This window comes from Micromonospora sp. LOL_025, assembly GCF_048060285.1.
Lineage (GTDB): Bacteria > Actinomycetota > Actinomycetes > Mycobacteriales > Micromonosporaceae > Micromonospora.
The window spans coordinates 1-454,150 of the sequence record NZ_JBHMIR010000001.1; the positions used below are offsets into that span (position 1 = coordinate 1).

The 454,150-nt window shown below is 74.1% G+C and carries 417 protein-coding genes, 1 tRNA gene, 1 other RNA gene and 7 pseudogenes; 168 read left to right on the forward strand and 258 right to left on the reverse strand.

Annotated elements, in window-relative coordinates; translation table 11 throughout:
• Positions 1-160 precede the first annotated feature (160 nt).
• Positions 161-517 carry a VOC family protein gene (locus ACFHW0_RS00005; RefSeq protein ID WP_416604576.1) on the reverse strand — a complete coding sequence of 119 codons (357 nt, stop codon included), beginning with the start codon at positions 515-517 and terminating at the stop codon, positions 161-163.
• A 159-nt stretch (positions 518-676) separates the two neighbouring features.
• On the opposite strand from ACFHW0_RS00005, the gene ACFHW0_RS00010 reads away from it, so the two are divergent.
• The gene (locus ACFHW0_RS00010) at positions 677-3,532 is read left to right on the forward strand and encodes an aconitate hydratase (protein WP_416604577.1); all 2,856 of its coding nucleotides are present in this window, start codon (positions 677-679) and stop codon (positions 3,530-3,532) included.
• A 53-nt stretch (positions 3,533-3,585) separates the two neighbouring features.
• Here the strand turns inward: ACFHW0_RS00010 and ACFHW0_RS00015 are convergent, their stop codons facing one another.
• The 9 genes from ACFHW0_RS00015 to ACFHW0_RS00055 form a co-directional block, all read right to left on the reverse strand.
• Entirely contained in the window at positions 3,586-5,646 is a 2,061-nt protein-coding gene (locus ACFHW0_RS00015; protein WP_416604578.1) for a pectate lyase family protein, read from the reverse strand.
• Positions 5,647-6,187: 541 nt separating this feature from the next.
• A complete protein-coding gene (locus tag ACFHW0_RS00020; protein WP_121400720.1) occupies positions 6,188-6,799 on the reverse strand; it encodes a GTP-binding protein in 612 nt (203 codons plus the stop codon).
• Entirely contained in the window at positions 6,780-7,166 is a 387-nt protein-coding gene (locus ACFHW0_RS00025; RefSeq protein ID WP_121400719.1) for a DUF742 domain-containing protein, read from the reverse strand. Before ACFHW0_RS00025 ends, ACFHW0_RS00020 begins: the two co-directional genes overlap by 20 nt.
• Positions 7,167-7,171: 5 nt before the next feature.
• Positions 7,172-7,594: a roadblock/LC7 domain-containing protein gene (locus tag ACFHW0_RS00030; RefSeq protein ID WP_091629996.1), complete on the reverse strand. Its 423-nt coding sequence runs from the start codon at positions 7,592-7,594 to the stop codon at positions 7,172-7,174.
• Between the two features lie 91 nt (positions 7,595-7,685).
• Entirely contained in the window at positions 7,686-10,274 is a 2,589-nt protein-coding gene (locus ACFHW0_RS00035) for a nitrate- and nitrite sensing domain-containing protein (RefSeq protein ID WP_416604580.1), read from the reverse strand.
• A 124-nt stretch (positions 10,275-10,398) separates the two neighbouring features.
• The gene (locus tag ACFHW0_RS00040; RefSeq protein WP_416604581.1) at positions 10,399-11,940 is read right to left on the reverse strand and encodes a prenyltransferase/squalene oxidase repeat-containing protein; all 1,542 of its coding nucleotides are present in this window, start codon (positions 11,938-11,940) and stop codon (positions 10,399-10,401) included.
• A gap of 95 nt (positions 11,941-12,035) precedes the next feature.
• Positions 12,036-12,941 carry a terpene synthase family protein gene (locus ACFHW0_RS00045; RefSeq protein ID WP_416604583.1) on the reverse strand — a complete coding sequence of 302 codons (906 nt, stop codon included), beginning with the start codon at positions 12,939-12,941 and terminating at the stop codon, positions 12,036-12,038.
• Positions 12,938-14,329, reverse strand: coding sequence for a cytochrome P450 (locus ACFHW0_RS00050; RefSeq protein WP_416604585.1), 1,392 nt, complete (start codon positions 14,327-14,329; stop codon positions 12,938-12,940). Before ACFHW0_RS00050 ends, ACFHW0_RS00045 begins: the two co-directional genes overlap by 4 nt.
• Positions 14,330-14,477: 148 nt before the next feature.
• Positions 14,478-15,398 (reverse strand): GNAT family N-acetyltransferase, encoded by a 921-nt coding sequence (locus ACFHW0_RS00055; protein ID WP_416604586.1) that lies wholly within the window; start codon positions 15,396-15,398, stop codon positions 14,478-14,480.
• Positions 15,399-15,476: 78 nt separating this feature from the next.
• Here ACFHW0_RS00055 and ACFHW0_RS00060 point away from each other — a divergent pair, with 78 nt between their 5' ends.
• Positions 15,477-15,725, forward strand: coding sequence for a DUF2630 family protein (locus tag ACFHW0_RS00060; RefSeq protein ID WP_416604587.1), 249 nt, complete (start codon positions 15,477-15,479; stop codon positions 15,723-15,725).
• Between the two features lie 46 nt (positions 15,726-15,771).
• Here ACFHW0_RS00060 and ACFHW0_RS00065 read toward each other — a convergent pair whose 3' ends face one another.
• From ACFHW0_RS00065 to ACFHW0_RS00075, 3 genes are all read right to left on the reverse strand, one after another.
• Positions 15,772-16,707, reverse strand: coding sequence for a serine protein kinase RIO (locus tag ACFHW0_RS00065; protein ID WP_416604588.1), 936 nt, complete (start codon positions 16,705-16,707; stop codon positions 15,772-15,774).
• Positions 16,708-16,998: 291 nt separating this feature from the next.
• Positions 16,999-17,643, reverse strand: a complete 645-nt coding sequence (locus ACFHW0_RS00070) for an HAD family hydrolase (protein ID WP_416604590.1) — start codon at positions 17,641-17,643, stop codon at positions 16,999-17,001.
• 58 nt (positions 17,644-17,701) lie between these two features.
• A complete protein-coding gene (locus ACFHW0_RS00075; RefSeq protein ID WP_416604591.1) occupies positions 17,702-18,571 on the reverse strand; it encodes a carbon-nitrogen hydrolase family protein in 870 nt (289 codons plus the stop codon).
• A 106-nt stretch (positions 18,572-18,677) separates the two neighbouring features.
• Between ACFHW0_RS00075 and ACFHW0_RS00080 the strand changes: the two genes are divergently transcribed.
• The 6 genes from ACFHW0_RS00080 (at position 18,678) to mug (ending at position 23,008) form a co-directional block, all read left to right on the forward strand.
• On the forward strand, positions 18,678-19,250 hold the full coding sequence (locus tag ACFHW0_RS00080; RefSeq protein WP_416604592.1) for a TetR/AcrR family transcriptional regulator: 573 nt from the start codon (positions 18,678-18,680) through the stop codon (positions 19,248-19,250).
• 127 nt (positions 19,251-19,377) lie between these two features.
• Positions 19,378-20,289: a TIGR04222 domain-containing membrane protein gene (locus ACFHW0_RS00085; protein ID WP_416604594.1), complete on the forward strand. Its 912-nt coding sequence runs from the start codon at positions 19,378-19,380 to the stop codon at positions 20,287-20,289.
• Positions 20,286-21,104, forward strand: coding sequence for a DUF692 domain-containing protein (locus tag ACFHW0_RS00090; RefSeq protein WP_416604595.1), 819 nt, complete (start codon positions 20,286-20,288; stop codon positions 21,102-21,104). Before ACFHW0_RS00085 ends, ACFHW0_RS00090 begins: the two co-directional genes overlap by 4 nt.
• Positions 21,101-21,547 carry a hypothetical protein gene (locus ACFHW0_RS00095; RefSeq protein WP_416604597.1) on the forward strand — a complete coding sequence of 149 codons (447 nt, stop codon included), beginning with the start codon at positions 21,101-21,103 and terminating at the stop codon, positions 21,545-21,547. Before ACFHW0_RS00090 ends, ACFHW0_RS00095 begins: the two co-directional genes overlap by 4 nt.
• A gap of 67 nt (positions 21,548-21,614) precedes the next feature.
• Positions 21,615-22,382 (forward strand): SDR family oxidoreductase, encoded by a 768-nt coding sequence (locus ACFHW0_RS00100; protein ID WP_366642207.1) that lies wholly within the window; start codon positions 21,615-21,617, stop codon positions 22,380-22,382.
• Entirely contained in the window at positions 22,382-23,008 is a 627-nt protein-coding gene (gene mug / locus ACFHW0_RS00105) for a G/U mismatch-specific DNA glycosylase (protein WP_416604599.1), read from the forward strand. The genes ACFHW0_RS00100 and mug overlap by 1 nt, the downstream gene beginning before the upstream one ends.
• Positions 23,009-23,036: 28 nt before the next feature.
• Here the strand turns inward: mug and ACFHW0_RS00110 are convergent, their stop codons facing one another.
• The 3 genes from ACFHW0_RS00110 to ACFHW0_RS00120 form a co-directional block, all read right to left on the reverse strand.
• Entirely contained in the window at positions 23,037-25,016 is a 1,980-nt protein-coding gene (locus ACFHW0_RS00110; protein ID WP_416605222.1) for an ABC transporter ATP-binding protein, read from the reverse strand.
• A gap of 116 nt (positions 25,017-25,132) precedes the next feature.
• Entirely contained in the window at positions 25,133-25,900 is a 768-nt protein-coding gene (locus ACFHW0_RS00115) for an enoyl-CoA hydratase/isomerase family protein (protein ID WP_416604600.1), read from the reverse strand.
• A 46-nt stretch (positions 25,901-25,946) separates the two neighbouring features.
• Positions 25,947-26,174, reverse strand: a complete 228-nt coding sequence (locus ACFHW0_RS00120) for a helix-turn-helix domain-containing protein (RefSeq protein WP_007462679.1) — start codon at positions 26,172-26,174, stop codon at positions 25,947-25,949.
• Positions 26,175-26,383: 209 nt separating this feature from the next.
• Between ACFHW0_RS00120 and ACFHW0_RS00125 the strand changes: the two genes are divergently transcribed.
• Positions 26,384-26,866: a cadmium resistance transporter gene (locus ACFHW0_RS00125; protein ID WP_416604604.1), complete on the forward strand. Its 483-nt coding sequence runs from the start codon at positions 26,384-26,386 to the stop codon at positions 26,864-26,866.
• A 180-nt stretch (positions 26,867-27,046) separates the two neighbouring features.
• Here ACFHW0_RS00125 and ACFHW0_RS00130 read toward each other — a convergent pair whose 3' ends face one another.
• Positions 27,047-28,651 (reverse strand): ABC-F family ATP-binding cassette domain-containing protein, encoded by a 1,605-nt coding sequence (locus tag ACFHW0_RS00130; RefSeq protein ID WP_121400702.1) that lies wholly within the window; start codon positions 28,649-28,651, stop codon positions 27,047-27,049.
• 244 nt (positions 28,652-28,895) lie between these two features.
• Here ACFHW0_RS00130 and ACFHW0_RS00135 point away from each other — a divergent pair, with 244 nt between their 5' ends.
• The gene (locus ACFHW0_RS00135; protein ID WP_416605223.1) at positions 28,896-29,813 is read left to right on the forward strand and encodes a neutral zinc metallopeptidase; all 918 of its coding nucleotides are present in this window, start codon (positions 28,896-28,898) and stop codon (positions 29,811-29,813) included.
• A gap of 127 nt (positions 29,814-29,940) precedes the next feature.
• Here ACFHW0_RS00135 and ACFHW0_RS00140 read toward each other — a convergent pair whose 3' ends face one another.
• The gene (locus ACFHW0_RS00140) at positions 29,941-31,281 is read right to left on the reverse strand and encodes a carbohydrate-binding protein (RefSeq protein WP_416604606.1); all 1,341 of its coding nucleotides are present in this window, start codon (positions 31,279-31,281) and stop codon (positions 29,941-29,943) included.
• A gap of 216 nt (positions 31,282-31,497) precedes the next feature.
• Between ACFHW0_RS00140 and ACFHW0_RS00145 the strand changes: the two genes are divergently transcribed.
• Both ACFHW0_RS00145 and ACFHW0_RS00150 read left to right on the forward strand, forming a co-directional pair.
• On the forward strand, positions 31,498-32,493 hold the full coding sequence (locus ACFHW0_RS00145; RefSeq protein ID WP_416604608.1) for a helix-turn-helix domain-containing protein: 996 nt from the start codon (positions 31,498-31,500) through the stop codon (positions 32,491-32,493).
• Between the two features lie 191 nt (positions 32,494-32,684).
• Positions 32,685-33,470 carry a carbohydrate-binding protein gene (locus tag ACFHW0_RS00150; RefSeq protein ID WP_416604610.1) on the forward strand — a complete coding sequence of 262 codons (786 nt, stop codon included), beginning with the start codon at positions 32,685-32,687 and terminating at the stop codon, positions 33,468-33,470.
• Positions 33,471-33,595: 125 nt separating this feature from the next.
• Here the strand turns inward: ACFHW0_RS00150 and ACFHW0_RS00155 are convergent, their stop codons facing one another.
• From ACFHW0_RS00155 to ACFHW0_RS00210, 12 genes are all read right to left on the reverse strand, one after another.
• Positions 33,596-34,924 carry a helix-turn-helix domain-containing protein gene (locus ACFHW0_RS00155; protein WP_416604611.1) on the reverse strand — a complete coding sequence of 443 codons (1,329 nt, stop codon included), beginning with the start codon at positions 34,922-34,924 and terminating at the stop codon, positions 33,596-33,598.
• The gene (locus tag ACFHW0_RS00160) at positions 34,921-36,270 is read right to left on the reverse strand and encodes a helix-turn-helix domain-containing protein (protein ID WP_416604613.1); all 1,350 of its coding nucleotides are present in this window, start codon (positions 36,268-36,270) and stop codon (positions 34,921-34,923) included. The genes ACFHW0_RS00155 and ACFHW0_RS00160 overlap by 4 nt, the downstream gene beginning before the upstream one ends.
• Positions 36,271-36,483: 213 nt before the next feature.
• Entirely contained in the window at positions 36,484-37,137 is a 654-nt protein-coding gene (locus tag ACFHW0_RS00165; RefSeq protein WP_416604615.1) for an acVLRF1 family peptidyl-tRNA hydrolase, read from the reverse strand.
• A 10-nt stretch (positions 37,138-37,147) separates the two neighbouring features.
• Complete coding sequence (locus ACFHW0_RS00170; protein ID WP_416604616.1) at positions 37,148-37,798, reverse strand: LysE family transporter; 651 nt, start codon at positions 37,796-37,798, stop codon at positions 37,148-37,150.
• Between the two features lie 215 nt (positions 37,799-38,013).
• Positions 38,014-38,430, reverse strand: coding sequence for a metal-sulfur cluster assembly factor (locus ACFHW0_RS00175; protein WP_416604618.1), 417 nt, complete (start codon positions 38,428-38,430; stop codon positions 38,014-38,016).
• Positions 38,427-38,903 carry a Fe-S cluster assembly sulfur transfer protein SufU gene (gene sufU, locus ACFHW0_RS00180; protein ID WP_121400693.1) on the reverse strand — a complete coding sequence of 159 codons (477 nt, stop codon included), beginning with the start codon at positions 38,901-38,903 and terminating at the stop codon, positions 38,427-38,429. The genes ACFHW0_RS00175 and sufU overlap by 4 nt, the downstream gene beginning before the upstream one ends.
• A 42-nt stretch (positions 38,904-38,945) precedes the next feature.
• Positions 38,946-40,250, reverse strand: a complete 1,305-nt coding sequence (locus tag ACFHW0_RS00185; protein WP_416604620.1) for a cysteine desulfurase — start codon at positions 40,248-40,250, stop codon at positions 38,946-38,948.
• 32 nt (positions 40,251-40,282) lie between these two features.
• A complete protein-coding gene (sufC, locus tag ACFHW0_RS00190; RefSeq protein ID WP_121400692.1) occupies positions 40,283-41,056 on the reverse strand; it encodes a Fe-S cluster assembly ATPase SufC in 774 nt (257 codons plus the stop codon).
• Complete coding sequence (locus ACFHW0_RS00195; RefSeq protein WP_358090412.1) at positions 41,056-41,382, reverse strand: non-heme iron oxygenase ferredoxin subunit; 327 nt, start codon at positions 41,380-41,382, stop codon at positions 41,056-41,058. The genes sufC and ACFHW0_RS00195 overlap by 1 nt, the downstream gene beginning before the upstream one ends.
• Positions 41,382-42,524, reverse strand: a complete 1,143-nt coding sequence (gene sufD / locus ACFHW0_RS00200; protein WP_416604622.1) for a Fe-S cluster assembly protein SufD — start codon at positions 42,522-42,524, stop codon at positions 41,382-41,384. Before sufD ends, ACFHW0_RS00195 begins: the two co-directional genes overlap by 1 nt.
• 52 nt (positions 42,525-42,576) lie before the next feature.
• Positions 42,577-44,007: a Fe-S cluster assembly protein SufB gene (gene sufB / locus ACFHW0_RS00205; protein ID WP_416604624.1), complete on the reverse strand. Its 1,431-nt coding sequence runs from the start codon at positions 44,005-44,007 to the stop codon at positions 42,577-42,579.
• Complete coding sequence (locus tag ACFHW0_RS00210) at positions 44,004-44,762, reverse strand: helix-turn-helix transcriptional regulator (protein WP_416604625.1); 759 nt, start codon at positions 44,760-44,762, stop codon at positions 44,004-44,006. Before ACFHW0_RS00210 ends, sufB begins: the two co-directional genes overlap by 4 nt.
• 98 nt (positions 44,763-44,860) lie before the next feature.
• Here ACFHW0_RS00210 and ACFHW0_RS00215 point away from each other — a divergent pair, with 98 nt between their 5' ends.
• Entirely contained in the window at positions 44,861-45,823 is a 963-nt protein-coding gene (locus ACFHW0_RS00215; protein WP_416604627.1) for a COX15/CtaA family protein, read from the forward strand.
• Between the two features lie 14 nt (positions 45,824-45,837).
• Here ACFHW0_RS00215 and ACFHW0_RS00220 read toward each other — a convergent pair whose 3' ends face one another.
• The 3 genes from ACFHW0_RS00220 to ACFHW0_RS00230 all read right to left on the reverse strand — a co-directional run bounded on the left by ACFHW0_RS00220 (position 45,838) and on the right by ACFHW0_RS00230 (position 48,395).
• Positions 45,838-46,761 carry an ATP-grasp domain-containing protein gene (locus ACFHW0_RS00220; protein ID WP_416604628.1) on the reverse strand — a complete coding sequence of 308 codons (924 nt, stop codon included), beginning with the start codon at positions 46,759-46,761 and terminating at the stop codon, positions 45,838-45,840.
• Positions 46,762-46,767: 6 nt separating this feature from the next.
• Positions 46,768-47,100: a hypothetical protein gene (locus ACFHW0_RS00225; RefSeq protein WP_416604629.1), complete on the reverse strand. Its 333-nt coding sequence runs from the start codon at positions 47,098-47,100 to the stop codon at positions 46,768-46,770.
• A 335-nt stretch (positions 47,101-47,435) separates the two neighbouring features.
• Entirely contained in the window at positions 47,436-48,395 is a 960-nt protein-coding gene (locus ACFHW0_RS00230; protein ID WP_416604630.1) for a heme o synthase, read from the reverse strand.
• Positions 48,396-48,660: 265 nt separating this feature from the next.
• Between ACFHW0_RS00230 and tkt the strand changes: the two genes are divergently transcribed.
• The 6 genes from tkt (at position 48,661) to pgl (ending at position 57,279) form a co-directional block, all read left to right on the forward strand.
• Positions 48,661-50,799, forward strand: a complete 2,139-nt coding sequence (gene tkt, locus ACFHW0_RS00235) for a transketolase (RefSeq protein ID WP_416604632.1) — start codon at positions 48,661-48,663, stop codon at positions 50,797-50,799.
• A 16-nt stretch (positions 50,800-50,815) separates the two neighbouring features.
• Positions 50,816-51,994, forward strand: coding sequence for a transaldolase (tal, locus tag ACFHW0_RS00240; RefSeq protein WP_416604634.1), 1,179 nt, complete (start codon positions 50,816-50,818; stop codon positions 51,992-51,994).
• Positions 51,995-52,070: 76 nt separating this feature from the next.
• A complete protein-coding gene (locus tag ACFHW0_RS00245) occupies positions 52,071-53,720 on the forward strand; it encodes a glucose-6-phosphate isomerase (RefSeq protein WP_416604635.1) in 1,650 nt (549 codons plus the stop codon).
• A gap of 2 nt (positions 53,721-53,722) precedes the next feature.
• Positions 53,723-55,273: a glucose-6-phosphate dehydrogenase gene (gene zwf, locus ACFHW0_RS00250; RefSeq protein ID WP_416604637.1), complete on the forward strand. Its 1,551-nt coding sequence runs from the start codon at positions 53,723-53,725 to the stop codon at positions 55,271-55,273.
• A gap of 151 nt (positions 55,274-55,424) precedes the next feature.
• Positions 55,425-56,441 carry a glucose-6-phosphate dehydrogenase assembly protein OpcA gene (locus ACFHW0_RS00255; protein WP_416604639.1) on the forward strand — a complete coding sequence of 339 codons (1,017 nt, stop codon included), beginning with the start codon at positions 55,425-55,427 and terminating at the stop codon, positions 56,439-56,441.
• Between the two features lie 67 nt (positions 56,442-56,508).
• Complete coding sequence (pgl, locus tag ACFHW0_RS00260) at positions 56,509-57,279, forward strand: 6-phosphogluconolactonase (RefSeq protein ID WP_416604640.1); 771 nt, start codon at positions 56,509-56,511, stop codon at positions 57,277-57,279.
• Between the two features lie 75 nt (positions 57,280-57,354).
• On the opposite strand, the gene ACFHW0_RS00265 is transcribed toward pgl, so the two are convergent.
• From ACFHW0_RS00265 to rapZ, 8 genes are all read right to left on the reverse strand, one after another.
• Positions 57,355-57,693, reverse strand: coding sequence for an RNA polymerase-binding protein RbpA (locus ACFHW0_RS00265; RefSeq protein ID WP_416604641.1), 339 nt, complete (start codon positions 57,691-57,693; stop codon positions 57,355-57,357).
• A gap of 131 nt (positions 57,694-57,824) precedes the next feature.
• The gene (gene secG / locus ACFHW0_RS00270) at positions 57,825-58,088 is read right to left on the reverse strand and encodes a preprotein translocase subunit SecG (protein ID WP_121400676.1); all 264 of its coding nucleotides are present in this window, start codon (positions 58,086-58,088) and stop codon (positions 57,825-57,827) included.
• Between the two features lie 95 nt (positions 58,089-58,183).
• Complete coding sequence (gene tpiA, locus ACFHW0_RS00275; protein WP_416604642.1) at positions 58,184-58,975, reverse strand: triose-phosphate isomerase; 792 nt, start codon at positions 58,973-58,975, stop codon at positions 58,184-58,186.
• Complete coding sequence (locus ACFHW0_RS00280) at positions 58,975-60,174, reverse strand: phosphoglycerate kinase (RefSeq protein ID WP_416604643.1); 1,200 nt, start codon at positions 60,172-60,174, stop codon at positions 58,975-58,977. Before ACFHW0_RS00280 ends, tpiA begins: the two co-directional genes overlap by 1 nt.
• Positions 60,171-61,175: a type I glyceraldehyde-3-phosphate dehydrogenase gene (gene gap, locus ACFHW0_RS00285; RefSeq protein ID WP_358090455.1), complete on the reverse strand. Its 1,005-nt coding sequence runs from the start codon at positions 61,173-61,175 to the stop codon at positions 60,171-60,173. The genes ACFHW0_RS00280 and gap overlap by 4 nt, the downstream gene beginning before the upstream one ends.
• Before the next feature lie 264 nt (positions 61,176-61,439).
• Positions 61,440-62,420, reverse strand: a complete 981-nt coding sequence (gene whiA / locus ACFHW0_RS00290) for a DNA-binding protein WhiA (protein ID WP_088999356.1) — start codon at positions 62,418-62,420, stop codon at positions 61,440-61,442.
• A gap of 54 nt (positions 62,421-62,474) precedes the next feature.
• Positions 62,475-63,587 (reverse strand): gluconeogenesis factor YvcK family protein, encoded by a 1,113-nt coding sequence (locus tag ACFHW0_RS00295; protein ID WP_416604646.1) that lies wholly within the window; start codon positions 63,585-63,587, stop codon positions 62,475-62,477.
• Positions 63,584-64,471: an RNase adapter RapZ gene (gene rapZ / locus ACFHW0_RS00300; protein ID WP_121400930.1), complete on the reverse strand. Its 888-nt coding sequence runs from the start codon at positions 64,469-64,471 to the stop codon at positions 63,584-63,586. Before rapZ ends, ACFHW0_RS00295 begins: the two co-directional genes overlap by 4 nt.
• Positions 64,472-64,866: 395 nt before the next feature.
• Between rapZ and recQ the strand changes: the two genes are divergently transcribed.
• The gene (gene recQ, locus ACFHW0_RS00305; protein ID WP_416604648.1) at positions 64,867-66,705 is read left to right on the forward strand and encodes a DNA helicase RecQ; all 1,839 of its coding nucleotides are present in this window, start codon (positions 64,867-64,869) and stop codon (positions 66,703-66,705) included.
• Between the two features lie 69 nt (positions 66,706-66,774).
• Here the strand turns inward: recQ and uvrC are convergent, their stop codons facing one another.
• Positions 66,775-68,754, reverse strand: a complete 1,980-nt coding sequence (uvrC, locus tag ACFHW0_RS00310; protein WP_416604650.1) for an excinuclease ABC subunit UvrC — start codon at positions 68,752-68,754, stop codon at positions 66,775-66,777.
• Between the two features lie 149 nt (positions 68,755-68,903).
• Between uvrC and ACFHW0_RS00315 the strand changes: the two genes are divergently transcribed.
• On the forward strand, positions 68,904-70,181 hold the full coding sequence (locus ACFHW0_RS00315; protein WP_416604651.1) for an MFS transporter: 1,278 nt from the start codon (positions 68,904-68,906) through the stop codon (positions 70,179-70,181).
• Positions 70,182-70,226: 45 nt separating this feature from the next.
• Here ACFHW0_RS00315 and ACFHW0_RS00320 read toward each other — a convergent pair whose 3' ends face one another.
• The 3 genes from ACFHW0_RS00320 to rsgA form a co-directional block, all read right to left on the reverse strand.
• Positions 70,227-70,709, reverse strand: a complete 483-nt coding sequence (locus tag ACFHW0_RS00320) for a Rieske (2Fe-2S) protein (RefSeq protein ID WP_121400668.1) — start codon at positions 70,707-70,709, stop codon at positions 70,227-70,229.
• A gap of 173 nt (positions 70,710-70,882) precedes the next feature.
• On the reverse strand, positions 70,883-73,822 hold the full coding sequence (gene uvrA / locus ACFHW0_RS00325; protein ID WP_416604652.1) for an excinuclease ABC subunit UvrA: 2,940 nt from the start codon (positions 73,820-73,822) through the stop codon (positions 70,883-70,885).
• A gap of 296 nt (positions 73,823-74,118) precedes the next feature.
• Positions 74,119-75,171: a ribosome small subunit-dependent GTPase A gene (gene rsgA, locus ACFHW0_RS00330; RefSeq protein WP_416604653.1), complete on the reverse strand. Its 1,053-nt coding sequence runs from the start codon at positions 75,169-75,171 to the stop codon at positions 74,119-74,121.
• A gap of 170 nt (positions 75,172-75,341) precedes the next feature.
• On the opposite strand from rsgA, the gene ACFHW0_RS00335 reads away from it, so the two are divergent.
• On the forward strand, positions 75,342-76,058 hold the full coding sequence (locus ACFHW0_RS00335; RefSeq protein WP_416604655.1) for a maleylpyruvate isomerase family mycothiol-dependent enzyme: 717 nt from the start codon (positions 75,342-75,344) through the stop codon (positions 76,056-76,058).
• Between the two features lie 8 nt (positions 76,059-76,066).
• Positions 76,067-76,720, forward strand: a complete 654-nt coding sequence (locus ACFHW0_RS00340) for an MBL fold metallo-hydrolase (protein WP_416604656.1) — start codon at positions 76,067-76,069, stop codon at positions 76,718-76,720.
• 104 nt (positions 76,721-76,824) lie between these two features.
• Here the strand turns inward: ACFHW0_RS00340 and ACFHW0_RS00345 are convergent, their stop codons facing one another.
• Together ACFHW0_RS00345 and ACFHW0_RS00350 are read right to left on the reverse strand one after the other, a co-directional pair.
• Complete coding sequence (locus tag ACFHW0_RS00345) at positions 76,825-77,436, reverse strand: DedA family protein (RefSeq protein ID WP_416604657.1); 612 nt, start codon at positions 77,434-77,436, stop codon at positions 76,825-76,827.
• A gap of 98 nt (positions 77,437-77,534) precedes the next feature.
• Positions 77,535-78,218: a class I SAM-dependent methyltransferase gene (locus ACFHW0_RS00350; protein ID WP_416604659.1), complete on the reverse strand. Its 684-nt coding sequence runs from the start codon at positions 78,216-78,218 to the stop codon at positions 77,535-77,537.
• Between the two features lie 164 nt (positions 78,219-78,382).
• Between ACFHW0_RS00350 and ACFHW0_RS00355 the strand changes: the two genes are divergently transcribed.
• Positions 78,383-78,586 (forward strand): cold-shock protein, encoded by a 204-nt coding sequence (locus ACFHW0_RS00355; RefSeq protein ID WP_088961229.1) that lies wholly within the window; start codon positions 78,383-78,385, stop codon positions 78,584-78,586.
• A 51-nt stretch (positions 78,587-78,637) separates the two neighbouring features.
• Here ACFHW0_RS00355 and ACFHW0_RS00360 read toward each other — a convergent pair whose 3' ends face one another.
• The 5 genes from ACFHW0_RS00360 to ACFHW0_RS00380 form a co-directional block, all read right to left on the reverse strand.
• Entirely contained in the window at positions 78,638-80,002 is a 1,365-nt protein-coding gene (locus ACFHW0_RS00360) for an MFS transporter (protein WP_416604661.1), read from the reverse strand.
• Complete coding sequence (locus ACFHW0_RS00365; RefSeq protein WP_416604662.1) at positions 79,999-80,574, reverse strand: ArsR/SmtB family transcription factor; 576 nt, start codon at positions 80,572-80,574, stop codon at positions 79,999-80,001. Before ACFHW0_RS00365 ends, ACFHW0_RS00360 begins: the two co-directional genes overlap by 4 nt.
• A gap of 206 nt (positions 80,575-80,780) precedes the next feature.
• Positions 80,781-81,689 carry a hypothetical protein gene (locus tag ACFHW0_RS00370; protein WP_416604663.1) on the reverse strand — a complete coding sequence of 303 codons (909 nt, stop codon included), beginning with the start codon at positions 81,687-81,689 and terminating at the stop codon, positions 80,781-80,783.
• A 162-nt stretch (positions 81,690-81,851) separates the two neighbouring features.
• Positions 81,852-83,522, reverse strand: coding sequence for a CocE/NonD family hydrolase (locus tag ACFHW0_RS00375; RefSeq protein WP_416604664.1), 1,671 nt, complete (start codon positions 83,520-83,522; stop codon positions 81,852-81,854).
• A gap of 4 nt (positions 83,523-83,526) precedes the next feature.
• Positions 83,527-84,042, reverse strand: a complete 516-nt coding sequence (locus ACFHW0_RS00380; protein WP_121400657.1) for a MarR family winged helix-turn-helix transcriptional regulator — start codon at positions 84,040-84,042, stop codon at positions 83,527-83,529.
• A gap of 169 nt (positions 84,043-84,211) precedes the next feature.
• Between ACFHW0_RS00380 and ACFHW0_RS00385 the strand changes: the two genes are divergently transcribed.
• A complete protein-coding gene (locus tag ACFHW0_RS00385) occupies positions 84,212-86,341 on the forward strand; it encodes an MMPL family transporter (RefSeq protein WP_416604666.1) in 2,130 nt (709 codons plus the stop codon).
• Between the two features lie 123 nt (positions 86,342-86,464).
• Here the strand turns inward: ACFHW0_RS00385 and ACFHW0_RS00390 are convergent, their stop codons facing one another.
• Complete coding sequence (locus ACFHW0_RS00390; protein WP_416604668.1) at positions 86,465-87,529, reverse strand: 12-oxophytodienoate reductase; 1,065 nt, start codon at positions 87,527-87,529, stop codon at positions 86,465-86,467.
• Between the two features lie 61 nt (positions 87,530-87,590).
• Between ACFHW0_RS00390 and ACFHW0_RS00395 the strand changes: the two genes are divergently transcribed.
• On the forward strand, positions 87,591-87,932 hold the full coding sequence (locus ACFHW0_RS00395; RefSeq protein ID WP_416604669.1) for a MerR family transcriptional regulator: 342 nt from the start codon (positions 87,591-87,593) through the stop codon (positions 87,930-87,932).
• 166 nt (positions 87,933-88,098) lie between these two features.
• Here the strand turns inward: ACFHW0_RS00395 and ACFHW0_RS00400 are convergent, their stop codons facing one another.
• On the reverse strand, positions 88,099-89,496 hold the full coding sequence (locus ACFHW0_RS00400) for a DedA family protein (protein WP_416604671.1): 1,398 nt from the start codon (positions 89,494-89,496) through the stop codon (positions 88,099-88,101).
• A 135-nt stretch (positions 89,497-89,631) separates the two neighbouring features.
• Between ACFHW0_RS00400 and typA the strand changes: the two genes are divergently transcribed.
• Positions 89,632-91,500, forward strand: coding sequence for a translational GTPase TypA (typA, locus tag ACFHW0_RS00405; RefSeq protein WP_416604672.1), 1,869 nt, complete (start codon positions 89,632-89,634; stop codon positions 91,498-91,500).
• Between the two features lie 79 nt (positions 91,501-91,579).
• Here typA and ACFHW0_RS00410 read toward each other — a convergent pair whose 3' ends face one another.
• Complete coding sequence (locus tag ACFHW0_RS00410; protein ID WP_416604673.1) at positions 91,580-92,245, reverse strand: class I SAM-dependent methyltransferase; 666 nt, start codon at positions 92,243-92,245, stop codon at positions 91,580-91,582.
• A 65-nt stretch (positions 92,246-92,310) separates the two neighbouring features.
• Between ACFHW0_RS00410 and ACFHW0_RS00415 the strand changes: the two genes are divergently transcribed.
• A complete protein-coding gene (locus ACFHW0_RS00415; RefSeq protein WP_416604675.1) occupies positions 92,311-93,174 on the forward strand; it encodes a serine hydrolase in 864 nt (287 codons plus the stop codon).
• Between the two features lie 4 nt (positions 93,175-93,178).
• Here the strand turns inward: ACFHW0_RS00415 and ACFHW0_RS00420 are convergent, their stop codons facing one another.
• Positions 93,179-93,985: a tyrosine-protein phosphatase gene (locus ACFHW0_RS00420; protein WP_416604676.1), complete on the reverse strand. Its 807-nt coding sequence runs from the start codon at positions 93,983-93,985 to the stop codon at positions 93,179-93,181.
• Positions 93,986-94,030: 45 nt separating this feature from the next.
• Here ACFHW0_RS00420 and ACFHW0_RS00425 point away from each other — a divergent pair, with 45 nt between their 5' ends.
• Both ACFHW0_RS00425 and ACFHW0_RS00430 read left to right on the forward strand, forming a co-directional pair.
• Positions 94,031-95,128, forward strand: coding sequence for a mandelate racemase/muconate lactonizing enzyme family protein (locus ACFHW0_RS00425; RefSeq protein ID WP_416604677.1), 1,098 nt, complete (start codon positions 94,031-94,033; stop codon positions 95,126-95,128).
• A gap of 58 nt (positions 95,129-95,186) precedes the next feature.
• Entirely contained in the window at positions 95,187-96,104 is a 918-nt protein-coding gene (locus ACFHW0_RS00430) for an NlpC/P60 family protein (RefSeq protein WP_416604679.1), read from the forward strand.
• Between the two features lie 66 nt (positions 96,105-96,170).
• Here ACFHW0_RS00430 and ACFHW0_RS00435 read toward each other — a convergent pair whose 3' ends face one another.
• From ACFHW0_RS00435 to pnuC, 3 genes are all read right to left on the reverse strand, one after another.
• Positions 96,171-97,172 (reverse strand): TerC family protein, encoded by a 1,002-nt coding sequence (locus tag ACFHW0_RS00435; protein WP_416604680.1) that lies wholly within the window; start codon positions 97,170-97,172, stop codon positions 96,171-96,173.
• 334 nt (positions 97,173-97,506) lie between these two features.
• Positions 97,507-98,622, reverse strand: a complete 1,116-nt coding sequence (locus ACFHW0_RS00440) for an AAA family ATPase (RefSeq protein ID WP_416604681.1) — start codon at positions 98,620-98,622, stop codon at positions 97,507-97,509.
• The gene (pnuC, locus tag ACFHW0_RS00445) at positions 98,619-99,272 is read right to left on the reverse strand and encodes a nicotinamide riboside transporter PnuC (protein WP_416604682.1); all 654 of its coding nucleotides are present in this window, start codon (positions 99,270-99,272) and stop codon (positions 98,619-98,621) included. Before pnuC ends, ACFHW0_RS00440 begins: the two co-directional genes overlap by 4 nt.
• A gap of 102 nt (positions 99,273-99,374) precedes the next feature.
• Between pnuC and ACFHW0_RS00450 the strand changes: the two genes are divergently transcribed.
• Both ACFHW0_RS00450 and ACFHW0_RS00455 read left to right on the forward strand, forming a co-directional pair.
• Positions 99,375-99,668 (forward strand): antibiotic biosynthesis monooxygenase family protein, encoded by a 294-nt coding sequence (locus tag ACFHW0_RS00450; protein ID WP_334607336.1) that lies wholly within the window; start codon positions 99,375-99,377, stop codon positions 99,666-99,668.
• Between the two features lie 136 nt (positions 99,669-99,804).
• Positions 99,805-100,563 carry an SDR family oxidoreductase gene (locus tag ACFHW0_RS00455; protein WP_416604683.1) on the forward strand — a complete coding sequence of 253 codons (759 nt, stop codon included), beginning with the start codon at positions 99,805-99,807 and terminating at the stop codon, positions 100,561-100,563.
• A 7-nt stretch (positions 100,564-100,570) separates the two neighbouring features.
• Here the strand turns inward: ACFHW0_RS00455 and ACFHW0_RS00460 are convergent, their stop codons facing one another.
• Both ACFHW0_RS00460 and uvrB read right to left on the reverse strand, forming a co-directional pair.
• The gene (locus ACFHW0_RS00460) at positions 100,571-101,431 is read right to left on the reverse strand and encodes a helix-turn-helix domain-containing protein (protein WP_416604684.1); all 861 of its coding nucleotides are present in this window, start codon (positions 101,429-101,431) and stop codon (positions 100,571-100,573) included.
• Positions 101,432-101,570: 139 nt separating this feature from the next.
• Entirely contained in the window at positions 101,571-103,679 is a 2,109-nt protein-coding gene (uvrB, locus tag ACFHW0_RS00465; RefSeq protein WP_416604686.1) for an excinuclease ABC subunit UvrB, read from the reverse strand.
• Positions 103,680-103,978: 299 nt separating this feature from the next.
• Here uvrB and ACFHW0_RS00470 point away from each other — a divergent pair, with 299 nt between their 5' ends.
• Positions 103,979-105,436: a hypothetical protein gene (locus ACFHW0_RS00470; protein WP_416604688.1), complete on the forward strand. Its 1,458-nt coding sequence runs from the start codon at positions 103,979-103,981 to the stop codon at positions 105,434-105,436.
• Between the two features lie 4 nt (positions 105,437-105,440).
• On the opposite strand, the gene coaE is transcribed toward ACFHW0_RS00470, so the two are convergent.
• A complete protein-coding gene (coaE, locus tag ACFHW0_RS00475; protein ID WP_416604689.1) occupies positions 105,441-106,622 on the reverse strand; it encodes a dephospho-CoA kinase in 1,182 nt (393 codons plus the stop codon).
• Positions 106,623-106,729: 107 nt separating this feature from the next.
• Between coaE and ACFHW0_RS00480 the strand changes: the two genes are divergently transcribed.
• Positions 106,730-107,254, forward strand: a complete 525-nt coding sequence (locus tag ACFHW0_RS00480; RefSeq protein ID WP_416604690.1) for a PadR family transcriptional regulator — start codon at positions 106,730-106,732, stop codon at positions 107,252-107,254.
• Positions 107,247-107,876 carry a GyrI-like domain-containing protein gene (locus tag ACFHW0_RS00485; protein WP_416604692.1) on the forward strand — a complete coding sequence of 210 codons (630 nt, stop codon included), beginning with the start codon at positions 107,247-107,249 and terminating at the stop codon, positions 107,874-107,876. The genes ACFHW0_RS00480 and ACFHW0_RS00485 overlap by 8 nt, the downstream gene beginning before the upstream one ends.
• Before the next feature lie 104 nt (positions 107,877-107,980).
• Here ACFHW0_RS00485 and rpsA read toward each other — a convergent pair whose 3' ends face one another.
• Positions 107,981-109,576, reverse strand: coding sequence for a 30S ribosomal protein S1 (gene rpsA / locus ACFHW0_RS00490; protein WP_088999324.1), 1,596 nt, complete (start codon positions 109,574-109,576; stop codon positions 107,981-107,983).
• Between the two features lie 296 nt (positions 109,577-109,872).
• Here rpsA and ACFHW0_RS00495 point away from each other — a divergent pair, with 296 nt between their 5' ends.
• The 6 genes from ACFHW0_RS00495 to ACFHW0_RS00520 all read left to right on the forward strand — a co-directional run bounded on the left by ACFHW0_RS00495 (position 109,873) and on the right by ACFHW0_RS00520 (position 112,788).
• Complete coding sequence (locus tag ACFHW0_RS00495) at positions 109,873-110,736, forward strand: class I SAM-dependent methyltransferase (RefSeq protein WP_416604693.1); 864 nt, start codon at positions 109,873-109,875, stop codon at positions 110,734-110,736.
• Positions 110,733-110,882 carry a hypothetical protein gene (locus ACFHW0_RS00500; RefSeq protein WP_416604694.1) on the forward strand — a complete coding sequence of 50 codons (150 nt, stop codon included), beginning with the start codon at positions 110,733-110,735 and terminating at the stop codon, positions 110,880-110,882. Before ACFHW0_RS00495 ends, ACFHW0_RS00500 begins: the two co-directional genes overlap by 4 nt.
• Before the next feature lie 47 nt (positions 110,883-110,929).
• Positions 110,930-111,151: a DUF2945 domain-containing protein gene (locus ACFHW0_RS00505; RefSeq protein WP_121400637.1), complete on the forward strand. Its 222-nt coding sequence runs from the start codon at positions 110,930-110,932 to the stop codon at positions 111,149-111,151.
• Positions 111,138-111,488 (forward strand): DUF3140 domain-containing protein, encoded by a 351-nt coding sequence (locus ACFHW0_RS00510; protein ID WP_101411732.1) that lies wholly within the window; start codon positions 111,138-111,140, stop codon positions 111,486-111,488. The genes ACFHW0_RS00505 and ACFHW0_RS00510 overlap by 14 nt, the downstream gene beginning before the upstream one ends.
• A gap of 50 nt (positions 111,489-111,538) precedes the next feature.
• Positions 111,539-112,288 carry an SDR family NAD(P)-dependent oxidoreductase gene (locus ACFHW0_RS00515; RefSeq protein WP_416604696.1) on the forward strand — a complete coding sequence of 250 codons (750 nt, stop codon included), beginning with the start codon at positions 111,539-111,541 and terminating at the stop codon, positions 112,286-112,288.
• A gap of 134 nt (positions 112,289-112,422) precedes the next feature.
• Positions 112,423-112,788 (forward strand): MerR family transcriptional regulator, encoded by a 366-nt coding sequence (locus ACFHW0_RS00520; RefSeq protein ID WP_416605224.1) that lies wholly within the window; start codon positions 112,423-112,425, stop codon positions 112,786-112,788.
• A gap of 118 nt (positions 112,789-112,906) precedes the next feature.
• Here the strand turns inward: ACFHW0_RS00520 and polA are convergent, their stop codons facing one another.
• The 11 genes from polA to ACFHW0_RS00575 form a co-directional block, all read right to left on the reverse strand.
• Positions 112,907-115,606 (reverse strand): DNA polymerase I, encoded by a 2,700-nt coding sequence (gene polA, locus ACFHW0_RS00525; protein ID WP_416604698.1) that lies wholly within the window; start codon positions 115,604-115,606, stop codon positions 112,907-112,909.
• Positions 115,607-115,723: 117 nt separating this feature from the next.
• Positions 115,724-116,533, reverse strand: a complete 810-nt coding sequence (locus tag ACFHW0_RS00530; RefSeq protein WP_416604699.1) for an amino acid ABC transporter ATP-binding protein — start codon at positions 116,531-116,533, stop codon at positions 115,724-115,726.
• Positions 116,530-117,510: an amino acid ABC transporter permease gene (locus ACFHW0_RS00535; RefSeq protein ID WP_416604700.1), complete on the reverse strand. Its 981-nt coding sequence runs from the start codon at positions 117,508-117,510 to the stop codon at positions 116,530-116,532. Before ACFHW0_RS00535 ends, ACFHW0_RS00530 begins: the two co-directional genes overlap by 4 nt.
• Before the next feature lie 2 nt (positions 117,511-117,512).
• Positions 117,513-118,424: an ABC transporter substrate-binding protein gene (locus ACFHW0_RS00540; RefSeq protein ID WP_416604701.1), complete on the reverse strand. Its 912-nt coding sequence runs from the start codon at positions 118,422-118,424 to the stop codon at positions 117,513-117,515.
• A gap of 33 nt (positions 118,425-118,457) precedes the next feature.
• On the reverse strand, positions 118,458-119,168 hold the full coding sequence (locus ACFHW0_RS00545) for an ABC transporter ATP-binding protein (protein ID WP_101411744.1): 711 nt from the start codon (positions 119,166-119,168) through the stop codon (positions 118,458-118,460).
• Complete coding sequence (locus ACFHW0_RS00550; RefSeq protein WP_121400629.1) at positions 119,158-120,003, reverse strand: ABC transporter ATP-binding protein; 846 nt, start codon at positions 120,001-120,003, stop codon at positions 119,158-119,160. Before ACFHW0_RS00550 ends, ACFHW0_RS00545 begins: the two co-directional genes overlap by 11 nt.
• Positions 119,996-121,105, reverse strand: coding sequence for a branched-chain amino acid ABC transporter permease (locus ACFHW0_RS00555; RefSeq protein ID WP_416604703.1), 1,110 nt, complete (start codon positions 121,103-121,105; stop codon positions 119,996-119,998). Before ACFHW0_RS00555 ends, ACFHW0_RS00550 begins: the two co-directional genes overlap by 8 nt.
• Positions 121,102-122,052: a branched-chain amino acid ABC transporter permease gene (locus ACFHW0_RS00560; protein WP_416604704.1), complete on the reverse strand. Its 951-nt coding sequence runs from the start codon at positions 122,050-122,052 to the stop codon at positions 121,102-121,104. Before ACFHW0_RS00560 ends, ACFHW0_RS00555 begins: the two co-directional genes overlap by 4 nt.
• Positions 122,053-122,160: 108 nt before the next feature.
• A complete protein-coding gene (locus ACFHW0_RS00565) occupies positions 122,161-123,318 on the reverse strand; it encodes a branched-chain amino acid ABC transporter substrate-binding protein (protein ID WP_121400626.1) in 1,158 nt (385 codons plus the stop codon).
• A 259-nt stretch (positions 123,319-123,577) separates the two neighbouring features.
• The gene (locus ACFHW0_RS00570) at positions 123,578-124,744 is read right to left on the reverse strand and encodes a hypothetical protein (protein WP_416604706.1); all 1,167 of its coding nucleotides are present in this window, start codon (positions 124,742-124,744) and stop codon (positions 123,578-123,580) included.
• An 81-nt stretch (positions 124,745-124,825) separates the two neighbouring features.
• On the reverse strand, positions 124,826-125,446 hold the full coding sequence (locus ACFHW0_RS00575) for an ANTAR domain-containing response regulator (RefSeq protein WP_151457121.1): 621 nt from the start codon (positions 125,444-125,446) through the stop codon (positions 124,826-124,828).
• A 104-nt stretch (positions 125,447-125,550) separates the two neighbouring features.
• On the opposite strand from ACFHW0_RS00575, the gene ACFHW0_RS00580 reads away from it, so the two are divergent.
• Positions 125,551-125,623, forward strand: a tRNA-Leu gene (locus tag ACFHW0_RS00580).
• A 36-nt stretch (positions 125,624-125,659) separates the two neighbouring features.
• Positions 125,660-126,409, forward strand: a complete 750-nt coding sequence (locus tag ACFHW0_RS00585) for a helix-turn-helix domain-containing protein (RefSeq protein WP_416604707.1) — start codon at positions 125,660-125,662, stop codon at positions 126,407-126,409.
• A 212-nt stretch (positions 126,410-126,621) separates the two neighbouring features.
• Here the strand turns inward: ACFHW0_RS00585 and ACFHW0_RS00590 are convergent, their stop codons facing one another.
• Positions 126,622-127,800, reverse strand: coding sequence for a trans-sulfuration enzyme family protein (locus ACFHW0_RS00590; RefSeq protein ID WP_416604708.1), 1,179 nt, complete (start codon positions 127,798-127,800; stop codon positions 126,622-126,624).
• A gap of 83 nt (positions 127,801-127,883) precedes the next feature.
• On the opposite strand from ACFHW0_RS00590, the gene ACFHW0_RS00595 reads away from it, so the two are divergent.
• Both ACFHW0_RS00595 and ACFHW0_RS00600 read left to right on the forward strand, forming a co-directional pair.
• Entirely contained in the window at positions 127,884-128,363 is a 480-nt protein-coding gene (locus tag ACFHW0_RS00595; protein WP_132236429.1) for an Lrp/AsnC family transcriptional regulator, read from the forward strand.
• An 81-nt stretch (positions 128,364-128,444) separates the two neighbouring features.
• Complete coding sequence (locus ACFHW0_RS00600; RefSeq protein WP_416605225.1) at positions 128,445-129,455, forward strand: LLM class flavin-dependent oxidoreductase; 1,011 nt, start codon at positions 128,445-128,447, stop codon at positions 129,453-129,455.
• Between the two features lie 222 nt (positions 129,456-129,677).
• On the opposite strand, the gene ACFHW0_RS00605 is transcribed toward ACFHW0_RS00600, so the two are convergent.
• Positions 129,678-131,951, reverse strand: a complete 2,274-nt coding sequence (locus ACFHW0_RS00605) for a cellulose binding domain-containing protein (RefSeq protein WP_416604710.1) — start codon at positions 131,949-131,951, stop codon at positions 129,678-129,680.
• Positions 131,952-132,323: 372 nt separating this feature from the next.
• Between ACFHW0_RS00605 and ACFHW0_RS00610 the strand changes: the two genes are divergently transcribed.
• A complete protein-coding gene (locus ACFHW0_RS00610) occupies positions 132,324-133,757 on the forward strand; it encodes a pyridoxal-dependent decarboxylase (protein WP_416604711.1) in 1,434 nt (477 codons plus the stop codon).
• A gap of 111 nt (positions 133,758-133,868) precedes the next feature.
• Here ACFHW0_RS00610 and ACFHW0_RS00615 read toward each other — a convergent pair whose 3' ends face one another.
• From ACFHW0_RS00615 to ACFHW0_RS00635, 5 genes are all read right to left on the reverse strand, one after another.
• Complete coding sequence (locus ACFHW0_RS00615) at positions 133,869-134,933, reverse strand: TSUP family transporter (protein WP_416604712.1); 1,065 nt, start codon at positions 134,931-134,933, stop codon at positions 133,869-133,871.
• A gap of 192 nt (positions 134,934-135,125) precedes the next feature.
• A complete protein-coding gene (locus ACFHW0_RS00620) occupies positions 135,126-135,596 on the reverse strand; it encodes an RrF2 family transcriptional regulator (RefSeq protein ID WP_416604713.1) in 471 nt (156 codons plus the stop codon).
• Positions 135,597-135,676: 80 nt separating this feature from the next.
• A complete protein-coding gene (locus tag ACFHW0_RS00625; protein ID WP_416604714.1) occupies positions 135,677-136,561 on the reverse strand; it encodes an acyl-CoA thioesterase in 885 nt (294 codons plus the stop codon).
• Positions 136,558-138,006: a pyruvate kinase gene (pyk, locus tag ACFHW0_RS00630; protein ID WP_121400616.1), complete on the reverse strand. Its 1,449-nt coding sequence runs from the start codon at positions 138,004-138,006 to the stop codon at positions 136,558-136,560. Before pyk ends, ACFHW0_RS00625 begins: the two co-directional genes overlap by 4 nt.
• A gap of 359 nt (positions 138,007-138,365) precedes the next feature.
• On the reverse strand, positions 138,366-138,731 hold the full coding sequence (locus tag ACFHW0_RS00635) for a YciI family protein (RefSeq protein ID WP_358092945.1): 366 nt from the start codon (positions 138,729-138,731) through the stop codon (positions 138,366-138,368).
• A gap of 223 nt (positions 138,732-138,954) precedes the next feature.
• On the opposite strand from ACFHW0_RS00635, the gene ACFHW0_RS00640 reads away from it, so the two are divergent.
• Positions 138,955-139,587 (forward strand): hypothetical protein, encoded by a 633-nt coding sequence (locus ACFHW0_RS00640; RefSeq protein WP_416604716.1) that lies wholly within the window; start codon positions 138,955-138,957, stop codon positions 139,585-139,587.
• A 115-nt stretch (positions 139,588-139,702) separates the two neighbouring features.
• On the forward strand, positions 139,703-140,575 hold the full coding sequence (locus ACFHW0_RS00645) for an aldo/keto reductase (RefSeq protein WP_416604717.1): 873 nt from the start codon (positions 139,703-139,705) through the stop codon (positions 140,573-140,575).
• Between the two features lie 46 nt (positions 140,576-140,621).
• On the opposite strand, the gene ACFHW0_RS00650 is transcribed toward ACFHW0_RS00645, so the two are convergent.
• The gene (locus tag ACFHW0_RS00650; RefSeq protein WP_416604718.1) at positions 140,622-141,476 is read right to left on the reverse strand and encodes a lipase family alpha/beta hydrolase; all 855 of its coding nucleotides are present in this window, start codon (positions 141,474-141,476) and stop codon (positions 140,622-140,624) included.
• A gap of 230 nt (positions 141,477-141,706) precedes the next feature.
• On the opposite strand from ACFHW0_RS00650, the gene ACFHW0_RS00655 reads away from it, so the two are divergent.
• Together ACFHW0_RS00655 and ACFHW0_RS00660 are read left to right on the forward strand one after the other, a co-directional pair.
• Positions 141,707-143,059 (forward strand): pentapeptide repeat-containing protein, encoded by a 1,353-nt coding sequence (locus ACFHW0_RS00655; RefSeq protein WP_416604719.1) that lies wholly within the window; start codon positions 141,707-141,709, stop codon positions 143,057-143,059.
• A gap of 73 nt (positions 143,060-143,132) precedes the next feature.
• A complete protein-coding gene (locus ACFHW0_RS00660) occupies positions 143,133-143,561 on the forward strand; it encodes a nitroreductase family deazaflavin-dependent oxidoreductase (protein ID WP_416604720.1) in 429 nt (142 codons plus the stop codon).
• A 41-nt stretch (positions 143,562-143,602) separates the two neighbouring features.
• On the opposite strand, the gene ACFHW0_RS00665 is transcribed toward ACFHW0_RS00660, so the two are convergent.
• Together ACFHW0_RS00665 and ACFHW0_RS00670 are read right to left on the reverse strand one after the other, a co-directional pair.
• Entirely contained in the window at positions 143,603-143,797 is a 195-nt protein-coding gene (locus tag ACFHW0_RS00665) for a DUF397 domain-containing protein (RefSeq protein ID WP_416604721.1), read from the reverse strand.
• Positions 143,785-144,593: pseudogene (locus tag ACFHW0_RS00670) on the reverse strand (helix-turn-helix domain-containing protein). The gene ACFHW0_RS00665 and the pseudogene ACFHW0_RS00670 overlap by 13 nt, the downstream one beginning before the upstream one ends.
• A 233-nt stretch (positions 144,594-144,826) precedes the next feature.
• On the opposite strand from ACFHW0_RS00670, the gene ACFHW0_RS00675 reads away from it, so the two are divergent.
• Together ACFHW0_RS00675 and ACFHW0_RS00680 are read left to right on the forward strand one after the other, a co-directional pair.
• A complete protein-coding gene (locus tag ACFHW0_RS00675) occupies positions 144,827-145,186 on the forward strand; it encodes a hypothetical protein (RefSeq protein ID WP_416604722.1) in 360 nt (119 codons plus the stop codon).
• Positions 145,183-145,440, forward strand: coding sequence for a flavin reductase (locus ACFHW0_RS00680; RefSeq protein ID WP_416604723.1), 258 nt, complete (start codon positions 145,183-145,185; stop codon positions 145,438-145,440). The genes ACFHW0_RS00675 and ACFHW0_RS00680 overlap by 4 nt, the downstream gene beginning before the upstream one ends.
• A gap of 135 nt (positions 145,441-145,575) precedes the next feature.
• Here ACFHW0_RS00680 and ACFHW0_RS00685 read toward each other — a convergent pair whose 3' ends face one another.
• The 7 genes from ACFHW0_RS00685 to ACFHW0_RS00715 all read right to left on the reverse strand — a co-directional run bounded on the left by ACFHW0_RS00685 (position 145,576) and on the right by ACFHW0_RS00715 (position 152,024).
• On the reverse strand, positions 145,576-146,334 hold the full coding sequence (locus tag ACFHW0_RS00685) for a cation diffusion facilitator family transporter (protein WP_416604724.1): 759 nt from the start codon (positions 146,332-146,334) through the stop codon (positions 145,576-145,578).
• Entirely contained in the window at positions 146,334-146,663 is a 330-nt protein-coding gene (locus ACFHW0_RS00690; protein WP_416604725.1) for an ArsR/SmtB family transcription factor, read from the reverse strand. The genes ACFHW0_RS00685 and ACFHW0_RS00690 overlap by 1 nt, the downstream gene beginning before the upstream one ends.
• Positions 146,664-146,722: 59 nt before the next feature.
• Positions 146,723-146,902 (reverse strand): hypothetical protein, encoded by a 180-nt coding sequence (locus tag ACFHW0_RS00695; RefSeq protein WP_416604726.1) that lies wholly within the window; start codon positions 146,900-146,902, stop codon positions 146,723-146,725.
• The gene (locus ACFHW0_RS00700) at positions 146,899-147,246 is read right to left on the reverse strand and encodes a hypothetical protein (RefSeq protein ID WP_416604727.1); all 348 of its coding nucleotides are present in this window, start codon (positions 147,244-147,246) and stop codon (positions 146,899-146,901) included. The genes ACFHW0_RS00695 and ACFHW0_RS00700 overlap by 4 nt, the downstream gene beginning before the upstream one ends.
• A gap of 196 nt (positions 147,247-147,442) precedes the next feature.
• A complete protein-coding gene (locus ACFHW0_RS00705) occupies positions 147,443-148,360 on the reverse strand; it encodes a hypothetical protein (protein ID WP_416604729.1) in 918 nt (305 codons plus the stop codon).
• Between the two features lie 3 nt (positions 148,361-148,363).
• Positions 148,364-150,982 (reverse strand): FtsK/SpoIIIE domain-containing protein, encoded by a 2,619-nt coding sequence (locus ACFHW0_RS00710; protein WP_416604731.1) that lies wholly within the window; start codon positions 150,980-150,982, stop codon positions 148,364-148,366.
• Positions 150,983-151,223: 241 nt separating this feature from the next.
• Positions 151,224-152,024, reverse strand: a complete 801-nt coding sequence (locus ACFHW0_RS00715) for an SGNH/GDSL hydrolase family protein (RefSeq protein ID WP_416604733.1) — start codon at positions 152,022-152,024, stop codon at positions 151,224-151,226.
• A 198-nt stretch (positions 152,025-152,222) separates the two neighbouring features.
• Here ACFHW0_RS00715 and ACFHW0_RS00720 point away from each other — a divergent pair, with 198 nt between their 5' ends.
• Positions 152,223-153,755 carry a M1 family metallopeptidase gene (locus ACFHW0_RS00720; protein ID WP_416604735.1) on the forward strand — a complete coding sequence of 511 codons (1,533 nt, stop codon included), beginning with the start codon at positions 152,223-152,225 and terminating at the stop codon, positions 153,753-153,755.
• A gap of 65 nt (positions 153,756-153,820) precedes the next feature.
• Here the strand turns inward: ACFHW0_RS00720 and ACFHW0_RS00725 are convergent, their stop codons facing one another.
• Positions 153,821-155,329: a glutamate synthase subunit beta gene (locus ACFHW0_RS00725; RefSeq protein ID WP_416604737.1), complete on the reverse strand. Its 1,509-nt coding sequence runs from the start codon at positions 155,327-155,329 to the stop codon at positions 153,821-153,823.
• Entirely contained in the window at positions 155,322-160,100 is a 4,779-nt protein-coding gene (gltB, locus tag ACFHW0_RS00730) for a glutamate synthase large subunit (protein WP_416604739.1), read from the reverse strand. The genes ACFHW0_RS00725 and gltB overlap by 8 nt, the downstream gene beginning before the upstream one ends.
• A gap of 146 nt (positions 160,101-160,246) precedes the next feature.
• Between gltB and ACFHW0_RS00735 the strand changes: the two genes are divergently transcribed.
• Positions 160,247-161,092 (forward strand): GNAT family N-acetyltransferase, encoded by an 846-nt coding sequence (locus ACFHW0_RS00735; protein WP_416604741.1) that lies wholly within the window; start codon positions 160,247-160,249, stop codon positions 161,090-161,092.
• Between the two features lie 187 nt (positions 161,093-161,279).
• Here ACFHW0_RS00735 and ACFHW0_RS00740 read toward each other — a convergent pair whose 3' ends face one another.
• The gene (locus ACFHW0_RS00740; RefSeq protein ID WP_416604743.1) at positions 161,280-162,467 is read right to left on the reverse strand and encodes an FAD-dependent oxidoreductase; all 1,188 of its coding nucleotides are present in this window, start codon (positions 162,465-162,467) and stop codon (positions 161,280-161,282) included.
• Positions 162,468-162,479: 12 nt separating this feature from the next.
• Positions 162,480-163,649, reverse strand: coding sequence for a prolipoprotein diacylglyceryl transferase (gene lgt / locus ACFHW0_RS00745; RefSeq protein ID WP_416604744.1), 1,170 nt, complete (start codon positions 163,647-163,649; stop codon positions 162,480-162,482).
• 101 nt (positions 163,650-163,750) lie between these two features.
• Between lgt and ACFHW0_RS00750 the strand changes: the two genes are divergently transcribed.
• The gene (locus ACFHW0_RS00750) at positions 163,751-164,293 is read left to right on the forward strand and encodes an NUDIX hydrolase (RefSeq protein ID WP_416604745.1); all 543 of its coding nucleotides are present in this window, start codon (positions 163,751-163,753) and stop codon (positions 164,291-164,293) included.
• 32 nt (positions 164,294-164,325) lie between these two features.
• Here the strand turns inward: ACFHW0_RS00750 and trpA are convergent, their stop codons facing one another.
• Genes trpA through trpC form a run of 3 tightly spaced genes read right to left on the reverse strand, consistent with a single transcriptional unit; the run spans position 164,326 to position 167,213 of the window.
• Positions 164,326-165,129, reverse strand: a complete 804-nt coding sequence (trpA, locus tag ACFHW0_RS00755; protein WP_416604747.1) for a tryptophan synthase subunit alpha — start codon at positions 165,127-165,129, stop codon at positions 164,326-164,328.
• Positions 165,130-165,133: 4 nt separating this feature from the next.
• Positions 165,134-166,372: a tryptophan synthase subunit beta gene (gene trpB / locus ACFHW0_RS00760; protein ID WP_416604749.1), complete on the reverse strand. Its 1,239-nt coding sequence runs from the start codon at positions 166,370-166,372 to the stop codon at positions 165,134-165,136.
• Between the two features lie 37 nt (positions 166,373-166,409).
• Positions 166,410-167,213 (reverse strand): indole-3-glycerol phosphate synthase TrpC, encoded by an 804-nt coding sequence (gene trpC, locus ACFHW0_RS00765; RefSeq protein ID WP_416605227.1) that lies wholly within the window; start codon positions 167,211-167,213, stop codon positions 166,410-166,412.
• A 491-nt stretch (positions 167,214-167,704) separates the two neighbouring features.
• Here trpC and ACFHW0_RS00770 point away from each other — a divergent pair, with 491 nt between their 5' ends.
• Positions 167,705-167,962, forward strand: coding sequence for a hypothetical protein (locus ACFHW0_RS00770; protein WP_101415126.1), 258 nt, complete (start codon positions 167,705-167,707; stop codon positions 167,960-167,962).
• On the opposite strand, the gene ACFHW0_RS00775 is transcribed toward ACFHW0_RS00770, so the two are convergent.
• From ACFHW0_RS00775 to ACFHW0_RS00800, 6 genes and pseudogenes are all read right to left on the reverse strand, one after another.
• Complete coding sequence (locus ACFHW0_RS00775) at positions 167,955-168,584, reverse strand: Trp biosynthesis-associated membrane protein (protein WP_416604751.1); 630 nt, start codon at positions 168,582-168,584, stop codon at positions 167,955-167,957. The two genes, ACFHW0_RS00770 and ACFHW0_RS00775, sit on opposite strands and share 8 nt — an antisense overlap.
• Positions 168,581-170,176, reverse strand: coding sequence for an anthranilate synthase component I (locus ACFHW0_RS00780; protein WP_416604753.1), 1,596 nt, complete (start codon positions 170,174-170,176; stop codon positions 168,581-168,583). Before ACFHW0_RS00780 ends, ACFHW0_RS00775 begins: the two co-directional genes overlap by 4 nt.
• Positions 170,173-170,610, reverse strand: coding sequence for a phosphoribosyl-AMP cyclohydrolase (hisI, locus tag ACFHW0_RS00785; RefSeq protein ID WP_311411668.1), 438 nt, complete (start codon positions 170,608-170,610; stop codon positions 170,173-170,175). Before hisI ends, ACFHW0_RS00780 begins: the two co-directional genes overlap by 4 nt.
• 180 nt (positions 170,611-170,790) lie before the next feature.
• A pseudogene (locus ACFHW0_RS00790) lies at positions 170,791-171,387 on the reverse strand (phosphoribosyl-AMP cyclohydrolase); the annotation flags it as partial.
• A gap of 323 nt (positions 171,388-171,710) precedes the next feature.
• Positions 171,711-172,097, reverse strand: a complete 387-nt coding sequence (locus ACFHW0_RS00795; RefSeq protein WP_416604754.1) for a MerR family transcriptional regulator — start codon at positions 172,095-172,097, stop codon at positions 171,711-171,713.
• 165 nt (positions 172,098-172,262) lie between these two features.
• A complete protein-coding gene (locus ACFHW0_RS00800) occupies positions 172,263-173,024 on the reverse strand; it encodes a DUF2470 domain-containing protein (RefSeq protein WP_416604756.1) in 762 nt (253 codons plus the stop codon).
• A 68-nt stretch (positions 173,025-173,092) separates the two neighbouring features.
• Here ACFHW0_RS00800 and rpsD point away from each other — a divergent pair, with 68 nt between their 5' ends.
• Positions 173,093-173,704 (forward strand): 30S ribosomal protein S4, encoded by a 612-nt coding sequence (gene rpsD, locus ACFHW0_RS00805; protein ID WP_121400587.1) that lies wholly within the window; start codon positions 173,093-173,095, stop codon positions 173,702-173,704.
• A gap of 85 nt (positions 173,705-173,789) precedes the next feature.
• On the opposite strand, the gene ACFHW0_RS00810 is transcribed toward rpsD, so the two are convergent.
• Positions 173,790-175,517, reverse strand: coding sequence for an ABC transporter ATP-binding protein (locus tag ACFHW0_RS00810; protein WP_416605228.1), 1,728 nt, complete (start codon positions 175,515-175,517; stop codon positions 173,790-173,792).
• A 207-nt stretch (positions 175,518-175,724) separates the two neighbouring features.
• A complete protein-coding gene (locus ACFHW0_RS00815) occupies positions 175,725-177,605 on the reverse strand; it encodes an ABC transporter ATP-binding protein (protein WP_416604758.1) in 1,881 nt (626 codons plus the stop codon).
• A 144-nt stretch (positions 177,606-177,749) separates the two neighbouring features.
• Between ACFHW0_RS00815 and ACFHW0_RS00820 the strand changes: the two genes are divergently transcribed.
• The 3 genes from ACFHW0_RS00820 (at position 177,750) to ACFHW0_RS00830 (ending at position 181,422) form a co-directional block, all read left to right on the forward strand.
• The gene (locus ACFHW0_RS00820) at positions 177,750-178,379 is read left to right on the forward strand and encodes a TIGR03085 family metal-binding protein (RefSeq protein WP_416604760.1); all 630 of its coding nucleotides are present in this window, start codon (positions 177,750-177,752) and stop codon (positions 178,377-178,379) included.
• A gap of 124 nt (positions 178,380-178,503) precedes the next feature.
• Positions 178,504-179,457 (forward strand): terpene synthase family protein, encoded by a 954-nt coding sequence (locus ACFHW0_RS00825; RefSeq protein WP_416604761.1) that lies wholly within the window; start codon positions 178,504-178,506, stop codon positions 179,455-179,457.
• A gap of 138 nt (positions 179,458-179,595) precedes the next feature.
• Positions 179,596-181,422, forward strand: coding sequence for an AMP-dependent synthetase/ligase (locus tag ACFHW0_RS00830; RefSeq protein WP_416604763.1), 1,827 nt, complete (start codon positions 179,596-179,598; stop codon positions 181,420-181,422).
• A 120-nt stretch (positions 181,423-181,542) separates the two neighbouring features.
• Here the strand turns inward: ACFHW0_RS00830 and ACFHW0_RS00835 are convergent, their stop codons facing one another.
• Together ACFHW0_RS00835 and ACFHW0_RS00840 are read right to left on the reverse strand one after the other, a co-directional pair.
• Positions 181,543-182,856, reverse strand: coding sequence for a low temperature requirement protein A (locus ACFHW0_RS00835; protein ID WP_416604765.1), 1,314 nt, complete (start codon positions 182,854-182,856; stop codon positions 181,543-181,545).
• Between the two features lie 87 nt (positions 182,857-182,943).
• Positions 182,944-184,401, reverse strand: a complete 1,458-nt coding sequence (locus ACFHW0_RS00840) for a PLP-dependent aminotransferase family protein (RefSeq protein ID WP_416604767.1) — start codon at positions 184,399-184,401, stop codon at positions 182,944-182,946.
• Between the two features lie 58 nt (positions 184,402-184,459).
• Between ACFHW0_RS00840 and ACFHW0_RS00845 the strand changes: the two genes are divergently transcribed.
• A complete protein-coding gene (locus ACFHW0_RS00845; protein WP_416604769.1) occupies positions 184,460-185,113 on the forward strand; it encodes a YczE/YyaS/YitT family protein in 654 nt (217 codons plus the stop codon).
• A 54-nt stretch (positions 185,114-185,167) separates the two neighbouring features.
• Positions 185,168-185,629, forward strand: a complete 462-nt coding sequence (locus ACFHW0_RS00850; protein WP_416604771.1) for a hypothetical protein — start codon at positions 185,168-185,170, stop codon at positions 185,627-185,629.
• 34 nt (positions 185,630-185,663) lie between these two features.
• Here ACFHW0_RS00850 and hisF read toward each other — a convergent pair whose 3' ends face one another.
• The 12 genes from hisF to hisD form a co-directional block, all read right to left on the reverse strand.
• Complete coding sequence (gene hisF, locus ACFHW0_RS00855; protein WP_416604773.1) at positions 185,664-186,431, reverse strand: imidazole glycerol phosphate synthase subunit HisF; 768 nt, start codon at positions 186,429-186,431, stop codon at positions 185,664-185,666.
• 82 nt (positions 186,432-186,513) lie between these two features.
• A complete protein-coding gene (locus ACFHW0_RS00860; protein WP_416604775.1) occupies positions 186,514-187,515 on the reverse strand; it encodes an NADP-dependent oxidoreductase in 1,002 nt (333 codons plus the stop codon).
• Positions 187,512-187,937, reverse strand: coding sequence for an organic hydroperoxide resistance protein (locus tag ACFHW0_RS00865; protein ID WP_416605229.1), 426 nt, complete (start codon positions 187,935-187,937; stop codon positions 187,512-187,514). The genes ACFHW0_RS00860 and ACFHW0_RS00865 overlap by 4 nt, the downstream gene beginning before the upstream one ends.
• A 5-nt stretch (positions 187,938-187,942) precedes the next feature.
• A complete protein-coding gene (locus ACFHW0_RS00870; RefSeq protein ID WP_121400577.1) occupies positions 187,943-188,386 on the reverse strand; it encodes a MarR family winged helix-turn-helix transcriptional regulator in 444 nt (147 codons plus the stop codon).
• A gap of 71 nt (positions 188,387-188,457) precedes the next feature.
• On the reverse strand, positions 188,458-188,847 hold the full coding sequence (locus tag ACFHW0_RS00875) for a RidA family protein (protein WP_416604777.1): 390 nt from the start codon (positions 188,845-188,847) through the stop codon (positions 188,458-188,460).
• On the reverse strand, positions 188,844-189,569 hold the full coding sequence (gene priA, locus ACFHW0_RS00880; protein ID WP_416604779.1) for a bifunctional 1-(5-phosphoribosyl)-5-((5-phosphoribosylamino)methylideneamino)imidazole-4-carboxamide isomerase/phosphoribosylanthranilate isomerase PriA: 726 nt from the start codon (positions 189,567-189,569) through the stop codon (positions 188,844-188,846). Before priA ends, ACFHW0_RS00875 begins: the two co-directional genes overlap by 4 nt.
• Before the next feature lie 17 nt (positions 189,570-189,586).
• Entirely contained in the window at positions 189,587-189,910 is a 324-nt protein-coding gene (locus ACFHW0_RS00885; protein WP_121400574.1) for a hypothetical protein, read from the reverse strand.
• Between the two features lie 99 nt (positions 189,911-190,009).
• The gene (gene hisH / locus ACFHW0_RS00890; protein ID WP_416604780.1) at positions 190,010-190,642 is read right to left on the reverse strand and encodes an imidazole glycerol phosphate synthase subunit HisH; all 633 of its coding nucleotides are present in this window, start codon (positions 190,640-190,642) and stop codon (positions 190,010-190,012) included.
• A gap of 51 nt (positions 190,643-190,693) precedes the next feature.
• Positions 190,694-190,867, reverse strand: a complete 174-nt coding sequence (locus tag ACFHW0_RS00895; RefSeq protein ID WP_416604782.1) for a hypothetical protein — start codon at positions 190,865-190,867, stop codon at positions 190,694-190,696.
• Between the two features lie 61 nt (positions 190,868-190,928).
• On the reverse strand, positions 190,929-191,540 hold the full coding sequence (gene hisB / locus ACFHW0_RS00900; RefSeq protein ID WP_091104907.1) for an imidazoleglycerol-phosphate dehydratase HisB: 612 nt from the start codon (positions 191,538-191,540) through the stop codon (positions 190,929-190,931).
• A gap of 55 nt (positions 191,541-191,595) precedes the next feature.
• Positions 191,596-192,666: a histidinol-phosphate transaminase gene (locus ACFHW0_RS00905; RefSeq protein WP_416604784.1), complete on the reverse strand. Its 1,071-nt coding sequence runs from the start codon at positions 192,664-192,666 to the stop codon at positions 191,596-191,598.
• Complete coding sequence (gene hisD, locus ACFHW0_RS00910) at positions 192,663-193,985, reverse strand: histidinol dehydrogenase (RefSeq protein ID WP_416604785.1); 1,323 nt, start codon at positions 193,983-193,985, stop codon at positions 192,663-192,665. The genes ACFHW0_RS00905 and hisD overlap by 4 nt, the downstream gene beginning before the upstream one ends.
• A 106-nt stretch (positions 193,986-194,091) precedes the next feature.
• Between hisD and ACFHW0_RS00915 the strand changes: the two genes are divergently transcribed.
• Entirely contained in the window at positions 194,092-194,796 is a 705-nt protein-coding gene (locus tag ACFHW0_RS00915; RefSeq protein WP_121400570.1) for an LON peptidase substrate-binding domain-containing protein, read from the forward strand.
• On the opposite strand, the gene ACFHW0_RS00920 is transcribed toward ACFHW0_RS00915, so the two are convergent.
• The 24 genes and pseudogenes from ACFHW0_RS00920 to mraZ all read right to left on the reverse strand — a co-directional run bounded on the left by ACFHW0_RS00920 (position 194,711) and on the right by mraZ (position 220,813).
• Positions 194,711-195,658, reverse strand: a complete 948-nt coding sequence (locus ACFHW0_RS00920) for a DUF2567 domain-containing protein (RefSeq protein WP_416604787.1) — start codon at positions 195,656-195,658, stop codon at positions 194,711-194,713. The two genes, ACFHW0_RS00915 and ACFHW0_RS00920, sit on opposite strands and share 86 nt — an antisense overlap.
• A gap of 56 nt (positions 195,659-195,714) precedes the next feature.
• Positions 195,715-197,445 carry an AAA family ATPase gene (locus tag ACFHW0_RS00925; RefSeq protein WP_416604788.1) on the reverse strand — a complete coding sequence of 577 codons (1,731 nt, stop codon included), beginning with the start codon at positions 197,443-197,445 and terminating at the stop codon, positions 195,715-195,717.
• Between the two features lie 291 nt (positions 197,446-197,736).
• Positions 197,737-198,681 (reverse strand): RluA family pseudouridine synthase, encoded by a 945-nt coding sequence (locus ACFHW0_RS00930; RefSeq protein ID WP_416604789.1) that lies wholly within the window; start codon positions 198,679-198,681, stop codon positions 197,737-197,739.
• Positions 198,678-199,313: a signal peptidase II gene (gene lspA, locus ACFHW0_RS00935; protein ID WP_416604790.1), complete on the reverse strand. Its 636-nt coding sequence runs from the start codon at positions 199,311-199,313 to the stop codon at positions 198,678-198,680. Before lspA ends, ACFHW0_RS00930 begins: the two co-directional genes overlap by 4 nt.
• A gap of 66 nt (positions 199,314-199,379) precedes the next feature.
• Positions 199,380-199,799 carry a TraR/DksA family transcriptional regulator gene (locus tag ACFHW0_RS00940; protein ID WP_121400566.1) on the reverse strand — a complete coding sequence of 140 codons (420 nt, stop codon included), beginning with the start codon at positions 199,797-199,799 and terminating at the stop codon, positions 199,380-199,382.
• A 222-nt stretch (positions 199,800-200,021) separates the two neighbouring features.
• Positions 200,022-201,519, reverse strand: a pseudogene (locus ACFHW0_RS00945) (potassium/proton antiporter).
• 22 nt (positions 201,520-201,541) lie between these two features.
• The gene (locus tag ACFHW0_RS00950) at positions 201,542-201,841 is read right to left on the reverse strand and encodes a DUF167 domain-containing protein (protein WP_416604791.1); all 300 of its coding nucleotides are present in this window, start codon (positions 201,839-201,841) and stop codon (positions 201,542-201,544) included.
• Positions 201,842-201,858: 17 nt separating this feature from the next.
• The gene (locus ACFHW0_RS00955; RefSeq protein ID WP_416604792.1) at positions 201,859-202,479 is read right to left on the reverse strand and encodes a hypothetical protein; all 621 of its coding nucleotides are present in this window, start codon (positions 202,477-202,479) and stop codon (positions 201,859-201,861) included.
• A gap of 76 nt (positions 202,480-202,555) precedes the next feature.
• Entirely contained in the window at positions 202,556-203,368 is an 813-nt protein-coding gene (locus tag ACFHW0_RS00960; RefSeq protein WP_311411629.1) for a DivIVA domain-containing protein, read from the reverse strand.
• Between the two features lie 44 nt (positions 203,369-203,412).
• Positions 203,413-203,718, reverse strand: a complete 306-nt coding sequence (locus ACFHW0_RS00965; RefSeq protein WP_088999245.1) for a YggT family protein — start codon at positions 203,716-203,718, stop codon at positions 203,413-203,415.
• 30 nt (positions 203,719-203,748) lie between these two features.
• Positions 203,749-204,444 carry a cell division protein SepF gene (locus ACFHW0_RS00970; RefSeq protein WP_416604793.1) on the reverse strand — a complete coding sequence of 232 codons (696 nt, stop codon included), beginning with the start codon at positions 204,442-204,444 and terminating at the stop codon, positions 203,749-203,751.
• Positions 204,445-204,635: 191 nt separating this feature from the next.
• Complete coding sequence (locus ACFHW0_RS00975; protein WP_416604795.1) at positions 204,636-205,382, reverse strand: YggS family pyridoxal phosphate-dependent enzyme; 747 nt, start codon at positions 205,380-205,382, stop codon at positions 204,636-204,638.
• Between the two features lie 9 nt (positions 205,383-205,391).
• Positions 205,392-206,507, reverse strand: coding sequence for a cell division protein FtsZ (ftsZ, locus tag ACFHW0_RS00980; protein ID WP_088999242.1), 1,116 nt, complete (start codon positions 206,505-206,507; stop codon positions 205,392-205,394).
• Positions 206,508-206,753: 246 nt separating this feature from the next.
• Positions 206,754-207,569, reverse strand: coding sequence for a cell division protein FtsQ/DivIB (locus tag ACFHW0_RS00985; RefSeq protein ID WP_416604797.1), 816 nt, complete (start codon positions 207,567-207,569; stop codon positions 206,754-206,756).
• A complete protein-coding gene (gene murC, locus ACFHW0_RS00990; protein ID WP_416604798.1) occupies positions 207,566-209,119 on the reverse strand; it encodes a UDP-N-acetylmuramate--L-alanine ligase in 1,554 nt (517 codons plus the stop codon). The genes ACFHW0_RS00985 and murC overlap by 4 nt, the downstream gene beginning before the upstream one ends.
• Before the next feature lie 142 nt (positions 209,120-209,261).
• The gene (gene murG, locus ACFHW0_RS00995; RefSeq protein ID WP_366642059.1) at positions 209,262-210,368 is read right to left on the reverse strand and encodes an undecaprenyldiphospho-muramoylpentapeptide beta-N-acetylglucosaminyltransferase; all 1,107 of its coding nucleotides are present in this window, start codon (positions 210,366-210,368) and stop codon (positions 209,262-209,264) included.
• Positions 210,368-211,780, reverse strand: coding sequence for an FtsW/RodA/SpoVE family cell cycle protein (locus tag ACFHW0_RS01000; protein ID WP_416605231.1), 1,413 nt, complete (start codon positions 211,778-211,780; stop codon positions 210,368-210,370). Before ACFHW0_RS01000 ends, murG begins: the two co-directional genes overlap by 1 nt.
• A 308-nt stretch (positions 211,781-212,088) precedes the next feature.
• Positions 212,089-213,216: a phospho-N-acetylmuramoyl-pentapeptide-transferase gene (gene mraY / locus ACFHW0_RS01005; protein WP_088999238.1), complete on the reverse strand. Its 1,128-nt coding sequence runs from the start codon at positions 213,214-213,216 to the stop codon at positions 212,089-212,091.
• Positions 213,213-214,637: a UDP-N-acetylmuramoyl-tripeptide--D-alanyl-D-alanine ligase gene (locus ACFHW0_RS01010; protein WP_416604799.1), complete on the reverse strand. Its 1,425-nt coding sequence runs from the start codon at positions 214,635-214,637 to the stop codon at positions 213,213-213,215. The genes mraY and ACFHW0_RS01010 overlap by 4 nt, the downstream gene beginning before the upstream one ends.
• Positions 214,634-216,196, reverse strand: a complete 1,563-nt coding sequence (locus ACFHW0_RS01015; protein ID WP_416604800.1) for a UDP-N-acetylmuramoyl-L-alanyl-D-glutamate--2,6-diaminopimelate ligase — start codon at positions 216,194-216,196, stop codon at positions 214,634-214,636. The genes ACFHW0_RS01010 and ACFHW0_RS01015 overlap by 4 nt, the downstream gene beginning before the upstream one ends.
• Before the next feature lie 52 nt (positions 216,197-216,248).
• Positions 216,249-218,462, reverse strand: coding sequence for a peptidoglycan D,D-transpeptidase FtsI family protein (locus tag ACFHW0_RS01020; RefSeq protein ID WP_416604801.1), 2,214 nt, complete (start codon positions 218,460-218,462; stop codon positions 216,249-216,251).
• Between the two features lie 5 nt (positions 218,463-218,467).
• Entirely contained in the window at positions 218,468-219,073 is a 606-nt protein-coding gene (locus ACFHW0_RS01025; RefSeq protein ID WP_416604802.1) for a septum formation initiator family protein, read from the reverse strand.
• Positions 219,063-220,176, reverse strand: a pseudogene (gene rsmH, locus ACFHW0_RS01030) (16S rRNA (cytosine(1402)-N(4))-methyltransferase RsmH). The gene ACFHW0_RS01025 and the pseudogene rsmH overlap by 11 nt, the downstream one beginning before the upstream one ends.
• A 205-nt stretch (positions 220,177-220,381) precedes the next feature.
• The gene (mraZ, locus tag ACFHW0_RS01035; RefSeq protein ID WP_121400551.1) at positions 220,382-220,813 is read right to left on the reverse strand and encodes a division/cell wall cluster transcriptional repressor MraZ; all 432 of its coding nucleotides are present in this window, start codon (positions 220,811-220,813) and stop codon (positions 220,382-220,384) included.
• A 355-nt stretch (positions 220,814-221,168) separates the two neighbouring features.
• Here mraZ and ACFHW0_RS01040 point away from each other — a divergent pair, with 355 nt between their 5' ends.
• From ACFHW0_RS01040 to ACFHW0_RS01055, 4 genes are read left to right on the forward strand one after another with little or no spacing between them, the layout of a single operon-like run.
• Positions 221,169-222,416 carry a MurT ligase domain-containing protein gene (locus ACFHW0_RS01040; RefSeq protein ID WP_416605232.1) on the forward strand — a complete coding sequence of 416 codons (1,248 nt, stop codon included), beginning with the start codon at positions 221,169-221,171 and terminating at the stop codon, positions 222,414-222,416.
• Entirely contained in the window at positions 222,406-223,128 is a 723-nt protein-coding gene (locus ACFHW0_RS01045; protein WP_416604804.1) for a type 1 glutamine amidotransferase, read from the forward strand. Before ACFHW0_RS01040 ends, ACFHW0_RS01045 begins: the two co-directional genes overlap by 11 nt.
• The gene (locus ACFHW0_RS01050; RefSeq protein WP_416604805.1) at positions 223,125-223,808 is read left to right on the forward strand and encodes a TVP38/TMEM64 family protein; all 684 of its coding nucleotides are present in this window, start codon (positions 223,125-223,127) and stop codon (positions 223,806-223,808) included. Before ACFHW0_RS01045 ends, ACFHW0_RS01050 begins: the two co-directional genes overlap by 4 nt.
• A 7-nt stretch (positions 223,809-223,815) precedes the next feature.
• The gene (locus tag ACFHW0_RS01055; RefSeq protein WP_416604807.1) at positions 223,816-224,664 is read left to right on the forward strand and encodes an aminoglycoside phosphotransferase family protein; all 849 of its coding nucleotides are present in this window, start codon (positions 223,816-223,818) and stop codon (positions 224,662-224,664) included.
• 131 nt (positions 224,665-224,795) lie between these two features.
• Here ACFHW0_RS01055 and ACFHW0_RS01060 read toward each other — a convergent pair whose 3' ends face one another.
• On the reverse strand, positions 224,796-225,452 hold the full coding sequence (locus ACFHW0_RS01060) for a response regulator (protein WP_416604809.1): 657 nt from the start codon (positions 225,450-225,452) through the stop codon (positions 224,796-224,798).
• On the reverse strand, positions 225,449-226,696 hold the full coding sequence (locus ACFHW0_RS01065) for a sensor histidine kinase (protein WP_416604810.1): 1,248 nt from the start codon (positions 226,694-226,696) through the stop codon (positions 225,449-225,451). Before ACFHW0_RS01065 ends, ACFHW0_RS01060 begins: the two co-directional genes overlap by 4 nt.
• Before the next feature lie 133 nt (positions 226,697-226,829).
• Between ACFHW0_RS01065 and ACFHW0_RS01070 the strand changes: the two genes are divergently transcribed.
• Together ACFHW0_RS01070 and ACFHW0_RS01075 are read left to right on the forward strand one after the other, a co-directional pair.
• Entirely contained in the window at positions 226,830-227,744 is a 915-nt protein-coding gene (locus tag ACFHW0_RS01070; RefSeq protein WP_416604811.1) for an ABC transporter ATP-binding protein, read from the forward strand.
• Between the two features lie 76 nt (positions 227,745-227,820).
• Complete coding sequence (locus ACFHW0_RS01075) at positions 227,821-228,594, forward strand: ABC transporter permease (RefSeq protein WP_416604813.1); 774 nt, start codon at positions 227,821-227,823, stop codon at positions 228,592-228,594.
• A 208-nt stretch (positions 228,595-228,802) separates the two neighbouring features.
• Here ACFHW0_RS01075 and leuS read toward each other — a convergent pair whose 3' ends face one another.
• Positions 228,803-231,640 (reverse strand): leucine--tRNA ligase, encoded by a 2,838-nt coding sequence (leuS, locus tag ACFHW0_RS01080; RefSeq protein WP_416604814.1) that lies wholly within the window; start codon positions 231,638-231,640, stop codon positions 228,803-228,805.
• Between the two features lie 582 nt (positions 231,641-232,222).
• On the opposite strand from leuS, the gene ACFHW0_RS01085 reads away from it, so the two are divergent.
• Genes ACFHW0_RS01085 through ACFHW0_RS01095 form a run of 3 tightly spaced genes read left to right on the forward strand, consistent with a single transcriptional unit; the run spans position 232,223 to position 237,057 of the window.
• Positions 232,223-233,278: an AAA family ATPase gene (locus ACFHW0_RS01085; protein WP_416604815.1), complete on the forward strand. Its 1,056-nt coding sequence runs from the start codon at positions 232,223-232,225 to the stop codon at positions 233,276-233,278.
• Position 233,279: 1 nt separating this feature from the next.
• On the forward strand, positions 233,280-234,578 hold the full coding sequence (locus tag ACFHW0_RS01090; RefSeq protein ID WP_416604816.1) for a DUF58 domain-containing protein: 1,299 nt from the start codon (positions 233,280-233,282) through the stop codon (positions 234,576-234,578).
• A gap of 16 nt (positions 234,579-234,594) precedes the next feature.
• A complete protein-coding gene (locus tag ACFHW0_RS01095) occupies positions 234,595-237,057 on the forward strand; it encodes a transglutaminase TgpA family protein (RefSeq protein ID WP_416604817.1) in 2,463 nt (820 codons plus the stop codon).
• Positions 237,058-237,398: 341 nt separating this feature from the next.
• On the opposite strand, the gene ACFHW0_RS01100 is transcribed toward ACFHW0_RS01095, so the two are convergent.
• From ACFHW0_RS01100 to ACFHW0_RS01140, 9 genes are all read right to left on the reverse strand, one after another.
• Positions 237,399-237,794: a DUF3040 domain-containing protein gene (locus ACFHW0_RS01100; RefSeq protein ID WP_121400531.1), complete on the reverse strand. Its 396-nt coding sequence runs from the start codon at positions 237,792-237,794 to the stop codon at positions 237,399-237,401.
• Positions 237,795-237,909: 115 nt separating this feature from the next.
• Positions 237,910-239,169, reverse strand: a complete 1,260-nt coding sequence (locus ACFHW0_RS01105) for a DNA polymerase IV (protein ID WP_416604818.1) — start codon at positions 239,167-239,169, stop codon at positions 237,910-237,912.
• An 83-nt stretch (positions 239,170-239,252) separates the two neighbouring features.
• On the reverse strand, positions 239,253-240,449 hold the full coding sequence (locus ACFHW0_RS01110; protein ID WP_416605233.1) for an alkaline phosphatase family protein: 1,197 nt from the start codon (positions 240,447-240,449) through the stop codon (positions 239,253-239,255).
• Positions 240,401-241,165: a class I SAM-dependent methyltransferase gene (locus tag ACFHW0_RS01115; RefSeq protein WP_416605234.1), complete on the reverse strand. Its 765-nt coding sequence runs from the start codon at positions 241,163-241,165 to the stop codon at positions 240,401-240,403. Before ACFHW0_RS01115 ends, ACFHW0_RS01110 begins: the two co-directional genes overlap by 49 nt.
• 58 nt (positions 241,166-241,223) lie before the next feature.
• The gene (locus ACFHW0_RS01120) at positions 241,224-241,397 is read right to left on the reverse strand and encodes a hypothetical protein (protein ID WP_199729568.1); all 174 of its coding nucleotides are present in this window, start codon (positions 241,395-241,397) and stop codon (positions 241,224-241,226) included.
• 98 nt (positions 241,398-241,495) lie between these two features.
• Complete coding sequence (locus ACFHW0_RS01125; protein WP_416604820.1) at positions 241,496-244,837, reverse strand: error-prone DNA polymerase; 3,342 nt, start codon at positions 244,835-244,837, stop codon at positions 241,496-241,498.
• 576 nt (positions 244,838-245,413) lie between these two features.
• Positions 245,414-246,976 (reverse strand): DNA polymerase Y family protein, encoded by a 1,563-nt coding sequence (locus tag ACFHW0_RS01130; protein WP_416604821.1) that lies wholly within the window; start codon positions 246,974-246,976, stop codon positions 245,414-245,416.
• A complete protein-coding gene (locus ACFHW0_RS01135) occupies positions 246,973-247,779 on the reverse strand; it encodes a hypothetical protein (RefSeq protein ID WP_416604823.1) in 807 nt (268 codons plus the stop codon). Before ACFHW0_RS01135 ends, ACFHW0_RS01130 begins: the two co-directional genes overlap by 4 nt.
• Before the next feature lie 88 nt (positions 247,780-247,867).
• Entirely contained in the window at positions 247,868-248,317 is a 450-nt protein-coding gene (locus ACFHW0_RS01140; RefSeq protein WP_334605870.1) for an SAV_6107 family HEPN domain-containing protein, read from the reverse strand.
• Between the two features lie 503 nt (positions 248,318-248,820).
• On the opposite strand from ACFHW0_RS01140, the gene ACFHW0_RS01145 reads away from it, so the two are divergent.
• Genes ACFHW0_RS01145 through ACFHW0_RS01170 form a run of 6 tightly spaced genes read left to right on the forward strand, consistent with a single transcriptional unit; the run spans position 248,821 to position 254,101 of the window.
• Positions 248,821-249,309, forward strand: coding sequence for a YbaK/EbsC family protein (locus ACFHW0_RS01145; protein ID WP_416604825.1), 489 nt, complete (start codon positions 248,821-248,823; stop codon positions 249,307-249,309).
• On the forward strand, positions 249,306-250,061 hold the full coding sequence (locus ACFHW0_RS01150) for a monooxygenase (protein ID WP_416604827.1): 756 nt from the start codon (positions 249,306-249,308) through the stop codon (positions 250,059-250,061). The genes ACFHW0_RS01145 and ACFHW0_RS01150 overlap by 4 nt, the downstream gene beginning before the upstream one ends.
• Positions 250,058-250,633, forward strand: a complete 576-nt coding sequence (locus tag ACFHW0_RS01155; protein ID WP_416604829.1) for a GNAT family N-acetyltransferase — start codon at positions 250,058-250,060, stop codon at positions 250,631-250,633. Before ACFHW0_RS01150 ends, ACFHW0_RS01155 begins: the two co-directional genes overlap by 4 nt.
• Positions 250,630-251,478 carry a carotenoid biosynthesis protein gene (locus ACFHW0_RS01160; protein WP_416604831.1) on the forward strand — a complete coding sequence of 283 codons (849 nt, stop codon included), beginning with the start codon at positions 250,630-250,632 and terminating at the stop codon, positions 251,476-251,478. The genes ACFHW0_RS01155 and ACFHW0_RS01160 overlap by 4 nt, the downstream gene beginning before the upstream one ends.
• On the forward strand, positions 251,475-252,602 hold the full coding sequence (locus tag ACFHW0_RS01165) for a glycosyltransferase (protein WP_416604833.1): 1,128 nt from the start codon (positions 251,475-251,477) through the stop codon (positions 252,600-252,602). The genes ACFHW0_RS01160 and ACFHW0_RS01165 overlap by 4 nt, the downstream gene beginning before the upstream one ends.
• Positions 252,603-252,613: 11 nt before the next feature.
• Positions 252,614-254,101: a phytoene desaturase family protein gene (locus ACFHW0_RS01170; protein ID WP_416604835.1), complete on the forward strand. Its 1,488-nt coding sequence runs from the start codon at positions 252,614-252,616 to the stop codon at positions 254,099-254,101.
• Between the two features lie 64 nt (positions 254,102-254,165).
• On the opposite strand, the gene ACFHW0_RS01175 is transcribed toward ACFHW0_RS01170, so the two are convergent.
• Complete coding sequence (locus ACFHW0_RS01175) at positions 254,166-254,855, reverse strand: CDP-alcohol phosphatidyltransferase family protein (protein WP_416604837.1); 690 nt, start codon at positions 254,853-254,855, stop codon at positions 254,166-254,168.
• A 43-nt stretch (positions 254,856-254,898) separates the two neighbouring features.
• On the reverse strand, positions 254,899-255,816 hold the full coding sequence (gene metF / locus ACFHW0_RS01180) for a methylenetetrahydrofolate reductase [NAD(P)H] (protein WP_416604839.1): 918 nt from the start codon (positions 255,814-255,816) through the stop codon (positions 254,899-254,901).
• 252 nt (positions 255,817-256,068) lie between these two features.
• On the opposite strand from metF, the gene ACFHW0_RS01185 reads away from it, so the two are divergent.
• On the forward strand, positions 256,069-257,427 hold the full coding sequence (locus tag ACFHW0_RS01185) for a transcriptional regulator (protein ID WP_416604840.1): 1,359 nt from the start codon (positions 256,069-256,071) through the stop codon (positions 257,425-257,427).
• 9 nt (positions 257,428-257,436) lie between these two features.
• On the forward strand, positions 257,437-258,519 hold the full coding sequence (locus tag ACFHW0_RS01190; protein ID WP_416604842.1) for a polyprenyl synthetase family protein: 1,083 nt from the start codon (positions 257,437-257,439) through the stop codon (positions 258,517-258,519).
• A 36-nt stretch (positions 258,520-258,555) separates the two neighbouring features.
• On the opposite strand, the gene ACFHW0_RS01195 is transcribed toward ACFHW0_RS01190, so the two are convergent.
• A complete protein-coding gene (locus ACFHW0_RS01195; RefSeq protein ID WP_416604844.1) occupies positions 258,556-258,948 on the reverse strand; it encodes an Rv2175c family DNA-binding protein in 393 nt (130 codons plus the stop codon).
• A 164-nt stretch (positions 258,949-259,112) separates the two neighbouring features.
• Between ACFHW0_RS01195 and pknB the strand changes: the two genes are divergently transcribed.
• Both pknB and ACFHW0_RS01205 read left to right on the forward strand, forming a co-directional pair.
• Positions 259,113-261,098 (forward strand): Stk1 family PASTA domain-containing Ser/Thr kinase, encoded by a 1,986-nt coding sequence (gene pknB / locus ACFHW0_RS01200; RefSeq protein ID WP_416604845.1) that lies wholly within the window; start codon positions 259,113-259,115, stop codon positions 261,096-261,098.
• Between the two features lie 2 nt (positions 261,099-261,100).
• Positions 261,101-261,964: a deoxyribonuclease IV gene (locus ACFHW0_RS01205; protein WP_416604847.1), complete on the forward strand. Its 864-nt coding sequence runs from the start codon at positions 261,101-261,103 to the stop codon at positions 261,962-261,964.
• Positions 261,965-261,981: 17 nt separating this feature from the next.
• Here the strand turns inward: ACFHW0_RS01205 and ACFHW0_RS01210 are convergent, their stop codons facing one another.
• From ACFHW0_RS01210 to ACFHW0_RS01225, 4 genes are all read right to left on the reverse strand, one after another.
• Positions 261,982-263,013 carry a threonine aldolase family protein gene (locus tag ACFHW0_RS01210; RefSeq protein ID WP_416604849.1) on the reverse strand — a complete coding sequence of 344 codons (1,032 nt, stop codon included), beginning with the start codon at positions 263,011-263,013 and terminating at the stop codon, positions 261,982-261,984.
• 14 nt (positions 263,014-263,027) lie between these two features.
• On the reverse strand, positions 263,028-264,434 hold the full coding sequence (locus ACFHW0_RS01215; protein ID WP_121400510.1) for a class II 3-deoxy-7-phosphoheptulonate synthase: 1,407 nt from the start codon (positions 264,432-264,434) through the stop codon (positions 263,028-263,030).
• 86 nt (positions 264,435-264,520) lie between these two features.
• Complete coding sequence (locus ACFHW0_RS01220; protein WP_416604852.1) at positions 264,521-265,003, reverse strand: hypothetical protein; 483 nt, start codon at positions 265,001-265,003, stop codon at positions 264,521-264,523.
• 246 nt (positions 265,004-265,249) lie between these two features.
• Positions 265,250-266,875 carry a glycosyl hydrolase family 18 protein gene (locus ACFHW0_RS01225; RefSeq protein WP_416604854.1) on the reverse strand — a complete coding sequence of 542 codons (1,626 nt, stop codon included), beginning with the start codon at positions 266,873-266,875 and terminating at the stop codon, positions 265,250-265,252.
• A 226-nt stretch (positions 266,876-267,101) separates the two neighbouring features.
• On the opposite strand from ACFHW0_RS01225, the gene ACFHW0_RS01230 reads away from it, so the two are divergent.
• Together ACFHW0_RS01230 and ACFHW0_RS01235 are read left to right on the forward strand one after the other, a co-directional pair.
• Positions 267,102-267,593 carry a glutathione peroxidase gene (locus ACFHW0_RS01230; RefSeq protein WP_416604856.1) on the forward strand — a complete coding sequence of 164 codons (492 nt, stop codon included), beginning with the start codon at positions 267,102-267,104 and terminating at the stop codon, positions 267,591-267,593.
• 85 nt (positions 267,594-267,678) lie between these two features.
• The gene (locus ACFHW0_RS01235; RefSeq protein ID WP_416604858.1) at positions 267,679-268,110 is read left to right on the forward strand and encodes a hypothetical protein; all 432 of its coding nucleotides are present in this window, start codon (positions 267,679-267,681) and stop codon (positions 268,108-268,110) included.
• A gap of 7 nt (positions 268,111-268,117) precedes the next feature.
• On the opposite strand, the gene ACFHW0_RS01240 is transcribed toward ACFHW0_RS01235, so the two are convergent.
• Positions 268,118-268,558, reverse strand: coding sequence for a DUF4259 domain-containing protein (locus tag ACFHW0_RS01240; protein ID WP_416604860.1), 441 nt, complete (start codon positions 268,556-268,558; stop codon positions 268,118-268,120).
• 75 nt (positions 268,559-268,633) lie between these two features.
• Here ACFHW0_RS01240 and ACFHW0_RS01245 point away from each other — a divergent pair, with 75 nt between their 5' ends.
• On the forward strand, positions 268,634-269,536 hold the full coding sequence (locus ACFHW0_RS01245) for an NADPH-dependent F420 reductase (RefSeq protein WP_416605235.1): 903 nt from the start codon (positions 268,634-268,636) through the stop codon (positions 269,534-269,536).
• 101 nt (positions 269,537-269,637) lie between these two features.
• Positions 269,638-270,585, forward strand: a complete 948-nt coding sequence (locus tag ACFHW0_RS01250) for a threonine ammonia-lyase (RefSeq protein WP_416604862.1) — start codon at positions 269,638-269,640, stop codon at positions 270,583-270,585.
• 77 nt (positions 270,586-270,662) lie between these two features.
• On the opposite strand, the gene ACFHW0_RS01255 is transcribed toward ACFHW0_RS01250, so the two are convergent.
• Positions 270,663-271,013, reverse strand: coding sequence for a DUF2203 domain-containing protein (locus ACFHW0_RS01255; RefSeq protein ID WP_416604864.1), 351 nt, complete (start codon positions 271,011-271,013; stop codon positions 270,663-270,665).
• Between the two features lie 167 nt (positions 271,014-271,180).
• Here ACFHW0_RS01255 and ACFHW0_RS01260 point away from each other — a divergent pair, with 167 nt between their 5' ends.
• A complete protein-coding gene (locus ACFHW0_RS01260; RefSeq protein ID WP_416604866.1) occupies positions 271,181-272,476 on the forward strand; it encodes an exo-beta-N-acetylmuramidase NamZ domain-containing protein in 1,296 nt (431 codons plus the stop codon).
• 1 nt (position 272,477) lies between these two features.
• Here the strand turns inward: ACFHW0_RS01260 and ACFHW0_RS01265 are convergent, their stop codons facing one another.
• The gene (locus ACFHW0_RS01265; RefSeq protein ID WP_416604868.1) at positions 272,478-273,254 is read right to left on the reverse strand and encodes a hypothetical protein; all 777 of its coding nucleotides are present in this window, start codon (positions 273,252-273,254) and stop codon (positions 272,478-272,480) included.
• Positions 273,251-273,640, reverse strand: coding sequence for a PadR family transcriptional regulator (locus ACFHW0_RS01270; RefSeq protein WP_416604869.1), 390 nt, complete (start codon positions 273,638-273,640; stop codon positions 273,251-273,253). The genes ACFHW0_RS01265 and ACFHW0_RS01270 overlap by 4 nt, the downstream gene beginning before the upstream one ends.
• A gap of 237 nt (positions 273,641-273,877) precedes the next feature.
• On the opposite strand from ACFHW0_RS01270, the gene ACFHW0_RS01275 reads away from it, so the two are divergent.
• Positions 273,878-274,402: a TetR/AcrR family transcriptional regulator gene (locus ACFHW0_RS01275; protein WP_416604871.1), complete on the forward strand. Its 525-nt coding sequence runs from the start codon at positions 273,878-273,880 to the stop codon at positions 274,400-274,402.
• 273 nt (positions 274,403-274,675) lie between these two features.
• On the opposite strand, the gene proC is transcribed toward ACFHW0_RS01275, so the two are convergent.
• From proC to ACFHW0_RS01295, 4 genes are all read right to left on the reverse strand, one after another.
• On the reverse strand, positions 274,676-275,494 hold the full coding sequence (proC, locus tag ACFHW0_RS01280) for a pyrroline-5-carboxylate reductase (RefSeq protein WP_416604872.1): 819 nt from the start codon (positions 275,492-275,494) through the stop codon (positions 274,676-274,678).
• A 72-nt stretch (positions 275,495-275,566) separates the two neighbouring features.
• Positions 275,567-276,595 (reverse strand): 6-phosphofructokinase, encoded by a 1,029-nt coding sequence (locus tag ACFHW0_RS01285; protein WP_121400914.1) that lies wholly within the window; start codon positions 276,593-276,595, stop codon positions 275,567-275,569.
• A gap of 178 nt (positions 276,596-276,773) precedes the next feature.
• Positions 276,774-277,277 carry a pyridoxamine 5'-phosphate oxidase family protein gene (locus tag ACFHW0_RS01290; protein WP_416604873.1) on the reverse strand — a complete coding sequence of 168 codons (504 nt, stop codon included), beginning with the start codon at positions 277,275-277,277 and terminating at the stop codon, positions 276,774-276,776.
• A gap of 60 nt (positions 277,278-277,337) precedes the next feature.
• The gene (locus ACFHW0_RS01295; RefSeq protein WP_089003323.1) at positions 277,338-277,835 is read right to left on the reverse strand and encodes a polyadenylate-specific 3'-exoribonuclease AS; all 498 of its coding nucleotides are present in this window, start codon (positions 277,833-277,835) and stop codon (positions 277,338-277,340) included.
• Between the two features lie 250 nt (positions 277,836-278,085).
• On the opposite strand from ACFHW0_RS01295, the gene ACFHW0_RS01300 reads away from it, so the two are divergent.
• Positions 278,086-278,778, forward strand: coding sequence for a Crp/Fnr family transcriptional regulator (locus ACFHW0_RS01300; RefSeq protein ID WP_121400498.1), 693 nt, complete (start codon positions 278,086-278,088; stop codon positions 278,776-278,778).
• A gap of 53 nt (positions 278,779-278,831) precedes the next feature.
• On the opposite strand, the gene ACFHW0_RS01305 is transcribed toward ACFHW0_RS01300, so the two are convergent.
• Positions 278,832-279,041: a hypothetical protein gene (locus tag ACFHW0_RS01305; protein WP_088999193.1), complete on the reverse strand. Its 210-nt coding sequence runs from the start codon at positions 279,039-279,041 to the stop codon at positions 278,832-278,834.
• A 163-nt stretch (positions 279,042-279,204) separates the two neighbouring features.
• Between ACFHW0_RS01305 and ACFHW0_RS01310 the strand changes: the two genes are divergently transcribed.
• A complete protein-coding gene (locus ACFHW0_RS01310) occupies positions 279,205-282,759 on the forward strand; it encodes an ATP-binding protein (RefSeq protein ID WP_416604876.1) in 3,555 nt (1,184 codons plus the stop codon).
• Between the two features lie 25 nt (positions 282,760-282,784).
• Here the strand turns inward: ACFHW0_RS01310 and ACFHW0_RS01315 are convergent, their stop codons facing one another.
• Positions 282,785-283,492: a lysophospholipid acyltransferase family protein gene (locus tag ACFHW0_RS01315; protein ID WP_416604878.1), complete on the reverse strand. Its 708-nt coding sequence runs from the start codon at positions 283,490-283,492 to the stop codon at positions 282,785-282,787.
• Between the two features lie 291 nt (positions 283,493-283,783).
• Between ACFHW0_RS01315 and ACFHW0_RS01320 the strand changes: the two genes are divergently transcribed.
• The 4 genes and pseudogenes from ACFHW0_RS01320 to ACFHW0_RS01335 all read left to right on the forward strand — a co-directional run bounded on the left by ACFHW0_RS01320 (position 283,784) and on the right by ACFHW0_RS01335 (position 288,357).
• A complete protein-coding gene (locus ACFHW0_RS01320) occupies positions 283,784-284,980 on the forward strand; it encodes a sensor histidine kinase (protein WP_416604880.1) in 1,197 nt (398 codons plus the stop codon).
• A pseudogene (locus ACFHW0_RS01325) lies at positions 284,977-285,649 on the forward strand (response regulator transcription factor). The gene ACFHW0_RS01320 and the pseudogene ACFHW0_RS01325 overlap by 4 nt, the downstream one beginning before the upstream one ends.
• Positions 285,650-285,907: 258 nt before the next feature.
• On the forward strand, positions 285,908-286,756 hold the full coding sequence (locus ACFHW0_RS01330) for a DUF308 domain-containing protein (RefSeq protein ID WP_416604881.1): 849 nt from the start codon (positions 285,908-285,910) through the stop codon (positions 286,754-286,756).
• 182 nt (positions 286,757-286,938) lie between these two features.
• Positions 286,939-288,357, forward strand: coding sequence for an alpha,alpha-trehalose-phosphate synthase (UDP-forming) (locus ACFHW0_RS01335; protein ID WP_416604883.1), 1,419 nt, complete (start codon positions 286,939-286,941; stop codon positions 288,355-288,357).
• A gap of 30 nt (positions 288,358-288,387) precedes the next feature.
• Here the strand turns inward: ACFHW0_RS01335 and ACFHW0_RS01340 are convergent, their stop codons facing one another.
• The 6 genes from ACFHW0_RS01340 to ACFHW0_RS01365 all read right to left on the reverse strand — a co-directional run bounded on the left by ACFHW0_RS01340 (position 288,388) and on the right by ACFHW0_RS01365 (position 293,606).
• On the reverse strand, positions 288,388-289,191 hold the full coding sequence (locus tag ACFHW0_RS01340) for an alpha/beta hydrolase (protein WP_416605236.1): 804 nt from the start codon (positions 289,189-289,191) through the stop codon (positions 288,388-288,390).
• Positions 289,192-289,231: 40 nt separating this feature from the next.
• The gene (locus ACFHW0_RS01345; protein ID WP_121400493.1) at positions 289,232-290,641 is read right to left on the reverse strand and encodes a flavin-containing monooxygenase; all 1,410 of its coding nucleotides are present in this window, start codon (positions 290,639-290,641) and stop codon (positions 289,232-289,234) included.
• A 91-nt stretch (positions 290,642-290,732) separates the two neighbouring features.
• Positions 290,733-291,440: an endonuclease/exonuclease/phosphatase family protein gene (locus tag ACFHW0_RS01350; RefSeq protein WP_416604885.1), complete on the reverse strand. Its 708-nt coding sequence runs from the start codon at positions 291,438-291,440 to the stop codon at positions 290,733-290,735.
• A gap of 10 nt (positions 291,441-291,450) precedes the next feature.
• Complete coding sequence (locus tag ACFHW0_RS01355; RefSeq protein WP_416604887.1) at positions 291,451-292,398, reverse strand: ROK family glucokinase; 948 nt, start codon at positions 292,396-292,398, stop codon at positions 291,451-291,453.
• Between the two features lie 76 nt (positions 292,399-292,474).
• Positions 292,475-293,119 carry a hypothetical protein gene (locus ACFHW0_RS01360; RefSeq protein WP_416604890.1) on the reverse strand — a complete coding sequence of 215 codons (645 nt, stop codon included), beginning with the start codon at positions 293,117-293,119 and terminating at the stop codon, positions 292,475-292,477.
• Between the two features lie 31 nt (positions 293,120-293,150).
• Complete coding sequence (locus ACFHW0_RS01365; RefSeq protein WP_416604892.1) at positions 293,151-293,606, reverse strand: SRPBCC family protein; 456 nt, start codon at positions 293,604-293,606, stop codon at positions 293,151-293,153.
• A gap of 193 nt (positions 293,607-293,799) precedes the next feature.
• Between ACFHW0_RS01365 and ACFHW0_RS01370 the strand changes: the two genes are divergently transcribed.
• From ACFHW0_RS01370 to ACFHW0_RS01390, 5 genes are all read left to right on the forward strand, one after another.
• Positions 293,800-295,602: an AMP-dependent synthetase/ligase gene (locus ACFHW0_RS01370; RefSeq protein ID WP_416604894.1), complete on the forward strand. Its 1,803-nt coding sequence runs from the start codon at positions 293,800-293,802 to the stop codon at positions 295,600-295,602.
• Between the two features lie 14 nt (positions 295,603-295,616).
• Entirely contained in the window at positions 295,617-297,311 is a 1,695-nt protein-coding gene (locus ACFHW0_RS01375; RefSeq protein WP_416604896.1) for a GAF domain-containing sensor histidine kinase, read from the forward strand.
• 7 nt (positions 297,312-297,318) lie between these two features.
• Complete coding sequence (locus ACFHW0_RS01380) at positions 297,319-297,987, forward strand: response regulator transcription factor (RefSeq protein WP_007072219.1); 669 nt, start codon at positions 297,319-297,321, stop codon at positions 297,985-297,987.
• 194 nt (positions 297,988-298,181) lie between these two features.
• Positions 298,182-298,991 (forward strand): SAM-dependent methyltransferase, encoded by an 810-nt coding sequence (locus ACFHW0_RS01385; protein WP_416604900.1) that lies wholly within the window; start codon positions 298,182-298,184, stop codon positions 298,989-298,991.
• A gap of 115 nt (positions 298,992-299,106) precedes the next feature.
• Positions 299,107-300,762 (forward strand): putative bifunctional diguanylate cyclase/phosphodiesterase, encoded by a 1,656-nt coding sequence (locus ACFHW0_RS01390; protein WP_416605237.1) that lies wholly within the window; start codon positions 299,107-299,109, stop codon positions 300,760-300,762.
• A gap of 49 nt (positions 300,763-300,811) precedes the next feature.
• Here ACFHW0_RS01390 and ACFHW0_RS01395 read toward each other — a convergent pair whose 3' ends face one another.
• Together ACFHW0_RS01395 and ACFHW0_RS01400 are read right to left on the reverse strand one after the other, a co-directional pair.
• On the reverse strand, positions 300,812-301,936 hold the full coding sequence (locus tag ACFHW0_RS01395) for a glycosyltransferase family 4 protein (protein WP_416604902.1): 1,125 nt from the start codon (positions 301,934-301,936) through the stop codon (positions 300,812-300,814).
• A complete protein-coding gene (locus tag ACFHW0_RS01400; RefSeq protein WP_416604904.1) occupies positions 301,933-303,192 on the reverse strand; it encodes a M48 family metallopeptidase in 1,260 nt (419 codons plus the stop codon). The genes ACFHW0_RS01395 and ACFHW0_RS01400 overlap by 4 nt, the downstream gene beginning before the upstream one ends.
• Positions 303,193-303,441: 249 nt before the next feature.
• Here ACFHW0_RS01400 and ACFHW0_RS01405 point away from each other — a divergent pair, with 249 nt between their 5' ends.
• From ACFHW0_RS01405 to ACFHW0_RS01420, 4 genes are all read left to right on the forward strand, one after another.
• A complete protein-coding gene (locus ACFHW0_RS01405; RefSeq protein ID WP_416604906.1) occupies positions 303,442-303,957 on the forward strand; it encodes a hypothetical protein in 516 nt (171 codons plus the stop codon).
• A 77-nt stretch (positions 303,958-304,034) separates the two neighbouring features.
• Positions 304,035-304,880: a DUF4097 family beta strand repeat-containing protein gene (locus ACFHW0_RS01410; protein ID WP_416604907.1), complete on the forward strand. Its 846-nt coding sequence runs from the start codon at positions 304,035-304,037 to the stop codon at positions 304,878-304,880.
• A gap of 77 nt (positions 304,881-304,957) precedes the next feature.
• Positions 304,958-305,914, forward strand: a complete 957-nt coding sequence (locus tag ACFHW0_RS01415; protein ID WP_416604908.1) for an ATP-binding cassette domain-containing protein — start codon at positions 304,958-304,960, stop codon at positions 305,912-305,914.
• The gene (locus ACFHW0_RS01420; protein ID WP_416604910.1) at positions 305,911-306,702 is read left to right on the forward strand and encodes an ABC transporter permease; all 792 of its coding nucleotides are present in this window, start codon (positions 305,911-305,913) and stop codon (positions 306,700-306,702) included. Before ACFHW0_RS01415 ends, ACFHW0_RS01420 begins: the two co-directional genes overlap by 4 nt.
• Positions 306,703-306,765: 63 nt before the next feature.
• On the opposite strand, the gene ACFHW0_RS01425 is transcribed toward ACFHW0_RS01420, so the two are convergent.
• Both ACFHW0_RS01425 and ACFHW0_RS01430 read right to left on the reverse strand, forming a co-directional pair.
• Positions 306,766-306,978, reverse strand: a complete 213-nt coding sequence (locus tag ACFHW0_RS01425) for a hypothetical protein (protein ID WP_416604912.1) — start codon at positions 306,976-306,978, stop codon at positions 306,766-306,768.
• Between the two features lie 147 nt (positions 306,979-307,125).
• A complete protein-coding gene (locus ACFHW0_RS01430; RefSeq protein ID WP_416604913.1) occupies positions 307,126-308,703 on the reverse strand; it encodes an NYN domain-containing protein in 1,578 nt (525 codons plus the stop codon).
• A gap of 127 nt (positions 308,704-308,830) precedes the next feature.
• Here ACFHW0_RS01430 and ACFHW0_RS01435 point away from each other — a divergent pair, with 127 nt between their 5' ends.
• The 5 genes from ACFHW0_RS01435 to ACFHW0_RS01455 all read left to right on the forward strand — a co-directional run bounded on the left by ACFHW0_RS01435 (position 308,831) and on the right by ACFHW0_RS01455 (position 314,365).
• The gene (locus tag ACFHW0_RS01435; protein WP_416604914.1) at positions 308,831-310,585 is read left to right on the forward strand and encodes a DEDD exonuclease domain-containing protein; all 1,755 of its coding nucleotides are present in this window, start codon (positions 308,831-308,833) and stop codon (positions 310,583-310,585) included.
• A gap of 129 nt (positions 310,586-310,714) precedes the next feature.
• Entirely contained in the window at positions 310,715-312,505 is a 1,791-nt protein-coding gene (locus ACFHW0_RS01440) for a RelA/SpoT family protein (RefSeq protein WP_416605238.1), read from the forward strand.
• Between the two features lie 52 nt (positions 312,506-312,557).
• On the forward strand, positions 312,558-313,100 hold the full coding sequence (locus ACFHW0_RS01445; protein WP_416604915.1) for an NUDIX domain-containing protein: 543 nt from the start codon (positions 312,558-312,560) through the stop codon (positions 313,098-313,100).
• Between the two features lie 92 nt (positions 313,101-313,192).
• Positions 313,193-314,041 (forward strand): nucleotidyltransferase family protein, encoded by an 849-nt coding sequence (locus tag ACFHW0_RS01450; RefSeq protein WP_416605239.1) that lies wholly within the window; start codon positions 313,193-313,195, stop codon positions 314,039-314,041.
• Positions 314,042-314,077: 36 nt separating this feature from the next.
• Positions 314,078-314,365 carry an Lrp/AsnC family transcriptional regulator gene (locus tag ACFHW0_RS01455; RefSeq protein ID WP_088999172.1) on the forward strand — a complete coding sequence of 96 codons (288 nt, stop codon included), beginning with the start codon at positions 314,078-314,080 and terminating at the stop codon, positions 314,363-314,365.
• 114 nt (positions 314,366-314,479) lie between these two features.
• Here ACFHW0_RS01455 and ACFHW0_RS01460 read toward each other — a convergent pair whose 3' ends face one another.
• The 5 genes from ACFHW0_RS01460 to ACFHW0_RS01480 all read right to left on the reverse strand — a co-directional run bounded on the left by ACFHW0_RS01460 (position 314,480) and on the right by ACFHW0_RS01480 (position 319,624).
• Positions 314,480-315,154, reverse strand: a complete 675-nt coding sequence (locus ACFHW0_RS01460) for a DUF4142 domain-containing protein (RefSeq protein ID WP_416604917.1) — start codon at positions 315,152-315,154, stop codon at positions 314,480-314,482.
• A gap of 180 nt (positions 315,155-315,334) precedes the next feature.
• Positions 315,335-316,966, reverse strand: a complete 1,632-nt coding sequence (locus tag ACFHW0_RS01465; RefSeq protein ID WP_416604919.1) for a cytochrome b — start codon at positions 316,964-316,966, stop codon at positions 315,335-315,337.
• Positions 316,963-318,051 (reverse strand): ubiquinol-cytochrome c reductase iron-sulfur subunit, encoded by a 1,089-nt coding sequence (locus ACFHW0_RS01470; RefSeq protein WP_366641984.1) that lies wholly within the window; start codon positions 318,049-318,051, stop codon positions 316,963-316,965. Before ACFHW0_RS01470 ends, ACFHW0_RS01465 begins: the two co-directional genes overlap by 4 nt.
• Positions 318,052-318,118: 67 nt before the next feature.
• Complete coding sequence (locus ACFHW0_RS01475; RefSeq protein ID WP_121400472.1) at positions 318,119-318,952, reverse strand: cytochrome c; 834 nt, start codon at positions 318,950-318,952, stop codon at positions 318,119-318,121.
• A 72-nt stretch (positions 318,953-319,024) separates the two neighbouring features.
• Positions 319,025-319,624: a cytochrome c oxidase subunit 3 gene (locus tag ACFHW0_RS01480; RefSeq protein ID WP_132236143.1), complete on the reverse strand. Its 600-nt coding sequence runs from the start codon at positions 319,622-319,624 to the stop codon at positions 319,025-319,027.
• Between the two features lie 108 nt (positions 319,625-319,732).
• On the opposite strand from ACFHW0_RS01480, the gene ACFHW0_RS01485 reads away from it, so the two are divergent.
• The 4 genes from ACFHW0_RS01485 to ACFHW0_RS01500 all read left to right on the forward strand — a co-directional run bounded on the left by ACFHW0_RS01485 (position 319,733) and on the right by ACFHW0_RS01500 (position 322,748).
• Positions 319,733-320,677, forward strand: coding sequence for a cytochrome c oxidase assembly protein (locus tag ACFHW0_RS01485; protein ID WP_416604920.1), 945 nt, complete (start codon positions 319,733-319,735; stop codon positions 320,675-320,677).
• A 185-nt stretch (positions 320,678-320,862) separates the two neighbouring features.
• On the forward strand, positions 320,863-321,258 hold the full coding sequence (locus tag ACFHW0_RS01490; protein WP_416604922.1) for a hypothetical protein: 396 nt from the start codon (positions 320,863-320,865) through the stop codon (positions 321,256-321,258).
• Positions 321,259-321,343: 85 nt separating this feature from the next.
• On the forward strand, positions 321,344-322,390 hold the full coding sequence (gene trpD, locus ACFHW0_RS01495; RefSeq protein ID WP_416604923.1) for an anthranilate phosphoribosyltransferase: 1,047 nt from the start codon (positions 321,344-321,346) through the stop codon (positions 322,388-322,390).
• Between the two features lie 154 nt (positions 322,391-322,544).
• Entirely contained in the window at positions 322,545-322,748 is a 204-nt protein-coding gene (locus tag ACFHW0_RS01500; RefSeq protein WP_416604924.1) for a hypothetical protein, read from the forward strand.
• Between the two features lie 119 nt (positions 322,749-322,867).
• Here ACFHW0_RS01500 and ACFHW0_RS01505 read toward each other — a convergent pair whose 3' ends face one another.
• On the reverse strand, positions 322,868-323,296 hold the full coding sequence (locus tag ACFHW0_RS01505) for a cytochrome c oxidase subunit 4 (protein ID WP_416604926.1): 429 nt from the start codon (positions 323,294-323,296) through the stop codon (positions 322,868-322,870).
• Between the two features lie 10 nt (positions 323,297-323,306).
• Complete coding sequence (gene coxB / locus ACFHW0_RS01510) at positions 323,307-324,278, reverse strand: cytochrome c oxidase subunit II (RefSeq protein ID WP_121400465.1); 972 nt, start codon at positions 324,276-324,278, stop codon at positions 323,307-323,309.
• A gap of 189 nt (positions 324,279-324,467) precedes the next feature.
• Here coxB and ACFHW0_RS01515 point away from each other — a divergent pair, with 189 nt between their 5' ends.
• Complete coding sequence (locus ACFHW0_RS01515; protein ID WP_416604928.1) at positions 324,468-325,619, forward strand: cysteine desulfurase family protein; 1,152 nt, start codon at positions 324,468-324,470, stop codon at positions 325,617-325,619.
• A complete protein-coding gene (locus ACFHW0_RS01520) occupies positions 325,616-325,849 on the forward strand; it encodes a sulfurtransferase TusA family protein (protein ID WP_416604929.1) in 234 nt (77 codons plus the stop codon). The genes ACFHW0_RS01515 and ACFHW0_RS01520 overlap by 4 nt, the downstream gene beginning before the upstream one ends.
• Before the next feature lie 114 nt (positions 325,850-325,963).
• Here the strand turns inward: ACFHW0_RS01520 and ACFHW0_RS01525 are convergent, their stop codons facing one another.
• The 3 genes from ACFHW0_RS01525 to ACFHW0_RS01535 all read right to left on the reverse strand — a co-directional run bounded on the left by ACFHW0_RS01525 (position 325,964) and on the right by ACFHW0_RS01535 (position 328,779).
• Positions 325,964-326,938: a carbohydrate kinase family protein gene (locus ACFHW0_RS01525; RefSeq protein WP_416604930.1), complete on the reverse strand. Its 975-nt coding sequence runs from the start codon at positions 326,936-326,938 to the stop codon at positions 325,964-325,966.
• A gap of 169 nt (positions 326,939-327,107) precedes the next feature.
• Positions 327,108-327,476: an iron-sulfur cluster insertion protein ErpA gene (gene erpA / locus ACFHW0_RS01530; protein WP_007072244.1), complete on the reverse strand. Its 369-nt coding sequence runs from the start codon at positions 327,474-327,476 to the stop codon at positions 327,108-327,110.
• 163 nt (positions 327,477-327,639) lie between these two features.
• Positions 327,640-328,779, reverse strand: a complete 1,140-nt coding sequence (locus ACFHW0_RS01535) for a glycerate kinase (RefSeq protein ID WP_416605240.1) — start codon at positions 328,777-328,779, stop codon at positions 327,640-327,642.
• 68 nt (positions 328,780-328,847) lie between these two features.
• Here ACFHW0_RS01535 and nadA point away from each other — a divergent pair, with 68 nt between their 5' ends.
• The 3 genes from nadA (at position 328,848) to ACFHW0_RS01550 (ending at position 332,297) form a co-directional block, all read left to right on the forward strand.
• The gene (gene nadA, locus ACFHW0_RS01540; protein ID WP_416604932.1) at positions 328,848-330,047 is read left to right on the forward strand and encodes a quinolinate synthase NadA; all 1,200 of its coding nucleotides are present in this window, start codon (positions 328,848-328,850) and stop codon (positions 330,045-330,047) included.
• Between the two features lie 212 nt (positions 330,048-330,259).
• Entirely contained in the window at positions 330,260-331,615 is a 1,356-nt protein-coding gene (murA, locus tag ACFHW0_RS01545) for a UDP-N-acetylglucosamine 1-carboxyvinyltransferase (protein ID WP_393002027.1), read from the forward strand.
• 73 nt (positions 331,616-331,688) lie between these two features.
• Positions 331,689-332,297, forward strand: coding sequence for a DUF3043 domain-containing protein (locus tag ACFHW0_RS01550; protein WP_416604933.1), 609 nt, complete (start codon positions 331,689-331,691; stop codon positions 332,295-332,297).
• A gap of 58 nt (positions 332,298-332,355) precedes the next feature.
• Here ACFHW0_RS01550 and ACFHW0_RS01555 read toward each other — a convergent pair whose 3' ends face one another.
• The 3 genes from ACFHW0_RS01555 to ACFHW0_RS01565 are packed head-to-tail and all read right to left on the reverse strand — an operon-like array spanning position 332,356 to position 334,974.
• Positions 332,356-333,318 carry an ABC transporter ATP-binding protein gene (locus ACFHW0_RS01555; RefSeq protein ID WP_416604935.1) on the reverse strand — a complete coding sequence of 321 codons (963 nt, stop codon included), beginning with the start codon at positions 333,316-333,318 and terminating at the stop codon, positions 332,356-332,358.
• Positions 333,315-334,130 carry an ABC transporter permease gene (locus tag ACFHW0_RS01560; RefSeq protein WP_416604937.1) on the reverse strand — a complete coding sequence of 272 codons (816 nt, stop codon included), beginning with the start codon at positions 334,128-334,130 and terminating at the stop codon, positions 333,315-333,317. The genes ACFHW0_RS01555 and ACFHW0_RS01560 overlap by 4 nt, the downstream gene beginning before the upstream one ends.
• Positions 334,123-334,974 (reverse strand): ABC transporter permease, encoded by an 852-nt coding sequence (locus ACFHW0_RS01565; RefSeq protein WP_416604938.1) that lies wholly within the window; start codon positions 334,972-334,974, stop codon positions 334,123-334,125. The genes ACFHW0_RS01560 and ACFHW0_RS01565 overlap by 8 nt, the downstream gene beginning before the upstream one ends.
• 4,520 nt (positions 334,975-339,494) lie before the next feature.
• Between ACFHW0_RS01565 and ACFHW0_RS01570 the strand changes: the two genes are divergently transcribed.
• Together ACFHW0_RS01570 and ACFHW0_RS01575 are read left to right on the forward strand one after the other, a co-directional pair.
• Positions 339,495-341,018 (forward strand): WG repeat-containing protein, encoded by a 1,524-nt coding sequence (locus ACFHW0_RS01570; RefSeq protein WP_416604941.1) that lies wholly within the window; start codon positions 339,495-339,497, stop codon positions 341,016-341,018.
• A 58-nt stretch (positions 341,019-341,076) separates the two neighbouring features.
• Positions 341,077-342,075 carry an aldo/keto reductase family protein gene (locus ACFHW0_RS01575; RefSeq protein ID WP_416604943.1) on the forward strand — a complete coding sequence of 333 codons (999 nt, stop codon included), beginning with the start codon at positions 341,077-341,079 and terminating at the stop codon, positions 342,073-342,075.
• A 133-nt stretch (positions 342,076-342,208) separates the two neighbouring features.
• Here ACFHW0_RS01575 and ACFHW0_RS01580 read toward each other — a convergent pair whose 3' ends face one another.
• Positions 342,209-343,006 carry a site-2 protease family protein gene (locus ACFHW0_RS01580; protein ID WP_416604944.1) on the reverse strand — a complete coding sequence of 266 codons (798 nt, stop codon included), beginning with the start codon at positions 343,004-343,006 and terminating at the stop codon, positions 342,209-342,211.
• A complete protein-coding gene (locus ACFHW0_RS01585; RefSeq protein WP_121400451.1) occupies positions 343,006-343,206 on the reverse strand; it encodes a hypothetical protein in 201 nt (66 codons plus the stop codon). The genes ACFHW0_RS01580 and ACFHW0_RS01585 overlap by 1 nt, the downstream gene beginning before the upstream one ends.
• A gap of 201 nt (positions 343,207-343,407) precedes the next feature.
• Between ACFHW0_RS01585 and ACFHW0_RS01590 the strand changes: the two genes are divergently transcribed.
• The 5 genes from ACFHW0_RS01590 (at position 343,408) to ACFHW0_RS01610 (ending at position 348,429) form a co-directional block, all read left to right on the forward strand.
• Positions 343,408-343,608, forward strand: a complete 201-nt coding sequence (locus ACFHW0_RS01590) for a hypothetical protein (RefSeq protein ID WP_416604945.1) — start codon at positions 343,408-343,410, stop codon at positions 343,606-343,608.
• Between the two features lie 144 nt (positions 343,609-343,752).
• Positions 343,753-344,274, forward strand: coding sequence for a hypothetical protein (locus tag ACFHW0_RS01595; protein ID WP_416605256.1), 522 nt, complete (start codon positions 343,753-343,755; stop codon positions 344,272-344,274).
• A 62-nt stretch (positions 344,275-344,336) separates the two neighbouring features.
• Positions 344,337-346,304: a bifunctional adenosylcobinamide kinase/adenosylcobinamide-phosphate guanylyltransferase gene (locus ACFHW0_RS01600; protein WP_416604948.1), complete on the forward strand. Its 1,968-nt coding sequence runs from the start codon at positions 344,337-344,339 to the stop codon at positions 346,302-346,304.
• Entirely contained in the window at positions 346,294-347,067 is a 774-nt protein-coding gene (gene cobS / locus ACFHW0_RS01605) for an adenosylcobinamide-GDP ribazoletransferase (RefSeq protein WP_416604949.1), read from the forward strand. The genes ACFHW0_RS01600 and cobS overlap by 11 nt, the downstream gene beginning before the upstream one ends.
• 66 nt (positions 347,068-347,133) lie before the next feature.
• Positions 347,134-348,429 carry a DUF2314 domain-containing protein gene (locus ACFHW0_RS01610; RefSeq protein WP_416604950.1) on the forward strand — a complete coding sequence of 432 codons (1,296 nt, stop codon included), beginning with the start codon at positions 347,134-347,136 and terminating at the stop codon, positions 348,427-348,429.
• A 19-nt stretch (positions 348,430-348,448) separates the two neighbouring features.
• Here ACFHW0_RS01610 and gcvT read toward each other — a convergent pair whose 3' ends face one another.
• Positions 348,449-349,573 carry a glycine cleavage system aminomethyltransferase GcvT gene (gcvT, locus tag ACFHW0_RS01615; protein WP_416604952.1) on the reverse strand — a complete coding sequence of 375 codons (1,125 nt, stop codon included), beginning with the start codon at positions 349,571-349,573 and terminating at the stop codon, positions 348,449-348,451.
• Positions 349,574-349,734: 161 nt separating this feature from the next.
• Here gcvT and ACFHW0_RS01620 point away from each other — a divergent pair, with 161 nt between their 5' ends.
• Positions 349,735-351,306 carry a leucyl aminopeptidase gene (locus tag ACFHW0_RS01620; RefSeq protein ID WP_416604954.1) on the forward strand — a complete coding sequence of 524 codons (1,572 nt, stop codon included), beginning with the start codon at positions 349,735-349,737 and terminating at the stop codon, positions 351,304-351,306.
• Between the two features lie 83 nt (positions 351,307-351,389).
• Here the strand turns inward: ACFHW0_RS01620 and ACFHW0_RS01625 are convergent, their stop codons facing one another.
• A complete protein-coding gene (locus tag ACFHW0_RS01625; RefSeq protein ID WP_121400443.1) occupies positions 351,390-351,719 on the reverse strand; it encodes a hypothetical protein in 330 nt (109 codons plus the stop codon).
• Positions 351,720-351,898: 179 nt separating this feature from the next.
• On the opposite strand from ACFHW0_RS01625, the gene lpdA reads away from it, so the two are divergent.
• The 8 genes and pseudogenes from lpdA to ACFHW0_RS01665 all read left to right on the forward strand — a co-directional run bounded on the left by lpdA (position 351,899) and on the right by ACFHW0_RS01665 (position 359,127).
• Positions 351,899-353,290 carry a dihydrolipoyl dehydrogenase gene (gene lpdA, locus ACFHW0_RS01630; RefSeq protein ID WP_088999140.1) on the forward strand — a complete coding sequence of 464 codons (1,392 nt, stop codon included), beginning with the start codon at positions 351,899-351,901 and terminating at the stop codon, positions 353,288-353,290.
• Positions 353,291-353,356: 66 nt separating this feature from the next.
• Complete coding sequence (gene sucB, locus ACFHW0_RS01635; RefSeq protein ID WP_416604956.1) at positions 353,357-355,198, forward strand: 2-oxoglutarate dehydrogenase, E2 component, dihydrolipoamide succinyltransferase; 1,842 nt, start codon at positions 353,357-353,359, stop codon at positions 355,196-355,198.
• 181 nt (positions 355,199-355,379) lie between these two features.
• Complete coding sequence (locus tag ACFHW0_RS01640) at positions 355,380-356,711, forward strand: low temperature requirement protein A (protein WP_416604957.1); 1,332 nt, start codon at positions 355,380-355,382, stop codon at positions 356,709-356,711.
• Between the two features lie 82 nt (positions 356,712-356,793).
• Complete coding sequence (locus ACFHW0_RS01645; RefSeq protein WP_416604959.1) at positions 356,794-357,063, forward strand: type II toxin-antitoxin system Phd/YefM family antitoxin; 270 nt, start codon at positions 356,794-356,796, stop codon at positions 357,061-357,063.
• Entirely contained in the window at positions 357,053-357,469 is a 417-nt protein-coding gene (locus tag ACFHW0_RS01650; RefSeq protein ID WP_416604961.1) for a type II toxin-antitoxin system VapC family toxin, read from the forward strand. Before ACFHW0_RS01645 ends, ACFHW0_RS01650 begins: the two co-directional genes overlap by 11 nt.
• A gap of 210 nt (positions 357,470-357,679) precedes the next feature.
• Positions 357,680-357,838: pseudogene (locus tag ACFHW0_RS01655) on the forward strand (hypothetical protein); the annotation flags it as partial.
• 71 nt (positions 357,839-357,909) lie between these two features.
• Positions 357,910-358,074 carry a hypothetical protein gene (locus tag ACFHW0_RS01660; protein ID WP_416605257.1) on the forward strand — a complete coding sequence of 55 codons (165 nt, stop codon included), beginning with the start codon at positions 357,910-357,912 and terminating at the stop codon, positions 358,072-358,074.
• A gap of 129 nt (positions 358,075-358,203) precedes the next feature.
• A complete protein-coding gene (locus tag ACFHW0_RS01665; RefSeq protein ID WP_416604962.1) occupies positions 358,204-359,127 on the forward strand; it encodes an LLM class flavin-dependent oxidoreductase in 924 nt (307 codons plus the stop codon).
• On the opposite strand, the gene ACFHW0_RS01670 is transcribed toward ACFHW0_RS01665, so the two are convergent.
• The gene (locus tag ACFHW0_RS01670; protein WP_416604964.1) at positions 359,124-359,492 is read right to left on the reverse strand and encodes a MerR family transcriptional regulator; all 369 of its coding nucleotides are present in this window, start codon (positions 359,490-359,492) and stop codon (positions 359,124-359,126) included. The genes ACFHW0_RS01665 and ACFHW0_RS01670 overlap by 4 nt on opposite strands.
• A gap of 51 nt (positions 359,493-359,543) precedes the next feature.
• Between ACFHW0_RS01670 and ACFHW0_RS01675 the strand changes: the two genes are divergently transcribed.
• Positions 359,544-360,551 (forward strand): aldo/keto reductase, encoded by a 1,008-nt coding sequence (locus tag ACFHW0_RS01675; RefSeq protein WP_416604966.1) that lies wholly within the window; start codon positions 359,544-359,546, stop codon positions 360,549-360,551.
• Positions 360,552-360,596: 45 nt separating this feature from the next.
• Complete coding sequence (locus ACFHW0_RS01680; RefSeq protein WP_416604967.1) at positions 360,597-361,496, forward strand: TIGR01777 family oxidoreductase; 900 nt, start codon at positions 360,597-360,599, stop codon at positions 361,494-361,496.
• Positions 361,497-361,514: 18 nt separating this feature from the next.
• On the opposite strand, the gene ACFHW0_RS01685 is transcribed toward ACFHW0_RS01680, so the two are convergent.
• Positions 361,515-362,750, reverse strand: coding sequence for a PHB depolymerase family esterase (locus ACFHW0_RS01685; protein ID WP_416604968.1), 1,236 nt, complete (start codon positions 362,748-362,750; stop codon positions 361,515-361,517).
• A gap of 162 nt (positions 362,751-362,912) precedes the next feature.
• Here ACFHW0_RS01685 and ACFHW0_RS01690 point away from each other — a divergent pair, with 162 nt between their 5' ends.
• The 3 genes from ACFHW0_RS01690 (at position 362,913) to ACFHW0_RS01700 (ending at position 365,908) form a co-directional block, all read left to right on the forward strand.
• Complete coding sequence (locus ACFHW0_RS01690) at positions 362,913-364,733, forward strand: DUF2079 domain-containing protein (RefSeq protein ID WP_416604969.1); 1,821 nt, start codon at positions 362,913-362,915, stop codon at positions 364,731-364,733.
• 101 nt (positions 364,734-364,834) lie between these two features.
• Positions 364,835-365,476, forward strand: coding sequence for a lipoyl(octanoyl) transferase LipB (gene lipB, locus ACFHW0_RS01695; RefSeq protein WP_121400431.1), 642 nt, complete (start codon positions 364,835-364,837; stop codon positions 365,474-365,476).
• A gap of 3 nt (positions 365,477-365,479) precedes the next feature.
• Positions 365,480-365,908 (forward strand): VOC family protein, encoded by a 429-nt coding sequence (locus ACFHW0_RS01700; RefSeq protein WP_416604970.1) that lies wholly within the window; start codon positions 365,480-365,482, stop codon positions 365,906-365,908.
• A 74-nt stretch (positions 365,909-365,982) separates the two neighbouring features.
• Here ACFHW0_RS01700 and aspS read toward each other — a convergent pair whose 3' ends face one another.
• Positions 365,983-367,269 carry an aspartate--tRNA(Asn) ligase gene (aspS, locus tag ACFHW0_RS01705; protein ID WP_416604972.1) on the reverse strand — a complete coding sequence of 429 codons (1,287 nt, stop codon included), beginning with the start codon at positions 367,267-367,269 and terminating at the stop codon, positions 365,983-365,985.
• Positions 367,270-367,695: 426 nt separating this feature from the next.
• Here aspS and lipA point away from each other — a divergent pair, with 426 nt between their 5' ends.
• Positions 367,696-368,745 carry a lipoyl synthase gene (gene lipA, locus ACFHW0_RS01710; RefSeq protein ID WP_416604974.1) on the forward strand — a complete coding sequence of 350 codons (1,050 nt, stop codon included), beginning with the start codon at positions 367,696-367,698 and terminating at the stop codon, positions 368,743-368,745.
• A 65-nt stretch (positions 368,746-368,810) separates the two neighbouring features.
• Positions 368,811-370,559: a hypothetical protein gene (locus ACFHW0_RS01715; RefSeq protein ID WP_416604976.1), complete on the forward strand. Its 1,749-nt coding sequence runs from the start codon at positions 368,811-368,813 to the stop codon at positions 370,557-370,559.
• Between the two features lie 222 nt (positions 370,560-370,781).
• Here the strand turns inward: ACFHW0_RS01715 and ACFHW0_RS01720 are convergent, their stop codons facing one another.
• Positions 370,782-373,679 (reverse strand): helix-turn-helix transcriptional regulator, encoded by a 2,898-nt coding sequence (locus tag ACFHW0_RS01720; protein WP_416604978.1) that lies wholly within the window; start codon positions 373,677-373,679, stop codon positions 370,782-370,784.
• A gap of 266 nt (positions 373,680-373,945) precedes the next feature.
• Positions 373,946-374,116 carry a hypothetical protein gene (locus tag ACFHW0_RS01725; protein WP_199729562.1) on the reverse strand — a complete coding sequence of 57 codons (171 nt, stop codon included), beginning with the start codon at positions 374,114-374,116 and terminating at the stop codon, positions 373,946-373,948.
• Between the two features lie 195 nt (positions 374,117-374,311).
• Between ACFHW0_RS01725 and ACFHW0_RS01730 the strand changes: the two genes are divergently transcribed.
• Complete coding sequence (locus ACFHW0_RS01730; RefSeq protein ID WP_416604980.1) at positions 374,312-375,001, forward strand: DUF4191 domain-containing protein; 690 nt, start codon at positions 374,312-374,314, stop codon at positions 374,999-375,001.
• Positions 375,002-375,059: 58 nt separating this feature from the next.
• Here ACFHW0_RS01730 and ACFHW0_RS01735 read toward each other — a convergent pair whose 3' ends face one another.
• On the reverse strand, positions 375,060-375,461 hold the full coding sequence (locus ACFHW0_RS01735; protein WP_121400425.1) for an RDD family protein: 402 nt from the start codon (positions 375,459-375,461) through the stop codon (positions 375,060-375,062).
• A gap of 263 nt (positions 375,462-375,724) precedes the next feature.
• On the opposite strand from ACFHW0_RS01735, the gene glnA (ACFHW0_RS01740) reads away from it, so the two are divergent.
• The 3 genes from glnA (ACFHW0_RS01740) to ACFHW0_RS01750 all read left to right on the forward strand — a co-directional run bounded on the left by glnA (ACFHW0_RS01740) (position 375,725) and on the right by ACFHW0_RS01750 (position 378,688).
• Positions 375,725-377,149 (forward strand): type I glutamate--ammonia ligase, encoded by a 1,425-nt coding sequence (gene glnA / locus ACFHW0_RS01740; protein WP_121400424.1) that lies wholly within the window; start codon positions 375,725-375,727, stop codon positions 377,147-377,149.
• Between the two features lie 160 nt (positions 377,150-377,309).
• On the forward strand, positions 377,310-377,669 hold the full coding sequence (locus ACFHW0_RS01745; RefSeq protein WP_416604984.1) for a PadR family transcriptional regulator: 360 nt from the start codon (positions 377,310-377,312) through the stop codon (positions 377,667-377,669).
• The gene (locus ACFHW0_RS01750; protein WP_416604986.1) at positions 377,666-378,688 is read left to right on the forward strand and encodes a hypothetical protein; all 1,023 of its coding nucleotides are present in this window, start codon (positions 377,666-377,668) and stop codon (positions 378,686-378,688) included. Before ACFHW0_RS01745 ends, ACFHW0_RS01750 begins: the two co-directional genes overlap by 4 nt.
• A gap of 170 nt (positions 378,689-378,858) precedes the next feature.
• On the opposite strand, the gene ACFHW0_RS01755 is transcribed toward ACFHW0_RS01750, so the two are convergent.
• The 4 genes from ACFHW0_RS01755 to ACFHW0_RS01770 form a co-directional block, all read right to left on the reverse strand.
• Positions 378,859-379,608, reverse strand: coding sequence for a phosphotransferase (locus tag ACFHW0_RS01755; RefSeq protein WP_416604988.1), 750 nt, complete (start codon positions 379,606-379,608; stop codon positions 378,859-378,861).
• A gap of 64 nt (positions 379,609-379,672) precedes the next feature.
• On the reverse strand, positions 379,673-381,202 hold the full coding sequence (gene mptB / locus ACFHW0_RS01760; protein WP_416604990.1) for a polyprenol phosphomannose-dependent alpha 1,6 mannosyltransferase MptB: 1,530 nt from the start codon (positions 381,200-381,202) through the stop codon (positions 379,673-379,675).
• 14 nt (positions 381,203-381,216) lie between these two features.
• Positions 381,217-382,617, reverse strand: coding sequence for a polyprenol phosphomannose-dependent alpha 1,6 mannosyltransferase MptB (mptB, locus tag ACFHW0_RS01765; protein ID WP_416604993.1), 1,401 nt, complete (start codon positions 382,615-382,617; stop codon positions 381,217-381,219).
• An 88-nt stretch (positions 382,618-382,705) separates the two neighbouring features.
• Positions 382,706-384,367: a hypothetical protein gene (locus tag ACFHW0_RS01770; RefSeq protein ID WP_416604996.1), complete on the reverse strand. Its 1,662-nt coding sequence runs from the start codon at positions 384,365-384,367 to the stop codon at positions 382,706-382,708.
• Positions 384,368-384,528: 161 nt separating this feature from the next.
• Between ACFHW0_RS01770 and ACFHW0_RS01775 the strand changes: the two genes are divergently transcribed.
• Positions 384,529-385,233 carry a class I SAM-dependent methyltransferase gene (locus tag ACFHW0_RS01775; protein ID WP_416604999.1) on the forward strand — a complete coding sequence of 235 codons (705 nt, stop codon included), beginning with the start codon at positions 384,529-384,531 and terminating at the stop codon, positions 385,231-385,233.
• 103 nt (positions 385,234-385,336) lie between these two features.
• Here ACFHW0_RS01775 and ACFHW0_RS01780 read toward each other — a convergent pair whose 3' ends face one another.
• Both ACFHW0_RS01780 and ACFHW0_RS01785 read right to left on the reverse strand, forming a co-directional pair.
• Positions 385,337-388,351, reverse strand: a complete 3,015-nt coding sequence (locus ACFHW0_RS01780) for a bifunctional [glutamine synthetase] adenylyltransferase/[glutamine synthetase]-adenylyl-L-tyrosine phosphorylase (protein ID WP_416605001.1) — start codon at positions 388,349-388,351, stop codon at positions 385,337-385,339.
• On the reverse strand, positions 388,351-389,118 hold the full coding sequence (locus ACFHW0_RS01785; protein WP_416605004.1) for a type 1 glutamine amidotransferase: 768 nt from the start codon (positions 389,116-389,118) through the stop codon (positions 388,351-388,353). Before ACFHW0_RS01785 ends, ACFHW0_RS01780 begins: the two co-directional genes overlap by 1 nt.
• A gap of 187 nt (positions 389,119-389,305) precedes the next feature.
• Between ACFHW0_RS01785 and ACFHW0_RS01790 the strand changes: the two genes are divergently transcribed.
• The gene (locus ACFHW0_RS01790) at positions 389,306-390,181 is read left to right on the forward strand and encodes a S66 peptidase family protein (protein ID WP_416605241.1); all 876 of its coding nucleotides are present in this window, start codon (positions 389,306-389,308) and stop codon (positions 390,179-390,181) included.
• Between the two features lie 112 nt (positions 390,182-390,293).
• Here the strand turns inward: ACFHW0_RS01790 and ACFHW0_RS01795 are convergent, their stop codons facing one another.
• Positions 390,294-391,184, reverse strand: coding sequence for a virginiamycin B lyase (locus ACFHW0_RS01795; protein WP_416605006.1), 891 nt, complete (start codon positions 391,182-391,184; stop codon positions 390,294-390,296).
• A gap of 208 nt (positions 391,185-391,392) precedes the next feature.
• Between ACFHW0_RS01795 and ACFHW0_RS01800 the strand changes: the two genes are divergently transcribed.
• Entirely contained in the window at positions 391,393-391,857 is a 465-nt protein-coding gene (locus ACFHW0_RS01800; RefSeq protein ID WP_416605007.1) for a hypothetical protein, read from the forward strand.
• Positions 391,858-392,035: 178 nt separating this feature from the next.
• Here ACFHW0_RS01800 and ACFHW0_RS01805 read toward each other — a convergent pair whose 3' ends face one another.
• The 4 genes from ACFHW0_RS01805 to glnA (ACFHW0_RS01820) all read right to left on the reverse strand — a co-directional run bounded on the left by ACFHW0_RS01805 (position 392,036) and on the right by glnA (ACFHW0_RS01820) (position 395,248).
• Positions 392,036-392,413, reverse strand: a complete 378-nt coding sequence (locus tag ACFHW0_RS01805; RefSeq protein WP_416605009.1) for a VOC family protein — start codon at positions 392,411-392,413, stop codon at positions 392,036-392,038.
• Positions 392,414-392,631: 218 nt separating this feature from the next.
• Entirely contained in the window at positions 392,632-393,327 is a 696-nt protein-coding gene (locus ACFHW0_RS01810) for a helix-turn-helix transcriptional regulator (RefSeq protein WP_416605010.1), read from the reverse strand.
• A gap of 35 nt (positions 393,328-393,362) precedes the next feature.
• The gene (locus tag ACFHW0_RS01815; RefSeq protein WP_416605011.1) at positions 393,363-393,788 is read right to left on the reverse strand and encodes a DUF350 domain-containing protein; all 426 of its coding nucleotides are present in this window, start codon (positions 393,786-393,788) and stop codon (positions 393,363-393,365) included.
• 110 nt (positions 393,789-393,898) lie between these two features.
• Positions 393,899-395,248 (reverse strand): type I glutamate--ammonia ligase, encoded by a 1,350-nt coding sequence (gene glnA, locus ACFHW0_RS01820; protein WP_121400411.1) that lies wholly within the window; start codon positions 395,246-395,248, stop codon positions 393,899-393,901.
• A gap of 193 nt (positions 395,249-395,441) precedes the next feature.
• On the opposite strand from glnA (ACFHW0_RS01820), the gene ACFHW0_RS01825 reads away from it, so the two are divergent.
• The 3 genes from ACFHW0_RS01825 to ACFHW0_RS01835 all read left to right on the forward strand — a co-directional run bounded on the left by ACFHW0_RS01825 (position 395,442) and on the right by ACFHW0_RS01835 (position 398,916).
• Entirely contained in the window at positions 395,442-397,202 is a 1,761-nt protein-coding gene (locus tag ACFHW0_RS01825) for an NAD+ synthase (RefSeq protein WP_416605012.1), read from the forward strand.
• Positions 397,203-397,336: 134 nt separating this feature from the next.
• Positions 397,337-398,182: a 3-methyl-2-oxobutanoate hydroxymethyltransferase gene (gene panB / locus ACFHW0_RS01830; RefSeq protein WP_416605013.1), complete on the forward strand. Its 846-nt coding sequence runs from the start codon at positions 397,337-397,339 to the stop codon at positions 398,180-398,182.
• Between the two features lie 119 nt (positions 398,183-398,301).
• On the forward strand, positions 398,302-398,916 hold the full coding sequence (locus ACFHW0_RS01835) for a hypothetical protein (RefSeq protein ID WP_416605014.1): 615 nt from the start codon (positions 398,302-398,304) through the stop codon (positions 398,914-398,916).
• A 21-nt stretch (positions 398,917-398,937) separates the two neighbouring features.
• Here ACFHW0_RS01835 and npdG read toward each other — a convergent pair whose 3' ends face one another.
• From npdG to ACFHW0_RS01855, 4 genes are all read right to left on the reverse strand, one after another.
• Complete coding sequence (gene npdG / locus ACFHW0_RS01840; RefSeq protein WP_416605015.1) at positions 398,938-399,636, reverse strand: NADPH-dependent F420 reductase; 699 nt, start codon at positions 399,634-399,636, stop codon at positions 398,938-398,940.
• Positions 399,637-399,779: 143 nt separating this feature from the next.
• Complete coding sequence (locus ACFHW0_RS01845; RefSeq protein ID WP_416605016.1) at positions 399,780-401,213, reverse strand: RNB domain-containing ribonuclease; 1,434 nt, start codon at positions 401,211-401,213, stop codon at positions 399,780-399,782.
• Positions 401,214-401,278: 65 nt separating this feature from the next.
• The gene (locus ACFHW0_RS01850; RefSeq protein WP_416605018.1) at positions 401,279-402,145 is read right to left on the reverse strand and encodes a histone; all 867 of its coding nucleotides are present in this window, start codon (positions 402,143-402,145) and stop codon (positions 401,279-401,281) included.
• Positions 402,146-402,221: 76 nt separating this feature from the next.
• Positions 402,222-402,425 (reverse strand): hypothetical protein, encoded by a 204-nt coding sequence (locus tag ACFHW0_RS01855; RefSeq protein ID WP_121400897.1) that lies wholly within the window; start codon positions 402,423-402,425, stop codon positions 402,222-402,224.
• Positions 402,426-402,617: 192 nt separating this feature from the next.
• Here ACFHW0_RS01855 and ACFHW0_RS01860 point away from each other — a divergent pair, with 192 nt between their 5' ends.
• The 3 genes from ACFHW0_RS01860 to ACFHW0_RS01870 all read left to right on the forward strand — a co-directional run bounded on the left by ACFHW0_RS01860 (position 402,618) and on the right by ACFHW0_RS01870 (position 404,550).
• Positions 402,618-403,061 (forward strand): hypothetical protein, encoded by a 444-nt coding sequence (locus tag ACFHW0_RS01860; RefSeq protein WP_416605019.1) that lies wholly within the window; start codon positions 402,618-402,620, stop codon positions 403,059-403,061.
• 195 nt (positions 403,062-403,256) lie between these two features.
• Positions 403,257-403,754 carry an NUDIX hydrolase gene (locus tag ACFHW0_RS01865; RefSeq protein WP_416605021.1) on the forward strand — a complete coding sequence of 166 codons (498 nt, stop codon included), beginning with the start codon at positions 403,257-403,259 and terminating at the stop codon, positions 403,752-403,754.
• Positions 403,747-404,550 carry a nucleotidyltransferase domain-containing protein gene (locus tag ACFHW0_RS01870; protein WP_416605023.1) on the forward strand — a complete coding sequence of 268 codons (804 nt, stop codon included), beginning with the start codon at positions 403,747-403,749 and terminating at the stop codon, positions 404,548-404,550. Before ACFHW0_RS01865 ends, ACFHW0_RS01870 begins: the two co-directional genes overlap by 8 nt.
• Here the strand turns inward: ACFHW0_RS01870 and ACFHW0_RS01875 are convergent.
• The 9 genes from ACFHW0_RS01875 to ACFHW0_RS01915 form a co-directional block, all read right to left on the reverse strand.
• Positions 404,540-405,406, reverse strand: coding sequence for an AraC family transcriptional regulator (locus ACFHW0_RS01875; protein WP_416605025.1), 867 nt, complete (start codon positions 405,404-405,406; stop codon positions 404,540-404,542). The two genes, ACFHW0_RS01870 and ACFHW0_RS01875, sit on opposite strands and share 11 nt — an antisense overlap.
• A gap of 109 nt (positions 405,407-405,515) precedes the next feature.
• Complete coding sequence (locus ACFHW0_RS01880) at positions 405,516-407,594, reverse strand: glycogen debranching N-terminal domain-containing protein (protein WP_416605242.1); 2,079 nt, start codon at positions 407,592-407,594, stop codon at positions 405,516-405,518.
• A 13-nt stretch (positions 407,595-407,607) separates the two neighbouring features.
• A complete protein-coding gene (locus ACFHW0_RS01885; RefSeq protein ID WP_416605027.1) occupies positions 407,608-407,970 on the reverse strand; it encodes an SCP2 sterol-binding domain-containing protein in 363 nt (120 codons plus the stop codon).
• Between the two features lie 138 nt (positions 407,971-408,108).
• Complete coding sequence (locus ACFHW0_RS01890; protein ID WP_416605028.1) at positions 408,109-408,570, reverse strand: hypothetical protein; 462 nt, start codon at positions 408,568-408,570, stop codon at positions 408,109-408,111.
• Positions 408,571-408,649: 79 nt separating this feature from the next.
• Positions 408,650-409,540, reverse strand: coding sequence for a sulfotransferase domain-containing protein (locus ACFHW0_RS01895; protein WP_416605030.1), 891 nt, complete (start codon positions 409,538-409,540; stop codon positions 408,650-408,652).
• An 875-nt stretch (positions 409,541-410,415) separates the two neighbouring features.
• Positions 410,416-411,201 carry a maleylpyruvate isomerase family mycothiol-dependent enzyme gene (locus tag ACFHW0_RS01900; protein WP_416605032.1) on the reverse strand — a complete coding sequence of 262 codons (786 nt, stop codon included), beginning with the start codon at positions 411,199-411,201 and terminating at the stop codon, positions 410,416-410,418.
• A 149-nt stretch (positions 411,202-411,350) separates the two neighbouring features.
• The gene (locus tag ACFHW0_RS01905) at positions 411,351-412,556 is read right to left on the reverse strand and encodes a tyrosine-type recombinase/integrase (RefSeq protein ID WP_416605033.1); all 1,206 of its coding nucleotides are present in this window, start codon (positions 412,554-412,556) and stop codon (positions 411,351-411,353) included.
• Complete coding sequence (locus tag ACFHW0_RS01910) at positions 412,556-412,738, reverse strand: helix-turn-helix transcriptional regulator (protein WP_167733695.1); 183 nt, start codon at positions 412,736-412,738, stop codon at positions 412,556-412,558. Before ACFHW0_RS01910 ends, ACFHW0_RS01905 begins: the two co-directional genes overlap by 1 nt.
• Positions 412,735-414,489 carry a replication initiator gene (locus ACFHW0_RS01915; RefSeq protein WP_416605035.1) on the reverse strand — a complete coding sequence of 585 codons (1,755 nt, stop codon included), beginning with the start codon at positions 414,487-414,489 and terminating at the stop codon, positions 412,735-412,737. The genes ACFHW0_RS01910 and ACFHW0_RS01915 overlap by 4 nt, the downstream gene beginning before the upstream one ends.
• 71 nt (positions 414,490-414,560) lie before the next feature.
• Here ACFHW0_RS01915 and ACFHW0_RS01920 point away from each other — a divergent pair, with 71 nt between their 5' ends.
• On the forward strand, positions 414,561-414,938 hold the full coding sequence (locus tag ACFHW0_RS01920; RefSeq protein WP_416605243.1) for an ADP-ribosylation/crystallin J1: 378 nt from the start codon (positions 414,561-414,563) through the stop codon (positions 414,936-414,938).
• A 26-nt stretch (positions 414,939-414,964) separates the two neighbouring features.
• Here the strand turns inward: ACFHW0_RS01920 and ACFHW0_RS01925 are convergent, their stop codons facing one another.
• From ACFHW0_RS01925 to ACFHW0_RS01945, 5 genes and pseudogenes are all read right to left on the reverse strand, one after another.
• Positions 414,965-415,513, reverse strand: a complete 549-nt coding sequence (locus ACFHW0_RS01925) for a DUF2637 domain-containing protein (RefSeq protein ID WP_416605036.1) — start codon at positions 415,511-415,513, stop codon at positions 414,965-414,967.
• Positions 415,510-415,701: a hypothetical protein gene (locus ACFHW0_RS01930; protein WP_416605037.1), complete on the reverse strand. Its 192-nt coding sequence runs from the start codon at positions 415,699-415,701 to the stop codon at positions 415,510-415,512. The genes ACFHW0_RS01925 and ACFHW0_RS01930 overlap by 4 nt, the downstream gene beginning before the upstream one ends.
• 5 nt (positions 415,702-415,706) lie before the next feature.
• Positions 415,707-415,961 carry a hypothetical protein gene (locus ACFHW0_RS01935; RefSeq protein WP_416605039.1) on the reverse strand — a complete coding sequence of 85 codons (255 nt, stop codon included), beginning with the start codon at positions 415,959-415,961 and terminating at the stop codon, positions 415,707-415,709.
• Positions 415,958-417,551 (reverse strand): annotated as a pseudogene (locus ACFHW0_RS01940) (cell division protein FtsK). The gene ACFHW0_RS01935 and the pseudogene ACFHW0_RS01940 overlap by 4 nt, the downstream one beginning before the upstream one ends.
• A gap of 304 nt (positions 417,552-417,855) precedes the next feature.
• Positions 417,856-418,251: a transcriptional regulator gene (locus ACFHW0_RS01945; protein ID WP_416605040.1), complete on the reverse strand. Its 396-nt coding sequence runs from the start codon at positions 418,249-418,251 to the stop codon at positions 417,856-417,858.
• Between the two features lie 136 nt (positions 418,252-418,387).
• On the opposite strand from ACFHW0_RS01945, the gene ACFHW0_RS01950 reads away from it, so the two are divergent.
• Both ACFHW0_RS01950 and ACFHW0_RS01955 read left to right on the forward strand, forming a co-directional pair.
• Positions 418,388-419,230 (forward strand): winged helix-turn-helix domain-containing protein, encoded by an 843-nt coding sequence (locus ACFHW0_RS01950; RefSeq protein ID WP_366641908.1) that lies wholly within the window; start codon positions 418,388-418,390, stop codon positions 419,228-419,230.
• On the forward strand, positions 419,227-419,916 hold the full coding sequence (locus ACFHW0_RS01955; RefSeq protein WP_416605042.1) for an HAD family hydrolase: 690 nt from the start codon (positions 419,227-419,229) through the stop codon (positions 419,914-419,916). Before ACFHW0_RS01950 ends, ACFHW0_RS01955 begins: the two co-directional genes overlap by 4 nt.
• Before the next feature lie 99 nt (positions 419,917-420,015).
• On the opposite strand, the gene ACFHW0_RS01960 is transcribed toward ACFHW0_RS01955, so the two are convergent.
• The gene (locus tag ACFHW0_RS01960) at positions 420,016-420,210 is read right to left on the reverse strand and encodes a helix-turn-helix transcriptional regulator (protein ID WP_350682398.1); all 195 of its coding nucleotides are present in this window, start codon (positions 420,208-420,210) and stop codon (positions 420,016-420,018) included.
• Positions 420,211-420,668: 458 nt separating this feature from the next.
• Here ACFHW0_RS01960 and ACFHW0_RS01965 point away from each other — a divergent pair, with 458 nt between their 5' ends.
• The 4 genes from ACFHW0_RS01965 to ACFHW0_RS01980 all read left to right on the forward strand — a co-directional run bounded on the left by ACFHW0_RS01965 (position 420,669) and on the right by ACFHW0_RS01980 (position 423,772).
• Positions 420,669-420,962 (forward strand): hypothetical protein, encoded by a 294-nt coding sequence (locus ACFHW0_RS01965; protein ID WP_416605043.1) that lies wholly within the window; start codon positions 420,669-420,671, stop codon positions 420,960-420,962.
• A 230-nt stretch (positions 420,963-421,192) separates the two neighbouring features.
• Positions 421,193-421,696 (forward strand): DUF4365 domain-containing protein, encoded by a 504-nt coding sequence (locus ACFHW0_RS01970; protein ID WP_416605044.1) that lies wholly within the window; start codon positions 421,193-421,195, stop codon positions 421,694-421,696.
• Positions 421,693-422,856 (forward strand): hypothetical protein, encoded by a 1,164-nt coding sequence (locus ACFHW0_RS01975; RefSeq protein WP_416605046.1) that lies wholly within the window; start codon positions 421,693-421,695, stop codon positions 422,854-422,856. Before ACFHW0_RS01970 ends, ACFHW0_RS01975 begins: the two co-directional genes overlap by 4 nt.
• A 316-nt stretch (positions 422,857-423,172) precedes the next feature.
• The gene (locus ACFHW0_RS01980; protein WP_416605047.1) at positions 423,173-423,772 is read left to right on the forward strand and encodes a hypothetical protein; all 600 of its coding nucleotides are present in this window, start codon (positions 423,173-423,175) and stop codon (positions 423,770-423,772) included.
• A 674-nt stretch (positions 423,773-424,446) separates the two neighbouring features.
• On the opposite strand, the gene rnpB is transcribed toward ACFHW0_RS01980, so the two are convergent.
• Positions 424,447-424,864: RNase P RNA component class A (rnpB, locus tag ACFHW0_RS01985), an RNA gene on the reverse strand.
• 102 nt (positions 424,865-424,966) lie between these two features.
• Here rnpB and ACFHW0_RS01990 point away from each other — a divergent pair.
• On the forward strand, positions 424,967-425,728 hold the full coding sequence (locus ACFHW0_RS01990; protein ID WP_416605048.1) for a sulfite exporter TauE/SafE family protein: 762 nt from the start codon (positions 424,967-424,969) through the stop codon (positions 425,726-425,728).
• Positions 425,729-425,878: 150 nt separating this feature from the next.
• Here the strand turns inward: ACFHW0_RS01990 and ACFHW0_RS01995 are convergent, their stop codons facing one another.
• Together ACFHW0_RS01995 and ACFHW0_RS02000 are read right to left on the reverse strand one after the other, a co-directional pair.
• On the reverse strand, positions 425,879-426,697 hold the full coding sequence (locus tag ACFHW0_RS01995) for a TrmH family RNA methyltransferase (RefSeq protein WP_416605049.1): 819 nt from the start codon (positions 426,695-426,697) through the stop codon (positions 425,879-425,881).
• Between the two features lie 2 nt (positions 426,698-426,699).
• Positions 426,700-427,509 (reverse strand): phytanoyl-CoA dioxygenase family protein, encoded by an 810-nt coding sequence (locus ACFHW0_RS02000; RefSeq protein ID WP_416605050.1) that lies wholly within the window; start codon positions 427,507-427,509, stop codon positions 426,700-426,702.
• A gap of 154 nt (positions 427,510-427,663) precedes the next feature.
• Here ACFHW0_RS02000 and ACFHW0_RS02005 point away from each other — a divergent pair, with 154 nt between their 5' ends.
• On the forward strand, positions 427,664-428,158 hold the full coding sequence (locus ACFHW0_RS02005; protein WP_416605051.1) for a GyrI-like domain-containing protein: 495 nt from the start codon (positions 427,664-427,666) through the stop codon (positions 428,156-428,158).
• A 182-nt stretch (positions 428,159-428,340) separates the two neighbouring features.
• Here the strand turns inward: ACFHW0_RS02005 and ACFHW0_RS02010 are convergent, their stop codons facing one another.
• From ACFHW0_RS02010 to ACFHW0_RS02045, 8 genes are all read right to left on the reverse strand, one after another.
• The gene (locus ACFHW0_RS02010; protein WP_416605052.1) at positions 428,341-428,868 is read right to left on the reverse strand and encodes a hypothetical protein; all 528 of its coding nucleotides are present in this window, start codon (positions 428,866-428,868) and stop codon (positions 428,341-428,343) included.
• 100 nt (positions 428,869-428,968) lie between these two features.
• Complete coding sequence (mctP, locus tag ACFHW0_RS02015) at positions 428,969-430,624, reverse strand: monocarboxylate uptake permease MctP (RefSeq protein ID WP_121400382.1); 1,656 nt, start codon at positions 430,622-430,624, stop codon at positions 428,969-428,971.
• Entirely contained in the window at positions 430,624-430,908 is a 285-nt protein-coding gene (locus ACFHW0_RS02020) for a DUF3311 domain-containing protein (RefSeq protein ID WP_416605054.1), read from the reverse strand. Before ACFHW0_RS02020 ends, mctP begins: the two co-directional genes overlap by 1 nt.
• Positions 430,909-431,068: 160 nt before the next feature.
• Positions 431,069-432,289, reverse strand: a complete 1,221-nt coding sequence (locus tag ACFHW0_RS02025; protein WP_416605055.1) for a bifunctional RNase H/acid phosphatase — start codon at positions 432,287-432,289, stop codon at positions 431,069-431,071.
• Positions 432,290-432,292: 3 nt separating this feature from the next.
• Positions 432,293-433,030 (reverse strand): zinc ribbon domain-containing protein, encoded by a 738-nt coding sequence (locus ACFHW0_RS02030; protein WP_416605056.1) that lies wholly within the window; start codon positions 433,028-433,030, stop codon positions 432,293-432,295.
• On the reverse strand, positions 433,027-433,857 hold the full coding sequence (locus tag ACFHW0_RS02035; RefSeq protein ID WP_416605244.1) for a Nif3-like dinuclear metal center hexameric protein: 831 nt from the start codon (positions 433,855-433,857) through the stop codon (positions 433,027-433,029). The genes ACFHW0_RS02030 and ACFHW0_RS02035 overlap by 4 nt, the downstream gene beginning before the upstream one ends.
• A 172-nt stretch (positions 433,858-434,029) precedes the next feature.
• Positions 434,030-434,602 (reverse strand): flavoprotein, encoded by a 573-nt coding sequence (locus tag ACFHW0_RS02040; protein WP_416605057.1) that lies wholly within the window; start codon positions 434,600-434,602, stop codon positions 434,030-434,032.
• Between the two features lie 16 nt (positions 434,603-434,618).
• Positions 434,619-435,848, reverse strand: coding sequence for a helix-turn-helix domain-containing protein (locus tag ACFHW0_RS02045; protein WP_416605058.1), 1,230 nt, complete (start codon positions 435,846-435,848; stop codon positions 434,619-434,621).
• 250 nt (positions 435,849-436,098) lie between these two features.
• Between ACFHW0_RS02045 and ACFHW0_RS02050 the strand changes: the two genes are divergently transcribed.
• Together ACFHW0_RS02050 and ACFHW0_RS02055 are read left to right on the forward strand one after the other, a co-directional pair.
• Entirely contained in the window at positions 436,099-436,770 is a 672-nt protein-coding gene (locus ACFHW0_RS02050) for a bifunctional DNA primase/polymerase (RefSeq protein WP_416605059.1), read from the forward strand.
• An 80-nt stretch (positions 436,771-436,850) separates the two neighbouring features.
• On the forward strand, positions 436,851-437,009 hold the full coding sequence (locus ACFHW0_RS02055; RefSeq protein WP_158619084.1) for a hypothetical protein: 159 nt from the start codon (positions 436,851-436,853) through the stop codon (positions 437,007-437,009).
• Positions 437,010-437,012: 3 nt separating this feature from the next.
• On the opposite strand, the gene ACFHW0_RS02060 is transcribed toward ACFHW0_RS02055, so the two are convergent.
• From ACFHW0_RS02060 to ACFHW0_RS02080, 5 genes are all read right to left on the reverse strand, one after another.
• Positions 437,013-437,735 carry an FAD:protein FMN transferase gene (locus ACFHW0_RS02060; protein WP_416605245.1) on the reverse strand — a complete coding sequence of 241 codons (723 nt, stop codon included), beginning with the start codon at positions 437,733-437,735 and terminating at the stop codon, positions 437,013-437,015.
• A gap of 79 nt (positions 437,736-437,814) precedes the next feature.
• Positions 437,815-438,405 carry an FMN-binding protein gene (locus ACFHW0_RS02065; protein WP_416605060.1) on the reverse strand — a complete coding sequence of 197 codons (591 nt, stop codon included), beginning with the start codon at positions 438,403-438,405 and terminating at the stop codon, positions 437,815-437,817.
• Between the two features lie 10 nt (positions 438,406-438,415).
• The gene (locus ACFHW0_RS02070) at positions 438,416-439,837 is read right to left on the reverse strand and encodes a ferric reductase-like transmembrane domain-containing protein (protein WP_416605061.1); all 1,422 of its coding nucleotides are present in this window, start codon (positions 439,835-439,837) and stop codon (positions 438,416-438,418) included.
• Complete coding sequence (locus ACFHW0_RS02075; RefSeq protein WP_416605063.1) at positions 439,834-441,201, reverse strand: DUF1501 domain-containing protein; 1,368 nt, start codon at positions 441,199-441,201, stop codon at positions 439,834-439,836. Before ACFHW0_RS02075 ends, ACFHW0_RS02070 begins: the two co-directional genes overlap by 4 nt.
• A gap of 20 nt (positions 441,202-441,221) precedes the next feature.
• A complete protein-coding gene (locus ACFHW0_RS02080; protein WP_416605064.1) occupies positions 441,222-443,291 on the reverse strand; it encodes a DUF1800 domain-containing protein in 2,070 nt (689 codons plus the stop codon).
• Between the two features lie 469 nt (positions 443,292-443,760).
• Between ACFHW0_RS02080 and ACFHW0_RS02085 the strand changes: the two genes are divergently transcribed.
• The gene (locus tag ACFHW0_RS02085; protein ID WP_121400370.1) at positions 443,761-444,018 is read left to right on the forward strand and encodes a DUF3040 domain-containing protein; all 258 of its coding nucleotides are present in this window, start codon (positions 443,761-443,763) and stop codon (positions 444,016-444,018) included.
• A gap of 31 nt (positions 444,019-444,049) precedes the next feature.
• Here the strand turns inward: ACFHW0_RS02085 and ACFHW0_RS02090 are convergent, their stop codons facing one another.
• Positions 444,050-445,072, reverse strand: coding sequence for an SWIM zinc finger family protein (locus ACFHW0_RS02090; protein ID WP_416605065.1), 1,023 nt, complete (start codon positions 445,070-445,072; stop codon positions 444,050-444,052).
• Positions 445,069-448,284 (reverse strand): SNF2-related protein, encoded by a 3,216-nt coding sequence (locus tag ACFHW0_RS02095; RefSeq protein ID WP_416605066.1) that lies wholly within the window; start codon positions 448,282-448,284, stop codon positions 445,069-445,071. Before ACFHW0_RS02095 ends, ACFHW0_RS02090 begins: the two co-directional genes overlap by 4 nt.
• A gap of 144 nt (positions 448,285-448,428) precedes the next feature.
• Between ACFHW0_RS02095 and ACFHW0_RS02100 the strand changes: the two genes are divergently transcribed.
• Both ACFHW0_RS02100 and ACFHW0_RS02105 read left to right on the forward strand, forming a co-directional pair.
• A complete protein-coding gene (locus tag ACFHW0_RS02100) occupies positions 448,429-449,301 on the forward strand; it encodes a carbohydrate kinase family protein (RefSeq protein WP_416605068.1) in 873 nt (290 codons plus the stop codon).
• Positions 449,302-449,479: 178 nt separating this feature from the next.
• Positions 449,480-449,686 (forward strand): hypothetical protein, encoded by a 207-nt coding sequence (locus tag ACFHW0_RS02105; RefSeq protein ID WP_121400365.1) that lies wholly within the window; start codon positions 449,480-449,482, stop codon positions 449,684-449,686.
• 9 nt (positions 449,687-449,695) lie between these two features.
• Here the strand turns inward: ACFHW0_RS02105 and ACFHW0_RS02110 are convergent, their stop codons facing one another.
• The 3 genes from ACFHW0_RS02110 to ACFHW0_RS02120 form a co-directional block, all read right to left on the reverse strand.
• Positions 449,696-450,841, reverse strand: a complete 1,146-nt coding sequence (locus ACFHW0_RS02110) for a polysaccharide pyruvyl transferase family protein (protein ID WP_416605070.1) — start codon at positions 450,839-450,841, stop codon at positions 449,696-449,698.
• A 68-nt stretch (positions 450,842-450,909) separates the two neighbouring features.
• A complete protein-coding gene (locus ACFHW0_RS02115) occupies positions 450,910-451,386 on the reverse strand; it encodes a GNAT family N-acetyltransferase (protein ID WP_416605072.1) in 477 nt (158 codons plus the stop codon).
• Positions 451,387-451,406: 20 nt separating this feature from the next.
• Positions 451,407-451,985: a TetR/AcrR family transcriptional regulator gene (locus ACFHW0_RS02120; protein ID WP_416605073.1), complete on the reverse strand. Its 579-nt coding sequence runs from the start codon at positions 451,983-451,985 to the stop codon at positions 451,407-451,409.
• A gap of 74 nt (positions 451,986-452,059) precedes the next feature.
• On the opposite strand from ACFHW0_RS02120, the gene ACFHW0_RS02125 reads away from it, so the two are divergent.
• Positions 452,060-452,641, forward strand: coding sequence for a dihydrofolate reductase family protein (locus ACFHW0_RS02125; protein WP_416605075.1), 582 nt, complete (start codon positions 452,060-452,062; stop codon positions 452,639-452,641).
• A gap of 17 nt (positions 452,642-452,658) precedes the next feature.
• On the opposite strand, the gene ACFHW0_RS02130 is transcribed toward ACFHW0_RS02125, so the two are convergent.
• Complete coding sequence (locus ACFHW0_RS02130) at positions 452,659-453,456, reverse strand: alpha/beta fold hydrolase (protein ID WP_416605246.1); 798 nt, start codon at positions 453,454-453,456, stop codon at positions 452,659-452,661.
• Between the last annotated feature and the right edge of the window lie 694 nt (positions 453,457-454,150).

A 454,150-nucleotide genomic window follows, 5' to 3' on the forward strand; every position in this document is an offset into this window, starting at 1 on the left:
GCTACACCGCCTGACGGCGACAACACCCGCACCACGACAAGGGCCGGACCCCGCACAGGGGCCCGGCCCTTGTCGTCGACTCCACCCCGCACCGGGGCACCCGGGGCGGGCGACCCGGCCGCCCGAGTCGGCAGTTCCGCCCGCGCCCGAGCGCGGCGGGTCAGTCGACCGGGGCGAGGAACTCCAGCCGGTTGCCGTGCGCGTCCTGGGAGTGGAAGCGGCGCATCCCGGGCAGCTCGTCGTCGCCCCGGGTGACCGGGTACCCGGCGGCGACCAACCGGGCGGCGAGCGCGTCCAGGTCCGGCCACAGCAGACCCGGGTGGGCCTTGCGGGCGGGACGGAACCCGTCCTCCACGCCCAGGTGCAGCTCCGCGCCGTGGCCGGTGAACCAGCAGCCGCCGCGGGCCGCGAGCGCGGGTGGCTTGGGCTTCTCGGTCATCCCGAGCACCCCGACGTAGAAGGCTCGCGACGCCTCCTCGGAGCCGCGTGGGCAGGCGAGCTGGACGTGATGGATCATGGTGGCACCTCCTCGTCCCGAACGATGGCACGAGGTTGCGAAGTTAGCAAGACGGACGTACGGTTTTGTTGACGACGAGATCGGCGGTAAGTGTCCCCTAACCACGGCGGCACCCCGACCGGTGCGACAGACTGCTCAGGACTACTCACGGTCGCTGGTGTGAAGGAGTACGACGTGGCGAGCCTCGACACCTTCGGTGCGAAGACCCAGCTACGCGTCGGAGACGCGAGCTACGAGATTTTCAAGATCAGCAAGGTGGAGGGGCACGAACGGCTCCCCTACAGCCTGAAGATCCTCCTGGAGAACCTGCTCCGGACCGAGGACGGCGCGAACATCACCGCCGACCACATCCGGCAGCTCGGGGCCTGGGAATCCGACGCCGACCCGAGCGTCGAGATCCAGTTCACCCCGGCGCGGGTGCTCATGCAGGACTTCACCGGCGTGCCCTGCGTGGTCGACCTGGCCACCATGCGCGAGGCGGTGCGGGACCTGGGCGGCGACGCCACCAAGGTGAACCCGCTCGCCCCGGCAGAGCTGGTCATCGACCACTCCGTCATCGCCGACCTGTTCGGTCGCGAGGACGCCTTCGAGCGCAACGTCGAGCTGGAGTACGAGCGCAACAAGGAGCGCTACCAGTTCCTGCGCTGGGGCCAGACCGCGTTCAACGAGTTCAAGGTCGTCCCGCCGGGCACGGGCATCGTGCACCAGGTCAACATCGAGTACCTGGCCCGTACGATCATGGAGCGCAACGGCCAGGCGTACCCGGACACGGTGGTCGGCACCGACTCGCACACCACGATGGTCAACGGCCTGGGCGTGCTCGGCTGGGGCGTCGGCGGCATCGAGGCCGAGGCCGCGATGCTCGGCCAGCCGGTCAGCATGCTGATCCCGCGCGTGGTGGGCTTCAAGCTCTCCGGCGAGATGCCGGCCGGCACCACCGCCACCGACCTGGTGCTCACCATCACCGAGATGCTGCGCAAGCACGGCGTGGTGGGCAAGTTCGTCGAGTTCTACGGCCCGGGCGTGGGCGCCGTGCCGCTGGCGAACCGGGCCACCATCGGCAACATGTCCCCGGAGTACGGCTCCACCGTCGCGATCTTCCCGATCGACGCCGAGACCGTCCGCTACCTGGAGCTGACCGGTCGGGACGCCGCGCAGGTCGCGCTCGTCGAGGCGTACGCCAAGGAGCAGGGCCTCTGGCACGACCCGGACGCCGAGCCGGAGTACTCGGAGCGCCTGGAGCTGGACCTGGGCACGATCGAGCCGTCCCTGGCCGGCCCGAAGCGCCCGCAGGACCGGGTCCCGCTGGGCAACGCCAAGACGCTGTTCCGTTCGGCGCTGACCGACTACGTGGCCGCCGACGAGACCGGCGGCGACCGCGGCCGCAAGTCGGGCGTGCCGCAGCAGGAGAAGCCGTTCGGCGTGCAGGGTCACGCCGACGAGGCGAGCGCCGAGTCCTTCCCGGCCAGCGACTCCCCCGCCAACGGGGTCAGCGACCCGGCCGACGCGCCGCGCGACCTGGAGACGGCGGCGGTCGGCTCCGGCGGGCGCGCCAGCAACCCGACCCGGGTCACCGGCGCCGACGGTGTCGAGTACGAGCTGGACCACGGTGCCGTGGTGATCGCGGCGATCACCTCCTGCACCAACACCTCCAACCCGCAGGTGATGATCGGCGCGGCCCTGCTGGCCCGCAACGCGGTCGACAAGGGCCTGACCCGCAAGCCGTGGGTGAAGACCACCCTGGCTCCGGGTTCCAAGGTCGTCATGGACTACTACGAACGGGCCGGCCTCACGCCCTACCTGGAGAAGCTCGGCTTCCACCTGGTCGGCTACGGCTGCACCACCTGCATCGGCAACTCCGGCCCGCTGCCGGAGGAGGTCTCGGCCGCGGTCAACGAGGCCGACCTGGCCGTCGTCTCCGTGCTCTCCGGCAACCGCAACTTCGAGGGCCGGATCAACCCGGACGTCAAGATGAACTACCTGGCGTCCCCGCCGCTGGTGGTCGCGTACGCGCTGGCCGGCACGATGGACATCGACCTGGCCAACGAGCCGATCGGCGAGGACAGCGAGGGCAACCCGGTGTTCCTGCGGGACATCTGGCCCAACAGCGCCGAGATCCAGGACGTCATCGCCTCGGCGATCGGCGCCACCGGCTTCAGCGCCGCGTACGAGGACGTCTTCGCCGGTGACGAGCGCTGGCAGTCGCTGCCCACCCCGACCGGCGACACGTTCGCCTGGGCGCAGGAGTCCACCTACGTCCGCAAGCCCCCGTACTTCGAGGGCATGGAGCGGGAGCCGAAGGCCGTCGTCGACATCACCGACGCCCGGGTGCTGGCCAAGCTGGGCGACTCGGTGACCACCGACCACATCTCGCCGGCCGGTTCCATCAAGGCCGACTCGCCCGCCGGGACGTACCTCGCCGAGCACGGCGTGCCGCGGCACGAGTTCAACTCGTACGGCTCCCGCCGGGGCAACCACGAGGTGATGATCCGGGGCACCTTCGCCAACATCCGGCTGCGCAACCAGCTGGTCCCCGGCGTCGAGGGCGGCTTCACGGTCAACCACCTGACCGGCGAGCAGGCCTCGATCTACGACGCCTCGGTGGCCTACCAGGAGGCGGGCATCCCGCTGGTCGTGCTGGCCGGCAAGGAGTACGGTTCCGGCTCGTCGCGCGACTGGGCGGCCAAGGGCACCATGCTGCTCGGCGTCCGGGCGGTCATCGCCGAGTCGTACGAGCGCATCCACCGCTCGAACCTGATCGGCATGGGCGTGCTCCCGCTGCAGTTCCCGGCCGGCGAGACCGCCGAGTCGCTCGGCCTCAGCGGCACGGAGACGTTCTCCATCACCGGTGTGACCGCGCTGAACGACGGCGAGACCCCGCGTACGGTCAAGGTCAGCACCGACACCGGCGTCGAGTTCGACGCGGTGGTCCGGATCGACACCCCCGGCGAGGCGGACTACTACCGGCACGGCGGCATCCTGCAGTACGTGCTGCGTCGCATGATCGCCAACTGACGACACGGACGAGGGCCCCCTGCCACGACGGCAGGGGGCCCTCGCGTGTCCGGTCAGATGCGGCCGGTGCCGGCGCCCGCGACGACCAGGGCGGGCACGTCCGCCGCCGGGTCGAGGGTGTACGGGTAGTACGTGCGCGGCTCGACCACGGTGCCGTTCGTCTCCGGCGTGCCGGAGCCGACGTACACGTTGTGGCGCTGCACCGCCCGGCCGGGCCCGCTGTCGGCGTAGCCGCTCGCCGACCACAGCGGGTGCGGCACGTCGCGGAAGTAGTTCCCCTCCACCAGCACGCCGGCGTTCTCCGTCGACGCCACGCCGTAGAGGGCGTTGCCGAGGAAGTAGTTGTTGTAGACGTGCACCGGCTCGCCGAAGCGGACCCGGGGGTGCCGCTGGCGGCTGTTGTCGAAGAAGTTGTGGTGGATGCTGACCTTCAGCCGGCCCACGTCGGTGGAGGCCGAGCCGTCGGAGTGGCCGATCAGCATCGACTTGTCCGCGTGGTCGAAGTGGTTCCACGACACCGTCACGTAGTCGGCGCCGCGCACGATGTCGACCGAGCCGTCCACCGCGCCGGAGAAGCGGTTGTGGTCGATCCAGATGTGGTGCGAGTTCTGGCCGACGTTGATCGCGTCGTCCTCCGCGTTCGTGAAGTTGATGTTGCGGACGATCACGTTGTACGACCGGTAGAAGTCCAGCCCGCCGCCGGTGATCTCGGCGTTGCCGACCCCGACGATGGTCTTGTTGGGGCGTACCCCCTGCTTGCTGGTGATCGCGATCCGCCCGGTGACCTGGATGACCAGCGGGCCCACCGTGTCGATGTGCTCCAGGAGGTCCGCCGCGTTGGTCGCGGTCACGGTCGGTCCGCCGGCGCCGCCGGTGGTGCCGTTCTGGCCGAGGGCGGCCACGGCGGCGAAGCCGTCCGGGCCCGCGGCGGCCGGCGCGGCGAGGGCCGTGGTCCTGCCGGGCCCGGCGCCCGCCGGGACGATGGTCGGCACGCTCGCGGCCGGGTCGAGGGTGTACGGGTAGTACCCGCGCGGGTCCGGCACCGTGCCCCGGGTCTCGATCGGGTGGTTGCAGGCGATGAGGATGTTGCCCCGCTCGACGATGCGGCCGAGGTCGCCGCTGAAGTCGACCCGGCCCGGATTGTTCACACTGTAGAAGTAGTTGTTCTCCATCAGCACGGCGGCGTCGTACGTGGAGGCCACCCCGTAGCTGTTGTCGTTGTAGTGGTTGTTGTAGACGTGCGCGAGCGCGGAGAAGCGCACCCGCGGGTTGCGCTGGTCGGAGCGGTCGAAGAAGTTGTGGTGGTACGTGACCCGCAGCCGGCCGATGTCCTGGGGGCCGGCGTCCTCGTCGTGGCCGAGCAGCAGCGTCTTGTCGTGGTCGTGGAAGTGGTTCCAGGAGACCGTGACGAAGTCCGAGCCACGCTTGATGTCGACCGCGCCGTCGTCGCCGTTGGAGAACTCGTTGTGGTCGATCCAGATGTGGTGCGAGAACATCTGGATGTTGATCAGGTCGTCCGTCGCGCCGGTGAGGTGCAGGTTCCGGATGATGATGTTGTGCACCGCGTTCGCCGGGGGCGAGGTCACGTCGTCGTCGACCGGCACGCCGATGTTGAGCCCTCCGCCGGAGAGCGTCGCGTCGTCGCCGAGGCCGACGATCGTCTTGTCGGAGGCGACGTTCCACATCCCGTCATTGGCGCCGGTGGGCAGCGTGATGGTGCCGGCGACCTGGATGACGTACGGCCCCGGGCGGGCGATGTGGTCGAGGAACTGCGCGGTGGTGGTGACCGTGACGACCGGCCCGCCGGCGCCGCCGGTGGTCCCGTTCTGGCCGAGGGCGGAGACGCTGGCGAAGCCGTCCGCCGCCGCGGCCGGAGCGGTGCCGGATGCCGTCCGCAGGGCGGTACCGGCCGTAGCCGGAGCGGTGCCCGGTGCCGTCTCCGAGGCGGTGCCGGATGCTGCCTGCGGGGCGGGTGGAGCCGGCGGGGCGGGCTGGGGCGCGGCGCCGGCCGGTGATGCCGGTGCCACCAGGGCGGCGGCCAGGCCGGCGGCGGCGAGCAGCCGTCGGCGACGCCCGGGCCGTGGCGGCCCGTCCGGGTTGCGGGTCGCGAGCATGAGGTTCCGCCTTTCTCGTACGGCCGATCGCCGGAGCCGGCGCACGACGGCCGGGTGCCGTTCGGGGTGCCGGGGGCGGTCGCGCGGAACCGGACGCGAGTGGGGACGGGCACGCGTCGGGTTGCGGACCGGCACCGGCGATCAGCCAGGTGATGGACGGCGGAAAGCGCTTTCCGAACATCATGCTAGGCAACCCGATTGATCGAAGTCAATCAATCACATTTCACCGCCACCTGACCTCGCGCCCACGGAAGCCACGCACGGTGGACACGGATTGCGCCGTCGACCCGACGTGCGGCCATGCGGAGTCCGCACCCCCTCGCCCCGCCCCACCGACGGGCGTGCCGGCACCCAACGGCCGCGCTGCTCGCTCACCGGTGCCCCGGCACCGGTCCACGTCCGGAGATCTTGGTACGGAAGCGTCCCTTCAGGGGCCGTTCCCTACCAAGATCTCGCCAGCACACCGAAGACTGCGACGCAGCGGGCAGCAGCGGCTGCGCACCGGGGCGGCTGCGGTGCGGGGGTGGTGGCGGTGGTGCGGTTACTCGGCTGCGGCGGCGCGGCGGCGGGCCTCGCGGGTCTTCATGGCGTGCTCCATCAGCGTGATGAGCACCTCCTTGCTGGACTCCCGCTGCCGCGCGTCACAGAGCAGCACCGGCACCCCGGGGTCGAGGTTGAGCGCCGCCTGCACCTCGTCGAGCCGGTACTGCCGGGCCCCCTCGAAGCAGTTGACCGCCACCACGAACGGCGTGCCCCTGCCCTCGAAGTAGTCGATGGAGGGGAAGCAGTCGGCCAGCCGCCGCGTGTCCGCCAGCACCACCGCGCCCAGCGCGCCGAGCGCCAGTTCGTCCCAGACGAACCAGAACCGGTCCTGGCCGGGGGTGCCGAAGAGGTAGAGCACCAGGTCGTCGCTGATGGTGATGCGGCCGAAGTCCATCGCCACGGTGGTGGTCGTCTTGCTCTCCACCCCGGAGAGGTCGTCGATGCCGACGCCGGACTCGGTCAACACCTCCTCCGTACGCAGCGGGCGCGTCTCGCTGACCGCACCGACCATGGTGGTCTTGCCGACGCCGAAGCCACCCGCGACGAGGATCTTGATCGCGGTGGGCAGTGGCGTCGCTCCCGCCGGCCGCTCAGAGTGCCCGTAGTCCATTGATTACCGCCTCGAAAACGCTGTTGTCGGGAAGGCCGGCCGTGGTGTGCGGCTCGCGTACCTGCACCAGGCTGCGGGCCGCCAGGTCACCGAGCAGGACCCGGATGGTGCCCACCGGCAGGTCCAGGTGGGCGGCGATCTCGGCGACGGACTGGATCCGCTGGCAGAGCCCGACGATCGCCAGGTGCTCCGGGCCCAGCCCGACCTCCGGGGTCACGTCCGCACGGGTCGCCGTCACCAGGGAGATCAGGTCGAAGGTGCCGGTGACCGGCCGGGCCCGGCCGCGCGTCATCGCGTACGGGCGCACGACCGGGCCGGCATGGTCGTCGACCCACTGGTGCTCCGAGGACTCCCCCTGCACCGTCATCGCGGCTACTTCTCGCCGGTCTGCTGCTCGCCGGTCCGCGACGGCGACGCCACGTACTTGCCGACGCGGGTGACCAGCATCGCCATCTCGTAGGCGATCAGGCCCACGTCGGCGTCCTCGCTGGCGAGGACGGCGAGGCAGGCGTTGCGCCCGGCCGCTGTGACGAACAGGAACGACGACTGCATCTCGATGATGGTCTGCTGCACCTGCCCGCCGCCGAAGCGCTTGCCGGCGCCCCGGGCCAGGCTCTGGATGCCGGCCGCCATGGCCGCCAGGTGCTCGGCGTCGTCCCGGCCGAGCCCCCGCGAGGCGGCCATCAACAGGCCGTCCGTCGAGAGCGCGACCGCGTGGTCGGCCTGCTTCACCCGGCCGACCAGATCATCCAGCAACCACGTCAGGTCGGCACTCGAAGCCGTCTTCTGCGCCACTCGTCGTCCTCTTCTCCCCCGGCTGTTGTCGCCGTGCTCGTCTCGGCTGACCGGCACGGTGCGGGGGTCCCCCGCACCGTGCCGGCACCGGTCAGGTCGCTTGCAGGTCGTCGTCGGCGTCGGGTTCCTCGCCGGGCTCGGTTCGGCTGTCGCCCGCCCCGCCGAGCAGCCGGGCGGCGTCCGTACGGCCGCGCCGGGTGCCGGTCTGGTAGGAGCTCATCATCCGGCGTACCTGCTCCGGCGGGCGCACCGCGTCGTCGTTCCCGTCGTCGTCCCCGCCGGCTGCCGGATCGTCGCGCAGCTCCGGCACGATGCTGGCCTGCCGGACCCGGACCGGCAGCCCCGAGTCGGTACACGCCGTCACCTGCCGGGCCGTCGGCGCCGGACCGCCGGTCGCCGTGGACCCGGTGTGCGCCTCCGGTGCGGCCGGCTCCGTCGCGTCGGGCGTCTGCGCCGGCGCGGGCCGGGCGGCGGCCGTCGGCAGCCCGGTCGGGAAGGTCGGGCCGTCCAGGGCGTGCTGCTCGGGGCCGCCACGGGGCCGGACGGGCAGTCGCGCGTCGAGGGCCGGACCGGTCGTCGGCAGGCTCCGGCCGCGCGACCGGGTCGGCAGGGCGCCACCGTCGGCGTCCCCCGTGGCGGGGGCGTCGTCGTCCGGCGCCGAACGGGGGCGGGTTGCGAGCGGTTCGGCCAGCGCCACCGGCGCCGTGACGAGCGGCGGCTCGGCGGCGGGGGGCGCCTGGCCGGACGCGCCGGCGGCGGGCAGGCCGGCCCGGAACCCGCCGGAGGTGCTCGGGTCCTCGTCGTCGACGGTCACCAGCTCGGCCGGGATCAGCACGACGGCCGTGGTGCCGCCGTACGCGGACTCCTTGAGCTGCACCCGCACGCCGTGCCGCTCGGTCAGCCGGCTGACGACGTAGAGCCCCAGGCGGGAGGCGTTGGCCAGGTTCAGCTCCGACTGGTCGACGATCCGGTGGTTCGCGGCGGCCAGGTCCTCCTCGCTCATGCCCAGGCCACGGTCCTCGACCTCGATGGCGAAGCCGTTGGCCACCATCTGCCCGCGCACCTCGACCGAGGTGTGCGGCGGGGAGAAGGACAGGCCGTTCTCGATCAGCTCGGCGAGCAGGTGGATGACGTCGCCGACCGCGCGGCCGGTGAGCGAGACCGCGCCGAGGGGCAGCACGTTGACCCGGGTGTAGTCCTCGACCTCGGCGACGGCGCCGCGGACGACGTCGACCATGGGCACGTTGCGCCGCCAGGCGCGGCCCGGGGTGGAGCCGGAGAGGAGGATGAGGTTCTCGGCGTTGCGCCGCATCCGGGTGGCCAGGTGGTCGACCCGGAACAGATCCTCCAGCTCCTCGGCGTCGTGCTCGCGGCGCTCCATCGCGTCGAGCAGGGTCAGCTGGCGGTGCACCAGCGCCTGGGTGCGCCGGGCCAGGCTGAGGAAGACGTCGCGCACGTTGCGGCGCAGCTCGGCCTGCTCGACGGCGGTACGGATGGCGGTCTCCTGCACGGCGTTGAACGCCTTGCCCACCTGGCCGATCTCGTCGTCACCGACCTCCAGCGGGGGCGCCTCCTTGGCGACGTCGACCTCCTCGCCGTGGCCGAGCCGCTCGACCACGCCGGGCAGCCGCTCGTTGGCGAGCCGGAAGGCGGCCTCGCGCAGCCGCTCCAGCTGCCGCAGCAGCGCCCGGGTCGTCGTGACGGAGACGACGATCGAGGCGATGACCGCCAGCAGGCCCAGACCGGTGGCCAGTACGAGGCGCACGACGACCATCGCGGCCACGGTGGAGGCCCGGCCCACGATGTCGTCGCCGCCCGCCACCACCGTGCTGTTGACCTCGGCCAGCGCCTGGTCGACCGTGTTCCGCCACTCGTCCCGGCTCACCGGCAGCTGCGTCGTCGGTTGGCCGCCGCGGATGATGCCGTCCTGGACCGAGCGCAGGCGCTTGAACGAGTCGCTCTCGACGAGCTGCTGGTAGCGCCGCTGGTCGGCGGCGGAGAGCTTCGATCTGGTCTCGTCGCCGAGGAACCGCTCGGCGCCGACGAGCGTGGTGCATCGGGCGTACTCCGGCCCACTCATGCGGCCGCTGCCGAACAGGCCGCTGAGCAGCGCGTCCTGTTGCGAGATGAGTTCCTTCATCCGGTTGAGCTGGATGAGGGCCGCGGCGTCCGCCGCCAGCTCCTTGTCGTCCAGGCTGCCGGTGACGTCGTAGATCTGGAAAATGGATCCGATGGCACGGGTGTAGGCGTCCGCCGCGGAAATCCGGTCGGTGCCGCGATCGAGTACCGCGCCGCGTACCGCTCCCAGGGCCTCCAACTGCGCCACCGATTCGTCGAGCTGCCTGCTCAACGCGTCGCCGCCGGCGACGTCGACCTGCCAGTGCCGCACGGATCTGGTGAAGGAGGCCGTCAACTCCGTCGTCGTGCGGTGTTCGGCCTCGAGCGCCGCCCGCTGCTCCGGCCCCGGGTCGCTGAGGTACGCCTGGGTCAGGCGGCGTTCCAGCTGGAGTTCCTGGAGCAACGGCTCGCTGGGCACGTAGATCTTGGCGTTGAGCATCTGGACGCCGAGCAGATTGAAGCCGTCCCGCAGGGTCACCCAGGCCGCGAACATCCAGAGCGCCACGAGGGAGAGCAGGAGAGCGATAACCTTCGTGCGGATACTCGTACCGCGAGAACGCATTGAACCGTCCCAGGCCGGCGTTGACTCAGGTCATCAACGGCAGATCGTAAAAGCGCGGATGTCCCGCCGGAGGGCCGTGCGGGACAAAGGCAGTGGGTACGCTAGCAGTGTCCACATGGCGCCCTCAAGTTGCTGATTTCTGCCGTCCCGTCATGACATGTGCGCCGCCGCGTCGATTGTCGAGTCGGCTGCGGGCGAGGTGGGAGGCGGCGAGCACCACCGACCGGACGATCGTGGTGGGACAGTAGAGCTCCTTGCCATACCACAGTGGTGGGTGCTCGCGTCGATCGACGTTCGCTCGCAGGTAGGCGCTCGCCCGGAGGGCGGCGACGACCACCGCCGGCTCGTCCGACGGGACGGCCAGCAGGATGTGCAGGGCGTAGGCGGTCTCCTCCGCGGTGCCTCCCCACCGGCCCCACGACCCGTCGTCGCGTTGGTTGGCCAGCACCCAGCGCACCGCCCGACCGACGGCGCCCACGCTGCCGTCGTCCGGAGTGGACTCGGCCAACGCGAGCACGCAGCAGGCGGTGGCGTAGTACGGCGAGGCGTGCCACCGGTCGCGCCAACTGCCGTCGGCCTCCTGCCGCTCCCGGAGCACCCGGGCCAGCCGGCCGATGGCGGTGCGGTGCCGGGAGTCGGCGCCCGGATCACGCGCGGCGTGCTGCGTGAGGGCGTCGAGCACGTGCGCGTTCGTGGTGACGGAGAAGCCGTCCTCCCCCGGCCAGGTGCAGAATCCCTCCGGCGTCTCGTACCCCCACAGACTCGCCGGGGCGAGCGGGCGGCCCAGGCGCCCGAGCGCGTACAGGGTCACGGCGGTGGTGTCCGCGTCGGGCAGCAGGCCCGCTCCGGTGGCGGCACCGGCGGGGCCGACCGCGTCGACCAGGCCCGCGAGGACCGCCTCCGGTGGTCGCACCCCGATGCCGGCCCGGGACAGCCAACTCAGGACCCAGGCACGCTCGAAGACGGTGATCGGCGTGGGGCAGGGCACCGGCCCGCCGCCCTCGCTGACCAGCCGCTCCAGGAAGTCGCGGGCCGCTCGCGCGTCGGCGTCCGGGCCGGCGGTGGCCAGCCACGCGGCGGTAGCTGCCGGCGAGGCCCCGACAGTGGTCGGCGCGGCGGCGCGCGGCCGCGGCCACCGCTGGGCCGGCCCGTCGAGCAGCTCGCCGAAGTGCGCCAGCTTCGGGTGCAGCTCGGTGCCCGCGGCGTGTGCCGCCCGGACCGCGGTCAACCGTCGACGGTCCGTCCCGGAGGGCAGGCTCAGCGGGTGCGTGACCGGCACGGCGGCGTCCGGCCCGGACGTCCGCGCGTTGATCGATTCCACCAGCGCCGGCACGATGAGGTCGGCGGCCGGCGTGTCCGGCACGGCGGAGCCCGCCGCGAGCAGGGTGGACAGGGCGCGCAGTCCGCGCCCGGCCGCGGCGGCCGAGGCCGGGCGGGCGGCCGCCGGCAGGCCCTCGTCGGCCAGCGCCGCCAGCAGCGCGTCCGTGGCGCTCAACGTCGGCACCAGCGCGTAGCCCTCCGGCGGTCCCCACGCGCCGTCGGCGCGCTGGTGCCGGAGAAGGAACGCGACCCGTTCGGTGTGCCCGGCGAGCAGGGGCGCGACGGCGACCAGCCGGCCGGTCTCGTAGACGGAGGGAGCGACCTCTCCCCACGGTCTGCGCGCCATCGCGTCGACGAGTTCCCCGGCCGGGCTTCCGCAGTCGTCCGGACCGCGGCCGGTGCGCGGCGCGGCTGCCGTGACCGCCGGGGATCCGCCGTGGCTCATCGCGTCCCCCAGAAGTCCGAGACCTGATAGAAGCCGGCGGTGAAGGCGAGCTGCCGGCGCATGTAGTCGGCCTGCCGGGGATCGCGCTCGGCCAGCGGGTCGAGCAGCCCGTGGCAGCGCTGCGTGAGCTGGGCCAACCGGTCGCGTACGAGGACCGGGTCGGGAACCAGCATGAGCGCGTTGAGGTCGCCCCACTCCACGTCCCGCTCGTGGGTGGCCAGATCGTTGACCAGGCGCAGCACCCGTTGCACCTCGCGGCCCACTGTCAGCAGCTCGTCCAGGTGCCGGAGACAGTTCCCGTCGCCCGTGGCGACCCAGTGCGTGACGTTGACGAAGGAACAGGCCAGGTTGTCGGCGTTGTCGAGGTAGCGGTCGAGGGTGGGCAGGGATCCGCCCGGGGCACCCGACGCCTTCTTCCAGTCCCACTCCCGGGCCACCGCGGTGAACATCCGCTCCAGTTCGTCGCGCCACACCGGCCGGAGCCGGTCGAACGCCGGCACGGTCGCCAGGTCGTCGCGGATGTCGGCCAGCAGCCGGGCCAGGTGTCGCCCCGCCGGCGGATCGGCGCCGTCGGCGACCGCGAGGCACTCCGCCACCAGCGCGCGCACGTCGTCGGCGGACACCGCGAGATAGTCGACCTGCCAGTCGGCGGCGAAGACCCAGAGCAGCGTACGGGTGGTGATCCGCAGCTCGTCGGCGCTGTGCCAGGGAGCGGTGAAGGCGATGGCGGTGGCGACGGAACCGAGCATCGCGGAGTCGAACGTGTCGGCGGAGAAGAGTCCGGGGTGCGCGGCGGTGACCTTCTGCAGGTCGCGCACGCCCCGCGTGGCGAGGGCGCAGATCCTGCCCTGTTCGGCCACGTCGGCCTGGCCGGCCCTGGACCGCGCGTCCGTCGCGCTCACGGGGCGACCGGCCGCTGCACCGGCGACAGGGTCACCCGCAGCCGTTGCCGGGGCGAGAGCGAGGCGCCCATCCGTGGGGTCAGGTCGGCCGGCGCGGTCGGGCGGAACCGGAAGCGACTCAGCACCGTGCTCACGATGAGCTGCGCCTCCAGGAGGAACAGGTACTGCCCGAGGCACTGGTGCGGGCCCCCGCCGAAGGGATAGTAGGAGTAGCGGTAGCGGCGACGGGGCCGCTCCGGCGAGAAGCGTTCGGGGTCGAACCGCTCCGGGTCGTCCCAGAACATCGGCATCCGTTGGGTCACGTACGGACTGATCAGCACCGTCGCGCCCGCCTTGACCCGCACCCCGCCGAGCACGTCGTCGGCGACCGCCGTGCGGGGGACCATCCAACCGGCGGGATACAGCCGCAGCATCTCGTCCAGCACCATGCGGCCGTAGCGCAGTTCGGCGAGGTGCTCCCGTCGGACCCGGCCGCCGCCCACCACCCGGTCCACTTCGGCGTAGAGCCGCTCGGCGACCTCGGGTTGGGTCTCCAGCACCGGCCAGAGCCAGGACAGCAGCGCGATGGTGGTCTCGGTGGCGGTGGAGAACATGGCCACGACATCGCCGCGGATCTGGTACTCGTCCGGCATGCTGCCGTCCGGACGGGGCCGGCAGAGGATCGAGATGATGTCGTCGTCGTCGCTCGGCCGGGCCCGCGCCTCACGGATGATCGGCAGCACCACCTCGTCGATGGTCCGCACGGCCGCCCGGAACGCGCGGTCGCCGGGCATGGGCACCGAGTAGGGCACGAAGGGCACCAGCAGGCGGGCGATCATCGAGGTGGTGACGGTGTCGAGCGCGGCGCTGATCCGCTCGGCCTCCGGCACGGAGATCCGGTCGGCGAAGAGCACCCGCATGGTGGTGCGCAGGACGATCCGGGTCAGCTCGGCGGCCGTGTCGATCGGCCGCCCCTGCCGGGCCGGCTCGTCCCACTCGTCGACCGCCTCGCTGATCACCTCGGCCATCCGGTCCACCAGGGTCTCGACCCGCTTCGCCGTGAACAGGGGGAGCAGGGCGCCACGGCTGGACTCCCACACCTCGCCCTCGGCGACCAGGATGGCCTCCCCGACGACCCGGCGGACCGGACGCCACAGCAGCCCCCGACCGTCCCGGATGTAGTTGTCCGCCCGGTCGCGCAGCACGTACTGCAGGTGTTCCGGGTGGCTGACCAGGTACGGGCGGAACGACCCGAGGTTGAGCCGGACGACCTCCCCAGCGGATCCCTGCGCGAAGCCGACCAGCGCGCCGAGCGGATCCCGGAGCAGGGCGGGCAGCGCCCGCCGCAGCGGGACCGTGCGCGGGTTCGCGGGGAGGGCGACGCCGTGGCCGTCACGCAAGCTCGACATGCGTACCAGGTCTCCTCGTCGTCTCGACAGTGGTCCCCGGGCGGTCTCACGTGGAGCTTCCACCGCCCGAATGCGGAAGCATCTCACCAATGAGGACGGCAGTTCCAGTGTTTGTGCTGCGAAATGTCCCACTGTCAACAGTGGACGGTCAGCGACGAGGCAACTCCCGCAGGTAGCGCCACTCGGCGGCAACCGGCCGGTATCCGAACCACGCGTTGACCGTCCGCATCGCGTCGTTGCCGGCGTCGTTGATCGTGGACGCCCACCGGAGGCCCGCCGACCGGGCCGCCCGCAGCGACGCGTGCTTGACCGCCCGGGCGAGGCCCCGGCCCCGCCACCCGCTGCGGGTGCCCGTCATCCCCGACAGGTAGCGGTCCCGGCGGTCGGTCAGCGCGAGGCTGAACGCCACCACCACACCGTCGGCCGTCGCCACCGTGCTCAGCGCCCGGTCCAGGTCCGGCCGGTCCCAGTACGCGGCCCGCCACTCGTCGAAGCTGATCTCGTCAATCCCGACGTCGCCCGGCTCGTCCGCGGCGGCGGCCAGGTCCGCCTCGTACAGCGGACGCGGGTCGACCAGGTCCGCAGCCGCGCCCAGCCGCACCCCGACCGGCGCGGCGGGCGCGGCCGGCAGCGCCGCCGCCGACAGGTCCAGGCCCAGGATCACGCTGCGCCGACCGGGCCGGTAGCCGCGCCGCTCGGCGAAGGCGAGCGCCGCCGGGTCGTCGACGACCCGCGCGTACGCCCGGCGCACCCCGAGCCCGGCGAGCCGCTCCTCGGCGGCGGCGAGCAGCGCCGACCCGACGCCCCGCCCCCGGCCCTCGGGGCGCACGACCAGGTTGACGAAGCCGAGCCCCGGCTCGGCGCTCTCGTACAGCAGCCCCGTCCGGGTGACGCCGGCGATCCCGTCGCCCGTCTCGGCCACGAGCATTCCGAAGCGCTCGGCCGGCTTGCCGGTCGCCTGCCAGGCGAGCAGCTCCGGAGTGACCACCAGATGGGGCCGGGCGGCGCGGAGCAGGTCGACGACCGGCACCAGGTCTGACGGGCCGGCGGCCCGGAGGGTGGGGACCATGGCTGGGCAACCTACCGCAGCGGCGGGGGCGGCGGCGGAACCCGGGCGCGTCCGCGTGGCCTGTGCCAGGCTCAGGGCATGGACGACACGACCATCCTGAACCGGATCTCCGAGCTGGTCGACGAGGAGCACCGGTTGCGCGCCGACGCGCAGGCAGGCGAGTCGGGCACGGACGACGACGCCCGCACCCGGCTGCGCGAGCTGGAGGAGTCCCTCGACCAGTGCTGGGACCTGCTGCGCCGGCGGCGGGCCGCCCGGCAGACCCACGGCGACCCGGACGCCCAGGGGACGCGCCCCAAGCCGGCCGTCGAGCGCTACCTCCAGTGACCCGGGGTCCCGGGCGGCCGGTGCCTGGCCGCCCGGGACGTCAAGGTCAGCGGATCCCCGCCTCCCGCAGCAGCAGCGCCGTCAGCGCGGCCGGGTCGGCGTCCGCCGCGGGCAGGCCCCGGGCCGCGAACCAGGTGGCGACCACCCGCACGTCGCGGGCCAGGAACTCCGGCCCCTGCGGGTTGGCCACCACGTCGACGACCTGCGGCAGGTCGATCAGCACCAGCCGCCCCGCGTGCACCAGCAGGTTGTACGGCGACAGGTCGCCGTGCGCGAGGCCGGCGCGGGCGAGCACCACGAGGGCGTCGACGAGCTGCCTCCACAGCCCGCGCAGCTCCCCCGCCTCCGGCCGCAGCTGGGCCAGCCGGGGCGCGGCCAACCCCTCGTCCTGGTCGCCGAGGAACTCCAGCATCAGCTCCGTGCCGCGCAGCTGCACCGGGTACGGGACGGTGATGGTGCCGTAGCGGGCGCCCACCTCCCAGAGCCGGGCCAGCGCGGCGAACTCGGCCGCCGCCCACTGCCCGGCGATCATCTGCCGGCCGAAGGCGGTACGCCCGGCCATCGCCCGGTTCTCCCGGGAGCGGCGGACCCGGCGGCCCTCCAGGTAGCCGGCGTCGCGGTGGAACAGCCGGTGCTGGGCGTCCCGGTACCGCTTGACCGCCAGCAGGCAGGACCGGTCGGTGCCGGGCACCGCCCGGCGGACCAGGTGGACGTCCGCCTCCTTGCCGGTCTTGAGCACGCCCAGCTCGGTGTCCTTGGCGGCCAGCTCGGTGATCAGCCAGTCGGGGTGGGGCTCCGGGCCGTGTACGGCGTCGTCCCAGGAGGACCAGCGCTCCCCCGTGTCGGGGTCGGGCTCGGCCTCGGGGTCGGCGGGGGCGGGCTCGGCGGCCCGGCCGCGCTTCAGGAAGAGCTGTTCGTCGTCGTCGAAGCGGCGCTTGCCGCGGGTACGGCGCTCGCGCGCCGGAAGGTCGTGATCGCGCACTGCGGTGGTGATCCCTTGCTCGAGGCTGATGGGGGCAGGTGGAAGCGACCTGCGAAGACGGCCATGACCGACCCCCTCTCCTCGACCGGACGCGCGCCCGGTTGCACGATGCGCCGACCATGCTCACGGGCCGACGCCACCCCGGTCAACCGAATTACGCCCGACCCGGCACCCCGCCCGGCCCCGGCCGGGCACCCCGCCGCCCGGCCCGGCGCCAGGCCCGACCCCGCTCCGGCGCAGGGACCGTGGCCGGCCAGCGCGTCGGCGGGCGGCGGGCGGGCGGCGGCTGCGTCAGCCGGCGAGCACCGTCGCGACGGCGGCGATCACGCCGTCCGCCGTGCGGGTGGGGGCGAACCGGTCGTCGACCCAGCTCCGCCCCCGGTGCAGCCAGACGCTCGGCAGGCCCACGGCGGCGGCGCCCCCGATGTCCACCTCCGGGCCGTCGCCGACCACCCAGGCGTCGCGCAGGGGCAGCCGTACCCGCCGGGCGGCAAGCGCGAAGATCCTCGGGTTGGGCTTGCTGACGCCGACCTCCTCGGAGATCACCCAGTCGGCGACGTAGCGGTCCAGCCCGGTACGCCGGATCATGGCCTCCTGCTGGCGTACCCCGCCGTTGCTGACCACCACGGGCGTCCAGCCGGCCCCGTCGGCGATCCGCAGCGCGCAGGCGACCAGCGGATCGAGCCGGATGTTGGCCACCACGCCGTCGTGCAGCTCCTCGACCAGGTCGATGGACGGGATCCGCAGCCCGTACCGGTCACGCACGGCGTCGGCCACGTCCCACCGGTCGGTCAGCCCGTCGGCGTCGATGGACAGCAGCCAGTCGATGTCGGCCGGCGGCGCGCCGACACCGGCCAGGAAACGCTCCCCCCAGGCGCGGAACGGACCGGCCCGGTCGAGCAGCGTGTTGTCCAGGTCCAGCAGGAGCAGCGGCACTCGGGCACCCTACGGGAGCACGACGGGCCGCCGACAGTGCCGACCCCTCCCGACGCCGTCAGGCCGGCAGCGCCGAACGGGCGCCGCCCTGGTGGGGCAGGCGGTCGAGCAGCATGCAGTGGGCGGCCCGGGTCGCCGCGAGGGCCTCCGGGGCGAGCGCGACGACCAGCACGGCCTCGCCGGTGTCCGCACCCCGGGTCAGCGGCCGGCCCTCCGGGTCGTAGACCGCCGCGCCGCCGTTGAACCGCCACGGATCGGTGCCGCCCACGAGGTTGGCGAACACCACGTACATTGTGTTGTCCAGTGCGCGGGCGGCGTAGTAGAGGTCGCGGCGGTGCTCGGAGCCGGCCAGGTAGCCGCTCGGGCAGAGGTAGCCGTGCGCCCCGTCGGCCGCCGCGGCCCGGCCGTGCTCGGGGAAGCAGCCGTCGTAGCAGATGCCGAGCCCGAGCCGCCAGTCGTCGACGAGCAGGGTGGTACCCCGGTCACCGGCGACGAACAGCTCCCGCTCGCCGCTCCACAGCTGCTGCTTGTCGTATCCGACGCGGACCTCGCCGGCCCTGTCGACCAGCAGGGCGGAGATCGTCCGCCGGCCGTCCGGGTGCCGGACCGCGGCGCCGACCACCACGGCGCCGCCGCCGTCGCGGGCCGCCTCGCGCAGCGGGTCCAGCCGCGGGTCGGCCACGGCGCCCGCCGCGTCGGCCGCGACGTCGGTGCCGGCCGGGTCGGCCGCGAGCGTCGGCAGGTGGTACGCGGGCAGGAAGAGCTCGGGCAGCACGGTCACCCGGGCGCCCCGCTCCGTGGCGCGGCGGACCAGCCGGGCGGCGCTCGCCGCGTTGCCGGCCACGTCGCCGGGGACGGGCTCGGCCTGCACGGCCGCGACGGTCAGCGGTGCGGCGGGGACCGCGACGGCGGTGGGGAGTGGCGTCACGGGCCGATCCTAACCGGCGTGCCGTAACCCATGATCATTTACACCCGGCCAAACCAAGCCGTACGTACGGTTTGCACAGCGGGAGGCGAGCTGTCACGATCGACCCGTGCCCAGAGTAAGTCAGGACCAGCTCGACGCGCGCCGGCAGGAGATCCTCGCCGCCGCGCGGGCGTGTTTCGCCCGGCACGGCTACGAGGGCGCCACCGTCCGCAGGCTGGAGGACGCCACCCGGCTGTCCCGGGGCGCGATCTTCCACCACTTCCGCGACAAGGACTCGCTCTTCCTGGCGGTGGCCGAGGACGACGCCGCCGCCATGGTGGAGACGGTGGCCCGCAACGGCCTGGTCCAGGTCATGCGGGACCTCCTGGCCGGCGCGGTCTCCCCCGACACCACCGGCTGGCTGGGCAGCCAGCTTGAGGTGTCCCGGCGGCTGCGGACCGACCCGGCGTTCGCCAAGCGGTGGGCGGAGCGGTCGGCGGCGATCGCCGAGGCGACCCGCGACCGGTTGGCCCGGCAGCGGGAGGCGGGCGTGCTCCGCGAGGACGTGCCGATCGACGTGCTGGCCCAGTTCCTCGAACTCGCCTACGACGGCCTGGTGCTGCACCTGGCGATGGGCCGTCCCGCCGGCGATCTCGGCCCGGTGCTCGACCTGGTCGAGGAGGCCGTCCGCCGCCGCTGACCCGCCCGCCGGCCGCCCTCGCGCCGCTGCGTACCGGTCGGGTAACCCGGTCGACGCGGTGGGTCCACCCCTGGCGGGCCTGCTCCACAATTGGGTCGCGATCCCCCTCGCCCGACAGGAGCAGCACATGACCGTCCTCGCCGCACCTGGTGACACCTGGGGCATCTCCGGTCCCGCCTTCCTCGGGGTCTACCTCCCCGCCGCCGTCGTGATCATTGTCGGCACGGTCGTCCACCGCCTCTCGGTCCTCGCCGGGCCGCAGGTGGGCGACGTGAGTCAGCTCGGTCCGCAGCAGGTCGCCTACCTCAACGGCGGGCAGCAGCTGGCGATCTGGGCCTCGCTCGGCGGGCTGCGCAGCAGCGGGGCGATCGGCGTACGCCCGGACCGGCGACTCACCACCGGCGGTCCGCTGCCGGCCGGGATCACGCCGCTCGACCAGGCCGTCCACCTGGCCGCCGGGCGCAACGCCACCACCCGGGAACTGGCCCGTGACGAGTGGGTCCGCCGGGCGCTCGACCAGCTCAGGACGAGCCTGGAGCAGCGCGGGCTCGCGCTCGCACCGGCCGACCGGGCCGCGCTGCGCCGGGGCGCGTTCCTGCTCTCCGCCCTGCTGCTGGTCGGCGTGTTGCGCATCTTCGCGGGTCTGGGCAACGACCGTCCGGTGGGCTGGCTCGTGCTGAGCCAGGTCCCGCTGATCGTCGTGGCCGTCCTCCTGTACCGGGTGCCGTGGCGCACCCGCGCCGCCACCCGGGCCCTGCGCGACCTGCGGCGTCGGCACACCTACCTCGCGCCCGCCTCGGCCCCCGCCTACGCCACCTACGGCGCGGCGGGCGCCGCGATGGGGGTCGCCCTGTTCGGCACCGCGTCGCTCTACGCCATGGACCCCGGCTTCGCCAGCCAGGCCGAGATCCAACGCCAGGCGATCAGCGGCTCCGGGGCCTCCTCCTCCGGCGGCGGGTGCGGCGGGGGCAGCTCGTGCAGCGGGGGCAGCTCGTGCGGCGGCGGCGGGGGTTGCGGCGGAGGCGGGTGCGGCGGATGACCGGCCCCGCCGGCGTGGGCATCGGCTGGCGGCCCGAGATCGCCGGGTTCGTCGCCGACCTGCCCGGGCTGCGCTTCGTGGAGGTGGTCGCGGAGAGCGTCGCCGCGACCGGGCCCCCGCCCGCCGGGCTGGCCGCGCTGCGCGAGCGCGGCGTGACGGTCGTACCGCACGGTGTGCGGCTCTCCCTCGGCGGCGCGGAACCGGTCGACCCGGCGCGCGTCGCCCACCTGGGCGCGGTGGCGGAGCTGGTCGGGGCGCCGCTGGTCAGCGAGCACATCGCCTTCGTCCGGGCCGGCGGCGTCGAGGCCGGTCACCTGCTGCCGCTGCCCCGCAGCCGGGAGGCGGTCGACGCGGTCTGCGCCAACGTCGCCCGCGCGCAGGCCGCGCTGCCGGTGCCGCTCGCGCTGGAACCGATCGCGGCCCTGTTCGACTGGCCCGACGACGAGCTGGACGAGGCCGACTTCCTCACCGAGATCCTGGACCGCACCGGCGCGTTCCTGCTGCTCGACGTCGCCAACGTGTACGCCAACGCCCGCAACCGGGGCACCGACCCTTCGGCGCTGCTCGACCGGCTGCCGCTGGAGCGGGTCTCCTACGTGCACGTGGCGGGCGGCGCCGACCACGGCGGCTACTACCACGACACGCACACCGATCCGGTGCCCCCGGCGGTGCTCGACCTGCTACGCGAGCTGTGCGCCCGCCGCCGGCCGCCGGCCCTCCTGCTGGAACGCGACGGGCACTACCCGCCCGCCCCGGTGCTCCGCGCCGAGTTGGACGCCCTCGCCGCCGCGTCCGGCTTCCCGGTGGTGACGTGAGCGGTGATCTGGCCGAGCGGCAGGCGGCGCTGGTGGCGGCGCTGGTCGCCGGCGGCCCCGTGCCGGCGGGCTTCGACCCGGCGGCGGTCGCCGCCGCCGGGGCCGCGCTGCTGCGCAAGCGCGCGGGGGAGGTGGCCCGGCACTGGCCGCTGCTCGCCGCCGGACTCGGCCCCCGGTGGCCGGAGACCTTCGCCGGGTGGGCGGCGGGGCGGCCGACCGGGGGCTCGCTGCGCGACGGCTGGGACCTGGCCCGCGACCTGCGCGACCGGGGCGCGCTGCCGCCGCTCGGCGCGGAGGAGCTGGCCGTGCGCGAGGCCGCCGACCGCTACGACGGGCGCCGGCCGCCGCGCCCGCGTCGGCTGCCGGCCTGGGGGCGCGCCGGCGGGGCCGTCGCGGTCCAGGTCGCCGGCCGGGTACGCCTGCTGCGTCCCGCCCGCCGCTGACCGCCCGCCGCCGACCGGCCCGAGGGCCCCGCTGGCGGATCCGGCCGGGTGCGGCAGGATCGACGGCATGGATCTCGGACTGACCGATCGGGTGTACGTGCTGACCGGCGCCTCCCGGGGGCTGGGCTTCGCCACCGCGCAGTGCCTCGTCGCCGACGGCGCCCGCGTGGTGCTCTCCGCCCGCGACGCCGATGCGGTGGCCGCCGCCGCGCAGCGCCTCGGCGGGCCGGAGCGGGCGGTCGGGCTCACCGCCGACCTGGCCGACGCCCAGACGCCGGAGCGCCTCGTGGCCGCGGCCCGCGAGCACTTCGGACGGCTCGACGGGGCGCTGGTCTCGGTCGGCGGGCCGCCGCCGGGCAGCGCCGCCTCGGTCACCGACGAGCAGTGGCGCCGCTCCTTCGAGACGGTCTTCCTCGGCACCGTACGCATGGTCCGCACCGTCGCCGAGAACCTGGCCGGAGGCGACGGCGGGGCGGTCGGGCTGGTGCTGTCGACCTCGGCGCGCGGGCCGGTGCCCGGCCTGGGCATCTCCAACGGCCTGCGGCCCGGCCTGGCGGGCATGGCCAAGGACGTCGCCGACGAGTACGGCCCCCGGGGCGTGCGGGTGGTCGGCCTGCTGCCCGGGCGGATCATGACCGACCGCAACGTGGAGCTCTTCGCCGCCACCGGCGACCCCGAACGGGCCCGCGCGGAGGCCGAGGCCGCCATCCCGCTGCGCCGCATCGGCGCGCCGGCCGAGTTCGGCCGGGTCGCCGCGTTCGTGCTCTCCCCCGCCGCGAGCTACCTGACCGGCGTCACCGTGCCGGTCGACGGCGGCGTGCTGCGGGGCCTGTGATGGCCACGCCCGCCGGCAGGCCCGGTCCCGGCTCCCCCGCCCGGCGGCGGGGGCGGGCGGCGGAGACGGCCGGGCGGTATCCGCGGCCCACGCGGGAGGAACTCGCCGCGGCGGCCGAGCGCACCATCCCCGACGTCATCGCCCCCGGCCTGGACGCGCTCTTCGTGGGCATCAATCCGGGCCTGTGGTCGGCCGCGACCGGGTGGCACTTCGCCCGGCCGGGCAACCGGTTCTGGCCCGCGCTGCACCGGGGCGGCTTCACGCCCCGGCTGCTGCATCCCAGCGAGCAGGACGAGCTGCCCGGGTACGGGCTGGGCATCAGCAACATGGTCGCGCGGGCCAGCGCCCGCGCCGACGAGCTGACCCCGGCCGAGCTGGTCGAGGGGGCGGAGATCCTCACCGGCAAGGTCGAGCGTCATCGCCCCCGGTGGGTGGCCGTGGTCGGGGTCACCGCGTACCGGATCGGGTTCGCCCGGCCGAAGGCCGCCTTCGGGCCGCAGCCGCAGCGGCTGGCCGGCGCCCGGCTCTGGGTGCTGCCCAACCCCAGCGGCCTGAACGCGCACTTCACCCCCGAGACGCTCGGCGCCGCCTTCGGGGAGTTGCGGGCGGCGGTCGCCGCCGGCTGAGGCGCGTGTCAGCCGGCAGCGGCAGCCGTCAGTTGGCCGCGGCCGGCGGCAGCGCCTCGTCGGCGAGGTAGGGCCGCAGCGGCGGCACGGCCACCGGCTCGGGCCCGGTCGCGTCGGCGTACGGGGTGGGCGAGTCGGCGACCGCGAACTGGGTGCGGTAGAGCTCGGCGTAGAGCCCGCCCACGGCCACCAGTTCCTCGTGCCGCCCCCGCTCGACGATCCGCCCGTCGTCGAGCACCAGGATCTGGTCGGCGTCGCGGACGGTCGAGAGCCGGTGCGCGATCACCAGCGCGGTACGCCCGGTCAGCGCCACCGACAGCGCCCGCTGCACGGCGGCCTCGCTCTCCGAGTCGAGGTGCGCCGTCGCCTCGTCGAGGATCACGATCGACGGGGCCTTGAGCAGCAGCCGGGCGATGGCGATGCGCTGCTTCTCGCCGCCGGAGAAGCGGTAGCCGCGCTCGCCGACGAGGGTCTCCAGCCCCTCCGGCAGCGACCGGACCAGGTCGGCGACCTGCGCCCCGGCCAGGGCCGCCCAGATCTCGTCGTCGGTGGCGTCGGGCCTGGCGTAGCGCAGGTTCTCGGCGATGGTCTCGTGGAACAGGTGCGAGTCCTGGGTGACCACGCCGATCTCGTCGCGCAGCGAGGCGAGGGTGGCGTCGCGGACGTCGACCCCGCCGACCAGCACCTGCCCGTCCGTGACGTCGTAGATGCGGGAGATCAGCATCGACAGCGTCGACTTGCCGGCGCCGGAGGGGCCGACCAGCGCCACCATCTGCCCCGGCTCGACCGCGAACGAGACGCCCTTGAGCACGGGCTCGTTGACCGTACGGTCGAGGGCGGCGACCTCCTCCAGGGAGGCGAGCGAGATCTCGGCGGCGCTGGGGTAGCGGAACCGGACGTCGCGGAACTCGACCCGGCCGCTGGCCCGGGGCACCGGCACGGCGTCGGGTTTCTCCTCGATCGTCGGCTTCAGGTCGAGCACCTCGAAAACCCGGTCGAAGGAGACCAGCGCGCTCATCACGTCGACCCGGACGTTGGACAGCGCGGTCAGCGGGCCGTAGAGGCGGGTGAGCAGCAGGGCGAGGGTCACCACGGTGCCGGCGCTGACGTTGCCGGTGACCGCCAGCCATCCGCCGAGGCCGTAGGTGAGCGCCTGGGCAAGCGAGGCGACCAGCAGCATCGCCACGAAGAAGGTCCGCGAGTACATCGCGGACTGGATGCCGATGTCGCGGACCCGCTCGGCCCGCCCGGCGAACCGGCGTGCCTCCACCTCGGGCCGGCCGAAGAGCTTCACCAGCAACGCGCCCGAGACGCCGAACCGCTCGGTCATCGTCGCGTTCATCTTCGCGTCGAGGTTGTAGGACTCCCGGGTGATCTCGGCGAGCCGCTTGCCGACCCGGCGGGCCGGGATGATGAAGACCGGCAGCAGCACCAGGGAGAGCGCGGTGATCTGCCAGGAGAGGGTGAACATCACCGCGGCGGTGAGCACGAGCTGGATGACGTTGCTGACCACCCCGGACAGGGTCGAGGTGAACGCCCGCTGCGCGCCGAGCACGTCGTTGTTGAGCCGGCTGACCAGCGCGCCGGTCTGGGTGCGGGTGAAGAACTGCAGCGGCATCCGCTGGACGTGGTCGTAGACCCGGGTGCGCAGGTCGAGGATGATGCCCTCGCCGATGCGGGCCGAATACCACCGCTGGGCGAGGGAGAGCAGCGCGTCGGCCACCGCGAGCCCGGCGATGACGAGGGCCAGCCGGACCACCGCGTTGCCGGCGTCGGTGCCGCCCCGGGTGATCGTGTCGATCACGTCGCCGGCGAGCACCGGGGTGGCGACGCCGATGACCGCGGCCAGCACCACCGTGACCAGGAAGACGACGATGTCCCGGCGGTAGGGCCCGGCGAAGGCCACGATCCGGCGGGCCACCCCGCGCTTGAGCCGGTGGGTGGAGATCTCGTCGCGGTTGCGCATCGACCGGAGCATGCTCCAACCGGCCATGCCGCCGCCCGACATCGAGTTGGACACGTTCACCTCCGGGTCGTCGGGCTGACCGCACCGTCAGGTCAATTCTCCCGACGACTCTGACAACCTCGGCCGTAACCCCGATCTTCCCGAACGGTCCTTACTACTTACTCTCCCCGCCCGGCGAGGTCACGCAGCCGGCGGGTCTGCGCCTCCCGCTCGGCCCGCTGCTGGTCCGCGGCGGACCGACCGGTCGCGCCGGCCAGCAGGGCCTTGATCTCCACCACCGCGTTGCGGTCGTTGGCCAGCAGCCCGGCGGTCAGGTCACGCACCGCGGCGTCCAGCTCGGCGGTCGGCACCACCAGGGTGGCCAGGCCGATCCGGTCCGCCTCGGCGGCGTCCATCCGCCGGCCGGTCGCGCAGATCTCCAGCGCACGGCTGTAGCCGACCAGGTCGACCAGGCGGCCGGTGCCGGCGAGATCCGGGACCAGGCCGAGCGTCACCTCGGCCATGGAGAGCTTCGCGTCCTCGGCGAGCACGCGCAGGTCGCAGGCGAGCGCCAGCTGGAAGCCCGCGCCGATCGCGTGCCCCTGCACGGCGGCGACGGAGACGACGTCGGGACGGTGCAGCCAGGTGAAGCCGCCCTGGTATTCCGCGATCCGGTCGGCGCACTCCTGCTCGGGCAGGGTGGCCAGCTCGGCGAACGACCCCGGGCCGGCGGCTCCGGCCACCGACAGGTCGAGGCCGGCGGAGAACGCCCGCCCCTCGCCGCGTACGACCACGACGCGGACGTCGCCGGGAAGGTCCCGCGAGAAGTCGCTCATCGCGCGCCACATCGCCGGGGTCTGCGCGTTGAGCACGTCGGGCCGGCACAACGTGACCGTCGCGACCGGCCCGTCGCATTCCAGCCGGACCCCGGTCGCCTCGGCGGTCACCGAGCGACCCGGGGAGCGGCGCTGATGGACGACGCTGGTGGGCGGGTCACGCCTTCTTGCGGCGTCGGGCGCCGCCACGCTGCCGCAGCTGAACCCCGGACTCGGTGAGCACCCGGTGGATGAACCCGTAGGAACGGCCGGTCGAGGCCGCGAGCGCGCGGATGCTCTCACCCGAGGTGTACCGCTTTACCAGGTCCTTGGCGAGCGTCTGACGCTCGGCTCCGACGATCCGGCGACCCTTCTCAGTGCTGGTGGCTGTGCCAGTGGCTGCCATGCTGTGTCCTCACGTCCCAGACTGTGCGGTTCGGATACGGTCCCACCTATTAGACCGCCTCGAACGATCATGCGCCAGATATCAACTCTTCGCCAACCGACACGCTATGCAATGTCAGCTTCCCGATAGCGTGATGCTCCCGACGCGGCCCGGGGCCCGCCCGCCCCTCGGCGCCGGGCGCGGTGGCGGCCCGCCCGTACCCTGCTGGCGTGATCGACCTGTTGGGCACCGCGGCCGGCGCCGCCGTGGTGTTCGCCGCCACCGACATCGACGACATCGTCGTCCTGACGCTGCTCTTCGTCGCCGCGCGCACCACCGGCCGCCCCCGGCCCTGGCAGATCGTCGCCGGGCAGTACCTGGGCATCGGCGCGCTCGCGCTGGCCAGCGCCGTGGTCGCGGCCGGGCTCCTGGTGGTGCCCGACCCCTGGACGGGGCTGCTCGGCCTGCTGCCGGTCGCTCTCGGCGTCCGCGCGCTGCTCGACCGCGACGCCGACGAGACACCCGCGGTGGTGGGCTCCGCCGTCGGCGTGGCCGGGGTGACGATCGCCAACGGCGCCGACAACATCGCCGTCTACGTACCGGTGTTCCGGGCGCTCGGTCCGGCGGACAGCGCGGTGTTCCTACTGGTCTTCGTGGTGCTCATCGCGCTGTGGTGTGCGGCCGGCGCTGGCTCGGCAACCACCCCCGGGTGACGGGGCTGGTCGGGCGCGCGGGCCACCGGCTCGTTCCGGCGATCTTCATCGCCATCGGCGTGGTCATCCTGGCCACCTCGGGCATCCTGCCCCACCTACGCGACCTCCTGCGCTGACCGCACGCCCCACCCGCACCCACCCCGAGGGCCGGGGCGGGCGGGGCGGGTCGGAGTGGGTGGGTCAGGCCAGTTCGACGAGTTCGAGCAGGTCGTCGCTCCAGGCGTCCTCGTCGCCGTCGGGCAGCAGGATGGCGCGGTCGGGCTTCAGCGCCATGACCGCACCGGGATCGTGGGTGACCAGCACGATCGCGCCCGGGTAACGGGCGATGGCGTCGAGCACCTGCTCCCGGCTGACCGGGTCGAGGTTGTTCGTCGGCTCGTCGAGCAGCAGCACGTTCGCCCCGGAGCAGACCAGGGTGGCCAGCGCGAGCCGGGTCTTCTCGCCGCCGGAGAGCACGCCGGCCGGCTTGTCCACGTCGTCGCCGGAGAACAGGAACGCCCCGAGGATCTTGCGCAGGTCGGTGTCGGTCTGCTCGATGGCGGCGCTGCGCATGTGCTCCAGCACCGTACGGTCCACGTCGAGCGTCTCGTGCTCCTGCGCGTAGTAGCCGAGCCGCAGGCCGTGGCCGGCGTGCACCTCGCCGGTGTCCGGCTCCAGCAGGCCGCCGAGCATCCGCAGCAGGGTGGTCTTGCCGGCGCCGTTGAGCCCCAGGATGGCCACCCGGGAGCCCCGGTCGACCGCCACGTTCACGTCGGTGAAGATCTCCAGCGAGCCGTACGACTTCGACAGGCCGGTCGCGGTGAGCGGGGTCTTGCCGCACGGGGCCGGGCTCGGAAAGCGCACCTTCGCCACCTTGTCGGCGACGCGTACCTCCTCCAGGCCGGAGATGAGCTTCTCGGCCCGCCGGGCCATGTTCTGCGCGGCGACGGTCTTGGTGGCCTTGGCCCGCATCTTGTCGGCCTGCGCCATCAGCGCGCCGGCCTTCTTCTCGGCGTTGGCCCGCTCCCGGCGGCGGCGCCGCTCGTCGGTCTCGCGGGCCTCCAGGTACGCCTTCCAGCCCAGGTTGTAGACGTCGACCACGGAGCGGGTGGCGTCGAGGAACCACACCTTGTTGACCACCGACTCCAGCAGCGAGCCGTCGTGGGAGATCACGATCAGGCCGCCCTTGTGGTTGGCGAGGAAGCTGCGCAGCCAGGTGATCGAGTCGGCGTCGAGGTGGTTGGTCGGCTCGTCGAGCAGCAGGATGCCGCCGCCGTTCTCGCCCGCGTCGCGGAACAGGATCCGGGCCAGCTCGATGCGGCGGCGCTGACCGCCGGAGAGCGTGCCGATGGTCTGCGCCAGCGCGCGGTCCGGCAGGCCGAGGTTGGCGCAGATCCGGGCGGCCTCGGCCTCGGCCGCGTACCCGCCGAGGGAGGCGAACTGGTCCTCCAGCGCGCCGTAGCGACGGACCAGCTTGTCGTCGGCGCCGTCGGCGAGCCTGGTCTCGATCTCCTTCATCTGGGCCATCAGCACGTCCAGGCCCCGGGCGGAGAGCACCCGGTCGCGGCCGGTGACCTCCAGGTCGCCGGTCCGGGGGTCCTGCGGGAGGTAGCCGATGGCGCTGCGGCGGTCGATCTGACCGGCGTACGGCTGGCCCTCGCCGGCGAGCACCTTCAACGTGGTGGTCTTGCCGGCGCCGTTGCGGCCGACCAGGCCGATCCGGTCACCCGGCTGCACCCGCAGCGTGGTGTCGGACAGCAGGATGCGGGCGCCGGCGCGCAGCTCCAGGCCGGTGGCAGTGATCATGTCGGAGGACTCGCTCTCGGGGTCTGGAAGGGCTGACTCAGGGCACGCGAAAGCGCCGGCGAGCACAAGGCCCGTCGGCGCGGGGCGGTTCAGCCTTCGCAGAGCAGCACGGGGCAAGTGTACCGGGCGCCGCCGGACCGCCCCGCCGGATTACCGATCAAGATCATCGGGTACCGAAACGCCGTCCGGACCCGGTCCGGTACCGCAACCACCAAGACGGATCAAAACGGTGATCGGGGTTGACATGGAGCTGAACGAGAACGCGCGGATCGACACCAGCCAGGTGGACGACCGGCGGGGATCCGGCGGGGGCGGCGGGCTGGGCGGCATCCGGATCCCGATCGGCGGCGGCCGGGGCGGCATCGTCGGCCTCGTCATCGCGGTGCTCGTCGCGCTCGTCGGCGGCGGCTTCGGCCTGAACGCGGCCACCAACGGCGGCGACGAGCCGCAGGGCGACAACGCGTCGCTGGAGCAGAAGTGCTCGGCCGAGGACGCGCTCCAGCAGCTCGACTGCCGCAACGCCCTCTACGTCAACTCCATCCAGGAGTACTGGCAGAAGGCCCTGCCCGAGGCGTTCGGCGAGCAGTACCGCCCGTCCCGGACGGTGTTCTTCAGCCAGGGCGTCAACACCGCCTGCGGGCAGGCCGACTCCGGCGTCGGCCCGTTCTACTGCCCCGCCGACGACCTCGTCTACATCGACCTCACCTTCTACCAGGTGCTCGCCCAGCAGCTCGGCGCCTCCGGCGAGTTCGCGCAGCCGTACGTGCTCGCCCACGAGTACGGCCACCACGTGCAGGACCTCCTCGGCACCGAGGCCCAGATGCGCCGCCAGCAGCAGCGCGACCCGGACAACGCGAACGCGCTCTCGGTGAAGCTGGAGTTGCAGGCCGACTGCTACGCCGGCGCGTGGGCGAAGAACGCCACCGGCACCGCCGACGCGAGCGGCCAGAAGATCTTCACCAGCATCAGCGAGCAGGACATCCAGCAGGCCATCGACACCGCCGAGAAGATCGGCGACGACGCCATCTCCAAGCGGGCCAACCGGCCGGTGAACCCGGACGAGTTCACCCACGGCTCCTCCGCCGAGCGCAAGGAGTGGTTCACCCGGGGCTACTCCACCGGCGACCCGAAGTCCTGCGACACCTTCCGCGGCAGCCTCTGACCCGCCACGGGCGTCGGGCGGCGGACGGCGGGCCCCGAGGGGCGTGCCGCCACAACCCACACAGGCAGGCCACGGGCCCGGTCGGCGACCGGGCCCGTGGCGCGTACGCGTGACGCAGCGGCGGCGCTCAGACCCGCTGCCAGAGCGCCGGCACGTTCGGCGGCTCCCAGCCCGGCTGGGCGGTGTGTCCCTGTAGGCAACGGTACGACTGGCCCGCGTAGCTCACCGTCGCGCCGGCGGCGTATCCGGTGCCGACCTGCCAGGTCGTGCCGCCGGGCGGGTTGCCGGTCGAGGTGGGCGTGGGGGTCGGCGCGGGGCCGCCGGCGGTGACGAGGCTGAGCCCGTACGCCGCCAGGATCGCGTTGACCGGCTGGAAGTACATCGTCCCGCCGGTGCTGCAGTTGCCGGAACCGCCCGAGGTGACCCCCTGGGCCTGGTCACCGGAGAGCCACGAGCCACCGGAGTCGCCCGGCTCCGCACAGGCGTTGCTCCGGGTCAGTCCGGTGACCGTGCCCTCCGGGTAGGTCACCGAGGCGTTCTTCTGCTGGATGGTGCCGCAGCGCCAGCCGGTGGTGGAGCCGGACCGGCAGACCGCCGCCCCCACGGCTGCCTCGACGCTGCCCGCCACCGTGACCGTGCCGCCGCGGTAGTTGTTCACCAGCCCGCGCGGGGTGTTCCCGGCGTCCACCTGCACCCAGGCGTAGTCGCGGCCCGGGAAGGTGGAGCCGCGGACGGTGCCACCGGGCTGGGAGGTGCGGGCGCCGACCCGGCCGCAGTGCCCGGCGGTGACGAACCCGCCGTTGACGGAGAACCCGACCGAGCACCGGCTGCCGCCGGTGTAGTAGGCGTTGCCACCGATCACGTCGGCGTACGGCCTCGGGTTCTCGGTGCTGGCCTGGACCCGCACCGCGCCGGCCGGCACACCCGCCGCGGCGGCGAAGGACCGGGCCGCGGCCGCGCCGCCGTCGCGGGCCAGCACCACGACGGAGTTGCCGGGAAGGTCGGCGTACCAGCCGATGACGGTGGCCGGCGCGGCGGCGGCCCGGCGGTTCAGCCGCTCGACCGCCGCGTGCAGGGTGTCCTCGCCGTAGGCGACCGGGACCGGGACAGCGCCGAGGGCGCGGACGGGGCCGGCGTCGGCGGCGCGGGTGACGCCGACCGCCACGGCGGCACCTTCGTCGGTGACCCAGGTGCCGCCGTAGCCGGCACCGAGCGTGGTCCGCAGCACCTGCTGCGCGCGGCTGGCGCGATCGTCGACCGCCAGGCGGGCGCGGGCCTGGTCCGGGGTGAGCCCAAGGTCGCGTTGCAGGGCGGCGAACATCTCCGGAGCGACGTTGCCGGGTCCGGCGGCCGGCGCGGTCGAGGTGGAGGTGGTGTCGGCACCGGCCTGGGTGGCCAGGGCCATGGTCAGCACCAGAGCGGCAGCACTCAGGGTAGTTGCCGCCACGGTGGTTGGTCGTCGGAGCATGGAGGTCTCCTCGCGGTCGGAACGATGTGGAGGGTCGGCTCAGGCCCGCCTGATCAGGCATGCGAGTGCCGTACGGCGGGGTCGCGGCGATGCGCTACAGACGAAACAACAAATGTTGTTAACCGTGTTGCCCTCACCGTAGGTTAGACATCCGATGCCGTCAATACAGGTCGCGATCGATCGCAACCCGTCCCTCCACCGCGAACGGAGCCGCCCGTGTCCCCGCCGCGTCCGTACGACCCCCGGACCAGGACCGTCCCCGCACGACCCGCCACGGCCCCCGGGCGGGCCACCCGCTCCCCGGCGCCGAGCCCCGTGACCGGCCCGTCGCCGGCGCTGCCCCGGCACGACCTGGCGGTACCCGCCCCGGACGAGCTGCCCTTCGCCGTCGGGTCCTTCGAGGAGATCGGCCCGCTCTCCCGCGCCGACTTCCCGCACCGGCACGTCTTCTACGAGCTGGTGTACGTGACCCACGGGCGGGCCACGCACGTCATCGACCTCGACGCCCACCCCGTCCGGCCGCCACACCTGTTCGTCGTCACGCCCGGCCAGGTGCACCACTGGCAGGACCAGCGCGACCTACGCGGGCACGTGCTGCTCTGCGCCGCCGAGTTCCTGCTGACCTTCCCGGCCGACCGCGACGCGCTGCACCGCTCGGGGCACCGCTCCTGGCGCCCGCGCGACGACGCGCAGGCGAGGCGGATCGCCACCCTGATGCGATGGACGACGGCCGAGTACCGCCGGGGCGGGCCCGGCCGGGCGAGCACCCTGCGCGCCTACCTGCACCTGCTGCTCACCGAGGTGCGCCGGTCCCGACCCACGGGCCCGCCCCCCGGCCCGCCGCCCGGGCCGGGCATCCGCAACCAGCGCGCCGCCGCGATAGCCCGCCGCTTCGAGGAGCTGCTCGGCGAGCCGGACCTCGTCGGCGAGCCTCCCCGCGCGTACGCCCGTCGCATCGGCGTGTCGGTGCGCCACCTCAACGACGCGGTCCCGCTGGCCACCGGCGCCACCCCCGCCCGGCTGATCCGCCGGGCCCGGGTCCTGGAGGCGAAGCGCCTGCTGACCCGGACCGACCTCACCGTGGCCGCGATCGCCGACCGGCTCGGCTTCGCCGACCCCGCCTACTTCTGCCGGTTCTTCCGCCGGGAGGCCGGCGACTCCCCCGGCGCGTTCCGCCGGCACGGCGGAAAACACCACGATTCCGCCGGCTGACACATCGACGCACCCCGACCTCCGTCAATAGCGTCGGGTCGCCGGCCGCGCCGGCCGCGCCGGCCCGCCCGGGTGTGCCGGGACTTCCCGGGCCGGCCGGGCCCGACACCCGTTGCCCACCAGGAGGAACGCTCATGAACGGTGCAGCCAGCGACGCACGGGAGCCAGACGATGCCCGCCCCCACGGCGGCGTGACACGCAAGAGCGTGCTGCGGGCGGCGGCACTGGCCCTGCCCGCCCCGTTCCTCGTCAGCGGCGCCGCGCGGGCGGTGGGCGCGAGGACGGCCGACCCCGCGTCGGTACCGCCCCTCACCCCGTACTGCGACGACGGCGACGACCCGACGCCGGCGCAGATGGAGGGCCCTTACTTCAAGCCGAACTCACCGCGCCGCTCCTCGCTCGTCGAGGCCGGCACGGTCGGCACCCGACTCACCGTCACCGGCCACGTCTTCGGGCTGGACTGCCGGCCGCTCCCCGATGTGCTGCTGGACTTCTGGCAGGCCGACACCAACGGCGGCTACGACAACATCGGCTACCGGCTGCGCGGCCACCAGTTCACGGACGCGTCGGGCGCGTACCGGCTCAGCACGATCGTGCCGGGCCTCTATCCCGGACGGACGCGGCACATCCACGTCAAGGCGCAGGCGCCGAACCGGCCGGTGCTCACCACCCAGCTGTACTTCCCCGGCGAGCCCCGCAACAGCACGGACACGCTCTTCGACCCCGCGCTGCTGATGACGGTACGCACGGCGAACGGCGGCCGGGAGGCGAGCTTCGACTTCGTCCTCAACGTGACCTCCGGCCCCACCCCCACCCCGACCGGCACCGCACCCGGCGGCACCTGGGCGGCCGGCACCGCGTACCCGGCCGGTGCCCGGGTCACCTACGGCGGGGTCGGTTACCGCTGTCTCCAGGCGCACACCGCCCAGCCCGGCTGGGAACCGCCGAACGCGCCGGCGCTCTGGGCCCGGGACTGACGCACGACTGGACCGGTCGCCCGTCCGCCGACGGGATGGCGAACGGACGGGTGACCCGGTCCGCAGGCGGGCCGGCCCGGCGGCCCGGCCGAAGGGCCCCCGGCGGCGTACCCGTCGCCGGGGGCTCAGGCCGTGGCGCGGAGCACGGCGACCCGTTCACCGAGCTGCTCCACCTGGTGCAGCCCCTCGCGGAGCAGGTCGACCGCGTCCCCGGGGCGACCCCACCCCTCCAACAGGTCCGCCAGCAGCAGGGCCACCGTCGCCAGTTCCCGGCGCCGCCCGGCCGCCCGGTAGCCGGCGAGCGCCGCCCGCAGGTGCCGCTCGGCACCGGCCCGGTCGCCGTCGTCGTCGCGCAGCAGGCCGCGCACCCGGTCGGCGCGGGCCGCGACCACCGGGTCGCCGCCGAGGTCGACGGCGTCGCGCAACAGGGCCTCGGCCCGCGCCGGCTGGCCCAGCGCGTGGTAGACCTCCGCCAGCTCCACGCCGACCTCGCGGGCCAGCGCCGGCTGCCCGGCGTCCGTCAGCACCGTGTGTGCCCTCGCCAGGTCGGCGAGGGCGCCGGCCAGGTCGCCGGCCCCCCGGCGCCCCTGCCCCCGGGCCCGGTGACAGCACGCCAGCAGCCACCGCATGGCAACCTGCCGGGCCGCCTGGCGGGCCTGCTCGGCGGCGACGGCGGCCTCCGCCGTTCGCCCCGAGGCGAGCAACGAGGACGCGAGGCTCAGGTGCAGACCGGCGACCCGGGCCGGCGCGGCGAGCACCGCCAGGGCCAGGGCCTGCGTGGCGGCATCCGCCGCCGCCCCCTCGTCGCCGAGCGCGCCGTGGCAGCGCACCAGCTCGGCGTGCAGGACCAGCAGGACCGACGGATCCGGGTACCCGTCGCGCAGCAGCGCGTCCCGCGCCTCGGTGAGCAGGTAGCGGGCGTAGCGCGGGTCACCGGCGTGGTAGGCCAGCCCGGCGCGGCCGGCCGCCGCCTCGGCGCGCACGTGCGGGGGCGCCCCCGCCAGGAGAGCCTCCGCCCGGTCGAGCTGGGCCGACGCGGCACCCGGCTCGTCGCGGCGCAGCGCCACGCCCGCCAGGCCGAGCCGGGCCCGGGCTTCCAGCTCCGGCTCGGCCAGCTCGGCGGCGGCCCCGGCCACCTCGCGGCAGACGGCGGCCGTCTCGTCGGCGGACCCGGCCAGGTCGGCCTCGGCCAGCCGAAGCCGCAGGCGCACCACCTCCGCCGGCGAGCGGCCGGTGGTCAGGTCCGAGGGCGTGACGCCGAGCCGCTCGGCGAAGTGGGCGACGGCCTCGGCGGAGGGCACCCGGCGACCGCTCTCCACGGCGGAGACGTAGGCCGCGGTGTACCGGGGCTCGGCCAGGGCGCGCTGCGTGAGCCCCCGTTCCGCGCGCAGCCGCTGCACCCGCGCGCCCAGCCCGCCCGCCGCACCCGCCACGACGGGCTCCGGCCGGCTCACGACAGCCGCTCCGCCGCGCGCAGGCCACGGCGCAGCACCGCCGCCGCCTCGTCCCGCTGTGCCCGGGCCAGCAACAGCTCCGCGAGGTGGCGGCAGGTGACCACCACGTCGCCCATCAGGCCGGCCCGCTCGTACCGGTCGACGGCCCGCAGCAGCAGCCGCCGCGCCTGCTCGCCGTCGCCCTGGGCGGCCCGCACCAGCCCGCGTACCCGGTCGGCCTCGGCCATGATCTCGCGGTGGTCGCTGGCGGTCGCCGCCCCCGCCGCCTCCTCGGCCAGCTCGGCCGCCTCGTCCAGCGCGCCCTCGCGCCGACGCGCCTCGGCCAGCTCCAGCGTCGCCCCGGCGTGGTCGAGCACCGCGCCGACGGCGCCCAGCGTCTCCCGGGCGCGCCGCAACTGCGCCCCCGCCTCCCCCGGTCGCCCGGCCCGCAGCAGGACGTAGCCACGAGCCCAGTGACACAGGCCGATCTCCCGGGTCAGCCCCAGCTCGGTGTAGCGGCGGACGGCCTCCCGCAGGTGCCGGTCCGCCTCGTCCAGCTCGCCGTCGCGACGCAACTGCCCGGCGACGGCGTGGAACTGCGCCACCCACTCCCGGTTGGTCGCCCGGGCCAGCAGGGGCGTCACCTCCCGCTCCAACCGCCGGGCCCGTTCCCGCCAGCTCAGCTCGAGGAACGTGTACATCAACGCGTTGGTCAAGCGCAGCTCGGCGTCGGCGTCCACCGGCGGCGCCGCCCGCAGGGCCCGCAGGCCGCCCTCCAGGATCGCCACCGCCCGCGGCGCGTCCCCGGCGACCAGCAGGCAGTACGCCTGCCGGGCCAGCACCGCCGCGCGCAGCGCCGGGCAGCCGTCGGGCAGTTGGTCGGCAAGCTCGTCGTACCGGGTGGCGGCGTCCTCGGTGCGCCCCCGGTGCAGTTGGGCCTCCGCCAGGTGGTATCCGGCCCAACCGGCCAGCTCGGACAGTCGGTAGCGCTCCGCGCGGCGGCGTACCCCGGTCAACGCCCGCTCGGCGACGTCCAACCTGCCGGCGGAGAGGTCCCGGCGGGCCGCCGCCTGCTCGGCGGCGAGCTGAGCGGCCGCGTGGGCCGGCCGACCGTGGCGCAGGTCGTCCACCGCCAACCCGAGGCGGTCGGCGAAGTGGGCCAGCGCCTCGGGGCTGGGCATCCGGGCACCCGACTCGACGGCCCCCAGGTAGGCGCGGGTGTAGCGGGAGCCGACGACCTGCTGCTGGGTGAGACCCCGGGCCAGGCGCAGCCGCCGGATCCGGTGCCCCAGGCTCTCCCCGACCGCGTCGTCGCGGGAGTCGACGCTCCCGACCACGGCGACGTCGGCCGCCGCCGTCTCCGCCATCCTGGCCCCCTCCCGACCGTCGCGCCCAGCCTAGTGCGCAGGTGCCCGGGCGGCCGACCACGCTCGGGGCCGCTCCCCGGGCGGAGGAGCACGGCCTTCGCGCCCCCTCCGAGCCGTGGCCGCGCTCCCGCCGCAGCCGCCGGGCCGCAGCCGGAACCGCCGGGCCGCAGCCGGAACCGCGGGCCGCCGGAGCCGTGGTGCCGTGGTGTCGGGTCAGGACGGCGCGGGGTCGCGGACCAGGATCCGGACCGCCCGGGCCGCCGCGATCGCGCCGACGAGCACGGCGTGGCGGGGCTCGGGCACGTCCAGCAGCCGCTCGGCGCGCAGCGCCGCCAGCGGGGCGAGCCGCCGGTCGGCCAGCACGCTGTCCACCGCCCGCCGGTCGCCGCCGCAGACCAGCGCGCCCAACGACGACGCCTCCGGCAGCAGCAGCCGTACGGCCAGGTCGGCCGCGTCGCCCAGCGCCGCCTTCGCCTGGTTGTCGCGCCGCCGGGCGAAGCGCTGCTGGGACCACCCCCCGGCGGCGGTACGCCCCTGCACGTAGCGGGTGTCCACCTTGGAGACCACCAGCTCCTCCCCCGCCGCGACGCCCACCGCCACCGCGCCCTTGCGGGCGAGCAGCAGGCCGAGCCGGCGGGGCGTGGTCGCGGCGGCCACGAAGCCGGCCACGTCGGAGGCGGCCGGCGCCCCGGGCGGCGTGTGCAGCTCGGCGGTCGCGCCGTCGGCGGCGGAGAGCAGCAGCCCGTACGCCTGGATGGTGGTGGTGGGCGGGCCGTGCCGGTCGGCGAAGCCCTCGGCCCAGCGGGCGACCCGGGCCGGGTCGACCTCGACCCAGCGGCCGCCTCCGGCGGCGGGGCGGCTGCTCATACGCCCGAACCTACGGCACCGCGGCGCCGGCGGCTCCGTCGGGCAGCAGCATCGCCACGGCCAGGGCGGCGATGATCACGCTGGAGAGCAGCGCCGTCACGAGCCGACCGCGCGGGCCGGTGAGCACCCGGCCGACCAGGGAGCCCCCGCCGGCGACGAGCAGTTGCCAGCTCGCCGAGGCGACGAACGCGCCGAGCACGAAGAGACCGGCGGCGAGCGGATCCGACCCGGCGCGGTCGGTGCGACCCAGCACGAGCGCGGCGAAGTAGACCACGGTCGCGGGGTTCAGCAGGGTCAGCGCGAGCACACCGGTGAAGGCGCGGAGCGGGGTGTCCATGCCCCGGCGGACGCCGGCGACCCCGGTCACGGTGCGGGGACGCAGCGCGCGCCAGGCGCCGTGGCCGGCGAGAAGGAGCAGCACCAGTGCGGCGGCCAGCCGCAGCGGCCCGGCGACCGGGGCGATCAGCCCGGCGACGGCGGCCCCGCCGAGGGCCGCCACGGCGGCGTAGAGCCCGTCGGCGGTGGCCACCCCGAACGCGGCGGCGGCGCCGACCCGGAACGACGTGCGCGCGCTGAGCCCGAGGATGAGGACCGCGATCGCGCCGACCGGGATGGCGACGCCGTAGCCGGCGACCAGACCGGCCAGGAACGCGCCGGTCACGACGGTCGGCGGCGGACCGGGACGCGACCGGACGCGGTCCGCTGTCGCCCGGCGGCGGTGGCCGCGGGGACGGGAACGGTCTTCGTCGGGTACGTCTCGATCACCCGCTCATCCTCGGCAGCACCCCGCCGTCCCGCCACCGAATTCCCCCGACAAGAGCGAGCGCGCCGCCCCGCAGGGGGCGACGCGCTCGACGGGTACCGGCGTGGGGCCGGTCAGACGTTGAAGCCGAGGGAGCGGAGCTGGTCGCGCCCCTCGTCGGTGATCTTGTCCGGCCCCCACGGCGGGAGCCACACCCAGTTGATCCGGATGTCGTCGACCAGGCCGCCGCCCGGTCCGGTGGTCAGCGCCTGCCGGGCCTGGTCCTCGATCACGTCGGTCAGCGGGCAGGCCGCCGAGGTCAGCGTCATGTCCAGGGTGGCGACGTTGTCGTCGCCGACGTGCACGCCGTACACCAGGCCGAGGTCGACCACGTTGATGCCCAGCTCGGGGTCGACGACGTCCTTCATCGCCTCCTCGACGTCGGCGACGGCGGCCTTGCCCTTGGCCGCCGACGCGCCGGCCTCCCCGCCCGGGGCGCCCGCGTCCTCGGTCGCCGGGTTCGCCGCGGTGGCGGTGTCCTCGCTGCTCATGCCTCAACCTCCGTCGGGCTCACGCCCACACCGGCGCGTGCCGCGGCGTCCTTGAACGCCATCCACGGCAACAGCGCGCACTTGACCCGGGCGGGGTAGCGGGCGACGCCCGCGAACGCGACCCCGTCACCGAGCACGTCCTCGTCCGGCGTGACCTGGCCACGGCCGGACATCAACTCGACGAACGCCTCGTGTACCCGGAACGCGTCGCCCGCGTCCCGTCCCACCAGCAGCTCGTGCAGCACGCTCGCCGACGCCTGGCTGATCGAGCAGCCCATGCCGTCGTACGAGACGTCGTGCAGCACGTCGCCGTCGGTCGCCACCCGGACGGTGACCTCGTCACCGCAGGTCGGGTTGACGTGGTGCGCCTCGGCGACCCGGGCACCCGTGGCGTCCGCATCGCGCAGGCCGCGACCGTGCGGGTGCTTGTAGTGGTCCAGGATGATCTCCTGGTAAAGAGATTCAAGCTGCATCAGGCTGAACTCCCGTCGATCCGCGGGCTCCTGCGTCGCCGCTCACTCGAACACCTTCCGCACCTGCTCCAGCCCCGCCACCAGGGCGTCGATCTCCCCGGTGGTGGTGTAGAGGTAGAACGAGGCCCGCGTCATGGCCGGCACGCCGAACCGGGTGCACACCGGCTTGGCGCAGTGGTGGCCGACGCGCACCTGCACGCCGAGCGAGTCGAGCACCTGCCCGACGTCGTGCGGGTGGATGTCGCCGAGGGCGAACGAGATGGTGCCACCCCGGCCCACCGGTACGGCCGGCCCGAAGATCCGCAGGCCGGGCACCGTGGCGAGGGCGTCCAGCGCGTACGCCGTCAGCTCCTTCTCGTGCCACTGGATGGCCCGCATCCCGATGCCGGCGAGGTAGTCGACGGCCGCGCCGAGCGCGACCGCCTCGGCGATCGGCGGGGTGCCCGCCTCGAACCGGGCCGGCGGCGCGGCGAACGTCGAGCGGGCCATGGTGACCGTCTCGATCATCGACCCGCCGCCCAGCACCGGCGGCATCGCCGCCAGCAGCTCCGACCGGCCCCAGAGCACGCCGATGCCGGTCGGGCCGCACATCTTGTGCCCGGTGAAAACGATGAAGTCGGCGTCGTGGTCGACCACGTCCATCGGCATGTGCGGCACCGACTGGGAGCAGTCGAGCAGCAGCAGCGCGCCCACCTCGCGGACCCGCGCGGTGATCCGCGAGGTGGCGTTGACCGTGCCGAGGATGTTGGACGTGTGCACCAGCGAGACGATCTTCGTCCGCTCCGTGACCAGGTCCTCCAGCCCCGACTCGTCCAGGCGCCCCTGGTCGGTGACCGGGAACCAGCGCAGGGTCGCGCCGGTGCGCTCGCAGAGCAGCTGCCACGGCACGATGTTCGAGTGGTGCTCCATCTCGGAGATCACCACCTCGTCACCGGGGCCGAGCCGGAAGCGGGGGTCGGCGTCGGGCCGCAGCGACGCGTTGGAGAACGCGTACGCCACGATGTTGATCGCCTCGGTGGAGTTCTTGGTGAACACCACCTCGTCCACGCTCGGCGCGTTGATGAACGCGGCGATCTTCGCCCGCGCGCCCTCGTACGCCTCGGTGGCCTCGGTGCCCAGGGTGTGCACCGAGCGGGACACGTTGGCGTTGTGCATCGCGTAGTGCTCGCCGAGCACGTCGAGCACCTGCCGCGGCTTGTGCGAGGTGTTGGCGCTGTCGAGGTAGACCAGCCGGTGCCCGTTGATCTCCCGGTCGAGGATCGGGAAGTCGGCGCGCACCTTCGCCACGTCGTAACGCGGCACGTCGTCGTACTGCGGCATCCCCGACGGGATCGCGATGGAAGTCATGTCGACCGGCCCACCCATTCTTTCCAGAGGAGTCAGGCCCGCGCCGCGCCGGCTCCGGCGGCGTACCGCTCGTAGCCCTCTTCCTCGAGCTTGTCGGCCAGCTCCGGGCCGCCCTGCTCGACGATCCGGCCGGCGACGAAGACGTGCACGAAGTCCGGCTTGATGTAGCGCAGGATCCGGGTGTAGTGGGTGATCAGCAGCATGCCGGTGTCGCCGGTGTCGCGAACGCGGTTCACGCCCTCGCTGACCACGCGCAGCGCGTCCACGTCGAGGCCGGAGTCGGTCTCGTCGAGGATGGCGATCTTCGGCTTGAGCAGCTCCAGCTGCACGATCTCGTGCCGCTTCTTCTCACCGCCGGAGAAGCCCTCGTTGACGTTGCGCTGGGCGAACGCCGGGTCCATCTGGAGGCGCTCCATGGCCCCGCGCAGCTCGCCGCCCCAGGTGCGCAGCTTGGGCGCCTGGCCGTCGATGGCGGTCTTGGCGGTACGCAGGAAGTTCGCCACCGAGACGCCGGGGACCTCGACCGGGTACTGCATGGCCAGGAAGAGGCCGGCGCGCGCCCGCTCGTCCACGGACAGGGCCAGCACGTCCTCGCCGTCGAGGGTCACCGAGCCGCCGGTGATCTCGTACTTGGGGTGGCCGGCGATCGAGTAGGCCAGGGTGGACTTGCCGGAGCCGTTCGGGCCCATGATCGCGTGGGTCTCGCCCGAGCGGACGGTCAGGTCGACACCGGCCAGGATCGGCTTGAGCTCACCCTCGGGCAGCTTGACCGACACCTTCAGGTCGCGGATCTCCAGGGTGCTCATTATCGGGTCACTCCATTGCTCGGCGTGAGACTGACGTAGATGTCGCCGTCTCGGACTTCGACGGGATAGACGGGAACGGGTTCGGTGGCGGGCAGCCCGGTCGGCTCGCCGGTCCTCAGGTCGAAACGGGATCCGTGCAGCCAGCATTCCAGCGTGCAGCCGGAGACCTCCCCCTCGGAGAGGGCGACCGCGGCGTGCGAGCACTCGTCGTAGGCGGCGTAGAAGACGCCGTCCTCGCCGTGCACCAGCGCGATCGGGGTGCCGTCGACGTCCGCGCTGACCACGGTGCCCTTCGGCACGTCCTCGGTGGAGCAGAGGCGGATCATCAGGCGCCGGCCTTGGTGAGCCGGGCCTCGATGGCGTCCCCCAGGCGCTCACGCAGCGACTCGACCGGGATCTTGTTGATCAGCTCGGCGAAGAAGCCGCGGACCACCAGGCGCCGCGCCTCGGACTCCGGGATGCCCCGGGCCATCAGGTAGAACAGCTGCTCGTCGTCGAAGCGGCCGGTCGCGCTCGCGTGCCCGGCGCCGGCGATCTCGCCGGTCTCGATCTCCAGATTGGGTACGGAGTCCGCCCGCGCGCCGTCGGTCAGCAGCAGGTTCCGGTTGATCTCGTACGTGTCGGTGCCGGTCGCCTCGGCGCGGATCAGCACGTCGCCCACCCAGACGGTGCGCGCGCTCTCGCCCTGCAGGGCGCCGCGGTAGCCGACGTAGCTGCGGCAGTCAGGCACGGTGTGGTCGACCAGCTGGCGGTGTTCCAGGTGCTGCCCCGAGTCGGCGAAGTAGAGGCCGTACAGCTCGGCCTCGCCGCCCCGGTCGGTGTATTCCACCGAGGTGTACTGCCGGACCAGGTCGCCGCCGAGGGATACCTGGACGTGCACCACCTTCGCGTCGCGGCCCAACCGGACCCGCAGGTGCTGGGCCTGGACGGCGTCGTCGGCCCAGTCGGCGACGGTGACCAGGGTCAGCTTCGCCCCGTCGGCCACGGCCACCTCGACGTTGTCGGCCAGCGTGGCCGAACCGACGTGCTCCACCACCAGGGTCACCTCGGCGAACCGGCCCACCTCGACGAAGGTGTGCCCGAAGGCGAGGCCCTCGGCGCTCTCGCCGACCACCCGCAGGCTCACCGGCTCGGCCACCACGGCGTCGCGGGCGACCTGGACCAGCAGGGCCTGACCGGCCCCGCCGTAGGCCAGCGCGCTGACCCGGTCGACCGGGGTGAGCACGCTGCCCACCCGGGGGTCGTCGGAGCCGATCCGCCCGACGGTGACGCCCTCGGGCAGGTCGCCGTGCTCGTGGCGGACCGTGCCGGTGGCGGCCTGCGCCGCGCCGACCAGCCCGCGCAACCGCTTGAGCGGGGTGAAGCGCCACTCCTCCTCCAGGCCGGTGAGGGCCGGGAAGTCGGCGACGTCGTACGAGCGGAGCGCCTGCGACTTGGTGCTGGGCGGCGCGGAAGCCTGGGTAGTCATCTCTTCCTTGGTCTGTTCTACGACGACGGTGTCCTGAACTGGGGCGGCGGCGTCAGCCGACCGCGCCCTCCATCTGGAGCTCGATCAGGCGGTTGAGCTCCAGGGCGTACTCCATCGGGAGTTCCTTGGCGATCGGCTCGATGAAGCCGCGAACGATCATCGCCATCGCCTCGTCCTCGCTCAGGCCCCGGCTCATCAGGTAGAAGAGCTGGTCGTCGCTGATCTTCGAGACGGTCGCCTCGTGCCCCATCGACACGTCGTCCTCGCGGATGTCGACGTACGGGTAGGTGTCCGAGCGGGAGATGGTGTCGACCAGCAGCGCGTCGCACTTGACCGTGCTGCGGCTGCTGTGCGAGCCCTCCAGCACCTGGACCAGGCCGCGGTACGACGTGCGGCCGCCGCCCCGGGCGATCGACTTGGAGATGATCGTCGAGGAGGTGTGCGGCGCGGCGTGCACCATCTTGGCGCCGGCGTCCTGGTGCTGCCCCTCGCCGGCCATGGCCACCGAGAGCACCTCGCCCTTGGCGTGCTCGCCGGTCATGTAGACCGCCGGGTACTTCATGGTGACCTTGGAGCCGATGTTGCCGTCGACCCACTCCATGGTCGCGCCCTCGTGGCAGACGGCACGCTTGGTGACCAGGTTGTAGACGTTGTTCGACCAGTTCTGGATGGTCGTGTAGCGGCACCGGGCGTTCTTCTTGACGATGATCTCCACGACCGCGCTGTGCAGCGAGTCGGAGGAGTACAGCGGCGCGGTGCAGCCCTCGACGTAGTGCACGTACGCGCCCTCGTCGACGATGATCAGCGTCCGCTCGAACTGGCCCATGTTCTCCGTGTTGATCCGGAAGTAGGCCTGCAACGGGATCTCCACGTGCACGCCCTTCGGCACGTAGATGAACGAGCCGCCGGACCACACGGAGGTGTTCAGCGCGGCGAACTTGTTGTCGCCGACCGGGATCACCGTGCCGAAGTACTCCTTGAAGACGTCCTCGTGCTCGCGCAGCGCGGTGTCGGTGTCGAGGAAGATGACGCCCTGCTCCTCGAGGTCCTCGCGGATCTTGTGGTAGACGACCTCGGACTCGTACTGCGCCGCGACACCGGCGACCAGCCGCTGCTTCTCCGCCTCGGGGATGCCCAGCCGGTCGTAGGTGTTCTTGATGTCCTCGGGCAGGTCCTCCCAGCTGGTGGCCTGCTTCTCCGTGGACCGCACGAAGTACTTGATGTTGTCGAAGTCGATCCCGGTGAGGTCGGCGCCCCAGGCCGGCATCGGCTTGCGGCCGAACAGCCGCAGGCCCTTCAGCCGCAGGTCGAGCATCCAGGCCGGCTCGTTCTTCTTGGCCGAGATGTCCCGCACCACCGCCTCGCTGAGGCCGCGCTGGGCGACCGCCCCGGCGACGTCCGGGTCGGCCCAGCCGTACTCGTAGCGACCCAGGGCGGCGAGCTGCTCTTCCTGCGTCAGGGGCTGGACGATCTGCTCGGTCATCTATCTGTCCTCACAGTGGTGACGGTCTTACCGGAACGGGCACGCCCCGGCTGGGTGGGAATGTGCGTGGTACACACTCCGTCGCCGTGCGCGATGGTGGCCAGGCGCTGCACGTGGGTGCCGACCAGGCGGGAGATCACCGCGGTCTCGGCCTCGCACAGCTGGGGAAACTCGGCGGCCACGTGCGCCACCGGGCAGTGGTGCTGACAGAGCTGACCACCGGTGGCGATCGTGGACGCGTTCGCAGCGTAACCCTCGGCGGTCAGCGCTCCGGCGAGGGCCTCGGCCCGCGCGAGCGGGTCGTCGCCGGCGTCCTCCATGGCGGCCCGGCAGCGGGTCTCCAGCGCGGCGACCTGGTCCGTGGCGAACGCCTCGACCGCCGCGGCGCCGCCGTTTCGGGCGATCCAACGCAGCGCGGCGGTGGCCATGTTGTCGTAGTGGTGGGTGCCGCAGCGGACCCGGGCCGCGTCGGTCAGCACGAAGACCTTCGCCGGCCGGCCCCGGCCGCGGTGGCCCCGGACGGTCTGCTCGCGGGCGACGACGTCGCCGTCGGCGAGCATCGCGTCGAGGTGCCGGCGGATCGCGGCCGGGCTGAGCCCGAGTGCCGAGCCGAGCTGCGCGGCGGTGGTCGCGCCCTGCTCCAGCAGCAGCTGGGTGACCCGGTCACGGGTGGAGAGGTCCGCGACGGACGCGGACTGACCGGCGGCCGGAACGACCGCCGGCTGGTGCCCGGAGAGCGCCGCCGCGTTTTTCACAACGCCAACGTTACGTAATTCGTCCGGGGCCCGCAAACCCGGGCCCCGGTGATCCGAACCACCGCACGGACGGAGTCACCCGATCGTGCTCCACTACGGTGCGTAGGATTTGCGCCGTGAAGCGACCCGTCCGGTTCCCGGTCTCCACCACACTGCTGCGCCGTCTCGCGCTCGCCTCGATCATCGCGAACGTGGGCATCGTCGTCACCGGCGGGGCCGTCCGGCTCACCGCGTCCGGTCTCGGCTGCCCCACGTGGCCCAGGTGCACCGACGACTCGTACGTCACGACCTCGGAGATGGGCGTGCACGGGGTGATCGAGTTCGGCAACCGCCTGCTCACCTTCGCGGTCGGCGTCATCGCGCTGGCGGTGCTGGTGGCCGTGCTGCTGCACCTCCCCCGGCGCCGGGAGCTGATCCCGCTCGCGGTCGCCGTGCTCTTCGGCATCCCGGCCCAGGCGGTCGTCGGCGGCATCACCGTGCTCACCAACCTCAACCCGTGGGTGGTCGGCCTGCACTTCCTCGCCTCGATGCTGGTGATCGCGGCCGCGTACGCGCTCTGGCGGCGGATCAAGGATCCGGCGGGCCCGGCGGTGGCCGTCGTGCCGGCCCCGCTGCGGACCCTGGCCACGCTCACCACCGTGGTCAGCGCGGCCGTGCTCGTGATCGGCACCTGGGTGACCGGCAGCGGCCCACACGCGGGCGACCAGGGTGCGGCCCGCAACGGCCTCGACCCCGAGACCATCTCCCAGGTGCACGCCGACGGCGTCTTCCTGCTCGTCGGCCTGTCCGTGGCGCTGGTCTTCGCCTTCCGCGCGGTCGGCGCGCGGCGCGCGGCGCGGGCCGCCGTGGTGCTGGTGGCGGTCGAACTGGGCCAGGGCGTGATCGGCTTCGTGCAGTACTTCACGAACCTGCCGGCGCTGCTGGTGGGCGCGCACATGCTGGGTTCCTGCCTGGTGCTGCTGGCCACCCTCTCGGTGCAGTGGTCCACCCGCGAGCGCCGCCCGGTCGGGTCGACCCCGGCCCCGGACGCCGCCGACCGGGCCGTCCCGGTCGCCGCCTGAGCTGACCGCGCCGGTCAGCCGGCGGCGCGGCCCAGGTGGGCCAGGATGGCGTCGGCCAGGCGATCGGCGGCTCCGTCGGCGTGGCCGAGGAAGAGCGACGGCTCGGTGAGCTCCAGCTCCACCAGGACCGGTGCGCCGTCCGGGCCGGGGACCAGGTCCACCCGGGCGTAGAGCAGCCGTCCCGGCCCGCCGGGCACCGCCGCGAGGGCCCTGTCCGCCACCGCCAGCTGCTCCGGGGTGGCGGTGCTGGCGGTGATCTCCTCGGGCCGGTACAGCCCGTCGACGCCGAGGTCCGGGCCGGTCAGCATCGGGCCCTTGCGCACGGCGTGGCTGAACGCCGGTCCGCCCGGCCCGGCCAGGAAGAGCAGCGCCGTCTCGCCGGCCGTGTCGACCGCGTCGAGGTACGGCTGCACCATGGCCAGCCGGCCCGCGTCCGTCAGCCGCCGCACGTGCGCCACGGCCAGTTCCCGGTGTTGCGGTTCGGCCAGGTCGTAGCGGCCGGTGTCCCGGCTGCCAAGGCCGACGGCCGGCTTGACGACGTACTCGCCGCGGGCGGCGGACGGCCGCCAACTCTCCCCCGGCGTGACCCAGGACGTCGGCACGGTGCGCACCCCGGCTGCGGACAAGTCGGCCAGGTACCGCTTGTCGGTGTTCCAGCGCACCACGTCGGCCGGGTTGGCCAGGGCGGGCACCCGCGACGCCCAGGCGAGGAACTCGTCGCGGCGCGGCACGTAGTCCCACGGCGAGCGGAGCACCGCCAGGTCGTACGCCGGCCAGTCGGCGGACGGGTCGGCCCAGTCCAGCGCCTCGACGGTCACGCCGCGGCGCGCCAGCGGTTCGAGCAGCAGCCGGTCGTCGGGGTCGAGGTCGGGCAGTTCGGCACAGGTAACGAGAGCGACCCGGGGTTTCCCCCGGGTCGGCTGGTGGTGATCGGTCAAGTTATGTCAACGGGCCATCGTGCGCCGGGCCATCGACCGCCACAGGTCGTTGCTCGGACGCATCTGGTCCATCAGTTCACGCTCCCAGGCGTTCTCGACGGTGACTCCCGCCTTCGCGCAGGCATCCCGCGCCACGACGGTGTCGTCGGCGAACTGGTCGCCCCACACCCCGTCCTCGCCCACGAGGACGATGCGCGCGCCACGCTTGCCGACGTACTCGATGACCGCCTTCGCCCCGCCGTGACCGGCGGCGAACGACTTGATGCCCGCGACCAGGCCCTGCGGGGCCTGCCCGGAGGTCTGCTCGGCCGTCAGCGTCGTATCGGAACCTTCTGCCATGACGGGAAGCGTAAGCAGACTTCCACCCGGGCGGGCGAGAACCATGAAGCTTTTGTGATGCCAATTACCCGCAGGTTTAAGGAGAACCACAGGCAATATGCACGGCCTTGTCCGGACTTATCCCTCCAATCCGCCGCCCCGAACCGGGCCGGCCCGGGGCATCCGAGCGGTTCCGGACCCATACCGACGGCGTCGCCGATGTGACAAGAAACCCGGACAAGCCATACAGCATGATGATTTTTTGGTACGGCCTCCGACCGCCCGGACCGGGCGGACGCGTCAGGCCGGGACCCGGCTCGGCGCGGCGGCCCGTCCGGATCGGGGGCGCCGCCCGGTCAGATCAGCGCGTCGAGCGCGACGGCGGCGAAGAGGATGGTCAGGTAGGTCGTCGACCAGTGGAACAGCCGCATCGGCTTGACGGCCTGCCCCCGCGCCACCCGCCGGGCGAGCTTGTGCGCCTCCACCACGAAGATGGCGCCGACCACCACGGCCGGCACGCCGTAGATGAGGCTCATCCCCAGCGGCCACACGGCCAGCGAGGACGCCACGGTCAGCCAGGCGAAGCCGATGATCTCGGCGTTGACCCGCCGCGTGGAGGCCACCACCGGCAGCATCGGGATGCCGGCCCGGGCGTAGTCGTCCTTGTACTTCATCGCCAGCGGGTAGAAGTGCGGCATCTGCCAGAAGAAGACCACCGCGAACAGCGCCCACGCGGCCGGGGCGAGCGTCCCGGTCACCGCCGCCCAGCCGATCAGCACCGGCGCCGCCCCGCAGGCCCCGCCCCAGAACGTGTTGGCCGTCGTGGTCCGCTTCAGCCAGAGGGTGTAGACGACGTCGTAGTAGACGATCGCGGCCAGCGTGAGCCCGGCGGCCAGCAGGTTGGTGAACGCCGCCATCATCGCGACCGACACCGCCGCCAGCACCAGCCCGAAGACCAACGCGTTACGCGGTGTCACGGTGTGCGCCGGCAGCGGGCGACGCTTGGTGCGCCGCATCAGCTGGTCGATGTCCCGGTCGATGTAGCAGTTGATGACGCTCGCCGCGCCCGCGGCGAGCGATCCGCCGACCAGCACCACGGCCACCAGCCAGAGCGACGGCAGGCCGCCGTCCGCGAGCATCATCGCCGGCACCGTGGTGACGAGCAGCAGCTCCACGATCCGCGGCTTGGTCAGCGTCACGTAGGCCGCGACCACCGCGCGGACGTCCCGGCGGGCCACCGCCGGGGTCTCCGCCGCAGTCCGCACCGGCGGCTGCCCGGCGGAGTTGCTGACGGGGCGCTCGGTGATCATGCTCACGGATTGCCACCTTCCGGCGTCGGCAGGGGAGGTCGGATCGGCCGGACCCGACTGGGGCCACACACCGCACCACAGACTACGCGTCGTCGTTTTGGCTGCCCGGGCGACCCGACAACGGTGCGGGCCGTCACACCGTCGTGGGTGTGACCGCCACCGGCGCGGACCAGTACAGACCGGCATGCAGAGATCCCTGGGCGGACGTTTAGGACCGCTCGATAGGGTCATCACTGAGGGTTCCGCCCATCTGCCGAGGAGCACAACCATCGTGGCTGCCAACCGACCCGAGCACCCCGCACTCAACTGGTCCGACCTCGACCGCCGGGCCGTCGACACCGTCCGCGTGCTGGCCATGGACGCCGTGGAGAAATCCGGCAACGGCCACCCGGGCACCGCGATGAGCCTCGCGCCCGCGGCCTACCTGCTCTTCAACCGGGTCATGCGGCACAACCCGGCCGACCCGAACTGGCCCGGCCGGGACCGCTTCGTGCTCTCCGCGGGCCACTCCAGCCTCACCCTCTACATCCAGCTCTTCCTCTCCGGCTACCCGCTGGCCCTGCAGGACCTGGAGTCGCTGCGGCAGTGGGGCTCGCTGACCCCGGGCCACCCCGAGCACGGGCACACCCCCGGCGTGGAGACCACCACCGGGCCGCTCGGGCAGGGCCTCGGCAACGCGGTCGGCATGGCGATGGCGGCCCGCCGCGAGCGCGGCCTGTTCGACCCGGAGGCGGAGCCGGGCCGGTCGGTCTTCGACCACGACATCTGGTGCATCGTCTCCGACGGCGACATCGAGGAGGGCATCAGCCACGAGGCCAGCGCCCTCGCCGGGCACCAGCAGCTCGGCAACCTCACGGTGATCTACGACGACAACGAGATCTCCATCGAGGACGACACCCGGATCGCCAAGAGCGAGGACGTCGCGGCCCGCTACGAGGCGTACGGCTGGCACGTGCAGACCGTCGACTGGCGTGCCGGCGACGCCGACCAGGGCGACTACCACGAGGACGTCGAGGCCCTGCACCGGGCGCTGCTGGCGGCGAAGGCCGAGACCGGCCGCCCCTCCTTCATCGCGCTGCGCACCATCATCGGCTGGCCCGCCCCCAACAAGAAGAACACCGGCAAGATCCACGGTTCGGCGCTGGGCGCCGACGAGGTGGCCGCCACCAAGCAGCTCCTCGGCTTCGACCCGGCGCGGACCTTCGAGGTCGACGAGGAGATGCTCGGCCACGCCCGCGCGGTGATGGAGCGCGGCGCCCGGGCCCAGCAGGAGTGGACGACGGCGTTCGACGCCTGGGCGAAGGCCAACCCGGAGCGCCACGCGCTCTACGACCGGATGGCCGGGCGGATCCTGCCGAGCGGCTGGACCGAGGCGCTGCCGGAGTTCCCGGCCGACGCCAAGGGCATCGCCACCCGGGCCGCCTCCGGCAAGGTCCTGGAGGCGCTCGCCGGAGTGCTGCCGGAGCTGTGGGGCGGCTCGGCCGACCTCGCGGAGAGCAACAACACCACCATGAAGGGCGAGCCGTCGTTCGTCCCGGCCGTCCACGCCACCAAGGACTTCCCCGGCCACGAATACGGTCGCACCCTCCACTTCGGCATCCGTGAGCACGCCATGGGCGCGATCCTCAACGGCATCGCCCTGCACGGCGGCACCCGCCCGTACGGCGGCACCTTCCTGGTGTTCAGCGACTACATGCGCCCGTCGGTGCGGCTCGCCGCGCTGATGAAGCTGCCGGTGGTCTACGTCTGGACGCACGACTCGATCGGCCTCGGCGAGGACGGCCCCACGCACCAGCCGGTGGAGCACCTGAGCGCGCTGCGCGCCATCCCCGGCCTGGACGTGGTCCGGCCGGCCGACGCCAACGAGACGGCCTGGGCCTGGCGGCAGGCCCTGGAGCACACCGACCGGCCGACCGCGCTGGCGCTGAGCCGGCAGGCGCTGCCGACGCTGGACCGCTCGGTCCTGGCCGGCGCCGAGGGCGTGGCGAAGGGCGGCTACGTGCTCGCCGATGCGTCCAACGGCAAGCCGCAGGTGATCCTCATCGGCACCGGCTCCGAGGTGCAGCTCTGCCTGACCGCCCGCGACCGGCTGGAGGCCGACGGCACCCCGACCCGGGTCGTCTCGATGCCGTGCCAGGAGTGGTTCTTCGAGCAGGACGAGGCGTACCGGGAGTCGGTGCTGCCGCGCGGGGTAAAGGCTCGGGTGAGCGTGGAGGCGGGCATCAGCATGTCCTGGCACGGCATCGTCGGCGACTGCGGCGAGAGCGTCAGCCTGGAGCACTACGGCGCGAGCGCCCCGCACTCCGTGCTCTTCGAGCAGTTCGGCTTCACGCCCGACCGGATCGTGGCCGCCGCGCACGCGGCGCTGACCCGGATGGGCGACATCACCGGTTTCACGACCGGCAACTGAGGGGAGCGTGGACGGTATGACGGACAGGCTTAGTGAACTCACCGCCGCAGGCGTGGCGGTCTGGCTCGACGACCTTTCCCGGGTACGGCTGTCCTCCGGCGGGCTGGACCAGCTCCGCCGGGAGAAGCACGTGGCCGGGGTGACCACCAACCCGACGATCTTCGCCAAGGCGCTGAGCGACGCCGACGAGTACGACTGGCAGCTGCGCGACCTCGCCACCCGTGGGGTGGAGGTCGAGGAGGCCGTACGCATGCTCACCACCTACGACGTGCGGTGGGCCTGCGACGTGATGCGCCCGTCGTACGAGGGCAGCGCCGGGGTCGACGGCCGGGTCTCCATCGAGGTGGACCCCCGGCTGGCCCACGAGAGCGACAAGACCGTCGCCGAGGCCAAGGCGCTGTGGTGGCTCGTCGACCGGCCGAACCTCTTCATCAAGATCCCGGCCACCGAGGCCGGCCTGCGGGCGATCACCGCCACCCTGGCGGAGGGGATCAGCGTCAACGTCACGCTGATCTTCGGGCTGGACCGCTACTCGCAGGTGATGGAGGCGTTCCTGGCCGGCCTGGAGCAGGCGAAGGCGAACGGCCACGACCTGTCGAAGATCGGGTCGGTCGCGTCGTTCTTCGTCTCCCGCGTCGACAGCGAGGTCGACAAGCGGCTGGAGAAGCTCGGTTCCGACGAGGCCAAGGCGCTGCGCGGCAAGGCCGCCGTCGCCAACGCCAAGCTGGCGTACGAGCGCTACGGCGAGGTGTTCTCCTCGGACCGCTGGCAGGCCCTCGCGGACGCCGGCGCCCACCCGCAGCGGCCCCTGTGGGCCTCCACCTCGACCAAGAACCCGGACTACCGGGACGTCATCTACGTCGAGGAGCTGATCGCCCCCGGCACGGTCAACACCATGCCGGAGCCGGTCGTGCACGCGTACGCCGACCACGGCGAGACCCGCGGCGACACCATCACCGGCTCGTACGACGAGGCCCGCAAGGTCTTCGCGGACCTGGAGTCGGTCGGGATCGACATGGCCGACGTCATCGAGACCCTGGAGCGCGAGGGCGTGGAGAAGTTCGAGACCAGCTGGCAGGAACTGCTCGACGGCGTCCGCAAGTCGCTGTCGGCCGCGGGCCGGGGCGCAGACCACCCGGGCGACGCCGCGAAGGGCAACGCGCAGGCCGCGCAGCAGGCGGGAGGAAACGCGTGAGCGAGCGTAGCGAGCGAACCATCAGGCTCAGCAGTGCGGCGCCTCGCGCCGCCGCCGAGCGGAGCGAGGTGGCGGCGTGAGCGATCTGCTCGCCGGGGCGGTCGAGGCCGCCGCCGGGCTCTCCGTGCACGGGGCCGACACGGTCGACAGGTCGGCTCCCGCCTCCACCCGGGACGCGCTGGTCAGCGCCGGCACGCCGGGCAAACTGGCCGCGAAGGACCCGACCCTGTGGGGTCCGGACGCCGAGGCCGAGGCGAAGATCCGCCTCGGCTGGGTGGACACCCACCTGCGCAGCCGGGAGCTGCTGCCCCAGCTCGCCGAGCTGAAGGCGGAGCTGGCCGACCTGGACCACGTCGTGCTCGCCGGGATGGGCGGCTCGTCGCTGGCCCCCGAGGTCATCGCCCGCACCCTCGGCAAGCAGCTGACGGTGCTCGACACCACCGACCCGGGGCAGGTCCGGGCGGCGCTGGCCGACCGGCTGGAGCGCACCGTGGTCGTGGTGGCCAGCAAGTCCGGTTCGACCGTCGAGACCGACAGCCACCGCCGGGCGTACTGGCAGGCGTTCCTCGACGCGGGGATGACCGAGGCGGAGGCCGGCCGGCACTTCGTCGTCGTCACCGACCCCGGCTCGCCGCTGGAGGCCACCGCCGCCGAGATGGGCGCCTTCACCGTGCTCGCCGACCCGAACGTGGGCGGCCGCTACTCGGCGCTGACCGCGTTCGGGCTGGTCCCGTCGGCGCTGGCCGGCGTCGAGGTGGCCGAGCTGATCGACGAGGCCGACGCGCTGGCGCGGTCGCTGGGCGGGGACCGTGACAACCCGGGCCTGGCGCTCGGCGCGGCGCTCGGCGCGGCGGCCACCATGGGCCGGGACAAGATCGCCCTGATCTCCGACGGCACCGGCATCGAGGGCCTCGGCGACTGGGCCGAGCAGCTGATCGCCGAGTCCACCGGCAAGGCCGGGGTCGGCATCCTGCCGGTCGTCGTGGAGTCGCCGCAGAGCCCCGGGGCCACCGGCGACGACGTGCTCACCGTGACCTACGGCGGCGCGCTGCCCGCCGGCGCCGTCCCCGGCGGCGGCGCCGACGCCGACGTGGCCGTCAACGGCCCGCTCGGCGCGCAGTTCCTCGCCTGGGAGTACGCCACCGCGATCGCCGGCGTGGTGCTCGGCATCGACCCGTTCAACCAGCCCAACGTCACCGAGTCCAAGGAGAACACGAACCGGATCCTCGCCTCCGGTCCGCCGGCGGAGACGCCGTCGTTCACCGAGGGCGCGATCGAGGTGTACGCGCCGCAGGGCGCCCCGGGCGACCTGGCCGGCGTGCTCCGCCAGCTGGTCGACGCGACGGGCGACGACGGCTACCTCGCGGTGATGGCGTACCTCGACCGGTTCGCCGACGCCGACGCGGCCCGGCTGCGGCCGCTGCTGGCCGGTGCCGCCGGACGGCCGGTCACCTTCGGTTGGGGGCCGCGGTTCCTGCACTCCACCGGCCAGTACCACAAGGGCGGCCCGCAGGTCGGCAGCTACCTCCAGCTCACCGGCGCGGTCGCCGACGACCTGCCGGTGCCGGGCCGGCCGTACACCTTCGGTGAGCTGCAGGCGGCGCAGGCCGCCGGCGACCGGCAGGCCCTGGCCGAGCGGAAGCGCCCGCTGGTCCGGCTGCACCTGACCGACCGGTCGGCGGGCGTGGCCCAGCTGCTCGATGCGGTCGGGGCGTTGCGGGCGTGACGATGGGGACCATCGATGACGCGGAGCGAGGAGGCGGCGTGAACCCGCTGCGCGACCCGCAGGACCGCCGGCTGCCGAGGATCCCGGAGCCGTGCGCTCTGGTGATCTTCGGCGTCACCGGTGACCTGGCCCGCAAGAAGCTCCTGCCGGCCGTGTACGACCTGGCGAACCGGGGGCTGCTGCCCCCGGGCTTCGCCGTACTCGGCTTCGCCCGCCGGGACTGGGGCGACGGGGACTTCGAGTCGCTCGCCCACGAGGCCGCCAAGAAGCACGCCCGCACCCCCTGGCGGGAGGAGGTGTGGGCGCGGCTGGTGGGCAACATCAAGTTCGTCGGCGGCTCGTTCGACGACGACGCCGCGTTCGACCACCTCTCCGAGATGCTGGACGAGCTGCGCCAGACCCACGGGATCCCGGGCAACGCCGCCTTCTACTTCTCCATCCCCCCGGCGGCGTTCCCCGTGGTCCTCAAGCAGCTGGCCCGCACCGGGATGGCCGACAACGCCAAGTCCGGCGGCTGGCGCCGGGTGGTGGTGGAGAAGCCCTTCGGGCACGACCTGCCCTCGGCGAAGGCGCTCAACGACCTGGTCGACGACGTCTTCACCCGCGAGGACGTCTTCCGCATCGACCACTACCTGGGCAAGGAGACCGTCCAGAACATCCTCGCCCTGCGGTTCGCCAACAACCTGTTCGAGCCGCTGTGGAACTCCAAGTACGTCGACTCGGTGCAGATCACCATGGCCGAGGACGTCGGCATCGGCACCCGCGCCGGCTTCTACGACTCGGCCGGCGCGGCCCGTGACGTGTTCCAGAACCACCTGCTCCAGTTGCTGGCGCTGGTGGCGATGGAGGAGCCGACGAGCTTCGACGCCGACGAGATCCGCACGGAGAAGCTCAAGGTGCTCCGGGCGATCACCCTGCCGAAGGACGTGGCCGAGGGCACCGTGCGCGGCCAGTACCTGCCCGGCTGGGTGGGCGGCGAGCGTGCCGTCGGATACCTGGAGGAGGAGGGCGTCCCGGAGGACTCGACCACGGAGACCTACGTGGCCGTCCGGCTCGGCATCCAGAACCGCCGCTGGGCGGAGGTGCCGTTCTACATCCGGGCCGGCAAGCGGCTGCCACGGCGGGTCACCGAGGTCGCCATCATGTTCAAGCGGGCGCCGCACCTGCCGTTCAACGAAGCCGACATGGAGTCGCTGGGCAACAACCAGCTCGTGATCCGGGTGCAGCCGGACGAGGGCGTCGTGCTCAAATTCGGCTCCAAGGTGCCCGGCACCACGATGGAGGTCCGCGACATCGCGATGGACTTCCAGTACGGCGAGGCGTTCACCGAGGCCAGCCCCGAGGCGTACGAGCGGCTCGTGCTGGACGTGCTGATCGGCGACCGCACCCTCTTCCCGGACGCCGCCGAGGTCGAGCAGAGCTGGCAGGTGGTGGACCCGCTGGAGCAGGCGTGGGCGGGCACCAGGCCGGAGCCGTACCGGGCCGGCGAGTGGGGCCCCCGGGCCGCTGACGAGATGCTGGCCCGCGAGGGCCGGGCATGGCGGCGGGCGTGAGCGCGAGGAGTGAGCCGGTTCTGCGAGCCCCGCAGTCGCGAACGAAGGCCAGTGCCGTGAGCGCGAGGAGTGAGCCGGTTCTGCGAGCCCCGCAGTCGCGAACGAAGGCAGGTGCCGTGAGCAGCCGCAGCGAGCAAACCAGGAGGCTCCATTGATCGGCCTGTGGGACACCACCGGCAACGAGGTGGTCAAGGCGCTGGCCGCCGAGCGTCGCAGCGCCGGCGGGGTGGCCAGCGGCATGGCGCTCACCCTGATCGTGGTGGTGGACGAGAAGCGGGTCCGCGAGGCGGAGGCGGCGGCGACCATAGCCGCCGCCGCCCACCCCTGCCGCCTGCTGGTGGTGGTCCGCACCGACGTGGAGCGCGAACGCAACCGGCTGGACGCGGAGATCGTCGTCGGCGGCCGGCTCGGCCCGTGCGAGGCGGTGGTCACCCGGATGTACGGGCGGCTGGCCCTGCACGCCGAATCGGTGGTGATGCCGCTGCTGGTGCCGGACGTGCCGGTGGTGACGTGGTGGCACGGCGAGCCGCCGGCCGAGATCGCCACGGACTTCCTCGGCGTGGTGGCCGACCGGCGGATCACCGACTGCGCGCAGTCCGCCGACCCGATCGAGGCGCTGCGCCAGCGGGCCCGGGACTACGCCCCCGGCGACACCGACCTGGCGTGGACCCGGATCACCCCGTGGCGCACGCTCGTGGCGGGGGCGTTCGACACCACCCAGGCCAGGGTGACCGAGGCGACCGTGGTGGCCCCGCCGACCGACCCGACCGCCGCGCTGATGCAGGGCTGGCTGGCCGCGCGGCTGGGCATCGAGCCGGTGTGGGAGCACACCGACGCGTCGCCCCGGATGCGGGAGGTGCAGCTGCGCTGCGCCAACGGCGACACGCTGACGCTGACCCGGGACGACAGCGTGGCGACGTTCCGGCGTACCGGCCAGGAGGACCGGCAGCTGCCGCTCGTCCGCCGGCCGCTGGGCGACGAACTGGCCGAGGAGCTGCGCCGGCTCGACGCCGACCAGGTGTACGCGGAGGCGCTGGGCACGGCGGCCGGGCTGGCCGACCTCGACCAGCGCCCGCCGCAGCGGGTGCACGTCTGGAAGGACCCGGCCACGGCCCAGCGGGCCGAGGCGGGGGTCACCGCGCACGTGGGAACGAGCGCCGAGCGCTGAGCGCCCGACTGCCCGGGGCACCACGGAGGACCGGCCGCGCGGCGGCCGGAGAAACGAAGGCACACAGATGAGTGAGGCGAGTGTCGCCGTCCACGCCGACGCCGACCTGCTGGCCCAGGCGGTGGCCGCCCGGTTGGTGGTCAAGCTGCTCGACGCGCAGGCCGAGCGGGGCCAGGCGTCGGTGGTGCTGACCGGCGGGCGGATAGCCGCGGCGGTGCACCGGGCGGTGGCGGCGCTGCCGGCCCGGGACGCCGTGGACTGGTCCCGGGTGGACGTCTGGTGGGGCGACGAGCGGTTCCTGCCCACCGGCGACCCCGAGCGCAACGAGACCCAGGCTCGCGCCACGCTGCTGGACGCGGTGCCGCTGGACCCGGCCCGGGTCCACCCGATGCCGGCCTCCGACGGTCCGGCCGGGCCGGACCCGGAGGAGGCTGCGGCCCGCTACGCCGAGGAGCTGGCCCGCTCGGCGCGTCCGGGGCACGCCGCGCTCCCCCACTTCGACGTGCTGATGCTGGGCGTCGGCGAGGACGGGCACGTCGCCTCGGTCTTCCCCGAGCACCCGGTGCACCACGACAGCCGGCCGGTCAGCGCGGTGCGGGGCAGCCCGAAGCCCCCGCCCGTGCGGACCACGCTGACCCTTCCGACGATCAACACGGCCGAGGAGGTCTGGCTGGTGGCCAGCGGGGCCGACAAGGCACGGGCGGTCGGCATGGCGCTGGCCGGGGCGGGGCCGGTGCAACTGCCGGCGGCCGGCGTGCAGGGCACGGGCCGGACCCTCTGGCTGCTGGACCGGGCGGCGGCGGCCGACGTCCCGGCCCGCCTGCGCAGCCTGCGCTGACGTGCAGGGGCCCCTCGTCGACGCCGGGCGTCGACGAGGGGCCCCTTGCTGTCCGTCCCTGGGCGGGAACGCCGCCTAGCCGGCGGGACGGCCACGCCGGCGGCGCAGGTCGGCAAGGGCCTCGGCCAGGATGGCCTCCCCCTCCGCCGCGGTGCGCCGCTCCTTCACGTACGCCAGGTGGGTCTTGTAGGGCTCGGGCCGGGCGCGGCCCGGCGGGTTCTGCGCGTCCTGGCCGGCGGGGAGACCGCAACGCGGGCAGTCCCACACCTCCGGCACCTCGACCTCGGCAGCGAGCCGGATCTCGTTGCGGTGGTCGTTGCGGCACCAGTAGGTGACCGTCCGGCACGGGGCCGGCTGGTGGCGTTCGGGCGCGGATCCGACCCGGGTGCCCGGGATGACGTTGCCGATGGGCACGGCTGCTCGCTCCTGTCGTCGGAGGGGAACCGCCGCGGAGAGGGCGGCGGGCGACGCGGTGCAGCGGGTGGAACGAACTGCGCGCGGCCCGTCGTCGACGGGCCGCGCGCAAATTGTACGACTTGGCGGGCTCAGACCGTGCCGCTGGCCATCTGGAGGCGGAGCCAGAGCCCCAACCCGACGATGCAGGCGAACCAGACGATGCCCACCAGGACGGTGTAGCGGTCGAGGTTCTTCTCCGCCACCGAGGAACCGGCGAGGCTGGAGCTGACGCCACCGCCGAACATGCTCGACAACCCGCCGCCCTTACCGCGGTGCAGCAGGATCAGCATCGTCAGCAGGATGCTCGTGATGACCAGCAACACGATCAACGTGTATGCGAACCAGATCGGCATGGCTGGGGTCAGTCCTCTCGTTACGATCCTCGCCCGGGCAGATCGGGCACGGTGGCACCGACCGACGGACGGGCGGAGTCAAGGATAGCGAGCGATCAGCGGGAGATGTGCTCCGGGAACCGGCAGATCTTCGCGAACTCCTCGGCGTCCAGGCTCGCGCCGCCCACGAGCGCCCCGTCGACGTCCGGCTGGGCCATGATCGCCGCGACGTTCGAGGACTTGACCGACCCGCCGTAGAGGACCCGGACCTTGTCGGCGGTGTCCTGGCCGAAGGACTCGGCCAGGCGCTGACGGACCGCGCCGCACACCTCCTGGGCGTCCTCCGGGGTGGCGGTCTTGCCCGTGCCGATCGCCCAGACCGGCTCGTACGCCACCACGACCTTCTGCACCTGCTCGGCGGTGAGCCCCTTCAGGGCGCCGTCGAGCTGGTCGCTGCAGTGCGCCACGTGGGTGCCCTTGTCCCGGACGTCCAGCCCCTCCCCCACGCAGAGGATCGGGGTGAGCCCGTGGGTCAGCGCCGCCTGCACCTTGGCGTTGACGATCGCGTCGTCCTCGTGGTGGTAGGCCCGCCGCTCCGAGTGCCCGATCACCACGTAGGTGCAGCCCAGCTTCGCCAGCATCGGGCCGGAGATGTCCCCGGTGTAGGCCCCCGACGCGTGCGGCGAGAGGTCCTGCCCGCCGTAGCCGATGAGCAGCTTGTCGCCGTCGACGGCGGTCTGCACCGTACGCAGGTCGGTGAACGGCGGCAGGACCACCGTCTCGACGTCGGTGAGCTGCTTCTCGGTGAGGCTGGCCGCCAGCTTCTGCACCAGCAGGTTGGCCTCGAGGTGGTTGCAGTTCATCTTCCAGTTGCCGGCCATCAGGGGCCGGCGGGTGACGCTCGCCATCAGTTCTCCAGGGCCGCGATGCCGGGGAGGGTCTTGCCCTCCAGGTATTCCAGGGAGGCGCCACCGCCGGTGGAGATGTGCCCGAAGGACGACTCGTCCAGCCCGAGCGCCCGTACCGCGGCGGCGGAGTCGCCGCCGCCGACGACGGTGAACGCGTCGGTCTTCGCGATCGTCTCGGCGATCCCGCGGGTGCCGTGGGCGAACGCCGGCATCTCGAACACGCCCATCGGGCCGTTCCAGAAGATCGTCCGCGCGCCCTTGAGGGCGGCGGCGAACCCGGCGACCGTCTCCGGCCCGATGTCGAGCCCGACCCGCTTGCTGGGGATGCCGTCGGCCGGCACGGTGTCGTGTGCGGCGTCCGGGGCGAACGCGTCCGCGGCCACCACGTCGACCGGGAGCATGATCTTGCCCTCGGAGCGTTCCAGCAGGTTGCGGCAGGTCTCGACCATCTCCTCCTCCAGCAGCGAGGAGCCCACCTCGTGGCCCTGCGCCTTGAGGAAGGTGAAGCACATCCCGCCGCCGATGAGCAGCCGGTCGACCGACGGCAGCAGCGCCTCGATCACCGCCAGCTTGTCGGAGACCTTCGAGCCGCCGAGCACCACGACGTAGGGGCGCTCCGGCTCGCCGGTCAGCCGGGACAGGACCTCCACCTCGCGCAGCACCAGCCGGCCCGCGACGTGCGGCAGCCGGGCCGGCACGTCGTGGACGCTGGCGTGCTTGCGGTGCACCGCGCCGAACGCGTCGTCGACGTAGGCGTCGCCGAACGCGGCGAGCTGGTCGGCGAAGGCGCCGCGCTCGGTGTCGTCCTTGCTGGTCTCACCGGCGTTGAAGCGCAGGTTCTCCAGCAGCGCGACCTCGCCGTCGGCGAGCGCGTCCACGGTGGAACGGGCGGACTCGCCCACGGTGTCGGTGGCGAAGTGCACCGGCGCGCCGAGCAGCTCGCCGAGGCGCCCGGCGACCGGGCGCAGGCTGAACCGCGGGTCCGGGGCGCCCTTCGGGCGGCCCAGGTGCGAGCAGACGACCACCTTGGCGCCGGCTCCGGTGAGGGCGCCCAGGGTGGGCAGCACGGCCCGGATGCGGCCGTCGTCGGTGATGTCGCCGGACTGCTTGTCGAGTGGGACGTTCAGGTCGGCGCGCACCAGCACGCGCCGACCCGACACCCCCTCGGCGAGCAGGTCGTCGAGGGTACGGATGCTCACAGCGACTGACCGACCAGCTTGACCAGGTCGACCAGGCGGTTCGAGTAGCCCCACTCGTTGTCGTACCAGCCGACGACCTTGACCTGGTTGCCGACGACCTTGGTCAGCGGCGCGTCGAAGATGCACGAGGCCGGGTCGGTGACGATGTCCGAGGAGACGATCGGGTCCTCGTTGTAGACCAGGATGCCCTTGAGCGGGCCGTCGGCGGCGGCCTTCAGCGCGGCGTTGACCTCGTCCACCGTGGTCTCCCGGTTGACGTCGACCGTGAGGTCGGTGGCCGAGCCGGTCGGGATCGGCACCCGCAGCGCGTAGCCGTCCAGCTTGCCCTTCAGCTCCGGCAGCACCAGGCCGATCGCCTTCGCCGCGCCGGTCGAGGTCGGCACGATGTTCAGCGCGGCGGCGCGGGCCCGACGCAGGTCCTTGTGCGGCGCGTCCTGGAGGTTCTGGTCCTGGGTGTACGCGTGGATCGTCGTCATCAGGCCGTGCTGGATGCCGAACGTGTCGTGCAGGACCTTCGCCATCGGCGCGAGGCAGTTGGTGGTGCAGGAGGCGTTCGAGATGATGGTGTGCTTGGCCGGGTCGTACTGGTCGTGGTTGACGCCCATGACGACCGTGACGTCCTCGTTCTTCGCCGGGGCGGAGATGATGACCTTCTTGGCCCCGCCGTCGACGTGCGCCTTCGCCTTGGTGGCGTCGGTGAAGAAGCCGGTGGACTCGATGACCACGTCCGCGCCGACCTCGCCCCACGGCAGCTTCGCCGGGTCCTTCTCGGCGAACGCCTTGATGGTCTTGCCGCCCACGGTGATCTCGTCGGCGGTGGCCTTCACCTCGTGCGGCAGGCGGCCCAGGATGCTGTCGTACTTGAGCAGGTGGGCGAGCGTCGCGTTGTCGGTCAGGTCGTTGACCGCCACGACCTCGATGTCAGCGCCGGACGCCAGCACTGCCCGGAAGAAGTTGCGGCCGATCCGGCCGAAGCCGTTGATGCCAACCCGGATGGTCACAGGTCCCATCTCCTTGCGTTCTGGTCCGCCGGCATAAGACCCGGGCCGGCGGAGGTGTGTGCGCCGACCGTTGGAGCCGGCCGTTGACGGTTCATCTCGGCCACCCCGCCGCGGTCTCGAAGGACCTGACCGCCCGAGGCGGTGTGCACGGCGAGGAGTGCCTGTGCCGGCCCCCTTGCCGTACGCAGCGACCTTATCCGAGCGTGCGACGCAGTGCAGCGCCGGGTGGTGATCCCACCGGCACCGCCGACCCGCACCGTCCTATCAGACCACGAGCATGTCGGGCGTGACGGCTGCTTCCGTATCCGGGATGCCCAGGTCCCGGGCCCGCTTGTCGGCCAGCGCCAGCAACCGGCGGATCCGGCCGGCGATCGCGTCCTTGGTCAACGGCGGATCGGCCAGCGCGCCCAGCTCCTCCAGCGAGGCCTGCCGGTGCTCCAGGCGCAGCCGGCCGGCGGAGGTGAGGTGGTTGGGCGCGTCCTCGGCGAGGATCTCCAGCGCCCGGGTCACCCGGGCGGCGGCGGCGACCGCGGCCCGCGCCGAGCGGCGCAGGTTGGCGTCGTCGAAGTTGGCCAGCCGGTTCGCCGTGGCCCGCACCTCGCGGCGCACCCGCCGCTCCTCCCAGGCCAGCACGCTGGAGTGGGCGCCGATCCGGGTGAGCAGCGCGGCGATCGCGTCGCCGTCCTTGACCACCACCCGGTCCACGCCGCGCACCTCGCGGTTCTTGGCGGTGATGCCGATCCGGCGGGCCGCGCCCACCAGCGCCAGCGCGGACTCCGGGCCGGGGCAGGTGATCTCCAGCGCGCTGGAGCGGCCCGGCTCGGTCAGCGAGCCGTGCGCCATGAACGCGCCGCGCCAGGCCGACACCGCGCAGCAGACGTTCGCGGCGACGACGTGCGGCGGCAGCCCCCGCACCGGGCGTCCCCGCACGTCCAGCAGCCCGGTCTGCCGTGCGAGGGCCTCACCGTCCTTGACCACCCGCACGATGAAGTGGCTGCCCTTGCGCAGGCCACCGGACGCGAGCACGTGGATCTCACTCGGATAGCCGTAGACCTCCGCGATCTCCCGTCGCAGCCGTCGGGCCACCGCCCCCGTGTCGAGTTCGGCCTCCACCACGACCCGACCGGAGACGATGTGCAGCCCGCCGGCGAAGCGCAGCAGCGCCGCCATCTCCGCCCGCCGGCAGCAGGGCTTGGGCACGTCGACCCGACTCAGCTCGTCCTTGACCGCAGCCGTCATCGCCATTGTGCGTCCCCTCACGGACCTGTTCCGGCGTGTCGCCGGAGATTACGTACGTGTCTAACGATCGGCGCCCAGGACAGGCACCAGTGCGGCGCCCAGGGCGGCCGGATCATGACGGGGAGTGCCGTCGGTGACCGCGACGGGAGCGAGGACCAGGCGGGCACCCAGCGATTCTGCCGCACGTTCGACCGGTTCGGGGTCACCCGCCGCCTTGGAATCGGCGACCACACGGTCGACCCTCAGCTCCGGCAGGTACCGGCGCAGCGCGGCCAGGTGGCCGGCCTGGGAGAGCCCGGAGGTCTCCTTCTCGGCGGCGAGGTTCAGCGTGACGAGCCGCCGCGCCGGGCTGGCGACGATCGCGGCGGCGAGCTGCGGCACCAGCAGGTGCGGCAGCACGCTCGTGTACCAACTGCCCGGCCCGAAGATCAGCCAGTCCGCCGCGCCGATCGCGGCGACCGCCTGCGGGCAGGCCTCCGGCGCGACCGGGGTGAGCCGCAACGACTCCACCCGTCCGGTGGTCACCGCGACCTGGTGCTGGCCGGTGATCGTGCGCACCTCGTCCGGCCGGCGCGGGTCGGCGCCGCGTACCCGCGCCTCGATCCCCACCGGCTCGCACGACATCGGCAGCACCCGGCCGACCGCGCCGAGCATCGCGCCGGCGTGCTCCAGGGCGGCCACCGGGTCGCCGAGCAGCTCCATCAGCCCGCAGAGCACCAGGTTGCCCACCGCGTGCCCGGCCAGCCCGCCGGCGCCGTCGCCGGCCCGCCCGGCCGCACCGGCACCCGCCCGCCCACCGGCGAGCCCGGCCGGCTGCGGGCCGGAAGGGGCCCGTCCGGCACCGGAGACCAGCGGGCGCCCCGCCGACAGGTCCCCGCCGGGAGCCGGGCCGTCGGCGGGCGGCGGCACCTCGGCGAAGCGGTGCTGGAAGAGCTTGGCACTGCGCCGGGTGGCCGGGTGGTCCCCCGCCAGCGCGACCAGCGCCTGCCGCAGGTCGCCCGGGGGCAGGCCGCCCCGCTCGGCCCGCAGCCGGCCGCTGGAGCCGCCGTCGTCGCCGACGGTGACCACCGCCGTGATGTCGAGGTCCAGCTCGGGGGCGCAGCGGCGCAGGGCACGCAGCGAGGCGGACAGGCCGTGCCCGCCGCCGAAGGCGACCACGCGCGTCGCCGTCACTCGCGCCCCAGGTCGCGGTGCTGGGCGTTGGCCGCCAGACCGGAGTGGCGCAGCCGGGCGGCCAGCTCCTCGGCGATGGCCACGCTGCGGTGCTTGCCGCCGGTGCAGCCGACCGCCACGGTCAGGTAGCGCTTGCCCTCCCGCTCGAAGCCGACGGTGGTGGCGTTGACCAGGTCGGCGTACGACCCGACGAAGGCGTCCGCGCCCTCCTGCCCCAGCACGTACGAGCTGACCGCCTCGTCCCGGCCGGTGTGCTCACGCAGCTCCGGCACCCAGTACGGGTTGGGCAGGAACCGGGCGTCGAGCACGAAGTCGGCGTCCGGCGGCAGGCCGTACTTGAAGCCGAAGGAGAGCACGGTGACCCGCAGACGGCGGGCGTCCTCGCCGCCGAAGAGCTCCTCGACGCGACGGCGCAGCTGGTTGACGTTCAGATGGCTGGTGTCGATGATCACGTCGGCCTGGTCTCGGGCCTCCTCCAGCAGGCCGCGTTCGACCGCGATGCCGTCGGCGAGCCGCCCGTCGCCCTGCAACGGGTGCGAGCGCCGGACGCTCTCGAACCGCCGGATCAGCACCTCGTCGTCGGCGTCGACGAAGACCACCCGGGGCGAGAAGCCGCGCTCCTTGAGCTCCCGGATCGCCCCCGCCAGGTCGGTGGAGAAGGCACGCGAGCGCACGTCCAGCACCATCGCCGTACGCCGGGCCGCCCCGCCCGCCTTGAACGCCAGCTCGGCCATGTCGAGCATGAGCGCCTGCGGCAGGTTGTCCACCACGTAGAACCCGACGTTCTCCAGCGCCCTCGCCACCGTGCTGCGGCCGCCGCCGGAGAGCCCGGTGACCACCACCAGGGTGGTGTCCGACTCCGCCGGTGTCTGCTGCCCGGTCACCGTCACGCCCCGTTCCTCGGCCGTACGCGCCTCGCTCACCCACTACCCCCAAGCCGTGGCGCCGCGGCCGGCACCCCCGGCCGCGCGTGGTCAATCAGCGACTCTATCCCGCACCCCGCGCGTCGCCGGCACGTCCCGGGCCGCCGCCGTGGCCGCGCCGCCCCGGCGGGCGTCGGACCGGGGCGCGAGGGTCGTGCTCCCGACAGGCGGACACCCGGCTGATCCGCGGCCGCCCCGTCGGCGACCGGGTGATCCTCGCCTCCGGTGGCACCGGCGGCACCGGTGGGCGGCGGGCGTGCCGTCCTCCCCCGGTCGCCGTACCGCAGGATCGTCCCCCGGCGCGACCCGCCCGCTCGGGTCCGCCGGCTGTCGGGGGAGGTTCGTAGAATCCCCGGATGGCTTCCCCCACCGACCTGCGCTCCTCCGACGCCCTGGAGGTGCTGCGCCGGATCTTCGGCTACGACGCCTTCCGCGGCTTCCAGCAGGAGGTGATCGACCACGTGGTGGCCGGCGGCGACGCGCTGGTGCTGATGCCCACCGGCGGCGGCAAGTCGCTGTGCTACCAGATCCCCGCGCTGGTCCGCGACGGCGTGGCGGTGGTCGTCTCCCCGCTGATCGCGCTCATGCAGGACCAGGTCGACGCGCTGACGGCGGTCGGCGTCCGGGCCGGCTTCCTCAACTCGACCCAGGATCTCGACGCCCGCCGCGTGGTGGAACGGGCCTTCGTCGGCGGCGAGCTGGACCTGCTCTACCTCGCCCCGGAGGCGTTGGGCACCCGCGGGGTGCAGCAGCTGCTCGACCGGGGCAGGATCGCCCTGTTCGCCATCGACGAGGCGCACTGCGTGTCGCAGTGGGGGCACGACTTCCGCCCCGACTACCTCGCCCTGTCGATGCTGCACGAGCGCTGGCCCGACGTGCCCCGCATCGCGCTCACCGCCACCGCGACCAGCGCGACCCGCGACGAGATCGCGACCCGGCTCAAGCTCACCGACGCCCGGCACTTCGTGGCCAGCTTCGACCGGCCCAACATCCAGTACCGGATCGTACCCAAGCGCGAGCCCCGCAAGCAGTTGCTGAGCCTGCTGCGCGACGAGCACCCCGGCGACGCGGGCATCGTCTACTGCCTGTCGCGCGCCTCGGTGGAGAAGACGGCGGAGTTCCTCACCGCCAACGGCGTCGCCGCGCTGCCCTACCACGCCGGCCTGGACGCGGCGACCCGCGCGCGCAACCAGCAGCGCTTCCTGCGCGAGGACGGCCTGGTGATGGTGGCGACCATCGCGTTCGGCATGGGCATCGACAAGCCCGACGTCCGCTTCGTCGCCCACCTCGACCTACCGAAGTCGGTCGAGGGCTACTACCAGGAGACCGGTCGCGCCGGGCGCGACGGGCTGCCGTCGACCGCCTGGCTGGCGTACGGGCTCCAGGACGTGGTGCAGCAGCGCAAGATGATCGAGACATCCGACGGGGACCTCGCCCACCGGCGCAACCTCGCCGCCCACCTCGACGCGATGCTCGCCCTCTGCGAGACGGTCCGCTGCCGGCGCGGCCAGCTGCTCGACTACTTCGGCGAGAAGGCGGCCACCGCCTGTGGCAACTGCGACACCTGCCTCAGCCCGCCGGAGTCCTGGGACGGCACGGTCGCGGCGCAGAAGCTGCTCTCCACGGTCTTCCGTCTCGACCGGGAACGCAACCAGCGCTTCGGCGCGGGGCACTGCGTCGACATCCTGCTCGGCCGCACGACCGACAAGGTCACCCAGTACGGCCACGACTCGCTGACCGTCTTCGGCATCGGCGGCGAGCTGCGCGAGGCCGAGTGGCGCGGCGTGGTGCGGCAACTGCTGGCCGAGGGGCTGCTGGCCGTCGAGGGCGACTACGGCACGCTGGCCCTCACCGAGGCCAGCGCGGAGGTGCTGGGCCGCCGCCGCACGGTGATGATGCGCCGCGAGCCGGAGAAGGTCGCCTCGTCCCGGTCGGCCAAGCCCCGCGGGGCGGCCACCGTCGTCGCCGAGTTGTCCCCGACCGCCGCCGGGGTCTTCGAGCGGCTGCGCGCCTGGCGGGGGGCCGCCGCCAAGGAACAGGGCGTCCCGGCGTACGTGATCTTCCACGACGCCACGCTGCGGCAGATCGCCACCGACGCACCCACCTCGCTGGCCGAGCTGTCCGCGGTCAGCGGCGTCGGCGAGAACAAGCTCGCGAAGTACGGCGAGCAGATCCTGGCCGTCCTGGCCGAGTGACGGCCGGCCGGCCGCGCCACCCGGCCAGGCGTCGGCGCGTGGGTCGACGCGCCGCCGACGGCGGGGCGGTCACTCCGCCGCCGGGGCCTTCGCCTCGCCGCCCAGCGCGGCGAGGATCGCCTCGGCGGTGCGCCGGCCCACGCCGGGCACCTCGGTGATCTCCTCCACGGTGGCCGCGGAGAGCCGCTTGAGCGAGCCGAAGTGCCGCAGCAGCGCCTTGCGCCGCACCTCCCCCAGGCCGGGCACCCTGTCCAGCGCCGACTCGGTCATCCGCTTGGAGCGCCGCTGGCGGTGGAAGGTGATGGCGAAGCGGTGCGCCTCGTCGCGCACCCGTTGCAGCAGGTAGAGCCCCTCGGAGGTGCGCGGCAGGATGACCGGGAACTCGTCGTCGGGCAGCCAGACCTCCTCCAGCCGCTTGGCCAGGCCGCACAGCGCCACGTCGTCTACGCCCAGCTCCGCCAGGGCCTGGGCCGCCGCCGCGACCTGCGGCGCACCGCCGTCGACCACCACCAGCTGCGGCGGGTACGCGAACCTGCGCGGGCGCCCGGTGGTCGGGTCGATCAGGGTGCCGACCCTCGGCTCGTCGGGCTCGCCCTGCCCGGCCGGGGCGGCGGGGTCGTCGGCCGGCTCGACGCCCGCCTCGCCGGTCTCGGCGCGGGCGTCGAGGTAGCGGGCGAAGCGGCGGCTCAGCACCTCGGACATGGCGGAGAGGTCGTCGGTGGCGCCCCGGATGATGAAGCGCCGGTATTCGCTCTTGCGGGGCAGCCCGTCCTCGAAGACGACCATGCTCGCCACCACGTCGGTGCCCTGCATCTGGGAGATGTCGAAACACTCGATGCGCAACGGCGAGGTGCGCATGTCGAGCGCCTCGGTGATCTCGTCGAGCGCCTTGCTGCGGGTGGTCAGATCGCCGGCCCGACGCAGCTTGTGCCGGGCGAGGGCGTCCTTGGCGTTGCGCTCGACGGTCTCCAGCAGGGACCGCTTGTCGCCGCGCTGCGGCACCCGCAGGCTCACCCGGCTGCCCCGGTGACCGGAGAGCCAGTCGGCCAGCGCGTCGGCGTCGGCGGGCAGCGCCGGCACGAGCAGTTCGCGGGGCACGTCGGCCTCGCCCTGCTCGCCGCCGTAGACCTGGGTGCAGAAGTGGTGCACCAGGTCGCCCGTGCTCAACTCCTCGGTCTTCTCCACCACCCAGCCGCGCTGGCCACGGACCCGGCCGTCGCGCACGTGGAAGACCTGGACGGCCGCTTCGAGGGGGTCGTCGGCGAATGCGACCACGTCGGCGTCGGTGCCGTCGCCGAGCACGACTGTCTGCTTCTCCATCGCCCGGCGCAGCGCGGCCACGTCGTCGCGCAACCGGGCCGCCCGCTCGAACTCCAACTGCTCGCTGGCCTCGGTCATCTCCCGTTCGAGCCGACGCACCATCGTGTCGGTGCGGCCGCCCATGAAGTCGCAGAAACCGTCGACGATCTCCCGGTGCCGCTCTGGGGTGACGCTGCCGACGCAGGGGGCCGAGCACTTGCCGATGTAGCCCAGCAGGCAGGGTCGGCCCACCTGGCCGGCGCGCTTGAACACCCCGGCCGAGCAGGTGCGCGCCGGGAAGACCCGCAGCAGCAGGTCGAGCGTCTCGCGGATCGCCCAGGCGTGCGAGTAGGGCCCGAAGTAGCGCACCCCCTTGCGCTTGGCGCCCCGCATCACCTGCAACCGGGGGAACTCCTCGTCCAGGGTGACGGCGAGGTAGGGGTAGGACTTGTCGTCGCGGTAGCGGACGTTGAAACGCGGGTCGTACTGCTTGATCCAGGTGTATTCGAGCTGGAGCGCCTCGACCTCGGTGCCGACGGTGACCCAGTCCACCGACTCGGCGGTGGTGACCATCTGCTGGGTGCGCTGGTGCAGGCCCCACAGGTCGGCGAAGTAGGAGTTGAGCCGGCTGCGCAGGTTCTTCGCCTTGCCGACGTAGATCACCCGGCCGGTGCCGTCGCGGAACCGGTAGACCCCCGGTGACTCCGGGATGGTGCCGGGCGCGGGGCGGTAGGTCGAGGGGTCAGCCACGGCAGCAAGCGTAGTCCGCGCCCCCGACAGCTCCCGGGACGGCGCGTCCCGGCCCGGCCCGCCCGGCGGCCCGAAATTGCGGTGCCGCCGAAAACGCTCCCAGCTAGCATCCGCCCCTGGCGGAGGTGACGCGAGGGGGGCACGGGGAGATGGGTGCGAACCCCGCGGGACGCAGCCGAGGGGGTGCCGTCCTCGTCGCGGCGCTCACCGTCGACTCGGTCGGCAACGGGCTGTTCCTGCCCCTGTCGCTGGTGTACTTCCTGCGGCTCACCGACGTGCCCCTGGCGCTGCTGGGGGTGCTGCTCAGCGCGGCGACCGTGCTCACCCTGCCGGTGCCGCTGTGGGCGGGATCGCTGGCGGACCGGTCCGGGGCGCTGCCGGTGGTCGTCGCCTCCCAGCTGCTCCAGGCCGCCGGCTACCTGGCGTACGCCTGGGTGAAAGGACCGGTCGGCGTCTTCGTGGCGGCGGCGCTGGTCGCCGTCGGCGTGCGGTTCTTCTGGTCCGCCGTCTTCACGGCGGTCGCCGACTACGCCGACGGCAGCCCGGGCGGCTGGGCCCGGGACACCTGGTACGCGATCAGCAACGGCGCCCGTACCGCCGGGCTGGCGGTGGGGGGCCTGACCACGGGCGTGGTGGTGGCCGACGGGCGGGCCGGCACCTACCGCGCGGTGGCCTACGCGGCGGCGGCCTGCTTCGCCCTCGCCGCGGTGCTCATCGCCGCCTGCGTGCGGATCCCGCCGGCCACCGACCGCCCGGCGGGGTCCGGGCGGGGCGGGTACGCCGCGCTGGTCCGGGACCGCCCGTTCCTCGCCCTCATCGGCCTGAACACGGTCTTCGCGCTGAGCAGCATGATGCTCGGCCTGGCCCTGCCCACGATGATGCTCACGGACCTGCGGGGCCCCGCGTGGCTGACCTCCGCCGTCCTGGCCGGCAACGCGTTCCTCGTCGCCCTGCTGTCCGCGCCTGTCGGCGCCCGCCTGCCACACCACCGACGCACCCGTGCGGTCGCGCTGGCCGCCGCCCTGTGGACGGTCTGGGGGCTCGCCATGGCGACCCTCGGCCCGGGGCGCCTCGGCGTGGTGGCCGCGCTGCTGGTCGCGGCGACGCTGCTGTTCACCGTCGCGGAACTGGTGCACGCGCCGGCCTCCGCCGCGCTGGCCGCGGCCGCCGCCCCGGTCGCCGCCCGGGGCCGCTACCTGGCGGCCTTCCAGTATTCCTTCGCCATCGCCTCGATGGTCGCGCCGGCCTTCTTCGGCACCCTGTACGAGGTCGACACCGCCGCGCCCTGGCTGGCGCTGGCGCTGCTCAACGCCGTCGGCGTCGCCGGCATCCTGCTGTTGGAGCGGAGCCTGCCGCCGACCGCCCTGCGGGAGCCGCCGCCGACGGGCGCGCGGCCGGCGGTCGAGGCGAGCGCCGCCGCGGACTGAGCGGGGCCGGCGACCCCGGTCGGGCCGCCGGCCGCACCCGACCGGTCAGGCCAGCGAGATCTGGTCGCCGGTGACCTTCACGTTCTTCGGCGGGAGCGGCTTGGTGGCCGGGCCGCCCTTCACCGAGCCGTCCTCGATCGAGAACTTGCTGAAGTGGCAGGTGCAGTTGATGGTGCCGCCGTCGACGTTCGTCACCGGGCAACCCTGGTGGGTGCAGATCGAGTCGAACCCCTTGAACTCGCCCTCGCGCGGCTGCGTGATCACCACGCCCTGGGCGGGATAGACGGTACCGCCGCCGACCGGGATGTCGGCCGTACGGGCCAGCGACTGCGCGCCCTCGCGGTCGCCGCCGCCGGCGTCACCGGTGCTGGGCACCGGCGGGCCGCCGCTGGTCGGGGCCGCCCCGTCGCCGGAGTCGTCGCTGCCGCAGGCGGCCAGGACCACCGCCGCGCCGACCGCGCCCGCGCCCGTGAGGAGGGCGCGTCGCGTCCGCGTCGCCGGCCCGGTCAGCCCCTGATCGTCACTCATGCCTCGCCCTTCTCTCGGCTGCCGCCGCCTGGTCATGATCCGCGGCCACACTCGGGTACACGGATCACTCTGCCCGACGGTTCACCTGATCGGCGACCGTGGAGCCGGGCGGGCGGGCCCACGGCCCGCCCGGACGGCCCCACGGTGCGTACCGGCGGCCGGGCGGCGCGCCGTCAGCGCGCCCCGGCCGGCACCTTGCGGGCGCGGGACTTGGTGCCGTTGGCCTTGGCCGCCCGGGAGGTGGCCGCCGCCGCGCCCTTCGCCTCGCCGACGAGCCTGAGCACCTGCCGCAGGAAGTGGCCGGTGTGGCTGCCGGGCACCTCGGCGACCTCCTCCGGGGTGCCGGTGGCGAGCACCGTGCCGCCCCGGTGGCCGCCCTCGGGACCCATGTCGATCAGCCAGTCGGCCGTCTTGATCACGTCGAGGTTGTGCTCGATGGTGATCACCGTGTTGCCCTTGTCGACCAGGCCCTCCAGCACCATCAGCAGCTTGCGGATGTCCTCGAAGTGCAGGCCGGTGGTCGGCTCGTCGAGGACGTAGACCGTCCGCCCGGTCGAGCGCTTCTGCAACTCGGAGGCGAGCTTGACCCGCTGCGCCTCGCCGCCGGAGAGCGTGGGCGCGGGCTGGCCGAGCCGGACGTAGCCGAGGCCGACGTCGACCAGCGTCTTGAGGTGCCGGTGGATGGCCGGGATGGCGGAGAAGAACTCGGCCGCCTCCTCGATCGGCATCTCCAGCACGTCGGAGACGGTCTTGCCCTTGTAGTGCACCTCCAGGGTCTCCCGGTTGTAGCGGGCGCCCTTGCAGACCTCGCACGGGACGTACACGTCGGGCAGGAAGTTCATCTCGATCTTGATCGTGCCGTCGCCGGAGCACGCCTCGCAGCGGCCGCCCTTGACGTTGAACGAGAACCGGCCGGGGCCGTACCCCCGGACCTTGGCCTCGGTGGTCTCGGCGAAGAGCTTGCGGACGTGGTCCCAGACCCCGGTGTAGGTGGCCGGGTTGGACCGCGGCGTGCGGCCGATCGGCGACTGGTCGACGCCGACCACCTTGTCGACGTGCTCCAGCCCGGAGACCCGGGTGTGCCGGCCGGGGACCAGCCGGGCCCCGTTGATCTGGTTGGCCAGCACCGCGTAGAGGATGTCGTTGACCAGCGTCGACTTGCCGGAGCCACTGACCCCGGTGACGGCGATGAGCTGGCCGAGCGGGAACGAGACGGTCAGGTTGCGCAGGTTGTGCTCGCGCGCGCCGTGCACCACCAGCTCCCGCTCCGGGGTCTGCGGACGGCGTCCCTTCGGCATCGGGATCGACCGGCGGCCCGACAGGTAGGCCCCGGTCACCGACTCCGGGTTCTCCAGCAGCGCCGGCACGGAGCCGCTGTGCACGATCTTGCCGCCGTGCTCGCCCGCGCCCGGGCCGATGTCGACGATCCAGTCGGCGGTGCGGATCGTGTCCTCGTCGTGCTCGACGACGATCAGCGTGTTGCCCAGGCCGCGCAGCCGGACCAGGGTCTCGATCAGCCGGTGGTTGTCGCGCTGGTGCAGCCCGATCGACGGCTCGTCGAGGACGTAGAGCACCCCGACCAGACCGGAGCCGATCTGGGTGGCCAGCCGGATGCGCTGCGCCTCGCCGCCGGAGAGGGTGCCGGCCGGGCGGTCCAGGGACAGGTAGTCGAGACCGACGTCGAGCAGGAACTTCAGCCGGGCGTTGATCTCCTTCAGCACCCGCTCGGCGATCATCTTCTGCCGGTCGGTCAGCTCGATGCCGGCGAGCAGGTCGGCGGCCTCGCCGACGGAGAGGTTGCAGACCTCGGCGATGCTCCTGCCGGCCAGGGTGACCGCGAGCACCTCGGGCTTGAGCCGGGCGCCCCCGCAGGCCGCGCAGGGCACGTCGCGCATGTAGCCCTCGTACTTCTCGCGCGACCACTCCGACTCGGTGTCGGTGTGCCGGCGCTCGATCCACTGCACCACGCCCTCGAAGCCGGTGTAGTAGGAGCGCTCGCGGCCGAACTTGTTGCGGTAGCGCACGTGCACCTGGTCGTCGGAGCCGTGCAGGATCGTCTTCTGCGCCCGCGACGGCAGGGCCCGCCACGGCGTGTCGACGTCGAAGTGCTCGGCCGCGCCGAGGGCCTCCAGCAGGCGCAGGAAGTATTCCAGGTTGTGCCCGGTCGACCAGGGCTGGACCGCGCCCTCGCGCAGGGTGCGCTCCGGGTCGGGGACGACCAGCTCGGGGTCGACCTCCTTCTTGGTGCCGAGGCCGGTGCACTCGGGGCACGCGCCGTAGGGCGCGTTGAAGGAGAAGACCCGGGGCTCCAGGTCCTCGATCGCCAGCGGGTGGTCGTTGGGGCAGGCCAGGTGCTCGGAGTAGCGCCGCTCGCGTTCCGGATCGTCCTCGGGCAGGTCGACGAAGTCGAGCAGGACCAGGCCGTTGGACAGGCCCAGGGCGGCCTCGACCGAGTCGGTCAGCCGCTGCTTGGCGCTCGCCTTGACCGTGAGGCGGTCGATCACCACCTCGATGGTGTGCTTCTCCTGCTTCTTCAGCTTCGGCGGCTCGGTCAGCGGGTGCACCACGCCGTCGACCCGGGCCCGGGCGTAGCCCTTGGCCTGGAGTTCGGCGAAGAGGTCCACGTACTCGCCCTTGCGGCCGCGCACCACGGGCGAGAGCACCATGAACTTGGTGCCCTCGGCCATCGCGAGGACCCGGTCGACGATCTGCTGCGGGGTCTGCCGGGAGATCCGCTCGCCGCAGACCGGGCAGTGCGGCTCGCCGATGCGGGCGAAGAGCAGCCGGAGGTAGTCGTAGACCTCGGTGATGGTGCCCACCGTCGAGCGCGGGTTGCGCGAGGTGGACTTCTGGTCGATGGAGACCGCCGGGCTCAGGCCCTCGATGAAGTCGACGTCCGGCTTGTCCATCTGGCCGAGGAACTGCCGTGCGTACGACGACAGCGACTCGACGTAGCGGCGCTGTCCCTCGGCGAAGATCGTGTCGAAGGCCAGGCTCGACTTGCCCGACCCGGAAAGCCCCGTGAACACGATCAGGGCGTCCCGGGGCAGGTCGAGACTGACGTCACGCAGGTTGTGCTCGCGCGCGCCACGGATGATCAGTCGGTCGGCCACTGTCCGTGTACTCCCGGGTGAAGAAGATGAGGAGGAATTGTCCGCTCCAAGGCTGGTCTGAGCGGTTGTTTGAGTGGTTGTGGGCGCGCAGAAAGGCGCCTCGGCAACTCTAGCCCCGAGGTACGACAACTTCCCTCGCCGGCACGTTCCCCCAGCTCAGCCCGGTCCGCCGCGACCGAGGAACCGGCCCGCCGCGCCCCGAGGGAACGGTCCGCCGCGACCGAGGAAGCGGTCCGCCGTCTTCGAAGAGACGGGCGGGGCCGGTCGTCGACCGGCCCCGCCCGCGCGTACGCCCGTCAGGGGCGGGCAGCCCGCCGCCGCCCGGAGCGCCAGCCGCCGCGCCGCTCCGCGGCGAGCCGCGTCTCCCGCCGCCGGCTCTCGTACGCCACCTCCCGCTGCAACCGCCGCCAGCTCTCCCAGCGCCGCGCCGGCAGCTCGCCGGTCTCCAGCGCCTCGCGCACCGCGCAAGCGGGCTCCCCGTCGTGCCCGCAGTCGCCGTACCGGCAGCCGGTGGCCAGCTCGGCGATGTCCGCGAACGCCCGGTCCAGCCCCGCCGAGCCGTCGAGCAGGCCGACCGCGCGTACCCCCGGGGTGTCCAGCACGGCGCCGCCGCCGGGCACCGGGAGCAGCGCCCGCCAGGTGGTGGTGTGCCGGCCCTTGCCGTCGACGCGCCGGATCGCCTGCGTCGGCATCAGCGCCGCCCCGGCCAGCGCGTTGACCAGGCTCGACTTGCCCGCACCGGACGGGCCGAGCAGGCCGAGCGTGCGGCCGGGCGCCACCTCGGCGCGCAGCGGGTCCAGCCCGGTGCCGTGCTCGGCGCTGACGGCCAGCACCGGCACCCCCGGGGCGATCCCGGCGAGCTGGCGCGCGACGGCCTGCGGGTCGGCCGCCAGGTCGGCCTTGGTGAGCACGACCAGCGGCCGGGCGCCGGACTCGTGCGCCAGGGAGAGCAGCCGTTCGATCCGGCCGACGTCCGGCTCGGGGTGCACCGGCTCCACCACGGCGGCGGCGTCGAGGTTGGCGGCCAGCACCTGGCCGCTGGCGTCCTTGCCGGCGGTCCGCCGCACGAGGGCGGTACGCCTCGGCAGCACCGCCTCCACGGTGACGTTGCGGTCGGGCCAGGTGCCCAGCAGCACCCAGTCCCCCGCGCAGGGCAGGCGGGTCAGGTCGCGGGCGGCGGCGGCCAGGACCGCCCCGCCCAGGGTGGCGCGGACCGGGCCGTCCGCGCAGAGCACGGTGCAGACGCCGCGGTCCACCCGGGCCACCCGGCCCGGTCGGTGCCCGCCGCGTCGCGGTACGTGTGCCGCCCGCCCGGCATCCCAGCCGAGGGCGGTCAGATCGATGGTCATGGCATCCTCATCGGTGTCGCAGTGGTTGACGCACGCGTGCTGCTACCGGCATGGTCACCACCTCCCCCGCCGTCCGGTGCCGCGTTCCACGCCGACGGTAGGACGCGCCGCGACGCGCCGAAAGCGATTTCCCCGGCGACGCGGAATCCCCCGGCGGATAGGGTCGGTGGGTGACCATGGATCCGCTTCTGCTGACGGGCGAGGTGGACGCGGCCACGGACCGTCTGCTGCGGACCGCGGCCACCCTCGACGACACGGGCCTCGCCGCCGCCTCGCTGCTGCCCGCCTGGAGCCGGGGGCACGTCCTGGCTCATCTGGCCCGCAACGCCGACGGCTTCGTCAACCTGCTCACCGCGGCCCGCACCGGCGAGCCGATCCCGATGTACGCCTCCGCGGCGGCCCGGGACGCCGACATCGACGCCGGCGCCGCCCGCCCGCCCGCCGCCCACCTCGACGACCTGCGCCGCTCGGCCGACCGGTTCGCCGAGGCGGTCGCCGCGATGCCGGTCGAGGCGTGGGCGGCCACCGTCCAGACGCGGCGCGGCCCCTGGCCGGCGGCCATGCTGGTCTGGGGCCGGCTGCGCGAGATCGAGGTGCACCACGTGGACCTCGACGCCGGCTACCGGCCGGCCGACTGGCCCGAGGCGTTCGGCCACCGGCTGCTGCACGAGGTGGTCGGCGACCTCGCCGGCCGCGCCGACGTGCCGCCGATGGTGCTGCGCTTCGACGGCAGCCGGCACGAACTGCTCGTCGGCGACCGGAGCGCCGCTCCCACTGTCACCGGCGCCGCCCCCGAACTCGCCGCCTGGCTGATCGGCCGCAGCCCGGGCACCGTGCTGACCGTCACCCCCGACGGCCCCCTGCCGCAACCACCGGAATGGATATAGACGACCTCATGACCTACAGCGGAGACGTCACGCCCGGCGGCGCGCCGGCCGTACGCGAGCTCGACGGGCTCACCATCACGAAGGTGTCGGTGGGCCCGATGGACAACAACGCCTACCTGCTGCGCTGCCGGGCCACGGGCGAGCAGGTGCTGATCGACGCCGCCAACGAGGCGCCCCGGCTGCTCGAGCTTGTGGGCGACGCGGGGCTGGCCACGGTGGTCACCACCCACCAGCACATGGACCACTGGGTGGCGCTGGAGGAGGTGGTCGCCAAGACCGGCGCCCGCCCGCTGGTGCACGCCGACGACGCGGCCGGGCTGCCGATCGAGGCCGGGACGCTCGCCGACGGCGACAGCGTGCCGGTGGGCGAGTGCGCGCTGGAGGTGATCCACGTCAAGGGCCACACCCCCGGCTCGATCGCGCTGCTCTACCGCGACCCGGCGGGGTCGCCGCACCTGTTCACCGGCGACAGCCTCTTCCCGGGCGGGGTCGGCAACACCGACAAGGATCCGGAGCGGTTCTCCGCGCTCATCGACGACGTCGAGCACAAGCTCTTCGACCGGCTGCCCGACGAGACCTGGTTCTACCCGGGTCACGGCAAGGACAGCACGCTCGGCGCGGAACGTCCCGCGCTGCCCCAGTGGCGCGCCCGCGGCTGGTGAACCGCAGCGGGGCCGGGCGCGATCCGCGCCCGGCCCCGCTCCCCCGTCGGTCCCCCGCTCCCCGTCGACTCCCCCGGTCCCCCGTCCCCCCGGTCCGACGCGGGTCAGGCCCCCGTGACCGCCCGCAGGCGGCGCCGCGTGCCCATCGCCACCGTGCCCGCCAGCACCAGGCCGACCGACATGGTGACCAGCATCGGGCTGGACTCCCCCGGCAGCAGCCCGGCGAGCGACCGCGAGGCGGTGCCCAGCACCAAATAGAGACCGGCCCAGGCCGCCGCGCCGAGCGTCGCGCAGCCGAGGAAGCGCGGGTACGACATCCGCAGCCCGCCCGCCGCCAGCGGCAGCAGCGCGTTGAACACCGGCAGGAAGGGCGCGACCAGCACCATCCGGCCGCCGCCCCGCTGGAGGATCCCCTCCGCCGCCGCCCAGCGCGCCTCGCCGATCCAGTCGCCGAGGCGGCTGCGCCGCAGGCGTTCGCCGTACCGGCGGCCGGCGAGGAAGCTCAACGACCAGCCGGCGAGGCAGCCGGCCACCACGACGGCGAAGGTGGCGGCCCCGGTGGTCGGGCCGCCGACCCCCGTCGCGGCCAGGATCGCCACGTCGCCGGGGACCAGCACCCCGAGCAGCGGTACGGCGTCGAAGAGCATCACCACCCCGAGCACCCCCATGAGCAGGGTGGTGGGGAGCTCTCCGAGCTGGGTCAGCCAATCCGCCATGCCCGTACGCTATGCCCGCCCGGCCACCCGGGACATCGGGTCCGATCCCCCACCGCCCCCTGGTATCGGGCTCGGGGTCGACCCTGAGAGCCCGTGGGTCACCGGGGCCGCAGCACCTGCACCCGGCGCACGGTCGAGTCGACGGAGGGCTCGGTGGTCGGCACGGGGTAGCTCGCCACCGTCGCCAGCACGCCCGGCGGCAGGTGACCCCGCCCGGGATCGCCCACCAGCACGTCGGCGCCCGCGGCGGCGGCCCGTCGCAGGAAGGGCAGCACCCGTGCCGCCATCGTCGCGTCGTAGAGCACGTCCCCGGCCACCAGCAGGTCCACCCCGTCGAGGTCGGAGTCGAGCAGATCGCCGCCGGTGGTCGCGACCGTCACATTGTTGGCCCGGGCGTTGACGGTGACCGCCGCGACCGCGTAGGGGTCGATGTCGTTGGCGACCACCCGCTCGGCGCCGGCGAGCGCGGCGGCGATCGCCACCAGACCGGACCCGGCGGCGAGGTCGAGCACCCGGCGGCCGACCGCGAGGTCGGGGTGGTCGAGCAGGTGGCGCGCGAGGGCCTGTCCACCGGCCCAGACCGAGGCCCAGTACGGCGCGGGCAGGGCGTGCCCGGCCTGCGCCTCCATCCGAGCCCACCACACGATGGCGTCCTCGGCCAGGTGCAGCCGGACCTCGGGGACGAACGGGATCCGCACCAGCCGGAGCCGGTCCAGCCCGCCGCCGGGGGCGTCGATCTCCCGCTCGATCTCGGTCAGCGCGTCGGCTGTGGCACCCCTCATCGGGGCAAGCATGCCCCAGCCGACCTCGCACCGCCCGGCTTTCGCGTCGCCGCGCCGAGAGTTCGGCCAGCGGATCCGGGTTCGGGCGGTTACTCTCGGGGTGGCACCGGGCGATCATTCGGTCGACGACCGAGGTTCACCCGCTTTGGAACAGGGAGAGATGCATGGCAACCGGCACGGTTAAGTGGTTCAACTCGGAAAAGGGCTTCGGCTTCATCGAGCAGGATGGCGGAGGGCCGGACGTGTTCGTCCACTACTCGGCCATCGCGTCGAGCGGTTACCGGGAGCTGAACGAGGGCCAGAAGGTCGAGTTCGAGGTGACCCAGGGTCAGAAGGGTCCGCAGGCGGACAACGTCCGTCCGCTGTAGATCCCGTGCCGGTGGCGGCGGCCAACTGACGGCCGCCGCCGCAGCGCGTTTTCAGGGCCGCTTCGGCGCGGCGGGCAGGTCCCGTCGCCGCCGTAGCGGCCCGATCAGCAGAATCGCTGGGGTGAGCGCGAGCCAGCCCGTCATCACCGCGATCGCGGCGCCGGCCCCGTGTGCCGCGCCGACCGCCCCGGCCAGCACCGCGGCCAGTGGGATCGTGCCGTAGTTGAGCATCTGCATGCTCACCGTGACGCGGCCCAGCAGGTGGTGCGGCGTGTAGGTCTGCCGGAAGCTGCCCTTGAGCACGTTGCCCACGGCCACCCCGAGGCTGACCAGCATTCCGCCGATCGCCGGCAGGGCGAGTCGGCCGCCGGGCCCGGCGAGCGGGATCAGCAACGCCGGCGGCCCGGTGAACGCCGCCGCCAGGAGCATGGCCCGGGCGGTGCCGAGCCGACGGCCGAGCAGGGTCGCCGACAGCGCGCCGACGATGCCGCCGAGACTCATCGCCGCGACCAGCAGGCCCACCGGGGCCGGTGCGAGTCGCGCCTCCCGGACCAGGAAGACCACCAGGACCGCCTGGTAGCCGACCAGGCCGACGTTGCTGGCCGCCCCGAAGGCGGTGAGCACCCGCAGGTACGGGTCCCGGGCGACGAACCGGATCCCCTCGCCGATCTCCCGCCGCAGCGACCGCGAGGGCCCGGCGCGCCCGGGACGCCGCTCGACGGTGCGGATGCGCAGCAGGCAGGCGGCGGAGAAGAGGAAGCTCAGCGCGTCGAGTACCAGCGCGGTGACGGCGCCGGCGGCCTGTGCGACCACGCCGGCGAGACCGGGGCCGAGCACGTAGCTCGCGGTCTGGGTGGCCTGGAGCTTGGCGTTGCCCTCCGGCACCTGCTCGGGACGCAGCAGCACGGGCAGGTAGACCTGGTCGGCCGTCTCGAAGAAGACCCGGGCCAGGCCGGCGCCCAACGCCACCACCAGCAACTGCGTCAGGGTCAGCACGCCGAGCACGGCGGCGACGGGGACGCTGAGGAACAGCAGCGCCGAGACCAGGTCACAGACGATCATCACCGGCCGGCGCGGCAACCGGTCCACCCAGGCGCCGGCCGGCAGGCCGACGAGCAGCCACGGCAGCCAGGCGGCGGCGGTGAGCACCGCGACGCCGAAGGTGCTGGCGTCGAGCACGGTCACGGCGACCAGGGGCAGCGCCACAGCGGTGACGTTGCTGCCGACGGCGCTGGCGGTCTGCCCGGCCCAGAGCAGCCGGAAGTCCCGGTGCCGCAGCAGCCCTCCCCGGGGCGCCGCCGGCCGGCCGGCGGGCCGTACCGCCGGGTCGGCGCCCCGACGGCGGGCGCCCGCCGGCGGGGCGGCCGTGCCGCCGGCGGTACGGCTCGGCGGGGTGGCGCCGGCGGGCGGCGTCACGGCGTGGCCGGGATCCCGTAGGCGAACAGGAAGACCGGCTCGCGTTTCTGCCCGTCGTCGGGCACGTCCCGGTCGCCCCAGCGGGTGAGCACCTCGTTCAGCTCGCCGGCCAGTTGGGCGAGTTCGGCGTCGGTCAGGTGCAGCCAGCGGTCCGTGGAGAACGGCCCCTCGGGCCAGGCGGCCTGGCTGGCCTCGTCGGTGGCGTGCCACGCGCGGGCGAGGGCGACGTGCCGGTCCAGGTTGAGCGAGGTGGCGGCGTCGGCGACGGCCCGGGCGGCGGGGTCGGCGTCGAAGTCCGACTGGGACCAGCGGACGCCCCGGGTGACCAGGCGCCACCAGCGTTCCCGCCGGTCGCGGGCCAACTCGGGTGCCTCCTCGACCAGCTCGGCACCGGCCAGCACCTTGAGGTGGTGGCTGACGTTCGCCGGCGCCTGACCGGTCCGCTCGGCGAGCAGGCCGACGGTGGACGGGCCGTGCACCTTGAGCACGTCCATCAACCGGCGGCGCAGCGGGTGGGACAGCGCGGCGAGCACCCGCGAGTCGGTCACGTGGCGTACGTCGGGGTTCGTCATGCCGCCAGCCTGACATCGGCAACGGCAGTTGCGCAACATCTATTGCGCAACCATCATTGCCTAATCCCGATCGCGGCCGGGCGGCGGCCCGGGATGGGCATGCCCCGCCGGGTGGACCTCGACGAACTCGCGGTGGGGGGCCGCGCGCTGCTGGCGTCGGTCCGCCGGGCGCGGGCGCGCGCACCGGCCCGGCGGACGCGGCGCGGTCAGGCCGCCAGGCGGCGGGCCAGCTCGTCGGTGACCTGCTGGGCGATGGTGGGCGGGATCGCCTCCGCGATCTGTTCCGGCGAGAGACCGGCGAGCACACCGCTGATGATCGCCTGCTCGTCGCTGAAGTCACCCTCGGAGAGGGCCTTGACCTGGGCGACCAGCGCCGGGTAGCCGCGCGCCATTGCCAGCATGAGCATCAGCGGCGACTGTTCCATCGGCGGGCTCACCAGGCCCGTCGTTCCGACGGGCGAGATCAGCCAGTTGCGCAGGTTCGACAGGTCGGCGAGGACCTGACCGACGGTACGGGTGGCGACGTCGGTCTTGTACGCGAGTTGGTCGGTCTGCTCCATGGTGGGCTCCTCTTCGGGTGGGGCGATAAGCCCGATGGCGGTCAGGTAGCGGCGGAACAGCGGCGTCTGGTCACGGTTGGCCTTGGTCGAGTCGCGAAAGAAACTGAAGTGGGTGTGCCACAGGTGGGAGTTGTCCCCGCTCGTTCGTTTGCGCAGGCGGTCCCACCGTCGGACGACCTTGCCGTCCGGGGAGTAGATGATCTCCCGGATGTCGCGGCTGTCCGCGCTGTCCGCGGCGCACTGCTGGACACACCAGGTCGAGAAGCTCCGCAGATCGTGGGTCCGCCCGCCGACGCCGACCCGGAAGGAACCGACGTCGAGCGCGGACGCGTCGAGAGTGAGGCCGGACGAGTCCCGGGAGGACTCGACGACGGAGTAGTCCCGCGTCACGACCCGGTCGGAGCCGCAGTGGTAGCCGCCCCGGTGGGCGGGATCGCCGACGATGCCGACCTCGGCGGGTTCGAGGTCCTGGTCGCGGACGGTGTCGGGGTCGAGGTTGAGGTGCTCCAGCAGCAGGCGGCGGACGGCCAACAGGTTTTGCGGTGCCCGCGTCATGGGATTCCCCCTTGCGGATGGTCGGGGCCGGGCACGACAGTGACACCGCGTAGGCGGTGTGAGAGCCCCACAGTCAGGCCCGACCAAGTGGTGCACAGCGTCGGGCAGTGGCCCAACCATAGCCCCATCGATTGATGAATGCCCAGCTCAGAGCAGGTTTTTTCAGCTGGGGGAAACCTGTGGCGCCGGCGGCATGATCGGCAGGACCACAGCGGACGGACACTGTGGATCGTGCAGGATCTCCCGCCATCCGGCACGCAGGGTCACTGCCGTGCCCAGGGGCTCACCGGTGCCGGGGTTGCGCGCGTAGCGGGGATGGGCACCGCCGGAGACCTGTACCCGCAGCCGGTGCCCCGGCGCGAACCGGTGCGCCGTGGGCCAGAGCTCCACCGGCACGCGTACCACGCCGGCCGCGTCGGCGGGGAACCGGTCGGGCGTTACCCGGACCAGGCCGTCGCAGACGTTCCAGGACCGGCCGCGCCGGTCCACGTCGCACAGCCGCACGAAGACGTCCAGGTGGGACAGCTCGCTGCGCAGGTGGATCTCGGCGCGTACCGGACCGGCCACCTCCACCGGCGCGTCGAGCGGGGCGCTGGTGAAGGTGAGCACGTCGGGCCGGGCCTCGACCGGGCGGTTGTTTACCGGGCCGGCCCGCTGGGCGACCAGCAGCGGCCCGCCGAGCGAGGGCGTCGGGTCGGCCGGGTCGTAGTGGAAGCCGTCCGGCGCCGACGGGACCGGCGCGTCGGTGCTCAGCCCGCCCGCCGGGTGCAGGTGCCACGGGGTCGGCACCGCCGGGGGCGGCCAGTCGGGCAGGTCCCGCCAGCCGCCACCGGCACCGCCGACGTGCACCCGCACGGGGGCCGCACCGACCGACGCCTGCGGGCGCCGCCCGGCGAGGTGGGCGTCGAGGTGGTCCAGCCCGTCGCGCAGCGCGGCGAGGAGGAGCCCGGGGCTGCCGTGGGTCCACGGTCCGACGGTCAGCCGGGGACGGGCGCCGGTCGCGCGCAGCGCCGCGAAGTCGCGCAGTTGGGCCGGCAGGAAGATGTCGTGCCAGCCGCTCACCATCGCCACCGGCGCGTGGACCTCGGCGATCCGGTCGCCGAAGACGCGCGTACGCCAGTAGTCGGCGTCCGGGGTGTGGTGGCGCAGCCACTCCTGGAAGAACGGCACGGTCACGCCGGTGGCCACCCGGTCCGCCTCGACCAGCGGCAGGTGGGCCAGCGCCGCGACCAGCCGGGGCTGGCCGCGCTTGAGTTCCCACTGCCGGGCCAGCCACGGCACGGTCTGCGCCTGCAGCAGCTCGGCCCAGGTGAGCACGGTGTCCAGGGCGAAGGACTCCCCGGCGTACGTCGAGTCGCGGGTGCCCGAGGCGGTCACCACCGCGACCATCGCCCGCAACTCATCCCCGGCGTCGGCGGCCAGGGCCCACTGCACGAAGCCCTGGTAGCTGGCGCCGAACATGCCGAACGCGCCGGACCACCAGGGCTGGCGGCGCAGCCAGTCGAGGGTGTCGAGGCCGTCCTCGCGCTCGTGCACCAGCGGGGCGAAGGTGCCGCCGGAGCCGAACGTGCCGCGGCAGGACTGGATCACCACGTGGAAGCCGCGTTCGGCGACGAGCCGGCCGAGCAGCCGCACGGGTCCGCCCCGCCCGTACGGGGTGCGGATCAGCACCGTCGGCGCGCCGGGCAGGGCCGGGGCGTAGTGGTCGGTGCGCAGCGACACGCCGTCGCGGGCCCGCACCCCGATGCTGCGGGTGAGGGTGACCCGGCGGGTGCGCGCGGGCGGCAACCGCAGCGCGGCGGTGGCGAGGCGGGCTGCCAGCCGGTCGAGCACGACGTCAGCCGTTCGCGCGCCGGGCCGGCTCGTCGCGGGCGGCGCGCACCGCGTCGCGGTGCTCCCCCATCGAGGCGGTCATCGCGGTCATGAACCGGTGCACCACCTCCAGCTCGTCGTCGCTGAAGCCGGCCATCACGTCGTCGGTGCGCCGGCCCAGGGGCCGGAAGAACTCCATGGCCAGCGCGGCGCCCCGCTCGGCGTAGTGCAGGAAGACCTTGCGCCGGTCGGCGGTGTCGCGGTCGCGGCGGATGTGCCCGGCGCGTTCGAGCCGGTCGATCAGGGCGGTGACCGAGCCGGACGACAGGTTGAGCTGCTCGCCGAGGCGGCCGGGGGTGATCGGCCGGCCGACCAGTTCGGCGTCCATCACCGCGATCAGCGCCTGCAGGTCGGTGGCGTTGAGCCCGTGCAGGCCGGCGAAGGCGTGCCCGATGTGCTGCGCGTCGACCGAGTAGCGCCGCAGCTCGGTCCCGATCTCGGCGACCAGCCGCTCGCGGCGCGTGTCGCGCCGCCGGTACATGCCGTGACCTGCCACGTCGGTCGCCGCCTCCCGCCCTTCCGTTCCGGTTGCAGCATAACTCAGCAGTCGATAATCTCGTTTATCGAGATACTCGACCGTCGGTCCTTTGCGTCGTTCGCGAGGTCTGACCCGTCAGGGAAATCCGCCGAGAGACCGTGAAGGGCATCCGATGTCAGTGTTCACCCGCGTGGCGCGCGGACGGCTCGCCGCGTGGCTCACCGTGGTCGCCGCGATCGTCTTCGGGGCGGCCGTCTTCGCGCTGCCCAAGCCCGACAACCCCGCGCCCGTCTCCTCCACCGGCCTGTCGGTGGAGTGGCAGTCGACCCAGGTGGAGCGCCTCCAGGACCAGCTGCCCTCCCGCGACGTCCAGCCGGCGATCGTCGTCGTCAGCCGCGCCGACCGGGCGGCCCTCACCGAGGCCGACCGCGCGGCCCTGACCGGCCAGTCCGGTGACCTCGGCCGGTTCGCCGTCGGCGGTCGCGTCAGCCCGCCGCAGGTCTCCCCCGACGGCACCGTCGCGCTCGTCGTCGTGCCGCTGTCCACCGCCGGCGGGCAGGAGGAGACCGCAGGCCGGATCGACCAGCTCCGCGCGTCCCTGGACGACGTGCCGGCCGGGTTGAACGTGGAGGTCACCGGCGGGCCCGCGTTCGCCACCGACCTGACGAAGGTCTTCGACGGCGCCGACACCACGCTGCTCGCCGTCACCGCCGGCGTCGTGGCGCTGCTGCTGCTCGTCACCTACCGCAGCCCGTTCCTGTGGATAGTGCCGCTCGTCGTCGTCGCGGCGACGGAACAGCTCACGCTGCGCGCCCTCGACACGGTCGTCCCGGCCTTCGGCATCAACCTGCCCGGCGGCGCCGTCACCGGCATCGCCAGCGTCCTCGTCTTCGGCGCCGCCACCAACTACGCGCTGCTGCTCATCGCCCGCTACCGCGAGGAACTGCGCCGCGAGGAGGACCGCTTCGTGGCGATGCGCGCCGCGCAGCGGCGGGTCGCCGAGCCCATCCTCGCCAGCGGCTCCACCGTCGTCCTCGGCGTGCTCACCCTGCTGCTGTCGGAGCAGGAACTCAACCGCGCCCTCGCCGTGGCCTGCGCCACGGGCGTCGTCCTCGCCATGCTCTCGGCGCTGTTCGTCCTCCCGGCCGTCCTGGTGATCTTCGGGCGCGGCCTGTTCTGGCCGTTCGTGCCCCGGGTCGGCGGAGAGATCCGCGAGGGCCGGCTCTGGGGCCGGCTCGGCGCCGCGGTCGAGCGCCGTCCCGCGCCGGTCGCGTTGCTCGCGACCCTGCTGCTGGCCGGGCTCGCCCTCGGCGGGCTCGGCATCCGCACCGGCCTGTCGGAGACCGAGCAGTTCCGGGTCAAGCCGGAGGCGGTCGCCGGGGCGGAGACCCTCGCGCGGTCCTTCCCCGCCGGCACGACCCAGCCGGTCGCCGTCCTCACCACCCCCTCGGCGGTGCCGGCCGTCACGGACACCGCCGCCGGGATCCCCGGCGTCGCCTCCGCGCGTCCCGGCGAGGCGGGCGCCCAGGTCGCCCAGGTCGACGTCGTGCTGGAGGCCGAGCCCGGCACCGAGGCCGCGAACCGGGCCGTCGAGGCGCTGCGGGACGCGGTCGCGGCGGTCCCCGGCTCCGCCCCGCCCGCCGTCGAGGGCGCACCCGCGTTCGACGGCGCGGTGGTCGGCGGCGCCGTCGCCGCCACCTACGACGAGAACGAGGCCAACGGCAGGGACCTGCGGCTGATCCTGCCGATCATCCTACTGCTCGTCGGCGCGGTGCTGGTGCTGCTGCTGCGCGGCCTGGTCGCCCCGCTGCTGCTGGTGCTCACCGTGATCGCGTCGTTCTTCGCCAGCATCGGCGCGTCGTGGCTGCTCTTCGACCACGTGCTGGACATGCCGGCGCTCGACAGCGGCGTCCTGCTGCTGGCCTTCGTGTTCCTGGTGGCGCTCGGTGTGGACTACAACATCTTCCTCGTCACCCGGGCCCGCGAGGACGCGCGGCGCAGCGGCACCCGCGCCGGCATGCTCTCGGCCCTGCGGGTCACCGGCGGCGTCATCACCAGCGCCGGCGTCCTGCTCGCCGCGGTCTTCGCGGTCCTCGGCGTCCTGCCGCTGATCCTGCTGACCCAGATCGGGATCATCGTCTGCATCGGCGTCCTGCTGGACACCCTGCTCGTGCGGACGGTCCTGGTGCCGGCGCTGGCGTTCACGCTCGGCGACCGCTTCTGGTGGCCGGGACGGGTCAGGCGCGAGCCCGCCGGGGAAGAAGACGAAGCCGGACGCGAACCGGTCACCTCCCGGGACTGATCGGCCCTCGGAGGCGACGGGGGCCGTGGCGGCGACGCCACGGTCCCCGTCTGCCGTCACTCGAACGTCCACCGCGCCCATGAGCTGCCGAAACTCCAGGTCAGGCAGGCTCCGGCTGGAGTACTAGAAGTAGGTGTCCTCGTCGGCCTTGCGGTAGTTGTGGATCTCGTCAAGTCGGCCGGCTGCGGCGAGGGTCACCCACGCCGGGTTGCCGAGCAGGATGCGTCCGAGAGCGACGAGGTCGAATTCGCCGGCGTCGAGCCGGTGGAGCAGGTCGCGTAGAGCGCGGGAGCCGAGGAAGTCACGGGTCAGGCCGATCGAGCCGACGGTGATGGAGGGCAGGCCGGTGAGGTGCTTGGCCCAGCCGGCCAGATTGCGCGGCGAGCCGGGGAACGCCGGGTCGGCGAAGTTGCGCTGGGAAGCGTGCAGCACGTCGGCGCCGGCCGCGGCGAAGGCGTTGAGGATCACCGCCAGCTCGGCGGGTGACTCTGCGATCCGGGCGGCGTAGTCCCGCTCCTTGAAGTGGGAGAACCGCACGATGACCGGCATCTCGGCGGGGACCACCGTGCGGACCGCCCGGATCACCTCCGCCGGGAACGCGGAACGCCCGGCGGGCGACCCGCCGAAACGGTCGGTGCGGCGATTGGTGTACGGCCAGAGGAACTCGTCGAGCAGGTAGCCGTGCGCGGCGTGAATCTCCACGGCGTCGAAACCGGCCCGTACCGCCACACCGGCGGCGTCGGCATACGCGGCGAGCAGCACGTCGACGTCGGCGAGGGTCATAGCGTGGCTGTCGCCGGGCACGCCCGACGGGGTCCACGCCGCGATCCCGTCCACCGGTTCGCGTGCGCTGCCGAGATGCCACAGCTGCGCGGCGATCCGGCCGCCGACGGCGTGCACCTCGTCGGTCACCCGCCGCCAGCCTTCCTCCGCCGCTCCGGCGGTCATCCGCGGCACGCTCGTCTCGTGCCCGGCGCTGGAATGCCCGACGAGCGCCCCCTCGCTGATGACCAGACCGATGCCGTTGTCGGCCCGGCGCCGGTAGTAGGCAGCGACCTCGGGTGTCGGCACACCGTCGGGCGATCGGAACCGGGTCATCGGCGCCATTACGAAGCGGCTGTTCAGCGGCAGGCCGGCAAGCGTCGTCGGTTCGAGCAGGGAACCCAGTGGGCTCGTCGTCGTGGTCATGCCGGTACGCTAAAACCTGACATTGACGTCAAGGGCAAGTCCTGTGACGAGGGAGACAACGATGCGCATCGGCGACCTGGCCACGGCGACCGGCGCGAGCGCCCGATCGCTGCGCTACTACGAGGAACAGAGGCTACTCGCCAGTGAGCGCAGCGCCGGCGGGCAACGGCACTATCCCGAGTCGGCGGTCGAGCGCGTCACGCTCATCCAGTCCCTGCTCGCCGCCGGCCTGTCCAGCAGCACCATCCGCGACGTGTTGCCGTGCATCACCGAGGAGGCGGTCCGCACGCCCTGGCTGGCCGAACGGTTGCGCTCGGAGCTCAGCCGGGTCGAGGACCAGATCAGCTCTCTGCACCGGACCCGCACCATCCTGGCCGGCCTGGTCGAACACTACGCCGTTTGACCCCACCGACGCCCCCGACGGCCGGGGGACGAACGCCAGCCAGCGCTGATCAATCACGCATCCTGCACCAGAGCCCGTTCAGACGTTTCGCCACTGGCATCCGGGCCGACACCGGCCACGTTCTCGGGATCGACGAGCTTCACATCGAGCACGATGCTGTCCTGCCTCAGGCGTCCGCGCGCAGCGCCACCGGCGCCGGTTCCGCCGCGTCGTCGCCCACCGCCCTGTCGCGGGTGGCCCAGGCGACCACGAACAACGCCGTCCAGGCCACCCCCAGCAGCACCGCCGTGGCGCTGCCGCTGGCGGTGCTCAGCCCCAGGTATAGGCGGGCGCCGACGATGCCGACCACCCCGGCCGCCGCGGCCGTCCAGGCGGCCACCGCCACCGGCCAGCGCGCCCGTCGGGACAGCAGCCAGGCCAGGGTGCAGAGGCTGGCCGCCACCACGGCGTTCTGCGTCGGGAACAGGGCGGCGTTCCGGCCGTCCGGCCCGCCCGCCGTCGGCCCGGCCAGGTCGACCACCACGGCCAGCACCACCAGCGGCACGAACGCCCCGACCGTGCCGACCACGCTGAGCAGGTCCGCCCGCCAGGGCCGGTGCCGCCAGGCCAGCACCGCCGCGACGACGGCCACCAGCACGATCAGGGTCGAGCCGCGCAGCGCCGAGACCACCGCGAGCGTGACGTCGACCGCCCCGGGCGTACGCCGGTCGGCGAACCAGTCGGCGATCGCGCCGTCGAGCACCGCCAGGCCGCTGTGCCGGACCACCGCCCCGAGCACCCAGGCGATGGCGAGCCCGGCCAGAAAGAGCAGCAGCAGGCCCGCGACCAGGTTGATCAGCAGCGTCCAGGCCGGCCCGACGTGCATGGCGAGCAGGAAGAACAGCACCCCGTACCGGCCGCTGAGCCAGCGCACCGGCCGCAGCCCCGCCGCCCGCGACGCCAGCGCCCGCGCCGGATCCGGGTTGCGGCCCAGCCACCGCCCCGCCAGCACCACCGCCACCAGCGCGGCCACCAGCACCAGTACCGCGCCGGTGGCCCGCCCGAGCAGCCGGGAGACCGTCTCGTACGACTCGCCGGCCAGGTTGCCCACGAGCACCGAGCCGCCCACCCAGGTCACCACCCCGGCCAGGTTCCACGGCGCGAACCGCCGGTACGGCATCCCGGCCGCCCCGGCCAGCCGGGGCACCAGGGTGCGGGCGAAGGCCACCCAGCGGGCGGTGAGCACCCCACGCCCGCCCAGCCGGCCGAGCATCGCGTCCGCCCGGCTCCACCGCTCGTGACCCACCCGCGCGCCCAGCCGGCCGGCACGCAACCGGGGCCCGTGCCGCCGGCCCGCCCGGTACGCCAGTGTGTCGCCGATCACTGCTGCAAGGATCATCACCAGCAGCGCCGGTACGAGCCGCAGCGTCCCCGCGTACGCTAGGAAGCCGACCAGCAACAGGGTCGCCTCGCCCGGCACCAGCAGACCGAAGATCACGGCGGTCTCCCCCGCGACGACAATCGCGGCGATCACATAGATCAGCAGGGGCGGCAGGCCCTGCAGCAGGGTCAGCAGGTCGTGCATCGGGCCCCCATTCCCACGGGGGTCAGCATGCCAGGCGCTGAAACGGTCGGAACATCAGTTTCGGCAGAGATCCGGGTCATTCGCGGGTAGACCCCGACGCGTGCCCCGGCAACCGCAGACAGGAGTATGGAGGGTATGCAGCTTCGCACCGACCTCCGCAACGTCGCCATCATCGCCCACGTCGACCACGGTAAGACGACCCTGGTCGACGCCATGTTGCGGCAGGCCGGCGCCTACGGCGCCCGCGGCGAGGTAACCGAACGGGTCATGGACTCGATGGACCTCGAACGGGAAAAGGGCATCACCATCCTGGCCAAGAACACCGGCGTGCGTTACCTGCCGGCCGACGGCTCCGACCCGGTGACCATCAACATCATCGACACCCCCGGCCACGCCGACTTCGGCGGCGAGGTCGAGCGCGGCCTGACCATGGTCGACGGGGTGGTGCTGCTGGTGGACGCCAGCGAGGGCCCCCTGCCGCAGACCCGGTTCGTGCTCCGCAAGGCGCTCAAGGCGCGCATGCCGATCATCCTGGTGATCAACAAGGTCGACCGCCCCGACGCCCGGATCAAGGAGGTCGTGGACGACACCTACGAGCTCTTCCTCGACCTGGACGCCGACGAGGAGCAGATCGACTTCCCGATCGTCTACGCCTGCGCCCGCGACGGCATCGCCTCGCTGACCCAGCCCGCCGACGGCGCGGTCCCCGACGACAGCACCAGCCTGGAGCCGTTGTTCCGCACCCTGCTGGACACCATCCCGCCGCCCGCGTACGACCCGGAGGCGCCACTGCAGGCGCACGTCACCAACCTCGACGCCTCCCCGTTCCTCGGCCGGCTGGCGCTGTGCCGGGTGCGGCAGGGCACCATCAGCAAGGGTCAGACGGTGGCCTGGTGCCGCACCGACGGCAGCACCCAGCGGGTCCGCATCTCCGAGCTGCTGATGACCGAGGGCCTGGAGCGCAAGCCGGCCGACTCGGCGGGCCCCGGCGACATCATCGCCGTCGCCGGCATCCCCGAGATCATGATCGGTGAGACCCTGGCCGACGCGGAGGACCCGCGCCCGCTGCCGCTGATCACCGTCGACGAGCCGGCTATCTCGATGACCATCGGCACCAACACCTCGCCGCTGGTCGGCCGGGTCAAGGGCGCCAAGGTCACCGCACGGATGGTCAAGGACCGGCTCGACAAGGAGCTGGTCGGCAACGTGTCGCTGCGGGTGCTGCCCACCGAGCGCCCCGACGCGTGGGAGGTGCAGGGCCGTGGCGAGCTGGCGCTGGCCATCCTGGTCGAGCAGATGCGCCGTGAGTCCTTCGAGCTGACCGTCGGCAAGCCGCAGGTCGTCACCAAGGAGATCGACGGCAAGACCTGCGAGCCCGTCGAGCGGCTGACCATCGACGCCCCCGAGGAGTACCTGGGCGCGATCACCCAGCTGCTGGCGACCCGCAAGGGCCGGATGGAGCAGCTGGTCAACCACGGCACCGGCTGGATCCGGATGGAGTGGCTGGTCCCGGCCCGGGGCCTGATCGGCTTCCGCACCGAGTTCCTCACCGACACCCGGGGCACCGGCATCCTGCACCACGTCTTCGAGTCGTACGAGCCGTGGTTCGGCGAGCTGCGCACCCGCAACAACGGCTCCCTGGTCGCCGACCGGGCCGGCGCCGTGACGTCGTTCGCGATGATCAACCTTCAGGAGCGCGGCCAGCTCTTCGTCGAGCCGACCACCGAGGTGTACGAGGGCATGATCGTCGGGGAGAACTCCCGCTCCGACGACATGGACGTCAACATCACCAAGGAGAAGAAGCTCACCAACATGCGCGCGTCGACCTCCGACGAGACCGAGAAGCTGATCCCGCCGCGCAAGCTGTCGCTGGAGCAGGCCCTCGAGTTCTGCCGCGAGGACGAGTGCGTCGAGGTCACCCCGGCCGCGATCCGGATCCGCAAGGTGGTGCTCGACCAGACCACCCGGGGCCGGGCCGCCGCCCGCCGCAAGCACGCCGGCTGACGTACGACCGCAGCCGCCCCCGGAGCCCGGACCGCCCCGCGCGGTCCGGGCTCCGCCCGTTCCGGCCCCGCGGCAGCGGTCAGGCGGGACGGGTGGCGAGGAAGGCGAACAGGTCGGGCACCGGACCGGGACCGGCCTCGGCCGTGCGGACCAGGGTCAGGCCGGCGTCGGTGACCGCGTTGAGCAGGTCGGCCAGCGGCACGTGCCACGCGCCGACGCGCACCCGCACCCCGTGCGGCGCCCACGCGCGGAAGCTGCGCTCCCGCCCGGCGTAGCCGCCGTCGATCACGATCCGCTGCGGGTCGGAGCGGTCGGCGAACGCCCCGATGAAGCACGGGTGCACCCCCACGTGGACGAACCGCCCGCCCGGCGCGAGCACCCGCGCGGCCTCGGCGACCACCGCCGCGTAGTCGGGCACGTCGGTGTGGGCCAGCACGCACGCCACCGCCGGCACCGAGGCGTCGGCCACCGGCAGCGCCGCCGCGTCGGCGCGGGCCACCGGCAGGCGCGGCCGGGCGTGCCGCAGCTGCCCGGCGGACAGGTCGACCCCGACCGGGTCCCAGCCCAGCCGGCGCAGCTCCGCCGCTTGGAGGCCGGTGCCGCAGCACAGGTCGAGGCAGCGGCCGGGGCCGGGGCCGAGCAGGTCGCCGAGCCGGGCGCGGACCCGGGTCATGTAGTCGCTGGACGTGTCGGTGGCGAACGCCTCGTACCAGTCGGCGTGCGCGTCGTAGGCGGCAACCGTCATCCCCGCACGCTACGACCGATCGCCCCGGCCCGCCGCCCCGTCGGCGATCCGTTACGGTCAGCCGCATGACCTGGGACGAGCTCGACGCCCATCTGGACGGGGTGCCCGGCACCGTGTCGGCGTACGTGGGGCGGGTCGGCGCCACCCCCACCTGGACGCGGCACCCCGACGCGACCCACTACGCGGCCAGCACCATGAAGGCGGCGGTGCTCGTCGCGCTGCACCGCGCCGCCGAGGCCGGCACGCTCGACCTGGACGCGCCGGTGCCGGTGCGCAACGAGTTCGACTCGGCGCTGCCCGGCGCGCCCCGGTTCTCCTGCGCCCGGCACTACGACAACGACGAGGCCGTCTGGGAGCGGCTCGGCGACGGCGCGCCGCTGCGCTGGCTCGCCCACCGGATGATCGTCCGCTCCAGCAACCTCGCCACCAACCTGGTCATCGGCCACGTCGGGCTGCCGGCGGTGGCACGGGTGTGGGACCTCGCCGGGGCCCGGCACAGCGTCACCGGCCGGGGCATCGAGGACTTCGCGGCCCGCGAGGCGGGCGTCACCAACCTCGTCACCGCCGCCGACCTGGCCGCGTTGCTCGGCGCGCTGGCCGCCGGCGTGGGCACCCCCGGCCCGCTGGCCTCGCCGGCCGGCTGCGCCGCCATGCTCGACGTGCTGTTCGCCCAGGAACACCGCGAGGACCTGGCCGCCGGGCTGCCCGAGGGCACCCGCATCGCGCACAAGAACGGCTGGGTGCGCGGCGTGCGCCACGGCGCCGGGGTGGTCTTCCCCGACGACGCGCCGCCGTACGCCGTCGTCGTCTGCACCACCACCGACCTCGCTGACGGCGGCCCCGGCGGCGAGGAGGACGACGACGCCTGCCGGCTGATCGCGCGGGTGTCCGCCGCCGCCTGGAACGCCCGCCGCGACCTGCGACCCTGAGGCCTCACTCCAGCAGCTGCCCCCGCAGCGCCGCCACCACGTCGTCGGTCACCCCGAGCCCGTCGCGCAGGTACGCCCCGAACGACCCGTGCACCCGGCGCACCTCCGCGTACGCGGCGTCCAGGTACTCCTCGCGCACCTCCAGCACCGGGCGCACCGCCTCGACGTCCAGCCCCGGCATCCGCCGCCGCATCGCCTCCAGCAGGACCTCCCGCAGGCTCTCGGTCAGCCGGTTGTTCGCCAGGTAGTCCGCCCGGATCGCCGCCTCGTCCACGCCGAGCGCGCTGAGCAGCAACACCGTCAACCAGCCCGTACGGTCCTTCCCCGCCGAGCAGTGGTAGACCAGCGGCAGGTTCTCCGCCCGGGCCGCCAGCCGCACCGCCGTGCCGAAGTTCGCCCGCGCCGACTCGCCGCTGACGAACCAGCGGTAGATGGCCGCCATCGCCGCCGGGGTGCCCTGCTCCGCCAGGGCCTCGTACGCGCCCAGGTCGTGCCCGAGCAGCACCGCCGAGACGTACGTGAAGACGGGGTGCTCGGCGTCGTGCACCGGCAGGTGCACCACCCGCGGCTCCCCGGTGAGCCGGTCCGGCGGGGCGACCGCCGTCTCCGAGTGGTCCCGCAGGTCGACCACGCAGGCCGGGCCGAGCTTGGCCAGCACCGGCAGGTCCTCGTCGGTCAGCCGACCCAGCGCCGGGGTGCGGATCAGCACCCCGGGACGCACCCTCCGGCCGTCGGCGCCGACGAGGCCGCCGAGGTCCCGCGCGTTCGGCGCGCCCACCAACTCCCAGTCCTGCTCACTTCGTTCGCTCATGCCGGCCTCCCCTTCGCCTGCTCGTGCCCGTATAGGGTGCCGCACATGACGATCGCCGCGGTACGCACCCACCGGCTCTCCGCCCCCCTGCACACGCCGTTCGTCACCGCGCTGCGCCGCACCACCACCGTGGAGACCCTGATGGTGGAGGTGGTCGATGCCGACGGCCGGTCCGGCTTCGGCGAGGCACCGCAGGTGTGGCAGGTGACCGGGGCGTCGGTCGCCGGTTCCGAGGCGTGCGTCCGCGAGCTGCTCGGCCCGGCGCTCACCGGCCGCGACGCCGACGACCTGGTGGCCCGCTGCACCGAGGTGCAACGGGCGGTCGTCGGCAACGAGGCGGCCAAGGCGGCCGTCGACGTCGCGTTGCACGACCTGGCCGCGCGGCGGCTCGGCGTACCGCTGGTGCGGCTGCTCGGGGGCACCGCCCTGCGGGTGCCCACGGACGTCACGCTCGCCGCGGGCGATGCGGTGGACCTGGCGGCGGCGGCCCGGCAGCGGCGGGCGGAGGGCTTCGGCGTGCTCAAGCTGAAGGTGGGCACCGACGCCGCCGGCGACCTGGAGCGGGTCCGCGCGGTGCGTTCCGCCGTCGGCGACGGGGTCCGCATCCGGCTGGACGCCAACCAGGGCTGGACCCCGCGCGAGGCGGTCCGGGTGATCCGTGGCATCGAGGACGCCGGGCTCGACGTGGAACTGGTCGAGCAGCCGGTCGCCCGCTGGGACCTGGACGGGCTGGCCTGGGTCAGCGACCGGGTGGACGTGCCGATCCTCGCCGACGAGGCGGTCTTCGGCGTGCGCGACCTGGTCGAGGTGATCCGCCGCCGGGCCGCCGACATGGTCAACGTCAAGCTCGCCAAGTGCGGCGGCCTGCATCCGGCCCGGACGCTGCTCGACCTCGCCGCCGCGCACGGCCTCGGCACCGTCGTCGGGTCGATGATGGAGACCCAGGTGGGCATCGGCGCCGCCGCGAGCCTGGTCGGCGCCTACGGCACCACCGCCGTGGCCGACCTGGACGCCGCCTGGTGGCTGGCCTGGTCGCCGGTGCGCGGCGGCCTGCGGTACGACGGCGCGACCGTCGTGCTGCCGGACGCGCCGGGCCTCGGCATCAGCTCCGTGACTGAAGTAAAGATGCAGACTACTGGTTGATGCCCGTCGGAAACTTTCATATGGTCGCGGGGACGATCGGCGCGAGCTGGGGGTGGACGTGGAGCTGCAACCGGGCCGGGAGGCCGTGGTCCGGGTCGCGGTCGCGACCCTCTGGAGCTGCCCCGAGGCGGTACGCCCCGTCGACGGCCCCGCCCTGGCCACGCGTACCGACATCGCCGCCTGGATCTCCGGCATGGACACCGACCAGCAGGTCGGCGACTGTGTGCTGAGCCAGCTGCTGCTCGGCGAGCGGGTGCTGGTCACCGAGCTGCGCCCGGACGGCTGGGTCCACGTGGTGGCGGTCGAGCAGCCGGCTCCCCGGCTGCACCCGCGCGGCTACCCCGGCTGGCTGCCCACCGAGCAGCTCGCCCCGGTCGCCGGCACCCCCGACGCCGACCCGCTCGTGGTCGACGCCACCGTCACCGCGCTGCGCGACGCGCCGGGCGGCGCCGAGGTGCTTCCCGGGGTGATCCTGGGCACCCGGCTGATCCCGGCCGGGCCGGCGGTCGACGGCTGGCAACCGGTGCACGCGCCGGGCCACTCCGCGCCGCTCTGGCTGCCCGACGCCGACGCGGTGCCGGTGCCCACCACACCCCCGTCGGCCGCCGAGGTGCTGGCCGTCGCGCAGCGCCTGGTCGACGTCGTCTACATCTGGGGCGGGGTGTCGGCGCACGGCATCGACTGCTCCGGCCTGGTCCACCTGGCCTGGCGGCGGCTCGGCGTGCTGCTCCCGCGCGACGCCAGCGACCAGGCGACGGTGACCACGCCGGTGCCGCTGGGCGCGGAACGCCCCGGCGACCTCTACTTCTTCGCCCGGCCCGGACGCCGGATCCACCACATCGGGATCGTCACCGCCGAGCCGCGCCCCGGCGACGACCGGCGGATGCTGCACGCCTGCTACCTGCGGCGCCGGGTGCTGGAGGAGCGGCTGCCCGACGAGCGCACCGCCACCCTGGTCGGCGCGCACCGCGTCTGACCGCGTACGGCACGAGAGGGGGCGCTCCCGGTCGGGAGCGCCCCCTCTCGTCGCGTCGCGTACGACTCAGTGGCGGGCGTCGGTCAGCACCCGCCGCCGGTCGCGGGAGGACTTGACCAGGCTGGCCACGGTGGCCACCGCGAGGGTGCCGAGGATGATCGTCAGTGAGAGCCAGATCGGGATGTGCGGGGCCCAGGAGACGTGCTCGCCGCCGTTGATGAACGGCAGCTTGTTGTCCGCGAGGGCCTCCAGCACCAGCTTGACGCCGATGAAGCCGAGCACCACGGCCAGGCCGTAGCTGAGGTAGATCAGGCGGTTGAGCAGGCCACCGAGCAGGAAGTAGAGCTGCCGCAGGCCCATCAGCGCGAAGACGTTGGCGGTGAAGACCAGGTACGGCTCCTGGGTGATGCCGAAGATCGCCGGAATCGAGTCGAGCGCGAAGATCAGGTCGGTGGTGCCGATGGCGATCATGACGATCAGCATCGGGGTGAAGATCCGCTTGCCCTTCACCGTGTGGGTGGTCAGCCTGGCGCCGTCGTAGTCCCGGGAGATCGGCAGCGCCTTGCGGCTCCACCGGATCAGCAGGTTCTCGGAGAACTCGTCCTCGTCGGGCTCGCCCTGCCGGGCGAGGTTGATCGCCGTGTAGATGAGGAACGCACCGAAGATGTAGAACACGAAGGAGAACTGGGAGATCAGCGCCGCGCCGGCCGCGATGAAACCGCCCCGCATGACCAGGGCCAGCACGATGCCGACGAGCAGCACCTTCTGCTGGTACTGCCGGGGCACGCCGAAGCGGGCCATGATGATCACGAAGACGAACAGGTTGTCGACCGAGAGGCTGTATTCCGTCAGCCAGCCGGTGTAGAACTGCCCGGCGGCGCTGGCCCCGGAGGTGAGCCAGAGGCCGGCGCCGAAGATCAGGGCCAGGGCGACGTAGAAGCCGACCCAGAGGCTCGACTCACGCACGCTGGGCTCGTGCGGCCGCCGACCGACGATCAGCAGATCCACGAGCAGGATCCCGGTCAGGGCGACGAGCGTCCCCGCCCAGACCAGTCCGGACACGTCCAAGGTTCATTCCTCCGGCAGACACGCAACGACGGGCACACCGTACGCCCTCGGTGGACGCGGTGTGCCGGCGACGCTGACTCTGGTGACTGTCGGAGGTCTCTTCCGTCGCCGTCCCCGAGGGGGCGGCGACCGACGGGCCGGGTCGCGCATCCAGGATCGGCGCTCGACCGTGCTGACGACTCCGTCGCGGGGGAATACTCCCCTCCTCGCCCGTCATTCTTGCCCACCGCCGCCAGCGACCGCATCCCGGGTCGTGAGTGTCCTTCCACACCCCCGCCCATCGATGCCGGTCGGCGGCGGGCATCGAGACCGGCCGCACCGCCTGTAGGGCATCCTAGGAGGCTAGGTGCTCCTGGTCGGCGGCGACCAGCGGGTCGGCCAACGGCCAACCGGCCGCGAGCAGGGCGTCGCAGGCGGCCACCGCGAGCGCCAGTCGCCGCCGGTGCAGGCCGGTCAGCTCGACCACCGGCACCCCGCAGCCGGCCAGTTCCGCCCGGAGGCGCCCCGTCATCCACGCCCGCAGGTGCTCGCCGTCGCGCAGCCCGTCGTCGTCGAAGGGCACCCCGACGTGGTCGGTCAGCAGGTACAGCGCGGGACGCCGGGCCGCCGCGCGCACCCGCGCCGACGTCGACCCCAGGTACCGCTCCTCCCAGACGGCGGTGGCCCGCGCGTCCGTGTCGCAGAGCAGCAGCGGTCCGCACGACCTCGCCGCGGCGTCCTCCGCCGCCTGCTGTTCCCGGACCACCTCGGCGAAGTCGTCGCGGTCCCAGGCCACGTCGAAGACCGTGGCCGCCGGGTCCCGCCGGCGCAGCCGGGCCAGCTTCCGCGCGGTCAGCTCCCGGCCGTACTCCGGGACCCAGCGGGTGCCGTAGTGCGCGGCGAGGGCGGCGGCCATCGTGGTGGTGCCGGTCGACTCCGCGCCGAGGACCACCACCCGCCGGACGAACCACGCCCGCACCGGCGCGCTGAGCCGGTCCCAGTGGCCCGCCGGATCCGCGCGCACCGCCGTCCCCGACACGGGCACGCCGCGCCGCCCCGGGTCCACGCAGACCGACACCGCGTCGAACCGCCGGGCCAGCTCCTCGCCGTACGCCTCCGAGGAGAAGACGGCGTCCACCGGCGCCCCGCCCAGCGCCTCCCGGAAGACCGCGCAGTGCAGGTCCCAGGCCGCCGGGTCGGCGTAGTCCACCGGGTGGTCGTCGTAGCGGCCGACGAAGCGGACCCACGGGGTCGCCGCGTGCACCTCGCGCAGCCAGTCCAGCCGCAGCGCGAGCGGTATCGACTCGCGTCGGGACGGCGCCACCACCACGGTGACGGCCGCGCAGCGGGCGGCGGCGGCCTCGATCAGCGCGTGGTGGCCCGCGTGCGGCGGATAGAACTTGCCCACCACCATCGCGTGCCGGAACTCCGGCGCCGCCGGCCCGCCGCCGGGGCCCGCCGCCCCGGTCACGCCGCCGCCGGCGCCGGGCCCGGGGGGACCGGGGTCGGGGCGGTGCCACGCCGCAGGTCCGCCCGCCACTCGCGCAGGCCGAGCACGCAGAGCCCGAGGAAGATCACGTAGAGGGCCGCGGTGAGGTACAGGCCCTTGTAGGCGTACAGCGGGATGTAGACCAGGTCGGCGGCGATCCACAGCCACCAGCTCTCCACCCGCTTGCGGGTCTGCCCGTACGTCGCCAGCAGCGACAGCGCGGTGGTCAGCGCGTCCGGCAGCGGCACGGTGGAGTCGGTGGCCCGGTCCAGCAGCGCCCAGAGCCCGCCGGTCAGCACCACGCCCGCCGCCGCCAGCGCCCACCACTCCCGGCGGCCCGTTCGGCCGACCGTGAGCCGGGTGCGCCGCTCGCCGCCGTACAGCCACGCCCACCAGCCGTACAGGCCCAGGCCGACGTAGACGACCTGGAGGCCGGCGTCGGCATAGAGGCCGGCCGTCCAGAACAGCAGCATCAGCAGCAGCACGTTGGCGATGCCGACCGGCCAGTTGGCGATCCGCTGCCGGGCCACCAGCCAGACGTTGAGCACCCCGGTGGCGAAGCCCAGCAGCTCCGCCCAGGTGGTGCCGGTGCCGGCCATGGTGAACGCCGTGCCGGTCAGCCAGTCGATCATTCGCCTCCCCCTTTTCCGCGCGCCCACCCTAGATCCGCCCGGCCTGCGGGAACAGGCCCCCGCGGCGCCCGGCCCGCACGGCGGCGTGAAAGGCTTCCGGGCATGGTGCTTGAGGTCGCGCTCATCGACGTACTGCCGGGACATGAGGACGAGTTCGCCGCCGCGTACGCCAAGGGGCATCCGGTGCTCGCCGGCACGCCCGGCTGCCGGTCGGTGCGGATGACCCGGGGCGTCGAGTCCCCGAGCCGGTTCGTGCTGCTGGTCGAGTGGGACTCGGTCGAGGCGCACAACGACAACTTCCGCGCCACCGAGCGCTTCGCGCAGTGGCGGGCGCTGATCGGCCCGCACTTCGCCAACCCGCCGCTGGTCGAGCACTTCGTGGACGTGCCGGCCTGAGCTGTCGTACCCCTGCCCTAGGGTGCGCCGTGCACGCGACGGCCGCCGGTCCCGACGGGCTCGGGGGCGCCGGGCCCGGTTGCCGCGCGGAGATATCCGCTGGCCTCCGGGCGCCGACGCCGGTTGACTGGCTCCCATGACGCAGCGGGTGGCCCTCGTGACGGGCGTGAGGCGTCGGATCGGCATCGGCGCGGCGGTCGCCCGCACACTCGCCGCGGACGGCTGGCGACTGCTGCTCACCGGCCTGCCGGAGTTCGACGACGCCCAGCCCTACGGCGGCGATCCCGAGGGCGTGCCGGCCCTGCTGGGCGAGCTGGGCGACGCCGGACACGTCCGCGCCGACCTGCTCGACCCGGCCGCGCCCGCCGGCCTGGTCGCCGAGGCGCTACGCCGGCACGGCCGGCTCGACGCGGTGGTCGCCGTGCACGCCTACTGCACCGACACGCCGTTCGGCACGCTGGATCCGGCCGAGATCGACCGGCACCTGCTGGTCAACGTGCGGGCCACACTGCTGCTCGCCGAAGCGTTCGCCGAAGCGTTCACCGCTGGATCGGGTGGCCGGCTGGTGCTCTTCTCCACCGGCCAGCGCCTCGGCCCGATGCCGCGGACCCTCGCCTACGCGGTCAGCAAGGCGGCGGTGGAGAACGCGACCTTCCAGCTCTCCCCGCTGCTGATGCCACGGGGCATCACCGTCAACTGCGTCCACCCGGGCCCGACGGACACCGGATACGCCTCGCCCGAGGCGTACGCCGAGGTCGCCAAGCTCTTTCCGAGCGGACGCTGGGGCACGCCGCAGGACGCCGCGCGGCTGGTGCGGTTCCTCTGCTCGTCCGACGCCGACTGGATCACCGGCCAGGTGATCGACTCGGAGGGCGGCTTCCGCCGCCACCTGTGAGCCTGGCTCAGTCGGCGGCGAGCCGGCTCAGCGCCGCGACCGTCTCCTCCGGGCCGAGGGCCGCGTCCAGCAGCCAGCCGGTGAGCTGCTCGTAGCGGTCGACGTCGGCGAGCGTCACCAGCCGCACGTCGGTGGTCAGCGCCTCCAGCATCACCGTGCGCGGGTCGGCCGGGTCGGGGAACGAGTAGCAGGAGTAGGGCGTGAGCGGCTGCGCCCCGCCCCGCGCGGAGACACCCCGGGGCAGCAGCCGGATCGTCACGTGCGGCAGGGCGGCCAGCTCGACCAGGTGACGCAACTGCTCCCGCCACACCTGCGGCGGGGTGTCGCCGGCCTCGCAGGCCGCCTCGGCGAGCAGCGCCGTGTAGCGGGGCGGGTCCGTCCGCCGCAGCACCTCGTGCCGCAGCCCCCGGGCGCGCACGTCGGCCTCCACGTCGAGGGCCGGGTCGAGCAGCCGGCCGGCGGCGATCCGCAGCCGGGCGTACGCCGGGGTCTGGAGCAGCCCCGGCACGACGGCGGGCTGCCAGTCCACGATGCTCGCCGCCCCGGCCTCCAACTCGGCGTAGGTGCGCTGCCGCTCGCCCATCTCCCCCAGCGCCTTCCACCAGCCCCGGCTGGTGGCGGCGTCGCGGGCGATGACGATGAGCGCGTCGCGCTGCGGCGGCGGCACCTCGTAGACGTCGAGCAGGTCGAGCACGTCGGCCAGGTCCGGCCGGCTCTGCCCCAGCTCGATGCGGGACAGCTTCGAGGTCGAGGCCCAACCGAGCCGGTCACAGACCTGTTCCAGGGTCAGTGCCTCCCGTCGTCGCAGCTGACGCAGCTCGGCGCCCAGCCGGGCGCGACGAATGACCGGACTCGTTGGCAACGGCATCCCCAGCCTCCCCACCGAGGGAGAGTACGCAGGACGATCACTGAGCGCAATAGCTTGCTCGCGTACCGCAATCAGCCGCCCGATCGCCGCCTGGCGCGGCCGGCCACCGCCGCCCAGGTGGGGCGCGGGACCGGGCCGCTCACTTCACCCCGGCCGCGTCCATGCCCCGCAGCTCCTTCTTGAGGTCGGCGACCTCGTCGCGGATCCGGGCGGCCAGCTCGAACTGGAGCTCCCGGGCCGCCGCCAGCATCTGGTCGTTGAGCTCCTGGATGAGCTGGGCCAGCTCGGCCCGGGCCATCCCCTCCCGCGCGGGCCCGGCGCCGCCGGTCCGGCTGCGGCTGCGGGTCTCCTTGACCGGCGCCTTGCCCCGCGAGAGCTGCCGTACGGCCCCGCCGACGCGGCTGTTCTCGGTGTCCTCCGCCTCGCGGTAGATGTCGTCGAGGATGTCGTGGATCTTCTTGCGCAGCGGCTCGGGACTGATGCCGTGCGCCTCGTTGTGCGCGATCTGCTTGTCCCGCCGCCGGTTGGTCTCCCCGATCGCCTCGGCCATCGACGGAGTGATCTTGTCGGCGTACATGTGCACCTGACCGGAGACGTTCCGCGCCGCCCGGCCGATGGTCTGGATCAACGACCGGCCGCTGCGCAGGAAGCCCTCCTTGTCGGCGTCGAGGATGGCGACCAGCGACACCTCCGGCAGGTCGAGGCCCTCCCGGAGCAGGTTGATGCCGACCAGCACGTCGTAGTCGCCCTTGCGCAGCTCCCGCAGCAGCTCCACGCGGCGCAGCGTGTCGACCTCGGAGTGCAGGTAGCGCACCCGGATGCCGTTCTCCAGGAGGTAGTCGGACAGGTCCTCGGCCATCTTCTTGGTCAGCGTGGTGACCAGCACCCGCTCGTCGCGCTCGGTGCGCAGCTTGATCTCGTGCATGAGGTCGTCGATCTGGCCCTTGGTGGGCTTGACGACGACCTCCGGGTCGATCAGACCGGTGGGCCGGATCACCTGCTCGACGAACTCGCCCTGGGCCTGCTCCAGCTCCCACGGGCCGGGCGTCGCGGAGAGGAAGACCATCTGGCCCACCCGCTCCAGGAACTCGTCGAAGCGCAGCGGCCGGTTGTCGGCGGCGCTGGGCAGCCGGAAGCCGTGGTCGATCAGCATCCGCTTGCGGGACGCGTCGCCCTCGTACATCCCGCCGATCTGCGGGATGGTCACGTGCGACTCGTCGACGACGGTGAGGAAGTCGTCGGGGAAGTAGTCGAGCAGGCAGTGCGGCGGACTGCCCGGCAGCCGGCCGTCCATGTGCATCGAGTAGTTCTCGATGCCCGAGCAGAAGCCGACCTGGCGCATCATCTCGATGTCGTAGGTGGTGCGCATCCGCAGCCGCTGCGCCTCCAGCAGCTTGCCCTGCCGCTCCAGCTCGGCCAGCCGCTCGGCCAGCTCGGCCTCGATGTCGCGGATCGCCCGCTCCATCCGCTCCGGCCCGGCCGCGTAGTGGGTGGCCGGGAAGATGACCAGCCCGTCGACCTCCTTGACCACGTCGCCGGTGAGGGGGTTGAGGTAGTAGAGCTTCTCCACCTCGTCGCCGAAGAGCTCGATCCGGACGGCCAGCTCCTCGTAGGCCGGGATGATCTCCAGCGTGTCGCCGCGGACCCGGAAGGTGCCCCGGTTGAAGGCCATGTCGTTGCGCGAGTACTGGATGTCGACCAGCCGGCGCAGCAGCTGGTCACGGTCCAGCTCCTGCCCGACCGCGACCCGCACCGCGCGGTCGAGGTATTCCTCCGGGGTGCCCAGGCCGTAGATCGCCGAGACGGTGGCCACCACGATCACGTCGCGGCGGGTGAGCAGCGACATGGTCGCCGAGTGCCGCAGCCGCTCGACCTCCTCGTTGATCGAGGAGTCCTTCTCGATGTAGGTGTCGGTCTGCGGGATGTAGGCCTCGGGCTGGTAGTAGTCGTAGTAGGAGACGAAGTATTCGACCGCGTTGTGCGGCAGCAGCTCGCTGAACTCCTTGGCCAGCTGCGCGCAGAGCGTCTTGTTGGGCGCGAGCACCAGCGTCGGCCGTTGCACCCGCTCGATCAGCCACGCGGTGGTGGCGCTCTTGCCGGTGCCGGTCGCGCCGAGCAGCACGGTGTTGCGGTCGCCGCGCCGGACCCGACGCTCCAGCTCCTCGATCGCCGCCGGCTGGTCGCCGGCGGGCTGGAACTCGCTGATGACCTGGAAACGGCCGTCGAGCCGGGGAATGTCGAGCGCCATGACCCCAACGGTACGCCGGGGGTCCGACACCGCGGCGCGACTACGCCCGGTCCGTGATCGGCTTCGATATTCGCATTGTGTGGCGCATCTCACCGGACTACGCTCTCCGTGTAGGCCGCTCGCGGCGGCCGTCCGGGCAGGTGGCCAGGCCGTCACGGCCGGCCCGCCCCCGGCACAGGGGTCGCAGCACCCGGCACTCCCGGCGTGCGCACCCGACGTGGTCGCGCGTGAGGCGCTGACCGGCCGCCGCGAGCGCCCCTGCTCGTCACCCCACGGGGGCGAATCCCGTTCAACCTCCCGTGGAGACCTCCGCCGCCCGTACCGGCCCGCCGCACCCGCCGCAGGGCCCTCCGGCGCACGACGACGCGCACACCGGGGGCATCCCACGGGTGGTGACCGGCCGTCGGCGCACCGTCCTGCTGGTGCTCGCGGCCGTGGCCGTGCTCTCGGCCGCCGCGCTGGCCGTGGGGCTGGCGAGTTGGACGCCCGAGCGGCCGGAGCAGCCGAGGGCGCTGACGGGCGACGAGCGCGAGCGACTGGCCGCGATGCGGGTCACCAACTACCGGGACCTGCGGGCCGGGGTACGCGTGACGGCGGGCACCGGCGCGGCGCGTACCGAACTGGTCGGCTGGGTCGACTGGTCCCGGTCGCTGGTCTACCTCGACGTCGGCGGGCCCGGCGCGGGCGCCGAGCGCGGGCTGCTCCAGGCCACCCCGACGTTGGTCCTGCTGCGCCCCGACCCGACGGCGGTGCCGACCCCCGCGCCGCCCCCGCTGGTGCCGCCGACGGACCGCTGGCGGCTGCACGACCCGCCCGCCGGGCAGGGGCTGGCCGCCGTGCTCGACCTGCTCTTCCGCCTCGCCTCGGACCGCCCGGAGCCGCCGGCCGACGCCGCGCGCCGGGTCGGTGGGGCCACGGTCGGGGCGGCGCCGGTCGACATCCTCCAGGCACCACCGCCCGGTCCCGGCGCCGCGACCCCCGCGCCGGGCGGGCTCCCCCGTTACTGGCTCGACCACGACGCGCGGCTGCACCGGCTGGAGACCGGGCTGGCCGGCGTCGGACCGGTGACCGTGCAGCTGAACCGGAGCGACCGGCCCACGCTGCGGCCGGTCGACGCCCTCGGCGGCCGCCCCGGGCAGCCCCGTGCCCTGACCAGCGCCGAGCGGGGCCGGCTGGACCGGTTGCCCGGCCGGCTCCGCGCCCATGGCGGTGCCGCCGTGACCCTGACCGCGCCCGTCGCCGCCGCCACGAACCTGCGCGGATCCGGCTGGGTGAGCTGGAGCGGACGGGCCGCGTACGTCGCCGTCGCCGACCTCGGCGTGCCGGAGCGCCGGACGCTGCTGCGCGTCGACGGCACCGGCGTGCGCCGGGCGGAGGTGCCGGCCGCGACGGTCCCGGGCACCGTGGAGTCGCCCGGCCGGCCGCCGTTGCCGCCGCCCGCGCGGGGCTGGCGCGCCGACCCGCGGCGCGCGGGCGACCTGGGTCTGCTGCTCGACGCGGCGCTGCGGGCCACCGGATCGTCCGGCGGGCGGGGCGCCGCCCTGCGGGTACGCGGCGACACCGTCGCCGGCAAGAGCGTCGACGTGGTCGAGCTGCGCACGTCCCGAGGCGTGCTGCGCTACTGGATCGACCGGTCCGGCGCGCTGCGCCGCCTGGAGCTGCGCACCCGTACCGGCGCCTGGGCCCAGCTCGACCTGACGCCCACCACGGTGCCCCCGCTCGTCGCGCCGCCCCGCCCCCCTGCCGGGGGGCGCTGACCGGTCAGGGACGCCAGCCGGTCTGCGCCGCCCACTGCTCGGCGCGCAGGTGCTCCTCGTCGAACCACGGGTCCTTGGCGGTGGTCCAGGTGGCGCTGTCCGGGACGGAGGCCGCCAGCTCCCGCTTCAGCACCAGGTAGGCCGCCCGCTGGTCCGGGTCGGCACGCAGGTGGTCGCGCATCAGCAGCGCGTACCGCCAGCCGGGCGAGTCGACCGGGCGGACGTGCAGGTGCACGGGGCGGCCCGGGTCGGCGCTGCCGTGCAGCCGCTTCTCCCACCGGCCGCTGCCGGGCGGGCGGGGGTTGTCCCACCACTCGCCGGGCAGGCGCGGGAAGCCGGCCGCCGCGAGCCGTTCGGCCAGCGGGCCGTCCGCGTCGGCGAGGGTCGGGACGGTGAGCTGGATGTCGATCACGTCCTTGGCGGCGAGCCCCGGGACCGCGGTCGAGCCGATGTGGTCGATGCGCGGGTCGGCGGGGGCGACCGCGTGCCGGATCCGGGCGGCCAGCCGCGCGTACTGCTGCGGCCAGGTCGGGTCGGCCTCCGCCAGGGTGACGCGGTCCGACCGGGCCGGCCGCCGCTCGCGCAGGTTCGCCTCGTAGGGCCGCAGCCGCTCGCGCCACAGCGCGTCGACGGCCGCGTGCAGGTCGTCGAGGCTGCCGTCGTTGGTCAGCAGCACGTCCGCCGCGGCCCGGCGCCGGGCGTCGTCGGCCTGCGCAGCGATCCGCCGCTCGGCCTCCGCCCGGTCCATCCCCCGGTCGCGGGCCAGCCGCGCCAACCGGGTGGCCACCTCCGTCCGCACCACGACCACCAGGTGGTACGTGGGCGCGAGCCCCACCTCCACCAGCAACGGCACGTCGTTGACCACGATCGCGTCGGGTGCCGCCGCGGCGGCCAGCTCGGCGGAGCGGGCCCGTACGCGGGGATGGGTGATCGCCTCCAGCCGGCGGCGCGCCGTCTCGTCGGCGAACACCAGCGCGCCCAGCGCCGCCCGGTCGAGGGCGCCGTCGGCGTCGAGGACCCGCTCGGAGAAGGCCGCGACGATCTCGGCCAGCCCTTCCGTGCCCGGCGCGACCACCTCCCGGGCGATCCGGTCGGAGTCGATCACCACGGCGCCGCACTCGGCCAGTCGCCTCGCCACGGCGCTCTTGCCGGACCCGATTCCCCCGGTCAGTCCCACCTTCAGCACGGCACCAGTCAACCGGATCACCGCCGCGCCGCCGGCAGCGGGGGCACCCCCGGACGGGGTTCCCGGGGGGACGTTCCACGGCCATATCCCAGTACTAGGATAGGACCGTGGAGCTGACCGCCGCCGAGCTGACCGTGCTGGGCCTGGTCATCGAACGGCCCCGGCACGGCTACGACCTGGAGCAGGTGATCGCGCGACGCGGCATCCGGCAGTGGTCCGACATCGGGTTCTCCTCGATCTACTACCTGCTCACCAAGCTGGAGAAGCGCGGCCTGGTCCACGTTCCCGAGGCTCCCGCCGCCCCGAAGTCCCGCCGCGTGTTCCACGCCACCGCAGAGGGCCGGACGGCCGCGGCGCGCACCGCGCTGGCCCTCATCGAGGAACCGCAGCCGGTCCGGCACCCGCTTCTCGCCGGCATCGCCAACCTGCCCCTGCTCTCCGACCGGCAGTACGCGCAGGCGCTGCGCACCCGGCTGGCGCGGGTCGAGGCCCGCATCGAGTCGGTCCGGATGGCGCAGCAGGCGCGGGCCCCCCTCCCGCACCCGGCGCGGGAGGTCTTCTCTTACTCACTGAGCCTCCTGGAGGCAGAAAGGCAGTGGCTCACCGCCCGGGCCCAGGTGCCTGATGACTGACAAGACCGACTTCAAGAAGACCCTCGACGCCTATCAGGCCAGACGCGGCCGGTTCCGGATCCTGGACGTGCCCGACACGCGGTACCTCATGGTCGACGGCCACGGCGACCCGAACGCCTCACCGGCGTTCACCGGCGCCGTCGAGGCCCTCTACCCGGTGGCCTACAAGCTCAAGTTCGCCAGCAGGCGGGACCTCGGCCGGGACTACGTCGTCCCGCCCCTGGAGGGCCTGTGGTGGGCCGAGGACATGGACTCCTTCACCGCCCGACGCGACAAGGCACGGTGGGACTGGACGCTCATGATCATGGTCCCGGACTGGATCGACCAGGACGTTTTCACCGCCGCCGTGGAGCAGGCCGGGGTCAGGAACCGCCCGGCGCGCCTCGACGACATCCGCCTGGGGACGCTGTCCGAGGGGCGGTGCGTGCAGACGCTGCACGTCGGTTCCTTCGACGACGAGGCCGAGGTGCTGGCGCGACTGCACGGTGAGTTCGTCCCGGGCAACGGGCTGCGGCTGGTGGGCAGGCACCACGAGATCTACCTCAGCGACTTCCGCAGGGTCGCACCCGAGAGGCAACGCACCATCCTGAGGCAGCCGGTCGCCGCCGCGTCGGGTGCGTAGGCGAGACGACGACACCCGCGGCGCCGGGCCGACGAGGAAAGACGGGAGCCCCGCCCCCGGCGATCTCGCGATCGCGGGGACGGGGCCCGTCGTCGTTCAGCGGGTCACTTGCCGCCGGCGAGCTTCTCCCGCAGAGCGGCGAGCGCCTCGTCGGTGGCCAGGGTGCCGGCCGGCTCCTCGGCCTGGCGGCTCGGGGCCGCGCTGGTCGAGGTGGTGGTGCCACCACCGGTGACGGCCGGAGCCGGGTTGGCAGCGGCCTCGGCGTCGGCGGCCCGGGAGGTCTGCACCTGCTTGGTGTGGGCCTCCCAGCGCTGACGCGCCTCGGCGTACTGGTTCTCCCAGGTCTCGCGCTGCTTGTCGTACCCCTCGAGCCACTCGCCCGTCTCCGGGTCGAAGCCCTCCGGGTAGATGTAGTTGCCCTCGGCGTCGTAGGTCGCGGCCATGCCGTAGAGGGTCGGGTCGAAGTGCTCCTCGCCCTCGACGAAGCCCTCGTTGGCCTGCTTGAGCGACAGCGAGATCCGGCGGCGCTCCAGGTCGATGTCGATGACCTTGACCATGACCTCGGAGCCGACCTGGACGACCTGCTCCGGGATCTCCACGTGGCGCTCGGCCAGCTCGGAGATGTGGACCAGGCCCTCGATGCCGTCGTCCACCCGGACGAAGGCGCCGAACGGCACCAGCTTGGTGACCTTACCCGGCACGATCTGCTGGATCGCGTGGGTGCGGGCGAACTGACGCCACGGGTCCTCCTGCGTCGCCTTCAGCGACAGCGAGACCCGCTCGCGGTCCAGGTCGACGTCCAGGACCTCGACCTCGACCTCCTGGCCCACCTCGACGACCTCGGACGGGTGGTCGATGTGCTTCCAGGACAGCTCGGAGACGTGCACGAGGCCGTCCACGCCGCCCAGGTCGACGAACGCGCCGAAGTTGACGATCGAGGACACGACGCCCTTGCGGACCTGGCCCTTCTGGAGCTTGTTGAGGAACTCCGTGCGCACCTCGGACTGCGTCTGCTCCAGCCAGGCCCGGCGGGACAGGACCACGTTGTTGCGGTTCTTGTCCAGCTCGATGATCTTGGCTTCGAGCTCGCGCCCGACGTACGGCTGCAGGTCGCGCACCCGACGCATCTCGACCAGGGAGGCGGGCAGGAAGCCCCGCAGCCCGATGTCGAGGATGAGGCCGCCCTTGACCACCTCGATGACCGAACCGCGGACGACGCCGTCCTCGTCCTTGATCTTCTCGATGGTGCCCCAGGCCCGCTCGTACTGCGCCCGCTTCTTCGAGAGGATCAGACGACCCTCCTTGTCCTCCTTCTGGAGGACCAGGGCCTCGATGTGGTCACCTACCGAAACGACCTCGGCCGGGTCCACGTCGTGCTTGATCGACAACTCCCGAGAGGGGATGACACCCTCGGTCTTGTAGCCGATGTCGAGCAGGACCTCGTCCCGATCGACCTTGACGACGGTGCCTTCGACAATGTCGCCGTCGTTGAAGTACTTGATGGTCTCGTCGATCGCGGCGAGGAAAGCCTCCTCGGAACCGAGATCGTCGTGGGTGACCCGGGTGGCGCTCGAGGGGGCCTCGATGCTGCTCGTCATGTGGGCGGTTGCTCCGGTCGGATGGTGTGTCACAGCAGGCTGGTGTGTCGCGGTGACCTGTTCGCGCCAGCGGATCCGTCGCCGGGCACACCGAAAGATCATCGCGTGAGATCATGGATGTGGCTCCGCCAGTGGTCCCGGAGACCGCGCACCTGCTCCCTGCCGAGGCACACGATCCGCGAGCGCATCATCTAGCCTACCCGCTGCATTACCACAGCGTGCAAGGCCTCCCGTCCTCTCGCCGCCTCGTCAGCTGCGAAAGCGGAGATATCGGCAGGAAGGCGTCGCAGGTGTCGCGTCCGTCACAGGAGCATCAGGGTGAACGGTAGCGCCGGGCGCCGCGCCACGCACTGCGGGGGTAGGCCGGCCCGCGGGGCCGCCGGGGCTAGCGTGAGCGCGTGGATGACGACAGCCGGGTGACCCGGCGCCGGGTCGGCAACGCCGAGGCCCGCCGGGCGAACCGCCGCTGGTGGGACGCCGACGCCGACGACTACCAGGCCGAACACGGCCGCTTCCTCGGCGACCTGGACTTCGTCTGGTGCCCGGAGGGCGTGCGGGAGGCCGACGTACGGCTGCTGGGCGACCTCGCCGGACGGCGGGTGCTGGAACTCGGCTGCGGGGCCGCCGCCGCCGCGCGGTGGCTCGCCACCCAGGGTGCCCGGCCGGTCGCCCTGGACCTGTCCGCCGGGATGCTGCGGCACGCGGCGCTGGCGGCCGGACGCACCGGCGTACGCGTGCCGCTGGTGCAGGCCGACGCGCTGGCGCTGCCCTTCGCCGACGCCGCGTTCGACACGGCGTGCACGGCGTTCGGGGCGGTCCCGTTCGTGGCCGACTCGGCGGCGGTCATGCGCGAGGTGTTCCGGGTGCTGCGCCCCGGCGGCCGGTGGGTGTTCTCGGTGACCCACCCGATGCGGTGGATCTTCCTCGACGATCCCGGCGAGGGCGGGCTGACCGCCGTGCACTCGTACTTCGACCGCTCCCCCTACGTGGAGCAGGACGAGGCCGGCGACGCCACCTACGTCGAGCAGCACCGCACGCTCGGCGACCGGATCCGCGAGCTCGTGGGCGCCGGGTTTCACCTGCTCGACCTCGTGGAGCCGGAGTGGCCCGAGGGGCACGAGGGGATCTGGGGGCAGTGGAGCCCGCTGCGCGGTCGGTTGTTCCCCGGTACCGCCATCTTCGTCGCCGAGAAACCCGCCCGCGCGAGCCGGCCAGTCGGTGCGACGTCCGAGGCGGGCCGCGGGGTTACGCTGAGCCGGTGAGCGCCGAGCCGATCGCGACACCACCTGGCCCATGGTGTCCCGACCCGATCCGGCAGCAGCGTGGCGATCGGCTCGGGCCGGACGGTGAGCGACAGTACGAACTGGTCGCCGACGGCGCGGAGCTGATCGCCGACATCACGCCGTAGCCCGCGGGTCGTCGTTTCGGCCCGTCGACGCCGGGTACCCGCGCGGCATGGCCGAGCAGAGCGAGTTCCGCAGAGGCGACCACGTCTCCTGGGCCAGCCACAGCGGCCGGGCGTACGGCGTGGTCAAGGAGAAGATCACCGAACGCACGCACGTACGCGGGCACGCCGTGAACGCGTCCCCGGACGACCCGCAGTACCGGATCCGCAACGACGACTCGGGGCGGGACGTCGCGCACCGACCGGAGGTGCTGCGCCATGAGCAGGGGTGACGAGGGCCGTGACACCTACCGGGAGTTCACCGAGGCGGTGAACATGAAGCCGGCCGAGCTGTCGAAGTGGCTGGAGACCGACGAGTCGAAGCAGGTCGGCTGGCACAAGGGCGGGCGCTCCGGCGGCGGCGAGTCGGTCGGGCACGAGTCCGGTCGGAAGATCATCAACCTGCTGCGGCGCAAGCGTGCCGAGCTCTCCGAGGGCGACTACCGGCACATGCGCAAGGTCGTCGGCTACGTCCGCCGGCACATGGCGCAGCGCCCCTCCGGCGATGTCCGCGACACGAAGTGGCGCTGGTCGCTGATGAACTGGGGCCACGACCCCCTGAAGCGCTGAGCCCGCCCGCTTGACCCTGTCACTGGCGGTAGGGTCCGACGATCCGCGCCATGAGTCGAGCGCAACGCAGGATCGTCGTCGTCACCGGTGCGGGTACCGGAATCGGACGGGTCACCGCCCGTGAGTTCAGCGCCCAGGGCGCGCACGTCGTCGCGGTGGGGCGACGGGCCGCGCCCCTGGCGGAGACCGCCGCCGGTCACCCCGGCATCGAACCGCTGGTCGCCGACGTCACCGCTCCCGGCGCCGCGGAGCTGATCGTCGGCGCCGCCACCGAGCGGCACGGCCGCCTCGACGTCCTGGTCAACAACGCGGGCGTCGCCGGTGGCGGTCCGCTCGGTTCCCTCGTCGCGGACACGGTCGAGCGCCACCTGGCGACGAACCTGGTCGCGCCGATCCAGCTCGCCCGGGCGGCGGTGCCGGCGTTGACCGACAGCCGGGGCGTCATCGTCAACGTCACCACGTCGGTCGGGTCACGCGCCTGGCCGGGCAGTTCGCTCTACGCGGCGGGAAAGTCCGCCCTGGACTCGCTGACCCGCAGCTGGGCGGTGGAACTCGCGCCGCACGGGATCAGGGTGGTGGCGGTCGCGCCCGGCGCCGTCGACACCCCGATCGGCGCACACCAGGGGCTGACGCCGCAGCAGCAGGCCGATCTCCGCCGGTGGCAGGTGGAGCGGACGCCGCTGGGACGCATCGGGCGCCCCGAGGAGGTGGCCTGGGCGATCCTGCGCCTCGCCGACCCGGCGGCGGGCTTCGTCACCGGCGTCGTGCTGCCGGTGGACGGTGGCGCCGTGATCGCGTGACGGCACCGCCGGCCGCCTGGTAGAAGTGCGGCGCCACTGTCGGTCTGGCAGAAGTGCCGGCGTCGCTGTCTGCCTGGTGGTGGTGCCGACGCCGCCTGGCGTCCTGGTAGAAACGGTGCCCGGAGGTGCGGACCATGCTGATCGGCGAGCTGGCGGAGGCCACCGGCACCACCCCACGCGCGCTGCGGCACTACGAGCGGCACGGACTGCTCGATTCCCGACGGGCCCACAACGGCTACCGGATCTACGACGAGCGCTCGGTCGGCCGGGTGCGCAACATCCGTCACCTGCTGGCCGCCGGCCTGACGCTGGACGACGTGCGGACGTTCCTGCCCTGCCTGGACGGGGACGTGGCCGCCGCCGCGCCCGCGCCCGCCGGTGTCCGGGTCGCCCTGGACCGCCTCGCGGTGCTCGACGCCCGCATCGCCGCGCAGACGGCGGTACGCGACCGGCTCGCGGCGGCCCTGCGCGCGGCGGGCGCGGCCGTCCCGCACGCCTGACGACGACGCGGACCCGCCGTCCTGCCCCCACCCACGGCCGTCCCGCTCAATTCGACGACGCGGGCCCCACCGCCCTCCCCGGGCAGGGCCGGCGCCGACGCGCGGCGGGACGTGCCCGTCAGTGGTCGGCGCTGTTCCAGTCGCGCCCCTCGCCCACCGAGACCTCCAGCGGCACCGACAGCGGGTGTGCCGCGCCCATCTCCCGCCGCACCAGCGCCTCCAGGGTCTCCCGTTCGCCCGGGGCGACCTCGAAGACCAGCTCGTCGTGCACCTGGAGCAGCATCCGCGAGCGCAGGCCCGCCTGGCGCAGCGCCGTGTCGACGTGCAGCATGGCGACCTTGATGATGTCGGCCGCCGAGCCCTGGATGGGGGCGTTGAGCGCCATCCGCTCGGCCATCTCCCGGCGCTGCCGGTTGTCGCTGACCAGGTCGGGCAGGTAGCGGCGGCGGCCCAGGATGGTCGAGGTGTAGCCGTCGTGCCGGGCGCGGGCGACGACCTCCTGGAGGTAGTCGCGTACCCCGCCGAAACCGGCGAAGTAGTTCTCCATCAGCCCGCGCGCCTCCTCGGCGGTGATCCCGAGCTGCTGGGAGAGGCCGAACGCGCTCAGCCCGTACGCCAGGCCGTAGTTCATCGCCTTGATCTTGCGCCGCTGGTCGGCGGTGACCTCGTCGACCGGCACCCCGAAGACCGACGAGGCGGTGGCGGCGTGGAAGTCGGCGCCGGAGTTGAACGCGTCGATGAGCGCGTCGTCCGACGACAGGTGCGCCATGATCCGCATCTCGATCTGGCTGTAGTCGGCGGTGAGCAGGCACTCGTAGCCCTCCCCCACCACGAAGGCACGCCGGATGCGGCGGCCCTCCTCGGTGCGGATCGGGATGTTCTGCAGGTTGGGCTCGGTCGAGGAGAGCCGGCCCGTGGCCGCCACCGTCTGGTTGAACGTGGTGTGGATGCGACCGTCGTCGGAGACCGACTTGAGCAGCCCGTCGACGGTCGTCTTGAGCTTCGCCACGTCCCGGTGGCGCAGCAGGTGGGCCAGCACCGGGTGCGGGTTCTGCGCGTGGAGCCACTGGAGGGCGTCGGCGTCGGTGGTGTAGCCGGTCTTGATCTTCTTGGTCTTGGGCAGGCCCAGCTCGCCGAAGAGGATCTCCTGCAACTGCTTCGGCGAGCCGAGGTTGAACTCCCGGCCGACCGCCTCGTACGCCCCCTGGGCGGCGGCCTTCACCTCGGCGGCGAAGTGCGCCTCCAGCTCGGAGAGGTAGTGCGTGTCGGCGGCGATGCCGGTGCGCTCCATGCCGGCGAGCACCCGCATCAGCGGCAGCTCCACCCCGGCCATCAGCCGCGCCGACTGCTCGCCGTCGCGGGACAGCTCGGCGTCGATCGCGTCGGCCAGGTCGAGGGTGGCGCGGGCCTGGAGCATGAGGTTCTGCTCCGCCTCGCCGTCGTTGCCGAGCCCCTCCAGGGTGAGCTGGCCGGTCTCCGGGGCGTCGACCCGCAGCTCGCGGTGCAGGTAGCGCAGGGCCAGGTCGGTCAGGTCGTAGGAGCGCTGGTCGGGGCGGGCCAGGTAGGCGGCGATCTGGGTGTCGCGGAGGATGCCCTCCAGGCTCCAGCCGTGCGCGGCGAACGCCAGCACCGCCGGCTTGCTGTCGTGCAGCACCTTGGGCCGCCCGGCGTCGGCCAGCCAGGCCGCCAGGGCGGCCTCGTCGGTCGGCTCCAGGGTGGCGGGATCGCACCAGGCCGCCGCGCCGCCGCCGGTGGCCAGGGCCAGCCCGGTCACCGAGGCGGTGTGCCGGCGGTTGGGGCCCGTGTCGAGCTTCGCCGCCACGCCCACCGGGGTGTCGGCCGGTGCGTGCGTCTCCAGCCACCCGGCGAGCGCCCCGGGCTCGGTGAGCACCTCGCCGGTCAGGTCGAACCCGGACTCGGCCTCCGGCTCCACCGCCTCCAGGTACTGGTAGAGCCGGTCGCGCAGGATGCGGAACTCGAGGGTGTCGAAGACCTGGTGGACGGCCTCGCGGTCCCACCCCTCCCACCGCGCGTCCTCGGGGCGCAGCGGCAGTTCCAGGTCGGAGACGAGACAGTTGATCTCGTAGTTGCGGATCACGTCGGCGAGCCGCTCGCGCAGGCTGTCGCCGGCCTTGCCCTTGATCTCGTCGGCCCGCGCGACGACCCCGTCGACCCCGCCGTACGTGGTGATCCACTTCGCGGCGGTCTTCGGGCCGACACCGGGCACGCCGGGCAGGTTGTCGCTGGTCTCGCCCACCAGGGCGGCCAGGTCGCGGTAGCGCTCCGGGGGGACGCCGTACTTCGCCTCGATCGCCCCCGGGTCCATCCGGGCCAGGTCGGAGACGCCCTTGCGCGGGTAGAGCACCGTGATCCGGTCGCCGACGAGCTGGAACGCGTCCCGGTCGCCGCTGCTGATCAGCACCGACATGCCCTGGTCGCGGGCCTGGCAGGCGAGGGTGGCGATGATGTCGTCGGCCTCGAAGCCCTCCTTCTCCACCACCGGGATGCGCAGCGCCGCGAGGACCTCCTTGACCAGGCTGACCTGGCCCTTGAAGTCGGTCGGGGTCTCGCTGCGGCCGGCCTTGTACTCCGCGTACTTCTCGGTGCGGAAGGAGCGGCGGGAGACGTCGAAGGCGACCACGATGTGCGTCGGCTGCTCGTCGCGCAGCACGTTGATCAGCATGGACGTGAAGCCGTAGACCGCGTTGGTCGGCTGCCCCGTCGTGGTGGAGAAGTTCTCCACCGGCAGGGCGAAGAACGCCCGGTATGCCATGGAATGTCCGTCGACGAGAAGCAGGCGCGGCGTCGTAGCTGTCACGGCAGCGACTCTAGCCGCCCGCTCCGACACTCCCGGACACCGGCACGGGCGCGACCGCGACGGACGCCACCGGCACGGGCGCCGACGCGGCCCGGGTGGGCCGCGCCGGCGTACCGCTCAGAGCACCTTGGCCAGGAACGCCTTCGTCCGGTCGTGCCGGGGGTTCGCGATCACCTCGCGGGGCACGCCGGACTCGACCACGACGCCGCCGTCCATGAAGACCAGCGAGTCGCCGACCTCCCGGGCGAAGCCGATCTCGTGGGTGACCACGATCATCGTCATGCCCTCGCGCGCCAGGTCCTTCATCACGTCGAGCACCTCCCCGACCAGCTCCGGGTCGAGCGCGCTGGTGGGCTCGTCGAAGAGCATCAGCTTCGGCTGCATGGCCAGCGCCCGGGCGATCGCCACCCGCTGCTGCTGGCCGCCGGAGAGCTGGCCCGGGTAGTTGCCGAGCTTGTCGCCCAGCCCCACCCGCTCCAGCAGGGCGGCGGCCCGGTCCTGGGCGGCGGCCTTGGACTCGCGGCCCAGCAGCACCGGCGCCTCGGCGACGTTCTCCAGGGCGGTCATGTGCGGGAAGAGGTTGAACCGCTGGAACACCATGCCGATCGCCCGGCGCTGCGCGGCGACGTCCTTCTCCCGCATCTCGTGCAGCTTGCCGCCGCGCTCGCGGTAGCCGATCAGGTCGCCGTCCACCCAGATCCGGCCGGCGTTGATCTTCTCCAGGTGGTTGATGCAGCGCAGGAACGTCGACTTACCGGAGCCGGAGGGGCCCAGCAGGCAGCACACCTCGCCACTCCGGACCTCCAGGTCGATGCCCTTGAGCACCTCGATCGCCCCGAACGACTTGTGCACCTGCTCGGCCCGGACCATCGGCCCGGACTCCACCGCCGGTCCGCCGGTCTGCGCCGGCACCGTCAGCTCGGTCATGCGCCGTCCGCCTTCCCGGTCGTGCCGCCGCTCTCCGCCGCGATCCCCCGCAGCTTGGTCTTCGCCCGCCCGCTGCGCCCGACGCCCTTGGAGAAGTGCCGCTCCAGGTAGTACTGCCCGACCATCAGCACGCTGCTCAGCAGCAGGTACCAGATGGTCGCCGCGACCAGCATCGGAAAGACCTGGAAGGTCCGGCTGCCCACGGCCCTGATCTGGAAGAACAGCTCCATCGAGACCGGCACGAAGGCCACCAGCGAGGTGTCCTTGAGCATGGCGATGGTCTCGTTGCCGGTCGGCGGGACGATCACCCGCATGGCCTGCGGCAGCACGATCCGGCGCAGGATCTGCCCCCGGCGCAGGCCGAGCGCCTGGGCGGCCTCCGTCTGGCCCTCGTCGACCGACTGGATGCCGGCCCGGACGATCTCCGCCATGTAGGCGGCCTCCGACAGGCCCAGCGCCAACGCGCCGGCGACGAATCCGGTCAGGATGTCCACAGCGGAGAAGCCGAACAGCCGCGCCTCGAAGTCGTCGACCCCGAACAGGGCGCCGATCTGCCGGTCGAAGGGCAGGCCGAACTCGATGCGCGCCCAGAGGATGCCCAGGTTGCCGAAGAGGATCGCCAGCACCAGCCGGGGCACCGCCCGGAAGAACCAGGTGTACGCCCACGCGACACCGCGCAGGATCGGGTTCTCCGACAGCCGCATGATGGCGATGACCACGCCCAGCCCGACGCCGATCAGCATGGCGGTCGCCAGCAGCGCGAGGCTGCCGCGCACCCCCGCCATGATCGGCGGGCGGAACATCTCGTCGACCATGAACGACCAGTTGAACGCCTTGTTCGTCACCAGCAGGTGCACGAACATGGCCACCAGCACCCCGATCACGGCGACGGCGACCCACCGCCCGGGATGCCGCACGGGCACGGCGCGGATGGGTTCCGGCCGTGCCCGTTCGGATGTTTCTGTTCCGACCGACATGGTCAGCTGGTCGGGTTCAGCGCCGGAGTCGTGATGGCGCCGCCCTCGACGCCCCACTTCTTCAGCGCGCCCTGGTACGTGCCGTCGGCGATGACCGCCGTGACGGCCTCCTTGAGCACCTCGGCGAACGCGGCCTGGTCCTTCTTCACCGCGTAGCCGTACGGGGCCGACTCGTAGATGGCGCCGAGCAGCTCCAGCTGGCCGTTGCTCTGCTTCACCGCGTACGCGCCGACCGGGGAGTCCGCCAGCATGGCGTCGTTCTTGCCGCTGACCACGGCGGCGGTGGCGTCGCTCTGCGCCTGGTACTGGTCGATGGTGATGGCCGGCTTGCCGGCGTCGGTGCACTTCTTCGACCGGGCGGTGATGTCGTCGAGCTGCACGGTGCCGACCTGCACGGCGATCTTCTTGCCGCAGGCGTTCTCGGTGTCGACCTTGGCCGGGTTGCCGGCCTTGGTCGCCCACTGGGTGCCGGCGGAGAAGTAGCTGACCATGTTGACGGTCTTCATCCGCTCGGCGTTGATGGTGAACGAGGAGACGCCGACCTCGTACTTGCCCGAGTCCACGCCGGGCAGGATCGCGTCGAACGGCGCCGACTCGTACTCGGCCTTCAGGCCGAGCTTCTGCGCGACGGCGTTGAACAGCTCGATGTCGAAGCCGACGACCGTCTTGCCGTCGGCGTCGAGGAACTCCGCCGGGGCGTACGTCGAGTCGGTGCCGACCTTGATCACGCCGTCGGCCTTGATGGCGTCGGGCACCTTCGCGGCCAGCGCCGAGTCGGCGGCGGCGGTGACGCTGGGGCCGGCACCGGGCTGCTCGGTGCTCTCCTTCTCGCCGCAGCCGGCCAGCGAGAGGGCGAGCAGGGCGGCGCCGGTGACGCCGAGGGCGGCCCGGCGGCCACCACTGATGCGGAACATGGGGTACTCCTTGCGATGAGGGGTGACGGCCGGTCAGGCCACGCCGAGGTAGGCCTCTTTGACCGCCGGGTCGTGCAGCAGCTCGGCGCCGGTGCCGCTCTTGACGATCCGGCCGGTCTCCAGCACGTACGCCCGGTGGGCCCGGGCCAGCGCCTGCTGGGCGTTCTGCTCCACCAGCAGGACGGTGGTCCCCTGCTGGTTGATCTCGACGATGATGTCGAAGATCTGCTGGATCAGCATCGGTGCCAGACCCATCGAGGGCTCGTCGAGCAGCAGCAGCTTCGGCCGGCTCATCAGCGCCCGCCCGACGGCCAGCATCTGCTGCTCGCCGCCGGAGAGGGTGCCGCCCTGCTGCCTGCGCCGCTCGGCCAGGCGCGGGAAGAGCCCCAGCACCCGGTCGAGGTCCTGGGCGATGCCGGCCCGGTCACGCCGGGTGTACGCGCCCATGTCCAGGTTCTCCAGCACCGTCATGCCCGGGAAGATCCCGCGGCCCTCGGGGGCCTGGCACAGCCCCCGCCGTACCCGCAGGTCCGCCCGGAGCTTGGTGATGTCCTCACCGTCGAACCGGATGCTGCCGCTGGCGACCGGCCGGATCCCGGAGATCGCCCGCATCGTGGTCGACTTGCCGGCACCGTTGGCGCCGATCAGGGCGACGATCTCGCCCTCGTCCACCGTCAGGCTGATGCCGTGCAGCGCCTGGATCCGCCCGTAGAGCAGGCTCACATCGTCGATCTCAAGCAGCATCGTCCGGCACCCCCAGGTACGCCGCGATCACCTTCGGGTTCTCCCGCACCTCGGCGGGCAGCCCCTCGGCGATCTTCTTTCCGAACTCCAGCACCACGATCCGGTCGGTGACCCCCATGACCAGGCGCATGTCGTGCTCGATGAGCAGCACGGTCACGCCGGTGTCCCGGATCTGCCGGATGAGCTGGAGCAGTTCCTCCTTCTCCGCCGGGTTGAAGCCGGCGGCCGGCTCGTCCAGGCAGAGCAGCACCGGGTCGGTGGCCAGCGCGCGGGCGATCTCCAGCCGCCGCTGCTCGCCGTAGGAGAGGTTGCGGGCGAACTCGTGCATCCGCCGACGGATGCCGACGAACTCCAGCAGGCGCTCGGCCTTCTCCCGGCTCTCGCGCTCCTCCTTCCAGTACCGCGGCAGGCGGAACAGCGCGGAGATGACGCTGGTCTTGTTGTGCGCGTCGGCGCCGACCAGGACGTTCTCCAGCGCCGTCATCTCCGGGAAGAGGCGGATGTTCTGGAACGTCCGCGCCATGCCCATCTTGGTGATCTGGTGCCGCTTCTTGCCGCTGACCTTCTGGCCACGGAACCGGATCTGCCCCTCGGTGGGCTGGTAGATGCCGGTCATGGCGTTGAAGCAGGTGGTCTTGCCGGCGCCGTTCGGGCCGATCAGACCGAGGATCTCGCCCTTGTAGAGGGTGAAGTCCACCTCGTTCAGGGCGACCACACCGCCGAAGCGCAGCGTGACCTTGTCGACCTCCAGCAGCGGCTCCCGGGTGGGCACCGCCTCCACGGCCGGTGCGCCGGCCTGCGCCGGAACGGCCGGCGTCTGCTCGGTGTCACTCACCGACGGTCACCTCCTTGCGACGATCCTTGAACTCCGCCGCACGTCGTCGGTTGGGGATCAGACCCTCCGGCCGGAAGATCATCATGATCACCAGCACCAGGCCGAAGAACAGGAAGCGGTACTCGTACAGCTCGATGCCGAACAGCTCGATGCCGCGGAACCGCTCGATCATGTACGCCACCAGACCACCGCCGACGATCGCGCCGACGATGTTGCCCGAACCACCGAAGATGACCGCGGCCAGGATGATGATCGAGTTCAGCAGCTCGAAGTTCTGCGAGTTGACGAAGTTCTGTTTGCCCGCGAACAACGCGCCGGCCAGGCCGGCGATCGCGGCGCCCGCGGCGAACGCCCACAGCTTGAACTTGAACGTGGGCACGCCCATGAGCTGCGCGGCGTCCTCGTCCTCGCGGATCGAGATCCAGGCGCGCCCGACCCGGCTGTGGGTCAGGTTCCGCACCCCGATCACCACCAGGATGATCACCGTGAGCACCAGCCAGTAGTACGGGCGGGCGTCGAGCACGCCGAAGACCGGCTTGCCGTCGGCGTACTGGCCCGGGGGGTGCGGGATCTGGTTGAAGCCCCGCTGGCCCTTCAGGAACTCCGAGCTGACCGCACCGATCCGGATCATCTCGGCGAAGCCGAGCGTCACCAGCGCCAGGTAGTCGCCCCGCAGCCGCAGGGTCGGCGTACCGAGCATCACGCCGGAGACCATCGTCAGGGCGATCGCCACCGGCACCGCCAGCAGCCACGGCCACAGCGTCTTGATGTCGCTGCTCGGCGAGGTCAGCACCGCCACGGTGTACGCGCCGACGGCGAAGAAGCCGAAGTAGCCGAGGTCGAGCAGGCCGGCGAAGCCGACCACGATGTTCAGACCGACGGCCAGCAACACGTAGATCGAGACGGTGAACATCACCTGGGTGAAGTTCGCACCGGGGGTCGGGATCGGCCCGAGGTACTGGTAGAACTCCTTGTTCGGCAGCGCGTAGAAGAACACGATCACCGCGGCCAGCAGCGCCCAGCGCACCCAGCGCGGCGCGCCGCGCCACCGTTCGCCGGCCGCCTCGCGGCCGGAGCGCACCTTTTCCAAGACGGTCGTCATGCCCGTGCCCTCCCCAGCGACTCACCCAGCAGACCGGTCGGCCGGAACATCAGCAGCACCACCAGCAGCGCGAACGCGGCGAAGTCCTTCCACTCGCTGCCGAACAGGCCGGAGGCGTAGTTCTCCACCACGCCCAGCAGGAGGCCGCCGAGCAGCGCCCCGCGCAGGTTGCCGATGCCGCCGAGCACCGCGGCGGTGAAGGCCTTCAGGCCGAGCAGGAAGCCGACGCTGTAGGTGAGGGTCTGGATCCGTACGTCGTAGAGCAGACCGGCGACGCCGGCCATGCTGCCGCCGGCGATGAAGACCATCAGGATGATCCGGTCCTTGTTCACGCCCATCAGCGCGGCGGTGTTGGCGTCCTGGGCGACCGCCCGGATACCGCGCCCGACCCGGCTGCGGTTGATGAACAGATCCAGCGCGATCATCATCACCAGCGCCGCGCCGAGGGTGAGCAGCTGCACCGCGTCGATCGGCACGCCGAAGACGTGGAAGAGGGGATCCTGGCTGACCAGGATCGGGGCGCCCTCGGGGCGGCGGCGGGTCCAGATGCCGAACGCCTCGGAGATGGCGATGGACGCGCCGATCGCGGTGATCAGGAAGGCCAGCGGCGGCGCGTTGCGCTTACGCAGCGGCCGGTACGCCACCCGCTCGATCACGGTGGCCGTGCCGGCGGAGGCGATCGCCGCGACGATCATCGCCACCAGCAGGTAGAACATGATCGACCCGATGCCGCTGACCTGCGAGTTCTGGTCGAGCCCGAAGCCGTTCCAGGTCCAGATCGCCGCGAACGCGCCGGCGATGAAGACCTCGGAGTGGGCGAAGTTGATGAGTCTCAGCACGCCGTAGACCAGCGTGTAGCCGAGCGCGACCAGGGCGTAGATCGCGCCCTGCGTCAGGCCGGTCGTCGTGTATGTCCCGAAGTTGGAGAACAGGTCGTCGAAGTTCAATGAAGGGACACTCCATCAGGGTCTGGAGAGAAAAGTGGGGCGCGGCCGGGAGCACAGCTCCCGGCCGCGCCCGCGATCACCACTCAATCGCCGTAGCAGCGACCGACGTCAGGACTTGGGGATCTCCTGCTCCGGAACGACCTTGCCGCCCTCGACCTTGAAGGCCCAGACCTTCACCTGCGCCGGGTCGAGCTCGCCGCCCTCGACGAACTTGTAGCTCGCCGCGACGCCCTCGCCGCTGTAGCCCTTCACGAACTCCAGCAGGCCCTCACGGGTGGTCTTGCCCGCCTTGATGCCGGCGAGCAGGATGTTCGCCGCGTCGTAGGCCGTGTCGCTGTAGGTGCCCGGGTCGGCGCCGTTGAGCGCCTTGTACTCCTGGACGAAGGTGCCGCGCGCCTCGGCGGCCGGCTGGCAGGGGCAGGTGAGGATGGTGCCCTCGGCCGCCGCCGCGCCCGCGGAGGTGATGTACGCGGCGTCGTTCACGCCGTCGCCGGCGACCATCGGGGCGGTGATCCCGGCAGCGGTGAGCTGCTTGCGGATCAGGCCGGCCTCCTGGTAGTAGCCACCGTAGAAGATCGCCTTGACGTTGGCGGCCTTGACCTTGGTGACCACGGCGGAGAACTCGACCTGCTTGCCCTCGCCCTGGACCTTGTCGGAGCCGACGACCGCCGGGCCGAGCAGCTTCTTGACCTCGTCGGCCAGGCCGGCGCCGTACGCGGACTGGTCGTCGATGACGTAGACCTTGTCGGCCTTCAGCACGTTCTTGATGTAGTTGCCGGCCGCCGGGCCCTGGCTGAAGTCGTTGCCGACCGCGCGGAAGAACGTCTTCCAGCCCTGGTCCGCCAGGCTCGGGCGGGTCGCGGAGGGGGTGATGGTCACCAGACCGGCCTCGTTGAAGAGCGGACCGGCGGCCTCCGACTCACCCGAGTAGGCCGGGCCCACGATGCCGAGGATCTTGGTGTCGTCGATGGCCTTCTGGGCCAGACCCGGGGCCTGGTCCGGGCTGCCCTGCGAGTCCAGGGGAACCAGCTCGACCTTGCAGTCGGCGTTCTCCTTGTTGTACTTGTCGACCGCCAGCTTGACGCCGTTGTTCTCGTTGATGCCGAGCGCCGCCGACGGGCCGGTCAGCGCGCCGAAGAACGCGATCTTGTTGCCGCAGGCGTCGCCACCGGACGCCGCGTCGTCGCTACTGGAGCATGCCGTGCCGCCGGCGACGAGCGCCACCATGGCGACCCCACCGATAACGCGCGCGAGCTTCTGCCTCAAGGCCCGAACCCTCCTCCGTCCAATGGTCCGAACCACCCGCTGCCGATTGGCCCTTGCGGGGGCGGACGAACCAGACCGTCGTCGCCGGTCTGGGGCCGGACGCTATCCCACCTTTGAGCTGTGACGAAAGCCCCAGGGGAGCGGGTTGACCGAACCGTTACACGGCGTGGCGGATTCGAAACGATCGCTGTAAGAACCGTCGGCCGCGAGAGCTCCTCACCTTCGTTTCATCGGTAACGGGTCGAACCTCGTCCACCCCCTACCGTTCGATGGTCGGCAACCCGACTGACCAGGCACGGGACGCCTTCCCGTCGTCGGACACCAACACCAGTCGATCACCCTGCGAGGCGACCGCCACGGCCGTGTTCCCCCCGTCGGGCACCGGGGCCGGCATGGCCATCAGTCGCCACGAATCCCCCGCATCGGCGGAAAGCCACAGTCCGTGACCACCGCCGTCCCCCGTCACCGCGACCAGCTCCCGCCCGGCCGGCACCAGGGCGTCGACCGAGGACACCCCCGGACCGGCCGCGCCGAACCCGCCGGCCCGCCGCCATTCGTCGCCCGTCAGCCGCCAGGCGGCGAACCCGTCGCGCACCGGGCCGAGGGCCACCACCGCGTCGTCGACCGAGGCAACCCGCTGCGCCTGGCCGCGCCCGTCCGGCACCGGCAGCGCCACCCGCCGCCAGGCCCGACCGTCGGCCGAACTCCAGGCCAGGGGCGCCAGCGCCGTCGCGCCGGCCGGCAGCACCGCGCCCACCACCCACCAACCCGACGGCACGGCCACCGCGTCGTACGCGACCGTCCGGCCCCGCCCGTCACCGGCGAGCTCCGCCACGCCCTCCCGGATCGTGAACCGCTCGCCGTCCGGCGACGCCCAGACCGCCGCCCCGTCGACCCGCGCCCCCGCGATCAGCCAACCGGCCGGACCCGCCGCGAGCCGCGCCACGCTCACCGCGCGCGGGCCGGCGTACAGCTCGAAGGGCGCCGGCGCCTCTCGCAGCCGCCCGTCCGGCGACTGCGACCAGGTGCCCGTGCGCGGGTTGCCGTGCGCGCCGCCGTTCTTCGCCCCGAGCGCCGCCAGCCGGCCGTCGCGGCACGCGGCCGCGTAGAGCACGTGCTGGCGGCCGTAGTGGCTCGACGGCGACACCGGCAGCGCCGTCCACGACACGCCGTCGGCGCTGCGCCAGGCCGCCGGCCGGGTCTCCCCCGCCGCGTCGGCCAGCCCACCGACCGCGTACCACGTGCCGGCGCAGGCCACGGCGTCACGCAGCAGCGGCCGGCCGGGGGCGCCCGGCGGCGCCGGCAGGGTCAGCGGTTGCCACCGCGGGCGCAGCGGCTCGTCGGCGGGCTCCGCGGGGGCCCGGCCGCAGCCGGCCGGCAACACCGCGAGGAGACCGAGCACCGCCACCAGCCGCCGGGTCCGCATGGATCAGATGTTATCGATCAACGGGTCCCCCGAGGAGCCCCCGGAGCCGTCTCCGGCGTGTCGCGTCGTCCCGGCGGCGCGTCAGGAGGCGGGCTGGGCGACCTCGCCGCCGGCGGTCTCGGCCAGGATCCGCTCGGCGACCTCCTTCATGGTCATCCGGTGGTCCATCGCCGTGCGCTGGATCCACTTGAACGCCTGCGGCTCGGTCATCCCGTACGTCGTCATCAGCGCGCCCTTGGCGCGCTCGACGGTCTTGCGGATCTCCAGCCGGTCGGTCAGCCCCGCGACCTCCGCCTCCAGGGCGGCGATCTCCGAGTAGCGCGACAGCGCGATCTCCACCGCCGGCACCAGGTCGCTCTTCTGGAAGGGCTTCACGAGGTACGCCATCGCGCCGGCCGCCCGCGCCCGCTCCACCAGGTCACGCTGGCTGAACGCGGTCAGGATGATCACCGGGGCGATCCGGGCGCCCGCGATCCGCTCGGCGGCGGCCAGCCCGTCCATGATCGGCATCTTGATGTCGAGGATGACCAGATCCGGCTTGAGCTCCTCGGCGAGCCGGACGGCGGTCTCCCCGTCACCGGCCTCGCCGACGACCTCGTACCCCTCCTCGACGAGCATCTCGGCGAGGTCCAGCCGGATGAGCGCCTCGTCCTCGGCGATCAGAACGCGCCTGCGCTCGACGTCCGTCTGCATCTCGGCCACGAGCCACTCCCACCAGTCTGTGCTCGACACCCGCGATGCCGGGTGTCGCCGCCCTTAGCGTAGTGGGTAACCTATGTGGCGCCGCCACAGCGTTGGGCGAGGACGTCCCCGTATTCCAATGGCAGAGAAACGGAGCTCAAACCTCCGACAGTGTGGGTTCGAATCCCACCGGGGACACCGAAAATGTCGTACGGGCGTACGAAACTCGTCCTCGTGCACGCACCCGAGATCCGCGCCCGCGCGCTGAGGGTCCACCTCGGCGGCGCAACCATCGCTGAGACCGCCCGGGCCGTCGGTCTTTCCTACCGGACCGTCTGGGAGTGGTGCCGCGAGCGGCCGCAACCGCTGGTTCGGGGCACGGCAGAGCGCTGTTTCCGCTGCCGTCGTGACGACGGATGTCCGACAGACCCACCGGCCTACAGCTACCTGCTGGGCCTCTACCTGGGTGACGGGCACCTGGTCACCAGTGCGCGGGTGCCGGTCTTGAGGATTTCCTGCGGCGAGGCGTGGCCTGGGTTGATCGACGCCTGCGATTCCGCCATGCGTGCGGTGCTGGCGGCCAAGGTCCAGCGGGTTCCACAACAGGGCTGCGTGAGCGTGCAGAGTTACGGCAAGCACTGGCCGTGCCTGTTCCCGCAGCACGGTCCCGGCAAGAAGCACGAGCGTCAGATCGCCCTCGCCGACTGGCAGAGGAGGATCGTCACCGCCCATGCCGGGGCTTTCCTGCGCGGTCTGTTCCACTCCGACGGCTGCCGGTTCAGCAACCGGGTGACGACGCGCGGGAGGAGCTACGTCTACCCGCGCTACATGTTCGTCAACGAGTCGGCCGACATCATGGGCCTCTGCCAGTGGGCGCTGGACCTGCTCGGCATCGCCTGGCGGATGAACCGCCGCAACTCCCTCTCCGTGGCGCGGCGGGACGCCGTCACCGCCCTCGATCGCCACGTCGGCCCGAAGTCCTGACCGTGCCGCCCGGTCGGCTCCCACGGGTGGAACACCACGGGTGTCACCGGGGCTCGTTGGCACCCGTGGTGTTCCACCCGTGGGAGCCACTACGCCCGCGGCGGGGCGGCTCGCGGCAACGGGGCGACGACTCGCAGCAGCGAGGGCGGGGCGACGGCGTTGGTGCGGGTCAGCCGAGTTCAACGAGGGCAGGGCGACGACGTGGGTGCGGGTCAGCCGAGTTCGGCGAGGGCCTGGGCCAGGTCGGCGCGCAGGTCCTCGGCGTCCTCCAGGCCGACGGAGACGCGCAGCAGGCCTCCGCACGGCTTGGCCTCCCCCTCGACGGGGCGGTGGGTCAGCGAGGCCGGGTGCTGGATGAGAGTGTCGACGCCGCCCAGCGAGACCGCGTGGGTGATCAGCCGGCAGGCGTTCGCGACGGCGGCCGCGGCGGGCGCGCCGCCGCGTACCTCGAAGGCGAGGAGGCTGCCCGGGCCGCTCATCTGCCGTCCGACGAGCCCGGCGGGGTCGTGCAGCGACGGGTGGTGCACTCGCGCGACGGCGGGGTGGGCGGCGAGCCAGGCGGCGAGCTTCTCGGCGCCGGCCTGCTGGGCGCGCACCCGCACCGGCAGGGTCTGCAGGCCGCGGTGCAGCAGGTACGCGCCGAGGGGGTGCAGGATCGCGCCGGTGAGCGCGCGGACCTGGCGCAGTCGGGCGGCCCAGTCGGCGTCGCAGGCGACCACGCCGGCGAGGACGTCGCCGTGCCCGCCGATGCTCTTGGTGGCGCTGTGCAGCACGAGCGTGGCGCCGTGCCGGGTGGGTTGCTGGAGCACGGGGGTGGCGACGGTGTTGTCGACGAGCAGCGGCACGTCGCCGGCGGCGCGGGCGAGGGCGGCGATGTCGACCAGGTCGAGGGTGGGGTTGGCCGGGGTCTCGGCGATCACCAGGGCGGTGTCGGGGCGGACGGCGGCGGCGACCTCGTCGGGACGGGCCCAGGTGACGGTGGTGCCGAGCAGGCCGGTGGCGAGCACGTGGTCGGTGCCGCCGTAGAGGGGGCGGACGGCGACGAGGTGTCGCTTTCCGTCCCTGGTGGCGGCGAGCAGGGTGGCGGTGAGGGCGGCCATGCCGCTGGCGAAGGCGACGGCGTCGGTGGTGTCTTCGAGGTCGGCGAGGGCGGTCTCGAAGCGGGCCACGGTGGGGTTCCACAGGCGCTGGTAGACGGCGCTGCCGCCGGCGGGGAGGGTGCCGCCGGTGGCGAGGGCCTCGTACGCGTCGCCGCCGGCGTCGACCGACGGCAGCGGGTTGGTGGTGGAGAAGTCGATCGGCGGCACGTGGACGCCCAGGGCGGCGAGGTCGTCGCGGCCGGCGTGCACGGCTCTGGTGTCCACGGTCGTCATGCTGGAAGGATCGAACATAGCGTCAACGGGCGGCAATAGTTCCGAACATGATTCGGTAATTGCCCTTGGAAGCGCGTTCCGGTTCGATGGAAGATGCCTGCATGCCCCTTGCTACGAATGATGTGCGGCGGTTCGCCGACCTGGACGACACCGACCGCGCGATCCTGTCGGAGCTGGCCGCCGACGGCCGGCTGCCGAACAACGCCCTCGCCGAGCGGGTCGGGGTGGCCCCCTCGACGTGCCTGACCCGCACCCGCGCCCTGCGGGAGCGCGGGGCGATCCGCGGGTTCCACGCGGAGGTCGATCCGGCGGCGGTGGGGCTGCCGTTGCAGGCGCTGGTGTCGGTGCGGCTGACCGCGCACGAGCGGGCGGCGGTGGACGCGTTCCGGGCCCGGTCGGTGCGGCTGCCGGGGGTGGTGGCGGTGTTCCACGTGGCGGGTGCGGAGGACTACGTGCTGCACGTACGGGCGGCCTCGGCGGACGCGCTGCGGGACTTCGTGCTGGACCACCTGGCCGTGGACCCGGCGGTGCAGCACACCCAGACGAGCCTGATCTTCGAGCAGGCGCGCGGCATGGGCTGAGCGCGCTGCGGGCCCGCGACAGGCGCGTGAGCCGGATCGCCCCGGGGAACAAACCCGAGGTGGGACGGGTTGGCCACCCTTGTGATCAACGTACCGCTGTCTGTTCTCGATCTTGCCCCTGTCGCGGCCGGCGCCACCGCCGGTGCGGCGCTGCGGCACACCACCGAGCTGGCCCGGCGCACGGAGGAACTCGGGTACCGCCGGTTCTGGGTGGCCGAGCACCACAACATGCCGGCGATCGCGAGTTCCGCGCCGGCGGTGCTGCTCGCGCACCTGGCGGCGCACACGTCGACGATCCGGCTGGGCTCGGGCGGGGTGATGCTGCCCAACCACGCGCCGCTGGTGGTGGCCGAGCAGTTCGGCACCCTCGAAGCGCTGCACCCGGGCCGCATCGACCTGGGCATCGGCCGCGCCCCCGGCACCGACCAGGTGACCGCGCTGGCGTTGCGCCGGACGATGGAGGGGCTGTCGGCGGAGGGCTTCCCCCGGGAGCTGGCGGACCTGATGAACTACTTCAGCGGCGAGCGGCCGGGGCCGATCACGGCCACCCCCGGCCTCGGCGAGCAGCCGGCCGTCTGGCTGCTCGGCTCCAGCGGGTTCAGCGCCCAGCTGGCCGGGCTGCTGGGCCTGCCGTTCTCCTTCGCGCACCACTTCAGCGCGCAGAACACGGTGCCCGCGCTGGCGCTGTACCGGCAGAACTTCCGGCCGTCGAAATGGCTGGAGCAGCCGTACGCGATGGTGGCCGTCAACGCGGTCTGCGCGGACACCGACGAGCGGGCGGAGTGGCTGGCGGGGCCGGCGGCGCTGTCGTTCCTGCGGCTGCGCTCGGGGCGGCCCGAGCCCCTGTCGACGCCGGACGAGGCCGCGGCGTACCCGTACACGGAGGCCGAGCGCGAGTTCGTGCGCCAGCGCCGGGACGGGCAGGCGACGGGCTCCCCGGAGACGGTACGGCGGCAGCTCGGCGAGCTGCTGGCGCGCACGGGCGCGGACGAGCTGATGCTGACCACGCTGGTGTACGACGTGGCCGACCGGGTGCGCTCCTACGAGCTGATCGCCGAGCACGTGGCCGGTGGCCTGCGCCGGAAGGGCTGAAACACGATCTTCACGTCGGCGTCACCGGGGCGACGCGTGGCGCGCCTAGTTTTGTCCTCGGTGGTGGTACGGCATTCCCGGTCGGGACGGGTCGGGGATGCCGCGGTGTGGGGCACCGGGCCGGAGCTGTGCGGATTCCGCGGCTGCGGCCCGGTGCCTGTCTCACCCCCGTGGCCGGCCGGCGGAGCGGCACGAGGCGCCGTCGCCGGCCGGGGCACCCGATCAGCGCAGGTAGATGTCGGGCGTGGGCGGGGCGGCCATGCCGTCGCCGAGGAAGAAGCCCGGGTGCGGGGGCTGGTTGTAGGCGGTGTTCTGCCAGGCGACCGCGACCCGGTACTGCGGGTCGTGCATGAGCGTGTGGATCCGGCTGCCGGTGGGCGTGGGCGTGCTGTAGATCCGCAGGGCACGGCTGTCGCTGGTGCGCCAGACGACCTCCTCCCGCCAGTCGCCGAACAGGTCGGCGGAGAGCGCCGGGTTGGACTTGGTGCCGTTGTTCGCCGCCACGCCGCTGGCGGTCAGCAGGCGGGTGTCGCCGCCGGTGCCGTACTTGTCGATGCGGGTGGCGTCGAGCAGTTCCCGGACGGGGTCGCCGTCCCACCAGACGAGGAAGTTCGCCGAGGACGGCCTGCGCCCGACGACGGCTCCGGTGCCGCTGTACAGGTCGCCCATGTGGGTGCCGGCGCCCCAGACCTCGGCGCCGGGGCTGCCGGCGTGGATGTCGGCGGCGACGCCCCGGCCGGGGCCCTCGGCTCCCCCGTTGTTGGGCCGCTGCCAGACGACCTGGCCGGTGCGGGCGTCGTGCAGGTCGGCCGCCGGCTGGTTGCCGGACTCGTGGATCGTGAAGACCTCCAGGCCGGCGCGGCCGGGGACGAGGTCGCCGACGTGCAGGGCGTCGCCGTGGCCGAACCCGGTGGCGTACATGAGGCGGCCGTCGTCGTTGATGGTGGCCGACCCGTACACGATCTCCTGTCGTCCGTCGGCGTCGACGTCGGCGACGGAGAGGTTGTGGTTGCCCTGACCGAAGGCGGCGCCGTTGCCCGAGGCGTTGGAGTCGAAGGTCCAGCGCTTGCGCAGGGTGCCGTCGCGGAAGTCCCAGGCCGCCACGACCGCCCGGGTGTAGTAGCCGCGCGCCATCACCAGCGAGGGGCGCTGCCCGTCGAGGTAGGCGGTGGCGGCGAGGAAGCGGTCGACGCGGTTGCCGTAGTTGTCGCCCCAGGAGGACACCGTGCCCCGGGGCGGGTCGTAGGCGACGGTGGAGAGGACCGCGCCGGTGCGGCCGTCGAACATGGTCAGGTACTCGGGGCCGGCGAGGACGTACCCGCTGGAGTTGCGGTGGTCGGCGGTGGCGGAGCCGATCACCTGGCCGGTGCCGGAGCGGGTGCCGTCGGCGGTCTTCATGGCCACCTCGGCGCGGCCGTCGCCGTCGTAGTCGTACACCTGGAACTGGGTGTAGTGGGCCCCGGCGCGGATGTTGCGGCCCAGGTCGACGCGCCACAGCCGGGTGCCGGCGAGGGTGTACGCGTCGACGTACACGTTGCCGGTGTAGCCGGACTGGGAGTTGTCCTTGGCGTTGGACGGCTCCCACTTGACCACGAACTCGTAGTCGCCGTCGCCGTCGAGGTCGCCGACGGAGGCGTCGTTGGCCGAGTACGTGTAGCTCTCGCCGCTCGGCGTGCTCGCGCCCGGCGGCACCTGCAACGGCACGTCGAGGTGCCCGGCGGGGAACTGGAGCGCGGGCGCGGAGGCGGCCTGCTCGACGCCGCCGACCACGGCGCGCACGGTGTAGGTCGCGTCGGCCGCCGCGCCGCTGTCGAGGTGGTTGGTGGCCCCGGTGATGGGGCTGCCGTTGACCCTGGTCGTGCCGCGGTAGAGGTTGAAGGCCACCCCGGCGGTCTCGGTGCCGAGCAGCCGCCAGGAGACCAGGTTGCCGGTGCCGGAGCGGACGCTGACCAGTCCCCGGTCGAGGTCCTCCATCTGCACCGCCCCGGCCGGGGGCGGAGTGGTGGGCGGCGGGGTGGTCGGCGGCGGGGTCGTGGGCGGTGGACTGCTCGGCGGCGGGGTGGTCGGGCCGCCGGTGGGCACGGCGCCGGTGCAGGTGGTGCCGTTGAGGGCGAAGCCGGTCGGCGGCGGGTTGCTCCCCTCCCACGAGCCGTTGAAGCCGAAGGTGGTGCTGGCACCGGTGGCGATCGCCGCGTTGTGGTCGACGTTGCGGGCGGTCACCTGGGCGCCGGACTGGTCGACGAGGGCGTTCCACGCCTGGGTGACCCGCTGGCCGGCGGGGTACGACCAGGTGAGGGTCCAGCCGTTCACCGGATCGCCCAGGTTCGTGACGGTGACGTCGGCGCCGAAGCCGCCTGGCCACTGGTTGGTGATCCGGTGCTCGACGCGGCAGCCGGCGGCGGCAGCCGAGGCGGTGAGGGTCGGGAGCGTACCGGCGAGGAGTGCGGCCGCGGCGGCTGCGGCGAGCAGCGCGACGCGGCGGTGGGTGACGGGCATGGGGAGTGTCCTCCGGGGAGGTTGGGCGCGCGGCGACCGTCGCCGTCGGCCTGCCCGGGCCGGCGGGAGGAGACGCCGCACTTGCGGCGGTGGTCCGACGCCGTCGGTGCGGCGTCGGTGTCGTCGCCACCGCTCCGGTGTCGGCATCCTGGCGCCGGCAGTGCGGCGTCGGTGCTCCGGCGGGGCGGCGTCGAGGGGGTGGCTCCGCGCACCTGCGATGCTAGGGCAAGCGCTTTCTGCGGACAATCCGTCCTCCCCTGCCGGGCCTCCGCCGCCCTGGCCGCCCCAGCTTCCCCCGCCCCGGCATCCTCCGCGTCGGGGACGCCCGGCGCTTCCCTTGCCCCGGGCCCGGATTCTTGATCGACTCAGGGCGTGGCTGAGCACATGACCCCGGACGAGTTCCGCCGCGCCGGGCACGCCGTGGTGGACTGGATCGCCGACTACTGGGCGACGCTGGAGCGGCGCCCGGTGACCTCGCAGGACCCGCCCGGGACGGTGGCCGCCCGGCTGCCGGCCGGCCCGCCGGAGCACGGCGAACCGGTGGAGGCGGTCCTGGCCGACCTGGACACCCTGATCACGCCGGGGCTGACGCACTGGCAGCACCCCGGCTTCTTCGGCTATTTCCCCGCCAACACCTCCGGGCCCAGCGTGCTCGGCGACCTGGTCAGCGCGGGGCTGGGCGTGCAGGGGATGCTCTGGGCGACCGGGCCGGCGTGCACCGAGCTGGAGACGGTGCTGCTGGACTGGCTCGCCGACCTGCTGGACCTGCCGAAGCGGTTCCGCTCCGGCTCCGGGGGCGGCGGGGTGATCCAGGACTCGGCGTCCTCGGCGACGCTGGTGGCGACCCTGGTCGCGCTGCACCGCGCGGGCGGCGGCCGGTGGCGGGAGGTCGGCGTCGACCGCCGCTACCGCGCCTACGCCTCGACCCAGGGCCACTCGTCCATCGAGAAGGCCGCGCGGATCGCCGGGCTGGGCGCCGACGGCGTACGACCGGTCGAGGTCGACCCGGGGACGCAGGCGATGTCCCCGGCGGCGCTGCGCGCGGCCATCGAGGCGGACGTGGCGGCCGGCGTCGTCCCGGCGATCGTGGTGGCCACCGTCGGCACCACCTCCACGACCGCGATCGACCCGCTGCCGGAGATCGGCGCGATCTGCGCCGAGTACGGGGTCTTCCTGCACGTCGACGCCGCGTACGCGGGGGCGGCGGCGGTCTGCCCGGAGCTGCGGTTCGGGCACGTCGGCCTGGAGTACGCCGACTCGTACTGCTTCGACCCGCACAAGTGGCTGCTCACCGGCTTCGACTGCGACGCGTTCTGGGTGGCCGACACGGCGGAGCTGATCGAGGCGCTGAGCGTGCTGCCGGAGTACCTGCGCAACGCCGCCACCGAGTCCGGCGCGGTGATCGACTACCGGGACTGGCAGGTGCCGCTGGGGCGCCGGTTCCGGGCGTTGAAGCTCTGGTTCGTGCTGCGCTGGTACGGCGCCGAGGGGCTGCGCGCGCACATCCGCTCCGGCGTGGCGCTCGCCGCCCGGTTCGCCGACCGGGTCCGCGCCGACGACCGGTTCGCGCTGGTGGGGGCGCACCCGTACTCGCTGGTGTGCTTCCGGCTGGCGGCGGACGACGAGGCCAATGCGGAGCTGCTGGCCCGGGTCAACGCCACCGGCCGGGTGCACCTGACGCACACCCGGGTCAACGGCCGCTACACGCTGCGCCTGGCCGTCGGCTCCCCGCAGACCACCGAGGTCCATGTCGACGAGGCGTGGACCCTCCTCGCCGACGCCGCGACCGCCCTCCTCCCCCACTGACGACCCGACCCACCGGAGGTCACGCCGCACACCGTGCAGGCCCCGGGAGATCTTGGTGGGAAACGGCCCCTCCGGGGGCACTTTCCCACCAAGATCTCCGCCGTGGACGGGTCAGCGGTGGTCGGGGGCGCCGGCGGTCGCCGGCTGGGGCGTGATCGCGGGTTCCGGGGAGCACGGCAGCGGCGCGGTCGCGCCGGGGACCGCGGGCCGGTCGGCCGCTGCGTCGGTCGCCGCCGAGGGGACACCGGTCGGGGTGCCGGCCGCGAGGGCGCCGGTCGGGGTGCCGGCCGCGAGGGCGGCTGCGACGACGGCCCGCTGACGGCGGGTGCGCAGCAGCGCCCGGACGGCCAGTGCGAGGGCGGCGGCCCAGGCGACGGCCAGCAGGACGTAGACGGCGGGCCGGGCCGGGCCGCCGAGGTCGGCCGAGCGCATCAGCGTGCGGGCGTTGGTCAGCACGATCACGCCGCCGATCGCCGCGCCGAGCAGCTGAGCGGGGACGATGCGCACCAGCCAGGCCGCGATCGGCGCGGCGATCAGGCCGCCGATGAGCAGCGCGGCCACCATGGGCAGCAGGAAGCCCTCGGAGCCGAGGCCGATCAGGAAGCCGAGGCTGGCGGCGCCGGCGACCACGAACTCGGACGTGTCCACCGAGCCGATCACCTTGCGCGGCTCCATCCGCCCGCTGACCAGCAGGGCCGGCGTGGCCACCGGACCCCATCCGCCGCCGCCGGTGGCGTCGACGAAGCCGGCGACCAGGCCGAGCGGGCCCAGGAACCGGCCCCGCAGCCGGCCCCCGCGCCGATCGGTCCGCAGCGGCCGGGAGAAGCGCACCAGCAGGTACGCGCCGAGGGTGAACAGGATGCCGGCCATCCACGGTGCGGCCGACTCGGTGGAGATCGAACTGAGGAAGGTCGCCCCGGCGAACGCCCCCACTGCGCCGGGGAGGGCGATCCGCCCGACCACCCGCCAGTCGACGTTGCCGAACCGCCAGTGCGACACCCCGGCGGCGAGCGTGGTGCCGATCTCGGCCAGGTGCACCGACGCCGACGCGGCGGCCGGCGCCACCCCGACGAGCAGCAGCAACGTGGAGGAGGTCAGCCCGTACGCCATGCCGAGTGCGCCGTCGACGAGTTGCGCGGCGAGCCCGACCAGCGCGAGGACCAGCAGCTTACGCACGAGCGCCCCCTGACTTTTCGGCATCTCCTATCGACTTGGTCGACAATGCGGCACGGGGCGTGCCCCGGTCAAGCCTCCAACCGGTCAGTGAGACGACAGACGCGCCCGGCCGTCGCCACCCGGGCCGGGCGACGACGAGCGCGCCGGAGCCGGAAACGAGGGCCGCGAGGCCGGCGGCGGGGCGGGTGGGGGTCAGGTCCAGGCACGGGGGTCGGCGGCCAGCTCGACGACCCGGCCCGGCAGGGTGCCGCCGGCCACGTCGGCGACGGTGACCAGTTCCAGGATCTCGCGCTCGCTGGCCCGCAGGGCGATCCAGACCTCCTGGAGGGCCCTGGCCGCGCCGTGGTAGCCGAGGTCCTCGGGCCGCTGCCCGCGTACGTGCGCGAGCGGGCCGTCGATCACCCGGATCACCTCGGCCAGCGAGATCTCCCCGGCCGGCCGGGCCAGCCAGTAGCCGCCCTCCGGGCCGCGCTGGGCCTGCACGATGCCGCCCCGGCGCAGTTGCAACAGGATGCTCTCCAGGAACTTCGGCGGGATCTCCTGGGCGCGGGCGATCTGGTCGGCGGTCACGGGCCGGCTTCGCCCGGGCCCGGCGTCGCCGGTCACCGAGGCGAGCTCGGCGACCGCGCGGAGGGCGTAGTCGACCCGGGCGGAGAGGCGCATGCGGCAAGGTTAGTCGCCTGGCCGCCCCGCCCGGACGATCGCCCCTCAGCCGATCGGCCGACGGCGATGTACCACCGAGGTCACTCGCCGACGCGGCGCAGCAGCCCTTCCTGCACCACGCTGGCGATGTGCCGCCCGTCGGTGGTGAACATGCGGCCGGTGGCGAGCCCTCGGGCACCGGAGGCCGACGGGCTCCAGCAGTCGTAGAGGAACCAGTCGTCGGCGCGGAACGGCCGGTGGAACCAGAGCGCGTGGTCGAGGCTGGCACCGACCACACCGCCCGGGCCCCAGACCTCGCCGTGGACCGAGAGCACCGAGTCCAGCAGCGTCAGGTCGGAGGCGTAGGTCAGCGCGCAGGCGTGCAGCAGCGGGTCGTCGGGCAGCTTGCCGTCGATGCGCATCCAGACCCGCTGGTGGGGGTCGGGGGGCCGGTCGCCGGGGCGTACCCAGCCGGGCTCGCCGACGTAGCGGACGTCGATCGGGCGCGGGATCTGCGCCCAGATGCCGAGCCGCTCCGGATAGCGGGCGAGCCGGTCGGTCATCGTCGGGACCTCGTCCGGGCCCGGCACGTCGGGCGGGGTGGGGGCCTGGTGGTCCAGGCCCTCCTCCGTCCGCTGGAACGACGCCGACATGAAGAAGATCGGCTTGTCGTGCTGGAGTGCCACCGAGCGGCGCACCGAGAAGGAGCGGCCGTCGCGGACGTTCTCCACCTCGTACACGATCGGCTCGGCCGGGTCGCCCGGGCGGACGAAGTAGCCGTGCAGGGAGTGCACGAAGCGGGCCGGGTCGACGGTGCGTCCGGCGGCGACCAGCGCCTGGCCGGCGACCTGGCCGCCGTACACCCGCTGGGGACCGACCGGGGGGCTCATCCCCCGGAAGGTCATCCCGCCGGTGTGCTCCAGGTCGAGCACACCCAGGAGCTGGTCGACCGCGGCCTGCCCGACCGCGACGTCCGCGTCGCTCACTGCAAGGCCCGCGCCGACGCCGCGTCGACCAGCGACCCGAGCTGGTGTACGCGCAGCGTGTTGGTCGAGCCGGGGGTGCCGGGCGGGCTGCCGGCGACGATCACCACGTAGTCGCCGGGATTCGCCCGGTCGAGCCCGAGCAGCGCCTGGTCGACCTGGCGGAACATGTCGTCGGTGTGCTCGACGAACGGCATCAGGAACGTCTCCACGCCCCACGAGAGGGCGAGCTGGTTGCGCACCTCGGGCACCGGGGTGAAGGCGAGCAGCGGCAGGTCGCAGTGCAGCCGGGACAGCCGTCGCACGGTGTCGCCGGTCTGCGAGAAGGCGACCAGGGCCTTGGCGCCGATGGCCCGGGCGATCGAGGAGGCGGCGACGGTGAGCGCGCCGCCGTGCGTACGGGGGTCGTGCTGCAGGCGCGGCACGCCGATCGAGCCGGACTCGGTGGTGGTGACGATCTTCGCCATGGTGCTGACGGTGAGCACCGGGTACTTGCCGACGCTGGTCTCGCCGGAGAGCATCACCGCGTCTGCGCCGTCGAGCACGGCGTTGGCCACGTCGGAGGCCTCGGCGCGGGTCGGCCGGGAATTCTCGATCATGGAGTCGAGCATCTGAGTGGCCACGATGACCGGCTTGGCGTTCTCCCGGCAGAGCTGCACGGCACGCTTCTGCACCAGCGGCACCTGGTCCAGCGGCAGCTCGACGCCGAGGTCGCCGCGGGCGACCATGACGCCGTCGAAGGCCAGCACGATCTGCTCCAGGCAGTCGACCGCCTCGGGCTTCTCCACCTTGGCCAGCACGGGGCGGTGCACGCCCTCCTCGGTCATGATGCCGTGCACCAGCTTGATGTCGTCCGCCGAGCGGACGAAGGAGAGCGCGATCAGGTCGACGCCCAGGCCGAGGGCGAAGCGCAGGTCCTCGGCGTCCTTCTCGGACATCGCCGGCACGCTGACCGCCACGTTCGGCAGCGAGACGCCCTTGTTGTTGGAGACCGGGCCGCCCTCGGTGACCAGGCAGCGGATGTCGTTGCCGGTGACGTCGGTGACCTCGACGGCGACCCGGCCGTCGTCGATCAGCAGCCGGTCGCCGGGCTTCACCTCCTGCGGCAGCTTGCGGTAGGTGCAGGAGACCCGCTCCTTGGTGCCGAGGACGTCGTCACCGGTGATGACGACCGAGTCGCCGGTGCGCCACTCGTGCGGGCCGTCGGCGAACCGGCCGAGCCGGATCTTCGGGCCCTGGAGGTCGGCGAGCACGGCCACCGGCCGGCCGGCGGCTTCCGCGGCCTCGCGGACCAGCCGGTACACCGCCTCGTGATCCTCGTGGCTGCCGTGGCTGAAGTTGAGTCTCGCCACGTTCATGCCGGCCTCGACGAGGCCCCGGATGCGCTCCGGCGACGAGGTGGCAGGGCCAAGAGTGCAGACGATCTTCGCGCGGCGTGTCACGCCCATCAGGCTAGTCTCTCCTCCGGGTCGGGCTGTGGGCCGACCCTCTTGCGGACTGCGGAACATTGTCCAACGACGCGCGTCACGCGCGCAGCCGGCGGGCGGAACCCACGCCGGAACGTTGAGGCGGCGGGCATCGGCGACCGCGCGCCGGAATCGTACGCCCCCGACGCGAACGGACAACCGGGTGCTCCCCGCCGCTCCGCCGGGCGCGGGCCGGTTCCGCCCCGTCGGCAGGTCGACGCTGAGGCGGGGTGGTGGAGGCGGCGCCGGGCGCGGGAGCGTCGGCATCGCCGTGTCCGGCGGGAACCGTCGCGGGCAGCAGCACGCCGGAGAAAGGGACCGCCGCCGTCCTGGCCGGCGGCTCAGCTCTGCGTCTTGACCAGCGGGAAGTCGAGGGAGCCCTCCGGGCAGAGGAAGGTCATCACGTCGACCCGGTAGAGCCCCGCCTGAACGGCCGGGTCGGCCTCCATCACGCTGCGCACGTCGTCCACCGAGCCGGTGCGCGCCAGGCCGAAGCCGATCGGCGGGTCGGGCTCGCGGGCCGGGCCGTCCACCGAGCCGGCGACCAGGATGATCCCCCGCCGTTGCAGGGCCTGCATGTGCGCCAGGTGCTCGGCCTGCAACCGCTGCACCGTCTCCGCCGGCAGCGCCCGCCCGGCCGCGCCGGGATACAGCACGATGCACTCGTACGTGTCGAGCGCGAAGTCGACCTGCGGCACTCCCGTCATGGCGCTCCCTCCCGCGTCGCGCCGCACGCGGCGACCCGTGGTCGACGCCGAGCCGGCACGGCCCAGCGTCGCACGGGCGGGCGGCCGGCACGGGCGCTTCGGTCAACTTCGTCCGCGACCCGGCCCGGTTGCGGCCCGGTCGCGCCGTTTTCCCGGCGGTGCCGTGGAGGCGCCCGGGTCGCGGCGGCGGGCGGCTGTCCCACCCCCGCCCTACGCTGCCGGCGTGGGCACGAGCTACCAGACGATCCTGGCCGTGGGCGGCCTGGCGGAGATCCGCAGGGTGCTGACCGACGTCGGCACCGAGGCGTACGTGACGGAGGTCGGCGAGCGCCGGTGGGCGGTCGTCCCGCGCGAGGAGGAGGGGAGCGGCTACGCCGAGGTCGACGACCTGGCGCAGCTGATCACCCTGCTCACGCGCGAGCCGGCCGTCACCTTCGACGTCTTCGACTCCAGCGTCATGTCGGCCACCCTGCACACGGCCGGCCGGGAGGCGCACCGCTACGTCTCCGACCGGGGCTGGGTGACGGAGTACTGGGACGACGACGACAACGAGGTGCTCGCCGGCTTCGACGGCACGATCCACCCGGTCGACGCCCCGCCGCCGCCCGGCCCGAGCGGCGACGACCCGGCCGTCTTCGCCCCGCTGGGCGTCGGCGCGGTCGACACCGTGGGCCTCGGCGCGGCGCTGCGTGGGGAGGTCCCGCTCGACGGCGAGCCCCGCCTGTTCGCCGAGTGCCAGCACCGGGCCATCCTCGAAGCCCTGCGGCTCGACCCGTGCCCGCTGACCCGGCCCTTCCGGCACACCCACCTCGACCACGTGCCGGCCCCGGTGCACGTGCGGCCGGACGGCGGGTGATCCCGGTCTCGATCCGCCGTGGCGGTGGTGCGGGCGACGATCGGCGGGAAAGCCCCACCGGTGGTGGCTAGATTGGCCGCTGGAGACGAAGAGAGACAGGATGGGGAATCCACGCATGGCGAACGACGCTGGCAAGCAGCCCGCGAAGGCCTCCGGGACGTACCGGATCGGGGGCGACCTCCAGGTCGACCGGCTCGGCTACGGGGCCATGCAGCTCACCGGCCCCGGCGTGTGGGGCGACCCGAAGGACCCGGCCGAGGCCGTGCGGGTGCTGCGCCGGGCGTACGAGCTGGGCGTGACGTTCATCGACACGGCCGACTCCTACGGCCCCTTCGTCAGCGAGCTGCTGATCCGCGAGGCCCTGCACCCGTACGCCGACGACCTGGTCATCGCGACCAAGGCCGGCCTGACCCGCTCCGGCCCTGGCGACTGGCGCCCGGTGGGGCGCCCGGAGTACCTGCGCCAGCAGTGCGAGCTGAGTCTGCGGCACCTCGGCCTGGAGGCCATCGGGCTCTACCAGCTGCACCGGATCGACCCGCAGGTGCCGCTCGCCGACCAGCTCGGGGAGCTGGCGCTGCTCAAGCAGGAGGGCAAGATCCGGCACATCGGCCTGTCCGAGGTGACCGTCGAGCAGATCGAGGCGGCCCGCAGCATCACCCCGATCGTCTCGGTGCAGAACCTCTACAACCTGGCGGACCGCAGCGCGGAGTCCGTCCTGGAGCACTGCGAGCGCAACGACCTCGCGTTCATCCCCTGGTTCCCGATCGCCACCGGCAACCTGGCCCGGCCGGGCGGCCCGCTGGACGCGATCAGCACCGGGCACGGCGCGACGCCCGCCCAGCTCGCCCTCGCCTGGCTGCTGCGCCGGTCGCCGGTGATGCTGCCGATCCCGGGCACGTCGTCGGTGGCGCACCTGGAGGAGAACGTGGCCGCCGCCGAGGTGCGGCTGACCGACGACGAGTACGAGGCCCTCGCCAAGGCCGCCTGACGCGGCGCGGGGCGGGCGGCGCACGGCCGCCCGCCCCCGCCCGCCATCACAGGGCGAGGCAGTTGGGGCGGATCGCCTCCCCGCGCAGCGCCTGCCGGATCACCGTGTACGTGGTGCCGTCGAGCACCAGGCCGAGGTGCCCGACGACCCGCAGGGGACACGCCGACTGGATCAGCACGTTGGTCGCTCCGTCGGCCAGTGTGGCGTTGTCGACGGGGCGCACCAGCTCGTCCTGGAGGGTGCGCACCGCCGTCCAGCGGACCGCGCCGGGGGTGTCGTCGCCCGCATTGAGGCCGGCGAGGAACGACGAGCCGATCGACATCTGCTGGCAGGCGACGATGCCGGCGCAGCTGCCCAGGCCGAGGAACTTCACGATGTTGGCCACGTACGTGCCGTACTGCGGGGTGCCGAGGCTGACGTAGCGGTCGATGCTGCTGGCCCCGCCCAGGCTCTTGATGAAGTACCGGGACACCAGGCCGCCCTCAGAGTGGGCGACGACGTCGACCTTGGCCACGCCGGTCGACGCGCGGACCTGCCCGACGAAGCTGCTGAACGCGCGGGCCGAGGTGGGGATGTCGCCGAGCCCGAGGTTGGGCAGTTGGTAGACCCAGACCCGGTACCCGTCGACGCGCAGCCGGGAGGCCAGCGGCCCGTAGGCGGAGGCGATGCCGCTGAGGCCACCGACGACGATGACGGGGTTACCTGCCGCGGCGGCGGCGATCCCGGCGGCGGTGCTGGTGCCGCTGTCCCCGGCGGCGGAGGCGGAGGCGGCCGGGTCGGCGGCGCTCCGGTCGGTGCTGGCCGCGGGCCGGTCGGGGGCCGCGACGGCGGCCGTGGCGGGGGCGGCGAGCACGGCGGCGATCATGACGGCGAGGGCGGGGACGATCTTTCGGAGCAGCAAAGCTGCACCTCCCATGGAGGAACCCGGTGCAACCGGGCGGGACGGGGGTGGGGGTGGTTCCGATCGATCGTGGAGACGATGATGATGGCCGTAATCCACCACCGTCAATAACAAGTTACGGCCCGGTAACCCCTTGTCGCGTCGAGAGCACAAACCGGCAATCCTGGCGGCGTCCGTCCACGACGGACGGTGCCCCACGTCGGGCCGAGCGCGGTGGCATGCTGTGACCCGTGCGCCCGACACCGCCCCGCGAAGAGCCGCTGCGGGTGATGCCGTGGTGGCTGGTGCTCGTCGGGCTGCTCCTCGCCGCGCTGCTCGGCTGGCTGGTGCTTGACTGGCTGCTCGGCGAGGCCGACCGCGCCGCCCAGCCGGACACCCGCGCGACGCTGCGCATCGACGCCATCCGGACCGGCCTGACCGTGGTCGCCGGCACCGGCGGCGGGCTCGCGCTGCTGCTCGCCGCCCGGCGACAGTGGATCGGCGAGCGCGCCCAGCGGCACCAGGAGGCCGTCGCCGCACAGGACCAGGCGCACCGGGAACGGGTGCAGGCGCACGCGGAGGCGGTGGCCGAGGCCGGGCAGCGCCACCAGGAGCGGCAGGCCGGTGCCGCCGAGCACGACGCGGCCGAGCGCCGGCTGACCGAGCTGTACACCGGCGCCGTCGAACTGCTCGGCAACGACAACGCGGCCGTACGCCTGGGTGGGCTGCACGCCCTGGAGCGGCTCGGGCAGGACAATCCGGCGCAGCGGGAGACGATCGTGGCGGTGCTCTGCGCGTACCTGCGGATGCCGGCGCCGGAGGACGACGCGCGCGAGGCGGAGGTGCGCCGCACCGCGCAGCGGGTCCTGACCCGGCACCTGCGCGCGGACGACGACGCCTTCTGGCCCGGGGTCAGGCTGGACCTGACCGGCGCCCGGCTCGACGGGTTCGACGCGACCGGCTGCACCCTGGACGACGCGGACCTCACCGGCGCGGTCTGCGCCGGCACCACCAGCCTGGCCGGCGCGACCGTGCGCGGGCGGCTCTCCCTCGGCGCGACCTTCGCGGACCTGGCCTGCGACGGCCTGCGCGGCGACGCCGAGATCGTCCTCGACCGCGCCCGGATCACCGGCCGGGTCAGCTTCGACCGCGCCGACCTCGCCGGCGGGCTGTCGTGCCGGCACGCCACCGTCGCCCGGGCCTCCTTCCGGGGCGTCACCTTCCACCGGACGGCGAGCTTCGACGCGGCCCGCTTCACCGACAGCGCGACCTTCCGCGAGGCGGTCTTCCTGAGCGGGGCCTCGATGGACCACGCCACCTTCACCGGCTACGCCGGATTCCGGCAGACCCGCTTCGCGGACCTGACCCTGTTCCGGTGGACCGAGTTCGGCGACCAGACCTGGTTCGAGCGGACCCGGTTCGAGGGGGCGGCGAACTTCGGTCGGGCCCGCTTCCACGGCCCGGTGACCTTCGACGGGGCGACGTTCGCCCGCCGTCCCCTGGTGGACCAGGCGCGGGCGACGGCCGCCGAAGCGCACGTGTGGCCCGAGGGCACCGCCGTCGCCCCGCTCGACGACGACTGGCTGCTGCTCACCGACGGATGACCGGCACCTTCTCCCCGCTGCGGCGTGGCCCGACGGGCCGACGGTCGCCGCCGGAGGCCGCTAGGCTGGCCGGATGGCGGAGACCATTGAGGACAGCCCCGTCGAGTGGGTGGCCGGTCACGTGCGCCGCTACGTGGAGACCGACGGCGCCGACGGCGGGAAGTACCACGGCTACGACGCCCTGCTGATCACCACGCGGGGGCGCCGGTCGGGCACGCTGCGGCGGACCGCGCTCATCTACGGCCGCGACGGCGACCGCTACCTGCTGGTGGCGTCCAACGGCGGGGCGGCGCGGCACCCGAACTGGTACCTCAACCTCTGCGCCGACCCGCAGGTGGAGGTGCAGTTCGGAGCCGAGAAGTTCCGGGGCACGGCACGCACCGCCACCGCCGAGGAGCGGCCCCGGCTGTGGGAGGCGATGACCGGGGTCTTCCCGACCTACGCCCGCTACCAGAAGGAGACCGACCGGGAGATCCCGGTCGTCATCGTCGAGCGCGCCTGACCACTGCCCGCCGGGCGGACGGTCGAGCGGCGAGCGGGTCGTCAGGCGCGGTCGCTGATTTCGGCGACGAAGGCCCGCCAGGCGGTCGGGGTGAAGACCAGCGCGGAACCAGCCGGCTCCTTCGAATCCCGCACGGCGACGACGCCGGGCAGGTTGTCGGCCACCTCGACGCAGGTCCCGCCATTCGTGGATGAGCGGGACGACTTGCGCCACCGCGCACCGGTCAGGATGTCCATGTCTTCGCCGCTTCCTGTAGCACGTCGAGTGATTGCCTCAGCGGGAGGGCTTCGCCTCGCACAGCGTCCCACGCCAGCCCCACGCGGGCAATCGCGTCCGGCTGCCCGGTGGTCTGCGACTCCAACTGATGGTCCACACAGCCCGCACGCGAGCCGTCGGGCAGGTCGGCCAGGATGAACGCTCCGGCCAGCCCAGAGTAGATGCCAGCGGACAGCGGCACGACCTGCAACTGGATATGCGGCTGTTCAGTACAGCTCAGCAGGTGTTCGAGCTGCTCGGCCATCACGTCGGGGCCGCCGCAGGCCCGGCGGACCACCATCTCGTCGAGCACCACGAAGAGCTGAGGGCTCGGATTGCGGGCGAGCACCTCCTGCCGCTCCATCCGCGCGGCGACCCGCTGGTCCAACTCGGCGACCGGCGTCCGCGCCGCCCGGAAGGTCGCTCGGGCGTACGCCTCGGTCTGGAGGAGTCCCGGCACGAACGCGTGCTCGTACCAGCGCAGGGCGGTCGCCTCGCGTTCGATCTGTATCCACTCGCGCAGCCAGACCGGCGCAGCGTCGCCCTTGACCAGCTCGTTCCAGAGCGTCGCGAAGTATCCACCGGTGTCCAGCGCCCTGTCGACGGCGGTCAGGTAGGGCGCGGTCGGCGGCTTCGTCCCGGTCTCGATCGCGCTCACCTGGAATCCGAGCAGAAGACCAGCTCACCGAGCTGCGCCTGGGTCAACCCGGCGGCCGCCCGGCGGCGCCGCAGCTCACGAAGCAGGTACTCCGACGGCGAGATTCCCACGGCCTCCACGCCCTTCCACGACTCTGCGCACCGTTCCCCGCCAGCCCGGGACCGCTCACTACGTTCCGCGATCGGGCGGTGACTGTTCTGAGCCTAGGGGGCGTTCGTCCAGGGTGGAAGGAGCGCGGCGCGCCCGGCGGAATCGGTCCCCCCGACCCTGTGGGCGCGCACGTCACGGGGGTCGCTGCTGGCGAGCATCCGCAGCGACCCCCGTTCCCACCCACCGACGGAAGGAGGCGTCCGTGCCCGTGCCGAGGCCCGCGAATGCCGTACCGGCGACGCGCTGGGCGACGCGCCCCGCCGCCGCGACGGCCGGCACCCGGAAGGACGGGACGCCCCGGGTCAGCCCCGGCGTGTACCTGCTGACGCGCGAGGCGTCGCCGCAGTTCGCCACGCCGATCACGGTACGGGTGATCCGCGAGCGAACCGACCTGGTCACCTACCACGGCTGGACGTGGATCGAGGCGTACCAACTCGACGCGCGCGGCCAGGCGACCGACCGCCGCGAGTTGTACGTGCGGCCCGACGGGATGCGTCCCACGCAGGTGCCCTCGGCCGCGCACCGCACTCCGGCCCGGCGAAACGCGAGGACCGGCCGGTGAGCGCGCCCGCCCGCGACCACGTACCGTCCCGCCCGACGTGGCGCTGCCGGGCCTGCGGGATCGCCTGGCCCTGTTCCCCGGCGAAGCTGCGTCTCCTCGCGAAGTACCGGGGCGACATGCCCGGGCTCCTGGTCCACCTCGTGACGCTGCGGGAGGAAGCCGCCGCCGACCAGTTCGCGCAGCACCACCCCGGCGCGCAGTCGGCGGACCTGCACAGGCGCTTCACGGACTGGGTGCCGGTCCGCTCCCACTGACAGCCGCGGGTCACCTACGTCGCGCGCCAGTTCCGAGGATCAGTTCGGACCGGACTACGTCGCCCGGGGCGTCGGCGACGACGGCGAACTCGCGTAGCACCGCCGGCGGCATCCGCCGTCCGGTAGCCAGTGCGGTCATGTTGCGTCTGTGGAGCAGCAGGAGCAGCCCGGCCGGCATCCGCACGCGTCGCTCTCGCTGGCACCGTGCCGACCCTCTGCGTCGGCGCGGGTGTCAGCGAGGGGCGCGGTCAGCGGGACGGTGCAGCAGGTGTCACCACGCCACGCCTCACGGCCTTCCTTGACCGCCACCACGGCGATGACCAGCGCTGCGACCGGGTCGGCCCAGGACCACCCGAACAGGCTGTTCAGGCCCAGCCCCACGAGCAGGACGGCGGACAGGTACGTGCACAGCAGGGTCTGCTTGGAGTCCGCGACCGCCGAGCGGGAGCCGAGTTCACGACCGGCGCGGCGCTGGGCGTACGACAGCCCTGGCATGATCGCCAGCGACAGCGCGGCCAGCACCAAGCCGACGCTGGAGTGCTCGGCCTCGGCGCCGCCGACCAGCGCCCGCACCGACTCCACCGCCACGTACGCGGCGAGAGCGAAGAACGAGACCGCGATGATCCGCAGTGCCACCTTTTCGCGGGACTCCGGGTCGCGGCCGGCGAACTGCCACGCCACCGCCGCCGCCGACGACACCTCGATGATCGAGTCCAGGCCGAAGCCGATCAGCGCGGTTGACGACGCGAGCGTGCCGGCGGTGATCGCCACAACCGCCTCGATGACGTTGTAGGTGATCGTGGCGGCGACGAGCAGCCGCACCCGGCGGGCGAGCACCTGACGGCGCGCCGGCGACGGCCCTGCCGGTGTCAGATTGATCAGGGGCATGGTCATCAGCAGCAGCCCTTCTCGGCGGAACCGGGACACGCGGCCGGGTCGACCGCCAGCACGAGGCCGAGCAGGTCTGCGAGGGCGTGCGCCAGCCGGGCGTCGGCCAACTCGTAGCGGGTGCGGCGGCCCTGCGGCACCGCGACCACCAGGCCGCAGCCACGCAGACACGACAGATGGTTCGACAGGTTCTGCCGGGTCGTGCCCAGCAGCTCGGCCAGCTCCGCCGGATAGCCTGGTCCGTCGCGTAGCGCCAGCAGCAGCCGCGCCCGGGTCGGGTCGGACAGGGCATGGCCGAAGCGGGCCAGCACCTGCCCGTGCGTCAACGTCTCCACGCCACGGATAATACATCCGATGATGTACCAAGCAGGGAGATCAGCGCCCAGCAACCCGATCAACGATCTTCGGCATGCGAGGCTCCTTCGGCGATGGTGGCGAACGGGATGGGGCAGCACGGCACTGCGGCGCACGCGACGAGGTCGTCGCAGCCGGCGTCCACGGCAGCACGCAACGTGCCCCCGATGACCTGCAGGTCGGCGACTTCGTCGAGCTGACTGCTGCGCAGCCCGCTCACGCCGCCATCCCCGCAGCCGCCCGCGCGGCGAGCGCGTCCAGGACGCCGACGTGCCCGGCCGGAACCTGCACCTCCAACTCCACGCCGTCGCCGCCAGCGCGGACGAAGGTGAAGGTGAAGAAGGAGCAGCACGCGCTCTCCCGCCCGGTCAGCTCCCGTGCGGTGGCCTCGGCCGTCGGGTCGAGCTGCCACCGCAGCCGCGTCGGCGCCGGCCGCTGCTGCCCGCGCAGCGCAGTGGCGAACAGGTCATCGAACTCGGCCAGTCGCAGCGGCCGCTGCGGGGTGGGCAGGGTGCACGCCTCGGGCACCCACGCCGGACCGGCTGTCTCGTCGTTCGTCGTCATGCCATGAACGTAAGCCTGTACCCAGGTACAGGATGCAACCCCTTCGGGGCCGGCTACGGCCACTGGTCATCGTCCCGCCGCAAGATCGAGACCAACCTTCCTGCGGCTGGTGACACGTTCGTCACGGCTCCCTGGAGGTCTGGTCCACGACGAGAAGAGCGGAAGACCCCTGCTGAACCGATCCGGCCACGCGCCGTCAGCGTAGGACGCGGAACAGCAGCAGGAACGCCACGTAGGCGACCGGCACGGCCGCGAAGCAGATCAGGAAGCCCAGGTGCACGTACCGGGGCGGGGTGCCGGCGACCATGGCCGGTCGCCCCCAGCGGCCGAGCACCAGGTAACCGGCGAAGAAGGACAGCGCCGGCAGCCCCGCGCAGATCCACGCGCCCAGGGTGAAGCCGTCCACCAGGCCGACGCCCGAGGCGAGCACCATGATCATCATGAGGATCGCGCCGACGGCCGCGCAGCCCGCGTAGACGCCGACGGCCCGGGCCACCGGCGACCAGTCCGGCAGCAGCGCCGGCCGCTGCGCGAGCAGCTCGGTCTGCTGCCCGTGCCGGTCGGACTCGTCGGCGTAGCGCCGGGTCAGCTCCAGCTCGACGGTCGGGTCGACCTCCGCCGGGCGCGGGGCCGGCACCCCGCCCGCCGCCGGGCCCACCGCCGTCGGCAGCGCCAGCCTCGTCTCCCCCACCCCGACCTGGGGGTACGCCCCGGCACCCGGCCGCCCCGGCGCGCCGGCTGCGCCGGCGGGCTCCCCCTCCCCCGGCCCGGCGTCGACGAACGGGGCTTCACCGCGACCACCGTCGCCGGCCGACGCGGCGGCACCGGGCCCCACGGGTGCCTGCGGCGCGCCGCCGTGCGGCCCGGGTGCGGTTTCCGGCGCGGCGGGCGGCGCGGGTGCGGGGCCGGTGGGCACGCTGGACGCCGGGATGCCGATGGCCTGGCCGAGCTGGTCGAGGCGCTGCCCCTGGGCGGTGAGCCGGTGCTGGAGGTAGTCCGCGGCGGCGTGCAGGTTGCGGCGCCGGTCGGCGTCGGCGGCGGCACCGCGCTCGCCGGCCCGCCGCTGCTCGGCGAGCTGCCGGGCCAGCGCCGCGTACTCGTCGAAGGTGGACACGCCTCAGTCCTCCCCGTCCGGACCGTGCCCGTCGCGGGCGAACGGCACGATGAGTCGGGTGCGCTGGTCGTGCCGGTCGACCAGGAGCGCCCGGTCGGGCCGGGGCGCGTACGCGAGGTCGTGCACGCCGAGGTGCAGCCCCAGCTCGGCGCCGGGCACGTTCAGCGCGACCAGGCAGGCGACGTCGTCGCGGTTGTGGGCGCCGCCGAGGTCGTCGGCGAGGCGGCGCAGCCCGCGCCACCAGCCCAGCAGGTGCGTCCCCTGCCCCGGCCCCTGGCGCAGCACGGTCCGCAGGTCGTCGTGGCCGGAGCGGAACGTGTCCGGGTCGGTGGCCGCGAGCACCCCGCTGGCGGCGTCGACACCGAAGACGACGAGATAGGTGCGGCCGGCCACCGGAGCGGCGCCGCCCGTCGCGAGGCCGCCCAGCTCTGCGCTGCCGCCCGGCTCGGCGAGGAGGGACGGCGCGGCGGGAGCGGCCGGCGCGGCGGCGAGGGTGCCGAGGTGGCGGCGCAGCCCGGTCGCGTCGAGGCGGTCGACCGGGTGGCCGGCGGCGGCCAGGGTCGCGGCGGTGTCGTCGGCGGCGGGCTCGGCGGCGGTCACCAGCGCGGCGAGCAGGAAACGGGCGTCGCCCGGGGCGTGCTGCCGGGCGAGGCTCAGGGTGGCCGCGCGCAGCACCTCCGCGCCGGTGACCGACGTGCCGACCACGGCCAGGTGCCGGCCGGGGGTCGCGTCCATCATGAACAACGCGGAGGTGCCCTCGACGTCGACCGTACGCCCGACCAGGGCCAGCGGGCGGCGCCCGCCCGGACGCAGCCCGGCGAACGTCGGGTCGTCCTCGACGCGGGCGGCCTCGTAGCCCTTGAAGACCGACGGGGGACGCGCGCCCGCCGGTCGGGCCTGCCACAGCTCGTGGCGCAGCCCGGCCAGCTCCCCGGCGGCGGCGTGCGCGTCGGGGAAGCGGACGACGGTGTCGGCGCCGACCGCGCCGGCCGCGGTGTTGAGCACGGCCGAGCCGACCGGCAGGGTCTGGGCGGCCTCGTTCAGCGGGTCGAGCACCCCGCCGCCACCGGGCAGCGCCACCCGCAGCGCGAACTGGCCGAAGATCGCCTCGGCGCGGCCGTAGAGCGCCTCGACGCCGGTCATGCTCTGGCTGGCCAGCACGAGGTGCACGCCGTACGAGCGGCCCTTGCGGGCCAGCTCCTCCAGCAGGTCGACGGACTCGCGGGCCAGCGCGTCGTTGCCGGCGAGGAGCACGTGGAACTCGTCGATCACCGCCACGATGCGGGGAACCGGGGTGTCGCGGGGCAGGTCGGCGAGCTTCGTGACGCCGTGCCGCTTGAGGGTGGTGGCCCGCCGGGACAGCTCGCGGCGCAGCTCGCGCAGCACGGCGACGCCGTACTCCCGGTCGGACTCGATGCCGACCGCCCGCGCGTGCGGCAGCCAGGACGGGTCGCGGACGGTGGGGACGAACTCGGTGAAGCTCACCCCCTCCTTGAAGTCGAGCAGGTAGAGCTGGAGCTCGGCCGGCGAGTAGCGGGCGGCCAGCCCGTAGAGGACGTCGAGCAGGAAGACGGTCTTGCCGGCGCCGGTGCGCCCGCCGACGAGCCAGTGCGGGGTGGCGTCGTCGAAGGCGACGGTGACCCGGTCGCGGCCGGCGCGGCCGACCAGGGTGCGCAGCCCGTTGCCCGCCGACTCGACCCAGCGCCGCTCGGGCAGCAGCTCGGCGAAGCCCACGGCGTCGCTGCGCCGGGCGGCGTCGCCGAGGTGCGCGGCGAGGGCGGCCACCGACGCGGCCGGCGGGTCGCCGTCGAGCAGCACGGGGGCGGCCAGGCCGGTGCCGTCGTGGCTGAACGGGGCCCCGGGCGGGTCGCCGACGTGGGCGTAGCGCTCCGCCAGCCGGATCGTGGTGGTGGCGCCGAGCTGCGGTGCCGGCTCCGCCGACGCGGCCGTGGGCCGGCCGGCGACCAGCACGCAGACCGCGGCGGCCGGCCCGGCGTGGGTGAGCGCGGCGAGTCGGGCCGCCTCGCGCGGCGGCGGCGCCGACGCCGCGACGACCAGCAGCAGCTCCTGGTCGGGGCGGTCGGCGTGCCGGGCGGTGCGGGCGTGCCGCTCGGCGGCGTCGAGCAGGGCGGCCACCTCGGCCTCGCCGGTGGCCGGCGGGTCGAGCACGCCGGCGTCGATGAGCGGGCGCAGCGGCCCGAAGGTCGCGCCGAGCGCGGCGGTGTCGATGCCGGCGACCCGGACGCCGCCGGTCGGCGCGGTCGCGAGCAACCGCAGCACGAGCGCCCGCAGCAGGCCGGCGACCCGGGGGTCGCGGGCGTCCGCGTCGACGGCGAGGTGGTGGCCGCCGCCCAGCGGTACGAGGACGGGGAAGGCGCCGTCCGGTGTGGACGCCTCGCCGACGCGGACGGGCACGGGGGCGGCGGTCACGGGGGTGGCCCCGGGGGTCGGGGTGGCGAGCGCGCCGCCGAGCGCCGCGAGCCGGGTGACCAGTTCGGGTGCGCCGGCCGGGGCGGCCTGGGGCGGCTGCCCGGCGAGCACCCGGCGGGCGGTGTCGAGGTGCGCCCGGGCCGCCCGGTGCGCCGCGACCGCCTGCCCGTACGCCGACGCGAGCCTGCCCACTTTCTGCTCCCGTCGCCGTCGCCCCGCCTGGTCCCCAAGGACCCTAACGGACACCGGCGACACCGGACAGTGGCGAGCCGGGCGCGTCGGCGGGCGGACGCTCCACGATGGCGCGCGGACGAGCCCCCTCCCTGGTCGGAGACCTGCGGGAAGGGGCCCGCCCGCGTGTGCGGGGTGGATCGAGGCCGCCGACGCGGGCCGGTGCCCGGCACGGCGGGTCGTCACCCGCCGGGCGGTGCGGTCAGCCGGTGACGGCGTTGAGGGCGGGCAGGTAGCCGTGGCGGTAGCCGTCGGCGTCGGGGTGGTACGCCTCGATGACGCCGCTGACGTCGCGGATCCACGGGTCGGCCGCGCAGACCCCGTGCCCGGCGAAGTACGGCCGGGTGTCGGCGAACGTGGCGCCGGCCGCGGCGGCCCGGCCGGAGATGACGGTGGCGAGCACGTCGGCGGCCTCGTTGAGGATGGTCCGCTTGTAGGTGCTCATCGCCAGCAGCCCGCAGGAACCGGTCTCGAACAGCCGCGGGTAGCCGAGCACGATCAGCCGCGCGTTTGGCGCCCGGTCGCGGATGGCGGCGTACGTGGCGTCCAGCCGGCCCGGCAGGGTCGTGGTGGCGAACGCCTTGGACTCGTTGACGGCGTTGGTGCAGCTCGACGTGCTGCCGAAGCGGCAACTGGTGATCACGTCGGCGAAGCCGGCGTCGTTGCCGCCGATGGTGATGGTGACCAGGGTGGTGCTGGTGCTCAGCGAGCCGACCTGGTCGTTGATGACGTCGGAGGTGACGGCGCCGCCGCACGCGGGGAACTTGAAGCTGGTGACCGCGTTGGCGGCGGCCCACAGCGGGGCGTACGACTTCTGGCTGCGCAGGCAGGTGGAGAGGTCGTACGGGCCGGCGCCGACGCCGGAGGAGTAGGAGTCGCCGAGGGCCACGTAGTTGACGGCGGCGGCGGCCTGGGCGGTGCCGGGGGTGAGCACCGCGCCGAGGGCGGCGGTGCACAGGGCGACCAGCGCGGCGAGGGCGCGGGCCAGCGGGCGGTGAGGCATGCGGGACCTCCACGGGGCAGGGGACGGTGGGGCCGGTGACCGCGCGCGTGGCCAGGGACGGGTGCTTGTTACCAGGCGGTAATGCTATCGAAACATTCGGATCAATGGAATGGGTCAGATCGGGCGACGGGACCAACAGGTTCACGATCGTCGATTAGGTTGGCCGGTGCGTACACCCTGACGGAGGGAGTCCACCCCGTGCGACGCGCTCTCACGGCGGCCATCGCCGCCCTGACCGTCACCACCGCCGGCGGCCTGGTCGCCGGCGCCCCCGGCCACGCCGCCCCACCGGCCCTGGGCCGGCCCGTTCCCGCCGCCGCGCCGCAACCCGGCGGCCCCGGACTGGGCGACAGCTACTTCCCTGACTACGGCAACGGCGGCTACGACGTCGCGCACTACGACGTCCGGCTGCGCTACGACCCGGCGACCGACCTGCTCACCGGCACCACCACGATCCTCGCCCGGGCCACCCGCGACCTGTCCCGGTTCAACCTGGACTTCCTGCTCGACGTCGAGTCGGTACGGGTCAACGGCTGGCAGGCCACGGCCGCCCGGGAGGGCGTGCACGAGCTGGCGGTCACCCCGCGCCGCGCGGTCACGGCCGGCCAGCAGCTCACCATCGTGGTGCGCTACTCGGGCGTGCCGTCGGAGACGCTGGTCGGCGGCTACACCGGCTGGACCCGCACCGCCGACGGGGCGATGGTGGTGAACGAGCCGGAGTCGGCCTGGTGGTGGTTCCCCAGCAACGACCACCCGCTGGACAAGGCCACCTTCGACGTCTCCGTCTCGGTGCCGACCGGCGTCGAGGTGATCAGCAACGGCGTCCAGCCGCGCCCGCCGCTGGCCGAGGCGGGCAACCGCACCCGGTGGAGCTGGCGGACCACCTCACCGACCGCCACCTACCTGTCCTTCCTCGCCATCGGCCAGTACGACATCGTCACCGACACCGCGCCGAACGGGCAGCCGGTGGTCAACGCGTACAGCGCCGGCCTCGGCGAGCTCGGGCCGGCCGCGCGGGCCAGCATCCAGCGCACGGCCGAGGTCGTCGAGTGGTGCAGCGGGCTCTTCGGGCCGTACCCGTTCGAGGCGCAGGGCGGCGTGGCCGGGCCTGTCGACGGCATCGGCTTCGCCCTGGAGACGCAGACCCGGCCGGTGTACGGGCCGGGCTTCTGGCGCCGGGGCGCCAACACCTACGTGGTGGTGCACGAGAACGCCCACCAGTGGTTCGGCAACTCGGTCTCGCTGGCCGACTGGAGCGACATCTGGCTGAACGAGGGCTTCGCCTCGTACGCGGAGTGGCTCTGGTCGGAGGAGCAGGGCGAGGGCACCGCGCAGGAGCTGTTCGACTTCACGTACGCCAGCTACCCGGCGGACGACGAGTTCTGGCAGGTGCCGCCGGGCGCGCCCGGACCGGGCAGGATCTTCGACGCGGCGGTCTACGACCGGGGCGCGATGACGGTGCACCAGCTGCGGCTGGCCATCGGCGACGAGGCGTTCTTCGCACTCCTGCCGGCCTGGACGGCCGCGCACCGGCACGGCAACGCCACCACCGCCCAGTTCCAGGCCCTGGCCGAACGGATCTCCGGGCTGGACCTGGACGACTTCTTCACCACCTGGCTGCTCACCCCCGGTCGCCCGGAGGTGGCCGGCGCGGCGCGCAAGGCCGGCCCGCCGGCCGAGCCGAAGTCCTGGACCAAGCTCCGCGAGTCGCACCGGCTCCTGACCCGCTGAGCGGCACGGGGTGCCCGGCCGGCAGGCCGGTCGGGCACCCCGCGCCAGCGGTGCGAGCGGTGTGGTTACCGCACGGCCAGGGGCTGGCGGGCCGGGTCCACCGGGGCGGGCAGGGCGCCCGTCCCGCCCAGGTGGGCGTGGATGGCGGCGGCGGCGGCGCGGCCCTCGGCGATCGCCCAGACGATCAGCGAGGCGCCCCGGTGCATGTCGCCGGCGACGAAGACGCCGTCGGTGCCGGTCTGCCAGTCGGGCCGGGCGTCGATCGCGCCGCGCGCGTTGCGGCCGACCCCGAGCTGGTCGAGCAGCGGCTGCTCCTCGGTGCCCTCGAAGCCGATCGCCAGCAGCACCAGATCGGCCGGCAACTCCCGCTCCGAGCCGGGCAGCGGGGTGACGATGCGCCGCCCGTTGCGCTTCTCCACCGTCACCTCGGCGATCCGCACCGCCCGCACCTGACCGGTGCCGTCGTCGACGAACTCCTGCACCGCGACGGCGAAGACCCGCTCGCCGCCCTCCTCGTGCGCCGGGTAGCTGCGCAGGAGCCACGGCCAGGTCGGCCACGGGTCCCGGGCCTCGTCGCGGGCCTGCGGCGGCTGCGGGTAGAGGTCCAGCTGGTGTACGCCGGCCGCGCCCTGGCGGTGCGCCACGCCCAGGCAGTCCGCCGCCGTGTCGCCGCCACCGATGATCACGATGTGCTTCCCGGCGGCGTCGATCGGGTTGCCGTCGGGCAGCACCGCCGTGTCGGGCCGGCCGCCCGCCGCCGTGGCGACCACCCGGTTGGCCGCGACGAGGTGGTCCATCGCCTGGTGCACCCCGCGCAGCCCGCGACCCGGCGTCTCCGGGGTGTCCCGGCCCTGAAGCGCCCCGCAGGCGAGCAGCACGGCGTCGTGCTCGGCGCGCAACTGCTCGGCGGTGACGTCGACGCCGACGTTCACCCCGGTGCGGAAGCGCACGCCCTCGGCGGTGAGCTGGGCCACGCGCCGGTCGACGTGGACCTTCTCCAGCTTGAAGTCGGGGATGCCGTACCGCAGGAGGCCGCCGATCGCGTCGTCGCGCTCGTACACCGTGACGGCGTGACCGGCGCGGGCGAGCTGCTGCGCGGCGGCGAGACCGGCGGGCCCGGAGCCGACCACGGCGACCGACCGGCCGGTCGGCGTCGTCGCCGGGCGCGGCGACAGCCCGCCGCGCGCGACGGCCGCGTCCGCGATCTCCACCTCGACCTGCTTGATGGTGACCGGCTCGCCCCCGCCGATGCCGAGCACGCAGGCCGCCTCGCACGGCGCCGGGCAGAGCCGGCCGGTGAACTCGGGGAAGTTGTTGGTGGCGTGCAGCGAGTCCACCGCGGCGTCCCAGTTGCCGGTGCGCACCAGGTCGTTCCAGTCCGGGATGCGATTGCCCAGCGGGCAGCCGTCGTGGCAGAACGGGATGCCGCAGTCCATGCAGCGCGTCGCCTGCTCGCGGATCAGCTCCTCGCCGGCCGGCGGGTACACCTCGCGCCAGTCGCTGATCCGCACCGGCACCGGGCGGCGCGCGGGCAGCCGCCGGTCGTACCGCAGGAAACCGTTCGGGTCAGGCACGAGCCACCTCCTGGACCGTCACCCGCGGGGCGGGCATGGCCGGCATGGACGAATCGGAGGACGCCGTCCGCGCCGCCGAGGCGGCGGACGCCGTCCGCGCTGCTGACGGGTCGGCGGGTGCCGTCTGCGCTGGTGCGGCGGCGGGTGCCGCCAGTGCGCTCATCACCGCCTCGTCGACGTCGCGGCCGGCGGCTTCGGCGGCCCGCATGATCTCCAGCACCCGGCGGTAGTCCCGGGGCACCACGGCGGTGAACTCCGCCACCGCTTCCGGCCAGCGCTTGAGCAGCCCCTCGGCGACCGCCGAGTCGGTCTCGGCGAAGTGCCGCTGCACCAGCTCGTGCAGCACCGCCTGCTCCTCCTCGGACAGCGTCGCCAGGTCGACCAGCTCGGTGTTGACCCGGCGCCGGTCCAGCTTGTGCACGAAGGCCGTGCCGCCGGACATGCCGGCGGCGAAGTTGCGGCCGGTCGGACCCAGCACCACCACGGTCCCGCCGGTCATGTACTCGCAGCCGTGATCACCGACGCCCTCGACGACGGCCACCGCGCCCGAGTTGCGTACGGCGAACCGCTCCCCCACCCGGCCGCGCAGGAACAGCTCGCCCGCGGTGGCCCCGTAGAGGATGGTGTTCCCGGCGATGGTCTGGTCCTCGGCCCGCTGCCCCGGCACGGCGTCGCCGTCGAGGAAGGGGGCGGCGGCGTCCGGCCGCACGATGAGCCGACCGCCGGAGAGGCCCTTGCCCACGTAGTCGTTGGCGTCGCCGTGCAGCCGGAGGGTGACCCCGCCCGGAAGGAACGCGCCGAACGACTGGCCGGCGGTGCCGCGCAGCGTGAACTCGATCGTGTCGGCGGGCAGGCCGGCCCCGCCGAAGCGGCGGGTCACCTCGCCGCCGAGCATCGCGCCGACGCTGCGGTGCTCGTTGCGCACCGCCACCTCCACCCGCACCGGCGTACGGTCCCGCAGCGCCGGCCCGGCCAGGGCGATCAGCTCGTTGTCCAGCGCCAGCTCTAGGCCGTGGTCCTGGGCGCGGACGCCCCGGCGCGCGGCCCCGGCCGGCAGCTCCGGCAGGTGCAGCACGGGGGTCAGGTCGAGCCCGCCGGCCTTCCAGTGCGCGATCGCCGGGGCGACGTCGAGCAGCTCGGCCTGCCCGATGGCCTCCTCGATCGACCGCAGGCCCAGCTCGGCCAGGTAGCCACGGACCTCCTCGGCGAGGAACAGGAAGAAGTTCTCCACGAACTCCGGCCGGCCGGAGAAGCGTTCCCGCAGCACCGGGTTCTGGGTGGCGATGCCGACCGGGCAGGTGTCGAGGTGGCAGACGCGCATCATGACGCAGCCCTCGACGATCAGCGGCGCGGTGGCGAAGCCGAACTCCTCGGCGCCGAGCAGCGCCGCGACCAGCACGTCCCGGCCGGTCTTGAGCTGCCCGTCGACCTGCACGGTGACCCGGTCGCGCAGCTTGTTGAGCAGCAGCGTCTGCTGCGCCTCGGCCAGCCCCAGCTCCCACGGGGTGCCGGCGTGCTTGAGCGAGTTCAGCGGCGACGCGCCGGTGCCGCCGTCGTGGCCGGAGATCAGGATGACGTCGGCCTTGAGCTTCGCCACGCCGGCCGCCACGGTGCCGACGCCGACCTCGCTGACGAGCTTGACGTGCACCCGCGCGGACGGGTTGACGCACTTCAGGTCGTGGACGAGCTGCGCGAGGTCCTCGATGGAGTAGATGTCGTGGTGCGGCGGCGGGGAGATCAGGCCGACGCCCGGGGTGGCGTGCCGGGTACGGGCGATCCACGGCCAGACCTTGTTGCCGGGCAGTTGCCCGCCCTCGCCCGGCTTGGCGCCCTGCGCCATCTTGATCTGGAGGTCGTCGGCGTTGACCAGGTATTCGCTGGTCACCCCGAACCGGCCGCTGGCGATCTGCTTCACGGCGGAGCGGCGGGTCGGGTCGTGCAGCCGCTCGACGTCCTCGCCGCCCTCGCCGGTGTTGGACTTGCCGCCGAGCCGGTTCATCGCGATCGCCAGGGTCTCGTGCGCCTCTGCCGAGATCGACCCGTACGACATGGCGCCGGTGGCGAACCGCTTGACGATCTCGGTGGCCGGCTCGACCTCGTCGATCGGCACCGGGGGCCGCACCCCGGTACGCAGGGTGAACAGCCCGCGCAGCGAGCCGGCCTTCGCGGCCAGCTCGTCGACCTTGGCCGTGTACTGGCGGAAGACGTCGTACTGGCGGCTGCGGGTGGCGTGCTGGAGCAGGAAGACGGTCTCCGGGTTGAACAGGTGCAGCTCGCCCTCGCGGCGCCACTGGTACTCGCCGCCCACCTCCAGCCGGCCGGTGGCCTCGGCGCCCGGCGGCGGCCAGGCCACGGCGTGCCGGGCGGCGACCTCGGCGTGGATGCCGTCCAGCCCGATCCCGCCGATCTTGCTCGGGGTGCCCCGGAAGTAGCGCTGGACCAGCTTGGCGTCCAGCCCGACGGCTTCGAAGACCTGCGCCCCGCAGTACGACGACACCGTCGAGATGCCCATCTTGGACATGATCTTCAGGACGCCCTTACCGAGGCCCTTGACGTAGTTGCGCACGCCCTTGGCCGGTTCCACGCCGACCAGCGCCCCGGTGGAGATCATGTCCTCCACCGACTCGAACGCCAGGTACGGGTTCACCGCCGCCGCGCCGTAGCCGATCAGCACCGCCGCGTGGTGCACCTCGCGGCAGTCGCCGGACTCCACGATCAACGCCACCTGGGTGCGGGTCTGCTCGCGCACGAGGTGCTGGTGCACGGCGGCGGTGAGCAGCAGCGACGGGATCGGGGCGAGGTCGGCGTTGGAGTCGCGGTCCGACAGCACCAGGATGCGTACGCCGTCCTCGATGGCCTCGGAGACGTGCCGGCAGATCTCCGTCAGCCGGGCCTTGATCCCGGCGCCGCCCTCCCGGCGCCGGTAGAGCCCGGAGACCCGGACCGCCTTGAACCCGGGCAGGTCGCCGTCCTCGTCGATGGAGAGGATCTTGGCCAGCTCGTCGTTGTCGATCACCGGGTACGGCAGCACGATCTGCCGGCAGCTCGCCGGGCCCGGGTCGAGCAGGTTGCCCTCCGGCCCGATGGTCGACGCCAGGCTGGTCACCAGCTCCTCCCGGATGGCGTCCAGCGGCGGGTTCGTGACCTGCGCGAAGAGCTGGTGGAAGTAGTCGTAGAGCAGCCGCGGCCGGGTGGACAGCGGGGCGATCGGGGTGTCGGTGCCCATCGAGCCGAGCGGCTCGGCGCCCGTGCGCGCCATCGGCGCGAGCAGGATCTTCAGCTCCTCCTCGGAGTAGCCGAAGGTCTGCTGGCGGCGGCGTACCGAGTCGTGGGTGTAGACGGTGTGCTCGCGCGGGGGCAGGTCGGTCAGCTCGATCAGCCCGGCGTGCAGCCAGTCGGCGTACGGCTGCTCGGCCGCCAGCTCCGCCTTGATCTCCTCGTCGTGCACGATGCGGCCGGCGACGGTGTCGACCAGGAACATCTTGCCCGGCTGGAGGCGGCCCTTGGCGACCACCCGGGCCGGGTCGAGGTCGAGCACGCCCGCCTCGCTGCCCAGCACCACGAGCCCGTCATCCGTACGCCACCAGCGGCCCGGACGCAGGCCGTTGCGGTCCAGCACGGCGCCGACGACGTCGCCGTCGGTGAAGGCGACCGAGGCCGGCCCGTCCCACGGCTCCATCAGGCTCGCGTGGAAGCGGTAGAAGGCGCGCTTGTCGGCGGCCATGTCGGGGTCGTTCTCCCACGCCTCGGGGATCATCATCAGCACCGCGTGGGGCAGGCTCCGCCCGGCCAGGTGCAGCAGTTCGAGGACCTCGTCGAAGTTCGCCGAGTCGGAGGCGGCGGGCGTGCAGACCGGGAAGACCCGGCGGATGTTGCCCGGCAGGTTCGGGGTGCGCAGCAGCGCCTCGCGGGCCTGCATCCAGTTGCGGTTGCCGCGGATGGTGTTGATCTCGCCGTTGTGCGCGATCAGCCGGTACGGGTGCGCCAGCGGCCAGGACGGGAACGTGTTCGTGGAGAACCGGGAGTGCACCAGCGCGATCGCGCTCTCCACCCGCGCGTCGGCCAGCTCCGGGTAGAACGCCGGGAGCTGGTCGGGGGTGAGCATGCCCTTGAACACCATGGTCCGCGCGGACAGCGACGGGAAGTATGCCGGCACGCCCCGCTCGGCGCTCTCCCGCTCGGCCTGCTTGCGCACGCAGAACGCGACCCGCTCCAGCTCGACACCGCCCAGCGGCGACCCGGCCGGCCCGGCCGCCGAGTCGGTGAGGCGGTGCGCGGCGAGGAAGAGCTGCCGCACCCGGGGCATCGCCGCCAGGGCGGTCTCGCCGAGGCCGCCCGGGTCGACCGGCACGTCCCGCCAGCCGAGCACGTCGGCCCCCTCGACCAGCGCGTACTTCTCCACCACGCGGCGGGCGCGGGCCTCGGCGGCGTCGTCGTCGGGAAGGAAGACCAGGCCGGTGGCGTACTCGCCGGCGGGCGGCAGCGGGAAGTCCACCACCGCGCGCAGGAACGCGTCCGGGATCTGGATCATGATGCCCGCGCCGTCGCCGGTGTTGGGTTCCGCGCCTCGGGCTCCCCGGTGGTCCAGCCGGCAGAGCGCGTCGAGGCCGTTGACCACGACCGCGTGCGAGCGCCGCCCGTGCAGGTCCGCCACGAAGGCCACACCGCAGGCGTCGTGCTCCTGCGCGGGGTCGTAGAGCCCGGCCGCGGGCGCTCCCGGGCCGAGGTGCGGGGCCTGCTTCGGGCTGCTGTGAGGGTACGGAAAGGCCACCGGGCCTCCTGTCGTCGCTCAGGGTGGATCTCGATCGGGACGACGTCGGCCCTCAAGGGTCTATTGAGTCTACGTTAGGGTCCGGAGCGCAAGGCCAGTGCAGATTGATCACACCTTCCAGACTCTGGGACGTGTAGTCTCGCGCGGTGGATTTTCTTGACAGGGACCTGTTCGCTCGGCTGGAGCGCTTCTACGACGCGGTGCCCCGGGACGCGGCCCGCACGGAGGAGCACGGCGCCCTCGTCCTCTTCGTCCGCGAAGGCGCCGGTTGGCCGTTCTACGCCCGGCCCCGGCTCGAAGCCACCGAGGCGCCGTCGCTGGCGGACGTCACGGCGGTACGCGAGCGGCAGCGCGAACTCGGCCTGCCCGAGGCCCTCGAATGGGTGCACGAGACCACCCCCGACCTGCTGGCCGTGGCCCGCTCGGCGGGGCTGTCGGTGCTGGAGGCGCCGCTGATGGTGCTCGACCCGGCCGCCCTGCCCGACCCGGGGACCCTCACGGACGTACCGCTGCGGATGCTCGACGGGGCGGCGCCCGACTTCGCGGCGGACGTGGCGGCGCGGCGGGCGGTCGCCGCCGTCGGATTCTCCGCGGCCGGCACCGCGCCCGGCGAGGCCGGCCCCGCCCAGCGGGACGCCGCGATGGCCGAGCTGGACGAGGCGGCGCTCGACGAGGAGCGGACCCGCGTCGCCGACGGCCGGCGGCTGTCGGTGCTGGCGGAGACGCCCACCGAGGGCGCGCTGGCCAGCGGGATCGCGATGCGGGTCGGCGACGTCGCCGAGATCGCCGGCGTGGCCACCCTGCCGTCCGCCCGCCGACGTGGCCTGGGCGCGGCGGTCACCGCCACGCTGGCCCGCGAGCTGCTGGCCGCCGGCACCGACCTGGTCTCCCTCTCGGCGGGCAGCGAGGACATCGCCCGGGTCTACCTGCGCGTCGGCTTCCGCCGCGTCGGCACCGCCTGCATAGCCGAACCCACCCCCGTCACCCCCTGACCGAGCACCCCACCCACCACCCGCCCCGCCCCGCCCCCCGCCCCCCGCCCCCCGGCCGCGTCGATCATGCAGTTGTGGTGCCCGACTCAGGCCGATCCACGGCTTTTGCCCCCCACCACAACTGCATGATCGGCGGCAGCCTGGGGCCCCCGGGGGGCCGGGGGGCCGGGGGTGGGGGGGTGGGGGGTCAGGTTGGGGGGCGCCATTGGGCGGCCGTGGTGGCGGCCGTCGAGAGCAGGCGGGGGCTCAGGGCGCCCAGGGCGACATCGCGGGCGCGCAGCGCCAGCGGGCCCCGGGCCTTCAGCACCGCCGACATCCGGCGGGTCTGCCGGACCACCGTCGCCGCCCGGGGCCGGCGCACCCGGTCGTACGCCGTCACCGCGTCGGGCAGCCGGGACTCGCGCAGCAGCGAGGCGAGGGTGGCGGCGTCCTCGAAGGCGAGGCAGGCGCCCTGGCCGAGGTGCGGCGGCATGGCGTGCGCGGCGTCGCCGAGCAGCACCACCCCGCCCGGGCCGGTCGGGAAGCCGTACGACCTCGGTAGCGGTCGCAGCTCGCGGATCTCCTGCTGCACCAGGTCGGTCGGGTCGGTGGCGTCGAGCAGCTCGGCGATCGGCGCGGGCCAGCCCGCGTACCAGCGGCGCAGCAGGGCGAGCTGGGTCTCCGGCGGTTCCGGGCGGGGCGCGCCGACGGCGGTGGCCACCCAGTAGATGCCGCCCCGGCTGGAGCCGCCCGAGGAGCCGCGCTCGCCCAGCGAGGCGGACACGAAGCGGTAGCCGGCACCGAGCACCTCGCCGCCGACGGACCGGTCGGCGGGCAGCTTCGGGGCCCGGTACCAGGGGATCACCGCCCGCCAGGCGGCGCAGCCGGAGCTGATCACACCGGACTCGGGGGCGAGCTGCCGGCGGACCGCGCTGTCGGTGCCGTCGGCGGCGACGACCAGGTCGGCCTCGATGGTGTGCCGGCCGTCGCCGACGGAGGGACGCTCCCCGGACACGGCGCGGACCGTCCGCACGGTCACCCCGGTGTGCAGCTCGACCTCGTCGCCAAGGCCGGCGATCAGCGCGTCGTGCAGGTCCTCCCGGTGCACCACCACCGGCATCCGGTCGGCCGGCGTGGGGCGGGGCTGCACCAGCCAGTGCCCGTCCGGGCGGCGCACCCCGCCGTCGGGGAGCGCCGTGGCGATCGCCTCCAGGCCGGCGCCGAGGCCCAGGGCGCGCAGCGCGCGTACCCCGTTGGGCCAGAGCGCCACGGCGGTCGGCTCGGGGCGGACGCGGTCGGCACGCTCCAGCAGGGTGACCCGCCAGCCGGAGCGGGCCAGCGCACCGGTGACCGCGAGGCCGCCGATCCCGGCGCCGACCACGACCGCGCTACGCATGGGTGCTCCTTCTCAGCTGTCGCGGTCGGCGGGCCGGGTGCCCGTGGCCCCGGCCCGGTCCTGTGGGGTCTCCCCGGCGGGCGCGGCACCGTCACCGGCGGACCCGGGGGCGGCGTCCGCACCGGCCGACGGCGCGTCGGCCGACCCGGGCGCGGCCGCCCCGTCCGGCGCCTCGCCGGTCTCCTGCCAGTGCCGGTACTGCTCCTCGCTGACCACGCGGTAGCCCTCCGGGGCGGCCGGCCGGGAGCCGGCCTCCCGCGCGGACAGGTCGACCTGCGAGACGTCGGAGTCGACGGCCGGTTCGGGCGTCGCGGCGGCGCCGACCGGGACGAGGTACTCCCGGGGGCCGCGCACCCGCACGAAGTAGGCCAGGGCGCCGAGGAAGACCAGGCCGGCGGTCCAGACGTTCAGGCGTACGCCCAGGATGGTGTTCGCCTCGTCGGTGCGCATCAGCTCGATCCAGAACCGCCCGGCCGTGTAGCCCATCACGTAGAGCGCGAACGCCCGTCCCCGGCCGAGACGCAGCTTGCGGTCGAGCACGAGGACGAGCGCGGCCACGCCGAGGTTCCACAGCAGCTCGTAGGCGAACGTCGGGTGGTAGAGACCCGGTTCGAGGATCGGCTGGCCGGCGTCGTCGCGCAGCGCGTGACCCGGGTTGTCCGGGTCCATCCGGTGGATCTCCAGCCCCCAGGGCAGGCTGGTCCGCCCGCCGTAGAGCTCGTTGTTGAACCAGTTGCCGAGGCGGCCGATCGCCTGCGCCAGCGGCAGGCCGGGTGCCAGCGCGTCGGCGACCACCGCGAACGGGATGCCGAGCTGCCGGGCCGCGAGCCACGCGCCGACGGCCCCGCCGGCCACCGCGCCCCAGATGCCGAGACCGCCCTCCCAGATGGCGAACGCCTTCATCGGGTCGCCGCCGGTGCCGAAGTACTTCTCCGGCGAGGTGATCACGTGGTAGATGCGGGCGCCGATGATGCCGGCCGGCACCGCCCAGACCGCGATGTCGAGGACCGCGCCGGGGGCGACGCCGCGCTGGCGCAGCCGCCGCTCGGTGACCCAGCAGGCCACCACGATGCCGACGATGATGCACAGCGCGTACGCCCGGATCGGCACCGGTCCGAGCTGCCAGACGGCGGTGCTGGGGCTGGGCAGGGCCGCCTGGGGGGTCAGCGAGGCGAGAGTCACGGATGCACACGCTACCGCCGTGCACCCCTCCGGTGGCACCCCGGTCCACCGTCCGCCGGACCCGGTGACTTCTGGTTTGCGTCGCCGTAGGCTGTTTGTCCATGAGCGCGCTCACCTGGGCGGTCGCCGCGGTCGTCACCGACGACGCCGGCCGGGTGCTGCTGTGCCGGCAGGGCCGGGGCGAGCGCCACGGCCTGCCCGGTGGGCGGCTGCGCCCGGCCGAGAGCCCCGTGCACGCGGCCACCCGCGACATCCGGGCCGAGACCGGGTGGGAGGTCGAGGTCGTCGACCTGGTCGGCCTCTACCACCTCGCCGGGCGGTGCGGGCCGGCGCCGGTGGCGCGCGCGGCTTCGGCGGCCGGGCGGGCCGGGCCGCTGCCCGACGTCCTGGTGCACGTCTTCCGGGCGCGTACGCGGGGGTCGGGGCCGGTCGGCGATCCGGCGGGCGGCTGCCGGCTGTCCTGGCACCACCCCTCGGCCCTGCCCGAGGCGCTCACCCCGACCACCCGGGCGGCGCTCACCGACGCCCTGGCGGGCCGCTCCGGCGTGCTGCGTGACGCCGCCCCGGGCGACCCGGCGCCGACGGCGGGCCACCCGCCGGGGCAGCGGAGCACTCCGCCGGCCGACCGGACGCCCCAGCACTGACCCGGGGCGGGGCGGGAGGGCGCGGTCGGGGCTCAGCGGGTGGGGTTGCGGACGCCCTCGGCGAGTTCCGCGCTCAGCGCGCGCAGGGCGGCCAGCCCGGACGCCTCGTCCGGCGCGTCGAGCAGGCAGCGGATCAGGGCGCTGCCGACGATGACGCCGTCGGCGTACCCGGCGACGGTGCCGGCCTGCGCGCCCGTGCCGACGCCCAGCCCGACGCCGACCGGCAGGTCGGTGCCCTCCCGCACCCGCGACACCAGGACGGGTGCCGCGTCGGACGTCTGCGCCCGGGCGCCGGTCACCCCCATGATCGCCGTGGCGTAGACGAAGCCCCGGCAGTGCTCGACGGTCATCGCCAGCCGCGCGTCGGTCGAGGACGGCGAGACCAGGAAGGTGCGGTCCAGCCCGTACGCGTCCGAGGCGGCGAGCCACTCGCCGGCCTCCTCGGGGATCAGGTCCGGGGTGACCAGCCCGGTGCCCCCGGCCGAGGCGAGGTCCCGGGCGAAGGCGTCGACGCCGTACCGCTCGACGGGGTTCCAGTAGGTCATCGTGACCACGGGCGCCCCGGTGGCCGCGACCGCCTCGATGACGCGCAGCGTGTCGCGGGTGCGTACGCCGCCGGCGAGGGCGATGTCGCTGGCCTTCTGGATCACCGGCCCGTCCATCACCGGATCGGAGTACGGGATCTCGACCTCGATGACGTCGACGCCGGCGGCGACCATGGCGGTCATCGCGGCGATGCTGCCCTCGACGGTCGGGAACCCGGCCGGCATGCAGCCGACCAGCACGGCCCGCCCGTCGGCGCGGGCCTTGTCGAAGGCCACCCCGATCCGGCTCACGTTCTCACTGCTCCTTGTCGAGGATGCCGAAGTAGTCGCCGGCGGTGTGCACGTCCTTGTCGCCCCGGCCGGAGAGGTTGACCACGATGGTGGGCTCCCGGCCCAGCTCCGCGGCGAGCTTCGGGGCGATCCTGAGGGTGCCGGCGAGCGCGTGGGCGCTCTCGATCGCCGGGATGATGCCCTCGGTGCGGCAGAGCAGCTCGAACGCGGCCATCGCCTCGTCGTCGGTCACCGGCAGGTACGTCGCCCGGCCGCTGTCGTGCAGCCAGGCGTGCTCCGGCCCGACGCCCGGGTAGTCCAGCCCGGCGGAGATCGAGTGCGACTCGCACGTCTGCCCGTCGGCGTCCTGGAGCACGTACGTCCGGGTGCCGTGCAGCACCCCGGCGGAGCCGCCGGTGATGCTGGCGGCGTGCCGGCCGGTCTCCACCCCGTCGCCGCCGGCCTCGAAGCCGTACAGGCGCACGTCGGGGTCGCCGACGAAGGCGTGGAAGATGCCCAGGGCGTTGGAGCCGCCGCCGACGCAGGCGGTGACGGCGTCCGGCAGCGCGCCGGTCAGGTCCAGGCACTGCTGGCGCGCCTCGTCGCCGATGCCCCGGACGAAGTCGCGGACCATCGCCGGGAAGGGGTGCGGTCCGGCGGCGGTGCCGATCAGGTAGTGGGTGTCGTCGACGTTGGCGACCCAGTCGCGCATCGCCTCGTTCATCGCGTCCTTGAGCGTGCGCGAGCCGTTGGTGACGGGGACGACGGTGGCGCCGAGCATCCGCATCCGGGCCACGTTGAGCGCCTGCCGCTCGGTGTCGACCTGGCCCATGTAGACCACGCAGTCGAGGTCGAACAGGGCGGCGGCGGTGGCGGTGGCGACGCCGTGCTGCCCGGCGCCGGTCTCCGCGATCACCCGGCGCTTGCCCATCCGCCGGGTCAGCAGCGCCTGGCCGAGCACGTTGCGCACCTTGTGCGCCCCGGTGTGGTTGAGGTCCTCGCGCTTGAGCAGCACCCGCGCGCCCACCTTGGCGGAGAACCGCTGCGCCGCGTAGAGCAGCGAGGGGGTGCCGGCGTAGTCGCGCAGCAGGGCACCGAACTCGGCCCGGAACGACTCGTCGGCCATCGACGCGCGGTGCGCCGCGTCCAGCTCGTCGAGCGCCGCGACCAGCGCCTCCGGTACGAACCGGCCGCCGAAGCGGCCGAAGTGACCGGCGGGATCGGGCAGCGGACCGGTCGGTGCGGCCAACGCGTCGGCGCTCATGAGATGGTCCTCTCGGTGCTGACGAACCGGCGCGGGATCAGCGCACCGGGCGGGGCGTTGCCGGGTGGTTGCCGGCGTTGACCAGCTCGGCCACCGCCTCGCGGGGGCTCTTCTGGGTGACCAGGCCCTCGCCGACCAGGACCGCGTCGGCGCCCGCCGAGGCGTACCGGATGAGGTCGTGCGGGCCACGCACCCCCGACTCCGCGATCTTGACGACGCTGCTGGGCAGGCCGGGCGCGATCCGCTCGAACACCGAGCGGTCGACCTCCAGGGTACGCAGGTTGCGGGCGTTGACCCCGATCACCTGGGCACCGGCCTCCAGGGCACGGTCGGCCTCCTCCTCGTCGTGGACCTCGACCAGCGCGGTCATGCCCAGCGACTCGATCCGCTCCAGCAGGCCGACGAGGGCGTTCTGCTCCAGCGCGGCGACGATCAGCAGCACCAGGTCGGCACCGTGCGCGCGGGCCTCGTGCACCTGGTAGCTGGAGACGACGAAGTCCTTGCGCAGCACCGGGATGCTGACGGCGGCGCGGACGGCGGCCAAATCGTCGAGCGAGCCGCCGAACCAGCGCCCCTCGGTGAGCACGCTGATCGCCCGCGCGCCGCCGTCGGCGTAGTCGCCGGCCAGGTCGGCCGGGTCGGCGATCTCGGCCAGCCGCCCCTTGGACGGCGACGAGCGCTTCACCTCGGCGATCACGGCGACGCCCGGCTTGCGCAGGGCCGCGTACGCGTCCAACGGTGGCGGCGCGGCGGCGGCCAGGTCGCGGATCCGCTCCAGCGGAACCTGCTCCTGTCGCCGGGCGACGTCCTCACGCACGCCGGCCAGGATCTCGTCGAGCACGCCTACGGACGCCGCCGGACCGGCCTCGTCCCCCTCCGCGTGCGCATGCTCAGCAGTCACCAACGGACTCCCCTCTCCGGGTGTCATGGGCCGATGCTAGGGGGCGCCACCTGGCGACGGGCGCCGGGGGTATGGCGTGCCTCACGAGATGGGCTGGGGCATAATGGCCGACCTCCGGTGAACGGGATGTCACGCAGGGCGATCATGCCCCACGACGAACGCCACCCGACCATCCCCGCCTCCGCCCCCCAGGTCATCGACGTGATCCTATCTCGTGGCGCGGTCGGCCGCCCGGTCCGGTGCCCGCCGCCGACGCCCGTCGATGGTGTGACCTACCTCAAGGTCGAACGACCCTTTGCCTGGTGGCGGGCCTGCGAGCAGTGTTGACGTGTCGGTCACCACGGCGAAACGTGAACCGGCGAGCATCGTCCTCGGGCAGACTCGATGACGCGCCTGCCCCACCGTCACCAACGATCCTCTGCGGGGTGATCATGAGCACTGTCGAGCCGCACCAGCCCATCGGACTGACGACCGTCTCCCGTACCGTCGCGTCGCTCGCCGTCGGCGTGGTCCACACGCTGGAGCGCGCCGTGGTGGGCGAGGCACGGATGCGCACCGCGCGGGGCAACGCCTGGGAGGCGGTCTGCGCCGACCGGGCCCGGGCGGAGCAGCGGGCCGAGCTCGACCGCCTGGTGGCGGAGCTGGCGGCGGCCCGGGCCGCCGCCCGCGAGCGCCAGCCGGTCAGCTGACCGTCGGGTCCTCGCCCCGGTCCAGCGCGTCCCACGCCTCGGTGGTCTGCCGGCCGGTGACCCGGTCGCCCGCACCCCGGCCGCTCTCAGCAGGGGCGGCCGGCGCGGCGTCGCCCGCGGGCCGCCGCTCGTACCGGGCGCCCATGGCCGGCCAGTGGCGACCCCGCAGGGCCGTCAGCAGCCCGCCCGCCGTGGCGAGCACCCCGCCGAGCAGGCAGAGCGCCGGCCAGTGCCGGGCGACCTCGCCGTCGAACGCCGCGACCAGGCCGTAGCCGCCGCCGGCCGCCACGGCCGCGCCGAGCACGCACAGCAGCCCGCCCAGCAGCCGCCGCGCCCGCCCCCGGGTGGCGAGCACCGCCCCGCCGCCGGCCAGCCCGACCAGGGCCAGCGCCGGCAGCCAGGGCAGCAGGCCGGCGCCCGTGCGGGCGTCGCGTACCGGCGGCAGCGGGGTGGGCCGGGCGGTCAACTCGACCGCCCAGGTGCGGGTCGACGCCCACAGCGCCAGGCCCGCGCCGGCCACGCAGAGCAGCACGGCGTACGTCAGCTCGCGCCGCTGCGCGCCCGGCCGCGCGCCCCGGCCCGCGTCGCTCGCCGGAGCGGTCCCCGGCCCGGCGGCCGTCACCGGGCGGGCCGGAGGGTCTCGGCGGCGGCGATGGCGGCGAGCACGGCGGCGGCCTTGTTCCGGGTCTCCTGGTCCTCGGCGGCCGGGTCGGAGTCGGCCACCACCCCCGCCCCGGCCTGCACGTACGCCCTGCCGTCGCGCATCAGCGCGGTGCGGATCGCGATCGCCATGTCCAGGTCGCCACCGAAGCCGAAGTAGCCCACGGTGCCCCCGTAGATGCCGCGCCGGACCGGTTCCAGCTCCTCGATGATCTCCATGGCCCGCACCTTGGGCGCGCCGGAGAGGGTGCCGGCGGGGAAGGTCGCGGCCAGCGCGTCGAAGGCCGTACGGTCCTCGCGCAGCGTGCCGACCACGGTCGAGACGATGTGCATGACGTGGCTGTAGCGCTCGATGGTGGCGAACTCCGGCACCTCGACCGTGCCCGGGCGGCAGACCCGGCCCAGGTCGTTGCGACCCAGGTCGACCAGCATCACGTGCTCGGCCCGTTCCTTCGGGTCGGCGAGCAGTTCCGCGGCGAGGCGGGCGTCGGCCTCGGGGGTGCCGCCGCGCGGCCGGGTGCCGGCGATCGGGTGCAGCAACGCCCGCCGCCGCCCCTCGGCGTCGCTGGTCACCTTCAGGTGCGCCTCGGGCGAGGAGCCGACGATGTCGAAGCCGTCGAAGCGCAGCAGGTACATGTACGGGCTCGGGTTCGTCGTGCGCAGCACGCGGTAGACGTCCAGCGGGTCGGCGTGCGTGTCCCGCTCGAACCGCTGGGCCAGCACGATCTGGAAGCACTCGCCGGCCCGGATCGCCTCCTTGGCCGCCTCGACGGCCTTCGGGTAGCCGCCCTCGGGCGTGCGGCTGCGCACCTCGCCCGCCGGGGGCCGCCCGACGGTCGAGACCATCGGCGGGATCGGCCGGGACAGCGCGGTGGTCATCGCGTCGAGCCGCCCGACCGCGTGGTGGTACGCCGCCGTGACCTCGGCGTCCCGGTCCGGCTCGGACAGTGGCGGCAGGATCGCGTTGGCGACGAGGATCGCCGAGCCGTCGTAGTGGTCCAGCACCACCAGGTCGGTGGCGAGCATCATGCCCAGCTCGGGCACGCCCAGGTCGTCCTCGGTCAGCTCGGGCAGCCGCTCGAAGCGCCGGATCAGCTCGTAGCCCAGGTAGCCGACCATGCCGCCGGTCAGCGGGGGCATGCCGCTGGCCGCGTCCCACGCCGGGCCGGCGAGCGCCTCGACGGTCTCGCGCAGCACCCGGACCGGGTCGCCGGTTGTGGGCAGGCCGGCCGGTGGCCGCCCCGTCCACACCGCGGCACCGTCCCGCTCGGTCAGCGTGGCGCTGCTGCGTACGCCGATGAACGAGTAGCGCGACCAGGCCAGGCCGGCCGAGCCGACGCCCTGCTCGGCGGACTCCAGCAGGAACGTCCCCGGGCCGCCGGCGAGCTTGCGGTAGACGCCGACGGGGGTCTCCGCGTCGGCGAGCAGCCGGCGGGTGACCGGCACGACCCGCCAGCGGGCGGCCAGCTCGGTGAAGGTGGCCGGATCCGGGCTGACCACGCCGTCGGTGCGGGACCGCCCGCCGTTCGCGGCGGCGGGACCGGGCGCGCTCACCGGGCGCCCGCCCCGTCCCCGCCGACCGGCAGCTCGGTGAAGAAGCAGGTGCGGTGCCCCGTGTGGCAGGCCGCGCCGACCTGGTCGACGTCGACCAGCAGCGCGTCGCCGTCGCAGTCCAGCGCCACGGCGCGGACGTACTGGTGGTGCCCGGAGGTGGCGCCCTTGACCCAGTACTCCCGGCGGCTGCGCGACCAGTAGGTGGCCCGGCCGGTGGTCAGGGTGCGGTGCAGCGCCTCGTCGTCCATCCAGGCGACCATCAGCACCTCGCCGGAGTCGTGCTGGCGGACCACGGCGGCCACCAGGCCGTCGGGGGTGCGGCGCAGCCGGGCGGCGATGGCCGGGTCGAGCCGGGACGGACGGACCGCGCCGTCGGCCGCGGGCTCCTGCGGACTGGGGTGGGCGCCGGTCACGGGCGCGTCAGGTACGGGCACAGTGACCCATTGTCCCGGACGCGGGGCGGGCACGGGTGACGGCTCCCGCCGGGGCCGCGGCGGCCGGTGGGCGGGCCGGGTCAACTGGTCGACGTAGCGGTCCAGCCGGCCGTCGGCCAGGGCGTCGGCCAGGTCCGCGCCGGCGGCCCGCGCGACCTCGGCGGCGTACGGGCGGATCAGCGGCAGGACGCCGCCGACCAGGCGGGCCGCGGCGGCGCAGAGCTGGCCGGCGGAGCCGGGCCGCAGGCCGAGGCAGAGCAGCAGGTCCTCCCGGTAGTTCGGGGGCGCCACGGGCAGGTCGAGGGCGGCGGCGAAGGCCGCCCGCCGGGAGGTCACCCGGACCGTGGGGTTGGCCAGCCGCAGCACGGACGGGCAGAGCCGGGCCAGGTCGGCGGCGGCCAGCCGGACGCCGAGGTGGTCGTCGGCGTCCCGCGCGCCGGCCACCTTACCGAGCGTCGCGATCAGCTCCTCCAACTGCGGCTCGCCGGCGGGATGGCAGAGCACCGGCAGGTCGATCCGGGGGCGCCAGTGCGGGTCCGCCCACAGCAGCCGGGCCGGCGCCGTCACCGGCAGCCCGAACGCCCAGTCGGCGGGCTCGCCGAGGCGGCTCAGCCAGGAGCGGACGTCGCGGGCGGCCACCGAGACGTGGGTCAGCCGGCCCCCGTGCTCGGCCAGGAACGCCCGGCGGGCGGCGTACGGGGCGCCGCCGAGCAGCACGTCGACGTCAACGTCGCTGTGCGCGGTGGCGGCCCGCCTGGCGTGGCTGCCGCGCAGCATGATGCCGACCACGGGCTGCTCGGCGCCGGCCCGCAACCGGGCCGCCCATTCGCCGAGGAACCTCTCGTCCGGTGACGCAGCGTGACCCACGGCGCCATCGTGCCGTACGTCCGATCAGGGCGCAATGCCCGATGCCGCGCCTGATGCCCGTTGGCGGACCCGCTGTCCGGTCCGAAGGCTAATGCCCGACCAATCGCATCGCCGCCTCGGGTACCGGCCCCCGGCGACCACGCCCGGCGGCACCGCCGCGCCCAGCCGGGCCCGCTGCCCGGGCGTGAGCCGGGCGCGCAGACCTCGGCCCGGACGCCCCCAGGGTCGGCATATCAGCCGCACCCCTCCGCCCGACAGTAGTTGTCGATCTTGTAGTTGAGCACCTTCAGATCCTCCTCCAGCTCGGCCATCCGGCTCAGCACGCGGGCCCGGTGCGCCCCGAAGAGCGCCCGCCGGGCGCCCAGGGTGGCGTCGCCCTGCCGGGCCAGCTCCGCGTAGCGGCGCATGTCCCGCACCGGCATGCCCGTACGGCGCAGCCGGGTGAGCAGGAACAGCCAGTCGACGTCGCGTTCGGTGTAGCGACGGCGCCCGGCCGAGTCGCGCCCGACCGGGGCGACGAGGCCCTCCTGCTCGTACCAACGCAGCGTGTAGGTGGTCAGGCCGACCCGCTCGGCCGCCTCGCCGACGGTCAGGGTCGCCTCCCGGATGCTGATGTCCACGCCGTCCAGGCTTCCAGTTCGAGTGCACGCGAAGTCAACCGTTGCCGCCCGGCCGCCCCGGAGGCGCTCATCGCGGCGGTCGGCCCCACCGTGCAGCGCTACCTGACGGGCGACATCGCCGAGGTCTTCGCCGGCTGACCGGACGGCCGGGGCGGCGGCAACCGGTCAGGCGTGGTCGGCGTGCCGGGACGACGAGGCGTGCCGGCAGACCAGCGGATGCAGGAGTCGGGTCAGCTCCGCCTGACAGTCCAGCGGGCGCGGGAACGCCAGCCGGACACGCCGGCGGGCACCGGGTCGGCCGTGGGTGACCAGCAGGCCGTACCGGTCGATCCGGACCACCCGGGGCGCGGTGTCGGGGTCGCCGTCGGCGAGGCCGAGCTGGCGGCGCAGGTATCCGGCCACCTCGGCGGCGTGGTGGCCGGCGAGGTCGGCCAGGAGTTCGGCCTCGACGGCGTGCAGCGGGTCGGGCTCCGCCTCGGCGTACGCCTCGGGGTCGATGCGGCTGACGGTGTCGCCGCGTTCCCAGCGGGCCTCGACCACCTCGAAGCGGTGCAGCCGGAACCGGGTGCCGACGTCGAGCAGGTCACCGGCCGGCTCCACGGCCGCGAAGTCCAGCGCGGCGCGGCGCTCCTCCTCCCCGTCCAGCCGGGCCGCCCAGCCGGAGACCCAGGCCCGGCCGAGGCTCGGCGCGCCGGCGGCGGGCGGCAGGTCCAGCACGTCCAGCACCAGCGCGACCTCGCCATCGCCGTCGGCGGGGCGCAGCGCGGCGGCGAGGTCGCTGACGACCGGCACCAGCAGCAGCACCCGGCCGTCCGGGTCGGTCACGTGCTGGACCTGGTGCGGGCCGGGCCGGTGCGCGACGTGGGCGATGCCGGGCAGCCGGCCCGCGACGAGGGTACGGACGATCTCCGCCGGGCTGGGCCGCATGAACGACTCCTTCGTAGGTTAGCCTTACCTAACTCGGAGACTAGAGCACCGGATCGGAGTCGTCCAGCGTGAACCAACCCAGGCCCAAGGCCCGCCTCTCCCGCGCCCTCGGCATCCCCCTGACTCGCAAGTGCGTGCGGTACTTCGAGCGGCGCCCCTTCCCGCCCGGAGTGCACGGCCGGCAGCGCCGCAAGACCTCGGACTACCAGGTGCGGCTGCTGGAGAAGCAGCGCCTGCGCCACCAGTACAACGTCAGCGAGACCCAGCTCCGGCGCGTCTTCGACGAGGCCGCCCGGAGCGCCGGCAAGACCGGCGAGAGCCTGGTCGCGCTGCTGGAGCGACGGCTCGACGCGGTGGTGCACCGGGCCGGCCTGGCCCGCAGCATCTACCAGGCCCGGCAGCTCGTCGCGCACGGCCACTTCACCGTCGACGGACGCAAGGTCGACCGGCCGTCGTACCGGCTGCGTCCGGGCCAGGTGGTGGCCGTCCGCGAACGCAGCCGCGCGTCCGTGCCGTTCCAGCTCGCCGCCGCGGGCGCCAACGCCACCGAGGGACCCGGCCAGCCGTACCTGTCGGTGGAGCTGGGCGAGCTGCGGACCACGTTGCTGCGCGAGCCCGCCCGGCACGAGGTGCCGGTGATCTGCGACGAGCAACTGGTGGTGGAGTTCTACTCCCGCTGACCGCCGCGCGGCCCGGCGCACAGCCGGGCCGCGCGCCCGACCGGGCCGGCGGAGACGGCCCGGCGCGTACGGACGACGGGTCGGCTCAGCGCGTCTGCTCCAGCCAGGAGGCGTAGAGCAGGCCGTAGACCGACTCCGGGTCGCGGACCAGCTCGTCGTGCGGACCGCGCTGCACGATCCGGCCCTTGTCCACCACGATGACCTCGTCGGCGGCCTGCGCCGTGGAGAGCCGGTGCGCGATCGCGAGGGTGGTGCGCCCCCGGGTGACCGCATCCAGGGTGCGTTGCAGCCGCACCTCCGTGGCCGGGTCGACCGCGCTCGTCGCCTCGTCCAGCACCAGCAGGTCCGGGTCTGCCACGTACGCGCGGGCCAGCGCGACCAGCTGCCGCTCCCCCACGCTCAGTGCCTCGCCGCGCTCCCCCACCGGCGTGTGCAGCCCCGACGGGAGCCCGTCCAGCCAGTCCGCCAGCCCCAGCTCGGTGAAGGCCGCCCCGAGCTGCTCGTCGGTCAGCTCCGGCCGGGCGAAGCGGACGTTCTCCGCCACCGTGGCGTCGAAGAGGAACCCGTCCTGCGGGACCATCACCACCCGCGAGCGCAGCGAGGCGAACCGGACCCGGTCCAGCGGCACGCCGGAGAGCAGCACCTGGCCGGCGGTCGGGTCCATCAGGCGGGTGAGCAGCTTGGCGAATGTGGTCTTGCCGCTGCCGGTCTCGCCGACCACCGCCACCCGGCTCTTCGCCGGGATCTCCAGGCTGACGTCGTGCAGCACGGGCGGACCCCCCGGGTACGCGAAGCGCACCCCCGCGAAGCGGATGTCCAGCGGACCGGACGGCAGCTCGCGCCCCTGCTCGCCCGGGTCGGCGACGTCCGGCTCGACGTCCAGCACGTCCAGCACCCGGCGCCAGCCCGCGATGGCGTTCTGCGCCTCGTTGAGCACCTCGGTCGCGATCTGCACCGGCTGGATGAAGAGGGTGACCAGGAAGAGGAAGGCGGTCACCTCGCCGATGCTCAGGGTGCGGTCGGCGCCGAGGGTCACCCCGAGCACCACCACACCGGCCAGCGCCAGGCCGGCCGCCAGCTCCCCGGCCGAGCTGCCCATGATGCTGATCCTGATCGCCCGCTGCTGGGCCCGCCGCTGGCCGTCGATCGCCTCGTCCAGCCGGCGGGCCGTCCGGCCGGCGATCCCGTACGCCCGGATGACCGGCGCGCCGACCACGCTCTCCCCGATCGCGCCGAGCAGCGTGCCCGTGCGCTGCCGGACCACCCCGTACGCCCCGGCGAGGCGGCGCTGGAGCTGCCGGATCACGAACACGGCGGGCAGGAAGGCGGCGAACACCACCAGGGTCAGCTGCCAGGAGTACGCGAACATGACCAGCGTGGTGACCGCCAGCTGGCCGAGGTTGATCACCAGGATCACGCCGCCCCACTGGAGGAACTGGGTGATCTGGTCGACGTCGCTGGTCACCCGGGAGACCAGCGAACCGCGCCGCTCCGACTGCTGGTGCAGCATCGACAGGTCGTGCACGTGCCGGAACGCCCGGATCCGCACGTTGGCCAGCGCGGTCTCGCTGACCGTGAAGAGCCGGCGCATCATCAGGTAGCCACAGAGCGTGGTCACCACCAGCACCCCGGCGGTGGCGGCCACCACCTTCCAGACCACGCCCAGGTCCAGGCCGCCGACGATGCCGTTGTCGATGCCCTGCTGCACCGCCACCGGGACGGCCGCCCGGCCGACCATGTAGACCAGGGCCAGGCCGAGCGTGCCGGCCAGGCCGACCCGCAGCTCCGGGGAGAGCGCCAGACCGCGGCGCAGCGTCTGCCACGTCGTCTCGGGCGCCTCGGGGGTCTCAGGCGCCTCGGCGGCCCCGGTCCTCCGCGCCGCGTCCGTGGTGGTGGTAGTGGTCACCGGACACCTCTTCCGTTCGCGACTGCGGGGCTCCGCTGCGCTGCACTCCTCGCGCTCACCGGGCCCGCCTTCCGTTCGCGACTGCGGGGCTCCGCTGCGCTGCACTCCTCGCGCTCACCGGTCCACCTCGATCTCCAGGCCCGACGGCAGCGGGGCGACCTCGTCGTACGTCTCGTCCTTGGTGTGGTCGACCTCGGCCTGCTCGTAGGCGGTGACCAGGTCGGCGTAGCCCGGCACCGTGGCCAGCAGCTCGGCGTGCGGGCCACGGGCGAGCACCCGGCCCTGCTCCAGGTAGACCACCTCGTCGGCCAGCGCGATGGTGGCCCGCCGGTAGGCGACCACCAGGATCGACGCGGCCGGTGCACCGGCCTGCCCCGCCGAGGAGCGCAGCCCGGCCAGGATGGCCGCCTCCACCCGCGGGTCGACGGCGCTGGTGGCGTCGTCGAGCACCAGCAGGCGTGGCCGGCCGGCGAGCGCGCGGGCCAGGGTGAGCCGCTGCCGCTGACCGCCGGAGAGGGAGGTGCCCCGCTCGCCGACCCTCGTGTCGAGACCGTCGGGCAGGGCCGTGACGAAGCCGTCCGCCTCGGCCAGCCGCAGCGCGGCCCAGACGTCGTCGTCGCCGATGCCCGGTCGGTCCAGCGCGATGTTGGCGCGCACCGTGTCGTCGAAGACGAACGGCACCTGGGCGACCAGCGCGGCGGTGCCCGCCAGCGAGGCGGCGGTGAGCCGGCGGACGTCCACCCCGTCCACGCACACCGTGCCGGCCAGCGGGTCGACCAGCCGCACGGCCAGCGCGGCGATCGTCGACTTGCCGGAGCCGGTCGGCCCGACCAGGGCCACGGTCTTCCCGGCGGGCACGGTGAAGGAGACGTCGCCGAGCACCTCCGTGCCGCGCAGGTGCGCCTCGGCCGGCTCGTAGCCGAACCGCACGCCGGCGAACGCGAGGGTGGCGGGGCGGGGGTCCGTCACGTCGAGCGTGGTGTCGCCGTACGCCATCTCGCCGGTCGCGTCGAGCACCCGCCGGACCCGGTCCCAGCCGGCGACGCTGCGCGGCAGCTCGGCCAGCACCCAGCCGATGGCCCGTACGGGAAACGCCAGCACCGTGAAGAGGAAGGCGACGCTGATCAGCTCGGCGACGCTGATCGCGCCCTGCCGCAGCCGGATCGCGCCGACCACCAGCACGGCGAGGGTGCCGAGGCTGGGCAGGGTCTCCAGCAGCGGGTCGAAGACGCCGCGCAGCCGCCCGACCGCCACCAGCGAGTCGCGCAGCTCGCCCGCGCGGGCGGCGAACCGGTCGGTCTCCTGCGCCTCCCGGCCCATCGTCTTGACGACCAGGGCGCCGTCGAAGCTCTCGTGCGCGATGCCGCTGACCTCGGCGCGCAGCCGTTGGGCCCGGGCCTGGCGGGGAGCCATCCGACGGGAGTAGGCGACGTTGAGCGCGAAGAGCGCCGGGAAGACCGCGACGCCGACCAGGGCCAGCGCCCAGTCGGTGGCGAAGAGCGACGCCACCGCGCCGACCAGCATCACCAGGGTGCCGACCGCGAACGGCAGCGGGGCGATCGGATACCAGGCGGCCTCGACGTCGGAGTTGGCGTTGGACAGCAGCGTGCCGGTGGCGTTGCGGTGGTGCCAGGACAGCGGCAGCTCCAGGTAGCGGCGGGTGACCCGGCGCCGGTAGGCGGCCTGGAGGCGGTACTGCATGTAGCCCGCGCCGAGCCGGCGGCCGAAGATGCCGGCCACCCGCAGCACGCTGATGCCGAACAGCGCGACGGCCGCCAGGGCCAGCCCGCCGACCCCGACCGCGCCGCGCTCGATCGCCGGCACCACCACGTCGCCGACCACGGCGCCCACCACGTACGCGCTGGCCACCGTCATGGCGCCGAAGAGCACGCTGCCGCTCACCGCGACCGCGAAGATGCGCGGCTCCTCCCGGATCGCCCGCCCGAGGACGGCCAGCCCCCGCACCAGCACGTCCCGACTCGTCCTGCTCGCCACACTCTCCCCCGCCGTAAGCCGTACTTATCTTCCTCATCCTTACCGGTCCGGGCCAGCTCCGCCGCCCCGGTCCGCTATGTCCACCGTCACGGCCGCCGGCCCACTCGACGCGCCGAGTGGGCCGTACGCGCCTACGATCGGTGCATGCCGCGGTACGCCCGATCGGAGCGCGAGGCGCTCGCCGACCTGATGCAGACGCTGGGACCGGACGCGCCGACGGTCAACGAGGGGTGGAGCACCCGCGACCTCGCCGCCCACCTGGTGCTGCGCGAACGCCGGCCCGACGCCGCCGGCGGCATCCTGCTCCCGCCGCTGCGCGGCTACTCCGAACGGGTGCGCCTACGCGTCGCCGCGCGCCCCTGGCCACGCCTTCTCGAGCAGGTGCGCCGGCCGCCGGTGTGGAGTCCGGTCAGCAACCCGGTCACCGACGAGCTGGCCAACACGCTGGAGTTCTTCATCCACCACGAGGACGTGCGCCGCGCCCGCCCGGGCTGGCTCCCCCGCGACCTCGCGGCGGGGCTGAACGCGGCGCTCTGGAAGCGGTGCGCCGGGCTGGCCCGGCTGGCGCTGCGCCGGTTCCCGGCGGATGTCTTCGTCCAGGCGCCCGGCTACGGGGAGCTCTCCGTCGGCCGGGGCGGCGAACCCGTGCGGGTGGTGGGCGCGCCGGGCGAACTGGCCCTGTTCCTCAGCGGCCGGCAGCGGATCTCCCGGGTGCAGATCGACGGGCCGGCGGCACCGGCCGAGCGACTTCGGGGCGCCGACCTGGGCATGTGACGCGCTGTACGTAAACGGTCACAGCACGATTCGGAAAAGTGGTCACCCAACGACCGCGACCGATTCCCGCTCCCGTACGCTGTCCCGCGCCGTCCCGCCGTGGGGCGGCGCGACAGGGGGCACCATGCGGACCTTCGCGGTCTCGGCGCTACGGGAACCCCCCTTTCCCGCGCGCCAGCACGACGCCACCGCACGGGTGGCGCGGGAGAGCACCGAGTGGGTGCTCGGCCACGGGCTGATCGCTAACGGGCACCGGCTGCACCGGCTGCGCCGGGCCGACGCCGCCGGGCTGGCCGGGCGGGCCTGCCCGGAGGGCCCGGTGGACGGGCTGCGGCTGCTCACCGACCTGATCTCCTGGCTGTTCGTGATGGACGACGCCTGCGACGAGGACGGCCTCGGCGACTCCCCCACCCGGCTGGCACCGACCGTCGCCGCCCTGCTGGACGTCCTGGACGGCCACGGGGAACGGGCCGACGGGCCGGCCACCACGGCCGGGCCGCTCGGCGAGGCGCTGGGCGACCTGTGCCGGCGGGCCCACGCCGCCGGCGGGCCCGTGGCGCTGCTGCGCTTCGTCGGCGAGGTGCGGGAGTACCTGCTGGCGCTGCTCTGGGAGGCGGCGAACCGGGAGCACGGGCGGGCGCCGGGGCTGGCCGAGTACGTCCAGATGCGCCGGCACACCGGAGGGGTCCACCCCAGCTTCACGCTCACCGAGCTGGCCGCCGGGACGCTGCCGGGCGCGACCCACCGCACCGAGCCGTCGCTGGTCGCCCTCGACCTGCTCGCCGCCGACCTGATCTGCTGGTGCAACGACGTCTTCTCGTACGGCAAGGAGCACCTCGGCCAGCCGGACGTGCACAACCTGGTCGCGGTGATCGCCGCGGGGCGGGCGGACGGCGACGAGTCGTCGGCCCTGCGGGCGGCGGCCGACCGGTTCAACGAGGGCCTGACGGCGTACCTGGCGACGGAGGCGGCGCTGCTCGTCACCCGCGACGACGGCCTGCGATCGGCCCTCACCGCGCGGCGCAACTGGATCCGGGCCACCTACGACTGGTCGCTGGGGGCGGCCCGGTACGCCTGAGCCGGGGTTCCAGCTTCCGAGACGTGGCCCAGCCGTGATCCACAGGGCTAGCCGATGCCCGGGCCCAGGCAATACCCTTCGGTAACGAACGCCGACGTGACCATGGTCACGTCTCCACCCCCGAAGGCGGCTACAGCGATGGCTCTCGATGTACCGTACCGTTCCATCCCCGACATGTTCCTCAAGCGCGTGGCGGCGTCCCCCGACCGCGACGCCTTCGCCCACCCGGCCCCCGACGACTCCGGGCCGGTCTGGCTGAGCTGGGAGCAGATGGCCCGTCGCGCCAAGGCGGTCGCCGCCGGGCTGCACGGCCTCGGTGTCGGCCTGGAGGATCCGGTCGCGATCCTGGCGAACACCCGGCTCGACTGGGTGGTCGCCGACCTTGGCATCATGTGCGCCGGCGGCGCGACCACCACCGTCTACCCCACGACGGAGCCCGACGACGCGACCTACATCATCGCCGACTCCGGCTCCCGGGTGCTGTTCGCCGAGAACCCGGCCCAGGCCGCCAAGATCGCGGGTGCCGACCTGCCGGCGCTGACCCACGTCGTGCTCTTCGACGGCGCCGCCGACCCGGCCGCCGCCGTCCCCCAGCTCACCCTCGCCGAGCTGGAGGAGCAGGGCGCCCGCGCGCTGGCCGCCGAGCCCGACCTGATCGACATGCTGGTCGCCGGGATCGGCCCCGAGCACCTGGCCACGCTGATCTACACCTCCGGCACCACCGGGCGGCCGAAGGGCGTCGAGCTGCTGCACGGCGGCTGGTGCTGGGAGGGCGTGGCCCAGGCCGAGCTGGGGCTGCTCCGCGAGAACGACCTGCAGTACCTCTGGCTGCCGCTGTCGCACTCGTTCGGCAAGACCCTGCTCTGCGGCGCGATCCACGTGGGCCTGCCGACGTACGTCGACGGCCGGGTCGACAAGCTGGTCGAGCTGCTCTCGGTGATCCGGCCGACGCTGATGTGCGGCGCGCCCCGGGTGTTCGAGAAGGTCTACAACAAGGCGGTGACCACCGCGCAGGACAGCGGCGGCGCGAAGGCGAAGATCTTCGCCTGGGGCGTCCGGGTCGGCAAGGAGAAGGTCGCGCTGGAGCAGGCCGGCAGGCCCCTCCCGACGGGGCTGAAGCTGAAGTACACGGTGGCCGAGAAGCTGGTGTTCAGCAAGCTCCAGGCCCGCCTCGGCGGCCGGATCCGGGTGCTCGTCTCCGGCGCCGCCCCGCTCAGCCCGGAGATCGCCACCTTCTTCGCCGCGGCGAACCTGCCGATCTCCGAGGGCTACGGCCTCACCGAGACCAGCGCCGGCAACTTCGTCAACCCGCCGAACGGGCTGCGGATCGGCACCGTCGGCAAGGCGATGGGCGACCTGGAGTGCCGGATCGACACCGACGGCGAGATCCTGGTGCGCGGCCGGCCGGTGATGCGCGGCTACCACAACCTGCCGGAGGAGACCGCGGCCGCGTTCACCGAGGACGGCTTCTTCCGCACCGGCGACATCGGCACCCTGGACGCCGACGGCTACCTCAAGATCACCGACCGGAAGAAGGACCTGGTCAAGACCTCGGGCGGCAAGTACATCGCGCCCTCGCACATCGAGGGGATGTTCAAGGCCACCTGCCCGTACACCTCGCAGGCGGTGGTCATCGGCCAGGCCCGCAACTACTGCACGATGCTGGTCACGCTGGACCCGGACGCGATCAAGGGCTGGGCCGCCGGCACCCCGCTGGAGGGCCGCGACTACGCCGACATCGTCGCCTCGCCGGAGGCGAAGGCCATGGTCGAGGGGTACGTGGCCGAGCTCAACGCCAAGCTCAACCGCTGGGAGACGATCAAGAAGGTCGCCATCCTGCCGCGCGACCTGACCATCGAGGACGGCGAGATCACCCCGTCCCTCAAGATCAAGCGCCGCGGCGTGGAGAGCAACTTCGCCGGCGAGATCGAGAAGATGTACGCGGGCACGCTGGCCGAACTCTGAGCACGCGACGTCGGCGGCCCGCGTTGCGGTGCGGGACCGCCGACGTCGGCCTGCGCCCCGTGCTCCGCCTCGGGCCGGGCCCGGCTTGGCAGGCGGGCCCGTCCCACAGCGGGGTCGGGGTCACAGGTGGTGGCCCCGCCACCGGGTCTGCTCGGCCTCGGAGGCGAGCTGCTCCTCCAGCGCCACCTGCCGCACGCGCCGCCGCCGCGGGGCGTCGACGACCGTCTGCACCGCGACCGTCAGCACGGCGGCCACCGCCAGCATGGCCAGGGCCACCAGCTCCGGCAGTCGCCCGGCCACCGGAACCAGCGCGACGAGCAGCACCACCCCGCCGATCGACGGCCAACGTGCCGCGCCCAGCATCCGGCTGCCGAGCAGGATCAACGTGAGCAGGTAGAGCGCGACTCCGCCGAAGAGTGCCAGCAGGTCGAAGCCGGGCAGCGGCACCCCCCAGCTCGGGGTCGCCGGGTCGGCGCCCTCGTAGATCAGGCCCTTGAGGCCCAGGGCGAACAGGATCACGCCCGTGATCAGCGGCAGGTGCAGGTAGGTGTACACGTCCCGGGCCAGCCCGGCGCGGGTACGCCGCTCCCGGGTGCGGTGCAGCACCTGCTCCATGGCCAGGGCGAGGGTGTCGAAGTACGCCCACCACAGCGCCGCGACCACCGCGATGCCGAGCAGCGCCCCGACGATCACCGGCCAGGTCAGCGGCAGGGCGGCGGTGGTGCCGGGCCCGAGCCCGAGCGCGATGATCGACTCGCCGAGCGCCACCATGATGATCAGCGCATGCCGTTCCGCCCAGTGGCCCGCCGAGAGCACCGTCCAGCCCGCGCGGTGCTGGGCCAGGCCGGAACCGTACTCGACGCCGAGCGCGGCGAGCCACAACGCCAGCCGGAGCGTCATCTCGGCGCGGCCGTCGAGGAGTCGCTGCGGCACCAGCGCGGCGGTCAGGATGAAGCCCGACGCCAGCAGGAACGGCAGGGCCAGCACGGGCATCCGCCGGCGCACCTCCCGGTCGGAGCGTACGGCCCAGAGGAAGACCGACACCTGGGTCGCGCGGACCAGGAAGTAGCAGACGGCGAAGACCACCGGGCCGGGCAGCCCGCCGGGGCGGTCGACGAACGCCTTCGGCACGCTCAGCGCGAGCACGAAGACGGCGGCGGAAAGGGCGAACCCGACAAGCGGCGTCAGCCCCTGATCGGTGCGGACGACGTTGCCCAGCGCCGCGAAGCTGCTCCAGCACCACCAGAGCAGGGCGAGCACCACCAGGAACCGGATCAGCCCGCGGGCGTCCAGGCTGCCGGCCGTCACCGTGGTCACGTTGAGGAAGGCGAAGACGAAGACGAGGTCGTAGAAGAGCTCCAGGCGGGTGGTGCGGGAGCCGGGGGCGTTCGGCAGGATCCCGCGCGGCCACCGTATCCCCCGCGCGTCCCCCACCTTCGCAGTCTCCCAGACCCGGGGCGGGGCGCAGGCGCGATTGACCGACCCCGGCGGCCCGTTCCGGCCGGCACGCCGGCCCGGCCCTCAGGCGATGACCGCCGGTTCCCGCCACTGCGACCGGCCGCCCCGGTCCAGGTCGTACCGGACGGCGGCGATGCGGCCGACCGCCTCGACCAGGTCGGCGGCCGGCAGGGTGAACGGCAGCCGCAGGAAGCGCTCCAGCGTGCCGTCCAGGCCGAACCGGGGACCGGGCGCCAGGCGTACGCCGACCTCCTCGGCGGCCCGGGCCAGCGCGCTGGAGATCGGCCCGTCGAGCTCGGCCCAGAGGGTCACCCCGCCGTGCGGGACGGTGACCCGCCACTCGGGCAGGCGCTGCGCGAGTGCGGTGAGCAGCGCGTCGCGCTGGACGGTCAGCTGGGCCTGGCGCGCGGCGACGATGCCCGGCGCGTCGGCGAGCAGGTGGACCGCGACCAGCTGGTCCAGGACCGGGCTGGCCATGTCGACGCCGACGCGGGCGGCGGCGAGCCGCTGCACCTGCGGGGCGGAGGCGCGGACCCAGCCGATGCGCAGGCCGCCCCAGAAGGGCTTGCTCATCCCGCCGATGGTGATCACCCGGGAGTGCCGGTCGAAGCTGGCGGTGGGCGGGGGCAGCACCGTCCCGTCCAGCGGCAGGTCCACGAACGACTCGTCGACGACCAGGTCGGTGCCGACGGCGTGCGCGGCGGCCACCACCCGCTCGCGCAGCGCGGCCGGCATCAGGTGCCCGGTCGGGTTCTGGAAGTCCGGGATCAGGTACGCCAGCTTGGGCCGGGCCTGCCGGAGGCCGGCGAGCAGCAGGTCGGCGTCCCATCCGGGCTCCTCGACGGCCAGGCCGTGCGTGGTGATCCGGGCCCGGCGGGCGGCCAGCGCCGCCAGCGCGTTCGGATAGCTGGGCGCCTCGACCAGCACGTTGCCGCCGGGCGCGAGGGCCAGCCGGAGCACGAGGTCGAGGGCGTGCTGGGTGCCGTTGGTGACCATGATCTGGTCGGGCGAGGTGGGCAGGCCCCGGTCGGTGTAGGCGCGGGCCACCGCCTCGCGCAGCTCGATGATGCCGGTCGGGTGGTAGCCGGCGCCGCCCAGGTAGCGGGGCAGGTCCTCGGCCGCCGCGCGGGCGGCCGGCAGCAGCTCGGGCGGCGCGGCGAGCGCGGCGACCCCGAGATCGATCATGTCGCGGTCGTCCAGCGGGGTCCAGAGCCCGGTGCTCGCCACCCGGTGGGTGCCCGGGAGCATCGTCCAGCTGCCGGCTCCCCGCCGGCTGGCGAGGTGGCCGCTCTCCCGCAGCTCCCGGTACGCGGCCGTGACCGTGGTCCGGCTGATCTTCAGCGCCTCGGCCAACTCCCGCTCGGCGGGCAGCCGCACACCCAGCGGCAGCCGGCCGTCGGCGAGCAGGCCGCGTACGGCACCGGCCAGGGCGGCGTAGTCGGGGCTGCGACGGCGGCCGGGAAGCGCATGCCACTGACCGAGGAGCCGGGCCAATTGGACACCCCGAACCTGACTCGTCATGGCCACTCCTCCCGGATTGGCTCTTACGCTGCGCCAATTGGCCTTTAGCGTGGCATGGGTGGCACCGATTGGCAATCTCCGGCATCGCCCCGCGCGGCGGCTCATCCAGCTCTTCACGGGCCTCGTCCTCTACGGCGTCAGCATGGCCCTGATGATCAACTCTGGGCTGGGCCTGGACCCGTGGGACGTGTTCCACCAGGGCCTGTCCGAGCTGACCGGCCTCTCCTTCGGCACCGTGACCATCGCGGTGGGCGTCCTTGTGCTGCTGCTCTGGATACCCCTGCGCCAGCGTCCCGGCCTCGGCACGGTCAGCAACGTCCTGGTCGTCGGGCTGGTGGTCGACGCGACGCTCGCGCTGCTGCCGGCCGGCGGGTCGCTGGGCGTACGGGCCGGGATGCTGCTCGCCGGCGTCGTGGCCAACGGGGCGGCGACGGGGCTCTACCTCGGCGCCCGCCTCGGGCCCGGCCCCCGCGACGGCCTGATGACCGGCTACGTCGCCCGCCGGCCCGGCCGCTCGGTCCGGCTCGTCCGCACCGTCATCGAGGTCACGGTGCTGGCGCTGGGCTGGCTGCTCGGCGGGACGGTGGGCGTCGGCACGGTCGTCTACGCGCTGGCCATCGGCCCGCTGACCCAGGTCTTCCTGCCGCTGTTCACGGTCCCCGGGCCGCAGGACCCCGCCCCGGGCCCGGTCGCGCCGCTCCCCGCCGCCTGACGCGACCCGGACGCCGGTGTTCCCTTCGGACGCCACGCCCGGCAGAATCCTCGCATGGGGGAGAACGGATGGCGCTGGAGCGATGCCTGGATCTTCGTCTCGGTGGTGATCGCCAGCGGTGCGGGACGGCACCGCCGCGCGGCGTCCAGCCGCCGCCCCGAGGGCGTACGCCTCGCCGACGTGCTCTCCACCGCCGACCACCTCAACCAGGCGATCCCCGAACGACACGAGGTGGAGGCGGCGGTCCGTCGCCTCGTCGGGGCCGGGCTGGTCAGCGTCACCGACGGCTGGTTCCGGATCACCGCCGACGGTGAGCGCCTCTGGCGCACCAGGCCGAGCGCCGGTCTCGCCACCACCGTGGACACGGTGCAGGGCGTGCTGGTCCGGCGACATGCCCCGGTCACTGCCGACTGGCACCTGGACGAGGCCGACCACGCCGCCGCCGTGCAGGAGTACGTGGTGCGGTCGATCCCGGCGCCCCGGCGCTCCCCCGAGAACCGGTCCCGCCGCGACTGAGCGGGCGCAGCCGGACCGGGCGGACCGCGAGCGGTCAGCGGACGGGGTGCCCGGCCCCGCGCAGCGCGTCCTTGACCTCGGCGACGGTCAGCTCGCCGAAGTGGAAGACGCTGGCGGCGAGCACCGCGTCCGCGCCGGCACCGATCGCCGGCGCGAAGTGCGCCACCTCGCCCGCGCCGCCGCTGGCCACCACCGGCACGTCCACCACCCGGCGCACCGCGCCGATGAGTTCGAGATCGAAGCCGGCCTTCGTGCCGTCGGCGTCCATCGAGTTCAGCAGGATCTCCCCCGCGCCCAGCTCGGCGCCGCGTCGGGCCCACTCGACCGCGTCCAGCCCGGTGCCGCGCCGACCGCCGTGGGTGGTCACCTCGAAACCGCTGGGCGTGCCACCGCCGGGTGCGCGCCGCACGTCGAGCGAGAGCACCAGCACCTGCCGGCCGAACCGTTCGGCGATCTCGGCGATCAGCTCGGGGCGGGCGATCGCGGCGGTGTTCACCCCGACCTTGTCCGCGCCGGCGCGCAGCAGGGTGTCGACGTCGGCGACCTGCCGGACGCCACCGCCGACGGTCAACGGGATGAAGACCGACTCCGCCGTGCGGCGGACCACGTCGAGCATGGTGCCCCGGTCGCTGGAGGAGGCGGTGACGTCGAGGAAGGTCAGCTCGTCCGCGCCGGCCCGGTCGTACGCCGCCGCCAGCTCCACCGGATCGCCGGCGTCGCGCAGGTCGAGGAAGTTGACCCCCTTGACCACCCGACCGGCGTCCACGTCGAGACACGGGATGACCCGCACCGCCACCGTCATGCCGCGAGCCTATCCTTCCCGGCGCCGGCGGTGACCGGCCGGTGAGGCCGGCCACCGCGTCGAGGGGCCCTGACGCCGTCGGTCACACCCGGACGAGCATCTTGCCCAGGTTCTCGCCGCGCAGCAGGCCGAGGAACGCCTCCGGGGCGTTCTCGATGCCGTCGACGACCGTCTCGTCGTACGAGACCCTGCCGTCCCGCAGCCAGCCGGCCATCTCGCGTACGAACTCGTCGCGCAGGTGGTTGTGGTCGCCGACCAGGAAGCCGCGCAGGGTGAGCCGTTTGCCGATGAGCAGCGCCAGGTTGCGCGGCGCGGCCGGCGGCTCGGTGTCGTTGTACTGCGCGATCATTCCGCAGATCGCGGCCCGGCCGTGCACCTTCATCGCGGAGATCGCCGCCTCCAGGTGGTCGCCGCCGACGTTGTCGAAGTAGACGTCGACGCCGTCGGGGGCGGCGGCCTTCAGCGAGTCGCGCACCGGCCCGTCGTGGTAGTCGAACGCGGCGTCGAAACCCAGCGCGCGCAGCCGCTCGACCTTGGCCGCCGAGCCCGCGCTGCCGACCACGTGCGCCGCGCCCCGGAGCTTGGCGATCTGGCCGACCAGGCTGCCGACCGCGCCGGCGGCGGCGGAGACGAAGACGGTCTCCCCCGGCTTCATCCCGGCGACCTCCAGCAGCCCGGCGTACGCGGTCAGGCCGGTCATGCCGAGCACGCTCAGGTAGGCGGTGACCGGGGCGAGGTCGGGGTCGACCTTCCGGGCGGCCCGCGCGTCGAGCAGCGCGTACTCGCGCCAGCCGAGGCCGTGCAGGACGGTGTCGCCGGGCCGGACGCCGTCGGCCTCGCTGGCCACGACCTCGCCGACCGCCCCGCCGTCCAGCGGCGCGTCGAGCGCGAACGGCGGCACGTACGACTTGACGTCGTTCATCCGCCCCCGCATGTACGGGTCGACCGACACGTACCGGTTGCGGACCACGATCTGCCCCGGCCCGGGGGTGGGCACCTCGGTCTCGACGAGCCGGAAGTTGTCCGCGCTCGGCCAGCCCTGCGGGCGGGAGGCCAGGTGGATCTCCCGGTTGCGGGTGCTCACAGCGCCTCGCGCACGGTGAGGGCGACCTCGACGTTGCCGCGGGTGGCGTTCGAGTAGGGGCAGACCTGGTGCGCCTGCGCGAGCAGTTCCTCGGCGGCGGCGTGCTCGACGGCCGGAAGGTCGACCGCGAGGGCGACGGTCAGCCCGAAGCCGCCGCTGCCGTTGGCGCCGATGCCGACCTCGGCCTCGACGACCGAGCCGGAGACGTCGGCCTTCGCCTTGCGGGCGACGAGGCGCAGCGCCGAGTGGAAGCAGGCGGCGTAGCCGGCCGCGAAGAGCTGCTCGGGGTTGGCGGCGCCGCCGGCGCCACCCATCTCCTTGGGCACGGCCAGGCCCAGGTCGAGGGTGCCGTCGGAGGTGCGGACGTGGCCGTCCCGACCGTCCCCGGTGGCCCGGGCGGACGCGGTGTAGAGCACCTGCATGGTGGTCACTGCTCCTTCTGTCGGTGGATCGTCTCGGTGACCCGGGTGAGGGTGTCGCGCAGGGCGACCAGCTCCGCCTCGGTGAGGCCCGTGGCGCGGGCGACCCGCAGTGGCACCTCGCCCATCCGGTCCCGCAGGGCCCGCCCGTCGCCGGTCAGGCCCACCTCCACCCGCCGCTCGTCGCGCGCCGACCGGGTCCGGACGACCAGCCCCGCCCCCTCCAACCGCTTGAGCAGCGGGGAGAGCGTGCCGGAGTCCAGCCGCAGGGCGGCGCCGAGCTCGGAGACCGTGGGGGCGTCGTCGCGCTCCCAGAGCACCAGCAGCACCAGGTACTGCGGATACGTCAGGCCGAACTCGTCGAGGACGGGCCGGTAGACGTCGGTGAGGGCGCGCGACGCGGCGTAGAGCGCGAAGCACACCTGCCGGCGCAGCACCAGATCGTCGGTCACCCTGGGAACGCTAGCGCGCAATTAGATTGCGCGCAACCGATCAGGGCGAACGCAGCGACACGTCGTCGGGCTCAGCGGTCGCCGAGGTACGCCTCCAACTCCACCTCGACCAGGTGGTCCGGATCGAGCAGGCCGGCCACCACCACCATGGTGGCCGCCGGGCGGACCGCGCCGAAGACCACGTTGTGCGCCCGGCCCACCTCGTCGGCGTACGTCCGGTCCGTGACGTACATCCGGGTCCGCACCACGTCCCCGGGCTCCGCGCCCACCTCGGCGAGCGCGTCCAGCCCGATCCGCAGGGCCTGCGCGGTCTGCGCTGCCGCGTCCCCGACGTGGGTGACCACGCCGTCCACCGTCGAGGTGCACCCGGCCGTCCAGGCCAGGTCGCCGGCCCGGACGACCCGGCAGTAGCCGTACAACGGCTCCCACGGGCCGCCCGAGCCGAGCCGCGTGACGGTCACGCCGCCGCCAGGGTTTCCAGCGCCTGCGCCACGGTGAAGGCGCCCGCGTACAGGGCCTTGCCGGCGATCACGCCCTCCACCCCGATCGGCTCCAGGGTGGCCAGCGCCCGCAGGTCGTCCAGGGTGGAGACGCCGCCGGAGGCGATCACCGGAGCGTCGGTGCGGGCGCAGACCTCGCGCAGCAGCTCCAGGTTCGGCCCGCGCATGGTGCCGTCCTTGGTGATGTCGGTGACGACGTAGCGCGCCGCGCCCGCCTTGTCCAGCCGCTCCAGCACCTCGAAGAGGTCGCCGCCGTCGCGCGTCCAGCCCCGGGCGGAGAGGGTACGGCCCCGCACGTCCAGCCCGATCGCCACCCGGTCGCCGTACTCCCCGCACACCCGGTCGCACCAGAGGGGATCCTCCAGGGCGGCGGTGCCGATGTTCACCCGGGCGGCGCCGGTGCCGAGCGCGGCGTGCAGCGACTCGTCGTCGCGGATGCCGCCGGACAGCTCCACCTTCACGTCGAGCTGCCGCACCACCTCGGCCAGCAGGTGCGCGTTGGAGCCGCGGCCGAACGCGGCGTCGAGGTCGACCAGGTGGATCCACTCGGCGCCGTCGCGCTGCCAGGCGAGCGCGGCCTCCAACGGGTCGCCGTACGTCGTCTCGCTGCCGGCGGCGCCCTGCACGAGGCGGACGGCCTGGCCGTCGGCGACGTCCACGGCGGGCAACAGGGTGAGGCTCACGGTATTTCTCCTCGAAGTCAGGTGCGACGGTCCAGGGCGATCACCACGATCGCCGGCAGTACGAGCAGCAACAGCACGACCAACGCGATCCGCAGCGCCAGATCGTCGACGAACGTCCAGATCAGTGCCATCGCCGCCAGGGTCAGCAGCACGATGGCGGCCCGTTCGCCGCGGCTGTGCCGGGGCAGCCGGCCCGTCCGCCCCCGGCGCAGCGACGGCGTCATCCGGCGGACCAGTGCCCGCCGCCGCGACCGCCGGGCCGCCCGCCGCTCGCGGACGACCCGCTCCCGGGCGGCCTCGGCCTCCCGGGCCGCCCGACGCCGGGCCCGCTCCTTGCTCACGTCGTGCCCCGCTGGCGGCGCGGCCGTCCGAGCGACCGCGGGCGGGCGGAAGGGCGACCGGGGGCGGGCCGGAGCGGGCCCGCCGCACCGGACAGGCGCTCAGCCACCGGTGGGAAGCGTGGCGAGCCAGTTGCGCAGCAGCGCGGCACCGGTGTCGGCGGACTTCTCGGGGTGGAACTGCGCGGCGCAGAGCGGACCCCGCTCCACCGCCGCCACGAAATCCGTCCCGTGGTGGGCGGTGACGACCGTGGCTCCGGCGTCCGCCAGCGCGGCCGGGTCCCCGACCGCGTACGAGTGCACGAAGTAGAAGCGGCTGTCGGCGGGCAGGCCGGCGAAGAGCACCGACCCCGCCGGCGCCGCGACCGTGTTCCAGCCCATGTGCGGCAGCCGGGGGGCGGCCAGCCTGGTCACCCCGCCGGGAAGCAGCCCGAGCCCCTTGGTCACCACCCCGTGCTCGTCGCCGTGCTCGAAGAGCACCTGCATGCCCACGCAGATGCCCAGCACCGGACGGCCGGCGGCGACGCGCTCGGCGATCACCGGGCCCGCCCCGAGCTCCTCGATCCCGGCCATGCAGGCGGCGAACGCGCCCACGCCCGGCACCACCAGGCCGTCCGCCTCGGCGGCGACGCCCAGGTCGTCGGTCACCGTCACGTCCGCGCCGGCACGGGCCAGGGCCCGCTCGGCCGAGCGCAGGTTGCCCGACCCGTAGTCGAGCACCACCACACGGCTCACGCCGTCACCACCCTCCGGTCGGCACCGCGGCGCCGTCGCCCGCTCCGCCGCTCACGCGCCCTCCCCCGGCAGCAGCCAGAGCGCTCCGGCGACCGTGGCCAGGACGGCGAGCAGCGCGGTGACGACCACCGCGCCGCGCGGGGCGCCCTGCCGGTGCAGCGACCACGCCCCGCCGACCAGCACACCGGCCAGGATCAGCAGCAACGACGGCAGCACCCCACCCATCAGAGCCGCCCTCCGTTCGCGACTGCGGGACTCCGCTGCGCTGCGTTCCTCGCGCTCACGCTCACAGGGCTCCCTTCGTGCTGGGGATGGCGCCCGCCGCGCGCGGGTCGATCGCCGTGGCCTCGCGCAGCGCGCGGGAGACCGCCTTGAACTGGGCCTCCACCACGTGGTGGGCGTCGGGGTGACCGCCCGGGCGGGCCGCCCGCAGCACGTCCACGTGCAGGGTGATCCGGGCCGCCTGGCCGAAGGACTCCCAGATGTGCCGGGTCATGCTGGTCGGGTAGACCGGCCCGATGTACGGCGCCAGCACCGGCTCGTCGTGCACCACGTACGGGCGGCCGGAGAGGTCGACCGCGGCCCGGACGAGGACCTCGTCCATCGGGACGGTGGCCGAGCCGTACCGCCGGATGCCGGCCTTGTCCCCCAACGCCTGGTCGAACGCGGCGCCCAGGGCGAGCGCGGTGTCCTCCATCGTGTGGTGGGCGTCGATCTCCAGGTCACCCACGGTGCGCACGGTCAGGTCGAAGCCGCCGTGCCGCGCGATCTGGTGCAGCATGTGGTCGTAGAAGCCGACCCCGGTGCCGATCTCGGCCCGGCCGGTGCCGTCGAGGTCGATCTCGACGAGCACCTTCGTCTCCTTGGTGATCCGCTCCACGCGGGCGGTCCGGCTCATTGCTCGCCTTTCGGTCGCGACTGCGGGGCTCGCAGGCTCACTCCCCGCGCTCCCACTAGATCTTTTCCATCGCGGTCAGGAACGCGTCGGTCTCGGCGGGGGTGCCGGCGGTGACCCGCAGCCAGCCCGGCAGGCCGACGTCGCGTACCAGCACGCCGGCGTCGAGCAGGGTGCGCCACGCGGCGGCCTGGTCGCCCCCGACCTCGAACAGCACGAAGTTGGCGTCGCTGTCGGCCACCCGCAGCCCCCGCTCGCGCAGCCGCGCCACGATCCGGTCCCGCTGCCCGCAGATCGCGGCCACCGTGTCGAGGAGGGCGTCGCGGTGCGCCAGCGCCGCCCGGGCCGCCGCCTGGGTGAGCGCCGAGAGGTGGTACGGCAGCCGGACCAGCTGCACCGCCGCCACCACCGCCGGGTCGGCCGCCAGGTAGCCCAGCCGGCCACCGGCGAACCCGAACGCCTTGCTCATCGTCCGGGTCACCACCAGCCGCGGGTGCCCGGGCAGCACCGCCAGGGCGCTGACCGTGCCGGGGCGGGCGAACTCGGCGTACGCCTCGTCGACGACCACCATGCCGGGCGCGGCGTCCAGGACCGCGGCGACCACCGCCGGTTTGAGGGCCGTGCCGGTGGGGTTGTTCGGCGAGCAGAGGAAGACCACGTCCGGGGCGTGCTCGCGGACCTGGGCGACCGCCTCGTCTGCGGTCAGCCCGAAGTCGACGCCGCGGCGGGCCGGCACCCAGCGGGTGCCGGTGCCGAGCGCCAGCAGCGGGTGCATCGAGTACGCGGGGGTGAAGCCGAGCGCGCTGCGCCCCGGCCCGCCGAACGCCTGGAGCAGCTGCTGCTGGATCTCGTTGGAACCGTTGGCGGCCCACACCTGGTCGGCGGTGAGCCCGTGGCCGAGGTAGCCGGCCAGGTCGGCGCGCAGCGCCACGGCGTCGCGGTCCGGGTAGCGGTTGAGGTCACGCAGCTCCGCCGCGAGGGCCTTGCCGATCGCGTCCACCACCGGCTCGGGCACCGGGTAGGAGTTCTCGTTGGTGTTCAGCCGCACGGGCACGTCGAGCTGCGGCGCCCCGTACGGCGACAACCCGCGCAGGTCGTCGCGGATCGGCAGGTCGTCGAGGCCGGTCACGCCAGCTCCCCCGGGAAGCGCACCTGGACCGCCCGGCCGTGCGCGGGCAGGTCCTCGACGGTGGCCAGGGTGACCACGTGCGGGGCCACCTCGCGCAGCGCCTGCTCGGAGTAGTCGATCAGGTGGATGCCGCGCAGGAAGGACTGCACCGACAGCCCGGAGGAGTGCCGGGCGCAGCCGCCGGTGGGCAGCACGTGGTTGGAGCCGGCGCAGTAGTCGCCGAGCGACACGGGCGACCAGGCGCCGACGAAGATCGCCCCGGCGTTGCGCACCCGCAGCGCCCACTCGCGGGCGTCCCGGGTCTGGATCTCCAGGTGCTCGGCCGCGTACGCGTCGACCACCCGTAGCCCGGCCTCGAGGTCGTCGACCAGGACGACGCCGCTCTGCTCGCCGGTGAGCGCGGTGGTGACCCGCTCGGCGTGCTTGGTGGCCGGCACCTGCCGGGCCAGCTCCCGCTCCACGGCCTCGACCAGCTCGACCGAGGGGGTCACCAGCACGCTGGCCGCGAGGGGGTCGTGCTCGGCCTGGCTGACCAGGTCGGCCGCGACGTGCGCCGGGTCGGCGGTGTCGTCGGCCAGGATGGCGATCTCGGTCGGTCCGGCCTCGGCGTCGATGCCGACGACGCCGCGCAGCAGCCGCTTGGCGGCGGTGACCCAGATGTTGCCCGGGCCGGTGATCATGTCGACCGGGTCGCAGTGCGCGGCGCCCTCGACGTCGACCGCCGCGCCGTACGCCAGCATCGCCACGGCCTGGGCGCCGCCTACGGCGTAGACCTCGTCGACGCCGAGCAGGGCGCAGGCGGCGAGCACCCGGGCGTCGGGCAGGCCGCCGTTGTCCTTCTGCGGCGGGCTCGCCACCACCAGCGCGCGCACCCCGGCCGCCTGGGCCGGCACCACGTTCATCACCACGGTCGACGGGTACATCGCCAGGCCGCCGGGGACGTAGAGGCCGACCCGGTCGACCGGCACCCAGCGCTCGGTCACCGTGCCGCCCGGCACCACCTGGGTGGTGTGGTCGGTGCGGCGCTGGTCGGCGTGCACCTTGCGGGCCCGGGCGATCGACTCCAGCAGCGCGGCGCGCACCTCGGGGTCGAGGGCGCCCTCCGCCTCGGCGAGGGCCTCGGCGGGCACCCGCAGCACCTCGGGCGAGACCCCGTCGAAGCGCTCGCTGGCCTCCCGGATCGCCGGGTAGCCATGCTCCCGGACCGCCTCCACGAGGGGGCGGATCCGCTCGACGGCCACGGAGACGTCGAGTTGGGCACGGGGCAGCAGGCGGCGCGGGTCGCGGACGCCGCCGCGCAGGTCGATCCGGTTCAACACCCTTGCGAGTCTAGGCGGCCCGTCCGGACGGCGGCCGGCGCCGCCCGTACGCCGGGACGGTGAGCCGGGCCACGCCGCCGCGCCGGGATCGGGCTACGCTCGACGCGTGACTGCGCGGCTGCCGGTGTTTCCGCTCGGAATGGTCCTCTTCCCCGGTCTGGTGCTGCCGCTGCACATATTCGAGGAGCGCTACCGCGCCCTGGTCCGGCACCTGGTCGCGCTGCCCGAGGACGCCCCGCGCGAGTTCGGCGTGGTGGCCATCCGGGCCGGCTGGGAGGTCGCCCCCACCGGGCCGGACGGCCGGCCGCTGCCCGGTGGCGGCGACGTCACCCTGCACGAGGTGGGCTGCACCGCCGAGCTGCGGCAGGTCACCGAGCGCCCCGACGGTGGCTTCGACATCGTCACGGTGGGCAAGCGCAGGTTCCGCGTCGCCGACGTCGACCGGGACACCGAGCCCTACCTCACCGCCGACGTGGAGTGGCTGCCCGAGCCGGGCGGGCCCGACGAGGTCGCCGACCTGCTCGCCGCCCGGGTGATCTCGGTCTTCCGGCAGTACCTGGGCCTGATCCGCGCCGATCCCGAGGAGCTGTCCGAGCAGCTGCCGGAGGACCCGACGGTGCTGTCGCACCTGGTGGCCGCGACAGCCGTGCTGACCGTGGCCGACCGGCAGCGGCTGCTCGCCATCGACGACACCGCCGCCCGGCTCCGCGCCGAGCTGCGCCTGCTCAACCGTGAGGCGGCGCTGCTGCGCCAGGTGCGGGCGGTTCCGGTGCCGCTGACGGAGCTGGCGTCCCCGCCGACTCCCAACTGAGCCCGGGCACACCGGACTCGCGCTCCGGGCGCAGGGACGGCCAGCGGGACCAGCCGGCCAGCAGGGTGTACGTCACGGCCGCGCCGAACGCGGGCAGCAGCAGGTTGCCGTGCGGCACCGGCAGCACGCCGAGCAGCCACTCGATCCCGCCGGCCCGCAGGTCGGCCGGCTTCTCGAAGGCCCGCCCGACGGGCGCGCTCTCCAGCAGCCGCTCGTAGTCGGCCAGCCCCGTCCGCCGGCCGACCTGCCAGGCGACCAGCGCCGCGCCGAAGGCGCCGAGCACGGCGGCGAGCAGCCCGACCGGTCCCCGCACCCGGCGCAGCAGGAACCACAGCGCGAGCGCGGCGAGCACCCCGAAGCCCAGCCCCAGCAGGCTGAACCAGCCGTCGGCGGCGATCGGCTGCTCCGGCTGCGGCTCGGCGTAGATCGCCCCGTCGGCGGCCTTGAGCACCGGCGTGTCCGGCGCGAGCGCGGCCCAGAGCAGCCCGAGCGGCACCCCGAGCACGCTCGACGCGAGCACCGCCAGGAGGGCGAGCCGCGCCGCCCGCCCGCGCGGCAGGTCCGGCTCCGCCGGTGGCGCGAGCGGGTAGCCGGCGGCGTACTCCAGGCCGGTCCCGCCGGGGACGTACTCCACCGTCGCGCCGTGCGGCGGCACGCCGGTCGTGGCGTGCGGTGCGACGCCGGTCGCGGCGTGCGGCGGGACGCCGGTCGTGGCGTCGTGCGGCGGGGCGGGCGCTCCGGCGGCGTACGGGTCGGCGGGGCCGACGCGCGCCGGCGCGTCGGGTGCCGCCCAGGCGGCCGGTGCCCCCGGCTCGTCGGGCCGGCGGCCGGGCCGGTCGGGTTCGGGGGTGTCCGCGCTCACCCGGTGATCCTCTCAGGCCCGCGAGCGGCGTGGGCCGTCGGTGGCGGCACACCCGCTCACCGGGCGAACGGCTCCAGCATCACCGAGGCGGCCTTCAGCCACGCCTCCCGGGTCTCCTGCTTGAGCTGGTGGTACTCGATCGAGGAGCCGGTCTCCAGCGCCGGGTCGTAGGGCACCACGGCGACGGCCCGGGTGCGGGTGGCGAAGTGCCGCTCCAGGTCGTCCTGCAACGGCGAACGGCCCGGGGTGGGGCAGGAGATCAGGGTGACCGCGTTGTCGGCCAACTCCCCCATCCCCACCTCGTGCAGCAGGTCCAGCATCCAGTCGGCGCTGAACGCGGCGTCCTCCCGGGGCACGGTGGTCACCACGAGCTGGTCCGCCGCCTGCATGATGGTCCGCCAGTTGGCGCTCTCCACGTTGTTGCCCGTGTCCACGCAGACCACGTCGTGGGTGCGCCGCAGCAGCTCCAGCACCCGCCGGACGGTGAACTGGTCGAGCCGCTGGGCGAAGCGCGGACTCTCCTCGCCGGCCAGCACGTCGTACGAGCCGTCGGAGGCGTGCCGCAGGTAGTCGTCCAGGTGCTCCAGCAGCTCGGGGCCCTCCTTGATCTCGACGTGCGCGAGATCGCTGACCAGGTGCCGGATGGTCCGGGCGTGCCGGGCGCTGCCGGCGCGCAGCCCGAGCGTGCCGCGCAGCTCGTTGTCGTCCCAGGCCAGCACGCCCCGCCCGCGTACGCTGCCGACGGTCGCCGCGGCCAGCACGGTGGCGGTGGTCTTGTGCACGCCGCCCTTCGGGTTGGCGAACGCGAGCACCCGAGGGGTGCCCAGGTCGCGGCGGAGCACCCCGGCGGCCCGCTCCAGCTCGTTCTCCGTGCCGCGTGGGCGCCACTCGACGCGCGCCGGGTAGCCCCGCTCGGCGGCCACCGGCGCGGCGGGCGGCGGCACCACGGGCAGCGGCGCGGCGGGCGGCGGCACCACGGGCGGCGGCGCGGCGGGCGGCGGCACCACGGGCGGGGCCGGCGGGGGCGGGGCCGGTGCCTGGTGGGCGCGCTGGGAGCGATAGCCGTTGTCGAGCACCGCGTACCGGGACTCGACCGGGGGCGGCTCGTGCCGGTAGCCGTTGTCCAGCACCGCGTAGCGCGACTCGGTCGGCCCCGGGCCCCGGCGCGGCTCGGTCTCGATGCGGGGCGGCGCGGGCTGGGCCGGCACGCGGTACGCCGGCTCGGCCGGATACTCCGGCTCCGCCCGGTACGACGGTGCGACCGGATCCGACCGGTAGGTCGGCTCGATCGGATCCGACCGGTACGACGGCTCGACCGGATCGGAACGGTACGACGGCTCGACCGGATCGGAACGGTACGACGGCTCGACCGGATCGGAACGGTACGACGGCTCGATCGGGTATTCCGGCTCCACCCGGTAGGCGGGGTCGAGCGGGTCCGCGCGGTAGGCCGGCTCCACCCGGTAGGTGGCCTCGGCCCGGTAGCCCGCGTCGACCGGGCGGCCGTACTCCGCGCCGTACGGCGGCGGGCCGGGCTCCGGCGCGTACGGCTCGGGGGCCCGGCCGATGGCCGGCACCCGCGCGGCGTAGCCGTTGCCCGACGAGCGGCGGGGCAGCGGCTCCGGCGGGAGGGGCGGCGGATCGGCGTGCCGGTCGGCCTCGGCCTGCTCAGCCGTGCGGCTGCCGTGCCGGGCCCGGTCGAGCAGCGCCCGCCACCGCGGTGCTGGTTCGGCCGGCCGCCCCCAGCCGGTCTCGCTGCCCTCCACGGCTCGCCCTCCCAGCGCCATCGATGCCCGTCTGACAGGCTACGAACGAAACCCTATTCGGACCACACCCGTCTACGCACCTTCGGTTCTTCCTCCCGTCACGGCACGGGCCCCCGGTACGCCGCCGACGCCGGCGTCCGGGGAGGTCGACGGGGCCGCCGGCGGCGACCCGCCGCAGGTCGGTCCGGCCGACCCCGGTGAGGGTTGCGTCACGCCCGGTGCGGGTTCCGACGTTTCGCCCACCGTCGGTTCCGGGGCACCGGGGCTCATGGGCGGGATTCCCTCGTCGGATCGTCACGGGCGGGACGGCGCTCAGTCGCGGAGGATCTCGAGCGCGCGGTCCAGGTCGTCAGGGTAGTCGCTGACGAAGCGCACCTCGTCCCCCGTGCGGGGGTGCAGGAAGCTCAGCGACCGGGCGTGCAGCCACTGTCTGGTCAGGCCGAGCCGGGCGGACAGGGTGGGGTCGGCGCCGTACGTGAGGTCGCCCACGCACGGGTGCCGCAGCGTGGAGAAGTGCACCCGGATCTGGTGGGTGCGCCCGGTCTCCAGCCGGACGTCGACCAGGCTCGCCGCCGGGAACGCCTCCACCGTGTCGTAGTGGGTGATGCTCGGCTTGCCGCCGGAGACCACCGCCCAGCGGTAGTCGTGGGTGGGGTGCCGGTCGATCGGGGCGTCGATGGTGCCGCGCAGCGGGTCGAGGTGCCCCTGCACCACCGCGTGGTAGCGCTTCTCCACCTCGCGGTACTTGAACGCCCGCTTCAACGCGGTGTACGCCTGCTCGCTCTTGGCCACCACCATGATGCCCGTGGTGCCCACGTCGAGCCGGTGCACGACGCCCTGCCGCTCGGCGGCGCCGCTGGTCGAGATGCGGTGCCCGATGGCGGCCAGCGCGCCGATCACCGTCGGGCCCGTCCAGCCGGGGCTCGGGTGGGCCGCGACGCCGACCGGCTTGTCCACCACCACGATGTCGTCGTCGGCGTAGACCACCCGCAGCCCCGGCACCGCCTGCGGCACCACGGTGGGCGCGGCGACCGGCGCGGGCAGGGTCACCTCCAGCCAGGAGCCGGCCTTCACGCGGTGTGAGTTCGGCCGGGCGACCCCGTCGACCAGCGCGTCGCCGGCGTCGACCAGGGCCGCGGCGGCGGTGCGGGACAGCCCGAACAGCCGCGACACGGCCTGGTCGAGCCGCGAGCCGTCGAGGCCGTCGGGAACGGGCAGGGAACGGTGGTCGCCGCCGGCGGCGAAGGCGGCGGTCATGCCCGCTCCCGCTGCCCGGCGTCGGCCTGGGCCGCCGCCTCGCCGGTGGGCTCGCCGTGGCCGATCCGGCTGCCGTCGCGCTGCCGGCCGGTCAGCTCCAGCGCCAGGGCGAGCAGCACGCCGCAGACCAGGGCGCTGTCGGCCAGGTTGAACACCGGGAACACCCGGCCGTACGGGGCGAAGACGCTGACCATGTCCACCACGTGCCCCACGAACCAGCCCGGGGCGCGGAAGACCCGGTCGGTGAAGTTGCCCAGCGCCCCGCCCAGCACCAGGCCCAGCGAGACCGCCCAGGGCAGCGAGCGCAGGCGCAGCGCCATCCAGACGATCCAACCGACCACCCCGAGGGTGATCAGCGGGAAGATCCAGGTGTGGTCGGCGCCGATGCTCCACGCCGCGCCGCTGTTGCGGGTGAGGCTGAGGTAGACCGCACCGCCCAGCAGCCTGACCGGCTCGCGGTCCTCCAGGGCGCCCAGGGCGAGGTGCTTGGTCGCCGCGTCGGCGGCGAGCACGGTGAGCGCGATGCCGAACAGGATGGCGGCGGCCCGGCGGTGGGGCGTGCCGGCCCTCGGCTCGGCGCTGTCGGCACCCGGCTCAGCGCTGCCGGGACCGGCGGGCGGTGCTTCGGACATCTGCTCCCCATCGACGCTCGCGGCGACGCTCGCGCGCCGCCTCCCATGGCCGCCGGGGAGCGGGCCTCAGCGCCGCTCCTCCAGCTGCTTGCACGTCACGCAGAGGGTGGCCGACGGGAAGGCGGCGAGCCGCTCCACCGGAATGGGGTTGCCGCACCGCTCGCACCAGCCGTAGCCACCCTCGTCGAGCCGCTCCAGCGCCCGCTCGACCTGCGTGATCCGTTCCAGGATGCTGTTGGCGAGTGAGATCTCCTGCTCACGCTCGAACGTCTTGGTCCCGGTGTCGGCCTGGTCGTCCCCGGCCGAGTCGGTCAGCCGGTCGCGCTGCAGCTCGGTGATCTCGCTCAGCGTCCGATCGTACTCGGCGCGCAACTCGTCACGCCGCGCCGCCAGGGCCGCCCGGATCTTCTCGGTCTCCGCAGCGCTGCGGGTGGCCTTCGCCACCGGCTTCCGGCCGGCGGTCCTGGTGTCGGCTGGCTTCGCCATCGTCGCTCCCTCGGCCGCGGAACCGCGGCGTTCCGCGGCACCTGGACGGGGGCCGCCGGCATCGGCGCCCCCAGGTACAAAAGGGGCGCGCGGCGACGGGGCCGCGCACTCCGGAGATTCGCAAGAATACGGAACGTACAGGCGCACGACAACGTGCCGCTCCGACGCACCGACGTTCGGCCCCTAGCCATGCCTAACTGGGGCAAAAGGAACGCTAGCAGATCACGCGTCGGGACCCCGGCCGTACTCGCCAAACCAGCGGGCCAGCCGACCCCGCCGGCTGACCGCCCGCAGCCGGCGCTCCGTCTCGTCGCGGACCCCGGCCGTCGCCACGATCAACATGCTGTCGCCGGTCGAGCCGGAAGTCCGGGCCGGGCACGACGCCCGCCCCGTCGCGCAGCACCAGCGTCACCGAGGCGCCCGGCGGCAGCCGCAACTCGTCGACGTGCACCCCGGCCAGCCGGGAACCCGGCGGCACCTCCAGCTGGAGCAGGTCCGCGCCCATCCGCTCCAGCGGTGCCGTCTCCACCCGGATCTCGGTCGCCTCGGCCGGCGCGGTCACCCGCAGCCGGCGGGCCACCGGCCCCAGCGTCCCGGTCTGCAACAGCGTGAAGATCACCACCAGTACGAAGACCGAGTCGAAGAGCCGGTCGGCGCCCGGCACCCGCTCCGACAGCGGGATGGTGGCGAGCACGATCGGCACCGCCCCGCGCAGCCCCGCCCAGGACAGGAACGCCTGCTCGCGCAGGTCGAACCGGAACGGCAGGGCGGACGCCGCCACCGACAGCGGCCGGGCCAGCAGCACGAGCGCCAGCCCGGCGACCACGGCCGGCAGCACCGCCGAGCCCAGCCGGCCCGGCGAGACGAGCAGCCCGAGCAGCACGAAGAGCCCGATCTGGGCCAGCCACGCGAGGCCGTCGGCGAAGCCGAGGATCGCCTGGCGGTGCGGCAGCCGGGCGTTGCCGAGGATCACCCCCGCCACGTAGACGGCGAGGAAGCCCGAGGCGTGCAGCACCGCGCCGGCGGCGTAGGCGAACACGGTCAACCCGACCGCCGCGATCGGGTAGAGCCCCGCCGACGGCAGCGCCGCCCGGCGCAGCGCCCACCGCCCGCCGACGCCGGCCGCGAAGCCGACCGCCGCACCGGCGCCCAGCTCGTAGCTGACCAGCGAGATCTCGTACCACCACGGGTGGGTGACCCCCTCCCGGGACAGCAGCACCACCAGCAGCACGACCGGGGCGTCGTTCATCCCCGACTCCGCCTCCAGGGTGGCCACCAGGCGGGGCGGCAGCCGCAGCCGGCGCAGCGTGGCGAAGACCGCCGCCGCGTCGGTGGAGGAGAGCACCGCGCCGTAGAGCAGGGCCAGCCGCCAGTCCAGTCCCAGCAGCAGGTGCACGACGAGGCCGACGACCAGGATGCTGACCACCACGCCGACCGTGGAGAGCAGGGCGGCCAGCCCGAGCACCGGGCGCAGGGTGCTCCACCGGGCGGTCAGCCCGCCCTCGGCGATGATCACGATGAGCGCGCAGAAGCCCAGGGTCCGGGTCAGCTCGACGTCGTCGAAGCGGATGCCCAGCCCCGTCTCCCCGATCGCCACCCCGAGCGCCAGGTAGACCAGGAGGCTCGGCACGCCGAGCCGGGTGGAGAGCCGGACCGCGCCGACCGCGACCAGCAGGACACCCGCGCCGAGCAGGAGCGCGAGATCCAGCCCCGGCGTCACCGCCGCCCGGCCCCGGCGTCGGTCACCCGGCGGCCCCGTCCCGCAGCCGGCGCAGTGCCTCCGTCAACTCCGGGGCGGGGCCCTCGACCAGGAAGAGCTTGTCGCGGCTGGCCGCGCCGGCCCGCAACGACACCACGGCCGGCCGTACGCCCAGCGCGCCCGCCAGCGCCCGCCGGGCCGCCTCGGTGGCCCGCCCGTCCACGGCCGGGGCGTGCACCGCGATCACCAGGGCCGGCCCGTGCGGCCCGTCGAAGCATCCGCCGACGCGGGCCCGCGCCGAGCCGGGCTTCACCCGGACCGCGACGGTCAGCGTGGCGTCCATCGGGAACGTCCCGCCGCTCAGATCCGGCCGGCGTCGGCGAGCAGGGCGGTGTCGGGTGCGCAGCGGGCGCACGGGGTGAAGCCGAGGTCGACGGCCTCGGCGACCGGAAGCGGCTCGTGCTCCCGCCCCACCAGGTACGCGCAGTCGGCCAGGTGGTAGCGGGGTCGCCCGTCGACCACCCGCACCTCGGCGGCGAGGCGGGCCACCCGGGCGGCCTCGACCGGCGTGACGTCCTGCGCGGGCGGCTCGTCGTCGTACGGCACGGCGGGGCCGGCCCCGGGCACGGCGGCCGGGACGGCGCCGTCGGTCACCGACGGCTCGGGCGGTTGCCGCCACCCGGTGCCGTCGGCGTCGACCGTGGAAGGAACGTGCTGGACGGGGATCTCCGGCTCCACCGGCGGCCCGCCGGCGAAGGCCGGCCCGGCCGGGCGGGTCGCCCGCCGGGACCGCCACCCCGGCCGGCTCGGATCCGCCGCCGCCCGGCCCGCGGCCGCCTGGCGGGCGCCCGCGACCAGCGCGACGGCGGCCAGCAGGCTGGCCGCGATGGAGATGGTCAGGAGAACGCTGGAGCCACCGGCCAGGCCGAGCACCAGCAGCACCACCGCGACGAGGATGAGCAGGAGACTGGCGACTATCACGGCTCACCCCCGCCGCGTCGTGCTGATGAGGCGAGGTCGGCGACCGTCATCGAGACGACGGTCGCCGACCGATGGTTCAGCGACCGGTTTCGAGAGCGCCGGAGCGACCGCCGCCGCCGTAGGAGCCGGCGAGTCCTGCGGTGGCCAGCCCGTTGCCGCCGCCGGCGGCCCGGGTGCCCTCACCACCACGGGTCATCTCGACCTCCAGGCCCTGGCCGCGGCCGTCGAGGTCACGCAGCTGGCTCTCCAGGTAGGCCTTGAGCCGGGTGCGGTACTCGCGCTCGAACTGCTTGAGCTCCTCGATGTGCTTCTGCAGGGCCGTGCGCTTGGCGTCCAGGCCGCCCATGGCCTCCTGGTGCCGCTGGCGGGCGTCGCGCTCCAGGGCGTCGGCCTTGGCGCGGGCCTCGCGGGTGACCTCCTCGGCCTTGGAACGGGCCTCGGAGAGCAGCTGGTCGGCCTCGCGACGGGCGTCGGAGACGTGGTCGTCGGCGGTCCGCTGGGCCATCATCAGCACCCGCAGCGCCTGCTGCTCGCCGTCGGCGCCACCGACGGCCGGGCCACCGGCGGAACGGACCTGCTCCAGCTCGGCCTGCATCGCGCGGGCGGCCTGCTCGGCCGCCGCCTTGTCGCGCTGCACCCGGTCGAGCTGGGCCTTGACGTCGTTGAGCTCCGCCGCGAGACGGGCGTCGCCACCGGGGCCGGCGGGGGCGCCACCACGGCCGCCGCGCTCCACCTGGGCGCGCAGCTCGTTGTTCTCCTCGATGAGACGGGCAAGCTCGCGCTCGACCTCGTCCAGGAAAGCGTCGACCTCCTCCTCGTCGTAGCCCCGCTTGCCGATCGGCGGCTTTTTGAAGGCGACGTTGTGGACGTCGGCCGGGGTCAGCGGCATCGAAACTCCTCGGGTCAGTTGCGGCCGCGAAAGCGCGTCGGTCATCAGACGGTGCCGATGATCGACCGCCTCAACACGAACTCCATCAGCACGAACAGGATAACCAGGAGCACAAGTGAGGCCAGGTCGATGCTCACGGTACCAATTCGCAACGGAGGGATCACACGCCTCAACGCGTTGAGAGGGGGATCAGTGACGCTCCACACGATTTCCAGCCCCACCGATGCCCCACGCCCCGGCTGCCAGCGACGGCCGTACTGCAGGACGGCGCTCAGGACGAACCGGGCCAGCAGGACGAGCAGGAAGAAGTAGAGCACCAGGTACAGCACTTGCAGCACGATCGACAACACGGCAGGCGACGTCCCTCGGGTCGGGCGGGGCTAGCTCAGGCTGAAGAAGCCACCCTCGGCGATCTTGGCCTTGTCCTCCGCGGTGACCTGGACATTGGCCGGTGAGAGCAGGAACACCCGATTGGTCACGCGCTCGATCGTACCCCGCAGGCCGAACGCGAGGCCGGCGGCGAAGTCCACAAGTCGGCGCGCGTCGGCCTCGTCCATCTCGGTGAGGTTGATGATCACCGGCACGTTGTCGCGGAAGTGCTCACCGATGGTGCGCGCCTCGCGGTACGTGGTGGGGTGCAGCGTGGTGATCTGGTAACGCTGCTCCTCCTCGGCGACCACCGCGCGCTCCCGGGGCTGCGCCTGCGGCGCCAGGGCCAGGTTGTCGCGGGTGTGGTAGGTCAGCGCGCCCGAGGTCTCACCGGCCGACGGCCGGGTGATGGAGCGGACGCTGGACCGCTCGGCCCGCTCCGCCCGGTCGCTGTCGCCCCGCTCGGCGTCGGCCGCCCGAGCGGCGGCGCGCTCGGAGAGCCGGCCACGGTCGCCCAGCCGGGACCGGGGCGCCGGCGGCTCCTCGGAGTCGTCCTCGTCGTCGTCGGCGAACTCCTCCGAGTACCGGCTCTGCCGGTAACGCGAATCGCGGTAGCCACCCTTGTCGTAGCCACCGTCGTCGTAGGCCCGCTCGTCGTCCTCTTCGACCAGACCGAGCCAGACCCCCGCCTTGCGCAGTGCACCCATCCCGCGCCCTTCCCGTCCGCCGTGCGGCACGCGCCCCCGTACCGTGTCGCTTGTCGCGAGTGGACCACTTCTGCCCACCGGAGCGGATCGGCAATCCCCTGGCACGCGATTCGCGTCGCGTGCCACGACCCCCGACAACGGGACGCCGCTCCCTCAAACAACACAGATGTAATTTGCTTCCCGCGGTCAGGCTACCGCAGCGTGGGACGCATTCCGAGCAACGCGCTGCCGACGCGGACATGTGTCGCGCCGTACCGGATCGCGATTTCCAGGTCGCCGCTCATCCCGGCGGAGAGCGCGGTGGCTCCCGGGTGGACCGTCCGGAACCCGGCGGCCACCTCGGCCAGCCGGGCGAACGCCCGCTCCGGCTCCCAGCCCAGCGGCGCCACCGCCATCAGGCCGGCCAGCCGCAGCGCCTCCGCGCCGGCCACCGCCTCGGCCACGGCGTCGAGCCCGGCGCCCGGGTCGGCCGAGTCCGGCAGCGCCCCGCCCCGGGCCGCGTCACCGTCGATGCTCACCTGGAGCAGCACGTCCAGCGGCCGGTCCCGCGCCGCCGCCGACGCCGCGTCCAGCGCCCGCGCCAGCCGGACACTGTCGACCGAGTGCACGACGTCGGCGTAGCGGACCACCGACCGGGCCTTGTTGCGCTGCAACTGCCCGATGAAGTGCCACCGGGGAGTCACCCCCGCCGCGGCCACCTCGGCCGACTTGGCGGACGCCTCCTGGTCGCGGTTCTCCCCCATGTCGACGACGCCGAGCCCGGCCAGGGCCACCACGTCCCCGGCCGGGTAGGTCTTGGTCACCGCGATCATGGTGACCTCGGAGTCGTCCCGTCCCGCGGCGGCACAGGCGTCCGCGATCCGGGACCGTACGCGGCCCAGGCCGGCCGCGATCTCGGCGCGCCGGTCCGGGCGCACCGTGGCTGGGCTGTCGGTCATCGGCGGTACTCAGGAACCGTTCTTGAGGAAGTCGGGCACGTCGACGTCGTCGAAGAGCACCCGGCGGGGCGACTGCTGCGGGGCCGGCATGGTGGCCGGCGGCGCGACCGGGGTGCTCGGCTGCGCCGGCTGGTTCTGGTTGCTCTTGCGGGGCGGCTCGGCCGCCTTGTACGCCGGCGCGCCGCCGTCGAAGCCCGCCGCGATGACGGTGACCCGCACCTCGTCGCCGAGGGCGTCGTCGATGACGGCGCCGAAGATGATGTTGGCGTCGGGGTGGGCCGCGTCGGTGACGAGCTGGGCCGCGTCGTTGATCTCGAACAGGCCCAGGTCCGACCCGCCGGCGATGGAGAGCAGCACGCCGCGCGCGCCGTCCATGCTCTGCTCCAGCAGCGGGCTGGAGATGGCCGCCTCGGCCGCCTCGACGGCGCGGTTCTCGCCGCGCGCGCTGCCGATGCCCATGAGCGCGCTGCCCGCGCCGCTCATCACGCTCTTCACGTCGGCGAAGTCCAGGTTGATCAGACCCGGCGTGGTGATCAGGTCCGTGATGCCCTGGACACCGGAGAGCAGCACCTGGTCGGCGGTGCGGAACGCGTCCATCATGCTGATGTTGCGGTCCCCGAGCGCCAGCAGCCGGTCGTTGGGGATGACGATCAGCGTGTCGCACTGGTTGCGCAGTTCGTCTATTCCGGACTCCGCCTGCACCTGGCGGCGCTTGCCCTCGAACGAGAACGGCCGGGTGACCACGCCGATCGTCAGCGCGCCGAGCTTGCGGGCGATGTTCGCCACCACGGGCGCCCCGCCGGTGCCGGTGCCGCCGCCCTCGCCGCAGGTCACGAAGACCATGTCGGCGCCCTTGAGCACCTCCTCGATCTCGTCGCGGTGGTCCTCGGCGGCGTTCTTGCCGACGTCGGGGTTGGCCCCGGCGCCGAGCCCACGGGTCAGCTCACGGCCGACGTCGAGCTTCACGTCGGCGTCGCTCATGAGCAACGCCTGCGCGTCGGTGTTGATCGCGATGAACTCGACGCCCTTGAGCCCAACCTCGATCATGCGGTTGACGGCGTTGACGCCGCCGCCACCGATGCCGACGACCTTGATGACCGCCAGGTAGTTGTGCGGAGGTGTCATCTCCGGTCCTTTCCCTTCGAGATTGGCATGGGCCGACCGGGTAAGGCCTGGCCAGACCAGCGGCCGACGACAGCTGTCACCAGTGAGGATCAGGATTAAACCCTCACCCTCTACTAGAGGCTTACAGTTATGTCAACCACTGATCCCCTTCGGGGCAACGTAAGCGCCCTCACGCGATGAGCCAAGGACCCGCTCGGCGTGTCGCCGCCGGAGCGGGACGGGTCACGTCGCGGGCGGAGCCACCGGTCACCGCAGGGTCACCACGTCCGGGGCGCTGACGTCGATGGTGTCGGCCTTCCGGTCGAGCAGGGCGCTGGCCACCCGGGCCTTGTCCGCGCCCCGCGTCGCGTCCCCCCAGACCACCACCCGGTCGCCGCGCAGCCGCAACGTGATCCGGGCCAGCCCCTCGACGCTCACGTCCACCAGCTCGGCGCGCAGCTGCGGGGTGAGCGCGCCGAGGACCTCCAGCGCCGCCCGGGTCGGCCCGTCGTCCGGGCCCGGCTCGGCGAGCCGGACCACCGGCAGGCCGTCCGGTGGCCGTGGCACGGTCCGGAAGACCACGCCCGCGCGGTCGATCACCACGAACTGCTCCCCGCTCGGCACCGCCGCCGCGCCGGTGCGCTCGGTCACCCGGACCACCAGCGTGTCCGGCCAGTCCCGGGTCACCACCGCCCGCTGGACCGCCGGCAACCCACCGACCCGCCGCGCGGTGGCGGCCAGGTCCACCCGCGCCAGCGGGGCGCCGTCGGGCACCGCGGCCGCGTCGCGGACCTGCACCGTCGTGACGAGCGCGGCGCCCTCGACGCGGACCTCGCGCACGCCGAACAGGCCGGTGCCGAGCAGGGTCCAGGCGACCAGCCCGGCCACCGCGAGCACGCCCGCGGCGACCGCCCACGGCAGCGCCGCGCGCATCCGACGCTGCCGGGCCCGGGCCATGAACCGGCGGGTCGAGGCGGGGACCGCGTCGCTGCCGGCACGGACCAGCTGCCACCGGCGCACCGGTCCGCGCCGGCCGCCGCCGTCCGCTCCGGTGGTGCGCCCCCGCGCCGGGCCGGGACTCATCCGGCCGCGGGCGCCGCGCCGTCCGGGACCGCGCCGCCGGCACCGCCGACGCCGGGGACGGTGCCGCCGATGGTCGTCGTCCCGCCCGCCTCGCCGCCGGGCGTCGTGCCCGCCGGCGCCGCCGGATCGGCCGTACGCGCCGAGAGCGCGGCCAGCAGCTGGTCCCCCATCAGCGAGATCGGTGGGGCGCCCATGGTCACCACGACGTCGCCGGGGCGGGCCCGCCGGGCCACCTCCACCGGCGCGGCCTCCCACGAGTCCACGAAGACCTTCCGCTCCGCCGGCAACGACACCGCCTCGATCAGCGCCGCCGACCCCTCCCCCGGCTCGCGCAGCTCGCCCGGGCCGAAGACCTCCAGCAGCACCAGCTCGTCGGCGATGGCCAGCGACTCGGCGATCTCCGCCTGGAGGTCACGGGTGCGGTAGAGCCGGTAGGGCTGGAAGACCACGATGAGACGGCCGTCCCCGGCCACCTCGCGCAGCGTCTGCAACGCCAGCGTCATCGAGGTCGGGTGGTAGGCGTACTCGTCGTAGACCAGCACGTCGTCGGCGAGGCCCTTGCGCTCGAAGCGCCGCCGCACGCCGGGGAACGCCGCGAGCGCGCCCTCGGCCGCCTCCAGCGGCAAACCCAGCAGGTACGCGGTCAGCACGGCCGAGGCGCTGTTGAGCCCCATGTGCCGCCCGGGCACCGGCAGCCGGAACTCGCCGAGCGACCGCCCGTCGATGCTCGCCAGGTAGCGCACCCCCCGGGCCGACGAGGCGATGTCGGTCAGCCGCAGGTCGGCGTCGGCCGCCTCGCCGTAGGTGTGCACCCGGCGGCCCTCCGCGCGCAGCGTCTCGGCCAGCCGCCGCCCGCCCGGGTCGTCGGCGCAGGTGATGATGAAGCCGTCCGGGTCGGTGAGCCGGGCGAACTCGGCGAAGGCCGCCTCCAGCGTGGCGAGGTCGCCGTAGGTGTTCAGGTGGTCGGCCTCGACGTTGGTGATGATCGACACGTACGGGCGGTAGATCAGGAAGGAGCGGTCGCTCTCGTCCGCCTCGACCACGAAGTGCTCGCCCGTGCCGTGGTGGGCGCCCGAGCCGACCTCGGAGATCTCCCCGCCGATCACGAAGGACGGGTCCTGCCCGGCCTGCTGGAGCACCATGGTGACCATCGAGGTGGTGGTGGTCTTGCCGTGGGTGCCCGCGACCGCCACCGTCCGGCGGCCCGTCATCGCGGCGGCCAGCGCCTCGGAGCGGTGCAGCACGCGCAGGCCGCGCCGGCGTGCCTCCACCATCTCCAGGTGGTCCTGCGGGATCGCCGAGGAGTAGACGACCGTGTCGACGCCGTCGAGGTTGGACGCCTCGTGGCTCATGTGGATCGTGCCGCCGAGGGCGCGCATGCCGGCCAGGGAGGGCCACTCCCGCAGCTCGCTGCCGGAGACCCGGATGCCGCGGGTGAGGAAGAGCCGGGCCAGCCCGCTCATGCCGACCCCACCGACGCCGATCAGGTGGATCGTGCCCAGGTCCTCGGCGGTGAGCGTGCCGGCCGGGGTGAACTGTGCGGTGTTCATGCCGAGTACCTTCCCGTCGCGGTGCGCCCCGTCACGGGGCCACCGTCGTTCGCGACTGCGGGGCTCGCAAGCTCACTCCTCGCGCTCACCGTTGCCTGCCTTCCGTTCGCGACTGCGGGGCTCGCAAGCTCACTCCTCGCGCTCACCGTGCCACCGCCTCGTAGACGAAGTTGAGCAGCGCCTCGTCGCCGTCGCGGCGGCCGTACGCGGCGGCGGCGGCGCCCATCGCGTGCAGCCGGTGCGGGTCGCGGATCAGCGGGATGACCGTCCGCTCGACCCAGTCGGGGGTCAGCTCGGCGTCGTCGACGAGCAGCCCGCCGCCGGCCTCCACCACGGGCAGCGCGTTGCGCTTCTGCTCCTGGTTGCTGTGCGGGTACGGCACGTAGATGGTGGGCAGCCCGATGGCGGCCACCTCCGCGCAGGTCATCGCCCCGCCCCGGCCGAGCATCAGGTCCGCCGCGGCGTAGCCGGCCTCCATCTCGGACAAGTACGGCAGCGTCACGTACGGCACCGGCAGGTCGGTGGGAACGGGCACCGGCTCGTTGCGGGCGCCGATCACGTGCAGCACCTGCACCCCGTTGCGGGCGAGTTCCTTGGCCGCGCCGGCGACGGCGAGGTTGATCGAACGGGCGCCCTGCGAGCCACCGGCGACGAAGAGCACCGGCAGGTCGGGGCGGAGTCCGAAGTGGGCCCTGGCCGCGTTGCGCATGGCGAACCGGTCCAGCCCGGCGATGCCCCGGCGCAGCGGCACGCCGACGACCCGGGCGTCGCGCAGGGCCTCGGCCTGGGCGGGCTGGTGCGGGAAGCCGACCGCCACGTGGTTGGTAAACCGCATCCCCAGCCGGTTGGCCACCCCCGGCGGCACGTTGACCTCGTGGATCACGATCGGCAGCTCGCGGCGCCAGGCGGCGAGGTAGGCCGGCACGGAGACGTACCCGCCGAAGCCGACCACCACGTCGGCGCGCACCTCGTCGATGACCTTGCCCGCCGCGCGGGCCGCGGTCCACATCCGGCCGGGGGTCTTGACCAGGTTCATGTTCACCGACCGGGGCAGCTGGTAGGCCGGGATCTGGCGCAGGTCGTAGCCCTGGGGCGGGATCAGTTCGTTCTCCAGGCCCCTCGGTGTGCCCAGGCAGGTGATCCGGACGCCGGGGTCGTGTCGGCGCAGGCAGTCGGCGAAGGCGAGCAACGGGTAGATGTGCCCCCCGGTGCCACCTCCCGCGAGCACCACCGAACGCAGCGGACCCATCAACGTCTCCTCTCGTCCGCCGACCCGCGGCGGGTCCGGGCCAGCCGGACGCCGCGCGGTGCGGCCACATCGTCCGGCCGCCGCTCCCGCGACCGGGGTACGGACCCTCGGGCAGCCGGGGGCGCCGCCGGACGGCGGCGCCGCCCGGGAAGCGGCGGCAACGGGGCCCAGAGTAGTCGGACCCATCGGGCCGGCGGACGGGCATGCAGCGCTCTGGCGGCGTCGGGTTCGGCACGGGCGAAGGAGGCGAGCATCCCGATGGCGGCGAGGGTGACGACCAGCGCGCTTCCGCCGTCGGAGATGAACGGCAGCGGCACACCGGTCAGCGGCAGCAGGCCGACCACCCCGCCGATGTTGATCACCGCCTGGCCGACCAGCCAGGTGGTGGCCGCCGCGGCGGCGAGCCGGCGGAACGGGTCCTCGACCCGGCGGGCGATCCGCAGCCCGGTGTACGCCAGCACGGCGAAGAGCGCCACCACCACGACGCACCCGACGACGCCCAGCTCCTCGGCGACCACGGCGAAGATGAAGTCGTTCTCCGCCGCCGGCAGCCACTGCCACTTGGCGATGCTCTTGCCGAGGCCGACGCCGAACCACCCGCCGTTCTCGATCGCGTACCGGGCCTGGGCGATCTGGTAGCAGTCCTCCAGCTTGCACAGGTCCGGCGGCGGCGGGTTGATGAAGGCGGTCAGCCGGGCCAGCCGGTAGTTCTTCTCGCCCGTCTCGCCGGAGCCGGCGCCGAGCGAGGCCACCGCGACCAGCACGCCGATGCCGAGCAGGCCCACGGCGGAGAGCGCGGCGAAGACCCGCATCCGCACCCCGGCCGCCCAGAGCAGCCCCACCACCAGGGCGAGCAGGCAGAGCATCGTGCCCAGGTCGTTGTAGCCGACGAGGACGAAGAGGAGGCCCACCACCGGGAAGAGCGGGGTGGCCAGCTCGCGCCACCAGCCCAGCGCGGCGCCCTTGCGGGCGATCACGTGGGCCCCCCAGAGCACCAGGGCGAACTTCGCGAACTCGGAGGGCTGCACCTGGATGCCGCCGACGAAGAGCCAGAGCAGCCGGGCCTCGACCGGGCCGATCTGGGCGGACTCCTGCTTGGTCAGCCGGGCGTACGCGAGCAGCAGGTTGAGCAGCAGCAGCAGGCCGATGGCGGTGAACAGCAGCGGCCGGCCCAGCGTCCGGTAGGTCGTCGCCGGCAGCCGCTGGCACGCCCAGAACGCGACGATGCCGATCACCGCGAAGATCGCCTGCTTGACCAGGGACGTCGAGGCGTTGCCGTTCTCCGCGTAGTCCCGGACGCTGGTGGCGGAGAAGACCATGGTCAGGCCGATCAGCAGCAGCAGGCCGGCGCTGGACAGCAGCAGGTAGTAGGAGGTTAGCGGCCGGTCCAGCAGCCCGCGCAGCGCGGCCAGCCCGCCCACCGGGTCCAGCCCGCGCGGCACCTGGGCACCGGGGTCGTCCGGCCCCCGCGTCGCGGCGGGCGCGTCGCGCGTACGCCTGCCCCCCGCCGACCGCCCGGACGTCCCCTCCGCCGTGACCTCGATGCCTCGTCCCTCCCCCACCCGACCATCATGGCGGTTCCCCGGGGTCGCCACCGGCGCAACCGCCCGGTCGGCGTGTCGGGCTTGCGCCGGGGCGCGCGGAGCGTCCCGGCGGCCGGACGCGCCGCGGGGCCCGGGCGACACGCGCCCGGGCCCCGCGGCGGGAACCGCCGGCCGGCTCAGGTCATGTTGGCGAGGAACTCGCTGTAGAACAGGCCCAGTGCGATGGCCACGCCGATGCCGGCGATGATCCAGAACCGGACCACGATGTTGACCTCGCTCCACCCGGCGAGCTCGAAGTGGTGCTGCAACGGCGACATCCGGAACACCCGCTTGCCGGTGGTGCGGAACGAGATGATCTGGATCACCACGGACATCGTGATGATCACGAAGAGGCCACCGATGATCGGCAGCAGCAGGATCGTCCGGGTGGACATCGCCATGCCGGCGATGAGGCCGCCGAGGCCCAGCGCGCCGGTGTCGCCCATGAAGATCCGCGCCGGCGAGGTGTTCCACCACAGGAAGCCGACGCAGGCCCCGGCCGCCGCGCCGGCGATCAGCGCGATCTCCAGCGGGTCCCGGACGGCGTAGCAGTAGTCCTGGGTGTAGTTCGGGTCGGCGCACCAGTGCCGGTACTGCCAGAAGGCGATCAGCGCGTACGCCGCGAGGACCATCACCGAGGCGCCGGTGGCCAGGCCGTCGAGGCCGTCGGTGAGGTTGACGCCGTTGGTCGCGGCCATCACCACGAAGATGAAGATGACCACCGCACCGATCTTGGTGACGTCCAGCGCCGGGATGTCCCGGATGAAGCTGAGCGTCGTGCTGCCGACGGTCTCGGTGTTGGTCTCGGCCCCCGCGGCGTCGGTCATGGTGCTCGGGAAGTAGAGCGCCACGACGCCGAAGACCGCGCCGACCAGGATCTGCCCGAGCAGCTTGCCGCGCTTGTTGAGACCGCCGCTGTGCCGCTTGCGCACCTTGAGGAAGTCGTCGATGAAGCCGACCGCGCCGGAGAAGACCATCAGCCCCAGCAGCACCAGGGCGGTGATGGTCGGCTCGACCTGGGCGATCTGCGCGTCCGGCAGGGTCGTCAGGGCCAGGTGACCGGCCACGTACGCGATGACCGTGGCGAGGATGAACACCACGCCGCCCATCGTCGGCGTGCCCTTCTTGCCCTCGTTGCTGGCGAGCCCGAGGTTTGATCGGATCGGCTGGCCGGCCTTCAGCCGGGCGAACACCTTGATCGCGATCGGGGTGCAGAACAGCGAGACCAGGAAGGCCACCCCGATGGCGACGATGACCGCCCTCATGCGGCGCCGCCCCCCGTCGCCGTCGGGCCGGATCCGTCCCCGGCGGCGTCCGCGCGCAGCGCGTCGGCCACCTCCCAGGTGCGGTACCGGGAGCCCTTCACCAGGACGACGTCGCCCGGTCGTAACTCGCTGCGCAGCACCTCGACGGCCGCCGCCTGATCGGTGAGCAGCACCGACTCTCCTCCCCAGTCCCCTACCGATGTCGCGCCTTCGTGGATCGGCGCGGCCGGCTCGCCCACCACGAGCAGCCGGTCGACGCCCAGTTCGGCCGCGAGCCGGCCGACCTCGGCGTGCCCGTCGCGTTCGAACGGGCCCAGCTCGGCCATGTATCCGAGCACCGCGACGGTGCGCCGCTCCCGCCCGATGCCGGTCAGCGCGCGCAGCGCGACCGCCATCGAGGCGGGATTGGCGTTGTACGAGTCGTCGATCACGGTCACCCCGTCGACGCGTTCGAAGACGTCCATCCGGCGGGTGGAGACCAGCCCCAGGGCGCCCAGCCCGGTGGCCAGCTCGGCCATCGGCATGCCCAGCTCGCGGGCCACCGCGGCGGCGGCGAGGGAGTTGGACACCTGGTGCCGGCCGGTCAACCCGAGCCGCACCGGCGCGGTCCCCTCCGGGGTGACGAGGGTGTACGCGGGCCGCCCCCGGTCGTCCAGCGTCACGTCCTCGGCCCGCACGTCGGCGTGCGCCGCCTCGCCGTAGCGGACCACCCGGGCGACCGTACGCGAGGCCATCGCGTCGACCAGCGGGTCGTCGGCGTTCAGCACGGCCAGGCCGTCGGCGGGCAACGCCTCGACCAGCTCGCCCTTGGCCAGCGCGATCGTCTCCACCGAGCCGAACTCGCCGATGTGCGCCACCCCGACGTTGAGCACCACGGAGATCCGGGGCGGCACGACGTCGCAGAGGTAGCGCACGTGCCCCACCCCCCGGGCGCCCTTCTCCATCACCAGGTAGCGGGTTTCGGGCCCGGCCTGCAACGCCGTGTACGGGTGCCCCAGCTCGTTGTTGAACGACCCGGGCGGGGCGACGGTCGGGCCGAGCCGCGCGGTGAGCTGCGCGATCAGGTCCTTGGTGGTGGTCTTGCCCGACGAGCCGGTCAACCCGACGACGGTGAGCCCGGGCAGCCGGTCGACCACCACGCGGGCCAGCCGGCCCAGCGCGGCCAGCGCGTCGTCGACCAGCACCATCGGCACGCCGGGCACCGCGCGGGTGCCGAGCACGGCCACCGCGCCGGCCGCCACCGCGCCGGCGGCGTAGTCGTGCCCGTCCACCTTCTCGCCCGGGAAGGCGACGAAGAGCGCACCCGGGCACACCTTGCGCGAGTCGAACTCGACCGGACCGGTGACCCGGGCCTGCGGGTCGGCGCCGGCCAGCCGCCCGTCGACCGCCGAGACGACCTCGGCCAGGCTGAGCGGGATCACCGCTGACCCGCCGGGTCCGCGAAGCGGGCGCGCAGCGCGTCGGCCAGCTCGGTGCGGTCGTCGAACGGGAGCACCTCGCCCCCGATCTCCTGCCCGCGCTCGTGGCCCTTGCCGAGCACCGCGACCACGTCACCCGGCTCGGCCAGCCGGACCGCCGCGTCGATCGCCGTCCGGCGGTCGGCCACCTCCTCGACGCGGGCCGGCGTGCCGGCCTCCCGGGCGCCGGCGAGCACCTCGGCCCGGATCACCGCCGGATCCTCGGTGCGCGGGTTGTCGTCGGTCACCAGCACCACGTCGGCTCCCTCCGCCGCGGCGGCGCCCATCACCGGCCGCTTGCCCCGGTCCCGGTCCCCGCCGGCACCGATCACGCAGATCAGCCGGCCGGCGCCGTACTCCCGCAGCGCCGCCAGCGCGGCGACGATCGCGTCCGCCTTGTGCGCGTAGTCGACCACGCCCCGGACCGGGCCGGGGGCGTCCACCAGCTCCAGCCGGCCGGGGACCCCGCCGCACGCGGCGACCCCGGCGGCGGCGGTCCGCGGGTCCACCCCGGCGGCGACCAGCGCGGCGATGGCCAGCAGGGCGTTGGCCACGTTGTGCCGGCCCGGCAGCGCCACGCCGGCCGGCAGGGTCAGCCCGTCCGGGCCGTGCGCGGTGAACCGCTGCGCGTACCCCTCGCCGCCGATCCCGTCGGCCCACCAGGTGGCGGTCGGGTCGCCGGCCGCCGAGTAGGTGACCGTCGCCGGGCCGTACAGCGGCTTCAGCGCCGGGTCGTCGTGGTTGAGCACCTCGACCGCGCAGCGCCCGTCGAACAGCTGCGCCTTGGCGGCGAAGTAGTCCGCCGGGTCGGCGTGGAAGTCCAGGTGGTCGGAGCCGAAGTTGGTGTAGCCGCCGACCGTGAACCGGACCCCGCCGACCCGGCCCATCGCCAGGGCGTGGCTGGAGACCTCCATGACCACGGCGGTGACGCCGCGCTCGCGGGCGGCGGCCAGCATGGCGTGCAGGTCGGTGGCCTCGGGGGTGGTGCGCACGCTGTCGATCGCCAGGTCGCCGAGGCGGGTCTCGACGGTGCCGATCAGGCCGGTGGTGTGGCCGGCGGCGCGCAGGCCGGACTCGACCAGGTAGGCAGTCGAGGTCTTGCCGGCCGTGCCGGTCACGCCGATCACCGTCAGGTGATCGGTCGGGTCGCCGTAGACGGCCGCGGCGAGGGTGCCCAGCGCCGCGCGCGGGGCGGACACCACCAGCGCCGGCAGGCCCGCCCCGGCCACCGCGGCAGCGCCGGCCGGATCGGTCAGCACGGCCACCGCGCCGGCGGCCGCCGCGCCGGCGGCGAACTCCGCCCCGTGCCGGCGGGCGCCCGGCAGGGCCGCGTACAGGTCGCCGGGGCGGACCTCCTGGCTGGCGTGGGTCACCCCGGTCACCACCAGCTCGGCGGCGCCCTCCGGGGGCTCGACGGCGAGCCGGGCGGCGAGGTCGCCGAGCCGGACACCGATCACGGTACGGGGACGAGGATTGCCGGGCACGGCGTCAGACCCTACCCGGTCGTCCGGTTCCGGCCGCACTGCCGCCCCGGTGGTTCGTCCGCACTCACCGATGATGTCGCGGCGTGGCCGCTCAACGCGGATAGACCGTGAACTTCGGGGCCTTCTCCCCACTCGGCGGCACCCCGTAGTGACGCAGCGTGAACTGCATCATGTCCCGGAACGCGGGGGCCGCGATGTCCCCGCCCCCGCCGGAGGGGGTGTGCGCGAAGACCGCGATCACGTAGCGCGGCTTCTCGGCCGGGGCCATCCCGATGAACGAGGCCACCTCGCCGAGCTGCTTATGCCCGTCGACCAGCCGCCAGCCGGTGCCGGTCTTGCCGGCGACCCGCCACTCGGGGATCGCCGCGGCCCTGCCGGTCGCGTCCTCGACCGTGGTGACCGCCTCCAGGATGTGCCGCAGCGCGGCGGCGTTCTCCGGGCTGAGCACCGACCGGGTGACCGGAGGGTCGGTCGGCGTACGCTTCCCGTCCGGCCCGATCACCTCCCTGACCAGCCGCGGCTGCACGTACGTGCCGTTGTTGGCGATCGTCGCGTAGACGGCGGCCATCTGCAGCGGCGTGGCGTCCACGCTGTGCCCGATCGGCACCGACCCGGCCGACGACCCGCTCCAATCGTCGGCCGGCAGCAGCCGCCCGCTGGCCTCGCCGGGCATGCCCACCCGCGTCGGCTCGCCGAGGCCGAAGCGCTTCTGGTAGTCGATGAGCCGCTCCGGGCCGAGCTTGTCGGCGATCTGGATCGTGCCGACGTTCGACGAGTACGCCATCATGCCGGGCAGGCTCATCCGCTGCCCGTTCGCCTTGTGCGTGTCGGTGAACCAGGTGTCGCCCTTCTTGATGCTGTTCGCGATCGGCAGCGTGGTGTCGGGGGTGATCACGCGTTCCTGGAGCGCGGCGCCGAAGGTGATCGCCTTGTGCACCGAGCCGGGGTCGACCACGAAGCTGGTGGCCGCGTCCTCCCGGTCGGTCGGGTCGCTCGGCAGGGGCTTCGCCGCGTTGTAGGTGGGGTGGCTGGCCTGGGCCAGCACCTCGCCGGAGGGGATCTCGATCACCACGGCGGCGCCGGTGCTGCCCTTGCTCTGCGCCATGTGCCGGCTGAGCATCCGCTGCACCATGAACTGCAGGTCGCGGTCGATGGTGAGCTGGAGCGAGCTGCCCGGCTTGGCCTTCGTCGTCTCGCTGTAGCCGCCGGGGATCGGGGCGGCCAGGTCGCCGAGGCCGACCTCGTAGACCCGCTTGCCGTCCTTGCCGCGCAGCACGTCGTCGTAGCGGGCCTCCAGCCCTTCCAGCCCGACCATGTCCTGGCTGGTGAAGCCGAGCAGGTTGGCCGCGAGGTCCCCGCCGGGCACCTCGCGCCGCTCGTCGCGGTGGGTGTAGATGCCGGGCAGCTCCAGCGCGGTGATCTGCCGGGCCCGGTCGATGTCCACCCCCCGGGCGAGGTACTCGAACTGCGAGTCGTCGCCGTTGACCCGCTTGCGGGGCTTCATCTTCTCGGCCAGCTCCGACGCCGGCATGCCGAGCAGCGGGGACAGCGCCTTGGCGGTGGCCTGCTGGTCCTCGATCTGGGTGGGGTCGGCGTAGACGTATCGGGCCTCGACGCTGTGCGCCAGCGGGGCACCGTCCCGGTCGTAGATCGCGCCGCGCGCCGCCGGCAGGGTGACGGTGCGCAGCCGGTCGGCGAGGCCACCGCCCGCGTACGCCGGAGTCTCCACGGCCTGGAGGACGACCAGCCGGATGCCGATGACGGCGAAGAGCGTCAGGGTGAGCACGGTGCCCAGCCGCAGCCGGCGCCGGGGATCGGCCAGCCGGGGTGGCTTCGGCGGCTTGCGCGACGGCCGCCGGGCGGCGGGACGGTCCGGCCGGCGCGCGGGACGCGGCGCGGCGCGGCGGCGCGGCGCCGGCGGCCCGTCGTCGTGGCGGGGGGTACGCGGGGTGACGGTGCGGACGACGCCGGAGCGGTCCGCCGTCTCCCGCCGGCCGGCCCGGCCGGCGCCCGCGCGCCCGCCGTCGAGGACCTGGAGGGCGGGGCGGAACGGGTCGCCGGAGCGGGTGCTGCGCGGCGTCCGGCGCTGCTCGGCGGGGCCGGCGTCGGCGTCCCGCTCGGCGCGACCGCCGGCGCGCTGCTCGCGCACGGTGCGACCGCGCGGGGTGTACGCCCGGGCGTCGGAGATGCCACCGACCCCCGGCTCGCCGGAGCGCGGCTCGCCGCCCCGGCCACCGGCGTTACGCGACGAACCGCGCCGGGAGCCTGTGGCGTCCCGGCGCGGTTCCTCCGATCTCGGCGGCACGGTCGTCAGCCTCCCGCACCCTGCTGGCTGGTGATCGAGGGCTGGCCCCCGGCCGGCTGCGGCACGCCGATGACCTTGCCGTCGGGCAGCCGGATGTAGGCCGGCTCGCCCGCCTCCACCAGACCCAGCTTGCGGGCCCGGGCCTCCAGGTTGCCCGGGGCCTCCGCGTCGGCGATCTCCTTGGTCAGCTGCTGCTGCTCCACGTCGAGCTTGGCCTGCTGCTCCTGGAGCTTCTCCAGCCGGAAGGCGTTCTCGTTGATCTTCGTGTTGACCAGCAGGATGCCGAGCACCCCGCCGACCACCAGCACCACCACCAGGGCGGCGAAGGGCGCCCGCGGCACCTTCACCGGCGGCGGCGGCGCCACCCGCAGCCGGGGCGGACGCGCCGTGACGGCGCCGTCCCGCTCGGCCGGCCGCAGCGCGGCGCTGCCCTGGGTCGGGAACTCGCGCGCCCCCCGGGCGCGAGTCTCCCCCTGCCGGTTCGCGCGGTCCGCCCGCGGCGTGCCGGTCCCGATGCGCGTGGCCCGCTCCGCCGCGGTCCGGCCCCCCGACCGCGGTGCGCGCTGCCCGCCGCCGGCGATGTCCCGGCGGTCGCGCTTGTCAATGGTCATGTCCCTCCCCCTCTTCGTCCGTCCCTGTCCCGTCCCCCGGGGTTCGTCGGATCCGTGTCGGATCCTCCGGACCCCGCCCCTGGTTGGTGCATCGCCTTGACCCGCCGGCGGTACCGTTCGCGGTCGGTACCCCCCTGCTGCGCCGCGTCCGGGTCGAGTCGCTCCGCGGCCCGCAGCCGCACGGACGCGGCGCGCGGGTTCGCGGCGACCTCCGCCTCCCCGGGCAGTTCGGCGCCCCGGCTGAGCAGCCGGAACGTCGGACCGGACCCGGGCAGTTCGACCGGGAGGTCGACCGGGCCCTTGCTGCGGACCCGGTCGCTGAGCGCCGCCTTGGTGAGCCGGTCCTCCAGCGAGTGGTAGGACAGGACCACCATGCGGCCGCCCACGTTGAGCTTGTCGAGCGCGGCCGGCAGCGCCGTCTCCAGCGCTGCCAGCTCCTTGTTTACCTCGATCCGTAAAGCCTGAAACGTTCTCTTGGCCGGGTGTCCCCCGGTTCGTCGGGCGGGTGCCGGAATGGACTCCCTGACCAGTTCGGCCAGCCGCGCCGACGAGGTGATCCGGGCCCGCTCGCGCTCGCGGATGATCGCCGAGGCGATCCGGCCCGCGAACTTCTCCTCGCCGTAGACCCGCAGCACGCGGGCCAGGTCCGGATGGGGGTACGTGTTGACCACCTCCTCGGCGGTCACCCCCCGGGTCTGGTCCATGCGCATGTCCAGCGGGGCGTCCTGCGCGTAGGCGAACCCGCGGTCGGGTGCGTCGAGTTGCAGGGAGGAGACGCCCAGGTCGAACAGGATCCCGTCGATCGCCGGGTAGCCCAGCCGACCGAGCACCTCCGGCAGCTCGTCGTAGACGGCGTGCTCCAGGTGTACGCGGTCGGCGAAGCGGGCGAGCCGGACGCGTGCGTGGGCAAGCGCCTCGGTGTCCCGGTCCAGCCCGATCAGCACCGTCTCCGGATGCGCCTCGAGCACCGCCTCGGCGTGCCCGGCCAGGCCCAGCGTCGCGTCGACGTGGACCGTCCGCCCGCCCCGGCCCAGCGCGGGGGCCAGCAACTCGAGACACCGCTCGAGCAGCACCGGCACGTGCGTGCCGCGTAGCTCCCCCATGTCGACCCCCACTGGTGTGAAACCTTCGTCCTTCACGCGTCTGTCGTCGGACGACGCCGTGCCGTCGTACCGCCAGATCCCCATCCGCTCCCGCCCGTCGGAGGCCGCGGCCCTCCGATCGGATCGTGCGCCTGGCACCGGGGAAGGGGTGCCAGGAACTCGAAAGCGGGTGGAGATCTCGCAGTACGTCGGGCGCCGTCACGCCCTACAGACCGCCGGGCAGCACCCCCTCCTCGATGTCGGCGAAGTCGTCTTCGCTCTCCGCGAGGTAGGTCTCCCAGGCAGCCTTGTCCCAGATTTCCACCCGGGTGCTCGCGCCGATCACGACCAGATCGCGGTCGAGGGCGGCGTAGGCCCGCAGGTGGGCCGGGATCGTCACCCGGCCCTGCTTGTCGGGCACCTCGTCGTGCGCGCTGGCGAAGAAGACCCGGCTGTAGGCTCGGGCCGCCTTGTTCGTCATCGGCTGCGCGCGCAACTGCTCCGCGATCCGCTGGAACTCGGGCATCGGGAAGGCGTAGAGGCAGCGATCCTGCCCTTTGGTAATCACGACACCCCCCGCCAGCTCGTCCCGGAACTTCGCCGGGAGGATCAACCGGCCTTTGTCGTCCAGGCGTGGGGTGTGGGTGCCGAGGAACATCGGCCCAACCCCCTCGCCCTTGAGCGGCGTTCGCGGCGCCGCTGACCCCCCGGGCCGGTGGGCCCTCCCGGCCTCACCACTGCGCCCCACTCTACTCCACTTCCCTCCACCCGCAACCAGAATCGCCCGCGTGGCGCGGCCTTTCGGCGCGCAAAACCGCACGTCAACGGGGGTGGAGCGGAGTGGAGGGCCGCGGGGCCCGCCGGGCCCGTCCGCTTTCCGACATAGATCGACTCCGTCCGGCTGAGCGCGTCCCGACCGCCCCGTCGGGTCACCCCGGCCGAACGGTTCGCCGTCGGCGGCGATCTGGCGGGGTCGCCGGTCCGGTAACCTCGCTCGGGTGACGGACGCGAAGATGCCCCTGCGGGCAAAGGTGGCCAGCTCGGTGTCGCGGACCGCCGCGGCGCTGTCGCGGGCCGCGGGGCGCGGTGACGGCTCCGTGATCGGCGGCTGGATCGGCCTGAAGATCGACCCGGACCTGCTGGCCCACCTGTCGGCAGGGCGTGCCATCGCCCTGATCTCCGGCACCAACGGCAAGACCACCACCACCCGGCTCACCGCGGCGGCGGTCGGGGTGCTCGGCCGCGTCGCCACCAACTCGTTCGGCGCCAACATGCCGACCGGGCACACCTCGGCGCTCGCCAAGGCCGGCAGCACGCCCTACGCGGTGCTGGAGGTTGACGAGCACTACCTCGCCCAGGTGCTGGACGCCACCGAGCCGCACGTGGTGGCGCTGCTCAACCTCTCCCGCGACCAGCTCGACCGGGCCAAGGAGGTCGCCATGATGGCGCAGCTCTGGCGCGCCGCGCTGGTCCGGCACACCAACGTGCGCGTCGTCGCCAACGCCGACGACCCGATGGTGGTGTGGGCCGCCACCCCGCCGCCCAACCACGACCACCGCATCGCCCCGCCGCACGTCACCTGGTTCAGCGCCGGGCAACGGTGGCACGACGACTCCTGGGTCTGCCCCGAGTGCGGCTCCACCATCCAGCGCTCCGGCGACCAGTGGTGGTGCAGCGGCTGCCCGCTGCACCGACCCGAGCCGCAGTGGACGGTGGAGGACGACGGCGTGCTCGACCCGACGGGCGCCTGGCACAAGGTCAAGCTCCAGCTCCCCGGCAAGGTCAACGTCGGCAACGCCGCGACCGCGCTGGCCGTCGCCGCCGAGTTCGGCGTCCGGCCCGTGGACGCGGTGCTCCAGCTCGGCACCGTCGCCTCCGTCGCGGGCCGCTACGCCCAGGTCGACCGGGACGGGCGCAACATCCGGCTGCTGCTGGCGAAGAACCCGGCCAGCTGGCTGGAGGCGTTCGACATGGCCGACGTCGCCCCGACACTGCTCTCCATCAACGCCCGGGACCCCGACGGGCTGGACACCTCGTGGCTCTTCGACGTCGACTTCGCCCCGCTCCGGGGCCGGCAGGTGCTGATCACCGGCGACCGCGCGTACGACCTCGCGGTCCGGCTGGAGGTCAACGACGTGCCCTTCCAGCATGTGCGGACATTCGCCGACGCCGTCCGGTCGGTGCCCCCGGGGCGCCTGGAGGTCATCGCGAACTACACCGCGTTCCAGGACATCCGAGCGGAGTTGGACCGTGTCAACTGAGAGCCTGCGCATCGTCTGGATCTACCCCGACCTGCTCTCCACCTACGGCGACCGGGGCAACGCCCTGATCCTCGCCCGCCGGGCGCGGCAGCGCGGCTTCCCGGTGGAGGTGCTGGAGGTGCGTTCCGACCAGCGCCTGCCCTCCACCGCCGACATCTACCTCATCGGCGGCGGCGAGGACGGCCCGCAGGCGCTCGGCGCGCAGCGGCTGCTCGCCGACGGCGGCCTGCACCGGGCGGTCGCCCAGGGCTCGGTCGTGTTCGGGGTCTGCGCCGGCTACCAGCTCCTCGGCACCTCCTTCTTCGCCAAGGGCACCCTCTGCGCCGGGCTGGAACTGCTCGACCTCTCCTCCGACCGGGGGCCGACCCGCGCCGTCGGCGAGCTGGCCGGCGAGATCGACCCACGGCTGGGCGTGCCGGCGCTGACCGGGTTCGAGAACCACGGCGGGCGCACCCACCTCGGCCCGGGGGTCTCCCCGCTGGCCCGGGTCACCGCCGGGGTCGGCAACGACGGCGCCACCGAGGGGGCGTGGCGGGGCAAGCTGCTCGGCACGTATTCGCACGGCCCGGCCCTGGCCCGCAATCCCGCCCTGGCGGACCTGCTGCTGCGCTGGGCCACGGGTGCGCACCAGCTCCCGCCGCTGGACGACACCTGGCCGGACCGGCTGCGCGCCGAGCGCCGCGCCGCGGTGGCCGCCGCCGCCCGGGTATGATCCCCGCCGTCCGGCGGCTGCTGCGGCAGCCGTCGGCCGTCCGGTTCGCGCTGCTGCTGCTCCTGCTCGTCACCTTCGGGGCGGTGCTGCTCGTCGTCGACCTGCCCGAGGCGCACCAGTTGCCCCGGCTGGCCGACCGGCTGGGCGGCCTCGCCCCCGTGGCGGCCGTCCTCGGCGGGGCGCTGCTGCTGGTCGCGCTGGTCCCACGGACCTTCATCACGCTCGCCTCGGGGGCGATCTTCGGTGCGCTGGAGGGCGCCGCGTACGCGCTGGGCGCCGCGCTGCTCGCCGCGGCGCTGGGCTTCGCGGTCGGCCGCCTGCTCGGGCGGGAGTTCGTCGCCGACCGGGTACGCGGCCGGCTGGCCCGGCTGGACGGCTGGTTCGCCCGGCAGAGCGTGCTCGGCGTGATCACCGTACGGCTGCTGCCGATCGCCGGCTTCGGGCTGGTCAGCTACGGCTACGGCACCACCGGCGCCCGGGTGCTGCCATTCCTCGCCGGCAGCGTGATCGCCTCCGCGCCCACCGCGTTCGGCTACGCGGCGGTGGGCGCGGCGGTCACCTCCCCGGGCGACGTCAACTGGTTCGGCGCCGCTCCGGCCGCGCTCGGCCTGATCGCCAGCGTCGTGCTGATCCGCCGCTGGTGGCGCGCCGAGCGGCAGCGCCGGCTCGGGCCGAGCTGAGGCCGGCGTGCGCAGCGGGTCGCCCGGAGCGGGCGGGGACACCGGGCCAGAACACGACCGGCGGCGGCCGAGCGGCGCCACCGGTCGCGTCGACCCGACGGTCGCCGAGGAGCGGCTGCGCGGCGGCTTCATCGCCGAGGTGGTCCGGGTCGGCGACACCGTCCGGCGTACGCCGCCGGAGAACGCCGAGTTCGTCGCCGCGCTGCTGCGGCACCTGGAGCGGGTGGGCGCGGACGTCGCGCCCCGCCACCTCGGCACGGACGAGCAGGGGCGGCAGGTACTCAGCCACGTCGACGGCCGGGTGCCGTGGCGGGACCGGGAGGATCCGGCGTACCTCGCCGACCCGGCGCTGACCCGGCTGGCCGAGCTGGTCCGGCGGCTGCACGACGCCTGCGCGGGCACCCCGCTGGCCGGGGACGCCGAGACGGTCTGCCACCGCGACCTGTCCCCGAGGAACACGGTGTACCGGGACTCCCCCGCCGGCCCGCTGCCCGTGGCGCTGATCGACTGGGACCTCGCCGCGCCCGGCCGGCGGGTCGAGGACGTCGCCTTCGCCGCCTGGCACTGGGCGGCGCCGGGGCCGGGAGCCGACCCGGTGGAGCTGGGCCGGCGCGCCCGGCTGCTCTGCGACGCCTACGAGGCGGCCGGCACGGGGTCGCCCGCGCTGCCCCGCACCGAACTGGTCGACGTGATGCTCGCCCAGATCGACGGGACCTGGCGCGGGATCGCGGCCGGCGCGCAGCGGGGCGACCCGGCCATGCGCCAGCTCCGCGAGGCGGGGGTCGCCGACACGGTGCGCCAGTGGCACGGATGGCTGGCCGAGCACCGCCCGGTGGTGACGGCCGCGCTGCGCTGACCGGCTCGCGCCCGCGCGGCGGCCACGGCGCGCTGACCGGCTCCACGCCGCACGGCGGCCACGGCGTGCGGACCGCCGGCTGCGGTGCGCCCGACCGCCCAGAGCGCGCCCGCCCCACCGGGTCGCGCGCCTCATCCCGCCGGGGAGACCAGCCCCGCCTCGTAGGCGGCGATGACGAGGTGCACCCGGTCGCGGGCGCCCAGCTTGCTGAACAGCCGGGCCACGTGCGCCTTGGCGGTGGCCGCGCTGATCACCAGCTCGGCGGCGATCTCGCCGTTGGACAGGCCCCGGCCGACGAGCGTCAGCACCTCGCGCTCCCGCTCGGTGACGCCGTCGAGGGCCCGGGTCGGGGCGGCGGGGGTCGGCCGGCGGGCGAACTCGGCGATGAGCCGGCGGGTGACCCCGGGGGCGATCAGCGCGTCCCCGGCGGCGACCACCCGGACCGCGCCCAGGATGTCGTCCAGGGCCATGTCCTTGACCAGGAAGCCGCTCGCGCCGGCGCGCAGCGCGGCGTGCACGTGCTCGTCGTCGTCGAAGGTGGTGAGCACGAGGACGCGGGTGACGCCGCCGTGCGCGGTGATCGCGCGGGTGGCCTGGATGCCGTCCATGCCGGGCATCCGCAGGTCCATCAGCACCACGTCCGGCACGACCTCGCGGGCCAGCCGCACCGCCTCGGCCCCCGTGCCCGCCTCGCCGACGACGTCGATGTCGGGGGCGTCGGCGATGAGCACCCGTAGGCCGGCGCGGACCAGTGGCTGGTCGTCGACGAGCAGCACCCGGACGCTCACCGCTCCCCCGCCCCGGTCCGCGACCCGGCCGGCTCCACCGCCGCCGGCGACACCGGTGACACCGCCGTCGACGGCGGCACCGGCAGCGACGCCGCCACCCGGAAGCCGCCCCCCGGGCGCGGTCCCGCGTGGAACCGGCCGCCGGCCAGGGCGACGCGTTCCCGCATGCCGACGATGCCGTGCCCCTCGCCGCCGACCGCGCCGCCCCGACCGTCGTCGACGACCTCGACGGCGACCTCGTCGGGGGTGTGCGCGACGGTGACCCGGCAGCGGTCGCTGCCCGCGTGTCGTACCACGTTGGTGAGTGCCTCCTGCACGATCCGGAACGCGGCGAGGTCGACCTCGGCCGGGACCGGCCGTCGTTCGCCGTCGCGCCGCAGGTCCACCCGCACCCCGGCGTCGGCGGCGGCGGTTACCAGCCGGTCGAGGTCGTCCAGCCCGGGCGTCGGATCCAGCGACGCCGACTCCGACTGCGGGCGGCGCAGCGCGCCGAGCGTACGCCGCAGGCCGGCCAGGGTGTCGCGGCTGGTCGCCTCGATGGTGGCCAGCGCGGCGCGCGCCTGCGCCGGCTGCGTGTCGATGACCCGGGCCCCCACGCCGGCCTGGATGGCGATCACCCCGATGCTGTGCGCGACCATGTCGTGCAGCTCGCGGGCGATACGCAGCCGCTCGGCGGTGACCGCCTCGGCGGCGGCGTGCGACCGCAGCGCCTCGGCGTAGCCGCGCCGGGCGCGCACCGAGTTGCCGACCGTCCACGCGGTGACGACCGCCAGCACGGAGATCATGGCGCGGCTCACCGGGTCGGTCGAGGGGTTCACGAAGCTCGCGGTGACCTGCACGGCGAGCACCACGACGGCCACCGGCACCGAGACGCGGCGGGACCTCCTCGCCGCGATCAGCCCCGCCACCATGTCCACCGCCAGGAACTGCGCGTACCAGATGTCGGCCAGGTAGCCGTCCTCCGGGACGTTGACGGCCACGGTGACCACGCACGCCGCGACGAGCATCAGCGCCAGGGCCAGCACCGGCCGGCGCCGCAGCAGGCCGGCGGGCGGGGCCACGGCCAGCAGCGGCACCAGGTAGCGCTCGGAGAGCCACCAGTCGCCGAACCCCACGCCGTTGCGGCTCGACGCCACGACCGGGGCCATGAGCACCGCCACCGGCAGCACCGCGACGCCGATCCAGGGCAGCACCGACCGCACCAGCGCCGGGGCGCGGCGCGGCGGCGGTGCGGTCGCATCCATGCCGCACACGGTAGCCAGCCCGCCGCCGCCCGGGCATCGGCCCACGGGCGTACACCCCGGGGCGGGTCACCGACCGCCGGGTGTGGCCGCCGGGGCGACGCCCCGCCGCCCGCCGCCCGGCAGCGTGGGTGGAGTGATCGAACTGAACGCCCTGACGAGACGGTACGGCCGCACGACGGCCGTCGACGACCTCACCCTGACCGTGCGCCCCGGCCACGTGACCGGGTTCCTGGGCCCCAACGGGGCCGGCAAGTCCACCACGCTACGGATGATCATCGGGCTCACCGCGCCGACCAGCGGCACCGTCACCGTCGACGGGGTCCGGTTCGCCGACCGGCCGCGCGGGCTGCGCCACGCCGGCGCGTTGCTCGACGCCGGGGACGTGCACGGCGGGCGCAGCGCCGTCGCCCACCTGTCGGCCCTGGCCCGCAGCAACGGCCTCGGGCGCGCCCGGGTCGACGAGGTGCTGCGGGAGGTGGGCCTGTCCGCCGTCGCGCGGCGGCGCATCGGCGGCTTCTCGCTCGGCATGCGGCAGCGGCTCGGGATCGCCGCCGCGCTGCTCGGGGACCCGCCCGTACTGCTCTTCGACGAGCCGTTCAACGGCCTCGACCCGGAGGGGGTGCGGTGGGTGCGGGACCTGTTCCGGCGGCTGGCGGCCGAGGGGCGCACGGTCTTCGTCTCCAGCCACCTGATGAGCGAGATGCAGAACTGCGTCGACCGGCTCGTGGTGATCGGCCGGGGCCGGCTGATCGCCGAGCAGAGCCTCGCCGAGTTCGCCGCCGGGAGCACCCGGGCCGCCGTGACCGTCCGTACGCCCGACCGGGCGACGCTGTCCGCCGTGCTCACGGCCGAGGGCGCGCATGTCCGACCCGACGACGCCGGGGCGCTCGTCGTGACCGGCCTGACGGCCGCGCGGATCGGCGACCTCGCGCTCGCTCACGGCGTCGGACTGCACGAACTGACCACCCGTACCGCCTCGCTGGAGGAGGCCTTCATGGCGCTCACCGCCGACAGCGTCGAGTACCTGGCCGGGGAGGGGACCCGATGACCGCCGTGACCGGGCCGACCCGCCGACCGGCCGTGACCGGGGCGCCGGCCCGCTTCCGCGACCTGCTGGCCGCCGAGTGGATCAAACTCTGGTCGCTGCGCTCGACCCGCTGGACGCTGCCGCTGGTCTATCTGTCGTGGTCGGGGTCAGCGTCAACGCCAGCCTCGCCGACCACCGGAACTGGCCGGCGTACCCCGAGAGGCGCCGGGAGATGTTCCGCCTGTACGGGCCGGTGCGCGACGCCTTCCCCGAGGCCGGCTACCTGCTGCTGATCCTCGCCTCGGCGACCATCGGCGCGCTGACCGTCGTCGGCGAGCACCAGAGCGGGCTGATCCGGGCCACGTTCGCCGCCGTCCCCGCCCGCCGCGCGGTGGTCGCGGCGAAGGCCGCCGTACTGGCCGGGGTCATGCTCGTGTTCGGCACGGTGACCGCGGCGACCTCGTTCTGGGTGTCCCAGGCGATCCTCGCCGACCGGGGCGCCGGCTGGTCGATCGGCGAGCCGGGGGTGCTGCGCGCCGTCGCGGCGAGCGCCGTGCTGGTGCCCGTGTGCGCGCTGGTCGGGATGGGTCTGGGCGCGCTCACCCGACACGCCGCCGGGGCCGTGGCCGCGGCCACGTCGGTACTCGTGCTGGTGCCGATGACGGTGGACAGCGACGAGCACCGGTGGATCGCCGAGCTGTACAACGCCCTGCCGCTGACCGCCTGGCTGCGCCTGATCGAGGTGCACCCCGACGTCCTCAACCCGGACCCGTACCCGGCCACCGTCACCGGCTCCTGGCTGACCCTGGCCACCTGGTCCCTCACGGCCACCCTCACGGCGATCACCCTCACCCACCACCGCGACCCCTGACCCACCCCACCCCACCCACCCTTGCCCCCACGCCCACGCCCCGCCCCCGCGCCCCACCCCCTCGCGTCGATCATGCAGTTATGGTGGCCGATTCATCCCGGCCCGGGGACTTCGTCCCCCACCACAACTGCATGATCGACGCGGGGCCCCGGGGGGGGGTGGGGGGTGGGGGTGGGGGGTGGGGGTGGGGGGTGGGGGGTGGGGTGGGTCAGGCGACTACGGAGACCATGCGGCCCTTGATGACGATGACCTTGCGGGGTTCCTTGCCGGCCAACGAACCGGCCACCGCCTCCAGGGCCGCCGCGCGGACGGTCTCCTCGGGCGCGTCGGCGGGGACCTCGACGCGGCCCCGCACCTTGCCGTTGATCTGCACCGGGTACGTCACCGTCTCCGCCACCAGCAGCGCCGGGTCGGCGGTCGGGAAGTCCGCGTACGTCAGGGAGGTGTCGTGACCCAGCCGGCGCCACAGCTCCTCGGCGACGTGCGGGGCGAACGGCGCCAGCATCAACACCAGCGGCTCGGCCACCTCGCGCGGGGTCTGCGCCAGCCGGGTCAGCCCGTTGGTCAGCTCGATCAGCTTGGCGATCGCGGTGTTGAACCGGATCGCCTCCATGTCGCCGCGGACCCCGTCGACCACCTTGTGCAGCAGCCGCCGGGTCGCCTCGTCAGCCGGCGCGTCGGTGACCCGCAGCGCGCCGCTCTGCTCGTCGACGACCGCCCGCCAGACCCGCTGCAGGAACCGGTACGACCCGACCACCGCCCGGGTCTCCCACGGACGGGACACCTCCAGCGGGCCCATCGACATCTCGTAGACGCGGAACGTGTCCGCCCCGTACGCGGCGCACATCTCGTCCGGCGTGACCACGTTCTTCAGGGACTTGCCCATCTTGCCGTACTCGCGGTTGACCTGGGTGTCGCCCAGGTAGAAGCCGCCGTCGCGCTCGGTCACCTCCTCGGCCGGCACGTAGGCGCCCCGGGCGTCGGTGTACGCGTACGCCTGGATGTAGCCCTGGTTGAACAGCTTGCGGAACGGCTCGAACGACGAGACGTGCCCCAGGTCGTACAGCACCTTGTGCCAGAACCGCGCGTACAGCAGGTGCAGCACGGCGTGCTCGGCGCCGCCGACGTACAGGTCGGTGCCACCGCAGTCGCCCTCGCCGCGCGGCCCCATCCAGTACGCCTCGTTCTCCGCGTCGACGAAGCGCTGCGAGTTCGTCGGGTCCAGGTAGCGCAGCTCGTACCAGCACGAGCCGGCCCACTGCGGCATCACGTTGGTCTCGCGGGTGTAGCGCTTCGGGCCGTCGCCCAGGTCCAGCTCCACCTCGACCCAGTCGCGCCGGCGCGACAGTGGGGTCTCCGGGTTGCTGTCGGCGTCCTCCGGGTCGAACGTGCGCGGCGAGAAGTCGTCCACCTCGGGCAGCTCGACCGGCAGCATCTCCTCCGGCAGGGCGATGGCCGCTCCGGTCTCGTCGTACACGATGGGGAACGGCTCGCCCCAGTAGCGCTGCCGGGAGAACAGCCAGTCGCGCAGCCGGTAGGTCACCGCGCCGGTGCCGTGCCCGTTGGCCTCCAGCCACTCGATGATCCGGGCCTTCGCCTCGGCCACCCCCAGGCCGTCCAGGTCCAGGCCGCGCTCGGGCGCGGCGCTGTTGATCGCCGGGCCGTCCCCGGTGTACGCCTTGCCGTCGAAGCCCTCCGCCGGCTGCACGGTACGCACGATCGGCAGCTCGAAGACCTCGGCGAACGCCCAGTCCCGCTCGTCCTGGCCGGGCACCGCCATGATCGCGCCGGTGCCGTAGCCGGCCAGCACGTAGTCGGCGACGAAGACCGGGATCCGCCCCCCGGTGACCGGGTTGGTGGCGTACGCCCCGACGAAGACGCCGGTCTTCTCCTTCGTGTCGGCCTGCCGCTCGACGTCGGTCTTGGCCGCCGCCGCCTTGCGGTACGCCTCCACGGCCGCGCGCGGGTTGGCGTGCCCGCCGGTCCACGCGTCCTTCGTCCCCTCGGGCCAGGCGGCCGGCGTCAGCGCGTCGACCAGCTCGTGCTCGGGGGCCAGCACCATGTAGGTGGCGCCGAAGACGGTGTCCGGCCGGGTCGTGAACACCCGGACCGGCGCGACATCGGTCGGGAAGTCGATGTGCGCGCCGGTGGAGCGGCCGATCCAGTTGCGTTGCATCAGCTTGATCGGCTCGGGCCAGTCCAGCGTGTCCAGGTCGTCCAGCAGCCGGTCGCCGTACGCGGTGATGCGCATCATCCACTGCTTCAGGTTGCGCTTGAAGACCGGGAAGTTGCCGCGCTCGGAGCGGCCGTCGGCGGTGACCTCCTCGTTGGCCAGCACGGTGCCCAGCCCCGGGCACCAGTTGACCGGCGCCTGCGAGACGTACGCCAGCCGGTGGTCGTCGACGACGGCCCGGCGCTCGGCGACGGACAGCTCCGCCCACGGCCGCCCGTCGGGCGTGGGCCGGTTGCCGCCCTCGAACTCGGCGATCAGCTCGGCGATCGGGCGGGCCCGCCTCGCCCCGGTGTCGTACCAGGAGTTGAAGACCTGCAGGAAGATCCACTGCGTCCAGCGGTAGAAGTCGGTGTCGATGGTGGCCACCGAGCGGCGCTCGTCGTGGGCCAGGCCCAGCCGGCGCAGCTGCGCCTTGTAGCGCTCGATGTTGGCCACGGTCGTGGTCCGCGGGTGGGTGCCGGTCTGCACCGCGTACTGCTCGGCGGGCAGGCCGAACGCGTCGAAGCCCATCGCGTGCAGCACGTTGCGCCCCGCCATCCGCTGGTAGCGGGCGAAGCAGTCGGTGCCGATGTAGCCCAGCGGGTGCCCGACGTGCAGGCCGGCGCCCGACGGGTAGGGGAACATGTCCAGGACGTACAGCTTCTCCGCCCCGGCGCGGGGGTGACCGGGGTCGGCCAGCGGGCCGGTCGGGTTGGGGGCGTGGAACGTCCCCTCCCGCGCCCAGGCGTCCTGCCAGCGCTGTTCGATCTCCTCGGCCAGGGCCGCGGTGTACCGGAACGGGGGAATGTCGGCCGGTGCTGCTGCCTCACTCATGGCGTCTCCTCGCTTCGCTCGTCGCCGCCGGCCACGCCACGGCCGGGCTGGGTGCTGACCTCGCTCGGCGCGGTCATGTCGGTCTGGCTCGGGTCTGTCCGCCGCCGGCGCCGCGCCGCCCGAGGGCCGGCGCCGGTGCCGGGTGCCGACCGCCGGGGCGTCCGGCGGAGGGCACAAAAAAGCCCCTCGCGCAGGAGGGGCCGCCGTGCTGTCGCGCGTCAGCGCATCAGCACGGCCCGGTAAGAAGCAGGAAGAATCCGGCCATGACCGGGAGTGTACCCGCCGTCCGGTCCCGCACGTCGCCCGCCGCCACGGGTCGGGACGGCGACCCCGGACGTACGCGGGCCGCGGCAGCCCTTCGTGATCATCGCCGGCACCGAGAGCGACGGCCCGATCCCCCGACCCGGCGAATATTCGGTGCGTAACCGACCGTCTACCTGCGGGGGTCGGCGACAGCGACAAACATGGTTAGCCTGAGAGACCAGTGAGATTTCTGCGGCAGACGAGGCTCGGCGTCGCGAACCCTACGGCGGGTCCAGCTGCTCTATACAGAGCTGCCGTCCGGCGACGAGGAGGAGGCCCGTGACACAACAGACCTGGGACGAGGTGGGCGGCGCGTTGCCGCACGACGAGTTCCGTGCCGCCAGCGAAGCCATCGTGTCGAACATCGAGCAGGTCATCGAGGGCAAGACAGCCACCGTGCGGCTCGCCCTGGCCGTCCTGCTCGCCGAGGGCCACCTGCTCATCGAGGACGTGCCCGGGGTCGGCAAGACCAAGCTCGCCAAGGCGATGGCCCGGTCGATCGACTGCTCCGTGCGCCGCATCCAGTTCACCCCCGACCTGCTGCCCAGCGACGTCACGGGGGTCAGCGTCTACAACCAGGAGACGCACGACTTCGAGTTCCGCCCGGGTGCGGTCTTCGCCAACCTGGTCGTCGGCGACGAGATCAACCGCGCCTCGCCGAAGACGCAGTCGGCGCTGCTGGAGTGCATGGAGGAGCGCCAGGTCACCGTCGACGGCGTCACCTACCACCTCCAGACGCCGTTCATGGTCATCGCGACCCAGAACCCGATCGAGATGGAGGGCACCTATCCCCTCCCCGAGGCGCAGCGCGACCGGTTCACCGCCCGCATCGCGATGGGCTACCCGGACCCGAGCGCCGAGCTGGCGATGCTCGACGGGCACGGCGCGACGGACCCGCTGGACGAGCTGCGTCCGGTCTCCGACGCCAACACCGTGCGGCAGCTGATCGCCCACGTCCGGCAGGTGCACGTCGCCGACGCCGTCAAGCAGTACGCGATCGACCTGGTCACCGCCACCCGCGAATCCTCCGACCTGCGCCTGGGCGCCTCCCCCCGGGCGACCCTTCAGCTCCTGCGCACCGCCCGCGCGGTGGCGGCCCTGGAGGGGCGCGACTACGTCCTGCCCGACGACCTCCAGGTGCTGGCCGTGCCGGTGCTCGCGCACCGGATCATCCCGACCGCCGACGCCCAGCTCGCCCGGCGTACGACCGACGCGATCGTCTCCGAGCTGGTGCACCGGCTGCCGCTGCCGCACGACCGCGGGCGCTCCCCGTACGACACCCGCCCCACGGGCGAGGGCAACGGCCGAGCCACGTACGAGCCGCGGAGGCGGTGACGTGCGCGACGGGCTGCGCGGGCTGACCACCCGCGGCCGTTCGTTCCTGGCGGCCGCGGTCGCGGCGGCGGTCTCGGCCGGCATCCTCGGCGAGAAGGACCTGCTCCGGGTGGCCGTGCTGCTGGCCATCCTGCCGCTGCTCGCCGCGGCCTACGTCGGGCGCAGCCGCTACAAGCTGGCCTGCAACCGGTCGCTGGACCCGCACCGGGTGCCCGTCGGGGCCAGCTCCCGGGTGGTGCTGCGGTTGCAGAACATGTCCCGCCTGCCCACCGGCACCCTGCTGTTGGAGGACCGGCTGCCGTACGCGCTGGGCAGCCGGCCCCGGGTGGTGCTGGAACGGCTCGGCGCCCACCAGGCCAGCTCGGTGGCCTACACGGTGCGCGCCGACGTGCGTGGCCGCTACGAGGTGGGCCCGCTGGTGGTCCGGATGACCGACCCGTTCGGGTTGTGCGAGCTGAGCCGCGCCTTCCCGAGCACCGATCATCTGACCGTCATCCCGCAGGTCACCCCGCTGCCCTCGGTGCGCCTGCCCGGCGAGTACGCCGGCAGCGGCGACAGCCGGGCCCGCTCGGTGGCGGTGCACGGCGAGGACGACGCCGCCACCCGGGAGTACCGGGTGGGCGACGACCTGCGCCGGGTGCACTGGAAGTCCACCGCGCGCACCGGCGAGCTGATGGTGCGCCGGGAGGAGCAGCCCTGGGAGAGCCGCGCCACCGTCGTGCTGGACACCCGCGCGTACGGCCACCGCGGCGACGGACCGACCGCCTCCTTCGAGTGGGCGGTCTCCGCCGCGGCCAGCATCGCGGTGCACCTGCGGCAGGCCGGCTACAAGCTGCGCCTGGTCACCGGTTCCGGCGCGGACGTGGACGCGTCCGAGGCGGCCGGCGACGGGGTGCTCCTCGACCACCTCGCCGAGGTCCGGCTCGACAAGAACGGCGAGCTGACCACGCTGGTGCAGCGGGTCCGGCAACGGGCGGACGGCGGCCTGATCATCGGCCTGTTCGGCTCGGTGAGCACGGCCGAGGCCGAACTGCTGGCCGGGCTGCGGGGCAACGGCGCCACCTGCGTCGGTTTCCTGCTCGACAGCTCCACCTGGCTCAACCTGCCCACCAAGGCCCGGGCCGAGGCCGACCACGCCCACGGCGCCGCCGCGCTGGCGATGTTGCAGAGCGGCTGGCGGGTCATCGGCGTCGACCACGGCACGCAGTTGCCCGCGCTGTGGCCGCAGGCGGCCCGCGGCTCGCAGGGCTTCGCGCTGCGGGCGGCCATGGCCGAGACGGTGGCCGGCGGCATGCGATGAACGGAAGGGTCCCCTCATGATCGCCCACCGGAACCTGGGCTTCGTGGCCGCCGCGGCGACGCTGCTCGCCGCCGCGCCGCTGTCGGCCATCTTCGAACGCTGGACGTGGCTGATCCAGGCGACGATCGCGGTGGCCGTGGTCGCCGCCGTGGCCGCACTCGCCCGGCTGGCGCGGGTCCCGCTCTGGGGCCAGGCGCTGGGCATGCTGGCCGGCCTGACGCTGGCCCTGACCTGGCTCTTCCCCGGCGGCACCGAACTACTGGGCATCGTGCCCACCCCGTCGACCTTCACGCACTTCGGCGAACTGCTCGACGGCTCGCTGGAGGACATGCGCTCGTACGGCGTCAAGGTTCCCGACACCGACCCGCTGCTGTTCGTCACGGTGCTCGGCATCGGCGGGGTGGCCGTGGTGGTCGACGTGCTCGCCGTCGGGCTGCGTCGGCCGGCGCTGGCCGGCCTGCCGATGCTGGCGATCTACTCGGTGCCCGTCGCGGTCTACGTGGACAGCGTCCCGGCCGTGCCGTTCGTCGTCGGCGCCGCCGGGTTCCTCTGGCTGCTGGTGACCGACAACGTCGACCGGGTCCGCCGGTTCGGCCGGCGGTTCACCGGCGACGGGCGCGACGTCGACGTCTGGGAGGCCTCGCCGCTGGCCGCCGCCGGCCGGCGGCTGGCGGCGGTGGGTGTGGCACTGGCCGTGGTGCTGCCGCTGGCCGTGCCGGGGATGACGGGCGGGCTGCTGGACACGCTGGGCGGTTCGGGCAACGGCAACGGCAACGGGCGCCCCGGGCAGGGCGGCACCGGTCGCATCGACCTGTTCGCGGCGCTCAGCGGGCAGCTCAACCAGTCGGAGGTCGCCGACCTGGTCAAGGTCACCACGAACGAGCCCAGCCCCTTCTACCTGCGCTTCGGCGTGGCCGACAAGCTCACGTCGACCGGCTTCCGGGAGGGCAACCCCACGGGTCGCCCCGTCGCGGACCTGCCGGCGCCGTCGGCGCGGGGCGTCGAGCAGCGGACGTACCGGGCCACGGTCGAGGTGACGAAGGACCTCACCATGCCGCTGCTGCCGGTCTACACCGAACCGGTGCGCGCCGAGGACCTCAACGGCAACTGGGCGTACGACCCCAGCCTCCAGGTGGTCTTCTCCCACCGGGACAACTCCCGCGAGAAGCGCTACGCGTTCGACTACGTGCGCTCGACGTACACGCCGACCGCGCTGCGCAGGTCCCAGCCGCTGCCGGCCGACCACGCCGTACGGCGCCTGCATCCCGCGCCGCCGCCGGTGCCCGAGGTCGAGGAACTGGTCTCCAGCCTGGTGCGGGGCAAGGACACCGAGTACGACAAGGTCCGCGCGATCTACGACCACTTCTCCGCGGACAACGGCTTCACCTACTCGCTGAGCACCAAGGGCGGCACCAGCGGGCGGGAGATCGTCGACTTCCTCGACAACAAGGTCGGCTTCTGCCAGCAGTACGCCGCCGCGATGACGTGGCTGGTCCGGGCCGCCGGCGTCCCGGCCCGGGTGGCGTTCGGCTTCGCCAACGGCAGCAACTCCGGCGACGGCACGTACACCCTGACCAACCGGAACCTGCACGCCTGGACGGAGGTCTACTTCAACGAGGTCGGTTGGGTGCCCTTCGACCCGACCCCGGCGTACGGCGTGCAGGGCTCGACCCGGTCGGCCTGGGCGCCGGACATCGACGCCCCGGAGGAGCAGACGCCCACTTCCGGCCCGTCGAGTGCCCCCGACGGCGTCGACCCGTCGGCCGGCCCGACGGGGCCGGAGGGCCCCGAGGAGGACATCGACTCCGGCCTGGCCATCAACGGCGCGGCCCCGACCGACCAGGGCCCGGTCTGGCCCTGGTACGCCGCCGCGGCGGTGCTGGCCCTGCTGGCCCTGCTCGCCCTGCCGGCGCTGCGCCGCACGGCGCTGCGCCGCAAGCGCAGCGGCCCGGCGAAACCGGCCGCGACGGCGGTGCGCCCCGAGGGCGCCGGCGACGCGCCCGCGGACGGGCGACGCATGGTGGTGGTGGCGGACGCGGAGCGGGCACGGGCGGACGCGCACGCCGCCTGGGACGAACTGCTGGACACTCTGGTGGACTACCGGGTCCGGGTGGACCGGACGGAGACCCCCCGGGCGACCGCCGACCGGCTGTCCCGGGAGGCGCTCACCGCCGACGCGGGGGCGACCACGGCGGTACGCCTGCTCGGCCGCGCCGAGGAACGCGCCCGCTACGCCCGCGATCCGCTGACCGGCGAGCAACTCCTGCCGGCCCTGCGCGCCGTACGCGCCGCGCTCGCCGCACAGACCAACCGGCGTACCCGCCTGGTGGCGGCGGTGCTGCCGCCGTCGGTGCTGCTGCGCTGGCGCACGGGCACGGCCGAGGCGTCGTCCCGGCTGGTGGCGGCGGGTGGTCGGGCCCGGCACCGGTTGCTGCGCTGGAACCCGCGTCGCCTGGTGGCCGGCCGCATGGCCCGCTGACCGACGGACGGACGAACGGGCCGGTGGGGGCGTCCGCCCCACCGGCCCGTCGCGTTTTCGCGGGGCTGTCGTCAAGACCCGGATGCCGGGGTGCCGGCCCGTCGATGCCGACGGGGCCGTCAGCCGACGGGCCGTCGGGGCCGACCGGACCGCCGGGGCCGACCGGGCTGGGGCCCGACGGAGTCGTCAGGGCCGACCGGGCTCAGGGCGGGCGGCCGGAGGCCGGGCGTCGGGACAGGCGAGGACGCAGGCCCGGGGACGTGCGGAATCGTCGGTGGCCGCCGGGGCGTCCCGGCGGCCGACTGGTCGTCGCGCGGCCCCGCCTCAGGGGCGGGTCGGGCTCAGCGGTGCCCCTCCGGGCGCTGCCGCCACCGGTCCTCCATCCGATCCAGGATCGAGGGCCGACGACCCGAACGACCGCGGGGGCGACGACGACTCGTCGTCCCGCCCACGACGTGCAGGTCCGGTGACTGCGCCCGACGGTGCGACTGCACCGCGAACGCGGCCGAGGCCAGCATGACGACGAAACCCGCCACTGCCAGCGGCGGAGTCTTGATCACCGCGCCGTAGACCAACAGGGCCAGCCCAGCGATCATCACGCCGGCAGCGACGAGCAGGCGACGCCGCGCGTGGAAGCGCGGATCGCTGGCGCGCACGGCCGAGGCGAATTTGGGGTCCTCGGCAAGCGACCGCTCGATCTGCTCGAACAGCCGCTGCTCGTGCTCCGAGAGCGGCACGGCACTCCTCCCCGGTCACGTTGGTCGGCCCGGTCGGGCCGACAGACCGTGGCAGCCAACCGGCTGCTTACCCGCAAGTCTACGAGGGCCCCCGCGCGTCGGAAAGCGGGACGACCTACGGCCGGGGAGGATTTTCATTTCGTCGCCCCTCGCGGGCCCCGAGCAGACTGGCCGGACCTATGACGGACCGCCCGAAACGGGCAGCTGCGGCGTCGGCTGCGGCCTCCGCCTCCCGCCAGCCCCGCGCGGGCGCGCCGAGGGTGAGCTGTCGCGGGGTCTCCCGCGCGGCGGCGAGCCCCTCGACCCGTACGCCGACCAGCCGGACGGGCTCACCGGGGTCGAGCGCGGTGTAGAGCGCCCAGACGGTGTCGAAGATCTCCCTGGCGACGTCGGTCGGTGTGCCGGCCGTGCGGGAGCGGCTGACGGTGCGGAAGTCGGCCAGTCGCACCTTGAGCGACACGGTGCGCCCGACCTGCCCGGCCCGGCGCAGCCGGATGCCGACCTTCTCGGCGAGGGCGAGCAGCGCCCGGCGGATCTCCAGCGGGTCGGTGACGTCGACGTCGAAGGTCACCTCGGCGCCGATCGACTTCTCCGCCTGCTCGGGACTGACCCGGCGCGGGTCGCGCCCCCAGGCCAGCTCGTGCAGGTGGGCGGCGGACGCCTCACCGAGCGCCTTGCGCAGCATGCCGACCGGTGCCTCGGCGAGATCGCCGATCGTGGCCAGGCCCAGCCGCCGCAGCGTTTCGGCGGAACGCTCCCCCACCCCCCACAGCGCCGACACCGGCAGCGGGTGCAGGAAGTCGAGCACCCGGAGGGCCGGGACGACGAGCAGGCCGTCGGGCTTGGCGCGGGTCGAGCCCAGCTTGGCCACGAACTTGCTCGGGGCGACGCCGACCGAACAGGTCAGCCCCTGCTCGGCGGCGACCCGCTCGCGGATGCGCCGGGCGATGGCGGCGGGCGGACCGAAGAGCCGCCGGGCACCGGCCACGTCGAGGAACGCCTCGTCCAGGGAGAGCGGCTCGACCAGCGGGGTCACGTCCCGGAAGATCTGCATCACCGCGGCGGAGGCCGCCGAGTACTGCGGGAAGTCGGGCGGCAGGTAGACCGCGTGCGGGCAGAGCGCCCGGGCCCGCGCGGTGGGCATCGCGCTGCGCACGCCGTAGCGGCGGGCCTCGTAGCTGGCGGAGCTCACCACCCCGCGCGGGCCGGTCCCGCCGACCACGACGGGGCGACCCCGCAGCTCCGGCCGGCGGCGGACCTCGACCGAGGCGAAGAAGGCGTCCATGTCGACGTGCAGGATCGGGCAGCCGGAGTCGTCGGCGTCCGGCCCGAACCGGGGATCGCCGCCCCCGGGCAACGACTGGCTACGGCCCATCCCCGCAGGCTAGCCCGGACCTGCGACATCCCGCCCGGACGCAACGCCCCGGGCAGGGACCCGCCGCGGCCCGGCCGGCGCGGTCAGCCGCGTACGACCAGCAGCGGGATCGTCATCTCGGCCGCCGTGTCCGCCCCGTGGTACGCCACCAGCCGGGAGACCGCCGGCGGCTCGGAGCGGGAGGCGGTCACCGCGTACGTGCCGTTGCAGATCACCACCACGTCGCCGATGCGCGCCAGGTGTTCCTCCGCCACGGGGCCGAACCAGCCGGCGGCCACCACCTCGTCGCGGGTGCGCACCCGTGCCGCGTCTCCGAGCACCGCCGACCAGGCGGCCACGACGTCGTCCAGGGCGCCGGGGGTGACGTGCAGGTAGCGGACCCGGGGTTCCCCGGCGACCACCTCCAGCCCGGCGCGCAGCCGGGGGTCGGTGTCCAGGTCGAAGCGGTGTCCGGCCGGGATGTCGAGCTGGCCGTGGTCGGCGGTGACCAGCAGCGCGGCGTCGGGCGGCAGCCCGTCGACGAGCCGGGCCAGCAGCCGGTCCACCTCGGCCGCGGCGATCCGCCAGGGTGCCGAGTCGACGCCCGTGAGGTGGCCGTGCCGGTCCAGGTCGGGGTGGTAGCCGGAGACCAGCGTGGGCCCCGACCCGGCGGCCAGGGCGGCGAGCATCCGTTCGGCGAGCGCGTCGACGCCGGCCGCGCCACGGTAGTCGCCGCCCCGGTTGGCGGCCAGCGTGAGCCCGCTGCCGCCGAACTCGGGCCGGCTCACCGCGGTCACCGCGACCCCGGCGGCGCGGGCGCGTTCCAGCTGGGTACGGACCGGCTGCCAGCGCAGCGGCGCCGGGTCGGCCGCCCACTCGACGTGGTTGAGCACCCGGTCGGTCCCCGGCACCCGCACGGTGAAGCCGAGTACGCCGTGCGCGCCGGGCACGGCGCCGGTGCCCAGGGTCACCAGGCTGGTCGGCGTGGTCGACGGGAAGCCGGAGGTCAGCGGCCGGCCGGCGGTCGCGGCCAGCCCCGCCATGGTCGGCGCGTACGGCGCGGCGGTCGGGATCTGGTGCCAGCCGAGGCCGTCGACGAGCAGCACCGCGATCCGGCGTACCCCGGGCAGCGCGGTGACCAGCCCGAGCGGGTCGGCGGCACCGGGCACACCGAGCACGGCGAGCGCGCCGGGCAGGATGTCGGCGAGACTGGCGTCGCCGTAGCGCGGCCCGACGATCTCCAGCGGATCGATCACGGGCGGCGGGCGAACAGGTGCAGCTGGGCGGCGAGGTCCCGCCAGGGCGCCCGGGCGGCGAGCGCCCGCTCCAGCTCGACCAGGGCGGCGGGCTGGCCGTCGGCGACGGCGGCGGGGAGCAGGTCGGCGAGTACGCGTACGCCGTGGATCTCCTCGACCACGAGCCCGGCGGCGGCGAGCAGCGCGGCGGCGCCGTCGGCGTCGTAGCGCCGGCGCAGGGTGTCCCGGCTGCCGGCGGTGCCGGCCGGATCGGCGGCCAGCGCGGCGGCGACGTCCAGGTGCCCGTTCACGGCCCGGCCGAGCACGGCGGCGGCCCGGCCGGCGACCAGCACGCTCGCGGCGCCGCCCGGCCGCAGCGCGGCGGCCAACGCCGTCACCACCGCCGCCGGGTCGTCGACGACCTCCAGCACGGCGTGGCAGAGCACCAGGTCGGCGCTGCCCGGCTCGACCAGGCCGGCGAGCGCGTCGCCGTCGCCCTGCACGGCGCGGACCCGCTCGGCCACGCCGGCCTCGGAGGCCCGGCGGGTCAGTGCGGCGAGCGCGTCGGGACTGGCGTCGACCACGGTGACCCGGTGCCCGGCCTGGGCCAGCGGCACGGCGAAGCCGCCCGTGCCGCCGCCGACGTCGAGCACGGTCAGCGCACTGCCGGCGCGACGCTCCAGCTCGGCGCGCAGCACCGACCAGATCACGGCGGTACGGGGGGTCAGCGGCGGCCCGGCGAGCCGGCCTGGGGTCTGCTCCACCCGGTCGAGCCTAGTCACCCGGTCCAGCCGCACCGAGCCGCACCTGCGGCGGCCCGGTCGGCTCCGGGGTGGGAGATCAGGACTCGCCGGTGACGGCGTCGTCCTCGGCCCGCGACCGCAGGGCGTTGGCCACCGGGCCTTCGACGATCTCGTACTCGCGCGGCTCCGTGTGGTGGCTCGGGGTCCAACCGGCGCCGAGCCGGGTCCGCCGGGAGTTCGCCACCCCACCGCTACGCTCGTTGTTTCCCATGATCGTTGTCCCCCTCGTGCTCGCGCGGGCCACTCTGCCCACGCGAGCTGGAGTGTCCCTCGACCGGGCGCGGAAAACCGTAATGTGGATCACTGCCGTCAGCGGAAGTCGCGCGAGGGCGGGCTGACCGGCGGTTCGATGGCGTCCAGCCGGTCGGCGGTGAGGTTGGTCACTCCCTCGTGCCGCTGCAGCCGCCCCCGCACCACCAGCGCGGCGCTCGTGCGGGCCACCCGCCGGTAGCGCTGCCACAGGCCCGGGGAACAGGTGACGTTGAGCATCCCCGTCTCGTCCTCCAGGTTGAGGAAGGTGACCCCGCCGGCGGTCGCGGGGCGCTGCCGGTGGGTGACGATCCCGCCGACCCGGATGCGCCGCCCCGGCTCCACCTGGCCGAGCCGGGCGATCGGCACCGCGCCGAGCGCGTCGAGCCGGGGGCGGATGAAGCGGGCCGGATGGCTCTCCGGTGACAACCCGGTCGCCCACACGTCGGCGACCAGCCGCTCCACCGCCTCCATCCCGGGCAGGGTGGGCGCGGTCGCGCCGGTCACCGTGCCCGGCAGTCGGCCCGGCCGGTCCTGGGCCGCCGCGCCGGCGGCCCAGAGGGCCTGCCGCCGGGACAGCCCGAAACAGGCGAAGGCGTCCGCGGTGGCCAGCGCCTCCAGCTGCGCGGCGGTGAGACCCACGCGCCGGGCCAGGTCCGGCATGTCGCGGTACGGCCCGCGCGCCGCCCGCTCCGCCTCGATCCGCTCGGCCACCCCGTCACCGAGGGTACGCACGCCGGAGAGCCCCAGCCGGACGGCGGGCCCGTTCAGCCCCCAGTCGTGCGGCGGCTCCCCCGGCGCGCTGCCCCACCGGGTCTGCGGGGTGGACTCCAGCACCGCCAGGGCGCCGCTGGCGTTGACGTCCGGCCGGCGCACCTCGACGCCGTGCCGGCGGGCGTCGTCGACCAGCGTCTGCGGTGAGTAGAAGCCCATCGGCTGGGCGTTGAGCAGCGCGGCCAGGAACGGCCCCGGGTGGTAGCGCTTGAGCCAGGAGCTGGCGTAGACCAGGTAGGCGAAGCTCATCGCGTGGCTCTCCGGGAAGCCGTAGCTGGCGAACGCGGAGAGCTTGCGGTAGACGTCGTCGGCCAGTTCGCCGGTGATGCCCCGCGCGGCCATCCCCGCGTAGAGCCGGTCGGCGATGCGGGCCATCCGCTCGGCGGAACGCTTCGCGCCCATCGCCCGGCGCAGCTGGTCGGCCCCCGCCGCGTCGAAGCCGGCCAGGTCGATGGCGAGCTGCATCAGCTGCTCCTGGAACAGCGGCACGCCGAGGGTCTTCTCCAGCGCGTTGCGCATCAGCGGGTGCGGGTAGGTCACCGGCTCCTGGCCGTTCTTGCGCCGGATGTACGGGTGCACCGAGCCGCCCTGGATCGGGCCGGGCCGGATCAGCGCCACCTCGACCACCAGGTCGTAGAACTCGCGGGGCTTCAGCCGGGGCAGGGTGGCCATCTGGGCGCGGCTCTCCACCTGGAACACCCCGACCGAGTCGGCCCGGCAGAGCATGTCGTAGACCTCGGGGTCGTCCAGCGTCATGTCGCCGAGGTCCAGGCTCATCCCGATCATGTCGTAGCCGTAGTGCAGCGCGGAGAGCATGCCGAGCCCGAGCAGGTCGAACTTGACCAGGCCGACGGCGGCGCAGTCGTCCTTGTCCCACTGGAGCACGCTGCGGCCCGGCATCCGCCCCCACTCCACCGGGCACACCTCGATCACCGGCCGGTCGCAGATCACCATGCCGCCGGAGTGGATGCCCAGGTGCCGGGGGAACGTCTGCAACTCGTTGGCGTACGCGACCACCTGCTCGGGGATGTCCGCCACGTCGACCGTGGCGACCGACCCCCACCGGTCGATCTGCTTGCTCCAGGCGTCCTGCTGGCCGGGCGAGAACCCGAACGCCTTGGCCACGTCCCGCACCGCCGAGCGGGGCCGGTAGGAGATGACGTTGGCGACCTGCGCGGTGTGCTCCCGGCCGTACCGGGCGTAGACGTGCTGGATCACCTCCTCCCGGCGGTCGGACTCGATGTCCACGTCGATGTCCGGCGGGCCGTCACGCTCCGGGGCGAGGAAGCGCTCGAAGAGCAGCCGGTGCCGGACGGCGTCCACGTTGGTGATCCGCAGCGCGTAGCAGACCGCCGAGTTGGCCGCCGAGCCCCGCCCCTGGCAGTAGATGTCCTGCTCGCGGCAGAACGTGACGATGTCGTAGACCACCAGGAAGTAGCCGGGGAAGCCCAGCTCCTCGATCATGTTCAGCTCGTGGTCGAGCTGCGCGTACGCCCTCGGGTGCGCCTCGGGCGGGCCGTAGCGCTCGCGGGCGCCGGCGTGGGTCAGGTGGCGCAGCCAGCTCATCTCGGTGTGCCCCGGCGGCACCGGGTACGCCGGCAGCCGCGGCGCGACGAGCTGGAGGTCGAACGCGAGCTCGGCGCCGAACTCGGCGGCCCGGGCCACCGCGCCGGGGTAGGCGGCGAACCGGGCCGCCATCTCGGCGCCGCCGCGCAGGTGGGCGGTGCCGGCCGCGGGCAGCCAGCCGTCGATCTCGTCCAGGCTGCGCCGGGCCCGGACGGCGGCGACGGTGGTGGCCAGCCGCCGCCGGCCCGGGGTGGCGTAGTGCACGTTGTTGGTGGCCACCGTGGGCAGGCCGGCCGTCGCCGCCAGCTCGGCGAGCGCGTCGTTGCGGTCGGCGTCCACCGGGTGCCCGTGGTCGGTCAGCTCCACCGCCACCGTCTCCGCACCGAACAGGGCGGTCAGCCGGTCCAGCTCGCGGGCCGCCGCGTCCACCCCCTCGGTGAGCAGCGCCGACGGCACGTGTCCCTTGCGGCAGCCGGTGAGCACCAGCACGTGGTCCCGCAACTCGGCGGCGAGCTCCTCCAGCCCGCCGTAGACCGGGCGGCCCTTCTCCCCGCCGCGCAGCTGGGCGCGGGCGATGGTCGCGGCCAGCCGGGCGTACCCCTCGTGGCCGTGGGCGAGCAGCAGCAGGTGTCGCCCGAGCGGGTCGGGCTCGCCGTTCTGCGGGCCGGGCAGGTCCAGGGAGAGCTCGGCGCCGAAGATCGTCGGCAGGTGCAGCGCGCGGGCCGCCTCGGCGAAGCGCACCACCCCGTAGAAGCCGTCGTGGTCGGTGACGGCGAGCGCGGTGAGGCCCAGCCGGGCCGCCTCCTCGGCCAGCTCCTCCGGGTGGCTGGCGCCGTCGAGGAAGCTGAAGTTGGTGTGCGCGTGCAGCTCGGCGTACGGCACCGCGTCGTCGGGGCGGGCCACCTCGGGCGGCTGGTACTGCTCCCGCGTGCGGCTCCAGGCGGGAGAGTCGCCGCCGTCGGCGTCCACGGCCAACGGGTCGACCACGTGCAGGTGCCGCTCGTCGCGCACCCGGCCGCCCTCCCCGCCGGCCCGCCCCTCCCCCGGCCCGCCCGCACCCACTCGGCCCCCACCAGGTCGGCCCGTGCCCAGTCGGTTCGCACCCGACCCGCCCGCCCCCGGCCGGTCCACGCCCGGCCGACCCGTGCCCGACCGTTCCTCGCCCGGCCGACCCGCGCCCACACCCGGTCGCTTCCCGCCTGTCCCACCCGTACCCGTGCCCGCACCAGGTCGGCCCTCGCCTGTCGCCCACGCACCCACGCCCGCACCAGGTCGACCCTCGCCTGTCGCACCCGCACCCGACCGACCCGCACCCGACCGACCCACGCCCGATCGGCCGGTGCCGGACTCCCGGCCGGAGAGCACGCGCTCCAACTCCGACCAGGGCAGCTTCGGGTTGTGAAAGCTCATCAGAGCCCCTCGGGGCGGGGAGCCGGAGAGATCTTGGAGAGTTCCGGCCCCTGGAGGGGCCGGAACTCTCCAAGATCCGAAAGCCGGCGTCCGGCGGTCCTGCCAACGGGGCAGCTCGACAGCGCCGGCAGGGCTTCACCCCGCGCGAGCCGACGCGCCGGCAGGGCACCGGGTCGAGCGGGTGGGTGGGGGTGGGGCGGGTGCCCGTTGGTGACCGTGGGCGGGTGCTCAGTCATAGATCGCCTCCACCAGCCACCGCCCGGCCTCGACGGCGAGCAGCAGGGCCGTACCGTCGGCCAGACAGACCTGGAACCGGGCCCGGCGGCGGGCCTCGACCGGTGCCCACCAGCGCTCGTCGACCGGCCACGGACCCGCCCAGCCGACGATCTCGACCGGTCGGGCGGCGCCCACGGTCAGCCGGGCCGGCTCGGCGCTGACCTGGAGTCGCGCGCTGACCCGGACCGGCTCGCCGCCGGCGTCGTGCACGACCGCGGCGAGCGGGTCGGGCAGCACCACGGCCGGCGCGGGTGGCGGCAGCCGGCCCGGCCACGGCGGCGGGACGGGCCGGGCCGGCAGGCGTTCGTCGCCCCACGGCACCAGGCGCACCTGGTCCGCCGGCGAGCGCCCGCCGCCGAGCACCGCGGTGACCACCGCCTCGGGACCGAGGATGCCCTGCACCCGGCTCAACGCCCGGTGCGCCCGCTCCCGCTCCTCGCCGGTCTCCCCCCACAGGCCGGGTTGCAGGCCGGCCTGCGCGACCACTCCGTCCGGGACCAGCCGCAGCCGGATGATGCCCGCCGTCGGGCGGGTCGGGCGGGTGCCGGCCCGGCCGGTGCTGCCGGACAGCCAGCCGTCGAGCTGCCAGCGCACCCGGTCGGCGATGGCCGCGGCGGTGAGCAGCCCGTCGTGCCGCCAGACCCGGTGCAGTTCCTGGCCGTGCGCGGTGACCGCCTCGATGCCGAGACGGGTGCAGGCCAACCCGTGCGCGGCGAGCCGGTCGTGCAGCCGTTCGGCCAACGCCCGGGCGGCGAAGGCCGCCGCGTCGACCCGGTCGAGCGGCTCGTCGTGGTCGGCGGTGACCGCGAGGTCGACCGGAGGTCGCCGGACCGCGAGCTGACGGTGGTCCCGCCCGGCCGCCAACCGGTGGGCCAGCGCACCGTCGAAGCCGAACCGGGCCAGTACGTCGCCGGCGGGCAGCGCGGCGAAGTCGCCCAGGGTGCGTACGCCGAGCCGGCGCAGCAGGTCGGCCAGGGCCGGGCGGCCGAGCGCCTCGACCGGCAGGTCGGCGAGGAATCCCGGTGTCCCGTCGGGCGGAACGACCCGTCCGTCGCGGGCGGCCAGCCCGGCGGCGAATACCCCGTCGGCGATGCCGACCTGGCTCTCCACCGCGCAGGCCTGGGCGACGTGCTCGACGATCCGCTCGGCGGCCGCCTCCTCGCCCCCGAGGTAGCGGCTCGGCCCACGGGCCGCCACCGCGCACGCGCCGGGGCGTACCACCTCGACGCCGGCGACCAGTTCCTCGACGGCGGCGACCACCGGTTCGAACGCCCGGGCGTCCCGCCCGGGGTCGTACTCGACGGCGGTGAGCTGCGGGCACCGGCCCTGGGCCTCCCGTCTGCGCAGCCCTCGACGCACCCCCTCGGCGCGGGCCCGCTCGGAGCAGGCGACCACCCGGTTGGCGTGCAGCACGGCGACCGGGTCGGTGGCCGGCACCCCGTCGACGATCTCCGCGGCGAGCACCGGCCAGTCCGGGCACCAGAGCAGCAGGGTCCGCACGGGCGCGGCGGTCACGTCGGGCCGACCAGGGTGAGCGCGGCACGACGGGACGGGCCGGTGGGCGCGGAGGCGACGGCCGGGCCGACCTGGCGGAGCCGGCCGGCGGTCGACCGGCCGGTGGCGGAGACGGCGGCGGCGGGGGCGGGGGCGGAACGGGGAATGACCCGGGTGAGCCCGTCCCCGGGCAGCCAGACCTTGATCTCCTTGGGGCGGGCGGCGGCCCCGCGGCCCCGCGCGGAGACGGTGACCTCGCGGCGACGCAGCCGGCCCCGCCCCTGCCCGAGCCCCTCCCAGGCGCCCCGGACCACCTGGAGGGTCACGTCCGCGCCGTCCCACCGCCCGTACGGGACGAGGACGCTGCCGCGCTGCCGGGCACGGGCGGCCAGCCGGTTGGCCACCGAGGCGGAGACCGCCGTCGGCACGGCGGTGACCACGACGTCCACCCCGTCGATCAGCGCGGCGATGACGGTGGCCCACTCCGGGCCCGGGTGGGGCACCAGGGCGAGCCGGTCCAGGGCGATGCCCAACTCGGCGGCGGCGCCCGCCCCGAACGTCGGGACCCCCACCACGGCGCACCACGAGCCGGCCCGGGACGCCTCGGCGAGCAGCGCCAGGACCAGCGAGGTGCCGCCGCTGCGCCGGGGCTGGCCGGTGGCGACCGCGATCGTGCTGCCTCGTCGCAACCCCCGGTTGGGCAGCAGCCCGGTCAGCTCGGGGGCCACCGGCAACAGCCGGTGACCGGCCGCCGGGTCCGGCGCGCTCGCCGGGCGCACCAGACCGGCCAGTGCGGCGGAACCGACCACCATCCGGCCCGCCATCGGACCTACCCCCCGTCGTGCTGTCGGATCAGACGTGCGCGTGGCGCGCCGGGGCACCCGGTCGCCGCCGGACGGCCGGGTGCCCGGGTCAGGCCGCGAGGCCGTCGAGCGCCGGTTGGTGGGCCACGCCGAGTGCGGCCTCCACGACCGTGACGAACTGCTCGGCGGAGCGCAGCAGGTCGTCGGCCTCCCGGGCGGTCACGACCCGTGGGATGCCGGCCTCGGCGGCGGCCCGCTTGCCGGCGCCGAGGGCGAAGAACCGGGCCCACTCGTCGAGCTCGGGGGCGACACCGGAGAGCAGGATCCAGACGCTGGTTACCCGGTGGCGTCGGGCGGGGGCAGGTCGCGCCCGGGCGGCGAGCACGGCCGCGGCCGCCCGGAGCGCGGCCAGGTGGGCGGCGGCGTAACGGAGGCCGTCGGGGCGGGTCTGGGCGGCCTCGGCCAGCCCGCGCCGGGCCACCGCGAGAAGCTGGGCGGGGGTGCGGTGCGGCAGCACGTGCGCCGGCACCGTCGGTGCCTGAGCCGGGTTGGTCGGCATGGGACTGTCTCCTCCACGTGGCCGAGGCGCCGCCCCGGAGACGGCCCTGGGCCGCCGGCGGGACGCCGGGTCGAGTGGTGCGGAGGAAGACGCACCGGTGGGGTGGCCGGCCGGGTGTGGACGCTTCCCCACACCACACCCGGCCGGCGTTACCGGCGGGTTCGTCGCCCGCCGCCCGGGGGTCGTGGGCGGCGGGCGACGCTCCTGCCTGACGGGCCCGGACTCGCGACTGCCCGGGACCCAGGTGCGGCCCGCGGAGCCGCACCGCCCGGAGCCGCGCCGCGAAACACCGCCCCGGGTCTGTTGGAACGGGCGTTCGAGGCAATCGAACACTCGTTCTAACTGCTGCTGACAGTACACCCTCCCACCGACGAAAACGCAACGTGTGGCGCGCGGGCGTCGGTCGACGTCCCGGCAGGTGCCGGCCGGACGGCGCCCCGCCCGGTCGCGGTCCGGCACGGCCGGCTGAGCCGCCGACCGGCGTACCGGGAAGAATGGTCGGCATGCAGCCACACCCGAACGTGCGGGCGGTGCAGGACGTGCTCGACGCCACGGGCGCCCGGGACGGGTCCGGCGCCGCGAGCCTCGTCCGCCTGCTGCCCGACGCGGTCCACACCGCCGCTGCCGCCGCCGAGTCGCTCGGCGTCGCGGTCGGCCAGATCGCCAACTCGCTCGTCTTCGAGGCGGACGGCGCACCGCTGCTGGTGCTCACCTCCGGCGCGCACCGGGTGGACACCGCCGGCCTGGCCGCGTCCATCGGGGTCGGCCGGCTGCGGCGGGCCACCCCGGAGTTCGTCCGCGCGCACACCGGGCAGGTGATCGGCGGGGTCGCGCCGGTCGGCCACCCGCGTCCGCTGCGCACCCTGGTCGACACCGCCCTGGAGTCGTACGACGAGATCTGGGCGGCCGGCGGCGTGCCGCGGGCCGTCTTCCCCACGACGTACCCGGAGCTGCTGCGGGTCACCGGCGGCGTCCCGACCGGGGTGGCGTGAGCGAGCGAACCGTGGGGACCGACGTCCCGGAGCTGGTCACGCTGCACGTGTGGCGCACCTCCCGCGCCGCGCTGCCCCGGGCGTTGACCCGGATGGCGGTCGACCCCCGCCGGCTGCGCGCCGTGCCCGGCGTGCGGTTCGGCAAGCTGCTCGGCACCGGGACCGGCACCGGCTTCGGGCCGGGCGACGCCGACCTCACCCGGTGGGCGGCGCTGACCGTGTGGGACTCCCCCGCCGCCGCGGCCGGCTTCGACGGCTCACCGGTGGGGCGCGCCTGGGCGCGGATCGCCCGCGCGTCCGTCCGGGTCGACCTGCGCCCGCTGAGCAGCCGGGGCGAGTGGTCGGGGCGCCGGCCGTTCGGGGCGCCGCCCGGCGGCCGGGTCACCGGCCCGGTGCTGGCGCTGACCCGGGCCCGGCTGCGGCCACGGCGGGCGGCCACCTTCTGGCGGGCGATCCCCCCGGTGGCCGCCGCGCTGCACGCCGCACCCGGCCTGCTGGCCCGCTTCGGCGTCGGCGAGGCCCCGCTGGGCTGGCAGGGCACGGTGAGCGTGTGGCGCGAGCCGGCAGACCTCGTGGCGTTCGCGTACCGTCACCCGGAGCACCGGGCGGCGATCATGCGGACCCCCACCGAGGGGTGGTACGCGGAGGAACTCTTCGCGCGGTTCGAGGTGCGCGACGTGGTGGGTGACCGGGCGGTGCTGGGGTGGGTCGCGGACGGCGATCCGGGAGCGGCGGAGGGTGTACGGGCATGAGGTTGGTGCGGTGGACGCCGGACGATCTCGTACGACGGCTGGACGACGTGGTGGCCGTCTACGGCGAGGCGATGGGGTACCGCCCGGAGCTGCTGGAGTCCCGGCGCGGCTACATCGCCACCCACGTACGCCGACCCGGCTTCCGCGCCGTCGCCAGCCTGACCAGCGAGGGCCACCTGGCCGGCTTCGGCTACGGCTACCTGGGCGGCTCCGGGCAGTGGTGGCACGACCAGGTCTGGCGGGCGCTGGACGCCCCGACCCGGCAGCGCTGGCTGACCCACTGCTTCGAGGTGGTCGAGCTGCACGTCCGCCCGCCCGCGCAGGGGCACGGCCTGGGCGCGCGGCAACTGCGGGCCCTGCTCAGCCTGGCGGAGGGGACGACCACGCTGCTCTCCACCCCCGAGGCCGACGAACAGCGGTCCCGGGCCTGGCGGCTGTACCGCCGGTTCGGCTTCGTCGACGTCCTGCGCGACTTCCACTTCCCCGGCGACGAGCGCCCGTTCGGTGTGCTCGGCCGGGACCTGCCGCTGGAGCCGCCGACACCCGCCCCGGCCGGCCGGGGGGCCGCGTGACCCGACGGCTGTCCTGGGCGCTGCTGGCCGTGCTGGTGCTGGCGCAGATCTGCTACCCGCTGACCACCGGGGAGACCCGGGCCCGGCTGACCGTCGCCACCGTCGTGCTCGGCTACCTGCTCTCGGTCGGCCACGCACTGCTCAGCCGGGGCCCGCGTACGGCGGCGGCGCTGGTCGCGGTGGCCACGGTCGGCGGGTTCGCCATCGAGGCGCTCGGCGTGGCCACCGGCTTCCCGTTCGGCAGCTACGACTACTCCGGCGAGCTGGGGCCGAAGCTGGCCGGGGTGCCGCTGATCATCCCGCTGGCCTGGACCTGGATGGCCTGGCCGGCCTGGCTGGCCGCCACCCGGCTGACCGGGGGCGACGCCGGTGGCCGGGCGGGGCGGCGGGGCGGCGCGTACGTCGTCCGGCGGATCGCGCTGGCCGCCGTCGGGCTGGCCGCCTGGGACCTCTTCCTCGACCCGCAGATGGTGGCCGAGGGCTACTGGGTCTGGCGGGACGCCACCCCCGCGCTGCCGGGCCTGCCCGGCATCCCGGTGAGCAACTACCTGGGCTGGCTGCTCTTCGCCGTGCTGATGATGGGCGCGCTGCGCCCGCTGGCCGGGCCCGCCGTGGCCACCACCGACGGGCGGGACGGCCCGATGTTCGCGCTCTGGCTGTGGACGTACTTCTCCAGCGTGCTGGCCCACGCGGTCTTCCTCGACCTGCCCGCCTCGGCGCTCTGGGGCGCGGTCGGCATGTCGGTGGCCGCCGTGCCGCTGGCGGTCACGCTGCTCCGTTCCCGCCGCGACGACCGGCACCGGTCCCGTCAGCCGCAGCGCCCCGGCGTCGACGCGACGGCATGACCGCCGTCCTGGCGCTGCTGCTCGGCGTGGCCGCGCTGACCGCGCACACCCTGGTCAACGCCGGCCGCTGGCTGCGCCGCCCGGCCGAGCGGCCGGCGCCGGTCACCGAGCCCGTGGCGGTGCTGCTGCCGCTGCGCGACGAGGCCGCGCGGGTCACCCCGTGCCTGCGCGCACTGCTCGCCCAGCGGGGCGTGCCGCGGCTGCGCGTGGTGGTGCTCGACGACGGGTCGACCGACGGCACCGCGGACGTGGTCCGCGCGGTGGCGGGCGACGACCCCCGGGTCACCCTGCTCGACGGGGCCGCCCCGCCGCCGGGCTGGCTGGGCAAGCCGCACGCCTGCTGGCAGCTGGCCACCCGGGCCGACCCCGCGGCGACCGCGCTGGTCTTCGTCGACGCCGACGTGGTGCTCGCCCCGGACGCGGTCGCGGCGGCCGTCACCGAGCTGCGTGCCGCACGGGTGACGCTGCTGTCGCCGTACCCCCGGATCCTGGTGGCGACGGTGGCCGACCGGCTGGTCCAGCCGCTGTTGCAGTGGCTGTGGCTCACCTTCCTGCCGCTGCGGGCGATGGAGTGCTCGCGGCGGCCGTCGCTGGCCGCCGCCGGCGGGCAGTTCCTGGTGGTGGACCGGGCCGGCTACGAGGCCGCCGGCGGGCACGCCGTGGTGGCCGGGAAGATCCTGGAGGACGTCGAACTGGCCCGCGCGGTCAAGCGGGCCGGCGGCCGGATCGCCCTCGCCGACGGCTCGCGGCTGGCCGCCTGCCGGATGTACGAGGACTGGCCGCAGCTGCGCGACGGCTACTCGAAGTCGCTCTGGGCGACCTTCGGCCACCCGAGGGCGGCGGCCGTCGTGGTGACCCTGCTGCTTCTGCTCTACACCGCTCCTCCGCTGCTGGCGGTCGTCGCCCTGGCCGCCGGCGCGCCGACGGTGGCCGCCGCGGCGCTCGCCGCCTACCTGCTCGGGGTCGCCGGGCGGGCGGTCAGCGCCCGGGCGACCGGTGGCCGGTGGTGGCCCGACGCGCTGGCACACCCCGTGTCGGTCGTGGTCCTCGGTTGGCTGACCCTGCGGTCGTACCATCTGCGGAAGCGGCGACGCCTGTCCTGGCGCGGCCGCCCCGTCACCTAGGGAGGCGCGGCATGGCGCGGATCGTGGTCGTCGGCGCCGGGGTGGGAGGGCTGGCCACCGCCGCCCGGCTGGCCGCCACCGGGCACCAGGTCACCGTGCTCGAACGCGCGGGCACCGTCGGTGGCAAGCTCGGCCGGTACGTGCGCGACACCCCGGCGGGCCCGTTCCACTTCGACACCGGGCCGAGCCTGCTCACCCTGCCCGACGTCTTCCACGACCTGTTCGAGGCGACCGGCGCGAAGCTGGACGAGTACCTGGACCTGGCGCCGGTGGACCCGATCGTGCGGCACGTCTTCCCCGGCGGGGGCCCGGCCCTCGACTCCTGCGCCGACCCGGCCGAGTTCGCCGCCCGGATCGGCGCGGCCTTCGGCGACCGGGCCGCCACGGACTGGCAGCGGCTGTGGCGCCGGGCCGCGCGGGTGTGGCAGGCGTCGCACCGGGACATCCTGCGCCGCCCGATCGACTCCCCGCTGGACCTGGCCGCGCTGGCCTGGCGGTTGGGCGACCTGGCCGCCATCGGCCCGGGCCGGACGCTGCGCGGGCTGGGCCGACGGCACCTGTCGGACCCCCGGCTGCGGATGCTGCTGGACCGGTACGCCACCTACACCGGCGCCGACCCGCGCCGGGCGCCGGCCGCGCTGGTCGCCGTGCCCTACGCCGAGCTGACCTTCGGCGGCTGGTACCTGCGCGGCGGGCTGGGCACGCTCGCCGACGCGCTGCTCACCCGCTGCCTGGACCTCGGCGTGGTCGTGCAGACCGGCGCCACGGTCACCCGGATCGACGCCGCGGGCGGGCGGGTGCACGGCGTACGCCTGCGCGGCGTCACCGCCCCGGTCCCCGCCGACGTGGTGGTCGCCAACGTCGACGCGCTCACCCTCTACCGGGACCTGCTGCCCAGCCCGCGCCGGCTGGCCGGGCTGACCGACCGCAGCCTGGCCGGTTTCGTGCTGCTGCTCGGCGTCGCCGGCGACTCCGGGCTGGCCCACCACAACGTGTTCTTCCCCCGCGACTACGACGCCGAGTTCGACGCGGTCTTCGGCCACCCGGGGCGCGGCGTGCGGGCCCGGCCGGCGGCCGATCCCACCGTCTTCGTCACCGTGGCCGACGACCCGGTGGTCCGGCCCGCCGGTCACGAGTCGTGGTTCGTGCTGGTCAACGCGCCCCGACACGGCACCGCCGCCGGTGCCGTCGACTGGCGCCGGCCCGGCCTCGCCGAGGCGTACGCCGACCGGGTCCTCGACGTGCTGGCCGGGCGCGGCGTCGACGTGCGGGACCGGCTGGTGTTCCGGGAGGTCCGCACCCCGGCCGACCTGGACGACGCGACCGGCGCGCCCGGCGGGTCGATCTACGGCACCGCCGGCGGCCTGCTGCGCCCGGCCAACCGGGGCCCGGCGCACGGGCTGTGGCTGGTCGGCGGCTCCAGCCACCCGGGCGGCGGCCTGCCGATGGTGACCCTCTCCGCCCAGATCGTCGCCGACGACATCGGCCCCGCCTGGTAGCCGCCGACGGGCGGGGGCACCGCGTCGACGCCGGCCTTCCCGGCAGCCCGGGCCGGCCGCACGGTCAGCCGGCGTCGATCAGGGCGCGGCGGACGGCGGAGAGCAACTGGCCGAGGCCGAAGCCGGCCAGCAGCACCCAGACGGCGGTCGCCATGGTGATCGTGCCGGCGGCCAGGTCCGGCTCGATCAGCCCGGTCAGCCCGGCCAGCAGCAGCCCGACCAGGGCCACCGAGACCCGCGTGGGGCGCTCCCCCACGGTCACCGCGCCGAGTTCCCGCATGCCGGCGGAGACCGCCCGGGCGCGGACGTACTCGTGCAGCCAGGAGAGCGCACCGGCGGTCACGACGAGCGCCCCCGGCGCGCCGATCAGCCAGAACGCGGCCAGCCAGGCGACCTCGCCGAGCCGGTCCGCCAGCGAGTCGTAGACGTAGCCGAGCCGGGTGGTCCGGTTCGTGGCCACCGCCACCGCGCCGTCGACGCTGTCCGCCACCGCGGCGAGCAGCACGAACAGCGCCGCGAGGAAGGGACCGTCCTGCGGCCGAACGGCGAACAGCGGCACGCAGGCGCAGAGCAGCACGCCGACCACGGTGACCGGGGTCGGGCCGACCCGCAGCCGGCCCAGCACGAACCCGACGTGGTAGGCGAACCGCAGCCAGGCGCGGACGACCGGGGCCGCCGCCCGGGGGTCGAAGCCCCCGTGCAGCCGTGCCCAGGCCGTGGCGTACTCGTCCCAGTTCAGCTGTGTGCCCACCACGGAACAACCGTCGCACCGCCGCTCAGGTGTCGCGGCAGCGGGGTCACACCCGCGCGCCGACCTGGAGGTTCTGCCACACCTCGCGGGTGGCGGTGGAACGGTTGAGGGTGATGAAGTGGATCCCCGGCACGCCCTCGTCGAGCAGCCGCCGGCACATCTCGCTGGCCTGCTCGACGCCGAGCCGGCGTACCGCCTCCGGGTCGTCGGCGACCTTCGCGAACTGGTCGGCCAGGGCCGGCGGGAAGGGCGCCCCCGAGAGCTGCGTGGAGCGCTCGATCGTGCCGATCTGGGTCACCGGCATCACGCCGGCCAGGATCGGGGTGTCGCAGCCGGTGGCGGCGACCCGGTCGCGCAGCCGCAGGTAGTCGTCGGCGTCGAAGAACATCTGGGTGATCGCGAAGTCGGCGCCGGCCCGGCACTTGCGCACGAAGTGCTCCGTGTCGCTGGCCACGTCGGGTGAACGCGGGTGTTTGTAGGGGAAGGCCGCCACCCCGACGCTGAAGTCGCCGGCGTCGCGCACCAGGCGGACCAGGTCCTCGGCGTAGAGCACCCCCTCGGGGTGGCGCACCCAGTCGCCGCCCGGGTCGCCCGGCGGGTCGCCCCGCACGGCGAGCACGTTGCGCACCCCGACCCCGGCGAGCCGGCCGATGACGTGGCGCAGCTCGGCCACGGAGTGGTTGACCGCCGTCAGGTGGGCCATCGGCAGCAGGGTGGTGTCGGTGGCGATCCGCTCGGTGACCGCGACGGTGGTGTCGCGGGTCGACCCGCCCGCGCCGTAGGTGATCGAGACGAACGACGGGCGCAGCGACTCCAGCTCGCGGATCGCCTGCCACAGCAGCCGCTCGCCCTGTGCGGTCTTGGGCGGGAAGAACTCGAAGGAGAAGGTCGGCTGGCGGTCACGGATCAGCTCCCCGATCGCCGGCTGCGGATTGGGGAGGACCGATGGAAGACCGAGCGCCACGCTCCGACTCTAGCGGTCCGGGCCCTCCGCGCCGAGAGCTTCCCACACTGGTGGACACCGGACGGCCCGGCCGCGGGTCGGCCGGGGCCGGAAATCGTCGTACCCCCGGAGTAGTCATGGGGTTGCGCGGGGTGGGCCCGGCCGGAGGCCGACCCGCCGGGGGCACGCGCGGGGGTCAGCATCCATCGGTGGCGCACCGGTCCCGTTCCGGGGCCCGCGCCGCCGCCGCGCCGACACCCGCCCGGAGGACCGATGACGCCGCCCCCGCCGCCCGGCCCGCAACTGCTCGGGCCGCTGCTCGCCCAGCTCCGGCTGGCCCGGGGCTGGAGCCAGCTACGGGTCGCGGCCGAGCTCTGCGCCGCGTCCGGGGTGCCGACCCTCAGCCGGCACGAGGTCTCCCGGTGGGAGCGGCAGCTGCGCGTCCCCGGCGAGTTCTGGCTCGGCTGGCTCGCCGTCGTCCTCGCGGTGCCGGCCGACCTGCTGGTCACCGCCGCGGCCCGCACCCGCAGCCTCGGTCCGCCGCCGGCCTTCGGCGGGTCCCGACCCCGGGCGGCGCTGCTCGCCCTGGCCCAGCGCTGGCTCGCCGACCCGCGCGCCGTGCTGCTGCCCGGCGCGCCCACCCGGCCCGCCGACCGGGGCGACGGCGCGGGGCCGGTACGGCTGGCGGAACTGCGCCGGCTCGACGACCTCGTCGGCGGGGCCGACCTGGCCGGGCTCGGGGCGTACCGGCTGGGACGGGCGGTGCGGGCGCTGTCCGGGTGCACCCCCTCCGCACGCCCTCGGCTGCTGCCCGAGCTGGCCGAGTCCGCCCAGCTCGCCGGCTGGCTCGCCGCGGACGCGGGGGACGCCGCCGGCGCCCTGCACGCGTACCGGCTGGCGCTGCGCGCCGCCGCGACGGCCGGCGACCCGGCGCTCGGCGGGCACGTGCTCGGCTCGGCCAGCCACCTGCTCACCGGCGTCGGCGACCCGGAGGGCGCGCTGGTGCTGGCCCGCACCGCGTACGCCGGGGCACGGCGGTCGGCCGGCCCCGGCCTGCGCGCCCTGCTGCTGCACCGGGTGGCCCTGGCCGCGGCGCTCGCCGGCCGGGCGGGGGCGGCCCGGCAGGCGCTCGACGCGGCCCGCCGGGTGACCGACGCGCCGGAGCCGGGCCGCGAGCCGCCGTGGCTCTACTGGCTCGACGGGCCGGAGTTGGCCGCGATGACGGGACGCGCGCTGGTCGCACTGGGCCGACCGCTCCCGGCCGAGGCGCCACTGCACGCCGTCCGGCGGCGCGGCCCCCGCACCGCCGCGATCTACGGCGGCTGGCTGGCCCGGGGCTACCTGCAACTCGGCGAGGTGGAGCGGGCCTGCGCGGTCGCCGGCGAGGCCCTGCTCGACGCGGTCCGTGCCGGGTCGCCCCGCGCAGTGGGCCAACTGGCGGAGGTACGCCGGCGGCTGGCCGGGCACGGCGACGAGCCGGCCGTACGGCGGTACCGGGCGCTCGCCGCCGCGGCCGCTCCGTACCTGCCCCGTCCGGGGCCGCCACCTGGGCCGGCCGGCCGGCGGGCCCGCACGGGGCGTGCGGCGCGTCGGCCCCCCGGTGGCGCGACGGGGTCCACCCCGACCGGCTAGCGTCGTGGGGTGACCCACGCTGCTCCTGTTTCCCCCGTCGACCGCGCCGGGCTGCGTCAACGGATCGACAAGGCCCTGACCGAGTTCCTGGCCGGCCAGCGCGCCTGGATGGCCGGGGTCGACGACGCCCTGGCCCCGCTCGCCGAGGCGATCGAGGCGTTCGTCCTCGGCGGCGGCAAGCGGCTGCGGCCGGCGTTCGCCTACTGGGGGTTCCGGGGCGCCGGCGGGGTGGACACCGACCAGGTGGTCACCGCCCTGGCCGCGTTGGAGTTCGTGCAGGCCAGCGCGCTGATCCACGACGACCTGATGGACCGGTCCGACACCCGGCGCGGCGAGCCGGCGGTGCACCGGCGGTTCGCCGCGCGGCACCGGGCGTCCGGCTGGGGCGGCGACGCGGACGGCTTCGGCGACGCCGCGGCGATCCTGCTGGGCGACCTGTCGCTGGTCTGGTCGGACGAGCTGCTGCACTCCGCCGGGCTGGACCCGCGCACGGTGGCCCGGGCCCGGCCGGTCTTCGACGCCATGCGCACCGAGGTCACCGTCGGCCAGTACCTGGACGTGCTGACCCAGGTGACCGGGGACACCTCGGTGGAGCGGGCCGGCAAGGTCGCCCGCTACAAGTCGGCGAAGTACACGGTCGAACGGCCGCTGCTGCTCGGGGCCGCGCTGGCCGACGCGTCGGCGGAGGTCCGGGCGGCGTACTCGGCGTACGGGCTGCCGCTGGGCGAGGCGTTCCAGCTCCGCGACGACGTGCTGGGGGTCTTCGGCGATCCCGCCCAGACCGGCAAGCCGGCCGGTGACGACCTGCGTGAGGGCAAGCGGACCTACCTGGTGGCGGCGGCCCTGGAGACGACCGACGGGGTGGGCCGGGAACTGCTGCTCGGCGGGCTCGGCGACCCCGGGCTGGACGAGGCCGGGGTCGCCCGGCTGCGCGAGCTGATCGACGGCAGCGGGGCGCTGGCGCGTACGGAGCAGCGGATCGGTGTGCTGACCGACACCGCGCTGGCCGCGCTGGCCGCCGTCGACCTGGACACCGAGGCCCGGCAGGCCCTGGTCGACCTGGCCATCGCCGCCACCCGTCGCGCCGACTGACCCGCCCGCCCCGCACGGGGCGGGCGGTGGGGCGGGTCAGAAGCCCAGGGCCTGGGCCCGGCGCTTCACCTCGCGGGCCTGGTCGCCGGCGAGCGCCTTCGCGGGGCTGCCGCCGGGCAGGGTGTCGTCCGGCTCGTAGAGCCAGCGCAGCGCGCCCTCGTCGTCGTAGCCCCCGTCGGCCAGCAGGTTGAGCACGCCGGGCAGGTGCTTCAGCACCGTCTGGTTGGCCACCAGGTCGGCCGGCATCCGGCGGACGCCGTCGCGGCGTACCGCGATCAGCTCCCGGTCCCGGATCATCTGGTGGACCTTGCTGATCGACACGTCGAGGCGCTCGGCCACGTCCGGCAGGGTCAGCCAGTCGGCGGGATCGGCGGGGCCGGCGGATTCGGCGCCGGGCACGGCCCGGTCGGCGGGTACTGAGTCGGTCACCGGACCACCCTGCCATGCCCCGCGCGGTCAGGGCCAACGGCACCCCCACGAGCCGGCTGAGCAGGGCCGGCGGGGCAGGCGAGCGCGGCGGGGCGGTCCTTGTCGCACCCCATCTGTAGCATCCTGTTCAACCTTCACCCCCTGGACACATAGACTCCCTGCCGATGGACACACAGGTCGCCGACACGTTGCTGGGCTCGCTGATCGACGGGCGCTACCGCATCCGCGGTCGCGTGGCCCGTGGCGGCATGGCGACCGTGTACACCGCCACCGACGAGCGCCTCGAGCGCACCGTCGCACTCAAGATCATTCACCCGTCCCAGGCCCCGGAACCGGGGGCGCGCACGGCGGGCTTCGTGGAGCGGTTCACCGACGAGGCGAAGACCATCGCCCGGTTGACCCACCCCAACGTCGTCGCGGTCTACGACCAGGGCACCCACTCCGGCCTGCCCTACCTGGTGATGGAGTACGTCCGCGGTCGCACCCTGCGTGACGTGCTCGCCGAGCGGCGCCGGCTCAACCCCGACGAGGCGCTGGCCATCGCCGAGCAGATGCTCGCCGCGATCGCCGCCGCGCACCGGGCTGGCCTGGTGCACCGCGACGTGAAGCCGGAGAACGTGCTGGTCGCCGAGGCCCCCACCGGCGGCGCGGCCAACCTGGTCGACAGCGTGGTCAAGGTCGCCGACTTCGGGCTGGCCCAGGCGGTCGAGGCGAGCGCCGACGACGAGAACGGCAACCAGTTGATGGCCACGGTCGCGTACGTGGCCCCGGAGCTGGTCACCGAGGGGCACGCCGACCCCCGCACCGACGTCTACTCCGCCGGCATCGTGCTGTTCGAGATGCTCACCGGTCGGGTGCCCTACGACGGGGACCGCCCGGTCGACGTCGCCTGGCAGCACGTCGACAACGACGTCCCGACGCCGTCGACCCTGGTGCCCGGCCTGCCCAAGGCCCTCGACGAACTCATCGCCCGGGCCACCCGGCGTGATCCGGGCGCCCGGCCGACCGACGCCGGCGCGTTGCTGGCCGAGGTGCAGGCGGTCCGGGACGACCTGGGCGACGCGAACACGCGTACCGCCGTGCTGCGCCGGGTGTCCGACGAGCCGATGGCCGGGCCGACCATGATGGTCGCGGCGGTCCGGCCGGCCGAGCGGCCCGCCTGGGCCCGGCTGCCCGAGGGCGGCGGTCCCCGGACGGGCCGTCGCCGGGCCGAGCCCGAGGAGGACGAGAGCCTGTGGTCGCGGCTGTCCGCGCTGCGCACCCGGGTGATGGGCGACCCGCGGGGCCGCATGGCGGCCATCGCCGCCGTGGTCGTGCTGGTCCTGCTGGTCGCCGGCGGCGGCTGGTGGTTCGCGGCCGGGCGCTACACCGAGGCCCCGCAGCTGGTGGCGATGACCAAGGCCGACGCCGAGGCACAGGCGGCCCGCGCCGGGATCGTCCTCAGCTACGCCGAACCGCGCTACGACGAGAAGGTCCCGAAGGACGCCGTGCTGGCGCAGGACCCCGTCTCGGCCACCCGGATCGTCAAGGGCGGCACGATCACGCTGACCCTCTCGCTCGGGCCGGAGCGTTTCCCGGTGCCCGACGTGGTGGGCAAGGAGTTCGAGCTCGCCGAGGCGGACCTGCTCGACGCGAAGCTGGTGGTGGCCAAGGGCACCGCCCGCTACGACGACAACCTGCCCGCGGGCGTCGTGTTGGAGACCAACCCGAAGGTCGGCACCGAGGTGAAGCCGGGCGACAAGGTCACGGTCGTCCTGAGCAAGGGCAAGGCCCCGATCTCCGTGCCCAACCTGGTCGGCAAGAGCCTGGGCGAGGCCCGGACGGTCCTCGCCCAACTGGGCCTGGAGCTGGTGGAGCCCACCTACAAGGACTCCGACAAGCCCAGGGACGAGATCCTCGGGCAGAGCCCGGCCGACGGCACCGGGGTGGAGCGGGGAGCGAAGGTCAAGCTGGAACTCAGCAAGGGCCCGCCGCTGGTCGCCGTGCCCCGGGTCATCGACCTGCCCTGCCAGCAGGCCAAGCAGCTGCTGGAGAGCCAGGGCTTCCCGGTGGCGATCCAGTTCAACCCGAACGGCATCACCCGGTTCCAGAACCCGCCGGAGAACACGCAGGTGCCGCCGGCCACCCCGGTCACCCTCGGATGCATGTAGCGATGCCGGCACCACAGCGGCTGGTCGGCTCGCACACGCCCACCTCCGGCGGCCTGGCGAGGGCCGCCCTGCCGTACGTCGACGCGGCCGGCTCACAGGTCGTGCAGGTCTACGTGTCCAACTCGCGGGGCTGGGCGCTGCCGGCGGGCGACCCGGCCCAGGACACGTTGTTCCGCGACGGCTGCGGCGAGCGGGGCGTGCCCGCCTTCATCCACGCGTCGCTGCTGGTCAACCTCGGCTCCCCCACCGCGAACACGGTCGAGCGGTCGGCGGAGACGCTCGCCCACGCGCTGCGTCGGGGCCGGGCGATCGGCGCCGAGGGTGTGGTCTTCCACGCCGGCAGCGCGGTCGACGAGGGGTACGCCGAGGCCGCCATGCGGCAGGTACGCGAGACGCTGCTGCCGCTGCTCGACGAGGCGGCGGCAGCGGACGGCCCTCGGCTGCTGGTCGAGCCGAGCGCGGGCGGCGGTCGCTCGCTCGCCTCCCGGGTGGAGCAGCTCGGGCCCTACCTCGACGCGGTGGAACGGCACCCCTGGCTCGGGGTCTGCTTCGACACGTGCCACGCCTGGGCCGCGGGGCACGACCTGGCCGCCGAGGGCGGCATGACCGCGACGCTCGACACGCTCGTGGCGACGGTCGGGGCCGACCGGCTGCGGCTGGTGCACGCGAACGACTCGAAGGACCTCTGCGGCTCCACCCGGGACCGGCACGAGAACATCGGCAAGGGCACCATCGGCGAGCCGGCGTTCGCCGAACTGATGGCCCATCCGGCCACCGCCGGCGTCCCGGTCGTGGTGGAGACGCCGACGGAGAAGCACGTCGGCCACGCCGCCGACATCGTCACCCTCAGGCGCCTGCACCCCTGACGCGGGCCGGCGGGGCGTCAGCCCCGCAGGATGCGGGTGAGGACCTCGACGGCGCGGTCGATGCCGGCGTCGTCGACGTCCATGTGGGTGACCAGGCGGGCCGTGCGGGGGCCGAGCACCGAGACCAGGACGCCCTCGGCGCGGGCGGCGGCGGCCAGGGCGTGCGCGTCCAGCGGCGCCTTGGTCAGGTCCAGCGGCACCAGGTTGGTCCGGACGGTCGTGGCCAGCACCCCGAACGGGGCGATCGCCTCGGCGAGCCGGGCCGCCCGGGCGTGGTCGGCGGCGAGCCGGTCGACGTGGTGCGCCAGCGCGTACCGGCCGGCGGCGGCCAGGATGCCGGCCTGCCGCATCCCGCCGCCCATCCGCTTGCGGACGAACCGGGCCCGATCGATCTTGTCGGCGCTGCCGACGACCAGCGAGCCGACCGGCGCGCCGAGGCCCTTGGAGAGGCAGACCGACAGGGTGTCGAAGAGGGCGCCGTAGTCGGCCAGCGGCACGCCGTCGGCGACGTGCGCGTGCCAGATCCGGGCGCCGTCGCAGTGCAGCGCGACCTGCGCGTCGTCGGCGACCCGGCGCAGCTCGCGCAGGGTGGCCAGCGGGATCACCCCGCCGCCGCCCCGGTTGTGGGTCTGCTCGACGGCGATCGCCCGGGTGGGCACCGCCCAGTAGCCGTCCGGGCGGACCATGGCGGCGACCGCGTCCGGGTCGATGTCCGCGCCGACCGCCGGCCAGGTCCGCGAGGAGATTCCGCCGTACGCCGCGGCGGCCCCGATCTCGTACGTCACCACGTGCGCGTCGGCGTCGCAGAGCAGTTCGTTGCCCGGCGGCACCACCAGTTGCAGGGCGATCTGGTTGGCCATCGACCCGCTCGGGGCGAACAGCGCCGCCTCGTGCCCGAACAGCGCGGCGACCTCGGCCTCCAGCGCGTTGACGGTCGGGTCCTCGCCGTAGACGTCGTCGCCGACGTCGGCGGTGGCCATCGCCTCCCGCATCCCCGGGGTCGGCCGGGTCACGGTGTCCGAACGCAGGTCCACGAACTGATCAGGCACGGTCGTCCCTCCGGTCAGCCACGGAGCATCTCCGCCACGAGGAAGGCCAGCTCCAGCGACTGCTGCGTGTTCAGTCGCGGGTCGCAGGCGGTCTCGTACCGGCCGGGCAGGTCGAGGTCCTCGATGCCCTGGGCGCCGCCGAGGCACTCGGTGACGTCCTCGCCGGTCAGCTCCACGTGCAGCCCGCCCGGGTGGGTCTCCAGGCCCCGGTGCACCTCGAAGTAGCCGAGCACCTCGTCGACGATGCGGTCGAAGTGCCGGGTCTTGTAGCCGTTGGACGACTCGTGCGTGTTGCCGTGCATCGGGTCGCACTGCCAGACCACCTTGGCGCCGGCGGCGGTCACCTTCGCCACGATCGGCGGCAGGGCGTCGCGGACCCGGTGGTTGCCCATCCGGCTGATCAGGGTGAGCCGGCCGGGGACGTTCTCCGGGTTGAGCTTCTCGCAGAGCTCGATCGCCTCGTCCGGGGTCGTCGTCGGGCCGAGCTTCACGCCGATGGGGTTGGCGATGCGGGAGATGAAGTCGATGTGCGCCCCGTCGATCTGCCGGGTGCGCTCGCCGATCCAGAGGAAGTGCCCGGACAGGCCGTACGCCCGGCGGTCGGAGACCCGGGTCAGCGCCCGGTCGTACTCCAGGGCGAGGGCCTCGTGCGAGCAGTAGAGGGTGACGGTGCGCAGCGCCTCGTCGTCGGTCATCCCGCAGGCCCGGATGAAGGCCAGCGCGCGGTCGATCTCCCGGGCGATCGCCTCGTAGCGCTCGCCGGCCGGGGAGTTCTTGACGAAGCCCTTGTTCCAGTCGTGCACGGCGTGCAGGTCGGCCAGCCCGCCGGCCAGGTACGCGCGGAGCATGTTCATCGCGGCGGCCGAGTTCGCGTACGCCCGGATCATGCGCTGCGGGTCGGCGGCCCGCGCCTCCGGCGTCGCCTCCAGCGAGTTGATCATGTCGCCGCGGTAGGCGGGCAGGCCGCGCGCGTCGGTCGGCAGCGACCGGGGCTTGGTGTACTGCCCGGCGACCCGGGCCACCTTGACCACCGGCAGCGAGGCGCCGTAGGTGAGCACGATCGCCATCTGGAGCAGGGTGCGGGCGTTGGCCAGCAGGTGGCTCTCGGTGTTGTCGACGAAGGTCTCCGCGCAGTCGCCGCCCTGGAGCAGGAACGCCTTGCCCTCGCACACCAGCGCCAGCCGCTGCCGCAGCTGGTCGACCTCGTAGGGCGCCACCACCGAGGGCACGGTGTCGAGCACCTTGCAGACCTCGGCGACGCCGGCCGGGTCCGGCCAGGGCGGGGTCTGCGCGCGCGGCAGCTCCCGCCACCGGTCGAGGCCGAGGGCCGCGTCCTCGGCGGAGTCGACGGTCGGACGGCTGGTCTGCAGCCCAGGGCTGCCCACCGCGGGATGGCTCAGCTGATGCCACTCATGGCGCATGACGAAAGCGTACGGCGAGCGGCCCGGCGACCGACCGGCGAGGGGGATGGTTCCGGCAGGTGAGAGCGGGCTCACCCGGAGGCAGGTCAGCCGGTGGCGGCGGGGGCCGGGGTGTTGCCGCCCGGCGCCTCGGCGGCGATGCACCAGTCGGCGCCGTCGCGGGTGACCGTGAACAGCAGCGGCCGGGTGAGCGTGCGGGAGCTGGCGGCGACCGAGACCGACGCGCTCACCTCCTGGCCCCGGGGACCGGAGCGGATGTCGGTGATCTCGGCCCGTGGCACGGTGAAGTGGTCGGCGAAGTCGCCGTTGGGGCCGGTCGCGGCGGCGTCGAAGCTCTCCTGGAGGGCGGCGCAGAGCTGGCTGCGCCCGGCCGCGACGTCCTTGGCGGTCATCGCGTCGAGGTAGGCCTGCACCCGCTCCCGCGACTTCGTGGTGGCCTCCTCGGCCGGGGCCCGCCCGGGCTTGGTCGCCGGGTCCTCCTCCTCGCCGATGCCGCAGCCGAGCAGGACGAGGGGAAGGGTCCCGAGCAGCACGGCGCCCGCCGCGAGCCTCCCGCGCGTCGCGCGCATCGCCACCTCCGTCGCCGTGGACATCGAGCCCGTTGAGCGGCGAGTCTGTCACATCGACACCTGTGCCCGGACGCCGCCGCGCCCGAACCGTTGGCCCCCCGTACGCGACGTGCCCGTCACCGAACGCCACCGGGCGCCCGACCGGGCCGACGCGGGACGCTCCCCACGTCGACCCGGGCACAGCGGGCGGGGAGGGACCGGTGCGTGGTCCCTCCCCGCCGTGTGGGTGGTGCGTCGGCACTCGGCTCAGCCGAGACCGCCCTTGATGGCGCCGATCAGTTCGCCGTTACCGGTGTCACCGGAGAGCTCCCAGAAGAAGGCGCCACCGAGGCCCTGGTTCTTCGCGTACGTCATCTTGCCGTTGATCGTGGAGGGGGTGTCGTAGCTCCACCAGTTGCTGCCGCACTTGGCGTACGCCGTGCCGGCGACGGTGCCGGTGGCCGGGCAGGTGTTCTTGAGGACCTTGTAGTCCTCGATGCCCTGCTCGTAGGTGCCCGGGGCGGGGCCGGTGGCGGTGCCACCCGGGGCGGTCTGGGTCACCCCGGTCCAACCCCGGCCGTAGAAGCCGATGCCGAGCAGCAGCTTGTCCGACGGGATGCCCTTGCTCTTGAGCTTCTGGATCGCCGCGTCGGACCAGAAGCCCTGCTGCGGGATGCCGGCGTACGAGGTGAGCGGGGAGTGCGGGGCGGTGGGGCCCTGCGCGTTGAAGGCGCCGAAGTAGTCGTACGTCATCGGCATGATCCAGTTGAGGTGCGTCGCGGCGCCGGCGTAGTCGGTGGCGTCGATCTTGCCGCCGTTGCTGCCGTCCGCCGTGATCGCGGCGGTGACCAGCGCGGACGAGCCGAACTTCGACCGCAGTGCGCTGACCACGTTCTTGAAGGCGTTCGGGCCGCTGCTGTCGCAGGTGAGCCCGCAGGCGTTCGGGTACTCCCAGTCGACGTCGATGCCGTCGAAGACATCCGCCCAGCGCGGGTCCTCGACCAGGTTGTGGCAGCTCTCGGCGAACGCGGCCGGGTTCTGCGCGGCCTGGGTGAAGCCGCCCGACCAGGTCCAGCCGCCGAAGGACCAGATCACCTTCAGGTTCGGGTACATCTTCTTGAGCTTGCGCAGCTGGTTGAAGCTGCCGCGCAGCGGCTGGTCCCAGGTGTCGGCGACGCCGTCGACGCTGTCCGCCGCGGTGTAGGCCTTCTCGTAGTCGGCGTAGCTGTCACCGATGGTGCAGCGGCCACCGGTGGTGTTGCCGAAGGCGTACAGGATGTGGGTCAGCTTGGCGGCCGAGCCGCTGGTGTGGATGTTCTTCACGTGGTAGTTGCGGGCGTAGACGCCCCACTGCGCGAAGTAGCCGACGACCTTCTTCCCGCCCGGGCCCGGCGGCGGGGTGGTGGGCGGAGGCGTGGTCGGCGGCGCGGTCGTGGGCGGCGCCGTGGTCGGCGGGGTGGTGGTGGGCGGCGCGGTGGTGGGGGGCGGGGTGCCGCCGCCGCACGGCGCGCCGTTGATCGTGCAGTTCAGCGGGGCCTTGTACGCGCCGGTGCCGTTGTAGCCCCAGCTGAACGAGGCGCCCGCCGCGATCGGGCCGCCCCAGCTCTTCTTGACCGCGACGTAGTGGTCGCCGGTGCGCGTGACGTCGGCGTCCCAGGAACTGCTGATGCTGGTGCCCGACGGCAGGTCGAACTCGATGCGCCAGGTGCTCACCGGGGCGCTCGTCCCGTTGGTGACGGTCACCCGCGTCTCGTGACCGGTCCCCCAGTCCTGCGCCTTGGCGAACCCGGCGGTCACACTGCCGGCGCCGAACGCACTGGCCATCGGGACCGTGGCGGCGGTCACCGCCATCACGGCGCCGACCCAGAGGGCCCGGCGGAGCGATCTCTTCATGCGGCGTCTCCCTAAACAGTTAGGAAACTTTCCAGATTGATGGTGAGACGCTACTCACGCCGTCATCCCTTCGTCAAGATGTGCATGTATCGATTTCGGCTGGGAGCGCGACCAGCCTCCCGGCCACCGCCCTCGGCGACGGCCCGGCGGCCGGCCCGGCGGCCGGCCCGGCGAAGGCCCGGTGGCGGCGCGAGCGGCGGCCCGGTGGCGCGCGTAGCCTCGGCCCATGACCGTCTTCGACACCCGGATCGACGCCCTGGCCGGAGGCCCGGCCGACCTCGCGCAGTACCGCGGACGCGCGCTGCTGGTGGTCAACGTCGCCTCGCGCTGCGGCCTCACCCCGCAGTACGCCGGCCTCCAGGCGCTGCACGACGAGTACGCCGACCGCGGCCTGGTGGTGCTCGGCGTGCCCTGCAACCAGTTCGCCGGCCAGGAGCCGGGTACCGCCGCCGAGATCAGCGACTTCTGCCAGGTCAACTACGGGGTGACCTTCCCGCTGACCGAGAAGGTCGACGTGAACGGCCCCGGCCGCCACCCGCTCTACGCGGCGCTGGTCGGCACGGCCGACGCGGAGGGCCACGCCGGCGACGTGCGGTGGAACTTCGAGAAGTTCCTCGTCGCCCCGGACGGCACGGTGGCGGCCCGGTTCGCGCCCACCGTCGAGCCCGGCTCGGCCGACCTGCGCGCCGCGATCGAGAAGGTGCTGCCCACGGCCTGACGGCACCCGCCTCGATCGTCCCCCTGTGTGTCGAGCGGACTACGATCGGCGACACCCCGGAACGGTCCGGGCGGAGGGGGTCGGGATGTTCTTCGCGGTGCAGGGGATGCTCGCGCCGGGCCAGGTCCCGCCCGACCACCACGTCAGCATCCAGCGCCCGCTCGACGCCGGCCGGGTCGTGCTCGACGCCGCCGTGCCCGACGACGTGCTGCGCGACCAGGGCCGCCTGCGCCACCTCCCGCCGGCTCCCGAGCACCTCGACGGCCCGGGACGGGACCGCTTCGCGCTGGCGCACCTGCTCGGTCGGGTCGCCGACGCGACGTCCTACATCCGGATGTCGCCCGAGGACCTGCCGCCGTTCGTCTGGGAACTCTTCGCGGCGGCCAGGCCGGTGGTGTTCGTCTGGACCGACCCGACGACCGGCGTACGCGTCGAGCGGGTGGTGGCGGCGGTCCGGCGCCACGGCGATCCGGACGGCCGGACGGGGCACACCACGCCCGGCCCCCGCCGGCCGTGACCCCGCCTCAACCCCCGACGGCGGTGGCCCCGGTCGGGTCGGCCAGCGCGGCCCGGATCGGGGCGAGCGCGGCGGCGAACTCGTCGAGCTCCCCGGCCTCGTCCCAGAGCTCGGCCAGCTCGGACCCGTCGGCGAGCACCCGGTCCAGCGCCCGCAGGGCCAGCGCCGGCAGCTCCGCGGAGAGCGTGAGGCGCCCGCCGGCGGTGAGGAAGTCCGGCGCGTACGCCGAGTCGACCGCCGGGCCGCCGGGAAGGTGCGCGGCGACCACCGCCGACGCCGCGACCCCCCTGGCACCGGGCCACGAGTCCAGGAAGTCGCCCTCCCCCGCCGCCTCGCGCAGCGCCTGCTCCACCAGCAGGGGCCGCCGCTCCGGCGACGCCTCGTCGAGGCCGGCGCACCAGTCCGCCGCCACGTCGTTGTCGAACGGCCCCGCCGCCCACGTGCCCATCGCACTCCCCGTTCCGTGTTCGCAAGTGGAGGCAGGCTAGCCGCCAGGACCGACATCGGCCCCGCCGCGACGGCGATGCGGCCGTCCGGCAGGCGTTGTCCCGAAGCCGGCCCCCCGGACCCGGGCCGGCAGTACGTTGGGCGGACGGGCCCGCGGACCGCTCCCGCCGGCCGGCGACCCGCACCGTCGGCCGGTCGACCCACCGACGCACCGGGCACCGGGCACCGGGCACCGGGCACCGGGCGGAATTGTCGACCACACCGGTGGGGAATACCGTCACCGCGAACGAGGTTGGGAAGCGACATGACAACTGTGGGACTGATCGGCAGTGGACACATCGGCGGCACGGTGGCGCGGCTGGCGGTGGCCGCCGGCTACGACGTGGTGCTGAGCAACTCGCGCGGCCCGGAGACCCTCAAGGATCTCGTCGAAGAGTTGGGCCCGCGCGCCCGGGCGGCCACGGTCCGGGAGGCCGCGGAGGCCGGCGACCTGGTGGTCGTCACCATCCCGTTGAAGGCGTACCGGGACGTGCCGGTCGAGCCGCTCGCCGGCAAGCTGGTGCTGGACACCAACAACTACTACCCCGAGCGGGACGGCCGGTTCCCCGAGCTGGACTCGGGCTCCACCACCAGCAGCGAGCTGCTGCAACGGCACCTGCCGCGGTCGCGGGTGGTCAAGGTGTTCAACAACATCTTCTTCAAGCACCTGCACGCGCTGGCCCGGCCGGCCGGCGCCGACGACCGCAGCGCGCTGCCCGTCGCCGGCGACGACGCGGGCGCGAAGGCGGAGGCCACGGCCTTCCTCGACAAGATCGGCTACGACGCCGTGGACGCCGGGACGCTCGCCGAGAGCTGGCGCTACCAGCCGGACACCCCGGCGTACGGGACCATCTACTCGGCCGATCCGGCGGACTGGGAGCGCGAGGCGCCGGCCGACGCCGCCAGGGTGCGCGCCGCGCTGACCGAAGCCACCCGCTGAGCGGTCGCGCCACCGCCCCGCCGGTCGCACCGTTCGATCGGTTCCTGCGTCGCCGTCGCCACGGGCGGTGCGGTCGGCCGGGGCCGGGCTAGGCTGCGACCGTGCAGCTCACCACCGTGGACGACATCATCACGGCCGAGAGGCGCATCGAGGGGCGGGTCGCCCGCACGCCGCTGCTGCCCTGCCCCCGCCTCGGCGACCCGCTCCGGCTCGACCTCGCGGTCAAGGCGGAGAACCTCCAGCACACCGGCAGCTTCAAGGTGCGGGGTGCGCTGAACGCGCTGCTCGCCCGCGTCGAACGGCAGGGGGCGCCCGCCGGGCTGACCGCCTTCTCCGCCGGCAACCACGCGGCGGCCGTGGCCTTCGCCGGTCGCGCCTTCGGCCTGCCGACGGTCGTCTGCATGCCACCGCACGCGGTGCCGACCAAGATCGAGGCGGTCCGACGGTACGGCGGCGAGGTCGTCCTCACCGACGACCTGGTGGGCACCTGCCAGGCCCTCGCGGCGGAGCGCGGCTACCACCTCCTGCACCCGTTCGACGAGCCGGACGTCATCGCCGGCCAGGCCACCGTCGGCAGGGAGATCCTGGCCGACGGCCCGCCGCCGGAGCTGGTCCTCGTGCCGATGGGCGGCGGCGGGCTGATCAGTGGGGTGGCGTCGGCCGTCCGGGCGGCCGCCCCCACCGCCCGCGTCGTCGGGGTCGAGCCGGCCACCGCCAACGCGGTCGGCCACGCGCTGCGCACCGGCGGCGACGCCCTCGCGGTACGGCCGACGTCGATCGCCGACGGGCTGGCGGCGCCGTTCGCCGGGCGGCACACGCTGGCGCACGTCCGCGCGCTGGTGGACGAGGTGGTCGAGGTGTCCGAGGAGGACATCCGGGCCGCCTGGTGGGAGTTGCTGGACGCGACGAAGCTCCTGGTCGAGCCGTCCGCCGCCGTCACCCTCGCCGCGTTGCGGGCCGGCCTGGTCGACGCCGCGCCGGGCACCCGTACCGTGCTGGTCCTCAGCGGCGGGAACGTCTCCCCGGCCATGCTCGCGTCCCTGGCCTGAGCACCACCGGCGCGGGTGACGGGCCCGGCCCGCCTCCCCGCCACCGCCCCGGGCGGGGCGACCCCGTCCGCGGCTGATCAGACCGGGCGGCGGCCGGCGAAGCCGCACTCCACCCGGTGGTACCAACGCACGTCGCTGTCCCCCTCCAGCCAGCACCAGAGCACCGGCCGACCGTCGCGCTCGCCGGGGAAGTCGAGCAGCACCGGCGCGATGCCCTTGACCTGGATGTCGTGTGAGTGCAACTCCTCGACGAGGGCGTGCAGCCGCGCCTCCAGCCCCTTGACCTCGGCCAGCCCGCCGAGCGGGCTGACGCCCCGGTCGGCCAGGTCGACGCGCAGCTCGGCCAGGTCGGCCCGCAGCCGGATCAGCTCGTCGACGCGCGGGCGCAGGGTGGCGATCAGGTGGCGGGCCTGGGCGAGGGTGAACACCGGGCCAGTATGGAGCACGGCCGGACCGGTGGGGTCCGCACACGCGCCGCCGGGTCGGCAGGTCCGACAGCGCCGCCGGCCGGACGTCGACCCCGGCTTTGTAGCTAACCTTCCTTGACGGGGCATCAACGTGTAGCTAAGTTTCGACCAAACCGAGGGAGGTCGACATGGAGCGAAGGAAGTTCCTGGCCGGAGCGGGTGCGGTGACGGCGGGCGCGGTCGCGGCGACGGCACCCGGCGCGGCCGGTCACGCCGCGCCCGGCATCCGCCGCGTGGAGACCGGGCTCGACGTGCTCGTGCGGTCCGACTTCGCCGAACTCGCCGGCCAGCGGGTCGGGGTGATCTCGAACCCCACCGGCGTGGACTCGGCCTACCGGCACCTGGTCGACCTGATGCACGCCTCCGGCACGGTGCGGCTGGCCGCCGCGTTCGGTCCCGAGCACGGCTTCCGCGGCTCGGCGCAGGCCGGGGGCAGCGAGGGCACCGGCATCGACGCCCGCACCGGGATCACCGTCTACGACGCGTACGGCGCCTCGCTGGCCAAGTGGGAGACGATGTTCACCCAGGCCGGCGTCGACACCGTCGTCTTCGACATCCAGGACGTCGGCGCCCGCTTCTACACGTACATCTGGACCATGTACACCTCGATGATGGCCGCCGCCCGGACCGGCAAGCGGTACGTGGTGCTGGACCGGCCGAACCCGGTCGGCGGCCGGGCCTACGGCCCGATGATGACCGCCGGCTACACCTCCGGGGTGGGGCTGAAGGAGATCGTCCAGCAGCACGGGATGACCGTCGGCGAGCTGGCCCGGTTCTTCAACGCCGAGTTCCTGCCCGCCGAGGCCGGCCGCCAGGTGGACCTGCACGTCGTGAAGTGCCGGCACTGGAAGCGCGACAAGCTGGCCGCCGACACCGACCTGCCCTGGGTGCTGCCCAGCCCGAACATGCCCACCACGGACACCGCGCTGGTCTACCCCGGCACCGGCCTGTTCGAGGGCGTCGCCTCGCTCACCGAGGGCCGGGGCACCTGCAAGCCGTTCGAGCTCATCGGCGGGTTGGCCCAGGACTTCGACTACCACTGGTCCGACCGGCTCAACGCCCGCGAGCTGCCCGGCGTCGAGTTCCGCGAGGCGTACTTCACGCCGACGTCCGCCGGGCAGAAGCCCGCGCTGCTCAACAAGCTCTGCGCGGGGGTCGAGGTCAAGGTCGTCGACCGCGCGACGTACGACCCCATCCGCACGGCGGTCGCGATGCTGGTGGAGGCGCACAAGTACGAGGCGTTCGCGTGGCGGCGCGACTCGTGGGACGCCGTGCGGCCGTACTGGATCGACAAGCTGACCGGGTCGCCGCGACTGCGCACGATGATCGACGCGGGCGCCGACGTGGACGACGTGGTCGGCGCCTGGGCCGACGAGCTGGCGGACTTCGACCGCCGCCGCAAGCCCCACCTGCTCTACCGGTGACTCAGGCGAAGACCCAGCTGACGGCGGCCAGGACGAGGTAGGCGACGGGGACCGAGCAGGACGGCACGAGAGCGGCCAGTCGTCGACGCCTCTCGCCCACCCGCGGTGCTCCCGGCACGGGGGCGAAGGGGGAGGTGACGAGGTCACCGTCCCCGTCGCATGCCAACTCCCGGTGCTCGACGAACGCCAGGACTCCGACCACCACGAACAGCCCGAGGGAGAGCGCCGGGGCGGGAAGGGTCAGTACGGCCGGCAGGCCGAGCCGGCCGGCGGCCGCTGCCCCCACGGCGACGAGGGGCACCAGGGCGGCCAGGGGAAGACCGACCGCCAAGGGGTGACGCATCAGGGGCGACAGCAGCTTGGGCAGGCTCAGGAGCACGAGCAGGAACACCCCGAGGCAGGCGAGCTGGACCGCGTTGTAGCTCAGCCGCTCGCCGCGCGCCCACGGGGCGACCGCCGCGGCGCCGACGAGCATTGCCAGCACCTGTGCGGCCGAGAGGACCGTGATCTTCCAGACCCCCGACACGGGCTCCGGTGAGCCGCTCTCGTGGAGCTGCCTGGCGTAGTCGGTCGGATCCCCGAACGCCTCCGAGGGTGTCTCGCCGGTCTCGGCGCAGTGGGCTTCGACCTCGCCCAGGTGCTCTCCGATCACGGGACCGGGCACGTCCCGGAGCCGTAGCTCGATCACGAAGTCGTCGCACCACTTCTGGTGGGCCTGCACGAACGGGCGCTGCCAGACCTCTCGGGACCCGGCCGGGGTTCGGGGGGTGGTGTTCACGGCGTCCTCTTCTCGGAGCTCCGGGGGTGGGGCAGTGACAGGTCGTCGCCGGTGTCGCCGGTGGAGAGGTGGTTGCCGACCCTGGTCGCGAACGCCTGCCACTGGGCGAGGCCCTGCGCCAGCTCCGCACGGCCGGTCTCGGTGAGCGTGAAGTACTTGCGGCCCGGGCCACCGTCACCGGCTCTCCATTCGGCGGTGACGAGGGCGTTCTTCTCGAGGCGGGCCAGCAGCGGATACAGGGTTCCGCCCTTGATCTCTCCGAAGCCCGCTTCGACCAGCTCGGCGGCGATCGCGTACCCGTAGGTCGGACCGGCGGCCATGATCCGTAGGACACACAACCCCAGGACTCCGCGGAGCCACTCGCTGGGCTGGGTGATGGCGTTCATGCCTAGATAGTGCCTCTACTCAGACAGTCTGTCTAGCCGGACATCAGCCGCCTCCATACGCCCCACCGGCGCTCTCGGCGGCCGACACGCGCCGGGCTGCCCTCAAGGTGGTGACGCGCCCGGAACACCACCGTGCCGCCGTACGTCGACTCGATGGCCGCACAGGGCGATTGATGAGCGCGGGTTCTCGTACAGGAACGCAAGGAGCGCGAACGGGCGGCGCGCGAGCGCCTCATCGTGGCGACTGCCCGCGAACTCGCCGAGCAGCAGGGCTGGGACGCGGTCACGACCCGCCGGCTCGCCGAGCGCATCGAATACAGCCAGCCCGTCCTCTACAGCCACTTCCGCGGCAAACGCGAGATCATCGGCGCCGTCGCCCTCGACGGCGCCGCCGAGATGGCTGCGGCGCTGCGGGCCTCGACCTCCGCCGCGGACGGCCCGCGCGCCCGGGTCACCGCCCTCGTCCGCGCCTACCTAGACTTCGCCGCACGCAACCCGGCGGTCTACGACGCCATGTTCGAGCTCGACGGCGGCCTGGCCTTCGCGAGCGAGGACACCCCACAACCTCTCAAGGACGCCTTCGCCGCCCTGCTGGAAAGCCTCGGCGAGGTCGCCGGGGACGGCGTCCACCCGGCACTGTTCACAGAGGTGTTCTGGGCGGCCCTGCACGGGCTGGCCACCCTGACCCGAGCGGGACGGCTACCGCCGGAGGACACCGAGCCGAGGGTGGAGCTGCTGGTGGACCGGCTCGCCGTGGTCTGACACACCATCCCGGCGGGCATGCGGCCGGGGCCCTCGGGCCCCCGCCGCCGCCTGCCTACGGCATCGCTTCCGGTCACTCGCGCCCACACGGCGCAGCCGCAGATCGCCGGGCCCACACCTAGACGGGCACCCGCCCCGGAAGCTGCGATGCGCATTGATGACGACCCGATACGCGCCCTAACCGGGCCGGTCCGCGCCGCCCAGAATCGGCACCACGGGCCGGCTGCGCCACGGGCTCCAGAGAGCCCTCGGGGGCGGCCGACGCCGAAGAAGTCAGTCGGCCTGGGCGGCCAGCTCGCGGGCCCGGTCCCGGGCCGCCTCCAGCGCGGCGAGCAGCGCCGCGCGTACGCCGTGCTTCTCCAGCTCGCGCACGGCGGAGATGGTGGTGCCGGCCGGCGAGGTGACCGCCTCGCGCAGCTTCACCGGGTGCTCGCCGGAGTCGCGCAGCATCACCGCCGAGCCGATCGCGGTCTGCACGATCAGCTCGTGCGCGACCTGCCGGGGCAGGCCGAGCAGGATGCCGGCGTCAATCATCGCCTCGACGAGCAGGTAGAAGTACGCCGGCCCGGAGCCGGAGAGCGCGGTCACCGCGTCCTGCTGGGACTCGGGCACCCGGACGGTCGACCCCAGCGGCTTGAACATCTCCTCGGCCAGCGCCAGGTGCGTGCCGGTGGCGTGGGCGCCGGCGGAGATCGCCGTCATCGCCTGGTCGACCAGGGCCGGGGTGTTGGTCATCACCCGCACCACGGGCGTGCCCTCGGGCAGCCGGCGGTTGAAGAAGCTGGTCGGCAGGCCGGCGCAGAGCGAGATGACCAGCTTGTCGGCGGGCACCTTCGGCCCGATCTCCGCCAGCAGCGTCGCCGCGTCCTGCGGCTTGACCGAGACGGCGAGCACCTCCGCCTCGGCCACGGCGGTGAGGTTGTCGACCACCCGCACCCCGTAGCGGGCGGTCAGCTCCTCGGCGCGGGCGGGTCGGCGGGCGGTGGCCAGCAGCCGGTCCACCGGCCAGCCCGACCGCAGCAGCCCGGAGAGCATCAGCTCGCCGATCTTGCCGGCCCCGATGACCGCGACCGTGTGCACCGAACCCGCCATCGCCGTCGTACCCCCTCGCCGTGAGCCGGCGTCGCGGCGGGCCGGGCGGCCCGCCGCGACGCCGCGGATGGATCAGCTGCCGAAGAAGACCTCGGCCTCGGCGTACCGCTCCAGCGGCACGGTCTTCAGCTCGCGGGTGGCGTCGGCCAGCGGGACGCGGACGATGTCCGTGCTCTGCATGGCGACCATCTTGCCCCAGTCGCCCTCGTGGACCGCGTCGATCGCCTGGAGGCCGAGCCGGGTGGCGAGCACCCGGTCGAAGGCGCTCGGGGTGCCGCCGCGCTGGATGTGCCCGAGCACGACGGTGCGGGCCTCCTTGCCGGTCTTGGCCTCCAGCTGCTCGGCGAGCCACTGGCCGATGCCGCCCAGGCGGACGTGGCCGAACGCGTCGAGCTCCTGGTTGTGCAGGACCATCTGGCCGTCCAGCGGCTGGGCGCCCTCGGCGACCACGACGATCGGGGCGTACTGGTGCTGGAAACGCTTCTCGACGTAGCCGGCGACCTGCTCGACGTCGAACTGCCGCTCCGGCAGCAGGATCACGTTGGCGCCGCCGGCCAGGCCGGCGTGCAGGGCGATCCAGCCGGCGTGCCGGCCCATCACCTCGACCACCAGGGTGCGGTGGTGGCTCTCGGCGGTGGTGTGCAGCCGGTCGATCGCCTCCATCGCGATGTTGACGGCGGTGTCGAAGCCGAAGGTGTAGTCGGTGGCGCCGAGGTCGTTGTCGATCGTCTTCGGCACGCCGATCACGTGGACCCCGAGCTCGTGCAGCTTGGTGGCCACGCCGAGGGTGTCCTCGCCGCCGATCGCGATGAGCGCGTCCACGCCCTGCGCGGCGAGGTTCTCCTTGATCCGCTCGACGCCGTTCTCGATCTTGAAGGGGTTCGTCCGGGACGAACCGAGGATGGTGCCGCCGCGCGGCAGGATGCCGCGGACCTCCGCGATGCCCAGGGGGCGGGACAGGCCCTCCAACGGGCCCTTCCAGCCGTCCCGGAAACCCACGAACTCGTGGCCGTAGCTGGCGACGCCCTTGCGGACCACCGCCCGGATGACCGCGTTGAGACCTGGGCAGTCGCCGCCGCCGGTGAGCACGCCGATACGCATGATCTGCTCATCCTCCTGGAGCATCAGGTGTAGCCCGATTTGCCCCAGGATATGTGTCGAATCAGACCATCGGCGCCGTTGCCGGCCCGGGGCGGGCCGTCAGTGCGCACTGTAGTCGTCGCTGGCGCACGTCGACACCGCGCCCCGGGCCGGTCCCACCGGCCGGTCGGCCTACCGGTCAGTAGCTGACCTCGTGGTTCTCCCCCGCCTTCGGCGGCTTGCCGGTCACCGCCGCCTTGGCGTAGCCGAACAGGTTGACCACGGTGCTCGACGGCGAGTCCCAGTACTCCGCGGAACTGGCGTGCACCTTGACCAGGGTGAGCCCGGGAGTCTCCAGCCCGTCCGGGAACCATGCCTTGAGCACCGGGTTCCACAGCTCCTCGGCCTTCGCCCGGTCGTACCCCTCCCGGGCGGTGCCCGAGACCGACACCCACGCGTTGCGCCGGGAGTCGGAGAAGGAGACGTTGACCTCCGGGTTCACGCGGATCTGCCGGACCTTGGCGGAGTCGGCGTACGCGAAGAACCACAGGTCGCCGTCGAACTCCGCCTCCTGCAGGCCCATCGGACGGCTGACCATCCGGCCGTCCACGGCGGTCGTGGTGAGCATGCAGATGCGCGCCTCCCGGACCAACTCGGTCACCCGGCGCCGGGCCTCGGCGGCGTTGGTCGGTTCGTTGCTCATGGGACTCTCCCTCACATCGGCTCGACGTCGCACCGGTGCCCGGGACAGAACCGACCAAACCTACGAACCGGTCATCGCCCGCCACCGGGCCAGGTTGTGCCGGGCGTCGACCAGCGCGTCGTGGCGTGCCGCGTCGGCGTCCGGCAGCGGCGGCCGGCCCCGGTCGTCCCAGAGTTGACGCAGGTCCTTGGTGAACCGGGGGATCTCCCGGGGCAGCGCCGGCATGGCGCCCCACAGCTGGGCCAGGGCGACGTGGTCGTACGCGGCGTACCAGGCCCAGAGCTCCAACTGCTCGCCCGGGCGGTCGCGGACCGGCTCGACGAGGAAGTCGTACAGCTCGTCGCGGATGCGCTCGCGGGAACGCCAGGCGCGGTTCGCCGGGGAGGGCAGCTTGTCGAGCACGTTGCGGCGCACCCAGGGCACGGCCCGCGAGTCGTCGAACTCGGTCGAGACGGCGTAGAACTCGCGGCCGTACTCGTCGACGACGCCGATCGACACCAGGTCGACGAGCCGGCCGTCCTCGATGAACTCGCAGTCGTAGAAATAGCGGTAGACCATCACCGGTCATCCTCGCCCACGCCCGCCGCAGCCGGGCCACCGGGGCGGCCGGACGCCGCCCGTCACGCCGGTCGCCGCAGCTCGGGAGTGTCACGGAAGTGATTTGAGGGGTGTACAGCAAGCGACCGGACCGTCATGATCTGATGTGTACCGCTACCGGACGCCGAACCGGTGTCAGTTCACCTCGTCGAGGGCCTTCAGGTTCACCCGGTGAGCGAGTTGTGGTCCTTGACCGGGGAGGGGTTGGGCCGTGGAGATGCGCCTTCCGGAGCCGGGTGACGCGCTCACGGGTGTGGAGATGTTCGCCGGGCTGGAGCCGGAGGTCCGGCAGCGGGTGATCGCCGCGGCGGTCCCCCGCACGTACCGCAAGGGTCAGTTGCTCTTCGTCGAGAACGACCCCGGCGAGTCCCTCATCGTCCTGCGTCGGGGCGCGGTCGCGGTCTTCCGCACCGCGCCGACCGGCGAGCGCGCGGTGCTGTCGGTCATCCGTCCGCCGGACGTGCTGGGCGAGGTCTCGCTGCTCGACGCCTCCACCCGCTCCGCCTCGGCCGAGGCGATCGAGGACTGCGCCGCGCTCGCGCTGTCCCGGGGCGCGTTCATGGAGCTGGTGCACTCCAACCCGCGCATCCTCGACGCGGTGATGCGCTCGCTCGGCGGGCTGATCCGCCGGTTGACCGAGCAGAACGCCGACCACGTCTTCCTGGACCTGCCCGGCCGGGTGGCCAAGACCCTGGTCCGGCTGGCCGGCGAGAGCCAGGCCCCGATGATCACCATCGAGCTCAACCAGAGCCAGCTCGCGGAGATGGCCGGCGGCTCGCGGCAGAGCGTCAACCAGGCCATCGGGTCGTTCGCCAACCGGGGTTGGCTGCGCACCGAGGGCCGGCGGATCGTGGTCACCGACGTGGCGGCGCTGCGCCGCCGCGCCGGCATGAGCGAGCGCTGAGGCGTACGCGAAAAAGGGCCGGAGCGGCTGCTCCGGCCCTTTCGTGCGTGGTGTCAGGGAGTGTTGCTGCCCGGCCCGACCCAGTTGGTGCTGCCCGGCCCGACCCACTCCGTGCCGTCCTTGCCGCCACCGGACTGCTCGCTGACGATCCCCTGCGCCTGGAGCGCGGCCAGCGTGGCGGCGTCCACGTCGACGGAGTCGCCCGCGAGGTGGCTCACCCCGTTGCCGTCGGTCCAGTCGCTCTGCAACATCACGTACACCATCGGGAATCCCCCTGTGGTCAATGGTCGACATTCAGCCGCCTGACTGTAACCGCAGGACCGGCCGGTGGACTGTCCACAAGCCAACAGCCCGGTACCCGACAGCTGGACAGACGGCGATACTGACACCGGAACGGTGCCGCCTCCGGCACCGGCGGGATCGCGAGTGGAGGGTGTCATCGCCACGCAGTGTGACCGCTGTGGACGCACGGCCGCCGCGGGCGACCGCTTCTGCGGCGGCTGCGGCAACGAGCTGGGCGCGGTCTGTCCGCACTGCCTGCGCCCGCTCGCCCAGGACGTGGCGTTCTGCACCTCCTGCGGCGCCGCCCGGCCGGGCAGCGAGCGGCAGCCGGCCCCGCAGGAGGACCGCCGCCGGGTCAGCGTGCTCTTCGTCGACCTGATCGACTTCACCCCGTACGTCGAGCGGGCGGACCCGGAGCTGGTCCGCGGCATGCAGACCGGGTTCTTCTCGGCCGCGCGCCGTGTCGTGGGGCAGTACGGCGGGGTGGTGGAGAAGTACATCGGCGACGCGGTGATGGCCCTGTTCGGCGCGCCCGTGGCGACCGAGACCGACGCGCTGCGCTGCGTACGGGCCGGCCTGGAGCTGCAACGGGTGCTGACCCGCTTCGCCCCCACCGGCGCGGACGCGCTGCGCTTCCGGGTCGGGGTGGCCACCGGCGAGGCGCTTGTCGACGTGGCCGCCGCCCGCGACGGCGGCCAGGCGATCGTGGCCGGCGACGTGGTCAACACGGCCTCCCGGATGCAGTCCGTCGCGCCGCCCGGCGGGGTGCTGGTCTGCGGCGTGACGCACGCCCTCACGCGGGACGCGATCCGCTATTCGGAGCAGCCGCCGGTCATCCTGCGCGGCCGGTCGACGACGACCGAGGTGTGGCTGGCCCTGTCCCCGGTGCGCCGGCAGTCGACCGACCGGCAGCCCGACGTCACGCCGCTGATCGACCGCGAACACGAGCTGGGAATGCTGGTCAACGCCCTGCACCGGTCGTTGCGCGACCGGCGCCCGCAGGTGGTGACCGTCTTCGGCCGGGCCGGTCTGGGCAAGAGCCGGCTGGTCCGGGAGCTGTACCGGCACGTGGACCGGCTGGTCGACGAGCCGCTGACCTGGCGGATCGGGCGGTGCCCGCCGTTCGGCGAGAACGTGACGTTCGCGGCGCTGGCCGACATCGTCAAGTCCGAGGCCGGCATCCTGGACACCGACCCGGCGTCGAGCGCCGCGCAGCGGCTCGCCTCGGCCGTCGGCGAGCTGGTCGGCCCGGGCGAGCGGCAGCGCCTCGTCGACGCCCTGCGGCCGCTGGTGGGGCTGCCGGGGACCGCGCTGCCGGCCGAGGAGACCGAGTCGGCGTGGCGGCGTTTCCTGCTCGCCCTGGCCGCCCGCCGGCCGACCGTGCTGGTCTTCGAGGACCTGCACTGGGCCGACGACGCGATGCTGCGTTTCGTGGAGCTGCTCGGCACCGCCGCCCGGGACGTACCGCTGCTGCTGCTCTGCACCGCCCGGCCGGAACTCGTCGACCGGGACCCGAGCTGGGCGGGGACGATCACCGGCTCGGTGACCATCACCCTGCCCCCGCTGCGGGACACGGGCATCGCCGCGCTCTACGCCCACATGTTCGGCCGGGCGGCCTTCTCCGCCGACATGCTCACCCCGCTGATCGAGGTGGCCGGCGGCAACCCGCTCTACGCCCACGAGTACGTCCGGATGCTGATCGAGCAGGGCGCGCTGCGCCAGTCCGTGCGGGGCTGGTCGCTGGAGAAGCACCTCGACCTGCCGATGCCGGAGAGCGTGCACGCCGTCATCGCCAACCGCATCGACCTGCTCGACGCCAAGGAGCGCACGGTGCTGCTGGCCGCCGCCGTGGTCGGCGTGCAGTTCTGGCCGGGGGCCGTGGCCGCCGCGCTCGGGCAGCCCGTCGAGTCGGTGGAACGCGCGCTGCGCCGGCTGGAGCAGCGCGACTTCGTGCACGAGCAGGCCGCCTCGACCATGGCCGGGCAGCCGGAGTACCGGTTCCGGCACGTGCTGGTGCGCGACGTCTGCTATCAGCGGCTGCCCCGCACCGAGCGGGTGGCGCGGCACGAGCGGACGGCGCAGTGGCTGGACATGCTCTCGCAGAGCCGGGACACCGACCTCGCCGAGGTGCTGGCCCACCACCGGTGGGCGGCCCACGAGATCGCCCGGTCGCTGGGCATGGAGATCGGTCGGTTCGCCGGCCCCGCCCGGGCCGCGCTGCACCGGGCGGCCCGCCGGGCGTACGCGCTGCACAGTCTCGACGTCGCGGCGAGCCACGCGGGCCGGGCGCTCGGGCTGGCCGACGACTCCGACCCGGTCGGCCGGCTCCAGCTGGAGCTGCTCAGCACGGAGATCTCCTTCTACCGGGACGGCAACGGCTTCCTCTCCGGGGGCGGCCCCGAGCAGGTGCAGGCGCTCGCCGAACGGCTGCTGGCGCACGGCGACGACGCCTGCGCGGCGCGCGCCTGGACGCTGCTCGGTCAGGCCGCGTGGCTGCGGGCCGACCGGGCCGCCGCCCTGGCCTGCCTGGACCGGGCCGTGCAGCTCTTCGCCCCGCTGCCGGACAGCCCCCAGAAGGCGGACGCCTACGCCGAGCTGGGCCGGCTGCACATGCTGAACTACGAGCGTGATCCGGCGGTCGCCGCGGCCGAACGGGCGGCGGAGATCGGCGAGCGGCTGGGGCTGACCGAGACCCGCACCAACGCCCAGATCACCTCGGCCATCGCCCGCTACCAGGCGGGCGACCGGTCCGGCCTGGACGAGCTGCACGCGATCGTCGAGGTCAGCCGCGCCAACCAGCTGATCGCCCTGCCCCGGGCCATCCAGAACCTCGTCTACGCCGTCTGCGAGGAGGGCGACTGGCTGCGCTCCGACGCCCTGCTCTCGTCGCTGCCGACGCGCAAGGCCAGCGGGCAGACGCTGACCACGAGCTACTCGGCGGAGGCGATGCGTGCCTGGTTCGAGGGCGACTTCGACCGGCTGCTGGCCGCCGCCGAGGCCTTCGTGGACACCCCGACCGGCAGCTGGGACATGCAGGTGCGTGGCCTGCGCTCCTGCCTGCTGGTGCTGCGGGGCGGGCGGGTGCCGCCGGCGCGTTCCCAGGACGGCGCCACCGCGTTCCGCGACGACGTGGCGGCCGCGCTCGACGCCGCGCGGCGCAGCGGCTTCCACCGGCTGCACTGGACGATGCTGGGGATGGGCGCGCTGTGCCGCGCCTTGCAGGGGCACCGGGAGGAGGCGGCGACGCTGATCGACGAGCTGGCCGACTCCTGGTCGGCGGTGCCGGCCCTGGCCAGCGGCGAGTGGATCGCGGCGGCCGGGTACGCGGCCAGCCTCGCCGGGCGGGACTCGGCGGCCCGGGTGCGCGCGATGCTGGACCGGGTGGGTCACCGCACGCCCTGGTCGGAGGCGGCGCGGCGGACGGTGACCGGCGCGCTGGCCGCCGCGGACGGCGACCACCGGCGGGCCGCGGAGCTGCACCTGGCCGGCGCCGAGATCTACGCCGGCATCCCGGACGTGACCGACCGGATGCTGGCGCTGACCTTCGCGACGGTGGAGCTGGAGCGGGCCGGCGAGCCGACGGCGGGCCGCCCGGAGCTGGCCGAGCTGCGCGCGTTCGCGCTGCGCAACGACACCCCCGTCCTGCTGGACCTGGCCCGCCCCCCGACGACCACCGCCGACACCGCGCTGGCCTGCTGACTGGGGCACGCGGGCGGGTGGCCCGTCAGGCGGGGACCGGCTCGCGGGGGGCCGGGCCGGCGGGCGGGTTCTTGGCCTTCTGGGCGTACATGTCGACGTACTCGCGGCCGGAGAGCTCCATCAGCTCGTACATGATCTCGTCGGTCACCGCGCGTTCGACGTACCGGTCACCGGCCATCCCGGCGTAGCGCGAGAAGTCCAGCGGCGGGCCGAACCGGATCCGCACCCGGGCGATCTTGGGGATCAGCTTGCCGGGCGGCTGGATCTCGTCGGCGTTGAGCATCGCCGTCGGGATCACCAGGGCGCCGCTCTCCAGGGCCAGCCGGGCCACGCCGGTCTTGCCCCGGTAGAGCCGCCCGTCCGGCGAGCGGGTGCCCTCGGGATAGATGCCGGCGACGCCACCGGCGCGCAGCACCCGCAGCTGGGTGTCCAGGGCCGCCCTGGCCGCCCGGCCGCCCGAGCGGTCGACCGGGATGGTGCCGGAGCCGACGAAGAACATCTTCGTCAGCCAGCCCTTGAGACCCTTGCCGGTGAAGTACTCGGCCTTGGCGATGAACGTCACCCGCCGCCTCACCACCAGCGGCGTGAAGATCGAGTCGGAGAACGACAGGTGGTTGCTGGCGAGGATCACCGGCCCGGTGTCGGGCACGTGGTGCAGCCCCTCGACCTGCGGGCGGAAGACCAGCCTCAGCAGCGGGCCGAGGAGCACGTACTTCATCAGCCAGTACAGCACCGGCGTCCTTTCCAGAGGTGGTCGCGACGCCGCCGCGTCGCCGCGGGTGGTCGTGGGCATGAGCCTACGAACCCGATGCCGGCCGCCACAACGTGATCCGGCCCGCGGGGCGTGAGCGTCCATCCCGGACGGCGGCAGGCGGGCGGCAGACGGCGACGGGGCCGTGCCGGCAGGCGGGGCGGTGTCGCCCGTCGACGTACCGCCGGCCGCCACGGATACCGCGCAGGGCGACGGTCGGTCGGGACACCCGTCGGCCCCGCGGGAAGGCCGGCGGCACCTACGCTCGGGGGTGTGCGGGTGGCCGAGGCGCAGCGGGGGGCGGGCCGGGCGGCGGGCAGGCTGGTCCGGCTGCCCCGGGCCACCGTGCTGGACCTGCTCATCGGCGTCGCCGTCTCGGTCGTCGTGGCGATGGCGATCACCGCGAACGTGGGCGGCGACCGGGGCCGCGACGTCCCCGCCTACCTGTTCGCCGTCGGGCTCGGCGCGCTCGTGCTCCTGCGCCGTCGCGCGCCGACAGCCGTGCTGGTGGTCAGCGCCGCCGGCCTGGTCGCCTACTACGTGGCCGGCTACCCGCCGGTCGGGCTGGCCCTCCCCCTCGCCGCGGCGCTCTACTCGGCGGCCGAGGCCGGGCAGCTGCGCTGGGCGGTCCTCGTGGGGCTCGGCCTGCTCGTCGTCTCCACCGCGTTCCGCGCGGCGGAGGGCGCGAGCGTCGCGTACCTCATCGGCTTCGAGCTGGCCTCCAGCGTCGCCATCATGGCCGCCGCGGTCGCCCTCGGCGACGGGGTCCGGTCCCGACGGCTGCGGCGCCGGGAGCAACGGTGGCGGCTGCGGCAGCTGGAACGCGACCACGCCCGGGAGGCGGCGCGCCGGGTCGAGGAGGAACGGCTCCGGATCGCCCGGGACCTGCACGACGTGATCGCCCACCACATCTCCGTCATCTCGCTGCACGCCGGCGTGGCCGACGAGGCCCTCGACGACGACCCGGCCGCCGCCCGGGCCGCCCTGGGGCACGTCCGCTCGGCCACCACCCAGGTCGCCCGGGAGCTGCGCACCACCCTCGGTCTCCTGCGCGACCCGGCCGTGGCCGAGCCCCGGCAACCGGTGGCGGGGCTGGCCGGACTGGACGCCCTGGCCGCCGGCGCGCGGGCCACCGGGCTGCGGGTCGCCGTCCACCGGCAGGGCGAGCTGACCGGTCTGCCCGCCGCGGTCGACTCCACCGCCCACCGGCTGATCCAGGAGGCGCTGACCAACACCCTGCGCCACGCCGGCGCGCGCACCGTCGAGATCGACGTCGTCCGCGGCCCCCGCACCCTCGCCGTCGCCGTCCGCGACGACGGCCGTGGGCAGCGCGAGGACGTCCCGCGCGGGTACGGGCTCGGCGGCATGCGGGAGCGCACCGCCCTGCTCGGGGGCACCGTCACCGCCGGCAACCGACCCGACGGCGGCTTCGAGGTACGCGCCGAACTACCCCTGGGAGGGACCACGTGATCCGGGTGGGACTCGTCGACGACCAGCACCTGGTCCGCGCGGGACTGCGTGCGCTGCTGAACCGGGCGCCGGACATCGAGGTCGTCGGCGAGGCGGGCGACGGCGACGCGGCGTACCGGCTGGCGGTCACCGAGCGGCCCGACGTCCTGCTGATGGACGTCCGGATGCCGGGCACGGACGGTATCGAGGCCACCCGCCGGATCGTCGCCGACGAGCGGCTGACCGGCGTACGGGTCGTCGTGCTCACCACGTTCGACACCGACGAGTACGTCTTCGAGGCGATCCGGGCCGGCGCGTCCGGCTTCCTGCTCAAGGACACCGGCCCCGACGAGCTGCGGGGGGGCGGTGCGGATCGTCCGGGCCGGCGAGGCCCTGCTCTCCCCCGCCGTGACGCGACGGGTCATGGCGGCGGTGCGCGCCGGCGGGCGGGAGCCGGACCCGGCCCGGCTGGGCTCGTTGACCGCCCGGGAGCGGGAGGTGCTGGCCGAGGTCGCCGCCGGCCGGTCGAACGACGAGATCGGCGCGGTCCTGCACATCAGCCCGGCGACCGCCCGGACGTACGTGAGCCGGCTGCTGGCCAAGCTGCACGCCCGGGACCGGTCGCAGCTCGTCGTGGCGGCGTACGAGAGCGGCCTGGTGCGGCCCGGATCACCGCCCGACCCGGGCTGACCGGCCCTCGGCGCGTGCGCCGGCACCGGCGGCCCTTCGGGCGGCACCGCCGGCAGGGGCTCCGTTGAAAAACATTCAGCAAGAACGGACATAAATCCCCGGTCGCGACCTGCGACAGGGCCTCTGACTTCGTACGCCGCGCCACAAGGCACTCCCGGAACCGGGTCCGGACGTGTCACGATTCAAGGCACGGCGTGCGGTCGGCGCCGAGGGGGCTCAGGCGGCCGCGCCGCGGGCGCGTGATGAGGAGGATGTCCGGTGTCAGCGGGTGGTGCCCGCCGGGGACGGCGGGACAACGGGCTGGACGCGAGCGAGTACGCCATCGCCGGCGACGTGGATCCGCGCGTCGGTGAGCACCTGCTCGACGTCCTGGCCGCCGGCGGGATCGCCGCCTACCTCCAGCCCTCGGCCGACCTGAACCCGGTCACCCGCACCACCACCGTCCCGCCCCGCCCCGTCGACCGGCTCTACGTCGACCGGTCCCACCTGAGGACCGCGCGGGACTACCTGACCCAGCTCGCCGACGAGACGGCCCCCGAGAAGCCCCGCGACGACGAGCCGGACATCGAGGCCGAGTGGGCCCGTATCGTCGCCGGCTTCCACACCACCGCTCCCCGCGGTGGCGACAATCCGTGGCCCGCCGCCGAGGACGTGGACGACCCGCCCGGGCCCGCCGGCGGACCGGTGACCCTCGGCACGCCCGACGAGCCCGCCGGGCCGACCGCCACCGACGTGCGCCGGCTGCCGTACGCGGCCGACATCTCGGGCGTCTCCCTCTCCCGCGGCCGGCAGGACGAGCCGTCGCTGCTCGACGGGCTGGACACCTTCGGCGCGGACCTGCCCGACGACGAGGCGGAGGACGAGCGCTACACCCCGCCGCCGCCCCCGCCGCTGCCGCGCTTCTCGAAGTACGCGGTGGTCGGCGTGCTCGCCATCGTGCTCGGCTTCGTGCTCTTCCTCTTCCCCTGGGTCTTCCCGGTGGCCGACCCCTCGGTGGTCAACCTGTTCGGCTTCACCGGCATCCTGGCCGGCTTCGTCGCGCTGATCTGGCGGCTGCGGCCCGGTGACGACGACGACCGCGACCCGGACGACGGCGCGGTCGTCTGACCGGCGGCCCGCCCGCCGGCATTGCTGCCCGCATCCCGGGACGACGGGCGCCCCGCGCCGGGGGCGCGACACTGGTGTAACTTACTGTCAGTAGGAATACCGCTGTCCGTCACATCCCTCGCTGACTGCCCGGTTGTTCCTCCGCTGCGGCGGTCACTCCCCTGCTGATCGGAATGCCCGAGATGCGACAGAGTTCCCTCGTGGTGGTGGCCAACCGCCTGCCCATCGACGACAGTGTGGCGCCCGACGGGGCCTGCGAATGGCGCCGCAGCCCCGGTGGCCTGGTCAGCGCCCTCCATCCCCTCCTGCGGCACACCCCGGCGACGTGGGTCGGGTGGGCCGGCGGCACCGGCCCGGCGCCGGCGCTGCCCGACGTGGACGGCGTCCGCATGCACTCCGTTCCGCTGAGTGCCGAAGACCTGCGCGACCACTACGAGGGCTTCGCCAACGCCACCCTCTGGCCGCTCTACCACGACTCGGTGGAGCAACCGGAGTACCACCGCAGCTGGTGGGAGGCGTACCAGCGGGTCAACCAGCGGTTCGCCGAGGCCACCGCCGACATGGCCGAGCCCGGCGCGGTGGTGTGGGTGCAGGACTACCACCTGCAACTGGTGCCCGGCCTGCTCCGCCAGCTGCGGCCGGACCTGCGGATCGGCTTCTTCCTGCACGTGCCGTTCCCACCACCCGAGCTGTTCATGCAGCTCCCGCGCCGGGCCGAGTTGCTGCGCGGGATGCTCGGCGCCGACCTGATCGGCTTCCAGCGCTCCCAGGCCGCGCACAACTTCGCCCAGCTGGTGGCGAAGGTGCTGGACGTTCCCGCCACCGACCGGCGGATCACCGTCGGCGACCGGGTGGTCCGGATCGGCGCCTTCCCCGTCTCCATCGACACCGTCGAGATGGCCGCGCTGGCCACCCGGCCCGACGTGGCCGACCGGGCCGCCCGGCTGCGCCGTGACCTCGGCAGTCCCGAGCAGGTGATTCTCAGCGTCGACCGGATGGACTACACCAAGGGCATCGAGCAACGGCTCAAGGCGTACAGCGAGCTGCTCGCCAACGGGCACGTCAAGGTGCGCGACACGGTGCTCGTGCAGGTGGCGGTGCCCAGCCGGGAGCGGGTCGGGCAGTACCAGATCCTCCGCGAACGGGTGGAACGCGAGGTGGGGCGGATCAACGGCGAGTACGGCCGGGTCGGCGAGCCGGCGATCCACTACCTGACCCAGCCGTTCGACCGGGCCGAACTGGCCGCGCTCTACCGGGTCGCCGACGTGATGGCGGTGACCCCGCTGCGCGACGGGATGAACCTCGTCGCCAAGGAGTACGTGGCCGCCCGCGTCGACGACACCGGCGCGCTGCTGCTCAGCGAGTTCGCCGGTGCCGCCGCCGAGCTGCCGCAGGCGTACCTGGTCAACCCGCACGACCTGGAGGGGCTCAAGCAGGGCCTGCTCGCGGCGCTGCGGGCCGGCCCGGACGACCTCGGCGCGCGGATGCGGGCCATGCGGGCGCACCTGCACCGGCACGACATCCGGGCGTGGGCCCGCTCCTACCTCTCCGCCCTCGACGACAGCGGCTCGCTGCTGACCCGGCTGGGCGCCGCCGACTGAGGCCGGCGGCCCGGCCCGGCCCGGGTCGGGTCAGGGCCGGCCGGTCGGCGCCGGGTCCTTCTCCAGCCAGTCCAGGATCGCGTCGACCGGCTCCCGCCACCGCACGTCGAGCATCATGTCGTGCCCCATGCCGGGAAAGAGCAACGGGGCGGAGCCGTACCGCCGGGCCGCCCGGGTCAGCGCCGTCGCCGGGACCACCCGGTCGTCGGGGCTGCCCAGCACCAGCACCGGCGGGTCGCCCACCGCCGGCTCGGCGGCCCGCCCGGTCAGCAACTGCCACTGGGCGCGCCGACCGGCCCGCCCCAGCCGGCCCGCGTAGCCGCGGGCCTCCGCCTCGGGCAGCTCCCGGCTGAACAACTGGCGGCGGTGCAGCCGCAGCGGCCCGCCGAACACCGCCGGCAGCGTGCCGACCGGGTTGCGGCGCAGCGCCGCCCCGAACGTCGCCCAGCCGCCGAACACCGGCGCGACCAGCACCGCGGCCCGGGCCGGGTAGCGGGCCAACGCGTGGGCCACCACGAGCGCCCCGGCGCCGTGCCCCACCAGCACCGCCTGGCGCGGCAGGCCCGCCGCCACCTGGGTCACGTCGTGGGCGTACGCCCGCAGCGTCGCCTCGGGCGCCGGCCCGCTGTCGCCGTGCCCGCGCAGGCTCAGCGCGTACGCCGGGAAGCCCCGGGACGCGGCGTGGCCGAGCCAGTGCTCGGCGAACGCCCAGGCACCGTGCCCGAAGCCCGGTACGAAGAGCAGCGGCGGGCGTCCCTGTTCCACCTCGGGGGCCGCGCCGAGCACCTCACGCCGGACCGGGCGGACCGGACGGGCCCACTCCCGCCCCCGCATGATCCGCACGTGACTCACTGTTCCGGCCTTTCGCTCGCGCTCACCGGGCCTCCTCCAGGTCGTGCAGCGCGCGCTGGACGGCGCGCAGGTAGTCGGCGTGGCCCACCTCGAACCAGTGCCGGCTGCTGTCCTTGACGGGGCCGGCGTACCGCTCCCCCGCCTTCGCCGACACCCGGGCGGCGAAGGCGGCCGCCCGGTCGGGACGGGTCACGCGCAGCCGCAGCAGCCGGGCGAAGAGCACCGACTGCCAGTGCGACAGGGGGAAGATGCCCGAGTCCGGCTGCACCAGCCCGGCCACGGCCAGCGTGGGGCGACCGGGGACGAAGGCGTTCAGCCAGAGCTTCGGCCGGCCCTCCCCCGCGTCGTCGCCGAGCACCTTCGGGTCGAGGAACTCGAAGCGCGGCAGGTACCCGGTGGCGAAGACGACCAGGTCCGGGTCGATCTCCCGCCCGTCGGAGAGCTCGACGGCGTACGGGTGGAAGCGGACGACGTCCGGCACCGGCGCGATCCCGCCGTGGCCCACGTAGTAGACGAGCTGGCTGTTGGCGATCGGGTGCGTCTCGTAGACCCGGTGGTCGGGCTTCGGCAGGCCGAAGCGGGTCAGGTCGCCGACGGTCAGCCGCAGCGTCCAGTGGTAGAGCCACTGCCGCACCCGCAGCGGCACACGCAGCGCCAGCAGCGCGTCGTTGACCTGGTCGGCGGGGCGGCCGAGGACGTACTTCGGGGCGTACCAGTAGCCCCGGCGGGTCGAGTGCCAGCAGCGCGACGCCTGCTGGGCGGCCTCGACGGCGATGTCGCAGCCGGTGTTGCCGGCGCCCACCACCAGCACCCGCTTGCCGCGCAGCTGCGCCGGGTCCTTGTAGGACGAGGCGTGCATGACCTCGCCCCGGAACTCCTCCAGCCCCTCGTAGCGGGGCAGCTTCGGCGACCAGTTGTGGCCGTTGGCGACCACGACGGCCGCGTAGCGGGAGGTGCGTTCCGGGCCGTAGCCGCCGGTGCTGCGGGTGGTCACATCCCAGCGGTCGCCGGCCACGGGCTCCACCCGGACGACCTCGGTGCCGAACCAGATGTGCCCGCGCAGGTCGAAGTGGTCGGCGTACCGCTCGAAGTACGACAGCAGCCGGCTGTGGTGCGGGTAGTCCGGCCAGTCGTCCGGCATCGGGAAGTCGGGGAACTGGGTGAACGGCCGCGACGAGATCAGGTGCGTGCTCGCGTACACCGGGCTGCGGTCGTGCCGCCAGTTCCAGGCGCCGCCGACGCCGGTCTCCCGCTCGTAGCAGTCGACGCCGAAGCCGTGTTCCTTCAGGTTCTTGATGGCCGTGAGACCGCTGGCCCCCGCGCCGACGACGCAGACGGTGTCGCCCCGGTCGGAGACCGGCCGGCCGTCGCGGGTCAGGGCGAGAGTGCTCGCCTCCGGGTCGGGCTGGCCGTGGTCGGTGGAGGTGGACACCGGAATCTCCTTTTGTGCGGCACGAGTGCCGGGTCGCGCAGCATCCTCTCCACTACGGAGCGCGTTGTCCAGCCCCGGCCGCGCCGGGCGGTCAGCCGGCGGCCGGCAGCAGCAGGTCGACCAGGACCGGGAAGTGGTCGCTGGCGCGGCGGGTCTGCGGGGTGTCCACCACGTCGTAGTCGGCCACCGTGATCCGGGGATCGACGAAGAGGGCGTCGATGCGCCGCCGCGGGTTCGTGCAGGAGTAGGTGAGCCGGTCGGCCCGGTCCATCGCCACGGCGGCGTCGGTCAGCCCGCGCGCCACGGTGGCCCAGGCCGGCCCGTCCGGCCCCTCGTTCAGGTCGGCCGCGGCGACCACCGGCGTGGTGGTGGCGTCCAGCTCGCGCTTGAACAGCGCGGCCTGCGCGGGGCGCTCGGCCGGATCGGTGGACAGGTGCGACCCGGCCAGGGTGAACCGGGCCGCGCCGGCGACCACGCACTCGGCGTACGCGGCGCCGCGCAGGTGCCGGCCGGGGGTGAGCGGGAAGCGCTGGCAGCGGTCGGCCACCACCCGTACCCGCAGGCTGGTCAGCAGCAGGTTGCCCAGCGCGGGCAGCCCGCCGGCGGCCACCACCAGGCCGAAGGACTCCGCCAGCGCCGCCGACTTCTGCCGCCACCGGAACCGGCGCGGCCCCTCCTGCACGATCACCACGTCCGGCCTGGCGTCGCGGACCACGGCCGCCAGCGCGGCCGTGTCGTCCCGCTGGCTGTGGATGTTGTACGACACGACGCGCAGCGGCACGCCCGGGCTCTGCGTCACGGCCACCGCCTCAGATCCGGCGGGCCAGGTCGGCGGCGCCGATGACGCCGGCGGTGTTGCCCAGCTCGGCCGGGCGGATCTCGGCGACCGGGAGGCGGCTGCGCTGGGCCAGGGCGTCGGCGAACGACCGGCGGGTCGGGCCGAGCAGCAGGTCCCCGGCGTCGATCACCCCGCCGCCGACGACGAGCACCTGCGGGTCGAGGATCTGCGCCATGTCGGCGAGGCTGGTGCCGAGCCACCGGCCGACCTGCGCGAACGCCTCGGTGGAGACCGGGTCGCCGGCCTGCGCGGCGGCGGTGACCATGGGCCCGCTGACTGCCTCGGCCTCGCCGCCGGCCAGTTCCAGCAGGCCGGTGGCGCGGTGCGGCTCCTGCCGGGCGGCGGCGCGGGCGAACCGCACCAGGGCGCTGCCGCTGGCGTACTGCTCGATGCAGCCGAGCCGGCCGCAGCCGCACTGGTGGCCGTCCGGCACCGTCAGCATGTGGCCCAGCTCGGCGGCGATGCCGTTGGCGCCGCGCAGCAGTTCCCCGCCGAGCACGATGCCGCCGCCGACGCCGGTGCCGATGGTGAACATGACCATCGAGTCGTCGGCGTCGCGGGCCGCGCCGTGGCGGAACTCCGCCCAGGCCGCCACGTTGCCGTCGTTCTCCACGATCACCGGCAGGCCGGTGGCGGCGCTGACGTAGTCGCGCAGCGGCTCGTCCCGCCACGCCAGGTTCGGGGCGAACAGCACGGTCGAACGGCTGGCGTCGATCCAGCCGGCCGCGCCGATCCCGACCGCCTCGATCGCGTGCCCGGAGGCCAGCTCGCGGACCAGTTCGGTGATGACGTCACGGGTCTTGGCGACGTCGTCGGCGGGGGTGTCCCGTCGGACCTGCACGAGGACCGTGCCGGCGGCGTCCACGACACCACCGGCCACCTTCGTGCCACCGACGTCGACTCCGATGGTCAGCGTCACCGCTGCCACTCCCCTCTGCTGTGCTGCCCGCACCGGCGCCGGCGGACGACCGGCGCGTGGTCGGGATGTGCGTTGGTCAGGCCCCGTCGCCCGAGAGTTGCTCGCCCTCGTCCCCCGGTGCCCGGGACGTGGGGACCACGGGCCCGTCGGAGGACGTCCGGACGGTCACCGCGGCGGCCTGCCCGGCGACGTCGACGGGCGGTACGGCGGCCGGGGCGGCCTCGTCCTCCGCCCGTGTGGCGGCGGACCAGACGTCCCGCTCCGGTGCCGGCTGAGAATCATGCCCGCTACGGGTGGCCTCGCGCCACACCTGGTCGTCCGCGCCACCCGGCCCCGGGGTGGCCGCCGGCCCGGCGGGGGCGTCGGCGGAGGGCTCGGGCGGGGTGAAGGCGCGCAGCAGGCTGGCCACCCCGGCGGCCAGGTCGCCCGCGCCGGTGGCGAGGCGCTCGGCGAATTCGGGACTCGGGTCGCGCAGGGCGGCGATGCCACGACAGACCGGGCAGACGCAGCATTCGGCCGCGCCGGTGGCGAAACCGCCCGCGGGCTGCCCCGCCGACGCACCCGGGCCGCCGCTGTGACCGAGGACACTCGACACGATCCCACCGAGCGGACCCCACTGGCCGCTCTTCGAACCGGCCGCGGCCAGCCGGGCGGCGGCCAGCGCCGTGGCGAGCAGACGTTCGGCCTCTTCCCGGGCCGAACCCGGATCCGTTGCACCCATGGTCGGCTCCCCTACCGTGCCGCCGGACGCGTCACTGCGCCCCACCGGATGCTTCTACCCGGCGCTTGAGCTGCTTCAACGCGGTATCCATGATCATTTTTTCGGCCTTGCGGCGGAACATGCCGAGCATCCCGACGGAGAGCTCGACCTCCAGGGTGTAGGTCACCGTCGTGCTGCCGTCCGGGTTGCCGTCCAGGTCGTACGAGCCGCGCTGGAACTTCTGCATCTTGGAGGGCGCCACCAGGTGCCACTCGATCCGGGAGAGGTCCTCGGCGTACTCGTAGGCCAGCACGTACTCGTCGGCCAGCACGCCGGCGTCGATGGTGAATCGGACCTGGCTGGCGTAGCCGTCCTCGTACTCCTCGATCACCTCCACCCGCCGCATCGCCTCGGTCCACGCCGGGTAGCTCGGGAAGTCGCAGATGACCGCCGCCACCCGTTCCGGTGACGCGCCGATGATGATCGACTGGGTGGAGGTGTCCGCCATGGGGGGAGGCTACCCGGCACCGGCGGCGCCCACGCCGCGCCGCCCCCGGGCACGCCGGATCGAAGCGTCCGGCGGCGACCCGCGGGCAGCCTGGGCGACCTGCCTTTTCGCCCCGGTCACCGGGGCGGGTAGGTTTCGACAGAGCCGACCCGTGGTGGCGGCCGGCCCGGCCAGTGAGCACGAGGGAGTGCAGGTGCGCGAGTTCTCCGTCCCGCCGATCGTCACCGTCGGCGACGCGGCAAACCTCACCGACCCGGTCTGGGACAACGCCGAGGTCGCCCCGGACACGGTCCAGTTCGTCCGCCCCACCGGCACGGGGGGCACCTGGGCCGACGTCACCTGCCGGCAGTTCCGCGACGAGGTCGTCGCGGCGGCCAGGGGCCTGGTCGCCGCCGGCGTCCAGCCCGGCGACCGGGTCGGCCTGATGAGCCGCACCCGCTACGAGTGGACCCTGCTGGACTACGCGATCTGGGCGGCCGGCGCGGTCACCGTGCCGATCTACGAGACCTCCAGCGCCGACCAGGCCGCCTGGATCCTGTCCGACTCCGGCGCCGTGGCCTGCGTGGTGGAGAGCAACGCGCACGCCACCCTGGTCGCCGGCGTCCGGGACCGGCTGCCCGACCTGCGGCACGTCTGGCAGATCGACCTCGACGCCGTGGGCGAGCTGGTCCGCGCCGGCGAGGCGGTCGACCCGACGGAGATGGACCGGCGGCGGGCCGCCGTCCGCGCCGACGACCTCGCCACCATCATCTACACCAGCGGCACCACCGGCCGCCCCAAGGGCTGCGTGCTGACCCACCGCAACATGTACGCCGACATCGCCAACGCGGTGCCGGTGCTGCCGAACCTGTTCCGGCCGGGCGCCTCGACCCTGCTCTTCCTCCCGCTGGCGCACGCCTTCGCCCGGCTCATCCAGATCGGCGTGGTGCAGGCGCGGGCCACCATGCGGCACTGCGCGGACCCCAAGAACCTGGTCGGCGAGTTGCAGGAGTTCCGCCCCACCTTCGTGCTCTCGGTCCCCCGGGTGTTCGAGAAGGTCTACAACGGCGCCAAGCAGAAGGCCGAGGCCGACGGCAAGGGCAGGATCTTCGCCCGCGCGGAGCAGGTCGCCATCGCGTACAGCGAGGCGCTGGAGACCTCCGGCGGGCCCGGCCTGGCGCTGCGCGCCCAGCACGCGCTCTTCGACAAGCTGGTCTACCGCAAGCTGCGGGCGGCGCTCGGCGGCCGGTGCCGGGACGCCATCTCCGGCGGCGCCCCGCTCGGCGCCCGGCTGGGCCACTTCTTCCGCGGCATCGGCGTGAACGTGTGCGAGGGCTACGGCCTGACCGAGACCTCCCCCGCGGCCGCCGCGAACCTGCCCGACGCCACCCGGATCGGCTCGGTCGGCCGGCCGCTGCCGGGCGTCACCATCCGGATCGACGACGACGGCGAGATCCTGATCGCCGGCGATCTGATCTTCCAGGGCTACTGGCGCAACGACGAGGCGACCGCCGAGGCGCTCAGCGCGGACGGCTGGTTCCGCACCGGCGACCTGGGCCAGCTCGACGACGACGGCTTCCTGAGCATCACCGGCCGCAAGAAGGAGATCATCGTGACGGCCGGCGGCAAGAACGTCGCCCCGGCCGTGCTGGAGGACCAGGTCCGGGCCCACCCCCTGGTCAGCCAGTGCGTGGTGGTCGGTGACCGCGCGCCGTTCATCGCCGCGCTGGTCACCCTCGACGAGGAGGCGCTGCCGCGCTGGCTCGCCTCGGCCGGCCTGCCCGAGGACACCCCCGTCGAGAAGCTGCGCGACCACGAGGGGCTGCGCGCCGAGATCCAGGGTGCCGTCGACGCCGCGAACCAGGCGGTCTCCAAGGCCGAGGCGATCAAGGTGTTCCGGATCCTGCCCCACGACTTCACCGAGGCGACGGGCGAGCTGACCCCGTCGCTGAAGGTCAAGCGGCAGGTCGTGCACAAGTCGTACGCGGCGGAGATCGCCGACATCTACCGGGGCTGACTACCATCCGTCACGTGCCCGCCTCGACGCCCTCCCGGCCCCAGCCGCATCCCCTCGCCGCCGCCGCGCGCGTGGTCATGCTGGCGCTCGTCGCCGTCCTGACCCTGTACGCCACGCACGACCCCGGCCAGCTCTGGTGGATCGCCCTGCTGGCGGTCGCCGGGCTGCCCGCCCTGCTGGCGCCCGAGCACCGGCCGGTCGGCCCGCTCAGCCGGGTGGCCGAGGTGGTGGTGCTGGGGCTGGCCGCGAGTCAGGTCGCCGCCGTGGCCACCCTCGGCGGGGACGTCGGCGGGCTGGGCGCCTCGGCGGTGCTGCCCTACCTGGCGGTCCCGGTGACCGTCACCGCGCTGCGCCGCCGGTTCCGCGAGGGCGTGGCCCTGCTGGCCGTCGCCGCGGCCACCCTGCTGGTGGCGGGTGCCGTCACCGAGGTCGACGGCGAGCGGCAGATCGGCGAGCTCGGCTACCTGGTGATCTGCGCCCAGTGGCTGATCCTGGCCGGGCTCGGCCTCGCCGCCGCCAGCGGCCTGCACCGGGTCATGCAGGTCCGCAACGAGGGCAAGCCCCAGCCGTACGCCGAGGCGACCCGGCTGCTCACCCAGCTGCGCACCGTGGCCCGGCAGCTGCCCGGGGCCACCCTGGACCCGGGCGGCATCTCCGAGCACCTGCTGGAGGAGCTGCGCACGGTGGCCCGGGCGGACCGGGCGGCCGTGCTGTCGGCCAGCGGCGGCGGCCGGCTGGTGGTGCTCGCCCAGGTGGGCGTGGAACGGGTCGACTGGGAGACGACGCTGGACGCGGACTCGGCCATCGCCGACGCGTGGGCCAGCCAGCAGCCGCACACCGCCGCCCGGTCGCAGGCCCGGTCGCACCGCGGTGGCGACGTGTCCGCCCTGATCGTGCCGCTGGTGGCCGGGGTACGCACCGTCGGGCTGGTGGTGCTGGAGGCGGACGCGGCGCAGGCGTACCCGCCCGGCGTGGTGTCCCGGGTGACCGGGCTGACCCGCCCCGCCGCGCTGCGGCTGGAGGCGGCGCTGCTCTTCGACGAGGTCCGCTCGCTGGCCACCAACGAGGAACGGCAGCGGCTGGCCCGGGAGATCCACGACGGGGTGGCGCAGGAACTGGTGATGGTCGGCTACGGCATCGACAACGCCCTGGCGTACGTCGACGAGGACCCGCAGGAGACCGCCGAGGCACTGCGCACGCTGCGTGGCGAGGTGACCCGGGTCATCACCGAGCTGCGGCTGAGCCTCTTCGAGCTGCGCAGCGAGGTGGACCGGCACGGCGGCCTGGCCGCCGCGATCGCCGAGTACGCCCGCACGGTCGGCGCCTCCGGCGGGCTGCGGGTGCACCTGTCCCTGGACGAGTCCACCGCGCGGCTGCCCGCCGCCACCGAGGCCGAGTTGCTGCGCATCGCCCAGGAGGCGGTCACCAACGCGCGCAAGCACGCGGGCGCGTCGAATCTCTGGGTCACCTGCGAGGTCGACCCGCCGTACGCGCAGATCGAAGTGTCGGATGACGGTCAGGGGATCGCTGACCAGCGGTCCGACGGGCACTACGGTCTTGCGATCATGGCCGAGAGGGCGGAACGTATCCGGGGCCGGTTGGAGATCAGGCCGCGGCAACCGAGCGGCACGACCGTGGCGGTGGTGCTCGGCTCCTCGCCCCGGCGCGATAACGTGCGCGGTAGCGCAGCGGCAGTAGAAGGGGAGTAACCCGAGGATGACCACAAGTCCGACACCGGCCACCCGTACCAAGGTCCTCCTTGTCGACGATCACGACCTGATCCGCAAGGGCCTGCGGCACGCGTTCGAGCGCGACCGGCAGTTCGAGGTCGTCGGGGAGGCCGCCACGGCGGCGGAGGGGGTACGCCAGGCGGGTGCGCTGCAGCCGGACGTGGTGATCATGGACCTGCGGCTGCCCGACGGCAGCGGTCTGGAGGCCACCCGGGCGCTGCGCAAGTCGAGCGCCTCGATGGGCATCGTCGTGCTCACCATGTACGCCGGCGACGACCAGCTCTTCGGCGCCCTGGAGGCCGGGGCCAGCGCCTTCGTGCCCAAGACCGCGCCGGCCGACGAGGTGGTCGCCGCCGCCCGGCACGCCGCCTCCTCCCCCAGCGCCTTCACGGCCGCCGACCTGGCGGAGGCGATGAAGCGCCGGCTGGCCCCGTCCGGGCCGCAGCTCTCCCCCCGCGAGGGGCAGGTGCTGCGGCTGCTCGCCGACGGGATGAGCGTGGCGGGCATCGCGAAACAGCTCTTCGTCAGCGAGTCCACCGCCAAGACCCACATCTCGAAGCTCTACGAGAAGCTGGGCGCGGCCAACCGGGCCCAGGCGCTGATGACCGCGCTGCGGCTCGGTCTGCTCGAGGCGCCGGACGCCCCGAAGTTCTGACCCGCTCCCGCCGGGAGCCCGACGACGTACCACCGACGGGTCCGCGACCGCCGACGGGCGGCGCGGACCCGTCGTCGCCGCCCTGAGCGGCGGCGTCGAAGGGTTCCCGGCGCGCTATGGTCTCCCGGGCGGTCAACCGGCAGAATACCGGCGCGGGCAACGGTGTCCCGCACGCCGACAGGAGGGGTGAGCGCATGCAGCGGCCGGACTGGGCACCCGACGAGATCGACATCGAACGCCCCAGCGTGGCCCGCATGTACGACTACTACCTCGGCGGCTCGCACAACTTCGCGGTCGACCGGGCGGCGGCCCAGGCGATGGTGGCGGCGGTGCCGGAGGCTCCGCTGATGGCACAGGCGAACCGCGCGTTCCTCCGCCGGGCGGTGCAGTTCCTCCTCGACGCCGGCGTCCGGCAGTTCCTGGACGTCGGCTCGGGCATCCCGACCGTCGGCAACGTGCACGAGATCGCCCAGCGCGACACCCCCGACGCCCGGGTGGTCTACGTCGACGTGGACCCGGTGGCGGTGGCCCACAGCCGGGAGATCCTGGAGGGCAACGACCGCGCCGTGGTGGTGCAGGAGGACCTGCGCCGTCCCGAGCGCATCGTCGCCCACCCCGACGTCCGCCGGCTGCTCGACTTCGACCAGCCGATCGCCGTGATGATCGTGGCGGTGCTGCACTTCGTGCCGGACGACGACCGGCCGGCCGAGCTGCTGCGGACGCTGCGCGAGGCGCTGGCGCCGGGCAGCTACCTGGTGCTCTCGCAGGCCAGCGGCGACGGCCGTGGCGACGACGAGCGAGCCGACGCCGAGCGGGTCTACCGGCGGACCGACAATCCGCTGTGGATCCGCAGCCGTGGCGAACTGACCGCCCTCTTCGACGGCTTCGAGCTGGTCGACCCCGGCGTGGTCTGGGTGCCGCAGTGGCGCCCGGAGTCCCCCGACAGCGCCGAGGACGCCGAGCGGGCGGCCTTCATCGGCGGCGTCGGGCGACTCGGTGGGTGAGCCGCCCGGGGCGACGACGGTCGCCCCGACCGGCACCACCGTGGGGCACCCGTCCCGCCCGGGGACCTTCGCCCGGGCGTGGGCCAAGGCCGTCACCGGCACCAGCTACCTGCCGATGACCCAGGCCCAGCTCGAGGCGCTGCTGCAACGCCTCACCGAGGAACTCGCGGCGGCGCTGCTGGCCGAGCCGATCGACCTGCGGGTCGGGCACCGGGTGGGCACCGAACTGGTGGCCGCCCACATCGCCTCGGCCGAGGCGCTGGGGCGGACGGTCGAGGTCGTCCAGCTCCGGCTGGCCCGCGACCTCGGGCTGGTCGAGGAGGAGGTCGAGGACCGGCTGGCCCGGCTGCTGGCCGCCGTGACCACCGGCTACGCCCGCGCGCTGCGGGACCGGACGCTGGACGAGCAGGAGACGATCCGCCGGGCCGCGATGACCGCCCGGGCGGAGGCCGAGCGGGCGCTGCGCAGCAGCGAGGCGCGCTTCCGCCACCAGGCCACCCACGACCCGCTGACCGACCTGCCCAACCGCACGCTGTTGACGGAGCGCCTCAGCGCGGCCATCGACTCGCCCACGGGGGGCGCGGCGCGCCTCGGGGTCTGCTTCCTCGACCTCGACCGGTTCAAGGTGGTCAACGACTCGCACGGGCACCAGGTCGGCGACGGGCTGCTGGTGGCCGTGGCGGACCGGCTCCGCCGGGCCCTCGACGGGCACCTGGTCGCCCGGCTCGGCGGGGACGAGTTCGTCGTCCTGGTCGAGGGCACCACCGGCACCGACGACGCCGTCGCCGTGGCCGAGGCCGCACTCGCGGCGGTACGCGAGCCGGTGCTGGTGGACGGGCACGAGCTGAGCGTCTCGGCGAGCATCGGCATCGTCGAGCGGGAGGTCGCCGGCACCTCCCCCGGTGACCTGATGCGGGCGGCCGACAGCACGCTGCACTGGGCGAAGGCCGCCGGTGGCGACCGCTGGGCGCTCTACGACGCCGACCGGGACCGCCAGGACCTGGCCCGCTACGCGCTCTCCGCGGCCATCCCCGCGGCGCTGGAGCGGGGCGAGTTCTACCTCGACTTCCAGCCGCTGACGTCGCTGCGCGACGGCCGGGTGCTGGGCATGGAGGCCCTGGTGCGCTGGCGGCACCCGCAGCTGGGCGTCCTGCGGCCCGACAGCTTCATCGGGCTGGCCGAGGAGACCGGGCTGATCGTCCCGCTCGGCGGCTGGGTGCTGGCCGAGGCGTGCCGGCAGGCCGAGAGCTGGGCCGTCGACGCCGGGCCCGCCCCGTTCGTCAGCGTCAACCTGGCCGTACGGCAGGTGCGCCGCGCCGGCCTCGTCCAGGAGGTACGCGCGCTGCTGCGGCACACCGGGCTGTCGCCGGAGCGGCTCCAGTTGGAGATCACCGAGAGCACCATGATGAGCACCGCCGAGGAGCCGGTCCGGGCGCTGCGGGTGCTCGCCGACCTGGGCGTCCGGATCGCCATCGACGACTTCGGCACCGGCTACTGCAACCTGGCGTACCTGCGGGACCTGCCGGTGACCGAGCTGAAGGTGGCCGGGCAGTTCGTGGCCGGGCTGCGGGCACCGGAGGCCCGGGCCGACGAGCGGATCCTCGCCTCGCTCGTCTCGCTGGCGCACGCGCTGGACCTGACCGTCACCGCCGAGGGCGTGGAGACCGCCGGGCAGGCGGAGCGGCTGCGGGCGATCGGCTGCGACGCCGGCCAGGGCTGGCACTTCGGCCGCCCGGACTCGGCCGAGCGCGTCCTGGCCCGCCTGCGCTGACGGGTCCTCCCACCGCCGGGAACCACCACGAACCGCGGCGCGGGCGCCGTCAGCCGGCGAGCAGGGCGGCCATCCGCTGCGCCTGCGCCTCCCAGCGCCACTCCCGCTCCACCCACGCGCGACCGGCCGCGCCGAACTGGCGGGCCAGGTCCCGGTCGGCGAGCAGCGTGGCCACCCGGTCGGCGAGCTGGGCGACGTCCCGGCCACGGACCACGAAACCGGTCTCGCCCTCGCGGACCGCGTCCGGCGCACCGCCGGAGTCGCCGGCGACCACCGGCAGGCCGGTCGCGGAGGCCTCCAGGTAGACGATCCCGAGCCCTTCGACGTCGAGACCGCGGTTGCGGGTGCGGCAGGGCATGGCGTAGACGTCGCCGGCGGCGTAGTGGGCCGGCAGCTCGGCCGACGGCACCGAACCGGTGAAGACCACGTCGCGATCGACGCCCGTCTGGCGGGCCAGCTTCTCCAACGTGGCCCGGTAGGGCCCGCCCCCGACCACGAGGAGCGCGGCGTCGGGCACCCGGCGACGGATCTCGGGCATCGCCCGGATCAGCATGTCCTGCCCCTTGCGCGGCACCAGCCGCGACACGCAGACCACCACCGGGCGGTCGGCCAGCCCGAGCCGGAGCCGGACCGGTTCGCCGTCGACCGACGGGTGGTAGGCGTCCACGTCGACCCCGGGGGCGAGCCGGCGCAGCTCGGTCACCCCGTGCAGCGCCCGCTCCAGCCGCACCCGGGTGTACTCGCCCAGGTAGGTCGTCACGTCGACGCCGCGCCCGATCCGCCGCAACGCGGCCCGGGCGGCCGGCAGCGCGGCCCAGCCGACCTCGTGCCCGTGGGTCTGCGCCACCGCCCGACGGATGCCCGTCCGGCGGCGCAGGCCAGCGGCGAGCAGCCCGAGAGGGGCCGCCGCGCCGAACCACACCGTGTCGCAGTCGTACGCGCGCGCCAGGCGGGCGGCCCGACGGGCCACGAGCGGCGTGGGCAGCAGCACCCGGGTGCGGTCCCGGACCACCTCGAACGGCTGGTCGGCGTCGAACTTCTCCGCACCCCGCCACGTCGAGGCGTAGACGACCACCGACCCGGCGGGCTGGCGCACCGCGAGGTTGTGCACGAAGGACTGGATCCCGCCGGGACGGGGCGGGAAGTCGTTGGTGATCAACAGCGTACGGCTCATCGGCCGGCCTCCCTGGCGTGGGCGCGGGCGGCGGCCATCCGCTCGACCGTGGACGGGTGCGTGGCGGAGTAGAGGTACTCCCAGCGTGGCGGATCGGGGTCGGCGAGGTTGATGCCGGCGAGCCGCCGCTGCATCGCCTCGAAGGCGGCCGGGTCGCCGGTCAGGGCGAGCGCGTGCGCGTCGGCGCGCGCCTCCACCCGCCGCGACATCAGCGCCTGCGCCGGCGCGGAGACCAGCCCGGCCACCGTGACCAGGGCGACCAGCAGGGGGAACGCGCGCGGCTGGGCGACCGAGTCGACGCCGGCCAGCCGCAGCAGCGGGCCGGAGGAGCCGAGCAGGTAGAGCGCGACCACCGCGGCGGCGGCGCCCAGCGCCCCGGTCAGCGTGCCGACCACGACGTCCCGGTCCTTGGCGTGCCCCAGCTCGTGGGCCACGACGGCGGTCACCTCGGCCGGCGTCGCCTCGCGCAGCAGCGTGTCGTAGACCACCACCCGCCGCGTCGGCCCGAGCCCGGAGACGTACGCGTTGACCGCCCGGGTGCGGCGCGAGGCGTCGGCGACCAGCACGTCGCGCACCGGGACGCCGTCCCGGTCCGCCATCTGCATCAGCTGGGTGCGCAGCGGGCCCTGCTCCATCGGGGTGAACCGGTTGAAGACCGGCTCCACGAGCACCGGCAGCACGAAGGAGAGCAGCACCACCAGGGTCGCCGCACCGGCCGCGCCGAACGCCCACCACCAGCGCGGCGACAGCCGGATGACGGTGTAGAAGCCGAGCAGCGCCACCGCGCCGATCACCGCGCTGACCGCGTACGACTTGAGCAGGTCGACGGCCCAGCCGCCCCAGCCGTTGGTGCTCAGTCCGTAGCGGGTGAGCACGGCCTGCCGCCAGGCGGCGAACGGGAGGGTCACCAGATCGGCGACGAGCACCACGGCGAGCCCGCCGAGGACGGCCTGGGCGGCCCAGTGGCCGCCGAACGGACGCCCGGCCAGTTCGACGAGCCGGCTGCCCAGCGGGGTCAGGCCGAGCAGCAGGGCCACCAGCAGGCCGATCGCGATCGCGGCCCAGCCGGCGGGGCGCAGCGCGGACCGGAACTCCCGGCTGCGGGCCACCTGCTCGGCGGGGAGGTCGCCCAGCGCGGCGAGCTGGTCGGCCCGGGGGGCCGGCGGCCGGTGCCAGGGGATCAGCAGCGCCGCCGCGACGAGGAGGGCGAGGGTCAGCCCGGCGAGGGTGAGCAGGGCCCAGCCGCGCGGGGTCACCGCGGCCGCCCCGGCGCCGCGCCGTCGCGAGCAGTGCGCATCCGTACCCGCGTCATGCCGCCGCTCCCTCCGCCGTGACCGCCCATCCTATTGCCCGCGTGACGGCCGCCGCGCCGCCGCCCGGAGGGCACGGCACGCCGGGGTCCCGGCGGCCGATCCACCCCTCCTGGCGTCACCCGGTCGCCATCATGACGCCACCCGAAGCCAGAATGGCTTGCCATGACGCCATGATGGTGCCATAGTGGCGTCATGGACCTGACGTCGTATGTCGACAACCTCCGGCAGGAACTCGCCGGCGTCGCCGAACTCGGCGGCGACGAGGCCCGCGCACTCGCCGAGCGACTGGCGGGGCCGCTCGACTCGGCGCTCCGGCTGGCGCTCCTGGACGCGCTGGCCGCGGCGGCGGCCGAGATCACCCGCGACCTGGCGCCCGGCTCGGTCGAGCTGCGCCTGCGCGGGCGGGAACCGAGCTTCGTCGTGACGCCACCGCCGGCCGGCCCGGAGATCCAGGGTGAAGCCGCGGCCCCCGAGCCGGCCGTCCCGCCGCCGGCGGACGCCGAGGAGGGAGCCACCTCGCGGATCAGCTTCCGCCTCTCCGAACACCTCAAGAGCCGCATCGAGGAGGCGGCCGCCCGCGACGGCCTCTCGGTCAACGCCTGGCTGGTCCGGGCGACCACGGCCGCCGTGGCGTCCAGCGGGGCGGACCGGCACCCGCAGCGACGCGCCCCGCTCAGCGGGCAGCGCTACACCGGCTGGGCCCGCTGAGCCGCCCGCCGGTCGGCGTCACCCCTCCCACCACCCGTCCCGGTCCGGGACGTCCACCCGTCAGAAGGGACTGCGTCGTGCCCACATTCGACACCCCGGCTCCGATCTCGGCCACCGTCGACCTCGTCGTCGGTGACGTCCGGGTCACCGCCACCGACCGCACCGACACGAACGTCGAGATCCGCCCGAGCAACGCCGGCGTCGAGGCCGACGTACGGGCGGCCGAACAGACCCGGGTGGAGTACGCCGACGGCCGGCTCGTGGTCAGGTCGCCCCGGCAGCGCGGGTTCGGGCTGTTCGGCAAGCCCGGCTCGGTCGACGTGACGATCGGGTTGCCCACCGGCTCGCACCTGCACGGCGAGGCCTCCGTGGCGGCGTTCCACGGCAGCGGCCGGCTCGGCAGCTGCCGGGTCCGGATCGCGACCGGCGACATCGGACTGGACCACACCGCCGACGTGGACCTCGACACCTCCGCTGGCGGCGTCCGCGTCGAGCACGTGGCCGGGCCGGCCCGGATCAGCACCGGATCAGGCCGGATCCGCGTGCAGCAGGTCGACGGCGAGGCGGTGGTCAGGAACTCCAACGGCGACAGCTGGCTCGGCACGGTCACCGGCGAGGTGCGGGTGAAGAGCGCCAACGGCGAGACCACCGTGGACCGCGCGCACGGCCCGGTCACCGTCACGGCCGCCAACGGCGACATCCGCATCGGCGAGGTCTCGGCGGGCACGGTGTCGGTCCGCACCGCGGCCGGCGGGCTCGACATCGGCGTCCGCTCCGGCACCGCCGCCCTGCTCGACCTGCACACCCAGTTCGGCCGCGTGGACAACCACCTGGAGGCGTACGAACCGTCCAGCGAGCCCGAGGGCGCCGTGCGGGTGACCGCCCGGACCTCCTTCGGCGACATCGTGATCCGCCGTTGCTGACCTCCCCCGTCCGCCCGCCCCGGCCCGACGGCCGGCCAGCCCTCGACCGGCCCGACGGCCGGCGTCAAGGAGAAGACATGCCACCCAGTTCGGCCCCGGCGGCCATCACGGTCACCGCCCTCCGGAAGTCCTTCGGCGATCACGTCGTGCTCGACGGGATCGACCTCACCGTCGCCGCAGGGACGATCTTCGCCCTGCTCGGCCCCAACGGCGCCGGCAAGACCACCACCGTGCAGATCCTGTCCACCCTGATCGGCGCCGACTCCGGCGAGGCGCGGGTCGCCGGCCACGACGTCGCCCGGGAGCCCGGCGCGGTACGCGCCGCGATCGGCGTGACCGGCCAGTTCTCCGCCGTCGACGGGTTGCTCACCGGCGAGGAGAACCTGCGGCTGATGGCCGACCTGCACCACCTGCCCCGGGCCGAGGGGCGGCAGCGCGCGCAGGGCCTGCTCAGGATGTTCGACCTGGTCGAGGCGGCCGGCAAGCCCGCCGCCGGCTACTCGGGCGGGATGCGCCGGCGACTCGACCTGGCGATGGGGCTGGTCGGCCGCCCCCGCGTCGTCTTCCTCGACGAGCCCACCACCGGGCTCGACCCGCGCAGCCGGCAGGCCATGTGGCAGATCGTCCGGGACCTGGTGGCGGACGGTGTCACCATCTTCCTCACCACCCAGTACCTGGAGGAGGCGGACCAGCTCGCCGACCGGATCGCCGTGCTCGACCACGGTCGCCTGGTGGCGGAGGGCAGCCCGGCGGAACTCAAGCGACTCGTCCCCGGCGGGCACGTCAGCCTGCGTTTCGCCGACCGGGCCGCGTTCGACACGGCCGTCCGGGTGTTGCCCGGGCAGTCCCACGACGCCGCCGACCTCACCCTGCACGTGCCCGGCGACGGCGACGTCCGGTCGCTGCGGAACCTGCTCGACCTGCTGGACAGCGAGTCGATCGCCGTGGAGTCGCTGTCGGTGCACACGCCCGACCTCGACGACGTCTTCCTGGCCCTCACCGGCCAGCCCGAGAAGGTGGGAACCCCCCGATGAGCACCCTGACGTACGCCGTACGCGACTCCGGCACGATGCTGCGCCGCAACCTGCGACGCTGGATGCGCTACCCGTCGATGACGGTGCTGCTCGTCGGCATGCCCATCATGCTGCTGCTGCTGTTCGTCTACGTTTTCGGCGCCACCCTCGGCGCCGGGCTGGGCGGCGGCTCGGGCGACCGGGGCGACTACGTCAACTACGTCACCCCGGGGATCCTGCTGATAACCGCCGGCCTGGCGGCCACCGGGACGGCGGTGTCGGTCGCGATGGACATGACCGAGGGCATCATCGCCCGGTTCCGGACCATGGCGATCGCCCGGGCGTCGGTGCTGACCGGCCACGTGCTGGGCAGCCTGACGCAGACCATGCTCAGCCTGGCGGTGGTCACCGGGGTCGCCCTGCTGATCGGATTCCGGCCCACCACGAGCGCGCCGGCCTGGCTGGCGGCCGCCGGCGTGCTGGTCATGACCGCCTTCGCCTTCACCTGGCTCTCGGTCGCGCTCGGGCTGGTCTCCAAGAGCGTCGAGACGGCGAGCAACCTCCCCATGCCGCTGACCTACCTGCCCTTCATCGGCAGCGGGTTCGTGCCCACCGAATCGATGCCCGACGGGCTGCGCCAGTTCGCCGAGTATCAACCCTTCACCCCCATCATCGAGACCCTGCGCGGCCTGTTGACCGGCGGACCGGTGGGGACGAACGCCGCTCTCGCGACGGCCTGGTGCGCCGTTATCGCGCTGGTCGGCTACCTCTGGGCGAAGAAGCTGTTCAACCGGGACCCGTCCCGCTGACCGTCGTCCCCGACGCCCGTTCCCCGAGCCACTGCCCCGGGGAGCGGGCGTCGCCGTGGCCCGTCACGCGACGCGCCGGCGTCGGGTGGGCCGCCCGGCCGAGCAGGGGGCGGGCAGCATCTCCACCTCGAACCCGGCCCGGGCGAACACCTCGATCGCCCGGGCCTCCGCGCCGTCCAGCCCGGCGGCCGGGGACGAATCGTCGAGCAGGGCGGTCACCAGGCAGTCGGCGCAGCCGTTGCCCCGGATCCCGCACCCCGCGCAGTCGATGAGCATCTCGCCTCCTGATGCGCTGCGGCGACCGGGCGCGGCGTCACCGTCGCCACCCGCGAGCACCGTCGGTCACCACGACGGTAGGCGGGGGGTACGACAGAAAAGGGACAAGCGGTCGCGGACGGCTCTAAAAGCGATCAAGCACCCGGATCATGAGCGGGCCAGGCGGCGCAGCAGCGAGTCGGCGCCGAGCGGGTACGCCCCGTGCCGGCGTACCCCGTCGGCGACCTCGCGGTCGGAGGAGACCACCACCACCGGCCGTCCCGGCGGCTCGGCGCGGACCAGGCGCCGGATCAGCTCGTCGGCGGTCTCCCCCTTGCGGGAGAAGAGCACCCGTACGCCGCGCGGCGCCGGCGGCAGCCCGTGCATCCGTTCGGCGCCGTCGAAGACCACCGTGACCTCGTCGCCGGTCTGCGCGGCGATCCCGCCCAGGCCGGTGATCAGCCGCTTGCGCTGCTGTTCCAGGGACATCTCGCCGAAGCCGCGCTTGGTCACGTTGTAGCCGTCGACGACGAGGTGGGCCCGGGGCAGGGCGAGCAACTGGTCGAGGCGGGCCGGGTCGTCGGTGTCCCGGGCGCGCGTCGCGGCGCCGGCCGCCGGGGCGGCGGTCTGGTCGGCGAAGGCGTCGGCGACGAAATCCGCGGGCAGCTTGTCGACCGGGTCGAGCGCCAGCTCCCGACGCAGCCCGACGGCGGCCTGCCCGATGGTCTCCAGCAGCAGCCAGAGCCGGGCGTCGTCGACCGAGCGGGCCTCCTTGGCGCTGGCCCGGGCGACCCCCGCCGCCGCCTCGGCCTCGGCCAGCCGGGCCCGGACCCGGCGCAGCTCGGCGTCGGCGTCCGCCGCCGCGCGGGCGGCCCGCCCCCGCTCGGTGGCGAGCAGTTCGGTGGCCTTGCGCTCGCGGGCCTGCGTCTCGCGCAGCGTCCGGGTCAGCTGCCGGCTCTCCTCGCGCAGCTGGCCGAGCTCCTCGCGGACCCGGGCCAGCTCGTCGCGGAGCTTCTCCGCCTCGACCCGGGCCACCGCCCGGTCGTGCTCGGCACGGGTGGCCCGCTGCTCGGCCTCGCGGACCAGCTCGGCGACCACCGCGCTGTCGGCCTCGGCGCGGACCGCCGCGCCGCTGGCCTCGATCAGCTCCCGCCAGCCCCGGGGGCGGGCCAGGTAGGCCAGCGCGGCCACCTCGACCGGGTCGGCGGCGGCCGGCGCGGTGCCCTCCAGCACGGCGGCGCCCAGGTCGCCGGTGTCGGCGAGGACCCGGGCGGTGATCCGCTGGCGGAACAGCGGGTCCGCGGTGAGCTGGGCGGCGATGGCCGGCGCGCCGAGCCGCGCCCGGCGGTTGGGGGCGAACTTGGCGACCCGGCGCAGCGGCACCGGCACCTCGTCGGCGGGCAGCCCGGGCAGCACCGTCGCGGTCAGCGCCACGATGCGCTGCCGGACCGGCTCGGGCAGCACGGGCTCCGGCTCGGGCGCCGACGCCTCGCCCTCGGCCGCGGCAGGCCCGGACGTCTCGGGCGCGGACTGCACAGGCCCAGAGGCCTCAGCCTCGGGCACGGACTCCCCAGCCTCGGACGCCCCAGGCCCGGACTCCTCGGACCCGGCCGCCGGAGCCGACGCCTCCGGCGCGGCCCCCCCGGGCGGGGCGGTCTCGTCGGGAGCGCCCCCACCGGCGTCGCGCACAGCGTCGACCGGATCCTCCTGCCGGAGGTGGTCGTCGTGCGGCTCGGTGAGGGGCATGTGGCAAGTCTCCCACCGCTACCGGGCCCACCGCCCGGTGAGTGAGCCGATCTCTCATCCTAGACCGGTGGTGACGTCTGATGCCGTTGGGACGGGAGTGTCGGACCGGACCGTTAGCGTGCCGCCGATGGCACAGACGGAGTACGTCCAGGAGCCGCTGGCCGGTTTCGACCCCGGCGCGGGCGGAGTCGACCCGGCGCTGCCGCTGTACGCGACGACGTTCGTGGTGGTCGACCTGGAGACCACCGGCGGCGCGCCGGACGGCGGCGGGATCACCGAGATCGGCGCGGTCAAGGTGCGCGGCGGCGAGGAGCTGGGCGTGCTGGCCACCCTGGTCAACCCCGGCGTCCCCATCCCCCCGTTCATCACCGTGCTCACCGGCATCACCCAGGCCATGCTGGTGCCGGCCCCGCCGATCGAGCAGGTGCTGCCGAGCTTCCTGGAGTTCATCACCGACGCCGTGCTGGTCGCCCACAACGCCCCCTACGACGTGGGCTTCCTCAAGGCCGCGTGCGCGAAGCACGGCTACCGCTGGCCCAACCCGCGGGTGCTCGACACCGCCGCGCTGGCCCGCCGGGTGCTCACCCGCGACGAGGTGCCCAACCGCAAGCTCGGCACCCTCGCCGCCTACTTCCGCACCGCCACCCAGCCGACCCACCGGGCCCTCGACGACGCCAAGGCCACCGTCGACGTGCTGCACGGGCTGATCGCCCGCCTGGGCGGCCACCGGGTCGACACCGTCGGCGACGCCATCGAGTTCGCCCGGGCGGTCACCCCCACCCAGCGGCGCAAGCGGCACCTGGCCGAAGGGCTGCCGAAGGCGCCGGGGGTCTACATCTTCCGGGCCGCCGACGACCGGCCGCTCTACGTCGGCACCTCCGGCGACATCGCCACCCGGGTGCGCAGCTACTTCACGGCGGCGGAGAAGCGGGCCCGGATCTCCGAGATGCTCGCCGCGGCGGAGCGGGTGGAGGCGGTGGAGTGCGCCCACTCGCTGGAGGCGGAGGTCCGCGAGCTGCGGCTGATCGGGGCGCACGCCCCGCCGTACAACCGGCGGTCGAAGTTCCCGGAGCGGGTGCTCTGGCTGAAGCTGACCGACGGGCCGTACCCCCGGCTGTCGGTGGTCCGGGCCATCTCCCCCGGCGACGCCGCCTACCTCGGGCCGTTCAGCTCCCGTCGGGCGGCGGAGCTGGCCGCCGCCGGCTTCCACGACGCCGTGCCGCTGCGCCAGTGCACCCACCGGCTCTCGCTGCGCACGGTCACGCCGGCCTGCGCGCTGGCCGAGCTGGGTCGCTGCCCGGCGCCCTGCGAGCACCGGATCTCCCCCGAGGAGTACGACGCCCGCGCGGTTGCGCCGTTCCGCACCGCCACCGCCAGCGACCCCGGGCCGGTGGTCGACGCCCTGCTCGCCCGGATCGACACGCTCTCGGACGCCCGGCGCTACGAGGAGGCGGCGGTGGCCCGGTCCCGGCTGGCGGCGGTGCTGCGGGCGACCGTGCGGATGCAACGGCTGACGGCGCTGACCGGGATCGCCGAGCTGGCCGCCGCGCGTCCGGCGGCCAACGGCGGCTGGGAGCTGGCGCTGGTGCGGCACGGCCGCCTGGCCGGGGCGGGGGTCTCGCCTCCCGGTGTCCACCCCCGACCGACGATCGCCGCGATCCGGGCGACCGCCGAGACCGTCCTGCCCGGCCACGGCCCGGTCCCGCGCGCCTCCGCCGAGGAGACCGAACGCGTTCTGTCCTGGTTGGAGCGGCCGGAGACCAGGCTGGTGGAGATGTCGTCCGGTTGGGCGTCCCCGGTGGCCGGCGCGGCCCGCTTCCGCGACCTGCTGCGCAAGGCCGAGAACGCCGCGTCCCACCAAAGCTCGACCGAACGCCCATGACCAAGTGACCGATCGGACTACCTCCACTCCCTTAGGCTGTTAGAGAAGTGCAGTCCTGCCCGTTTCGTGGGCCTGCTCCCGGTTGCCGGGTGTCGGCGGCCGTGGAGCCGGGGTGAGGAGGTGTCCCTCGTGGACGTCGACGCCGGACGCGGCGCCGCCCTGGGGGGCGCCCTTCCGACCCAACCGGGCGAGCTGCCGCTGGCCCGCCGGCTGCGCGCGCTGCTGAGCTGGCCCACCGCCGACACCGACCCGGTCAGCCAACTCGTCCGGACCCACCGGACGATCCACCCCGGCACCGAGCCCTCCGTGCTGCGCCGGGCCTACACCATCGCGGAGAACATGCACCGCGGGCAGTTCCGCAAGAGCGGCGAGCCCTACATCACACACCCGCTGGCGGTGGCCCAGATCTGCGCCGAGATCGGCATGGACGCCATCACGCTGGTCGCCGCGCTGCTGCACGACACCGTGGAGGACACCCGCTACACCCTCCAGGCGCTCGCCGAGGACTTCGGGCCGGAGGTGGCGCACCTGGTCGACGGGGTGACCAAGTTCGACAAGGCCTTCTACGGCAAGGCCGCCGAGGCCGAGACGATCCGCAAGATGATCATCGCGGCCGGCAAGGACGTCCGGGTCCTGATCATCAAGTTGGCCGACCGGCTGCACAACATGCGCACCCTGGGCGTCAGGTCCGCGGCGTCCCGGGAACGGATCGCCCGCAAGACGCAGGAGGTGCTGGTCCCGCTCTGCGACCGGCTCGGCATCCAGACGCTCAAGCGCGAACTCGACGACGTGGTGCTGCTGCACCTGGAGCCCGACGAGCACGCCCGGATCGCCCGGCACGTGCACGACCGGCCGGGCTGGGACGCGTACCTCGACGAGGTGGTCGCCCGGGCGAAGTCGGCCCTGCGCCGCAGCCGGGTGGACGCGGCGGTGACCCCCCGCCCCCGGCACCTCTACTCGATCTGGAAGGACACCGTGGCCGGTGGCCACAGCGCCCCCTTCGACCTGCCCCGCATCGCGATCGTGGTGGACGGCCCGGCGACCGACTGCTATGCGGCGCTCGGCGCGGTCCACGGCCTGTGGCGGCCGGTTCCCGGCCGGTTCAAGGACTTCATCGCCTCCCCCAAGAACAACCTCTACCGCTCCCTGCACACCAGCGTCTGCGGGCCCAGGAACCGCACCGTGGAGGTGCTGATCCGCACCGAGGAGATGCACCGCTCGGCGGAGTACGGTGTCGCCGCCGACTTCCGCTTCCCGCGCTCCGGCGGCGGCACGGCAGGCCGGGCGGAGCAGCTCGACTGGCTGCGTCGGGTGCTCGACTGGGAGCAGGACACGGCCGACCCGGCCCAGTTCCTCGAATCGCTACGCTGCGACCTCGCCGAGGCGCAGGTCCAGGTCTTCGCCGACGGGCGACAGGTCGTGCTGCCCGCCGGGGCGACCCCGGTGGACCTCGCGTACGAGTTGGGCACCGAGCGGGGCGACCACTGCCTCGCGGCGCGGATCAACGGCCGGCTGGCCCCGCTCTCCTCCGAACTGGACGAGGGCGACGTGGTGGAGATCTTCACCGAGACCGACGCGGCGAACGGCTTCGACGCCGACGTCGCCCCGCGCGGCCCCCGCCGGGAGTGGCTCGGCTTCGTCAAGTCGCCGCAGGCGCAGATGCAGATCAGCCGCTGGTTCGCCGAGCACACCGAGCCCGGCATCTCCATCACCGACAAGGTCCGTCTCGGCCGGGCCACCATCGGGCTGGCCCTGCGCAAGCACGACCGGGGCCTCGCCAGCGACCTGCCGCTGCTGCGGCTGTCGGAGGAACTGGGCTACCCCGACCTGGAGACGCTGCTGGTCGCGGTGTTCGACCGGGTGATCGAACCGGACACGGTCGTACGCCAGCTCATCGACCTGGTGGACCACCGGCAGTGACCGCTCCGGCCCGGGTGGTCCGAACGTTCCTCGCGGCCACTAGCCTGGACGCATGATCCCCCGCTCGCGCGCCACCGGCCGGGCCGTCGCCTACCAGGTCTTCTACCGGCTGCCGTTGCCGGTACGCCGCCGCCTGGTCCGGCTGGCCGTGCCCAAGTACATCGTCGGCGCGGTCACCCTGGTCCGGGACAGCGAGGCCGAGGGCGCGGGCCGGCTGCTGCTGCTGCGCCAGCCGCCCGGCAGGGGCTGGGGGCTGCCCGCCGGCCTGTTGCAAAAGGGCGAGGCACCGGTGGTGGGCGCCGCCCGTGAACTGCACGAGGAGTCCGGCATCCGGCTCTCGCCCCGGCAGCTGAGCCCCGCCGTCCCGAACGCCGTGGTGCACGCCAAGGGCTGGGTGGACGTCGTGTTCACCGCCGAGGTGCCGGCGTCGACCACCGAGCTGAAGGTCGACGGCGCCGAGGTCTTCGAGGCCGCCTGGCACCCGCTGGACGACCTGCCCAAGCTGACCTGGCCGACGGCCCGGCTGCTCGCGTACTACGACATCGGACCGCTGGCCGGGCAGTTCCCGCCACCGGTGCCCGACACGAAGCCGTGAACCCCGGCCGCGCCGCCGGCGGCGGCGGGGCCGGTGCCGCCCACACCGGCCGCGGCACGACGCCGGCCGCCGGCGGGGCCGGGCTCTGCGCGGTGGTGCTCGCCGCCGGCGAGGGCACCCGGCTGCGGCCGCTGACCGAGCGGCTGCCCAAGGCACTCTGCCCGGTGGGCAACGTGCCGTTGCTCGACCGGGCGCTGGACCGGCTGGCCGGGCTCGGCCTGATCGGGCCCGACCGGGTCGCCGTCAACGCCTGCTACCTCGGCGACCAGGTCGTCGCGCACGTCGGGGACCGCGCCCACCTCTCGGTGGAGCCGGGCGACCCGCTCGGCACCGCAGGCGGGGTGGCGAACCTGCGGGAGTGGATCGCCGGGCGCGGGGTCCTCGTCGGCAACGCCGACGCCTACCTCGCCGACCCGGCACGGCCCCCGGGGCCCGACGTCGCCGCGCTGCTGGACGGCTGGGACGGCGACTCCGTGCGACTGCTCGGCCAGCCCGCCGCCGACCCGGCGGCGCCGGGCACCTTCGACGGCCACGTGTTCACCGGCTTCTCGCTGCTGCCGTGGCGGCTGGTGCGGGAGCTGCCGGTCGGGTTCGGCGACCTCGTCCGGGCGCTCTGGCGGCCGGCGGAGGCGGCTGACGCGCTGACCGTCGTGCCGTACCCCGGCACGTTCTACGACACCGGCACCCCGGCCGACTACCTGGCGGCCAACCTGCACGCGGCGGGCGGCGGCAGCCTGGTGGACCCCACGGCCACGGTGACCGGCCGCTGCCGCTCGGCGGTGGTCGGCGCTGGCGCCGTCGTCCACGGCGAGGTGGAGCGGGCGGTCGTCTGGCCCGGCGCCACCGTCGGCCCCGGCGAGCACCTGCGCGACGCCGTCCGCGCGGGCACCGCCCTGACCGTCCCCGGCACACCACCGTCCCCGGGCCGGGGAAACATCTAGCATGGCCGACGACGCCGACGAACGGAGAAATGCCCCGTGATCACCGCGATCGTGCTGATCGACTGCGCCACCGACTCGATCCCCGAGGTGGCCGAGAACCTGGCCAACCTGCCCGGCGTCAGCGAGGTCTACTCGGTGGCCGGCCACGTCGACCTGATCGCGATGGTCCGGGTCCGGGAGTTCGAGCAGATCGCCCAGGTGATCGCCGGCAGCATCTCCAAGGTGCCGGGGGTGCTCAACACCGAGTCGCACATCGCCTTCCGGGCGTACTCCCAGCACGACCTTGAGGAGGCGTTCGCGATCGGCCTCGCGAACGCCGACTGACGCGGGCGCCGGCACGGGCCGAGCGGGACGGACGGCGGCCGGGCGGCGCGGCCCGCCGGGACGCCGAACGGCCGGCCCACCCCTGGGGATGGACCGGCCGCCGTGGCGCGGACGTCAGCTCTGCGTGGGAGCGGGCGTCTCGAAGGTGCCACCCGGAGCCGGCGACTCGGTGGTGCCGCCCGGAGCCGGGGTCTCGGTGGTGCCACCCGGAGCCGGCGTCGTGCCGCCCGGGCTCGGGGTGCCGCTGGCGGTGGCCTGCGGCACCGGGATGCCCAGCTGCTCCGCCAGCTGCACCAGCGCGTCGTAGTGCGCCTGCAGGGTCGGCAGGGCGGTCTGGGCCAGCTGGACCACCGACTGCTCGGAGCCCTGCGAGATCTCCGTCTGGGTGGCCTGGATGGCCTGGACGTGGCCGGCCAGCTCGCTGGTCACCCAGAGCCGGTCGAACTCCTCGCCGCTGGCGTTGTTCAGCTGGTCGATGACGGACTGCTGATCCGCCGTGGGCTCGTTCGGCAGCTCCACGCCCAGCTGGGACGCGGTCTGCTGCACTGTCTGGTCGAGCTGCGTGTGGTCCGTCTTGAACCGGGCGCCCAGGTCCTTGACCCCCTGGCTCTGACCCTTCTGCTGGGCCAGGTCACCCGCAGTGATCTCGAACAGATTGACCTGGTGCACGGCCTGCAGGTACTGGGTGTCCTGCTGTGACGGCTGCACCGCGGCCTGTGCCGCCGCGGCCGGCGCGATCCCCACCAGCACCAGCGCGGCCAGCAGGCCGAGGCGTTTGATACCCAACATGCTTCCCCCCCTTGAGACGTTGGATCGCACGGATACCCGGCTGACCGGGGTTATTCCTGCGATCCCCCGTCGGGGAGGCGACCGACCGACACGCCCGTGTCGGACCGTCGGAGGACGGAAACGGACGTGGCGCCCGCCGGAGGACCACTCCGGCGGGCGCCACGTCGAGGTGTCGCGGGGTCAGCGGCGGCTCTCGCCGCTGCCGATCTCCTCCCGCTCCGGTCGGGGCTCGACCGGCGGGTGCCCCGGCGAGACCGGCGCCTCGGCCGGCTTCTCGATCGGGTAGAAGAAGCCCCGGATGGCCGGGCCGAGGGCGCCGAGCCGGTTCATCTTCTTCGGCACGACCCAGCCGGCGTACGGCAGCGCGCCGTGGCCGTCGCCGTGCCCGTCGGCCGCCGCGAGCGGCTGGTGCACCTCTTCGAACCGGCCGTCCGGCAGGCGCCGGATGATGCCGGTCTCGACACCGTGGGCGAGCACCTCCCGGTCGTGCTGCTGGAGACCCAGGCAGATCCGGTAGGTGACGTAGTACGCCAACGGCGGCAGGACGAGCAGGCCGATCCGGCCGGCCCAGGTCATCGCGTTCAGGCTGATCTGGAACTTGTCGGCGATGACGTCGTTGGCGCCGGAGAGGGTCAGCACGATGAAGAACGCCAGCGCCATGGCGCCCAGGCCGGTCCGGGCCGGCACGTCCCGGGGACGCTGGAGCAGGTTGTGGCTCCGGGTGTCCTTGAGGCGCCGGGCCTCCAGGAACGGGTAGAGCGTCGACAGGCCGACCAGGATGCCCGGCAGCACGACCGTCGGCCAGAACAGCGGCGGGATCACGTACCCGTCGCCGATCGGGATGTTGATCTCCCAGGCGGGCATCAGGCGGGTCGAGCCGTCGAGGAACATGACGTACCAGTCGGGCTGGCTGGCGGCCGAGACCACCCACGCCTCGTACGGACCGAACAGCCAGATCGGGTTGATCTGGAACAGGCCGCCCATCAGCGCGACCACGCCGAAGACGACCATGAAGAAGCCGCCCTGCTTGATCGCGTAGCGGGGGAACATCCGCTCGCCGACCACGTTGCCGTTGGTCCGGCCGGGGCCCGGCCACTGGGTGTGCTTCTGCTTGAAGACCAGGCCCAGGTGGGCGCCGATCAGCGCGAGCAGCAGGCCCGGGACGAGCAGCACGTGGGCGATGTAGAACCGGCTGATGATGATGGTGCCCGGGAACTCCCCACCGAAGATCGACGAGGTCACCCAGGAGCCGATCACCGGGATGGACAGCATGATCGCCGAGGCGATCCGCAGGCCGGTGCCGGAGAGGCCGTCGTCCGGCAGCGAGTAGCCGGTGAAGCCGGCGAGGAAGCCGACCCAGAACAGCAGCGACCCGATGATCCAGTTGGTCTCACGCGGCTTGCGGAACGCGCCGGTGAAGAAGACCCGGAGCATGTGCACCACGATGGCGGCCATGAACAGCAGCGCGGACCAGTGGTGCATCTGCCGCATGATCAGGCCACCGCGGACGTCGAACGAGATGTCCAGGCTGGAGGCGTACGCGGCCGACATCGGCGTGCCCCGCAGCGGGGCGTAGCTGCCGTTGTAGACCACCTCGGTCATCGCCGGCTCGTAGAAGAACGTCAGGAAGACGCCGGTCAGCAGCAGGATGACGAACGAGAACAGCGCGATCTCGCCGAGCAGGAAGGACCAGTGGTCCGGGAAGACCTTGTTCAGCAGCCGGCGCAGCGGGGTGGCCACCTGGAAGCGGTCGTCCACTCCCCGGGCGACGTTCCCCGGCACTGCTGCCTTGTCAAACTTGCGCCGCTTCACGGCCGCTCCCAGAAGTCGGGCCCGACGGTCTCGGTGTAGTCGGACTTGGCCACGAAGTAGCCCTCGGAGTCCACCTCGATCGGCAGCTGCGGCAGCCGTCGGCTGGCCGGGCCGAAGATGGGCCGGGCGTTGTCGGTGATCAGGAACTGCGACTGGTGGCACGGGCAGAGCAGGCGGTTGGTCTGCTGCTCGTAGAGGCTCGCCGGGCAGCCGGCGTGCGTGCAGATCTTCGAGTAGGCGGCGTAGTTGCCCCACATGTAGTCGCCGTGCCCGACCCGCTCGTTGGCCCGGCGCGACTCCTGCGCGTCGGAGTCCCGCAGGTGGATCAGCAGGGTCGGCGAGTCCGCGTGCAGGTTGCTGACGCCGTGGTCGATGCCGGGGAAGACGGTGATCTGGCCGCCCGTGCTGACGTCCGCCGGGCGCACCGGACGGCCGTCCTCGCGGACCAGCCGGACCTTCTGGCCGCCCTCGGCCGGGGCGAACCCGGTCGTGAACATCTGGTTGTTCTTGTGCGGCTGGGAGATCAGGCCGCCGACCAGGGGTGCCGCGGCGACCGCGCCGACCGGCGCGAGACCGGCCAGCAGCGAGATGCCGAGCAGCGGCCGGCGCTTCACGCCCAGCTCGTCGGCCATGTAGAGCATGGTCTGGCCGGTGATGATCCGGTCGTCGGAGGCGACGGCGCCCTCGTGCCGGTCCTGGATCGAGACCTCCTTCGGCAGCAGCTTCTTGCCCCAGGTCAGGATGCCGAAGCCGATGCCGAGCAGGGCCACGCCGAGGGTGACGCCGAGCAGCGGGGTGTACCACTTGTCGCCGCCGCTGCCGGCATGGTATTCCCACGGCCACCAGATGTAGATGACCAGGAAGGCGGTCGCCGCCAGGCCGGTCAGCAGGAAGAACGACGCGACGGTACGGGTCAGCCGGCGCTCGGCCTTGCTGCCCGGCGCCACCTGCGGCTCGTAGTGGACGATCTCGATGTCGTCGCGGCGCGCGCCCTCGCGGACGATGTCGAACTGGCTGAGCCCGGGGGTGTTCACGTCGAGCGGCTCCCGGCCCTGCTGGGCCTGGTGCTCGGTGTGCGTGGTCATGCCGTCACCTCGCTACGGGCGGTGCCGCGCTGCGGCACCACGGCACTGAATCGGATGAGCCGCCCGGTCACGACTTGCCCGCAATCCACAGGCTCGCGAAGACGAGCGCGACGATGCCCACCAGGAAGATCGCCAGGCCCTCGGTGGACGGCCCGTACCGACCGAGGTTGAAGCCGCCCGGGTCCTGGTCGTGCTTCAGGGTCTCCTGGATGTAGGCGATGAGGTCCGCCTTCTGGTCCGGGGAGATCTGGTTGTCGCCGAAGACCGGCATGTTCTGCGGGCCGCTCAGCATCGCGGCGTAGATCTGCCGGTCGGTGGCCGGGCGCAGGCTCGGCGCGTACTTGCCGGAGGACAGGGCGCCGCCGCCGCCGCCGAAGGCGTGGCACTGCGCGCAGTTGATCCGGAACAGCTCGCCACCGGCGGCGATGTTGCCGTCGGCGTGCAGGTTGTCACCGTCGGGCACCACCGGGCCGCCGCCGAGTTCCTGGACGTACTGCGCGAGCTGGCGGGTCTCCTCGTCGGTGAAGAGCTCCGGCTTGCGCTGGGCCTGGGCCTCCTGCCGGGCCATCGGCATACGGCCGGAGCCGACCTGGAACTCGACCGAGGCCGCGCCGACGCCGATCAGGCTCGGCCCGCGCCCCTCGACGCCCTGCGCGTTGCGACCGTGACAGGTCACACAGCTCACGTCGAACAGCGCCTTGCCCTCCGCGGCGGCACCGGTGAGCGGGGTGTCCTGCGCCTGCGCGCCGGGGGCGAAGACGGTGTAGGCGCCGCCGGCCAGCATCAGCGCGGCGAACAGCCGGACCGCGGCACCCAGCCGGCGGCGGCCCCTGCTGCGCGCCGCGGGCCGCTCGCGCAGCCGCGCGAGCAGACCGCGTCGGCGGTCGTTGTCAGAAGTCATGACCTGTGTCCTTAACCGGTTGGACCTTGTCTCAGGGGACGGAGCAGCGGCGCGGTTCGTGACGCGCCAAGATCACTGAAGCCAGTAGATCATGGCGTAGAGCCCGATCCACACGACGTCGACGAAGTGCCAGTAGTAGGACACGACGATCGCCGACGTGGCCTGCGCCGGGGTGAACCGGCCCATGGTGGTGCGGATCATGAAGATGACGAAGGCGACCAGACCGCCGGCCACGTGCAGGCCGTGGAAGCCGGTGGTCAGGTAGAACATCGACCCGTAACCGTCTTCGTTGATCTTGATGCCTGCGTGCACCAGCTCGCGGTACTCGTTGAGCTGACCGAGGACGAAGATCAGGCCCATCACGAAGGTGATCGTGAACCAGCGCCGCAGCGCGTGCACGTCACCCTTCTCCGCGGCGAACACACCGAGCTGGCAGGTCACCGACGACAACACCAGGATCACCGTGAAGGTGGTCGCGTAGGGGATGTTGAGGTGCGTGGTGTGTTCCGCCCACTGCTCCGGCGCCGCCGCGCGGATGGAGAAGTACATCGCGAACAGCGCCGCGAAGAACATGAGTTCGCTGGAGAGCCACACGATCGTCCCGACGCTGACCATGTTGGGTCGGGTCAGGGAGTGGATCCGGCTCTTGTCAATGGCTGGGGCCGCAGTCACGCGGTCATTATTGCCCTTGACCGGGGCCGCCGATCAGCGGGGGGCCAAACCCGTGGCATCCACAGCCCGATCGGGGCAGTCCGGTTCGCCTGACCTAGGCTGAAAAGCGTGCTGCACGCCGATCCGATCTCCGCCGCAGCCGCCGTCGCCGCGCCGGCGGCGACCGCGGCCACCCCGCCGCCGTTCACCGTGACCTCGGTGTTCACCGAGACGAAGCTGGACAGCTGGCTCGCCGTCGGCCTGGTGCTGGCCGCCGGCGTCTACCTCTACGGGGTGCACCGGCTGCGGGTCCGGGGCGACCGGTGGCCGGTCGCCAGGACGGTCTTCTTCCTCGGCCCCGGCCTCGGCGGCATCGCGGCGGTCACCGTCAGCGGCCTGCACGCGTACGACACGGCGCTGCTGTCGGTGCACATGGTCCAGCACATGGTGCTCTCCATGATCTCACCGATCTTCCTCGCGCTGGGCGCGCCGGTGACGCTGGCCCTGCGCACCCTGCCGCCGCGACCGCGCAAGCGGCTGCTGGCGGTCGTGCACAGCCGGATCGCCCGGATCTACAGCTTCCCCCTGGTGGCGTTCGCCATCTTCGTGGTGAACCCGTTCGCGCTCTACTTCACCGACCTGTACCGCTACACGCTGGAGCACGTGTGGGCGCACGAGGTCGTGCACGCGCACTTCATCATGACCGGCTGCGTGTTCTTCTGGCCGCTGCTCGGGCTCGACCCGCTGCCGGGCCGCTGGCCGTACCCGGCCCGGGCGCTGCTGATGCTGCTCTCCGTGCCGTTCCACACCGTGCTCGGGCTCACCATCATGCAGAGCAGCACGCTGTTCGGCGGCGACTGGTACCCCTCGCTCGGGTTGACCTGGTCGGACCCGTGGCAGGACCAGGTGGTCGCGGGCGGCATCCTCTGGGCCGGCGGCGAGTTCGTCAGCGTGACCATGCTGGCCGTGCTGGTGGTGCAGTGGATGCGGCACGCCGAGCGGGAGGCCCGCCGCGTCGACCGTGACCTGGACCGCCAGGAGGCCCGTCAGCGCGCCGCGGAGTCCACCGCCTGAGCCGGGCCGGCCGGTACGCGCCGGCGCCGCCGCCGGGCGGACGTCGCACACCTCACACCGACCGGTACGATCAGCGGGCGGCTACGAGGTGGGAGCCAGTCCGACCGACGAGCGCGCAGCGAACGAATCATCAAGCTCAGTGTGATGGTGCCGCACGACGGCACGGAGCGAAGCGGAGTGCCGGCATGAGCGATCGTCTTTGCACCGTCCTGCTCTACAGCGACGACCCGGAGGTCCGCGACCGGATGCGGCTCGCCGTCGGGCCGCGCCCCGCGCCCGGCCTGCGGATCGAGTTCGTCGAGGCGTCCGACTACGCCGAGTGCGTCCGGCTCGTCGACGACTACGAGATCGACCTGCTGGTGCTCGACGGCGAGGCGAGCCCCGGCGGCGGCATCGGCATCGCCCGGCAGATCAAGGACGACCGGGCCGACGCCCCCCCGACCTGCGTGGTGATCGCCCGCGCCGCCGACCGGTGGCTCGCGGCCTACGCCGAGGTCGACGCCACCCTGGTGCACCCGCTCGACCCGGTGACCACCGGCACCACGGTGGCCGAGCTGCTGCGGACGCACGCACCCGCCTGACGTCCCCGCTCCGGCCCGTCGCGGCGCCGGGCCGACCGGTGCCGGTTCCATCCCACCCGCATCTCGCACGCTCGGGAGGCCCGCCATGGGCGATCGGACCTGGCCGCACCTGCTCAACGCGCTGCTGCGCGGCGAGGAACTCGCCACCGCCGACACCGCCTGGGCGATGGGCGAGATCATGGCCGGCTCGGCCGCCCCGGCGCAGATGGCGGGCTTCGTCGTGGCGCTGCGCGCCAAGGGCGAGACCTCGGCCGAACTGGCCGGGCTGGTGGAGGCGATGCTCGGCCGGGCGGTGCCGGTCGAGCTGCCCGACGAGCTGCGCGCCACCGCCCTCGACGTGGTCGGCACCGGCGGTGACCTCGCGCACACGGTCAACATCTCGACCATGGCCTCGCTGGTCGTGGCCGGCGCCGGTGTCCGGGTGGTCAAGCACGGCAACCGGGCTGCCTCCTCCTCGTGCGGCACCGCCGACGTGCTGGAGTTCCTCGGCGTGCCGCTCGACCTGGGCCCCGAGGGGGTGGCCCGGTGCGTCGCCGAGGCCGGCATGGGCTTCTGCTTCGCGGCGCGGTTCCACCCCGGGATGCGGCACACGGGCCCGGTACGCCGCGAGTTGGGCGTGCCCACGGTGTTCAACTTCCTCGGCCCGCTGACCAACCCGGCGCGGCCCCGCGCCGGAGCGGTCGGCTGCTTCGACGCCCGGATGGCCCCGGTGATGGCCGGCGTCTTCGCCGCCCGCGGCGACTCGGTGCTGGTGATGCGCGGCGAGGACGGGCTGGACGAGTTCACCACCGCCGCGCCGACCCGCGTCTGGGCGGCCCAGGGCGGCGTCGTCAGGGAGTCGCTGCTGGACGCGGCCGACCTCGGCGTACCCCGGGCCACCCTGGCCGACCTGCGCGGCGGTGACGCCGCCTTCAACGCCGACGTGGTCCGTCGGCTGCTGGCCGGCGAGACCGGCCCGGTGCGCGACGCGGTCCTGGTCAACGCGGCGGCGGCGCTGGCCACGCAGGGCCCGCTCGACGGCGACCTCACCGAGGCCCTGCGGGCCGGGATCGACCGGGCCGCCGAGTCCGTCGACTCCGGGGCCGCCGCCCGCGTCCTCGACCGCTGGATCGAGATCGCGCGCTCCCTCTGAGCACCGGGCGCCGCCGGGTGCCGCCCGAAGGTTGTCGGACCCCCGTGGGAAACTACAGCTGAGTAGTTCCCACATCCGTCCTGCGCCGCCGAGCGCGGCGATCCCCGTCGGGCGTGTGCGACACCCCACGGGACCGGAGCGAGAGGAGACGCCCGTGTCGGAGCGCGAGCTCTACTGCGACACCTGTGAGGGCGTCGAGCCGTTCGAGGCGCCGCCGTGCGCCGACGGCCACGGCGCCGACTGCCCCGAGCTGGTCTGCACGGGCTGCGGCGCGGCCGTGCTCGTCACCACCTTCGCGTTCCACCTGGCGCGTGCGAACGGCCGGCGCCGCCCGGCGGCCCGCCGCCGCGCCGCCTGACTCCACCGCCACGCCCCGCGCCGCCTGACGCCAACGCCGCGCCCGCACAGCCCGTCCGACGCCGAAGGCCCGCCTCCCCGGGAGGCGGGCCTTCGGAACGTTGGCGGGTGACCGGCCGATCAGTGCTCGGCGGTGCGCCGGGTGCCGCTGTAGTACTCGAACAGCAGGCCGCAGACGGAGAACGTGACCGCCACCATGCCGAGGCCGAGCAGCCAGAACTGCCAGAACGCGAGGCCGAAACCGGCGAGCCCGACGGCCAGTGCCAGGCCGAGCGGCCAGTAGCTGCCCGGGCTGAAGAAGCCGATCTCGCCCGCGCCGTCGGCGATCTCGCCGTCCGGCCGGTCCTCCGGCCGAAGGTCGATCCGGCGGGAGACGAACCAGAAGAAGCCGCCGCACATCGAGCAGAGCAGGAAGCTCAGCAGCAGGGCGACCGTGCCTACCCACTCGACCTGGCCACCGGAGTCGGCGGCGGTCCACCCGCCGTAGAGGAAGGTGGCGAAGAGCAGGAACCCGGCGATGACCAGGAAGATGCGCCACTCGGTCTTCATGCCCGATCCCTCAGCTTCCCGCGCCGGCCGGCGCGTCGTCCGGGTTGAAGTTGGCCTCGGTGCGACGGGTCTCGAACGGCTTCGTGGTCTTCGCGTACGGGTCCTCGCCGATGGCCGTCAGCGCCTCCTGCGTGGACCTGCCGTCCCGCTTGGCCGCCAGGAACTGCTCGTACTTCTCCGGGGAGACGACCCGCAGCTCGAAGTTCATGAAGGCGTGGTAGCTGCCGCAGAGCTCCGCGCAGCGGCCGACGTAGGCGCCCTCGGACTCCAGCTTCGAGACCTCGAAGACGTTGCGGATCTTGCCCGGCATGACGTCGCGCTTGAACAGCAGCTCCGGCACCCAGAACGAGTGGATGACGTCGCGGCTGGTCTCCTCGAACCGGATGGACCGGTCGGTCGGCAGCACCAGGATCGGGATGACCTCGCTGGTGCCGAGCACGGAGGCGACCGTGTTGGCGTCCTGGCCCTGACCGTCGCGGTAGTTGAACTGCCAGTTCCACTTGAACGCGACCACCTCGACCGTGACGTCGGGGTTCTTGGTCGTCCGCACCACGTCGGTCTGCACGATCGCCGTGTAGTAGAAGAGCACGGAGACGATCAGGATCGGCGCGATGGTGTAGAGGAACTCCATCGGCATGTTGTAACGGGTCTGCACCGGCAGCTCGTTGCCCCGCTTGCGGTAGCGCACGACGCACCAGAAGATCAGGCCCCACACGAAGACGCCGACCGCGAGCGCCGCGATGCACGAGGCGATCCACAGGTCGTACATCCGGTGCGACTCGGGCGTGATGCCGCCCTGCGGCCAGCCGAAGCCGCCGAACGCCGCGCCGACGTCGCAGCCCGTGAGCAGGACCAGCAGCGCCGCTCCGCCGAGACCGAGCCCGGCGATCCGACCGGCACCACGTCCCCGGCGCCCACCGGCTCCTGGGGAAGCGCTGTGCCGTACGGCCGACGGCCGTACCTCCGAACTCCTTGCGACCACCTGGTCCTGCCTCCCTAGCGCGCCGCGGTGTCTTGTCCCTGCCCTCCGCCTGCGGAGCGACAGCACCAGCGGCAAAGGCGTCACCGACGGTCGCAGATTACTCGACCATGACGGGCTGGACCGTGTTGGGGTCGCTGTCGGCCCCCATCGGGGGGATCTTGGGCATACCGGCGCGATACGTTGGCTGGCGTGAGCGCATCCCCGGTCTACCTGGACGCGGCCACCGCCGCGCCGCTGCATCCGGTCGCCCGGCAGGCGCTGCTGGCGGCCCTCGACGACGGCTGGGCCGACCCCGGCCGGCTCTACACGCAGGCCCGCCGCGCCCGTCAACTCCTCGACGCCGCCCGCGAGGCCTGCGCGCAGACGCTCGGCGTCCGCGCCGACGAGCTGTCCTTCACCCCCAGCGGTACGGCGGCCGCGCACGCCGCCGTGCTCGGGGGCCTGGCCGGCCGGCGTCGGACCGGTCAGGCCCTGGTGCACTCCGCGATCGAGCACTCGGCGGTCCTGCACGCCGCGGAGAAGCACGTCGCGGCGGGCGGCGCGGCCACGTCCGTACCGGTGGACCGGCTCGGCCGGCTCGACCTGGACCGCTGGGCGGCAGCGGTCCGGGCGCCCGGGGTGGCGCTGACCGCGCTGATCGCCGCCAGCCACGAGGTCGGCACGCTCCAGCCGGTGACCGGGGCCGCGCGGGAGTGCGCCGAGGCCGGGGTGCCGCTGTACGTGGACGCCGCCCAGGTGGTGGGCCGGGCCCCGGTGCCGGCGGGCTGGTCGGTGCTGACCGCCAGCGCGCACAAGTGGGGCGGGCCGCCCGGGGTGGGGCTGCTGGTCGTCCGCAAGGGCACCCGCTGGGAGTCGCCCTGGCCGGCCGACGAGCGGGAAGCGGGGCGTACGCCGGGAACGCTCAACCTGCCGGCGGTGGTGGCGGCGGCGGCGAGCCTGCGCGCGGCGGCGGCCGACGCCGGAGCCGAGGCGGCCCGGCTGGCGCCGCTGGTGGCCCGGATCCGGGCCCGGGTGGCGGCCGAGGTGCCCGACGTGGAGGTGGTGGGTGATCCCGACCACCGCCTGCCGCACCTGGTGACCTTCTCCTGCCTCTACGTCGACGGCGAGGCCCTGCTGCACGCGCTCGACCGGCGCGGGTTCGCCGTCTCCTCGGGCTCCTCGTGCACGTCGTCGACGCTGCGGCCGTCGCACGTGCTGGAGGCGATGGGGGTGCTCTCGCACGGCAACGTACGGGTCTCGCTGCACCGGGAGACGACGGAGGCCGACGTCGAGAGGTTCCTCGCCGAACTGCCCGGCGTCGTGGCGGAACTGCGCGCCGAGGCCGGGGTGGTGGGGCTGTGACGGCGCCGGCGGAGGTCCTCGACTGCCGCGGTCAGCGCTGCCCGCTGCCGGTGATCGCGGCGGCCCGGCGGCTGCCCGAGCTGCCCGTCGGCACGGTGGTGCGGGTGCTCGCCGACGACCCGGCCGCGGCGGTGGACATCCCGGCCTGGTGCCGGATGCGCGGCCACGAGTTCCTCGGCACGGTCACCGGCCCCGACGGCCCCGCCTTCGACGTCCGCCGCCGTCACTGACCAGGGGCGCGGCGTCGGCCGGCGGGCCCGGGGCGGACAGGCCGCGCCGCCCCGGGCCGCCGGGGGTGTTCCTGTCCACCCCCGGCGGCCCGGCGGACACGACAGGCGCCGGTGTCACACCAGGTGCGGGCGGACGTCCTCGGCGGCGACGTCCCCGTACGACTCGGCCAGGCGCTTGACGAACAGGTCGCGGCGGACCTCGTACTCCTGCGTGCCGACGGTCTCCAGCACCAGCGTGGCGAGCAGGGAGCCGACCTGGGCGGCCCGCTCCAGCCCGAGCCCCCAGGAGAGCGCGGTGAAGAAGCCGGCCCGGAACCCGTCGCCGACGCCGGTCGGGTCGACCGCCTGGGTCTCCCGCGCGATCGGCACGTGGATCGGGTCGAAGTCCCGCCCGGCGATCTCCACCCCGTGCTTGCCCAGCGTCGTGACGCGCACCTTGACCCGGTCGAGCAGCTGCGCGTCGGTCAGCCCGGCCTTGCTCTGCAGCAGCGACTTCTCGTAGTCGTTGGTCATCAGGTACTCGGCGCCCTCGATCAGCGCGACGACGTCCTCGCCCTCCATGCGGGCGAGCTGCTGCGACGGGTCGGCGGCGAACCGGTAGCCGCGCTCCCGGCACTCGGCCGAGTGCCGCAGCATCGCCTCCGGGTCGTTCGCGCCGACCAGGACCAGGTCCAGCCCGTCGAGGCGGCGGGCCACCGGCGCCAGCTCGATGTTGCGGGCCTCGCTCATGGCCCCGGCGTAGAACGAGGCGATCTGGCACATGTCGGTGTCCGTGGTGCAGACGAACCGGGCGGTGTGCGCCACCTCGCTGACGTGCACCGAGTCGCAGTCGACGCCGTGCCGCTCCAGCCAGGAGCGGTAGTCGGCGAAGTCCGCGCCGACCGCGCCGACCAGCACCGGGCGCAGGCCGAGCTGCCCCATGCCGAAGGCGATGTTGGCCGCCACCCCGCCGCGCCGCAGCACCAGGTCGTCCACCAGGAAGGAGAGCGAGACCTTGTGCAGCTGGTCGGCGAGGAACTGGTCGGCGAAGCGACCGGGGAAGCTCATCAGATGGTCGGTGGCGATCGAGCCGGTCACGGCGATCTTCATGTCAACCTCGGGGTCGGGAGCAGGGCGCCGGTCAGCCTACCGGCCCGGCCCCCTCAGGATGACCGGTCGGTCGGCCCCGGGTCACCTTCCCGACGGCCCGTTCCCGGCCGCAGAACGACGGCGGGGCCGCCCCGGAGGACGGCCCCGCCGTGGTCAGCGGAGGTCTGGCTCAGCTGAACGAGTCACCGCAGGCGCAGGAGTTGCCCGCGTTGGGGTTGTCGATGGTGAAGCCCTGGGCGTCGATCCGGTCGGCGAAGTCGATGGTGGCGCCGGTCAGGTAGGGGGCGCTCATCCGGTCGACGACGACCTCGACCCCGTCGTAGTCGGTGACGACGTCACCGTCGAGCGACCGCTCGTCGAAGAAGAGCTGGTACCGCAGGCCGGAGCAGCCACCCGGCTGCACGGCGACCCGGAGCCGCAGGTCGTCGCGGCCTTCCTGCTCGATCAGGGCCTTGACCTTCTGCGCCGCGACGTCGGTGAGGACGACGGACGTGGGGGCCTTGGCCTCGGTCGACTCGGTCTGCGCTGGCGTGGTCACGTGAAATCTCCCTGCGCGGTTGGGTCCGGACGAACTGGCCAACATCTCCTGTCGCCCAGCCATTCCCGGTGTGGTCCAGATCCGATGGTACGCCGCCACGGCCGGCCCCACCCGTTCGGCGTGACCAGGGCCGCCGCCCGGTGTGCCCGGGCAGGGGGCGTGGTCAGCGGCTCCACTGCCGGGCGAGGCGGGTGCCGAGCGCCCGCAGCCCCTCGGCGGGGCGCTCCATCGCGGCGGCCAGCCCGCCGCGTTCCTCGCCCCCGAAGTGCTCCACCAGGCTGTACGCGTCGGTCACCCCGGCCGCCCCGGCCTCCCGCCGGCCGGTGCTCACCCGGCCCGCCACCACCACGCAGGGCACGCCCCGGTCCCGGGCGGCGCCGGCTACCCCGGCCACCACCTTGCCGCGCAGCGACTGGTGGTCGAACGAGCCCTCCCCGGTGATCACCAGGTCGACCGCGTCGAGCGTGACGTCCAGCCCGATCGCCCGGGTGACCAGGCCGATGCCCGACTCGCAGTGCCCGCCCAGCGCCAGGACGGCCGCGCCCAGCCCGCCGGCCGCGCCTCCGCCGGGCAGCGCGCCCAGCCGTTCGGGACAGCTGGGCAGGTCCCGCTCCAGCACGGCGGCGAAACGCTCCAGCGCGGCGTCGAGCAGCAGCACGTCGGCCCGGTCGGCGCCCTTCTGCGGGCCGAACACGTTGCTGGCCCCGTGCAGCCCGAGCAGCGGGTTGTCCACGTCGGTGGCGGCCACCAGGCGGGCGTCGCGCAGCCGGGGCGCGCCGTCGAGGGCGTCCACCGCGCCGAGCGCGGCCCCGCCGTACGGCAGTGCCTGGCCGGTGGCGTCCAGCGGGGTCACGCCGAGCGCGGTGAGCATGCCCGCGCCGCCGTCGTTGGTGCCGGAGCCGCCCAGCCCGATCACGACCGTCCGGGCACCGGCCTCCACGGCGGCGGCCACCAGCACCCCCAGCCCGTACGAGGAGGTGGTCTTCGGGTCCCGCTCGTCCGCGTCGAGCAGGTGCAGCCCGCACGCCTGGGCGCTCTCCAGCCAGGCGGTCGCACCGCCGTCGGTGAGCAGGATCTCACCGGCCGCCGGGCGGCCCAGCGGGTCGACGGTCGGCACCGGGATCCGGCGCCCGCCGAGGGCGTCGGAGAGCACGTCGAGGAAGCCCGGCCCACCGTCCGACAGGGGCCGGACGAGCAGGTCGTCGCCGGGCGCGACCTCCCGCCAGCCGGTGGCCACGGCCTCGGCGACCTGCGGGGCCGGCAGGGTACCGGCGAACTTGTCCGGACAGAGCAGCACGCGCATGTCGAGCAGTGTGGCAGCACACACCGGTGGAGGCTGCGCCGAGGCCGCACTGTGGGACCATGGGGCACGTGACTTCGACCTGGGTGGAACCCTCCAACACCGCGACGGCACTGCTGCTGCTCGGCCGGGGCAGCGACCCCGCCACGGAGCGCGGCGTCGAGTGTCCGGGTGACCTGCCGGCGCCCAGCGACCCGGACCTGGTGGCCCGGGCGACGGCGGCGAAGGCGGCGCTGGGCAGCAAGGTCTTCGTGCTGGGGCACCACTACCAGCGCGACGAGGTGATCCAGTTCGCCGACGTGACCGGCGACTCGTTCAAGCTGGCCCGCGAGGCGGCGGCCCGGCCCGACGCGGAGTACATCGTCTTCTGCGGCGTGCACTTCATGGCCGAGAGCGCCGACATCCTCACCTCGGACGCGCAGAAGGTCATCCTGCCCGACCTGGCCGCCGGCTGCTCGATGGCGGACATGGCGGTGCTGTCGCAGGTCGAGACCGCCTGGGACGTGCTCACCGAACTGGGCATCGCGGCGGAGACCGTCCCGGTGACGTACATGAACTCCTCGGCGGACATCAAGGGCTTCGTCGGGCGCAACGGCGGCGTGGTCTGCACCTCGTCGAACGCGAAGCGGGCGTTGGAGTGGGCGTACCAGCAGGGGTCGAAGGTCTTCTTCTTCCCCGACCAGCACCTGGGCCGCAACACGGCGGTGCTGGAGATGGGCTTCTCGCTGGACGACTGCGTCCTCTACGACCCGCACAAGCCGAACGGCGGGCTCACCCCGGAGCAGCTGCGCGACGCGCGGATGATCCTGTGGCGCGGGCACTGCTCGGTGCACGGCCGCTTCACGCTGGACAGCGTCAACGACGTGCGGGAGCGGGTGCCGGGGGTGAACGTGCTGGTCCACCCGGAGTGCCGGCACGAGGTGGTCAACGCCGCCGACTTCGTCGGTTCGACGGAATACATCATCAAGGCCATCGAGGCGGCCCCGGCCGGCTCGGCCTGGGCGGTGGGCACCGAGCTGAACCTGGTCCGCCGGCTCGCGCTGGCCCACCCGGACAAGCAGGTCATGTTCCTGGACAAGGCCGTCTGCTACTGCTCGACCATGAACCGGATCGACCTGCCCCACCTGGTCTGGGCGCTGGAGGAACTGGTGGCCGGCCGGCTGGTCAACCAGATCACCGTCGACCCGGACACCGCGCACCATGCCCGGGTGGCGCTGGAGAAGATGCTGGCCCTGCCCGGGGCCGACACCCCGCCGCCGGCAGCGAGCTGATCACCCTCCGTAGCGGCATTGGCACGGAAAAGGGTCGGATCGCCGATAAGTACCCTCAGGGGCGATGTGACCGGGTCCATGATCGTCACCGAGGGCTATGCTGCCGGTGCGACGACTCACGCGGGCCGTTTCGACATGGCCGCATTCCGGGTAGCGATGACAATCGCGAGCCCCACCATCAACACGGCAGCACCGACGCGCTGGAGGTTGCGTTGACCGACGACGTCCTGGTCGTACACGGAGGTACTCCGCTCGAAGGGCGGATCCGCGTGCGCGGCGCGAAGAACCTGGTCTCGAAGGCGATGGTCGCCGCGCTGCTGGGTGACAGCCCGAGCCGACTGTTCGACGTGCCGAAGATCCGCGACGTCGAGGTGGTCCGGGGCCTGCTCGGCCTGCACGGCGTCAAGGTCACCGACGGCGGGGAGGACGGCGAGCTCGTCTTCGACCCGGCGAACGTGGAGAGCGCCAGCACGGACCAGATCAACGTGCACGCGGGCTCCAGCCGGATCCCGATCCTGTTCTGCGGGCCGCTGCTGCACCGCCTCGGCCACGCGTTCATCCCCGACCTGGGGGGCTGCCACATCGGGCCGCGCCCGATCGACTTCCACCTCCAGGCGCTGCGGGAGTTCGGCGCGACGGTCGAGAAGACCCCGGAGGGGCTGCACCTGTCGGCGCCGAACGGGCTGCACGGCACCAAGTTCGCCCTGCCGTACCCGAGCGTCGGCGCGACCGAGCAGGTGCTGCTCACGGCCGTGATGGCCGAGGGCGTCACCGAGCTGCGCAACGCCGCGGTGGAGCCGGAGATCATCGACCTGATCTGCATCCTGCAGAAGATGGGCGCGATCATCAAGGTGCACACCGACCGGGTCATCGAGATCCAGGGCGTGCCGAGGCTGCACGGCTACACGCACCGGCCGATCCCGGACCGGATCGAGGCCGCGAGCTGGGCCGCGGCGGCGCTGGCCACCCGTGGCCACGTCGAGGTGCTCGGCGCGCAGCAGGCCGACATGATGACCTTCCTGAACATCTTCCGTTCCGTCGGCGGCGAGTACGAGGTCACCGACGCCCGGCCGCCGAAGCTGGGCGACCCGGGCCAGGAGGGCGGGATCCGGTTCTGGCACCCGGGCGGCGAGCTGCGGTCGGTGGCGCTGGAGACCGACGTGCACCCGGGCTTCATGACCGACTGGCAGCAGCCGCTGGTGGTGGCGCTCACCCAGGCCCGGGGCCTGTCCATCGTCCACGAGACGGTCTACGAGCAGCGGCTGGGCTACACCGAGGCGCTCAACTCGATGGGCGCCAACATCCAGGTCTACCGGGACTGCCTGGGCGGCACGCCGTGCCGCTTCGGCCGGCGCAACTTCAAGCACTCGGCGGTGATCGCGGGGCCGAGCAAGCTGCACGCCGCCGACCTGGTCATCCCCGACCTGCGGGCCGGTTTCAGCCACCTGATCGCCGCGCTGGCCGCCGAGGGCACCTCCCGGGTCTACGGCGTGGACCTGATCAACCGGGGCTACGAGGACTTCGAGGCGAAGCTGGCGGACCTGGGCGCGCACGTCGAGCGTCCGTAACGTCGACCACCCCCGTACGCGCCCGGTGCACCGCGATGTGCACCGGGCGCCGTCGTTTGGCTACCCTTTCCGCGTGCCGTCGCTGTTTCGCCGCAAGTCCTCCGACCTCGTCGACGAGGCCGTCACCCCGGTGACCCCCGACGAGGAGTCCACGCCCGCCCAGCCCCGGGGCTACACCCCGAGCAAGAAGGAGCTGGGCAAGGCCACCCCGAAGCGGCCGACCGCCGGCCGCCGGCCGGCCGCGGCCACCAAGCCGTTGACCAAGGAGGAGCAGCGGGAGCGCAAGCGCCGGCTGCGCGCCGAGGCGGCGGAGGAGTTCCGCCGTGAGGGCGGGCCCCGCGACCGCGGCCCGGAGCGGCTGCTGGCCCGCAACGTGGTCGACTCCCGGCGTACGGTCGGCACCTGGTTCTTCGGTGGGGCGCTGATCGTGCTGATCGGCTCGAACGCCGCGATGCCGCCGGTCGTCCGCCTGGTCTCCAACATCCTCTGGGGCGCGCTCGCCCTGGGCGTGGTGGTCGACTCGATCCTGATCTCGCGCAAGATCCGCAAGCTGGTCCGGGAGCGTTTCCCGAACACCGGGCAGCGGATGGGCTCGCTCTACCTCTACGCCATCATGCGGTCGATCACGTTCCGCCGGATGCGCGCCCCCGCGCCCCGGGTCGACATCGGCGACCCGGTCTGAGCCTGCCGCACCGACGGCCCCTCCCGCACGGCGGTGAGGGGCCGTCGCCGTCACGGCGTCAGCGGCTGCGGTAGAGCCGGGTCACCACGTCCTCGATGTCCGGCTCGACGATCGAGACGTCCCGCAGCGCGCCCAGCCCGGCCAGGGCCGCCACCACCTCGGCCACCCCCGCCGTCTCCAGCGCGAAGGCCAGCCGGTGCCCGTCGGCCTCCTGCCGCTGCAACGGCGCGCCGGGCAGCACCGGCGGCTCGGGCAGCGGGGCGTCGAGGTCGGCGACGAGCAGCCGGCGCGACCCGTACCGCTCGTGCAGCGCGGCGATCGACCCGTCGTGCACCACCCGACCGTGGTCGACCACCACCAGGCGCCGGCAGAGCCGCTCGATGTCGGCCAGGTCGTGCGTGGTGAGCACCAGCGTCGTGTCCCCGGTCCGGCCCAGCTCGGCGAGGAAGCCGCGGACCGCCTGCTTGCTGACCACGTCGAGGCCGATGGTGGGCTCGTCGAGGAAGAGCACCTCCGGGCCGTGCAGCAGGGCGGCGGTCAGCTCGCCGCGCATGCGCTGCCCGAGGGAGAGCTGCCGGACCGGGGTGTCCAGGAACGGATCCAGGTCGAGCAGGCTCCGGCAGCGGCGCAGCCGGGCGGCGTGCGCGGCGGCCGGCACCCGGTAGACGTGCCGCAGCAGCGCGAACGAGTCGCCCAGCGGCAGGTCCCACCAGAGCTGCGAGCGCTGGCCGAAGACCACGCCGACGCGCAGCGCGAGCCGGGTCCGCTGGGCCACCGGCCGCAGCCCGCACACGCGTACCTCGCCGGCGGAGGGCGTCAGCACGCCGGTGAACATCTTGAGCGTGGTCGACTTGCCGGCGCCGTTGGGCCCGATGTAGCCGAGCATCTCGCCGCGGGACACCCGCAGGTCGATCCCGTCCACGGCGGTGACCCGCCGCTTCTCCCGCCGCAGCCGGCCGGCCCGCACCCGGACGGTGAACTCCTTGCGCAGCCCGTCGGCCACGATGACGTCGTCGCTCATGACCCCGTACTCCGGTAGTGGCGGACCCCGGTGCGCCAGGCCACCGCCGCCCCGGCGGCCGCGACCAGCGCGACGGCCGGCGAGGACCAACCGGCCCACGCCGGCAGGCCGAGCGGGTCGGCGCGGCCGAGCAGTGTCAGCGCCGGGTGGTAGCTGACGAAGGCGAAGCCCAGGCCGTACGCGAACACCGCGCGGAACCAGCCCTCGAAGACGGTGACCGGGTACGAGGTGAAGTCCCGGCCGCCGTAGGTCACCGAGTTGGCCAGCTCCCCCGAGTCGACCCACCAGAACGAGACGGTGGCGGTGGCCACGAAGACCGACCCGAAGAAGACCACACCGGCCAGCGGGGCGAGGACCACCAGCAACGCCCGCGCCGGGCTCCACGCGACACCGGCCGAGCCGACGGCGACGACCAGCACGACGAGCCCGAAGACCGCGCGCGACACCTTGCGCAGCGGCAGGTCCATCAGCAGCAGCTGGGGCAGGGCGCCCAGCGGACGGACCAGCACGGCGTCGAAGAGCCCGGTGCGCACGTACCGGGGCAGCCGCTCGATGTTGCCCACCAGCAGGTCGGCGACGGCGAAGGCGCAGGTCGACAGGCCGACCATCACCATCGTCTCGCGCAGCGTGAAGCCGCCCAGCTCCCGCGTCACCCCGAAGATCACCAGCACGGTGAGCACGTCGAGGACGGTGGACCCGACGTTGCCGACCAGGTCGATCGCGAACGAGGTCCGGTACGCCGTCTGCGCACGCGCCTGCGCGCCGAGCAGCGCCCGGTACGCGGCCAGCGTCCCGCCCGACGCGTCAGCCACCCTGGACCACCAGGCGGCGTTCCGCGCGGCGCTGCACCAGCCGGCAGGCGGTCAGGATCAGCACCGCCCAGGCGACCTGGAGGCCGACCAGCCCGACCTGGACGCCGGTCGGATCGCGCTCGACCAGCACGTCGAGCGGGGTCTGGAGCAGGCTCGGGAAGGGGGTGCCCCACCAGAGGACGGGTTGGAGCCACTCCGGCAGGAAGCGCAGCGGGAAGTAGAGCCCCGCGAGCACCCCCGAGGCGAGGGTCCAGAGGATCACCGGCCCCCGGACGTCCTGCAACCAGTACGCGGTCGCGTTGACCAGGAAGCGACAGCCGAAGCAGAGGACCACGGCGAGGACGGCGGAGATCGCGAAGATCGGCAGGGTGGACCAGCGGCGGGGCACGTGGACCTCGAAGAAGAGCGGCCCGACCAGCACCGGCGGCAGGAACCGGACCAGCGCGGCGTGGCCGGCGCGGCCCAGGTCGGCGGCGAGATGGCTGGTCACGGGGTGCACGGGCCGGAGCAGGTCGCTGGCGATGTCGCCGGTGCGGATCCGGTCGGCCAGCTCGGTCCACCCCCAGAGGAGGACGACCGCCAGCAGGCCCTGGCCCACCCAGACGAAGGTGGCGAGTTGCCCCCGGTCGTACCCGGCCACCGTGCCGGCCGCGCCGACCGTCGCGAGCAGGACGTAGCACCGCAGGAAGCCGAAGACCGTGTTGGTGACGACGCCCGCCACCGACGCCTGCCGGTACGTGGCGTAACGTCGGAAGCCTGATCCGGTTATAGCCTTAAATGTCCGGAACCATAGGATAACGTTTGGGGCGGTGGGCGGTGCCACAGTGGCGGTGAGCGAGCCCACGCCGCTACCCTCCTTCCGCAGCCACGCCGTACCGGAGGGGCGACTCTACCGGCACGTGGAGCGCCCAGCGCGACAATTTTGCAACGAGGTGACATCGCCGTGAGCGAGCGGACGCGGGCCGGCCACCGGGGCGCCGCCGTGAGCGGACGGACGCCAGCCGGGCACCCGGGCGCGCCCGCCCGCCGACGGCGGTCCCGGGGCGTTCCGCCTACCCTCCGTGGCGACGGGGCAACCGGATGAGCCGCTACTCCGACCACTGGCACGACGCCGCCGAACCGGCCTGGATGATCGAGCCCACCACCGAGTGGCACCCGCAGTTCCCCGGCCAGCGCTACGCGGGCGACCTGGGCGTCGAACACGCGCCCCGGGGCCGCTCGGCCGTGGGCCGGGCCGAGGTGCCCCCGCTCGCGCCCACCAAACCGGACGGGACCTACATCGGCCGCTCGTGGGACGACCTGCCCGACGGGCGGCCCGGTCGGCAGGACGCGTGGAACGGCCGGCCGGACGGCCTCGACGCGCGGCGGCACGGCGACGAGTCGTACCGCCACCCGCACGCCGAGCCGCGCGGGCCGGACGACCGGCAGTGGCCGCCCCGGCAGGAGCCGCCGCACCGCAACGACCGGGGCGGGTTCGACGCCCCCGGCCGGCCCGTCGACTCCCCCCGGCAGCGCGACCACGCCGGTCCCGACCGCTACGACGCCCGCCCACCCCGGTACGAGCCGGCCGGGCGGGACCGTCCCGTCTCCCCCGCCGGCCGGTCCGAGCCCGGCTGGCTCCCGGAGCCCGACGAGGACGCACCGCCCCGCCGCCCCCCGGCGTACGAGCGCCCCGACGCCGGCTACGACCGCCGGCCGGATCCGGGCCCGGACCACCGGACCGGGCGCGCTCACGACCGCCCGGCGACCTCCGGCCACGATCGTCGCGCGGAGACCGTCGACGACCGCCAGTCCGACGGCGACGGGCGTCGGCCCCGCTACCAGTGGGCGACCCCGGCCCCGGAGCCCCGCCCCTCCGACAGCCAGCGGGAACGCCCCTTCGACAGCCAGCGGGAGCGCTCCTCCGGCGGGCAGTGGGAGCGCCCTTCCGGCCCGCAGTGGGAGCGTGCGGCCGACTCCCAGTGGGGGCGTTCGCCCGCCCCGCAGTCGGAGCGCTCCGCCGAGCCGCAGTGGGACCGCGGCTCCGGCGGGCGGGGCCGCGAGGCCGGCGTACCCGCCGACGGGTGGCCGCGCCCCGACCGGGCTCCCGCCGGGCAGCAGCCGCCTCCGGACGGCCAACGGCGGCAGCAGGAGCCGGACGATCGCCGGCGGGCGCACGAGGCGGCGCGTGCCGAGACGTACCCGGAGCGGGGTCCGCGCGGGGTCGCCCGGCCGGACGCCCATCGGGAGGCCGAGGCGTACCGGGGGCACCCCCAGCAGGACGGCGGCCTGCCCTGGCCGCCGCCCGGTCCCCTGCGACCCGGCCACGACCGGGACGCGGCGCGGCGCGCCGAACCCCGCCCCGAGCACCGGCGACCGGCCGACCGCCCCCGCCCCGAGGACGCCGCGACTCGGCCGTTCCCGCCCGGGTACGACCACCGGCCGCAATCCCCCACCTACGGTGCCCCGACCTCCGGCCCGCCGGCCCCCGGACCGGCGGCCTTCCGGGCTCCGGCGGGGGACGTTCCGCTCCCGGGCCGCCCCGTCTCCCCCGCGCCGGCCCGCGACCTGCCGCGCTCCGACCGGCCCGGCCCGACCACGCCGGTCCACGGACGACCGGTGTCGCCCGCCAGCCCCGTCTCGCCTGCGGGTCCGGTCACCGGACCGGTGTCACCCGCAGGCCCCCTCGCCGGGCGGCCGTCGCCGGCGGCTCCCGCCCCGGCCCCGGTGTCGCCTGCGGGCCCGACCGCCGACCGCCCGGCTAATCCGGTGGTCGGTCGCCCGGTGTCGCCCGCCGGCCCGGCCGTCGTGCGGCCGGGAACGCCGGCGCCTGGCTCACCCGCCCCTGTCGCCGGTCGCCCTGGCGCGCCTGCCCCCATCCCGTCGGCCCCCGTCTCCGGCGTGCCCGTGCCCCCGCCGGTGCCGGTGCAGGGGCCGCCGGCTGCCGGCGCCCGAACTGCGCCCGGGGAACCGCTCCCGCCCGCCGGCCACACGCCCCGCCCGGCCCCGAAGGACGACGCCACGCCGGTCTCGGCACCTCCCGCCGCCCGACTGCGCCTGGAGTTCCTGCCGGCACCGGAGGCGACCGCCAGCAGGATGTCCGGCCCGGCCCCGGCGACGACCGCCGACCCGGCCGGGCAGGCGACCTCCGACCCGGCCCGGCAGGCGACAGCCGGCGCGGTACCCGGTCCGGCCTCGCAAACGACCGCCGACACGGCCGGTCGGGCGACAGCCGGCGCGGTACCCGGTCCGGCTCCGGCACGCCCAGCACCGGCCCGCCCGGACGCACCGACGCCGCACCCGGGCGGCGGGCCCGGCGAGGCCCGGTCCGTGACACAGCCCCCGACCCCCATGCCGTCCGGGCGGCCGTCCGCCACCCCTCCGACCGCGCCACACCGCTCGCCGGAGAACCAGGCAGCCGCAGGCACGGCCAGGCAGGACGTCCCGGCAGCGCAGGCGCCCATCGCGCCCGACAGGCCCAGGCGGTACGTCCCGCCACCGCCGAGCGGCCCGCCCGCACCGGCCGCCCCGCCGCCTCCCCAGGCACCCACGCCGAGCGGGCCGGACGCCTGGTTCCGACCGTCCCGGCCCGTGCCCCCTCCCCCGGTCACGCCGGAGGAGGCGCAGCCCGCCGGTCGGGCTGACGCTCCCCCGACCGCCACGCCGACCCCGGGCGGCACGGAGACCCCGAACGGCACGCCGACTCCCCGCAGCGCGTCGGCTCCCATCGACACGGCAGCACCGAATGGCGCGTCGGCACCGCCGAGCACGGCGGCACCGAGTGGCGGGTCGGCTCCGAGCAGCACGGCAGCACCGAGCAGCACGGCGACACCGAGTGGCACGGTGGCTTCAGGCGGCGCGTCGGCTCCCGACAGCAGGTCGGGCGTAGACGCGGTGCCGACCCGGGACGCCTACGCGTCGGTCCCGAATCCTGTAGGAGAGGGTGCCGCGTCGTCCGAGCCCGCTCACGACCACCCCGAACCGGCGACCGGGGCCGTCCCGGAGGTCCCCGCACCGGTCCCGCCGGCGTCCGGCCCACCGGTCGTACCGACCCCGTCGCCCACAGCGCCGGCACCGCCCGCACCCGCCCTTCCCGAGCCGGTACACGGTTCGCCCGCTGGGCTGGCGCCTTCCGTGCCCGTCCCGGTGCCCGGTCCGACCTCCGCGCCTGCCTTGACGTCCCCTGCGCCTTCCGTTCCGGTCCCACCGACCGTTCGGGAGCCGGCGCCAGCGGACCTGCCGCTGATCGCCCCGCCGCCGGAGCAGCCGATCTCCGACGCGCCCACGCCGCCCGTCTCCACCCCGTCCGCGCCGCCCGTGCCCGCTCCGTCCGCACCTCCCGGGGAGGCCGACTCCGCATCATCCGCGTCGCGCCCGGTGTCCGCGCCTCCTGCCCGGCCCGTGTCGGCGCCACCGTCGGTCCCGGACGTTGCGGCGCCGGTAGTACGCCCGGTGTCGGCAGCACCGGCGGAAGCAGCCCAGGCACAGCCGGCCGTGGCCGATCCCGTGGCGGCGGATGGAACCGCCCCGAAGGCAGCGGCACAGCCCGAATCAGCGCCGTCGGCGTACCCGCACGCGGCCGGCACGGACGCATCTGCCACGGCCCCGGACGCGCACGCCACGACCACCACGCACGAACCGGTCGAGCGGGTGCCGAGCAACCGGGCTGAGCCCGCCGGTGGAACACCATGGTTGTCACCGAAGGCTTTTAACGTCCATGGTGTTCCACCCGCCACGGTCGATCCGCGTCCCGTGTCCGCTCCGCCCGTTGGCGCTGCGGCACCCGTGTCCGCACCACCGGTCTCCCCCGTCGCCGGCCCTCCGGCGGAATCGGCGGGGGTGTCCCGGACCGGTTCTGCCGTCGAGTCGCCGGCTGGGACGAGCGAGCCGGTCCCGGCCGCACCAGCGCCGCGTCCTGTCTCCGCGCCACCGGCCCAGTTCGTCGCCGCGCCACCGGCCCGGACCACCGCCGTACCAGAGGCCCAGCCTGTCTCCGCGCCGTCGGCCCAGGCCATCGCCATGCCGCCGGCCCCGTCCGTTCCCGGGCCGCCCGTCGCGTCCGATTCGTACGCGCCTGCGCAGGACACGTCCGCCGCTGCCGCGCCACAGGCCGAACCGGCGTCCGCCCCGCCGGGCGATCCGGTCTCCGCTCCGCCCGCCGCATCGGCGCCGCCCCCGCCCATCGCCCCCGTCACGGTGTCGCAGACACCGCCCCCTGTCTCCGCACCCGCCACCGACCCCGTGCCGGCCCCTGACGCACCGCCGGCAGCCTCAGCACCGCCCACGGACGAGGAAGAACGGCCGGTGTCCGCGCCACCGGACACCGCTTCGCCCGACGCCGCGCCATCCAGCGCCACACCGCCCGCCGCGCCGCCCGATGGGCAGGTGCCGTCGACGAGCGCGGAGGGGACCTCCGCGCCCCGCACCGCCGAGTCAGACACCGCGGGAACGAGCACCACCGAGCGCCCCACCGCCGAACCGAGCACCGCGCAACGCCACACCGCCGGCTCACGGGCCACCGAACCGGGCACCGCCGGACCACGGACGGCCGAGCCACGGGCCGCCGGGACGAGCACCGGCGGGTCGCGCGACGCCGGGCGCCAGGATGCGACGCAGGGTGACCCGGAGCAGGTGCTGGCGAGCTACCGGTGGCGGCTCGATCCGGCCACCCTGCGGGAGATCGTGGAGGAGCCGGACGAGTTCCGGACGATCCGGCGGCGGCTGACCGAGAAGCTGGGCGCCGCCGTGGACAACAAGTCGCGCGCCCGGCTGCTCAGCCTGCGGGCGGTGGCGTCCCGGATCCTCGGCGAGCTGGACGACGCCCTCGCGGACGGTCGGCTCGCGCTCACCTACGCCGAGGCCACCGGGGAGCTGCGGCGTACGGCGGTGGCCCAGGCGCGGCTGGCACACGTGTTGCGCTGGCGCGGCGAGTTCGTCGAGGCCGACCGGCTCTTCGCCGAGGCGAACTCCACGGAGTTGCCCGAGCGGCTGCGCGCGGTGCTGCACGAGCACGCCGGACGGTCCTGCTACGACCAGGGCCGGCTGATGGAGGCCTGTCACCACTTCGAGCGGGCCCTGGACCTGCGCGGCACCCAGGACCCCGAGTTGCAGGCCCGGATCCGGCTGAGCCTGGACGCGGTGGCGGAGCGGGTCGCGGAGACGGGCTTCGGGCCGTACCCCCGCAGCCGTGAGGAGGTGCTGGAGCGTGACCGGCCCCCGGCGCCGACCCGCGACGGCGACCTGTGGGGTTTCTCCGACCCGGACGGCGACATGGTCATCGCGGCCGAGTACGCGGAGGCGCAGCCGTTCCGCGACGGGCTGGCCTGGGTGCGGCGCCCCGAGACCGAGCGGTGGTCGCTGGTCGACCGCACCGGCGCCACGGTGCTCGAACCGTCGTACCCGGTGGTCCGCTCGTTCTCCGACGGGCTGGCCTGGGTGTCCGACGGCGGCGACGCCGGCTGGGTGGCGATCGACGCCGCCGGCGAGGTGGTGGTGCCGCACGGGTTCGCGGACGTACGCCCGTTCCAGCGCGGCGTGGCCGTGGTCCGCCGCGACGGCTGGGGTGCGGTCGACCGCAACGGCCGGATCGTGGTGCCCACCCGGCACCACGGGTTCGCCACCGTCCTGGCCGACGGCCGGTACGTCGACGGCTTCACCGAGGAGGGGCTGGCCGTGGTGGAGGTGGCCGGCCGGCGCGGCGTGGTGAACCGGGCCGGGAAGGTGCTGGTCGCGCCGACCTATCCGGCGCTGGTCGTCCACCCGGTCGCGTTCCTGGTCGGCGACGGCACGGGCCGCTGGGGCGCGCTCGACCGCCGGGGCGAGCCGCTGATCGAGCCGGTGCACCGCGACCGCGACGAGGTCGTCGCCGAGATCGAGCGGCTGCTCGTCGACACCAGCCCCGTGCTCTGAGCGACACGGAGACCCGCCACGAGGGGTGGGCATGATCCGAACGGGCTAGGGTCGACTCATGGAATTCCGTCACCTGGGCCGTTCCGGCCTGATGGTCAGCGAGATCTCGTACGGCAACTGGATCACCCACGGCTCGCAGGTCGAGGAGGACGCGGCGTTCGCCTGCGTCCGGGCCGCCCTGGACGTCGGCATCACCACCTTCGACACGGCCGACGTCTACGCGGGCACCCGCGCCGAGGACGTGCTGGGCCGCGCCCTGGAGGGCGAGCGACGCGAAGGGCTGGAGATCTTCACCAAGGTGTACTGGCCCACGGGGCCGGGCCGCAACGACCGGGGCCTGTCCCGCAAGCACATCATGGAGTCGATCAACGGCTCGCTGCGCCGGCTGCGCACCGACTACGTGGACCTCTACCAGGCCCACCGGTACGACCACAGCACCCCGCTGGAGGAGACGATGGAGGCCTTCGCCGACGTCGTGCACTCCGGCAAGGCGCTCTACATCGGCGTCTCCGAGTGGAAGGCCTCGGAGATCCGCGAGGCCCACCGGCTCGCCCGCGAGCTGCGCATCCCGCTGGTCTCCAACCAGCCGCAGTACTCGATGCTCTGGCGGGTCATCGAGTCCGAGGTCGTCCCCACCAGCGAGGAGCTGGGCATCGGGCAGATCGTCTGGTCGCCGATCGCGCAGGGCGTGCTCTCGGGCAAGTACCTGCCGGGCCAGCCGCCGCCGGCCGGGTCCCGGGCCACCGACGAGAAGTCGGGCGCGGGCTTCATCTCCCGGTTCATGACCGACGACGTCCTGACCCGGGTGCAGCGACTCAAGCCGCTGGCCGAGCAGGCCGGGCTGAGCATGGCGCAGCTCGCCGTCGCCTGGGTGTTGCAGAACCCGAACGTCTCCTCGGCGATCGTCGGCGCCTCCCGCCCGGAGCAGGTGCACGACAACGTCAAGGCGGCCGGCGTGAAGCTCGACGCCGAGCTGCTCAAGTCGATCGACGAGATCATCGACCCGATCGTCGAGCGCGACCCGGCCCGCACGGAGTCTCCCGCCGAGCGTCCGTGACGCGTCGCGGCCCGGCCGGCCCCGCAACCCGGCCGGCCGGGCCGGACCGCGCACCGCAGGCCACCGGACCGCGCCACCCGCGGTCGCGCCGCACCGCCGGACCGCCACCGGATCGTGCCGGCGGGGGCGCGGGTCAGCCCTGCCAGAAGCGGATCAGGTCCAGGCCGAGGGCGTAGAGCCACGGGGGCAGGCCGAGGAAGTCGCCGACGGCGAAGACGGCGTCGAAGAACCAGCCGCCGATCCGCGGGTTCCACAGCAGCGCGAACAGCAGAATGAAGCCGAACGGGGCGAACAGGTCGTACATCCTGCGCCACTGCGGGTTCAGCCACGGCTGGATCATGTTGCCGCCGTCGAGGCCGGGCACCGGGAGCAGGTTGAGCACGCTCGCGGTGAGCTGGAGGAACGCCAGCAGCGCCACGGCCGCCCAGAACTCGACGGGCCCGCCGCCGGCCGCCCCGAAGCGTACGGCGAGCACCAGGGCCAGCGTGAACAGCACGTTGGTGGCCGGGCCGGCGAGGCTGACCAGGGTGTGGCGCAGCCGCCCCGGGATGGCGTGCCGGTCCACCCAGGCCGCCCCGCCGGGCAGGCCGATGCCGCCGAGCAGCACGACCGCCACCGGCAGTGCGATCGACAGCAGCGGGTGGCTGTACTTCAGCGGGTTGAGCGTCAGGTAGCCCCGGTGGGCGACGCTGCGGTCGCCGGCCCGGAACGCGACGACGGCGTGGGCGTACTCGTGCAGGCAGAGCGAGACCAGCCAGCCGGACACGACGAAGAGGAACACGTCGAGCCGGACGTTGCCGAACCCGTTCCAGGTGAGCACCCCGCTGGTCACGAAGAGCGCGACCAGGGCGAGGAAGACCGGACTGGGCCGGAACGCCGCCCGGGGCACGCCGAGCACCAGCGGCTCGCCCCCCGGGCGGTCGCCGGCCATCACTCCGCCGGTGGCAGCAGGCTCATGCGGTATTCCACCCGGTCGTCCTCGACGAGCGCGACCGAGGTGACGCCGGACGCCGCGAGCTCCCGCCAGGCCTGACCGATCCACGACTCGGCGTCCGCCTGGCTGCTGAACGACTCCGCCGGCCCCTCGACCGACTCACCGTTCGCGCCCTCGTACCGCCAGCTCCACGCCATGCCGCGTCTCCCCTCGCCGCTGATGTCCCGTGGGACGAACCCCCGCCAGCGTAGTCGGCCGTGCGCGGGGCGGCCCGACATCCGTCCGCCGGGCGCGCACCGACCGGGCGGCGCAGGGTTCCCCGGCTCCTGTCCGGGTATGGGCCTCCTGACGCGCGACGGGGCGGTCGCCGACCGCCGACGGGCCTGGAGGAGGCGACGATGGACGAACCGCTGCACGACAGGGACACCGAGGCGCTGCGGGCGATGGCGGTACGCGGCGGCATCGTGGGGGCCGCGCACATGGAGCGGGAGGACCTGCTGGACGCCCTGGTGGCCCGGCCCGGGGAGGGCGCCTGGCAGGAGGACCCGAAGCCGGCGGCGGTCAACCCCAACGACTTCCAGTACCAGGCACCCCGGTAGGGCCGCCGCCCGCCGACGGGGCAGGCGTCGGCTGCTCACCCGGCCCCGGGCCGCGGGGCCGCGGTTCCCGCCCCTCGACCGGGCGGGGGCTGACAGGCGTGCTCGCCGTGCCGGTCGTCATGGTGGCCGCGCGCGCTGGAGCCCGTGATCGGCGAGGACGGCGCCGAGTTCTTCTTCCTTCTCTCCCCCTGCGGCATGCTGCCGGCGGTCGCGGCGAGTTGCTTCCACCGGGCCCGCCAGCGCGGTGGCGGCGCCCGGCGCCACCTGCTGGCGGCCCTGGTCGCCCTCTTCGCCGGCACCGGCCCGGTGGCCGCCGGAGCGCTGGGCGTGGGCGTCGGCGCCGCGGGAGCCGGTGACCGGCTCGCCGTCGCGGTCGCTCTCGTCGCCGGCCTCGCCCCGGGCGGCTGGCTGCTGCACCACGGCGTCGGGGCGCTGCTCCGTGGGCGCGGCCCGACCCCACTCGGGGCCCTCGGCGCCGCCGCCGGGACCGGCCTGCTCGGGCTGCCCGTCGGTCTGTATCTCGGCATGGTCGCGCCCGCGCTGGGGTGGCTCGGCGCCCTGGTCAGCGCGCTGGCGCTGCTCGTGCTGGTCCCGTCCTTCGCCGGCTGGGCGGTCTGGGCCGGCGTCCGGCTGCTCGCCGGCCGGTCGGCACCGCTCACCCGGTGAGAGCCGGCCGCACCACGCACCTCCGGGGGGCCGCACCCGGGTGCTGGCTCTAAAGTACGGGCATGTCCGTTGACGGGTGGAACACGGTCCTGGTGCTCGGCGGTATCCGGTCCGGAAAGTCCGAGTTCGCCGAGTCCCTGGTCGCCGACGCGCCGACGGTCCGCTACGTGGCCACCGCCGCCGACGCGCCCGCCGACGACGCGGAGTGGGCGGCCCGGCTGGCGGCGCACCGCGCCCGCCGGCCGGAGACCTGGACCACCGAGGAGACCGCGGACGACCCGCGCCGCCTCGCGGACGTGATCGCCTCCGCCGGACCGAACGAGACGCTGCTCGTCGACGACCTCGGCGGCTGGGCGACCGTGCTGCTCGACCCGGCCCACCAGCCGGCGGACGACACCGCCACCATCGCCGAACTGGCGGCGGCGGTGCGCTCCTGCGCGGCCCGGCTGGTGCTGGTCAGCCCCGAGGTCGGGCTCTCCCTGGTGCCCACCACCCCGCTCGGCCGGGCCTTCACCGACGCGCTCGGGGCGGCCAACCGGGCGGTCGCCGACGCCTGCGACGCCGTGGTCCTCGTGGTCGCCGGCCAGGCGGCCTGGCTGAAGCCGGGCGCCCCGCAGCCGGCCACCGTGCCCGCGCAGGCCGGTCCCGGGCAGGCCGACCCGGCGAAGCTCGCTCCCGCCGTCGGCCGGGGCGAGCCGGAGCCCTCGCCCGCCGTGCTCGCCCCCGGCACGCCGCCGCCGGCCGCCCAGGGTGCCGCCGAGCCGGACGGCACCGCCTGGGCCGCCCCGACCATGGCGCTGCCGATGGTCGCCACCGGCCTGGTCATCCAGCCCGGCATGGAACTGCCCATGCCCGACGAGTACACGGGCCCGCAGGCGATCGAGCGGCTCGCCACCCTGGACGTGCCCGGATCGGGGCTGGGCGTGCTGGAGCGGGCGGTCGGGTTCGCCGCCGCCACCCAGGGCACCGCCACGCCGGCCCCGTGGGGCCAGGTGCGGGTGCTGCTGCTGCACGGCGACCACCTCGGCGACGCCGCCGCCGGCACCGTGGCGGGCGAATCGGCACGCCGGGCCCGGCAGGCCCGCGCCGGCCGGGGGGCGCTGGCCCGGCTGGCCGCCGAGAGCGGCGCCGAGCTCCAGGTGGTCGAGGCCCCGACGTCCGCGCCCATGGAGGCCGAGCCGACGCTGACCGGGGAGCAGGTCGAGGCCGCCCTGCGGTACGGCTGGCGGCTCGCCGAGGAGGCCGCCGACGCGGGCGTACGGCTGCTGGTGCTCGGGGCGTGCGGCGCCGGCACCGAGGCCGCCGCGGCCGCGGTACTGGTGGCGACGGCGGGCGCCGAGGCGCCGGCGGTGCTCAGGCGGGTGGTCACCGACTCGGGCGAGATCGACGACGCGGCCTGGATGAGGCGGTGCGCGGCGGTACGGGACGCCCTGCACCGCACCCGGAACTCGCCGCGCAGCGCCAAGGACGTGCTGGCCGAACTGGGCGGCGGGGACGTCGCCGTGGCCACCGGCGTCCTGCTCGGCGCCACCGCCCGCCGGCTGCCGGTCATGCTCGACGGGCCGGTCGGGGTGGCCGCCGCCATGGTCACCCGGGACCTGGCCGGGCAGGCCCGGCACTGGTGCCTGCTGGCCGACCACGGCGGGCACCCCGCCGTGCGGCTCGGTGCCGACGTGCTCGGCCTGACGCCCCTGCTCGACCTGCGGCTCGACCTGGGTGAGGGCGCGAACGCGCTGGCCGCGCTGCCGCTGCTGCGCTCGGTGCTGGCGCTGGCCGCCGCGCTGCCGGCCCACCCGTCGCTCGGCGGCGGCGAGGACGACGAGCCGGCAGAGGCCGCGCCGGACACCGACGAGCCCGACTTCCGCGAGCCGGAGCCCGCCGGGCCGGGGCCGACCAGCACCGAACCCGACTTCCGCGAGCCGGAGCCGGCCGGCCCCGGACCGACCAGCACGGAACCCGACTTCCGGGCGCCGGACGGCACCGGGCCGGACACGGAGCCGGTGGACCCGTCCGGCCGGCGTGCCGGCTGAGTCGCGGCTCGCCGACGGGGCTCGGCTGGCGCTGACCACCTTCACCACCCTGCCGGTGCGCGCCGGCCGCATCGACCGGTCGGTGGCGGGCACGGCGATGGCGCTCGCCCCGGCGGTCGGCGTACTGCTCGGCGTCGTCCTCGCCGGCGTCCTGCTGCTCCCGGGTGCGCTCGCGCCCCCGCTGGTCGCGGCGGCGGCGACCGTCGGCGCCGGGGCGCTGCTCACCCGGGGGCTGCACCTCGACGGGCTGGCCGACACCGTGGACGCGCTGGGGTCGTACCGGCGGGGAACGGCCGCGCTGGAGATCATGAAGAAGCCGGACGTGGGCCCGTTCGGGGTGGTCGCGCTGGTGGTCGTACTCCTGGTGCAGACGGCCGCCCTCGCGGAGCTGGCGGGACGGTCGTGGCCGGCGGCGCTCGCGGCGGTGGTCGCGGCGACCGCCGCCGGCCGGCTCGGGGTGGCGGTGGCCTGCCGGCGCGGGGTGCCGGCCGCCCGCCCCGAGGGCCTCGGCGCGCTGGTCGCGGGCACCGTCGGGCCGGTCGCCCTGGCCGCCGGGGCGGTCGCCGTCGCGCTGCCGGCGCTCGCGGCCGTGCCGGGCCGCCCGTGGCAGGGGCCGCTCGCCGTCGCCGTCGCCCTCGCCGTCGCGGTGGGACTGCTGCGACACGTGGTACGCCGGCTCGGCGGCGTCACCGGCGACGTGCTCGGCGCGACCGTGGAGGTGGTCACCACGCTGGTCTACCTGGGAGTGGTGCTGTCCGGCTGAACGGGGCACACCGCGACGGGTAGCGTTCTCCCACGACAGCACCGGCGCGGCCAACCGGGGGACGACATGCTCATCACGGACGACTTCCTGCCCGTACCGGTTCCGGAGTCGCTGAGCGCGACCTACCTGGTGCCGATGACGGGGCTGCCGAAGGTGAGCGCGAAGACGGCGGTGGCGCGGCTCACCGGCCGGCTGGCGGAGCCGGTGCACGGGCTGGCGCGGCACATGCTCGACAGCCCGCTGATGAGCGTGGACACCCGCCCGATCGCCGAGTTTCCCGAGCTGCCGCCGGACCTGCTCACCGCGTTCGGCGCCACCGAGGCGCAGTTGGCCCGGCTGGCCGCCGCGAGCCACCTGGTCGTGGTGCAGGCCGAGTACCGGCCCGGCTGGCCGCCGGCCCACGAGTGGGCGGCCCGGGCGGTGGCCGCCGCCGTCGCCGAGTCCGTCGACGGCGACGTCGTGGACGTGTTCGGCCTCCAGTTCCTCGACCCGGCGACGGCGCTGCGCTCGCTGCCCGACGCCCAGGGGCGGATCCGGCTGGTCGACTGGGTGCTGGTGCCCTACTCCTCCGACGCCGAGGGGCTCTGGTTCACCACGAAGGGGCTGCGCCGCTTCGGGCTGCTGGAGTTGCAGACCCAGGGCGTGCCGGACCACCTGACGCGGGCCTGGGGCGCGGTGATGACCGGGGCCGCCCGGCGGCTGCTGCGGGACTGGACCGACGGGCTCTCCGGCGAGGAGGTGCCCGCGTTCGTGCAGCTGCCGGTGCTGGCCACCGTGACCGGGCACGACATCGCCGTGGCGTACGGCAATCCGGAACAGCACGGCGCGACGGCGCCGGTGCTGCTGCGCCTGGAGCTGGACCCGGCCACCGACCCCGACGCCGACTCGTTCCTCAGCCTGCGCCCGCCGGCCGGGCACGCGGGGCCGGACGGCCGCTACTACGCCGCCGCCTGCGCCACCCTCTTCGCCGGCATCCAGCCGGACGTGCGCTACGCCCGGGCGGGCGACGCGATGAGCAGGGCGGTCGCCACCGCCCGGGCCGGGCTGGGCGACATCCGGGCCCGGTTCCTCGCCGGCCAGCTCCCGCCGGAGACGCAGCTCGTGGTGAAGTACGGCCTGCCCGGCGACGACGGCCCGGAGCTGGTCTGGGCCGGGGTGACCTCGTGGGACACCCCGGAGCGGATCGTGGCCGCCAGCGCCAGCGACGCCAACACCGACCCGACCGTGCGCATCGGCTCACCGGTCGTCGTGGAGGCCACCGACGTCGTCGACTGGGCCGTGCTCGACGGCACCGGCGTCATCGAGGGCGGCTGGACGCAGGCCGTCCTCGACGCCGGCGAACGCCCCCACCCCCCGGTCTGACCGGGGGGCCGGGGCGGGGTCACCTGACCGAGGGGGTCACGAACGGGGGACGGGTGAGGCGCATCCGGGCACGGCGACCACGGATGTCGACCTCCACCACGTCGCCGTCGGCGAGCTTCGCGGCGGCGTCCAGCAGCGCCAGGGCGACGCCCTGCTTGCGGGTGGGCGAGAACGTGCCGCTGGTGATCGTGCCGACCTGCGCGTCGCCGACGTGCACCGTCATGCCGGGGCGCGGGATCGCCCGGTCGACCGCCTCCAGGCCGCGCAGCGTACGCCCCGGACCGGCGGCCTTCTCCGCGAGCAGCGCGTCGCGGCCCCAGAAGGCCGGCTTGTCCCAGCCGACCGCCCAGCCGGAGCGGGCCTGCACCGGGGTGATCTCCAGCGACAGGTCCTGACCGTGCAGCGGGTAGCCCATCTCGGTGCGCAGGGTGTCCCGCGCGGCCAGCCCGCAGGCGCGCAGGTCGGAGCCCGCCGCGAAGAGCGCGTCCCAGACCGTGACCGCGTCGGCCGCCGGCACCACCAGCTCGTAGCCCAGCTCCCCGGTGTAGCCGGTGCGGCACACGGTCAGCTCCACCCCGTCGAGCGTCGCGGTGGAGAAGCTCATGTAGTCGTGCCCCGTCGGCAGGTCCAGCGCGCCGAGCAGCTCGGCCGAGCGCGGCCCCTGCACGGCGAGGACGGCGTACGCCTCGTGCTCGTCGGTGACGGTGACCGACGCCGGAGCGGCGGCGCGGAGCCGGCGCACCACCTCGGCGGTGTTCGCCGCGTTCGGGATGAGGAAGACGTGGTCGTCGGCGTGCAGGTAGGCGATGATGTCGTCCACCACGCCGCCCGTGGCGTCGTCGCAGCAGAGGGTGTACTGCGCCCGGCCCGGCCCGATCCGGCCCAGGTCGTTGCTGAGGCAGGCGTTGACGAACTCCGCCGCGCCCGGCCCGGTCACCCGCGCCTTGCCCAGGTGGGAGACGTCGAACACGCCCACCCCGGTCCGCACCGAGGTGTGTTCCTTCAGCACCCCGCCCCCGGCGTACTCCAGCGGCATCTCCCAGCCACCGAACGGGGCGAACTTGGCGCCGCGAGCGGTGTGCCGCTCGTGCAGCGGAGAACGGCGCAGCCGGGTCGCGGCGGCGTCGGAGGTCACGTCGGTCATGGGTGGGAACTTACCGGGAGCTGGGCGGCTGGTTAGCATCGGCGGGACCCGTCGGAGCCGTCGGCGGGACAGCCCCGACCTCCGGCGGGTACGTTCCGCCGGAGACCTCCATCGCCGGTACGCGACGACGCGACCGGCCCGGCCCGCCCGGAGTAGCTTCAGTGACATCGCCCAGCACCACCCTGAGCCTGGTCGACACCGACCCCGCCGAGCTCGCCGTCGACGCGATCGTGATCGGCCTGCACAGCCAGACCGGCGAGCAGGACGCCACCACCGGCCTGGCCGGAACCCTGCTGCTCGCCAGCGGCGCGGAGAGCATCGCCGCCGCCTTCGACGGCAAGCTGACCGAGACGCTGGCCCTGCTCGGCGCGACCGGCGCCCCCGGCGAGGTGATCAAGCTGGCCACGCTGGGCACCGTGACCGCCCCGGTGGTCGCCGCCGTCGGCCTCGGTCCGGAGCCGACCGGCGCCGCCCCGGCCCCGGAGACCCTGCGCCGGGCCGCCGGCGGGGCCGTACGGGCCCTCGCGGGCGCGCCGCGGGTGGCGCTCGCGCTGCCGCTGCCCGACGACGCCGACGCGCCTGCGGCGCTGCGCGCGGTGGCGGAGGGCGCGCTGCTCGGCGGCTACCGCTTCGCCGGCTACAAGACCCGGCCGCAGCCGTCCCGGCGTGAGCCGGTGGCCGAGGTGCTCGTCGCCGTGCCGGACGCCGGTGACGCCGGCGCCCGGGCCGAGATCACCCGCGCCCAGGTGGTGTGCGACGCCGTCCGGCGCAGCCGGGACTGGGTCAACACCGCCCCGAACGAGCTGCGCCCGCCGTCCTTCGCCGACTCGGTGGCGGACTCCTCCCGCGAGGCCGGCCTGGCCGTCGAGGTCCTCGACGAGGCGGCCCTGGCCGCCGGTGGGTACGGCGGCATCATCGCCGTCGGGCAGGGCTCGGAGGCCCCGCCGCGGCTGGTCAAGCTGAGCTACACCCCGGCCGGCGGCGGCAACGGCAAGCGGGTGGCGCTGGTCGGCAAGGGCATCACCTTCGACACCGGCGGCATCTCGATCAAGCCGGCGCAGGGCATGTGGGAGATGAAGTCCGACATGGGGGGCGCCGCCGCGGTGGCCGCGACCATGCTGGCCGTCGCCGCGCTCAAGCCGTCGGTGGCCGTGACGGCGTACCTGCCGATGGCGGAGAACATGCCGTCCGGGCGGTCGTACCGGCCGGGTGACGTGATCAGCATGTACAACGGCAAGAAGGTGGAGGTGCTCAACACCGACGCCGAGGGCCGGATGATCCTGGCCGACGCGATGGCGCGGGCCTGCGAGGACGGCTGCGACTACCTCTTCGAGACCTCCACCCTCACCGGTGGGCAGGTCGTCGCGCTGGGCAAGCGGATCGCCGGCGTGATGGGCAGCCCCGAGCTGTGCGAGCGGGTCCGCACCGCCGGCGACGCGGTCGGCGAGCCGGCCTGGCCGATGCCGCTGCCGGACGACGTGCGCAAGGGCATGGACTCCGACGTGGCCGACATCTCCCAGGTCAACGCCGGCATGGACCGGGCCGGTCACATGCTCCAGGGCGGGGTGTTCCTGCGCGAGTTCGTCAGCTCCGACGTCGACTGGGCGCACATCGACATCGCCGGCCCGAGCTACCACTCGGGCGAGCCGACCGGCTACTGGACCAAGGGCGGCACGGGCGTGCCGGTGCGCACGCTGCTGCACCTCGTGGAGGACGTCGCCGCCAACGGCTGACGTACGCGGCGGAGGGCCCCTCGTGCGACGAGGGGCCCTCCGCCGTTTCCACCCGGCCGGCGTGGACGCCGGGACGCTTCCGGTCAGAACAGCTCGGGGCGGCGCTTGCGGCGCTCGTTGTAGTCGCGCATCCGCTGCGGGTAGCCCATCAGCCGCACGTCGTAGACCGGGATGCCCATCCGGTACGCGAAGCGGCGGGCGCCGTCGGGGCCGTCGATGCGGCGGCGGGTCCACTCGCCGTCGTCGGCGATCAGCATGACCGTGGTCTCGGTGACGGTGGTCCGCGGCTCGATGTACGCCTCGACCCCGCGCCGGCTGCGGACGAAGCCCTCGAGGTGCTCCAGGTCGGCGCGGTCGGCGGCCCGGTCGAGGCTGACCGCCCGGGTCTTCTTGCGTCGCCGGAACAGTCCCACCGAGCGTCTCCCCCTCAGGTACGTCGTCGAAGCCAGTGCCAAGCGTACGTGTCACGGACGTGTCGTTGGGCACCTCACTACGCGGGCGGCGGGCGGTGGTGACAAGATGACCGAGGTGGGGTGTGCCCGTGTTACCCCGCCGTGACCCCCGAAGCAGTGACGCGACCTGGGAGTTGGACGTGAGCGAGCCGAACGACGCAACCTTCGACATCGTCATCCTCGGAGGTGGCAGCGGCGGCTACGCGACCGCCCTGCGCGCCGTCCAGCTGGGCCTGAAGGTCGCGCTGGTCGAGAAGGGCAAGCTCGGCGGCACCTGCCTGCACAACGGTTGCATCCCGACCAAGGCGCTGCTGCACGCGGCCGAGATCGCCGACCAGACCCGCGAGTCGGAGCAGTTCGGCGTGAAGGCCGAGCTGGTCGGCATCGACATGGCGGGGGTCAACGCCTACAAGGACGGCGTGATCTCGCGGCTCTACAAGGGCCTGCAGGGCATGCTCAAGGGCAACAAGGCGATCACCATCGTCGAGGGTCACGGCAAGCTGGTCGGCAAGAACGTCGTCGAGGTCGACGGCAAGCGCTACACCGGCCGCAACGTCGTCCTGGCCTCCGGTTCGTACGCCAAGAGCCTGCCCGGCCTGGAGGTCGACGGCGAGCGGGTCATCACCAGCGACCACGCGCTCACCCTCGACCGGGTCCCGGCCTCGGCGATCGTGCTCGGCGGCGGCGTGATCGGCGTCGAGTTCGCCAGCGTGTGGAAGTCCTTCGGGGTGGACGTCACGATCATCGAGGCGCTCCCCCGGCTGGTCGCGGCCGAGGACGAGGAGTCCTCGAAGGCGCTGGAGCGGGCGTTCCGCAAGCGGAAGATCAACTTCAAGGTCGGCAAGCCGTTCGAGAAGGTCGAGAAGACCGACAAGGGCGTCAAGGTCACCATCGCCGGCGGTGACACCGTCGAGGCGGAGCTGCTGCTGGTCGCCGTCGGGCGCGGCCCGAACACCGCCGACCTCGGTTACGAGGAGCAGGGCGTCAAGATGGACCGCGGCTACGTGCTGACCGACGAGCGGCTGCGCACCAGCGTGCCGAACGTCTACGCCGTCGGCGACATCGTGCCCGGCCTCCAGCTCGCCCACCGGGGCTTCCAGCAGGGCATCTTCGTGGCCGAGGAGATCGCCGGCCAGAACCCGGCCGTCATCGACGAGGTCGGCATCCCCCGGGTCACCTACTCCGACCCGGAGCTGGCGTCGGTCGGCCTGACCGAGGCGAAGGCCAAGGAGCAGTACGGCGCCGACAAGGTCAAGACCTACAACTACAACCTGGGCGGCAACGGCAAGAGCCAGATCCTCAAGACGGCCGGCTTCGTCAAGCTCGTCCGGGTGGAGGACGGCCCCGTCGTCGGCGTGCACATGGTCGGCGCCCGGGTCGGCGAGATGGTCGGCGAGGCGCAGCTCATCTACAACTGGGAGGCGTACCCGGCCGAGGTGGCGCAGCTCGTGCACGCCCACCCGACGCAGAACGAGGCCCTGGGCGAGGCGCACCTGGCGCTCGCCGGCAAGCCGCTGCACGCACACGCCTGATCACGACAACCGCGGCGTCCGGCGACGGGCGATGATCCCACCAGGGGAATGAAGGAGTCTTTGAAGATGCCGGTATCGGTCACCATGCCCCGGCTCGGTGAGAGCGTCACCGAGGGCACCGTCACGCGCTGGCTCAAGCAGGAGGGCGACACCGTCGAGGTCGACGAGCCCCTGCTCGAGGTGTCGACCGACAAGGTCGACACCGAGATCCCGTCCCCGGCGGCGGGCGTGCTGAGCCGGATCGTGGTCGGCGAGGACGAGACCGCCGAGGTCGGCAGCGAGCTGGCCGTGATCGCGGGCGAGGGCGAGTCCACCGGCGGCGGCGAGACCGCCCCGCAGCAGGAGGAGCCGGCCGAGGAGGCCGCCGAGGCCGCCGAGGAGCCGCAGGCCGAGGCGGAGCAGCCGGCCGTCGAGGAGCCGCAGGAGAAGGCCGCGCCGGCGCCGGCGGGCGAGGGCACCCCGGTCAAGATGCCGGCCCTCGGCGAGAGCGTCACCGAGGGCACGGTCACCCGCTGGCTCAAGCAGGTCGGCGACACCGTCGAGGTGGACGAGCCGCTGCTGGAGGTCTCCACCGACAAGGTCGACACCGAGATCCCGTCGCCGGTGGCCGGCACGGTCCTGGAGATCAAGGTTCCCGAGGACGAGACCGCCGCGGTCGGCGCCGACCTGGCCGTGATCGGTACCGCCGGCGCCGCCCCGGCCGAGGCCAAGCCGGAGTCGAAGCCCGAGCCGAAGGCGGAGGCCAAGCCCGAGCCCAAGCCGGAGCCGGAGCCGAAGGCCGAGGCCAAGCCCGAGCCGAAGCCGGAGCCGGAGCCCAAGGTCGAGGAGCCGACCCCGGGCATGTCGTACAACGAGCCGTCGGCGGAGGCCGAGACCTCGGCGCAGCCCGCCCAGGCCGAGCAGAAGGCCGTGCCGTCGGCCGCGGCCCCGCAGCGCCCGTCGGCGCCCGCCCAGGGCGGCGAGGAGGCCGCCGGCTACGTGACCCCGCTGGTGCGCAAGCTGGCCGGCGAGCACGGCGTCGACCTCTCCTCGGTCAACGGCACCGGCGTCGGCGGCCGGATCCGCAAGCAGGACGTGCTGGAGGCGGCGGAGAAGGCCAAGGCCGCCAAGGCCGCGCCGGCCCCGGCGCAGCAGCCCGCCGCCGCGGCCCCGGCCAAGCCGGCCGCCAAGCCGCAGCCGAGCGCCAAGCGTGGCACCACCGAGAAGCTCCCCCGGATCCGCGCGACGATCGCCAAGCGGATGCAGCAGTCGCTGCACGAGATGGCGCAGCTGACCACCGTGGTCGAGGTGGACGTCACCAAGGTGGCCAAGCTGCGGGCGCGGGCCAAGGAGTCGTTCCAGCAGCGGCACGGCGTGAAGCTGTCGTTCCTGCCGTTCTTCGCCCTCGCGGCGGTCGAGGCGCTGCAGGCGTACCCGATCGTCAACGCCAGCATGGACCTCGACGCCGGCACGATCACCTACCCGGACTCGGAGCACCTCGGCATCGCCGTGGACACCGAGCGCGGTCTGATGGTGCCGGTGATCCACGGCGCCGGCGACCTGAACCTGGGCGGCATCGCCAAGCGGATCGCCGACCTGGCCGAGCGCACCCGGACCAACAAGATCAGCCCGGACGAGATCGCCGGGGCGACCTTCACGCTGACCAACACCGGCAGCCGCGGCGCCCTCTTCGACACCCCGATCGTGCCGTCGCCGCAGTCGGCGATGCTCGGCACGGGTGCCGTGGTCAAGCGTCCGGTCGTGGTCAACGACCCGGAGCTGGGTGAGGTCGTCGCCGTCCGGTCGATGGTCTACCTGGCCCTGTCGTACGACCACCGGCTGATCGACGGCGCGGACGCCGCCCGCTTCCTGGTCGCGGTCAAGGAGCGGCTGGAGTCGGGCAACTTCGAGGCCGAGCTCGGCCTGTAGTCCCCGCGCGACGGCACGAAGGGCGCCCCGGTCACCGACCGGGGCGCCCTTCGCCGTCCGGCCGCCCGGCCTGAACGCCGTTCGGTTCCCCGCCGCCCGGCCGGCCCGCCGCCTGGTTCGCCCGCCGCCGGGCTGGCGCGATTCCGGCCCGGCGGGGACAGGGCGCTGCCAGAGTGGTTGGGTGGGTGTCATCCGGTGGCGCGAGCGGCTGGGACCGGCCGTCTCGATCGCCCCCGGCGCCCGGGTCGACCGGTTCGAGGTCTTCTTCGACCTGGTCTTCGTCTTCTCGTTCTTCATCATCACCCGCGCCACCGCCGCCAACATCTCCGGATGGCAGCTCGGGCACGCCATGCTCGTGCTCGCCGTGCTGTGGTGGTGCTGGGTGGTGCACTGCGTGGTCGCCACCCGGGTCCGCCTCGGCGAGGGCTTCGTCCCGGTGCTGATGGTCATCGGCATGGCCGCGCTGTTCTGCTTCGCGCTCTCCCTCCCCCAGGCATTCAGCGACGCGACCGACGTGGCCGCCGGGCCGATGGTGGTCGCGCTCAGCTACGTGGTGATCAGGGGCGTGCACCTGGCGCTGTACTGGCACGTCGCGCGGGAGAGACCCGGCGAGCGGCGGCTGCTGCTGAAGTACTCCCCGGAAATGATGGTCAGCACCCTGCTGCTCATAGCCGCCGCGCTGATCCCGCCCCAGATCGACGACCCGGAGCGGGCGGCGATGCTGCGCGACTGGCTCTGGGTCAGCGTCGTCCTGCTCCAGTACGGCATGGGCCTGGTCGCCGGCGCCTGGGGCTGGATGGTGACCTCCGCCGAGCACTGGACCGAGCGGTACGACCTCATCCTGATCATCGCCCTGGGCGAGTCGGTCATCTCCGTCGGCGTCGGCAGCAACCTGCTCGGTCAGCCGCCCACGTGGCCGGCGGTCGCCGCGGCGGTGCTCGGCATCTTCTTCACGGCCGCGCTCTGGTGGGCGCACTACGACGTGATCGCACCGGCCGCCAGGATCGCCCTGCACGCGGCCGAGGGGCGGCCCCGGGTCTCGATGGCCCGGGACGCGTACGCCTACTTCCACCTGCCGATGATCGCCGGGATCATCCTGTTCGCCCTCGGCGCCGAGGAGATCGTGCACCAGGTCGCCGACCCCGAGGTGCCGGTCGGGGACCCCACGCACGGCTCCGGCGTCATGCTCCTGTTCGGCGGGGTGATCTGCTACCTGGGCGCGAACATGTTGTTCCAGCTGCGTACGCTGCGCACCGTCTCCTGGACGAGGGTCGGCGCGGTGCTCGTGCTCGCCGCCGGGATCCCCGTCGGCCAGCGGCTGCCGGGGCTGGCCGCCCTCGCCCTGCTCACCGTGATCTGCATCGGGCTGGTGGCGGTCGAGGCGGTGGTCATGGCGGACTCCCGGCGCGCCCTGCGCGAGATGGTCTTCGAGGAGAAGACCAGCCACGAGGCGCACGAGGCCGCCTGGCGCGCCCGCTGGCGCGAGCCCACCCCGGACGAGCCGTCGACATGACCTGCCGGCCCACCCGGAGGTCACGCCCCTCGACCCGCGGCGTCGCGTAGCACCTCGTAGCACATCCGACTAGGATTACACCGTGGCAGAGCACGCTCATCGAGAGATAACGCAGCGCGAGCTGCGCAACGACTCGGGCGCGATCATGCGGCACGTCGAGTCCGGCGAGTCCTTCGTCATCACGCGCAACGGCACCCCCGTCGGAAAGCTCACCCCGCTCCGCCGGCGCACGTTCGTCCAGCGGGCGGAGGTGCTCGCCGCCTTCGCGACGGCTCCCGTGCTCGACGGCGAGAGGTTCCGCGCCGACATCGACTCGTCGGTCGAGCAGGACCCGTTCAGCCGTGAGTGGTGAGGCACCGGTCCGTGGCCTGATCGACACGAACGTCGTGATCCATCTCGGCGCCCTCGGTCCGGGGGACCTGCCGGAGGAGATGGTGATCAGCGCCGTGACGCTCGCGGAACTCTCCGCGGGCCCGCACCACACCGACGACCGCGCCGAACGTGCCCGGCGGACCAGCGTCCTCCAGCATGCCGAGGTCGTCTTCGAGCCGCTGCCCTTCGACGCCGAGGCCGCGCGGGCCTTCGGGCTGGTCACCAGTGCGGTCCTGGCCGCGGGGCGCACCACCCGCCGCCGGCTGGCGGACCTGATGATCGCCTCCATCGCACACGCGAACGGCCTGTCGCTCTACACCACGAATCCGACCGACTTCGTCGGGCTGGAGGAGTTGGTCACCATCCGGCCCGTCCGCCGGCCCTGACGGGGCACGTGTCCTCGCGCCTGCTGTCGTAGGCTGGCCGCAGCGTCGCGGTGCACCCGGCAAGAAGACCGCCGAGGGCATGGAGGCGCGGGACCGCATGGGGAACACACGCCTCCGTTCACGCCCGACGAGCGCCTGCGGGCCTTCGGCAACCAACTGATCGATATCCACCTCTGGCTCCGCGAGGAACTCGCCCAGCTGCGCGACGGCGTGGGCGACCCCGGCGTACGGCCGAGGGACCTGCGGACCCACTGCCTGGCCTTCTGCGCGGCGCTGACCCGGCACCACACCGGCGAGGACGCCGGGGCGTTCCGGGTGCTGGCCGACCAGGTGCCCGAACTGGCCCCGGTGCTGCGCGAGCTGGCGGCCGACCACCACATCGTGGCCGAGGCCCTGCGCCGCGTCGAGGAGCTGGCCGACGCCACCGCGCGCCGCACGAGGTGCGGGCCGAGCTGGACACCCTCGCCGCGCTGCTGGAGACGCACTTCGTCTACGAGGAGAAGAAGCTCGTCGGCGCGCTCAACGCGCTGACCGCCGGCAGCACCGAGGGGCTCCTCGGGGTTCCGCTCCCGCCGCTCGACCGTGACCCTGGGCCGGTCCACTGACCCGCACCCGAGCGAGCGCGCCGGCGGCACCACGGGGTCGATGCGGCGTTCGACCCGGCCCAGGTCTGCCGGTAGCAGAATCGCCGCCGGGGGCTTTGCCGGCGGGCCCGGGCCCGGCAGGGTGGGCACATGGCGACCTTCACTCTCCAGGCGGTCCCGTCCGACGGCCCGAGCTGGCTGGAGCTGGCCCGGCGGGTCGAGGCGGCCGGTTTCGACGCCCTGTTCACCGCCGACCATCCGGGTCTGGCGGCGTCCCCCTTCGTCTCGCTGGCCGCCGCGGCGGCGGTGACCTCGACGATCGGCCTGGGCTCGTACGTCTCCAACGCCGGTGTCCGCGAGCCGATGCTGCTCGCCTCGGACGTGGCCTCCCTCGACCTGCTCTCCGGCGGGCGGGCCCGGTTCGGCCTCGGCGCCGGCCACACCCCGGCCGAGTGGCGCGCGGTCGGCCGGGAGCGCCCTGACGTCGCCGGGCGGGTGCGCCGCTGCCTGGCCGTGGCCGAGGCCGTCCGCGCCCTGCTCGACGGCGAGGAGGTCACCGTCGACTCCCCCGACCTGGCCGTGCGGGGCGCGCGGCTGGAGGCCCCGCGCCCGGTGCAGCGACGGATCCCGTTCACCCTCGGCACGGCGAACTCGGCGATGCTGCGCTGGGCCGGCGCGCACGCCGACGTGGTCGGGCTGTCCGGCCTGGGGCGCACGCTGCCCGACGGCCACCGGCACGACGTGCGCTGGCGCGAGGCGGACATCGAGGCGCAACTGGCCTGCGTCGCCGCCGGGGCGGAAGGGCGGGCCGAGCCGCCGGTGCTGGAGGCACTCGTGCAGCACGTGGCCGTCACCGACGACGCCGAGGCCGCCGCCGCGCCGACCGCCGAGCGGATCGGCCTGACCGTCGCCGAGCTGCTCGCGACGCCGTTCGTGCTGATCGGCACCGAGGACGAGATCGTCGCGGCGGTCGCCGAACACCGGCGTCGCTGGGGCGTCACCCGCTTCGTCGTACGCGAGGGCGCGCTCGACCCGCTCACGCCGGTCCTGGCCCGCGTGGCCGCCGCCGGCTAGGAGGCTCCCGGCAGCCGCTCGTAGAAGCGGATCTTCTCGCGGAGGTGATCGTGCTGGCGTTGGAGCAGGCGCATCTGCTCCTCGACCCGCTCCGCGTGCCGTTCCAGCAGCGCCTTCCGCTCGCCCGCGGTGTGGTCGCCCTCGCGGGCCAGATCGGCGTAGCGGGACATCTCGGCGATCGGCATGCCGGTGTCGCGCAGGCAGCGGAACAGCACCAGCCAGCTGAGATCCTCGTCGGTGAAGATCCGCCGCCCGCCCGAGGTGCGCCCGACGCCGCTGAGCAGCCCGATCTTTTCGTAGTACCGGAGGGTGTCGAGGCTGAAGCCGCTGCGCCGCGCCGCCTCGGAGGGTGCGTACCCGCTCATTGCGGCAGCCTACTTGACCTGGAGCGCACTCCAGGTTGAACGCTGTGGGGCATGACGACGACACGGACTCTGGGTCGCAGCGGGATCGAGGTCGGCGCGCTCGGCATGGGCTGCTGGGCGATCGGCGGGCCACTGTGGGGCGACGGAGGGCAGCCGTTCGGCTGGGGCGAGGTCGACGACGACGAGTCGGTCCGCACCGTCCACGCCGCCCTGGACCTCGGGGTGACCCTCTTCGACACGGCCAGCAACTACGGTGCCGGGCACAGCGAGCGCGTCCTCGGCCGGGCCCTCGCCGGGCGCCGCGACCGGGCGGTGATCGCCACCAAGTTCGGCAACCTTGCCGACGAGGCGACCAGGCGGTGGACCGGCACCGACCCCAGCCCCGACCACGCGGTGTCCAGCCTGGAGGAGTCGCTGCGCCGGCTCGGCACCGACCACGTCGACCTCTACCAGCTGCACATCAACGACCTACCGGTGCCCGCCGCGCTCGACCTGGTCGGCACGCTGGAGGACCTCGTCGCCCAGGGCAAGATCCGGGCGTACGGCTGGAGCACCGACGACCCGGCGTCGGCCGAGGCGTTCGCGGCGGCCGGGCCGCACTGCGCCGCGATCCAGCACGACCAGTCGGTGCTGCGGGACAACGCCCGGATGCTGGCGGTGTGCGACGCGGCCGACGTGTCCGCCCTCAACCGGGGGCCGCTGGCGATGGGGCTGCTCACCGGCGCGACCCGGGCCGTCGGCCGGGACGACGTGCGCGGGATGGCCCCGGAGTGGCTGGTCTGGTTCACCGACGGCCGGCCCACTCCGCAGTGGGCGGCCCGGGTGGAGGGGATCCGGGCGGCGCTCACCGCCGACGGTCGTACGCTCGCCCAGGGCGCGCTCGGCTGGCTGCTCGCCCGCAGTCCCCGGACGGTGCCGATCCCGGGCTGCCGGACGGTGGCCCAGGCCGAGGAGAACTTCGCCACCCTCGCCCTCGGCCCGCTGCCCGGGGACGCCTTCGCGGAGGTCGAACGACTCATGGCCGACCTCCGCCCGGCCCCGGTCCCGGCCGGGGGATGACCGCTCGGCGCAGCCGCGCCGGGCCGCGTACCCGAAGATGGGGGCATGCGGATCCTCATGGCCGGCGCGTCCGGCTTCCTCGGCACCCGGCTGGCCGACCGGTTCACGGCGGACGGGCACCAGGTCACCCGGCTGGTCCGCCGGCCGCCGCGCGGCCCCGACGAGCGGCAGTGGAACCCGGCCGCCGCGCAGCTCGACCCGGCGGTGGTGGCGGAGGCGGACGCGGTGGTCAACCTGGCCGGCGCGGGCGTTGGCGACAAGCGGTGGAACGACGCGTACCGGCAGCTGATCCGGTCCAGCCGGGTCGACACCACCACCACGCTGGCGATCACCATCGCCGGGCTGCCCCAGGCCGACCGGCCGAGGGCGCTGCTGAACTCCTCGGCGGTCGGCTGGTACGGCAACACCGGCGACCGGACGGTCGAGGAGGACGCCCCGGCGGGCGAGGGCTTCCTGGCCGACGTCTGCCGGGTGTGGGAGGCGGCGACCCGGCCGGCCGAGGACGCGGGCGTACGCGTCGTGCGGCTGCGCATCGGCCTGCCGATGCACCGCGACGGCGGGCTGCTCAAGCCGCAACTGCTGCCGTTCCGGCTGGGCGTCGCCGGCCGGCTCGGCAGCGGCCGGCAGTGGCTACCGTGGATCTCCATGGCGGACTGGCTGGACGCCGCGCGGTTCGTGCTGGACCGCGACGACCTCGTGGGGCCGGTCAACCTGGTCGGACCGGCCCCGGTGACCAACGCCGACTTCACCCGGGAGCTGGCCCGGCAGCTGCGCCGGCCGGCGGTCGTCCCGATCCCGGCGCTGGCGTTGAAGGTGGCGCTCGGCGGCTTCGCGCACGAGGCGCTGACCAGCACCCGCGTCCTCCCGGGCGTGCTCACCGGAGCCGGCTTCACCTACCGCCACCCGACCCTGGCCACCGCCCTGCGCGCCGCCCTCACCGAGTAGCGGCGCGCAGGTACGGGATCAGCAGCCGATCACCCAGTGGTTGGGGCCGGTCTGCTTGAGGGTGCTGGTGTAGAAGGTGTTGTACAGGCCCATCCGCTGGTTCGAGCCGTTGGCGTAGGCGTAGCCGCCGGACTGGTAGGCACGGCCGGCCGCGACGTGCGCGTAGTTGCTGGCCGTCACGCAGGTCGGCGCCGGGGTCGGGCTCGCGGTCGGGGAGGCGGTGGGGCTCGCCGTGGGGGAGACGGTGGGGCTCGCCGTCGGGGTGGGGCCGGGGCCCGTTCCGCCGTTCAGGCCGAAGAAGACCGCGTCGTGGTACGCCGAGCAGATGGTGTCCAGCATGTACGCGGCGGCGGTGCCGCACTGCTCGGCCCCCGGGCCCGGGTCGACCGGGGTGCCGTGGCCCATGCCGGAGACCCGGTAGAGGCGGACGTCGTTGTTGCCGTACACCTCCAGGCTGGTGTTGGCGGGCAGCGACGCGGTGCTGGTGGGGGTCTGCGAGACGCCCCGGACGTTGGTCCACTGGTCGCGCAGCTCGGTGGCGTTGGCCGGCACGACGGTGGAGTCCGAGGTGCCGTGCCAGATGGCGACCCGGGGACGCGGGCCGGTGTGCCCGGGGTACGCGGCCCGGGCCAGGTTGCCCCACTCCTGCGGGGTCTTGTTCACCCCGCTGTACTGGCAGGTGCTGGTGGAGGCGGGCGGCGCGCAGCGGTACGGCAGGCCGGCGACGACCGAGCCGGCGGCGAAGACGTCCGGGTAGGTGGCCAGCATGACCGCGCTCATCCCGCCGCCGGCGGAGAGCCCGCTGACGAACACCCGGCGGGCGTCGGTGCCGTAGTTGTTCCTGGCGTGGTCGACCATCTGCTTGATCGACAGCGCCTCGCCGGAGCCCCGGGCGATGTCCTGCTCTACGAACCAGTTGAAGCAGCTCAGCGGCTGGTTGGCGCTGGACTGCTGCGGCACGATCAGGGTGAACTTCCACTGGTCGGCGAACTTCTGCCAGCCGGAGTTGGCGAAGTAACCGGCGGCGTTCTGGGTGCAGCCGTGCAGCAGTACGACGGCCGGGGCTCCTGCCGGCAGGTTGTCCGGCCGGTACGCGTACATGGCGAGGTTGCCGGGGTTGGAGCCGAAGTTGGTGACCTGGGTGAGGGTGGCGGCCTGGGCGGGGGCGGCGACGGTCGCCACCGCGGCGGCGGCGAGGACCATCCCGGCGACCGCGCCGGTCAGCCGGGTGAGCAGGGACGGGGAGCGGCGCACGGGGGCCTCCTGGGGACGGGGTGTGAACTGGGTCACCCGCGAATTGCCGCGACGTTACGTCGATATGTCGATGCTGTGACATGGGGCACGGTCACACATTCCGCGTCCGGAGGATGTGCGTCCTGACCGGCGTGCCCCGGTGCGGTTGGTAACGTCCGCTGCGTGCCGACCTCCCCGTCCCTGGCGCCTTCGCCGGCCTCCCCGCCCCGCGTCGTCCGTCACCGGCGGGCCGACCTGATCGTGGCGCTGGTCGCGCTGGCGCTCGCCGTCTGGGTGACCAGCGGGCTGTGGCAGGGCCCGAACAGCCGCGCCATCACGGTCAACTCCAGCGACCAGGCGCTCTTCGAGTGGCTGCTGGCCTTCGGCGGCCACGCGGTGACCCACGGCGACAACCCGCTCTTCACCTACCTGGTCAACGTCCCCGACGGGGTGAACCTCGCGGTCAACACCTCGATCACCGTGTACGCGGTGGTCTTCGCGCCGCTGACGTACCTGATCGGGCCGCCGGCCACGTTCCTGGTGATCCTCACCCTCAACCTGGCCGCCACCGCGTTCGCCTGGTACTGGCTGCTCTCCCGGCACCTGCTCCGCAGCCCGCTCGCCGCCGCCGTCGGCGGGCTGTTCGTCGGCTTCTCCCCCGGCATGGTCTCGCACGCCAACGCCCACCTGAACTGGACGGCGGGCTGGCTGGTGCCGCTGCTGATCTGGCGGACCTTCGCGCTGCGCCGTTCCCGGCACCCGCTGCGCGACGGCGCGATCCTCGGCCTGCTCGTCGCCGTCGCCTTCTCCATCGCCGCCGAGGGGCTCTTCTTCACCGCGCTGGCGCTCGGCGTCTTCGTCGCCGTCTGGGCACTGCACCCGGTGCACCGCGCCGAGACCCGCGCCGTGCTGCCGACCTTCCTGCGCGGCCTCGGGGTGACCGCCGTCGTCGCGGGGGTGCTGCTGGCGTACCCGCTGTGGCTGCACTTCGCCGGCCCCCAGCGCTTCCACGGCACCGGCTTCGACGCGATCATCCACTCGGAGGACGTCGTCGCGTACGCGGCGTACCCGCGCCGGTCGCTCGCCGGGGAGATGGGGCTGGGCACCCAACTGGCGCCGAACCCGACCGAGGAGAACTCGTTCTTCGGCGTTCCGCTGCTGCTGCTCGCCGTCGCCTGCTTCGTGGCGCTGTGGCGCCGGGCCGACCCGGCCCGCCGGGCGACGCTCTGGGCGCTTGGCGTGACCGCCGCCGTCTTCACCGTGCTGTCGTTCGGGCCCGTGGCCAAGGTCGACGGGCGCCGCTTCGACCTGCCGATGCCGTTCGACCTGCTCGGGCACCTGCCGGTGGTGAACGCCGCCCTGCCCGCCCGGCTGGCGCTGGTCGTGGCGCCGGTGATCGGGGTGCTGCTCGCGTACGCCGTGGACCAGCTCCGCGCCGATCCGCCCCGGCGCCGACCCGCGCGGCTGGCCTGGTGGGCGGGGTTCGCGCTGGCGCTGCTGCCGCTGGTGCCGACGCCGCTGCTGACCATCGAACGCGAGCCGGTCCCGCGCTTCATCACCGCCGGGACGTGGCGGGAGCACGTCTCCCCCGGCGGCGTGCTGACCCCGGTGCCGCTGACCCTCGACGTCTACCCCGACGGCCAGCGCTGGCAGGCGTACGCCCTGGCGCACCGGCAGGGCGAGTTCGCCATCCCCTCCGGTTTCTTCCTCGGCCCCGGCGGCCCCGACGGCCGGGGGCGGATCGGCCCGCCGCCGCGCCCGTTCGGCGCGCTGGTGGACCAGGCCGGCCGGACCGGGCTCGTGCCGATCATCACCGAGGGCAGCGTCGAGGAGGTCCGCGCCGACCTGCGGCACTGGCGGATCGAGACGATCGTGCTGCCCGACGAGGTGCACGGGGCGAAGTGGCCGGTCGACGAGGAGGCGATCCGGCGTACGGTGACCGCGCTGCTCGGCCCGCCCGAGCGGGTGGACGACGTGTGGCTGTGGCGGGTCCCGCAGGGCTGAGTCGTCGCCCCGGCCGAGCGCGGGCAGCCGACCCGCCGCCGGTCCCGCCGTGAGCCGCGTCACCGATGGTGACCGGCCGGTACGGGTTTAGGCTTGGCGGCGTGACCACGACGACCTCCGGCCTCACGGCCGTCCGCGCCGGTGTCCTCGACTACCAGGCCGCCTGGGACGAGCAGCGCCGGCTGCACGAGTCGGTGGTGGCCGGCGAGCGCGGCGACACCGTGCTGCTGCTGGAGCACCCGAGCGTCTACACCGCCGGCAAGCGCACGGAGCCGTGGGACCGTCCCATGGACGGCACCCCGGTCGTCGACGTTGACCGGGGCGGCAAGATCACCTGGCACGGCCCGGGGCAGCTGGTCGGCTACCCCATCGTGCGGCTGCCCGACCCGGTCGACGTGGTCGCCTACGTCCGCCGCACCGAGCAGTTGCTGATCGACGTCTGCGCCGAGTTCGGGCTGACCGCCGGCCGGGTCGAGGGGCGCAGCGGGGTCTGGGTGCCGGAGGACGACCGGGGCCCGGCCCGCAAGGTGGCGGCCATCGGCATCCGGGTCGCCCGCGGCGTGACCCTGCACGGCTTCTCCATCAACTGCGACTGCGACCTGGGCCACTTCGACCGGATCGTGCCCTGCGGCATCCGCGACGCCGGGGTCACCTCGCTCACCGCCGAGCTGGGCCGCCCGGTCACCGTCGCCGACGTGCTGCCGGTCGTGGAGCGCCACCTGCCCACCCTCGTCACGGCCTGACCGGTGCGGATCGACCTCGTCACGATCGTCGTGGCCGAGTACGACCCTGCCATCGACTTCTTCACCGAGGTGCTCGGCTTCGAGCTGGTGGAGGACTCCCCGTCGCTGACCAACGACGGCCGGCCGAAGCGCTGGGTGGTCGTCCGGCCGCCGGGCGCGCAGACCGGGCTGCTGCTGGCCCGTGCCGACGGCGACCGGCAGGCCCGATCGGTCGGCGACCAGGTCGCCGGCCGGGTCGGCTTCTTCCTCCAGGTCGACGACTTCGACGCCGTCCACCGGCGGATGGTCGAGGCGGGCGTCGAGTTCGTGAAGCCGCCGCGCACCGAGCCGTACGGCCGGGTCGCCGTCTTCCGCGACATCGCCGGCAACCTCTGGGACCTCCTCGGCCCAACCTGCCCCACCCCCCACCCCCGGCTCCCCCGTCGATCATGAGGTTGGCGGCGAAGTCGATCTCCTTCAGTGCCGCCAACCTCATGATCGCCGCCTAGCCCCCAGGGGGTCAGGGGTCAGGGGGTGAGGCGGTGGAGGTCGCGGGGGAAGGCGGTTACCTCGCGGACGTTGGTGGCGCCGGTGAGGCGGGCCACGAAGCGTTCCAGGCCGATGGCGAAACCGCCGTGCGGCGGCATCCCGTGCCGGAACGCGTCGACGTAGCCGGCGTACGGCTCGACCGGCTCGCCCCGGGCGGCGAGCGCCACCAGGTAGTCGGCGTGCCGGTGCAGCCGCTGCCCGCCCGTCACCAGCTCCAAACCGCGGAAGAGCAGGTCGAACCCGTTGGAGTACGCGGGCCGTGCCGGGTCCGGGTGGGTGTAGAAGGGCCGCTTCGCCATCGGGTAGCCGGTGACGAAGAGGAACTCCGAGCCGTGCTCCCGCCGCGCCCACTCGCCCAGCGCCCGCTCGTGCGCCGGGGCCAGGTCCGGCTCGTCGGCCGGCGCGCCCGCGATCCTGAGCGCCTCGGTGAAGTGCACGGCGGGAATCTCGGCCGGCACGTCCGGGACCGACACCCCGAGGGTGGCGAGCGCGGCCCCGGCCCGCCCGCGTACCGCGTCGAGCATGCCGGCCACGGTGTGCCGCAGCACGGCCATCACGTCCCGGTGGTCGGTGACGAAGCCCAGCTCGGCGTCGAGCGAGGTGTACTGCGCCAGGTGCCGGACGGTGTCGTGCGGCTCGGCCCGGAACACCGGCCCCACCTCGTAGACCCGCTCGAAGACGCCGACCATGAGCTGCTTGTAGAACTGCGGCGACTGCGCCAGGTACGCGGGCCGGCCGAACCAGTCCAGGGCGAAGACGTTCGCCCCGCTCTCGGTGGACGAGCCGACCACCTTCGGGGTGTGGATCTCCACGAAGTCGCGGGCGTCGAGCGTGGCCCGGAACCCGGCCACCGCCGCCGCCGAGACGCGCAGCGCCGCCGCGCGGGTCGGGTGACGCAGCGCGACGGGCGCGTGGTCGAGCTGGGTGGGCAGGCTCGCGGTGAGCGCCGGCCGGTACAGGTCGAACGGCGGCGGTACGGCGGGCGGGCCGAGCGGTCGTACCGTCGGCGCCGTCAGCTCGACCCCGGCGGGGGCCGTCGGGTTCGCGACCACCGTGCCGGTGACCTCGACGACGGTCTCCTCGGTGAGTTGCTCCACCTCGGCGCGCACGGCCGGGTCGGTGACCACCACCTGGGCGAGGCCGGCGGCGTCCCGGACGATCAGGAAGGCCACCGACTTGAGCAGCCGGTGGCGGTGCACCCAGCCGGCGATCCGGACGGGCACGCCGACATGGGCGGAGAGTTGGGTGGAAAGGATGCGTTGCACTGCGGGCTGCTCCTCGATCGATCGCAACGCCTGCGCCGCCTTGGGGGCGGCGACAGCATCGCCTCAGCCCCGGGAGGTGTGGGCGAGCGGGAAACCTCGCGGTGCCACCACACCTTCGCCCCCGCTGGCGGGGGCCTCGTTCGTCGCCTTTTCACCGGGGCCAGCCGGGCGGGCTCTACTGGGCGGGGGGCGTCCCTTCCGCGCAGTCGCGCGGCAACCGGCCACCCGCCGTTCTTCCCGCAGCTCGGGAGGGTCTTCGCGCACCCGGTGCCAGACCGCCTCGCAGCAACCGGCGGCTCTCTTCAACCGGCGGGTCGGGGCGCTACTCGGCTCCGTCGCAGCTCTGCCGGGCACGCTAGCAGCCCCACCATGCTCCTGTGACGGGTTTTTCCCGGCCTCGGTGTCCGGCGTCACAAGACTGGCGGGGTGACGCCGGTCGCCCGCGCTACATCGACGGCGGCCGTCGGGCGTAGGCTCGGTTTTGTGACGATCGAGCACTCCGCGCCGACGACCGGCCAGGCAGCGCGCACGACGACGCCCGCCCCCGAGGGGCGGCGTCTCCTGCGGATCGAGGCGCGCAACGCCGAGACGCCGATCGAGCGCAAACCGCCGTGGATCAAGGTCAAGGCCAAGATGGGGCCGGAGTACACCCAGCTGCGCGGGCTCGTCTCGCGCGAGGGGCTGCACACCGTCTGCCAGGAGGCCGGCTGCCCCAACATCTACGAGTGCTGGGAGGACCGGGAGGCCACCTTCCTCATCGGTGGCGACCAGTGCACCCGGCGCTGCGACTTCTGCCAGATCGACACCGGCAAGCCGGCCGAGTTCGACGCCGACGAGCCGCGCCGCGTCGCCGAGTCGGTGGTCGCGATGGGCCTGCGCTACGCGACCATCACCGGAGTGGCCCGCGACGACCTGCCCGACGGTGGCGCCTGGCTCTACGCCGAGACCGTCCGGCAGATCCACGCCCTCCAGCCCGGCTGCGGCGTCGAACTGCTGATCCCCGACTTCAACGCGGTCCCCGAGCAGCTCGCCGAGGTCTTCGGCGCCCGGCCGGAGGTGCTCGCCCACAACGTCGAGACCGTGCCGCGGATCTTCAAGCGGATCCGGCCGGCCTTCCGCTACGAGCGGTCGCTGGACGTGCTCCGGCAGGCCCGCGCCGACGGGCTGGTCACCAAGTCCAACCTGATCCTGGGCATGGGCGAGGAGCGCGCCGAGATCTCCCAGGCGCTGCGCGACCTGCACAACGCCGGGTGCGAGCTGATCACCATCACGCAGTACCTGCGGCCCACCCCCCGGCACCACCCCGTCACCCGCTGGGTCAAGCCGGAGGAGTTCGTCGAGCTGCGCGAGGAGGCCGAGGAGATCGGCTTCGCGGGCGTGATGAGCGGGCCGCTGGTGCGCTCGTCGTACCGGGCCGGGCGGCTCTACCGGCAGGCGCTGGAGGCCCGCGAGGGCCTTCCGGTCACCGCCGGCTGACCCACCCCGGCGACGCGCCGGGGTCGTTCGACCACGGGCCGGCGGTCAACTGCCATGATCGGCTGATGACCGTCGGCGTACGCCAGCGGTGGCGCGACGCGCGTCCCGCGCTCCCGCCCGACCGGCGGCCTTTACTGCCGACGGTCCTCGCCGTGCTCGCCGTCGTGGCCGGGACGGGCTACCGCCTCGGCCTGCTGCTGCACGACGCGCCGCCGACCAACAGCGACGAGGCCACCATGGGGCTGGCCGCGCTGCACATCGCCCAGGGGCGGGAGTTCCCCGTCTGGTTCTACGGCCAGGCGTACATGGGCACGCTGGAGGCGTACCTGGCCGCGCCGGTGTTCGCGCTGGTCGGCCCGTCGACGCTCGGGCTGCGCCTGCCCACCCTCGCCCTGTACGCGGTCTTCGTCGTGCTCGCCTGGCGGCTGACGCTGCGGCTGACCGGGGACCACTGGTTCGCCCTGCTCGTCGTGGCGCTGCTGGCGCTGGGCTCGGACCGGGTGGTGAAGAACCAGCTCATCGCCGGAGGCGGGTACCCGGAGATGAACGCGGCCGGGGTGGCGCTCGCCGTGCTGGCGTACGACCTGGCGGCCGGCCGGCCGGGGCGTCGACTGCCGCGCTGGGCGGCGTGGGGCTTCCTGGCCGGGCTGATGGTCTGGGTGGACCCGCTGGTGCTGCCGTACGTGGCGGCGACCGGCGCGGTGCTTCTCGCGTACGGCCGGCGGGAGCTGCGCGGCCGGGCCGGTGCGCTGCTCGGTGCCGCCGCGCTCGTCGGGGCCGGGCCGTTGCTGGCGCACAGCCTGGCGGCGGGGCGCGACCCGATCGCGGCGGTGCTCGCCGCCGGAGGCTCCGGGCAGCCCGCCGGCTGGGCGGACCGGCTGCACGGGGGGCTGGTGCTCGGCCCGCCCCTGGGCATGGGCTTCTGCTCCCCGAGCCACTGCACGCCCGGCCAGTTGTGGTGGGCGGTCGCCCTCCCGCTGCTGCTCTTCGCGGCCGCCCTCTCGGCCTGGCGCGCGCTGCGCCCACCCGTCGGGGATCTTGGGCAGTTGCCGTTCAGGGCCGACGGCAACTGTCCAAGATCCATCGTGGCGACGGCCCCGGTGGGCGGGGCGGTCCGGCTCGCCCTGGTGGCCGCCGCCGTCGCGACGCTCGCCGTCTACACCGTCAGCAGCGCCGCGGGCCGCACCCCGGTGGAAAGCTCCCGGTACCTGTCCTGCCTGCTCATCTCCGTTCCGGCCCTGCTCTGGCCGCTCTGGTCGGCCGCCCGCCGCGCACCCCGCCCGCGCACGGCCGGCACGATCACGGCCGGGGCGGACACGGCCGGCACGCACACGGCCGGGGCGGGCACCGTCCGGACGCGCGGTGGTGCCGGGGCGGCAGCGCGGTGGCGGGGCACGGTCGGCATCGCGGCGGTCCTGGTGCTCGCGGCCACGCTGGGCACCGCCGCCGTGGCCACCGCTGGCGCGGTCGACGCCGCGCCGGCCGCCCGGGCCGCCGAGGCGCGGCACGCCGAACTGGTCGCCGCGCTGCGCCAGCGGGGCGTCCGGCACGTGTACGGCGGCTACTGGACCTGCAACCGGCTCACCTTCGCCACCGTCGAGGACGTGCTCTGCGCGGTCGTCGACGACGACCTGCGCCCGGGACACGACCGGTACCTGCCGTACCGCCGGGCGGTGCGGCAGGCGGCGGCGCCGGCCTGGGTCGCGCCGGCCGGCTCACCGCTGGCGGCCCGTCTGGACGAGCGCCGGCACGCCGACCCGGCGCTCGACCTGGTCACCGTCCCCGGCTGGCGGATCTACCTGCCCCGCCCCTGACCGGCTCGTTCACCCCTGGTCCCGCGCACCGCCGGGCCGGTCGCCCCCGGCTGGCGACAGGTCGGCAGGGCGCGGCAGGCACACAGCGGGGCAAAGACGCCGCGCAGGCACGGCGCCGCGAGCCACCGAGCGGGCGCGGAGCGCGGAGCGCGGAGCGCCGAGCGCCGAGCGGGCGCGGATCGCCGAGCGGGCGCGGATCGCCGAGCGCCCGCCGGGCGGCGGTCAGCGGGGCGTGGTGGGAGCGCCGAGCAGGCCGAGGCGGTGGGCCAACGCGGCGGCCTCGACGCGGTTGCTCACGTCGAGCTTGGCGATGATCCGGGAGACGTGCACGCTGGCCGTCTTCGGCGAGATGAAGAGCCGCTCGGCGATGCGGCTGTTGCTGTGGCCCTCGGCGACCAGCCGCAGCACCTCCCGCTCGCGCCGGGTGAGCAGGTCGGCGCCGGGACGTCCCCGGGTCGCCCCGCGCAGGCCGACCCGGCGGGCCAGGGTGGCGGCCTGCGCCGCGAGCGGTGCCGCGCCCAGCCCGTCGGCGATCGCGGCGGCCTCGGCGACCGCCGCCGCCACCTCCTCCCGCTCCCCCGCCGCGGCCGCCGCCTCGGCGAGCGACAGCAGCGCCCGCCCGAGGGGGTACGGCTGCCCGTCGGTGCGCCACGCGGCGACCGCCGTACGCCACGCCGCGAGTGCCGCGCCGCCGACGGCCAGGAGGGCCGCCACCTGGGCGGCGTGCGCCCGCTCGGCCGGATGACGGGCCGGCAGGGCGGCGGCGAGTGCGGACACCGCGTCGGCCAGTTCGGCGTCCCCGGTCCGCGCGGCGGTCCGGGCGACGGCGCTGAGTACCGGCCAGCCCTCCCGGGGAAGCTGCGGCAGGCGCTCGTCGGCCAGCGCGGCGTGTGCCGCGCGTACCGCGCCGTCCGGGTCGTCGGCCGCCAGCGCCGCCTCGATCCGCAGCTCCCGCAGCGGCAGCCGGTGGTTCGGCCACAGGTAGGGCCGGGCCAGGAAGGCCAGGGCGCGCTCCACCAGTTCCTCGGCGGCGGCGTGGGCCCGGGCCAGCCGCAGCCCGGCGCGGAGCTGGAGCCAGTGCAGGCCGGACACGCCCGGCAGGTCGATCCGGGCCGCCTCCGCGCAGGCGGCATCGGCCTCGTCCCAGCGGCCCAGGGCGATCAGCGCCTCGGCCTGGTTGGACAGCAGGTACGCGCCGGTGGAGCGGCTGACGCCGACCCTGCGCGCCTCCGTCGCCCCGGCGGCGGCCGCGTCGGCCGACTCGGCGTACCGGCCCAGCTCGAACAGCACGTCGGAGAGGTGGACCAGCGCGCTCACCAGCGCCGGCGCCGAGCCGGCGGCGCGGGCCCGGTCCTCGGCCAGGCGCAGCCCGGCCAGGCGGCGCTCGGGTGACGGCTCGGTGCGGCAGAGGATGGTGATCCGGGTCGGCAGCAGCTCCAGGTCGTCGCCGAGCGCCTCCACCGCCTCCGCCGCCTCGGCCGCGAGCGCCCCGGCCTGCTCGGGGTCGAGCCGGAACAGCTGCGCCGCGATGTCGGCGAGCAACCGGACCCGTTCCGGCCCGTCCGGCGCCCCGCAGGACAGCCGGTACGCCTCCCGCAGCTCGGCCGCGCCGTCGCTCTTGCCGAGCATGGCCAGCATCCGGCCGCGCCGGTCCAGCAGCCGCGCGGCGCGCAACGGCTCCGCCTCGACGTCCACCTCGGCCAGGGCGGCCCGGGTGAGGGTGAGCGCGCGCTGGTAGTCACCGGCGGTGGTGGCGGCGGCGATGGTCTCCTCCAGCACCGCGAGGTGGTCCATGTCGAGCCGGTCGGCCGCGTCGGGCACCAGCTCCCACAGCTCCAGCACCCGTTCCAGCAGCCGGCTCTGCTCCGCGTACGCGTACCGGTCGGCGGCGGCGCGCGCCGCGGTGCGGGCGGTCACCAGGGCCCGGGGGTGGTCGCGCGCGGCGTACCAGTGGTGGGCCGTCTCGGCGGGGGCCCGGCCGGCGGCGACCAGATGCGGCTGGGCCTCGATGGCCGCCGCCCAGCGGGCGTGCAGCCGGGCGTGCTCGCCGGGCAGCAGCTCGTCGTGGACGGCCTCGCGGACCAGCGCGTGCCGGAACTCGTAGTCGCCCTCCGGGTCTGCCACCACGAGCTGGGCGGCGACGGCGGCGCGCAGCGCGTCCTCCAGCTCCGGCTCGGGCAGCCCAGCGACCTCGGCAAGCAGTTGGTGGGCGAACCGGGTGCCCCCGGCGGCGGCCATCCGCAGCACCCGCTGGGCGGCGTCGGGCAGCCGGTCCACCCGGGCCAGCAGCAGGTCGCGCAGCGTCTCGGGCAGCGTGCCGCAGCCGGCCGGGCCGCCGGCCGCGGCCAGCTCCTCGATGAAGAACGGGTTTCCCTGGGTACGTTGGTGGATGTCGTCGACCGCGCGGGCGAGCGGCTCGACGCCGAGCAGGTCCGCCAGGATCGCCCCGGTGCCGTCCCGGTCGAGGCGGCCCAGCTCGATCCGCTCGACACCACGGGCCCGGTCCAGCTCGGCGAGGAACGGCCGCAGCGGGTGGCCACGGTGCAGCTCGTCGGTGCGGTAGGTGCAGACCAGCAGCAGCCGGGCCGTGCGGGCGGCGCGCACGAGGAAGGCGATCAGGTCGCGGGTGGACCGGTCGGCCCAGTGCAGGTCCTCGATCACCAGCACCAGGGGCTGCCCGGCCGCGAGCCGCTGGAACAGCTCGGCGACCAGGTCGAACAGGTAACCACGCGGGGCGTCCGGAACGAGTGCGACGGCGGGCGCGGCGACGCCGACCGGCCCTCGGGCGAGCTCCGGCAGGAGGCGGGCGAACTCGGCCTCGTACCCGTCGAAGACGCCGGGGCCGTCGCGGCGCAGCACCGCCCGCAGCGCGGCGGCGAACGGCGCGAAGGGCAGCCCGGCCTCGCCGAGTTCGAGGCACTGGCCGACGAGCAACCGCGCGCCGGCCTCGGTGGCCGAGCGGCCGAACTCCTCCAGCAGCCGGGTCTTGCCCACCCCGGCCTCGCCGCCGACCAGGACCGTGGTCGGTTCCCCGGCGCGGGCCCGGCCCAGGGCGTCGCGCAGGGCCGCGATCTCCTGCTGACGGCCCACGAGGACGGTGCTGGCGGCGCGTACGGTCACGGCTCCGAGCATGCCACGGCCCTCGCCGCCGCCGACTCCGCTGACCGGCCGGTCAGCGGAAGGCACCCGGCGCGGGTCGCGGGCCGGCCGATCGGCACGTTCGGCCTGTCGCCGGCCGGCCCCCGCGCCGTCGGCCCGTCCACGGCCGGCCCGCACGCCGTCGTCCTGCCCACGGCCAACCCGGGCGGTGTCGGCCTGTTCGCGGCCAGCGCGCACGGCGTCGGCCCCCGGCGGATCGGTGGCGACCGCCGGGGGCGCGGAGCCGCTCACCGACGCGCGTCGCCGGCGCGTCCCGGGTGATGCCGGCGACTGAGCCAGTCGCGCGTGGTACGGCGCGGCAGGGCCCGGGCGAGCCGGTCGACCGCGGCCTCGGCGTGCAGCTCGGCGGCGTGCGTACGGTGGATCGAGAGGATGAAGTCTGCGTCGTTGCCGAACATGTCGGGCTCCCTGCGGTCGTCTTCGGCTGTCGACTCCGACTCTGCGCGCGAAGGTGCCCCGGGGGCATGGGTCCGCCGCCCGATCTTCGCCCGCCCGCCCTCCTTACGCCGGCCCCTCGGCGGCGGTACGGCGGCGTAAGGTACTCAGCCCGGCCGCGGACAACGCGACGTGCGGCGACCACTAGACTCTGCGGCATGGCAAAGCCCCAGGAGAAGGTCTCGTTCGGCCAGCGGCTGAAGCAGATCGGGATGGTGTTCAAGTTCACCGCCAAGCAGGACCGGTGGTTCGCGCCGTTGGCCGCCGCCGCGGTGCTGATCCCGCTCGCGCTCACCGTGGTCGCGGTCCTGCTCTGGGGCTGGCTCTGGCTGCCGCTGGGCATCCTGTTCGCCCTGCTCTGCCTGCTGATCGTGCTCAACCTGCGGTCCAACAAGGCGATGATGAACGCCGCCGAGGGGCAGCCCGGCGCGGCGGCCCAGATCATGGAGAGCATGCGCGGCGACTGGCGGGTCACCCCGGCGGTCAGCTCCACCACGCAGATGGACATGGTCCACCTGGTCATCGGCCGGCCCGGGGTGATCCTGCTGGCGGAGGGCAACCCGCAGCGGGTGCGCGGGCTGCTCGGCCAGGAGAAGCGGCGGCTGGCGAAGGTGATCGGCTCCGCCCCGCTCTTCGACTACGTGATCGGCCAGGAGGAGGGCGAGCTGCCGATCCGCAAGCTGCGGATGACGCTGATGCGGCTGCCGCGCAACCTCAGCGGCAAGGACGTCAACTCGCTGGACAAGCGGCTCAAGGCGCTCACCGCCCGCCCGCAGATGCCCAAGGGCGCGATCCCGAAGAACATGCGACCCGCGCGGGGCGCGTTCCGCCAGACGCGCGGTCGCTGACCTCCGACGCGTACGCGAAGAGCCGGGCCTTCTCGCAGGGCCCGGCTCTTGCCGTTCGTCAGGGGCGGGGGGCGTCGGTGACGACGGAGCCCGCCAGGCGGTCGTGCAGGCCGCGGCGGTGGCCGTCCATCAGCAGGGCCGGGACGACCAGGGCGAGCAGCAGACCGCGCAGCAGTGCCCGGGCCACCCCGATGCGACCGCCGTCGACCCAGGCGACGCAGCGGATCTTCGTGATGAACATGCCCGGCGTCTGCGCGAAGAGCCCGAGGAAGAAGCCGTACTCGACGATCAGCACCAGCACGGGAGCCCACCCGTCGCGCACCGGGTCGGCGAAGCCCCCGGCGACGAGTAGGCAGAGCACCCAGTCGATCACCAGCGCGCCGAACCGGCGCCCCAGGCTGGGCGGGGTGAAGGCGGGATCCGTCGCGGGCGGTACGGGGCGGTCATGCGGCTTGGTCACAACGGTCAAGGGTATCCAGGGCGTACGGACGGATCGGGGACGGTAGCCCGCACCCGGGCGGCAAAAAGGGGCGAAAGCGAGCAAGTGTCAATAGAATGGCACAGCCGGGGGCGTCCCGTCGCACGGTCCGGCCCGCCCGAGCGGCGCGGATGACGCTCCGCGAGGGACGTAACACGGCAGAAACACTCAAGACATGGCCGGGCAACCGCGCGGCCATAGCGTCGCCAAGAGCCTAGCCACCCGTGGACGTGCCAGGAGGACGTGTGTTCGCCAATCCCGAGGAACTCCTGCGATACCTCAAGAACGAGGACGTGAAGTTCGTCGACGTACGTTTCTGTGACCTGCCCGGCGTGATGCAGCACTTCAACCTGCCGGTCGAGTCTGTCGACGATGCCTTCTTCACCGAGGGCCTGGCCTTCGACGGGTCGTCGATCCGCGGTTTCCAGGCGATCCACGAGTCGGACATGCTCCTGCTCCCGGACGTCGCCACCGCCTTCATCGACCCCTTCCGGGCGCAGAAGACCCTCGCGCTCAACTTCTTCATCCACGACCCGTTCACCCGCGAGGCCTACAGCCGGGACCCGCGCAACGTGGCGAAGAAGGCCGAGGCCTACCTGGCCGCCAGCGGCATCGCCGACACCGCGTACTTCGGCGCGGAGGCGGAGTTCTACATCTTCGACTCCATCCGCCACGAGACCTCGGCGCACCAGTCGTTCTACTACATCGACTCGATCGAGGGCGCCTGGAACACCGGCCGCGAGGAGCCGGGCGGCAACCGCGGCTACAAGACCGCGTACAAGGGCGGCTACTTCCCGGTGCCGCCGGTCGACCACCTCGCCGACCTGCGCGACAGCATCGTGCGCCGGCTGGTCGACAGCGGGTTCACCGTGGAGCGCTCGCACCACGAGGTGGGCACCGCCGGCCAGTCCGAGATCAACTACCGGTTCTCGACGCTGCTGCACGCCGCCGACCAGCTCCAGCTCTTCAAGTACATCGTGAAGAACGAGACCTGGGCCAACGGCAAGACCGCGACGTTCATGCCCAAGCCGCTCTTCGGTGACAACGGCTCCGGCATGCACACGCACCAGAGCCTGTGGCTGAACGGCGAGCCGCTGTTCTACGACGAGACCGGCTACGCCGGCCTGTCGGACATGGCCCGCTGGTACATCGGCGGCCTGCTGCACCACGCCCCGTCGCTGCTGGCCTTCACCAACCCGACGGTCAACTCGTACCGTCGACTGGTGCCGGGCTTCGAGGCGCCGGTCAACCTGGTCTACTCGCAGCGCAACCGCTCCGCCTGCACCCGCATCCCGGTGACCGGCAGCAACCCGAAGGCCAAGCGCGTCGAGTTCCGCGTGCCGGACCCGTCGGCCAACGTCTACCTGGCCTTCTCGGCGATGATGATGGCCGGCCTGGACGGCATCAAGAGCAAGATCGAGCCGCCGGCTCCGATCGACAAGGACCTCTACGACCTGCCGCCGGAGGAGTGGGGCGACGTCAAGCAGGTGCCGGGCTCGCTGTCGGCGGTGCTCGACTCGCTGGAGGCCGACCACGACTACCTGCTCGACGGTGGCGTGTTCACGCCCGACCTGATCTCGACCTGGATCGAGTGGAAGCGGGCCAACGAGGTCGACCCGGTGCGCCTGCGCCCGACCCCGCACGAGTTCGCCATGTACTTCGACTGCTGACGCGGCAGAGGAACCACGGAAAGGCCCCGGGTCCGCCCGGGGCCTTTCCGTCTGTGCGCCGGCCGCACCGACCCACCGCCGGGCGGCGCGGCCCGGAACGTTCCTCCGCTCGGCGCGTAACGGACGCCGATATACCATCGCGTCCGTTATATTGCGGGGCGTGGACACACCGCTGCGCGAACCCACCTTCCTGATCCTCACCGCGCTGGCCGGCCAGCCGATGCACGGCTACGGCCTGATCCGCGAGGTCACCGCCCTCTCCGACGGGCGTGTGTCGCTGCGGCCGGGCACCCTCTACGGGGCGCTCGACCGGCTGGTCGACGCCGGCCTGGTGGAGGTCGACCGCGAGGAGGTGGTGGACGGCCGGCTGCGCCGCTACTACCGCCTCTCCCCCGCCGGCGACGCCACGCTGACCGCCGAGACCGAGCGCATGCGCCGCAACGTCGAGGCGGCCACCGCCCGCCTGCGCGCCCGCGCGACCCGGCCGCTCGCGCCGCGTACCGCCGGGGGGCTGGCATGAGCGAGCTGGAGCGGCGCTACCACCGCCTGCTGCGCGCCTACCCGGCCGAGTACCGCCGGGCGCGCGGCGCGGAGATCGTCGGCACGTACCTCGACCTGGCCGGCCCGGAGCGGCGCTGGCCCTCGCCCGGGGATGCCGCGGACCTGCTGCGCGGCGGCCTCCGCCAGCGGCTGCGGGCCGCCGGGGCCGCCGACCTGATCCCGGGCGTACGCCTCGCCGCCGTCCTCGCCTTCCTCACCGCGACCGCCCTGGCGGCGGTCTGGTCGGTGCTGGAACTGCACCCGCCGCGAACGGAGTGGGGCGTGCCGAACGCCGGGCCGTTCGTCTCGCTGGGGATCGGCGCGTGGGCCGCCTGGCTGCTCGCCGCGGTGGTGCACGCCGTGGCGCCGGGCCGCTGGACCCGCCGCGCCGTGGCCCTCGCCCTGCTGTTCACCGTCGCGGTCGTGCCGGTCGCCGCCCTCGCCGGCCTGCCCCGACCGCCGCTGTTGGTGCTGCTGCCGCAGGTCGGGCTGGGGCTGGTGACCCTCGGCCTGCCCGCACGGCTGCCGGCGCGGCTCCGGGCGGCGCCCCTGCTCGCCGTCGGCGCCGCCGGCCTCGCGGGTGTCAACCTGCTGCCCCGCAACGACATCGTCAGCCACTACGGCAGCTATTACTACGGCTGGACCGCGGAACAGATTCTGCCCGGCACCGCCGTGGTGCTGCTCGTGGTGGTGCTGCTGCTCGGCACGGGGCTCGCCCTCCGGGCCGACCAGCGGGGTGGCTGGGCGCTGCTGGTGCTGCTGACCCCGGTGGGCCTGCTGTCGCTGCACATCCTGGCCGGAATGGCGGACGGCCTGCTGAATGGTGCGCCCCGGCCGGGCTGGTCCGCGCTCGCCGCGACGGCCGTCGTGGTCGGCCTGGCCGGCCCCGCGCTGCTGCCGCTGACGATCGCCCTGCGCAAGCGCGGGCGCGGAGCAGTGCCGGCCGGAACCGGCGACCGCTGCCCGACCTGCGGGCGCACCGCCGAGCGGGTCGCGTAGAGCAGCGGCACCCGCGCGACGGGTGGAACGCCATGGCTGTCAAAACCCTCCGGTGACAACCATGGCGTTCCACTCGCCCCGGCCTCGGCAGTGAGTGGCACGGCCCAGCTTCGGCGGCGAGTGGCGGGGCCGTTGCCGTCGCGAGGCCGCTCGCGGTGGCGGGACGGCGGTCAGCGGAGGGTGGCCTCCCATGCGTCGGTGTGGGCGTCGAGGTGGTCGGCGGTGGCGAGCCAGTACGGGCCGTCCTCGGTGAAGATCCGGGCCCACGGCTCGCGCCGTTGCTCCGCGCCCTCGCGCAGCAGGTCGTACATGGCCCGGGCGCGACGGCCCAGCAGAGCGGCCAGGGCCGGGCGGGACGCCTCGTCCAGGCGGTAGCCGTCGGCGAAGGCGCGCAGCCGGGCCGCCGACTCGGCCACCGGCCGGTCCGGGCGCAGGCCGGCCATGCTCTGCGCGGCGTACGCGACGTCCCAGAGCCGGGAGCCCGGCGCGGCGGCGTCCCAGTCGATCAGCACCCAGCCCCGGTCCGCCCTGATCAGGTTCCACGGGGCCACGTCGTTGTGGCAGACGAGTTCCTCCCGGTCCGGCGGGATGAGCCGCTGCCACGCCGCCCCGGGCGGCGGGACGAACCCGGCCAGCGCCTCGTGCAGCTCGGCCAGCATCCGGCCGATCGTGAACAGGTCCGCCGCCGCGTACGTGCCGGACGCCGCGCCGACCTCGCCGGGGACGTACTCCAGCACCTGCCGGCCCCGCGCGTCCCGGCCCAGCGGTCGGGGAGCCCCGGAGAACCCCACCGCGTGCAGGTGCTCCAGCAGGGCGTCCACCGCGTCGCTCCAGGGGCCGACCGGGCGGCGCACGGTGTCGCCGACGCGCACCACGCCGTCGGTGGCGTTGCCCGGCAACGGTTCCTCGACTGCGCTCATCCCACGATCATGGCCCCACCGGCCGAAACACGCCGCACGGCCCCGCCGGCCGGAACAGGGCTCGTCAGCCCCGACGCGCGGCACCGGTGCGGCGCAGCCGGAGCAGGCCCCACACCGCCAGTCCGAGCGCCAGCGCGGTCATCGCCAGCGCGCCCGGGGCCTTGGTGAACCGGGCCAGGTTGGTGCCGTCGGGCAGGGCGAGGAAGGCCGCCGCCGCGCAGGGCGCCACGAACCAGGTGGTCCGCCTCGCTGCGATCGCGAGCAGGGCCAGCGGCCAGGTGGCGTACCAGGGATGGAAGACCGGGGCCAGCACGACCGTGGCGGCCAGCGCCAGGCCGGCGCCGAGCAGGGCGGCCCGGGGGCGGGCGGCGTCCAGACGGGCGACCCGCTGCCGCACGTCGTTGAGGCGGCGCAGCCCCGACCAGGCCCGCCACCACAGCGCCGCCACCAGCACGGCGAGCAGCAGCAGCGCCGCCGCGCGGGTCGCCGGCACGGCGCCCGGCTCCCGGCCGGCGAGCCCGCCCGCGTAGTCGACGACGAAGCCCACCGCCGTGGGCGGGGACGTCCACTGCTCGGAGTCACCGCTGCGGATCAGCCCGCCCACCCAGCCCAGCCCGAGGCCGGACAGCAACGAGGTGACCGCCACCGCGCCGAGCACCCCGCCGGCCAGCCAGCCGGCGTCGCGCAGCAGCGCCCGGACGGTGTAGCGGCCGAGCACCGCCGCGAGCGCCGCGAACGGGAGCACCACCACGGCGGTGGCCTTCACGGTCACCGCCAGCCCGAGCAGCGCCCCGGCCAGCAGCAGCGGCCCCGGCCTGCCCGGGCGACGGAGGAGCACCAGCAGGCCCAGCATCAGCAGGCCGAGCATCACCGCGTCGTTGTGCGCGCCGCCGATCAGGTGCACGCCGACCAGCGGGCCGGCCAGCGCCAGCCAGGCCGCCCGGCGGGTGGGCACACCGGCGGCCCGGGCCAGCCCGAGCAGGCAGAGGGCGGCCAGCAGCACCCCGGCGACCGCGAACAGCCGGAACGCCACGATCGCGCCCACCAGGCCGCCGCCGAGGGTCACCGCGAGCGCGGCGAGCAGCACGAAGAACGGCCCGTACGGCGCGGGCGTGTCCCGCCAGATCGGCGCGACCGACTCCACCCAGGGGCAGCCGGCCTCGGCGACGCCGGTGGCGTACGGGTCGACGCCGTGCGCGTACGCCCAGCCCTGGCAGGCGTAGGAGTAGACGTCCCGGCTGCCCAGCGGCGGGGCGGCCAGCAGCGGCAGCGCCCACAGCCCGGCGGTCAGGCACGCCCAGCGCGTCGATGGCGCGCCCCGGCGCAGCGCCCACCAGGCGCCGACCAGCAGGGCGGTGCCGACGAGCCACAGCGCGGCGGCCGACGGCCTTCCACCGGGGCCCGGAACACCGGTGGCCCGGGGCAGCGCGCCGCCGAGCCAGCCGGCGACGGTCAGCAGCACCGCCCCGGCCAGGCCGGCGTAGCGGGCGGACCGGGCGGCACCGGGCGACGGCGGCGGAGGACCGGGCGACGGCGGAGGCCCGGGCGACGGCGGGGTGCCGGACGGGACCGGCGGAGCGCCGGGAGCGGTCACCGGCGTCCCTTTCCTCAGTCCACGACGGCCGGCCGGCGGGCCGCCCGGGCCGACCGTACCAAGCGGACCACCACCACGATCACGAACAGCGTCATCAGCGGCGCCCCGACGGTCTTGGTGTACCGGGGCAGGCCCGTGCCGTCGGCGAGCACCAGGAACGACGAGACGATCGCGACGACCGCGAACCACCCGGTGCGCCGGGCCGTGGCCGCGAGCACCGCCAGCGGCCACGCCCAGTACCAGGGGTGGTAGAGCGGGGCGAGTGCGACGGTCGCGGCCAGCGCCAGACCGGCGTGCCAGATCGGCTCCCGCGTGCGCGCCCGCCACCACAGCCAGAGCAGCACCAGCGCCAGCGCCGCCATGCCGATCCCCCGGGTGACCGGTAGCGGGTCGCCGTGCCAGCCGAACGGCGCGGCGAGGTAGCCGACGGTCTGCCCCACCGCCGTCGACGGCGAGGTCCAGGCGACCACCAGGCCGCCCTGCTCCAGCCCGGTCACCCAACCGAAGCCCAGGCCGGTGGCGAGGGTCGCGCCGATCACGGCGGCGACCGAGCCGCCGACCACCCACCCGCCGTCGCGCACCAGCGCCCTGATCGAGTACGCCCCGACGATCGCGGCCAGCGCGGCGAACGGCACCACGACCAGCGCGGTCACCTTGATCGCGGCGGCGAGCCCGAGCAGCACTCCCCCGCCGAGCAGCGGCCGGGGGCGGCCCGGCCGGGACACCACCACGGCCAGCCCGGCGACGAGGAGCCCCACCATCAGCGCGTCGTTGTGCGCCCCCGAGACCAGGTGCACCCCGATCACCGGCGAGCCCAGCGCCAGCCAGACCGCCCGGCCGGCCGGTACGCCGCAGCGGCGGGCCAGCACCGGCAGGCAGGCCGCGGTCAGCCCCACTCCGGCCAGGGCGAGCAGCCGGAACAGCACGATGCTGCCGACCAGCGACCCGGTCGCCTTGACCACCGCCCCGGCGAGCAGCACGAACAGCGGCCCGTACGGCGCCGAGGTGTCCCGCCAGATGTAGGAGACGGTGTCCAGCCACGGGCACGGCAGCGCCGAGACGCCCTGCTCGTACGGGTTGATCCCGGCGGAGTAGCTGGCTCCCTGGCAGGCGTACGCGTACACGTCCCGGCTGCCCATCGGCGGCGTGACCAGGAGCGGCAGCAGCCAGAGCCCGACGGTGAGCAGCGCCCAGCGGGTCGACGGCACCCGGTCGCGCAGCGCCCACCAGGCGTACGCCATCGCGCCCGTGCCGATCGCCCAGGTGGCGATGATCAACGGCCCGTACGGGCCCTGCCAGATGCTGACCGGCGTGGGCCGCAGGTTGCCGTGTGGGAACGCGCCGCCGAGGAACGCGGCCACGGCGAGCAGCGTCGAGCCGGCGAGGCCGAGCCAGCGCGCGAGGTGGTGAGGCACGCCGGACATGCTGCCAGCACGACGGCCGGGGACCGACGGGTGGGCACTGCCCCAGCGGATCTCCCCGGCGGCTTCGGACGGCGTCGCGTCACAAGGCGGTCGGATCGCAGTGCCCCGCCGGAAGGAGACTGCTGGTGACCCGGTACGTGCCGGCGGTCCGCGCCCGCACGGTGGTCCAGCCGTCCGAGGCGGGGCGCAGGCACCCGTCGGCGCCCGGCAGCGACAGCCAGCGGGACCAGCGCACGCGTACCAGGACGTCGGCGGGGGTGTCGACGGTGAACCGCACGCCGGCGCCGGTGGACTCGACGAGCCCGGCCGGCGGGGCGACCAGCGGGGCCGGATCCCGCACCTCGTAGAGCCGCCAGCGGCCCGGCCGCGCCACCTCGCGCAGGTACGGCTGCCCGGTGAGCACGAGGGCCGCCTCGCTGCGCGCGTACCGGTCGGGGACGTCCTCCGGTGCCACCGCCACGTAGCTGACCGCGTTGCGGCGCAGCCAGTCGCCGTACTCGTCGGCGTCGGGCCCCGAGCCGTAGAACAACGGGTTGCGGTCCACGTCGACCTGCCGCTCCCAGCCGCGTGCCAACGGCACCGCCTCCGCCACGTACGCGCTCTCCCAGTGGTCCCGCAGCGGCACGACCTCGACCCGGCCGACCGGTGCCCGCCGGCCCAACTCGTCCAGCAGCGGCTGGTAGAAGCTCGCGTGCACGGGGGCGGACCCCATCCGGGCCAGGTCGCTGGTCATCACCGGCGACTGCCACCAGAGCAGGGCGGCGAGCAGGGCGGCGAGCCACCGCGAGCCGAGCGTGACGAACGCCGCCACGACCGGCAGCGTGAAGAGCATCGGCAGGCGCAGCGCGTTCGACCCGACCGGCGTGGGCAGGTAGTAGGCCGCCACGAGCAGCAGCCCGCTGAGCGCCGCCCCGACGCGCAGTACCCGGACCGGCACCAGCGCGAGGACCACGACGGCGAGCGCGAGGTTGATCCGCATGGACTCGGCGGTGAAGGGTTGCCGGCCGCCGTTGCCGAACATCAGCGCCATCGGCCCGACCGCCGCCAACGGAGCCAGGCACAGCACCAGGCCCTCCGCCCGGAGCGCGCGCGGCGACCACCGCGCCCGCCACACGTCGGTGACCAGCAGGGCTCCCCCGGCCAGCCCGGTGAACAGGCCGGCCACGGGGCTGCCCCAGGTCGCGAGCGCTCCCAGAGCACCGGCCAGCACCAGACGCGCCCAGCGGGGGACGCGGCGTGCCGTGACCGCGCAGAGTGCCAGCAGGCCCAGCATCAGGCCGACCGCGAAGGTGATCCGGCCGCTGGCCAGGTTTCCCACCAGCACCACGGCGCCGAGCAGACCCCCGAGCAGGGGCCGGCGGGCCCGCGCCCGCAGCAACAGCCAGGCCAGCGCCACGGCGGAGACGACCGCCGCCACCGCGCCGACCTGCCGTGTCCCGACCGCCGCGCCGAGCGTCTGGGTGTAGAGGCTGTAACCGAACTGGTTGACCCCGCCGTACCACGAGAAGTCGATGGGCGCGAAGCCGTGGCGGGCGGCGAACCCGGCGCGGGCGTCCTGCGCCGCCAGGTCCGTGCCCATGGGCGGCGCGAGCAGGAACGCCCCGGCCAGCGCCACCGACATCCCGAGCGTGCCGAGCAGCACACGACGGGCGGCCCACGTCGCGACCGCGTCCTCCCGCCGCCCGGGCGCTGCGGGTGGCTCGGCGGTGTTCGTCGGGGAACTGCCCCGGTTCGTCGGCATCGAGCAGTCCTACCACGTCAGCCGGCCCGAGGCCGGGCCGGGGCGACGGGTCGCCCGCACGGGCCCGCTTTGCCGATCCGGCAACATTACTTGCTCCTACTGCCGCCGCCGCGCACGATCGACGTGGCAGGTACGCAGGCAGCCCAGCAGGAGGACGAGACGTGCACCACGACGCGACGACCGGCGAGCACCGGCACGACGACACCAGGGCGGCCACCGGACACGACGGGCGGCACCCGGACGTGGACGAGGAGACCGCGCGGTTCTGGGAGGAGCACTACGGGCGGCACGAGAGGGTCTGGAGCGGCCGGGCGAACCCGATCCTGGTCGACGTCGCCGGTTCGCTGCCGGCCGGCACCGTGCTGGACCTCGGCTGCGGTGAGGGCGGCGACGCGATCTGGCTGGCCGGGCGGGGCTGGCGGGTGACCGCCGTCGACGTCTCCGAGACCGCCCTCGCCCGGGCGGCCGAGGAGGCGGCGGCCGCCGGGGTCGCCTCCCGCATCGAGTTCCACCGGCACGACCTCACCCGGACGTTCCCACCGGGCGAGTACGACCTGGTCTCCGCGCAGTTCCTCCAGTCGCCGCTGGAGTTCCCCCGGGCGGAGCTACTGCGCTCGGCGGCCCGGGCCGTGGCCCCCGGCGGCCGGCTGCTGATCGTCGAGCACGGCGAGGCCCCGCCGTGGGGGCGGCACGACCACGCGCACGCCCGCTTCTCCACCCCGCAGGAGACCCTGGCCGCGCTCGACCTCGACCCCGACCGGTGGGACACCGAGCGGCTCGACGCCCCGCGTCGGCAGGCCACCGGCCCGAACGGCGAGGCCGGCGAGCTGGTCGACCACGTGGTGCTGGTGCACCGCCGCGTCTGAGGTCCGCGCCGGCGGCGGGACCCGGCCCGCCCCGGCCACCCGCGGCCGGCCGGCGCGGCGGGTGGCCGCGTCCCGGCCGGGCCCGCTCGGCCGGGCGGCGGGCTCAGGAGTCGAGCACCCGTTCCATCGCCGCCCGGGAGCGGCGGCCGGTGCGCAGGTACTCGTCGAGGAACTCGCCGGGGTCGTCCCGGCCGAGCAGCCGGACCACCCCGGCCAGCTCGACGCCGTGCCGGGGCAGCTGGTCGCCCTCCCGGCCGCGGACCAGCATCAGCGCGTTGCGGACCTGCGCGGCCAGCGTCCAGCCGGCCGCCATCTCGACGGCGTCCGTCGGATCGACCAGGCCCGCGTCCCGGGCCGCCGCGAGGGCGTCGAGCGTACGCGTGCCGCGCAGCGCCGGGATGGCCCCCGCGTGCCGGAGCTGGAGCAGTTGCACGGCCCACTCGACGTCGGCGAGGCCACCCCGGCCGAGCTTGGTGTGGGTGGCCGGGTCGGCGCCCCGGGGCAGCCGCTCGTGCTCCACCCGCGCCTTGATCCGGCGGATCTCCACCACCTGCTCGCGGGTCAGCCCGTCCGCCGGGTAGCGCACCGGGTCGACCATCGCCGCGAACTCGGCGCCGAGGTCGGCGTCGCCGCAGACGAACCGCGCGCGCAGCAGCGCCTGCGCCTCCCACACCTTCGACCAGCGGGCGTAGTACTGCGCGTACGCGGCGAGGCTGCGCACCAGCGGACCCTGCCGGCCCTCCGGGCGCAGGTCGGCGTCGACGCCGAGCGGCGGGTCGGGCGCGGGCATGCCGAGCAGCCGGCGCAGCTCCTCGGCGATCGCGCGGGCGGCGCCGGCCGCGCCGTCGCCCGCGCTGGCCGGCGCGTCGTAGACGAAGAGCACGTCGGCGTCGGAGAGGTAGTTCGACTCGTAGCCGCCGAGCCGGCCCATGCCGATGACGGCGAAGCGCAGCCCCGGCACGGGCGGCTGGGCCGCGCGGGCGGCCCGCAGCGCGGCGGCCAGGGTGGCGTCCGTGACGTCCGCCAGGGCGGTGCCGACGGCGGTCACGTCGGCCAGGCCCAGCGCCGCGCGCCCGCCGTCGGGCCGGGGCGGCGACGGGGCCAGCGAGCCGGCCCGGCTCAGCAGGTCGGCGCAGGCGATCCGGACCAGTTCCCGGCGGCGCAGCGCGCGGATCGCCCGGGTGGCCTCGACCGGGTCGGTGTGCCGGGCCGCGGCGGCGGCGAAGCCCTCGCAGAGGACCGCGCTGGGCCGGGGAATCAGCTCGCTCTCCTCGGCCAGCAGCCGCAGCGCCTCCGGCTCGCGGGCCAGCAGGTCCGCGGCGTACCGGGAGGAGGAGAGCACCCGGGCCAGCCGGCGGGCCACCGGCCCGGAGTCGCGCAGCAGGCGCAGGTACCAGGGGGTGCTGCCGAGCTTGTCGGAGACCTGCCGGTAGTTGAGCAGGCCGCGGTCCGGCTCGGGGGCGTCGGCGAACTCGCTGAGCAGCACCGGCAGCAGGGTGCGCTGGATGGCGGCGGTGCGGCTCACCCCGCCGGTGAGGGCCTGGAGGTGACGCAGCGCCCCGGCGGGGTCGGCGAAACCGAGGATCTCCAGCCGGTGCCGGGCCGCCTCGGGGGTCAGCCGCAGCCCGTCGGCCGGCACCCGGGCCACCGACTCCAGCAGCGGCCGGTAGAGCAGCTTGGCGTGCAGGCGGCGTACCTCGGCGGCGTGGGTGACCCACTCGGCGCGGAACTCCTCGACGGCGCTGCGGCCCGGCGTGGCGGTGTGGCCCAGCGCGGCGGCCAGCCAGCGCAGCGCGGTCGGGTCGGTCGGCACGGTGTGGGTGCGGCGCAGGCCCTGGAGCTGGAGGCGGTGCTCGACGCCGCGCAGGAAGCGGTAGCCGCGCAGCAGCGCCTCGCCGTCGGCCCGGCCGACGTAGCCGCCGGCGACCAGCGCGCGCAGCGCCGGCAGGGTGCCGGGCACCCGCAGCGACTCGTCGCCCCGGCCGTGCACCAGTTGCAGCAGCTGCACGGCGAACTCGATGTCGCGCAGCCCGCCCGGACCGCGCTTGATCTCGCGCTCCAGCTCCTTCGGCGGGATGTTGTCGATGATCCTGCGTCGCATGGCGCGGACGTCCTCGACCGCCTCGGGCCGCTCGGCGGCCCGCCACACCAGCGGGGCGAGCTGGTCGACCCACTCCCGGCCCAGCGCCAGGTCGCCGGCCGCCGGCCGCGCCTTGAGCAGCGCCTGGAACTCCCAGGTGCGCGCCCAGCGCCGGTAGTAGGCGAGGTGGCTGGCCAGCGTCCGCACCAGCGGCCCCCGGTTGCCCTCCGGGCGCAGGGCCGCGTCGACCGGCCAGGCGACCAGCCCGCAGACGTGGATCAACCGCGTGGCGACCGTGGTGGCCGCGGCGAGGTCGTCGTCCTCGGCGGCCACGAAGATCACGTCGACGTCGGAGACGTAGTTCAGCTCGTCGCCGCCGCACTTGCCCATCGCCACGACGGCGAGCCGGGGCCGGGGGGTGCCCTCCGGCAGCTCGCCGACCGCGATCTCGTACGCCGCCGCCAGGGTCGCGTCGGCAAGCGCGGAGAGCGCGGCCATGGTCTGCTCCAGGCCCCGGCCGCCGGTCAGGTCGGCCGCCGCGATCCGCAGCAGCGCCAGCCGGTACGCCCTGCGCAGCACCGCCACCGGCTGCCCGTCGCCGGACAGGTCGAGCCGTCCCTCGGCGGTCGGCGCCAGCCCGTCCGGGGCGGTGCGCAGGGTCGGCCACTGATCGGAGTTGGCGACCAGGTGGTCGCCGAGCGCGGAGGAGGCGCCGAGGACGGCGACCAGCCGGCGGCGCAGGCCGGGGTCGTCGGCGAGCGCCGCCAGCAGCGCCGACCCGGCCTGTTCCGGGGCGGTGCGGCGCTCGGCCTCGACGATGCGGTGCAGCTGGCGCAGCGCCAGGTCCGGATCGGCGGCCCGGGAGAGCGCGGCGAGCAGCTCCGCCGCGCGGTCGTCGGTGGGCTCCTGCGCGTCCGGCCGCCACAGCCCCAGCCCGTCCGGGCCGAGCAGGTCGGCGGCGCGGGCGGCGCCGGCACCGCCGTCGGTGCCGAAGCCGTAGCGGGCGAGCCGCCCCGCGGCCCTGGCCGGCCGGCTCATCACTGCCCGAGCAGGGGCAGGCTGCGGCGGGGCGCGGCGTCCTCCAGCTCGCCCAGGGCCAGCGCGGCGAACCGGGCCGCGAACGGCTGCCAGACCTCCTCGACGTCGACCATCACGTCGTGGCAGGCCGCCACCACCAGGTCGGGGTCGTAACCCAGCTCGGCCAGCAGCCTCGAGTCGGCGGCCCAGTCGGCGATCATGGCGGTGTCGCACTCGATGTGGAACTGCAAACCCCAGGCCCGGTCGCCGAGGCGGAACGCCTGGTGGGGGTAGCGGGTGGAGGCCGCCAGCAGGGTGGCGCCACGGGGCAGCTCGGTGATCTCGTCAGAGTGCCACTGGAACACGTCGGGGATCAGCGGGACGTAACGGAACAGCGGGTCGGTGTCGGCGGCGTCCCGCTTGCCGACCACGCAGGGGCCGACCTCCGGGCCGCTCGGGCTACGCACGACCTCGCCGGCGTGCGCGGTGGCCAGCAACTGCGCGCCGAGGCAGATGCCCAGCGTCGGCACCCGGTGCCGGACGGCCTTGCGCAGCAGCCCCTCCACCGCCGGAAGCCAGGGCGCGGCCGGCGACCCGTCCGGCAGCGGGTACGGCGGCAGCCCGCCGCCGAGCACCACCAGGGCGGCGTACCCCTCCAGGTCGGCGGGGATCTCGTCACCGGCGTGGGCGCGGACCACCCACAGGTCGAGGCCCGCCTCGGTCAGCCACTCACCCAGCCGGCGGACGTCGTCGGTCGGGTCATTCTCGATCACCAACGCGGTAGCCACGACGTCGAGGCTAGCCGGTGGCCCGGACGGACCCGGAACGCCTCCGCCGGCGCGGCGGCGACGGGTGGCCCGGTGCGTGCCCGCCGCCGCACGTACGCGACTAGGCTCTGCCGCTGTGTCCGACCCCGCCCGCACTACTCCCCCCACCGCCGTACGACCGCTGGCGCTGCGCCCCGGCGACACGGTGATGCTGGTGTCGCCCTCCGGGCCGACCCGGCCGGAACGGGTGGCCCGGGGCGTCGAGCTGCTCACCGGCTGGGGACTGCGGCCGGTGCTGGCGCCGAACGCGTACGCCCGGCAGGGCTACCTCGCCGGCGCGGACGAGCTGCGCGCCGCCGACCTGAACGCCGCGTTCGCCGATCCCGAGGTGCGCGGGGTGATCTGCACCCGGGGCGGCTACGGCGCGCAGCGGATCGTCGACACGATCGACATGGCCGCCGTACGCCGCGACCCGAAGGTGGTCGCCGGGTTCTCCGACATCACGGCGTTGCAGTTCGCGCTCTGGCGGGGCGCCCGGCTGGCCGGCGTGCACGGCCCGGGGGCGGCCTGGCTGGACGAGCGCACGCCGCTGCGCTCGGCCGAGTCGCTGCACGCCGCCCTGATGACCACCGAACCGGTCGCGGTCAGCGCCGTCGCCGAGGAGGAGACCTTCGCGGTACGCGTGCCCGGCCGGGCCACCGGCCCGCTGCTGGGCGGCAACCTCTGCCTGGTCGTGGCGTCGCTGGGCACCCCGGACATGCCGGACCTGACCGGTGCCGTCCTGCTCGTCGAGGACGTGCAGGAGCCGCCCTACAAGGTGGACCGGATGCTCACCCAGCTCCGCCGCGCCGGGGCCCTGGACGGGCTGGCGGGGGTCGCGGTGGGCCAGTTCACCGACTGCGCGGACGGCTGGTCGGTCGGCGTCGCCGACGTGCTCTCCGAGCGCCTCGGCGACCTCGGCGTGCCCGTCCTCGGCGGCCTCCCGATCGGTCACGGCCCCGGCCAGCTCACCGTCCCGGTGGGCACCGAGGCCACCCTCGACACGGAAACCGGCACCCTCACGGTCACCCCCGCCGTCCGCTGACCGCCCACTCGGTCCCGCGCTCCCGCACGCCCCGGGTCGATCATGGGTTGGCGGCGGCGATACCGATATTCCGCACCGCCAACCTCATGATCACCGGGGTCAGGGGCGGGGGTCAGGGGGCGGGGGTCAGGTGGGCCAGGGTGCCCGTTTCCAGGGCGGCCCAGACCGTGGCGTCCGGGGCGACCGTGAGGCCGTGGGGTTCGGAGGCCGGGGTCGGCAGGTCGTGGGTGGTGATCGCGCCGCCCGGGGCGACGTGGCCGATGCGGTTGCCGCCCCACTCGGTGTACCAGCAGCCGCCGGCCGGGTCGGCGACGATGGCGTGCGGCCGGGCGGACCGGTCCGGCAGCGGGTACTCGGTGATCCGCCCGTCCGGCGTGATCCGACCGAGCTGACCGGCGCCGATCTCGACGAACCAGAGCGCGCCGTCGACGCCGGCGGTGATACCGACCGGCGCGGCCCTCTCGGTCGGCAGCGCGTACAGGGTCACCGCGCCGTCCATGCCGATCCGGCCCACCGCGTTCGCCTGGTTGAGCGTGAACCAGACGGCCTCGTCCGGCCCGGCGGCGACCATCGAGGCGAAGCCGCCGCTCACCGGCAGCGGGAACCGGGTCTGCTTCCCGTCGACGGTCACCCGACCGATCGCGTCGGCGCTCATGGCCGCGTACCAGAGGGCGCCGTCGGGACCGGCGGCGATGCCGCACGGGCCGGTCCCGTCCGGAAGCTCGACGGCGCTCAGCTCGCCGTCGGTGCTGATCCGGCCGATCCGGTCGTCGCCGGAGCGGGTGAACCAGAGGGCGCCGTCGGGGCCCGGCGTGATGATCAACGGCCGGCTGTCGGGCGCGACCGACCAGGTGCGCGACTCGCCGCCCGCGTCCACCCGGGCGATGCCGCCGGCGTGGACCAGCGTCAGCCAGAGCGCGCCGTCGGGGCCGACCGTGATGCCGTACGGGCCGCCGCCCGCCCCGGTCAGCGGGACTTCCCTGATCTTCGCGGACGTCGTCACGAGGGTCACCTTCCGTCACCTGCTCCGCCCCGGCGGGGCCCTGCCGACCGCATACCCTCGCCGCCCGCGCACGCCGATGCAACCCGTTTGTCCGGTCGGGCGGCTCGGATTGCCAGCTCGCTGACAGGGTCGCCACGGCATCCCCTCAGCCCTGCCGGTCACCGTCGGTGAGGTCATCGCACCACCCATCCACGAGCTGGAGGACGACATGCCCCGCACCACGAGGAAGAAGCACCTGCTGGCCGGGCTGGCCGCGGCCGGCGTACTCGGCGTGGGCCTCGCCGCCCCGACGGTCGCGTTCGCCGCGGACGGCGACACCCCGACGCCGGGCGCCAGCACCGGTGCCGAGGACGGCGACCGCCAGCAGCAGCGGGCCGACCGGCAGGCGGAGTTCGCCGGGAAGCTGGCCGCGGAGCTGGGCGTCGACGCGGACAAGGTGACGGCCGCGCTGGAGAAGCTGCGCGAGGAGCACAAGCCGGCCGACCGGCCCGAGAGGGGCGACCGGCCCGGCAAGGGCGACCCCGCCGACCGGCAGGCCGCGATGAAGGAGCGCCTGGCAGAGGCCGTCGAGGACGGCAGGCTCACCCAGGAGCAGGCCGACGCCGTCACCGCCGCCGCCGAGGCCGGTGTCCTGCCCGGCCGGGGCGGCCACGGCGCACCGGCCGGCAGGTGACGTACGCCGTCCGCCCCGGCGACCCGGCCGGGGCGGACGGCGCCACCGCCCGCGGTGTCGGCCGGGCCCGTCCGGGCCGTGCGTCGGCCGCGTCGGGCTGGGACGCCGACCGTCAGGCGTACGTCGGCGGCACGTCCGGCGGACGACGCGGCCGGTCAGGCGGCCCCGGCCGGTGGGCTCAGGCCCCCGGCGGCGGGGCGTAGACGCCGAAGTGGTTGCCGGCCGGGTCGGCCATGTGGGCGAAGGTGAGCCCGTTGTCGTTGGATTTCGGCGGCACCAGCACCTTGCCGCCCGCCGCCTCCGCCCGCCGGACGGCGTCGGCCACGTCGGCCACCTGCACGTAGAAGATCGCGTAGTTCGGGCCCGTCCCGCCGGTGTCCCGGACCGCCCCCTGGATGGATCCCTCCGGTCCCGGCTCCGCCACCCGGTACGACGTCTCCGGCGTCCCCTGCTCGCCAAACGCCCAGCCGAACAGGTCGGCGTAGAAGCGCCCGGTCTCCTCCGGCCGGTCGGTGCCGACCTCGAACCAGTTGACCCCGCTGTTGATCGTGGACATGTGTCGCCTCCCGTTCGCACGCCGGCCGTTCGGTCGGCGCCGTCAGGAGTCAGCCTCCGCCCCGTCCGCGACACCGTCCTGTCGGTGTTTCCGGCGGGCCTTCCGGTCGGTCCGGCGAGCGCCTTCGCCGGCACCCTCCCCCAGGACCGCCAGGTCGGCCACCTCCGGCGGCAACGGACGCGGCCGATCGACGAGGGGCGGGATTCTCCTGTCCCGGCTCAGACCAGGCTGAGCCGGCGGACCCGGTGCCGGGGGATGTCCAGGTCGTCGGCGGCCAGCTCGCGCTCCGGCACCCGCTCGGCCAGGGCGGTGACCGAGGTGATCCGGTCGACCCGGAAGGCCCGGATGCCGTCGCGCAGCCGACACCAGCCCAGCAGGTACCAGTGCCGGGGGTTGCCGAGGTAGCCCAGCGGCTCCACGTCGCGCAGCGAGCCGGCGCCCGCGCGGTCGGCGTAGCGGATGCGCAGCACGCGCCGCGCGCGCACCGCGTCGGCGACGGCGGCCGGGACGGGCGTCACCGGCCCGTCGCCGATCAGGTGCACCCGGGCGGCGAGCCGGTGGGCCTCGGCGGCGTCGGCGGCGGGCATCACGGAGATCAGCTTGCGCAGGGCCGTGCCGGCCGCGGCGGCGAACGGGGTGCCGCGCATCCGGTGCAGGGCCACCGCCATGGCGACCGCCTCGACCGGGGTGAGGTTGACCGGCGGCAGGGTGCGTGCCCGGTCGAGCGCGTAGCCGCCGGTGCGGCCCGGCTCGGCCCAGATCGGCACGCCCGACTCCTGGAGGGCGCCGATGTTCCGCTCGATGGTGCGGGTGCTCACCTCGAAGCGGTCGGCGAGCCAGCGGGCGCTGCGCGGCCGTGGCGACACGGCGCGCAGCTCCTCGACCAGGGCGTAGAGACGGTCCGTCCGGTTCACCCCCGCAACCTACGACGGGGGTGTGACGGACCGGCTCAGGCGATGCAGGCGCAGACGATCAGCGCGGCGCCGAAGTGCGTGGCGGCGCTGACCCGCGCCGCCGGGTGCGGCTCGTCCGAGCAGATGATCTCGCCGAGCTTGCCAGGGGTGAGCAGGTCCAGCACGAAGAACGCCAGCGCCATGATGACCAGCCCGACCAGGCCGAAGACGAGAGTCGAGGCGATTCCCTTGGCGAAGTCGCTGTAGCTGGTCAGGATCGCGGTGAACACGATCCCGGCGATGCCGAGCTGGTTGGCGGCCAGCAGCAGCGCGGCGTTGCCGTTGCGCCGCACCCAGATCAGCTCCCGCAACCTGCCCGGGGTGAGCATGTCGACCAGCCCGAACCCGGCCGCCATCAGGGCCACCCCGACGACCCCGAACACCACGCTCTGCCAGGCTCCGCTGAGCAGGTCTTCCAGCACCGACTGCCTCCCGAACTCTGCGCCCGGCGGGGATGCCGGCGCGGTGACCGAGACGATAGCGGCACCGCGCCAGCGGCGGGAGCCCGCTCCGGCGGCGGGGGGCGACTGACCTACAGCGACAGGTAGCGCTGCCGCTCGTAGGGGGTGACCTCGCGGCGGTACTGCTCCCACTCGGCCCGCTTGTTGCGCAGGAAGAAGTCGAAGACGTGCTCGCCGAGCACCTCGGCGACCAGTTCGGAGCCGGCCATCACGTCGATCGCCTCGGACAGGTTCTCCGGCAGCGGCTCGTAGCCCATCGCCCGCCGCTCGGCGCTGGTCAGCGACCACACGTCGTCCTCGGCGCCCGGCGGCAGCTCGTAGCCCTCCTCGATGCCCTTCATCCCGGCGCCGAGCAGCACCGCGAAGGCCAGGTAGGGGTTGGCCGCCGAGTCCGGCGAGCGGACCTCCACCCGGGCCGAGTTCGGCTTGCCGTAGGCGGGGACCCGGACCAGCGCGGACCGGTTCAGGTGACCCCAGCAGACGTACGCGGGGCTCTCGGTGACCCGGTCCGGCAACGCCTGCGGGAACAGCCGCTTGTAGGAGTTGACCCACTGGTTGGTGACGGCCGTGTACTCCCGGGCGTGCACCAGCAGCCCGGCGATGAACGCCCGGGCCACCTTGGACAGCTTCATCGGGTCGCCGGCGTCGTGGAACGCGTTGCGCTCCCCCTCGAACAGCGACAGGTGGGTGTGCATGCCGCTGCCCGGCTGGTCGGTGAACGGCTTGGGCATGAAGGTGGCCTGCACGCCGGTGGAGAGGGCCACCTCCTTGACCACGTGCCGGAAGGTCATGATGTTGTCGGCCGTGGTGAGCGCGTCGGCGTAGCGCAGGTCGATCTCCTGCTGGCCGGGGGCCACCTCGTGGTGGCTGAACTCCACGGAGATGCCGATCCGCTCCAGCGCCAGCACGGCCTGCCGGCGGAAGTCGCGGGCCACGGCGTGGGTGGTGTGCTCGAAGTAGCCGCCGGTGTCGACCGGGATCGGCACCGAGCCGTCCAGCGGGCCGTTCTCCAGCAGGAAGAACTCGATCTCGGGGTGGGTGTAGAAGGTGAAGCCCTTCTCGGCGGCCTTCGACAGCGCCCGGCGCAGCACGTGCCGTGGGTCGGCCCAGGACGGACCGCCGTCGGGGAGCAGGATGTCGCAGAACATCCGGGCGCTCTCGCCGCTGACCCCGCCCTCGAACGGGAAGACCTGGAAGGTCGTCGGGTCGGGCATGGCCACCATGTCGGACTCGAAGACCCGGGCGAAGCCCTCGATCGCCGAGCCGTCGAACCCGATGCCCTCCTCGAAGGCCGCCTCCAGCTCGGCGGGGGCCACCGACACGCTCTTGAGCGTGCCCAGCACGTCGGTGAACCACAGCCGGACGAACCGGATGTCCCGCTCTTCCAGCGTACGGAGGACGAACTCCTGCTGACGGTCCACTTCCACCCCTCGCGACACCTTGCGCACCTGCGACCGGGGGTCGACCCGGCCTGACCGACCAGTGTCCACCGGCCTCGTTACGCCGACGTTACGCGACCGGCCGGCGGGCGTCCCGCCCTGTCCCGTGGCTCTGGTGATCTCGCCCCGCCCCGCCCCGCGTGTCGGGCCCGCACGGCTGGGGCAAGATGAGGACATGCCCACCCTGCGTCTCGCCCTGTGCCAGGTCAACCCGACCGTCGGCGACCTCGCCGGCAACTCCGGCCTGGTCCGTGACTGGACCCGCCGGGCCGCCGACAGCGGCGCCCAGATCGTCGCGTTCCCGGAGATGATGCTGACCGGCTATCCGGTCGAGGACCTGGTCTTCCGCCGGTCCTTCGTCGCCGCGTCGAAAGCCGCGCTGGAACGCCTCGCCGCCGATCTCGACGCCGACGGGTCGGGCGCGCTGCCGGTGCTGGTCGGCCACCTGGACGCCGACGGCCCGCCGCAGGTGAGCGGCGACGCCGAGCCCGGTCGCGGCGCCCGCAACGCGGCGGCCCTGCTGCACCACGGTCGGATCGTCGCCACCTACTTCAAGCACCACCTGCCCAACTACGGCGTCTTCGACGAGGACCGATACTTCGTCTCCGGCGACGCGCTGACCGTCGTCCGCGTCGGCGGGGTGGACGTGGCGCTGACCATCTGCGAGGACCTGTGGCAGGCCGGCGGTCCGTTCGCCGCCGCCCGCCAGGCCGGGGTCGGCCTGGTCCTCTGCGTCAACGGCTCACCGTACGAGCTGAACAAGGACGACGTCCGGCTGCCGCTGGTCCAGCGCCGGGCCGCCGAGGCCGGGGCGATGATCGCGTACGTCAACATGGTCGGCGGGCAGGACGAGCTGGTCTTCGAGGGCGATTCCATGATCGTGGGCGCCGACGGCGAACTGCTCGCCCGGGCCCCGCAGTTCGTCGAGCACCTGCTGGTGCACGACGTGGAGCTGCCCGCCGCCGGCGAGCCGGCCGCCCCGGAGCAGGTGCTGGCGGACGGGATGCGCGTGGTGCGGGCCGAGGCCGGGGACATCCCGCCGACGCCCGCCGGGCCGGCCGCCACCGGCGGGACGATCGCCCCGGTGGCCGACGAGGCCGAGGTGTGGCAGGCGCTCGTGCTGGGCCTGCGCGACTACGTCAACAAGAACCGGTTCCCCTCGGTGGTGCTGGGCCTCTCCGGCGGCATCGACTCGGCGGTGGTGGCCGCGCTGGCCGTCGACGCGCTCGGGCCCGACCGGGTGGTCGGCGTGTCGCTGCCCAGCCAGCACTCCTCCGAGCACAGCCGGGAGGACGCGGCCGAGCTGGCGAAGCGGACCGGGCTGGACTACCGGGTCGAGCCGATCCAGCCGATGGTGGACACCTTCCTGGCGAACATGTCGCTCTCCGGGGTCTCCGTGGAGAACCTCCAGGCGCGGGTACGCGGGGTGATCCTGATGGCGCTGTCGAACCAGGAGGGGCACCTGGTGCTGACCACCGGCAACAAGAGCGAGCTGGCGGTCGGCTACTCCACCCTCTACGGCGACTCGGTCGGCGGCTTCAACCCCGTCAAGGACGTCTGGAAGACGCTGGTCTGGCGGCTGGCGAAGTGGCGCAACGCCGACGCCGCCCGCCGGGGCGAGACCCCGCCGATCCCGGAGAACTCCATCGGTAAGCCGCCGAGCGCCGAGCTGAGCCCGGGCCAGCTGGACAGCGACACGCTGCCCGACTACGACGTGCTGGACCCGATCCTGATCGGCTACGTCGACGGCGACCTGGGGCGCGACGGGCTGGTCGCGTCCGGCCACGACCCGGCCGTCGTCGACCGGGTGCTGCGGATGGTGGATACCGCCGAGTACAAGCGCCGCCAGTCCGCGCCGGGGGCGAAGATCTCGATGAAGGCCTTCGGGCGGGACCGGCGGTTGCCGATCACGAACCGGTGGCGCGAGGACGGCTGAGCCGGTCGCTCCCGGGCCGGCGGCGGTCCGGGAGTGACATGCTCCACTGCGCTCTGCCGCCGGCCGGTCGTCGGGTGCGACGATCGCGGCGGAACCCGGGGACCGCGCACGCGGCCTCGAGGAAGGAGAGAGTCATGGTGGAGTCCACCCCGTCCGAGGTGACCGCCCTCTACGGCGGCCCGGCCACCCGGCGGGTCCGCACCCGCGACCTGGTCGCCGCCAAGGAGCGCGGCGAGCGGTGGCCGATGCTCACCTCGTACGACCAGTACACGGCCTCGATCTTCGACCAGGCCGGCATCCCGGTGCTGCTGGTCGGCGACTCGGCGGCGAACAACGTCTTCGGCTACGAGACGACGGTGCCGGTGACCGCCGAGGAACTGCTCCCGCTGGTCCGCGCGGTGGTCCGGGCCACCCGGCACGCGCTGGTCGTCGGCGACCTGCCGTTCGGCTCCTACGAGGAGGGTCCGACGCAGGCGCTGCGCACCGCCGTGCGGTTCATGAAGGAGAGTGGCTGCCACGCGGTGAAGCTGGAGGGCGGCCGGCGCTGCGCGGCGCAGATCGCCGCGATCACCGGCGCCGGCATCCCGGTGATGGCGCACATCGGCTTCACCCCGCAGAGCGAGCACGCCATCGGCGGCTACCGGGTGCAGGGGCGCGGCGACGCGGCCGACGACGTGATCGCCGACGCCCGGGCGGTGGCCGAGGCGGGCGCGTTCGCCGTGGTGCTGGAGATGGTGCCGGGGCAGGTGGCCAAGCGGATCACGGCGGAGCTGCCGATCCCGACCGTGGGCATCGGCGCCGGCGCGGACACCGACGCCCAGGTGCTCGTCTGGCAGGACATGGCCGGTCTGCGTACCGGCAGGGCGCCGCGCTTCGTGAAGCGCTACGCCGACCTGGCGGGTGCCCTGACCGACGCGACCCGGCGGTTCGCCGACGAGGTCCGGGGCGGCGACTTCCCCGCCGCCGAGCACACCTTCTGACACCGGCCGGCCGCCTCCCGCCCGGACGCTGCGGGACCGGCGTCCGGGCGGGAGGCGGTACGCGGCACCGGCGCCCACGGCCTCTCCCGCCCGCCTGCCTCGTGGCCGACAATCGTCAGGTGTTCGACTTCGGCATCCCCGGCTACCAGCCGGCCTGGTTGCACGCGCGGCCCGACATCGAGACGGCGCACGGCGCCCGGCTCGCCGCGCTGGCCGGCCGTACGCTCACCCGCGTCTGGCTGGTCTGGGACCTGGACGAGGACGAGTGGTTCGCGGACTGTCCGGTGCTGCTGGACTTCGCCGGCGAGCAGGTGGAGGTCAACCACCAGAAGTTCGACGATCTCTCGATCACCTGGAACTCGGTCTGCCCGGGCGGCCCGGTCGCCTGGCCCACCTCCGACGACTTCCGGCTGGCCTGGCGTGCCGAGCCGCTGCCGGGGTTGGCCGCCCTGCCGGGCCGCCGGTTGCGCGAGGTCGCGCTGTTGAAGTGGCGGGGCGCAACGGGCGACCTGGCCAACGGCAGCCTCGCACTCGGCTTCGCGTTCGCCGACACCGAGCTGGTCGTCTACAACGGCCTCGACGAGAACGCCCTCACCGTCGGCCCTGCGGACCCCCGCTACCGCCGCCACCCGCTCGGACGCGCGAACAGGCTGTTGGCTGCTGTCCCACCAGGCGGGGCTGCCGATCTGGGTAGGAACAGGCCCCTGGAGGGGCCGTTTCCCACCCAGATCTGAAGCGGCGTACGCGGCCCGCCGTCAGAGGTCGGTGACGCGGATGCCCGCGTGCGCCTTGTAGCGCTTGTTGATGGCGATCAGGTTGGCGGTGAACGCCTCGATCTGGTGGGCGTTGCGCAGCCGGCCGGCGTAGATGCCGCGCATGCCGGGGATCCGCGCGGCGAGCGCGGCGACCACGCCCACCAGTTCGCGGTCCTCGGTGCAGATCAGCACGTCGAGGTCGATCCGGTCGATCTCCGGGTCGGCCAGCAGCGGCGCGCTGACGTGGTTGAACGCGGCGCAGACCCGGGAGTCGGGCAGCAGCGCGGCGGCCTGCTGCACGGCGCTGCCCTCGGCGACCGTGAGCGCGTACGGGCCCTGCTTGTCGAAGCCCAGCGGGTTGACGCAGTCGACGACGATCTTGCCGGCGAGCGGCTCGGCGAGCGCGGCGACGGTGGCGGCGTGCCCGTCCCACGGCACCGCGACGATCACCACGTCGCTGTTGCGGGACACCTCCTCGTTGCCGGCGCCGGTCACCCGGGCCTCGGCGGGCACGCCGGGCAGGGCCGAGATCTCCTCGGCGGACTGCGCGGCCCGCTCGGCGGATCGGGACCCGATCAGCACGCTCTGGCCGGCCCGGGCGAACCGGTAGGCGAGTCCCCGCCCCTGGTCGCCGGTGCCGCCGATGATGCCGACGGTCAGCCCGGACACGTCGGGCAGCATGCTCGCGTCGTAAGCCATGCCGCCATCCTCGCAAACCGTGCGGCCCACCAGCAGCGGTGGGCGCTGTGACAATCCCCGCTGCACACCCCGCCGCCCGACCCAACCCGACGCGGCGGCACCGGCCGGCGGGGCGGGAGCGCGGCGCGGCGGGCCGGGGAGTGTCAGGCCAGCTCGAAGGCCACCGTGCGGGCGACCGGGTCGGCGGTGACCAGCCGGACCCGCACCCGCTCGCCCAGCGGCAGTTCGCCGAGGCAGCGGGCGCGCACCGGCGGGTCGTCCAGCGCCACGGTGCCGCCGGGCCGGCGGCCCGGGCGGGCCTTGCCGTCCGGGGCCGCGTCGACGTCGAGCACCGCCGCGTCGAAGGTCTCCCCCACCCGGTGCTGGAGCAGCACCGCCTCGGCCAGCTCGATCGCGCCCCGGGTGGCCGCCGAGGCGGTCCGGTCGGTCGTGGCCATCACCTCGGGCAGCCGGGGCAGCGCCGCGCGGGCCCAGTCGGGCACCGCCCGGCCCTCGTGCAGCGCCAGGCAGACCTCCGTGGCGTAGCGGTCGGCCAGTCGCCGCAGCGGCGCGGTGACGTGGGCGTACGCGGCCGCGACCCCGCCGTGCTCCCGCTGCTCGGGCGGCGCGCCGTCGAAGGCCGTGTACGCGGCGCCCCGCATCAGCTCGGCGGCCTGGTCCACGAAGGCGGCGGCCCGGGGCTGCGACGGGTCCAGGCCGGCGATCACCTCGCCGGGGCCGGCCCCGTCCGGCCAGTGCACGCCCAGCGGGGCGGCGGCGGCCCGCAGCCGCGTCACCGCCTCGGGCTTCGGCGCCGGCATCGTACGCAGCAGGCCGATGCCCCCGGCGAGCATGAGGTCGGCGGCGGCCATCCCGGTCAGCAGCGAGATCTGGGCGTTGTGCTCCTCCATCGGCACCGGCCCGCGCAGCACCAGCCGCCAGCCGTCGCCCTCGGCCTCCACGTCCTGCTCGGGCAGCGGCAGGTTGATCGCTCCCCGGCGCAGGCCGCGCGCGGTGAGCAGGGCCCCGATCTCGGGCAGCAGGGCGATCGGGTCGGGCAGCCGGCCGGCGTCGGCGGCCGCCTGGACCCCGACGTAGTCCAGCTTGGCCCGGCTGCGCACCAGCGCGCGCTCCAGCGTGACCCCGACGGTGTCGCCGTCCGCGTCCAGGTCGATCGTCCACACCACGGCGGCCCGGTCGACGTCCGGCAGGAGGCTGGCCGCGCCCTCGCTGAGGGTCTCGGGGTGCAACGGCACGGTGCCGTCGGGCAGGTAGACGGTCTGCCCGCGCCGCCAGGTCTCCTCCTCCAGCGCGCCGCCGGGGCGGACGTGCGCGGCGACGTCGGCGATCGCGTACGACACCCGGTAGCCGCCGCCGGGGCGGCGGGTGAGGTGCATCGCCTGGTCGAGGTCGCGCGAGGTGGCGGGGTCGACGGTGACGAACGGGATGTCGGTGCGGTCGGCGGCGGGCCGGGGCGGCGCGGCCGCCGCGGCGTCGGCCTCGCGCTGCGCCGCGGCCGGGAACCCCTCGGGCAGTCCCAGCTCGCGGCGCAGCGCGCCGAAGTCGATGCGGGGTGCGAGTACGCGTCGGATCACCACGGGGTCAATCCTGACAGTGTGGCGGATGATCCGCTTCCCGGCGAGCGCCGTTCACCGCGTCGCGGTCAGCCGGTCGCCCTGCGCGCGTTCGCCCGTACCCCACGGGGAGCGGTGGCCCGGGCAGCGGTCGTCGGGGCGGGCGCCTTGCGGGCGGTGACCTTCTTGGCCGGCGCCTTGGCGACGGTCGTCTTCTTCGCCGGGGCCTGCTTCGCCGCCGCCTTGCGGGTGGTGGCCGAGGAGGTCGCGGTGGCCTTCCTGGCGGGGGCCTTCGTCGCCGCGGCCTTGCGGGCGCCGCCGGTGGGCCGGGTCGCGGCCGTCTTCCTGGCGGGCGTCGTCTTCTTGGCGGTCGCCTTCTTCGCCGGGGCCTTCGCCGCCGTCGTGGTCTTCTTCGCCGCCGAGGTGCTGGTCTGCCTCGCCGCCGTCGTGGTCTTCTTCGCCGCCGAGGTCACCTTGCGGGCGGGGGCGGTGCCGCCGGCGGGGGCCTTCTTCGCCGGCGCGGTCGCCTTCCTCGCCGTGGTGGCGGCCTTCGTCGCCGCCTGCCGGGCGGGTGTCTTCGCCGAGGTCGTTTTCTTCGCCGTCGTGCTCTTGGCCGCCGCCGTCGTCCGCTTCGCCGCGGCGGGAGCCTTCTTCGCGGCGGTGGCGGTCGTCTTCTTCGCCGCGGCCGTCGTCTTCTTCGCCGCGGCGGCGACCCCGGTTGCCGCCTTCTTCGCGGGGGCCTTCTTCGCGGGGGCCTTGGCGGCGGTGGTCTTCTTCGCCGGGGCCCGTCCCGCGCCGCCCGTCGCCTTCTTGGCCGGTGCCTTCTTCGCCGCCGTGGTCGTGGTGGACGGGCGCGCGGTCCGCGTCCCACCCGCGGTCCGCTCCGCCGCGGCGGTCTTCCTGGCGGTCGTACGTCTGGCGGCCGGGCGGGTGGTGGCCTGCTGTGCTTCGGCCATCTCGGTTCCCTTCCTGGGGACGTGCTCTCGCCCTCGCGGAGCACCAAGTACCTCGGCGCGGGCCATCCCGCGCCGCCTATCTGTCCTCCCCGGCCCAGCGGGCGTCCTCGGCCTCCCACGCGTCGTTGCGCTCCCGCACCGTCTGCAGGGCGTTCTCCGCGTCGGCGGCTGAGGCGTACGGCCCCAGAACGTGCCTGGCGGGGCACACGTCGGCGTCGGTCTCGACCCGGTGGTGCCGGGTGCACCAGTAGAAGTGCCCACCGCTTCCGCTGTCGCTCATGGGATCACTGTGCACCGCGAACCACCCGGCCGCCACCGGAACACCACAAGTCGCCGATGTTCTCCACAGTAGACGTGCTCCCGTCGGCAGGGGCGGGAACTGCGAAAACAGGGCTGGTCGGGTACGCGGTGCCCACCCCGCCGGCCCGCGACGGGGCAGCCGCGGGGCGGGCCCGTGCCGCACAATCGCCCCGTGCGACACGGGGGTGGGACATCGGTGTGGCTGCGACGCGTACTGACGGTGGCGGTGCCGGCGATCGTGCTGGCGGTGGTCGGGGCGGCCACCGGGCTGCCGCTGCTGCGGGACCGGTCGCAGCAGCGGCTGGAGCAACGGGCCGAGCGGGAGGTGACCGCCACCGCGCAACTCGCCCGCGCGCGGTTGCTCGCCGAACCGATGGCCGGGGAGTCGACGCTGCGGCAGGCCGCCGACGCGGTGGACGGGGTCGAGGTGCTGGCCGTGCGCAGCGACGGGCCCCGCGCGGAGGCGACCGTACGGCTGGTATTCCGCGTCCGGGTCGCCAAGACGGCGGCGTCGGTCTTCGGTTGGCAGCGGGCCGACTCGGCGGCGTGCTTCGCGCTGGCCGTGCCCGCCGACGCCGGCCCGGTCGCCCTCGAACGGCTGTCGTGCCCCGACTGACCCGGGTGCGGCCCGGCCGGGCCGCCCGACGCACGGCCCCGCACGGCAGCCGCCGGCGGTCGCCCTCGCGTCCGGTGGGCATCGGCTGAACAGCCGGCTCCGGCGCGAGGGAGTACGCCCGGGTGGCCCGGGAGATCAGTCTGTCGGGGTGACGCGGGGCGATCCGCCGGACGAGGGGCGGGCTAGGGTCGCCGGATGGGCGTTCCGGACCACATCCTACGGCTGCGCGAGCGCGTCGGCCACGACCTGCTCCTGCTGCCGAGCGTGAGCGCGGTGGTGCGCAACGACGCCGGCGAGCTGCTGCTCGGCAGGCGCGCCGACGACGGGCGCTGGTCGGTGGTCAGCGGCATCGTCGAGCCGGGCGAGCAGCCGGCCACGGCGGTGGTCCGCGAGGTGCGGGAGGAGACGGGCCTGGAGGTCGAACCGGTCCGCCTGAGCAGCGTCGTGTCGCACCCGCACACCTATCCCAACGGCGACCGCTGCGAGTTCTTCAACCTCGGCTTCCACTGCCGGCTGGTCGCCGGCACCGCCCGGGTCAACGACGACGAGTCGGTGGCGGTGGAGTGGTTCCCGCCGGACCGGCTGCCCGCGCTCGACCGGCACGCCCGGCTGACCGTCGCGCACGCCCTCGACACCGGGGCGGGCGCGTGGTTCCTGCCCGCCGGGACGGCCTGGGCCGAGTCCGATGACTGACCTCGACCCGCCCCTGCGCCGCTACCTCGCCGACCTGGTCGCCGCCGCCCGCGACGTCCTCGGCGACGACCTCGTCGGGGCGTACGCGGCCGGCTCGGTCGGGCTGGGTGCGTACCAGCCGGGGCGCAGCGACGTCGACGTGGCGCTGGTCTGCGCCGACGCCCTCGACCTCGGTCGCAGGCAGGAGCTGGTGGCGCGGCTGCGGCACGAGGCGCTGCCGTGCCCCGCGCGCGGGCTGGAGCTGGTCGTGTACCGCCGGGAGGTCGCCCGCTCCGGCGCGCCGGAGCCGGGGTTCGAGGTCGAGCTGAACACCGGGGCGCGGATGCCGTTCCGGGCGACGTGGTCCGCCGTCGACCGGCCCGCAGAGGACGGCCTGTTCTGGTACGGCCTGGACCGCAGCATCCTGCACCAGTGCGGGTACGCCCTGCTCGGGCCGCCGGCCGCCGAGGCCTTCGCCGACCTCTCCCCCGCCGACCTGCGCCGCCTGCTGACCGACGCGCTGCGCTGGTGGCTGGCCCTGCCGACCCCGCCCGGCGACGGTCCCGCCCCCGGGGCCGAGGACGCGGTGCTCGGCGCCTGCCGCTCCCTGGTCAGGGTCCGCCACGGCGTCTGGCTGTCGAAGGTCGACGCCGGCCGCCGGCTGCTCGCCGACGGCCGGCCGGCCGACGCGACCGACGGCGGCGCGGCCGCCGACCTGATCGAACGGTCGATCGCGGCGCGGGCCGGCGGGCCGCCACCGGGCGGTCATGAGGCCCGCGCCTTCCAACGCCGCGTGCTGGACGAGATCAGTCGGTGACGGGCTCGACCGGGATCCAGAGTTCGGCGTCCGCCTGCGTGCCGTCCGCCGACAGCCGGGTACGCGAGATCTCCGGTCCCGGCCGGCTGCGGTACGGGTTGGACGGGAACCACTGGGTGAACACGTCCCGCCAGAGGTACTGCACCGCCTGCGGGAACGCCCCGGAGGTCTCGAAGACCGCCCAGGCGCCCGCCGGCACGGGCAGCGCGTCCAGGTCCTCCGGCGCGTCCGCGCCCGTCACCACGCCGTACCAGTAGTCCAGTTCGGTGCCCTCCGCGCGGCTGTCGGCCACGTCGGCACTGACGTTGACGACGCCCTGCGGCTCCTGGTCGGAGAGGGCCTCGATCCGGCGTACCGTCTCCGGCGGGATGCCCTTGACGAAGGCGACGATCGCCGGGTTCATCCCCTCGTGCACCAGCGGCACCCGGGCCTTGCGGCCCACCAGCTGGAACCCGTCCTTGTGCACGATCCGGTACCGCATGCTGCTGCTCCCTTCGACGACGAGTCGGAAGGACATCCGGGGCTGGGACTGCAGCGCCGCCCCCGTACGCCGGGCCTCGCCGGGGCCCACGCCGTGCACGGCGTGGAACGCCCGGGCGAACGCCTCGGTGGAGCCGTAGCCGTAGCGGACCGCGACGTCGAGCAGCGGCCGCTCCCCCGCGAGCACCTCCGCGCCCGCGACCGTGAGCCGCCGCCGCCGGATGTACTCGGACAGGCCGACGCCCGCCAGCGCGGAGAAGATCCGACGAAGGTGGTACTCCGAGGTCACCGCGATCCGCGCCAGCTCGGCCACCTCGATCTGTTGGTCGAGGTGCCGCTCGATGTGCTCCATGGCCTGGTTGAGCCGCTCCAGCACCCGGTTCTCCTTCCCGTTCCGAACAGCAACGCTAGGCGTGCGGGAGGTTCGCGCACCCGACATGCTGTGCCCGGATCGGTCGCCCCGGTTGCGGCACGGGCATCATGGCTCAGGAAAGGCCCGGATCGGGCCCGCCGCCGTTGGTGCGTGGCTGGTCGAAGCGGTGCCGGGCGAACGCGTCCACCCTGCCCCAGCGGCCCGGGATGTCCAGCAGTGCGAGCCGGTCGAAGCCGGGCGGCAGCGCCGGGTCCACGGCGAGGTGGTCCTCGTGCGGCTCGATGCCGAGCATGATCCGGATGAGCAGCAGGGACGCTCCGCTGGACCACGCCTGCGGGCTGCCGGCGGTGGGGTACCGGACCGGGTACCGCGTGGTGTGCCGGTCGAATCCGCCGAAGGCTTCGGGAAGCCGGCCCTGGAAGTAGGTGGCGGCGTCGATGACGCCCTCGGCGATGCGTCCCGCCTCGTCGGCGAATCCGTAGCGGCGCAGACCCCAGGCGATGAACGAGTTGTCGAAGGGCCAGACGGTGCCGCGGTGGTATCCGAGCGGGTTGTAGCGGCCCTGCCCCTCGGCGAGGGTCCGCACTCCCCAGCCGGAGAAGAGCGCCGGCCCCATCAGGTGCTCGGCGACCCGCGCCGCCCGCTCCGGCGGCACGATGCCGCTCCACAGCAGGTGCCCGATGTTGGAGGAGAGGCTGTCGACGGGAGTGCCGTCGCCGTCGAGGGCGAGCGCGTAGTAGCCCCGGTCGTCGAGCCAGAAGTCCCGGTTGAAGCGGTCGTACAGCGCCGCCGCCTCGCTCTCCAGCCGGTCCGCGTAGGCCGGGTCGTTCCAGAACGTACGGGCCAGCCGCGCCGCCCGCTTCTTGGCGTCGTAGGCGTAGCCCTGGACCTCGCAGGTGGCCCTGGGGAAGCCGGGCAGCCTGCCGTCGGCGTAGGAGATGCTGTCCCAGGAGTCCTTCCAGCACTGGTTGTCCAGGCCGGTGAGCCGGTTGCGTCTCTCGTACCAGAGGTAGCCGGTGGACGTCAGGTCGGCGTACTTGTCGATCCATTCCAGGGCCGCCCGGGCCTCCTGCTCCAGCTCCATCACCAGCGCCGTGTCGCCGCTCCAGCGTTCGTACTCGTCGAGCAGCACGACGAACAGCGGCGAGGCGTCGACGGTGCCGTAGTACGGCGAGTGGGGCTGTTCCTCGAACGCGGCCGACTCGCCGTAGCGCAGTTCGTGCAGGATCCGGCCAGGGTCCTCCTCCAGGACGTTGTCGGTCCGGGCACCCTGCAACGAGGCGAGGATCCGCAGCGTCGGCGGGGTCAGCGACGGGGTGAAGGGCAGGGTCTGCAGGCAGGTCAGCAGGCTGTCCCGGCCGAACAGGGTCATGAACCAGGGCAGCCCGGCCGCTGGTACGCTCGCGCCGCCGAGCGAGAGCGGGGCGAAGCGCAGCGCCGCCAGGTCCACCAGGCTGCGGTGGTACACCTGTCGCAGTGCGCTGCTGTCGGTGTCCAGCTTCGGGGCCTCCGCGAGCCACTCCCGCACGCTCGTCGGCAGGGTGGTGGCGTCCGGGCGCAGCGCCCGCACCGCGGCACGGAGGTCGACGCCGTCGGGACGCAGCGCCCGCATGACCACCCGGAGCTCCGTCGACCAGCGGGCGCCGGGCGGCAGCCGGAGCGTGAAGCGGAGACCGCCCTCGTCGAAGTCGGCGGGCTCACTGGTCGAGACGGACACCTCGCGCTGGAACGTGCCGCGCCGGTAGCCCAGCCGCAACTCGTCCGGACCGACGTGGGCGTAGTGGCTGCCGGCCTTCTGGCGGACGTCGAACTTGATGTCGAAGATGTCGGCGAAGTCGGCCGCGACCTCCAGTCGTACGTCGAGGTCCATCTCCTTCTCGCCGTAGTTGAACAGCGTCAGCGACTCGGTCAGGTCCGGTCCGATCCGCCGCCGCCGGATCGCCGACACGTCGGCCTCCACGTAGTCGGTCTGCCCGCCCGGCACCACGAAGAACGCCGCCTCGTAGTACTGGCTGTCGTCCACCGACAGGGCGGTCAGCCGCTCGCCGTTGACGGTGAGCACCCATCGGGACAGGAAACGCGAATCGGCGGCGAACAGGCCGACCGGGGTCGCGGGTGACGACTCCACGTCACCGCTGGAATCCGAGACGATGAACGTGCTGCCGTCGATGCACGACACGGTGCCCGGGATGTCCTTCACCGGGTCACTCCGCGCGACCGGAGACGGCCTGCTGCCGTGAGGCGGGGGGCACCGGGAACAGCCGCCCGACCCGCATCGCCAACGCGAGGTTCCCGTCGACCATGATCTCGCCCCGGGTGATCCCGGCCAGGCCGTTCATCTCACCCCGCGACATCGCCTCCGCGACGTCGGCGGTGACCGTGATGACCGCTTCCGCCGGGGCATCGCTCCGAGTCACCCGCAGACGTCCATGATCGATGTCCAGCAGCCACCGCTCCACCCGGTCCCCCTCGCGGATGTCGAACCGGATGGTGCCACGGACCTTGCACAACCGTGCATCGTGACCGACATTCGCCAACTGCTCGAAGAAGGCACTGGTCGCCGTCATACGACCTCCCCGCCACTTGTCAGGAGCGCTCGCCGACTACCCCCCGTACGGGGGCACTAACGCTCCCACCGGTGTCGTGGATCTCGCGCCGCGCTCCACCCGCCGGCACGGACGCCCTCGCCGACGGGGGTGAGGGGCTCAGCGGCGGCCGCACCAGGCGCGGGCCGGCGGGGTACGGACCAGGAGCCCGCTGACCAACAGCGCCAGCACCGCCAGCAGCCCGCCCGCCGTCGCCGCGACGAAGGCCGGGTCGACCGGGGTGGTGATCAGCGACCCGAGGCGCGGCCCGAAGAGCAGCATGATGCCGGCCCCGACCAGGAACGCGACGGCGACCGGCGCGGCGAACCCGTGCACCACCCGCCACGCCGTCGGGCCGCCGTGCCAGAGCCCCCGGAGCACCGCTGCGGCCGCCGCCGTGCAACAGGCCAGGGCGAGCCAGTTTCCCGCGCCGCCGACCTCGCCGAGCAGCGCGACGGCCACGACGACGGTGTACGCCCACCAGAGCGCGAGCAGCACCATGCTGATGACGATGCTTGACGGCCGCCGCATCGGCTCCCGACCGGCGGGCGGCGGGCCGGGCTCCAACGGCGCATCGGTCATCGCCGGATCCTATGCGCCCGGACGGGCGGCGCCTCTCGTCTGCCGCACCGGCCACACCCCGCACCGGCCAGTCCTCGGGCTAGCGTTCCCGGTGCAGCCAGGCCAACAGGTCCGGTGGGGCCATCTCGGCCGCGCGCCGGTGGTAACGGCTGAATTCCTCGGTGCTCAACAGTGCTCGTCCCGCACCCGACCGGCCCTTTCGGAAGAAGGCCTGATGGTCTTTCAGCACCCCCACGGCATCGGGCACCAGGGCCTGGGACCGCTCGCGCATCGCGGCGAACGTGGCGGCCTCCACCAGAGTCGCCCACCGCTCGGCTGGCACCTCGACACCCAGCCAGGCGGCGATCCGCCGCATCTGTCCGCCCAGGTCGGCCAGGAGATCGTCGTAGTGCACCAGCAGCACGTTCGGCTCCTCCCGGCGTCGCCAGGCATCAGTCAGATGCCAGAGCACACCGGGCAACGAGTCCAACGCCTCCTGCGGATCCCTGTCACGCTCGGTCCACCGCACCAACCAGGAACGCAGGGGAAGCCGTGCCGGCGGCGCGTCACCGGACCGCGGTTCGCCGGTGATCTGACGCAGTCGCTCCCGGTTGATGTTCTCGCTCTGGTGGTACAGGGACACCGCCATGTCCAACGGATGCCGCGCCACCACGATGTACGACACGTGGGGCTCGATCGGCACCCCGTCCAGCGGCGTGTGCGTCTTGATGAAGCGCCGGTGCTCCTGGGCGGCGAGATGGTCGTACACCTGCCGCTGCGGAGCGGTCAGCCAGTCGAGCCAGGGGGACAACTGCGCCAGCGGCGCCGGCAGGTCGGCGGTCTGGAAGACCAGCAGCGCGCAGATCATCTGCATCCAGGTGGTGCCGCTCTTCGATCGGGTGCTGATGACGATGTCGCCACGCCGGAACGGGAAAGCGAGCCACCTGCCGCTGTCCTCCTCCGCGGATCGGTAACGTACCGGGGTCGCCATTCGAGCGAGCCTAGAGGCCGGACGCACCTGCCCGCTTCCTCATTTCCGGTCCTCCGCTGCGGGCGAGGCAATGCCAACTTACCCAGCGCCCAAGACGTCTCCAGGGCGTCCAGACGTCCTCAGGACGTCGAACGTGGGCCAAAGTTGACCAGGAACGACCATCGCCGCCCGACCCAAAGCAGCTCCGGATTCGACGCCGGGCAGGGTCGGAGCCGTCATCGGTGTACCTCCGGCTGGCAAAGCGAAAGGCGTGGATCTTCGGTCCGGCGGTAGGGGTACTGTCCGCTCTGACGACCGACCGCAGCGGCGAGGACTGCATGAGCAGCGACGGAACGACAGCGCTGTGGCGCCCGATGGGACAGCAGGAACGCGACCTCGTCCGCAAGACGGGTTGGCGCAGGTGGCCGGCACTCCCGCCAGACCGAACGCACTTCTATCCGATCCTCAGCGAGGACTTCGCGATCAGGGCACCGGGTCACCGGGCTGCGGCACCACCTCCACCGCCAGGACGTCTCGCCCCCTCCCCTCAGCCGCCGGCCCCGACCCAGAGCCCCGACCACCGAACCGGAAAAGCCCTCACGGCGCAGCCCGCCCGGCCCGAGGCAAGCCAACTGGACCTCCAGGGCGTCAGGGCGTCGTCAGGGCGTCAAACGCCGCCCGAAGTTGACCAAGGACGACAATCGGCACCCGAACATAGAACCAGCTCAGAGCCTTGATCAGGCCTCTGAGCTGGTGGGCGACGGACGAGTCGACCTGTACGCCGGATTAAGATTATCGCATCCCCGCTGACCAGGGACGGAGCCTGGCGGGTGCCGCTGTAGGCCGTCGCCAGGCCGTCAGGGGTTGCAGGTGCGAAGATCGCATGTCGTCGGTGGTCACACGGACGGGTCCCAGGCGGCGAGCTGATCGAAGATGCGACGGTCGCCTTCGAACGTCAGCGAATCCAGCGGTATGCGGCCGTAGAAGAACAAGACCAGGTCACTTGCCGTGCCCCGGGCGGAGGCGTCGGCCGTTGCGGGATCCTCGCCGGCAGGGGGCGTGAGGCGGGCGACCTGTGCCCCGTCGCGGGAGAGCCGAAGGCGCCAGGAATGGCCCTCGGTGGCGTGGTAATCGACGATGGCGGGGCCGTGTGGCCAGGCGACCGTGGTTGCACACAGGGTGAACTGGCAGTCGTCGAAGCCGTCGAGGGCGACCTCGTCCGGCAGCGGCTGCGGGGCGCCCAGGGTTAGCTGGACGTCGTAGGTGTGCACCGCGATCTCAGGGACCTGTCGGCGCGCCCAGGCACCAGAGGTCTGCGGGGACGGCGAGTCATCCCACCACGTCCAACACCTGCGATCCGGGCCGGCCTCACGCAGCGCGCTCGTCAGTTGCTCGATGGACTCCGTCCACCAGGCCAGCAGTGCTTCGCGTTCCCGAGGCGCACCCGTGCCGTCGTCCCAGGCCGATTTCTTCGGGGGTGCGTCTGCGGGCCCTGCGGCGACGATGGCGGCTGATTTGCGGCGGCTCAGGCCCACGTGTTGCACAAGGTCGAAGAGCGTCCGCTCGGGATGGGTCGGAACCTGCATGTCGAGGCTGGGCGCCGCGGCGACCGCAGCGCGGAAGGCGGTTGACCGTTCGTTGATCAGCCGCAGATGATCAGAGAACGTGAGGATTTTATGCACCCGGCTTTCTACCACTGTGCTCCGGCGACAGGGCAGCGAATTTCGCAACCGATCCCACCGGCACTGATAGGCGCCCCTGGTTGACGCGCGGGAAGCGACATCGGCGACGTGAAAACCACTTGCACGGCGCTACCCGACCAGGTCGTAGATCAGTCTGTGGACGAGGGTTCTTGGAAAAGATCATCGATGGCGCGGCGGGTGCGTTCCTCGCTGGCCGGCATCAGGTGGGTGTAGACCCGGAGCGTGAAGCCGGGGTCGGAGTGCCCGAGATACGAGGCGAGGGCCTTGATGCTCTCCCCCGCGTCGAGCAGCGCCGAGGCGTAGAAGTGGCGCAGCGCGTGCATGCCGGTCGCCCGGGTCGGGACGATGCCGGCCGCCCTCACCGCCGGACGCCAATTCTTGTCGTCGAAGGTGGCCCGCTTGATCGCACCCCGGCGGGTGGTGGTGAACAGCAGCGGCACGGTCACCCGTTCGTCGCTGAACGGGTCCTCCCAGGGCAGGGTGATCGACAACGGGTCGTACTTCTCGGCGTGCTCCTTGAGCGACTGAACTACCGAGTCGGGCAGCGGTACGCGTCGGTCCCGATCGTTCTTGGGCAGGCCGAAGACCAACCGGGAGCGGACCACCTTTACCTGCCGGACAATGTGCACCCAGCCCGAGTCGAGGTCGACGTCATCGACGCCCAGGCCGAAGATCTCCCCCTGTCGCATCCCGCAGCCGGCGCCCAGGTCGACCATCGGGCGGTACCGCTCAGCGAGGCCACCGCGGATTGCCGAAACTTCGTCGGCCCGCCAGGGAACGACGCGACGTTGTACGGGCCGGGGCGGCTTGACCGAGGCGGCCGAACACGGGTTCTTGGCGATCCGCTCGTCGTCGACAGCTGCGCCGAGGATGGTCCGTAGGTGAGCGAAGACGACGGCCCGGGTCGCCGGGGCCAGCTTGCCGATCATCCCGGCATCCCACTCCCGGATGTGCCCCGGCTTGATCGAGGCCAGTTGTCGAGAGCCGAAGAACGGCAGCAGGTGCTTCCGTACCCGGAACTCCGTGCTCTCCCGGGTCGACTCGTCGAAGGAGCGCGTATGCAACCAGCTCTCGGCGTACTCGGCGAAGGAGATCCGGCCAGCGGATGGGTCGACGTACGAACCCCGGAGCTTGTCCGTCTCAGTGGAGACGAGGAAGGCGTCAGCGTCGCGCTTGGCCCGGTCCGGGAAGGATTGGCTACGTTCCCTGCCATCCGGTCCGATGTACCGAACCCGGTAGCGCATCCCCTTGCCGAACAGATCCGACTTGATCCGCTCCTTCCGACCGCCGGGGTGCCGGATCACCTTGTACCAGCGATCTTCTACATGCCCCATCAGGCCGCCGCCTGCTCACGCACCCACGCCCGCACCGTGTCCGGCTCATACCGCAGGTGTCGACCGACCCGAGCCGCCGGCGGTCCGTACTTGACCTTGCGCCAGCGGTACAGCGTCTCAGCGGGCACCCGCAGGTACGCCGACACGTCCCGGATCGTCCACAGCTCGTCAACGGTCTTCATTGCAGCCCCTCCCCCGTGTCGTGCGTCGTTCCGTGCGGTGATGTGCTCGACGGCGGCTGTGCGGCCCTGTCCTTCGCAGCCAGCAGGTCGGAGCGCCAGCGGGCGCGTTCGCTGATCGACCGCAGGAGCCGGTGCGCCATGGCCGGCACGTCGGGATCGTCGGGCCGGGCGAGTTCCCAGGCGTGCCGGACCGGTTCGACGGTGGCGCCCTGGTCGTCGACGCCATCCAGGCCGACGGTGACGCCGAGCAGCGCCCGTACCCAGGCCCGTACGTCGTGCTTGTGGTCGGTCAGCGTCTTGCCGGACCAGTCGCGGGAGATGAGGATGCGCCGACCGCCAATGCCGAGGGTGTCCCGCTGGTGGACCCTGCCCTTGCAGCGGCCCGGCCTGAGCTTGGCGTGCGCCTTCTTCGGCTGGACGCCGTAGAGCAGCCAGTTCGCACAGCGATCGGTGCACGGGGTTACCCGTAGTTCCTGCCACAGCCGGTCGAGGTGGGCACGCTGTCGACCGCTCGTGATCTTGTGGCAGTCGCCGGTGTGCTTGGTGATGTACTTCGTTACGTACCGGATGGTGCGTTCCGCGTCCTCGGTGCCGGGCATGACGCCGCGCGCGTCGACCTGGGCGCCGAAGCGGACGACGTGCACCGGTTCCGCGTCCGGGTCCTCGTCGATCGCGTCGAGCGCTTCGGCCCAGGTGGTCAGCGGCTGGCGGGTATCCGGGTCGACCCACGCCGAGGCGTCCTCGTCCCACACCGGGGGCCGGTCGGCGGTGTACTGCTGAACATCGACCGAGGGCCACCACACCTGGTGGTACGTCGCCGCCGCAACGGTGCGCAGGATGTCCCGGGGGACGGTCCCCCTGATAGCGAAGTGCGCGTGTGGGGCGAGACGGCGCTGAGGCTCGACGCAGCCCGCGTACTGGACGTTCCAGCCCTCACACCGCCGAAGGTTCTGCCAGAACCGATCGAGCAGCCGGGGGAAGTGGACCGCGTCCCAGGCGGCCCGCCGGTAGTCGTACCGGTCAGGGTTGACCGGGGTGCCGTCGGGACGGACCGGCCCATACGAGTCGAGGGTCAGCGTCAGCCACATCGACGGCCGGTAGGTCGACCCGTCCGGAGCGGTGTACGTCTTGCCGACCGTGCGCCGCTCGACCTTGCGCCGAGGCAGATCCGGGGCATCCTGACGCCGCTTGGTCGACCGCTTGCGGCGCCGGCCGTTGTCCTCGTCGCCCTGGTCCTCGTCGCCGGTCGAGTGCGGCGGCGCGACCCGGCCCCGCAGACCTTCGGCCGTAATCGCCTCTTCCACCTCCGAGATCGCCTCGTCGAGGTCGGCGACCTGGTCCCACTGGCACGCGCGAGAAGCCTCGTCGCGGGAGAACTCCAGGTGCCCGCGCAGCAGGATCAGCGCCTTCTGTTCCTCGGTGGCGGGTTTTGGGGGCGGTAGTGGCTCGTCGTCCCGGTGCCATCCCTCGCGGATCTGGGCCTGCCGCAGCCGCCGGTTCTTCTTTGCGCACGGCGCGCACTTGTCCTCACGGGTCGCACCGCAGGGCAGGTCGATGACCTCGGTCAGGCCGGTGTCGAGATCCGTGCGCCGCATGGCGAGCGGCCGGACGCAGACGCCGTACTCGGCCGCGATCTCCTTCAGCACGTCGACCGAACGAGGAAGCGCCATGCGGGCCGCCCGAGACCCCGGCCGAGGAGCAACCGGAGTCGGGGCGGCCGGCGCCAGGCCGGGCAGGGTCGGCGCGGTCATCGGCCCACCCCCGCCGAGAGCCGAATGCGGTGGTCCCGGAGAAGGGTGCGCCGGTACTGTCCGTGCTCACCATGAACCCAAGCAGCGAGGTCGACATGAGCAGCGATGACGGTACGACGGTGCTGTGGCGCCCGACCGGGCCGGAAGAGCTGGATCTCGTCCGCGAGTCCGGATGGCGGGCGTGGCCGCCGCGTCTGCCGGATCAACCGATCTTCTACCCGGTCCTGAACGAGGACTACGCGGTCATGATCGCCCGGGACTGGAACGTGCCGGCCTCCGGCGTCGGCTACGTGACCCGCTTCCAAGTGCAGTCGGAGTTCCTGAAGCGCTACCCGGTGCGCCAGGCCGGCGGACAGACCATCCTGGAGCTGTGGGTACCAGCCGAGGAACTGGACGAGTTCAACGCCCACATCGTTGGCCTGATCGAGGTCGTGCACGAGTTCCGGTAGCCGCTGGCCGGCGACACGGGCGGCCCTCATCGGATGATCCCCACGACCTGCGGCCGGTGCGGCTGGACAACGCCAGGCGCAGGTAGCACCGCCGGGACGACGGGCGGCATCGGCATAGTGCGGCCGACCGGTTCGACATCGGAGGTCTGCTCCGGGTCCTCGTACTGGTACGCGGTCGGCTGGTCCGGCTCGACAGCCGGCGGGGTGACGGGTGCGTTCGACAGGACGACCTTCACCAGGGCGAGGAACGCCAGCGACGGCACCGCCGCCACGATCCAGCCCCACACCGACGGTTCGGCTTCCGCGACCTGGGCCGCGAGCGACAGGAGCGCGAACGCCACCAGGAGCGAGCCGACCAGGCCGACGGGGCGACCGGCACGCCGCCGGGCGCGGATCTCCAGACCGAGGTAGATCGCCATCAGCTCGACCGCCACCGCGTTGGCCCAGCCGATCCAGTGCGGCTGACCGTGGGCAACGGAGAGGTCGTGTACGTGAGTGAAGGCGGCGGCGCCGGCCATCGTGCCGATGGCGAGCAGGATCACCAGGCGTACGGCGGATTCAGTGCGTTGGCTCATCGCTGCGCCCCCTTCGGCTTCTCGCGGATGGTCACGTCGATCCGGATGCGCCGGCCGTCCATGTCGCGGCGACGGTTGATGAAGTGGGCAAGCCCGCGCAACGCGGCGGCCGTCTGGTCGGCCGGCCCGACGAGCTGGATGTGAAGCGGACGCCGGAGGCGGTTGGTCAGGCGGATGAGGGGGGTCACGGCGGTTACCTCCGGGCCGGTCGGATGTCGGTACGGATGTAGTCGGGAGGGGTGCCGAGCGCGGCGACCGCTTCGGAGAGGCAGCGCCACAGCGCCCACGCCTCGTCGGGGGTCAGGGACATCCGCCGCCGGCCCGCACCGACCGCCAGATAGACCGCGTACGGGTCGGGCCGTTCGGGGTCGACCCGGACGGAGACGGCGGTGGTCGGTTCGGGGGTACGGAGCCGGTAGAACCGGCGGCCGTTCGGGGTGGCGGTCACCGCGGCTCACCTCCGCTGTCCCGGTCGAGCAGGTTGCGCAGCGCATCAGGCAGCAGCGGCCCGGACGGCTTGCGGGGCAGCGGGAGGCGTACCGGCTCGGTGGCGGTTTCCCGGCCTACCTGGGCGAGGATGTCCGCCGCGTCGTCGGGCGTCGGGTACTGCTGCGCCATGTCGCGGATGTCGTCGTCGCTGACGTACGAGAACCGGACCCGCATCGGGTCGGGGGTGCCGTCGAGGATCACGTACCCGACGCCCTTGGCCCACCGGGGCATCTGGTCGGCCAGCGCGCCCCGGTTGCGGGCACCGTCGCCAAGGACCAGGTCGACTTGCGACGCCTCAGTGAGCCCGAGCGCGATGCGGGTAGGGAACAGGTCCCGGAACGGCAGCACCTCCTTGCGCGGGTCCTGCAACGCGGCCACGACCAGGACCCCGACGCCGGCACCCTGCGACAGCAGCAGCCCCAGCGAGGACGCGATGCGCTTCCGCAGGTCGACATCCTGGAGATACGCCGTCAGCGCCGCCATCTCGTCGACGACGACCACGACCAGGGGGTCAGCCTCAGTCGGCGTGTGCACCCGGACCGTGCCGGCCAACCGGGTCTGACGCTCACGCAGGACGGTCACAGCCTCGTCGAGCAGGTCCGCCATTGCCTCGAACGACTTGCAGGCGAACCGGGCGAACATCGGCCGACCAAGCGCGAACTCCATCCCGCCCTTGGGGTCGATCACCCATAGCCGCACCAGACCGGAGGCGATCCCGCCGCCGAGGACCCGGACGAGCGACCAGAGCACGGAGCCCTTCCCCGATCGGGTGGCACCGCCGACCAGGACGTGAGTCGCGAGCAGGTGAAGCGACCAGGTACGCAGGTCTTCCCGCCGGGCCAGCGGCAGCGCGGTGAAGTCGGGAACCGCCGGGACCGGGAACGGCGGAACCACCGTCCGCAACGCATCGGTACGCACCAACGCCAGGTAGACGACGGTCGGCCGGTCCCGGTACCGCACCCGGTCGACGAGCCGAAACAGCCAGGCACCCCGACCGGTTCGGGTCGGTGCCTCGTCGGGACGTTCCGCGTAGACCCGGGCGTGCCGCCGGCCGAAGGCGTATGCCAGGTGGGCACTCGCCTTCTGGAACTGCTCCGGCGTCTGCCCTCGCACCATGCGGACGGTCAGCACGTCTAGCGACTGATCCGAGCGGACCCGCAGCAGCTCCGGCAGGACGCGGCGGTGGTCGTACGTGCTCGGCGAGCCCGCACAGCGTCATGGCCTCACGCCAGACCCGCCGGTAGACGAACACCCGCCGGAACGAACCCAGCAGCGGACCCGCCAACCAGGCCCACCAGGACGACTCATCCCGCCAGCGCCACACCGCAGCGAACGCCGCCGCCAGCACGAGCGGCACCACCAGGCCGGACCAGCCGAACTCGACGTACAGCCAGAACGCCAGCACGGCCGAGACGGTGGCCACCGGGTGCCGCAGGCACCACCAGAGCACCCGCCCGGACCAACGCAGCACCAGCCAGAGCAGCGCCGCCCAGACTGGCAACTCGAACCGTTTGGGCCGGATCACCAGCAGATCCCCGGCAGAGGTCATCACCACTTCACCGCGAGGCCGCCCGATCACTTGGCACCCCGCAGCGACACGAACCGTCCCGACGCGTCTCGCACCGGAGGGAACGGAAGAACGAGCTGCCCGACGCAGACACCACAGCGGCCGTCAGCACCGCTGACCGGGTCGAATCGGACCTGACACACACCACACCGGGGCCAGCCACTGCCAGCCCGACGCCTACCCTTGGACACGTCACTACCTCTCTCGACAGAGCAGGGGGAAGAGACAGAGAAGGGCGGGGCTGCCGTCCGCCAAGATCAGACAGCCCCGCCCACACTCGAAGCAGCTACGCCGCCGCCTTGCCGGCCACGCCCGCCGGGGCACGCATCCCGGTCGCCCGCAGCGAGTACGCCATCCGGCCGTTGTTCGCCACGTACGGCGTTACCGTCATGCCCTCGAACTCGACGCCCTCGAACGGCGCCCCCGTCGGCGGAACCGGCTGGTAGTCCGCCGAGATCTTCACCGTCGTCTCCCGCGACCGCTTCCCGAGTTCCGGGTCCAGGTCCATCACGCGGACCTGCCACACCCGCTGGCCGGTCAACTTGTCCTTCGCCGGCGACCGGCGGCCCGTCTTCTCGTCGTAGTCCTCCACCTCACCCAGCGACTCGGGCACCAACGCGCACCCCGCCGGGAACACGTCCTCACAACGCACGGCGAACCTCGTACCGCCACGCAGAGCCATCGCTCAACCTCCTGACTTCACCTGACTGTCCTGACTAGCCAGGTGGTGTGGATCAAAGGTAGGCCGGCTTGGCTAGTCATGTCAACGACAGTGTCGAAACTTTCCTAGCCTGGCTAGTCAGCGGTACCGTCCCTTCATGGCTCTTGACCCAGATGACCCGCGCACGCCGTCGCAACAGATCGCGGCCACACTTCGCGCAGAGATCAAGACAGGGAAGTTCGCACCGGGCGAGAAGTTGCCGTCGCAACACGACCTCGTCGAGCGGTTCAGCGTCGCCCGCGAGACGATCAAGGCTGCCCTACGGAAGCTGCAAGACGAGCGCCTGATCGTCACCCGTCAGGGCAGCGGCACCTTCGTCCGCGCCAACACGGAACGCCCGGTCGGACTCCGACCGCACATCGAACGAGCCTTCGAGGCCACGAACGTCACGATCGACTTCGCCGGCTTCTCCGGAGAGACGATGTACAACGCGATCCAGGAGACCCTGGACAAGGTCCGCATCGGGCGCCTCACCCCGGAGTCGATCCGGGTACGCGTCCTGATCTCCGACATGACCTCACCGATGGCGATCCCCTGCCGCGCCGAGGACCAGGCCGACGACCCCGGCATCCGCGCCCGAGCCCGCCGCATCACCGACCGGTCGATCCACGCCCTCACCGACGCCGTCCAGGAGCTTGCCGACCTCGGGTTGGTCAAGACCGCCACCACCGAGGTACGCGTCCATAGGGCCGCCCCGCTGTTCAAGCTGTTCATCATCAACGAGCAGGAAGCGTTCTTCGGCTTCTACCCGGTCGTCGAGCACACCGTCTCCGTCGAGGGCAAGCCCATGGCGATCTACGACGCGATGGGCAAGGACGCGATCCTCTTCCCGTTCACGCCCAGCGACGAGGACGCCAGCAACGACGCCCTCTACGTCGAGCAGGCCCGCGCCTGGTTCGACAGCATGTGGGGCACCATCGCCCGCGAGTACGCCTCGTGACCGCCGTCGACCTGGCCAAGGCGATCGACCGCGCACGGGTGGTCCTGCTCGACTTCGACGGTCCTGTGTGCAGCATCTTCGCCCAGCACTCCGCATCCACCGTCGCCCATGCGTTGCGCCGGCTGCTCGTCGACCAGGCCGTCACCCTGCCGCCCGAGATCCTGGCCGAACGTGACCCGCTCGCCGTGCTCCGCTTCACCGCCACCCTTGGCCGCCCTGCCGTCGTCCGCCTGGTCGACGAGGCCATGACCCGCGAAGAGGTCACCGCGGCCCGCACGGCCGAACCCACGCCGTACGGCCGGGAAGTGATCGTCGCCGCCCAGCAGACCGGCCGCCGGGTCGCGGTGGTGTCGAACAACTCGGCCGACTCCGTCCACGCCTACCTGAGCGCCCGCCGACTGACCTCGTACGTGCACCCGGTTATCGGTCGCCCCGAGGCAGCGCCCGAGCGGATGAAGCCGGACCCGTTCCCCGTGCTGGCCGCCGTGCAGGAGCTGGGCGCGGAGCCGGCGGAATGCGTCCTCGTCGGCGACTCGGTCAGCGACATCGAGGCCGCCCACGCCGCCGGAATCGCCGCCATCGGGTACGCCAACAAGCCCGGCAAGCGCGAGCGGTTCGCCGCCGCCGATGTCGTCATCGACAGCATGGCCGAACTGGTGACCGCCTTCGCCGTCGACGAGATGTAGCACCACACCGCACACGAGCGCCCCGGGAGATCATCACCGGGGCGTTTCTCGTGGCGTCAGTTCACCCCGGCACGGGGTCGCGGTGGCGCTGCCCTGGAGCTAGTCCAGGTCTCCGCGCTTGGCAGCGATCCACGCCTCAACGTCTTCGGCAAGCCAGACGTTGCCCATCTGGAGCGTCGCCACGGGCTCAGGGAAGTCGCGCCGGTTGGTGATCTGGTAGACGCGCTGGCGCGAGACGCCGCCGAGCATGATCCGAATCTCCCCCGAACCCACCAACCGCAGCTTCCTGCCCATGACACTGACGCTAGGCACACGCCGACTAGGCACGAGTCAAGTTGATGGACACCTAGTTACCGAAGGCCCTAGTCACTTACCCTTAACGCATGCCTAGGTTGAAGTGGTTCCAACGCCCCGACCAACCTGTCGACTACGTGGCCGGTGAGCCAGCCCCATCGAGGTACGGCCGAGAGCCACAGAGTTGGACTGGTCGCGCTGCCATCCCCGCACCAGAGCCACCCCTGATGACCAAGGCAGGACTCTGGCGCTCCAAGAACGCCACGACGCGCCTCAACCAGAGGTAGCCATGTCGATCCCGCAGTGGCAGCCAGAGCCCTCGTTCCTCGTCCTGATGGCCGGCAACGTCATCGACTTCCATAACCGCGCAGCCTGCTTGCAGTGCACGGACGATGGATGCCCACGCCTGACAGAGGCCGGCGAGACCCTACGCGCCTGGCGAGACAGGAAGAGCCGACGTGAAGGCCGGTGACGTGCTGCACCTGAGCCGCGCGGCAAGCCCTCAGTTCGTACGGCCGATCTTCTTCCGCCTTATCAAGATCCGCTCCGACCTCCACACCTACGGCGGCTGGGCATGGCTGGACGGCTACCAGCTAGACAAGAACGGTGACGCAGCAACTCGCAGAGAGTTGTACGTGTTGATGGCGGGCGTGAGGCTGCTTCGCTCACCTTCCGCACCACGGCCGAGGGCAGCTCGTTCGCTGAACGCCTCATTGGTTCCAAGATTGAGCACCACGAAGCCCGACGCCTGAGCAGCCGACCAGCAGTACATCTCGCCTCCCCGTAGCCCCTGAGGCCAGCATGCTCTCGTTGCCCAGCTTGCGCTTCACCGGGATCAGGGGCCATCCCCTCCGCCGCATAGACGGGACCTATCAGCTACACGAACATGACTAACAACCCAAACTGCCATGCTTCAACCCCTTCCCAGTTGCGCAGCGTGAAGGATAGATTCCGTCAGGTAGCGATCGAGGGGAGGCTGTAATTGGATGCTGAGACATGGCAAAAAGAGCAGATTAGCCGCGCCTACCTCCATGCGATCGCGGCGCGGGAAGGCTGCACGCTGGGCGACTGGGCAGTCGACAAAGACGGGGTCGATACGACACTACGCCGACGCGGTCGAATGGTGGACGTCCAATTAAAGTGCACCCAAGAGTTGCGACGGCTAGGCGACTCGTACGCCTTTGACTTGGACATCAAAACGTACGACAAACTTCGGGAGGCGGACCGGTCAGCCCCCGGGTACCTGTTCGTCATGATCGTCCCAAAAGACATCAAAGACTGGATCCACCTACACGACGACGAATTCTTCCTTCTAAGATGCACAGCTTATTACGCATGCATCCAGGACAGGCCCGCAGCCAATACCTCATCGACAACTGTGATCCACCTCCCATTCACTAGCCGGCTTAACGGAGACGCGCTTGATCGCATGTTCGAGCATTCGCGTCGACATGCACTGGGCACACGCGAAGGGATGGCCGCGTGATGGAATCCACCGACGAACTGTCCGCCGTCTCGCTTTCTATTGGCCCGAACGAAATCTCTAGTTACCTCACACGCTCCGGATGGAACGTGTCAGCATCGAGCCGAGTAGCGGAAATTTGGACCCCAGGCAACTCGAACAACAATGAAGACTTAGAACTGCTCGTTCCCAGGATCTCTTCAGCCCCAGACTTCCGAACTCGCCTGAAGATCCTCTTGCAAGACCTTCAAACCTATGAACATCGTTCGCGCGATGAGATCCGAGATGAAATGAGCCGGCAGTTCGTGGACGTGACCAACGTTTCCGCCGACCACGATTTTGATAACACAGTCTTTCCTCTTGACGCCGGCCACAAGCTATTTTATTCGGCTAAAAAGATGGTGATAGCCGCAGCTTCCGCCACCCTCAAGCGTCGGGGCTACTTCGGTCACGCCGTCCCCAAACGAGCCAGAGACCAGGCAAGGAACGTTCTCGTGGGACACACCCACCCCGGGTCATACGTTGTTCCAGTGATTACTAAAGCGCGCGTTCCTGATGCCTCATGGGAGGACGATCGACCACGCCTCATTGAAGAGGTGGAGGAACTGTCCTTCGACCGGCGCATGGTCGTCACACTCGCCAAAGGGCTGACTGTTCTGCACGAACTAGGCGTCGTAAGCGAAAATGAGCCTAGTAACCGTGACGTCTATGATGGAGTTGGAGAAGGCATCTCGTACGAACTATGCGATGGCGTTCTCCGATCGCTACGCGACCCCTCGGTTCAGGATTTTGAGGTTGGGTTCAAGTGGGCTCCTGCCGTAACTCCGCCAGGAGGAGTGAGACAGAACGTCGCTTTCCCGTCTGAGTCCGTTCCCCGGCTACGGCGGATCGCTCGCGGCCTCCGCAAAGATATTGAAGACCGAGAGCAGGTGATCTACGGATGGGTTGAAGTCCTATCCAGCAAAGCGGAGGATGTTGGCGGATCAGTGCGAGTCCACGCAATAGTCGGCGGCAAGCGGCGGGTGATTCGAATGAACCTTGATCGCGACAATTACGAAAAGGCCGTTGAGAGTCACAAAAGATGCTCTGTCATGGTGCGCGGAAACCTTCATATCGAAGAAGGAAAGCAGGCCATCATGGATGTTCACTCGTTTGAGCTTGAGCAACGATTGCCTAGCACCTAACCCATACCATTCGGCACGACAGATACATCCCTTACTGGCAAACATGATGGTGCACACTTCAATCGTCATCACCGATAGTCTTGGGTTTGGCCGCATGGCCCCTAGCCGCCATTGCCGCCCGGAATCGTCCAAATTTTCACGAGAAGCATGCCCAGCCGGCGAACAACGATCATTGACCCCTCTTGTCAGACTTGCTTCGGCTGTCTAGTCCCAGCTGATGCTTGGCGTATCCGTCCCAGGACATGCCTGACGTTCGGCCTAGAGTGCTGGGTACTTTGATGGACCGCAGACGCGAGGGCTGAAGGGTTGCGACTGCATGGGGTACTGGGGCACCTTGATCGCTGTACAGCGCAACGGGCGAGATCTCGTTGCGCTGACCGACCGGAACGCCGAGCTTCGTATACATGCCAGCGCGCGACGAGGTGACGGGTGGCAGGTGTACGGCCTGCCCGAGAACGTGGTCATCGGTGACGCCGACGACCTGCTTCCACGGCTGGCGAAGGAGTCCCAGGCGCCAGTGCTGGCCGCCTTCATAGCCGACAGCGACTACGGCCAGATGGCAGGGCTCAGCCAGCTTCACGGTCGGTGGGAGGCATGGTTGGACGCGAGTACGGCGCGCCTGTTCGAGCGTGATCACCTGGTCATGCAGGGTGTGTCGAAGGCTGACGCCAACCAACAGGCTGTGCGGATGATCGCCGGATTCGGGCTGCCGCCCGCCACAGCGGCCGAGCGGGCAACCCAGTGGGCGAGAGAGGCTGGCTACACGGTGCCCGTCGGACCGGTCCGGCAAATCCTCGCCAGTAGGCGCCCTCCAGGCGTCAGCGCCCTGATGCGCCTGCCGTGGAAGCGCTATGTCTTCGCCGAGGAAATGTTCTTCGCACTTCTGGACAACCTCGGGCTGCCTCGTGGCCGATGAGTGACCCGACAGGTGCGACCCGAAGCGCACCCACTGCGGGCCGCGCAATGGAGCCTTCGATCATGTCAAGCATCTGGTGGGACGCGACTGTCAGGCATGTCTCGGGACACGACACGGCTCACGGATAGTTTGTTGCCGAATTCCTCTGTTTTAGATCAAGGCACCGCGCTCCGCGCGGTGCGGGGCGGCAAGCCCGGCCGGCGGCAAGCCGCCCCGGCCGCCTACGGCGCCGGGGCGGGAAGCCACCGACAGCCGCCGGGACACCGCCCCCAGCACAGCCAGGAACCAGCCCCAGCAAGGCCGTGACGGAAGCCGGCGACCCGGCCTGGTCGAGTGGTCGGGGCTTCCGGCTGCCGCGCCAGTCCAACCCCGGGACTGGCTTGCCACCGGGTCACCAGGTCGCGGCACCAGTTCCACCGCCAGGATGTGCCCGGCCCTCCCCTGCAACTGCCGGCCCGCTCCGAACCCTCGACCACCAACCCCCGAGAGCCCTCACGACGCGCAGCCCGCCCGGCCCGAGGCAGAGCCAACTGAGCCCGCGCTCAGGGCGTCTCCAGGGCGTCAGGGCGTCCGTAGGGCGTCAAAAGCCGGCCAATGTTGACCAAGAACGACCATCGACACCCGGACATAGAACCAGCTCATAGCCTTGATCACGGCTCTGAGCTGGTGGGCGACGGACGAGTCGACCTGTACGCCGGATTCTGTGACCGGCACCTGCCCCGAGGGGCCCGCGCCGGCGGCGGCCATCCATCTAGGCCTGCCGTCGCCGGCAGGCTCGAGCGGCCTACCCGCAGACATCGGGCGGGCAGCCCTCAAGCGTCTGCGCCGGGTCGTCATCATGTCTGGTGACGACCCTTGCTTGGCCTTGCTCCGGGTGGGGTTTACCGAGCCACCCCGGTCACCCGGGGTGCTGGTGGGCTCTTACCCCACCGTTTCACCCTTACCGTCCCCGATGGGGTCGGCGGTCTGTTTTCTGTGGCACTGTCCCGCGGGTCACCCCGGGTTGCCGTTAGCAACCACCCTGCCCTGTGGAGTCCGGACGTTCCTCGGCGGCGGGCCGGAGCCCGCCGACGCGACCGCCCGGTCGACTCGTCCGTCGCGCACCCATCCTAACGACGCCACGGCCGCGTCTATTGCCGCCCCGGGGCGACCGGCCCCCGTCCTGCCGGGGCCGGGTACTAGCCTCTGGTGACCATGGATGTCTCCGACGCCGCGCTGCTGCTCGCCGCCGGGCTCGCCGCGGGCACGGTCAACGCGGTGGCCGGCGGGGGCTCGCTCATCACCTTCCCGGCGATGATCGCGGTGGGCCTGCCGCCGGTGCCGGCGAACGTGAGCAATTCGGTCGCGGTCTTCCCCGGGTACGCGGCGAGCGTGGCGGGCAGCCGGCAGGATCTGCCGCCCCGGCGGATGCTGGCCACGCTGGTGCCCACCACGATCGTCGGCACGATCGCCGGCGCCATGCTGCTGCTGGCCACCCCGGCCCGGGCGTTCGAGCTGGTGGTGCCGTTCCTGGTGCTCGGGGCCACGGCGGTGCTGGCGTTCCAGGATCCGCTGCGCCGGCTGGTCGGGCATCCGCGCGACCTGGCTCCGCGCCGCCGTACGGTCACCGTGCAGGCCATGGTCGCGATCGGCGCGGTGTACGGCGGCTACTTCGGCGCGGCGCTCGGGGTGATGCTTGTCGCGGGCCTGGCCCTGGTGCTGGACGCGACGCTGGCCCGGGTGAGCGCGATCAAGAACCTGCTCTCCGCCCTCGTCGGGTTGACCACGCTCGTGGTGTTCGCGCTGTTCGGGCCGGTGAACTGGGCGGCCGTCGCGGTGGTCGCGCCAGCGACGCTGGTCGGCGGGTACGCCGGCGCACGGCTGGTGCGCCGGCTGCCGCCGGTGGTGCTCAAGGTGCTGATCGTGGTCTTCGGCACGGCGATCGGGCTCTACCTGCTCTGGCGCGCACTGCGCTGAGCCTCGGCGGCGCAGGTACTCACGGTTGGCCCGCGAGCTGTAGGCCGACCTCTTCGCTCACCGATCACCGACACGCCACAGCCGCACCCGCCATCGCACCCACTTCGAAACGCGGCCCAGGGTGATCAGCCCACCAGTGTGATCAGCGCGCTACCGGCGGGCGGCAGCGCTGCGCTGGCGTGCCGATTCGTAGAGCACGACGGTCGCGGCGGCCGCCGCGTTCAGGGAGCTGGCGGCCCCGGACATCGGGACCCGGACGAGCTGGTCGCAGGCCTCACGCCAGCCGACGCTGAGACCGGTGGTCTCGTTGCCGATCAGGGTCAGCGTGGGTCGCGTGAAGTCGTACTCGGCGGCATCCAGTGCGCCGTGCTCATCGGCACCCACGATGCCGACGCCGACGCCGTCGGCGCGCACGTCGGCGACCCAGGACAGCACGGCCTGGGGTGAGGGCGCCCGGACCACGGGCAGCGCGAACAGCGAGCCGGTGCTCGCCCGCACCGCCTTCGGGTCGTACACATCGGCGGCATGGCCGGTGACGATGACGCCGGACGCGCCGAAGGCGTCCGCGGACCGGATGAGCGTCCCGATGTTGCCAGGGCTGGTGGGCCGGTCGAACACGACGGTGAGCATGGTCGGCCCGGCCGGGATGCGGCACAGGTCGTCCTGCGGCAGCGCGACCACGGCCAGCAGTTCCGGAACGGTGTCCGCCTTGCCGCCCAGCATGTGCATCAGTTCACGGGAGACGGCGAACCTCTCGGCCCGGACGGTGTCCAGGGCCTTACGTGCCCAGCCGGAGAGCTGGACGTCGGCGTCGTAGAGCAGCTCTCGAACCTGCCAGCCGTGTTCGATGGCCATGGTGATCGGGCGCACGCCCTGCACGAGGAACTCGCCGCGACGCTGCCGCTTGGTCCGATTGCGGAGCAGCGCCTCCCACTGCTGGAACCGGGCATTGCGACCACTCACCCGCACCCTCACCGTTGTCCCCGCCTCGCCCGTACCTCAGGAACGGGGTTGTCCTGCCCGAGTCCTCGGCGAATCGCGATCTCCACGGGCGAGTACGCACCGTCGGCCCGTTCCAGTTCGTACGGCGCGGCCGGCACCAGCGGCGGCTGGGCCATGAAGCGCGGCCGCGTCCCGTGGTGCGGTCGCGCCGCGTGCACCAGGAAGGGATGGCACAGGAAGACATCGCCGGGGGACCCGGTGGCCAGGGCGAGTGGCCGGTGGTCGGACGCCGCCACCAGCTCGGGCGCGAGGTCCAGCCCGCTCGCCCCGTCCTCCCCGTACTTCTCCAGCACCTTCGGCACGTCGAGGTGTGAGCCGACCCGGATCCGTGTCGGGGCGTCCTCCGCACCGATCTCGCTGAACAGGAACAGCATCAGCAGCGCCCGGCCCCGGGAGCGGACGTTCGTGAAGTACCAGCTCGCACCCTCCGGCAGATAGCTGCCCTCGATGTGCCAGCCCGCGTCGTTCGGCTCGTCCTTGTGCGGGAAGCGCAACGGGAACGTGCCCAGCGAGTAACGCGGCTCCCAGCGTCCCGCGCCGACGAGCAGGTCGTACGCGTGATGGAGGAACGGTGAGTTGGGTGCGGCGGCGAACGGCCCCTGCGCCATGCCGGGCACCCAGTGCACGGGCTGCGTCCAGGTGGCTGGGTCGTCCGGGTCGCAGCCCGTCTCCCGCCACAGCAGCCGCGCGCAGTCCGCGGCCACGCGCGGTGCGACGGCGCCCGGCAACTTCACGAAGCCGTCGCGAAGGAACCGGGATACCAGTGTCGTGTCGTCCATGCCCCCATCGTGTGGCGGCACCGATCCCGATCACCCGACACTTTCCGCTCCGCTTCTGTCGGGTGTGCCGCAACAGAGCCGGTCACGATACGGAGGCGCTGTCGCACCGCACCACAGCTTCAGGTTCCGCCCAACTGCCGAAGGGAGCGAACGCATGGAGACCCGCATCGTCGACCGTCCCGCGTTCCGGCTCGTGGGGCACGCTGCCCGGGTTCCACTGATCCACCGAGGCATCAACCCGTACATCCAGCAGCACATCGCCGCGCTGCCGGCAGAGGAGCACCTGCGCTTGAAGGCACTCGGCGCCAGTGAGCCGGGCGGCCTGCTCGCGGTCTTCGATGACCTCGACGCGGACTACGGCGAAGGCAGCGAGCTGACCTACCTGCACGGGGTCGCCGTGTCCCCGAGCACGCCGGTCCGGGGCGATCTCGAGGTCATCGAGGTCCCGGCGGGCCGCTGGGTGGTCATCCGGGCCGTGGGGCCGCATCCGCAGACCCTGCAGAAGATCTGGGCCGCGGCCGCAGTCGGGTGGTTTCCCTTCAACCCGTGGCGGCTGCGGCCCGGCCCGGAGATCGTCGCGGTGCCCGAGCCGACGGGCGACCTCAGCACCGCGACCCGCGAGCTCTGGCTGCCCGTCGAGCCGGCGTAGCGACGGGGTTATATATCCGGGTGCCCAGGCCCGACGGTGGCAGGCCGCGTACCCGTCCGGATCCGGTCCTGGCGGACATGGCCCACAGCTCGCGGGCCAACCGTGAGTACCTGCGCCGCCGCCGAGGTATCACGGCACGCCCCAGCGATCATCGAGTCGCTACCCCGCCTCTGGAATACGGCCTAGTGGTCGTGGAGCGTGAAGAAGAGCGTCCGGTGCTCGACGTCCAAAAAGGCGGCCCGCCACCGCGTGGACGGGTTCGCCTCGTCGTACGCCCGGCTGTGCAGCCAGCGGGGGGCGGCCGGCAGGAACGGCGCGAGAGCGGGCCACGCGTCCGCCGGGCTGGTGAGGGTCGCCTGATCCGGCTCGGCGGGCGCGTACGGCACGAAGCCGTACCGCTGCGCCAGCGTCCGCGCGTCCTCCGGACACAGCCGGACCACGCCCTGGTAGGCCCAGTCCGTCGGGCCCGGCGCGCGGCTGCACGCGTCACCCGACGCGCGCAACTGCCAGTGGATCTCCGGGTAGTCGCCGAGGTCCGGCAGCTCCTGGGGCGGGTCCCACCGGTCGGTGCGCACCTTCGCCTCCTCGGCGCGCACCGACTCCCGGCACGCGGGCGTCTCGTCCGGGTCGTCGTCGACGGCCAGGACCGCGGCCCCCACACACCCGACGACCAGTAGCAGCAGCGCGACGGAGCCGCCGAGGACGGTCACCAGCGCGTCTCGTCATGGTCGTCAGCGTACGAAGGGCGTCCACCCCGCCGCGTCGCCCCCGGCCGCGGAGGGCCGGGGGCGACGCGTTCCCGAGAGACGCTCAGGCGACCGGTTCCGGGGCCGCGTCGGCGTCGCGGTGCGGGCCGGGCACGACGCGCGGGTCGCCCTCGTCGGCGAAGTAGTCGTCCGACGTGGTGCCGTCGCCGCCGTCGCGCACCTTCGCCGCCCGCAGCACCACCGTGAGCAGCGCCGCGACCGCGAGGTTGACCAGCACGGCCACGATTCCGACGTAGATCGTCTTCGGGGTGTCGAATCCGAAGTCGGCCAGCGGGAACGCCGAGCCGCCGAAGTGCTTACGGCCGGTCGCGGCGTTCGGGATCTGGTAGAGCATCCACATGCCCAGCCCCATGCCCGCGATCCAGCCGCCGATCAGCGCGCCGCGGTGGAACCAGCGGGTGTAGAGGCCGAGCGCCACCGCCGGCAGCGTCTGGAGGATGATCACGCCGCCGATGAGCTGGAGGTCGATGGAGAACTGCGGGTCGAGGAAGACGATGCAGGCCACCGCGCCGACCTTCACCACCAGCGAGGTGATCTTGGAGACGTTCGCCTCCTGCGCGGGGCTGGCGTCCCGCTTCAGGTACTCCTTGTAGATGTTGCGGGTGAACAGGTTCGCCGCCGCGATCGACATGATCGCCGCCGGCACCAGCGCACCGATGCCGATGGCCGCGTACGCGACGCCGGCGAACCAGTCGGGGAACTGCTGGTCGAACAGGACCGGCACCACCGTGTTGCTGTCCACGGTGCCCTCCTTCGACCCGGGCAGCGGCTTCACCCCGGCCGCGATGGCCATGAAGCCGAGCAGCGCGATCAGGCCGAGCAGCAGGCTGTACGCGGGCAGCGCCGACATGTTCCGCTTGATCACGTCGCGGTTCCGGCTGGCCAGCACGCCGGTGATGCTGTGCGGGTAGAGGAACAGCGCCAGCGCCGAGCCGAACGCCAGCGTGACGTACTGGAGCTGGTTGTTGGCGTTGAGCAGCACCCCGTCGTTGGGGTTCGGCGACGCGTCGAACTTCGCGTCCGCGGCGTCGAAGATCTCGCCCCAGCCGCCCAGCTTGTACGGCAGGTACAGCACCGCCACCAGGATCACGATGTAGATCAGCGTGTCCTTGACGAACGCGATCAGCGCCGGCGCGCGCAGCCCCGACTGGTACGTGTACGCGGCCAGGATCGCGAAGGCGACGATGATCGGCAGGTGCCGGGCCAGCGTGCTCTCGCCGGTGACCCCCATGGTCTTCAGCACCGCCTCGATGCCGACCAGTTGCAGCGCGATGTACGGCATCGTCGCCACGATGCCGGTGATCGCGATGAGCAGCGCCAGCACCGGCGAGTCGAACCGCTTGCGGACGAAGTCCGCGGGGGTGACGAAGCCGTGCCGGTGCGAGACCGACCAGAGCCGGCACAGCACCAGGAACACCAGCGGGTAGATGACGATGGTGTACGGGACGGCGAAGAAGCCGGCCGCGCCCGCGCCGAACATCAGCGCCGGCACCGCCACGAAGGTGTACGCGGTGTACAGGTCACCGCCGACCAGGAACCAGGTGATCCAGCCGCCGAAGTTGCGCCCGCCCAGTCCCCACTCGTCGAGGTGGGCCATGTCCTTCGGGGCGCGCCACCGGGCCGCCACGAATCCCATCCCGCTGACCAGCAGGAAGAGCGCCGAGAAGACGATGATCTCGGTGAGGTGGTCGCGCCACATCAGCGACCACCCGCGTCCGTGCCGGCCGGCCCGTCCGACGACGGCCTGCCGGCCCGCTTCTTCGTCATCTGGTACACCAGCGTGGTGGTGGCCACGCCGAGCAGGATGTAGACGAGCTGGAGCCAGTAGAAGCGCGGGAAGCCGAGGAACCGGGGCGAGTCGGCGTTGAAGAAGACCGGGATCAGGGGCACCACGATGGGGATGAAGAGCAACCAGTTCCAGGGGCTGTGGTCCTTCGCCCTGGAACGCGCCGCTGTCGGCGCCTCCGGTTCGGGTGCGGCCATTGCGACAGACCTCCGCGTGTCGTAGATCGGCACTGATGACGGCCGGAGGCTACGACCCTGTGAGCCGGGTCACGTTCGACGGGAGGAGGTTGCTGCGCCGAACGGCGGACGGCGTGCGCCGAACGGCGGCCACGGGCAGCCGGACGGCCGGCCGCCCGGCTCAGATCGCGGCGAGGTGCGCGGTGTCGTTGACCGTGCGGACGGCGACGCCGCCGTCGGGCCACGTGTCGAGCACCGAAATGCCGGCCGCGTCCAGGAACAGCCGGTGCAGGAAGCCGTCATTGGCCGCGAGGGCGTCGCGCAGCACCAGCTTGATCGGCGAGACGTGCGAGACCACCACCACGGTCTCCCCCGGGTACGCCCGGCACAGCCCGTCGACCGCGCGGCGGCAGCGCTCGGCGACGTCGACGAACGACTCGCCGCCCGGCGGGGCCACCCGGGTCGAGGCGAGCCAGGCGTCCAGCTCGCCCGGCCACTCCTGGCGTACCTCGGCGAAGGTACGCCCCTCCCAGGCCCCGAAGTCGCACTCGATCAGGTCGTCCTCGCGGCGCACCGGCACGCCGCCGAGCGCCCCGGCGATCGCCTCGGCGGTCGCCGTACACCGGGACAGGGGCGAGCTGACCACGGCCGCGACGGTCGGGGCCAGCCCGGCCACCCGGGCGGCCGTGGCCCGGACCTGGGCCCGGCCGCGCTCGGACAGCGGCACGTCGCCGCGACCGGAGTAGCGGCGCTGCTCGGTGAAGGCCGTCTCGCCGTGCCGGACCAGGATGAGCCGGGTGGCGGTGAAGCTCGGACGCGGCTCCCAGGAGGCGGGGGCGGTGGCCGGGTCGGTGCCGGTGGCCGTCGCCGACGCGGCGCGGGCGGCCACCTCGCGGGCCCTCGCGCGGGCCGGCGAGTCGGGGCCGGCGACCTCGCGCGGCGGCTCCACGACGCGCGGCGGCGCGACGGCGGCCCGGGCCGGCGCCTTGCCGGCGGCGGCGTCCATGGCGGCGTTGGCGAGGGCGTCGGCGTGCCGGTTGCGCTCCCGGGGAATCCAGTGGAACCGGACGGCGGCGAAGCGGTTCACCAGCCCGGCGGCCTGCGCGGCGAGCGGACGCAGCCCGGGGTGCTTGATCTGCCAGCGGCCGCACATCTGCTCGACCACGAGCTTCGAGTCCATCCTGGCCTCGACCTCGGCGGCACCCAGCGCGGCGGCGGCCTCCAGCCCGGCGATCAGCCCCCGGTACTCGGCGACGTTGTTGGTGGCGACGCCGATCGACTCGCTCCGCTCGGCCAGCACCTCACCGGTGTCCGCGTCGCGGACCACCGCGCCGTAGCCGGCCGGGCCGGGGTTGCCCCGGGATCCGCCGTCGGCCTCGACGACGACCACGCGCGGCGCCACGGGCTACAGGCCGGACTCGTTGGTGCGGACCATGATCCGCCGGCAGTCCTCGCAGCGGACGACCTCGTCCGGGGCCGCCTTGCGGATGCGGGACACGTCGGCGCCGGAGAGCTCCAGGCGGCAGCCGCCGCACCGGCCGGCGGTCAGCAGCGCCGCGCCGAGCCCGGTGTCCTCGCGGATCTTGTCGTACAGCTGCACCAGGTCGGCGGGGAGGTCGGCCGCGAGCGGCTGGCGGGCGCCGCGCTTGAACTCCTCCTCCTTGGCGATCTCGGCCAGGCTCTCGTCGCGGCGCCGCTCGGCGGCGTCGCGCTTCTCCCGGACCTCCGCGAGCCGCTTCTCGACGCCGTCCAGCACGCCCTGGGCCGTCTCCCGCTGCTCCATCAGCTCCAGCTCGGCGTCCTCCAGGTCGCCCTGGCGGCGGTTGAGCGAGACCAGCTCGTGCTGGAGGGCCTCCAGCTCCCGGGCCGGGCCGGTGCCGGCGGCGAGCCGGGCCTCGTTCTTGGACTTGCGGGCCCGCACCTGGTCGACGTCCTTCTCCATGCGGGCGATGTCCCGGTCCAGGTCGTCGACCGCCACCTGGGCGCGGACCCGCTCGTCCTCCAGCGCGGACAGCTCCCGGGCCAGCGCGTCCAGCTCGGCCCGCTCGGGCAGCGAACGGCGCCGGTGGGCGAGCTGGGCGAGGGTGGTGTCGATCGCCTGGAGGTCGAGCAGGCGGCGCTGGACCTGGGGGTCAGCCTTCACGGTCGGGGCTCCTTGTCATCCACCGCGGGTGGGGCGGCGTGTACGGTCCACGGGTCGGTGGCCAGGTCGGACACCAGCGTCTCGACACCCGTCGCCTCCCGCAGGAGGACGGCCAGGTCGTCCAGCCACGGTCGTTCCGTCGCCCAGTGGGCGGCGTCGAGCAGGGCCGGGCCGTCGGCGGCCAGGTGCTCGCCGGCCGGGTGGTGGCGCAGGTCGGCGGTGAGGAACGCGTCCACCCCGACCGCGGTCGCGTCGGCGAGGAAGCCGTCCCCCGCGCCGCCGCTGACCGCGAGGGTACGAACCATACGCCCGGGATCCCCGGCGGCGCGAACTCCCCAGGCGGTGGGGGGCAACACGGCGGCGGCGTGCCGGGTCAGCTCCGCCAGCGTCATCGGCTCCGGCAGCTCGCCGATCCGGCCGATCCCCCGGCCGTCGCCGTGCGCGGGCGAGCCGGGCGCGGGCCGGTGCAGCGGGCGCAGCCCGGTCAGCCCGAACCGGGCCGCGAGGGCGTCGGAGACCCCCGGGGCGGCCACGTCGGCGTTGGTGTGCGCGACGTACAGGGCCACGTCGGACCTGATGAGCCGGTGCACGATCCGGCCCTTGTAGGTCGTGGGGGCCACCGAGGAGACGCCGCGCAGCAGCAGTGGGTGGTGGGCGACGATCATGTCGACGCCGGCGTCGAGCGCCTCGGCCACCGTCTCCGGCACCACGTCGACCACGCAGAGGACGCGGCGCACCGGGGCGCACGGCTCGCCGAGCACCAGCCCGACGCGGTCCCAGTCCTCGGCCCAGGCCGGCGGATAGCGCCGCTCCAGCTCGGCGACCACGTCGGCGACGGTCGGCGGGACTGCGTTGGTGCTCACGGCGGGCCAGCTTACCGGCGCGGGCCGTGGCCGGGGGTGTCGCCCACCGGGACGACGGCGTGTCCCGCCGTGGTCCCGGTGCGCCGGAAGGTCCCTGACTGACGTCGTACGCCGGCCAGGGACCTTCCGGCACGCGTCAGGCGACGGGACAGAGCCGGTCCCGTACGGCGGCCAGGCCCAGGGCCCACGGGAAGGCGTGCACGTGCCGCTCGCCGGTGCCCGGCGGGTGCAACGGGAAGACGTGGTCGCCGAAGAGCACCGTGACCCCCCACTCCGCGAGCCGGGCGATGCCGGCCCGGAAGGCCGGGTGGGCCGCCATCGCCGCGTTCGTGTACGGCACCGCCACCACCGGCACGCCCAGCCCCTGCGCCTCCACCAGCAGCCCGAGGGCCAGTGTGTCGGTGATCCCGGCCGCCCACTTGTTGACGGTGTTGACCGTCGCCGGGCAGACGATCATCGCGTCGGCCTGCGGCAGCACGTCGAGGTCGCCCGGATTCTTGTAGTGGGTGCGGACCGGATGGCCGGTCTGCCGGGCCAGCGCGGCCCGGTCGACGAACTTGGCGCCGTCCGGCGTGGTGACCACGCAGACGTCCCAACCGTCCTGCTGGGCCAGCTCGACGAGCCGGCCGACGTGGCGGGCCAGCGGCGAACCGCAGGCGATGACGTAGAGCACCTCGCGGCGCTCGCTGCTCGGGTGCGGGCCGGCCATCAGGCCGCCTCCGCGCTCATACCCCAACTCCCATGTGCTCAGCCAACTCCGCAATCGGAGAAGGCGGCGCACCACGTGTGCGACGCAGGACGTCCGACATCACCTCGTGGGCGATCGGCCGGCAGCGGATCTCCGACGGGGCGAGGCGGTCGCCGCGCAGCAGCATCTCGCCGGCGTTGGCCACGTCGCCGACCTGAGCGAAGCCCCGGGCGATGTCGAGCAGGTGGTGGGCCCGGCGCTCCGGCAGCAGCGCGTTGAACGACGGCTCCTGGATGCGCTGCTGGTGCACCTCCACCGCCCGGCCGCCGTCGCCCAGCTCGACCGCCGCCGCCGCCCGGTGCAGCTCCACGTTGGTCGGCCCGAACGAGGTCCAGTAGTGGTTGTGGTCGCCGCCCAGCAGGACGGCGGCCTCCTGGGCCCCGTTGATCAGGTCGCCGACCGTGGCGGAGTCGCCGATCCGGGCGGCGGCCATCGCACCCTGGAGCAGCAGCATCCCGTAGACCGACAGGAGGGCCGGGGACGCCTCGGTGCCGCTGCCCGGGGCGAGCCGGTTGGCGATGGTGACGTTGAGTTCGAGAGCGGGCCGGGGCCGACCCATCGCCACCAGCGCGTTGCAGACCCGGGTGGTGGCGATGCCGGCCAGCAGCGGGTCGTCGGCGCGCTGGGCGACCGCCATCGAGCGGTCGGCGGCCAGCCAGGCCAGGTCGCACTCGCCCAGCTTGCGCAGCACCGACGAGGCGATCTGGTAGACCTGCCCGAGCAGGTGGGCCGCCTCGCGGGCCTGGTCGCCGCCGTAGCCGGCGTCGGCGGCCTGGGCGTCGCGCAGCAGCTTCGGCAGCGCCCGGGTCAGCATCCCGTAGCGGCCGTACTGGTAGGTGAGCCAGGCGTGGTTGACGGCCTTGCGCATGTCGGCCAGGGGCGGCGGGCACGGCGCGGCGTCGAAGTACGCGCTCATCGAGTCGTACCGCTCCAGGGCCGCCCGGATCTCCTGCACCTCCACCTGGTCGATGCAGTTCAGCGCGTCCGTACGCCGCTCCGGGTCCTTGCCGAGCAGAAGTTGCACGTCGACCTGGAGGATGTCGGCGATCTCGTAGAGGACGGAGAACTTGTCCAGCCGGCGCACTCCGCGCTCGACCTTGTCGACCCAGCTCTTCGACTTGCCCAGCCGATCCGCGAAGACCTGCTGCGACATCTTGCGCCGCCCCCGCCAGTAGGCCACCCGCCGCCCGATGGGCAACTCGTCCATCCACCCGTTCCTTTCCCTGTGCCTGCTCGAGCGGACGTGCCGGCCGGTCCTGCCGGATGCGGCGATCGATCCGTACGTCTCAGGTTTTCGCTGGTCGCACAGCGTGTGCGTCAGCCGTACAGCCAGTTCTCGTAGTTTTCGTGCAAGTTGCATCAGCCGTTCGTCAGCTCAACGATCGCGGGTTACGGCAGTGACGGTGCTCGACATGCGACCTGGGCACCGGCCGGGGTCCGGCGAGGGGAGATGGCACATGTGGGGGAATGTCGCGCCGCGCGTCGTTCAACTGTCCCCGTTGGAACGGGTGCGGCTGCGCCGGGTGGCCGTGCGGTACGCGCTGCACGGCTGGGACGTCACCCCCGGCGCGTGCCTCGCCCGCAGCCGCTTCGTCTGCGGGCGGGCCGGCTGCCCGACGGTCGGCTGCCACCCCGCCCTGGAGAACTGGGAGCACGCGGCGAGCGCCGACCCGGCCCGGGTCGCGACCTGGTGGCGCAGCCGGCCGCACGGGGTGCTGCTGCCCACCGGGCGGGCGTTCGACGTGCTGGAGGTCCCCACGCACCTCGGCCGGCACGTGCTGGACGCGGTCCGGACGCACCCGGCCGGCGTCGGCGTACGCGGGCCGGTGCTGGTGACCCCGACCGGCCGCTGGATGTTCCTGGTCCGCCCCGGCGACCCGCTCCGCCCCGAGCTGGACCACTGCTTCCACGTGGTCCGGCACGGTCCCGGCTCCTGGATCCCGGCCCCGCCGACCCGGCTGCCGGAGGGCACCGTCCGGTGGGCGGTCGCACCCGAACAGGCCCGCTGGCAACTGCCCGACTCCTATCTGGTGCAGAACGCGCTGATCGAGGCCCTGCGGGCCACCGGGGTCACGGTCACCTCCGACCTGCTCCCCGGTCACCTGCCGCTGCCGCGCCGGGGCATGTGACGCCGCCTCGACAGCGACGCCGGAGGGCCGGCGCTCGTTGAGCACGGCGACGGCGCACCCGCGCCGGGAGCGGGGGTTACATGTCCACCGACGACACCGCGCGCCAGCCGGACGGCGCGGAGCCGCCGCCCCGGCACCGGCCGCGCCGCCGCTGGCCCGTCACCCGTCCCGTCGGCTCCCGCCCGGGCCGCCCCCGCCCCCTCGGCTCCCGCCCCGCCACGACCCGCCCCTTCCGCTGACCCTCAGCCCGCCAGGGGCAGGGCGGTGGAGTGCAGGAGGCGGGCGTCGTCGGTGACGATCGCGTGCTGGTGCCCCGGCAGGCCGTCCAGCCAGCCGACGCCGGCCGGGCCCATCGCGACGGCCGCGGTGGCGTACGCGTCGGCCAGCCCCAGGTCCGGCCCGACCACGGTCACCGAGCGCAACCCCCGGGCCGGTACGCCCCGGCGCGGATCGAGCACGTGGTGGCCGCGCTCGTAGACGCCGGACGTGGCCACGGCCAGGTCGGTGCCGGTGAGCACGAGGCAGGTGGACATCGCGTCCCACGGGTGGCGGACGCCGATCCGCCACGGTTGCCCGGTCGGGGAGTGGCCGCGTACCCGCACGTCGCCGCCGGCGTTCAGGCAGTGGTTCGCCGCCCCGGCCGCGAGCAGCCGGTCCGAGGCGACCTGCACCGCCCAGCCCTTGACGTAGCCGGACGGGTCGAGCCGCCCGGTGGCGTACGCGTCGAAGAAGCCGTCGGTGGCCTTCCACAGGTCGGCGCAGCACGCCAGCACGGCCCGCAGGTCGGCGCCGGCCCCGGAGAGCGGCAACTCGCCCCGGTCGACGCGGCAGACCTCGCTGTCGGCCCGGTACGTGCTGAACCGGGCGTCCACCTCGCGCAGCCAGGCGAACACCTCCCCGGCCAGCGCGTCCAGCTCGGCGGCGGGCAGATCGTCGGCGAGGTCGAGGCTGATCGCGGTGCCCATGACCTGCTCGACCCGGCGCAGTCCGGGCCTGGTCACCGGCGGACCCCCGTCCGGCCGCCGCCCCGCCGCCACCGGCACGTCAGTTCGCCCGGTCGATCGCGGCCTGCAACGACCTCTTGTACGAGGTGCTGGTGGCGGTCGCCCCGGAGACGGTGTCCACGTCGGCGCTCTGCCGCTGCACCACCAGCCCGGAACTGCCGCTGTAGCGGCCGTCGACCTGCTCGCTGCGCTGGTCGGACTGGGCGGTCTCCTCGGGCAGCTCCAGGGCCACCACATCGACGATCCGCGTCCCGGAGAGGGTGATCTGCACCTGCACGTTGCCGTACTCGTTCTCCACCACCGGCCCGGTGACGGTGCGGGTGGTCGGCGCGGGCGGCGGCTTGGCGGTGGTACGCGGCGCGGACGGCGCCCGGGTGGTGGCGCTGGGCCGGCTCGCCGGCGCCCGGGTGGCGGTGCGACCGGGCCGGGGGGACGCGCTGGTGCGGGCCGGCGACGGCGGGGCGGAGACCTTCCCGCCGCCCGGGGTCGGGCCGGCCGGCGCGGGCACCACCGGCGGAGGCGCCGCCGGCAGGTCCTGGGCGACCGGGCTGGTGCCCGGCGAGCCCTTCAGCACCACCATGGCGGTGGTGCCGGCCGCCAGGCCGGTGATCGCGAGCAGGGCGCGACGCATGGAAGCCTTCCTACAGCTCGAACGTGGCCAGGTGGATCTGCCGGCGGGGCACGCCGGCCTCGCGGAGCACCCGCAGCGACTGCTCGACCAGGCCGGGCGGCCCGCAGAGGTAGACGTCGCGCCGGGCGAGGTCGGGCACCAGCCGGCGCAGCCCGTCCGGGCTCATCACCTGGCGGGGGCCGGGATCGTGGCGGGAGCCGACGACGTACCAGATCGCGGTGTCCCGGGCCTCGGCGAGCCAGTCAAGCTCACGGTGCAGCAGCACGTCGCCCGGGGTGCGGGCGCGGTAGATCAGCGCGGCGCCGGGCGGCAGTTCCTCCAGCATCGCCCGGATCGGGGTGATCCCGCTGCCGCCGGCGATCAGCAGGGCCCGTTCGCGGGTCCGGTGGGCGGCGGTGAAGGTGCCCGACGGTCCCTCCGCCCAGACCCTGGTGCCCGGTTCGAGGTCGCGCAGGTCGGCGGTGTGCGCGCCGACCACCTTGACGGTGAGCCGCAGCCAGCGGCCGTTGGCGGCGGCGGAGACCGAGAACGGGTGCGCCTGCCACCAGCAGCCCCGGGCGAGGAAGCGCCAGCGGAAGAACTGCCCGCCCAGCAGTTCCAGCCGCTCCAGCCGGTCCCCCGTCAGGTAGATCGAGATCGTGTCCGGGCTCTCCGCCACCACGTCGGCGACCCGCAGCCGGTGCCGCAGGTTGAACGCCAGCGGCGCGACCACCCGGCCCCAGAGCAGGGCGGCGAGCACCAGCACGTACATCGCGATCCAGAAGGTGCGCACCGGGCCGGGCCGGAACAGCTGCGCGCCGTTGCTGAACTGGTGGGCGAAGCCGAGCAGCAGCACCGCGTAGCTCGACAGGTGCAGGGCGTGCCACAGCTCGTAGGGCAACGCGGTGCGGATCGCCCGGACGCTGGTGACGCCGACCAGCACCAGGATGCCGGCGGCGGCGAACGCGGAGACCATGTCCTCGTAGTCGCGCAGCAGCACGCCGGCCTCGGTGAGCACCGGGTTGTCCTCCAGGTCGGCGTAGCCGACCAGGATCAGCGACGCGTGCGCGAGCACGGCGACCAGCAGGGTGGCCCCGACGTCGCGGTGCCAGCGGGCGATCCGCTCGCCGCCGGCCCACCGTTCCAGCACCGGCAGGCGGCTCATCATCAGCACCTGCACGAGCAGCAGGTAGCCGGCGACCAGCCCGGTGATCCGGCCGGCGGCGGTGAGCGTGGCGGCCGTCGACCGCAGCGATCCGGCCGGGGTGTCCAGCCACCAGGGCAGCACGCTGGCGAGCAGGCCGACGACGAGCAACGCGGCCAGCAGCCGCCGGCCGCCGGGTCCGCGTCGCGGCGGCACCAGGGGGCGTACGTCCGCAGCCGGCCGGCCGCCGCGCCGGGACGGGGTCGTCCCGGCGCGGCGGCCGGCGGCGTGGGTGCGCGGGTACGTCACGCGTACAGCTTCATCGGGCGGTACTTCTGCCGGGGGAAGATCTTGTCCACCTCCGCGTTGGTGAGCCCGAAGCGGCCCTGCGCGACGGCTCCGTAGACGTTGAACATGTTGTTGTACTCGGGCACGTCGCCGGAGTCCAGGTCGTCCAGTCCGTTCCAGGTGCCCAGCAGCGAGCCGGCGAGCTTGCGGCCGGAGAGCAGGGTGACCACCCCGCCGTGGCCGTGGTCGGTGCCGCCGCCGTTGGAGGCGACCCGCCGGCCGAACTCGCTGGAGACCATGATGGTCACGTCGGCGGACTTCTCCCCCAGGTCGGTGAAGAACGCCGCCATGGCGCCGGCCAGCTCGTTGAGCCGCCGGTGCAGCTGACCGCCGTCGCGGGTGCCCTGGTTCTCGTGGGTGTCGTAGCCGCCCATCCCGACGGTGGCGACCCGGACGTTCGCCCCGCCCTTGATGAGCTGGGCGAGCTGCTGGAACGCGTAGCCGACGCCCTTGTACTCGACGCCCTCGGCCGCCTGGTACGGCTTCGCGGCGAGGCGCTGCGCGGTGGCCAGCGCGCCCAGGCCGTCCTGCACGGCCTCCTGCACCGGGTGGTTGATCCCGGTGAAGAGCCCCTTGATCGCCTTCTCGGTCGCGGCCCGGTACCGGTCGTCGCCGTTGAGCCGCAGCGAGCCGACGCTGTTGAGGGAGATCGCGCCGTTGTTGCCGACCAGCGACCGGGGCAGCGTGCTGCCGATGCCGACGCTGCGGAACGCGGTGCCCGTGCCGAGCGCGTCGACCAGGCTGTCCAGCCAGCCCCGGCCGCCGGTCTCGCTGGGCAGGCCGCCGAGGTTGCAGGCGTCCGCGGCCTGGAAGTGGCTGCGGGACAGCCGCTCGTCCGAGACCGCCGGGACGAAGCCGAGGTTGCCGCTCTTCAGCCACGGCTCCAGCGGCTTGAACGCGCTGGTCAGCTTGAAGCCCCGGCCCACCGCCAGGGAGTCGTTGCCGAGCAGCAGGTCGGGGCGGGCCTTGGCGAGCACCGGGTCGTCCGCCGGGGCGACCAGGCTCAGCCCGTCCAGCCCGCCGTAGAGGAAGACGTGGATCAGGGTGCCGGTCTTGGTGGCGGCGAACGAGGCCGAGGTGGTGACGAACTGGGCGGTCGCGAGGGCGGTGGCGGTCGCGGCGGCGCCGGCCACGAACGTCCGCCGGGTCACGCCGCGACCGTCCTGCTGGGCCTCCTCCAGGTCCTCCAGCCGCCGGTAGCGGTCGGCCTCGGCGGCGTTCTCGGCGGCGACGATGTCGGCCTCCGCGCGCAGCAGCGCCTCGGCCGGGTCGTCGGCCAGCCGCCGCAGGTCGGGGCATTCGGGGTGCAGGGGGAACGTGTGCACAGTCTTCTCCATCGGGTGCCTCACCGGAGGTGGTGCTGGGGGGAAGCGAGGATCGCCCGCGCTACGGCGGTGACGGCCCCGTCGAACGTGGCGTCGACCTTGTCGCCGGCCGACACGCCGGCCACGCCGAGGATCAGGGACCGCTCGCTGGCGCTCAGCTTCTGACCCACCAGGCGCAGGGCCAGCGCGTCCACGTACGCCCCGGCGGTGGCCGGGGGCCGGGCCACCAGCTTCTCGGGCGGGGTGTAGGTGAAGACGGTGCGCCGGCCGGCGAGCAGCTCGCCCGCCTCGTTCCAGCCGTGGACCATCGTGCCGGCGGAGGTCCAGGCCACGTAGACGTCCGGGTAGCCGTCGGGGGTGGGCTGGCCCATCGGGTACTGGCCCAGCTCGCGCATCCTGTCGTGGATCTGCCGCAGCCCCCGGGCGTACGGGGTGCGCTTGTTGTCGCCGTTGTCGTGCTTCGGCGACGCCTCCGGGGACACCCCGAGGGCCCGGTACGTGGCGACCAGGTACTCCATCGGCCGGCGCACCTTCTGGCCCACCGCCGCCCAGAACTCCGAGGAGCTGAACAGCGTCATCAGCACCGGCTTGATCATGCCCTTGTTCAGGCTGTACGACTTGGCCAGCCGCTCCACGAGGGACTTCGGCGGGGTGTCCGAGACGAACCGGGTGGCCAGGCTCTGCGCCACGTACCTGGCGGTGGACGGGTGCAGCGCGATGTAGGTGATGTACGCGTCGATGGCCGCCTCGGCCTTCTTCGGGTCCTTCGAGTTGTTCGCGTGGGTGAAGCCGAGGACCTTCACCTTGCCGACGTAGTGCCGCTCGGGGCGGAACACGTACTTCCCGTCGTTGACGCCCCGGCCGGTCTGGAGCAGGGCCGCCTGCCGGACGTCCTTCTCGGTGTAGCCGCCGTCGACGCCGACCGAGTACAGCTCCAGGTTCTCCCGGGCCAGGTTCTCGTTGACCGCGTCGGCGCGGGAGTCGTTCTGGTTGAGGTAGAGCAGCAGCGCCGGGTGCCGGTTCGCGGCGAGCAGCATCTCGGGGTAGCTGCCGAGGGCGTGCGCCCGGACGACGTCCCGGTCGAAGGACGCGCGGTACACCTCGCCCCCGTCGAAGTCCGCGGCGACGTGCAGGAAGTCGTTCCAGAAGTCGACCATGACCTCGAACAGCTGCCGCTTCGACCAGATCTGCCGGGCGATGGTGGCGTCCACCATCTCCTTCTCCGGCTGCGCGCCCCGCTCGTTGAGCTGGTCGCGCTGCTCGCGCAGCTGCGCGGTGCCCAGCTTCAGCGTCGGCAGGTCGGCGAGCTTCAGCTCGGCCCTCGTCGGCGCGATCTTGTCGGGGTCGAGCTGCCAGCGCAGCCAGCCGTCGATGCCCCGCTCCTTGATGTCGGCGACGACCTGCGGGGTGGCGCCGAAGGTGGCCCGCCGGGCCAGGTGCAGGACCGGGTCCTTGGCGAGCACCGTCTTGACGGTGACCTTGGTCTCCGCGGCGGCGGCGGCCGGCCCGGAGAAGGTGCGGCCGCCGGCCGGGGCGTTCTTCTTCAGCGCCTCGCCGGCCCGGGAGCCCATGTAGCTCTCGTTCTGCTCGGTGTAGGTGCGCACCGTGCTCGGCTGCTGGCCGCTCGGGCGGGCCGGGGTGCCGTCGGTGACCGTGGTGCCGGTGGCGTCGCCGGCCACGGCCTCGTCGCCGAAGAGGCTGCGGATCTGCGGGGTCATCGCCAGGGCGGCACCGCCGGCGACCACGGCCGCGGTGCCGCCGAGGGCCACGAGGGCCTTGCGGCGGCCGACCTTGCGGCCCGGCTCGTCGTCGTCCAGGTTGGGCAGTCCGGAGCCGGCCGACGGCGCGCCCGCCTGCCGCGCGAAGCCGTCCGGACCGACCCACTGCGGCCCGCGCGCGGCCGGGTGCCCGGCGTGCGCGTACTGCTCCCGCGGGTCGGCGGGGTGTCCACCCTGGTGCTGCGCGCGCGGGTCGTGGCCGTACGGGGTGGAGGGGTGGGTGTCGCGGTGACCGTCGGCGGCGGGGTACTGACGCCCGTCCCATCCGCGATCGTCCCGCGGTCGCCGTGGTGGCACATTCTGGTCGGCCATGTACCAATCCGTTTCTGCTGCGCCGCGACGACTGGCACCGGGCACGGGTGCAGGTGCGGCGACTGGTGCCTGAGGGGGTTGTCACCGGAAGGTAATGAAGGGTTCAGGTGCCTTCAAGCAGCACCGGAAGGCCCCAGGAGGGCACTTAAGGCGCCGCTCAGCGCGGGTCGGCGGCACCGGAACCCGGGGCGACCCGCCACGGACCTCGCGAGCAGGGCGTACGCGGCACGGCACGGGCCGGATCCGGCCATCGGGGCCGAGCCGGCGCGGGACGCCACTTTCATCGCCACAGGCAAATTTAAGGTTCGGCTAAGCCTGCGCTGAGGCGCTCCCCCGCTCGCCGCAGGGCCGGGGCGCGGCCGGAGGGGGCCCGCCCGGGCGGGGCGGCAAAGTAGCAGCAGGACGGGAGCGTGAGCCGCTGCCGCAGCGGGTATGCCGCCGAACCGCTGAACACGTGAGGGGAAGGCACATGCTCAGCAAAGAGGATCAGCGCAGGTTCGAGCAGATCACCCGTCAGCTCCGGGAGAGCGATCCGGCGTTCTTCGCCCGGCTCGACAACCGGGCCCGGGCCCGGCGCGGCCGTTGGCTGATGCTGTTGACGATCGTCCTGTGGGCCTCGCTGCCGGCGATGACCGTGCTGGCCGGGCGACTGGCCGGGGCCGTCTGCGCGGTGGTCCTGGTGGCCAACGCCGCGCTCATGTGGCGGTTCCGCCGCCGCTGGCTGTGACCCGGGGCCCCGTACCGTTCCGCCGCCGGTCTCACCGGCCGAGGAGCCGGTACGCCCGCCGCAGCCGCTCGAGGAGGCCGGGCCCGCCGATGGCGGGGGCCGGCGCGCCGAGCTGCCGCAGCAGCAGGTCCGGTCCGGTCGACAGGCTGGGCGGCCGGTCGGGCAACGGGACCGGCGGCAGCCAGAACCGGTCGACCGCCTCGGCCAGCGGCGCCGTCGGCAGGCCGGCGAGCGCCCGGGACGCGCCGACCGGCGGGACGTCCACGGTGTCCCGCCCGGCTCCCGCCACGCCGTCGTCCCGCGTGGACGGTGCCGACGTCGGCGCGGCACCGTCCACCATGAACGGTGGTGGCGGCACCACACCGTTCGTCGTGGGCGGCGCGGCCGGCGGCACGGCCCGGGTCGCGGCCGGCTGGTCGTCGACGCCTCCGGCGCCGGCCCGCAGGACGCGCAGCCGGTCGAGCAGCTGCGTCCGGCTCCGGCCCCGCCAGTGCAGCAACTGGAACGGGTCGGCGTCGAACGCCTCGGCGAGCAGGTAGAACGTGGCCGCGAGATGCTTGCAGGGGACGGCGAAGTCGGGGCAGCTGCACCGCTGCCGCAGCTCCGCGACACCGGCGGGGAAGAGTGGGGCGCCGGCGCCCGCGAACAGCTCCTCCAGTTCCGGGGGCAGGTCGCCGGCGAGCAGCCGGGCGCTGAAGAACGCCTGGGCGGCCAGTTCCGCCTCGACGCGGGCCCAGAGCGCCTCCGGGAACGGCGGCAGGGCGATGCTCACCTCGTACGGCTGCGCGCGGGAGCCCTGCACCACGGCGTCGACGGTGCCGGGGGCGACATCCAGGCGGACCACCTGTCCGGCCCGCGCGTACGACCGGCCGCGGGTCAGCCGGGTGCCGAGGGCGAACGACTCCAGCACCTCCAGGAAGCGCCGGGACCACCAGGATTGGCCGATGGCCCCGCGGGTGCTGCGCGCCCTCAGCCCGCCGTCGACCCGGCGCGGCCGACCGTAGTCGGCGAACCGGCCGTCGGCGCCGCCGTCGCTCTCCGGCTGCCCGCTCACTCCACCACCGCCCCGGCCTCCAGGGTGAACAGCTCGCGAAGCTGCGTCGTGGACAGCTCGGTGACCCACTGCTCGCCGGTGCCGACGACCGAGGCGGCGAGGCTGCGCTTGTCGGCGATCAGCGCCGCCACCTTCTCCTCCACCGTGCCGGCGCAGACGAACTTGCGGACCTGCACCCGGCGCCGCTGGCCGATGCGGAACGCCCGGTCGGTGGCCTGGTCCTCGACGGCGGGGTTCCACCACCGGTCGACGTGCACCACGTGGTTGGCCTCGGTGAGGGTGAGCCCGGTGCCGCCGGCCTTCAGCGACAGGACGAAGACCGCCGGGCCCCGCGGGGACTGGAACCGGGTCACCATGGCGTCCCGGTCGGCCTTGCCGACCCCGCCGTGCAGGAAGAGCACCTCCCGGCCGAACCGGGCCGACAGGTGCCCGCGCAGCATGCCGCCGAACTCGGCGTACTGGGTGAAGAGCAGGGCCCGCTCCCCCGCCGCGAGGACCTCGTCCAGGATCTCCTCCAGGCGGGCCAGCTTGCCGGAGCGGCCGGGCAGCGCCGAGCCGTCGCGCAGCAGTTGCGCGGGATGGTTGCAGACCTGCTTGAGCCGGGTCATGGCGGCGAGCACCAGCCCACGGCGCTCGATGCCGTCGCTGGACTCGATCCGCGCCAGCATGTCGTCGACGATCGCCCGGTAGAGCGACGCCTGCTCGGCCGTGAGGTTGCAGAGCACCTCCATCTCCAGCTTCTCCGGCAGGTCGGAGATGATCGAGGAGTCGGTCTTGAGCCGGCGCAGCACGAACGGGCCGGTGATCCGGCGCAGCCGCTCGGCCGTCTCGGCGTCGCCGTGCCGCTCGATCGGTTCGGCGTACTTCTTGCGGAAGGTCGCCGCCGGCCCCAGCAGGCCGGGGTTGGCGAACTGCATGATCGACCAGAGGTCCGCCAACCGGTTCTCCACCGGCGTGCCGGTGACGGCGATCCGGTGCCGCGCGGGCAGCGCGCGGACCGCCTCGGCCTGCCGGGTGGCGGCGTTCTTGATGGCCTGGGCCTCGTCGATGACCACCCGCCGCCAGTCGATCCCGGTCAGGTCGAGCGCGTCGCGGGCCGCGACCGAGTAGGTGGTGAGGACCAGGTCCGCGCCGTGCACGGCCGCGCCGAACGCCTCGCCCCGCGCCCGCTCCGCGCCGTGGTGCACGTGTACGCGCAGCCCCGGCGTGAACCGCGCCGCCTCGCGCTGCCAGTTGCCCACCAGCGACATCGGGCAGACCAGCAGGGTCGGACCGGCGTCCGGCGGGTCCCCGGCGAGCAGGGCGAGCAGTTGCACCGTCTTGCCCAGCCCCATGTCGTCGGCGAGCACCGCGCCGAGTCCGAGGGACTGGAGGAACGCCAGCCAGGCCAGCCCCCGGCGCTGGTACGGCCGCAGCGTGCCGTGGAACGCCGGCGGCGGGTCCAGCGGGGCGAGCCGCCGCTCCACCGCCCCGGCGAGCAGGTCGCCCAGCGCGCCGTCGGCACTGACCTCCAGCACCGGCAGCGCGTCCGGCTGCTCGGCGTCGGCCAGGCCGAGCCGGAGCAGGTCGGCGACGGTCAGCTCGCCGGAGGACCGGAGCAGCCGCAGGCCGGCGGCGAGCCGCTTCGGGTCCAGCTCCACCCACTGCCCGCGCAGCCGCACCAGCGGGGTCTTCAGCGCGGCCAGCGACGCCAGCTCCTCGGCCGTGAGCGGCTGGTCGCCGAGGGACACCTCCCAGCGGTAGTCGACGAGGGCGTCCAGCCCGACGCCCCCGACGGTGGCGGCGACGGTGCCCGGTGCGGTCCGGCTGCGGGCCTGCAACCGGGCGCCGAGCCGGGACGACGGGCGCCGCCACCAGGACGGCAGCAGCACGGCGAACCCGGCGGCGTGCAGCACCGGCGCGCCCTCGCGGAGGAAGCGGTGCGCCCCCTCGACGTCCAGCTCCAGGGCCTCCGGCGTGGCCGTACGCAGGGCGGTGTCCAGCTCGGGCCAGAGCCGGCTGGCACGCCCCAGCTCGGCGAGCAGGGTCTCCTGCGGGTCGTCGCCGCGACCGGCCAGCCCGGCGACGCTCTCCGGCGCCCGCCAGACCTGCCCGGCGTCCACGTGCAGGCTCGGCTCGTCGGCCGCCTGGAGCCCGAACTCGACCCGCCACCGCCCGGCCGGTCGCATCGTCGCCACCGGGTCGGCGGGCACCACGACGACCGGCTCGGTGACCTCGTCGGCCGGCGGCTCGACCAGACGGAAGCTGGCCCGCACGGCGCCGCCGGCCGCGTCGCGCTGCCAGGCGTCCAGTTCGGCGCGCAGCATCTCCAGCGCGGCCGGGTCGGCGGCGAACTCCCGCACCGCTCCGGTGAGCGCGGCCAGCCAGGCCGGCACCGCGCCGTTCGGGCGTACGCCCCGGGCCAGCGCGGTCTCGGCCAGGGCCGCCCGGACGGCGGCGTCGGTGAGTGCGTCGAGCGCGTCGGCGACCAGCGCGCCCGGCGCGTCGGCGGCGACCGGCGCGGGCCGCTCGCGTCCGGCGGGCAGGCCGGTTCGCGCGCGGCGACCGGACGGGGTGCCCGCCCCGGCGGCGGCACCGGGGCCGTCCGGCCCGTCCGGCCCGGTGGCGGCGCGGGCGGCCGGGGGCAGGGCCAGCGCCAGCGCCCGGGCCCAGGCGGCGTCCGTGCCGGTCAGCAGCGGTCGCCACACCGCCCGGGTGACGGCCTCCGCCCGTTCGCCGTCCGGCCGGGTGCGGCCCGCCTGGGGCGCCTCGGCGAGGCCGGGCAGGACCCGGCCCCGGGCCGCCAGGTCGACCGCGAAGTCGGCCAGCTCGGCGAGGTGACGCAGGGTCGCGCCCGGCACGGCGGCCACCGCGTCGAGGCCGCGCAGCAGGGCCAGGGCGGCGTCGGGGGCGTACCGGAGGACGGGCACCCGCCAGCCGGCGAGGGTGACCGGCCCGCGGACCGCCCCGGCGACGTCGGCGCGGACGAGTTCCGGGGAGTCCAGCGGTGCGCCGGCCCGGGTGGGGAGGGTGAGCAGCGCGGTGCCGAGGTCGGCCGGCTCGGCCGTCGCGGCCAGCGCGGCGGCCAACGCGGCATGGTCGGCGGCGAACGGGTGCGGCCGTTCCCGGGGCGCCCGGCCCGGGCGGCGCGGCGCGTGGGCCGGCAGCGCGCTGTCCTCGGCCCAGACGGCGAGCCCGACGCCGGACCGCCAGACCCCGTGGACGACCAGCACGCGTCCCCCTCCTCGCGACGACCCCGGCGAGGATACCGGTCCGGGCCCGGCGGCCCCGACCAGCACACCGTCGGCCGTCCGGACGAGCGGGCGGCGGGCGGCGCGGGCCCCGTGGCCGCCGCCGGCGGGGATAGGGTCGGGCGCGTGTACGACCTCCTCGTGATCGGCGGTCTCGGCGTCGACGTGCGGGTGCGGGTGCCCGCGATCCCGCTGCCGGCCGCCGACTCCGTCACCGTCGACCCGATCGACCTGCGGATCGGCAACACCGGCGCCGGGGTGGCGCTCGCCGCGCACGCGCTCGGGCTCCGGGTGGCGGTGGTCGACGTCATCGGCGCCGACCCGGCCGGCGACGTGGTCCGCGCCGCGCTGGCCCGCACCGGCGTGCACGCCGTGCTGGGCGACGCCCCGGCCGGCACCCGGCGGTCCGTGAACATGGTCGACCCGGCCGGCCGGCGGATGTCGCTCTACGACCCACGCCCCTGGCACGGGCCGGCGCCGTTCCCGGCGGCCGACGTGACCGCGCTGGTCCGGCAGGCGGCCCACGTGCACCTGTCGATCGTGGACTGGACGCTTCCCCTGCTGCCCGCCCTGCGCGCGGGGCTGGCCGACGGTGCCGTCCTCTCCACCGACCTGCACGACTGGGACGGCGGGAACGCCTACCACCGGCCCTTCGCCGAGGTGGCCGACCTGGTCTTCGTCAGCGGGGTCCGGCTGGGCGCGGAGGCCGGCGCGCTCGCCGCCGCGCTGGCGCCCCGCACGGTACTGGTGACCCGGGGCGCGGACGGCGCCCAGCTGCACACCGGCGGGGGCGTGCCGACGGCCGTGCCCGCCGCCGTGCCGCCCGCACCGGTCGTCGACACCAACGGCGCGGGGGACGCCTTCGCGGCGGGCGTGATCGCCGGCCGGCTGCGCGGCGCGGCGCTGACCGGCGCGGCGGCGTACGCGGCCCGGGTCGCCGCCGCGGCCTGCACCCACGACGGCATGGAGTATCCGCCCGACCTGCTGCCGCGTCGCTGAGCCCGCTGTCCGTCGACACGCGGCGCGCCCGGGTCACGTTGCCGCTCGGCGGGCGGCGGGCGGAGCGTGCCGGTGGCGCCGTCCGTCAGCTCGCGGAGGATGTCGGCGGGCCCGACGCCCCGGCCCGCTGCCCCGCTATCCGCTGCGGGGTCTCCCCGGGCGGGGCAGGATGGGGCGCATGGCATCAACGGCAGAAATCCCCCTGGTCGGTGGCGTGGCCGACGGCGAGACCGTCACCGTGGAGCTGGACCCTAACGGCCGCCCGCCGCTGACCCACCACCACCTCGGCGCGAAGGGGCTGGCCGAGGCGGAGATCTACGAGCTGGAGTCCGTGGATGCCGACGCCGACCGGTGGTGCTACCGCTGGCGCGGGCCGGCGGTCTGAGCCGTCGGGTCAGGCCGCCGGGGCCAGGCTGCGGGCGCGCAGGCTGTCCAGCACGGAGCGGGTGACCTGGGAGGTTCCCCGGGCCTCGTCGCACACCTCGGCCACGCGCCGGGCGGTGGCCTCGGCCCGCTGCTCCCGCTCGTCCCAGAGCCGGTCGACCTCGGCCAGCAGCGGCCCCTCGACCTCCCGTTCCACGCCGCGCAGCGCCGGCACCCCGAGCCGCTGGGCGAGGTCGAAGACCTTGCCGGCGTACGGCAGGGGCAGGAACGGCGTGCCCGCCATCGCGGCGAAGATCAGGAAGTGCAGCCGCATGCCGACGGCCAGGTCGAAGTGACGCATGAGCCCGAGCACCTGCTGGGGCGAGTAGGTGCCGTGCAGGATCCGGCCCCGCTCGGCGGCGACCATGTGCGACAGCACGCCGTGCGAGTGCCGGATGTCGTCGCGCTCCATGGGGACGAAGAGCACGTAGGCGTCGATCCGGTGCACCAGGAAGTCGCCGATCTGGGCGAGCAGGCGGTGGTAGCCGTCGACGTCGAGCCGCTCGGCGGCCCGGCCCGGCTCCCGTACGCTCATCCCGACCAGCCGCTTGCCGGCCGGCACCCCCTCCTCGCGGAGCAGCTCCGCCGGGAAGTCCTCGGGTTCGATCAGGAACGCGGGGTCGGCGGTCACGGTGATCGGGTTGAGCAGCCCCGCCTCCTCCAGCACCATCCGGGACTCCTGGTCCCGTACGGTCACCTGGGTGGCGCTGGCCAGGGTCTCCCGCACCATGCCGGTGTCCACGCCCTCGCTGAGCGGCCCGACCCCCACCGCGTACGTCAGCAGCGGCAGGCCCCGCTCCTGGGCGACCCGGACCACCCGCAGGTAGCGGCGGGCCTCCCGGTCGTAGAGGATGCCGCCGCCGCCGAGGATCAGCACGTCGAGCTGGGCCAGGACCAGCGCCGAGTCGGTCCGGCTGATCCCCTCCCAGGGCACCGCCTCCACGTCGGGATGGGCGATCCTGGTGTGCTCCGGGTTCCGGGAGAAGACGATGATCCGCCCGTTCGGCTCCTGCTCGCGCAGATCGGCCAGCAGACCGCTCAGGATCGCCTCGTCACCGAGGTTGCGACCGCCGTACGAGCCGAGCACACCGATGGTCAGTCCGCCGCCATGCCTCATCCGTCGCTCCTCCCCAGGTGCGTCCGGGGCGGGGGTTCCCGCTGCGCCGGGGAACACTCCTGACGGGCTCAGCCGGCCGGGGAGATCCGCTTCGTCATCTGCTGGGCGGCCACCCGGTAGCCGAGGCTGTGGTAGAGGTGGATGGCCCCGGTGTTGGAGCCGAAGACGTTCAGCCCCAGCTCGGGCACCCCGAGGGCGGCGAGTTCCGCCTCGACGAGCTGGATCATCCGCCGCCCGTACCCGTGTCTGCGATGTCCGGGATGCACCTCGACGTTGTTGAGCCATGCGGTGTGGGCCCCGGCGGGGCCGCCGGGGAGCCCGACCCAGATCCACCCCACCTCGACGTCGCCCACCCGGGCCCTGCGGAGCAGGGCGCCGGCGCTGTCGACGCCGTCGGGAAGCTGTTCGCGCAGCTGGGTGGTGGCCCGCTCCAGGGCCTCGGCCGGGGCCAGGCCGCGATCGGTGACCATCGCCTCGGCGTACGAGCGCACGAGCGGCTCCCGTACCCGCGCGAACTCCTCGGCCGTCATGGGTGTCAGTTCCACCGCGTCTCCCCTGTCTCCGCTCACCGGTCGGCGGTGCCGACCAGCCGGGACGCGAACGCCACGACCACGTCGTCGGGGTCGAATCCCGCCTCGATGGACGTGCCGAGCAGGTCGAGCAGCAGCCCGTCCATGGCGTAGTGCAGCAGAGCGACCTCGAACGCGCCACCCGGTAATCCGGCGGCGAGGTGGAACGCGACGTCGTCGCGGTAGCCCCGGCGCAGGGTGTCGCCGAGGATGCGGGCCAGGTCGGGGCGGCGGGCCGCCTCCAGCCGCAGCTCGATCAGCGCCCGGGTGAGGTCGGGCTGCCGGGTGGTCCGCTCGACGATGTAGCGCAGGTAGTCCGTGAACAGCTCCAGCGACGGCTCACGGGCGCCCAGCTCGGCCAGGACCCGCTCGTCCGGGGCGAACCGCTCCATGATCCGCTCGCCGAGCGCGCCGAGCAGCGCGTCGCGGGAGCGGAAGTAGTTGGAGGCGGTGCCGGTCGGCACGCCCGCCTCGGCGTCGACCGCCCGGTGGGTCAGGCCGCGCGCCCCGGTCGCCGCCAGCACCCGCAGCCCCGCGTCGGCCAGGGCCGCCCGTCGTTCCACGTTTCTCGCCACGGGAAACACCCTAGCAAGAACCACTATGGGTGTAGTAGCTTCATCCACGACATCAGTAGTGATTGGGGATCGGTTTGCGCAAGCTCGTGTACTTCGTCGCCAGCACCCTCGACGGCTTCATCGCCGGCCCCGACGGGTCGTACGACTTCCTGCGGTTGGATCCCGACGTGGCGGCCCACCTCGCGGCGAACTGGCCGCAGACGCTCCCCACCTTCGTCCACCCGCAGTTCGGCATCCAGGAGCCGGAGGGCCGCTTCGACGCGGTGGTGATGGGCCGGGGCACGTACGACCCGGGCCTCGAGATGGGCGTCACCAGCCCGTACGCCCACCTGAAGCAGTACGTCTTCTCCCGCACCCTGCCGCCGGCCGCCGAGCCGGAGGTGGAGATCGTCTCCACGGATCCGGTGAAGTTCGTCCGGGAGCTGAAGCGCCGCCCCGGCCGCGACATCTGGCTCTGCGGCGGCGGTCAACTCGCCGGCCAGCTCCTGCCCGACGTCGACGAGCTGGTCGTCAAGCTCAGCCCGTGCGTGATCGGCAGCGGCGTCCCGCTCGTCGCCCGGGGGTTCGACCCGCGCCGCTTCGACCTGGTCGACACGCGTCCGTTCGACAGCGGAGTGGTCATCCTCCACTACGCCCGCCCCGCCGGGGCGGAGTAGCCGGCGCCCGTCCGGCGTCAGCCGGGCGGTGACACCGGGTGGGTGAGGAACGGCAGGACGGCGGCGGGCAGCGCCGGCGAGACGACGATGTCGTAGTGGGTGAGCCCCGGCAGCACGGCGAGCCGCGACGCCGGGCGGTCGGTGCCCTCACCGCCGGCATCCCGGCGGCCCCCGCCGAGCAGCCCGAAGAACTCCACCATGTGCGCGGCGCTGACCGAGTCGGCGTCGGCGAAGACCAGCATGGTTGGCACGGCCAGGGCGGCCACCTCGGCCGACCAGTCGTAGTCGCGGCGCAGCAGCTCGCCGGTCTTCGCCCAGAGCCGCGACCAGTCCCCCGGTCGGGGCGCGACGCGGGTGTAGAGCTCGTACGGCGGAGTGCCCCGCATCCGCTCGCCCGCCGGCTCGTCGGGCTCGGGCATGCCCGCCAGCACCTCCGGATACCAGCCCTGCCGCCGGCACGGCGCGGAGACGACGACCAGCCGGCGCACCAGCGCCGGGTGCTGGATCGCGGTACGCAGCGCCACACCGCCGCCGAGCGAGTAGCCCAGCACGTCGGCCTGGGCCAGGCCGAGGTGCCCGAGCAGCGCGGCGACGTCGTCGGCCATCGACTCGTAGCGCAGCGGACGGTCGACGTCGGCGGTGCGCCCGTGGCCCTGGAGGTCGACGGCGATCACCCGACGGCGCGCGGCCAGCGCCGGCAGAATCGGGGCGAACATCTCCGCCGACCCGAAGCCGCCGTGCAGCAACAGCAGCGGGCGGCCGGCGCCGTGCTCCTCGTGCCACAGGCGCAGCCCGTCGACCTCCGCGTAGCCCATCGCCCCATCAAACCCCGGACCGTACGACGTCCGCCGGCGATCGGCCGTCCGGGCGCGCCCGCCGCCGCTCCCCAGAGCTACAGCCGCTTGCGCATCCGGACGGCGGTCGCCTCGAAGCCCATCTGCTCGTAGAGCGTCCGCGCGGGAAGGTTGAAGCCGAAGACGCTCAGGCCGAGCTGACTCCGCCCGCAGCGACATTCGTTGATGCTCCTCTTCCTGAGCCCCGAACCTTCCTGAGCCCCGAACCGTCGACGGTCGGCCGGCTATCCCGGCCGGACGCACGGGTCGGTGACCGGGTAGGTGGGGCTTTGCGCCGTACGGCCGTCCGTTGTGGTCGCCCGCACCGACCAGGTCAGCGTCGCCGCGCGCAACTGCCCGACGGTCCCGCGCGGTCGATCCGTCCGCCGTCAGGGCCCGCGCCGACGTCCTGCCTCCGGCGGGTGTCCAGCGCACCTCGGCGGCGACGATCGTGGCACTGCCGGCGGCCCGCACCACGAGGCTGTACGTCTCCGAGCCGCACCGCACGTGGGCGGTGGCGGTGACCGTGAACGGCGCGGCGATCTGCGGTGCGCCGGTCGGCCGGGGCGCGACCGGGGGCCTGGTCGGTGCCGTGGTGGGTGCCGGTGCGACAACGCCGCCCGGCGCGACGTCGGGCGCGTCGGTCCGGGCTGCCCCGCCGCCGCGCGTCGGCGCG

Excerpts from the sequence above, each read along its gene's own strand:
- ACFHW0_RS00005 (WP_416604576.1), bottom strand. The coding sequence starts at position 517 with ATGATCCATCACGTCCAGCTCGCCTGCCCACGCGGCTCCGAGGAGGCG.
- ACFHW0_RS00015 (WP_416604578.1), bottom strand. The coding sequence starts at position 5,646 with ATGCTCGCGACCCGCAACCCGGACGGGCCGCCACGGCCCGGGCGTCGC.
- ACFHW0_RS00020 (WP_121400720.1), bottom strand. The coding sequence starts at position 6,799 with ATGGACTACGGGCACTCTGAGCGGCCGGCGGGAGCGACGCCACTGCCC.
- ACFHW0_RS00025 (WP_121400719.1), bottom strand. The coding sequence starts at position 7,166 with ATGACGGTGCAGGGGGAGTCCTCGGAGCACCAGTGGGTCGACGACCAT.
- ACFHW0_RS00035 (WP_416604580.1), bottom strand. The coding sequence starts at position 10,274 with ATGCGTTCTCGCGGTACGAGTATCCGCACGAAGGTTATCGCTCTCCTG.
- ACFHW0_RS00040 (WP_416604581.1), bottom strand. The coding sequence starts at position 11,940 with ATGGCGCGCAGACCGTGGGGAGAGGTCGCTCCCTCCGTCTACGAGACC.
- ACFHW0_RS00050 (WP_416604585.1), bottom strand. The coding sequence starts at position 14,329 with ATGTCGAGCTTGCGTGACGGCCACGGCGTCGCCCTCCCCGCGAACCCG.
- ACFHW0_RS00055 (WP_416604586.1), bottom strand. The coding sequence starts at position 15,398 with ATGGTCCCCACCCTCCGGGCCGCCGGCCCGTCAGACCTGGTGCCGGTC.
- ACFHW0_RS00060 (WP_416604587.1), top strand. The coding sequence starts at position 15,477 with ATGGACGACACGACCATCCTGAACCGGATCTCCGAGCTGGTCGACGAG.
- ACFHW0_RS00085 (WP_416604594.1), top strand. The coding sequence starts at position 19,378 with ATGACCGTCCTCGCCGCACCTGGTGACACCTGGGGCATCTCCGGTCCC.
- ACFHW0_RS00090 (WP_416604595.1), top strand. The coding sequence starts at position 20,286 with ATGACCGGCCCCGCCGGCGTGGGCATCGGCTGGCGGCCCGAGATCGCC.
- ACFHW0_RS00100 (WP_366642207.1), top strand. The coding sequence starts at position 21,615 with ATGGATCTCGGACTGACCGATCGGGTGTACGTGCTGACCGGCGCCTCC.
- mug (WP_416604599.1), top strand. The coding sequence starts at position 22,382 with ATGGCCACGCCCGCCGGCAGGCCCGGTCCCGGCTCCCCCGCCCGGCGG.
- ACFHW0_RS00110 (WP_416605222.1), bottom strand. The coding sequence starts at position 25,016 with ATGTCGGGCGGCGGCATGGCCGGTTGGAGCATGCTCCGGTCGATGCGC.
- ACFHW0_RS00120 (WP_007462679.1), bottom strand. The coding sequence starts at position 26,174 with ATGGCAGCCACTGGCACAGCCACCAGCACTGAGAAGGGTCGCCGGATC.
- ACFHW0_RS00130 (WP_121400702.1), bottom strand. The coding sequence starts at position 28,651 with ATGATCACTGCCACCGGCCTGGAGCTGCGCGCCGGCGCCCGCATCCTG.
- ACFHW0_RS00135 (WP_416605223.1), top strand. The coding sequence starts at position 28,896 with ATGGAGCTGAACGAGAACGCGCGGATCGACACCAGCCAGGTGGACGAC.
- ACFHW0_RS00140 (WP_416604606.1), bottom strand. The coding sequence starts at position 31,281 with ATGCTCCGACGACCAACCACCGTGGCGGCAACTACCCTGAGTGCTGCC.
- ACFHW0_RS00160 (WP_416604613.1), bottom strand. The coding sequence starts at position 36,270 with ATGGCGGAGACGGCGGCGGCCGACGTCGCCGTGGTCGGGAGCGTCGAC.
- ACFHW0_RS00165 (WP_416604615.1), bottom strand. The coding sequence starts at position 37,137 with ATGAGCAGCCGCCCCGCCGCCGGAGGCGGCCGCTGGGTCGAGGTCGAC.
- ACFHW0_RS00175 (WP_416604618.1), bottom strand. The coding sequence starts at position 38,430 with ATGAGCAGCGAGGACACCGCCACCGCGGCGAACCCGGCGACCGAGGAC.
- sufU (WP_121400693.1), bottom strand. The coding sequence starts at position 38,903 with ATGCAGCTTGAATCTCTTTACCAGGAGATCATCCTGGACCACTACAAG.
- ACFHW0_RS00185 (WP_416604620.1), bottom strand. The coding sequence starts at position 40,250 with ATGACTTCCATCGCGATCCCGTCGGGGATGCCGCAGTACGACGACGTG.
- sufC (WP_121400692.1), bottom strand. The coding sequence starts at position 41,056 with ATGAGCACCCTGGAGATCCGCGACCTGAAGGTGTCGGTCAAGCTGCCC.
- ACFHW0_RS00195 (WP_358090412.1), bottom strand. The coding sequence starts at position 41,382 with ATGATCCGCCTCTGCTCCACCGAGGACGTGCCGAAGGGCACCGTGGTC.
- sufD (WP_416604622.1), bottom strand. The coding sequence starts at position 42,524 with ATGACTACCCAGGCTTCCGCGCCGCCCAGCACCAAGTCGCAGGCGCTC.
- sufB (WP_416604624.1), bottom strand. The coding sequence starts at position 44,007 with ATGACCGAGCAGATCGTCCAGCCCCTGACGCAGGAAGAGCAGCTCGCC.
- ACFHW0_RS00225 (WP_416604629.1), bottom strand. The coding sequence starts at position 47,100 with ATGGCAGAAGGTTCCGATACGACGCTGACGGCCGAGCAGACCTCCGGG.
- tal (WP_416604634.1), top strand. The coding sequence starts at position 50,816 with ATGACGGACAGGCTTAGTGAACTCACCGCCGCAGGCGTGGCGGTCTGG.
- zwf (WP_416604637.1), top strand. The coding sequence starts at position 53,723 with ATGGGGACCATCGATGACGCGGAGCGAGGAGGCGGCGTGAACCCGCTG.
- pgl (WP_416604640.1), top strand. The coding sequence starts at position 56,509 with ATGAGTGAGGCGAGTGTCGCCGTCCACGCCGACGCCGACCTGCTGGCC.
- secG (WP_121400676.1), bottom strand. The coding sequence starts at position 58,088 with ATGCCGATCTGGTTCGCATACACGTTGATCGTGTTGCTGGTCATCACG.
- tpiA (WP_416604642.1), bottom strand. The coding sequence starts at position 58,975 with ATGGCGAGCGTCACCCGCCGGCCCCTGATGGCCGGCAACTGGAAGATG.
- whiA (WP_088999356.1), bottom strand. The coding sequence starts at position 62,420 with ATGGCGATGACGGCTGCGGTCAAGGACGAGCTGAGTCGGGTCGACGTG.
- recQ (WP_416604648.1), top strand. The coding sequence starts at position 64,867 with ATGGCTTCCCCCACCGACCTGCGCTCCTCCGACGCCCTGGAGGTGCTG.
- ACFHW0_RS00315 (WP_416604651.1), top strand. The coding sequence starts at position 68,904 with ATGGGTGCGAACCCCGCGGGACGCAGCCGAGGGGGTGCCGTCCTCGTC.
- ACFHW0_RS00320 (WP_121400668.1), bottom strand. The coding sequence starts at position 70,709 with ATGAGTGACGATCAGGGGCTGACCGGGCCGGCGACGCGGACGCGACGC.
- rsgA (WP_416604653.1), bottom strand. The coding sequence starts at position 75,171 with ATGACCATCGATCTGACCGCCCTCGGCTGGGATGCCGGGCGGGCGGCA.
- ACFHW0_RS00340 (WP_416604656.1), top strand. The coding sequence starts at position 76,067 with ATGACCTACAGCGGAGACGTCACGCCCGGCGGCGCGCCGGCCGTACGC.
- ACFHW0_RS00345 (WP_416604657.1), bottom strand. The coding sequence starts at position 77,436 with ATGGCGGATTGGCTGACCCAGCTCGGAGAGCTCCCCACCACCCTGCTC.
- ACFHW0_RS00350 (WP_416604659.1), bottom strand. The coding sequence starts at position 78,218 with ATGAGGGGTGCCACAGCCGACGCGCTGACCGAGATCGAGCGGGAGATC.
- ACFHW0_RS00355 (WP_088961229.1), top strand. The coding sequence starts at position 78,383 with ATGGCAACCGGCACGGTTAAGTGGTTCAACTCGGAAAAGGGCTTCGGC.
- ACFHW0_RS00365 (WP_416604662.1), bottom strand. The coding sequence starts at position 80,574 with ATGACGAACCCCGACGTACGCCACGTGACCGACTCGCGGGTGCTCGCC.
- ACFHW0_RS00370 (WP_416604663.1), bottom strand. The coding sequence starts at position 81,689 with ATGACGCGGGCACCGCAAAACCTGTTGGCCGTCCGCCGCCTGCTGCTG.
- ACFHW0_RS00380 (WP_121400657.1), bottom strand. The coding sequence starts at position 84,042 with ATGTACCGGCGGCGCGACACGCGCCGCGAGCGGCTGGTCGCCGAGATC.
- ACFHW0_RS00385 (WP_416604666.1), top strand. The coding sequence starts at position 84,212 with ATGTCAGTGTTCACCCGCGTGGCGCGCGGACGGCTCGCCGCGTGGCTC.
- ACFHW0_RS00390 (WP_416604668.1), bottom strand. The coding sequence starts at position 87,529 with ATGACCACGACGACGAGCCCACTGGGTTCCCTGCTCGAACCGACGACG.
- ACFHW0_RS00395 (WP_416604669.1), top strand. The coding sequence starts at position 87,591 with ATGCGCATCGGCGACCTGGCCACGGCGACCGGCGCGAGCGCCCGATCG.
- ACFHW0_RS00400 (WP_416604671.1), bottom strand. The coding sequence starts at position 89,496 with ATGCACGACCTGCTGACCCTGCTGCAGGGCCTGCCGCCCCTGCTGATC.
- typA (WP_416604672.1), top strand. The coding sequence starts at position 89,632 with ATGCAGCTTCGCACCGACCTCCGCAACGTCGCCATCATCGCCCACGTC.
- ACFHW0_RS00410 (WP_416604673.1), bottom strand. The coding sequence starts at position 92,245 with ATGACGGTTGCCGCCTACGACGCGCACGCCGACTGGTACGAGGCGTTC.
- ACFHW0_RS00415 (WP_416604675.1), top strand. The coding sequence starts at position 92,311 with ATGACCTGGGACGAGCTCGACGCCCATCTGGACGGGGTGCCCGGCACC.
- ACFHW0_RS00420 (WP_416604676.1), bottom strand. The coding sequence starts at position 93,985 with ATGAGCGAACGAAGTGAGCAGGACTGGGAGTTGGTGGGCGCGCCGAAC.
- ACFHW0_RS00425 (WP_416604677.1), top strand. The coding sequence starts at position 94,031 with ATGACGATCGCCGCGGTACGCACCCACCGGCTCTCCGCCCCCCTGCAC.
- pnuC (WP_416604682.1), bottom strand. The coding sequence starts at position 99,272 with ATGATCGACTGGCTGACCGGCACGGCGTTCACCATGGCCGGCACCGGC.
- ACFHW0_RS00450 (WP_334607336.1), top strand. The coding sequence starts at position 99,375 with ATGGTGCTTGAGGTCGCGCTCATCGACGTACTGCCGGGACATGAGGAC.
- ACFHW0_RS00455 (WP_416604683.1), top strand. The coding sequence starts at position 99,805 with ATGACGCAGCGGGTGGCCCTCGTGACGGGCGTGAGGCGTCGGATCGGC.
- ACFHW0_RS00460 (WP_416604684.1), bottom strand. The coding sequence starts at position 101,431 with ATGCCGTTGCCAACGAGTCCGGTCATTCGTCGCGCCCGGCTGGGCGCC.
- uvrB (WP_416604686.1), bottom strand. The coding sequence starts at position 103,679 with ATGGCGCTCGACATTCCCCGGCTCGACGGCCGTTTCCAGGTCATCAGC.
- ACFHW0_RS00485 (WP_416604692.1), top strand. The coding sequence starts at position 107,247 with ATGACTGACAAGACCGACTTCAAGAAGACCCTCGACGCCTATCAGGCC.
- rpsA (WP_088999324.1), bottom strand. The coding sequence starts at position 109,576 with ATGATCTTTCGGTGTGCCCGGCGACGGATCCGCTGGCGCGAACAGGTC.
- ACFHW0_RS00505 (WP_121400637.1), top strand. The coding sequence starts at position 110,930 with ATGGCCGAGCAGAGCGAGTTCCGCAGAGGCGACCACGTCTCCTGGGCC.
- ACFHW0_RS00510 (WP_101411732.1), top strand. The coding sequence starts at position 111,138 with ATGAGCAGGGGTGACGAGGGCCGTGACACCTACCGGGAGTTCACCGAG.
- ACFHW0_RS00515 (WP_416604696.1), top strand. The coding sequence starts at position 111,539 with ATGAGTCGAGCGCAACGCAGGATCGTCGTCGTCACCGGTGCGGGTACC.
- ACFHW0_RS00520 (WP_416605224.1), top strand. The coding sequence starts at position 112,423 with ATGCTGATCGGCGAGCTGGCGGAGGCCACCGGCACCACCCCACGCGCG.
- ACFHW0_RS00530 (WP_416604699.1), bottom strand. The coding sequence starts at position 116,533 with ATGACCGAGCTGACGGTGCCGGCGCAGACCGGCGGACCGGCGGTGGAG.
- ACFHW0_RS00535 (WP_416604700.1), bottom strand. The coding sequence starts at position 117,510 with ATGTCGGTCGGAACAGAAACATCCGAACGGGCACGGCCGGAACCCATC.
- ACFHW0_RS00540 (WP_416604701.1), bottom strand. The coding sequence starts at position 118,424 with ATGTTCCGCATCAGTGGTGGCCGCCGGGCCGCCCTCGGCGTCACCGGC.
- ACFHW0_RS00545 (WP_101411744.1), bottom strand. The coding sequence starts at position 119,168 with ATGCTGCTTGAGATCGACGATGTGAGCCTGCTCTACGGGCGGATCCAG.
- ACFHW0_RS00555 (WP_416604703.1), bottom strand. The coding sequence starts at position 121,105 with ATGACGACCGTCTTGGAAAAGGTGCGCTCCGGCCGCGAGGCGGCCGGC.
- ACFHW0_RS00570 (WP_416604706.1), bottom strand. The coding sequence starts at position 124,744 with ATGCGGACCCGGCGGCTGGTGGCGGTGCTCGGTCTCCTCGCGGTGTTG.
- ACFHW0_RS00590 (WP_416604708.1), bottom strand. The coding sequence starts at position 127,800 with ATGTTCGATCCTTCCAGCATGACGACCGTGGACACCAGAGCCGTGCAC.
- ACFHW0_RS00595 (WP_132236429.1), top strand. The coding sequence starts at position 127,884 with ATGCCCCTTGCTACGAATGATGTGCGGCGGTTCGCCGACCTGGACGAC.
- ACFHW0_RS00605 (WP_416604710.1), bottom strand. The coding sequence starts at position 131,951 with ATGCCCGTCACCCACCGCCGCGTCGCGCTGCTCGCCGCAGCCGCCGCG.
- ACFHW0_RS00620 (WP_416604713.1), bottom strand. The coding sequence starts at position 135,596 with ATGCGCCTCTCCGCCCGGGTCGACTACGCCCTCCGCGCGGTCGCCGAG.
- pyk (WP_121400616.1), bottom strand. The coding sequence starts at position 138,006 with ATGGGCGTGACACGCCGCGCGAAGATCGTCTGCACTCTTGGCCCTGCC.
- ACFHW0_RS00635 (WP_358092945.1), bottom strand. The coding sequence starts at position 138,731 with ATGACGGGAGTGCCGCAGGTCGACTTCGCGCTCGACACGTACGAGTGC.
- ACFHW0_RS00645 (WP_416604717.1), top strand. The coding sequence starts at position 139,703 with ATGGCGAACGACGCTGGCAAGCAGCCCGCGAAGGCCTCCGGGACGTAC.
- ACFHW0_RS00660 (WP_416604720.1), top strand. The coding sequence starts at position 143,133 with ATGGCGGAGACCATTGAGGACAGCCCCGTCGAGTGGGTGGCCGGTCAC.
- ACFHW0_RS00665 (WP_416604721.1), bottom strand. The coding sequence starts at position 143,797 with ATGGACATCCTGACCGGTGCGCGGTGGCGCAAGTCGTCCCGCTCATCC.
- ACFHW0_RS00685 (WP_416604724.1), bottom strand. The coding sequence starts at position 146,334 with ATGACCATGCCCCTGATCAATCTGACACCGGCAGGGCCGTCGCCGGCG.
- ACFHW0_RS00700 (WP_416604727.1), bottom strand. The coding sequence starts at position 147,246 with ATGACGACGAACGACGAGACAGCCGGTCCGGCGTGGGTGCCCGAGGCG.
- ACFHW0_RS00715 (WP_416604733.1), bottom strand. The coding sequence starts at position 152,024 with ATGCCTCACCGCCCGCTGGCCCGCGCCCTCGCCGCGCTGGTCGCCCTG.
- ACFHW0_RS00740 (WP_416604743.1), bottom strand. The coding sequence starts at position 162,467 with ATGCGTAGCGCGGTCGTGGTCGGCGCCGGGATCGGCGGCCTCGCGGTC.
- ACFHW0_RS00750 (WP_416604745.1), top strand. The coding sequence starts at position 163,751 with ATGAGCGCGCTCACCTGGGCGGTCGCCGCGGTCGTCACCGACGACGCC.
- trpB (WP_416604749.1), bottom strand. The coding sequence starts at position 166,372 with ATGAGCGCCGACGCGTTGGCCGCACCGACCGGTCCGCTGCCCGATCCC.
- ACFHW0_RS00770 (WP_101415126.1), top strand. The coding sequence starts at position 167,705 with ATGAGCACTGTCGAGCCGCACCAGCCCATCGGACTGACGACCGTCTCC.
- ACFHW0_RS00800 (WP_416604756.1), bottom strand. The coding sequence starts at position 173,024 with ATGCGGCCCAGCCCGGCGGAGATCGTCCGTACCCTCGTCGCGGGCCGG.
- ACFHW0_RS00820 (WP_416604760.1), top strand. The coding sequence starts at position 177,750 with ATGCCGCGGTACGCCCGATCGGAGCGCGAGGCGCTCGCCGACCTGATG.
- ACFHW0_RS00825 (WP_416604761.1), top strand. The coding sequence starts at position 178,504 with ATGCGGACCTTCGCGGTCTCGGCGCTACGGGAACCCCCCTTTCCCGCG.
- ACFHW0_RS00830 (WP_416604763.1), top strand. The coding sequence starts at position 179,596 with ATGGCTCTCGATGTACCGTACCGTTCCATCCCCGACATGTTCCTCAAG.
- ACFHW0_RS00840 (WP_416604767.1), bottom strand. The coding sequence starts at position 184,401 with ATGACGAGTCAGGTTCGGGGTGTCCAATTGGCCCGGCTCCTCGGTCAG.
- ACFHW0_RS00850 (WP_416604771.1), top strand. The coding sequence starts at position 185,168 with ATGGGGGAGAACGGATGGCGCTGGAGCGATGCCTGGATCTTCGTCTCG.
- hisF (WP_416604773.1), bottom strand. The coding sequence starts at position 186,431 with ATGACGGTGGCGGTGCGGGTCATCCCGTGTCTCGACGTGGACGCCGGT.
- ACFHW0_RS00865 (WP_416605229.1), bottom strand. The coding sequence starts at position 187,937 with ATGCAGGTGCTCTACACCGCGTCCGCCCGGGCCACCGGGGACGGTCGG.
- ACFHW0_RS00895 (WP_416604782.1), bottom strand. The coding sequence starts at position 190,867 with ATGGGTGGGGTGCTGCCGTCGTTGCTGCTGATCCTGGCCGGTGTGCTG.
- hisB (WP_091104907.1), bottom strand. The coding sequence starts at position 191,540 with ATGAGCCGGACCGCCCGCGTGGAGCGGATCACCAAGGAGACGAAGGTG.
- ACFHW0_RS00925 (WP_416604788.1), bottom strand. The coding sequence starts at position 197,445 with ATGGCGCTGGGAGGGCGAGCCGTGGAGGGCAGCGAGACCGGCTGGGGG.
- ACFHW0_RS00930 (WP_416604789.1), bottom strand. The coding sequence starts at position 198,681 with ATGACCGCCGCCTTCGCCGCCGGCGGCGACCACCGTTCCCTGCCCGTT.
- lspA (WP_416604790.1), bottom strand. The coding sequence starts at position 199,313 with ATGTCCGAAGCACCGCCCGCCGGTCCCGGCAGCGCTGAGCCGGGTGCC.
- ACFHW0_RS00940 (WP_121400566.1), bottom strand. The coding sequence starts at position 199,799 with ATGGCGAAGCCAGCCGACACCAGGACCGCCGGCCGGAAGCCGGTGGCG.
- ACFHW0_RS00950 (WP_416604791.1), bottom strand. The coding sequence starts at position 201,841 with ATGGACGCCACGCTGACCGTCGCGGTCCGGGTGAAGCCCGGCTCGGCG.
- ACFHW0_RS00960 (WP_311411629.1), bottom strand. The coding sequence starts at position 203,368 with ATGCCGCTGACCCCGGCCGACGTCCACAACGTCGCCTTCAAAAAGCCG.
- ACFHW0_RS00970 (WP_416604793.1), bottom strand. The coding sequence starts at position 204,444 with ATGGGTGCACTGCGCAAGGCGGGGGTCTGGCTCGGTCTGGTCGAAGAG.
- ACFHW0_RS00975 (WP_416604795.1), bottom strand. The coding sequence starts at position 205,382 with ATGACCGACAGCCCAGCCACGGTGCGCCCGGACCGGCGCGCCGAGATC.
- ftsZ (WP_088999242.1), bottom strand. The coding sequence starts at position 206,507 with ATGACACCTCCGCACAACTACCTGGCGGTCATCAAGGTCGTCGGCATC.
- ACFHW0_RS00985 (WP_416604797.1), bottom strand. The coding sequence starts at position 207,569 with ATGAGTCCCGGCCCGGCGCGGGGGCGCACCACCGGAGCGGACGGCGGC.
- murC (WP_416604798.1), bottom strand. The coding sequence starts at position 209,119 with ATGAACACCGCACAGTTCACCCCGGCCGGCACGCTCACCGCCGAGGAC.
- murG (WP_366642059.1), bottom strand. The coding sequence starts at position 210,368 with ATGGGTCCGCTGCGTTCGGTGGTGCTCGCGGGAGGTGGCACCGGGGGG.
- mraY (WP_088999238.1), bottom strand. The coding sequence starts at position 213,216 with ATGAGGGCGGTCATCGTCGCCATCGGGGTGGCCTTCCTGGTCTCGCTG.
- ACFHW0_RS01025 (WP_416604802.1), bottom strand. The coding sequence starts at position 219,073 with ATGACCATTGACAAGCGCGACCGCCGGGACATCGCCGGCGGCGGGCAG.
- mraZ (WP_121400551.1), bottom strand. The coding sequence starts at position 220,813 with ATGTTCCTCGGCACCCACACCCCACGCCTGGACGACAAAGGCCGGTTG.
- ACFHW0_RS01040 (WP_416605232.1), top strand. The coding sequence starts at position 221,169 with ATGCCCCTGCGGGCAAAGGTGGCCAGCTCGGTGTCGCGGACCGCCGCG.
- ACFHW0_RS01050 (WP_416604805.1), top strand. The coding sequence starts at position 223,125 with ATGATCCCCGCCGTCCGGCGGCTGCTGCGGCAGCCGTCGGCCGTCCGG.
- ACFHW0_RS01065 (WP_416604810.1), bottom strand. The coding sequence starts at position 226,696 with ATGGATGCGACCGCACCGCCGCCGCGCCGCGCCCCGGCGCTGGTGCGG.
- leuS (WP_416604814.1), bottom strand. The coding sequence starts at position 231,640 with ATGAGTGAGGCAGCAGCACCGGCCGACATTCCCCCGTTCCGGTACACC.
- ACFHW0_RS01095 (WP_416604817.1), top strand. The coding sequence starts at position 234,595 with ATGATCGCCCACCGGAACCTGGGCTTCGTGGCCGCCGCGGCGACGCTG.
- ACFHW0_RS01105 (WP_416604818.1), bottom strand. The coding sequence starts at position 239,169 with ATGGGCCGTAGCCAGTCGTTGCCCGGGGGCGGCGATCCCCGGTTCGGG.
- ACFHW0_RS01120 (WP_199729568.1), bottom strand. The coding sequence starts at position 241,397 with ATGGGAAACAACGAGCGTAGCGGTGGGGTGGCGAACTCCCGGCGGACC.
- ACFHW0_RS01135 (WP_416604823.1), bottom strand. The coding sequence starts at position 247,779 with ATGGCGGGCCGGATGGTGGTCGGTTCCGCCGCACTGGCCGGTCTGGTG.
- ACFHW0_RS01140 (WP_334605870.1), bottom strand. The coding sequence starts at position 248,317 with ATGCCGACCAACCCGGCTCAGGCACCGACGGTGCCGGCGCACGTGCTG.
- ACFHW0_RS01145 (WP_416604825.1), top strand. The coding sequence starts at position 248,821 with ATGCAGCCACACCCGAACGTGCGGGCGGTGCAGGACGTGCTCGACGCC.
- ACFHW0_RS01155 (WP_416604829.1), top strand. The coding sequence starts at position 250,058 with ATGAGGTTGGTGCGGTGGACGCCGGACGATCTCGTACGACGGCTGGAC.
- ACFHW0_RS01165 (WP_416604833.1), top strand. The coding sequence starts at position 251,475 with ATGACCGCCGTCCTGGCGCTGCTGCTCGGCGTGGCCGCGCTGACCGCG.
- ACFHW0_RS01170 (WP_416604835.1), top strand. The coding sequence starts at position 252,614 with ATGGCGCGGATCGTGGTCGTCGGCGCCGGGGTGGGAGGGCTGGCCACC.
- ACFHW0_RS01185 (WP_416604840.1), top strand. The coding sequence starts at position 256,069 with ATGACGCCGCCCCCGCCGCCCGGCCCGCAACTGCTCGGGCCGCTGCTC.
- pknB (WP_416604845.1), top strand. The coding sequence starts at position 259,113 with ATGGACACACAGGTCGCCGACACGTTGCTGGGCTCGCTGATCGACGGG.
- ACFHW0_RS01205 (WP_416604847.1), top strand. The coding sequence starts at position 261,101 with ATGCCGGCACCACAGCGGCTGGTCGGCTCGCACACGCCCACCTCCGGC.
- ACFHW0_RS01215 (WP_121400510.1), bottom strand. The coding sequence starts at position 264,434 with ATGCGCCATGAGTGGCATCAGCTGAGCCATCCCGCGGTGGGCAGCCCT.
- ACFHW0_RS01220 (WP_416604852.1), bottom strand. The coding sequence starts at position 265,003 with ATGCGCGCGACGCGCGGGAGGCTCGCGGCGGGCGCCGTGCTGCTCGGG.
- ACFHW0_RS01225 (WP_416604854.1), bottom strand. The coding sequence starts at position 266,875 with ATGAAGAGATCGCTCCGCCGGGCCCTCTGGGTCGGCGCCGTGATGGCG.
- ACFHW0_RS01230 (WP_416604856.1), top strand. The coding sequence starts at position 267,102 with ATGACCGTCTTCGACACCCGGATCGACGCCCTGGCCGGAGGCCCGGCC.
- ACFHW0_RS01235 (WP_416604858.1), top strand. The coding sequence starts at position 267,679 with ATGTTCTTCGCGGTGCAGGGGATGCTCGCGCCGGGCCAGGTCCCGCCC.
- ACFHW0_RS01240 (WP_416604860.1), bottom strand. The coding sequence starts at position 268,558 with ATGGGCACGTGGGCGGCGGGGCCGTTCGACAACGACGTGGCGGCGGAC.
- ACFHW0_RS01245 (WP_416605235.1), top strand. The coding sequence starts at position 268,634 with ATGCGGCCGTCCGGCAGGCGTTGTCCCGAAGCCGGCCCCCCGGACCCG.
- ACFHW0_RS01260 (WP_416604866.1), top strand. The coding sequence starts at position 271,181 with ATGGAGCGAAGGAAGTTCCTGGCCGGAGCGGGTGCGGTGACGGCGGGC.
- ACFHW0_RS01270 (WP_416604869.1), bottom strand. The coding sequence starts at position 273,640 with ATGAACGCCATCACCCAGCCCAGCGAGTGGCTCCGCGGAGTCCTGGGG.
- proC (WP_416604872.1), bottom strand. The coding sequence starts at position 275,494 with ATGGCGGGTTCGGTGCACACGGTCGCGGTCATCGGGGCCGGCAAGATC.
- ACFHW0_RS01285 (WP_121400914.1), bottom strand. The coding sequence starts at position 276,595 with ATGCGTATCGGCGTGCTCACCGGCGGCGGCGACTGCCCAGGTCTCAAC.
- ACFHW0_RS01290 (WP_416604873.1), bottom strand. The coding sequence starts at position 277,277 with ATGAGCAACGAACCGACCAACGCCGCCGAGGCCCGGCGCCGGGTGACC.
- ACFHW0_RS01295 (WP_089003323.1), bottom strand. The coding sequence starts at position 277,835 with ATGGTCTACCGCTATTTCTACGACTGCGAGTTCATCGAGGACGGCCGG.
- ACFHW0_RS01305 (WP_088999193.1), bottom strand. The coding sequence starts at position 279,041 with ATGGTGTACGTGATGTTGCAGAGCGACTGGACCGACGGCAACGGGGTG.
- ACFHW0_RS01335 (WP_416604883.1), top strand. The coding sequence starts at position 286,939 with ATGCGACAGAGTTCCCTCGTGGTGGTGGCCAACCGCCTGCCCATCGAC.
- ACFHW0_RS01340 (WP_416605236.1), bottom strand. The coding sequence starts at position 289,191 with ATGCGGGGGCGGGAGTGGGCCCGTCCGGTCCGCCCGGTCCGGCGTGAG.
- ACFHW0_RS01360 (WP_416604890.1), bottom strand. The coding sequence starts at position 293,119 with ATGGGTGCAACGGATCCGGGTTCGGCCCGGGAAGAGGCCGAACGTCTG.
- ACFHW0_RS01365 (WP_416604892.1), bottom strand. The coding sequence starts at position 293,606 with ATGGCGGACACCTCCACCCAGTCGATCATCATCGGCGCGTCACCGGAA.
- ACFHW0_RS01380 (WP_007072219.1), top strand. The coding sequence starts at position 297,319 with ATGACCACAAGTCCGACACCGGCCACCCGTACCAAGGTCCTCCTTGTC.
- ACFHW0_RS01385 (WP_416604900.1), top strand. The coding sequence starts at position 298,182 with ATGCAGCGGCCGGACTGGGCACCCGACGAGATCGACATCGAACGCCCC.
- ACFHW0_RS01390 (WP_416605237.1), top strand. The coding sequence starts at position 299,107 with ATGACCCAGGCCCAGCTCGAGGCGCTGCTGCAACGCCTCACCGAGGAA.
- ACFHW0_RS01395 (WP_416604902.1), bottom strand. The coding sequence starts at position 301,936 with ATGAGCCGTACGCTGTTGATCACCAACGACTTCCCGCCCCGTCCCGGC.
- ACFHW0_RS01405 (WP_416604906.1), top strand. The coding sequence starts at position 303,442 with ATGGACCTGACGTCGTATGTCGACAACCTCCGGCAGGAACTCGCCGGC.
- ACFHW0_RS01415 (WP_416604908.1), top strand. The coding sequence starts at position 304,958 with ATGCCACCCAGTTCGGCCCCGGCGGCCATCACGGTCACCGCCCTCCGG.
- ACFHW0_RS01420 (WP_416604910.1), top strand. The coding sequence starts at position 305,911 with ATGAGCACCCTGACGTACGCCGTACGCGACTCCGGCACGATGCTGCGC.
- ACFHW0_RS01425 (WP_416604912.1), bottom strand. The coding sequence starts at position 306,978 with ATGCTCATCGACTGCGCGGGGTGCGGGATCCGGGGCAACGGCTGCGCC.
- ACFHW0_RS01430 (WP_416604913.1), bottom strand. The coding sequence starts at position 308,703 with ATGCCCCTCACCGAGCCGCACGACGACCACCTCCGGCAGGAGGATCCG.
- ACFHW0_RS01435 (WP_416604914.1), top strand. The coding sequence starts at position 308,831 with ATGGCACAGACGGAGTACGTCCAGGAGCCGCTGGCCGGTTTCGACCCC.
- ACFHW0_RS01445 (WP_416604915.1), top strand. The coding sequence starts at position 312,558 with ATGATCCCCCGCTCGCGCGCCACCGGCCGGGCCGTCGCCTACCAGGTC.
- ACFHW0_RS01460 (WP_416604917.1), bottom strand. The coding sequence starts at position 315,154 with ATGTTGGGTATCAAACGCCTCGGCCTGCTGGCCGCGCTGGTGCTGGTG.
- ACFHW0_RS01470 (WP_366641984.1), bottom strand. The coding sequence starts at position 318,051 with ATGACCACGCACACCGAGCACCAGGCCCAGCAGGGCCGGGAGCCGCTC.
- ACFHW0_RS01475 (WP_121400472.1), bottom strand. The coding sequence starts at position 318,952 with ATGACTTCTGACAACGACCGCCGACGCGGTCTGCTCGCGCGGCTGCGC.
- ACFHW0_RS01490 (WP_416604922.1), top strand. The coding sequence starts at position 320,863 with ATGAGCGATCGTCTTTGCACCGTCCTGCTCTACAGCGACGACCCGGAG.
- trpD (WP_416604923.1), top strand. The coding sequence starts at position 321,344 with ATGGGCGATCGGACCTGGCCGCACCTGCTCAACGCGCTGCTGCGCGGC.
- ACFHW0_RS01505 (WP_416604926.1), bottom strand. The coding sequence starts at position 323,296 with ATGAAGACCGAGTGGCGCATCTTCCTGGTCATCGCCGGGTTCCTGCTC.
- ACFHW0_RS01525 (WP_416604930.1), bottom strand. The coding sequence starts at position 326,938 with ATGAAGATCGCCGTGACCGGCTCGATCGCCACCGACCATCTGATGAGC.
- ACFHW0_RS01535 (WP_416605240.1), bottom strand. The coding sequence starts at position 328,779 with ATGCGCGTGCTGCTCTGTCCGGACAAGTTCGCCGGTACCCTGCCGGCC.
- ACFHW0_RS01555 (WP_416604935.1), bottom strand. The coding sequence starts at position 333,318 with ATGAGCGACGACGTCATCGTGGCCGACGGGCTGCGCAAGGAGTTCACC.
- ACFHW0_RS01575 (WP_416604943.1), top strand. The coding sequence starts at position 341,077 with ATGGAATTCCGTCACCTGGGCCGTTCCGGCCTGATGGTCAGCGAGATC.
- ACFHW0_RS01580 (WP_416604944.1), bottom strand. The coding sequence starts at position 343,006 with ATGGCCGGCGACCGCCCGGGGGGCGAGCCGCTGGTGCTCGGCGTGCCC.
- ACFHW0_RS01585 (WP_121400451.1), bottom strand. The coding sequence starts at position 343,206 with ATGGCGTGGAGCTGGCGGTACGAGGGCGCGAACGGTGAGTCGGTCGAG.
- ACFHW0_RS01590 (WP_416604945.1), top strand. The coding sequence starts at position 343,408 with ATGGACGAACCGCTGCACGACAGGGACACCGAGGCGCTGCGGGCGATG.
- ACFHW0_RS01600 (WP_416604948.1), top strand. The coding sequence starts at position 344,337 with ATGTCCGTTGACGGGTGGAACACGGTCCTGGTGCTCGGCGGTATCCGG.
- ACFHW0_RS01610 (WP_416604950.1), top strand. The coding sequence starts at position 347,134 with ATGCTCATCACGGACGACTTCCTGCCCGTACCGGTTCCGGAGTCGCTG.
- gcvT (WP_416604952.1), bottom strand. The coding sequence starts at position 349,573 with ATGACCGACGTGACCTCCGACGCCGCCGCGACCCGGCTGCGCCGTTCT.
- sucB (WP_416604956.1), top strand. The coding sequence starts at position 353,357 with ATGCCGGTATCGGTCACCATGCCCCGGCTCGGTGAGAGCGTCACCGAG.
- ACFHW0_RS01665 (WP_416604962.1), top strand. The coding sequence starts at position 358,204 with ATGGCGACCTTCACTCTCCAGGCGGTCCCGTCCGACGGCCCGAGCTGG.
- ACFHW0_RS01670 (WP_416604964.1), bottom strand. The coding sequence starts at position 359,492 with ATGAGCGGGTACGCACCCTCCGAGGCGGCGCGGCGCAGCGGCTTCAGC.
- ACFHW0_RS01675 (WP_416604966.1), top strand. The coding sequence starts at position 359,544 with ATGACGACGACACGGACTCTGGGTCGCAGCGGGATCGAGGTCGGCGCG.
- ACFHW0_RS01680 (WP_416604967.1), top strand. The coding sequence starts at position 360,597 with ATGCGGATCCTCATGGCCGGCGCGTCCGGCTTCCTCGGCACCCGGCTG.
- ACFHW0_RS01715 (WP_416604976.1), top strand. The coding sequence starts at position 368,811 with ATGACCGTCGGCGTACGCCAGCGGTGGCGCGACGCGCGTCCCGCGCTC.
- ACFHW0_RS01725 (WP_199729562.1), bottom strand. The coding sequence starts at position 374,116 with ATGTTCGGCAACGACGCAGACTTCATCCTCTCGATCCACCGTACGCAC.
- ACFHW0_RS01730 (WP_416604980.1), top strand. The coding sequence starts at position 374,312 with ATGGCAAAGCCCCAGGAGAAGGTCTCGTTCGGCCAGCGGCTGAAGCAG.
- ACFHW0_RS01750 (WP_416604986.1), top strand. The coding sequence starts at position 377,666 with ATGAGCGAGCTGGAGCGGCGCTACCACCGCCTGCTGCGCGCCTACCCG.
- ACFHW0_RS01755 (WP_416604988.1), bottom strand. The coding sequence starts at position 379,608 with ATGAGCGCAGTCGAGGAACCGTTGCCGGGCAACGCCACCGACGGCGTG.
- ACFHW0_RS01770 (WP_416604996.1), bottom strand. The coding sequence starts at position 384,367 with ATGCCGACGAACCGGGGCAGTTCCCCGACGAACACCGCCGAGCCACCC.
- ACFHW0_RS01780 (WP_416605001.1), bottom strand. The coding sequence starts at position 388,351 with ATGAGCCGGCCGGCCAGGGCCGCGGGGCGGCTCGCCCGCTACGGCTTC.
- ACFHW0_RS01790 (WP_416605241.1), top strand. The coding sequence starts at position 389,306 with ATGCTGGTGTCGCCCTCCGGGCCGACCCGGCCGGAACGGGTGGCCCGG.
- ACFHW0_RS01800 (WP_416605007.1), top strand. The coding sequence starts at position 391,393 with ATGCCCCGCACCACGAGGAAGAAGCACCTGCTGGCCGGGCTGGCCGCG.
- ACFHW0_RS01805 (WP_416605009.1), bottom strand. The coding sequence starts at position 392,413 with ATGTCCACGATCAACAGCGGGGTCAACTGGTTCGAGGTCGGCACCGAC.
- ACFHW0_RS01825 (WP_416605012.1), top strand. The coding sequence starts at position 395,442 with ATGCCCACCCTGCGTCTCGCCCTGTGCCAGGTCAACCCGACCGTCGGC.
- panB (WP_416605013.1), top strand. The coding sequence starts at position 397,337 with ATGGTGGAGTCCACCCCGTCCGAGGTGACCGCCCTCTACGGCGGCCCG.
- npdG (WP_416605015.1), bottom strand. The coding sequence starts at position 399,636 with ATGGCTTACGACGCGAGCATGCTGCCCGACGTGTCCGGGCTGACCGTC.
- ACFHW0_RS01850 (WP_416605018.1), bottom strand. The coding sequence starts at position 402,145 with ATGGCCGAAGCACAGCAGGCCACCACCCGCCCGGCCGCCAGACGTACG.
- ACFHW0_RS01855 (WP_121400897.1), bottom strand. The coding sequence starts at position 402,425 with ATGAGCGACAGCGGAAGCGGTGGGCACTTCTACTGGTGCACCCGGCAC.
- ACFHW0_RS01865 (WP_416605021.1), top strand. The coding sequence starts at position 403,257 with ATGGGCGTTCCGGACCACATCCTACGGCTGCGCGAGCGCGTCGGCCAC.
- ACFHW0_RS01870 (WP_416605023.1), top strand. The coding sequence starts at position 403,747 with ATGACTGACCTCGACCCGCCCCTGCGCCGCTACCTCGCCGACCTGGTC.
- ACFHW0_RS01885 (WP_416605027.1), bottom strand. The coding sequence starts at position 407,970 with ATGACGGCGACCAGTGCCTTCTTCGAGCAGTTGGCGAATGTCGGTCAC.
- ACFHW0_RS01890 (WP_416605028.1), bottom strand. The coding sequence starts at position 408,570 with ATGACCGATGCGCCGTTGGAGCCCGGCCCGCCGCCCGCCGGTCGGGAG.
- ACFHW0_RS01895 (WP_416605030.1), bottom strand. The coding sequence starts at position 409,540 with ATGGCGACCCCGGTACGTTACCGATCCGCGGAGGAGGACAGCGGCAGG.
- ACFHW0_RS01905 (WP_416605033.1), bottom strand. The coding sequence starts at position 412,556 with ATGGGGCATGTAGAAGATCGCTGGTACAAGGTGATCCGGCACCCCGGC.
- ACFHW0_RS01910 (WP_167733695.1), bottom strand. The coding sequence starts at position 412,738 with ATGAAGACCGTTGACGAGCTGTGGACGATCCGGGACGTGTCGGCGTAC.
- ACFHW0_RS01915 (WP_416605035.1), bottom strand. The coding sequence starts at position 414,489 with ATGACCGCGCCGACCCTGCCCGGCCTGGCGCCGGCCGCCCCGACTCCG.
- ACFHW0_RS01920 (WP_416605243.1), top strand. The coding sequence starts at position 414,561 with ATGAACCCAAGCAGCGAGGTCGACATGAGCAGCGATGACGGTACGACG.
- ACFHW0_RS01925 (WP_416605036.1), bottom strand. The coding sequence starts at position 415,513 with ATGAGCCAACGCACTGAATCCGCCGTACGCCTGGTGATCCTGCTCGCC.
- ACFHW0_RS01945 (WP_416605040.1), bottom strand. The coding sequence starts at position 418,251 with ATGGCTCTGCGTGGCGGTACGAGGTTCGCCGTGCGTTGTGAGGACGTG.
- ACFHW0_RS01950 (WP_366641908.1), top strand. The coding sequence starts at position 418,388 with ATGGCTCTTGACCCAGATGACCCGCGCACGCCGTCGCAACAGATCGCG.
- ACFHW0_RS01960 (WP_350682398.1), bottom strand. The coding sequence starts at position 420,210 with ATGGGCAGGAAGCTGCGGTTGGTGGGTTCGGGGGAGATTCGGATCATG.
- ACFHW0_RS01980 (WP_416605047.1), top strand. The coding sequence starts at position 423,173 with ATGGGGTACTGGGGCACCTTGATCGCTGTACAGCGCAACGGGCGAGAT.
- ACFHW0_RS01990 (WP_416605048.1), top strand. The coding sequence starts at position 424,967 with ATGGATGTCTCCGACGCCGCGCTGCTGCTCGCCGCCGGGCTCGCCGCG.
- ACFHW0_RS02000 (WP_416605050.1), bottom strand. The coding sequence starts at position 427,509 with ATGGACGACACGACACTGGTATCCCGGTTCCTTCGCGACGGCTTCGTG.
- ACFHW0_RS02005 (WP_416605051.1), top strand. The coding sequence starts at position 427,664 with ATGGAGACCCGCATCGTCGACCGTCCCGCGTTCCGGCTCGTGGGGCAC.
- mctP (WP_121400382.1), bottom strand. The coding sequence starts at position 430,624 with ATGTGGCGCGACCACCTCACCGAGATCATCGTCTTCTCGGCGCTCTTC.
- ACFHW0_RS02020 (WP_416605054.1), bottom strand. The coding sequence starts at position 430,908 with ATGGCCGCACCCGAACCGGAGGCGCCGACAGCGGCGCGTTCCAGGGCG.
- ACFHW0_RS02040 (WP_416605057.1), bottom strand. The coding sequence starts at position 434,602 with ATGGCCGGCCCGCACCCGAGCAGCGAGCGCCGCGAGGTGCTCTACGTC.
- ACFHW0_RS02045 (WP_416605058.1), bottom strand. The coding sequence starts at position 435,848 with ATGGACGAGTTGCCCATCGGGCGGCGGGTGGCCTACTGGCGGGGGCGG.
- ACFHW0_RS02050 (WP_416605059.1), top strand. The coding sequence starts at position 436,099 with ATGTGGGGGAATGTCGCGCCGCGCGTCGTTCAACTGTCCCCGTTGGAA.
- ACFHW0_RS02055 (WP_158619084.1), top strand. The coding sequence starts at position 436,851 with ATGTCCACCGACGACACCGCGCGCCAGCCGGACGGCGCGGAGCCGCCG.
- ACFHW0_RS02060 (WP_416605245.1), bottom strand. The coding sequence starts at position 437,735 with ATGGGCACCGCGATCAGCCTCGACCTCGCCGACGATCTGCCCGCCGCC.
- ACFHW0_RS02065 (WP_416605060.1), bottom strand. The coding sequence starts at position 438,405 with ATGCGTCGCGCCCTGCTCGCGATCACCGGCCTGGCGGCCGGCACCACC.
- ACFHW0_RS02080 (WP_416605064.1), bottom strand. The coding sequence starts at position 443,291 with ATGGCCGACCAGAATGTGCCACCACGGCGACCGCGGGACGATCGCGGA.
- ACFHW0_RS02085 (WP_121400370.1), top strand. The coding sequence starts at position 443,761 with ATGCTCAGCAAAGAGGATCAGCGCAGGTTCGAGCAGATCACCCGTCAG.
- ACFHW0_RS02105 (WP_121400365.1), top strand. The coding sequence starts at position 449,480 with ATGGCATCAACGGCAGAAATCCCCCTGGTCGGTGGCGTGGCCGACGGC.
- ACFHW0_RS02110 (WP_416605070.1), bottom strand. The coding sequence starts at position 450,841 with ATGAGGCATGGCGGCGGACTGACCATCGGTGTGCTCGGCTCGTACGGC.
- ACFHW0_RS02130 (WP_416605246.1), bottom strand. The coding sequence starts at position 453,456 with ATGGGCTACGCGGAGGTCGACGGGCTGCGCCTGTGGCACGAGGAGCAC.